This window comes from Arcobacter sp. AHV-9/2010 (assembly GCF_004116575.1).
In the GTDB taxonomy this organism is placed as follows: Bacteria; Campylobacterota; Campylobacteria; order Campylobacterales; family Arcobacteraceae; genus Aliarcobacter; species Aliarcobacter skirrowii.
Window position 1 is genome coordinate 1 of the sequence record NZ_PDKH01000002.1, and the last position, 363204, is coordinate 363204.

Annotated in this window: 367 protein-coding genes, 6 tRNA genes, 10 pseudogenes and 1 CRISPR repeat array; of the genes and pseudogenes, 226 read left to right on the plus strand and 157 right to left on the minus strand. The window is 27.4% G+C overall.

Annotation, left to right across the window (positions count from 1 at the left end; translation table 11 throughout):
• Together glyA and CRU94_RS03715 are read right to left on the minus strand one after the other, a co-directional pair.
• Window positions 1–126, minus strand: a pseudogene (glyA, locus tag CRU94_RS03710) (serine hydroxymethyltransferase); the annotation flags it as partial.
• A gap of 74 nt (window positions 127–200) precedes the next feature.
• Window positions 201–515 (minus strand): DUF6172 family protein, encoded by a 315-nt coding sequence (locus CRU94_RS03715; protein ID WP_129105479.1) that lies wholly within the window; start codon window positions 513–515, stop codon window positions 201–203.
• Window positions 516–602: 87 nt separating this feature from the next.
• Here CRU94_RS03715 and CRU94_RS03720 point away from each other — a divergent pair, with 87 nt between their 5' ends.
• From CRU94_RS03720 to CRU94_RS03730, 4 genes are read left to right on the plus strand one after another with little or no spacing between them, the layout of a single operon-like run.
• The gene (locus tag CRU94_RS03720; RefSeq protein ID WP_129105480.1) at window positions 603–1742 is read left to right on the plus strand and encodes a hypothetical protein; all 1140 of its coding nucleotides are present in this window, start codon (window positions 603–605) and stop codon (window positions 1740–1742) included.
• Complete coding sequence (locus tag CRU94_RS03725) at window positions 1739–2776, plus strand: CNNM domain-containing protein (protein WP_129105481.1); 1038 nt, start codon at window positions 1739–1741, stop codon at window positions 2774–2776. The genes CRU94_RS03720 and CRU94_RS03725 overlap by 4 nt, the downstream gene beginning before the upstream one ends.
• A 20-nt stretch (window positions 2777–2796) precedes the next feature.
• The gene (locus CRU94_RS09580; RefSeq protein WP_164966558.1) at window positions 2797–2946 is read left to right on the plus strand and encodes a hypothetical protein; all 150 of its coding nucleotides are present in this window, start codon (window positions 2797–2799) and stop codon (window positions 2944–2946) included.
• Entirely contained in the window at window positions 2936–3556 is a 621-nt protein-coding gene (locus CRU94_RS03730) for a hypothetical protein (RefSeq protein ID WP_129105482.1), read from the plus strand. Before CRU94_RS09580 ends, CRU94_RS03730 begins: the two co-directional genes overlap by 11 nt.
• Here CRU94_RS03730 and CRU94_RS03735 read toward each other — a convergent pair.
• The 10 genes from CRU94_RS03735 to CRU94_RS03780 form a co-directional block, all read right to left on the minus strand.
• Window positions 3553–4056 carry a ribonuclease HI gene (locus CRU94_RS03735; protein ID WP_129105483.1) on the minus strand — a complete coding sequence of 168 codons (504 nt, stop codon included), beginning with the start codon at window positions 4054–4056 and terminating at the stop codon, window positions 3553–3555. The genes CRU94_RS03730 and CRU94_RS03735 overlap by 4 nt on opposite strands.
• Window positions 4057–4127: 71 nt before the next feature.
• Window positions 4128–4204 (minus strand) — tRNA-Ile (locus CRU94_RS03740).
• 5 nt (window positions 4205–4209) lie between these two features.
• Window positions 4210–4299, minus strand: a tRNA-Ser gene (locus CRU94_RS03745).
• Between the two features lie 99 nt (window positions 4300–4398).
• Window positions 4399–5097 (minus strand): orotidine-5'-phosphate decarboxylase, encoded by a 699-nt coding sequence (pyrF, locus tag CRU94_RS03750; RefSeq protein WP_129105484.1) that lies wholly within the window; start codon window positions 5095–5097, stop codon window positions 4399–4401.
• A 1-nt stretch (window position 5098) separates the two neighbouring features.
• Window positions 5099–5494: a transcription antitermination factor NusB gene (gene nusB / locus CRU94_RS03755; RefSeq protein ID WP_129105485.1), complete on the minus strand. Its 396-nt coding sequence runs from the start codon at window positions 5492–5494 to the stop codon at window positions 5099–5101.
• Between the two features lies 1 nt (window position 5495).
• Entirely contained in the window at window positions 5496–5966 is a 471-nt protein-coding gene (gene ribH, locus CRU94_RS03760; protein WP_066160861.1) for a 6,7-dimethyl-8-ribityllumazine synthase, read from the minus strand.
• Window positions 5967–6633: 667 nt separating this feature from the next.
• Window positions 6634–7538: a CRISPR direct-repeat array (repeat unit 37 nt; unit sequence GTTTCATTAGCTAAGCGATATTGTTGTAAAGTGTCGC).
• 216 nt (window positions 7539–7754) lie between these two features.
• Window positions 7755–8249: a CRISPR-associated protein Cas4 gene (gene cas4, locus CRU94_RS03765; protein WP_129105486.1), complete on the minus strand. Its 495-nt coding sequence runs from the start codon at window positions 8247–8249 to the stop codon at window positions 7755–7757.
• A gap of 253 nt (window positions 8250–8502) precedes the next feature.
• Entirely contained in the window at window positions 8503–12594 is a 4092-nt protein-coding gene (cas9, locus tag CRU94_RS03770) for a type II-B CRISPR-associated RNA-guided endonuclease Cas9/Csx12 (protein ID WP_129105487.1), read from the minus strand.
• Window positions 12595–12667: 73 nt separating this feature from the next.
• Window positions 12668–13471 carry a 3-deoxy-8-phosphooctulonate synthase gene (gene kdsA, locus CRU94_RS03775; RefSeq protein WP_309109239.1) on the minus strand — a complete coding sequence of 268 codons (804 nt, stop codon included), beginning with the start codon at window positions 13469–13471 and terminating at the stop codon, window positions 12668–12670.
• A 143-nt stretch (window positions 13472–13614) separates the two neighbouring features.
• Window positions 13615–14499: a DMT family transporter gene (locus CRU94_RS03780; protein ID WP_375153673.1), complete on the minus strand. Its 885-nt coding sequence runs from the start codon at window positions 14497–14499 to the stop codon at window positions 13615–13617.
• An 89-nt stretch (window positions 14500–14588) separates the two neighbouring features.
• On the opposite strand from CRU94_RS03780, the gene murA reads away from it, so the two are divergent.
• Both murA and CRU94_RS03790 read left to right on the plus strand, forming a co-directional pair.
• Window positions 14589–15860 carry a UDP-N-acetylglucosamine 1-carboxyvinyltransferase gene (gene murA, locus CRU94_RS03785; RefSeq protein ID WP_129105490.1) on the plus strand — a complete coding sequence of 424 codons (1272 nt, stop codon included), beginning with the start codon at window positions 14589–14591 and terminating at the stop codon, window positions 15858–15860.
• Entirely contained in the window at window positions 15857–16411 is a 555-nt protein-coding gene (locus CRU94_RS03790; RefSeq protein ID WP_129105491.1) for an HNH endonuclease, read from the plus strand. The genes murA and CRU94_RS03790 overlap by 4 nt, the downstream gene beginning before the upstream one ends.
• Here the strand turns inward: CRU94_RS03790 and CRU94_RS03795 are convergent.
• Genes CRU94_RS03795 through tlyA form a run of 7 tightly spaced genes read right to left on the minus strand, consistent with a single transcriptional unit; the run spans window position 16401 to window position 22129 of the window.
• Window positions 16401–17174: a YihY/virulence factor BrkB family protein gene (locus CRU94_RS03795; RefSeq protein ID WP_129105492.1), complete on the minus strand. Its 774-nt coding sequence runs from the start codon at window positions 17172–17174 to the stop codon at window positions 16401–16403. The genes CRU94_RS03790 and CRU94_RS03795 overlap by 11 nt on opposite strands.
• A gap of 1 nt (window position 17175) precedes the next feature.
• A complete protein-coding gene (locus CRU94_RS03800) occupies window positions 17176–18564 on the minus strand; it encodes an FAD-binding oxidoreductase (RefSeq protein WP_129105493.1) in 1389 nt (462 codons plus the stop codon).
• A 1-nt stretch (window position 18565) separates the two neighbouring features.
• The gene (locus CRU94_RS03805; RefSeq protein WP_129105494.1) at window positions 18566–19318 is read right to left on the minus strand and encodes a plasminogen-binding N-terminal domain-containing protein; all 753 of its coding nucleotides are present in this window, start codon (window positions 19316–19318) and stop codon (window positions 18566–18568) included.
• Complete coding sequence (gene bcp, locus CRU94_RS03810; protein WP_129105495.1) at window positions 19305–19817, minus strand: thioredoxin-dependent thiol peroxidase; 513 nt, start codon at window positions 19815–19817, stop codon at window positions 19305–19307. The genes CRU94_RS03805 and bcp overlap by 14 nt, the downstream gene beginning before the upstream one ends.
• Window positions 19818–19871: 54 nt before the next feature.
• Window positions 19872–20579 carry a carboxy-S-adenosyl-L-methionine synthase CmoA gene (cmoA, locus tag CRU94_RS03815; protein ID WP_129105496.1) on the minus strand — a complete coding sequence of 236 codons (708 nt, stop codon included), beginning with the start codon at window positions 20577–20579 and terminating at the stop codon, window positions 19872–19874.
• A 13-nt stretch (window positions 20580–20592) separates the two neighbouring features.
• Entirely contained in the window at window positions 20593–21447 is an 855-nt protein-coding gene (locus CRU94_RS03820; RefSeq protein WP_129105497.1) for a bifunctional riboflavin kinase/FAD synthetase, read from the minus strand.
• On the minus strand, window positions 21416–22129 hold the full coding sequence (gene tlyA, locus CRU94_RS03825; RefSeq protein WP_129105498.1) for a 23S rRNA (cytidine-2'-O)-methyltransferase TlyA: 714 nt from the start codon (window positions 22127–22129) through the stop codon (window positions 21416–21418). Before tlyA ends, CRU94_RS03820 begins: the two co-directional genes overlap by 32 nt.
• A gap of 14 nt (window positions 22130–22143) precedes the next feature.
• Between tlyA and CRU94_RS03830 the strand changes: the two genes are divergently transcribed.
• From CRU94_RS03830 to CRU94_RS03840, 3 genes are all read left to right on the plus strand, one after another.
• The gene (locus tag CRU94_RS03830; protein WP_129105499.1) at window positions 22144–22716 is read left to right on the plus strand and encodes a YigZ family protein; all 573 of its coding nucleotides are present in this window, start codon (window positions 22144–22146) and stop codon (window positions 22714–22716) included.
• A gap of 74 nt (window positions 22717–22790) precedes the next feature.
• Window positions 22791–24050, plus strand: coding sequence for a putative Na+/H+ antiporter (locus CRU94_RS03835; protein ID WP_129105500.1), 1260 nt, complete (start codon window positions 22791–22793; stop codon window positions 24048–24050).
• Between the two features lie 12 nt (window positions 24051–24062).
• Window positions 24063–24551 carry a hypothetical protein gene (locus CRU94_RS03840; RefSeq protein ID WP_129105501.1) on the plus strand — a complete coding sequence of 163 codons (489 nt, stop codon included), beginning with the start codon at window positions 24063–24065 and terminating at the stop codon, window positions 24549–24551.
• On the opposite strand, the gene CRU94_RS03845 is transcribed toward CRU94_RS03840, so the two are convergent.
• A complete protein-coding gene (locus CRU94_RS03845) occupies window positions 24548–24814 on the minus strand; it encodes a hypothetical protein (RefSeq protein WP_129105502.1) in 267 nt (88 codons plus the stop codon). The two genes, CRU94_RS03840 and CRU94_RS03845, sit on opposite strands and share 4 nt — an antisense overlap.
• An 83-nt stretch (window positions 24815–24897) precedes the next feature.
• Between CRU94_RS03845 and thiI the strand changes: the two genes are divergently transcribed.
• Together thiI and CRU94_RS03855 are read left to right on the plus strand one after the other, a co-directional pair.
• Window positions 24898–26358 (plus strand): tRNA uracil 4-sulfurtransferase ThiI, encoded by a 1461-nt coding sequence (gene thiI / locus CRU94_RS03850; RefSeq protein WP_129105503.1) that lies wholly within the window; start codon window positions 24898–24900, stop codon window positions 26356–26358.
• A 32-nt stretch (window positions 26359–26390) separates the two neighbouring features.
• Entirely contained in the window at window positions 26391–28319 is a 1929-nt protein-coding gene (locus CRU94_RS03855; protein ID WP_129105504.1) for a hypothetical protein, read from the plus strand.
• A gap of 23 nt (window positions 28320–28342) precedes the next feature.
• Here CRU94_RS03855 and CRU94_RS03860 read toward each other — a convergent pair whose 3' ends face one another.
• Window positions 28343–28639 (minus strand): DUF3817 domain-containing protein, encoded by a 297-nt coding sequence (locus CRU94_RS03860; RefSeq protein ID WP_129105505.1) that lies wholly within the window; start codon window positions 28637–28639, stop codon window positions 28343–28345.
• Window positions 28640–28756: 117 nt separating this feature from the next.
• Here CRU94_RS03860 and CRU94_RS03865 point away from each other — a divergent pair, with 117 nt between their 5' ends.
• The 39 genes and pseudogenes from CRU94_RS03865 (at window position 28757) to CRU94_RS04050 (ending at window position 66363) form a co-directional block, all read left to right on the plus strand.
• On the plus strand, window positions 28757–29245 hold the full coding sequence (locus CRU94_RS03865; RefSeq protein WP_129105506.1) for an outer membrane beta-barrel protein: 489 nt from the start codon (window positions 28757–28759) through the stop codon (window positions 29243–29245).
• A gap of 68 nt (window positions 29246–29313) precedes the next feature.
• Window positions 29314–29697, plus strand: a complete 384-nt coding sequence (gene csx20, locus CRU94_RS03870; protein ID WP_129105507.1) for a CRISPR-associated protein Csx20 — start codon at window positions 29314–29316, stop codon at window positions 29695–29697.
• On the plus strand, window positions 29690–30067 hold the full coding sequence (locus CRU94_RS03875; RefSeq protein ID WP_129105508.1) for a hypothetical protein: 378 nt from the start codon (window positions 29690–29692) through the stop codon (window positions 30065–30067). The genes csx20 and CRU94_RS03875 overlap by 8 nt, the downstream gene beginning before the upstream one ends.
• A 32-nt stretch (window positions 30068–30099) precedes the next feature.
• Window positions 30100–30465, plus strand: coding sequence for a hypothetical protein (locus CRU94_RS03880; protein WP_129105509.1), 366 nt, complete (start codon window positions 30100–30102; stop codon window positions 30463–30465).
• On the plus strand, window positions 30440–31234 hold the full coding sequence (gene cas6, locus CRU94_RS03885) for a CRISPR system precrRNA processing endoribonuclease RAMP protein Cas6 (RefSeq protein WP_129105510.1): 795 nt from the start codon (window positions 30440–30442) through the stop codon (window positions 31232–31234). Before CRU94_RS03880 ends, cas6 begins: the two co-directional genes overlap by 26 nt.
• Entirely contained in the window at window positions 31231–31785 is a 555-nt protein-coding gene (locus CRU94_RS09690; protein ID WP_258237381.1) for a hypothetical protein, read from the plus strand. Before cas6 ends, CRU94_RS09690 begins: the two co-directional genes overlap by 4 nt.
• 35 nt (window positions 31786–31820) lie before the next feature.
• Window positions 31821–32615 carry a Cas10/Cmr2 second palm domain-containing protein gene (locus CRU94_RS09590; RefSeq protein WP_375153674.1) on the plus strand — a complete coding sequence of 265 codons (795 nt, stop codon included), beginning with the start codon at window positions 31821–31823 and terminating at the stop codon, window positions 32613–32615.
• 1 nt (window position 32616) lies between these two features.
• Window positions 32617–33168 carry an RAMP superfamily CRISPR-associated protein gene (locus CRU94_RS03895; protein WP_129105511.1) on the plus strand — a complete coding sequence of 184 codons (552 nt, stop codon included), beginning with the start codon at window positions 32617–32619 and terminating at the stop codon, window positions 33166–33168.
• Window positions 33165–34535, plus strand: coding sequence for a hypothetical protein (locus CRU94_RS03900; protein ID WP_129105512.1), 1371 nt, complete (start codon window positions 33165–33167; stop codon window positions 34533–34535). Before CRU94_RS03895 ends, CRU94_RS03900 begins: the two co-directional genes overlap by 4 nt.
• Window positions 34536–34544: 9 nt before the next feature.
• Window positions 34545–35837, plus strand: a complete 1293-nt coding sequence (locus tag CRU94_RS03905) for an RAMP superfamily CRISPR-associated protein (RefSeq protein WP_129105513.1) — start codon at window positions 34545–34547, stop codon at window positions 35835–35837.
• Window positions 35834–36265, plus strand: a complete 432-nt coding sequence (locus CRU94_RS03910) for a TIGR04423 family type III CRISPR-associated protein (protein WP_129105514.1) — start codon at window positions 35834–35836, stop codon at window positions 36263–36265. Before CRU94_RS03905 ends, CRU94_RS03910 begins: the two co-directional genes overlap by 4 nt.
• On the plus strand, window positions 36262–38655 hold the full coding sequence (locus tag CRU94_RS03915) for a TIGR03986 family type III CRISPR-associated RAMP protein (RefSeq protein WP_129105515.1): 2394 nt from the start codon (window positions 36262–36264) through the stop codon (window positions 38653–38655). The genes CRU94_RS03910 and CRU94_RS03915 overlap by 4 nt, the downstream gene beginning before the upstream one ends.
• 10 nt (window positions 38656–38665) lie before the next feature.
• Complete coding sequence (locus CRU94_RS03920; RefSeq protein ID WP_129105516.1) at window positions 38666–39985, plus strand: CRISPR-associated DxTHG motif protein; 1320 nt, start codon at window positions 38666–38668, stop codon at window positions 39983–39985.
• A gap of 59 nt (window positions 39986–40044) precedes the next feature.
• Window positions 40045–40173, plus strand: a complete 129-nt coding sequence (locus tag CRU94_RS09695) for a hypothetical protein (RefSeq protein ID WP_258237382.1) — start codon at window positions 40045–40047, stop codon at window positions 40171–40173.
• Between the two features lie 156 nt (window positions 40174–40329).
• Window positions 40330–40626, plus strand: a pseudogene (locus CRU94_RS03925) (CRISPR-associated endonuclease Cas1); the annotation flags it as partial.
• Window positions 40613–40885 (plus strand): CRISPR-associated endonuclease Cas2, encoded by a 273-nt coding sequence (gene cas2, locus CRU94_RS03930; protein ID WP_129105518.1) that lies wholly within the window; start codon window positions 40613–40615, stop codon window positions 40883–40885. The pseudogene CRU94_RS03925 and the gene cas2, both read left to right, overlap by 14 nt.
• Window positions 40886–41746: 861 nt before the next feature.
• Window positions 41747–41971, plus strand: a complete 225-nt coding sequence (locus tag CRU94_RS03935) for a hypothetical protein (RefSeq protein WP_129105519.1) — start codon at window positions 41747–41749, stop codon at window positions 41969–41971.
• A 109-nt stretch (window positions 41972–42080) separates the two neighbouring features.
• A complete protein-coding gene (locus tag CRU94_RS03940; RefSeq protein WP_129105520.1) occupies window positions 42081–42602 on the plus strand; it encodes an outer membrane protein in 522 nt (173 codons plus the stop codon).
• Between the two features lie 23 nt (window positions 42603–42625).
• The gene (locus CRU94_RS03945; RefSeq protein WP_129105521.1) at window positions 42626–42913 is read left to right on the plus strand and encodes a hypothetical protein; all 288 of its coding nucleotides are present in this window, start codon (window positions 42626–42628) and stop codon (window positions 42911–42913) included.
• A gap of 123 nt (window positions 42914–43036) precedes the next feature.
• Complete coding sequence (locus CRU94_RS03950; protein WP_129105522.1) at window positions 43037–43438, plus strand: hypothetical protein; 402 nt, start codon at window positions 43037–43039, stop codon at window positions 43436–43438.
• 49 nt (window positions 43439–43487) lie between these two features.
• Window positions 43488–44411, plus strand: a complete 924-nt coding sequence (locus CRU94_RS03955) for a WYL domain-containing protein (protein WP_129105523.1) — start codon at window positions 43488–43490, stop codon at window positions 44409–44411.
• Between the two features lie 50 nt (window positions 44412–44461).
• Window positions 44462–45391: an SPFH domain-containing protein gene (locus CRU94_RS03960; protein WP_129105524.1), complete on the plus strand. Its 930-nt coding sequence runs from the start codon at window positions 44462–44464 to the stop codon at window positions 45389–45391.
• A complete protein-coding gene (locus tag CRU94_RS03965; protein ID WP_258237384.1) occupies window positions 45384–45818 on the plus strand; it encodes an NfeD family protein in 435 nt (144 codons plus the stop codon). The genes CRU94_RS03960 and CRU94_RS03965 overlap by 8 nt, the downstream gene beginning before the upstream one ends.
• A gap of 20 nt (window positions 45819–45838) precedes the next feature.
• Entirely contained in the window at window positions 45839–47365 is a 1527-nt protein-coding gene (locus CRU94_RS03970) for a B12-binding domain-containing radical SAM protein (RefSeq protein ID WP_129105526.1), read from the plus strand.
• Window positions 47358–48059: a DUF481 domain-containing protein gene (locus CRU94_RS03975; RefSeq protein ID WP_129105527.1), complete on the plus strand. Its 702-nt coding sequence runs from the start codon at window positions 47358–47360 to the stop codon at window positions 48057–48059. Before CRU94_RS03970 ends, CRU94_RS03975 begins: the two co-directional genes overlap by 8 nt.
• A 173-nt stretch (window positions 48060–48232) precedes the next feature.
• Window positions 48233–48421, plus strand: a pseudogene (locus CRU94_RS03980) (transposase); the annotation flags it as partial.
• A 209-nt stretch (window positions 48422–48630) separates the two neighbouring features.
• A complete protein-coding gene (locus CRU94_RS03985; protein WP_129105529.1) occupies window positions 48631–49257 on the plus strand; it encodes a DUF1819 family protein in 627 nt (208 codons plus the stop codon).
• Entirely contained in the window at window positions 49254–49844 is a 591-nt protein-coding gene (locus CRU94_RS03990; RefSeq protein ID WP_129105530.1) for a DUF1788 domain-containing protein, read from the plus strand. Before CRU94_RS03985 ends, CRU94_RS03990 begins: the two co-directional genes overlap by 4 nt.
• A 13-nt stretch (window positions 49845–49857) precedes the next feature.
• Window positions 49858–53346 (plus strand): BREX system P-loop protein BrxC, encoded by a 3489-nt coding sequence (gene brxC / locus CRU94_RS03995; RefSeq protein WP_129105531.1) that lies wholly within the window; start codon window positions 49858–49860, stop codon window positions 53344–53346.
• Between the two features lie 8 nt (window positions 53347–53354).
• Window positions 53355–55034, plus strand: coding sequence for an Eco57I restriction-modification methylase domain-containing protein (locus tag CRU94_RS04000; protein WP_129105532.1), 1680 nt, complete (start codon window positions 53355–53357; stop codon window positions 55032–55034).
• A gap of 52 nt (window positions 55035–55086) precedes the next feature.
• Window positions 55087–55464 (plus strand): hypothetical protein, encoded by a 378-nt coding sequence (locus CRU94_RS04005; protein ID WP_129105533.1) that lies wholly within the window; start codon window positions 55087–55089, stop codon window positions 55462–55464.
• Window positions 55454–55906 (plus strand): super-infection exclusion protein B, encoded by a 453-nt coding sequence (locus tag CRU94_RS04010; RefSeq protein ID WP_129105534.1) that lies wholly within the window; start codon window positions 55454–55456, stop codon window positions 55904–55906. The genes CRU94_RS04005 and CRU94_RS04010 overlap by 11 nt, the downstream gene beginning before the upstream one ends.
• Window positions 55907–55976: 70 nt before the next feature.
• Entirely contained in the window at window positions 55977–56909 is a 933-nt protein-coding gene (locus tag CRU94_RS04015; protein ID WP_258237385.1) for a PDDEXK nuclease domain-containing protein, read from the plus strand.
• Window positions 56910–58616: a BREX-1 system adenine-specific DNA-methyltransferase PglX gene (gene pglX / locus CRU94_RS04020; RefSeq protein WP_129105535.1), complete on the plus strand. Its 1707-nt coding sequence runs from the start codon at window positions 56910–56912 to the stop codon at window positions 58614–58616.
• Window positions 58617–58712: 96 nt separating this feature from the next.
• Entirely contained in the window at window positions 58713–59429 is a 717-nt protein-coding gene (locus CRU94_RS04025; protein ID WP_129105536.1) for a DUF6088 family protein, read from the plus strand.
• The gene (locus tag CRU94_RS04030; protein ID WP_129105537.1) at window positions 59426–60391 is read left to right on the plus strand and encodes a nucleotidyl transferase AbiEii/AbiGii toxin family protein; all 966 of its coding nucleotides are present in this window, start codon (window positions 59426–59428) and stop codon (window positions 60389–60391) included. Before CRU94_RS04025 ends, CRU94_RS04030 begins: the two co-directional genes overlap by 4 nt.
• Before the next feature lies 1 nt (window position 60392).
• Window positions 60393–62864 (plus strand): BREX-1 system phosphatase PglZ type A, encoded by a 2472-nt coding sequence (gene pglZ / locus CRU94_RS04035; protein WP_129105538.1) that lies wholly within the window; start codon window positions 60393–60395, stop codon window positions 62862–62864.
• A gap of 12 nt (window positions 62865–62876) precedes the next feature.
• Entirely contained in the window at window positions 62877–64901 is a 2025-nt protein-coding gene (brxL, locus tag CRU94_RS04040; protein ID WP_258237386.1) for a protease Lon-related BREX system protein BrxL, read from the plus strand.
• 217 nt (window positions 64902–65118) lie between these two features.
• On the plus strand, window positions 65119–66363 hold the full coding sequence (locus CRU94_RS04050; RefSeq protein ID WP_129105540.1) for a BaiN/RdsA family NAD(P)/FAD-dependent oxidoreductase: 1245 nt from the start codon (window positions 65119–65121) through the stop codon (window positions 66361–66363).
• Here the strand turns inward: CRU94_RS04050 and CRU94_RS04055 are convergent.
• Entirely contained in the window at window positions 66321–67148 is an 828-nt protein-coding gene (locus CRU94_RS04055; protein WP_129105541.1) for a hypothetical protein, read from the minus strand. The two genes, CRU94_RS04050 and CRU94_RS04055, sit on opposite strands and share 43 nt — an antisense overlap.
• Before the next feature lie 136 nt (window positions 67149–67284).
• On the opposite strand from CRU94_RS04055, the gene CRU94_RS04060 reads away from it, so the two are divergent.
• The 7 genes from CRU94_RS04060 to CRU94_RS04090 are packed head-to-tail and all read left to right on the plus strand — an operon-like array spanning window position 67285 to window position 72898.
• The gene (locus CRU94_RS04060; protein WP_129105542.1) at window positions 67285–67710 is read left to right on the plus strand and encodes a TerB family tellurite resistance protein; all 426 of its coding nucleotides are present in this window, start codon (window positions 67285–67287) and stop codon (window positions 67708–67710) included.
• A 12-nt stretch (window positions 67711–67722) separates the two neighbouring features.
• Window positions 67723–67920 (plus strand): hypothetical protein, encoded by a 198-nt coding sequence (locus CRU94_RS04065; RefSeq protein ID WP_129105543.1) that lies wholly within the window; start codon window positions 67723–67725, stop codon window positions 67918–67920.
• The gene (locus CRU94_RS04070; protein ID WP_129105544.1) at window positions 67910–68134 is read left to right on the plus strand and encodes a hypothetical protein; all 225 of its coding nucleotides are present in this window, start codon (window positions 67910–67912) and stop codon (window positions 68132–68134) included. The genes CRU94_RS04065 and CRU94_RS04070 overlap by 11 nt, the downstream gene beginning before the upstream one ends.
• A 28-nt stretch (window positions 68135–68162) precedes the next feature.
• Window positions 68163–68564 (plus strand): hypothetical protein, encoded by a 402-nt coding sequence (locus CRU94_RS04075; protein ID WP_129105545.1) that lies wholly within the window; start codon window positions 68163–68165, stop codon window positions 68562–68564.
• Entirely contained in the window at window positions 68561–70408 is a 1848-nt protein-coding gene (locus CRU94_RS04080; protein WP_129105546.1) for a primosomal protein N', read from the plus strand. Before CRU94_RS04075 ends, CRU94_RS04080 begins: the two co-directional genes overlap by 4 nt.
• A gap of 43 nt (window positions 70409–70451) precedes the next feature.
• Window positions 70452–71144, plus strand: coding sequence for a tetrahydrodipicolinate N-succinyltransferase N-terminal domain-containing protein (locus tag CRU94_RS04085; RefSeq protein ID WP_129105547.1), 693 nt, complete (start codon window positions 70452–70454; stop codon window positions 71142–71144).
• Complete coding sequence (locus CRU94_RS04090; RefSeq protein WP_129105548.1) at window positions 71144–72898, plus strand: ABC-F family ATP-binding cassette domain-containing protein; 1755 nt, start codon at window positions 71144–71146, stop codon at window positions 72896–72898. Before CRU94_RS04085 ends, CRU94_RS04090 begins: the two co-directional genes overlap by 1 nt.
• 20 nt (window positions 72899–72918) lie before the next feature.
• On the opposite strand, the gene lptB is transcribed toward CRU94_RS04090, so the two are convergent.
• The 4 genes from lptB to CRU94_RS04110 are packed head-to-tail and all read right to left on the minus strand — an operon-like array spanning window position 72919 to window position 75290.
• Window positions 72919–73644: an LPS export ABC transporter ATP-binding protein gene (gene lptB / locus CRU94_RS04095; RefSeq protein ID WP_129105549.1), complete on the minus strand. Its 726-nt coding sequence runs from the start codon at window positions 73642–73644 to the stop codon at window positions 72919–72921.
• Window positions 73637–74053, minus strand: a complete 417-nt coding sequence (tsaE, locus tag CRU94_RS04100) for a tRNA (adenosine(37)-N6)-threonylcarbamoyltransferase complex ATPase subunit type 1 TsaE (RefSeq protein WP_129105550.1) — start codon at window positions 74051–74053, stop codon at window positions 73637–73639. Before tsaE ends, lptB begins: the two co-directional genes overlap by 8 nt.
• Complete coding sequence (gene trpD, locus CRU94_RS04105) at window positions 74050–75039, minus strand: anthranilate phosphoribosyltransferase (RefSeq protein WP_129105551.1); 990 nt, start codon at window positions 75037–75039, stop codon at window positions 74050–74052. Before trpD ends, tsaE begins: the two co-directional genes overlap by 4 nt.
• 2 nt (window positions 75040–75041) lie before the next feature.
• Window positions 75042–75290: a S4 domain-containing protein gene (locus tag CRU94_RS04110; RefSeq protein WP_066160999.1), complete on the minus strand. Its 249-nt coding sequence runs from the start codon at window positions 75288–75290 to the stop codon at window positions 75042–75044.
• A 101-nt stretch (window positions 75291–75391) separates the two neighbouring features.
• On the opposite strand from CRU94_RS04110, the gene CRU94_RS04115 reads away from it, so the two are divergent.
• The 4 genes from CRU94_RS04115 (at window position 75392) to CRU94_RS09700 (ending at window position 78082) form a co-directional block, all read left to right on the plus strand.
• Window positions 75392–76627, plus strand: a complete 1236-nt coding sequence (locus tag CRU94_RS04115) for an argininosuccinate synthase (RefSeq protein WP_129105552.1) — start codon at window positions 75392–75394, stop codon at window positions 76625–76627.
• A gap of 114 nt (window positions 76628–76741) precedes the next feature.
• Window positions 76742–77242, plus strand: coding sequence for a gamma carbonic anhydrase family protein (locus CRU94_RS04120; protein WP_129105553.1), 501 nt, complete (start codon window positions 76742–76744; stop codon window positions 77240–77242).
• A gap of 42 nt (window positions 77243–77284) precedes the next feature.
• Window positions 77285–77369 (plus strand) — tRNA-Leu (locus tag CRU94_RS04125).
• A 326-nt stretch (window positions 77370–77695) separates the two neighbouring features.
• Window positions 77696–78082: a Fic family protein gene (locus CRU94_RS09700; RefSeq protein ID WP_258237389.1), complete on the plus strand. Its 387-nt coding sequence runs from the start codon at window positions 77696–77698 to the stop codon at window positions 78080–78082.
• Window positions 78083–78148: 66 nt separating this feature from the next.
• Here CRU94_RS09700 and CRU94_RS04135 read toward each other — a convergent pair whose 3' ends face one another.
• Window positions 78149–78334, minus strand: a complete 186-nt coding sequence (locus CRU94_RS04135) for a hypothetical protein (protein WP_129105554.1) — start codon at window positions 78332–78334, stop codon at window positions 78149–78151.
• 228 nt (window positions 78335–78562) lie between these two features.
• On the opposite strand from CRU94_RS04135, the pseudogene CRU94_RS04140 reads away from it, so the two are divergent.
• Together CRU94_RS04140 and CRU94_RS04145 are read left to right on the plus strand one after the other, a co-directional pair.
• Window positions 78563–78816 (plus strand): annotated as a pseudogene (locus CRU94_RS04140) (IS3 family transposase); the annotation flags it as partial.
• A gap of 51 nt (window positions 78817–78867) precedes the next feature.
• Window positions 78868–81069, plus strand: coding sequence for an endonuclease MutS2 (locus CRU94_RS04145; protein WP_129105555.1), 2202 nt, complete (start codon window positions 78868–78870; stop codon window positions 81067–81069).
• Here CRU94_RS04145 and CRU94_RS04150 read toward each other — a convergent pair.
• The 3 genes from CRU94_RS04150 to CRU94_RS04160 all read right to left on the minus strand — a co-directional run bounded on the left by CRU94_RS04150 (window position 81059) and on the right by CRU94_RS04160 (window position 85380).
• Window positions 81059–82360: a hemolysin family protein gene (locus CRU94_RS04150; protein ID WP_129105818.1), complete on the minus strand. Its 1302-nt coding sequence runs from the start codon at window positions 82358–82360 to the stop codon at window positions 81059–81061. The genes CRU94_RS04145 and CRU94_RS04150 overlap by 11 nt on opposite strands.
• Window positions 82361–82480: 120 nt before the next feature.
• The gene (locus tag CRU94_RS04155) at window positions 82481–84595 is read right to left on the minus strand and encodes a DUF748 domain-containing protein (protein WP_129105556.1); all 2115 of its coding nucleotides are present in this window, start codon (window positions 84593–84595) and stop codon (window positions 82481–82483) included.
• Entirely contained in the window at window positions 84592–85380 is a 789-nt protein-coding gene (locus CRU94_RS04160) for an ABC transporter ATP-binding protein (RefSeq protein WP_129105557.1), read from the minus strand. The genes CRU94_RS04155 and CRU94_RS04160 overlap by 4 nt, the downstream gene beginning before the upstream one ends.
• A 144-nt stretch (window positions 85381–85524) precedes the next feature.
• On the opposite strand from CRU94_RS04160, the gene CRU94_RS04165 reads away from it, so the two are divergent.
• Complete coding sequence (locus CRU94_RS04165) at window positions 85525–86505, plus strand: diaminopimelate dehydrogenase (RefSeq protein WP_129105558.1); 981 nt, start codon at window positions 85525–85527, stop codon at window positions 86503–86505.
• A gap of 66 nt (window positions 86506–86571) precedes the next feature.
• Here the strand turns inward: CRU94_RS04165 and CRU94_RS04170 are convergent, their stop codons facing one another.
• From CRU94_RS04170 to CRU94_RS04195, 6 genes are read right to left on the minus strand one after another with little or no spacing between them, the layout of a single operon-like run.
• Window positions 86572–87162, minus strand: coding sequence for an HAD-IB family hydrolase (locus CRU94_RS04170; protein WP_129105559.1), 591 nt, complete (start codon window positions 87160–87162; stop codon window positions 86572–86574).
• A complete protein-coding gene (locus CRU94_RS04175; RefSeq protein ID WP_129105560.1) occupies window positions 87143–88252 on the minus strand; it encodes a hypothetical protein in 1110 nt (369 codons plus the stop codon). Before CRU94_RS04175 ends, CRU94_RS04170 begins: the two co-directional genes overlap by 20 nt.
• Window positions 88249–88980 carry an SDR family oxidoreductase gene (locus CRU94_RS04180; RefSeq protein WP_129105561.1) on the minus strand — a complete coding sequence of 244 codons (732 nt, stop codon included), beginning with the start codon at window positions 88978–88980 and terminating at the stop codon, window positions 88249–88251. Before CRU94_RS04180 ends, CRU94_RS04175 begins: the two co-directional genes overlap by 4 nt.
• Before the next feature lies 1 nt (window position 88981).
• Entirely contained in the window at window positions 88982–90274 is a 1293-nt protein-coding gene (locus tag CRU94_RS04185; RefSeq protein WP_129105562.1) for an FAD-binding oxidoreductase, read from the minus strand.
• Window positions 90265–90669 (minus strand): GtrA family protein, encoded by a 405-nt coding sequence (locus CRU94_RS04190; RefSeq protein ID WP_258237390.1) that lies wholly within the window; start codon window positions 90667–90669, stop codon window positions 90265–90267. Before CRU94_RS04190 ends, CRU94_RS04185 begins: the two co-directional genes overlap by 10 nt.
• Window positions 90669–91529: a decaprenyl-phosphate phosphoribosyltransferase gene (locus tag CRU94_RS04195; protein WP_129105564.1), complete on the minus strand. Its 861-nt coding sequence runs from the start codon at window positions 91527–91529 to the stop codon at window positions 90669–90671. Before CRU94_RS04195 ends, CRU94_RS04190 begins: the two co-directional genes overlap by 1 nt.
• A 112-nt stretch (window positions 91530–91641) precedes the next feature.
• Between CRU94_RS04195 and CRU94_RS04200 the strand changes: the two genes are divergently transcribed.
• On the plus strand, window positions 91642–92139 hold the full coding sequence (locus CRU94_RS04200) for a hypothetical protein (RefSeq protein WP_129105565.1): 498 nt from the start codon (window positions 91642–91644) through the stop codon (window positions 92137–92139).
• An 8-nt stretch (window positions 92140–92147) separates the two neighbouring features.
• Here CRU94_RS04200 and CRU94_RS04205 read toward each other — a convergent pair whose 3' ends face one another.
• The 3 genes from CRU94_RS04205 to argF all read right to left on the minus strand — a co-directional run bounded on the left by CRU94_RS04205 (window position 92148) and on the right by argF (window position 95554).
• Window positions 92148–93146, minus strand: coding sequence for a hypothetical protein (locus tag CRU94_RS04205; protein WP_129105566.1), 999 nt, complete (start codon window positions 93144–93146; stop codon window positions 92148–92150).
• Between the two features lie 74 nt (window positions 93147–93220).
• Window positions 93221–94588 (minus strand): oxygen-independent coproporphyrinogen III oxidase, encoded by a 1368-nt coding sequence (hemN, locus tag CRU94_RS04210; protein WP_129105567.1) that lies wholly within the window; start codon window positions 94586–94588, stop codon window positions 93221–93223.
• Complete coding sequence (gene argF, locus CRU94_RS04215) at window positions 94589–95554, minus strand: ornithine carbamoyltransferase (protein ID WP_129105568.1); 966 nt, start codon at window positions 95552–95554, stop codon at window positions 94589–94591.
• 147 nt (window positions 95555–95701) lie between these two features.
• On the opposite strand from argF, the gene CRU94_RS04220 reads away from it, so the two are divergent.
• From CRU94_RS04220 to CRU94_RS04240, 5 genes are read left to right on the plus strand one after another with little or no spacing between them, the layout of a single operon-like run.
• Window positions 95702–96154, plus strand: a complete 453-nt coding sequence (locus CRU94_RS04220) for a phosphoribosyltransferase (RefSeq protein ID WP_129105569.1) — start codon at window positions 95702–95704, stop codon at window positions 96152–96154.
• On the plus strand, window positions 96155–96547 hold the full coding sequence (locus tag CRU94_RS04225; RefSeq protein ID WP_129105570.1) for a DUF423 domain-containing protein: 393 nt from the start codon (window positions 96155–96157) through the stop codon (window positions 96545–96547).
• Between the two features lie 15 nt (window positions 96548–96562).
• Window positions 96563–97063, plus strand: a complete 501-nt coding sequence (locus CRU94_RS04230) for a YajQ family cyclic di-GMP-binding protein (protein ID WP_129105571.1) — start codon at window positions 96563–96565, stop codon at window positions 97061–97063.
• Window positions 97064–97074: 11 nt separating this feature from the next.
• Complete coding sequence (locus CRU94_RS04235; RefSeq protein ID WP_129105572.1) at window positions 97075–97656, plus strand: NUDIX domain-containing protein; 582 nt, start codon at window positions 97075–97077, stop codon at window positions 97654–97656.
• Window positions 97656–98063, plus strand: coding sequence for a c-type cytochrome (locus tag CRU94_RS04240; RefSeq protein ID WP_129105573.1), 408 nt, complete (start codon window positions 97656–97658; stop codon window positions 98061–98063). Before CRU94_RS04235 ends, CRU94_RS04240 begins: the two co-directional genes overlap by 1 nt.
• A gap of 1 nt (window position 98064) precedes the next feature.
• On the opposite strand, the gene CRU94_RS04245 is transcribed toward CRU94_RS04240, so the two are convergent.
• Window positions 98065–98919: a phospholipase A gene (locus CRU94_RS04245; RefSeq protein WP_129105574.1), complete on the minus strand. Its 855-nt coding sequence runs from the start codon at window positions 98917–98919 to the stop codon at window positions 98065–98067.
• A gap of 108 nt (window positions 98920–99027) precedes the next feature.
• Between CRU94_RS04245 and rpe the strand changes: the two genes are divergently transcribed.
• The 6 genes from rpe (at window position 99028) to cmoB (ending at window position 106204) form a co-directional block, all read left to right on the plus strand.
• Entirely contained in the window at window positions 99028–99669 is a 642-nt protein-coding gene (rpe, locus tag CRU94_RS04250) for a ribulose-phosphate 3-epimerase (RefSeq protein ID WP_129105575.1), read from the plus strand.
• 17 nt (window positions 99670–99686) lie between these two features.
• A complete protein-coding gene (locus CRU94_RS04255; RefSeq protein ID WP_129105576.1) occupies window positions 99687–100280 on the plus strand; it encodes a phosphoribosylanthranilate isomerase in 594 nt (197 codons plus the stop codon).
• Window positions 100267–101076, plus strand: coding sequence for a 3'-5' exonuclease (locus tag CRU94_RS04260; protein WP_129105577.1), 810 nt, complete (start codon window positions 100267–100269; stop codon window positions 101074–101076). The genes CRU94_RS04255 and CRU94_RS04260 overlap by 14 nt, the downstream gene beginning before the upstream one ends.
• Window positions 101077–101163: 87 nt before the next feature.
• Window positions 101164–103908, plus strand: a complete 2745-nt coding sequence (ccsA, locus tag CRU94_RS04265) for a cytochrome c biogenesis protein CcsA (RefSeq protein WP_258237391.1) — start codon at window positions 101164–101166, stop codon at window positions 103906–103908.
• Between the two features lie 95 nt (window positions 103909–104003).
• Complete coding sequence (locus tag CRU94_RS04270) at window positions 104004–105293, plus strand: M20/M25/M40 family metallo-hydrolase (protein WP_129105579.1); 1290 nt, start codon at window positions 104004–104006, stop codon at window positions 105291–105293.
• Window positions 105290–106204, plus strand: coding sequence for a tRNA 5-methoxyuridine(34)/uridine 5-oxyacetic acid(34) synthase CmoB (gene cmoB, locus CRU94_RS04275; protein ID WP_129105580.1), 915 nt, complete (start codon window positions 105290–105292; stop codon window positions 106202–106204). The genes CRU94_RS04270 and cmoB overlap by 4 nt, the downstream gene beginning before the upstream one ends.
• A gap of 7 nt (window positions 106205–106211) precedes the next feature.
• Here the strand turns inward: cmoB and CRU94_RS04280 are convergent, their stop codons facing one another.
• Window positions 106212–107114 carry a GGDEF domain-containing protein gene (locus CRU94_RS04280; protein WP_129105581.1) on the minus strand — a complete coding sequence of 301 codons (903 nt, stop codon included), beginning with the start codon at window positions 107112–107114 and terminating at the stop codon, window positions 106212–106214.
• The gene (locus CRU94_RS04285; RefSeq protein ID WP_129105582.1) at window positions 107111–107704 is read right to left on the minus strand and encodes an MBL fold metallo-hydrolase; all 594 of its coding nucleotides are present in this window, start codon (window positions 107702–107704) and stop codon (window positions 107111–107113) included. Before CRU94_RS04285 ends, CRU94_RS04280 begins: the two co-directional genes overlap by 4 nt.
• A 53-nt stretch (window positions 107705–107757) precedes the next feature.
• Here CRU94_RS04285 and CRU94_RS04290 point away from each other — a divergent pair, with 53 nt between their 5' ends.
• Genes CRU94_RS04290 through CRU94_RS04300 form a run of 3 tightly spaced genes read left to right on the plus strand, consistent with a single transcriptional unit; the run spans window position 107758 to window position 109191 of the window.
• Complete coding sequence (locus CRU94_RS04290) at window positions 107758–108576, plus strand: ferritin-like domain-containing protein (RefSeq protein ID WP_129105583.1); 819 nt, start codon at window positions 107758–107760, stop codon at window positions 108574–108576.
• 38 nt (window positions 108577–108614) lie between these two features.
• The gene (locus tag CRU94_RS04295; RefSeq protein ID WP_129105584.1) at window positions 108615–108914 is read left to right on the plus strand and encodes a type II toxin-antitoxin system RelE/ParE family toxin; all 300 of its coding nucleotides are present in this window, start codon (window positions 108615–108617) and stop codon (window positions 108912–108914) included.
• Window positions 108907–109191: an addiction module antidote protein gene (locus CRU94_RS04300; RefSeq protein WP_129105585.1), complete on the plus strand. Its 285-nt coding sequence runs from the start codon at window positions 108907–108909 to the stop codon at window positions 109189–109191. The genes CRU94_RS04295 and CRU94_RS04300 overlap by 8 nt, the downstream gene beginning before the upstream one ends.
• A gap of 1 nt (window position 109192) precedes the next feature.
• Here CRU94_RS04300 and CRU94_RS04305 read toward each other — a convergent pair whose 3' ends face one another.
• The 8 genes from CRU94_RS04305 to dnaJ are packed head-to-tail and all read right to left on the minus strand — an operon-like array spanning window position 109193 to window position 116741.
• Complete coding sequence (locus CRU94_RS04305) at window positions 109193–109495, minus strand: Na+/H+ antiporter subunit G (RefSeq protein WP_129105586.1); 303 nt, start codon at window positions 109493–109495, stop codon at window positions 109193–109195.
• 9 nt (window positions 109496–109504) lie between these two features.
• On the minus strand, window positions 109505–109774 hold the full coding sequence (locus CRU94_RS04310) for a K+/H+ antiporter subunit F (protein WP_129105587.1): 270 nt from the start codon (window positions 109772–109774) through the stop codon (window positions 109505–109507).
• On the minus strand, window positions 109768–110268 hold the full coding sequence (locus tag CRU94_RS04315; RefSeq protein ID WP_129105588.1) for a Na+/H+ antiporter subunit E: 501 nt from the start codon (window positions 110266–110268) through the stop codon (window positions 109768–109770). The genes CRU94_RS04310 and CRU94_RS04315 overlap by 7 nt, the downstream gene beginning before the upstream one ends.
• A gap of 1 nt (window position 110269) precedes the next feature.
• Window positions 110270–111781: a monovalent cation/H+ antiporter subunit D gene (locus tag CRU94_RS04320; protein WP_129105589.1), complete on the minus strand. Its 1512-nt coding sequence runs from the start codon at window positions 111779–111781 to the stop codon at window positions 110270–110272.
• Window positions 111778–112125, minus strand: a complete 348-nt coding sequence (locus CRU94_RS04325; protein ID WP_129105590.1) for a Na+/H+ antiporter subunit C — start codon at window positions 112123–112125, stop codon at window positions 111778–111780. Before CRU94_RS04325 ends, CRU94_RS04320 begins: the two co-directional genes overlap by 4 nt.
• Complete coding sequence (locus CRU94_RS04330) at window positions 112125–114953, minus strand: monovalent cation/H+ antiporter subunit A (RefSeq protein WP_129105591.1); 2829 nt, start codon at window positions 114951–114953, stop codon at window positions 112125–112127. The genes CRU94_RS04325 and CRU94_RS04330 overlap by 1 nt, the downstream gene beginning before the upstream one ends.
• Before the next feature lie 46 nt (window positions 114954–114999).
• Window positions 115000–115590, minus strand: a complete 591-nt coding sequence (locus tag CRU94_RS04335) for a hypothetical protein (protein WP_129105592.1) — start codon at window positions 115588–115590, stop codon at window positions 115000–115002.
• A 35-nt stretch (window positions 115591–115625) separates the two neighbouring features.
• A complete protein-coding gene (gene dnaJ, locus CRU94_RS04340; protein ID WP_129105593.1) occupies window positions 115626–116741 on the minus strand; it encodes a molecular chaperone DnaJ in 1116 nt (371 codons plus the stop codon).
• A gap of 111 nt (window positions 116742–116852) precedes the next feature.
• On the opposite strand from dnaJ, the gene recR reads away from it, so the two are divergent.
• Genes recR through CRU94_RS04355 form a run of 3 tightly spaced genes read left to right on the plus strand, consistent with a single transcriptional unit; the run spans window position 116853 to window position 118536 of the window.
• Window positions 116853–117425 (plus strand): recombination mediator RecR, encoded by a 573-nt coding sequence (gene recR / locus CRU94_RS04345; RefSeq protein ID WP_066350761.1) that lies wholly within the window; start codon window positions 116853–116855, stop codon window positions 117423–117425.
• Window positions 117426–117427: 2 nt separating this feature from the next.
• Window positions 117428–117610, plus strand: a complete 183-nt coding sequence (locus CRU94_RS04350; protein WP_066161447.1) for a uracil-DNA glycosylase — start codon at window positions 117428–117430, stop codon at window positions 117608–117610.
• 2 nt (window positions 117611–117612) lie between these two features.
• A complete protein-coding gene (locus CRU94_RS04355; RefSeq protein WP_129105594.1) occupies window positions 117613–118536 on the plus strand; it encodes a dUTP diphosphatase in 924 nt (307 codons plus the stop codon).
• 32 nt (window positions 118537–118568) lie between these two features.
• Here the strand turns inward: CRU94_RS04355 and CRU94_RS04360 are convergent, their stop codons facing one another.
• A complete protein-coding gene (locus CRU94_RS04360; RefSeq protein WP_129105595.1) occupies window positions 118569–118778 on the minus strand; it encodes a malate dehydrogenase in 210 nt (69 codons plus the stop codon).
• A 164-nt stretch (window positions 118779–118942) separates the two neighbouring features.
• Here CRU94_RS04360 and CRU94_RS04365 point away from each other — a divergent pair.
• The 46 genes and pseudogenes from CRU94_RS04365 (at window position 118943) to galE (ending at window position 155347) form a co-directional block, all read left to right on the plus strand.
• Window positions 118943–119553, plus strand: a pseudogene (locus CRU94_RS04365) (SLAC1 anion channel family protein).
• A 62-nt stretch (window positions 119554–119615) separates the two neighbouring features.
• Window positions 119616–120635, plus strand: coding sequence for an aldo/keto reductase (locus CRU94_RS04370; RefSeq protein ID WP_129105596.1), 1020 nt, complete (start codon window positions 119616–119618; stop codon window positions 120633–120635).
• A gap of 119 nt (window positions 120636–120754) precedes the next feature.
• On the plus strand, window positions 120755–122035 hold the full coding sequence (locus CRU94_RS04375) for a type II toxin-antitoxin system HipA family toxin (protein ID WP_164966561.1): 1281 nt from the start codon (window positions 120755–120757) through the stop codon (window positions 122033–122035).
• Window positions 122032–122316, plus strand: coding sequence for a hypothetical protein (locus CRU94_RS04380; protein WP_129105598.1), 285 nt, complete (start codon window positions 122032–122034; stop codon window positions 122314–122316). Before CRU94_RS04375 ends, CRU94_RS04380 begins: the two co-directional genes overlap by 4 nt.
• Window positions 122317–122398: 82 nt before the next feature.
• Window positions 122399–122710: a MarR family EPS-associated transcriptional regulator gene (locus CRU94_RS04385; protein WP_129105599.1), complete on the plus strand. Its 312-nt coding sequence runs from the start codon at window positions 122399–122401 to the stop codon at window positions 122708–122710.
• A gap of 6 nt (window positions 122711–122716) precedes the next feature.
• Entirely contained in the window at window positions 122717–123961 is a 1245-nt protein-coding gene (locus CRU94_RS04390) for a nucleotide sugar dehydrogenase (protein ID WP_129105600.1), read from the plus strand.
• Window positions 123962–123976: 15 nt separating this feature from the next.
• Window positions 123977–125608 carry a cytidylyltransferase domain-containing protein gene (locus CRU94_RS04395; protein ID WP_129105601.1) on the plus strand — a complete coding sequence of 544 codons (1632 nt, stop codon included), beginning with the start codon at window positions 123977–123979 and terminating at the stop codon, window positions 125606–125608.
• Window positions 125605–126480 (plus strand): annotated as a pseudogene (gene rfbA / locus CRU94_RS04400) (glucose-1-phosphate thymidylyltransferase RfbA). Before CRU94_RS04395 ends, rfbA begins: the two are co-directional and overlap by 4 nt.
• A complete protein-coding gene (gene rfbB, locus CRU94_RS04405; protein WP_129105602.1) occupies window positions 126473–127510 on the plus strand; it encodes a dTDP-glucose 4,6-dehydratase in 1038 nt (345 codons plus the stop codon). The pseudogene rfbA and the gene rfbB overlap by 8 nt, the downstream one beginning before the upstream one ends.
• 32 nt (window positions 127511–127542) lie before the next feature.
• A complete protein-coding gene (locus CRU94_RS04410; RefSeq protein WP_129105603.1) occupies window positions 127543–128991 on the plus strand; it encodes an AAA family ATPase in 1449 nt (482 codons plus the stop codon).
• A 29-nt stretch (window positions 128992–129020) separates the two neighbouring features.
• Window positions 129021–129161 (plus strand): glycosyltransferase, encoded by a 141-nt coding sequence (locus CRU94_RS04415; protein WP_258237392.1) that lies wholly within the window; start codon window positions 129021–129023, stop codon window positions 129159–129161.
• A complete protein-coding gene (locus CRU94_RS04420) occupies window positions 129154–130098 on the plus strand; it encodes a glycosyltransferase family 2 protein (RefSeq protein ID WP_129105604.1) in 945 nt (314 codons plus the stop codon). Before CRU94_RS04415 ends, CRU94_RS04420 begins: the two co-directional genes overlap by 8 nt.
• Window positions 130099–130665 (plus strand): acyltransferase, encoded by a 567-nt coding sequence (locus CRU94_RS04425; RefSeq protein ID WP_129105605.1) that lies wholly within the window; start codon window positions 130099–130101, stop codon window positions 130663–130665. It abuts the gene before it with no gap.
• On the plus strand, window positions 130662–131027 hold the full coding sequence (locus CRU94_RS04430) for a hypothetical protein (protein ID WP_129105606.1): 366 nt from the start codon (window positions 130662–130664) through the stop codon (window positions 131025–131027). The genes CRU94_RS04425 and CRU94_RS04430 overlap by 4 nt, the downstream gene beginning before the upstream one ends.
• A gap of 5 nt (window positions 131028–131032) precedes the next feature.
• Window positions 131033–131548: a hypothetical protein gene (locus CRU94_RS04435; RefSeq protein ID WP_129105607.1), complete on the plus strand. Its 516-nt coding sequence runs from the start codon at window positions 131033–131035 to the stop codon at window positions 131546–131548.
• Entirely contained in the window at window positions 131545–132153 is a 609-nt protein-coding gene (locus tag CRU94_RS04440) for a RipA family octameric membrane protein (protein WP_129105608.1), read from the plus strand. The genes CRU94_RS04435 and CRU94_RS04440 overlap by 4 nt, the downstream gene beginning before the upstream one ends.
• A 37-nt stretch (window positions 132154–132190) precedes the next feature.
• Window positions 132191–132355, plus strand: coding sequence for a WbqC family protein (locus CRU94_RS04445; RefSeq protein ID WP_258237393.1), 165 nt, complete (start codon window positions 132191–132193; stop codon window positions 132353–132355).
• A gap of 46 nt (window positions 132356–132401) precedes the next feature.
• Entirely contained in the window at window positions 132402–132632 is a 231-nt protein-coding gene (locus CRU94_RS04450) for a hypothetical protein (protein WP_129105609.1), read from the plus strand.
• Window positions 132595–132861: a PIN domain-containing protein gene (locus tag CRU94_RS04455; RefSeq protein ID WP_129105610.1), complete on the plus strand. Its 267-nt coding sequence runs from the start codon at window positions 132595–132597 to the stop codon at window positions 132859–132861. Before CRU94_RS04450 ends, CRU94_RS04455 begins: the two co-directional genes overlap by 38 nt.
• A gap of 60 nt (window positions 132862–132921) precedes the next feature.
• Complete coding sequence (locus tag CRU94_RS04460; protein ID WP_129105611.1) at window positions 132922–133665, plus strand: TIGR04255 family protein; 744 nt, start codon at window positions 132922–132924, stop codon at window positions 133663–133665.
• A gap of 4 nt (window positions 133666–133669) precedes the next feature.
• Window positions 133670–133972, plus strand: a complete 303-nt coding sequence (locus CRU94_RS04465) for a hypothetical protein (RefSeq protein WP_129105612.1) — start codon at window positions 133670–133672, stop codon at window positions 133970–133972.
• A 2-nt stretch (window positions 133973–133974) separates the two neighbouring features.
• Window positions 133975–134565, plus strand: coding sequence for a hypothetical protein (locus CRU94_RS04470; RefSeq protein WP_129105613.1), 591 nt, complete (start codon window positions 133975–133977; stop codon window positions 134563–134565).
• 71 nt (window positions 134566–134636) lie between these two features.
• Window positions 134637–135002 (plus strand): EamA family transporter, encoded by a 366-nt coding sequence (locus tag CRU94_RS04475; RefSeq protein WP_129105614.1) that lies wholly within the window; start codon window positions 134637–134639, stop codon window positions 135000–135002.
• Window position 135003: 1 nt separating this feature from the next.
• The gene (locus tag CRU94_RS04480; RefSeq protein WP_164966562.1) at window positions 135004–135465 is read left to right on the plus strand and encodes a class I SAM-dependent methyltransferase; all 462 of its coding nucleotides are present in this window, start codon (window positions 135004–135006) and stop codon (window positions 135463–135465) included.
• Complete coding sequence (locus CRU94_RS04485; protein ID WP_129105616.1) at window positions 135465–135818, plus strand: hypothetical protein; 354 nt, start codon at window positions 135465–135467, stop codon at window positions 135816–135818. The genes CRU94_RS04480 and CRU94_RS04485 overlap by 1 nt, the downstream gene beginning before the upstream one ends.
• A gap of 252 nt (window positions 135819–136070) precedes the next feature.
• Window positions 136071–137915 (plus strand): P-loop NTPase fold protein, encoded by a 1845-nt coding sequence (locus tag CRU94_RS04490; protein ID WP_164966563.1) that lies wholly within the window; start codon window positions 136071–136073, stop codon window positions 137913–137915.
• Window positions 137915–138775 (plus strand): hypothetical protein, encoded by an 861-nt coding sequence (locus tag CRU94_RS04495; protein ID WP_129105618.1) that lies wholly within the window; start codon window positions 137915–137917, stop codon window positions 138773–138775. The genes CRU94_RS04490 and CRU94_RS04495 overlap by 1 nt, the downstream gene beginning before the upstream one ends.
• A 64-nt stretch (window positions 138776–138839) precedes the next feature.
• Window positions 138840–139025 (plus strand): hypothetical protein, encoded by a 186-nt coding sequence (locus CRU94_RS04500; protein WP_129105619.1) that lies wholly within the window; start codon window positions 138840–138842, stop codon window positions 139023–139025.
• Complete coding sequence (gene rffA, locus CRU94_RS04505) at window positions 139025–140158, plus strand: dTDP-4-amino-4,6-dideoxygalactose transaminase (RefSeq protein WP_129105620.1); 1134 nt, start codon at window positions 139025–139027, stop codon at window positions 140156–140158. The genes CRU94_RS04500 and rffA overlap by 1 nt, the downstream gene beginning before the upstream one ends.
• Window positions 140139–141803, plus strand: a complete 1665-nt coding sequence (locus CRU94_RS04510) for a DUF6044 family protein (protein WP_129105621.1) — start codon at window positions 140139–140141, stop codon at window positions 141801–141803. Before rffA ends, CRU94_RS04510 begins: the two co-directional genes overlap by 20 nt.
• Before the next feature lie 2 nt (window positions 141804–141805).
• Window positions 141806–142864: an N-acetylneuraminate synthase family protein gene (locus CRU94_RS04515; RefSeq protein ID WP_129105622.1), complete on the plus strand. Its 1059-nt coding sequence runs from the start codon at window positions 141806–141808 to the stop codon at window positions 142862–142864.
• A complete protein-coding gene (locus CRU94_RS04520) occupies window positions 142861–144006 on the plus strand; it encodes a polysaccharide pyruvyl transferase family protein (RefSeq protein ID WP_129105623.1) in 1146 nt (381 codons plus the stop codon). Before CRU94_RS04515 ends, CRU94_RS04520 begins: the two co-directional genes overlap by 4 nt.
• A 365-nt stretch (window positions 144007–144371) precedes the next feature.
• A pseudogene (locus tag CRU94_RS09800) lies at window positions 144372–144572 on the plus strand (CatB-related O-acetyltransferase); the annotation flags it as partial.
• 86 nt (window positions 144573–144658) lie between these two features.
• The gene (locus CRU94_RS04530) at window positions 144659–145915 is read left to right on the plus strand and encodes a lipopolysaccharide biosynthesis protein (protein ID WP_129105625.1); all 1257 of its coding nucleotides are present in this window, start codon (window positions 144659–144661) and stop codon (window positions 145913–145915) included.
• Complete coding sequence (locus CRU94_RS04535; RefSeq protein WP_129105626.1) at window positions 145908–147200, plus strand: hypothetical protein; 1293 nt, start codon at window positions 145908–145910, stop codon at window positions 147198–147200. The genes CRU94_RS04530 and CRU94_RS04535 overlap by 8 nt, the downstream gene beginning before the upstream one ends.
• Entirely contained in the window at window positions 147201–147386 is a 186-nt protein-coding gene (locus tag CRU94_RS04540; protein WP_129105627.1) for a hypothetical protein, read from the plus strand. It begins immediately after the preceding gene.
• A gap of 535 nt (window positions 147387–147921) precedes the next feature.
• On the plus strand, window positions 147922–148794 hold the full coding sequence (locus tag CRU94_RS04545; protein ID WP_129105628.1) for a glycosyltransferase: 873 nt from the start codon (window positions 147922–147924) through the stop codon (window positions 148792–148794).
• A gap of 492 nt (window positions 148795–149286) precedes the next feature.
• Window positions 149287–150351 carry an O-antigen ligase family protein gene (locus CRU94_RS04550; RefSeq protein WP_164966564.1) on the plus strand — a complete coding sequence of 355 codons (1065 nt, stop codon included), beginning with the start codon at window positions 149287–149289 and terminating at the stop codon, window positions 150349–150351.
• A 6-nt stretch (window positions 150352–150357) separates the two neighbouring features.
• The gene (locus tag CRU94_RS04555) at window positions 150358–151128 is read left to right on the plus strand and encodes a glycosyltransferase (RefSeq protein WP_129105630.1); all 771 of its coding nucleotides are present in this window, start codon (window positions 150358–150360) and stop codon (window positions 151126–151128) included.
• Complete coding sequence (locus CRU94_RS04560) at window positions 151118–151903, plus strand: glycosyltransferase family 2 protein (protein WP_129105631.1); 786 nt, start codon at window positions 151118–151120, stop codon at window positions 151901–151903. The genes CRU94_RS04555 and CRU94_RS04560 overlap by 11 nt, the downstream gene beginning before the upstream one ends.
• 54 nt (window positions 151904–151957) lie before the next feature.
• Window positions 151958–152884 (plus strand): sugar transferase, encoded by a 927-nt coding sequence (locus tag CRU94_RS04565; protein WP_129105632.1) that lies wholly within the window; start codon window positions 151958–151960, stop codon window positions 152882–152884.
• Between the two features lie 68 nt (window positions 152885–152952).
• A complete protein-coding gene (locus CRU94_RS04570; RefSeq protein WP_129105633.1) occupies window positions 152953–153207 on the plus strand; it encodes a type II toxin-antitoxin system Phd/YefM family antitoxin in 255 nt (84 codons plus the stop codon).
• Entirely contained in the window at window positions 153197–153520 is a 324-nt protein-coding gene (locus tag CRU94_RS04575) for a type II toxin-antitoxin system RelE family toxin (RefSeq protein WP_129105634.1), read from the plus strand. The genes CRU94_RS04570 and CRU94_RS04575 overlap by 11 nt, the downstream gene beginning before the upstream one ends.
• 198 nt (window positions 153521–153718) lie before the next feature.
• Entirely contained in the window at window positions 153719–153961 is a 243-nt protein-coding gene (locus CRU94_RS04580; protein WP_129105635.1) for a hypothetical protein, read from the plus strand.
• Complete coding sequence (locus CRU94_RS04585; RefSeq protein ID WP_129105636.1) at window positions 153962–154294, plus strand: type II toxin-antitoxin system PemK/MazF family toxin; 333 nt, start codon at window positions 153962–153964, stop codon at window positions 154292–154294.
• 30 nt (window positions 154295–154324) lie between these two features.
• Window positions 154325–155347 (plus strand): UDP-glucose 4-epimerase GalE, encoded by a 1023-nt coding sequence (gene galE, locus CRU94_RS04590; protein ID WP_129105637.1) that lies wholly within the window; start codon window positions 154325–154327, stop codon window positions 155345–155347.
• A 17-nt stretch (window positions 155348–155364) separates the two neighbouring features.
• On the opposite strand, the gene CRU94_RS04595 is transcribed toward galE, so the two are convergent.
• Both CRU94_RS04595 and CRU94_RS04600 read right to left on the minus strand, forming a co-directional pair.
• Window positions 155365–156024: a response regulator transcription factor gene (locus tag CRU94_RS04595; protein ID WP_129105638.1), complete on the minus strand. Its 660-nt coding sequence runs from the start codon at window positions 156022–156024 to the stop codon at window positions 155365–155367.
• The gene (locus tag CRU94_RS04600) at window positions 156021–157103 is read right to left on the minus strand and encodes a PAS domain-containing sensor histidine kinase (RefSeq protein ID WP_129105639.1); all 1083 of its coding nucleotides are present in this window, start codon (window positions 157101–157103) and stop codon (window positions 156021–156023) included. Before CRU94_RS04600 ends, CRU94_RS04595 begins: the two co-directional genes overlap by 4 nt.
• An 89-nt stretch (window positions 157104–157192) precedes the next feature.
• Here CRU94_RS04600 and CRU94_RS04605 point away from each other — a divergent pair, with 89 nt between their 5' ends.
• Window positions 157193–157408 carry a hypothetical protein gene (locus CRU94_RS04605; RefSeq protein WP_129105640.1) on the plus strand — a complete coding sequence of 72 codons (216 nt, stop codon included), beginning with the start codon at window positions 157193–157195 and terminating at the stop codon, window positions 157406–157408.
• Window positions 157409–157475: 67 nt separating this feature from the next.
• On the opposite strand, the gene hemB is transcribed toward CRU94_RS04605, so the two are convergent.
• Entirely contained in the window at window positions 157476–158450 is a 975-nt protein-coding gene (hemB, locus tag CRU94_RS04610) for a porphobilinogen synthase (RefSeq protein ID WP_129105819.1), read from the minus strand.
• A gap of 59 nt (window positions 158451–158509) precedes the next feature.
• Here hemB and ribA point away from each other — a divergent pair, with 59 nt between their 5' ends.
• The 9 genes from ribA to CRU94_RS04650 all read left to right on the plus strand — a co-directional run bounded on the left by ribA (window position 158510) and on the right by CRU94_RS04650 (window position 165937).
• Window positions 158510–159085 carry a GTP cyclohydrolase II gene (ribA, locus tag CRU94_RS04615; protein WP_066161212.1) on the plus strand — a complete coding sequence of 192 codons (576 nt, stop codon included), beginning with the start codon at window positions 158510–158512 and terminating at the stop codon, window positions 159083–159085.
• Window positions 159082–159663 carry a 16S rRNA (guanine(527)-N(7))-methyltransferase RsmG gene (gene rsmG / locus CRU94_RS04620; RefSeq protein WP_129105641.1) on the plus strand — a complete coding sequence of 194 codons (582 nt, stop codon included), beginning with the start codon at window positions 159082–159084 and terminating at the stop codon, window positions 159661–159663. Before ribA ends, rsmG begins: the two co-directional genes overlap by 4 nt.
• Window positions 159664–159666: 3 nt before the next feature.
• Window positions 159667–159873 (plus strand): PP0621 family protein, encoded by a 207-nt coding sequence (locus CRU94_RS04625; protein WP_066161214.1) that lies wholly within the window; start codon window positions 159667–159669, stop codon window positions 159871–159873.
• 1 nt (window position 159874) lies between these two features.
• Window positions 159875–160255, plus strand: coding sequence for a hypothetical protein (locus tag CRU94_RS04630; RefSeq protein WP_129105642.1), 381 nt, complete (start codon window positions 159875–159877; stop codon window positions 160253–160255).
• The gene (locus CRU94_RS09595; RefSeq protein WP_164966565.1) at window positions 160252–160410 is read left to right on the plus strand and encodes a hypothetical protein; all 159 of its coding nucleotides are present in this window, start codon (window positions 160252–160254) and stop codon (window positions 160408–160410) included. Before CRU94_RS04630 ends, CRU94_RS09595 begins: the two co-directional genes overlap by 4 nt.
• Window positions 160403–162418, plus strand: a complete 2016-nt coding sequence (gene glyS, locus CRU94_RS04635; protein ID WP_129105643.1) for a glycine--tRNA ligase subunit beta — start codon at window positions 160403–160405, stop codon at window positions 162416–162418. Before CRU94_RS09595 ends, glyS begins: the two co-directional genes overlap by 8 nt.
• A gap of 28 nt (window positions 162419–162446) precedes the next feature.
• Entirely contained in the window at window positions 162447–164984 is a 2538-nt protein-coding gene (locus CRU94_RS04640) for a methyl-accepting chemotaxis protein (protein WP_129105644.1), read from the plus strand.
• Window positions 164985–165047: 63 nt separating this feature from the next.
• Entirely contained in the window at window positions 165048–165731 is a 684-nt protein-coding gene (locus CRU94_RS04645) for a response regulator (RefSeq protein WP_129105645.1), read from the plus strand.
• Between the two features lie 8 nt (window positions 165732–165739).
• Window positions 165740–165937: a hypothetical protein gene (locus tag CRU94_RS04650; RefSeq protein WP_129105646.1), complete on the plus strand. Its 198-nt coding sequence runs from the start codon at window positions 165740–165742 to the stop codon at window positions 165935–165937.
• A gap of 2 nt (window positions 165938–165939) precedes the next feature.
• On the opposite strand, the gene lgt is transcribed toward CRU94_RS04650, so the two are convergent.
• Both lgt and CRU94_RS04660 read right to left on the minus strand, forming a co-directional pair.
• A complete protein-coding gene (lgt, locus tag CRU94_RS04655; RefSeq protein WP_129105647.1) occupies window positions 165940–166758 on the minus strand; it encodes a prolipoprotein diacylglyceryl transferase in 819 nt (272 codons plus the stop codon).
• A 1-nt stretch (window position 166759) separates the two neighbouring features.
• Window positions 166760–168040, minus strand: coding sequence for a (Fe-S)-binding protein (locus tag CRU94_RS04660; RefSeq protein WP_129105648.1), 1281 nt, complete (start codon window positions 168038–168040; stop codon window positions 166760–166762).
• Window positions 168041–168173: 133 nt separating this feature from the next.
• Here CRU94_RS04660 and CRU94_RS04665 point away from each other — a divergent pair, with 133 nt between their 5' ends.
• The gene (locus tag CRU94_RS04665; protein WP_129105649.1) at window positions 168174–169409 is read left to right on the plus strand and encodes a ComEC/Rec2 family competence protein; all 1236 of its coding nucleotides are present in this window, start codon (window positions 168174–168176) and stop codon (window positions 169407–169409) included.
• A gap of 32 nt (window positions 169410–169441) precedes the next feature.
• Here the strand turns inward: CRU94_RS04665 and CRU94_RS04670 are convergent, their stop codons facing one another.
• From CRU94_RS04670 to tatB, 6 genes are all read right to left on the minus strand, one after another.
• A complete protein-coding gene (locus tag CRU94_RS04670) occupies window positions 169442–169771 on the minus strand; it encodes a hypothetical protein (RefSeq protein WP_129105650.1) in 330 nt (109 codons plus the stop codon).
• Window positions 169772–169783: 12 nt separating this feature from the next.
• Window positions 169784–171109: a sulfite oxidase gene (locus tag CRU94_RS04675; protein WP_129105651.1), complete on the minus strand. Its 1326-nt coding sequence runs from the start codon at window positions 171107–171109 to the stop codon at window positions 169784–169786.
• 169 nt (window positions 171110–171278) lie between these two features.
• A complete protein-coding gene (locus CRU94_RS04680; RefSeq protein WP_129105652.1) occupies window positions 171279–172019 on the minus strand; it encodes an exonuclease domain-containing protein in 741 nt (246 codons plus the stop codon).
• 35 nt (window positions 172020–172054) lie between these two features.
• Window positions 172055–173077 (minus strand): tRNA preQ1(34) S-adenosylmethionine ribosyltransferase-isomerase QueA, encoded by a 1023-nt coding sequence (gene queA / locus CRU94_RS04685; protein ID WP_129105653.1) that lies wholly within the window; start codon window positions 173075–173077, stop codon window positions 172055–172057.
• A gap of 1 nt (window position 173078) precedes the next feature.
• Window positions 173079–173810: a twin-arginine translocase subunit TatC gene (gene tatC / locus CRU94_RS04690; protein ID WP_129105654.1), complete on the minus strand. Its 732-nt coding sequence runs from the start codon at window positions 173808–173810 to the stop codon at window positions 173079–173081.
• The gene (gene tatB, locus CRU94_RS04695; RefSeq protein WP_129105655.1) at window positions 173810–174187 is read right to left on the minus strand and encodes a Sec-independent protein translocase protein TatB; all 378 of its coding nucleotides are present in this window, start codon (window positions 174185–174187) and stop codon (window positions 173810–173812) included. Before tatB ends, tatC begins: the two co-directional genes overlap by 1 nt.
• 149 nt (window positions 174188–174336) lie before the next feature.
• Here tatB and CRU94_RS04700 point away from each other — a divergent pair, with 149 nt between their 5' ends.
• The 6 genes from CRU94_RS04700 to CRU94_RS04725 are packed head-to-tail and all read left to right on the plus strand — an operon-like array spanning window position 174337 to window position 178417.
• Window positions 174337–175092, plus strand: a complete 756-nt coding sequence (locus CRU94_RS04700; protein WP_129105656.1) for a DnaJ domain-containing protein — start codon at window positions 174337–174339, stop codon at window positions 175090–175092.
• On the plus strand, window positions 175092–175322 hold the full coding sequence (locus CRU94_RS04705) for a (2Fe-2S)-binding protein (protein WP_129105657.1): 231 nt from the start codon (window positions 175092–175094) through the stop codon (window positions 175320–175322). The genes CRU94_RS04700 and CRU94_RS04705 overlap by 1 nt, the downstream gene beginning before the upstream one ends.
• A gap of 3 nt (window positions 175323–175325) precedes the next feature.
• Window positions 175326–175547: a hypothetical protein gene (locus CRU94_RS04710; RefSeq protein ID WP_167540772.1), complete on the plus strand. Its 222-nt coding sequence runs from the start codon at window positions 175326–175328 to the stop codon at window positions 175545–175547.
• Between the two features lie 20 nt (window positions 175548–175567).
• Window positions 175568–176320, plus strand: coding sequence for an NAD+ synthase (locus tag CRU94_RS04715; RefSeq protein WP_129105658.1), 753 nt, complete (start codon window positions 175568–175570; stop codon window positions 176318–176320).
• A 14-nt stretch (window positions 176321–176334) separates the two neighbouring features.
• A complete protein-coding gene (locus tag CRU94_RS04720; RefSeq protein ID WP_129105659.1) occupies window positions 176335–177471 on the plus strand; it encodes a DegT/DnrJ/EryC1/StrS family aminotransferase in 1137 nt (378 codons plus the stop codon).
• A gap of 1 nt (window position 177472) precedes the next feature.
• Window positions 177473–178417 (plus strand): tetraacyldisaccharide 4'-kinase, encoded by a 945-nt coding sequence (locus CRU94_RS04725; RefSeq protein WP_129105660.1) that lies wholly within the window; start codon window positions 177473–177475, stop codon window positions 178415–178417.
• Here the strand turns inward: CRU94_RS04725 and CRU94_RS04730 are convergent.
• Window positions 178414–178806 carry a hypothetical protein gene (locus CRU94_RS04730; protein WP_129105661.1) on the minus strand — a complete coding sequence of 131 codons (393 nt, stop codon included), beginning with the start codon at window positions 178804–178806 and terminating at the stop codon, window positions 178414–178416. The two genes, CRU94_RS04725 and CRU94_RS04730, sit on opposite strands and share 4 nt — an antisense overlap.
• A gap of 227 nt (window positions 178807–179033) precedes the next feature.
• Between CRU94_RS04730 and CRU94_RS09710 the strand changes: the two are divergent.
• Window positions 179034–179909: pseudogene (locus CRU94_RS09710) on the plus strand (nucleotidyl transferase AbiEii/AbiGii toxin family protein).
• Between the two features lie 70 nt (window positions 179910–179979).
• A complete protein-coding gene (locus tag CRU94_RS04745; protein ID WP_129105664.1) occupies window positions 179980–181233 on the plus strand; it encodes a DNA cytosine methyltransferase in 1254 nt (417 codons plus the stop codon).
• 31 nt (window positions 181234–181264) lie between these two features.
• Here CRU94_RS04745 and CRU94_RS04750 read toward each other — a convergent pair whose 3' ends face one another.
• Genes CRU94_RS04750 through CRU94_RS04775 form a run of 6 tightly spaced genes read right to left on the minus strand, consistent with a single transcriptional unit; the run spans window position 181265 to window position 189826 of the window.
• A complete protein-coding gene (locus CRU94_RS04750; protein ID WP_129105665.1) occupies window positions 181265–182290 on the minus strand; it encodes a hypothetical protein in 1026 nt (341 codons plus the stop codon).
• A gap of 22 nt (window positions 182291–182312) precedes the next feature.
• The gene (locus tag CRU94_RS04755) at window positions 182313–184370 is read right to left on the minus strand and encodes an AIPR family protein (protein ID WP_129105666.1); all 2058 of its coding nucleotides are present in this window, start codon (window positions 184368–184370) and stop codon (window positions 182313–182315) included.
• The gene (locus CRU94_RS04760) at window positions 184367–185329 is read right to left on the minus strand and encodes a PD-(D/E)XK motif protein (protein ID WP_164966567.1); all 963 of its coding nucleotides are present in this window, start codon (window positions 185327–185329) and stop codon (window positions 184367–184369) included. Before CRU94_RS04760 ends, CRU94_RS04755 begins: the two co-directional genes overlap by 4 nt.
• The gene (locus CRU94_RS04765) at window positions 185319–187997 is read right to left on the minus strand and encodes a Z1 domain-containing protein (RefSeq protein ID WP_129105668.1); all 2679 of its coding nucleotides are present in this window, start codon (window positions 187995–187997) and stop codon (window positions 185319–185321) included. The genes CRU94_RS04760 and CRU94_RS04765 overlap by 11 nt, the downstream gene beginning before the upstream one ends.
• On the minus strand, window positions 187997–189454 hold the full coding sequence (locus CRU94_RS04770) for an ATP-binding protein (RefSeq protein ID WP_129105669.1): 1458 nt from the start codon (window positions 189452–189454) through the stop codon (window positions 187997–187999). The genes CRU94_RS04765 and CRU94_RS04770 overlap by 1 nt, the downstream gene beginning before the upstream one ends.
• 57 nt (window positions 189455–189511) lie before the next feature.
• Window positions 189512–189826, minus strand: coding sequence for a hypothetical protein (locus CRU94_RS04775; protein WP_129105670.1), 315 nt, complete (start codon window positions 189824–189826; stop codon window positions 189512–189514).
• A 318-nt stretch (window positions 189827–190144) separates the two neighbouring features.
• Here CRU94_RS04775 and CRU94_RS04780 point away from each other — a divergent pair, with 318 nt between their 5' ends.
• From CRU94_RS04780 to CRU94_RS04800, 5 genes are all read left to right on the plus strand, one after another.
• Complete coding sequence (locus CRU94_RS04780; RefSeq protein ID WP_129105671.1) at window positions 190145–190597, plus strand: YaiI/YqxD family protein; 453 nt, start codon at window positions 190145–190147, stop codon at window positions 190595–190597.
• A gap of 144 nt (window positions 190598–190741) precedes the next feature.
• Window positions 190742–190960 carry a tyrosine-type recombinase/integrase gene (locus tag CRU94_RS04785; protein WP_129105672.1) on the plus strand — a complete coding sequence of 73 codons (219 nt, stop codon included), beginning with the start codon at window positions 190742–190744 and terminating at the stop codon, window positions 190958–190960.
• A gap of 13 nt (window positions 190961–190973) precedes the next feature.
• The gene (locus CRU94_RS04790) at window positions 190974–191339 is read left to right on the plus strand and encodes a YbgC/FadM family acyl-CoA thioesterase (protein WP_129105673.1); all 366 of its coding nucleotides are present in this window, start codon (window positions 190974–190976) and stop codon (window positions 191337–191339) included.
• Window positions 191340–191810 (plus strand): phospholipase D-like domain-containing protein, encoded by a 471-nt coding sequence (locus tag CRU94_RS04795; protein WP_129105674.1) that lies wholly within the window; start codon window positions 191340–191342, stop codon window positions 191808–191810.
• Between the two features lie 35 nt (window positions 191811–191845).
• The gene (locus CRU94_RS04800) at window positions 191846–193066 is read left to right on the plus strand and encodes a M48 family metallopeptidase (protein WP_129105675.1); all 1221 of its coding nucleotides are present in this window, start codon (window positions 191846–191848) and stop codon (window positions 193064–193066) included.
• Here the strand turns inward: CRU94_RS04800 and CRU94_RS04805 are convergent.
• The 3 genes from CRU94_RS04805 to CRU94_RS04815 are packed head-to-tail and all read right to left on the minus strand — an operon-like array spanning window position 193056 to window position 195375.
• A complete protein-coding gene (locus CRU94_RS04805) occupies window positions 193056–193964 on the minus strand; it encodes a DMT family transporter (protein ID WP_129105676.1) in 909 nt (302 codons plus the stop codon). The two genes, CRU94_RS04800 and CRU94_RS04805, sit on opposite strands and share 11 nt — an antisense overlap.
• Window positions 193964–195178: a molybdopterin molybdotransferase MoeA gene (locus CRU94_RS04810; RefSeq protein WP_129105677.1), complete on the minus strand. Its 1215-nt coding sequence runs from the start codon at window positions 195176–195178 to the stop codon at window positions 193964–193966. The genes CRU94_RS04805 and CRU94_RS04810 overlap by 1 nt, the downstream gene beginning before the upstream one ends.
• 2 nt (window positions 195179–195180) lie before the next feature.
• Complete coding sequence (locus tag CRU94_RS04815; protein ID WP_129105678.1) at window positions 195181–195375, minus strand: hypothetical protein; 195 nt, start codon at window positions 195373–195375, stop codon at window positions 195181–195183.
• A 111-nt stretch (window positions 195376–195486) separates the two neighbouring features.
• On the opposite strand from CRU94_RS04815, the gene CRU94_RS04820 reads away from it, so the two are divergent.
• Window positions 195487–196269: an ATP-binding protein gene (locus CRU94_RS04820; RefSeq protein ID WP_129105679.1), complete on the plus strand. Its 783-nt coding sequence runs from the start codon at window positions 195487–195489 to the stop codon at window positions 196267–196269.
• Window positions 196266–196766 carry a DUF523 domain-containing protein gene (locus tag CRU94_RS04825; protein WP_129105680.1) on the plus strand — a complete coding sequence of 167 codons (501 nt, stop codon included), beginning with the start codon at window positions 196266–196268 and terminating at the stop codon, window positions 196764–196766. The genes CRU94_RS04820 and CRU94_RS04825 overlap by 4 nt, the downstream gene beginning before the upstream one ends.
• A 34-nt stretch (window positions 196767–196800) precedes the next feature.
• On the opposite strand, the gene CRU94_RS04830 is transcribed toward CRU94_RS04825, so the two are convergent.
• Entirely contained in the window at window positions 196801–197040 is a 240-nt protein-coding gene (locus CRU94_RS04830) for a hypothetical protein (RefSeq protein ID WP_129105681.1), read from the minus strand.
• Complete coding sequence (locus CRU94_RS04835) at window positions 197037–197522, minus strand: putative metalloprotease CJM1_0395 family protein (protein ID WP_129105682.1); 486 nt, start codon at window positions 197520–197522, stop codon at window positions 197037–197039. Before CRU94_RS04835 ends, CRU94_RS04830 begins: the two co-directional genes overlap by 4 nt.
• A 118-nt stretch (window positions 197523–197640) precedes the next feature.
• Between CRU94_RS04835 and CRU94_RS04840 the strand changes: the two genes are divergently transcribed.
• A complete protein-coding gene (locus tag CRU94_RS04840; protein ID WP_129105683.1) occupies window positions 197641–198198 on the plus strand; it encodes a CDP-alcohol phosphatidyltransferase family protein in 558 nt (185 codons plus the stop codon).
• A complete protein-coding gene (locus CRU94_RS04845; protein WP_129105684.1) occupies window positions 198195–199112 on the plus strand; it encodes a Ppx/GppA phosphatase family protein in 918 nt (305 codons plus the stop codon). Before CRU94_RS04840 ends, CRU94_RS04845 begins: the two co-directional genes overlap by 4 nt.
• 3 nt (window positions 199113–199115) lie before the next feature.
• On the opposite strand, the gene CRU94_RS04850 is transcribed toward CRU94_RS04845, so the two are convergent.
• The gene (locus CRU94_RS04850) at window positions 199116–199910 is read right to left on the minus strand and encodes a flagellin (RefSeq protein ID WP_129105685.1); all 795 of its coding nucleotides are present in this window, start codon (window positions 199908–199910) and stop codon (window positions 199116–199118) included.
• A 157-nt stretch (window positions 199911–200067) separates the two neighbouring features.
• On the opposite strand from CRU94_RS04850, the gene CRU94_RS04855 reads away from it, so the two are divergent.
• From CRU94_RS04855 to CRU94_RS04870, 4 genes are read left to right on the plus strand one after another with little or no spacing between them, the layout of a single operon-like run.
• On the plus strand, window positions 200068–201765 hold the full coding sequence (locus CRU94_RS04855; protein WP_129105686.1) for an acetolactate synthase large subunit: 1698 nt from the start codon (window positions 200068–200070) through the stop codon (window positions 201763–201765).
• Window positions 201765–202262, plus strand: a complete 498-nt coding sequence (gene ilvN / locus CRU94_RS04860) for an acetolactate synthase small subunit (protein WP_129105687.1) — start codon at window positions 201765–201767, stop codon at window positions 202260–202262. Before CRU94_RS04855 ends, ilvN begins: the two co-directional genes overlap by 1 nt.
• A 1-nt stretch (window position 202263) precedes the next feature.
• Window positions 202264–203211: a UDP-3-O-(3-hydroxymyristoyl)glucosamine N-acyltransferase gene (gene lpxD / locus CRU94_RS04865; protein ID WP_129105688.1), complete on the plus strand. Its 948-nt coding sequence runs from the start codon at window positions 202264–202266 to the stop codon at window positions 203209–203211.
• 26 nt (window positions 203212–203237) lie between these two features.
• A complete protein-coding gene (locus CRU94_RS04870; RefSeq protein WP_164966572.1) occupies window positions 203238–205388 on the plus strand; it encodes a DNA translocase FtsK in 2151 nt (716 codons plus the stop codon).
• Window positions 205389–205413: 25 nt separating this feature from the next.
• On the opposite strand, the gene CRU94_RS09600 is transcribed toward CRU94_RS04870, so the two are convergent.
• Complete coding sequence (locus CRU94_RS09600; RefSeq protein ID WP_164966568.1) at window positions 205414–205566, minus strand: hypothetical protein; 153 nt, start codon at window positions 205564–205566, stop codon at window positions 205414–205416.
• Between the two features lie 103 nt (window positions 205567–205669).
• Between CRU94_RS09600 and hpf the strand changes: the two genes are divergently transcribed.
• The 14 genes from hpf (at window position 205670) to CRU94_RS04940 (ending at window position 221548) form a co-directional block, all read left to right on the plus strand.
• Entirely contained in the window at window positions 205670–206200 is a 531-nt protein-coding gene (gene hpf, locus CRU94_RS04875; protein WP_129105690.1) for a ribosome hibernation-promoting factor, HPF/YfiA family, read from the plus strand.
• Window positions 206201–206284: 84 nt separating this feature from the next.
• A complete protein-coding gene (gene der, locus CRU94_RS04880; RefSeq protein WP_129105691.1) occupies window positions 206285–207751 on the plus strand; it encodes a ribosome biogenesis GTPase Der in 1467 nt (488 codons plus the stop codon).
• 2 nt (window positions 207752–207753) lie between these two features.
• Complete coding sequence (locus CRU94_RS04885; RefSeq protein ID WP_129105692.1) at window positions 207754–208395, plus strand: uroporphyrinogen-III synthase; 642 nt, start codon at window positions 207754–207756, stop codon at window positions 208393–208395.
• Window positions 208396–208627: 232 nt separating this feature from the next.
• Entirely contained in the window at window positions 208628–209896 is a 1269-nt protein-coding gene (purD, locus tag CRU94_RS04890) for a phosphoribosylamine--glycine ligase (RefSeq protein ID WP_129105693.1), read from the plus strand.
• Between the two features lie 9 nt (window positions 209897–209905).
• Window positions 209906–210337, plus strand: a complete 432-nt coding sequence (locus tag CRU94_RS04895) for an RDD family protein (protein WP_129105694.1) — start codon at window positions 209906–209908, stop codon at window positions 210335–210337.
• On the plus strand, window positions 210330–212462 hold the full coding sequence (locus CRU94_RS04900) for an LPS-assembly protein LptD (RefSeq protein WP_129105695.1): 2133 nt from the start codon (window positions 210330–210332) through the stop codon (window positions 212460–212462). The genes CRU94_RS04895 and CRU94_RS04900 overlap by 8 nt, the downstream gene beginning before the upstream one ends.
• Window positions 212443–213102, plus strand: a complete 660-nt coding sequence (locus tag CRU94_RS04905; RefSeq protein ID WP_258237394.1) for a phosphoribosyltransferase family protein — start codon at window positions 212443–212445, stop codon at window positions 213100–213102. The genes CRU94_RS04900 and CRU94_RS04905 overlap by 20 nt, the downstream gene beginning before the upstream one ends.
• Before the next feature lie 6 nt (window positions 213103–213108).
• Window positions 213109–215253 carry a polyribonucleotide nucleotidyltransferase gene (locus tag CRU94_RS04910; protein WP_129105697.1) on the plus strand — a complete coding sequence of 715 codons (2145 nt, stop codon included), beginning with the start codon at window positions 213109–213111 and terminating at the stop codon, window positions 215251–215253.
• 76 nt (window positions 215254–215329) lie between these two features.
• Complete coding sequence (locus tag CRU94_RS04915; protein WP_129105698.1) at window positions 215330–215698, plus strand: response regulator; 369 nt, start codon at window positions 215330–215332, stop codon at window positions 215696–215698.
• A 15-nt stretch (window positions 215699–215713) separates the two neighbouring features.
• Window positions 215714–217735 (plus strand): chemotaxis protein CheA, encoded by a 2022-nt coding sequence (locus tag CRU94_RS04920; RefSeq protein WP_129105699.1) that lies wholly within the window; start codon window positions 215714–215716, stop codon window positions 217733–217735.
• A gap of 6 nt (window positions 217736–217741) precedes the next feature.
• Window positions 217742–218587 (plus strand): CheR family methyltransferase, encoded by an 846-nt coding sequence (locus tag CRU94_RS04925; protein ID WP_129105700.1) that lies wholly within the window; start codon window positions 217742–217744, stop codon window positions 218585–218587.
• A complete protein-coding gene (locus CRU94_RS04930; protein ID WP_129105701.1) occupies window positions 218584–219258 on the plus strand; it encodes a chemotaxis protein CheD in 675 nt (224 codons plus the stop codon). The genes CRU94_RS04925 and CRU94_RS04930 overlap by 4 nt, the downstream gene beginning before the upstream one ends.
• A 20-nt stretch (window positions 219259–219278) precedes the next feature.
• Window positions 219279–220352 carry a protein-glutamate methylesterase/protein-glutamine glutaminase gene (locus CRU94_RS04935; RefSeq protein ID WP_129105702.1) on the plus strand — a complete coding sequence of 358 codons (1074 nt, stop codon included), beginning with the start codon at window positions 219279–219281 and terminating at the stop codon, window positions 220350–220352.
• A 143-nt stretch (window positions 220353–220495) separates the two neighbouring features.
• Complete coding sequence (locus CRU94_RS04940) at window positions 220496–221548, plus strand: tyrosine-type recombinase/integrase (protein ID WP_129105703.1); 1053 nt, start codon at window positions 220496–220498, stop codon at window positions 221546–221548.
• Here the strand turns inward: CRU94_RS04940 and CRU94_RS04945 are convergent.
• Genes CRU94_RS04945 through hemW form a run of 5 tightly spaced genes read right to left on the minus strand, consistent with a single transcriptional unit; the run spans window position 221545 to window position 226309 of the window.
• On the minus strand, window positions 221545–221820 hold the full coding sequence (locus CRU94_RS04945; RefSeq protein ID WP_129105704.1) for a hypothetical protein: 276 nt from the start codon (window positions 221818–221820) through the stop codon (window positions 221545–221547). The genes CRU94_RS04940 and CRU94_RS04945 overlap by 4 nt on opposite strands.
• The gene (locus CRU94_RS04950; RefSeq protein ID WP_129105705.1) at window positions 221820–222317 is read right to left on the minus strand and encodes a hypothetical protein; all 498 of its coding nucleotides are present in this window, start codon (window positions 222315–222317) and stop codon (window positions 221820–221822) included. The genes CRU94_RS04945 and CRU94_RS04950 overlap by 1 nt, the downstream gene beginning before the upstream one ends.
• A gap of 56 nt (window positions 222318–222373) precedes the next feature.
• Window positions 222374–224341: a M3 family metallopeptidase gene (locus tag CRU94_RS04955; protein WP_129105706.1), complete on the minus strand. Its 1968-nt coding sequence runs from the start codon at window positions 224339–224341 to the stop codon at window positions 222374–222376.
• Between the two features lie 11 nt (window positions 224342–224352).
• Entirely contained in the window at window positions 224353–225204 is an 852-nt protein-coding gene (gene prmC / locus CRU94_RS04960) for a peptide chain release factor N(5)-glutamine methyltransferase (protein ID WP_129105707.1), read from the minus strand.
• Between the two features lie 13 nt (window positions 225205–225217).
• The gene (gene hemW, locus CRU94_RS04965; RefSeq protein ID WP_129105708.1) at window positions 225218–226309 is read right to left on the minus strand and encodes a radical SAM family heme chaperone HemW; all 1092 of its coding nucleotides are present in this window, start codon (window positions 226307–226309) and stop codon (window positions 225218–225220) included.
• Window positions 226310–226364: 55 nt separating this feature from the next.
• Here hemW and CRU94_RS04970 point away from each other — a divergent pair, with 55 nt between their 5' ends.
• Genes CRU94_RS04970 through folP form a run of 5 tightly spaced genes read left to right on the plus strand, consistent with a single transcriptional unit; the run spans window position 226365 to window position 230402 of the window.
• Window positions 226365–226856, plus strand: a complete 492-nt coding sequence (locus CRU94_RS04970) for an RNA pyrophosphohydrolase (RefSeq protein WP_129105709.1) — start codon at window positions 226365–226367, stop codon at window positions 226854–226856.
• Window positions 226857–226873: 17 nt separating this feature from the next.
• Entirely contained in the window at window positions 226874–228085 is a 1212-nt protein-coding gene (locus CRU94_RS04975; protein WP_129105710.1) for an aspartate kinase, read from the plus strand.
• 2 nt (window positions 228086–228087) lie between these two features.
• Window positions 228088–228639: a HobA family DNA replication regulator gene (locus CRU94_RS04980; RefSeq protein WP_066351279.1), complete on the plus strand. Its 552-nt coding sequence runs from the start codon at window positions 228088–228090 to the stop codon at window positions 228637–228639.
• Window positions 228640–228642: 3 nt separating this feature from the next.
• Window positions 228643–229266, plus strand: coding sequence for a DNA polymerase III subunit delta' (locus CRU94_RS04985; RefSeq protein WP_258237395.1), 624 nt, complete (start codon window positions 228643–228645; stop codon window positions 229264–229266).
• Window positions 229263–230402, plus strand: a complete 1140-nt coding sequence (gene folP / locus CRU94_RS04990) for a dihydropteroate synthase (RefSeq protein WP_129105712.1) — start codon at window positions 229263–229265, stop codon at window positions 230400–230402. Before CRU94_RS04985 ends, folP begins: the two co-directional genes overlap by 4 nt.
• A gap of 20 nt (window positions 230403–230422) precedes the next feature.
• Here folP and CRU94_RS04995 read toward each other — a convergent pair whose 3' ends face one another.
• The 3 genes from CRU94_RS04995 to CRU94_RS05005 all read right to left on the minus strand — a co-directional run bounded on the left by CRU94_RS04995 (window position 230423) and on the right by CRU94_RS05005 (window position 232377).
• The gene (locus CRU94_RS04995) at window positions 230423–230665 is read right to left on the minus strand and encodes a DUF3833 domain-containing protein (protein WP_258237396.1); all 243 of its coding nucleotides are present in this window, start codon (window positions 230663–230665) and stop codon (window positions 230423–230425) included.
• Window positions 230666–230751: 86 nt separating this feature from the next.
• Complete coding sequence (locus tag CRU94_RS05000; protein ID WP_129105820.1) at window positions 230752–231228, minus strand: glutathione peroxidase; 477 nt, start codon at window positions 231226–231228, stop codon at window positions 230752–230754.
• A 318-nt stretch (window positions 231229–231546) separates the two neighbouring features.
• Window positions 231547–232377 (minus strand): prephenate dehydrogenase, encoded by an 831-nt coding sequence (locus CRU94_RS05005; RefSeq protein WP_129105713.1) that lies wholly within the window; start codon window positions 232375–232377, stop codon window positions 231547–231549.
• Window positions 232378–232483: 106 nt separating this feature from the next.
• Between CRU94_RS05005 and bamA the strand changes: the two genes are divergently transcribed.
• The 6 genes from bamA to CRU94_RS05035 all read left to right on the plus strand — a co-directional run bounded on the left by bamA (window position 232484) and on the right by CRU94_RS05035 (window position 240313).
• On the plus strand, window positions 232484–234724 hold the full coding sequence (gene bamA, locus CRU94_RS05010; protein ID WP_258237397.1) for an outer membrane protein assembly factor BamA: 2241 nt from the start codon (window positions 232484–232486) through the stop codon (window positions 234722–234724).
• Window position 234725: 1 nt separating this feature from the next.
• Window positions 234726–235787 carry a dehypoxanthine futalosine cyclase gene (locus CRU94_RS05015; RefSeq protein ID WP_129105715.1) on the plus strand — a complete coding sequence of 354 codons (1062 nt, stop codon included), beginning with the start codon at window positions 234726–234728 and terminating at the stop codon, window positions 235785–235787.
• 61 nt (window positions 235788–235848) lie between these two features.
• Window positions 235849–237087 carry a M16 family metallopeptidase gene (locus CRU94_RS05020; RefSeq protein WP_129105716.1) on the plus strand — a complete coding sequence of 413 codons (1239 nt, stop codon included), beginning with the start codon at window positions 235849–235851 and terminating at the stop codon, window positions 237085–237087.
• Window positions 237088–237091: 4 nt separating this feature from the next.
• The gene (gltX, locus tag CRU94_RS05025) at window positions 237092–238393 is read left to right on the plus strand and encodes a glutamate--tRNA ligase (RefSeq protein ID WP_129105717.1); all 1302 of its coding nucleotides are present in this window, start codon (window positions 237092–237094) and stop codon (window positions 238391–238393) included.
• On the plus strand, window positions 238390–238665 hold the full coding sequence (locus CRU94_RS05030; RefSeq protein WP_066351304.1) for a YggT family protein: 276 nt from the start codon (window positions 238390–238392) through the stop codon (window positions 238663–238665). Before gltX ends, CRU94_RS05030 begins: the two co-directional genes overlap by 4 nt.
• A gap of 1 nt (window position 238666) precedes the next feature.
• On the plus strand, window positions 238667–240313 hold the full coding sequence (locus CRU94_RS05035) for a lytic transglycosylase domain-containing protein (RefSeq protein ID WP_129105718.1): 1647 nt from the start codon (window positions 238667–238669) through the stop codon (window positions 240311–240313).
• Here CRU94_RS05035 and CRU94_RS05040 read toward each other — a convergent pair.
• Window positions 240282–240758 carry a hypothetical protein gene (locus tag CRU94_RS05040; protein WP_129105719.1) on the minus strand — a complete coding sequence of 159 codons (477 nt, stop codon included), beginning with the start codon at window positions 240756–240758 and terminating at the stop codon, window positions 240282–240284. The two genes, CRU94_RS05035 and CRU94_RS05040, sit on opposite strands and share 32 nt — an antisense overlap.
• Before the next feature lie 87 nt (window positions 240759–240845).
• Between CRU94_RS05040 and mobB the strand changes: the two genes are divergently transcribed.
• Genes mobB through CRU94_RS05065 form a run of 5 tightly spaced genes read left to right on the plus strand, consistent with a single transcriptional unit; the run spans window position 240846 to window position 245364 of the window.
• A complete protein-coding gene (gene mobB, locus CRU94_RS05045; protein WP_129105720.1) occupies window positions 240846–241343 on the plus strand; it encodes a molybdopterin-guanine dinucleotide biosynthesis protein B in 498 nt (165 codons plus the stop codon).
• On the plus strand, window positions 241344–242186 hold the full coding sequence (locus CRU94_RS05050) for a class 1 fructose-bisphosphatase (protein WP_129105721.1): 843 nt from the start codon (window positions 241344–241346) through the stop codon (window positions 242184–242186).
• Window positions 242179–242379, plus strand: a complete 201-nt coding sequence (locus CRU94_RS05055; protein WP_129105722.1) for a hypothetical protein — start codon at window positions 242179–242181, stop codon at window positions 242377–242379. Before CRU94_RS05050 ends, CRU94_RS05055 begins: the two co-directional genes overlap by 8 nt.
• A 13-nt stretch (window positions 242380–242392) precedes the next feature.
• Window positions 242393–244360, plus strand: a complete 1968-nt coding sequence (gene metG, locus CRU94_RS05060) for a methionine--tRNA ligase (RefSeq protein ID WP_129105723.1) — start codon at window positions 242393–242395, stop codon at window positions 244358–244360.
• Window positions 244360–245364, plus strand: coding sequence for a peptidoglycan synthetase (locus CRU94_RS05065; RefSeq protein WP_129105724.1), 1005 nt, complete (start codon window positions 244360–244362; stop codon window positions 245362–245364). Before metG ends, CRU94_RS05065 begins: the two co-directional genes overlap by 1 nt.
• On the opposite strand, the gene CRU94_RS05070 is transcribed toward CRU94_RS05065, so the two are convergent.
• Window positions 245361–246017, minus strand: a complete 657-nt coding sequence (locus CRU94_RS05070; RefSeq protein WP_129105725.1) for a S24 family peptidase — start codon at window positions 246015–246017, stop codon at window positions 245361–245363. The genes CRU94_RS05065 and CRU94_RS05070 overlap by 4 nt on opposite strands.
• A gap of 149 nt (window positions 246018–246166) precedes the next feature.
• On the opposite strand from CRU94_RS05070, the gene CRU94_RS05075 reads away from it, so the two are divergent.
• The 3 genes from CRU94_RS05075 to pckA all read left to right on the plus strand — a co-directional run bounded on the left by CRU94_RS05075 (window position 246167) and on the right by pckA (window position 249874).
• Window positions 246167–246418: a hypothetical protein gene (locus CRU94_RS05075; RefSeq protein WP_129105726.1), complete on the plus strand. Its 252-nt coding sequence runs from the start codon at window positions 246167–246169 to the stop codon at window positions 246416–246418.
• A 6-nt stretch (window positions 246419–246424) separates the two neighbouring features.
• Window positions 246425–248233: a biotin/lipoyl-containing protein gene (locus tag CRU94_RS05080; RefSeq protein ID WP_129105727.1), complete on the plus strand. Its 1809-nt coding sequence runs from the start codon at window positions 246425–246427 to the stop codon at window positions 248231–248233.
• Between the two features lie 63 nt (window positions 248234–248296).
• A complete protein-coding gene (pckA, locus tag CRU94_RS05085) occupies window positions 248297–249874 on the plus strand; it encodes a phosphoenolpyruvate carboxykinase (ATP) (RefSeq protein WP_129105728.1) in 1578 nt (525 codons plus the stop codon).
• 60 nt (window positions 249875–249934) lie between these two features.
• Here pckA and CRU94_RS05090 read toward each other — a convergent pair whose 3' ends face one another.
• A complete protein-coding gene (locus tag CRU94_RS05090) occupies window positions 249935–250966 on the minus strand; it encodes a bifunctional 3,4-dihydroxy-2-butanone 4-phosphate synthase/GTP cyclohydrolase II (RefSeq protein WP_129105729.1) in 1032 nt (343 codons plus the stop codon).
• Between the two features lie 107 nt (window positions 250967–251073).
• On the opposite strand from CRU94_RS05090, the gene CRU94_RS05095 reads away from it, so the two are divergent.
• Both CRU94_RS05095 and CRU94_RS05100 read left to right on the plus strand, forming a co-directional pair.
• Window positions 251074–251148 (plus strand) — tRNA-Gln (locus tag CRU94_RS05095).
• Window positions 251149–251157: 9 nt separating this feature from the next.
• Window positions 251158–251234, plus strand: a tRNA-Met gene (locus CRU94_RS05100).
• 6 nt (window positions 251235–251240) lie between these two features.
• Here the strand turns inward: CRU94_RS05100 and CRU94_RS05105 are convergent.
• The 17 genes from CRU94_RS05105 to CRU94_RS05180 all read right to left on the minus strand — a co-directional run bounded on the left by CRU94_RS05105 (window position 251241) and on the right by CRU94_RS05180 (window position 269402).
• Entirely contained in the window at window positions 251241–252200 is a 960-nt protein-coding gene (locus CRU94_RS05105; protein WP_129105730.1) for an LPP20 family lipoprotein, read from the minus strand.
• Window positions 252201–253256 carry a CsgG/HfaB family protein gene (locus CRU94_RS05110; protein ID WP_129105731.1) on the minus strand — a complete coding sequence of 352 codons (1056 nt, stop codon included), beginning with the start codon at window positions 253254–253256 and terminating at the stop codon, window positions 252201–252203.
• 15 nt (window positions 253257–253271) lie between these two features.
• A complete protein-coding gene (locus tag CRU94_RS05115) occupies window positions 253272–253784 on the minus strand; it encodes an LPP20 family lipoprotein (protein WP_129105732.1) in 513 nt (170 codons plus the stop codon).
• Window positions 253785–253913: 129 nt separating this feature from the next.
• Window positions 253914–254600: an anaerobic ribonucleoside-triphosphate reductase activating protein gene (locus CRU94_RS05120; RefSeq protein ID WP_258237398.1), complete on the minus strand. Its 687-nt coding sequence runs from the start codon at window positions 254598–254600 to the stop codon at window positions 253914–253916.
• Window positions 254575–254739 carry an anaerobic ribonucleoside-triphosphate reductase gene (nrdD, locus tag CRU94_RS05125; RefSeq protein ID WP_129105734.1) on the minus strand — a complete coding sequence of 55 codons (165 nt, stop codon included), beginning with the start codon at window positions 254737–254739 and terminating at the stop codon, window positions 254575–254577. Before nrdD ends, CRU94_RS05120 begins: the two co-directional genes overlap by 26 nt.
• Window positions 254717–256831 carry a ribonucleoside triphosphate reductase gene (locus tag CRU94_RS05130; RefSeq protein ID WP_129105735.1) on the minus strand — a complete coding sequence of 705 codons (2115 nt, stop codon included), beginning with the start codon at window positions 256829–256831 and terminating at the stop codon, window positions 254717–254719. Before CRU94_RS05130 ends, nrdD begins: the two co-directional genes overlap by 23 nt.
• 149 nt (window positions 256832–256980) lie before the next feature.
• Window positions 256981–259557 carry a bifunctional aconitate hydratase 2/2-methylisocitrate dehydratase gene (locus CRU94_RS05135; protein ID WP_129105736.1) on the minus strand — a complete coding sequence of 859 codons (2577 nt, stop codon included), beginning with the start codon at window positions 259555–259557 and terminating at the stop codon, window positions 256981–256983.
• 199 nt (window positions 259558–259756) lie between these two features.
• Entirely contained in the window at window positions 259757–260602 is an 846-nt protein-coding gene (gene zupT, locus CRU94_RS05140; RefSeq protein ID WP_129105737.1) for a zinc transporter ZupT, read from the minus strand.
• A gap of 51 nt (window positions 260603–260653) precedes the next feature.
• A complete protein-coding gene (fic, locus tag CRU94_RS05145; protein ID WP_129105738.1) occupies window positions 260654–261214 on the minus strand; it encodes a protein adenylyltransferase Fic in 561 nt (186 codons plus the stop codon).
• A gap of 9 nt (window positions 261215–261223) precedes the next feature.
• Window positions 261224–261535: a type II toxin-antitoxin system RelE family toxin gene (locus CRU94_RS05150; RefSeq protein WP_129105739.1), complete on the minus strand. Its 312-nt coding sequence runs from the start codon at window positions 261533–261535 to the stop codon at window positions 261224–261226.
• Complete coding sequence (locus CRU94_RS05155; RefSeq protein ID WP_129105740.1) at window positions 261535–261843, minus strand: type II toxin-antitoxin system Phd/YefM family antitoxin; 309 nt, start codon at window positions 261841–261843, stop codon at window positions 261535–261537. Before CRU94_RS05155 ends, CRU94_RS05150 begins: the two co-directional genes overlap by 1 nt.
• Window positions 261844–261920: 77 nt before the next feature.
• Complete coding sequence (gene rhuM, locus CRU94_RS05160) at window positions 261921–262802, minus strand: RhuM family protein (RefSeq protein WP_129105741.1); 882 nt, start codon at window positions 262800–262802, stop codon at window positions 261921–261923.
• Between the two features lie 221 nt (window positions 262803–263023).
• Window positions 263024–264538, minus strand: coding sequence for an LA2681 family HEPN domain-containing protein (locus tag CRU94_RS05165; RefSeq protein WP_129105742.1), 1515 nt, complete (start codon window positions 264536–264538; stop codon window positions 263024–263026).
• A gap of 289 nt (window positions 264539–264827) precedes the next feature.
• Window positions 264828–264956, minus strand: a complete 129-nt coding sequence (locus tag CRU94_RS09715) for a hypothetical protein (protein ID WP_258237399.1) — start codon at window positions 264954–264956, stop codon at window positions 264828–264830.
• The gene (locus CRU94_RS05170) at window positions 264950–265621 is read right to left on the minus strand and encodes a hypothetical protein (RefSeq protein ID WP_129105743.1); all 672 of its coding nucleotides are present in this window, start codon (window positions 265619–265621) and stop codon (window positions 264950–264952) included. Before CRU94_RS05170 ends, CRU94_RS09715 begins: the two co-directional genes overlap by 7 nt.
• Window positions 265614–268667 (minus strand): Eco57I restriction-modification methylase domain-containing protein, encoded by a 3054-nt coding sequence (locus tag CRU94_RS05175; RefSeq protein ID WP_129105744.1) that lies wholly within the window; start codon window positions 268665–268667, stop codon window positions 265614–265616. Before CRU94_RS05175 ends, CRU94_RS05170 begins: the two co-directional genes overlap by 8 nt.
• A 24-nt stretch (window positions 268668–268691) precedes the next feature.
• Window positions 268692–269402, minus strand: coding sequence for a YebC/PmpR family DNA-binding transcriptional regulator (locus CRU94_RS05180; protein WP_129105745.1), 711 nt, complete (start codon window positions 269400–269402; stop codon window positions 268692–268694).
• A 99-nt stretch (window positions 269403–269501) separates the two neighbouring features.
• Here CRU94_RS05180 and CRU94_RS05185 point away from each other — a divergent pair, with 99 nt between their 5' ends.
• The 7 genes from CRU94_RS05185 (at window position 269502) to CRU94_RS05215 (ending at window position 276842) form a co-directional block, all read left to right on the plus strand.
• Entirely contained in the window at window positions 269502–270347 is an 846-nt protein-coding gene (locus tag CRU94_RS05185) for a M23 family metallopeptidase (RefSeq protein ID WP_129105746.1), read from the plus strand.
• 59 nt (window positions 270348–270406) lie between these two features.
• Window positions 270407–271144 carry an MlaA family lipoprotein gene (locus CRU94_RS05190; protein WP_129105747.1) on the plus strand — a complete coding sequence of 246 codons (738 nt, stop codon included), beginning with the start codon at window positions 270407–270409 and terminating at the stop codon, window positions 271142–271144.
• Window positions 271145–271146: 2 nt separating this feature from the next.
• Window positions 271147–271734 carry a Tgt2/MlaC family protein gene (locus CRU94_RS05195; protein WP_129105748.1) on the plus strand — a complete coding sequence of 196 codons (588 nt, stop codon included), beginning with the start codon at window positions 271147–271149 and terminating at the stop codon, window positions 271732–271734.
• A 6-nt stretch (window positions 271735–271740) separates the two neighbouring features.
• A complete protein-coding gene (locus CRU94_RS05200) occupies window positions 271741–274215 on the plus strand; it encodes an efflux RND transporter permease subunit (protein WP_129105749.1) in 2475 nt (824 codons plus the stop codon).
• Window positions 274212–274775: an LOG family protein gene (locus CRU94_RS05205; RefSeq protein WP_129105750.1), complete on the plus strand. Its 564-nt coding sequence runs from the start codon at window positions 274212–274214 to the stop codon at window positions 274773–274775. Before CRU94_RS05200 ends, CRU94_RS05205 begins: the two co-directional genes overlap by 4 nt.
• Before the next feature lie 175 nt (window positions 274776–274950).
• Window positions 274951–275580 carry an HAD family hydrolase gene (locus tag CRU94_RS05210; protein ID WP_129105751.1) on the plus strand — a complete coding sequence of 210 codons (630 nt, stop codon included), beginning with the start codon at window positions 274951–274953 and terminating at the stop codon, window positions 275578–275580.
• 95 nt (window positions 275581–275675) lie between these two features.
• Window positions 275676–276842, plus strand: coding sequence for a TsoY family (seleno)protein (locus CRU94_RS05215; RefSeq protein ID WP_129105752.1), 1167 nt, complete (start codon window positions 275676–275678; stop codon window positions 276840–276842).
• A 22-nt stretch (window positions 276843–276864) separates the two neighbouring features.
• Here the strand turns inward: CRU94_RS05215 and CRU94_RS05220 are convergent, their stop codons facing one another.
• Genes CRU94_RS05220 through CRU94_RS05235 form a run of 4 tightly spaced genes read right to left on the minus strand, consistent with a single transcriptional unit; the run spans window position 276865 to window position 278834 of the window.
• Complete coding sequence (locus CRU94_RS05220) at window positions 276865–277434, minus strand: TlpA family protein disulfide reductase (RefSeq protein WP_129105753.1); 570 nt, start codon at window positions 277432–277434, stop codon at window positions 276865–276867.
• Window positions 277431–277721, minus strand: coding sequence for a hypothetical protein (locus CRU94_RS05225; RefSeq protein ID WP_129105754.1), 291 nt, complete (start codon window positions 277719–277721; stop codon window positions 277431–277433). The genes CRU94_RS05220 and CRU94_RS05225 overlap by 4 nt, the downstream gene beginning before the upstream one ends.
• Window positions 277721–278374: a DsbA family protein gene (locus tag CRU94_RS05230; RefSeq protein ID WP_129105755.1), complete on the minus strand. Its 654-nt coding sequence runs from the start codon at window positions 278372–278374 to the stop codon at window positions 277721–277723. The genes CRU94_RS05225 and CRU94_RS05230 overlap by 1 nt, the downstream gene beginning before the upstream one ends.
• 58 nt (window positions 278375–278432) lie before the next feature.
• Window positions 278433–278834 (minus strand): disulfide oxidoreductase, encoded by a 402-nt coding sequence (locus CRU94_RS05235; RefSeq protein WP_129105756.1) that lies wholly within the window; start codon window positions 278832–278834, stop codon window positions 278433–278435.
• A gap of 80 nt (window positions 278835–278914) precedes the next feature.
• On the opposite strand from CRU94_RS05235, the gene CRU94_RS05240 reads away from it, so the two are divergent.
• The gene (locus CRU94_RS05240) at window positions 278915–281440 is read left to right on the plus strand and encodes a glycosyltransferase family 2 protein (protein ID WP_129105757.1); all 2526 of its coding nucleotides are present in this window, start codon (window positions 278915–278917) and stop codon (window positions 281438–281440) included.
• 7 nt (window positions 281441–281447) lie between these two features.
• Here the strand turns inward: CRU94_RS05240 and CRU94_RS05245 are convergent, their stop codons facing one another.
• On the minus strand, window positions 281448–283067 hold the full coding sequence (locus CRU94_RS05245) for a cation:proton antiporter (protein WP_129105758.1): 1620 nt from the start codon (window positions 283065–283067) through the stop codon (window positions 281448–281450).
• Between the two features lie 121 nt (window positions 283068–283188).
• On the opposite strand from CRU94_RS05245, the gene CRU94_RS05250 reads away from it, so the two are divergent.
• Entirely contained in the window at window positions 283189–284301 is a 1113-nt protein-coding gene (locus CRU94_RS05250) for a FecR family protein (RefSeq protein ID WP_164966569.1), read from the plus strand.
• 1 nt (window position 284302) lies between these two features.
• Entirely contained in the window at window positions 284303–285619 is a 1317-nt protein-coding gene (locus CRU94_RS05255; protein ID WP_129105760.1) for a tetratricopeptide repeat protein, read from the plus strand.
• Here CRU94_RS05255 and CRU94_RS05260 read toward each other — a convergent pair.
• The 3 genes from CRU94_RS05260 to CRU94_RS05270 all read right to left on the minus strand — a co-directional run bounded on the left by CRU94_RS05260 (window position 285616) and on the right by CRU94_RS05270 (window position 291328).
• Window positions 285616–287778: a CHASE2 domain-containing protein gene (locus CRU94_RS05260; RefSeq protein WP_258237400.1), complete on the minus strand. Its 2163-nt coding sequence runs from the start codon at window positions 287776–287778 to the stop codon at window positions 285616–285618. The two genes, CRU94_RS05255 and CRU94_RS05260, sit on opposite strands and share 4 nt — an antisense overlap.
• The gene (locus CRU94_RS05265) at window positions 287771–290098 is read right to left on the minus strand and encodes an HD domain-containing phosphohydrolase (protein WP_129105762.1); all 2328 of its coding nucleotides are present in this window, start codon (window positions 290096–290098) and stop codon (window positions 287771–287773) included. Before CRU94_RS05265 ends, CRU94_RS05260 begins: the two co-directional genes overlap by 8 nt.
• A 63-nt stretch (window positions 290099–290161) precedes the next feature.
• Entirely contained in the window at window positions 290162–291328 is a 1167-nt protein-coding gene (locus tag CRU94_RS05270) for a pyridoxal phosphate-dependent aminotransferase (protein ID WP_258237401.1), read from the minus strand.
• An 80-nt stretch (window positions 291329–291408) separates the two neighbouring features.
• Between CRU94_RS05270 and CRU94_RS05275 the strand changes: the two genes are divergently transcribed.
• The gene (locus CRU94_RS05275) at window positions 291409–292002 is read left to right on the plus strand and encodes a M48 family metallopeptidase (protein ID WP_129105763.1); all 594 of its coding nucleotides are present in this window, start codon (window positions 291409–291411) and stop codon (window positions 292000–292002) included.
• On the opposite strand, the gene CRU94_RS05280 is transcribed toward CRU94_RS05275, so the two are convergent.
• Window positions 291986–292405 (minus strand): DUF721 domain-containing protein, encoded by a 420-nt coding sequence (locus tag CRU94_RS05280; protein ID WP_129105764.1) that lies wholly within the window; start codon window positions 292403–292405, stop codon window positions 291986–291988. The genes CRU94_RS05275 and CRU94_RS05280 overlap by 17 nt on opposite strands.
• A gap of 95 nt (window positions 292406–292500) precedes the next feature.
• Here CRU94_RS05280 and CRU94_RS05285 point away from each other — a divergent pair, with 95 nt between their 5' ends.
• Together CRU94_RS05285 and guaA are read left to right on the plus strand one after the other, a co-directional pair.
• Window positions 292501–293952: an L-aspartate oxidase gene (locus tag CRU94_RS05285; RefSeq protein ID WP_129105765.1), complete on the plus strand. Its 1452-nt coding sequence runs from the start codon at window positions 292501–292503 to the stop codon at window positions 293950–293952.
• Window positions 293953–294015: 63 nt separating this feature from the next.
• The gene (gene guaA, locus CRU94_RS05290) at window positions 294016–295551 is read left to right on the plus strand and encodes a glutamine-hydrolyzing GMP synthase (RefSeq protein WP_129105766.1); all 1536 of its coding nucleotides are present in this window, start codon (window positions 294016–294018) and stop codon (window positions 295549–295551) included.
• Between the two features lie 178 nt (window positions 295552–295729).
• Here the strand turns inward: guaA and CRU94_RS05295 are convergent, their stop codons facing one another.
• On the minus strand, window positions 295730–297430 hold the full coding sequence (locus tag CRU94_RS05295; RefSeq protein ID WP_129105767.1) for a protein adenylyltransferase SelO family protein: 1701 nt from the start codon (window positions 297428–297430) through the stop codon (window positions 295730–295732).
• A 158-nt stretch (window positions 297431–297588) separates the two neighbouring features.
• Between CRU94_RS05295 and CRU94_RS05300 the strand changes: the two genes are divergently transcribed.
• Window positions 297589–298887 carry a M99 family carboxypeptidase catalytic domain-containing protein gene (locus CRU94_RS05300; protein ID WP_129105768.1) on the plus strand — a complete coding sequence of 433 codons (1299 nt, stop codon included), beginning with the start codon at window positions 297589–297591 and terminating at the stop codon, window positions 298885–298887.
• A 16-nt stretch (window positions 298888–298903) separates the two neighbouring features.
• Here CRU94_RS05300 and CRU94_RS05305 read toward each other — a convergent pair whose 3' ends face one another.
• Entirely contained in the window at window positions 298904–299101 is a 198-nt protein-coding gene (locus CRU94_RS05305) for a YgaP family membrane protein (protein ID WP_066355955.1), read from the minus strand.
• Window positions 299102–299241: 140 nt separating this feature from the next.
• Between CRU94_RS05305 and CRU94_RS05310 the strand changes: the two genes are divergently transcribed.
• The 6 genes from CRU94_RS05310 (at window position 299242) to CRU94_RS05335 (ending at window position 305727) form a co-directional block, all read left to right on the plus strand.
• Window positions 299242–299940: an alpha/beta fold hydrolase gene (locus tag CRU94_RS05310; RefSeq protein ID WP_129105769.1), complete on the plus strand. Its 699-nt coding sequence runs from the start codon at window positions 299242–299244 to the stop codon at window positions 299938–299940.
• 53 nt (window positions 299941–299993) lie between these two features.
• The gene (locus tag CRU94_RS05315) at window positions 299994–300587 is read left to right on the plus strand and encodes an FAD-dependent oxidoreductase (protein ID WP_129105770.1); all 594 of its coding nucleotides are present in this window, start codon (window positions 299994–299996) and stop codon (window positions 300585–300587) included.
• Window positions 300588–300616: 29 nt separating this feature from the next.
• Entirely contained in the window at window positions 300617–302383 is a 1767-nt protein-coding gene (locus tag CRU94_RS05320; protein WP_129105771.1) for an ABC transporter ATP-binding protein, read from the plus strand.
• An 81-nt stretch (window positions 302384–302464) separates the two neighbouring features.
• Window positions 302465–303982 (plus strand): sensor domain-containing diguanylate cyclase, encoded by a 1518-nt coding sequence (locus tag CRU94_RS05325; RefSeq protein ID WP_129105772.1) that lies wholly within the window; start codon window positions 302465–302467, stop codon window positions 303980–303982.
• A gap of 137 nt (window positions 303983–304119) precedes the next feature.
• Window positions 304120–304419, plus strand: coding sequence for a c-type cytochrome (locus CRU94_RS05330; RefSeq protein WP_066161147.1), 300 nt, complete (start codon window positions 304120–304122; stop codon window positions 304417–304419).
• Between the two features lie 15 nt (window positions 304420–304434).
• On the plus strand, window positions 304435–305727 hold the full coding sequence (locus CRU94_RS05335; RefSeq protein ID WP_129105773.1) for an NAD(P)/FAD-dependent oxidoreductase: 1293 nt from the start codon (window positions 304435–304437) through the stop codon (window positions 305725–305727).
• A gap of 36 nt (window positions 305728–305763) precedes the next feature.
• On the opposite strand, the gene CRU94_RS05340 is transcribed toward CRU94_RS05335, so the two are convergent.
• The 9 genes from CRU94_RS05340 to CRU94_RS05380 form a co-directional block, all read right to left on the minus strand.
• Window positions 305764–307005, minus strand: a complete 1242-nt coding sequence (locus tag CRU94_RS05340; RefSeq protein WP_129105774.1) for a molybdopterin molybdotransferase MoeA — start codon at window positions 307003–307005, stop codon at window positions 305764–305766.
• A gap of 9 nt (window positions 307006–307014) precedes the next feature.
• On the minus strand, window positions 307015–307986 hold the full coding sequence (locus CRU94_RS05345) for a cysteine desulfurase (protein ID WP_129105775.1): 972 nt from the start codon (window positions 307984–307986) through the stop codon (window positions 307015–307017).
• Entirely contained in the window at window positions 307979–308815 is an 837-nt protein-coding gene (gene fdhD / locus CRU94_RS05350) for a formate dehydrogenase accessory sulfurtransferase FdhD (RefSeq protein WP_129105776.1), read from the minus strand. Before fdhD ends, CRU94_RS05345 begins: the two co-directional genes overlap by 8 nt.
• Window positions 308812–309768 carry a cytochrome b/b6 domain-containing protein gene (locus CRU94_RS05355; RefSeq protein ID WP_129105777.1) on the minus strand — a complete coding sequence of 319 codons (957 nt, stop codon included), beginning with the start codon at window positions 309766–309768 and terminating at the stop codon, window positions 308812–308814. The genes fdhD and CRU94_RS05355 overlap by 4 nt, the downstream gene beginning before the upstream one ends.
• A 10-nt stretch (window positions 309769–309778) precedes the next feature.
• A complete protein-coding gene (fdh3B, locus tag CRU94_RS05360) occupies window positions 309779–310372 on the minus strand; it encodes a formate dehydrogenase FDH3 subunit beta (protein WP_066161170.1) in 594 nt (197 codons plus the stop codon).
• A 10-nt stretch (window positions 310373–310382) separates the two neighbouring features.
• Window positions 310383–313181 carry a molybdopterin-dependent oxidoreductase gene (locus tag CRU94_RS05365; protein WP_129105778.1) on the minus strand — a complete coding sequence of 933 codons (2799 nt, stop codon included), beginning with the start codon at window positions 313179–313181 and terminating at the stop codon, window positions 310383–310385.
• A 25-nt stretch (window positions 313182–313206) separates the two neighbouring features.
• Window positions 313207–313431, minus strand: coding sequence for a twin-arginine translocation signal domain-containing protein (locus tag CRU94_RS05370; protein WP_129105779.1), 225 nt, complete (start codon window positions 313429–313431; stop codon window positions 313207–313209).
• Window positions 313432–313510: 79 nt separating this feature from the next.
• Entirely contained in the window at window positions 313511–314110 is a 600-nt protein-coding gene (locus tag CRU94_RS05375) for a TorD/DmsD family molecular chaperone (protein WP_129105780.1), read from the minus strand.
• A complete protein-coding gene (locus CRU94_RS05380) occupies window positions 314107–315771 on the minus strand; it encodes a 4Fe-4S binding protein (protein ID WP_129105781.1) in 1665 nt (554 codons plus the stop codon). Before CRU94_RS05380 ends, CRU94_RS05375 begins: the two co-directional genes overlap by 4 nt.
• A gap of 145 nt (window positions 315772–315916) precedes the next feature.
• Here CRU94_RS05380 and CRU94_RS05385 point away from each other — a divergent pair, with 145 nt between their 5' ends.
• The 5 genes from CRU94_RS05385 (at window position 315917) to selD (ending at window position 321762) form a co-directional block, all read left to right on the plus strand.
• Complete coding sequence (locus CRU94_RS05385; RefSeq protein WP_129105782.1) at window positions 315917–317062, plus strand: ABC transporter substrate-binding protein; 1146 nt, start codon at window positions 315917–315919, stop codon at window positions 317060–317062.
• Complete coding sequence (locus CRU94_RS05390; protein ID WP_129105783.1) at window positions 317059–318618, plus strand: sensor histidine kinase; 1560 nt, start codon at window positions 317059–317061, stop codon at window positions 318616–318618. Before CRU94_RS05385 ends, CRU94_RS05390 begins: the two co-directional genes overlap by 4 nt.
• Window positions 318611–319270, plus strand: coding sequence for a response regulator transcription factor (locus CRU94_RS05395; RefSeq protein WP_129105784.1), 660 nt, complete (start codon window positions 318611–318613; stop codon window positions 319268–319270). The genes CRU94_RS05390 and CRU94_RS05395 overlap by 8 nt, the downstream gene beginning before the upstream one ends.
• The gene (locus CRU94_RS05400; protein WP_129105785.1) at window positions 319260–320519 is read left to right on the plus strand and encodes an NRAMP family divalent metal transporter; all 1260 of its coding nucleotides are present in this window, start codon (window positions 319260–319262) and stop codon (window positions 320517–320519) included. Before CRU94_RS05395 ends, CRU94_RS05400 begins: the two co-directional genes overlap by 11 nt.
• A gap of 205 nt (window positions 320520–320724) precedes the next feature.
• Complete coding sequence (gene selD, locus CRU94_RS05405) at window positions 320725–321762, plus strand: selenide, water dikinase SelD (RefSeq protein ID WP_129105786.1); 1038 nt, start codon at window positions 320725–320727, stop codon at window positions 321760–321762.
• Here selD and CRU94_RS09720 read toward each other — a convergent pair.
• Both CRU94_RS09720 and CRU94_RS05415 read right to left on the minus strand, forming a co-directional pair.
• A pseudogene (locus CRU94_RS09720) lies at window positions 321759–321962 on the minus strand (PAS domain-containing protein); the annotation flags it as partial. The gene selD and the pseudogene CRU94_RS09720 sit on opposite strands and share 4 nt — an antisense overlap.
• 2 nt (window positions 321963–321964) lie before the next feature.
• Window positions 321965–322534 (minus strand): annotated as a pseudogene (locus CRU94_RS05415) (methyl-accepting chemotaxis protein); the annotation flags it as partial.
• A 926-nt stretch (window positions 322535–323460) separates the two neighbouring features.
• Between CRU94_RS05415 and CRU94_RS05420 the strand changes: the two are divergent.
• Window positions 323461–323775 (plus strand): hypothetical protein, encoded by a 315-nt coding sequence (locus CRU94_RS05420; RefSeq protein ID WP_129105787.1) that lies wholly within the window; start codon window positions 323461–323463, stop codon window positions 323773–323775.
• 153 nt (window positions 323776–323928) lie between these two features.
• Here the strand turns inward: CRU94_RS05420 and CRU94_RS05425 are convergent, their stop codons facing one another.
• The gene (locus CRU94_RS05425; protein ID WP_164966570.1) at window positions 323929–325914 is read right to left on the minus strand and encodes a site-specific recombinase; all 1986 of its coding nucleotides are present in this window, start codon (window positions 325912–325914) and stop codon (window positions 323929–323931) included.
• Between the two features lie 116 nt (window positions 325915–326030).
• Here CRU94_RS05425 and CRU94_RS05430 point away from each other — a divergent pair, with 116 nt between their 5' ends.
• Window positions 326031–326300, plus strand: a complete 270-nt coding sequence (locus CRU94_RS05430) for a DNA repair protein Rad50 (RefSeq protein ID WP_129105789.1) — start codon at window positions 326031–326033, stop codon at window positions 326298–326300.
• Between the two features lie 51 nt (window positions 326301–326351).
• Here the strand turns inward: CRU94_RS05430 and CRU94_RS09805 are convergent, their stop codons facing one another.
• The 17 genes from CRU94_RS09805 to CRU94_RS05500 all read right to left on the minus strand — a co-directional run bounded on the left by CRU94_RS09805 (window position 326352) and on the right by CRU94_RS05500 (window position 341306).
• Window positions 326352–326438, minus strand: a complete 87-nt coding sequence (locus CRU94_RS09805) for a 5'-nucleotidase (RefSeq protein WP_375153676.1) — start codon at window positions 326436–326438, stop codon at window positions 326352–326354.
• 23 nt (window positions 326439–326461) lie between these two features.
• Window positions 326462–327748, minus strand: a complete 1287-nt coding sequence (locus CRU94_RS05435) for an ATP-binding protein (protein WP_129105790.1) — start codon at window positions 327746–327748, stop codon at window positions 326462–326464.
• A 78-nt stretch (window positions 327749–327826) separates the two neighbouring features.
• Complete coding sequence (locus tag CRU94_RS05440; protein ID WP_129105791.1) at window positions 327827–329116, minus strand: McrC family protein; 1290 nt, start codon at window positions 329114–329116, stop codon at window positions 327827–327829.
• Window positions 329103–331046, minus strand: coding sequence for an McrB family protein (locus CRU94_RS05445; protein ID WP_129105792.1), 1944 nt, complete (start codon window positions 331044–331046; stop codon window positions 329103–329105). The genes CRU94_RS05440 and CRU94_RS05445 overlap by 14 nt, the downstream gene beginning before the upstream one ends.
• Entirely contained in the window at window positions 331043–331900 is an 858-nt protein-coding gene (locus CRU94_RS09770) for a DUF2779 domain-containing protein (RefSeq protein ID WP_309109237.1), read from the minus strand. The genes CRU94_RS05445 and CRU94_RS09770 overlap by 4 nt, the downstream gene beginning before the upstream one ends.
• Window positions 331887–332519 carry a hypothetical protein gene (locus tag CRU94_RS09775; protein ID WP_309109238.1) on the minus strand — a complete coding sequence of 211 codons (633 nt, stop codon included), beginning with the start codon at window positions 332517–332519 and terminating at the stop codon, window positions 331887–331889. Before CRU94_RS09775 ends, CRU94_RS09770 begins: the two co-directional genes overlap by 14 nt.
• Before the next feature lie 64 nt (window positions 332520–332583).
• Window positions 332584–333291 (minus strand): Sir2 family NAD-dependent protein deacetylase, encoded by a 708-nt coding sequence (locus CRU94_RS05455; protein WP_129105793.1) that lies wholly within the window; start codon window positions 333289–333291, stop codon window positions 332584–332586.
• Between the two features lie 76 nt (window positions 333292–333367).
• Window positions 333368–334291, minus strand: coding sequence for a helix-turn-helix transcriptional regulator (locus CRU94_RS05460; protein ID WP_129105794.1), 924 nt, complete (start codon window positions 334289–334291; stop codon window positions 333368–333370).
• Window positions 334292–334396: 105 nt separating this feature from the next.
• Window positions 334397–334660 (minus strand): hypothetical protein, encoded by a 264-nt coding sequence (locus CRU94_RS05465; RefSeq protein WP_129105795.1) that lies wholly within the window; start codon window positions 334658–334660, stop codon window positions 334397–334399.
• A gap of 47 nt (window positions 334661–334707) precedes the next feature.
• Window positions 334708–334866 carry a hypothetical protein gene (locus CRU94_RS09605; protein WP_164966571.1) on the minus strand — a complete coding sequence of 53 codons (159 nt, stop codon included), beginning with the start codon at window positions 334864–334866 and terminating at the stop codon, window positions 334708–334710.
• A 294-nt stretch (window positions 334867–335160) separates the two neighbouring features.
• Window positions 335161–336399: a PD-(D/E)XK nuclease family protein gene (locus CRU94_RS05470; protein WP_129105796.1), complete on the minus strand. Its 1239-nt coding sequence runs from the start codon at window positions 336397–336399 to the stop codon at window positions 335161–335163.
• 240 nt (window positions 336400–336639) lie between these two features.
• A complete protein-coding gene (locus CRU94_RS05475; RefSeq protein ID WP_129105797.1) occupies window positions 336640–337035 on the minus strand; it encodes a hypothetical protein in 396 nt (131 codons plus the stop codon).
• 219 nt (window positions 337036–337254) lie between these two features.
• Window positions 337255–337914, minus strand: a complete 660-nt coding sequence (locus CRU94_RS05480; RefSeq protein WP_129105798.1) for a hypothetical protein — start codon at window positions 337912–337914, stop codon at window positions 337255–337257.
• A gap of 65 nt (window positions 337915–337979) precedes the next feature.
• Window positions 337980–339140, minus strand: coding sequence for a type II toxin-antitoxin system HipA family toxin (locus CRU94_RS05485; RefSeq protein ID WP_129105799.1), 1161 nt, complete (start codon window positions 339138–339140; stop codon window positions 337980–337982).
• Window positions 339130–339384, minus strand: coding sequence for a helix-turn-helix domain-containing protein (locus tag CRU94_RS05490; protein ID WP_129105800.1), 255 nt, complete (start codon window positions 339382–339384; stop codon window positions 339130–339132). Before CRU94_RS05490 ends, CRU94_RS05485 begins: the two co-directional genes overlap by 11 nt.
• 67 nt (window positions 339385–339451) lie before the next feature.
• Entirely contained in the window at window positions 339452–341089 is a 1638-nt protein-coding gene (locus CRU94_RS05495; protein ID WP_129105801.1) for an ATP-binding protein, read from the minus strand.
• A 118-nt stretch (window positions 341090–341207) separates the two neighbouring features.
• Window positions 341208–341306: transfer RNA gene (locus CRU94_RS05500), tRNA-Sec, on the minus strand.
• Window positions 341307–341358: 52 nt separating this feature from the next.
• On the opposite strand from CRU94_RS05500, the gene selA reads away from it, so the two are divergent.
• The 3 genes from selA to uvrA all read left to right on the plus strand — a co-directional run bounded on the left by selA (window position 341359) and on the right by uvrA (window position 347413).
• Entirely contained in the window at window positions 341359–342711 is a 1353-nt protein-coding gene (gene selA / locus CRU94_RS05505) for an L-seryl-tRNA(Sec) selenium transferase (RefSeq protein WP_129105802.1), read from the plus strand.
• A complete protein-coding gene (selB, locus tag CRU94_RS05510; RefSeq protein ID WP_129105803.1) occupies window positions 342704–344533 on the plus strand; it encodes a selenocysteine-specific translation elongation factor in 1830 nt (609 codons plus the stop codon). The genes selA and selB overlap by 8 nt, the downstream gene beginning before the upstream one ends.
• A gap of 63 nt (window positions 344534–344596) precedes the next feature.
• Window positions 344597–347413 carry an excinuclease ABC subunit UvrA gene (uvrA, locus tag CRU94_RS05515; RefSeq protein WP_129105804.1) on the plus strand — a complete coding sequence of 939 codons (2817 nt, stop codon included), beginning with the start codon at window positions 344597–344599 and terminating at the stop codon, window positions 347411–347413.
• Here uvrA and CRU94_RS05520 read toward each other — a convergent pair whose 3' ends face one another.
• From CRU94_RS05520 to CRU94_RS05575, 12 genes are all read right to left on the minus strand, one after another.
• Window positions 347414–348559, minus strand: coding sequence for a restriction endonuclease subunit S (locus CRU94_RS05520; RefSeq protein WP_129105805.1), 1146 nt, complete (start codon window positions 348557–348559; stop codon window positions 347414–347416).
• Between the two features lie 83 nt (window positions 348560–348642).
• A complete protein-coding gene (locus CRU94_RS05525) occupies window positions 348643–350127 on the minus strand; it encodes a type I restriction-modification system subunit M (RefSeq protein WP_129105806.1) in 1485 nt (494 codons plus the stop codon).
• 245 nt (window positions 350128–350372) lie between these two features.
• Entirely contained in the window at window positions 350373–351140 is a 768-nt protein-coding gene (locus CRU94_RS05530; RefSeq protein ID WP_129105807.1) for a hypothetical protein, read from the minus strand.
• 42 nt (window positions 351141–351182) lie between these two features.
• Window positions 351183–351464, minus strand: a complete 282-nt coding sequence (locus CRU94_RS05535) for a KilA-N domain-containing protein (RefSeq protein WP_258237403.1) — start codon at window positions 351462–351464, stop codon at window positions 351183–351185.
• 29 nt (window positions 351465–351493) lie between these two features.
• Entirely contained in the window at window positions 351494–352465 is a 972-nt protein-coding gene (locus CRU94_RS05540; RefSeq protein ID WP_129105808.1) for a Fic family protein, read from the minus strand.
• Window positions 352462–354849: an EcoAI/FtnUII family type I restriction enzme subunit R gene (gene hsdR / locus CRU94_RS05545; protein WP_129105809.1), complete on the minus strand. Its 2388-nt coding sequence runs from the start codon at window positions 354847–354849 to the stop codon at window positions 352462–352464. Before hsdR ends, CRU94_RS05540 begins: the two co-directional genes overlap by 4 nt.
• 83 nt (window positions 354850–354932) lie before the next feature.
• A complete protein-coding gene (locus CRU94_RS05550) occupies window positions 354933–356045 on the minus strand; it encodes a cytochrome-c peroxidase (RefSeq protein WP_129105810.1) in 1113 nt (370 codons plus the stop codon).
• Window positions 355990–356946, minus strand: a complete 957-nt coding sequence (locus CRU94_RS05555) for a sterol desaturase family protein (RefSeq protein WP_258237404.1) — start codon at window positions 356944–356946, stop codon at window positions 355990–355992. Before CRU94_RS05555 ends, CRU94_RS05550 begins: the two co-directional genes overlap by 56 nt.
• Window positions 356947–356948: 2 nt before the next feature.
• On the minus strand, window positions 356949–357890 hold the full coding sequence (locus CRU94_RS05560) for an imelysin family protein (RefSeq protein ID WP_129105811.1): 942 nt from the start codon (window positions 357888–357890) through the stop codon (window positions 356949–356951).
• A 1-nt stretch (window position 357891) separates the two neighbouring features.
• Window positions 357892–359256, minus strand: coding sequence for a di-heme oxidoreductase family protein (locus CRU94_RS05565; RefSeq protein ID WP_129105812.1), 1365 nt, complete (start codon window positions 359254–359256; stop codon window positions 357892–357894).
• Window position 359257: 1 nt separating this feature from the next.
• Window positions 359258–360601 carry an imelysin family protein gene (locus tag CRU94_RS05570; protein WP_129105813.1) on the minus strand — a complete coding sequence of 448 codons (1344 nt, stop codon included), beginning with the start codon at window positions 360599–360601 and terminating at the stop codon, window positions 359258–359260.
• A gap of 83 nt (window positions 360602–360684) precedes the next feature.
• Entirely contained in the window at window positions 360685–362235 is a 1551-nt protein-coding gene (locus CRU94_RS05575) for a hypothetical protein (protein ID WP_129105814.1), read from the minus strand.
• A gap of 147 nt (window positions 362236–362382) precedes the next feature.
• Between CRU94_RS05575 and CRU94_RS05580 the strand changes: the two genes are divergently transcribed.
• Window positions 362383–362694, plus strand: coding sequence for a F0F1 ATP synthase subunit C (locus tag CRU94_RS05580; protein WP_066161204.1), 312 nt, complete (start codon window positions 362383–362385; stop codon window positions 362692–362694).
• Between the two features lie 114 nt (window positions 362695–362808).
• Here the strand turns inward: CRU94_RS05580 and CRU94_RS05585 are convergent, their stop codons facing one another.
• Entirely contained in the window at window positions 362809–363138 is a 330-nt protein-coding gene (locus tag CRU94_RS05585) for a ComEA family DNA-binding protein (RefSeq protein ID WP_129105815.1), read from the minus strand.
• Window positions 363139–363204 lie beyond the last annotated feature (66 nt).

The following is a 363204-nucleotide window of genomic DNA, read 5'->3' on the forward strand; positions in this document are numbered from 1 at the left end:
TGGACTTGTAAAGTTCTCACTTGCAATCATCTCAAGATGGTTTGTTTGTCTTTTTAGTTCTGCTTCAACTATATCAAATACCTCTTTATCTGCTACTTCTAAATTATCGTTTGTTATGTAGTTCATACTCTATCCTTTATGAAATTTTTTAAAATTTTAACAAAATTGTAGTTTATAAACAATCCAAAAATTGCTATAAATTAATCCTCTAAAAGTTCATCATCATTTGATGATTTTTTCTCTTTAAAAACTGCTTTTGCAACAATTTCAAGATAAAAGCTATCATAATTCTCTTTTTGTGCAAAATCTATTGATTTTATAACATCAGCAAATTTTATCTCTTTTGCACTATCTTGTGTCTCTCCAAATTTACAATCAAAAAACCAAGAGTTAAAACCTTCTGGTAATTTTTTACTCTTTTCTCTTTTTATATATTTTCTAACTTCATTTTTTATAGAGTCAACTTGTCTATCTCTTGTCTTGTTCTCAACATTTATATTAAATATTTTTTTCATCTAAATCCTTTTTTAAAAAGGGATTATATCAAGAATATAAGATAAATCTGATATAATCTAATCTATTTTTTAATTAAAGAGAAAATATTGAACATAAAAATACCAGAATATATAAAAAATTTAGAGACCAAAGAGATAGAAAAAAATCTCTTTCACTACTCATACGATAGTAAAAACTTAAAATCACTTATAAAAAATGAAATTTCAAAAGATGACTTATCTTACATTACAGCTTATAGTAGTTTTAAAGGTGAGATTTATGAAAATATTATTTATGAGTTACTGTTAAATTATGCTTTAAATAGTGAAGATATAAAAAGTTTTGTATTAAAAGGTCCATATCAAGATATGGAGAATAAATTTATAAAAAGCGGACTTCTAATAGATAGAACTTCACAAATTGTTTTTAAATCAGCTTACAAGGATATAAGTGAGTTTGATGCAATGTTTTTTACCGATGGTTGTTTGTATTTTGTTGAGATGAGTACATCAAAAAAGACTTCAAGTTTAAATAAGAGATTAGCAAAAAAATATGCACTTTTGAAGATGATTTTTCCACACTTAGAGATTAAATCTTTAATAGTTTTAACAAAAGGTTCAACAGGACTTAAAAACTTTCCATCTTATGCAACTATTTGGATAACAAATGATTTAGAGGATAAAGAGTTAATAGAAAAAATAATTTTTGCTAAAAAAGTAAAAAATGATTTACAAACTCTAAAAGCCCCTTCTAATAGTAAGTTTGTAGAGGCATACAGCTTAAAATACAAAAGATTTGCATATTTTCCAACTTTGGAGTGGATTTTAAATAGTGCAAGATCTAATCCAAAATTTAGTGTTGATTTAAGTTTCTTTTCAAGCTATAAAATGAGTCTATATTTTGATATTTATACAAAATTGTATATTGGATATATCTCAAGTGAAGAGTTTAAAAATTTGTATCCAGATTTTAATATGAATGTAGCTTTTGATAAAGTTATTGTTACAATAGAGAAAATTACACAAAAAGATCTTGATATTGTATATTATGCAAAACTGACAAATAAAAAATTGTATAGAATAAAATTAGAAAAGAGTGATGTTTCAATCAAAGAGAAGGAGCCAGATGGATTTACAAATGCAGAGGTTAGATTCTTTATGAAAGTTTTAAATGACAAACATATCTTATATTCTAAAGATATACAACATATTTTAAAAAATATTTCAATAATCGAGTTTAAAAAATGACACTACTTATTACATATTTACTTTTAACACTTATTTTATCCTTTATGTGTTCACTGCTTGAAGCTACACTTTTATCTTCAACAACTTCATATATTGAGAGTTTAGATAAAAAAGGTTATAGCTCAAAAACTGTTGATTTAGCAAAAGATGTAAAACAAAATATTGATAAATCAATATCTTCAATTCTTACATTAAACACTTTTGCAAATACTATGGGAGCAGCTGGTGTTGGTGCACAAGCTGCTATTATTTTTGGTTCAAATTGGCAAGCTGTTATTGCTTTTGCTTTAACTTTAATGGTACTTTTTATATCTGAGATATTTCCAAAAACTCTTGGTGCTATTTATTGGAGAAAATTTATAGTTCCAGCAACTTACATAATATCGTTTATGGTTAAAATTACATACCCTTTTATTTTCCTTGCTACTTTTATAACAAATGCTTTACAAAAAGGTAGAAAAAATGAGGCGAACTTTTCAAAAGATGAGATTATTACAATAGTAGATATGAGTGAAAAAGAGGGTGTTTTACAGGCAAAAGAGAGTATTTTAATAAAAAATTTATTTAAACTAAAAAATATTAAAGCAAAAGATATTATGACTCCAAGAACTGTTGTTTTTGCTTTGGATTCTAAAACAAGCGTAAAAGAGGCTCTTTTAAATGATAATTTATATGTTTATTCAAGAATACCTGTATATAATGAATCAATAGATGATATATTAGGAGTTGTTTTTAAACAAACTATCTTAGAAAAAAGAGTTAAGAAGAAAAAACATACTCTTTTAAAAGATATAATGGTTCCAGTTCATAAAGTTCCAGAAAATCTATCAGTCTCTGTTTTGTTTGATCTATTTATTAGAAAAAGGAGTCATCTTTTTATAGTTCAAGATGAATATAGGCAAACAAGTGGAGTTGTAACACTTGAAGATGCTTTAGAGACAATACTTGGAATTGAGATTGTAGATGAGATGGATCAAGTTACAGATATGCAAGAGTTTGCAAAAGATGAGAGTAAGAGATTACAAAGAGTATAAACTATAAAAAAAGGGTAGATATGGATAGCTTAAACAAAGAGATAAATTTTGCAAGAGCATTCTATTTTTTATCTTTTAATAGTTTAAATATCTCACAATTTAAAAGCACTAAAAGCTTGGAGAAATTAATTTTTGAATATGGAAATATTTTGAGAAACAATGAAAATTAGACTATTTGCAATAATTTTTTTACTTCTTTTTGCCTCTTATGAATCAAAAAAATTTATAGAAAAGAGTCAAGATGATTTAGTTCCTGAAAAGATAAAAGAGCAAGTTATTGTAAAAACTGGAGATATTATTTTAAAAAAAGAGGATAATCTTTTTAGTGATTTCTTCTCAATCGTAGATAATTCAAAATTTAGTGATATTGGAGTTGTGTTAAAAATAGATAATAAATTTTATGTAGCACACTATGATTTTGATATTGAAAATAGTGAGTTTTTACAAATAGAGCCTTTTAAGTCTTATGTATATTTTGCAAAAAGATTAGCAGTTTTAAGATATGAAGAGGATATTGATAGTTCAAAACTTTTTGATTATTTAGAGACTATCAAAAATAGTAAAATAGCTTTTGATTATAGTTTTAATTTAAACACAACAGGCTTTTATAATAGTAAGTTTGTAAATAGTGTTTATAAAGAGCTTTTTGGTGAAGATATATATAGTTATAGTTATGATTTTTTTGGAAGAGATTTTATATCTATAAATAGCATTTTACAAAATCCAAAGTTTGAAAAGCAGTTTGATTTGGACTTTACAACAGATTCAAAACCATTTTAAGAGTGAGTGTTTAAATACTCTCTTAATGCGTTTCTTGAAGCTTTATCAACAAGATTAAATATATCATCAATCTCATTTTTAAGAGATTTTTTCTTATGTCCTTTTACTTTTATAAAAGTTAAATTTAATCTCTCTTTTTTATCAAAAAACTCTTTGTATAAATCATGATTTTTTATAAGTTTTCCATTTAGTGAATAGTAGTTGTTTGTTTTTAATCTATCTTCTCTATTGCTTAAAGATATAATATTTTGACAATCTGTATAAACTTCAATAGAAAAATCTATTTTTTTTTGTTCATTAAAAATCTCATCAAGTGCCCAAAGTAGAGTTTGAAGCTCTAGTTTTGTAGAACTACTATTTTCAAATTTTTTTGTTTTTATACTATCTTTTAAAATTTTTAAATCTATATTTAAATCTTCTATTTTTAAGTAAGCTGCAAAGCCTATTTTATTTTGTGGATTTACACTTGAATCTGTAAATAATCTTATGGTTTTATTCATCTGTTTTCTTTGTTTTAAGTTTTTAAAAATAATTAAAAGTAATTTTTGAAGTGAGTTGAAGTTTTAAAAAGTGGTGGGTCGTGAAGGACTCGAACCTTCGACCACTCGGTTATGAGCCGAGTGCTCTAACCAGCTGAGCTAACGACCCACAAATGGCGGACAGTGAGGGATTTGAACCCTCGGTACCGTTGCCAGTACGTCTCCTTAGCAGGGAGGTGGTTTCAGCCACTCACCCAACTGTCCGTTTTTTGTTACCAACTGGTTAAATTGGACGGGAATTATAGTTTTTAATCACTTAAAAAAGGCTTAAAAATGCCTTTTTTATAGCTCTTTCTAAAAAAATTATATATTTTCTAATATCTTTTTAACTACCAATTCTGGATTTTCACTTTTATATATAGGTCTTCCTACAACTATAAAATCTACTAAATTATCTTTTGAGAATTTTATATCAGCAACTCTTTTTTGGTCACCACTATCTTCTCCAAAAGGACGAATTCCAGGACAAAGAGTTATGAAATCTTTTGAAGTGTTATTTTTAATATCAAGACTCTCAAAAGCAGAGCAAACAACACCATCAAGTCCAGCTTCAAATGTATTTTTTGCAAACTCTCTTGCTTTTTTATCTATATCTTCACCATATATTTTTTTAAAAGATTCATTATCAAATGAAGTTAAAGCAGTAACAGCTAAAACCAAAGGTCGATTTGGAATATCTTTGATTCTATTCATAACTGTTTTCATAGCTTCCATTCCAGCACTTGCATGAACATTAAACATATCAACTAAACCAAATTTTGAGATATCAAAAGCTGCATCTGCCATAGTATTTGGAATATCATAAAGCTTTAAATCTAAAAATATTTTAAAATCAGGATTTATAGCTTTTAAATCTTCTAAAAACTTTTTTCCATCTCTTAAATATGTTCTAAAGCCAACTTTTAGCCACATATCAAAATTTTTTAGCTTTTCTACTAAGGCTAAATTCTCCTCTTTACTCTCTAAATCTAAAGATAAGCAAAGTTTCATATTTTTACTCATTTTAACTCTTTTTTATTTGGTCTAAAATTGCATTTATAAACTTTGGTGCTCCATCACTTGCTAATTTTTTGCTAAGCTCTATTGCTTCATTTATAACTATTGCTTTTGATAGATTTTCAAAAAGTATTTCAAAAATTGCTAATCTTAAGATAGATTTTTCAACACTTCCAACATCTTGGATAGTTCCTTGAGTAAGATATTTGATAATCTCTTCATCTATTTTTTCTATATTTTTGATTGTTCCATTAAAAAGGTTTAAAGCAAACTCTTTTTGGTTATTTCTTATCTTTTTCTCTTCTAAAATATCATCAACAAATTTTGTAATCTCAACATTACCTAAATCATAGGCATATAAAAGACCAATTACCGACTCTCTTGCTTGTGTTCTTGTTGCCAAATTATTTTTCCATTTCGCTATATAAATCTAGCATCTCTATTATTGTAACCATAGCTTCAGCACCTTTGTTTCCAACTTTTGAACCAGCTCTCTCAATTGCTTGTTCAATCGTATCTGTTGTTAAAACACCGTTTGATACAGGCTTTCCATATTTTAAAGCAACTGTTGCAATACCTTTTGTAGCTTCTGCACTTATATAATCAAAGTGAGGAGTAGCACCACGAATTACTGCACCAACACAACAAACTGCATCGTATTTTCCACTTGCAAGTGCTTTTTCAAGAGCAAAAGGAATCTCAAATGCACCTGGAACTAAGATTAAATCTAAATTTGAAGCAATTCCACCGTGTCTTACGAATGAATCTTTTGCACCTTCAACTAATCTGTCTGTGATTATGTGATTAAATCTTCCATTTATAATAGCAACTTTTTCGTTTCCTCTTAGCCTTAAAGCTCCCTCTATTATTCTCATATTGTTCTCCAAATCTTATTTAAAATAGGGGTTATTATACAAAAAAAGGGCTTAATAGTTAGTTTGAGATCTATTCTTGTTGCAAAGTGTCGCAAAGAGTAGATGATTATGTTTTTGTTTCATTAGCTAAGCGATATTGTTGTAAAGTGTCGCGTTTATGCATTAGCAAGAAAATCAAATGGATTTGGAATAGAAATAGAGTATCAGGTAGTAAGAGATTGTTGTGATGGTTGCTGTGAAGATGCACTGGAACTTTACAGAATATTAAAAGATATAAATCAAAAAGTAGTAGGTTAAAAGCCAAAAACTAAAAAAGGAAAAATAGCTATGAGTAGAAAAGTTATCAAAGCTGTTACAGGTATCATAAGAGGATTTTCAAAATACTCTTTTATTTGTTTTTCAAATGGTAATTTTTTCATAGCTAGATTGTATTAAAAGAGAGTTTAAATGTCAAACGAAGTAAGAATTAAAATAAAAATAGATGCAGAATCTCAAGAACTAATATTGATGGACAAACAAGTTAAAGAACTAGGTAAATCTTTTAATAATACTGATACATTTGCTAATACTTTTGCAAAAAGATTAAACTTATTTGGACATGCTTATGTAATATTTCAAACACTAAAAAATACTGTTGGTACACTTGCAAGTGAAGGTTTTAAATTAAGTTTCATTAGCTAAGCGATATTGTTGTAAAGTGTCGCGATAATAAATCAAAAAACTTATGTGGCGTTGGGAAGTTTCATTAGCTAAGCGATATTGTTGTAAAGTGTCGCTTGAATATGAAGAAATTAAAACTGGAAAAAAAGTAACGTTTCATTAGCTAAGCGATATTGTTGTAAAGTGTCGCCTATTTCCTATGTGCTTCAAGCTGGAAGAGGAAAAGTTTCATTAGCTAAGCGATATTGTTGTAAAGTGTCGCGCGATAATCCTAAATCATGGCGCTGGTTATTCGCGTTTCATTAGCTAAGCGATATTGTTGTAAAGTGTCGCGTATAGCGTGAGAATTTAACCTAATTCTAATCCGCAGTTTCATTAGCTAAGCGATATTGTTGTAAAGTGTCGCACAACTGCACAGGATAAAGCTAGACTACATATGAGGTTTCATTAGCTAAGCGATATTGTTGTAAAGTGTCGCATTGATTTAACAACTGAATCAGGTCAAGAGCTTTAGTTTCATTAGCTAAGCGATATTGTTGTAAAGTGTCGCTTAGTTTCTTGCTTGTATATGGTTTTCAGTTGCATGTTTCATTAGCTAAGCGATATTGTTGTAAAGTGTCGCTGTTATGTTTGGTATGAACAAGAATAGTGAGTCTGTTTCATTAGCTAAGCGATATTGTTGTAAAGTGTCGCAAAAGCAATTCAATTAGCCTTCTTAAACGCTGGAGGTTTCATTAGCTAAGCGATATTGTTGTAAAGTGTCGCTAAATAAAGGACTTGGAGCTATCGCTGGTGGTCTGTTGTTTCATTAGCTAAGCGATATTGTTGTAAAGTGTCGCTAACAGATGAAGAGCGACTACAATTTGCCACAGAACGTTTCATTAGCTAAGCGATATTGTTGTAAAGTGTCGCCCCATTTAGTTTTTGCGATATTTTGGGCTTTTTTGAGTCTGTTTTTATCTGTTTTTTTCGAAAAGAGATAAATTGCTTAAAAAGTGCCTGATTTTTCGAAAAATTTAGATATAATCTTTTTTGACACTTTACAACAATATCGTTTGATGCTATGAAATCATCAAAAAGATATATAGACCAGCCCAACTGCGAAAGCATGGCTGGTTTTTTTATTGTTTAAAATCTATCATTACAGTAGTTTAAAAACTCACATTGAGTACATTTTTCATCTTCTGCATTGCTATAAGGTAATTTTTCACTTTTTATTAAATTTATTATCTCATTAACTGTTTTTTGAACCTCTTGTTTCATCTTACTATCTACATTTATAGGAACAGTTTTTGCATTTTTTTCAAAACTTATAAAAGCTAGATTGAACTCTTTTTTATACTTTTTCTCAGCCAAAATTCCATATGCAATTACCTGCATTTTTTGTGCTTTTGTTGGTTTTTGACCATGGAGTTTTATCTCTACTGGATAAATATGTGTATTTGAAATAATTAAAGCATCACAAATTCCATAGAAGTTTAAATCACTATAAGATAAATTTACATTTTGCCAAAAATCTGCATTTTCAAGATTAAACCTACTTAGAGTTCTTCTTTTAAAATCCTCTTTATCATATCCAAAAGAGTTTTTTTGAATATCTTTGCTTAAGTTTGCATTATTGATTGTAAACTTAGATTTTTTTTATTGTAAAGATATTTTTTAGAGATAGTTTTATTTATCTCTTCAATAATTCTTTTTTTAATAACTGCATCTAAAAAATTTCTATCTTTTAAAGATGATTTTATTTTTATTATATTTCTATCTACAATTCAAGTTTTTGCAATCTCTTTTAAGGTCTTACCATTGTGACTAATTGTAAGTCTAGCACTTGTTTTTCCTAAAAAAGTGCCAAACTCATCTATATAGATATGTTTAGTCATATATTTATATCTTCTGCTTTATCATAATACTTCATTATAGTTTTATTACTATTTGAAAACTCAATCAAAACACGATTTGAATCTGCTTTTAATATTTTTATTTTATTATCTCTTGGTGCAAAATTGCAAGAATTAAAAATTTCATCAAATATTGCTTTTTGTTCATCTTCAAGTTTTATATTATCAAGTTCCAAAAAGTTCAGATTTTCATTTTTGAGTATTTTTTTTAGTAGATTAAAATCTAACTCAACTTTAACTAAAGGTCTATTCGTTGATGCAGGAGCTACAAATATATTAATATTTTCCAAATTTACAAATTTTGTTAAATCTCTAAAATTATTCATATCTATATACTCTTGTAGCTCTTTTTTTGCTGGTTCTTTAAAAGATATATTTTTGCTTTTTACTAAAGTTGGAAGTAGTACATCTTTTGAACTATTTATTTTTTTATTTTCAAGTGCAAAACCAACTGATTTCGCTCCATCTATTCCTACAAGTTGATAAATGTTTTCATTTTTGTGATTTTTTCTTCTTATTCTAAAGCCACCACTTGGGGCTTCAACAGTAGGTAAAGAGAATACTTTTCTAGCTTTATTTCTAATATTTTTATTTTGGATATTAAAATAATCTTTGCAAATAGATATTAAAATTTCATTCTCTATTTGATATTTTCCATCTTTTTCTTTATATTCAATATTTTGGCTTATTAACTCTTTTTTTAAAAACTTATCAAATCTTTCCCATTCATCTTTTATAGGAAGTATAAGAGTTTTTCCATAAATTTTTGTAGATGTTTTTTTACTATCTTTTAAGATTTTTGGAGCATTTTCAACAGAAGTTTTTAGAAGAGTATATGAGAATTTATCTAAAGTTTGGGCTAATTTTAATTCATCTGATAAGTTGTTTGAAATATTATGAAATAAATCTAGAGTTTTTTGTTTATTAATTTGATAAATAACTAATCCATTCTCTTTTTTTATCTCACCTTTTAAATACTCTTTGATTTGTTCAAAATCAGAAGATTTTATCTCTATACAATTTTTAAAATCTGGAGTTTTTGAAGCCTTTAAAAAACCTGTATAAAATCTGTTTTCAAACTCATATATAGGAGCAAAATTTTCTTGATATATGCTATCTTTGAAAATCGAGCCATTTCCCAAATTTCCTATTTGCTCTTTTTCTATTTTTCCTAATGGTTTTATTGGAATATTATTTATTTGAACAAACTCTAAAACTTTATTTGAAGTTGGAATATCATCTAAATTGGTTACTTTTTTAAATACACTTAAGAGTGCAACAACTGCATCTATTGTGTGACTAGATGGAGATTGTTTACTATCTTTTGGTTTTTCTAAAATTGGATTTTGTTTTGCATAATCTTTTCTTAATCTACTTACATCTTCACTAGAAGCTAAAATAAATTCAAAGTCAAACTCTTTTTGTGGAAATATTTTTATAAGTTTTTCTTGAATTTTTTTAGCTAAATATTTTTGAGTACCATTTACTCTTGAGCTTTGATCTGTTCTTAAAAATCCAAGAACTTTTTTGTATGCTTCACTACTGTTTGGTAGAAAAAGTGCAAATTTAAATGCCTCTTGCTGTTTTTGGTTTAGAAGAGTAAAAGTTTTATAAGATTTAATTTTTGATATTTGCTCTTCAATTTCGTTTACATTTATAGAAGCTTTTATATCTTCTAGTTTATAAATTTTGTTACCTTTAGATTGATTACATTTTTGATGAACATATAGAAGATTTCCTTCGCTATTGAAAACTGTACCATAGTTTTTTAATGTGTAACTTCTAGGTAAAATATGGTCAATCTCTCCATCTGTTGTGATTTCATTATTACAATATAGACAAATTTTATTGTTAAAATTTTTTATTCTTTTCTCTTTTTCTTCAATACTTTTTTCAAAAAACTTTTTACTATCTTCTAATCCTTTTTTAGCTTTTGCATTTGCATTTTTAATTTTTGCATTTCTTATTGACTCTTCATACTCAAAGCTATTTTGTTCTAAAACAATTTTTAAATCAATTTTTTTCTCTTCTGTGTTTTCAAGCTCTTTTGCTTTTATTTTTGCAATTTCATATCCAAGCTTATCTATATATCTCTCTATTTTTCCACTAAAAGGTCTTTGTGTATCAGCTGGAAGTCTTTGAGCATTTGAGTTTTCATATACTTTTATGTGAATATTTTCATCAAATATTACATCTTCTAACTTTTCACCAGTAGATTTATCATATAAAGTAAAATTTTCTATGTTTGTTTTTGTTCTAAAACTATTTTCAGCACTACACCATTTGCAAGTTGACATAAAACCAGCTCTTTTAGTCTCTATAATAGTATAAAGCTGTGCCATTGAGAAGTGGTTTGAAAATCTTGATTTAAAAATATTATCCAATTTGAAAAAATTTGCTATTTCATCTGTCCAAAATAGAAGTAACTCATCTTTTAATAGATTAATATCTTTTTTCTGCTCACTATCTGGTTTTTCTATCTCTTTTAACTCTTCAATATAGAGTTTAAATAGATTTCCTTTTCTCTTTCTAATTTCTTCAATATTTTTACAATAATTTACTAGTTTTTTATTTCCAAATTTTTTGTTCCAAAGAGTCTTTTCAAACTCTTTAAATTTTGTATCACTTATTTCTACTCCTAAAATAGCACTTACTAAAGTATGAATTTGATTGTTTTTATAGGGTGGATTGTGATTGCAAAGTTCAAAAATATTATCAGCCTTTTGCCAAATACCAGTACGAACTTTTTTTGTAATAGTTTCGTAATAATTTTGAGTAAATTTTTTAAATTTTAGTGAATCATCTTTGCCTAAAATATCTATATAATTTTCTATGTTATATTCTCTTAATTTATAAGAATCAATGCTACTTGAAGTATCTAATAGTCTATGAAGTAGAGTTAAATCTATATCGCTTTTATTTGTAGTACAATCTTTTAAATTCTCTTTTAAACTATCATTTGCAAGAGTGTTTGCAATCTTTCTCCAATTTGGTAAATGAGTATCTAAATAGTTTTTATTTAATCTTAAAGATTGACATTTTACAGCTCCTCTATTATTCATATCATCATATGGTGGAATAGTTTTATTTGGGTTAGTCTGTGTTAAAAAATCTATAATTTTTGAATTTTTTAGATTAGATGTTAGCTCATCTTGATTTTTTTTGATAGTTTCATCTTTTTTTGGATGCCATGAAGTTATAAATCTCCAAACTATTTTATGAAGTTTATCTTCTATCCAAATATCACCTTGTGCCATTTCTTTATCATTAAAATATCTTCTTAACTCTTTTAGTTGAAAGTTTGATATATTTCCTATTAAATTATTTATTTTTTCTTCTTCTAAATTACTATTTTTTAAAAAGTTTTGAATACTTGAGTTAGTTTTTATCTCTTCTTTTATCTCTAAAAAATATTTAGCTCTTGGAAGATTTCCTTGATTTTGTTGCTTATCAAACTCTTCTAAAGTTTTTTTTACAGTTTTTAATCCATCAAAAAGTTCTTTTTGATCTTCTTTATCTTCATAACTATTTTTTATCTCATCTTTTAATTCAATTTTATTTTTTGGTTTGAAAGTTGAAGATTCATAAAGATTTAAAAAATCTTTTGAGTATTGTTTGAAAGCATTTTCATTTGAAGCAATTTGATTTAAAAAATCTTCTATTTCTGTATCATTTGATATATTGAAATTTTCTAAATTTTCATTTAAAAACTCTTTTAATATATTAGAAGATAAGCTTTCTTGCTCCTCATTTGAGAGTTCAAAACTAGCATAAGTATAACCTCTTTTATTAAATAGAGCTAAAATTTCATCTGGGAGATATTTAATTTTTAATTTATAATGCTCTTTTAAAATTAGCAAAAAAAGTCTTTTTGCTAATTTTCTTCTAAGATTATTTCTTTTTGTATGTCTTTTTCCTCTTCTATTTACTTGAGATAAAATAAAGCTTTCATCATAAATAATAGTTCCTGATTGAAAATTTTTTAAGTTGTTGAAATCGTTTGTAGTACAAGAGAAAAAACCAGTGTTTTTCCCGCCTAAATCAAGGCTAATTATTGAAGTTGTATTCATAGAAAATCCCCTAAAAATTTTAGAAAATATTCTATCAAAATAATTAAAATATAAGCTTATTTGTAAAGAAGCTTTAGTTTCCTAAAGCCTCTTTAATAGCAAAAATCTCATCCATTGTTTTATAAAGTTGATCAATATGAAGCATGTTTGGTCCATCGCTTTTTGCTGTTTTTGGGTCAATATGTGTTTCAAAGAAAAATCCATCAACTCCAACACTAGCAGCCGCTCTTGCCATATATGGTACAAATGAGCTATTTCCACCAGTAGTTCCTCCAGTGCTTGGAATTTGCACACTATGAGTTGCATCGAAAATCACAGGAGCATATTGTCTTAAAAGTAGTAGATTTCTCATATCTACAATCAAAGCACCATATCCAAAAGTGTTTCCTCTCTCACAAAGCCAAACACCAGCTTTTTTGCTATTTTCATAGTTTACTTCGCTTATTCCTCTTGTGTTTAATACTTTTTCAACAGGGTGTTTCATAGCATCAGCTGCCAAAAACTGCCCTTTTTTTATATTTATTTTTGCTTTTGTTTTAGCAGCAGCTACTAGCAAATCTGTTTGACGACATAAAAAAGCAGGTATTTGAAGTATATCCATAACCTCTCCAGCAGGTGCTGCTTGATATGATTCGTGAATATCAGTAACCACTTTGTATCCAAACTCTTTTTTTATTTTTTCAAATATTTTTAATCCCTCATCAAGCCCTGGACCTCTAAATGAGCTTAGGCTTGTTCTGTTTGCCTTGTCAAAACTAGCTTTAAAATAGAAATCAACTCTTTTATCAAGACTTAGTGGTCTTAATTTTTCTGCTATTTTTAAAACTGTATCCATATCTTCTAAAACACAAGGTCCTGTCATAACTGTCAACATAATATATTTTCCTTTTATTTAATTGGTTCCCAATTAAATAAAAGGAACCGTATCATATTAAACTACTTTTTAACGGAATTTATAAAAAAATCCTAAAAGTAGCAAAACTCTAAAGGGCTTCGAGAACGAAGCCTTGAACTAATTTATCATTTTTTACTAACCATTATTCCACTAATTACAATCAAGATTATACCCAAAACTACTATAAAAGATGGAAAAGCATCTCCTACAAAAAGCCCCAAAACTATTGAAAAGGCTATATTACTATAGGAAACAGTGCTTACAATTCCAGCTTTTGCAAGAGAGTATGATTTTGTCATATATATTTGTGCATAAGTTGAAAAAATAGCAAGAAAAAATATAAAAATCCAATCTTTTGCTTGTGGCATCACAAAAGTTCCAAGCATAAAATCTAATTTTGAGTTTGTATAAAATTCACTAATTATCATAAAAATCAAAGGCAAAATTGTACCAACTGCCATAAAAGATAGAACTATGGCTCTTCCATCATAAAATCTTCTAAGCTCTCGTATTGAAGTATATGCAAGTGCAGCACCAACACCTGATAAAATACCTAAATAATCTGTTTTTTCTAAGCTACTTCCATCAAACTCGGCAATAAATAAAATTCCAATAAATCCAATAAATACACCAATCCAACCTTTTAATCCAATCTGCTCTTTTAGGAAAAAATATGCCAAAAGTGCTGTAAATATTGTAGAAGTTTTTGAAAAAGTCATAGCTTCACCAAGTGGAATATTTGCAATATTATAAAAGAAGAATAGTAGTGCTGAAAATCCAGCAACTCCTCTAAAAATAAGTAACCAAAACTTTCCACCAATCTGTTTTAGTGGAGATTTGTAAATTGAATAGAGTATTATAAAAACTCCAAAAACATTTCTAAAAAATACAATCTCTATTGTAGATAGATTATCGCTTAGCTCTTTTGCCATAATTCCCATAAGTGCAAATAAAAAAGAGGCTAAAATCATATATTTTATAGCTTTATTTACATTTTCTTCCAAACTCATATCCTTTAAAAGGCGAAGTATTACAAAATTTGGGTTAAAGCAAGATTTAGATAAAATCTTTGCCATTTTAAACATTATTTAGGAAATTTATGGATTATTTAAAAATTGTTGGAAACAAAAAATTAAGTGGAGATATCTCTATTTCAGGGGCAAAAAATGCAGCTCTTCCTCTAATAGCAGCTACAATTTTGGCAAAAAATGAGACGCAAATAGAGAATTTGCCAAATGTTGCTGATATAAACACTTTTTTAAAGTTAATAAAAATGCTAGGTGGTAGTTTTACTCAGGATAAAAATAGTGCGGTTATAGATACAAGCTCTATTTCAAATACAACTGCAACTTATGATATTGTAAAAACTATGAGAGCTTCTATATTGGTTTTAGGTCCACTATTAGCTAGATTTGGGCATTGTGAAGTTTCACTTCCAGGTGGTTGCGCAATTGGTCAAAGACCCGTTGATTTACACCTAAAAGCTATGGAAGCTATGGGGGCAAAAATTGAGATTTGTCAAGGATATATAAAAGCAACTGCACCAAATGGATTAAAAGGTGCAAAAATAGTTTTTGATAAAGTTACAGTTGGTGGAACTGAAAATACGGTTATGGCAGCAGCATTAGCATCAGGTGTGACAACTATAATAAATGCTGCAAAAGAGCCAGAGATTGTTCAATTGTGTGAAGTAATTGCAAGTGCTGGAGTAAAAATTGATGGAATTGGAACATCTAAAATTATAATAGAAGGAACAGGTGGAAAACTACTTGATATAAAACCATTTTGTGTAATTCCAGATAGAATAGAAGCTGGAACTTATATCTGTGTTGCTGCTATTACAAATCGAAAACTAACAATTAAAAATATTATTCCAGCTCATCTTGAAGCTATTATTTCAAAGCTTGAAGAGATGAATTTTGAAATAGAGATAAAAGAGAACGAACTTACAATATTTCCAACATCAAAAATAAAACCAGTAAATATTATAACAACAGAGTATCCAGGATTTCCAACAGATATGCAAGCTCAGTTTATGGCACTAGCAACTCAAGCAGATGGAACTAGTACAATTGATGAGAGACTTTTTGAAAATAGATTTATGCATGTTAGTGAGCTACTTAGAATGGGTGCTGATATTCAGTTAAATGGAAATATAGCAACTATTAATGGTAAAAAAGCATCTTTAAGTGGAACAGATGTTATGGCTACGGATTTAAGAGCATCTTCAGCTTTAGTTCTTGCAGCACTTGTTGCAAATGGGGAGACAAATATTCATAGAATCTATCATCTAGATAGAGGTTATGAAAATCTTGAAGGAAAGCTAAGAGATATAGGTGCAGATATAAAAAGGCTTAAAGAGCCAAAATGATAAACAAAATAAAATCTCTATTTTCTAAAAATTATGATTTAGAAAAATATGAGATTTTTGTAAATCTTTTAAAAAACTATTTAAAAAATAACCATCCAAAAATATTATTTGATTTCTCAAATAAAAATAGATTTAAAAAAGAGTTTAATTTAGAACTTCAAAAGAGCTTTTTGATTGAATCTTTAATCAAACAATTTATTGAGTTTGATTACAAAAAAAGAACACAAGAGAGTGTAAAAAGAGAACTTACTTGGGAAGGGTATGGTTTAAACTCAACACCTAATAAAAAAGTTCCACCTGATTTTGTAAGAAGAAAAGAGTTAGTTTTTTATAGAGATAAATCAACTTGCAATCGTTGTGGAACTGTTATGGAAAGATTAAGTCAAGCATCTTTTTGTTTTGCACAAGAGATAGAAGATGGTGGTGGTTATAATATTGAAAATATAATTTTGCTTTGTAGCAGTTGCAATCAAGTTGTAAATAATTTTAAAGAGAACTACAATGAGATGGAGTTGATATTTAGAGATAAACTATATGAATTTATTTCATAAATGTATTTAATCTATGGCACATTTTAACACCATATAAGTATATAATCCAAGAGATATATATCCAAAAAAATGTAAATAATAAAGTAGCAAGTGAACCATAAATAGTTGTGTAAGTTTTATTATAAACAACATAATATACAAATAGATTTTTTGTAATACTAAGAGTTGTTAAAGTTACAAACGATGATATAAAAGCAGCTTTAATAGATACTTTTTTATTTACACTTACTTTAAATAGAGCAAAAAATATAAACCAAGTAAACAAAAATAGTTGAATCTGTTTTAAAAAACTATTTTCATAAAAAGTTAATAAAATATTTAAAGCTACAAAAATAGTTGGAAAAACTAAGAAAAATATTGTGTATATAAAAAATGATTTATATATAGCTCTTCTTTTTGTTTTATGAATTTTATTTACAATATAGTCATAATCTTTGAAAAACATAATATATACAAAAAGCATATAAAATATTCCCAAAAGCCCTAGCTTGTCAGAGTTTGATATATAGTTTTTTAAAGTTATAATAATTTCACTAGAGTGCGTTGGATTTAAAAAATTGAGTAAAAAATTTGTAAAAATATCTAAATAGTCATTAAACTCTGGAAATTTTGAAATTATTGCAATTGCAAGAGCAATTATTGGTAGTATTGAAAATATGGTAAAAAAACTAAGACTAGCAGCAAAATAAGTGGTATCGTCATTGAAAAATGAATCAATACCATCAATAATCTGTTTTAGAATAGTTTTTTTACCTTTTTTCAAACTACAGTCCCATTTTAAATGGATTTAAAATATTGTTTGGATCAAAAGCTTTTTTGATATTTCTAAATAGATTCATCTCAGCTTCAGTAAATGCTATATTCATAAATGGTGCTTTTGATATTCCAATCCCGTGTTCACCACTTAAAGTTCCACCCATATCTACAACTAGTTGAAAAATCTCTTCAATAGCTTTGTGACCATCAGCCATCTCTTTTTCGTTTGTTTTATCTTTTACCATAACATTTACATGAATATTTCCATCACCTGCATGTCCAAAACAAGGAACTTGGAAACCATATTTTTCACCAATTTTATAGATCTCATCCAAAGCCTCTGGAAGTTTACTTCTTGGAACACTTATATCTTCATTTAATTTTTTAGTTCCATAAACCATAGTTGCTGGACTTGCATTTCGTCTTGCAAACCATAGTTTTTTACCTTCTTCTTCATCTTGAGCAACTATAAAATCAATTGAGCCATTCTCTTTAAATGACTCTTTTAAAATATTTAGCTGCTCATCTATTTCAGCTAAACTAGAAGCATCTACATCTCCAATTAAGATTCCACCAGCATTTTCTGGCAATGAAACTTGAGGAAACTTTTGTTTTAGTGCTTTTATTACAAGAGAGTCTAAAAACTCCATAGCAACAGGATTTGCACCACTTGCAAGTGATTTAAAAACAGCTGTCATTGCACTATTTACATTTGGGAAAACTCCCATATAAGTTTTTTTGAATTTTGGTTTTGGGATAAGTTTTAAAGTAATTTCAGTAATAACTGCCAAAGTTCCTTCACTAGCTATTAAAATACCAGCAACATTATAACCAGCAACATCTTTAATAGTTTTTTTACCAGCAACTATAATATCTCCATTTGGAAGCACTGCTCTTAGTGCCATTACATAATCTTTTGTAATACCATATTTAGCAGCTCTCATTCCACCTGCATTTTCACTTACATTTCCACCAAGTGTTGAGTACTCCTCACTTGCTGGATCTGGAGGATAAAATAATCCAACTTCCTCAACTGCTTTTTGAAACTGCATATTTATAAGCCCTGGTTGAACAACTCCAACCATATTTTGCATATCAATTTCAAGTAGCTTATTCATATGTCTCTCAAGGCTTAGAATAATTCCTCCACTTGAAGGTAGTGCACCACCTGTAAATCCACTTCCAGCACCTCTTGGTACAATTACAATTTTATGTTCATTGCAATATTTTAAAATATCACTAACATCTTGTTCGTGTCGTGGAAAAACAACAGCATCTGGCTCAAAACGGCTTCTTGTAGCATCGTAGCAAAAAGCTATTAGATGAGCTTTATCTGTTTTGATATTCTCATCTCCTACAATAGAAGTAATAAAATCTAAATGTTTTTTATCTATCATCTTATAATCCTAAAATCTTTTTATAGTGTGAATCGTAACTCTCTTTCTCTTTAAACCAATTTGATATATTGAAGTTTATAAGAGATTCTCTTATATCTTCAACTCTTGTAAAAAATGGAAGTTTTTTCTCTAAATCTTTATTTGTTTCAAAATTTATTTTTCTTAAAATTGAAAATGTTTTACTATCAACTATATATAAACTATTTTCAACTAAGAAAAAAATAGTTCCCAAGTTTTGCTCAATTGCAAAATCTTGAATCTCTTTTTTTGTTGGATATAAAGAGTTTTCGTACTTTAATTTTGCAGCAAAAATATCAGGGTGTATAAATCTATTATTTGAAAAATCTTTTGTAATTTGATTAAAACTCTCAAAATTTGGAGCAATCAAAAGAGAGTTTTTGTACATAAAGTTTAAAATAAACTCATCACCTACTTGAGGCTCTTTTTTTGTTGTAGCTACTGCATCTTGTTTTAAATCATTAAACTCAAAAAATTCAATTACACTAAAGTTTTCATCAGAAATCACAACTTTTGCATTAGATACAATAATTTGCAAATCATCACTATATTTGTGAATTACAACTCCAGTTTGACCTAGCTTTAAATTTCCAATTGCAATAGTTGAGCTTTTTTTGTTGAAAATATCCTTTAAAGTTGTACTTTTCTCTTCAAACTCATTTGCAAATAAGTTTTGAAAAGAGATAATTAAAAAAGCAAATATAAAAGATTTTTTTAAAAAATTATTTATACTCATTTTGTAACTCTTCTAATTTTTTCTCTACCTCTTGTACATGTAAAATCTCTATTTTTTCGCCTTTAATACTCTTTTTAGCTCTTACACTTACTTTATCCCAAATAGCTGCAATTTCACCTTTTGGATTAATTATAAATGTAGTTCTTACAACTCCCATAAACTCTTTTCCCATAAATTTCTTTAGTTGCCAAACTCCATAATCTTGAGCCATTTTTTTATCTTCATCAGCTAATAAAGTAATTGCTAAATCATATTTTTCAATAAATTGTCTATGTTTTTTTGTACTATCAGGACTAACTCCAATTACACTTGCTTTTAGATTGTCAAATTTATATAAATTTTGTGTAAAATCACAAGCTTGTGTTGTACATCCTGGAGTTAAATCTTTTGGATAAAAGTATAAAACTATCCAACGACCAACAATATCTCTTAGACAAATCTCTGTATCATCTTGATTAAAAGCACAAAAAGCTGGTGCCTTATCTCCTACTTTTAACATATATTCTCCTTTCAAATTGGTTCCAAAAAAAGGAACAATAAAATTTTTAATTCTTTACTTAATTGCTATAAAAGTTGCAAAATTTACCCATCTAAAAAGTGTTTCACAATCTTTAAACCCAGCATCTTTTATCATCTTTTTATTCTCATCTTCAGTATAAGGAATAAGCACATTCTCCAAAGCCTCTCTTTTTTGAGCTATTTCAAATTCACTATATCCTTGAGTTTTTTTGAAACTATAATACTCATCAATTAGCTGTTTATTTAAAAAGCTATTTGATGATACTAGTTTTTCACTGAAAATAAAAACTCCACCATCTTCTAAACTATCATAAATCTTTTTTACAAGTTTTTCTCTATTTATTGGGCGAATAAACTGTAAAGTGTAGTTTGAAAAAACAACTCTTGCATCTTTTAATTCAACATTAAAAATATCATCATTTAAAAGTTTTATATCAACTCCAAAAGCTTTTGCTTTTTTACTTGCATGTTCTAGCATAGCAGCTGAGTTATCTATTCCTATTAAATTAATATTATATTTACTACTTTTTTTTAGTTCAATCAAAGTTGATGCTGTTGAACAGCCCAAATCATAAACATTTGAGCCATCTTTTAAAAAATTGTTTGCAAAAGTTATAGATAGTTTTTGCATCTGCTTATAAAATGGAACTGACCTATCAAGCATATCGTCAAATACACTTGCTACCTCTTCATCAAACTCAAACTGTTTTGAAATTGTTTTATTAAATACTTTATCAATCATTTGGACATTTTACCTAAAAATTAATAAAATAATTTCTTGCAATTAAAATATCATTTAAGATACCATTTTTTAAATCCAAAAAACTATTAAATTTTTTATTATCTCTTATAAAATCAATAAATTTTATCTCAATATTCTCATTTTTTACATCTATATTTTTATCTAAAATATGAGTCTCAATGGCAAAATTATTATCAGTTGTAACCCTATGTCCTAAAAAAGTAATAGAGTTATATTCAACTTCATCAACTATAGTTTTTGTAATATAAACACCACTTTTAGGAAGCAAAAAATCATTTACTTCTAAATTAATTGTTGGAACAAACTCATCTTTTCCTAATCCTTGACCTTTTATTATAGTTCCACAAATTTTATACTCTTTTCCTAAAAAATCATTTGCCTCTTTTATTTTTGCCTCTTTTATGAACTCTCTTATTACTCTTGAGTGAACAGAAGAGTTGTTTAGTTTTATCTCAGGTACTACAATAACCTCTCCATCAAATAAACTATTTAAATCATCTGCTTTGTAAGCTCTATTTTTTCCAAAACCAAAATCAAAACCAACAACAATTTTTGTTAGATTTTTAAAATCATTTTGAAGCATTTTTATAAATTCAACTCCATCAAGTGCTTTTATATCTTTTAAATCATAATAAAATATTGGATATTTTGTGTACTCTTGTCTATTTTTTTTTGGTGTTAAATTTGCATATCCTGTCTCAATGCTAATAATAGCACCATTAGAATTTAAGTTTTTAAATAACTCTTGATGAGCAATATGCATACCATCAAATCCACCAATTGCAATTGAATCTATACTGTTTTTATCAAAATTACTATTTACTAAAGTAGAAGAACTCTTCTTCATTTCCATCTTTTCCTACAAGCTTACTAATGCTGTTATAATTTAATTTCCAGTTCAAAGAAAATGCTTTGCTTAAGAAGTTCTCTTTAGCTTTTAAAATCGCATTTTTATCTTTTACTACACCTTTTTTATCTCTTTTTATCAAAGTTCCAACTTCAAATTGTGGTTTGAAAAGTATTATTATATTTTTAAAATCTAAAGAGTTTATTGAGTCAATAATTTTTAAAATAGAGATAAAAGAGACATCACAAGTTACAATATCAAAACAAATATCACTTTTAAAATCTCTAATATCGCAGTTTTCAAAAAACTCTATTCTTTTATCTTTTTTTACTCTTTCGTGAAGTTGATTAGTTCCAACATCTACACAAACTACTTTTTTAATATCAAATTCTAGTAAAATTTGTGTAAATCCACCAGTGCTTGAACCAATATCAAGAGCTATTTTATCTTTTAAGTTAATCTCATTTTTTAGCTCATCTAAAAAATATTTTAGTTTATAAGCAGCTCTACTTACATAAAAATCCTCTTCAAGTAGCTCTATTTTCATCTTCTCATCAACTAAAAATGAAGCTTTTGATACAATTTTGCCATCAATTTTTACTTTATTAGAGTTTATTATTTCAAGTGCTTTGTTTCTACTTTGAATATTAAAATGTTTTGTAAGGTATAAATCTAATCTCATGGGGAGAATTATATTTGAAATTTGTTCAAAAAGAGTTTACAGCAACAATAGAAGAGAAAAAATCAAAATTTTTAGCTTTTTTAGTTCCTTATAAAGATTTTGATAAAACAATGCAAAGATTAAGGCAGGAACACCCAAAAGCTGTTCATTTTGTTTATGCATATAGATATTTAAATGAGTTTGAGCAAGTTGTTGAAAATAGTAGTGATGATGGAGAGCCACGAGGAACAAGCGGAAAACCAACTTTGGCTGTTTTAAGTGGTGCGGGTATTATAAATAGCGCAGCAATAATAGTTCGATATTTTGGTGGAATAAAACTTGGAACTGGTGGATTGGTTAGGGCTTATGGAGGTGCTGTAAATGAAGTGATAAAAGATGCTCTATTTGTTGAATATAAAAAAACAAAAAGTTTTACTTTGGAGTGTGAATACTCATATTTATCGCAACTTGAGTATATTTTAAAAGAACAAAATATAGAGATATCTTCAAAAGAGTTTGAAAATCAAGTTAGAGTAAATATAGATATTTCAGAAAAAGATTTTGAAATTTTAGAAAAAAAACTATCAAGAGATGTTAAAATATTTTGATTTTTAATTTCGTTTAAAAACTATTAATAAATTTTAAATAAAATCGGTCAAAATTTATATTTTAGGAAAGAGATATGCCACCTACTACCTTGCAGATAATTGCTGCAATAATATTTGCAATCGCAATTATTCATATATTCTCAGTTAAATATTTTGAAAATTTAGCAAGCAAAAGCGAAAAACACTCTGGACTTTTCCATCTTTTGGGTGAAATAGAGGTTGTTTTTGGAATTTGGGCTATGATTTTAGTAATTTTTATGTTTGTTTTTCTTGGAAAAGAACAGACTATGGATTATGTAAATAATAGAAACTTTGTTGAACCAATGTTCGTTTTTGTGATTATGGTTATTGCAGCAACAAGACCAATATTACATACTGTAATCTCAGTTGTGAAGAGATTGTCAAATATTTTGCCAAGAAAAGGTGCAACTGGATTTTATTTTGTGGTTATGTGTGTTGTTCCACTTTTTGGATCTTTTATAACAGAACCTGCTGCTATGACTCTTGCAGCTTTGATTTTAAGTGATAAACTATTTTCTCAAGGTATTTCAAAAAAACTAAAATATATGACTTTAGGAGCTTTATTTATAAATATTTCAATTGGTGGGACATTAACAAACTTTGCTGCACCACCAATATTGATGGTGGCTCAAACTTGGGATTGGAGTAGCTATTTTATGCTTACAACTTTTGGTTGGAAAGCTGCTATTGCAATTTTTATAAATACTAGTATTATTATGATATTTTTCTTTAAAGAGCTATCTGCTATAAATATACGAACGACAGTTAGTGATAGAGAAAAAATACCATTTGTTATAGTTTTAATTCACTTTGCATTTTTAGCTTTAGTGGTTTATTTTGCGCATTATCCACCATTTTTTATGAGTCTATTTTTACTATTTTTAGGTGTAACCTATGCTTATCAACAGTATCAAGATAGATTGATGCTAAGAGAGGGATTGTTAGTTGCATTTTTCTTAGGTGGACTTGTAATTTTGGGTGGTCAACAAGCTTGGTGGTTACAAGATATAATTTCAAATTTATCAAATACAGAAGCATTTTTTGGGGCTATTGGTCTTGGAGCATTTACTGATAATGCAGCAATTACATATTTAGGTTCATTAATTGATGGATTAAGTGATGAGTTTAAATACTATTTAGTTGCAGGAGCTGTTACAGGTGGTGGTTTAACAGTTATTGCAAATGCTCCAAATCCAGCTGGTGTTGCAATATTAAAAAACCATTTTGAATATGGTGCAGTTGATCCTAGATATCTTTTCTTAGGTGCAGTTTTACCTACTATTGTTTCTAGTATTTGTTTTATTATTTTATAAGGAAATATTTATATGATTTCAGATTTTTCGAAATTTGCAAGAACTAATAAGAGTTTGATAGTTTTTTCAAACTCTTTTGATCATGTTGAAGTTTTTAAAAAATTTTATAATGTTAGAGTAAAGCCAAATGAGTTTGGTTATTTGAAAATAAATATAGATAAAATCTGTCTTTTACATGAAGATTTAAAATGTGATTTAATAAATGGAAAAACAGATGAGGCTATAAAGCAAAAGCTTCTTGAAATATTTAAAACTGATTCAAGATATATAATAACTTCAACAAAGTTTATAATTTTTCCTAAAAAGTTTGGATTTAAAAGGGTTGCTAATAGAATTTTTAGAGATTTTATTATTCAAGGTGCTGGAGAGATTTTATTTGAAATTGTAGATGGTAAAGTTATTGTCAAATGCTTTGGAGAGGCAAAACCTTTAAATGTAAAATCAAGAGCAATTGATTCATTAATTATTCAAGATGAGTTAGAAGCTGAGTTTTGTGATTAGAACTCATCTTCATCATCAGCTTGACTATCAAAGCAGTAAATACACTCTTCATCAAAAAAAGAGTATTCATCATAAGTATAAAATCTCTCACAACTATCACACTTAAAAGAGTCATACTCTTTTGCTAAAACTTGCTCAAGTTCCTCAGCATCAAGATCGAATTTTAGTGCATAATCATCAAAGATTTTATAGACATTTTTATTCTTGTCACTCTTAAGCTCTTTTGCTAAATCTGCAAGATTGTCTATATCTTCTATCTTCATATTCTTTACCTTATTCTAATGTCAAACCTCTATTATCTCAAAAAATGGTATAATTAAACCTTAAAAATTTATGGGTAGAGAGTATGGAAGAACAAAATATAAAAACACAAAAATTTATTATCAAATATTTCACAGAGATTATGATAAAAGGAGATAGTGCAAAAAGGCATATGATTCAACAGCTTTATGTAAATTTGCAAAGTATCTCAAGTAGAATTAGTAAAGATATAAAAATTAAAAAATTTTTTGACAAAATAGAGTTAGAGACACCAATTGAGTTTAGTGAAGAGTTAAAACAAAAACTTTTAACTACATCTGGAATACAGCAAGTTTTAGAGGCAATTACTATTGAAAATATGAATAGTTTAGATGATATAAAAGTTGAAGTAAACAAATATATGGCAAATACAATTATAGATAAAACTTTTGTTGTAAGAGCAAAAAGAGTTGGACAACAAAACTTTAAATCTATGCATATAGAGCAGACAGTTGGTGGATATATGTTGGCAAATAATCAAACAAAAGGTGTTAAGCTAAAAGATGCTGATGTTACAATAAAGCTTGAATTAGAGCATAATAAGCTTCATATAATTACTAAAAAGTATGAAGGAATGGGTGGTTTTCCAATAGGAACTCAAGGTGAAATTTTGAGTTTAATGTCGGGAGGATTTGATTCAACAGTTGCTTCATATTTAGCAATAAAAAGAGGAGTAAAAACACACTATATATTTTTTAATCTTGGTGGAGTTGCTCATGAAATTGGAGTTAAACAAGTTGCTTGGTATTTGTGGAGTAATTATGCAAGTTCTCATAGTGTGAATTTTATAACAATACCATTTGAAGATGTTGTTGGACAAATTTTTAAAGATATAAGCCCTTCATATATGGGAGTTATGTTAAAAAGGCTTATGGTTCAAGCTGCACAAGAAGTTGCAAAAAGTTTTAAAATAGATGCTTTATTAACAGGAGAGAGTGTTGCACAAGTTTCAAGTCAAACTCTAAGAAATCTAAGTTTAATAGATGAGGTTAGTGATATATTGATTTTAAGACCACTTGCTTTTATGTCAAAGCCTGATATTATAGAACTTGCTTCAAAAATTGGTACAAAAAAGTTTGCTGAAGCTATGCCTGAGTATTGTGGAGTAATATCAAAACACCCTGTAACATCTGGAAGTTTTGAAAGAGTTAAAAAAGAGGCACAAAATTTTGATTATACTGTTTTAGATGAAGCTGTTAAAAATGCAAAAGTTAAAAAAATATTTGAAGTTTTAGATGATGTTTGTGATATTGGTACTTTAGAAGTTGTAAATAGTGTTGAGAAAAATGATATTGTAATAGATATTAGGCAAGGTGATGATACTATAAAACTTGATTGTGAAGTTTTAAAAATACCATTTTATAGATTGAAAAATGAGTTCAAAAATTTGGATAAAAACAGCAACTATCTTCTATATTGTGATAAAGGTGTTTTAAGTCAGCTTCATGGACAATATCTAAAAGATGAAGCAGGATATACAAACATAAAAGTCTATAGACCAAATTAAATTTAAAAAATTATAGATAAAAGGAGATATATATGAAAAAATTATCAATTTATGTTGCGTTGATTTTTTTAGCTTTTGTTCTACTATTTTTTATAGTTAGAAACTCTATTGAAAATAGAGTAGATGCAAAAATAAAAGAGTTGAATCAAAATGGTTTTTTTGTAAATATAAACAAAAATATTGGTTTTTTAGGCTTTGAAGCAAAAGGAAAAATTGAGATAGCTTATCCATATAAAGCTATGGTTTATACTATAAATCAAATGAGTGATGGAGAGCTTAAAAAGCAGTTTCAAGACTACTTAGAGCTGTTGCCAAAAGATGAGATTGATGTTTTTGTTGAGGGTTTAACTTTTGATTATGATATTGTTTCAAATAGTTTTGCTACAAAATATGATTTAAATTTATATCTAACTAAACTTCCAATTAGATATATGCAACATCAAAACTATTTTGGATTAGTAAATGCTCTTCCAACAAATATGATGCAGATGCTAAATAATAAAGAGATTAGAATAAATATAGACCAAGATGGAAATTTCAAACTTGATGATTTGACACTTGCATTAAAAAATAGTGGTCTTTTAAATATTAGAGGTGTAAATGGAGATAAAAAAACTCTAAATATACCATTATTTAAAGTTGAAAAAGCATATTATGGTGGATATATTGATGAGAGATTAATTATTGAAAATATGAATTTCTCATATTTTGAAAATAAAAAAAGTAGTAAAATTGACTCTAAAATATTTATAGAAAATTTTACTCACAAAAGATATGAAACTATTTTAGAGTTTAAAAATTTAAAGCTTGACTCTTATTCAAAATATCAAAATGATGATTTACAAATGAGAGCTGATTTATCTTTTGATACTTTAAGTAAAAAGAGATATAACTTTGATTTTACAAAAGTTTTAAACAACTATTTAGAGTTAAAAGATTCATCTTTTGTTGTTAAATTTGATAATTTACCATATAAAGAGTATCTTGATTTTTCAGCTTCAACTTTAACAATTGATTATAATAAAGCTTTAGAGAAACAAGATGAGTTTTTTGATCTTCTTTCTCAATCTGATTTTATGATAAGTTTAGAAGGAAATTCAAATGATTTATCATTTATGAATGATAAATATTATGAAACATTAAAATTTGATGCCAAAATAAAACCTATAAATTTTACAAATTTTTCAACTCTAAATGATATATTCTCAATATTTAAAGTTGATATAGAGATAAATAGTAAATCTACACAAAAATTTTCTCAAGCTATTTTTAAAGATTTTATAGAACAAGATATAGTTTTTGAAGATACAAATCAAGACAATATCAAGAAATTGGCTATTGAGTTAAAAGAGGATGGACTTTATATAAATGGTAATTTAGCTATTGAAGCAGATGAGTTAATAGTGCAAAATAGCTATAATCCAAATAACCAATACAATAGTTTAGGTCATCAAGACTATTTATATAATACAAATTCAAAACTTTATCACACTTATGAACTTATCTCTCCTAATTTATTAAGAGTAAATTTCAAATATAAAACATCTTTAAAAAATGATTTAATAAATGGTGGAATTAGTGTATCATTTCCACAAATTTTAGATAGCTCAAGAGTAAAAGCTATTAACTCAAAAACATTTAAAGATATAAAAACTTATCAAGCTGGTGATGATATTTTAGGAACTACTTTAAATACAAAAGATATAAAAGCACAATATCTTCAAATAGATGCTTTTGATGATAAATGGAGCAATATAGATGAAGAGAAAGAGTTTAGTGTAGATTTTGATATTAGTGGTTTAACTTTTAATACTTTAGAGATAAATTTAAGAGCTTATTCAAACTCAAAAGATTTAAAAAGTGAATTTATACCAACAAGTGTAGATAGTTTTACAAAAGATCAACAAAACTACTATATAAAAATTGCTGATATCTATATTTATGATTTAATCACAAAGTAGAATCAAGAAGATTGAATTTTATTTCAATCTTCTTTTAAACTCTTTATATTTTTCTCTATTAAAATAAATAAAAATGGAACTAGTGAATATATAAAAAGTTTTATACTAAAAAATAGATTCCATCTTTTTTGAATCATAACTCTATATAAAGCCAAACAAAAAAGAATAAAAAATATCCCGTGTAACATTCCAAACACTTTTACAGCCATGGGTTCTGCAAAAAAGTATTTTAAAGGCATGGCAAAAAATAGTAAAATAAGATATGAAATCCCTTCAATTATTGATATAGCTCTAAACTGAGCAAGTTTTGTTCTAAACATTTTAACCCTTAAAATTTTTTTGAGGCTTATTATATAAAACTAAACTATATAAGAACTTAGAGATTTTTTAGTTATTTTTAAATATAGTACATCAAACTAAAAAATCATAGGGGAAAAATGAAACTATTTTTTAAACTATCACTTATTACAATCTTTTTAACAACTTTTTTAAAAGCTGATCAAGAAAACTATTTTTATATTGGTACATCAAATGCAAAAATAAAGAATGATACATTTACAGAGCTAGGATTTGGTTATGGAGCTAGTAGATATCATGACTCTATAATTGTTGGAGTTTTTTTTGATTTTAATTATGGAAATGCAAAATTACAAAACAAAAAAGATAGCGTATATACATTTTCTACAGATTTAAAACTAGGTTATGCTTTTTTAAATAGAGATTTCTCTATTTATGCTCTAGGAGCTGCTGCTTTACAAAGTATTGGAAATATCGATGCTGCTGGTTTTGGATATGGTGGTGGAGCTGAGTATAAAATAGCAAAGAATTTTGCATTAAATTTTGAGTATAAAAAGTATGATATGACTTCTAATAAAGAAGATTATGATTATGAAAAATCAAATTTATATTTGAAGATTATTTTTTAAATAATAAAAAACGACAATTTCTGTCAAAAAAACAGTATAAAATTAATTAAATTTATTAAGGATTATTTATGAATAAAATGTTTTTGCTATTTTCTCATACTTTAACAAAAAATCAAAAAAATGATGCCATCAAAAGTTTTGGTATAGAAGAGTTTATATATCTTCCAAAAGATTTACAAGAGCTTTTTAGCAATGTGCCTAATGATTTAAAAAAGTTGAGTGAATATTTAACTCCAATAAAAATTTTTTTAAAACAGTACTCAAAACAGGGAGATTTTGTTTTGATTCAAGGAGATTTTGGTGCAACTTATATTTTAGTAAATTTTGCAAAAAGTTTGAAACTAAAAGCAGTATATTCAACTACAAAAAGAGTTGTACAAGAGTTTGAAGAAGATGGAAAGATTATTAAAAAATCAATATTTGAGCATGAAAGGTTTAGAGAATATGAATAAAAATTGTATAAAAGAGCTTTTAAATAAGGAGTATTTTATCTATATACTTTTTAGATTTTTAACTATGACAACCATAATACTTGCTATATTCTTTTTATTAAATATAGAGTCTGTTGGAAATATATATTTTGTTATATCTTTATTTGTAGTTAATATCTTTTTGACTATTACTACAAGTAGATTAAAAACTCCAAAATTAGCAAAGTGCTTGTATAAAACGCCTATTTATGTAAATATTTTTGTTGGTTTATTTATCTATCTTGGGCTTGGACTTTTTGTAATATCAGCAGCAACAGGTTTTGGGGATATAAATATTGTTTATTTTAGCTTTGTTTATTTTTGGAGCTTCTATATATTTTTATATTTGTAAGAGAAATAAAATTTTTGAAAAAAAGGATAGTGATGTTTGATTATATATTTAAACTAATTACGGATGTTACAGTTTGGTTTACTTTTTCTACTATGTTATTGATGGGTTTCAATACATATAGATTAATAAAAAGATTAAATAAGATAGAGATATATTTTAATGATACGAAATTACCAATTCCAATGCTAAGAAAAGAGTGCACAAGAGGTGAAATTCAAGGTGTTTTAGGCGTTTTTACAAAAGATATGCAAAGATATAATATTGAATTTATGGGAACTATAGAGTATTTAAATAGACTTACAAGTGTTCAAAATAATAAATCAAATAAATTGGTAATAGATATAAGCGAAAAAGAGTTGGAGCAGTTTAAAGATGAACTATACAAAACTAACAATTAAGATAAATAGTAGTGATAAACCACCATATTTTATGGGCTCTCAGCTTCGTGGTGCTTTTGGTTATGCTTTGAAAAATATAGCAAATATAGATAATGACAATATATATAGCAAATTTTTTGAAGAAAAAGATGTAACACATCAATATAGATTTGATATAAGGTTAGGAGTTCAAACCTACAATTTCTCTTTTTATCTTTTTGAAGAGTCTTGTGATGAGATTTTTGCAGTTATTTGTGCTTTTCATGAGATGCTTACAAAAATCGGGCTTGGAAAATCAAATAAAACATACAATAATTTTGAGATTATTTTAAATGATGATTTAAAAATAGATATAGAAAATCTTCAAAAAATAGAAAACTTAGTAAAAATACATGAAGATAAAAAATATTTTAAAAATATTGTTCTAACTTTAGTAACTCCATTAAGAATAAAAAAAGATGGACTTTTTGTCTTAGATGAAGCTATCACTTTAGAGTCTATTTTAAACTCAATTTATCAAAGAAGCCTAAACCTACAAGGCAAAAAACCGACTAAACTTCCATTTATTCCAAAATATGAGATTATTTCAAAAGATATATATTTTAATGATTTAAAAAGATATAGCAATTTACAAAAAACAAGTATGAATTTAGGTGGTATTATGGGAGAGATAGTTATTTCAAATTTAGATGAAAAAAGCTTTAAGCTACTTTGTTTAGGAGAGTTAATAGCTGTTGGAAAGCAGACTGTTTTTGGACTTGGAAAAATTAATATAGGAGAGTATAGATGAGTAAATATTTATATGGAGCATCAGTTCAAGGTATTCAAGATTTTATTTTTAAAACAAATAAATTAAAAGAGATAATAGGTGCTAGTAAGATTATTGAAGATATGGATTCAAAAGATTTTCAAACAGAATATAATTTAAAAGAAAAACCAGAAAAACTACTTCAAGCTGCTGGAAATATCAGACTAAGATTTAATAATAAGGAAGATTTAGAAAAAGTTGTTAAAAATTTTCCAAAAGATATTATGCTAAGAGCCTATGGAATTACTATTTCTCAAGCAGTTGTAGAAGATACAAATGATTATAAAAAAGACTCGAAAGAATTAGAAAAAAAGTTAAAAATCCAAAGAAACAAAGTATCAATTCCACTTGATTTTCATTTTAATATTTTAAAACAAAACCCACGAACAGCACTACCTTTGGTTAGTAGTGATAAAGATAAAGCAACAGAGCAAAAAACAGTGGTTTTTCAAAAATTTGCAGATATTGAGAAAAGAGAAAATAAGAAACTATTTTCAATATTGAAGATTTATCAAACAATAAAAACAAAATAGCAATCATACATGCAGATGGAAATGGTTTAGGAAATATTGTAAAAGAATTAAATGAAACTGAAATTGTAAAGTTTTCAGAAAAACTTGATAATGCTACAAAAAAAGCCTATGAACTTGCAAGTAAAGGTATAAAAAATATTAGAAAAGTAATCTTAGGTGGAGATGATTTAACTGTGATTATTGATGCAAATGAAGCTTTAAAATTTACAAAAAAGTTTTTAGAAGAGTTTGAAATAGCTACTAAAAATATCCATAAAGGTTATGATTTAACAGCTTGTGCAGGGATAACTTTTTGTAATGAAAAATACCCTTTTCACTATGCAGTTAAACTAGCAGAAGATTTATGTTCACATGCAAAAAAAGATTCAAAAGATTTTGCCAAAGACAATCATCTCCCTTTAGCACCATCTTCAATTATGTTTCACAATATTCAAAGCTCAAATGTAGAAAGTTTTTCAAAATTTATAGAAGATGAACTTACAATAAATGGTGTTAGATGTGATTTTGGAGCATACTATTTAAAAAATCTATCAAATAAACCAACTATAGAAAATCTTGAAAAAGTTATAGAAGATTTCAAAAAAGAGAACTCTCCAAAAGGAAGATTAAGAACTTGGCTTAGTGATTTAGAGTTTGATAAAACTTATGCACAAAATCAACTAAAAAGAATCAAAAAAATGAGTGAAGGAAAATGGAAGAGTGAAAACCTTTCAAAACTTTATGATGGATTAGAGCTTGATAATCTAGTAGTAGAAAAAGATGAAAAACAAAAAACACCAATCTATGACATATTACAAATATTATCAGTGATTGATGAAAGTGAGAAGTAAGATGAGATATAAAGTTACATTTTTAGATTATTGGCATTTAAGTAGTGGTTTAAGTGCTGGAGCAAAGTTTGATAGTATGGTTACTAAAGATAAAGATAATTTACCATATATTCCTGGAAAAACTATAAAAGGTTTGATAAGAGAAATGGCAGAACTCACTTGTAACAAAGAGTTTGTTTTTGAGTGTTTTGGAAGTTCAAGTGATACTAAAGATTATTTTTACAGTGAAGAGAACATACTAAGCAAATGCTATTTTAGTAATGTAGAAATAGAAGAGAATACAAGAAAAATGATAATCAAAGAAAAACTACAAAATCAACTTTTTGATGAAATAGCCTCTACAAAAATAGATGAAAATGGCATCGCTGAATCTGGAAGTTTAAGAGAAATAGAAGTTGTAGTACCTATCTGTTTATTTGGTGAAATAAAAAATATTCCAGATGATTATAAACAAGAGATGATAAAAGCTCTAAAGAAAATAAAACGAATGGGTTTAAATAGAAATAGAGGTTTAGGAAGATGTAAAATTGAGATAATAGGAGAAGAAAAATGAGACAAAGAGATTTTAAAGTAACTTTTCTAAGTGATATAGTTCTTCATGCTTCTTCAAATAGTGAAGGAAATATTGAAACTTTGGACTATATTACAGGTTCATCATTTTTGGGAATGGTTGCTAAAAATTATGATAAATTTGAAGACCCTTTTAATATTTTTCATAGTGGTAAAGTAAGATTTGGAGAGGCAAGACCACTTTTTGAAAATAAAACTACATATAAAGTACCTTTTTCTTTCTTCTCTCCAAAACTTGATTTTGAAAAACAAGAGATAAAAAACAACCACTTTATAGACTATGAAGACCCAAAAGAGCTTGATAAACAGTACAAACAAATAAGAAGTGGATATATAACTTCAAATTTAGATTATATAAATCTTGATTATAACTATTCACAAAAATCAGCTTACGACAAAGAGCAAAGAAGATCAAAAGAGTCTTCAATGTTTGGTTACAATGCTATAAAAAGTGGCACGATATGGAAATTTACTATCAAATTTGATAAAAGTTTAGATGAAAAAATAGAGAAACAAGTATTAGAAAATATTTTGGGTGAAAAATATTTAGGAAAATCAAAAACAGCTCAATATGGAAAAATATTAATAGAAGAGCTAAAAGATTTTAAAGAAGAAAACTTAGAAAACTTAAACCCAAAAGAAATAACATATGTTTATATAAACTCATCTTTAGTACTATTTAATGCAAACGGTATGCCAAGTTTTGAACCTACAATTGAAAACTTAGGTTTGACAAATGCTTCAATATGTTGGGAACAAACACAAATAAGAACAAAAAAAATCACTCCATATAACTTTAAACGACAAACAAATGACTACTCAAGATTAATCATAGAAAAAGGTAGTGTAATAGCACTTAAAAATGCTTCAAATGAAGATATAGAAGTGTTAAAAAGTGGAATTGGTGGATATTTAAGTGAAGGATATGGAGAAGTTTTGATAAATCCTAGCTTCTTATTAAAAAAAGATACATTTGCTCTAAACAAAGTAAAAAATAGAAAAATAGAGCAAAATATAGATGAAACTAAAATAGATAAAGCTCTACTTGCCTTTTTAAGTGCCAAAGAAGATAGTAAAAATGCAAATATTGATTTAAGCCAAAGAGTTCAAAACTTTATAGTTAAAAATGAAGATAAATTTAAAAATGTTTCAAATTCACAATGGGGACAAATAAGAGTTCTAGTTCAGTTTGATAAAGATAACTATAAAGATAAAATCAAAGAGTTTATAACAAAAGGTGTATCAAAAACCAAATGGGAACAAGGGCAAAAAGTACTAAGCGATATAGTAGATGATGAGGATATAGAGTTTGTAAAACTTTTATCTATGATGATGTCAAAAGTAAAATAGGATTAAAAAATGAAAAATATATTTATAGCACATATAGTAATAGAAGCTAAAACTGCTCTAAAAGTTGGTTCAGGAAATACCGATTATTTAAAAGATAGTCCAATCCAAAAAGATTGGAATAAATTACCTATGATTTTAGGAACTTCATTGGCTGGAGTTTTAAGAAAAGAGTTTGATAAGAATACAGCAAATATTTTATTTGGAGATGATAAATCAAATAAAAAAGATGCAAAAGGCTCAAAAACTATCATCTCAAATGCACTTCTTTTAGATGAAAAAAAAGAGGTAAATGAAACTTTGCTTTTAGAAAAATCAGAATTTTTAAAAATCTTTACAGATTTACCTCAAAGAGAACACAATGCAATGAACGATAAGGGTGTAACTATAAAAAATGCAAAATTTGATGAAGAAGTTATATTTAAAGGTACACAATTTAAGTTTAGTATAGAGATGATAGATTCAAATATAGATGAGTTTAAAAATGTTTTAAATCTTTTATCTAAAAACTCTTTTAGAATTGGTGGTGGAAGTAGTAAAGGATTTGGGCAAATAGAAGTTTTGGAGATAACTTATGATGAGTTTGATGTAAATAGTGATGAATATATAGAACTATCAAGTAGTTTAAATATGAAACTATCAAAAACTTATGAGATAAAAGAGTTTGATGATAAAAAATATAAAAAATATAAGTTAATTTTAACTCCTGATGATTTTTTTATGTTTGGAAGTGGTTTTGGGGATAAAGATGCAGATATGACACCAGTTTACGAAAAAACTGTTGATTATAAAAACAAGAAACTAAGTGAAAATAAAATCCTAATTCCAGCAAGTAGTGTAAAAGGTGCGATTTCTCATAGAACTACATATCACTATAATCTTATAAATAAAAATTTTATAAAAGAGAATAATGAAAATAAAGCTGAAGTAGTAGAAGCTATTTTTGGAGCAAAAAAAGATAAAAAAACAGATGGTTTTAAAGGAAATATCCTAATCTCTGATGTCTATTTAGAAAAAGATGTTCAAGAAAAAGATACAAAGGTATTTGAGCATGTAAGTATAGATAGATTTACAGGTGGAGCAATAGATAGTGCCTTATTTCAAGAAAAAACAGTAGCAAGTTGTGAGAGCTTTACTTTAGAGATACTTTTAAATAAAGAAAAAATAAAAGATGAGGTAGCTATAAAAGCATTTGAAAATGCTCTAAAAGATATTACAAATGGAATGCTTCCTTTGGGTGGAGCCACTACAAAAGGGCATGGAGTTTTTAATGGAATTTTAAAAAGAGATGGAGAAGAGATATGAAGACAAAAAAAGAGCTAAAAGAGTTTTATGAAGGATTAAAAGAAGAGTTTGAAGGATATATTCAAATGTCAGATGAGAAACTAAATAAAATATTTACTACAAAACAATCTTTGCCATCTTGGAATACTCTTCATAATGGCAAAAACTTTATACTTGAAGCTTGTTTGTTTGATGCAGATAGAAGCATTACTATAAGACAAGTAAATGATAAATTTGCAGTTATAGATGAAAAACTATCAGATTTTAAAGATGAGCATAAAACACAAGAGCAGTTTTTAGCAAAATCTATTGAAAAAAATATAAACTTAAAAGCAAAAATAACTCAAATTTGGGAAGAAAAAGAGGATGAATATTGTCTAAATATAAAAGTTCTAAAACCAACATTACAACTTTTTTCTGGATTTGAAATAGTAGGAGATAACAAATGATAACAGCACCATATAATTTTGTACCACTAAACAAAGAGGTTTATACTCCATATTGGGCAGATTTAGTAAGTCATGATATACCTTTTGAAGATGGTGAGAGTGGAGAGATAGATATAACTATCACAGCTAAAAGTCCAATATTTATAAAAGATAGTAAAAATAAAGAGGAGTTTTGCAACCACAATGGACAATACTATATTCCAAGCTCTTCTATAAAAGGAATGGTAAGAAATGTTTTAGAGATAATGAGTTTTTCTAAATTAAGAGAAGAGCAATTTGATGATAATACATATGCTGTAAGGGATTTAACAAAATCAACTAATTTTTATATGACAGAGATGAGCCAACAAAATAATACTACATATTGTGGTTGGTTAAAAAAAGTAGATAATGGATATATCATAGAAGATTGTGGAGTTCCTGGAAGAATTCATCATAATCAAATAGATTATGCTTTAAAAGTTGAATTTTCAAAATATTTTTCAAAATCAGATAATATATTCAAAGCTAATGATGGAAATCAAAAAACAGCTAAGTATAAATATAAATTAGTTGGAGATAAATTCCATGAGATAACTCTATCGGAAAAATATTTTTCTGAAACAAATAAAAAATATGATAAAAGGGAGTTTTATAAATATGATAAAAATGGTAAAAATAAAGCTACTTTAGTTTTAACAGGACAACCAACACCAAGAGAAAATACAGGAAAAATGGGTGATGGGAAAGGCTTTGAATTTCTATTTTTTGAAGCAAAAAAAGAGCTTGAAGTTTCAAAAGAACTTATGGAAAAATTCAAATTTGCTTATTTTGACAAAAGAATAACAGAACCAAAAGAGTCTCCAGATTGGACATACTGGAAAGAAAAATTAGAAAATGGAGAAAAAGTACCAGTATTTTTTCAAGTAAATGAGCAAAAAAAAGTTGAACACTTTGGTTTATCATATTTATATAAACTTTTCTATAATTTTAGTGTAAAAGATGGCATAGAAAATATCCATTATGAAGATAATTTAGATTTGACTCAAGCTATCTTTGGTTATATAAATAAAAGAAAAAATCTTGCTTTAAAAGGTAGAGTTATTTTTAGTCATTTTAAAGCAGTTGAAAATATAAAAGAACTTCACAATAGAACGGAAGTTTTAGGTACTCCAAGAGCTTCATACTATCCAAACTATATAAGACAAAATAGAGATGATAGATATTCAACTTATATGGATGGAGATTTTAAAATATCAGGAAGAAAAAGATACCCAATTCATAAAAATGGAGTTAAATCAACAAAAGATACTGGAAATGAAAATATAGGAACAACTTTCAAGCCACTTGATAGAGGAGTAATTTTTAAGGGTAAATTAAAATATCACAATCTTAAAAAATTAGAGTTAGGAGCTATTTTATCGGCATTAACTTTTCATAATTCAAAAGATTGTTATCACAACATTGGTATGGCAAAATCTTTAGGGTATGGGAAAATATCTTTGGATATAAATAATTTTGAAAATATAGATGAATATTTAAGAGAGTTTGAATTAAATATCTCAAGTCAAATAGAAAATTGGTCACAAAAAGATGAGATAAAAGAACTTTTAACAATGGCAAGTGAACAGGATAATAAAGGAAATTCAAAATTAGAGTATATGGAACTTGAAAATTTTGCAAAAGTTAAAAATGCCACAGAGAGTTTAAAGCAATATAGTAAACTAGATGGTATTAAAATAAAAACTTTAGAAACAAAACTAAAAAGTGAAGATAAAGAGCTTGTAAACAAAATTTTTGAAGAAGATAGATTAAAAATAGAGCAAATAAAAGAGACTGAGAAGCAAAAAGCACAACTTGAAAAAGATTGGAATATTGTAATATCTTCAACAAATATTGATACACTAAAAAACTTTATAGAGAAATATCCAAATGAACTAGAAAAACTAGAAGAGATAAATCAAACAATATCTAAACTAGAAGATAAAGAGAAGCAAGAAAAAGAAGAAAAAAGGCAAAAAGAAGCCAATGAAAAATGGCTTTCTATAAAAAAACTTGAAAGTAAGTTTATGCAAAAAGCCTTAGAAGACTTTATCTCAAATTATCCATATTTTAAAGATATTGCAATAGTACAAAAAGAGCTTGAAAACTTTTCAAAATCTTCAAAATCATTAAGTTCAAATATAAGCTTAGATGATTTGAAAAAAGCAAAAGATGGAAAAAGAGTAAAATCAATTTTGGAAAAATTAGAAAAAATAGAAGATAGCCAAAAAAATGAAATTGTAAGCATCATAAAAAATCTAATACCAACTTTAAAACCAAAAGATAAAAGTAACTTTTTTAAAGATGCTCAATTAGGAAGATTTATAGGTAAAGAGCTTGAAGAAGAGTTAAAGATAAATTTTGAATAATAGGAAAAATATGAGTATAAAAAGTGGATTAAAAATAGTTAAAAAAGCAAACCCTAAAATAGAAAATATAAAAGAAGAAAAAGTTGAAAAAAAGCCAAAAACAAAATCAGTAATCACAATTTTAGGTATTCAAGGTGGATTTGTAGATAAAATTAAAGGAGTAGTATTTTCAAACTTTGAGCATAAAGCTGACTATATTTTTGAAAATGAGACAAAAGAGTATTTTAATACCCTTCCACAGCTTATAGAAAAATACAGTTCATATGAAATTATTCCAATATTTACAGAAGATGCAAAACTTTTCAACCAAGAAGTTTTAGAAAAAGGATATTCAGATTTAAAAGTAAATTTCAATAATAGATATTTTATAAAAGATGATAAAAACTTTGAAGATATTTTCAAAATTATAAATGAAGCTATAAGCTCTTATGATGAGGTAATAGTAGATGTTTCTCACGGTTTTAGACATCTTCCTATTTTGATGATTGTTGATTTAATCATACAAAATTTTCAAAATACAGAAAAAATTTCTAAAATCCTTTTTGCAAAAGAGATAAAAAAACATGAACCAAATAGCAAAGGATTATATGAAATAATTGATTTAAAAGAGTATTTAGACCTTGCAAATATCTCTTTTATACTTACTACTTTTGAAAAAAACTATACAGTTGCAAGTCATATAAAGTCAGTAAAATATGAAAAACTACTAAAAGAACTAAATGATTTTTCAAATGATTTAATGGCTTTAAATATTGGAAATCTTTTTAAAACTTCGGATGATTTAATAAAAGAATTGGACAAAATAGAAAATATTTCTATAGAAACTCAAGCTAAAAACTTAAGAAAAGTTATAGAAAATCTTATAAATTATGATAAAAATAAGATGTATGAGTTTTATTATAATTTATCAAAAGATCTATTTGAAAAAAACTATATTCTTCTAAGTCTATCTCTTTTATATGAAAGTACAGTTTTATATATTATTTATGATATTCAAACAAAAAATATGGATATTTATAAAAAACTAGAAGAGCATTTTAAAAAAATAAAAAAAGATAGTTATATCTATCATTTGGGAAATTTATTAAAGAATTTATATAAAGACTATGAAGATAATAAACAAGTTAATAGAAATATAATAAATCAAAATGAATATAAATTACTTCAGAATACACATAAAAATTTAAATATAAAAACATTGCTACAAGAGATAAATAATAAAAGAAATGATTTAGCTCATGCAAACTCTACAAAATCTTTTCAAGATATAAATAAAGAAGTAAAAAATCTTATATTTAAATATGAAATTCAAATTATAAATAAAAAATAAAACGACACTTTCTGACAAAGTTTTCATATATAATCCTCAAAAATAAAAAGGAAATATATATGAAAACAACTTTAAAAATAAAAACAAACGAGATAAAAACAAGAGTAACTTGGGGATTTAAACCCACAACAAGAGTAAAACCTAGCAAAAAAATATACAAACGAGAGAAAAAAAGCATTATTTATTAAAAAGGAAAAAATATGAAAAACTTGATAGCAAAAGATATTTTGACAAATAAGATAAAACTACATAAAAAACATTTGGAAAAATATCAAATATGTTTAGATAAAAATAGTTTTAAAGAAAATTGAAAAAGCCAAAAATATAGAAGAGCTCATGGTTTTGAACCATCTATTGGATACTTGCACACGCCATTTCGTGAACACAATGCTTTAGCATCTGATTTAATGGAGCTTTTTAGAGCAGATATAAATGAAGAAGTTATACAAATATTTAAAGAAAATCTTCTAAGCTTAGATGATTTTACAAAAAAAGGTGGAGTCTATCTAAAATATGAAGCTAGAAGTAAGATTTGGAAAAGATTTTTAGAGCTAGAAGCAAGATTAAAATCAAAGCTAGATAAAGAGGTAGCAAACATAAGATCAAAAATCTCAAAGGATATTTTAGATGAAGTTGCATGATTATATTATTTGTTATGATATTTCAGATAAAAAAAGATTGGTAAAAATATTAAAACTACTTGAAAAAACAGCAGCTAGAATACAATACTCTATATACTTTTATCCAAAAGTAGCAAAAGAGTGTATAGATGATTTAGTAGAAAAATTGAATAAACTAATAAATCAAGAAGAGGATGATATAAGAATTTATAAAATTGATGTTAAAAATAGTATCCATCTAAAAAGTGGTATAGATTTGCAAAATCCATTTGTGATTTGATACTAATTTAAAGGGTTTTAAATGCTTTTAAGCTACTATTTTGTTTTGTTATTTAAAAATCTATTGTTAACTTTATATAAGATTTTTTTAAGAGTAACAAAAAACTTCTATCTAGCTATTTTTGGGCTAGATTTTTTTAAAACTACTATCTTTTTTATATTTAAGCAAAATATAAGATATGGAAGTAGTGATTTTATGGTATATAGAAGGATTACAACATTGACCCGATTTATTTTGCCTTTGGCAAATTCAGTCATCACTAAAAATCACGAAATCGCCAAGGCTCATTTCTATTTTTAGGACTCAGAAGAGGGGATTGAAACACTTGTTCATTTCCATTTTTATCAACATACGGCTTATTACAACATTGACCCGATTTATTTTGCCTTTGGCAAATTCAGTCATCACTAAAAATCACGAAAAGCTAAAGCTTATTCTATTTTTAGGATTCAGAAGAGGGGATTGAAACTGAGCTACTTGCCTACCTACTCTTCCTCTTCTTATTACAACATTGACCCGATTTATTTTGCCTTTGGCAAATTCAGTCATCACTAAAAATCACGAAATCGCCAAGGCTCATTTCTATTTTTAGGACTCAGAAGAGGGGATTGAAACTGCTCTAATTCAGCTTTTATTCTAAAAGATTCTGTTATTACAACATTGACCCGATTTATTTTGCCTTTGGCAAATTCAGTCATCACTAAAAATCACGAAAAGCTAAAGCTTATTCTATTTTTAGGACTCAGAAAAAGGGGATTTTGATTTACAATTTTAAAAAGTATAAAGTATTAATAATCTAAAACGACAAATTGTGTCAGAAAAAGATACTAAAATATTATAATAAACTATAAAGGAGTATATATGGGAATACTATTTATTCTTGGAGTAGGTTTTGTGATTTTCGCTTTATTTAAAGTCTATACAAGAAATGATGAGCCAATAGATGTTGGTAGTCAAGAAAACGACTATGAAAGAGTTTTATTTTATGATGCTCTTGATAGAGAAGAAGAGAAAAACAAAGATACATCTTCGTTTTTTGATTATTTAGATAATGATAATAGTTTTTTTAGTAGTGATGATGATTAAAATATTCAAGAACTTGTACTCGAATTTAAATATAAAAAATAAAAAACGACAATATTTGTCAAGACAATAAAATATAATTCCTTTCTAAATTAAACAAAAAGGAAAAAATATGAAAAAAATCACAAAAATTGCTTTGACAACAGCACTTTTAACAACTGCATTAAATGCAGATGTAGTAAAACATTTTGGAGTTACAGCAATAAACTCAGATGTAAAGCTTGAAGATGCAGATAAATTTACAGAGTATGGGGTAAATTTTGGTCTTACAAAATATTTTGATTCAAATATTTTACTTGGAGTTGATGCTTCAATTACTTTTGGTAATATGGACTTTTCTTCAAATGGTCAAACAGACTCTATTTTGATGACAGGTGTAGCAGGTGATGTAAAAGCTGGTTACTCATTTTTTGATAAAAAAGTTGATTTATATGCAACTATAGGTTTTGCTGGACAAGGATTTGACAATGGTGAGTCAGATTCAATAGGTTTTGGATATGGTGCTGGAGTTCAATACAACTTTGCACAACACTGGGCAGTAGCAGCTGATTATAGAAAATATGATATGGATTATGAAGGTTTAGTTGATTATGATTTAAACAGAGTTGCAGTTACAGTTAAGTATCTATTCTAAAACTATTTAAACAAGGAAAAAATATGCAAAAAAAATTATTTCTAAGCTTAGGTTTATTGTTTACTATTTTGGCTTTTACAGGATGCAATGAAAATACAAATCAATCAAAAATTTGTATCTATGCAAATGAAGAGGAAGTTAGTAAGTGTAAAGTTGGAGAGCTTTCATTTTTTGCACCAAACTCTTGGGGAAGTGAAAGATTGCCATTAATCGCAGTAGCTACATATTGTGACACGAATCACCAAATTATAATGAACAATTCAGGTGTAATTTGTAGATTTATAAATAAAAGAGAAGGTATTGATAAATAATCAAATCTCTCATTGGCAACTAACTATCTATTTCATATCTAGTTAGTTGCTAAATTAAAAATAAAAAACGACAATTTCTGTCAAACTTTTTGTATAAAATAATAAAAACAAAAAGGAGACAAAATGAATAGAAATTTCGAACCAGTTTGGGCAGTAAATAGCAATGAAATTGGTCTTATACTTATAGGAATGCTATTAATGGCGGCATTTCCAATCTTACCTATTTTGGATATACCTACTTATTTAGTGAAAACAGAGCTAAAAGATTTACCACTTATAGTTAAAATTGCAACATATGCTTTTTTTATTTGGTTTTATATTTATGTAGTAATTCGTTTAGAGATGAAACTTTTATCTATCTTTTTTAACAATTTTGTAAGAAAACACTATGTAAAAATAGTTTATATTCAAACAATTCCTCTTGCATTTTTAATCTCTTCATTTAGATCAGAGAGTTTTGAAGCTAATTTCTCTTTTACAATTTCACTATTGATTGAGTTGCTTTTTAAATGGCTATTTACATAATTTAGTCTCAAATAGGTATAATAAAAACTTTTAAAAAAGAGGTAAAAACTTGCAAACAAAAAAATCAATACTCCAACTACAACTACTAAAAGAGCTATTAGAAGGGAAAAAAGTTTGTTTAAAAACTTTCTCATCAAAATTTGATATAAGCCTTAGAAGTGCCCAAAGATATATGCAGGATTTAATAGAAGTTTTTGGTGATAATATATTAAAAGATAGTGAGCTTTATAGTTTTGTTTCACACTCTATTTTGGATAAAAATATTTTAAATTTCAATAAAAAAGAGCTAGAAAACTTTGTAGATTTGTACTCTTTGCTTGATTTTGATTTTTCAACAAAATTAGATGATAAAAACAGAACAATACTTCAAAAAATGGAAAAAAAGTACTCTTCTACATATTTAATAAAACAAAACCCATTTGAAAATTTTTTACAAAAAAAAGAGTTGTTGTTTCAAATAAAAGATGCAATCAAAAATAGAAAATATGCAAAAATAGAGTACACAAGTGACAAAAAATATATTTTTGATCAAGCAAAGATTTTAAAAATAGTATTTGCTGAAGGAAATTTTTATATAGCAGTTTTAACACCTGATGAGATAAATAGTGGTTTCAAGTTTTTAAGATTGAGTTTTGTAGATAAAATAGATTTGTATGCAACTACTTTTAAAAAAGAGTATGAAGCAGAAGATTTTTTAAAAAAATTTCAAACTCTTTTTTCAAACTACAAAAAAGAACCATTTGAAGTAGTTTTAAAAATAGATGAGAGTGTAAAAAGATTTTTTATAAATAAAAAGTTTTTATCTTCACAAACAATTTTAGAAAACAAAGATGATTTAATAGTAAGTTTCAAAGTTACAAATAGTATGGAGATTTTGCCTTTGGTTAAAAAGTGGTTACCAAATATAAAAATAGTCTCTCCAAAAGAGATAAAAGAGCAGTTTGAAAAAGAGTTGAGAGAGTATTTGAAATAATATTTTGTTATAAGAAGATACAATATTAAACTAAAAATATAGGAGACAAAATGGAAGCAACAATAACATTTGCAATTGCAATAATATTTTTTGCAATTGTAATAATATCAAGAGGTGTAAAAATAGTATCTCAATCAGATTTATATGTGATTGAAAGATTAGGTAAATTTCACAAAGTTTTACATGGTGGATTTCATATAATTATTCCAATTATAGACAATGTAAGATCAATTTTAACATCAAGGGAGCAGTTAGTTGATATAAACAGACAATCTGTTATTACAAAAGATAATGTAAATATCTCAATAGATGGTATTGTTTTTTGTAAAGTTGATGATGCTACTATGGCAACTTACAATGTTATGAACTTCAAAAATGCAATTGCAAACTTAGCAATGACAACTTTAAGAGCTGAAATTGGAGCTATGGTTTTAGATGATACTTTATCAAATAGAGAGACTTTGAATGCAAAACTTCAAACAGAGCTAGGAAGTGCTGCTGCAAACTGGGGAATTAAAGTAACAAGAGTTGAAATAGCCGATATTTCTGTTCCTGCATCAATAGAAAAAGCTATGAATATGCAAATGGAAGCTGAGAGAGAAAAAAGAGCTATTCAAACAAGAGCAGAGGCTCAAAAAGAGGCACAAATTAGAGAAGCAGAAGCTTTTAAACAAAGTGAAATTTTAAAAGCTGAAGCAATAGAGAGAATGGCAGATGCAAAAAAATATGAGCAAGAAAAAGTTGCAGCTGGTCAAAAAGAGGCTATGAATTTAATAAACGAAGCAATGAGCCAAAATGAAAAAGCAGCTGAGTTTTTACTTGCCAAAGATAGAGTTGCTGCTTTTAAAGCCTTAGCAGAAAGCTCTAGCACTGATAAAATGATACTTCCTTATGAAGTAACACAGATGATTGGAAGCACATCAGTTTTAGGAGATGCTTTTTTCAAAGGTGCATCAAACACAAAGGCAAACAATGCCTAATGCAATGGAATTTTATACTCTAATAGCTTTAGGAATTTTACTTTTAGCTTTTGAGGTTTTTGTAGCATCTTTTGTGATTGTTTGGTTTGCTTTAGGATTCATTTTAGTTGGTTTTATATCACTGTTTTATGGTTTTGAAAATATCCTTTGGCAACTTATTTTAATATCTGTTTTATCAATAGTTTTATTAATTCTTTTTAGAAAAAAAGCTTTAAAAAGATTCTCTAAAAGTGAAAAAGATATAAGTGATAACTTTTTCAATGAGAAAGGTTTTGGAGAGTTTAAGCTGGGGCAAATATTTTATAAAGGAACTTTTTGGCAAATTGAGCCAAGTTTTGATATAAAAAATTTAAGTGAAAATGAAAAAGTGAAAGTTTTAAAAATTGAGAATAATTTTATATTTATTGAAAAACAAGATAACAAATAAAATAAGAAAAAGAATAGAAATTGAATAAACAAAAAGAGATAATATTAACAACACTAAACTCAAGATTTTCGCACTCAAGTCTATCTTTAAGATACTTGTTTGCAAATCTAAAAGAGTTAAAAGATGAAGCAAAGATTTTAGAGTTTGTAATAAATAGCCAAAATCAAACAATAGTTGAAGAGATTTTAGAGTACAAACCAAAAATTGTATTAATCTCAACATATATTTGGAATGCTCAAGATGTAGCCGAAATTGTAAAATATATAAAACTAATAAGCCCAAATACAATAGTAGCTCTTGGAGGTCCAGAGATTAGTCATCTTCCTCATAGAGTTGATTTTCAAGCTGCTGATTACTTTATGTTTGGAGAGGGCGAAATAAGTGTCTATAACTTATGTAAAAATATCTTAGGTGGAATAAGACCAAAAGATAAGATAATTCATGCAAAGCCAGTTGAGTTTGATAAAATCGCTCTACCATATGATTACTACACAGATTTTGATATAAAAAATAGACATATTTATATAGAAAGTAGTCGTGGTTGCCCTTTTACTTGTGAGTTTTGTCTATCTAGTATTGACTCATCAATGAGGTATTTGCCTATCGATGTTTTTTTAAATGAGATTGATAAACTTTGGAATAGGGGGGCTAGAAACTATAAGTTTATAGATAGAACTTTTAATCTAAAAATATCTTATGCAAAAGCTATTTTGGACTATTTTTTATCAAAAGATGAGGACTATTTTTTACATTTTGAGGTAATTCCTGATAATTTTCCTCAAGAGTTAAGGCAGAGATTAAAAAAGTTCAAAGCAGGAAGTTTACAACTTGAAGTTGGAATTCAAACTCTAAATTTAGATGTTGCAAAAAATATAAACAGAAACCTAAAAATTGATAAAATCAAAGAGAATCTAGCATTTTTGAGTTCTGAGACAAATGCTCATATGCATATAGATTTAATTGTAGGATTACCAACAGAGACAATTGAGAGTTTTGAGGAAAATCTTGATTTACTTTATACTTTAAGTAGTGGTGAAATACAAATTGGAATTTTAAAAAAACTATCTGGAACTACCTTAAATAGGCACGATGAACTGCATGGTATGGTTTATAATCCAAACCCGCCTTATGATATTTTAAAAAACAATTTGGTAAGTTTTACTCTCATGCAGGACATGAAACGATTTGCTAGGTTTTGGGATATTGTTTACAATAGTGGAAATTTTGTAAAAACTTCAAAACTACTTTTTAAAGATGGAAAAGTGTTTAAAAACTTTTTTGATTTTAGTAAATGGTTGTATAAAAGAAGTGAAAGTACTTTTAAAATCTCACTTGATAGAGTTGCTGAGTATTTGTTTGAGTATTTAAGCCGTGATTATGAAGAGGAGATTTTGGTAAAAACAATTTTGGATGATGTGATGATGATAGAGGGTAGAAAAATCCCACCATTTTTGAAAAAATATAAAAAGTATGAGAAAGATTTTATACAAATTGAACAAAGCCGTGCAAACAAAAGACAGATTTTAAGGATGGAAAATAATGATTAAAAACTATAAAAAACTACTAATATTACCAATTTTATTAAACTTTGCAACTGCTGTTGAAAATGAAGGAAAAGTTGAGTTATCTTATGTAAATACAAGTGGAAATACACAAACAACTACACTAGCAGCTGATGCTGAAGCAAAATCAAAGATTGATGATATAGAGCTCAAATTCAAAGGTTCAATAATAAAAAGTAAAGACAATGATGAAGAGTCGGCAAATAAGTATCAATTAGAGCTACAATCTAGTTATATGTTTACAGATAATTTTTATACATATTTGGGTGCAAATTATGTAAAAGATGAGTTTTCTGATTATGATTCAAGATTAAATATTAGACCTGGACTTGGTTATAAGTTTATAAATACAGATGACCACCTTTTAGATATAAAAACTGGGGTTGATTACTCTTTGGATAAGTATAAAAATGGTAAAAAAGATGAGTATGCTGCTTCAAAATCTGAGTTAAATTATAAATATCAAATAAAAAAGGATGTTGAATTTAAGCAGATGGTAAACTATCTTGTATCTATGGAGGATAGTGAAAAATACTTTGTTACAAGTGAGAGTAGTGTAAATGTAAAGATGGTTGGAAACTTATCTTTAGGAGTTAGTTATAAAGTTGATTATACAAATCAAACACAAAAAGAGAAAACTGATAAAAAGTTTTTAACATCTTTGATATATGATTTTTAAGATTTTAAATGAACTATAGAATGGTTATTTTTTCACTTTTAGTGCTATATATTCTTGCAGATATTTTTCATACATATTTTATTAAGTAAGTATATTTTTAATTACTTTTTGGTTTAAAACTCTTTAGGGTACAATCTTGCTTTTATGAAATAAATATAATGCCACTAAATATTAAGATAAGAATAGTTTTAGAGCTATTAGAAGGTGATGCTAGGATAAATCAAATAGCATCAAAGCATAATATCACAGTAAAAAGTATTCAGAACTGGAAGAAACAATTTTTGGAAAATGCTTTTTTAGCATTTGATGTAGCAGGAGCAACTAAAACATATAAAGATGAGATTGAAGAGTTAAAAGCTGATAGATCCCAAGCATAAAGAACTGACTACATCAGAGCAATGTGAGATATTAAAATATCTATGAATGGTAAAGGAAGATCTATTGATAATATTACAAAGCTAGTTGGAATTAATTTTTATAGTTGTTTTATCTAATATAGTTTCAATTATTCAAAAGCAAAAAAAAGGTATTCTAAAAGCTATTTGTATAGATTTTAATTAAGAGAAAAAGATTGAGTAATAATTATATATTTTCATATACAGCAGCAACTTTAATGTTACATGAAACGCAGGAAGTTGCAAAAAAATATTTAGAATTTAGAGATTGGGATAAAGTAAAAGATTTGGTAATTGAAGAAAATATTATGCAAAAGCAATCAATATCTTCACGAAAAAGAGTTTTTATAGAAATTAAAAGAAGGGTAGAATCTTTAACTTCTCAACAATTAGAGCATTTTAAAGATGCAAGTAGTTCAGATATAAGAGATCTAATATTTTTAGCTATTTTAAAAACATACAGATTTATTTTTGAATTTATAGTTGAAGTTATTTTAAAAAAGTTTTTAATGTTTGATTATAAGATATTAAATAGTGACTATGAATCATTTTTTGAAAGTAAAAAATATGCAATAGAACAGTTAGAAAATATTACTCAAAACACAGAGTATAAATTAAAGCAAGTTTTATTTAGAATACTTGAAGAATCAATGTTTATTGATAGTACCAAAAATAAAAATATTTTAAAACCAAGCTTGAGTGATGAAGTAATAAAGCTAATAGTTAAAGATAATCCAGCTTTTTTAAAAGCCTTTTTATTTACAGATTATGAGATTGATAAAGTTAAAGAAAGGTATTTATGAAATTAGAAAGAGTTGAAGAAAAATTTGAAAAATTATATCAAACTTTTACAAATGAAAATTTTTTATCAATGGAATCTATTGGTGGAGAGATACCATTTTATATAAGTTCATATAATCCAGCACAAGAAGTTTCTATATTTAGTGAGATTGAAAGGTTAAAAAATAGATTAAAAATAAATGGAATTTCAGTTTATGAAATTAATCTTTTTGAACTGGTTATGGAAATGCTTAAAGATAGAGGAATTTTAGAAAAACTAATCCAAAAAGAGCCAAATCTATCAAAAGAAAAGCTTTATAAAACAATACAAGGTGCTATTGATACTCAAAAATATTTAATTCCAAAAATAGAAGAGCTAACATCAAATAATTCTTCAAATATCTTCTTTTTAACAGGAATTGGACAAGTATATCCATTTTTAAGATCTCATATGGTTTTAAATAATCTTCAAAATGCGGTTAAAGATAGACCAACAGTTATGTTTTTTCCAGGAGTATATGATGGCACAAGTTTAAGTTTATTTGGAAAATTAAAAGATGATAATTATTATAGAGCATTTAATTTAGAAACAGTAAATTTAGTTAAATAGGGGGAAACAAAAAATGATTAAAGATATTTTCAAAAAAGATATAAATAGGAATATAGCTGGTGTTATTATGGCTGATAACACGACAGATGAAGCTGTATTTCAAGAAGTTGATGAGTATGTAATCACAAAGGATTTATCTAAAAAGCTAGATGAATTTTTTGAAGTTTATAGTTCAACAATTGGAAAACCTACTGAAAATATAGGAGTTTGGATAAGTGGTTTTTTTGGAAGTGGTAAATCTCACTTATTAAAAATATTATCTTATATACTTTCAAATCAAAGAATACACTCTGATTTAATTGGTGAACTATTTATTCAAAAAATAGGACAAGAAGATTTTGAATTAAAAAATAATATAGAGAAAGCTTTAAAAGTACCTGCACATTCAATTTTGTTTAATATTGACCAAAAAGCTGAAAATAGCGGTAAAAACAATGATGATGCAATACTTGCTGTTTTTATGAAAGTTTTTAATGAAATGAGAGGATATTATCCAAAGTTTGGCTACATTGCTAAATTTGAGAGCGACTTAGATAAACAAGGATTATTTGAAGATTTTAAATCTAAATTTAAAACATATAGTGGAGAAAATTGGGAAACAGGAAGAGAAACTATTCATTTAGAAATTGATAGCGTTGCTCAAGCTTTGAGTGAAGTTAAGGGGATATCTATTGAAAGTGCAAGTGATACTATTGATAAATATGAAGAGAATTACTCTTTATCTATTGAAGAGTTTGCAAATGAAGTAAAAGAGTATATTAGTAAACAAGAGCCAAATTATAGACTAATTTTTTGTGTAGATGAAGTTGGTCAATTTATTGGTGATAACACAAAACTTATGCTCAATCTTCAAACAATAGTTGAGACACTTTCAACAGTTTGTAAAGGACAAGCTTGGGTAATTGTTACATCTCAAAGTGCAGTAAGTGATCTTGTTGCAAATCAAAAATCAACAGAATTTGACTTCTCAAAAATTATGGGAAGATTTAAAGTAAAGCTAAATCTAACAAGTCAAAATGCAAATGAAGTTATTCAAAAAAGACTTTTAGCTAAAAAAGATGAATCGGCTTCTGATTTAGCATCATTGTATGGAAAAGTTCAAAACTCTTTAAAATCAATAATTCATTTTAGTGATAGAGAAAAAAGATATAAATCTTATGCTACATCCGATGAATTTGCTAGTATTTATCCCTTTGTGCCATACCAAATGGATTTGTTTCAATCTTGTATTATGGGATTATCAAGAAATAACTCTTTTCAAGGAAAGCATCAATCTATTGGTGAAAGAAGTATGCTAGATGTTGTTCAAAATGTAACTATTAAAGTTAGTGAAGACAGCATAGGTACTATTGCTACATTTGATAGATTTTTCGATGGATTAAGTTCAACTATTAGAGGTGAGTTACAAGCACAAATAAATCAAGCAATCAACTCATTAGGAGCAAATAGCTTAGAGGTAAAAATTTTAAAGATTTTATTTATGCTTAAATATGTAAAAGAGTTTAATCCAAATATAGACAACATCACTACACTTCTTGTAAATAGTGTTGATTGTGATATAAGTGATTTAAAAAAGCGAATTAATCAATCTCTTATAATATTAATTGAAAATGTTTTTATTCAAAAAATCGGTGATATTTATGAGTATCTAACAGATGTTGAGAAAGATATAGAAAATGAGATTAAAGCAATCTCTATTGAACAAAGAGAAGTTACTGCTGAGCTAATTAAGTGGGTTTATGATGATATTTTAAGAACAAATAAAGTTAGATGTGAGCTAAACAAGCAAGATTATATATTTGCTAGAAAAATAGATGATACTTTAGTAAAAGGCAAAGATGAAGAGATAGTATTAAACATTATTACACCACTTGTAAGCGATGAATACAAAGAGGAGAGGCTTCTTGCAAAATCAATTGGTGATAGAGATATAATAGTTTATTTAGAGCCAAATTTTACTTTTATAAAAGATTTAGAGCTGTATGCAAAAACTCAAAAGTTTATTCCTCAAAAACAAAATGGTAATCTAACAGATACTGAAAGAGCTTTATTAATGAATAAAGCAAGTGATAACAACAAAAGAAGAGATAATCTTTTAGATTCACTAAAAGAGATGTTTTCAAATGCAAAAATATATTTTAATGGTTCAATTTTAGATATAAAATCAAGTGACCCAAAACTTTTAATAGACAAAGCATTAAATGTTGCAATTCCTGTTGTTTATCCAAATATAGCTATGTTAAACAAGATTTATAATGAAACAGATATAAAAACTATTTTAATGCAAAGTGATGATTTATTAACAGGTAGCGATGATGCACTAAATGAAGCAGAAAATGAGATATTTAACTATTTAAAAAGACAAAAAGCATCACATCAAAATGTAACTGTTTCAAAACTTTTAGAGCAATATAGTATTAAACCATACGGATGGTATCAAAGTGCAATTTTATGTTTATTAGCTTCTATGTTTATGAAAAAAAGAGTTGATTTAAAAAGAAGTTCTAATCCTTTAACAAAACAAGAGATATTGTCTATTTTAAGCAATAACCGAGAGCAATCAAATATTATTGTGGCAATTGTAGAAAAGATTGATGATAAAGATATTAAAGCTGCAAAAGATATTTTAAAAGAGTTCTTCCCAAATGGAAACTTTACATCTACAAGTGCAAGAGAAATAATAGAGTTAGCAAATAAAGAGTATGAAAAAACTATATCAAAACTAAACTCATTTTTATCTCATCCCTATTCATTTAAAGATAGTTTCAAAGAAGCTATTGAAAAAATAAAAGTTTATGAAAAACTAGATTATGATAATTTTTTTATAGATATAAAAAAATATGAAGATAAATTGCTAGATTTAAAAGAAGATTTATTGGATTCATTGTTTGAATTTATGGAGGGTGATAAAAGAAAAATCTATGATGAAATAGCTTTATTTATCTCTACAAATAAAGATAATTTATATCATATAAAAGATGAAAGAATAAATGATTTATATGCTTTAATGAAAGATTTAGAACCATATAAAGGAAACAAAGTTCAAGCTGCTAAAACTTCACTAAAAGCAATTGAAGAGCAACTAAATCCAATGATAGATTCAGTTAGAACAAAAGCATTAGTAAAAGTAGATGAACTAATAGCCAAAATCCAATCACTTGAATCATTTTCAAAAATTCAAGGTGACAAAAGTTCGGTTATAAAACCACTACAAGCTATAAAATTAAGTTGTGAAAACTCAAACAATATTGACTTTATAAATCAAAGAGTAAATAGTGAAAGCTTAGAAAAAGCATTTGACAATGCAAATGAAAAGATTTTAGAACTATTACCAACTGAACATAAAGAAAATATACCTCAAAAAGCAAGAACTAGATTTGATAAAATCAAACCAAAAGATAAATACACTCTTGAAACAGTAAGTGATGTAGAAGAGTTTATAAATGAACTAAAATCAAAAATGCTTGAAGAGATAAATAGTGGTAGAGAGATTACATTATAGGAAAGAGTATGAACAAATCAGTATTAAAAAAATTTGCAATAGATATTAGAATTGAGCTATTAAGTTTAGTAAAAACAAAAGTAGATTACTTTTTAAAGCTTGATATTTCAAATCTTCCTATTGAGTATAAATCTTATGAATCATCTATAAAAGAGATTATAAACAGATGTAATAGTGCTGAAAAATTAGATAAATCAAAATATGAAGATTTTATAGAAGAGGTTTCATATACTTGGTTTAATAGATTTGTAGCTTTGAGATTTATGGATGTAAATGATATTACAGATACAAAAGTAATATCACCACTTGAAGGGCATACTGCACCTGAAATATTCACAGAAGCAAAATCAGGAAATATTAGTGAAGATTTAAACATAGATAGAACGCATTTTTTTAATATCTTAGATAAAAAAGTAGATAGTAAAGATAGTGATAATGAATGTTTTAGAATGTTGTTAATTGCTGTATGTAACTACTATTCTGAAATTATGCCTTTTATGTTTGAATCAATATCTGATTATACGGAGCTTTTATTACCAGAGGATTTACTCTCATCAAACTCTTTAAGAGCAAAAGTAGTTGAAGGAATGCATGAAGATGATTGCAAAGATATTGAAGTAATAGGATGGTTGTATCAGTTTTATATATCTGAAAAAAAAGATGATGTATTTCTTAAATTAAAGAAAAATATAAAAATAACACCATCAAATATTCCAGCTGCAACACAACTGTTTACTCCAAACTGGATTGTAAAATATATGGTTGAAAACTCACTTGGGAAACTATGGATGCTAAATCACCCAAACTCATCTTTAAAGAAAAGTATGAAGTATTATATAGAAGAAGATACTCCATCAACTACATTTTTAAAAATCTCAACACCACAAGAATTAAGCTTAATAGATCCATGTTGTGGAAGTGGGCATGTACTAACTTATGCTTTTGATTTATTGACTTTGATATACGAAGAAGAGGGTTATAGTAAAAGTGAAATCCCAACACTTATTTTAGAAAACAATCTTTTTGGATGTGATATAGACAAAAGAGCAGCAACTTTAGCAAACTTTGCACTTACAATGAAAGCAAGACTTTATCATAGAAGATTTTTCAAAAAACCAACAAAAGCAAATGTACTAGAACTTCAAGAGTTTGGAAATAGTTTTAAAGGAATAAAAAACTATGGTTCTCTTTTAACTCCAAGTGAAGAGGATATGAAAGAAGAAGATGGAATCTTTGGATATACAAATGAAGAGTTTAAACTACAAACAAAAATTTTAAGTAGTCAATTTTCATGCGTAGTTACAAACCCACCATATATGGGTGGTAAGGGAATGAATAAAGAGTTAGGGGAATTTGTGAAGAAAAACTATCCTGATAGTAAATCAGACCTTTTTGCTGTGTTTATGGAAAGAGGATTTGAAATTACAAAAGACCTAGGTTATATGGCAATGATTACAATGCAGTCTTGGATGTTTTTAAGTTCTTATGAAAAAATGAGAGAAAAATTACTTAAGAATTACTCAATTACAACAATGATACATCTTGACAATATGGTTATGGGAATTGCTTTTGGAACAGCAGCAACGGTATTCAATAAAAAGAAACCTGATTCAAAAACAAAAGGCATTTATTTTAAAATAAACCTTGATGATTTAGATGAGAATAGAGAAATTAGAGGTTTAAGATGATTGGTGGAGAGGTTGTTCAAAGTGTTGCGTTTGTTTTGGAAAAAGGTGAATAATGGAAGCAAACGATTGGCATAAAAAAGAAACATATAAATCTTTAATTCATTATGGAACAAGTTCCATAAAGTTTGTATTTTTAGTAAACAGTGGAGCTATTATAGCCTTGTTGACTTTTTTAGGTACTTTATTAGAAAAAAATTCTTTAATTAATACAGATATAAAGTTTGCTTTTTACTATTTTGTTGGAGGCATTGTATCAAGTGGAATTGCAACAACTTTTGCATATCTAACTCAGTTAAAACTATATAATGAAAGTAAACATCAGGTTTTTTTATATATTTCTATGTTTTTTGTTTTGATCGGAATAGTATTGTTTTGTTTAGGTTCTTTATCTGCAATAGAATCTTTAATAGGATGTATCCATGAATTATAGTAGTAATTTAACACAATTTTTAAAATTTATAACAAAAAATCAAAAAGTTGCATTTTCATCTTTTATTGGGTTATTTTTTTATTGGATTACAAGTTCTATTATTCTTTCCATCTTAATATTTTTATTTGTTTTAATCATTTATGATTTTTCATGGTCAAAATATAAATCCTATAAAATAAAAAAACAAGAAGTAGCCATACTCAGAAATTTAACAAAAGAACAATTAAATATTGTCAAACTATTTGTTGAAGAAGACTTATTGACAATTGAGTTTAACTATGAAAGTCAAGATTTAGAAAGACTTTGTGACAAAAATATTTTAAGTTTGAGAACAGCAAGTTCTAGGGATATTTATCCAAATAAAATAAGAGATAAATATGAAATAAATAAAACTATATTTGATTTTGCAAAAGAAAACTACAAATCAATATTTGGAGAATAAATAATGGCAACATACATAAGACTAACAGACTACAAAGATAATGACAGCAAAGAACAAGGTTTTTTTAAGAGTGAAAACAGATATGAATAAATTAACCCCGAACCAAAACCTTTTCAAGCATATAAAAAATCTAATAGAGCAAACCAAACAAAATGTTGCAGTTGCTGTAAATAGTTCAATGACTTTGATGTATTGGAATATAGGAAAAACCATAAATGATGAAATTCTTGAAAATCAAAGAGCTGAATATGGAAAAGAGATTATTGCCACACTGTCGCAACAATTGAGTTGGTCTCATTTTAGAGAGCTTATACCCCTTCAAGATAAGCTAAAAATAGAGTTTTATGCCCAAATGTCGATAGTTCAAAAGTGGGGTGTGCGAACTCTAAGAGAGCGAATTGATTCGATGTTATTTGAACGAACAGCTCTTTCAAAAAAGCCAGATGAACTTATAAAGTTTGAGCTTGAAAATATACAAAAAGAAAATTTTTCAAAAGATGTTATTTTTAAAGACCCATATTTTCTTGATTTCTTAGAACTAAACGATAGGTATTTGGAAAAAGACCTTGAAGATGCGATTTTAAGAAGTATAGAGCATTTTATATTTGAGCTTGGAGTTGGATTTAGTTTTGTTGCAAGGCAAAAAAGAATTATCATTGATGGAGAAGATTTTAAAATTGATTTACTTTTTTACAACCGTAAACTCAAAAGACTTGTAGCTATTGATCTAAAACTTGGAAAATTTAAAGCTGAATACAAAGGGCAAATGGAACTATATCTAAGATGGCTTTCAAAATATGAAAAAGAAGAAGGTGAAAATGAACCTCTTGGAATCATCCTTTGTGCTGATAAAAAAGAGGAGCAAATAGAACTACTTGAACTTGAACAAAGTGGCATACATGTAGCTCAGTATCTTACCGTCCTTCCATCAAAAGAGATACTTCAACAAAAACTACATAATGCAATACAGAGTGCAAAAGCAAAATATTTGGAGAAAAACTAAATGGCAACATACATAAGATTAACAGACTACAAAGATAGTGATAGCAAAGAGGAAGGGTTTTTTAAACCTGAAAATAGATATGAAGCGAAGCAGGAGGATTTTCCTAAGATTCCTGGGAGTCCGATTGCTTATTGGGTGAGTAATAGAGTTAAGGAGATTTTTGATAATACTAAGATTAAAGAATTAGCGAATGCAAAGATGGGATTAACTACTTGTAATAATGAATTATTTGTTAGATATTGGAGTGAAGTTGACTTTATAAAAACTAATTTTAAATGGTTTTATTATAATAAAGCAGGCGGTATGAGAAAATGGTATGGAAATAATGATTATCTTGTTAATTGGGAAAACGATGGTTTGGAAATACATAAATATTCTAATGTTCCATTATCATTTAATGGAGCCCCTGTCAGAGCAAAGCAATATTATTTTAGAGAATGCGCATCATGGGGACTTGTTTCATCTGCAGATTTCAATGCACGCTATTATCCTCATGGATATATTTTTGATGTAGGTGCAAATGCAGTTTTCGCTGAAGATGTTACCTATTATCTTGCTTTTTTTAATACGTATATTGCAAATAATCTATTGAAAATACTAAATCCTACATTAAATTATAGTTGTGGTGTAATTGCTGAGTTACCAATAATATTCCCAAAACAAGAATCCACAAAACAAACAATCGAAACCCTCACTCAACAAAACATAGACATCTCAAAAGAAGAATGGGACAGCAGAGAAACATCATGGGATTTCACAAAAAATGAACTTTTAAAACATAAATCAGATTCAAAAATAGAAACTGCATACAATAACTTTTGTAAATATTGGAGCGAAAAGTTTTATAAACTTCACGCCAACGAAGAGGAGTTAAACCGTCTCTTTATAGATATATATGAACTCCAAGATGAACTCACACCAGATGTAGAACTCAAAGATATAACGATACTTAAAAGTGAAACAAAAATAGTTGATGATAAGCTAGTATTTCAAGCAGATGAGATTATGAAACAGTTTATATCTTATGCTGTTGGTGTGATGTTTGGAAGATACTCTTTAGACAGCAATGGATTAGTTGTAGCAAATCTAAATCAAGACTACCCAAAAGATACTACTTTTGAAATAGATGATGATAATGTTATTCCAGTACTTGAAGATGATTATTTTAGTGATGATATTGCAAGTCGTGTAGTGAACTTTGTAAAAACTACATTTGGAGCTGAAAATCTAAATGAAAATATTAATTTCATAGAAAAGTGCTTGGGTAAAACTATTAGAGTTTATATGGTAAAAGATTTTTATGAAGATCATTTAAAAAGATATAAAAAAAGACCAATTTACTGGATGGTTTCAAGTCCTAAAAAAGCTTTTATGAGTTTAAGTTATATGCATAGATACCAAAGTGATATTTTTGCAAGAGTTCAAAATAACTACTTAAGAGAATACACACTTAAGTTAGAGGGTACAAAAGATATTTTAAAACAGATCATTTTAGATGAATCATCTTCAAATAAAGATAAAAAAGATGCAGATAAAAAAATCAAAGATATAGAGAATAAATTAAAAGAGTTAATCTCTTTTGATAGAGATGTTCTTACATCTTTTGCCCAAAATAGAGTTGATATTGACTTAGATGATGGTGTAAAAGTAAATTATAATAAATTTAAAGATGTACTTTATGTTATCAAAGGATTGGATAAAGAGTAATTATTAAATATTACTTAAAATAAAATGTTTTTTATTTGAAAAACATTTCAAAATATTGTATAATAACTTTATAAAAAAAAGAAAAGGAGGGTTAAGATGTCAGTAGCAAAGATTACAAGAGATTTTGTATCAGGTTTTGAAGATGCAAAACTATTTACTTATGATGATATACCATGTTTAAATAAAACATCAGTAGCCATTGAACTTAGCCGACTTTTTAAAAAAGGTATTATAAAAAAAGTATCCAATGGTAAATTTTATAAACCAAAAATGAGAATATTTGGAGAAGTAGGACCTAGTTCTAATGATAGAATAAAAAGCTATCTAAAATCAGTTGATGGAAATAGTTATGAAACTGGCTCAAATAGCTTTAGACAATTAGGGCTTACAACACAAATTGCAAATGAAACTACTATTGCAACAAGTAGAGCATATAGAAAAGTAAAAATTGGTAATATAAATTTAAAATTTATACCTAAAAGAGTTGAAGTTAAAGATGATGAAATATATTTAGTACAAATATTAGATGCTATTAAAGATATAAACAAAATTCCAGCAACAACACCAAATGATGTAGTTAAATATTTAAAAGAGATTATAAAAAAAGAATCACTTGAAAACCAAAATAAACTTACAAAGTTTGCTTTAAAATATACTCCAAGAACAAAGGCAATTTTAGGTGCAATTTTTAAAGAAATAGGAAATAAAAATTGTGCTTATGAGTTAAAATCAACACTAAATCCTATGACAAATTATAAATTAAAATTAGAAGAAGATGTTATTAAAGATAGAAAATACTGGAATTTTATATGATATTACATAATGATAAAGAAACTTTTAATGAGCTTATTGAAACAACAGCAGGAGTGCTTGGCATTCCTACTGTTTTTATCGAAAAAGATTATTGGGTAACTTATATTTTAAATAAGTTATCAAAAAGCGATTATAAACAAACTGCAATTTTTAAAGGTGGAACTTCACTTTCCAAAGCATATAAGATAATAGATAGATTTTCAGAAGATATAGATTTAGCTGTAATAACTTATAATATAGATGGAAATGCTGTAAAGAGTTTGATTAAAAACATTGAAAAAGCTTTGTTAGATGAAAACTTTAAAGAAACAAATACACCTCAAACATCAAAAGGTTCAAAGTTTAGAAAAACAGTACATCAATACCCAAAGATAACAGAAGCTGATTTTGGACATGCTAATGAAAATTTAATCATTGAATTAAATTCATTTGCTCAACCACATCCATATATAAGTAAAACTATATCTAGCTATATATATGATTTTTTAAATACTCAAAGCGAAGAAGCAAAAAAATTAATTACTGATTTTCAACTAGAACCATTTGAAGTAAATGTATTGGATTATAAAAGAACATTTTGTGAGAAAATTAGTGCAATAGCAAGAGCTTCACATGAAAGTGATGAGACTTATAGCCAATTAAAATATAAAATTAGACACTTTTACGATATTTATTATTTAATGCAAGAAGATGAAATACAAGTATTTATAGAAAATAATGATATTACACAAATGATAATAAATGTAAGAGAAGATGATCAAAAGCAGTTTAGTGCTGATTGGTCTAATATTAAATTACATACAACTAAAATCTTTCAAGATATCAATATTTTAGATGAATTACATAGTTATTACAATAGTAACTTTAAAACATTAGTTTATTCAGATAATTTACCAAAAATAGAAGATATAAAAATTGTAATAAAAAAATTATCAGCAATATTAAAAGAGAAAGATTTATAGAATGAGTAAAATAGAGCAAAGACTAAATACACTATTTGAAGAGCATAGAATTATCATTTGGTATGATGATGGTGGAAGCTTAAAAGATGAGTTTGATTCATTGGATTTAGAAATTAAAAAACTTGAAATAAACAACAATGAATTTGGAATAAAAGTAAAAGTACTTTATGAAGATAAAGACTCAAGATATTTGATTTATTCAAAAAATGCTGAGCCAAATATGGAAGATAATTGGTTATTGGATATTGAACAAAGTTTTTATAAATTTAGTGCAGATCCAATTTCTATGATAGTTAGTGAGCTTGAACTTGATATTACAAAAAAAGTTTTTATTGGTGAGCATAAGGCATTTTTTAATGCAAAAACTAGATTAGATAAGTATAAATCAATTATTACAGATAAAGATAGTGATGAAGATTTAGTTAATAAAATGATTTCAGTTATTATAAATTGTGATGAAACGATTGAAGATATTTTATTTAAACTAATCTCTAATGAAGATTTAGTGCAAGAACTTGAAAAATATAATCTAACAAAAAAACTTTTAAAACAGTTGAATTTAAAATATAAATATAAAAGTGAAATACTATCTATAAAAGATTTAACATATAAATTTTTGCAAAACCATTTTTATTCATCTATAGATTCTAAAAAATGTGAACTAAATAAAGAGGCAACACTTTTTGTAAAGCATTGGATGGATAGCAATAGACATAAAGAGCTATTTAAAGCAGTATCTTTAAAAGTGCAAAATGAGTTAAATATTCAATCAATAATTTCTAGCTATGAATTATCAAGTGCTATTGAGTGCTCTACTTATGAAGTTTGTGAACAGTTTGTAATATCAAAATTAAGAGATTTAATAGTTAGTTCAAAAATAAATGAAAAAGAGTATGAAAACTACTTTAATAAAAGAGAACATAAATTTTGGTATGAGAAATATGAAAGTATATATAAAACATTCAAATATGCAATAAAACTACACTTTGGTATAAATAATTTCAAAGTTGAAATTTCTAATTTTGAAGATGGAGTAAATAAATATAGTTCTCATTGGTATGAAATAGATTATAACTATAGAAAATTTGTATATTTTTATAATCAAAGTGATCATAAAACAATATTAGAATCTTTAAATATATTAGAAGATGCATATTTAAACTCATATTTAAGAGTTTTAAATGATAAATGGCAAGGTTTTGTAAAAGATTATTCAATATCTTCATCAAATCATCAAAGAAATTTTTATAAATCAAAAGTTCCACAAATAGTTGAAAAAAATCAAAAAGTATTTGTAGTGATAAGTGATGCACTAAGATTTGAGTGTGCAAAAGAGTTATCAAAATTGATATCTTATGAAAATACTGAAAGTAGAAGTTTTAGTGTAAATGAAAGTTATATGATAAGTTCACTTCCTTCATATACACAACTTGGAATGGCTTCTCTTTTGCCAAATAGTGAAGTTGAAATTAAATCAACCGATGATACTGTTTATGTTGATGGAAAATCTTCAAAAGGAAAAGAGGCAAGAACAAAAATTCTTCAAAGTGAAGATATAAATTCAATAGCACTAAACGATGAAGAGTTTTTAAAGTTAAGTAGAGAAAATGGAAGAGAATTAGTTAAATCAAACAATATAATTTATATTTATCACAATCAAATAGATGCAACTGGAGATGATCCAATTACAGAAGAGAAAGTATTTGATGCTGTTGAAAGTAGTTTTGCAACATTAATAAAAATAGTAAAACAAGTAATAAATTTAAATGGAACAAATATATTTATTACAGCTGATCATGGATTTGTTTATACAAACAAACCAACACAAGATAGTGAGTTTTGTAAAATAGATACTACATTTATGGAAACTTCAAAAGTAAATAGAAGATTTATAATAGGTAAAAATTTAGAAGAAAATAGTTGTACTCAAAAATTCAGTTCAAAAGAGCTAGGAATAAATGGAGATAATGATTTTTTAATTACAAAATCAATTAATAAGATTAGAAAACAAGGTGGAGGAAATAGGTTCGTTCATGGAGGAGCAACTTTACAAGAGTTAGTAATTCCTTTGCTTGAAATTAAATATCATAGAAAAAATATGATTAGTGAAGTTGAAGCTACAATAATGCCAATTTCAACAATTACCACAAATTATGTAAATGTATCGGTATATCAAGAAGAAGCTATAAGTGAAAGAATTAAGCCAATTACTATTAGTTGTGGATTTTATAGTGAAGATGGAATTGAACTTAGTGATAAACATAAAATTACTTTAAATAGTAGTGATGATGAGAACAGAAATAGAGAAAATAAGTTAAGGTTTACTTTTAAAGAGATTTCAAATAAATATAGTGGGAAATTTATTAAATTTGTAATGAAAAAAGTGATTGAAAATAGTAGTGAAGAACCTATTTATAAAACTTATGATGTTAAACTACAATTAGCTTTCTTTAATGATTTTGATGAGTTTTAAAGGGGATATATTATGGGATTAAATGAAAAATTAAATGAAGTGTATGCAGGACTTGTTGTAAGAAAAGATTTAACAAAATCTATAAAAGATGGTGCAAATGTTCCTATTTATGTGCTTGAATATTTGCTTGGAATGTATTGTGCAACAGACAATGAAGAACAAATAGTTGAAGGTGTACAAAAAGTAAAAGATATTTTGGCAAAAAACTATGTAAGACCTGATGAAGCTGAAATTATAAAATCAAGAATTAAAGAGCAGGGTAGATATAAAATTATTGATAAAGTTAGTGTAAAACTAAATGAAAATAAAGATATTTATGAAGCAGAATTTTCTAATTTAGGAATTAAAAATATTTTTATTGATAAAGAGCATGTTATTAATTACCAAAAGCTTTTAGCAGGTGGTATTTGGTGTATTATGACACTAGAATATTTTAGTGATGAAAACTCAAAAAGTAGCCCATTTATAATTCAAAACTTAAAACCTATTCAAATGCCAAATATGGATTTTGAATCATTTCTAGAAAATAGAAAGCATTTTTCAAAAGATGAGTGGATTGATGTTTTAATAAGATCAACTGGAATGGAACCAACACATTTAGATGATAAAACAAGATGGCACTTATTAGCAAGACTCATTCCTTTTGTAGAAAATAATTACAATATGTGTGAACTAGGACCAAGAGGAACTGGAAAATCATTTGTTTATAAAGAGATCTCACCAAACTCTATACTTGTATCAGGTGGTCAAACAACAGTTGCTAATCTTTTTTATAATATGGGTAGTAGAACGATGGGACTAGTAGGTCTTTGGGATATAGTTGCATTTGATGAAGTTGCTGGTATTAGATTCAAAGATAAAGATGGTGTCCAAATAATGAAAGACTATATGGAAAGCGGTTCATTTGCAAGAGGAAAAGAGCAAAAAATAGCAAAAGCTTCTATGATATTTGTAGGAAATATTGACGGAAGTATAGAAAATATTGTTAAAACTTCACATCTTTTAAGTCCATTTCCAAAAGAGATGATAGATACTGCATTTTTTGATAGATTTCATCACTATTTACCAGGTTGGGAAGTTCCAAAAATGAGACCAGAGTTTTTTACAAATGAGTATGGATTTATTACTGATTTTATGGCTGAATGGATGAGAGAACTTCAGAAATATAACTTTTCTAATGCTATTGATAAATATTTTAAACTAGGAAGAGATTTAAACCAAAGAGATACAAAAGCTGTCAAAAAAACAGTTAGTGGACTATTAAAACTTCTATTTCCTGATGAGAGTTATACAAAAGAAGATGTAAGAGTTGCACTTGAATATGCACTTGTTGGTAGAAGAAGAATAAAAGAACAACTAAAAAAAATTGGTGGTATGGAATTTTATGATGTAAATTTCTCATACATTGATTTAGAAAATAGTGATGAAATTAGAATTAATGTTCCTGAAAGTGGTGGTAAAAGTTTAATTCCTGAAGGAACTTTACCAAACGGGTCTATTTATGCAGTTGCTACTAATCCAGACACTTCACATAAAGGGCTTTTTAGATTTGATTTACAAGTTATGTCTGGTACAGGTAAGTTTGATAGTGCAGGTTTTAGTAGCTCAAGTGAGATAAAAGAAGAGATTAAAGAGGCTTCAAATTATATTCAAGCTAATTTAACTAGAATAAGTGCAAGTGCAAAATATAAAGAGAATGATTACTATTTAAAAGCTACAGATTTAAATGGAATTGGAAAATCAAAAGGAATTTCTTTGGCTGTATTTATATCTTTGTGCAGTGGAATTTTAGAAAGACCAATTCAATCACAAACAGTAATATTGGGTTCTTTTAGTATTGGTGGAAGTGTAATAGCAACAGAATCACTACCTGATGCACTGCAAATTGCAAGTGATGCAGGTGCTAAAAAAGTTTTAATACCAGTTGTTGATATGGTTCACATAGGAAAAGTTCCACCTGAATTATTAAGTAAATTTCAATTATTAATATATTCAGATCCTATTGATGCTGTTTTTAAAGCTATAGGAGTAAACTAGTATAAATAACTAGTTTATTGGGGTCATTCCAAGTTAAATTAAGTCAAGATACAATCATTATACAAAAAGTTAAAATGGAGAAAAAGAAATAACAGTTTTAAAGATTAAAAGAACAAGAGTTAAAACAATTAGGTTGGGATATTAGAAGAAATCTTAAAAAAATAAACTACAAAATCCAAAGTTTAAAAGAGCAAGAAGAGGATATAAAGAGGTTAAAATGATACACGATTTAATAGTTTTAGGAGCTGGTCCTGCTGGAATATTTGCAACTATTAGTGCTGCAAAAGAGGGCAAAAAGGTGTTGTTGCTAGAAAAGATGCCACAAATTGCACTAAAACTAAAAGCAACAGGTGGTGGCAAATGCAATCTTACAAATACCTTATCACCTTTGGAGTTTATTGAGAAGTTTGGAAAAAATGGCAGATTTATAAAAGATGCTCTTGATGAGTTTTCAAGAGATGATTTGCTAGGTTTTTTTGCTTCAATTGGAGTTCCTACAATTGCTAAAGATGGATTTAGAATTTTTCCTATAAATCATAGTTCAACACTTATTTTAGAAGCTTTATCAAAAGAACTTCAAAGATTAGATGTAGAGTTTAAAACATCAATAAATATTGAGAAAGTAGAAAAAATAGATGATATTTTTGAACTAAAAAGCAAAGATATTATCTACAAAGCCAGAAATTTAGTTTTAGCAACTGGAGGTTTAGGTTATCCAACTTTAGGAGCAACTGGAGATGGATATAGCTTTGCTTCATCTTTTGGACATAAAATCACACAAACCTCTCCAGCTATGATGCCACTTTTTACAAAAGAGAAAAATTTTGGCTCTTGCAAGGCTGATACAATTGCAAAAGCTATTTTAAAAGTAGATATAAAAAAGTATAAAAACCTAAAAATAAGTGGAGATTTGATATTTACAAAAGATGGGCTTAGAGGTCCAGTTATTTTAGATTTTGCAAGAGAGATAACTCCAATTTTAAGTTCACATAGTGAAGTTCCACTTTTAATAAATTTTTTAAAAGGTAAAAATGAAGAGGAGATTTATAAACATCTAAAAGATGAGATATCAAAAAATCCCCAAGATAATATTTTACAAAATTTAGAGACTCTACTAGCAAGTAGTGTTGCAAATGAGATTTTAAATATTTGCGATATAAAAGCAGATTTAAGATTTAAACAAATAGAGGGGTTTAAAAGAGAAAAACTAATAAAAACTCTAGCTTGGACACCTTTTACAGTTATTGGTCACGATGGCTTTAGACAAGCTATGATTACAAGAGGTGGAGTTAGCATAAAAGAGATTGATTCAAAAACTATGGAGAGTAAAATTATAAAAGGTCTATACTTTTGTGGAGAGCTTGTAGATATTGATGGTCCTTGTGGTGGATACAATCTTCAATGGGCTTTTTCAAGCGGTTATTTGGCTGGAAAATTAAAAAGTTTTTTTAATAAAATATAAAAAACAAATAGATAAAAAATAGGCAAAAATATAGTTTGAAATATAAATACAATAATCAAATCAACTATATTATCGCTTGAACTATCAACAGCATTTTTATACTCATCTACCTTTTTTTCATAAAAAGTCATATCAAATTTTTGTCTAAATTTTTCAAAAAAACCACTCTCTTTCTCTTCCACTGATTCAATATTTATTTTACTTATCTCATCTTTTGTATTTAAAATAGTCTCATTTAGCTCTTCAATATTGTATTGGGGTTTTATAAAGTAGTCATAACTATACTGATTTAAGTATGCAACAAATGGAATTGAAAATCTTAAAAATAGCAAAACAAGTGTTAATCTAAGAGCGATATTTTTAATATTTTCTCTATTTTTAAATTTTAAAAATAAAAATATATTAAAAACCACAATAGAGACTATAAAAGTAAGATTGAAAAAATCATTTGATACAAAATTTAATAATATTTTTTGAATCCCAAGAGATACTAAACTAGCTAACATTATAAGTGAAAATTGCTCTACTAAATCATTTATAGGATCAAGTACCTCTCCAATAGCAACAACTACAAATGGAAGATTAATCTCTGTTCCTTGAGCCAAAGATATAACTGCATTTAGTGCTTTTGCACTTCCAAATACAATTAAAGCTTGATTAAAAGATCTGTCTATAACATCTTTTGCACTATCATTTACAACAACACTGCTTGAAGCAAAAATAATAAAAATTGATAAGATCAAAATAGATATTTTGCCAAAATTATTAAATATAAAAGTTTTCATAAAGCGGATTATACAAAATAAAAATCAATATTCAAAATAGTTTTTATTAAGCTTGATAGCAAATTAATAATTTACTAGAAATTAAAAAAAATATACTATAATATATACTTTAATATATAAAAACTTAGGATAAAAAATGCTATTGATGAAACTTCAATCAAGAGAGAAATTTGCTTTTTTACAACTTGCTCACTATCTAGCAAGAGTTGATAATAATTTTGGGAAAGAGGAAGAGGATATAATTTTAGATTATTGCGATGAGATGGGGATTGATAATATTGATTCATTCGATAATTCAAAATTTGATTTAGAAGAGATTTTAAGAAACTTTAAAAGTCAAAGAAGCAGAAAAATTGTATTAATGGAGCTTATGATTTTAGTGCATATTGATACAGTATTTAATATAAATGAACAGGTTGTAATAGAGAAAATATCAAAACATTTTGATATCTCACAACAAGATATAGAGAATTTTTCAGCATGGGGAAAAAGTGTAGCAAAATTATATGAAGTTGCAAAAGTTTATATGGAAGATAGCTACGATGAAGCGATGATTTCTTAATGGATAGATTAAATGCAAGAGATTGAGATTTTAAATAAAAGAGTTGATAATTTAATTCAAAAATACAGTCAAATTTTGTTGGAGAAAAAAGCTTTAGAGGCTAAAATTTCTGAACTTACAAATGAGAATGATAAATTAGAGAGATACAATCAAGATATGATTTTAAAAATTGATACCCTTTTAAAAAAGGCTAAATTAGATGGAAAATAAGAAAATAACTCTTCATATAAATAATATGGCATATGAATTAGTTTTAGATGATGATATGCAAAAAGAGATTACAAGACATTTTGATTTGAGTAAAAATAATGAGACATTTACTCTTCTAAAAGCATATTTAACAACCTTAAAAGAGAAAAGAGAGCTTAAATTAAAGTTTGAAAAAGAGATTACAAATATCTCAAATAAGCTTGTAGGATTTTAAAATCAAAGCCTTTTCAATTCTTGAAACAATGCTAGTAGTTTTAATCTTAACAATTATTTTTGCAATTTTTACTCCAAAAGTGTCAAATTTTTTTGATTTTGGAGTAAAAAATCAACTAAAAGTAGAGTATGCTCTTATAAACTCTGCAATTAAAAACCAAGAGTTTCAAGCTAACTTATTACAAAATAGTTTTAATTTAAGCAAATTTGATAGTGCAAAAATTGACACAAAAGATGAAGAGCTTTTTAAAGATATTTTAGAACATCCTTTTAAATCTACTACAACAAAAGAAAAAGAAGTTGGAAAGTGGGCAAAAATAGCAAGTGTTGATTATATCTTTTTTACAAAAAATTCAAGTGTTAAGTTCTCTTTAGAAAATAGTAGTTTTGAATGTATAACTCCAATAGAGATTTGCAAAGAGTTAGAATGAACTATTATGAAGTAGCAATTTTAAAATCACCTTTACAAAATCTTACATATCAAAGTGAAGAGTTAATAGATAGTGGCTTTGTAGTTGAAGTGATTTTAGCAAATAGAAAAAAACCATATTTAGCAGTTATTATAAAAAAAGTTGAAAAACCAGAGTTTAAGTGTAGCAATATTTTAAAAGTTACAGAGTTTTTTTATAGTAAATTTATGCTTGAAATTGCTGATTTTATTAGCAAATATTATGTCTGTTCACTAGGACATAGTTTATCTATTTTTCAAACATTTAACAAAAATATAGAAGAAAAAGAGATAAAAATTGAGTTTAAAAAAGATATACACCTCTCATCTTTTCAAAAAGAGGCAAAAGAGTTTTTAGATATTAAAAAACAGGCTTTGCTTTTTGCCTCTACTGGCGCTGGAAAAACTGAAATATATATAAAAACAATAAAAGAGGTTTTACAAAAGAGTAAACAAGCTGTTTTATTAATGCCTGAAATCTCTTTAACACCTCAAATGCAAAAGAGACTTGAAGAGGTTTTTGGAGATAGTGTAGCAATTTGGCACTCAAAAGTTAGCTCCAAAAAAAGAGCAGAGATTTTAGAAAAACTTCAAACTTCTGAAATAAAACTAATAGCAGGTGCAAGGTCAGCACTATTTTTGCCTTTTAGGGATTTGGGTTTGATTGTTGTAGATGAAGAGCATGATGACTCATATAAAAGTGATCAAACTCCAAGATACAATGCAAAAGATTTAGCAATATATATCTCTAAAAAATTTGATCTAAGACTTATTTTAGGAAGTGCAACACCATCAATAAATAGTTTTTACAAAATCCCATATTTTGAATTAAACAAAACATTTTATGAGACAAAAAAGAGTTATATTTTTGAGTCTAGTAGTTTAAATATTTCACAAAAAAGTTTAGAAAAAATAAAAGAAAATCTAAATAACTCGCATCAAACAATTGTTTTTTTACCAACAAGGGCAAACTATAAACACCAAATCTGTTTTGATTGTGGTAAAAGTGTTGAGTGTCCATTTTGTAGTGTATCTATGAGTTTACATAAAAATGATAGAGCTTTGAAGTGCCACTATTGTGGATATACTTCAAAAATTCCAGATATTTGTCCATCTTGTAAAACTGGAATTGTAAGAAATCATAGAGTTGGAACTGCTCAAATTGAGGAGATTTTAAAAGAGGAGTTTCCAAATAGTGTTATAAAAAGATTTGATAAAGATAGTGTAAAAACTGAAAAAGAGTTGAAAAATATTCTTGAAGAGTTTAATCAAAACAGAATTGATATTTTGGTTGGAACTCAAATGCTTTCTAAAGGGCATGATTATCACAATGTTAAATTAGCAGTTGTTTTGGGGATGGATAGTTTACTTAATATGAGTTCATATAAAGCCAGAGAAAATGCCTTGAGTCTTCTTTTTCAAATATCTGGAAGAAGTGGGAGAAATGGTTTTGGTGAAGTTATTATTGAGAGCAAAAATGAGGAGTTTTTTAAGCACTATTTGCTTGAATCAAACTACAAAGAGTTTTTACAAAGTGAGTTGGAGTTTAGAAAAGATTTATATCCTCCATTTGTAAAACTTTCTCGTGTTATTTTAAGCTCAACAAATGGTTTAAAAGTAAAAGAGGAGCTTGAAAAAATAGTAAAAGAGTTTCAAAATATAAAAGATATTGAAATAGTTGGATTTGGAGAGTGTGCTATATTTAAAATTGCAAACAAATATAGATTTGAAATAGTTTTAAGATCACACAATACAAAAGCACTTTTAAATGCTTTGCATTCAATAAATAGTGCTAACGCAACAATTGATATGGACACTATTTATTAAAGTTTTAGTAAAATCCAAAAAAATTTAAAAAGGAGCCAAATATATGATAAATTCAAAAGATGATTTTAATGTACTGTTTGAAACTATCTCTAAAGAGAGTTGGTACAAAAAACCACTAGCATTTGGAATTGCAAGAGTTAATTATGGAACATTAAATCCAAATCAAGTTTTAGAAGCAGTTTTTCCAGTTTTTAATTGGAATGAAAATGAAAAGAGTGCAGCTCTTTTTTTAAAAGCTTTAAAACAGAGCGGTCAAGATGTAGATTGTTTTAAAAGTGAAGGTGTTTACTCTATTAGTGATGGTTTTTTAGGTTATTGTATAGAGGCTTACAAACCATTTTATGAAGAGAAAAAGAGTCATAAAAATCTTCAAGTTGTATCAACACTAGCTAGTTTGCCAATAAATAGTGGACTAGATGCAGATGATTTTAGAGTTGTATTTATTTTTGAAGATAAAAAACCACAAAGTGTTGAGAGTGCTTATTTAAAACTATATGCAAAACATAGTAAAAAAGTTGAAGATGTAAATCTTGATGGTGTTGAAGATTTGCTTACAAACTGCGCTTGGATAGATGGAAAACCAATAGAGTTAGAGTGGTTAAAGCAAAATGAGATAACTTTAAAAATAGCAGATAAATATCCAAAAGTTGATTATGTTGGGAAATTTTCAAGATACTTAAACCATATAATTCCAAAAGAGAATGAAACTTCGTGTAAAGGTGTACTTTTTAAATAATGATAGAGCTAATTAATATAAAAAAATCATATCCAACTCAAGATTTATACCAAGATTTAAATTTAAGATTAAATAAAGGTGACAAAGTAGGTCTTGTTGGAAGAAATGGAACTGGAAAATCAACACTTTTTAAACTCATACTTGGTGAAGAGCAGCCAGATAGTGGAGAGATTGCAACTCCAAAAAACTATAAAATTGGTGCATTAAAACAATATTTTGATTTTACTGAAAAAACTTTAATTGATGAAACAGCATTGGCTTTGGGTGAAGATGATAAATATAATATCTATAAAGCTGAAAAGATTTTGTTTGGTTTAGGATTTAGTGAAGAGGATTTACAAAAAGAGCCAAAGAGTTTTTCAGGTGGTTATCAAATAAGAATAAATCTAGCAAAACTTCTTTTAACAGAACCAAATATGCTTTTACTTGATGAGCCTACAAACTATTTGGATATTTTATCTATTAGATGGTTAAGAGAGTTTTTAAAATCTTTTGATGGAGAGGTTATACTTATAACTCACGATAGAGATTTTATGAATAGTGTTTGTACACATACAATGGGAATTGTGCGAAAAAATGCCTTTATAATTCCTGGTGGAACTCAAAAGTTTTTTGAGCAATTAGCTAGTAATGAAGAGCATTATGAGAAGCAAAAAATTGCTCAAGAGAAAAAGATTAAAGATTTAGAAGAGTTTATTGCAAAAAATAAAGCAAGAGCAGCAACAGCAACACTAGCTCAATCAAAGGTAAAAATTTTAGAGAAAATGGAAGTTATGGAAGATTTAGAGTATGCTAAAGATCTAAAATTTGAATTTAACTATAAAGATACAAGTGCTAAATTTTTACTTGAAGTAAAAGATGTAAGTTTTGGTTATTCAAAAGATAATTTACTATTTAAGGATATAACTTTTGCATTAAGCAAAGGCGAGACTTTGGGAATTATAGGTAAAAATGGAAAAGGAAAATCTACACTTTTAAATGTTTTAGCAGGTGAACTAAAAGCTTTAAGTGGAACTGTTGATTATCATCCAAGCACAGTTTTTGGGCATTTTGGACAGACAAATATAAATCATCTGAACCTAAATAATACAATTATTGAAGAGATACAAAGTGTAAATAACAAAATTCCAGAACCTGTTATTAGAAATATTTGTGGAATTATGATGTTTAGTGGTGATAATGCTAAGAAAAAAATCTCTTTATTATCTGGTGGAGAGAAAAGTAGGGTAATGCTTGGAAAAATTATTGCACAAGATGTAAATCTACTTTTTCTAGATGAGCCAACAAACCACCTTGATATAGAGTCAATTGAAGCACTTACAAATGCTATAAAATCTTTTGAAGGTTCAAGTATTATTGTAACTCACAGTGAGGAGCTACTAAGAGCTGTTTGTGATAGATTAATAGTATTTACAAATGATGGAGCAGATTACTTTAATGGAACTTATGATGAGTTTTTAGAGAAAATTGGTTGGGGCGATGATATTGATGATAAAAAATCAAACAAAAAAGAGGAGAAAAAAGATAAGCCAAAACTAAATAAAAAAGAGAGTAAGCAATTAAGAGCACAATTGGTTGCTAAAAAGAGTCAAGATTTAAAACCTCTAAAAGCAGAGCTTGAAGAGCTAGAATCTAAAGTCTCAACACTATTTGGTGCAGATAAAATAAAGGTTGAAAATAGAATTTTAGAAATTATGCAAAAAATTGAGAATATAAACAGAGAGTTTGATGAAAAAATGGCGGAACTTAGTTAAAACAAAAGGGATTTTAAATTTTAACTAAATTTAAAATCCTCACCTAAATAGTGCTCTTTTACTCTTTGATCATTTTTTATCTCATTAGAAGTTCCACTTGCTAATAGTGCTCCAGCTTTCATAACATAAGCTCTATCACAAATTTCTAAAGTCTCTCTTACATTATGGTCTGTTATTAAAACTCCAATATTTAACTTTGTTAAATCTTTAACTAAATTTTGAATATCTTTAACAGCAATTGGATCAACTCCTGCAAAAGGTTCATCAAGAAGTAGAAATTTTGGATTTGAAACAAGTGCTCTTGCAATCTCTGTTCTTCTTCTCTCTCCTCCTGATAAAGATACACCCTTTCTTTGTCTTATTGGTTCAATATTTAAAAGTTGCAAAAGCTCTTCAACTCTTTGTTGTTGAATCTCTTTATCTTTAAATGCAATCTCAGCTGCTAAAAGTAGATTATCTTCAACACTTAAATCTTTAAAAATAGATGACTCTTGAGGCAAATACCCAATTCCTCTTAGTGCTCTTTTGTGAAGTGGAAGAGCTGTAATATCCTCATCATCAAAATATACATTTCCACTACTTGGTTTTACAAGCCCACAAACTGTATAAAATGTTGTAGTTTTTCCAGCACCATTTGATCCTAAAAGTCCTACAATTTCGCCTGTATTAACCTCAAGGCTAATACCATGCAATATTTGTGTTTTTTTAATATTTTTTTTGATATCAACTATTTTTAACTTACTCATTTATAATATACAACCTTTTATTCTCTTTTTTATCTATATTTATTACCAAAAAATCAAATCCATAATCACTTAAAATATTTTCTAAAGCACTATTTCCCCACTCAACAAAATGAATTCCACTCTTTTCAAACTCTTCAAGCATACCTAAGGCTATAAAATCCTCTAAAGTTTTATTATATAAATCATAATGAAAAATATTTTCACCATATTGAACTTGAAGTGAAAATGTAGGAGAGTTTACAAGATCTTTTAATCCAATAGATTTTACATACTCTTGCACTAAAGTAGTTTTTCCACTTGCTAAATCACCTTTTAATATAACAATACAATCTCTATTTTGAAGTCGTTTTTTAAGCTCATTAACAACTAAAGATATATCCTCTAAAGAGATTAAAAACTCTTTTTTCATTTTAAACTAAGCCTTTTTGAATAGTTTACAATCTCTTCTAATTTTTTATATGCTTTTTGACTTTTTATAGCCTCTCTTGCAATCTCTATTCCCTCTTTTATATCTCTTGCTTTATCATCCACTACTAATGCAGCAGCTGCATTTAATAAAACAATATCAAGTTTTGCTCCAGTTGTTTTTCCACTTAAAATATCTCTTGTAATTTGAGCATTCTCTTTTGGTCCAGCACCAACAATATCATTTTTAGATGCAATTTTTAATCCATAATCTTCTGGATTTATAATAAAATCTGTAAGTTTTCCATTATTAAGTAGTGTTGCGTAAGTAACACTTGAGATTGATATCTCATCCATTCCATCTTCACTTGATAAAACAATTGCTTTATTGCAATCTAGCATATCTAAAGCTGTTGCAATTTTATTTATAAAATCTTTATGAAATACACCAATTACCTGTTTTTTAACCATTGCAGGGCTACATAGTGGTCCAATTATATTCATAATAGTTCTATGATCAATAGTTTTTCTAACAGGTGTAATATATTTCATAGCTGGATGATGATTTGCTGCAAACATAAATCCAAAACCAGTATCTTCAAGCATTTTTGATGTATCTTCAAGACTTAAATTTAAGTTTATTCCCAAAGCTTCAAGCATATCAGCACTTCCACTTTTACTTGTAACACTTCTATTTCCATGTTTTGCTACAAATGATCCAACACTTGCTAACAAAATTGATACAGTGCTTGAGATATTAAAACTATAACTTTTATCTCCACCAGTTCCTACAATATCAATTGCTCTATTTTGTAACTCTTCACTAATAGGAAGAGCAATCATATGATCTCTCATAGAACTTGCAGCTCCAGCAAACTCTGAAGCTGTTTCACCTCTTTCATATAGTGCTAAAAAATACTCTCTTATCTCATCTGGTGATAATCTATTCTCAAAAATATCATCAAACTTTGCTTTTGTCTCTAAAAACATATTTAAATTATCCTTTGTACATACTCATCTATTTTTGATTTTGGTGTTGATTTTGTTGTTGGAATTTGAAGAATTTTAAATTTTTCACTATTTTCAAGATATTTTATCTCTATAATATCTCCAACTTTTACCTCTTTTGCTTTTTTAACGGCATTTCCATTTAAAAATACAACTTTATGTTCTAGCATATCTTCTGCTATTGCTCTTCTTTTTGTGATATTTACGCTGTTTAAAAATTTATCTATTCTCATAAGTTTGATTATATTGAAATAAAAATTAAAAGTGCTTAAATGGTTTTATAGTAAAATTTTGGTATTATCCCGCCTATAAATTACCAAAACTAGGAAAAATAATGAGTAAAAAAGATATAAAAAAAGTTGTACTTGCATATAGTGGAGGCTTAGATACTTCTATTATTTTAAAGTGGTTACAAGAGGAGTATAGTGCTGAAGTTATCACTTTTACAGCTGATTTAGGACAAGGTGAAGAGGTTGAACCAGCAAGAAAAAAAGCAATTGCTTGTGGAATTAAACCTGAAAATGTTTATATTTTAGATTTAAAAGAGGAGTTTGTAAAAGATTATGTATTCCCTATGTTTAGAGCAAATGCTATTTATGAGGGTGAGTATCTTTTAGGAACTTCAATTGCAAGACCACTAATTGCAAAAAAATTAGTTGAAATTGCAAATGAAAAAGGTGCACAAGCTGTAAGTCATGGAGCAACTGGAAAAGGAAATGACCAAGTTAGATTTGAGCTAGGTGCATTGGCACTTAATCCAGATTTAAAAGTAATTGCACCTTGGAGAGAGTGGGAGTTAAACTCAAGAGAATCACTACTTGAATATGCAAAAAAACATAATATTGAGATTTCTCAAAAACATGTTGATGAAAATGGAAACCCAAAAATAAGCCCATACTCTATGGATGCAAACTTACTTCATATCTCTTATGAAGGTCTTCATTTAGAAAATCCAGCAAATGAACCAGAAGAGTCTATGTGGTTATGGACAACAAGCCCTGAAAAAGCTCCTGATAAGCCAGAGTATATTGAAATTGAGTATAAAAATGGAGATCCAATAGCACTAAATGGAAATAAACTTTCTCCTGCTTCTTTACTTGAAGCTTTAAATAAACTTGGAAATAAGCACGGAATTGGAAGAGTTGATATTGTTGAAAATAGATATGTTGGTATGAAAGCAAGAGGTTGTTATGAGACTCCAGGTGGAACTATTATGTTAAAAGCTCACAGAGCTATTGAGTCTTTAACTCTTGATAGAGAAGCTTCACATTTAAAAGATGAGTTAATGCCAAGATATGCAAAACTAATCTATCAAGGATATTGGTTCTCTCCAGAGAGAGAGATGCTTCAAGCTGCTATTGATGCAACTCAAAAAAATGTGGAAGGAAAAGTAAAACTTAAACTTTATAAAGGAAATGTAATGGTTGTAGGAAGAGAATCTTCAAAATCATTATATGATGATGCTTATTCTACTTTTGAAAAAGATGAAGTTTATAATCAAAAAGATGCAGAAGGATTTATTAGATTAAATGCTTTAAGACTTGTAATTGCAGGTAAAAAACAAAAATAACTATTATAAGCTAAGGAAAATATCCTTAGCTTCTTCAAAACTTCATATTTGCAACTTCTTTGCTACTTTTTTATACTAAAATCTTGCTTTATTATTTAAAGGAGATTTATACTTATGATATTAAAATTTAAAGAGTTTTATCCAAAAATAGCACCATCTGCTTGGATTGCACCAAGTGCTGATTTAATTGGAAATATAGAAATTGGTGAGAATAGTTCTGTTTGGTTTGGTTGTGTTATTAGGTCTGATGTAAATGAGGTAAGAGTTGGTAAAAATACAAATATTCAAGATTTATCTTGTATTCATACAGATACAAATTCAAAAACAATTATTGGTGATAATGTAACAGTTGGTCATAAAGTTATGCTTCATGGATGTACTATTGAAAATAACTGTCTAATAGGAATGAGTGCTACAATTTTAGATAACGCAGTTATAGGTGAAGGAAGTATTGTAGGAGCAAATTCTTTGGTAACATATGGTAAAGTTTTCCCACCAAAAAGCTTAATTATGGGAAGTCCTGCAAAAGTTGTAAGAGAGTTAAGCGATGAGGAAGTTCAAGGTTTAATCGACCATGCAAAACATTATGTAGAGTATAAAAACGAATATAGATAAGCTTAAGAAAAAATAGATATAATTTCGGTCTATTTTTTCTATGCAGATATGGTGGAATTGGTAGACACGTACGCTTGAGGTGCGTATGGAGCGATCTGTGGGGGTTCGAGTCCCCCTATCTGCACCATAAAAAGAGTGGCTTTTTGTGATATTTTTACCATATTGACAACAAAATGGTAACTTTTTTTTCTCATTTTTTTCTCACTTTTGTGACAAAACTATATAAACTTAAATAAAATTCTAAAAGTACTATAAAATGCGCTTTGTAATAGTGATATGACAACACTTTATAGGAGACAAAATTTTTAATTTAAATAACCATTTCAAAACATAACATTTTATATAATTTTTATTTGGTATAGCCCAAAGTAGATATGTCAAACCTCATTAATATTTTCGTTATTTTTAATAATGTATTTAATCAAATTGGAGTAAATCAAATAAAGTACCAATTTGGGTAAAAGCTTTATTAAAATCTATAAAAAGTCACTATTATTTATTATTAGTACGAAAATAGATATTTTAATTGATGCCAACACAAATTATGATGAAGATTTAACACTTGATAAACTATTTGGTTGGCACAATGCAATGTTTGAAAAAGGGTATAGTGGATTTTCAAAAATAAAAGTAGCCCAATTTAGAGGTGAGGGTGCTATGCAAGTAGTATCAGGTGACTATGGTAAAGAGAAGATTCACTATGAAGCACCACCACATGAAACTCTTGAAAATGAAATGAATAGTTTTATAAAATGGTTCAATGAAACTCCTACGACACTAGAAATTGCTAGCTTAACGCATCTTTGGTTTGTAATAATACATCCTTTGAATCTAATATAATTTTCTTAATTGCATCATATTTTTTAGTTTTCTCATAATGCTACTAGAACAATGAGTGCTATTGGTTTAAAAGAAATCATCAGCTATTTTTTTAATAATTGGATGATCTTGTTTCCAAATAACAAATATAGAAGCCATTCCCGTAAAAAGAATAATTAGTGCATCAGTTTGAGCATTTTCATAATCAGCATGAAATATACCAGCAGCTAAAAGATTTGTAAAAATTATAATAGTTAAATATCCAATTTTCATTTTTTATATCCTTGTGTAATTTTTAAAGAATTATACATACGATATTTGATTTTGGCAAGTTTTTTGATACTTTAAAGTAATATTTTATTAATAATAAATGATTTAATAAAACCAATTATTGAAGTATCTCAAAAAAAGATTGTTTTAGAGCTATTAGAAGGTGATGCTAGGATAAATTAAATAGCATCAAAGCATAATATCACAGTAAAAAGTATTCAAAACTGGAAGAAACAATTTTTGGAAAATGCTTTTTTAGCATTTGATGTATCAGGAGTACATGCTATTTTTCCTAAAAAGAAAAAGCTTACATCAATTAAAAATTATGAACATAAGATTTATCCATATCTACTCAAAAATATAGAGATTAATAGACCTAATTAAGTATTGATTGGCACACAAAATCAATAATTTCTTGGAAGATTTCAAATTCTATGGATACATTCTTAGCTACAGATGTTCTTAAAGCAGCGATTGATAGATATGGTACTCTATTTTCATAAAAAAATTAAGAGCTTTAAGATATAATCCACCCCATGGAAAATTTAATTAAAAAACTAGATCTAAGCGACTATATAACAAGCTTTTCAAAACTTTTTGCAAGAGAAAAATCTATAATTTTAGAGGGTGATATAAATATTCACTATAAACTAATAGATGAGCTAGGAAGATTTGATTTTAAAGCTCCTTTGAGTGTTGAAAATCTTGATTCTCAACTAATTCATTTACAAAAGCAGGGTATTTTAAAAATTTATGAAATATTTGAGTTTGTAAAAATTGTAAACTATTTTTTATATCTAAAAAGATTTAACTTTGAAGGTAAACTTTTTGAGTGGATTGATAAGATTGTAATTCCAAATGATATTTTAAAAATTTGTCAATATTTTGATGATAAATCAAATCTAAAAGAGGGTGTAAATGAAGATTTTGACAATATCAAACACGCTATTTATAAAAATAAAGAGGATATAAAACAAAGCCTTTATAAGGTAATAAACTCTTCAAAACTAAGACCATATTTGGTTGATATGCAAGTTCACTATATAAATGAGCAAGAGTGTCTGCTTTTAAGAGGTGGTTTTAGTAATATTTTAAGTGGAAGCGTAGTAGATAGATCAAATAGTGGATTTTTTTATGTAGTTCCTCATAGTATTAGTGAACTTAAACAAAAACAAAGTGATTTAAGAAATAAACAAGAGGAGATTTTATTTAAACTTTGCAAAGAGATATCATCTACTTTTGAAAAAAATCTTCTTTTTTTAAAGTTTATCAACAAAGAGTTTGATAGATTTGATCACTACCAAGCAAGAATATTTTTTGCAAAAATAGGGGATAAAAACTTTATTCTTCCTTCAAAAAATAGTATAAACAAACTAGTAGAGTTTTCTCATCCAGCACTAGCAAATGCCAAGCCAATATCAATTGATTTTTCAAAGAGTGTTGTAATGATAACAGGTGTTAATGCAGGTGGAAAAACTATGATGCTAAAATCTATTTTAAGTGCTGTTTTTTTATCAAAATATCTTCTTCCATATAAAGCTCATAAAGATACAAAAGTTAGTAATTTTAAATATATAAATGCTGTTTTAGATGACCCACAAAGTGTAAAAAATGATATATCTACATTTGCTGGTCGTATGGTTGAGTTCTCAAAACTTTTTTCAAGCAAAAATGCTATTGTTGGAGTTGATGAGATTGAGCTTGGAACAGATTCAGATGAGGCTGCTAGTTTGTTTAAAGTTATGATTGAAGATCTAATTCAAAAAGATATAAAAATAGTTATTACAACTCACCATAAAAGATTAGCAGCTCTTATGGCTTCAAATCCAAATGTTGAGCTAATTGCTGCACTTTATGATGAAGAGAACCAAAGACCAACTTATGAGTTCTTGCAAGGAACAATAGGAAGATCCTATGCCTTTGAGACAGCTTTACGATATGGAATTCCATTAAATGTTGTTAAGAAAGCTAAAGAGGTTTATGGAGATGATAAAGATAGATTAAATGAGTTAATTGAAAGAAGTAGCGAGTTAGAGCGAGAGTATAAGCAAAAGATTCAAAAGTTAAATAGCGAAATAGAGAACTATCAAAGATTATCAAATAATTTAAAAGAGCAAAAAGAGAAGATAGATGAGCACATTTATGTTGAGAAATCAAAACTTCACAAAGAGTATAAAGATGCAAGAGAAGAGGCTAAAAAAGCTATTAAAACAAAGCTAATAGAGGATTCTCATAGACATTTAAATATCTCTCATAAAATTGTAAAAGAGATAGAGGTAGAAAAGGCTGAAGATGAAATTGTTGATTTTAAAGTAAATGATAGAGTTAAATATAGAAATACTAAAGGATCAATTGTATCAATAAAAGGAGCTAAAGCCTTTATTGAAACTGATGCTGGATTAAAGATGCAAGTTTTATTAAGTGAACTTAAAAGAAGTGGAAATCCACTTCCAAAACCTAAGAAAAAAGTATCTTTAAGTGTTGCAAAACCTCAAAGTGGTGATATAAAACTAGATCTTCATGGACAAAGATCTGATGAGGCTATTGAAAATCTTGATAAATTTATAAGTGATGCACTTTTGGCTGGATTTGAAGAGGTTTTAGTTTATCATGGAATTGGAACTGGTAAATTAGCATTTGCAGTTAAAGAGTTTTTGAAAAAGCATCCAAAAGTAAAATCTTTTGAAGATGCTCATCCAAGTAGTGGAGGATTTGGAGCTAAAGTAATTAAACTTTAGTCTCTTCCTCTTTTATCTTTTTTTCACATAAAATCTTTGTAATTCTGTTGTTATTAACAGCTAAAATCTTATATATACAATCTTTGTCATTAATAGTTTCACCCTCAATTGGCAATCTTCCAATAAGGTTTAAAATTCTTCCACCAATAGTTACAGCTGACAACTCATCTTTTTCAAACTCAATATCTAAAAGTTCTTCAACTTTTTCAATATTTACAATTCCATCAAACTCATAACGATTTTCATCTATTACTAAAATAGATTCATCTTTTGGATCATGCTCATCAGTTGTTTCACCAATAATCTCTTCTAAAATATCATCCATAGTAATAAGTCCAGAAGTTCCACCATACTCATCAACAACTAAAGCTAAATGAATTCTACTCTTATTCATTCTTGTAAGAATTGAAGATATTGAAGTATTTTCAGGCACCATAATAATTGGTCTTACAAGTTTAGAGATATCAAGTTTTTTGCTCTCTAAAACATCATTTAAAATATCCCTTGAGTGAATCATTCCTACAATATTATCTTTACCACCATTGCAGTATGGATATCTTGTATGTTTTGTTGAAATAACTCTTTTGATATTCTCTTCTAAAGATTTTTCAGAGTTTAAACATATCATATCTTTTCTTGGAGTCATAATCTCTTTTGCAACAGTCTCAGAAAAATCAACAGCATTTTTAATGATTTCGCTCTCAACTGAGTCAATATGACCACCTTTAAAACTCTCATTTACAATAATTCTAAGCTCCTCTTCTGAGTGAGCTAGTTCATGTTCTGTTGCTGGTTTTACATTAAGTGCTCTTAAAATAGATGCTGCAACAATATCGAAGAATCTAATTAGTGGATAAAAAACTAACCAAAAAATGTATAAAGGTCTTGCTATATATAAAACCATAACTTCAGCTTTTGCAATAGCAATCGATTTTGGAACAATCTCTCCAAAAACTACATGTAAAAAAGTAACAATTGAAAAAGCAATAATGAAGCTAACAGTATGTAATAAAACTTGGTTATTTGCAAAAAAAGTTACATTTGATTCTATAAGTCTTGCAAGTGCAGGTTCACCAATCCAACCAAGAGCTAGTGATGAAAAAGTAATTCCAAGTTGAGTTGCACTTAAATAAGTGTCAAGAGAGTTAGACATTTTTAGTGCTAAAGATGCACTTCTTTTTTTTTGTTTTACAAACTCTTCTAATTTTGTTCGCCTGACTTTAACAATAGCAAACTCTGAAAGAACGAAAAATCCATTTAAAAGCACTAATAAAAGTGCAACAAGAAGCATAATATAGGATTGTATATCAGGGTCCAATAATTTTCCTTTAATTAAAATTTATTTTAGCTTGAAAATATAAACAATATTGACTTAATTTAAGCTTTTTATTAAGTAACTATTTTGTAACGGTTATTTTAAAAGTTTTATATTTAAATCAATATCTGATTTTGTTTTTACACTTTGATTATCTATTAAAATTTGTCTCTCATCTACACTTTTTTCTTTGATTAAATACTCTTTTATATTTAAAGCTCTTAAAGTTGAATGCTCCTCACTCTCCTCTTTTTCATTAAAAGATGCAGAAAAATTGATACCTAACTCTTTTTTACTATTTAATATTATTGCGATTTTATCCAAAGTCTCTTTTTGAACAGGAGTTATCTCATGCTCATTTTTTGCAAAATTAACACTTTTTATCTCATCTTCACTAAAATCAAACATTGAAGCAACCAGTGAGAAAGGAGCAGTTGCAACTTTTGTCATTAGATTTAAAAAAGATTTCCATATTATTTTAGCTAGTGAAAATTGTGGATTACTAATATTTCCAGAAACAGGAAGATTAATATCAATAGTTTTTGATAAATCTTCTAAAAGAACAACTGCTAAATCTAAAGGTAAAACAACTGAATTTTGACTAGCTACACTATCTGTAAACTCTATATTTTTTATTATTAGTTCATTTTTCGCTTTTAAATTTGAGTTTTTAATATCATAATCTAAATTCAAATCCAACCTTCCACCATCAAGTTTTCTACCAAGATATTTTGAACTATAAGTTGAAAATTTACCCATATTGATATTTTTCAAAATAAGTTTAATATCTGAAGACTCTTTAAAATCATGAATATTTAAAATATTTTTTGAGTTTAAAACACCATATCTATCAACTATTGCATCTAAATCAAATTGATACAATTTATTTTTTGGTACTATACTTCCTTTTATATTTGATAAATCTGTTTCAAACTTATCAGTAGTGCTATTACTTTTTGTATGAAAAATTATATTTTCATTTGTAAAATTCAAGTTTAAAATATTAAAATCCAAACTTTTAAAATCAAAAGATGAGTTTATAAAATCTATATCTTTTGTATTTAAATTTAAAGAGTCAATTTTTAGACTTGACTTAGTAACATTATCAACTAAATTGTAATTTAAATTGTCAATATTTAAATTTGATATTTTAAAATCCCAAGATTTATCATCTTCATTTTTCTCTTCTTCTATCTCTTTTTGATTCTCCTCTTTTTTACTATTTATCAAATTTGAGAAGTTTGAACCATCTTTATTTAAAATCATATTTGTTGTTAAATCATCAAATTTGATTAAATTTATATCAATATTTTTTAAATCTAAATCTATATTTGTATCTTCAACTGCAAATTTATTTAAATATAAAATCTCATCATCATCTTTTATCACTTTTGTATTATTTATTTCAAACAGTTTACTAAACAACTTTAGTTTTAAACTATCTTCTAAGTTTATATTGTAGTTTAAAATAAGATTGATATTTGATTCATCATTTATTTTAAAATTAAAAAGTTTTTTATCAAAAGCCAAAATATCGTTTATTTTTAAATCATCTATTTTAATTTGACCATCAATAATTAGTGGATTTAATTTAATACCAGCTTTAATACTAAGTTTGCTATTTTGATTTATAATAGCTTCAAGATTGTTTGAAGATAGGTAGTTTTTAAATGTTCCAAAGTCATATATTGTGTAGTTTAAATCTTTTAGATTTATATTAAATTTCTCATCATTTACAAATTTGGTATAGTTGATTTTTGAGTTTTTTAATGAAATTTTATATATAAAAAAATCAAAGCTATTTTCACTCTCTTCTTGATTATCTAAACTCTTTTTGCTCTCTTTTTTATCTTTTAATAAGTTTGCAAAATTTATATTTCCTTCCTTATCAATAATATTTATATATGCTTCATCTAAAGATATATCTCTTACTCTTAAATGTCTCTCTTGTAGTGATTTTAAATTTGCAATATCTATGTATAGATTTTTAAAAGAGAAAAGAGTATCTTCTTCATATACCAAAGCAAAATTTTTGATATTTAGTTCAAAGCTTATTGGATTGAAGTATATTTTATCAATTTTTGTTGTTGTAATTAAGGTTTTATCTAAATTTGAAATAATAAGTTTTTTGGCAATAAAAGGGACTAAAAAAAATCCCAATAATAGATAAAAAACTATTAAAGCACCTAGAATTTTGGCTATTTTTTTCATACTATCTCCTCAATAAAATATCTTTGGTTTTTACTTTTTACTACTAAATTTGTATCAAAAATTTTACTTAAATTTTCGCTAGTTAAAATCTCATCTTTTTTTCCACACTTATAAATAGTTTGATTATAGATCAAAGCTACTTTTTTTATTTGAGGAAAAATCTCTTCAAGGTGGTGTGTTACTAAAATAATAGTTGAGTTTAAAGAGAGTTTCTCTAACATTTTTATAAAATTTATTTGTGCTTTTATATCAAGACCAACAGTAGGCTCATCAAGAACAAATGCCTTTGGATTGTGAATTAAAGCTCTTGCAACTATACATTTTCTTAAATTTCCAGTACTCATAGCTGATACTTTTTTATCTTTTAAATCAATAATTTCCAAAAAGTTCATAACTTCAAGAGCTTTTTTTATCTGCTCTTTTGTAAAATCTTGATGAGTGAATATTCCAATTGAGCTATAAAACCCACTTAATACAACTTCAAAGCCAGTTAAATAACCAGCCTCTTTTTCAAAATAGTTGTGTAGATCATTTGTTACAACTCCTAGCTCTTTTCTTAAATCAAATATTGAGTATATACTTTTTCCAAAAATCTCTTTTTTGAACTTTTTTGTATGTCTTGGATGAATTTGTGATTGTATTAGTTTTAATAAAGTAGATTTTCCACTTCCATTTGCACCTAAAATTGCAAAGTGTTCACCACTTTTTATTTTTAAATTTATATCTTTTAAAACAATATTCTCATCATATCCAACATCAATATTTTCAAAATCTATTATGTACACAAAATCTCCTAAATTTTCAAATGCTTATTTTATAATAAACAGACTAACTATTTTATTAAGTTTTTTAATTGTAGAATAATGTCTCAATTTTTTTTGCCAATATTTTTAGCAAAAAATTTACTACTAAAAAAAGGAGCGTTTAGCATGAATAATCAGATTAAAGTTGCAATTGTTGGATATGGAAATTTAGGAAGAGGTGTTGAACTTTCTATTTCAAAAAATCCTGATATGAGTTTGGTGGCTGTTTTTTCAAGAAGAGACCCAAAAAGTGTAACTACAATAAACACTCCTGTTTATAGTGTAGAAAATATTTTAGATTTTAAAGACAAAGTAGATGTTTTAATTCTTTGTGGTGGTTCAAAAGATGATTTACCAATACAAGGACCTTTATATGCACAACATTTCAATATTGTTGATAGTTATGATAATCACGCAAAAATTCCAGAGTACTTTGCAAGTGTTGATAAAGTAGCGCTTGTTAATAAAAAAGTAGGAATGATATCAATTGGTTGGGATCCTGGAATGTTCTCAATAAATAGACTTTTTGGTGAAGCACTTTTACCAGATGGTGAAACATACACTTTTTGGGGAAAAGGTTTAAGCCAAGGACACTCAGATGCAATAAGAAGAGTTGAGGGTGTAAAAGCTGGAGTTCAATATACAATTCCTTCAAATAGTGCTATTGAGAAAGTAAGAAGTGGAGCAAGACCATCTTTGAGTACAAAAGATAAACACACAAGAGAGTGTTTTGTTGTTTTAAAAGATGGTGCTGATGCTAAAAAGGTTGAAAATGAGATAAAAACTATGCCTAACTATTTTGAGCCTTATGATACAACTGTAAATTTTATCTCTCAAGATGAGTTTGATAAAAATCATAACACTATGCCTCATGGTGGATTTGTAATTAGAAGTGGAAATAGTAGCAGTGGTATTAATCAAGTAATTGAGTACTCACTAAAACTTGATAGTAATCCAGAGTTTACAGCTAGTGTACTTGTGGCATATGCAAGAGCTACTTATAAAATGTCTTTAAAAGGTGATTTTGGAGCAAAAACAGCATTTGATGTTGCACCAAATTTGTTATCTGCTAAATCTCCTGCTGATTTAGTAAAAGAGCTTTTATAGTTTAAAATTGGGTAATTCCCAATTTTGAATAGACTTTTAAATAATTTATTTTTTAACTATTTAAAGCTAATCTCTAAATGGTTTATAAAACTTTTCATGGGCAAGCTCTAGCATCTGTTTATCACCATTACTATCACCATAAGCATAGATATAATCATATTTTTCTAAGTTGTAAAGTTCTTTTATACGATTTACCTTTTCAACTCCGTAGCAGTTTTTACTAAGTAATTTTCCAGTTACAATATCATCTTTTATCTCTAGTTTTGTAGCAAGAAGTTCTAAACCATTTTTTTCGCACCAAGGTCTAAGCCAACACTCAATAGAAGCTGAAACAACTACCACTTTATGACCTTGATTTTTATGCCAGTTTATTTTTTCTATTGCTTTTAATCTAACAATCTTATCTATGTGAGTTAAAGAGTATTTTTTAGCCACTTCAAAAAAATCAACTTTTCTCATACCTTTAAAGAACCAAGATAGCATATATTGTTTGGCTTTGTAGTTTGGAATGAGCTTTAGCTTGTATAAAACAAGCATTGGAGATAAAACTACAAGACCTACTAAAAATCTTCTATCTCCAACTACAAATCTAATAAACTTTAAAAGGCTATCATCTTTTGTGATAGTTCCGTCGAAATCAAAGAGGGTTAGGGTCATTTTTTTTCAAAATTTGATTTATTCCAATTGCAGACAAAATTACAATTGCAGGAAACATAACAAAAATAACTCTTGGAACCCTACTTGCTAATAAAGCATTAGCAAATATAATTGCTACTAACATTAAAAATAGAATAATTATTAGTTTTTTTTCTTTATATATTAATGAACTAAAAGCAAAAAACCATAAAATTCCAAAAGCAAAGAATACTTTTATACCAAATACAATTGCTTGCTTAATTCCTCCTAAATGGTTTATAAGGTAATTTAATTTGTATTCTCCCTTAGAAATATTCCATCCATATTGCATAGAGAGGGGATCAACATTCATTAATAATCTTAAACCTACAAATATAGATATTGGAATTATTAATAATTTTAAAGCATCTATCCATTTTCTTTTATCTAAAATAAAAGGATATAAAAGTAATAAAGAATAGATAACTATTACTTCTTTTACTAAAATACCTACTCCAATTGTAATACTCAAATATAAATATCTTTGATATGCAAAGAAATATATAGCAATTGCTCCAACGCAATAAGATATAACATCAAGCATGAAAAATTGAGATGTTTGAATTGTACCAACATTGACGATTAAGCCTAATGCTAATAGTGCTGATAATAATTCATCATCCAAGTATTTTTTTATAGCCAAAAACATAAAAATCGTTGAAATTGCTAAAAATAGTGAATTAAAAATAGACATTACTGGTTGCAATAAATTTAACTGAGTTGCTTTTGTATTTTCTTTATCTAAGATACTAGCAATTATTTCTGCAATTGAGCCGATAAATTTAGGATAAAATGGTCTTAAAGAATATGGTGGAAAGGATTCTTCTCCTAAAGCCATTTTCATATATTCAGTACCATCTCCATATGCACTGTTAAAATTTTCAACATAAAAATTCTTTATTTTACCCTCATTAGAAAGTTCATGCATATCAACTAATGGCTTAGAGTAATTTACTAAATCCACTTCTGCTATTCCTCTTTCAAATACGAAAAAATTTGAAAAAGATATAAAAACTGCAAAATTTACTAAAATAAAAAATGCTATCAATAATCTCTTTATTTCTAAACTCATAAACTCATCCCCTTAAATTTCCACTCTGGAATTAATTTTATTATTGTCATTATTATCCTCCATATTGATTTTGTATAAAGTACATCTTTGCCTTTTTGTTGAGCACTGAAAATATCTTTTGCCACATCTTCTGGCTGTGCTGTAAGTTTTGCTGGCAAATCAAGTCCTGCTGTCATTTTTGTAGCTACAAATCCTGGTTTTACAGTTAAAACTTGAACTTTGCTCTCAAATAGTCTATTTCTAAGACCACTTAAATATGCACTAAAAGCGGCTTTGCTACTTCCATAAATATAATTAGCTTTTCTTCCTCTATCACCAGCAACAGAACTAACTCCTACAATAAAGCCATTTTTATTTTTTTCCATATCGTTTGCAATGATATTTAAAATACTAACAGCTCCAGTAAAATTTACATTTATAGTATTTAATGTTTTAGTAAAATCATTTTCACACTCTTTTTGTTCAGCCATATAACCAGCAACAACTATCACACCCAAAGGTTTTGGCTCTAGTGAATCATAAAAATCACTATGCGTTTCAAACTTTGTTATATCAAACTCTTTTAAAACCACTTCAACATTTGATTTTATTTTTATATCATTTGCTAAATCTTTTAAATCTTCACTCTGTCTTGAAGCTAAATATAGGTTGTAGCCATTTTTTGCATACTCTCTTGCAACTTCTTTTGCTATATCGCTTTTTGCACCTATTATTAATAGATAACTCATTTTATATTCCTACTCTTTTTGATTGTAATGACTGAAATTTTTTATCCATACCATACTCTTTTCTCAAATTTCTAAATTTTTCAATACTTGGATAACCTTTTTCAAATATTTCTTTTGAAACTCTTACATCTTTTGTAAGATATATTCTTCCACCATATTTTAAAACTATCTCATCAAGACTATCTAAGAGTTCAAATATCCCTTTCTCAATTTTAAAATCAAGTGCTAGGCTATATCCTTTCATAGGAAAAGATAGATAGTTTTGATTAGCTTCTCCATAGAGTTTTAAAACTGCCAAAAATGAGCCTTTACCACTATTTGAGATTTTTTCTAAAATCTCTTTTAGACCATCATAGCTCACATCTTTTGGCAATATAAATTGATATTGAGTAAATCCATTTTTACCATATATTCTATTCCAGTTATTTATAGCATCAAGTGGATAAAAAAATGTATCAATATCTACTTTTTGTTTGCTTTCACCAATTGGTGCTTTTTTATAATATAACCAATTAAAAGCTTTTACACTAAAGTTATTTAGGGCAAATGAGGGAAAATTAAAAGAGATAGTTTTTTTCTTTTTCTCTTTAAAATCAAGTTTTCCATCATCTGCAAAATCCCCAACCATAAGCAAACATTTTCCTATATCTTCATTCTTTGCCAAACAATCTATCCAAGCAACAGAGTAAGGCATATGTGAATACTTCTCAAAAGCTTCAAAAGTCTCTTTTAGATTTTTTGTTTTTATTGTTGTTTGGTTTATATATTTTGAATTAATTTTTTTTAAAGATATTTTCGCATCTAAAATAACTCCTGTTAATCCCATACCACCACAAGTAGCAAGAAAAAGCTCATCATCTTTTTTTATATTTTTTATCTCTCCATTTGGAAGCATCAAATTAATCTCTTCAATACAAGAGCTAAAACACCCCTTTATATGATGATTTTTACCGTGAACATCACTTGCAATTGCTCCACCAATTGTTATTAGCTTTGTTCCAGGAGTTACTTTTAAAAACCAACCACGAGGAACAAAAGTTTCTATGATTTCACTTAACATCACTCCACTTTGACAGTGTAAAATTCCTTTTTCTTCATCAAAATCTAAAAAATAGTTGTACGGTTTACAGTAGATTATATTTTCATTTAATGCACTATCTCCATAGCTTCTTCCATTTCCAAAAGGAATAAAAGTATTATTTTCTTTTAAAACATCTTTTAAATTATTTTTTGTATTAAAAGTAAATTTTTTATTTTTTATTTGTGGATACATTCCCCAGCTGTTTAGTTGCATACATTTCCTTTAAACACAAACTTTTTATCTAAAAAATATTTTGTTACATATCCAATGCTAAGACCTATAATAGCACCAATATATTTGGCAATTTCGCTATCAAATATATAATCAAACCCAATTTCGAATCCCCAAAATATAACTGTAGTAAACACTCCCATTATTGAGTATAAAATAAACTTTTGACTATCTTCTTTTTTATCTTTTACCACATAGTAAAAAATATATTTTTTATCTAAAATGTATTTGGCTATAAGTCCCGTGAGTGTTCCAAAAAACATGGCAATATATAGACTAAAATCTTGTAAATATATAGCTAATATTATAAATTGAGTGAATAGATTTATAATTGTTGCTATTAGTGCAAAAAATGAGTATTTAAAAACTAAAAGCACTATATTCTCACTATCACAAAAAAACTAGCCAACCAAAACAGAATAGTTAGCTGTAAAAATCTATCTTTTATAACTACTTTTGTAGGGTTTCCACTATTTCCCTCAACAAAAGTTATCTGCATATATCTCATAACTCCAAGTATCACAAAAGATGCTGTAATATATAGATTGCTACTATTTAATCTGTGTATTACATCATCTGAAACTGTATAAAGTATATAAGCTACTACAATAACCCCAGCCATAAAAACCATCACAGCATTTACAAACTCTAAGTTATATCCATCTATATTTTTTCTTGTCTCTTTACCTTCAAATGCAAGAAGTACATCATCTCTTCTTTTTGCAACTGCCAAAAAAAGTGCTAATAAAAAAGTCATAATTATAATCCACATTGAAAGTTGGTTCTCAATCACACTAGCCCCTGCAAAAAGTCTTAAAACAAATCCTGAAGCTATAATAAAAATATCTACAATAGTTATATGCTTTAATCCTAAAGAATAAGCAATATTCAAAACAAAATAGATTGTAAGAACTATAAATAGATCAATATTTATAAAATATGAAGCTACTAAAGATGGAATTGATAAAGAAAAAAATAGTATCTTTGCACTATTTTTACTAATCTCTCCACTTGCAAGTGGTCTAAACTTTTTTGTTGGATGTTGTTTGTCTTCTTCAATATCCATATAATCATTTAAAATATAGATACTACTAGCTATAAAAGAAAATAGTACGAATACAATAATACAATCTAATACTTGCTCAAAATTAAAAGAAAATGTAAAAAATAGTGGTGCAAATACAAATAGATTTTTAATATATTGATGCGGTCGAAGTAGTTTTAAAATAGATTGCAAAAAATATTCCCCTAAATTTTATACATTAAGTGCAAAATATTACCAATATAGTGTTTAGATTTTAATTAATATTACTCATTATGAATAATTTATTATCAATATTGGAGATTTTTTGAATATTTCAAAACATATAAATTCTATTTTAGTAGAAAAAGGGATGACCAAAAAGTTCTTTGCTTTAAAATTTATTGAATTGAATCCTACTTTAAAAAGCACAGGAGAAGTGCCAAGTATTTCATCAATTTACGGATACCTAAATGGTAGCAGAGAGATAAAAGCTGAGTTGTTACCTTATATCGCAAAAGTTTTAGATGTTGGTATTTCGGAGTTATTTGAAGAGAATACAAAAGATAGATTGAAAATTTTACAAAATATTTTGAAATCTCCAAATCAAGAAGAGCAAAAACTTTTAGAAAACTACTTCAAATTTGAAGAAAAACTAAGTAATCAAAAATTACAAAATGACATAAACTATCATCTATACAACTACATACTACAGATGCTTCCATATGCTTCTGAAAAGTTTTTATATACACTTATAGATTTACTTGAAAGCTACAAAGACTCAACAAAAAGAGCCCAAGAGGATATTAAAAATCTAGATTTTTAATATCTATTTCAATTGATTTTCAAGCTCTTTAATAAAAACTCTCTCTCTTTTATTTTAACTTCAATCAAATTTAATTGTGAATTCTTATCAATAATTTTTCTTTGTAAACTCTCAATTTCATCCTCTTTTGTCAAAATATGAGTAATCAAATCTTGAAACTCTCTATTTTTCTCATCTATTTTATTTGCAATTGAACTTAAAACTGTATGTTTTGATGTAAGCTCTTGATTTAGCTCTTCAAGAAGATGCTCTTTTGCTAAAATTTTATTATTAAGATCAAAAATTGATTGTTTTTTAGAATCTATTTTAAACTCTAAAGATTTTAACTCTTGCTCTTTTGCCCCAATAATATCCATATTGCTATCCAAAATTTTATATATTTTTTGTGGAGCATATTCAAGTTTTAAAATATCTGCAACTATTTTAAGTCTCTCAACCATATCTTTTTTTTGCATTCTTGCATTTCTTCCAAGTTTAAAATCAAACATAGAAAAAACAGCATGAGCATGAGGGTTTGAAACTTTTACATAAGTTTGAATATCAACAATTTGTGAAAACTCTTCTGGTTTTTCACTTGGATTATCAATACTACAAATATACCAGTTGTCATTTTTTTTTATAATATTTTTATATGGTTTATAAGTGATACCATCTTTTAAAAAATACCCCTCATCTTTATGAATTGTAAGATTTATAAGTTCATGCCCACCAAATTTCTCTTTTAAATCAAAAAATAGATTTACCAAATCATTTTGTGTGTGAGTATCATCTATAGTTATAATTGCCTCTTGAAACATATTTAAAATAGCACTTTGTTGCATTTTTTGTTTTACTGTTTGTTCATACTTTTGTTTTGCAAGTTCTAAAAAATTGTCGTAGTTATAAAAGCTCTTGTAGCTGTTGTAGTTGCTATTTTCAAAAATAGCACTATTGTGTCCATTTAGTCTTTGTGTGTGTATATCTGTAAATTCGTCTCTTCTATTTACAGAAAAAGATGCTTTTTTCATTTTACTCTCCCCTAAGTGGTGCTAAAGCACCTACTAATGGGTAAAATTGTTATATGTTTTTTATTAAAATTTGATTAAATTGTTTTAGAAAATCTTCTTTTATCTTCAGGAATTTTGTTTAAATAAGCATCAAAAGGCATACATATATTTCTAATTAGCATAGTTCCTGTGGCAAATACCTCTATTTTATCATCAAATATTTTAAGAAGTTGTGCATCTTCAAACTCTTTTAAAGCTATTAGTGCATCATCAAAATACTCTTTAAAGTTAATTTTAAATTGCTCTTCTACTTTTTTGATATTTAAAGAGAAATTGCTCATAAGCTCCATAATTACATATTGTCTTAAAATATCATCATCTGATAGTTTATAGCCTTTAAACACTGGTAAATCTTCATTATCAATAGCTTTTTCCCAAAGTTCCAAATCCTTGTAGTTTTGTGCATAATAATCAACACCATTTCCAATAGAAGTAACACCAATTCCAATTAAATCAGCACCACCTTTTGTAGTATATCCTTGGAAGTTTCTATGAAGTTCACCTTTTAAAATAGCTTTGAAAAGCTCATCATCAGGTTTTGCAAAGTGATCCATTCCAACCATTTTATAGCCATTTGATGTGAAAAAATCTATTGTAAATTTTAACATCTCAAGTTTTTCATCTGGTTTTGGAAAAGTCGTTTCATCAAATTTTCTCATAGTTTTCATAAGCCAAGGAACATGAGCATAATTAAATACAGCAAATCTATCTACATCTAAAGTTAACATCTTCTCTAAAGTAGTTTTAAAACTCTCTTTTGTTTGGTGTGGTAAACCATAGATTAAATCTGTATTAATAGATTTAATTCCAGCATCTCTAGCTATTTTTATAACATTTTGTGTAAGTTCAAATGGTTGAACTCTATGAATAGTTTTTTGTACATTCTCATCTAAATCTTGAACTCCAAAGCTAAGTCTATTAAATCCACCAGCTTTTAAAACATCCATATGCTCTTTTGTGAAATATCTTGGATCTACTTCACAAGATATCTCTGCATCAAGACTAAAATTTGGAAAAATCTCTTTGATTTTTTTTATTAAATCTTCTAGTTGTGATGGTGAAAAGTATGTTGGAGTTCCACCACCAAAGTGCATTTGAGTTACAACTCTTGAAGTATCTAAATATTTTTTTAAAATATCAAGCTCTTTTTTAATATACTCTATATATCTTACTTTTTTATCCTCTTTTGATGTAAAAATAGTATTGCACCCACAAAAATAACAGGCACTTCTACAAAAAGGTAGGTGAAAATATAGAGATAAATTTCTATTTTTATCTTGATTTTTAAAATATCCTTTTAAATCATCTTGTGTAAAACTTTCACTAAACTCAGGAGCTGTAGGATATGAAGTATATCTTGGTCCTGGTTTTGAGTATTTTACGAATTTTGCAAAATCTATCATCTATTTACTGTCTCTTTTTCTACTTTTTTTCTCTTTTTGTTTTTCATCTCTTTTTCTATCTAGCCAAACCATAATACCTTTTTGAGCATGAAGTCTATTTTCAGCCTCTTGGAAGACTCTGCTTTGAGCTCCTTCAAGTACATCTTCACTAACTTCATAATCCCTATAAGCTGGAAGGCAGTGTAAAAATATTGCTTTTTTACTAGCAAGTTTCATAATACTCTCATCAACTATAAAACCACTAAAATCTTTTATTCTCATATTTTTTTCAGCCTCTTGACCCATTGAAATCCAAGTATCAGTTGTAACAACAGTTGCATCAATAACTGCCTCTTTTGGATCAAAACAAGTAGAGATTTTTGCACCACTTTTTTTAGCCTCTTTTAGAGCCTCTTTTAAAACTTCTTGATCTACTTGATAATTTTTTGGAGTTGCAATTCTTAACTCAAATCCTAGTTTTGAAGCCATATTTAGCCATGAGTGAGCCATATTGTTTCCATCACCAATATATGCAACAACTAGATTTTTATCAAGTCCCTCTTCCATGATTGTAAGATAATCTGCCATTAATTGAATAGGGTGAAGTTTATCTGTAAGTCCATTTATAACTGGAACTTTTGAGTATCTTGCAAACTCTTCAAGTTTCTCTTGCTCAAAAGTTCTAATAGTAACCATATCAACCATTCTTGAAATTACTCTAGCAGTATCTTTCATAGGTTCACCTCGACCTAGTTGTATATCATTTGATGATAAAAACAGTCCAACTCCACCTAACTCATAAATACCAGCTTCAAATGAAACTCTTGTTCTTGTAGAACTCTTTTCAAAAATCATACCTAAAATCTTTTTAGGCATATAATCTTTGTGTTTACCAGATTTTGCATCATTTTTAATCTTTTTTGCCAGATTTAAAATCTCTAAAATCTCCTCTTTTGAGAAGTCCATTAAGCTTAAGAAGTGTCTCATAGTATATTCCTTAAATTATTAAAAGTTATTATTTTAGTTAATTTAACTTTATAAACACTTAATATAAAGGAAAAATTGATAAAAAAGTAAAAACCACAAAATAAGCAACAAATTGATAAAATACCACTTTTAAAAAAGGATTATTATTTGAATAAACTATATTATAGTTATGAAATGTGCAAAAATGATACTACAAAACTTGTAAATTTGGTAAAAGATTTTAACGCTGAAGCTTTTATAAGTGTTGCAAGAGGAGGATTAACTCTATCTCATCTTATGGCACAAGCACTTAATCAAAGAGATATTTTTACAATAAACTCAATATCTTATGATAGAAAAAATCAAAAAGATAGTGTAGAGATTTTTAATATTCCAAATTTATCACCTTATAAAAAGGTTTTAATAATAGATGATATAGTTGATAGCGGAAAAACAATGGTTGAAATATTAAAGCTATTAAATAATAGATTTCCAGATTGTGAATTTAAACTAGCAACACTTTTTTACAAACCAACAGCTTTGATTAAACCAGATTTTTATATAAACAAAACAGATATTTGGATTGAGTTTTTTTGGGAAGTTGATATAAAAGGAGATTAAATGGTATATGATAGTAGAGCTAGAAAATATCTAGCATTTTGTTTTATTCTATTTGCAAGTGCGATTGCGCTTGGAGCTTTTGGAGCTCATGGACTAAAAAAGATATTAACACCTGAAATGCTAAAAGTTTTTCACACAGGTGTAGAGTATCAGTTTTATAACACTTTAGCACTTTTTGTTATAACTTTTTTAACAATGCTAAGAGCTTATAATAGTAAGTTAAAATTGGCACAAAATTTGCTAATTATTGGAACTTTAATTTTTAGTCTCTCTTTATATATTTTAACAATTTTTAATATTCCAAAACTTGGAATGATTACACCAATTGGTGGGACTTTGCAAATTATTGCTTACATAATTGCTGCTTATGCAGTTTTAAAAGATAATAAATAAAAAGGAGAAAATAAAATGGCAGTAAAAGAGCACTCATTTGATATTTCAGCAAAACTTGATATGCAAGAGATGAAAAATGCTGTTATTCAAGCACAAAAAGAGATAGACAATAGATACGATTTTAAAGGAATTAGCAAAGAGATTGATTTAAATGTTGGGGCAAAAACTTTAACTCTTGTATCTTCAAGCGATAATAAAATTGATGCTATGCTTGATATTATGATTTCAAAAATGAATAAAAGAGGAATTAGCATAAACTCACTTGAAGAGCTTAAAAAAGAGGATAGTAGTGGTGGAAATAGAAAATATAGTTACAAAATAATTGATAGTATTGAAAAAGATGAAGCAAAAAGAATTCAAACAGAGATAAAAAATCTAAAACTAAAAGTAACTGCTGTAAATCAAGGCGATACAATAAGAGTTACAGGAAAAAATATAGATGATTTACAAGCTATTATGAAACATCTAAAAAGTTTGGATTTAAAAGCTCCATTGGTATTTGATAATTTTAAATAAAAAGAAAAAAAATGAAAAACCTAATTACAGATTTAAAAGTAAGTGAGCTAAAAGAGTCTAACTATATAAAACCACTCAAAGTAAACTTTACTTTAAATGGTTTTAAAAAGAGTTGGGAAGCTGTAAGAAGTCACGATAGTGTATCTGTTTTACTTTATCACAAAGAAAAAGAGTCATTTTTACTTGTAAAACAGTTTAGAGTTCCTGTTTATTTAAATGATAATAACATCACTTATACTTATGAACTTTGCGCTGGTCTTGTAGATAAAAATATGACTCTTGAAGAGATTGTAAGCGAAGAGATTGATGAGGAGTGTGGTTATAAAGTTGATAAAAAAGATATCAAAAAAATCACATCATTTTTTACAAATGTAGGAATTAGTGGAGCAAAACAGCATCTATATTTTGCAACTATTTGTGAAGAACAAAAAATTCATAGTGGTGGTGGAATAAATGATGAGCAAATAGAGATATATTTTTTGGCAAAAAAAGATGTTGATGATTTTTTATTTGATGAGAATAGGGCAAAAACTCCAGGTCTTATGTTTAGTATATATTGGTTTTTGAAAAATGAGAAAAATTTAGGAATTTAATGAGATTTATACCTCTTTTTTTACTTCTTTTTGCTTTTTTAAAAGCACAAGATGATGACTCTTTATTTATTACAAAACTTGAATATGGAAAGATGTTGTATGAAAATCCAAGAGGAATAGGGTGTAATAGTTGTCATTCAAATAGCGCAAAAGGTAAACAAATTGTTCAATTTAAACACACTTTCAAAGGTGATGAGTATTTGTGTACTTTGTATGCACCAAATATAAAAGATGTCTCTTTTGAAGCTTTTAAAACAAAAGTAAACTCAAAAAGAAATCCAAATAAAAAGTTTAAAGATGATCAAATTTGTGAAAAATTAATTTACAAAGCGAATATAATGCCAACATACTACTTAACTCAAGAGGAGATAGAGTCAATCTACTTTTACATACAAAGTTTAAATTAGACTATCTTGAAAATGCTATTCCAAATCCAATATTTGTAATATCTTTGTCATAATCAATTAAACTTTGTCCATATCCAGAAAATATTTGCACCATTCCAAAACTATTTTTAGATTTCAAAAACTCTGGAAGTGGGAATTTCCAATTAAACTCAACAGCACCTCTGTTTTGGTCGTTTAATCTTAGATTATTTCTTAATAAAAGTTCAAAAGAGTGTTTTTTATACAAATAGATCATATTTAAATCTCCATATCCATAATATTTTGAGTAATCAGGATTATCATCTCTTGAGCTTTTTTCTGGAACTCTATACCAAACTTTTGGACTTATAAAAAAGTTATCAAATTGAAAAATTGATTGTAAATATAATCTATTTACAGATCTTGACTCATCTTCTGCTTTACCATTTGAGAAGTGATTTAAAGATATTTTTAGAAGTTTTAGATGCTTATTATTCATATAAAAATTTGCAAAAATCTCTGGTTCGTAGTTTGTCTCACGAAAAGGAGCAGATGAGTCAGCTGTTTGCCAAAAAGATTTTTGTGTATATGCTATATTTATTGAGTCATTATCTGTAAAAAGATTGTAAAAAATAGGTTTTTGAGCACTTATTTGAAAAGATGTTTCAAATTTTTTTCTATCATCATCAAAATTATTAAAGCTATATGTTGCTGGTAGGATATATGTTGACTTATAAGCTACTATCCCAAAATCTTTTTTTACCAACTGTTGTAATGACTCATTTGCCTCTTTATCATCAAGTTTTTGAATATAGTTTTCAAAAATATGCTCTCTTTTTTCTATCTCATCACTTGAAAAAGAGAAGCAAAATATAATTGCTACTAAAATTAATCTCATGTTTCCACTTTTTTTAAAATTTGAAGATTTTACTTAAATTCTTATTTATAGTTTATAAAAGCGATAAAGTTGTATAATCCTTGCTAATTTTTATAAAAAAGGTATTAAATGTTAGTAGCACCATCTATTTTATCAGCTGATTTTGGGAATTTAGAAAAAGAGATTAAAGCTATTTGTGAAGCTGGTTGTGATTTAGTTCATGTTGATGTTATGGATGGACACTTCGTACCAAATTTAACAATAGGCCCTGTTGTTGTTGAGCCTGTTAGTAAGGTTAGTTCAAAACCTCTTGATATTCATTTGATGGTTGAAAATAACAACTTCTTTGTAGATTTGTTTGCACCTTTAAAGCCAAAATATCTATCATTTCATATTGAGAGCGAAAAACATCCACATAGACTTATTCAAAAAATAAGAAGTTTGGGAATAAGCCCTGCAATTACACTAAATCCTCACACAAAAGTTGAAGATATAGAGTATTTATTACAAGATTTGGATATGGTACTTTTAATGTCTGTAAATCCTGGATTTGGTGGTCAAAAATTTATTCCAACAATTTTAGAAAAAGCAAAGAGATTAAAAGAGTTAATAAATAAAAGAAATCCAAACTGCTTAATTGAGGTTGATGGTGGAGTAAGTGATAAAAATATCAAAGAGCTAAAAGATGCTGGAGTTGATATTGTTGTTGCGGGTAGTTTCATTTTTGGAAGTGATGATTATAAAAAAGCTATTGATAGCTTAAAAATATAAGATTTGAGTTTAATTTTATGAGAGTAAAAATTTGTGGAATTACAAATAAAGAAGATGCAGATAATGCAACAAATGCAGGTGCTAGTGCTTTAGGATTTGTATTTTATAAAGACTCACCTAGATATATAGAACCAAAAGAGGCTTTAAAGATTGTAAACTCTTTACCACCTTTTGTTCAATGTGTTGCTCTTTTTGTAAATGAAACAACAGATTTTATAAACAAAATTTGTAAAGATAGCAAGATGCAGTTAGCACAAATTATTGATGATGATAATATTGTTGATTATGAAAATCTTGAAGTAAAGTATCTAAAAGTTTTAAGAGTTAAAAATAAAGAGGATTTAATAAATTTAGAAAGCAATTACTATTTAGTTGATGCTTTTGTAGAAGAGTTTGGCGGAGCTGGAAAAAGATTAAATCTCTCTTGGTTTAAAGATATAGATTGTTCAAAATTTATACTTGCAGGTGGATTAAGCAGTGAAAATCTAAAAGAGCTAAATGGTTTTAACTTTTTTGCTGTTGATGTAAGTAGTGCTGTTGAGAAACAAAAAGGGATTAAAGATAGGGAAAAGATGGTTGAATTTGTGAAAGCTGCAAATGAAATCATTTAAGAAAAAGTACATTTTAAAACCAACAAAGCCAAACTTTATTGATATTATTAGAAGATTAAAAAAAGAGCCAATAGAGTTTAATGAGTTTTTATCTCTGCTTGAAATATATAGTGATAAATTTTATGAAAGTAGTGAATTAGAGTTTGAACTACTTTTAATAAATGGTTTTCCACTTGATATAAAAGATAATTTTGTATATTTAAGAACTACAAAAACTTTATTAGAAGATCAAACTTTTTGTTTTGTTGATATAGAGACAAATGGTGGAAGCCCAAATAAAGGTCATCAAATTATTGAGCTTGGAGCTGTTAAGTATAAAAATGGAGAAATTATAGATAAATTTGACTCTTTGGTTTATGCAAAAGAGATACCATCTTTTATACAAGAGGTTACAAAAATAACTCCAAATATGCTTTTAAATGCACCAAGAGTTGAAAAAGTGTTAAAAGAGTTTAAAGAGTTTTTAAAAGATGATGTTTTTGTGGCTCATGATATAAAATTTGATTATAACTTTGTATCACAAAGTTTTGAAAAGTATAGTTTAGGAAAACTTTTAAATAGAAAACTTTGCACAATAGATTTATCAAAAAGAACTATAAAATCTGATAAGTATGGTCTTAGTACACTAAAAGAGATTTTAAATATAGATGTACAAAATCATCACAGAGCCTACTATGATGCCCTAACAACTTCAAAAATTTTTGAAAAGTGTTTAAAAAATATAGATAAAAATTTGATAAAAACAACAGAAGATTTAATAGCTTTTAGTAAATCAAATAATATTTTAAAAAAGTAGCTTTATATGGGTCTCTTTGTTAATTGTTTATTAATAGCAAAAAGATAGAATTTTGCGAAAAACTTAGGAAAAAGGATTAGTTTGTATTTGAAAAATATTTTATTCTCTTTTAAAACAACAATTGTTTTATTGTCTATTTTAGCAATAGCAGCAGGAGTTGCCACATTCATTGAAAATGATTTTGGTACATCTTCAGCTCTATTTTTGGTGTACAACAGCGTTTGGTACGAAACTATATTGGTACTTACAACAATTAATCTAGTTGCAATTATTTATAAAACAAAAATGTGGAATAAAATGCCTAGATTTTTATTTCACTTCTCATTTGTAGTTATATTAATTGGTGCAATTACAACAAGATATGTTGGATATGAGGGAATTATGCAAATTCCTGAAGGTGTTACAACAAATGAGATGATATCGCTAGAGCCATATTTGCAAGTAAAAGTTGAAAAAGATGGTGAAGTTTTTGCATCAAATCTCTATCAAGAAAACTTTACATCTTTATTTAAAAACTTCAATAACTTCTCTCACAAAATAGAGTTTGACAACAACACTTTAGTAGTTAGTTATGTTGATTTTAATTTTGTAAAAGAGCAAAAAGCCTCTATGGGACTTTTAACTTTGAATTTAGATTTAAATGGTAATTCACAACAAACAAGAATTGCTGGTTTAAGAGGACAGTTGGGTGTTCCTAAAGAGATTTTAATAGATGGTTATAAAATTACACTTGAGTATGGTTCAAAATTTATTGAACTTCCATTTGCTATTAGATTAAATGAGTTCCAACTAGATAGATACCCTGGAAGTATGGCTCCATCATCATATGCAAGTGAAATTACAGTTATAAAAGATGATAAAACTTATGATTATAGAATTTTTATGAATAGAACACTTAGTGAAGGAAACTATCTATTTTTCCAAAGTTCATATTTCCCAGATGAGAGTGGTACGGTTTTATCTGTAAATAATGACCCAGGAAAATGGCCTACATATTTGGGATACTTTTTATTAACTCTTGGACTATTTTTAAATTTCTTTGATAAAAACTCAAGATTTATGAAATTGGTTAAATTTGTTTCAAATAAAAATATAGCTTCATTTGTTTTAGCAACTCTTTTCTTATTAAATACAAACCTTTATGCAAATGAGCAAAATGAAGCTACAAATTCAGTTGATAAAGTTCAAGAGGCAGTTTTATATTTAAATACTTATAAAGATAACTCTTTAAAAACAGCTGATAAATTTGGTTATTTAGTAGTTCAAACAGCTGGTGGAAGAATGCAACCTCTTGCTACTTTAAATAGACAAATTGTTCAAAAATTAAGTGGTAGAAGTACATTTTTAGGTATGAATTCAGATCAAATCATTTTAGGAATGCTATCAAGACCTGATTTTTGGAAAGATGTAAAAATTTTAAAAATAAATACTCCAAAACTTAAAAAGCTTTTAAATATTCCAGTTGAAGAGAAATATATCTCATTTTCGGAAGTTTTTAATCAAAAAGGTGAGTATATAATTGCAAAAGAGGCAGAAGCTGCACTTCTTACAAAACCAATTGAAAGAGGTACATTTGAGAAAGATATTATAAAACTTGATGAGAAGTTAAATATTATTTATAGTGTATTTAATGGATCACTTCTAAATATTTTCCCTAAATTTTATGAAAATCAAACTATTGATGATAACTTTAAATGGTACTCACCACTTGAAGCAATTCAAAACTTTAGTGGTCAAAATCAAGTTGCCATAAGTCAGCTTGTAAGAGGACTTTTAAACTCAGTTGCTGAGTATGATTGGCTTGAGAGTGATAAATATATTGAACTTATTGCTATGTATCAAGAAAAAGCTGGATCATCTGTAATGCCAAGTAGCTCAAAAATAGATGCAGAGATTTTATTTAATAAGCTTGATCTATTTTTTAATCTAACTTTAGTTTATCTACTTTTAGGTTTTGTGATGTTAGTTGTATCGTTTGTGCTTATATTTAATCCAAACTTTAAAGCGCAAAAAACTACAAAAACACTATTTATTATTTTAGCTTCTATATTTGCAGTTCAAACATTTGCAATGGGATATAGATGGTATATCTCAGGTCATGCTCCATGGAGTGATACTTATGAATCAATGCTTTATATCTCTTGGTCAGCTGTTTTTGCAGGAGTTATGTTCTTTAGAAGATCACTTTTAGCATTAAGTTCATCTGTTATTATGGCTGCAATTTTTATGTTTACAGCTCACTTAACAGAGATTGATCCACAAATTACAAATTTAGTACCAGTTTTAAAATCTTACTGGCTAACAATTCATGTATCAATTTTAACAGCATCTTATGGTTTCTTTGGTCTTAGTGCAATATTAGGATTCTTGACTTTAATTATGTTTATTTTTAGAAAAAATAGACCTCACTTGGATGATATTATAAAACATGTAAGTGCTATTAATGAGATATCTTTAATTGTTGGATTAGTATTTATTACAGTTGGAAACTTCCTTGGAGGAGTTTGGGCAAATGAGTCTTGGGGAAGATATTGGGGATGGGATCCAAAAGAGACATGGTCTTATGTTTCAATTTTAGTTTATGCAATAGTTGTTCACTTAAGATTTATAAAACCTTTAAATAATCCTTATACTCTAGCAACTGCTTCACTGTTGGCGTTTAGTTCAATTATGATGACATATTTAGGAGTTAATTACTACCTCTCAGGACTTCACTCTTATGCAACAGGTGATCCAGTTCCAATTCCAACTTGGGCTTATGTAACAGTTGCAACAGCATTTGCAGCTATTATATTTGCTTACAGAAATAGAGATTTAAAATCTGATATATAAAAAAAAGCTAGAAGGACTCTTCTAGCTTTTTTGATTTAATAAAAGCTACTCTTAACACAATTATAAATAAAATTCCACCTTTAAAAGGATATAAAATGTCAACAGTTTTAGAAATATTTAAAGATATTACAAAAATTCCAAGATGTTCTGGAACTCATAAAGAGTTTATAACTTATATGCAAGATTTATCTAAAAAGCTAAATTATCTCTGTTTAGTTGATGAAAAAAATAATATTTTGTGTAAAAAACAAAATAGCTATGCAAATATAGTTTTACAATCACACTATGATATTGTATGTTTAGAAAAAAACACAATTCCAAAAATTATTGAAGATGATACAACTCTAAAAGCATCTTGCTCAACTTTAGGAGCTGATAATGGAATAGGGTGTTCATATATGTTAGCTTTAATGTATGAAAACTATGATTTAGAGTTTTTATTTACAAGTGATGAGGAGATAGGACTTATTGGTGCAAATGATTTAAATCTTCCTATAAATTCAAAATATATGTTAAATCTTGATAGTGAAGAGGAGGGTGAAATATGTATAGGTTGTGCTGGAGGAGTTGATATAAAAGCTATTTTTGAAGATAAAAAGATAGTTTCAAATGAGCAAAACTTAGATCTTTATGAGATTTCAATCTCAAATTTAGCAGGTGGTCATAGTGGAGTTGATATAGATAAAAATATTCCAAATGCTATTAAACTTTTAATTGAATCAATCAAAAAAAGTGATGCAAAAATTTTAGATATAAATGCAGGTGAGAGAATAAACTCAATACCAGCAAATGCTAAAGCAATTGTTGCATCAAAAAAAGAGCCTCTTAAAACACATGAAAATATGAAAATAGAGAAAATTGATACAAAAAGTGACCATTTGGTTCTTTATAGTGATAAATTAGTAGATTTTTTATATAAGTTTGAAAATGGAGTAAGATCTTTTAATAGTGAGTTAAATGTTGTTCAAGACTCTATAAATTTAGCTTTAATATCTACAAATATTGACTCAATTACAGTTGAGTTTAGTGCAAGATCAATGAGTAATGATGGATTAAAAAACTTAAAAGAGAACACAAAAAAAGCTTTAGAAGATTCAAACTTTAAAGTAGAGACTTATGGAAAATATCCAGCTTGGAGTCCTGATATAAACGATTTTACAAATACAGTTTTAGATGTTTATAAAAAATTTAACAACAAAGCATCATTAAGAGCAATACATGCTGGTTTAGAGTGTGCAATATTTAAGGAAAAATACCCAAATTTAAAAATTGCATCTATTGGACCAACAATAAAATATCCTCACTCAAAAAGAGAGTTTGTATATAAAGATTCTATAGAGAATCTATTTAAAATTTTAAAAGAGATTATAAAGAGTATGAAGTGAATATTGAAGAGTTAAAAAAGAAAAAAGATGAGTGTAGAGCTTGGAAAAATGTAGCTCCTTGGTATAAACAACTACAAGAGGCTTGTAAAATTGAAAAGACAAATTTAGCTATTGATTATGGTGATTGGTTTAGTGTTGGAAAAAAAGATGATTTAAGCAATGAAGAGTATGAAACTATTATTAAAACTGCAAAAGCTTTAATACCTTGGAGAAAAGGTCCATTTAAAATTTTTGATTTAGAAATTGATAGCGAGTGGCAAAGTAATCTTAAATATAATCTAATAAGACCTCACTTTAATCTAAAAGATAAAGTAGTTGCTGATATTGGATGCAACAATGGATACTATATGTTTAGAATGCTTGAAGATAATCCTAAAAGATTAGTAGGGTTTGATCCATCGCCTTTGACGCTTCATCAATTTGAGTTTATAAATCACTTTGTAAAATCAGATATTGTTTATGAGATGCTAGGAGTTGAACATTTAGAACTTTATAATCATAAATTTGATTTTATCTTTATGCTAGGAGTTTTATATCATAGAGCAGATCCAGTTGGAACTTTAAAAGCACTAAATAAAGGTTTAAATAGTAAAGGTGAGATTATAATTGATACTTTTATGATAGATGGAGATGATGAGATATGTTTAACACCAAATCAAAGATACTCAAAAATTCCAAATATATACTTTATTCCAACAATTCCTGCACTTAAAAATTGGCTTGTTCGTGCTGGTTTTGAAAATATTGAGGTATTAGCCACAGTTGTAACAACAAAAGATGAACAAAGAGCTACAAAATGGTCATTTGATGAGAGTTTAGAAGATTTCTTAGACCCAAATGATAGCAGTAAAACAGTTGAGGGTTATCCAGCTCCAAAAAGAGTATATGTAAAGGCTAGAAAAATATTATAGAGTTTTTTTAAAAAAGCTCTATTTTTGATGTCTCCTCTTCACTAAATATAAAAGCTCTACTTCTTCCGCTATTTTTAGCCTCTCTTACAGCAATATCTGCTTTTTTAACAATAGTTGCTATATCTTTTCCATCTTTTGGAAAAAAAGAGATTCCTACACATATTGTTTTCATTAAAACTTGTCCTGTTGTCTCATTTACAACAACTTTTTCATCTTTAAATTTATTTATAATCTTATTTGCAACAAATAAAGCATTCTCTTCATCTGCAATATTTTGAAGAACTAGCAAAAAAGCATCATTTGACATTCTTATTACAAAATCAGACTCTCTTACGCTTTTTTTAAGTAAATTTGCTAGTTTTTTTATAACTTTATCTCCTATGTTATAATCAAACTCATCTAAAACAGCTTTGAAGTGGTCAATTCCAATTTTTAAAAAAGCAATTTTTTTATTCTCTCTATTTGCAAGACTAAATATAGGTTTAACTATATTATTTAAATATGCTCTATTGTAGCAACCTGTTAATTTGTCTATAATCATTGAGTTATTTAACTCTTTTTCTAAATGTTTTATATAAATAATATTTGATAAATTATTTAAAACTAAATCAATATTTATTGACTCAGATTTTGCATTTTGTAAGCTATCTTGGTTATTGAAAATTAATCCAAATATAATCTCATACTCACCATTTATTCTTACTTTTTTTGTATAAAAAAGCCAAGAAGAGTCTTGTGAATTATCAAAAACCATATTTGCTATAGTTTTTTTTCTAACTAAAACTTTCATTGCATCAACATTATAGTGATTTTTTAAATATTCAAAAAAAGATTCAAATAGTTTTTTATTGTTACTATTTAAAATAGTATGATTTAGTAATAAAAGAGCTTTTATTCTAACATCTGTCATATATGTTTTTCCCACTGTTTTATAGTGTTTAACTCATCTTTTAAAGTTGTTTTATCTCCGTGTCCTGGATATATTATAAAATCTTTTTCCCACAAAGAGATTTTTTGAAGAGATTTTTTCATATCATCTCTATTTGACATTGGAAAATCAAATCTTCCAATAGTACCTTTGAATATAAAATCCCCACTAAATAAAGTATCATTTATCTCAATAACACTACATCCTGGAGTGTGACCAGCAAAGTGATGAAACTTTATTTTTATATCTTCAATTGTTAATTCTTCATCAGGATTTACCAAAACATCTGCATATGAAGGTGGCATTCCAAGATTATAAGGGTTCAAAGTTAACATAAACTCATCATCTTTTGGTGTATAAAGTTTGATATTGTAAAACTCTTTTAACTCTTGATTTGACCAAATATGGTCAAAATGACCATGAGTATTGAGTATTGCAATAGGATTTTTAACATTTTGTTTAACCCACGAAGTTGCACCAACACCTGGGTCTATTATGATATCTTTGTTGTTTATTGTTACTATGTAGCAATTTGTAGCATAATCACCCATAGGATGAACTTTAACCTGCATTTCAACCCTTAATTGATAAAATTTTTCCATTTTATTATAAAAAGGCTTAAAAAATGTTTTTTTACCAAGAGTTAGAGGCTATATTAGATACTTCAAATGTTGATGATAAGATTAATAGATTTAATATTTTTTATAAAGAATTTTTAGAAAATAGAGTTGAATTTGATAATAATCATATTGCAAAAGATTTAAAAGAGCCTTCATATAGCTCTTTTTTAAAAATAGTAAAACCAACATCGCTTCCACCTATTAAAAACTTTAAAGATGTAAATGGCAAAAAATATTTAGTTCATACAATTTTACATATTGAGTATAGTGCTATTGATTTGGCAATAGATGCAGCACTTAGATTTAAAAACTTACCAATAAAATATTATAAAGATTGGTTAGAGGTTGCAGATGATGAGATTAGGCACTTTTTAATGCTTGAAGATTTATTAAAAGAGCTAGGTGGATATTATGGAGAGTTTGAAGTTCATAAGAATCTATTTGAAGCTATGCAAAAAACTCCAGATTTTTTAAGTAGAATGGCTTGTGTTCCTAGATATTTAGAGGCAAATGGATTGGATCAAAATCCAAAAATTATGGAAAAATTAAATTCAAATAAAGATAGCTTTAATACAAAACTAATAGATGCTTTAAAAATTATTTTAAATGAGGAAGTTGATCATGTTAAAAAAGGTGATATTTGGTTTAAATATGAGTGTGAAAGATTAAACCTAGATCCGCAAACTACATATTTAGAAGCTATTGAGAGAGTTTTTCCAGGTAGTACAAAAAGAAAGATGGATATAAATTTTGCTATGAGAAAAGAGGCTGGATTCTCTTGTGATGAGTTGAAGTTTTTATCTAAAAAGGATGATTGTAAATAGTTTATTGACAAAAAGTATCTTATGAGATACAATTTTGCATGTACATAATAAAACAAACAAATATCTTTTCAAAGTGGTTATTAAAACTAAAAGATACAAAAGGCAAAGTTTCTATATTGCGAAGAATTGATAGAATGAAACTTGGTAACTTTGGGGATTATAAATCTGTAGGTAATAATATATCAGAACTAAGAATTACAGTTGGTCCTGGATATAGAGTTTACTATACACAAAAAGATGATGAGATTATAATACTACTCATTGCTGGAGATAAATCAACTCAAAGTAATGATATAAAAAAAGCAAATGAAATTTTAAAGGAGTTAGATGATGAGTAAATTAGAAATTACAAATTTTGATATAGCACAATATCTTGATGATAAAGAGGTAATAGCTGAATATCTATCTTCTATTTTAGCAGATGGAGATACTGATGAGTTACTTGAAGCATTAGGAAATATTGCAAAAGCAAAAGGTATGAGTCAATTAGCAAAAGATACAGGTCTTGGAAGAGAGAGTCTATATAAAACATTTCAAAAAGGAACAAAACCAAAATTTGAAACAATAAAAAAAGTATTAGACTCTTTTGGTGTAAGAATGCAAGTTTTAGCTTAAACTAATTTTTTTTCTCTTCATTTTTCTTTATAAAAATAGCTGATTTTGCCATTAAGTGAGCACCAATAGGTGCTGTTATAAATAAAAACATAGTTATTAAAATCTCATGAAGACTAAGAGTGTTTGTTTTAAAGTTAAAGTATATAAAAGATGCTAATAAAATAGATCCAACTCCCAAAGTTGTAGCCTTTGTTGGTGCATGAAGTCTTGTAAAAAAATCAGGTAGTTTTACAAGTCCTATTGATCCAATAAGATTAAAAATAGCTCCAATTAATATAAGTATTGATACAATAATTTCCAACATTTAAACTCCTTAATCCATAATATCGCCACGAAGTAAATATTTACTAAGTGCAACAGTTCCAACAAATCCCATAACAGCAATTAATAAAGCTGCCTCAAAATATAGATTATTGTTAAGATAGATACTTAAAATTATAAGTAAAGCAATAGCATTTACATAAATTGTATCTAAAGATAAAATTCTATCTGCAACACTAGGACCTGCAATTAATCTATAAATATTTAAAATAATTGAAATAGCAATCATTACAAAGGCTATTTGTATTACTAACTCTAACATTCTTTAAATACCTCCATAAGTGGTGCTTCATATCTTTGTTTGATCTCTTTTATAGTCTCATTCTCATCATCTATTACAAGTCCGTGAATGATTAGATAAGTTTTATCTTCACTTAAATCACAGCTAACAGTTCCTGGAGTTAATGAGATTGTACTTGCAAGTGTACTAATTGCTAAAGGGTGTTTAACATTTAAAGGAAGATTGAAAAACTTAGGTTTTAATTTATCATTTGAATCCATAACTTGTCTAGCAACAGTTAAATTAGCAACTATAATATCATAAGCTACAATAATCACAAATTTTAAAAGAGTAAAAAAAGAGCCTATATAAACCCTTCTTTGCCAAAAATTTGATGTAAACCAAGGTATTAAGATTGCCAATATAATTCCCAAAACAATATGTCCAGTTGTTACTGTACTATTTAGTAGTAACCAGATAATAACAAGCATTAAAGATAAAATTGGATGAGGCAAAAAACTATTTGTATCTTTCATATTAAAGCTCCTCATTTAGATTTAAAACAGTCGATATATAATCATTTGTATCAAGTAAATTTGAAGCTATATTTTGCGTTATTTGTGTAATATTATTTGCAAAAAGTACCAAAATAATAGTAAATGCAAATAGATAAAAAATAGATGATAGAGTCGATTTTGATAATTTAAAATTTGACTCTTCTTCATCTGTTCTTGTATCATAAAATATATTTGTTCCACTTCTTGCTAAAGATACAATAACTAATAGACTACTTAATAAAACAGTAGTTAATATTAAAGCTGTTTGTGTATGATTTATTGAAGATTTTAGAATCATAATTTTCCCAAAAAAACCACTAAAAGGTGGAAGCCCAGCTATTGCAATAGCAAATATAAAAAATAGAGTTCCTATTAGAATTGCATTTTTAAAAATAGCCATTTTTGGTCTTAAAGATGTGCTATTTCTTGCTTTTAAAATAACATCAGCTAATAAGAAAAATCCACCTGCAACAAAAGTTGAGTGAATCATATAAAATATTGCTCCACTTAATGCCTCTTTTGAATTTATTCCAATAGCTATTAAAATAATACTAACAGATAGTAAAACCAAATAGGATATTTGAGTTTTAAGCTCTTTTGAACTTAAAACTCCAAAAGTTGCTAAAACTAAAGTTATAAGTCCAATATATAAAACCCAAGGAGTGTAGTAAAATACTAGTTCATTTGCATTTTCTCCAAAAATAGTTCCATGAACTCTTATAATTGAATAAATTCCAACTTTTGTCATAATCGCAAATAAAGCAGCAACAGGAGCACTTGTTTTTCCATAGGCATTTGGTAGCCAAAAATATAGTGGGAACATTGCAGCTTTTAATCCAAAAACAACTAAAAGTAAAAGTCCAGCAGATGCTACAACACTAACATTTTCAGGAGTTAAATGAGCCACTTTTTGAGCTAAATGGGCAATATTTAAAGTTCCTAATACTCCATATAAAGTCCCAACTGCAAATAAAAACAGAGTTGAACCAACAAGATTGATTACAACATAATGAAGCCCAGCTTTTACTCTTCCTTCACCTTTTGCATGAAGAAGTAGGCTATAACTTGCAAGAAGTAAAATTTCAAAGAAAACAAAAAGATTAAATAGATCTCCTGTTAAAAAAGCACCATTTAATCCAAAAAGTTGTAACTGAAAAAGTGGATGAAAGTGAGCACCTTTTTTATCAATATCTTCACTAATTGCATACCAAAGTGCTCCAAAAGCTAAAAGAGAAGTTACAAGTACCATTAAAATTGAGAATTGATCAAGCACTAAGACAATTCCAAATGGAGCTTCCCAATTTCCTAAACTATATACAAAAATCTCATTTGATAAAGTTTTAGTAAATGCAAAAATTGAGACTAAAATTATTAAAAAAATAGATAATAAAGAGAAAATCTCTTGAGTTTTAACTCCAAACCTTTTAATTAAAAGTAGTGTAAATCCAGCAATTAAAGGAATAATTACAGGTAAAATAGGAGTATGAATCATATCTTTTCTCCTTTATCTAAGCTCTTTTTCCCATCTACATGGTCACTTTTTAACTCACCATAAGCTTTTAGTGATAATACAATTACAAAAGCTGTCATTCCAAAGCTAATTACAATTGCTGTTAGAACTAAAGCTTGAGGAAGAGGGTCTGTATAGCTTGAAACACCATCTTTAATAATTGCAGGAACATTCAAATTTAATCTTCCCATAGCAAATAAAAATAGATTAACAGCATAAGCTAAAAAAGTTAGACCCAAAACTACAGGATATGTTCTAGCTCTTAGTGTTAAAAAAACACCAACTCCAGATAGAACTGCTATTATTAAAGCTAGTAATATTTCCATTAGTTTTTATCCTTTTTCTCTTCTAATTTTTTATTAATATTGTGAGAATTTTTGCTTAGTTGTCCTAATTGAACCAATATTAAAACAGTAGAACCAACAACAACTAAAAATACTCCTAAATCAAAAGCAATAGCACTTGCTACTTCAAACTCTCCAACTATTGGCCAATTTATGTGAGAGAATGCTGATGTTAAAAATGGATAATCTATAAACATAGATACAACACCTGTTAAAGTTGCTATTAATAATCCATATGCAATTAAACTCTCGTTTTGAAATTTTAATCTATTTTTTGTCCACTCAATTCCATTTGCTAAGTATTGAACAATTAATGCTACAGCTGCAATAAGTCCTGCAATAAATCCACCACCTGGAAGATTGTGTCCTCTTAAGAATATATAAACAGATACCATTAACATTAAAGGTAGAACCATTCTTGTAAGAGTTTGCATCATAAGTGGATGTTTATCTTCACTCCAAGCAAAACCTTCTTGATTACTATTTGCTGCATTTAGATTTAAACCTTGAATCATTGCAAAAATTCCAAGACCTGCAAGTGCTAAAACTGTAATCTCTCCTAATGTATCAAATCCTCTAAAATCAACTAAAATAACATTTACAACATTTGTTCCACCACCGCCACTTACAGAGTTTTCTAGGAAAAACTCTGCAATAGTTGAGTACTCTTTGCTTAAAACTGCTAAAGTTAAAATAAATATAGCAACTGCTACTAAAATAGATATTATCAAATCTCTTGAAATTCTAAGATTTGAAGACTCTCTTGGAGTTGTTTGAGGAAGATAGTATAGTGCTAAAAGAATTAAAACAATAGTTACAACTTCAACGCTTAGTTGTGTTAAGGCTAAATCAGGAGCTGAAAACTTGATAAAAATTAGTGAAACTATTAATCCAACAACTCCAATTATAATCAAGGCTAAGAGCCTTTTATGGTGTAAAAATGCAGTTGCAAAAGTTGCAAAAATCAAAATAGCAGTCATAATTAAACTTATAATATCAATTTCTAAAAACTCTTTGTTTCCAAATAAAGGTGAGTCTCCATAAGTAAATCCAGCAACTCCAATTATTAAAGAGGCTACAATAAACCAAACTATCATATCTTGAAGAGAGCTTTTATCAAAAATAGATGTAACTTTATTTGATAGTTTAAAAATAGACTCAACTAATAGATTAAAAGGGACTCTTGCATCAATTTTTTCAAAATATTTCTCAAAAATAGCTGTTGTTTTCTCTCTTTTTGTATATAGAAAAATCCCCAAAATAAATGCGATTATACTCATAATAAGTGGGGCATTAAAACCATGCCAAATAGCTAAAGAGTACTCTGGAAGAGTAGTTTGAAGAGAACCCATAACAGCAACTGCTAAAAGAGGAGCAATAGTCAAAGCTGGAACTGTTCCAACTAAAAAACATATAATTACTAATAAATCAACAGGAATTTTCATAAACCTTGGTGGTTCATGAGGAGTTTTTGGTAATTTTTTTGTTTTTCCATTGAAAAATATATTATGAACAAATTTTAAAGAGTAGGCAACAGAAAATATTCCAGCAATTGTTGCTAAAATTGGAATTAAAATTCCAATACTCAGTGTATTTATATCTAAAGCTCTTTCAAAAAACATCTCTTTTGATAAAAATCCATTTAAAAGAGGAACTCCAGCCATTGAAGCTGCTGCTATCATGGCCAAGGTTGCAGTGTGAGGCATAAATGCCCAAAGACCACTTAATTTTCTTAAATCTCTAGTTCCAGTTTCATGATCAACAATACCAGCAACCATAAATAGTGATGCTTTAAATGTTGCGTGATTCATAATATGAAATATAGCAGCAACAACGCTAAGTGGAGTAGAAAATCCAAATAAAAGAGTTATTAATCCAAGATGACTTATTGTTGAATATGCCAATAAACCTTTAATATCATGTTTAAACATTGCTGTAAATGCACCAATTAAAAGCGTGGCAAGACCTGCAAATGTAACTAAAAATATCCATTCAGTTGTACCACTTAAAGATGGATATAGTCTTGCTAATAAAAATATTCCAGCTTTTACCATTGTTGCTGAGTGTAAATATGCAGAGACTGGTGTTGGAGCTGCCATTGCGTGAGGTAACCAAAAATGAAATGGAAATTGCGCTGATTTTGTAAAAACTCCAAGTAAAATAAGAATAATTATAGGAGTATATAAAGGGCTACTTTTTATTAAATCACCACTTACTAAAATATCACTTAGATTGTAACTGTCAACAATATGTCCAAGTAACAATACACCAGCAAGCATAGCTAAACCACCAGCTCCTGTTATTGTAAGTGCCATTTTAGCACCATCTTGAGCCTCTTTTTTATCTTGCCAATAACTAATTAATAAAAAAGATGATAAAGATGTTAACTCCCAAAATACAACCATTTGGATTATGTTTTCAGATAAAACAATTCCAAGCATTGAACCCATAAAAAGAAGTAAATAAGAGTAGAATCTTCCCATACAATCTTTTGTGCTTATATAGTATCTTGCATAGATTATTATTAAAAGTCCAATTCCAAGAATTAAACATGAGAATAGAAGGCTAAGACCATCTAATCTAAAAGCGAAATCCAAACCAATTGACTCTATCCAACTTCTTGATTGAATAGTTGTAATACCAGCAAATGGAAGTTTTATATAAAAAAGAAGAACTAAAAAAGCCATAATAGTAGCAGCTGCAGAACTCCAAGCAGCCGCTAGGCGATTATATTTTGCCAAATATGCAACTATTGGGGCTGCTAAAAATGGTAAAAGGGCAACTATGGCTAAGCCAAATGTTTCAATCATTTTGTACCTTTCAAAAACTTTTAAATAAGTTTTTTATTACAAAATCCTATAAAGATGTTGTAATTCTTAGTCTTAGATTTGTGTCCTTGTATTCAACTTTTATATCGCTATTTATTTTTTCTCTACTTAAAACCCCTTGTAGTGTCTTTAATACATGCCAAAATTTTTCATTAAAAGGTAGTTCAATCTCTTTTAATTTCTTATCTTTTATAACTTTTGCTATTGTATAAACACCGTAGTAGTAAAAAATTTTATTTTTTGCTCTTTTTAATTGATAATCTTTCATTAAATTTAAGTTTGAAATATATGTATTTCTATCAACTTCACTTAACTGAGTATTATTTAATATCTCATTTTGTTCATTTTCTAAAAAAGCTTTAAACTCTTCTAATCTTTTATTTATATCATTTTCTAAATTTGGATAAACAAGTGAAACTTTATTAAATAGTTTATCAACATTTGAGTTATCTATTTTTGAAGAAAATGAGTGATTTTTATTTGTACCATAATCATAAGAGATAGCTTCTAAAATCTCATAAGCATAAGGCAAATATATATATTTATCATCTTTTCCACTCTTAAAAGATACACCGTGTTGGCTAATTACAGGTTTAAAACCTACATATTCAAATTTCACTTTTTACTCCTTGTATAATAAAAAAATTATAATTTTTAGAACCAATTTTTGATTTTATCAAACATTGATTCAAATTTAGCTTCAGAAGGAGAGCTTTCAACTCCAAAACTATTTTGAAGCTTCTCTAAAAGCTCTTTTTGTTCAGTTGTTAAAGATTTTGGATACTCAATTTTTATTTGAACAATTAAATCTCCTTTTCCATAACCTTGAACACTCTTAACCCCTTCACCTCTAAATTTAAACTGCTGTTTATCTTTTACATTTTTTGGAATTTCAAGCTCTAATTCCCCTTTTAAGCTTGGAATTTTAATTTTAGCACCAAGTGCAACTTGAGTAAAAAATATAGGAGCTTCAACATAAATATCATCATCATGTCTTACAAAATGAGCATCCTCTTTTACTTTAGTTTGGATATACAAATCTCCTCTTTGACCATTTGGTGCAATATTTCCACGACCACTAACTCTAATTCTCATTCCATCATTTACACCCTCTGGAATATCAACTTTAAAGCTATCTTTTTTCTCTTCGTATCCATTACCTTTACACTCTTTACATAAAGTAGCTTTTGCTTTTCCACTACCTTCACAGTTTGGACAAGTTTGTGCATAAGTCATAAAACCGTGTCTTGAGTGAACTTGACCATGTCCACCACAAGTTCTACAGTTTTCTAGTTTTCCATCTTTTGCACCTGTTCCACTACAAGAGTTACAAGCTGTTTTATATGTATAGTTTATCTCTTTTTTACATCCAAAAATAGCTTCATTGAACTCTAAAACCACCTCAATAGCACTATCAAGGTTGTAGTTATATGTTTTTCTCTCTCTTCTTCTGCTACTTGAGCCTGAGAATCCAAACATCTCTTCAAAAATTGAACCTAAATCATCAAAACCACCAAAACCACCCTGGCTTCTATGTCCTTGACCCTCTAAACCAGCTTTACCATATCTATCATATAAAGCTCTTTTCTCATCATCGCTTAAAACTTGATAAGCTTCATTTATGGCTTTAAATTTCTCTTCAGCCTCTTTATTATCTGGATTTTTATCTGGATGATACTGCATTGCTAGTTTTCTGTAAGCTTTTTTAATTGTAGTTTTATCTGAAGTTTTTTCAACTTCTAATAATTCATAATAATCAATCTCTACCAATTTTTAATCTCCAAAATATATTTTTAAATTTTTTAAAGCGAATATTCTAACCAAAAAATAATAAAATAAGCTTTATTATAAAATTTATTTTAAATTGGATACAATCCCAAAATGAACAGAGGATTAGAAAAATTTTATGAACTAGTTGAGGCTTTTGAGTCTTTGCCAACAATTGGTAAAAAATCAGCACTTAGACTTGCATACCATATAGTTATGAACGACAACTACTGCGGTGTTAAACTATCTCATAGTATTGAGAGTGCTTTAAAGACTATAAAAAGATGTAAAAAATGCTCTTGTATGAGTGAAAATGAGATATGTGAATATTGTCTTGATGATAGCAGAGATGATAGTAAGCTTTGTATTGTTCAAAGTGCAAAAGATATTTTTATAATTGAAGATTCAAAAGAGTTTGATGGAAGATATTTTGTAATTGATGAGTTAGAGCAAAGTTATATATTAAAACTTCAAGAGTATATAAAAAATAGTAAGGTAAAAAATATACTTTTTGCAATAACTCCTTCAATTGCAAATGATGCTTTTATACTTTATATTGAAGATAAATTAAAAGATTTTGATATAAAATTTACAAAAATAGCTCAAGGTGTTCCAACAGGAGTTAGTTTGGAAAATGTTGATTTGTTATCACTTTCAAAAGCAATACAAAGTAAGGTAGAGATTTAAAGATGCAAAAAAGAGTAGTGTGTCAAAGGTGTATCCACTATTTTGTAACTTGGGAGCCAAATAAACCACACGGTTGCAAAGCTTATGGTTTTAAGTCACAACTTCTTCCAAGTATTGTTGTAAAAAATAGTAGTGGTGATAGTTGTAATCTATTTATAGAGAAAAAATTTGAAAATAGGAGTTAGGTTTGTTGTATAAAGAGTTTAAATTAGCTATAAAAAATATTGGTTTTGCCTCTTTGGAGGAGTTTTTAAAGTTTACAAAGATTGATTCAAAAGATGTTTTAGTTTGGGAAGAGAAAGATGAAGTTCCTTATGTAATATCACTTCTTCTTCATACAATAAAAGGTGATAAAAAACTTCTTCCTTCAAATGTTGTTTTAGATAGTTTAATTGAGGAGTGTTTACCTTTGGCAAATCTACTTGAAGAGGCTTCATCTTTTCCTTCAAAACTTGAAGAGATGTTTTTACTTCAAAAAGAGTTAAATGACTCAACAAATGGTAAAAACTGGGAGCTTGGAATTAATAAATTCAATAAAGAGATAAATTGGCTTAGATGTATTCATATGGAAGTTGCAGAGTTAATAGATTCAACTCCTTGGAAACACTGGAAAAATATAAATTCACATCCTGATATGAATAATATTCATGTAGAGCTTGTAGATATTTGGCACTTTTTAATGAGTTATATACTTCAAGAGACAAATGTACCAAGAGCAGTTTCACTTGTAAATACTCACTGTATTTATGAAGCAAATTCAAATATTGATATAAAACTTGTTGTAAAAGATGCTGAAAAGCTATCTTATTTGGCTTTGGCAATTGATACAAAAAATATGCCAAGTTTTAGTGGAATTGAGAGATTCATTGAGCAGTTTTTTAGAACTTGTAAAACAGCTGGATTATCGTTTACTTGGCTTCAAAAACTATATATTGGGAAAAATTGTTTAAATAAATTTAGACAAGACAACGGATATAAAGAGGGAACTTATAAAAAAGTTTGGAGTGGACAAGAGGACAATGTAGTTATGGTTGAACTTCTTGAAAAAATAGAGGATGTAAATTTTGAAGATTTTTACAAAAAACTTGAAGTAGAGTATAAAAAAAACTAATTAAACTTATATAATAAAAACTTATGTTAAAATCAAAACTTAGGATTAAGTTTTGATTTTAGTTTTTTTGGCAAATGTGCAAAAACCATTTTGCTATTTTTTATAAAAACTTCATTTTTAAAAATAGCAATATCTAAACTCATTGAACTTTGATTAAAGTTTAAAAGTTTTATAGTCTCATCTTTTTGTGTAAATGATAGATTTAAAGCTCTTAAATCTACTACTTTTTTATCTTTTGCCAAAACTAAACTCCTAAAACTCAAATTAAAAAATATTTTACAAAAATAGGATTTAAGAATGCAACAAGAGAGTATAAAAGCAATCCCATCAAATAGATTGCAATTTTTCCCAATTATTTAGAGAGTTTAGTATTGAAATATCCAAACTATTTTTCTACTTCGGAGCTATTTTACATCTATTTTTAACTTTCTACACAATAAGATTTTGGATAAATAACAATCTTGAGATAGTTCACTCAAATCCAGCTTGGTTTATTCCAATTGTTGGAAACTTAATAGTTCCTATTGCTGGAGTTTCATTTGTAGATAATCAAATATTGATTTTCTATTTTGCAATAGGTCTGTTTTTTGGATAGTACTATTTTCTATAATCTTAAATAGAATCATATTTCACAATCCATTTGCACCAAAATTTTTGCCAACTATGTTTATTTTGATAGCTCCTCCATCAATTGGATTTATCTCATATATAAAATTGACTTCTAGTTTAGATTTTTTTGCTCAAATACTATTCTCTTTGGCACTATTTTTTACTATTTTGGTGGCATTTATGTATAAAAACTTTTTAAAAATAAATTTTTTTATATCTTGGTGGGCATTTACATTTCCTATGGCTGCTGTAACTTTAAGTGTGATTACTATGTATGAATTAACTTCTAAACCTTTTTATGAGATTTTGGCATATATTTTGAGTTTTATTACAACTATTATTGTGCTTTTGGTTGCTATTTTTACATTTAAACATATTTTGAAAAAAGAGATTTGTATCATAGAGTAGGGTAGTTTTAGTCTATTTTGATATAATTTTTGCTTAATAATTTTTTGCAAAAAGGCTTTAATATGGAATTTAGATATATAGGAAAAAGTGGACTTAGAGTTAGCTCTATTTGTATGGGAACTATGACTTTTGGAAGTAGTACAGATGAAAAAGAGGCTTTTAAAATTCTTGATATGGCTTATGATAGAGGAATAAACTTCTATGATACAGCTGAGCTTTATCCTGTAAGTCCAAAAAAAGAGACAATAGGTCTAACAGAATCAATCTTGGCAAAATGGCTTAAAACAAAACCAAGAGATAGTATTATTTTAGCTACAAAAGTTGCAGGTGCTGCTTCAGGTTGGTTTGTACCACCTGTAAGGCATGGATTAACTGCAATTGATAGTTTTCATATAAAAAGAGCAATAGAGGGAAGCTTAAAAAGATTGCAAGTAGATTATATTGATTTATATCAGATGCATTGGCCTGATACTATTGTGCCTATTGAAGAGAGTTTAAAAGCATTTGATTCTTTGGTAAAAGAGGGAAAAGTGCGATATATTGGAACTTCAAATGATAGTGCTTATGGGCTTACAAAAGCAAATGAGATAAGCAAAAATAGAAATCTAGCAAGATTTGAGTCTATTCAAAACAACTTTTCACTTCTAAATCCAAGATTTCACGATGAGTTGGCAAATGTTTGCAAAAGAGAAAATATATCGCTATTGCCATATTCACCAATGGCTGGTGGAGTTTTAAGTGGAAAATATAATAAAGAGTTTGTAGATCCTGAGGTTAGATTTGCTGTTTATTTAAAAGATAAAAGCAAAAGAGTTCAAGCTATGGCACATAGATTTGTAAATGATAAAACTCTTGAAGCAACTGCAAAATATATCAGCCTTGCAAATGATTATGGAGTTTCACCCTTAACTTTGGCAGTATCTTACTCAAAGCATTTTGATTTTGTGGCATCTACTATTATAGGTGCAAGAAAAAGTGAGCAACTAGAAGAGAGTTTCAAAGCCTTTGATTTTAAAATTACTCCTGAGATATTGGCAAAAATTGAGGATATACAAAAAGAGATTTTGTATCCGATGGGTTAATCGAATCTTTATTATATTTCAAAAAAAGAAAATATAAAAGTTTATAAATATACTCTAAAAATGTATATTATCCCAAAAATATGATATAATATACACTTAAAATGTATAAAAGGATTCAAATGATTACTATAAAAGCTTGGGGAAAAGATATAGCACAACTAGTAGAGCATAAAGGTGTAATAAAGTTTAAATATTTAGATTCAAACAATCTTGATTTTTCACCAATTAAAATGCCTATAAAAAATAGACAAGTCTATAATTTTTCTCATATTGATTTTCAATATGGACTTCCAGGCTTAATAAGTGATTGTTTACCTGGAAGTTATGGTATGAGTTATTTAGATCATTTTATGTTTCAATATCTAAAAAGAAAACCTACTATTTTTGAAAGATTACAATTTTTAGGAACTCATACTTTAGGTGCTTTAGAATTTCATCCTTCTTTGCAAACAGAAGAGTACAAAGAAGTTTTAAATATATCAAAAGTTTACGAAGAGTCAAAAAAACTTTTAAATCAAGAAAATGAAAAAGAAAACAATTCTATGCTTACTCTAAAAACACTTATTGCTGTTTCAAACTCTGCTGGTGGAGGTGCTAGATCAAAAGCAATGGTTGGTTTTAATCCTAAATATAAGACAATAAGTTTAACTAGAAAACAAGGAGATTTTCCAAAAGATTATTATCCTGTGATTATAAAATATGATGACCAAGATATATCAATGTATCCAACTTTGTCAAATAAATACAAAGATGCTTCTATTGCTACAAAATTGGAGTATTTGTATTATTTATTTGCAAAAGAGTCAGGTGTTAATATAAGTCCTTGTGAGTTGCTAGAACAAGATGGACGAACTCATTTTTTAACTTATAGATTTGATGTGAAAAATAATGAAAGATTTCATATTCACTCTTTATCTGGAATGATGCACTACAATCCAGCCGAAACATATAATGATTTTATTGATATGTTTAGAATATCTTTAAAGCTTAATTTATCACAAAATGATAAAGAAGATATTGTGAAAGTAATCTTATTTAATGCAATTTTTGGAAACAAAGATGACCATTCAAAAAACTTTTCATTTTTAATGAATAGCAAAGGAAAATGGAGTTTTGCACCTGCTTATGATTTGACATATACAAGCAATGGATACCATCAAATGCTACTTGGAAATAAAGTTTTAAATAGAGCATTATTTAAAGATTTGAAAAATAGTTTTGAACCATATAATATTAAAGAGTCATTTTTAAAAGAAAATATAGAAAAAATGATAGAGATAAAGCATAAAAAATTAGTTCAAGAATTTATAAATTATGATATACCGAAAGATTTTGCAAATCATATTTTAAATGAAACAAAAATAGTAGATGAGAACTTTAGCAAGGAAATAAAAAAATGAGAGATATAGATTTTAGTTTATCAACAACACAAGAGATAATCAAAGAGTTGGCTTCTAGAGCAAAAAGAAAAAGAAAACAAAATATAGAAACATATGGTACTCAAAAAGAGTTTGCACAACATATAGGAATGAGTTTTAGAAGTTATCAAGAGTTTGAGATTAGTGGGAAAATAAGTTTAGAAAAATTTATCGATGTTTTAAGAGGGCTTGATTGTATTGAAGATGGTCAAGATATTTTAAAAATCAAGGATGAAGAACTATTTAAAGATATGAAAAATTAGAAAAATATTATTAATATTTAAGAGTGTTCAAAGATTAAACACTGTATATTTCAAACTCAATTTTTAAAGGGGAATTAAGATTTTGAATCAAGAAGAGATAGAACTAAAAATTCTAAGAAGTGTAGATAAAGTCATAAGCCAAAGAACAATAGCAGATGAAATAGGCTATAGCTTGGGAAAAGTGAACTATGTACTTAAAAACTTAATTGATAAAGGTCTTATAAAAACTCAAAGATTTGTAAACTCAGAAAATAAAATCCAATATAAATATTTACTTACACCAAAAGGTATAAAAGAGAAAATCGAAATCACAGAAAAATTTATTGCTATAAAAAAAGCTGAGTATGATGAGCTTCAAAAAGAGCTTGAAGTTTTGAAAGGTTTAGGGAAATAAAAATAAATGCAAGAATCAAATAAAAAATACAAAATCGCAATAGCAGGAACTGGTTATGTAGGTCTGTCAAACGGACTATTACTAGCACAACACAACGAAGTAGTTGCCCTTGATATCATCTCTGAAAAGGTAGAGATGCTAAACCGTGGTATATCTCCGATAGAAGATAAAGATATAAGTGAGTATCTTCCAAGATTAATTCAAAATTCAAAATCTAACATTCAAAATTCTATAAGAGCTACTTTAGATAAAAATGAAGCTTATAAAGATGCTGATTTTATAATAATAGCTACTCCAACAGATTATGACCATGAAACTAACTATTTCAACACAAAAAGTGTTGAAGCTGTTATAAAAGATGTATTAGAGATAAACCCAAATGCAACTATGGTTATTAAATCAACAGTTCCTGTAGGGTTTACAAAAAGTCTAAAAGAGAAATTCAATACAAATAATATAATCTTCTCTCCAGAGTTTTTAAGAGAAGGAAAAGCTCTATATGATAATTTGTACCCAAGTAGAATAATTGTAGGTGAACAAAGTAAAAGAGCAGAACTTTTTGCTTCACTACTATCTGCTGGTGCTATTAAAAAAGATATTCCAATTTTATTTACAAACTCAACTGAAGCAGAAGCTATAAAACTATTTTCAAATACATATTTAGCTATGAGAGTTGCATACTTTAATGAACTTGACTCTTATGCTCAAACACATAACCTTGATACTAAACAGATAATTGATGGTGTAGGATTGGATCCACGAATTGGAACACACTATAATAATCCAAGCTTTGGATATGGTGGATACTGCTTACCAAAAGATACAAAACAATTACTAGCAAATTATAGTGAAGTACCAAGTAATTTAATAGAAGCTATAGTAAAATCTAACTCTACAAGAAAAGATTTTATTGCAGACTCAGTTATAAAGATGTTAAATAGTTCTTTAACAAACCCAAATACTTCTACTAAAGTTGTAGGTATTTATAGACTAGTAATGAAAAGTGGAAGTGATAATTTTAGAAGTAGTGCAATTCAAGGAATAATGAAAAGAATAAAAGCAAAAGGCATAGAAGTAGTAATATATGAACCAGTATTAAAAGAAGATAGTTTTTTTAACTCTAAAGTTATAAAAGATTTAGATGAGTTTAAATCTATATCTGATGTTATCATCGCAAATAGATTGGAAGATGTGCTAGAAGATGTAAAATCAAAAGTTTATACTCGTGATATATTTAATAGTGATAGTTAAAGTAAGAGAACACAAATGAATATTTTAGCAGTAATACCAGCAAGAGGTGGTTCAAAAGGAATCCCTCGCAAAAATCTTAGACTTTTAAACGGTAAGCCATTGATTTATTATGCAATAAATACAGCTCTTAAATCAAAGTATAATATTGATGTGTATGTTTCAAGTGAAGATGATGAGATATTAAGCACAGCATCTACTTTTGGGGCTAAGATACATAAAAGGGATATGAATATTGCTGATGATAAGACTACTTTAGATCCTGTAATATATGATTGTTATCTTCATGCAAAAGAAGCAGAACAAAAAGAATATGATTATATTATTACTATGCAACCTACATCTCCATTACTCAAAACTATTTCATTAGATAAAGCTATTGAAAAAGCGATCCTAGGCAAAGATATTGAAACTGTAATTGCTGCTAAAGATGACACTCATCTTTCTTGGAGAAAAGAAGAAGGTAGATTTTTACCGAACTATAAAGAAAGAGTAAACAGACAATATCTCACACCAACATTTACAGAAACAGGTGCTTTTTTTATCACTAGAGTTGATATTATTACTTCTACTAATAGAATTGGTAAAAATGTAGAATTACAAGTACTTTCAAATGGGGAAGAGATAGATATTGATACATACGATGATTGGAATTTGTGTGAATATCATCTGCAAAGAAAACATATAGTTTTTGTAGTGACTGGAAACAATGAAGTTGGACTTGGTCATGTGTACAACACTCTTCTTATTGCAAATGATATTTTAAATCATAAAATTACTTTTCTAGTGGATAAAAAAAGTATGATGGCGTATGAAAAAATAGCATCAAGAAATTATCCCGTTTTTATCCAACAAAATGATGAAATCATAGAAGATATCAAAAAATTAAATGCAGATATTATTATAAATGATAGACTTGATACAGATGAGAATTATATAACTCAATTGAAAAGTTTAAATTTGAAAGTGATAAACTTTGAAGACTTGGGAGAAGGTGCAAAAAAAGCTGATTTGGTTATAAATGCAATTTATCCAGAAAAACAACTACTTCCAAAGCACTATTTTGGTCATGATTATTTTATTCTTAGAGATGAGTTTATTTATTCAAAAGAGAAAAAGATAAAAGAAAAGGTAAAAAATATTCTTATCTCTTTTGGTGGAGTTGATCCAAATAATTACACAAAAAAAGTCATAGAAGCAATTTATAAATATTGTCAGATAAATAATATCTCTATTACAGTAATATCTGGATTTGGTTATACTCAATATGAAACATTAAAAGAGTTTACAAATATACAAATCAAAAAAAATGTGTCTAATATATCTAAATATATGCTTGAAGCTGATCTTATTTTTACATCAGCTGGAAGAACAACTTATGAGATAGCAAGTATTGCTACACCTGCTATAGTACTGGCACAAAATGAGAGAGAATTAACACATTTTTTTGCAAATAGTGAATTTGGATTTTTGAATTTGGGACTTGGATACACTGTGACAAGTGAAGAACTGTATAAAAATTTTATAGAATTAGTTCATTCGTTTAAAAATAGAAAGTATATGAGTGAATTAATGAAAAAAATAGATTTGAAAAATGGAAGAAAAACAGTAATAAAATTAATACAAAATCTAATAGAGGTAAATAAATGAAAGGTATAGTATTAGCAGGTGGAAGTGGAACAAGACTTTATCCAGTAACAAAAAGCATAAGCAAACAATTACTTCCTATCTATGATAAGCCAATGATTTATTATCCACTATCTGTTTTAATGTTAGCTGGAATAAAAGAAATACTTATTATTTCAACACCAGAAGATTTACCAAGATTTGAAGAACTTCTTGGGAATGGAAGTGATTGGGGTATAAGACTTGAATATAAAATACAACCAAGTCCAGATGGACTAGCTCAAGCCTTTATTTTGGGAGAAGAGTTTATAGGAGATGATAGTGTTTGCTTAATACTTGGAGATAATATTTTTTATGGAAGTGGATTGAGTAATATGGTTAAAAATGCAGCTTCAATCAAAGATGGAGCAATTGTATTTGGATATCAAGTAAAAGACCCTGAAAGATTTGGTGTAGTAGAGTTTGATAAAGATAAAAATGCTATTAGCATAGAAGAAAAACCAAACAAACCAAAATCAAATTTTGCAGTTACTGGATTATACTTTTATGATAATGATGTAGTAGAAATAGCAAAAAATGTAAAACCATCGGAGCGAGGTGAACTTGAAATTACAAGTGTAAATCAAGAGTACCTAAAAAGAGGAAAACTAAAAGTTGAACTTCTAGGTCGTGGATTTGCTTGACTTGATACAGGAACTCATGATAGTTTGATAGAAGCTGGACAATTTGTACAAACAATAGAACATAGACAAGGTTATAAAATAGCTTGTCTTGAAGAGATAGCTTATAATAATGGTTGGATAAACAAAGAAAAAATTCTTGAAATTGCAAAACCACTTTCTAAAAATGGATATGGACAATATCTTTATGATTTAGTAAAGGAAGATAATGTCTAATAATAAAAATAAAACAATACTACTAACAGGATGTGCAGGATTTATAGGAAGTAACTTTGTACCATATTTTTTAGATAAATACCCAAATTATAATCTAGTAAATCTTGACCTTCTAACATACGCTGGAGATTTAGAAAACCTAAAAGAGTGTGAAACAAATCCAAGATATAAATTTATTAAAGGTGATATTTGTAATCGTGAATTAGTAGAGTTTATTTTTAATGAATATGATATACAAGGTGTAATTCACTTTGCAGCTGAATCTCATGTAGATAATAGTATTAAAAACCCAGGTGTGTTTGTGCAAACAAATGTAAATGGAACTTTTACTTTGATAGATGTTGCTTATAAGTATTGGATGAGTAAACCATTTGTTTATAAAGAAAAATATGAAAACGCAAGATTTCATAATATTTCTACTGATGAAGTATATGGTACTTTATCAGAAGACCCAAATGATCTGTTCACTGAAACTACTCCATACGCTCCAAACTCTCCATATAGTGCAAGTAAAGCTTCAAGTGATATGATTATTAGAGCTTATAATGAAACATATGGACTAAATACAGTTATCACAAACTGCTCAAATAATTATGGACCAAAACAGCATGATGAAAAACTAATTCCTACAATTATACGAAATGCTCTTTTAGGAAACCCAATTCCAATATATGGTGATGGGAAAAATATAAGAGATTGGTTGTATGTACTTGACCACTGTAAAGGAATAGATCTTGTTTATCATAATGGTAAAACTGGAGAGACATATAATATTGGTGGAAGAAATGAAAGAACGAATCTGCAAATAGTGGATAGAATTTGTAGTATCTTAGACCAACAAGTTCCAAAAGATAAATCTTATAAAGATTTAATTACTTTTGTAGAAGATCGTGCAGGACATGATAGAAGATATGCAATAGATGCAACAAAGTTAGAACAAGAACTAGGTTGGAAAGCAGATGAAAACTTTGATAGTGGGATAGTTAAGACTATTGAGTGGTATTTACATAAATACAAAGTTAAATTTTAGTAAAATAAAAAATTACTCAAATACGGGAAGCAATGAAGATAAATAGCATAAAAATCAAAAATTTTAGAATATTTAAAGACTATGAAATAGAGTTTGATAAAAATTTGACCGTTTTAGTAGCAAATAATAGTGCAGGTAAAACAGCTTTGCTAGATGTTGTATCTATTGCTTTTGGCTCATATATTGGTGTATTTCCATTGTGTACGAATAAAGGATTTAAATATACAGATGCCACTATTGTAAGTAGTGGAGATGAGCCTTTATATCCAATATCTTTGCAAGCTAGTATAAGTTTACAAGATAAAGATATTGATATAAAAAGAGAACTTCTTAGAAAAGGTTCTGCAACTACTGTTAAAGATACAAAAGAATTTCAAAACTATGCAAAAAGAAATTATGAAAAACTGGTAAACAAAGAGCTTGTTGATTTACCTATAATTGCTTATTATGGTACAGGAAGATTGTGGAGAAAAATCAAAAAAACTACAACTTCAAAAGATAGTAATGCTAGAAGCTTTGGGTATTATGATTGTTTAGACCCAAATTCAAACTACAAAGAGTTTGAATCTTGGTTCTTAGAACAATCAAGAATTGAATTTGACAGCATAATACAACAAATACAATCAGGTAAAGATATAACTCAAAATCAAATAAAAAATCCAAAGAAAAATATTTTAAAGAATATAAAAAATAGTATTAATAAAGCTTTGGAACATATAGGCTTTAGCAATTTTAGATTTGATGGTGTTAAACTAACTATTGACAACAAAGAAGGTGTATCTTTACCTATTGAGATATTAAGCGACGGTGTTAAAAGTATGTTTGCTCTTGTAGCTGATATTGCATATAGATGTTCAAAATTAAATCCTCATCTTGAATTTGCATCAGAAAGTACAAATGGTGTTGTAATGATAGATGAGATAGATATGCATCTTCATCCAAGTTGGCAACAAAGAGTTTTAAAAGATTTACAAGCAATATTTCCAAAAATACAATTTATAGTAAGCACTCATAGTCCACAAGTTCTTAGTAGTGTATCAAATGAGCATATAAGAATTATAGACCCTAGTAAAGAAAAGGCTATAAAACCTTCTGTCAATCCTTATGGAAAACAAAGTATAGTTGCACTTGAAGATATTATGAATGTAGATTCAACACCACCAAAAGAAGTAGTAAAAGAGACAGAGCTTTTGGAAGAGTATTTAGCTTTGATTCAAAGTGGAGATATTTTAAATCCAAAATTAGCAACTGAAGAAATAACAAAAGCACAAAATACTATAGATGTATTAAACTTAAACTGTAAAAGATTAAAAAGACAAAGAGAAGCTGTATTGGAAGAAGGATTCAAAATAATAAACGAATTATTAGATAATAATGAAGCTTTGAATTATTTTTTAGATTTTGAACTAAATAGTGTAAATAACAATTATTTCCCTTTTATAAACTTAAGAAGAGAACATTTTACACAATTTAAAATTTAATTTAAAAAAAGGAACTAGGAAAACAGTATATGAAACTAAGCATTGTAACCACACTTTATAAATCATCGCCATATATAGATGAGTTTTATGAGCGTGTGTCAAAAGAGGCACAAAAGATAACACAGGATTATGAAATCATATTTGTAGATGATGGAAGTCCTGATGAATAATAATATATATATTTCAATAGTTACCCCAGTATATGGATGTTGTAAAAGTTTAAACAATTTGTATGAAAGATTAAACAGAACTCTTTCAACAATAACAGAAAATTTTGAAATCATCATGGTAAATGATGCTAGTCCAGATAATGCGTGGGAAGCTATAAAAGAATTAGCTAAAAAAGATGACAGAGTAAAGGGAATAAATCTCTCACGAAACTTCGGACAGCACAAAGCTATAACAGCTGGACTAGATTATGCAAATGGTGATTGGGTTGTAGTTATGGATTGTGACTTGCAAGATCAGCCAGAAGAGATTATCAAGCTTTACAATAAAGCTCAAGAGGGCTATGACATAGTTTTTGGAAGAAGAGCTCAAAGACAGGATGGATTTTTTAAGAAGCTTAGCTCACGACTTTTTTATAAAGTATATGATTATTTTACAGAAAGTAAAGTAGATAACACTATTGCTAACTTTAGTATCATTTCTAAAAAAGTTTTACATAATCTAAAAAAATTAAAAGAGCAAAATAGAATGTATCCTCTTTTTATAAACTGGATAGGATTTAATAAAGCAGAGATAGATATAGAGCATGCTTCAAGAGAAGAGGGAAAGAGTTCTTATACATTAAAAAAACTTATTGATTTAGCTATAGATAGTATCGTCTCACAATCTAATAAACCTTTGAAGCTATCGATTAAATTTGGATTTATAGTTTCATTTTTAAGTCTTATATATGCTTTTTGGCTTACAATAAGATATTTTCTTTTTTCTATTCCTGTAGAGGGTTGGACTAGTGTTATGGTTTCTATCTATTTCATAGGCGGATTACTTTTTGCAAATATGGGAATACTAGGTCTTTATATAGGAAAAATATTTGATGAAACGAAGAATAGACCTATATATGTGGTTCAAGAATCTACATTTGAAAAAAAAGAAATTTAGATGGCATATTACACACAAGAACAATTAAAAAAACTAAACTTTAAGCACATTGGAAAAAATGTAAAAATAAGTGATAAAGCTAGTATTTATAATTGTGATGAGATAGAAATAGGAGACAATTCAAGAATAGATGATTTTTGTGTAATCTCAGGAAAGATAAAAATAGGTAGAAATGTTCATATTGCTCCTTTTTGTTTAGTAGCAGGTGGAGAAAAAGGAATAATTTTTGAGGATTTTTCAGGGTTAGCCTATCAAGTACAAGTTTTCACTCAATCAGATGATTACAGTGGTAGAACTTTGACAAATCCTACTATTCCAGATAAATATAAAAAAGAAATAAAAAAAGAAGTTGTTATTGGAAAACATTCTATTGTTGGTGCAGGTTCAATTATTATGCCAGGTGTTATTCTTGCTGAAGGAACTTCAATTGGTGCTTTATCTCTTGTGAGAAAAAAAACTGAAGAATGGAGTGTTTATTTAGGAAATCCAGCCAAAAAATTGACAACAAGAAAAAAAGATCTATTAGAACTTGAAAAACAGTATTTAGAAAATGAAGGAAAACAATGAAAAAAGTAGCATTTTATGTCATGAACTCTAAAGGATATTTTGTACTCAAAAATTTTGTGGATAAATTTGGAACTAAAAATATCGATTATATTGTTTCTAGTGCTGATGCAAATATAAAAAAAGATTATTTCGATGAGATACAAAGTTTAGCAACTCAATCTAAAATAAGGTTTTTCAATCGTTTTGATAGTTTTTTAGATATTGAAAATAAATTTCAAGGATACAAATTTTCTATAGGTTGGAGATGGCTTATAAAAAATGAATCTAATTTGATAGTATTTCACGACTCACTATTGCCAAAATACAGAGGATTTGCTCCACTCGTAAACTGTTTAGTCAATAACGAAAATCGGGGGGGGTAACAGCTTTGTTTGCTAGTAGCCACTACGATAGAGGAGATATAATAGCTCAAAAAAGTTTTGAGATAGATTATCCTATGAAGATAAATGATGCTATACAAAAAGTTGAGCCACTCTATTTTGATTTAGTAGATGAGATATATACAAAAATATTAAATGATGAAAAATTAAAATCTAAAAAACAAGATGAAACAAAAGCTACTTATAGTCTTTGGCTAGATAGTGAAGACTATTTTATAGATTGGTCTTGGAGTGCCGACAAAATAAAAAGATTTGTAGATGCAGTCGGATATCCTTATGATAATGCAAAAGCTTATCTTAATAGTGAAGTTGTGAAGTTTATTGATGTAAAGATTATTGAAGATGTGAAAGTCGAGTATAGAGATAGGCATATAGGAAAAGTAATTTTTATAGAAGATGGCGTTCCTGTGATTGTTTGTAAAAAGGGTTTGATTGGATTGGTTGATATTCGGGATGAAAATGATAATTTGTTGAATATCAATTTTAGGAGTAGGGTTAGATGACAGAAGAAGAATATAAAAAACAATTTAAAAAAAATCAAAAAAATGCTTTAGAGTATGCACTAGATATTAGAAAATTTGAGATAGATTTATATTGGAAAAGAGCTACTTATTTTTGGGCTTTTATAGCTGCTGCACTTGCTGGATATTCAGTTATACAACAAATATCTATAAATGAAGTAAAAGAAGAATTGTCATTTTTACTTGCTTGTTTTGGAATGGTGTTTTCTTTTGCATGGTATTTAGTCAACAGAGGTAGTAAATTTTGGCAAAATAATTGGGAAAGGCATGTTGACTTACTTGAGGATGAAATAACAGGACCATTATATAAAACAATAATTAAAGAATCTTCAGCAGAAGGTAGCTATATAAAAAGCCTAGCAACTAATACAGGTGAATTTTCAGTAACGAAAATAAATCAAATTTTGAGTTTATTTGTTTTTAATATTTGGATAATACTTTGTATCAGTAATTTTTACTTCTCATGGTTTTCTATACTAATAACTACTTTAACTTTATACATTTGTTATGGTTTATATTATTGGACTAAATCAAGTAACGGAAGTACTGGCTTGACGATATATAATAGAAAATTAGATGTAAGTTAATTTAGAAAAAAGTATATGATACACTCTGTGAAAAGTGATGATATTACTTATAAAAGAAAATATACAAGTAGAATGGATGGATTATAGTGGATATAAAGAGTATGAACAACTTAATCCCCCTTTTGAGCATGGAGTTACTATATTGGATTTGATATTCAATGAGGGCGATAGAGCAAAAGAGTTTATGAAGAGTTTTAAGTAAGTGATATTTTGGTAAAATAAATCAAATTTGTATACGAGGAGATAAAATGCGAACAGTAAAACTAAATATAAAAGATAGTATATATAAAAATGTTATGTTTGTATTAGAAAGTTTTAAAGAAAAAGGTGTACAAATAGAAGAAGTAAAAAGCTCTAATAAAAAATATAAAAATGAAGATTCATTAAAATATTTTTTAGAAAATTCAAAAGTTGAAGTTTTTAAGGATATAAAAGATCCAGTTGCTTGGCAAAAATCTATTAGAAATGAGTGGAAATAGTGATACTTTTAGATTCAAATACTATTACATACCTTTTTCTTTTTTAGAAATAGTTTATATAGATGAAGAAATTGCTATAAAAACTATCAAAATAAGAGAAGAAAATAAGATAAAACTCCCAGATGCTATTATTTGTGCTACAGCTTTGTATAAAAAAGCAAAACTTATAACAAATTATGAAAAGTTAAGTTTTTTGTATGATAAGATGATAGAGCAAAAGAGTTTATGAAGAGTTTTAGATAAAGAAATTTTTGAGTATAATCTAAACCTAAAATTAAAGGTGTTAAGTGTGAAAAATATAAAATTAAAAAATATCCCAATAATATCTATGACGGTTGAGATGAAGTTTAAAGTAAATATACCAGATGATGCTGTATTTGGCTTACTTTATCCATTTTTATCGAATGAGTATAGAAATTTTAATCAATTTCCAATTCAGCAAATCCCAATTGATATTCAAAAAAGAGATATAAATCTTTTTTATGCACCACACTATGAATTTTATGATGAAAATAAGCCTTTAAAAGTCTTAATTGGTCCTAGAGTTTTAATAGTTAGTTTTCTTAAAAATTCTTCAAATAATTATCCTGGATGGAGCGAATATATAGAAACTGAAACTTTAAAAATATTTGAAAATATATTTAAATTAAATTTTATAAAATCTATAGAAAGATTTGGTATACGATATATTGATTTTTTTGAAGATTTAAATATATTTGAACATGTACAATTTAAAATATTAAACAAAGATGATACAAGTATTGCAAAAGAAGAAAAACTACAAATATTAAGAAATTTTCAAAAAAATGATTTTTTTCATAATATTACAATATCAAATAATGCAAATGTCTTTATAGAAAATATTAAAAAAGAAGGTTCAATAATGGATATTGATACATATAAAGAAAACTACGAAATAGATGATTTTATTAAAAACTATAAAAACTATATAAAAATTGCACACGATACAAACAAGAAAGAGTTTTTTGAAAATTTAAATAGTGATTTCATAAAAAGTTTACAAGAAGGATAAAATTATGCCATATCAAACATTTATAGTAAATGCAACAGCAACTTTTCTTGCTACATCTTTATATGCTGGTCATATAGAATCTGATGATTCAAAAAAATATTCAAGTTTAGATAAAGGATATAGCATAATGGCTATAGAAAAAACTTATAGTGACTTTGAGCATCAAAATAGCTATAGAAACAGTGCTATCAATGATGAAATAAGCATATTGCTTGATTTTGCAACTAAACTATTGAACAATTCAACTCCACTTGATGGTGATATTGCAAAGCTTGTAAATGATAATATAATGGATTTATTAGCATAAATATGAATATAGAAGATTTAGAAATATATTTACCAAAGTATCTCTCGGATGAGAAACAAAGAGAACTTTATTCTGATTTAAAAGATTTTCCAAATAATATAAATAAAATATTTGGTTCAAAATATTTGGCTACTGAAGAGCTTTTACAATCTGATATAGTAGAGAATATACCATATTTTAATCTTCCAAGTACAGAGTCAAAATTAACAAAAGTAATTATAATTTCAAATAGTTGCGATATAGACCCACAAAACAAAAGAGATTTACCTCCAAAAGTAACATATGCTCCATTAATTAGCTTAAGTAAATTTATTGATTTGCTAAAAAGCAAAAAAATTGTTGAAACTAGAATAGAGCAAATAGTAAATAGTATAAAAAAACAAGAAAAAACAAATATATTTTTTGTACCCAAAAGTGCCAATTTAAATGAAGATTATATTGTTTTATTTGAGAATATGTTATCTATAGATAGAGATTATTTTTTTGAAAATCATAAAAAAAGTGCAACTTTTAGTAATTATGGTTTTTATATGTTTTTATTAAAACTGTCTATTCATTTTACAAGAATTCAAGAAAAAGTTGATAGAGAATGAAAAGTATAATTTTTTAAAATTATTTCAAGTGAAATTATAAATAAAATGATTAAGAATTAATAAGGGAATATATGGGATATTTGTATATAGCAGGAACAATACTTTTTACAGTATATGGGCAGTTGGTTTTGAAGTGGCGGATTGTGAATTATGGAGCTATGCCAGAAGAGTTTGGGGATAAGTTGGTTTTTCTTTTTAAACTTCTTTTTGACCCATATATTTTTAGTGGTTTTGCAGCTGCTTTTGTAGCTTCATTTTTTTGGATGGCTGCTATGACGAAGTTAGAGCTTAGTTTTGCATATCCGTTTATGAGTGCTGCTTTTGTTTTGGTGTTTTTGTTTTCTGTATTTTTATTTCAAGAAGCTGTAAATTGGCAAAAGATAGTAGGATTAGCTTTTATTGTTTTAGGAATTATTATTTCAAGTAGGGGTGCGTAAATTGGTATTAAAAGATTATAAAGAAGTAGATGGAATTAAAATATTTCATGAAAATATTGATGAAAATCATAGTGATTACAATTCACAAGGTTTAGATAATTTATATAAGCAAGAAGAAAAGCATTTTTGGTTTTTGGCTAGAAAGAACTTTATTTTACAAAATTTTAAAAAATATATAGATAAAAATTCAAAAATTATAGAAATTGGTGCTGGTACTGGAAATGTATCAAGAAATTTACAACAAAATGGATATGAAAATATAAGTGTTGGAGAGATGCACTTAAATGGTCTTAAATATGCAAAAAGCTATGGTATAAAAGATTGTTACCAATTTGATTTATTAGATACTCCTTTTGAAAATGAGTTCGATAGTGTTTGTATGTTTGATGTGTTAGAACATATTCCAAATGATAATGAAGCTTTGAAAAATGTAAATAAAATGCTAAATGGGGGGGTAAGATAGTGCTTACAGTTCCTGCTCATATGTGGCTTTGGAATAGAGATGATGCTATTGCTGGACACAAAATACGATATACAAAAAAAGAGTTGATAGAAAAGTTGGAAAACAGTGGTTTTGAAATAATTACTGCTAGATATTTTTTTATAGCAATTACTCCTTTACTTTTTTTAAGAAGAGTTTTAAATAAAGATGATGGAAGCAAAGTAAAAGATGAAGAGTATAGTAATGATATTTCTATGAATCCAACATTAAGTAAAATTTTACTTTTTATATCAAATATTGAAAATAAAATAAATAGATTTTTACCAAATTTATTTGGTGGGAGTCTGTTTATAATTGCAAGGAAGAAAAATTAATGATACCATTTAACAAGCCACCATATACAGGTAATGAAGAATATAGTGTTTTATAAAAAGTTATTTGGTTTTATAATTTTTCTTATAGTATTAATAACTACAGGATTTCTATCATACTTGTATATGAAAAAACTTATAGAGCACTATTTTGACTTTATAAGTATTAGTGAAATCGCAATATTTTCTATACTTTCTATACTTGTTCTTGGTTATTTTTTATGTAGAAATAATAAAATAAATGATAAAGAAAAATTGAAAAATGAGTTATTAGATGATGATGTATATAAAAATTTAAATACAAATCAAACAGATGGTGTTAAAAATATTATTGAAAACTATAAGAGCGATAATTTTTTCTCTTTAGCTTTGATTGGAGCTTGGGGAAGTGGAAAAAGTTCTTTTCTATGGAACTTACAACAACAATTCACAAAAGATAAAGTAATATATCTAAATGTTTGGAAACTTGAGAATATTCAAAATATACTTCAAGAGATAGAAAAAGAGTTTGATAATATTATTTTTGAATGCAATAAAACAGGATGGGCGATTCATCATATTAAAAGTATATTTATAAGAGATTATTTTTCTACACTATCAAAATACTTTTTAGAAAACAAAATAAATATAAACTTGTTCTTTTCTCAAACAATACAAGAATCAAAAAATGAATATAATATGCTTTTAAAAGAGAGTCTACAAGATAAAAAGATAGTTTTTATGCTAGATGAAATTGATAGATTAGATTCAAAAGATGATATATTAAATATTTTTAAAGTGATTAGGTATCTTGCTTCTTTTGATAAAGTCTTTACTATTACGGCTATTGATATTGAAAAAGTTGGTGAAAAAGTTGGCTTGAAGTATACTCATAAAATCTTTAATTCAAAATATACAATACCTATTACGACTAAAAGTGAAATACATGATTTTTTAAAAGTAGAGATATCTAAAAAACTATCAAGTTTTATAACTAAAGAAAATTTTGAAAAACTTTTAAGAGTTAAAGTTAAAGATAAAATATTAATTGATTATATTAAAACATATAGAGAGATAAAAAATTGTTATAACGATACTTATATCTTATGTCAAAGCTTGGAAAATGGAAATAAAAATTGGAATAAGTATATAGATTTTGAATTTATTTTTGTTTTAAATCTTATAAAATCTTTGAACTTTGATTTTTATATTAAGATAATGAAAGATAAAACTCTTACAAATCTTGTATTAGGCGAATTGTTTTATAAGAAAATTACATCATCTTCAAACTATAGTGATACTAAAGAAAAAGATGAAAAAGTTTATATAGAAAATATTAAAGATTACGAAAAATTTGGTGAAATAATTGAACTTTATACTGTTTTATTAAGAAATAGAAATTTGGAACAATCATTTTATGTTTACGAGCATTATAAAATTTATGATTATATGTTTACAGAATTCGAATATAAAGAGTTTTTAGAAGATACAAATAAAGCAAAAGAAAAATTTAATAAATTATCATATAAACCAGAAGAGCAAAAATCATTTATAATTTTTTTAATTTCACATATATATGGTGATGAGAAGATAGAAAATGTTCAAAGCATATTAAAAACTATAAAAGTGTTAATAATATCAAATGAAGAGTATCTAAATCTTATTTATAGACTTTTAGAGAATTTTGATGATAGGGGTATTTCAAAACAAGTTATTGAATATATGTTTAAAATATATTTTGAGAGCTTAGAGTTAGACAGAAAAGAAGATAATAAAACTTTAATAGATTCTATAAATATAAATATCTCAAATATTTCAAATACAAAACTAAAATTTGATTTATATAAAATTGCATACGATTATTTTAAAACAAAAGATTTGCAAAGCGATTTTAAAGTTTCACTTTGTAATTCACAAAATTTAATTGAATTAAATAGTTCATATTTTTCTCAATTTATAAAACTTATAGAATATTTAGGAGAAAAACCAGATAGTTTTTTTGAAGATAAGCAACAATATATGCTCTGGACAAAATATGACGATGCTTCAAGTATGATGGCTCATTATGGATATAGCGGAAAAGAGATAAAAGATATAATTAATAAAGGAAATTCAAATTAATGGAACTATATTTAGGTTATCCAATTTTTATTTGGGAAGGATTGATAAATTTTGTTTCAGTTGTTGTAGCTGGACTAGTTATTGCTTTTATTACTACTTTTTATTTGAAGAAAAAAGATGAAAAAACTAGGGTAGCAGGGGTTATTTTAGAAAAAAGAGTAAATGCACAACATGAGATTTTACAATTTGTAGAAAGCAATACTCAAAAATTTGAAATGCTACAATCAGATGCAATTATTCTTCGTGAATTGATTTTGAGTCATGATTTGGAACTTCCTTATGATCCACAGATTCAATATGCTGATATTTTTTCATCTGTAGATAAATTTCATAAATTTTTCCATGGTTTTGAGAGTATTTTAGAAAAGCATAAACTGTGGTTAGATTTAAAAGTTAGACATCAAATGTTACTAATGAATTCTTATTTTGCATCAATTAATGCTATGTTGGTCTCTTTTAACCGTTTACCTTTGCCAAATGGTGTCAAACTTAAAGAAAAAGATTTTACTGTTCTTGGCAATAAATTGTTGTTAATTCTTGGTGCGGGACTTGATGAAGAGTTTAATTTTCTAGTTATGGATTTAGAGGTGCTTATGGTTAATTCTATTTATAAACTAGATTTAACTCGCCCTAAGAGTGGATTTTTTAGTAAGAGAAAAGCTAGTAAAGAAGTAAAAAGAGTTGAAAATTTTTTATATAATGAATCTCTTTTTGGAGAATATATAAGAATTATACCGATTTTAATTATACAAATTTTACAAGCATATAAAAATATAGAGATAAATATTGACGAAGCTATGGATTATTATATGAAAGTTGCTAATACTTCAGGAGCAGATAAGCCACATAGTTTTCTATAAAGATAAATTTAGTATAATCAAAGGTTTTAAAACAAAATAGAAATAATATATGCAAGGAACTAAAATGTACACAATATCAATTCAAAATAAAGTTTTACTCTTTAGAAATGGGGCATTAATAGGTGAAACAACAATTGAAAAAATTGAAGATTTTTGTATTCAACACAATTTACAATTACCTCAAATTTGGGATGAGAATGACGATAATTGTAAGCTACTTATAAAAGAATACTTTGGAGCAAGAGAATAATGATACCATTTAACAAGCCACCATTTACTGGTAATGAAGAAAAATATGTAATAGAATCTATGAAAAGTAGTAAAATCTCTGGAGATGGAGAGTTTACAAAAAAATGTCACAAGTGGTTTGAAGAAAAACTACATTGTAAAAAAGCACTTTTGACTACAAGTTGTACTCATGCTCTTGAGATGGCTGCAATTTTATTAGATATAAAAGAGGGTGATGAAGTAATCATGCCTTCATATACTTTTGTATCTACTGCAAATGCTTTCGTGCTAAGAGGTGCAAAAATAGTTTTTGTAGATATAAGACCTGATACTATGAATATAGATGAATCAAAAATAGAACAAGCCATAACAAACAAAACAAAAGTTATAGTTCCAGTTCACTATGCTGGAGTTGCTTGTGAGATGGATACTATCATGGATATAGCAACAAGATATAATCTTTTCGTAGTTGAAGATGCAGCGCAAGGTATGATGAGTACATATAAAGGTAAAGCTTTAGGTACTATTGGTCATCTTGGAGCTTTTAGTTTTCATGAAACAAAAAACTATACAAGTGCTGGAGAGGGTGGACTTCTTATCATCAATGATGAAAAATATATCCAAAGAGCTGAAATCATAAGAGAAAAAGGTACAAATAGAAGTCTGTTTTTTAGAGGTATGGTAGATAAATACTCTTGGGTAGATTTAGGAAGTAGCTATCTTATGAATGATGTGAGTGCTGCATATCTTTGGGGAAATTTAGAAAAAGCTGATGAGATAAATCAAAATAGACTAAATAGTTGGCAAAAGTATTTTGATGGATTAAAAGAGCTTGAAAACAGAGGTTTTGTAGAACTTCCAAAAATTCCAGATGGATGTGTACAAAATGCTCACATGTTTTATATAAAAGTAAAAGATTTGGAAGAAAGAACAGCTTTATTAGATTATTTAAAAGAAAATGATATAGGAGCAGTCTTTCACTATGTACCATTGCACTCTGCACCTGCTGGAGAGAAATTTGGGCGATTTGATGGTATTGATGAATTTACTACAAAAGAGAGTGAGAGGTTAATAAGATTGCCTATGTATTATGGATTGGGAAGTAAAGAGATAAATAAAATATGTGGAGTGATTTGTGAATATTTTACAAAATAAGTATTTCCAATTATCATCTTTTATATTATTTTTGTATGTTCTTCCATTGATTGTTTTGAGAGAGAATAGTTATATATTAATCCATGATAATCTTGATTCTAATATTGTATGGTTTAAAACTTTAGTTGAAAGTGGTATGATGTTTTCATCTTCATCGGATACTATAAATTCTTTTATGAATTCACCAAGAGCAGCATTTGATACTGAATTTAGTGTATTATTATGGATAAATTATTTTTTTGAACCTTATCTTGCTTATATAATAAATCAACTTATTATAAGAGTTGTTGCATTTATGGGTATGTATTTTCTTCTTAATAGATATATATTAAAAGATGAAAAGAGATATTCTTTTTTAATCGCTTCACTTTATTCTATATTACCTTTTTGGCATTCAGGTGGGCTTAGTGTTGCTGGACTTCCTATAATTACTTATGTATTTCTAAATATTAGAAACTCAATTGATACTAAAAAAGACTGGATAATATTAATTTTATTTCCTTTATACAGTTCATTTGTTTTAAGTATGATGTTTTATATTATATTTACTGGATTTGTATGGATATATGATATTTTAAAAAAAACTGTTATAAGAAAATTCACAATAGCATTATTTTTATTTGGAGTCATTTATTTACTTATAAATTACAGATTGTTAGAAGTATTTATTTTTGGCAGTGATTTTATTTCTCATAGAACGGAAAGAATTACAGAATATTATGGTTTATTAAGTGTTTTAATAGCATCTATGAAACATTTTATTTTTGGTCAATATCATGCTCATAGTTTACATATAGTCTTTTTACCATTCGTAGGGATTGTATTTTTATTAAACTTATTTTCTAAATCAAAAGATAAATTGTTAATAGGTTTATTTATCTTAAATATAGGTATCTCTTTATGGTATGGTTTTTGGAAATATGAAGTGTGGGAAAGTTTAAAGGCGAGTAGCTCTATATTAAATTCATTAAATCTGGCAAGATTCCATTTCTTAACACCGTTAATATGGTATGTTTTATTTGGATTATCTATAAAGTATTTAATTGATAATTTTACCTTTAAATATCGCAATATAATAATTTATTTCTTTATTGGATTAACAACTTTATATCTTTTTTATAAAAGTGATTTTATTCATGAATATAGAAGTAATGGAATTACTTATAATCAGTTTTTTGCTCCAACACTTTTTGAAGATATAAGTATTTATTTAAATAAGGATAAAAACTCTTTTAAAGTAGCAAGTATTGGTATTCATCCATCTATTGCAAGATACAATGGTTTTTATACATTAGATGGTTACTTAGCAAATTATTCTTTAGAATATAAACATCAATTTAGAAAAATCATATCAAAAGAGTTAGAAAAAAATGAAAAGCTCAGAAAAGGCTTCGATAATTGGGGAAGTCGATGCTATATCTTTGTAGATGAAGTTGGATATACCTTTATACGAAAAAAAGATGAAGTTTATCCTATAAATATAAATTTAAATACAAAAGTATTACAAGAGATGGAGGGAGAATATATATTTTCTTCATATCCTATAATCAATATAGAAGAGAACAATATTAAGTTATTAAGAAAATTTGAAGATGAAGATTCTGCTTGGGATATATATCTTTATCAAATAATAATCGAGGAATAAAAATGAAACTAAAAGACCTATTTAAAACAGTAAACCCTTATGAGAAGAAACTTTACAAGCCATATATCATAGCAGAGATTGGTGTAAATCATGAAGGTAGTATGGAGCTCGCTAAAAGACTAGTAGATGAAGCAAAAGAGGGTGGTGCTGATGCTGTAAAGTTTCAAAGTTATAAAGCAGAAACTTTAGCATCAAAAGATTCGCCATCTTATTGGGATACTACAAAAGAACCTACTACTAGTCAGTATGAGTTATTTAAAAAACATGATTCCTTTTGGATTGAAGAAATGAAAGAACTAAAACTTTATTGTGACAAAGTGGGTATTGAGTTTATGAGTACCCCTTTTGATATTGAGAGTGCTGATTTTTTAAATGATATGATGGATGTATATAAAATCTCATCTTCAGATTTAACAAATAAGCCATTTATAGAATATATGTGTAAGTTTAACAAGCCTATTATCCTCTCAACTGGAGCTAGTAATCTTTATGAGATTCAAGAAGCTGTTAGCTGGATAGAAAAATATGGCAATCCTTTGGCACTTTTACATTGTGTATTAAACTATCCAACACCTGATAAAAATGCAAATCTTGGAATGATACTAGATCTTAAACAAAAGTTTCCAGATAAAATAATAGGATATAGCGACCATACATTACCAAATGATATGAAAGTGTGTGAGATGGCTACGATGCTTGGAAGTGTGATAATAGAAAAACACTTTACTCACGATAAAACACTTCCAGGAAATGATCACTATCATGCTATGGATAAAGAAGATTTAAAACTATTTAGAAAGAACTTAGAAAGAACTTTTGATATCTTAGGTGGATTTAAAATAGAAGCTCTTGAAGATGAAACTTTATCTAGGAATAATGCAAGAAGAAGTTTAGTAGCTCTAAAAGATATCCCAAAAGGCAAGATTATAGAAGAAAGTGATTTAACATTTAAAAGACCAGCTCATGGAGTAAGTCCAAAGTTTATAGATGAAGTTGTAGGAAAAACTGCTATAAAAGATATAAAAGATGATGATGTAATAAAATGGGATATGTTTGAATGAAAAACCAATATACAATACTAACAGGTAGTAAAAATAATGCGGGAGATTTCCTAATAAAATATCGTGCAAAACAACTATTTAAAGAGTTACGACCTGATAGAGAGATTATAGATTTTAATGCATGGGAAACATTTGATTCTGAAAAGTTAAAAATAGTAAATGAATCAAAAGCTCTTATTTTATTGGGTGGACCTTCGTTGCAAAAATTTATGAGACCTAATATCTACAAAATGACTGATAATCTTGATGATATAAAAGTTCCTATAATTTCTATGGGTATCGGTTGGAAGTCTATATCTGGAAATTGGGAAGATACTTATGATTATCCACTTAGTGATGAAAGCATTGAGCTACTGAAAAGAATAAATAGTAGTGGATATTTATCTAGTGTAAGGGACTATCATACATTGAATTCTATACGATTTAAAGGTTTTGAAAACTTTTTGATGACAGGTTGTCCTGCGTATTATGATTTAGATTATATTGGTAGTCCATTTGAAAATCCGAACATCAAAAAAATGGCTTTTTCTTTAGGTGTAAGTTTCATCCATAGTCCATCTATGGAAAAACTGATGAAAGAAAATATTTTGGCTTGCAAAAAACACTTTGAGGATAAAGAATTTGAAGTGGTGTTTCACCATTCACTTAATACAAAAAAGTTTCTCTCAACTCATGGAGCTAGTTCAACTCACTCTCAAAAACATAATGAATTTGCAAAATGGTTAGAAGATAATAATATAAAATATGTAGATATATCAGGAAGTGCAGAAAATCTTATGAATTATTATCAAAATATTGACTTGCATATAGGTTATAGAGTTCATGCACATATATTTATGAATAGTATCTCTAAGTTTTCTATTTTGATTAGCGAAGATGGAAGAGCAAAAGGTGCAAAAGAAGTAATAGGGGGGATAGTTTTAGATGGATTCACTAAGTTTAAAAATGACTTTTTTACTAAGGTTTTAAATAGACTATTAAGTAATTATGATAAATTTGAATCAAATAAAAACTTAACAAAAGAGATAATCTCAAATATAGAGTATGAAAGAAAGATTGATTTTGTAAGAATAAAAAACTCTAGAAATCAAATAGATAATAACTTTGAAGTAATGAAACAGTTTATGGTTCAATTACCATGATAAAAGAATTAATAAAAAAATTAATATTTTCTTATAGAATTAAAAAATATTATAAAAATAATATTATTAATAAAAATTGTACTATTGGAAGAAATGTTACTTTAAATAATTGTACATTTAATGATTATTCTAGGGTTGCGGAATATGCATCTATACATAATACAGAAGTTGGGAACTATAGTTCATTAGGACGATATTCTAAAATTACTTATACTACAATTGGAAAATATTGTGCTATTTCATGGGATACAACAATAAACGCAATAAGTCATCCCTATAATCATTTAACCATAAATGCATTTCCATATGTTCCACATGTAGGTAATTTTGTAAAAGAAAGAAAACAAAGTTATCAAAAAGTTACTATAAAGAATGATGTTTGGATTGGTGCAAATAGTGTTATTATGCCTGGTGTTACGATAGGTAATGGAGCTATTATCGGAGCGGGTGCAGTAGTAACAAAAGATGTTCCTGATTATGCGATAGTTGTAGGAGTTCCTGCAAAAGTAATCAAATATAGATTTACTCAAGACATTATAGATAGATTATTGATTTTAAAATGGTGGGATTTAGATCCATCAATTATTAAAAAACATGTTAATTTATGGGGGGGGGAATTTAATTGCGATTCCCTAAAGAGATTAGAGGAAATATGCAAATAGTAAAAAACTCTACTATTTATCTTGGTAGTAGCATACTTAGTAAAGCAGTTCCTTTTCTAATGTTACCAATCTTAACTAAATACTTATCTCCAGAAGAATATGGACTATTATCTATATATCTTATTTTTATATCTTTGTATGGTGCATTTGTAGGAATGGCATTACATACAAATATTGCAAAAAACTATTATAAAGTAAAAAGAGAAGAATTATCAAAGATAATTGGAAATATAATATTTATACTTATCTCTACTACACTTATATATTTCTTTGTATCAATAGGTATTTGGGGTTTATTTGATGAAATTTTTTCTATTCCAACATGGCTATTCTTATTTATTCCTTTTATTGCTTTTATGCAAATGGTAAATAATCTAAACACTACGATTTTAAGGAATGAACAAAGAGCTTATATGTATGGGATATTTGAAGTTTCATTAACTGTTTTAACAGTAGGTATAACGGTATATTTCCTTGTGGTATTTAACTATAGTTGGTATTCTCAAATAGTAGGTGTGACTGTAGGAAGTTTAGTTTTTTGTATTATTGGTTTTATTTATATGTATAAAAGAAACTATATCTCTTTTGTGTTTGATAAAGAGAAGATAAAATCTATTCTACATATTTCTATTCCTCTTATCCCTCATGTTTTGGGTGGATTAATCATAGCTATGAGTGATAGACTTTTTATAGAAAGAATGATAGGCTTAGAAGCAGTTGGATTGTATGCTGTGGGCTATTCTTTTGGGATGATAGTTATGCTTTTTACAGATGCTTTTATAAAAGCTTGGAGCCCTTGGTTTTATAAATCACTAGCAAATCCAACAGATGAAAAAAAACAAAAGATAGTGAAGTTTAGCTATATCTTTATCGTTGGATTATTTATACTGGCTTTTGCTATCTCTTTGGTTGCAGAATTTATATTGCCTTATTTTGTAGATGAGAAGTTTTATGGTGCAAGTGAGTTTATATTTTGGGTGGCTTTTGGATATGCTATACGAGGAGTGTATCAAATCTTTTTCCCATATTTAGTACATATAAGCCGTACAGGATTTTTGGCTGTTAGTACTGTAACCGCTGCACTAATAAATCTACTGTTAAATTATATCTTGATAGATGCCTATGGAGCAATAGGAGCAGCATACGCAACAGCAGGAGCTTTTGCTATAAGTGCTTTACTTGTATTTTGGTATCAACAAAAAAATTATTATATGCCATGGTTTGTAAGGAGAAAAGTAAGTGAATAAACCAAAAACAATAAAAGAGTTATGCGAATTTATCTGGTATCTTGAAGAAAAATATCATCTATTAGATTTTGAAGTAGATGGAGTGAAAGTTTGGCAATATACAAGAATGCAGTTTTATTATAAACTAGCAGAAGCTAGTGGTGTGCTTTCTCAACCTCATGGAAGTATGAATAAAAAAGATAAAATAAAAAATGTTTTTAGTTACTTTAAAAATAGTTTGAAAAATAACTATTTTACTTTAAAACAAAAAGATATAATAGTATTTTCACATCCTAGAGTTGTAAATGTTGATGGTGAACTTATAGATATATATACAAAATATTTTATCGATGAATTATTAGAAAAAGAGGATAGTTTAGTAGAGTTTGAAAGTGCTCATCTAGGTGGGCATCAAAAAGAGAAACAAAACTTCGCACACTATACAGACTGGATAGCTTTAGCTCAAAGAATATATAAACAGTTTTTAAAAGTTAAGATATCAGATGATCAAATAAAACTACTTAAAAAAGTAGAAAACGATATAAATACTGTATGTGAAACAAATATTGATCTCACATCCTTTGCAATGAAAAATATCAAAACATATAAAGCAAATTATAAAATATATAATAAGATATTTCAAAAAGTAAAACCAAAAGTATTTTATACTGTAGTATCATACGGACAAGCCCCAATCATAAGAGCTGCAAAAGACAATGACATAGAAGTAGTAGAACTGCAACATGGTACATTTAGTAAGTATCATTTAGGTTATAGTTTTCCAGATAGAAAAGAGTCTTTAGATTATTTTCCAGATAAATTGTATGTATGGAATGATTTTTGGAAAGAGATGATTAAACTTCCTATTTCAGATGAATTTGTCGTATCTGATAGTTTTAGATATATGGAAAAACAAAAATTAAAATTCACCCATTTTGAAAAAAAAGAAAATCAGCTAGTAGTCCTTTCTCAAGGAGCTATCGGAAATGATATTGCAGAAAAGTTACTTATGCATTATGAAAGATTTAAAAATTATCAAATAAAATACAAACTTCATCCTGGTGAGTTTGATAGATGGCAGACTTATCCAGCTTTAGTAAGTTTAAGTAAATATAGGAATGTAGAGATAATCAAAAATGAAACTCCTTTGTATGAATTATTTGCTACAAGTTCTTTACAAATAGGGGTATTTTCAACAGCACTTTATGAAGGTGTAGAGTTTGGATGCGAGACTATTTTGTTTGATATAAATGGGATAGAGTATATGGATAGGTTTATTGAGTTGTATGGGGTCGAGGTGCTGTAAATGAATGACAAACTACTCTACAAATACACCTCACTAAAAAAATTTGATCAATTTGTAGATATGATTATAAACAATAGACTTTTTGCAGCTCCTTTTAAAAAACTAAATGATTCTATGGAAGGATTTTATTTACAAACAGATAATAATACAAAAATTATAAATAGTATTATAGAAGAAGAAAAGTAGTTTTTGATAAAGAGTTTATAAAGATAGATCTAAAAAAGATTTATATTGGAAATAGGACTACTGCAATCCATAGAGATTTGATTGAAAATCTTATAAAAACTTATCATCCTGAAGTAGAGATTAGTGAGTGTGAAGTTTCTTACAGAGTTAGAGGTACTCTATAGTAACAAAGATTATAACCGACTCAATAACACTCCTAGAAAAAATATCACAATACAAAGATACACTTCTGAGCAAAAGATTTATAGGTTTTTGCTCTCATTTGGATGTAGTTTCTTAGCGTATCATTTTGAACTTTTTGAAGTGCTTCATATCAAAACTTAGAATGTCTTTTAGCGACTTTAAATAATGCAGATAAAATAGTACAAAATAACATACAAAACCCACTTTACTATGAAACATTTATATCTCTGGCATATTATTATGCTTATGTAGTAGAACAAATAAGAAAGACTGTAGCAAAAGAAGTTTGAAAGTGATGTTTTTGTATACTTTTTGACTTTAAAATGAATAAAAAAACAAGGCATTAAGATAAATGAATAATCCGTTAGTAACAATATACATCCCCACATACAACAGAAAAGAATTATTATCAAGAGCTGTAAATTCAGTATTAAATCAAACTTATAAAAATATTGAAGTAATAATAGTAGATGATTGTTCGCCAGATGATACAATAGAGTATTTAGAAGAACTAATTAGAAAAGATAATAGAGTAAGATATTTTCAAAATGAAACTAATAGTGGAGCATGTGTATCAAGAAATAAAGCGATTAAAGAAGCTAAAGGTGAATTTATCACAGGACTTGATGATGATGATTATTTTTTGCCTAGTAGAATAGAAAATTTTGTAAATTACTGGCAAAAACATGTTAAAGAAAATTCAGATGTTGTTTGTTTGTTTAGTTCTAACTATGTAAAAAATACAGATAGTTATGATATAAATAAAATGAAAATTTCAAAAAAATTTATAAAAATCAGGCAATTTGATTTATTAATAGGAAATTTTATAGGAAATCAAGTTTTTACAACAACAGAAGAACTACGAAATAATCTATTTGATGAAAATTTACCTATGTGGCAAGATTTGGATTGTTGGTATCGACTTTTAAAAAATAATCAAAAAGCTATAAAAATCAAAGTACCATCTTATGTAATGGATGTAAGTCATCCACATGAGAGAATTACTATTCAAAAATCAAATAAAGTTTTCAGTACTTTTCAATATTTATCTAATAAATATAAATTAAATAATAAACAGAAGACACTTTTACAAACTCATACATTTTCATATAATGTTGATAGTCTAAATTTTAAAATAATTTTAAAGTTGTTTTATCAGCATAAAAATATATTATCTTTTATTCTTTTATTAAAAAAGAATTTAAATAAAAAATTTGATAAATAATAAAATAGGAAAAATAAAATTGTTTTTTTCTCGTTCAAGCTCTAGCTTGGTAACACATACAGTAAGCAACAAAAAAGGTAACTAATGTGTAGAAGTAGATATAAAATATACGAACCGACTCATCTGCATTTAGTAGTAAGTAGTGATAATATAGCTCAAACGATTAGAAAGTTTAAGAGTTTTACAGCAAAAGAGTAGATGAAGCAAAATATTGAGATACAGTAGTGCTAGAGATTATGAAGATATAAATGGATTTTTAGAGATAGAGAGGATGTGCTGATGATAGGTTTGAGTATGCATTCCCAAGTTGGAGCTTGGGAAAGAGGGAAAGAAATAATTAAACCCGAAAGATATTATATATTTTTCACAGTTTTATATTTATCGACTTTTTTTTATCCTAGAGTTAACATTGAAGTTGGGTTTGCATTAAAATTATTTATGGTTACTTCTTTTTTGATATTTATTCTTAATCTTAAGAAATTTAGATTTTATTTGAATAATTATGATTATATTTTTATATTTTTTATAGCTTATGCAAGTATTACTGTTATTTTTTCATACGATATTCTTAGTGGATTTCGTATGATATTGGGTTCTTTGATACTTTTATTTTGTTATTTTATAATTAAATTTTTTCTAATTGAATATATTTTATTCAAAAATATTTCTATTCATAAGATAATGATACCTACTGCATTTATTTTTATATCTATTTCTCTTATTTTATATCTTTTAGGATTTATCAAAATAGGAGGCAATTTTATAGAATTTGAACATATTAGAGTTTGGGGTATATATGTTGAAAGAGCTATGCCTAGATTAATAGGTTTAAATTTTGATCCAAACATATTTGTTTTTAGTTCTTTAATACTTTTTTATTATTTATATTTTTTAGATAATAAGAGTATATTAGTATATTTGTTACTTTTTTCAATTTCTTTATTAATAGTTTTAACGATATCAACAGCAGGATTAATTTCAATAGCTATTCCTCTATTTTTATACTATTTTTATAAATTTATAAAGTTTTTTATAATAAAAAAATATAAGATTTCTATAAAAAGTATATTTATTTCAATATTTATGATTCTCTTTTTCTTCTATATCTTTAGTTTAATAAGCACAAATGAATTTATTTTAAATATTTTAGAAAAGAGAATTAATAATTTAGATAGTGGTAGTGGAAGATTTGAAATTTGGTCAAATGCATTGATTTTATTTCAAGAACATCCAGTTTTTGGTATTGGTTGGTATAATTTTCTTGAATACAATAAAATTTATTTTGATAGAGGAAATTATATGCATAATACTTTTTTAGAGGCTTTAGTTGAGCTAGGTATAGTTGGATTTTTAATTTATATATTGTTTTTTGTTACTTTATTTATTGCAGTAGTTAAAATTCAGTCAAATAAGAACAATAAGTATTTATTTTTCACTTTTTTATCAATGTTAATTTTATTAAATAGTTTATCCCTTTATATAAATGAGATGATTTTTGTATTTATGGCTTTTGTGTCATATGAACTTTATAAAATAAAAAATATAGTAAGGAATTAATAAATAATGTTTAAGACACTAATATCAACAATGGATGATAAATTTTTAAATAGGAAGCTAGCTCTTCCTTTTAATCATTTGATTATAAATCAATTAGTAAATAAACAAACAAGTGATTATCAACAAGACAACCTTATTTCTGTAATGGAAAAAGGTTTATCTAAAAGCAGAAATAGAGCTTTAGAACACTGTACATCTGATATAGCACTTATTAGCGATGATGATGTTGAGTATGTTGATGATTTGGAATATATAATTTTAAAAGCTTTTAAAGAAAATCCTGATGCTGATATTATTACTTTTCAAGTGAAAACTCCTGATGGAGAATTTTTCAAAGATAATTATAAAGATAAATCTTTTTACCATAATCAAAAAACAATAATGAGAGTATCTTCAGTAGAGATAGCTTTTAGGGTAGATAAAATCAAAAAAAATTGTATTAAGTTTGATGAAGATTTTGGACTTGGTACAAATTATCCTACAGGAGAAGAAGCTATTCTTTTAAGTGATGCATTAAAAAAAGGGTTAAAAATATTATATATTCCTTTGCCAATAGTTATTCATCCAAAAGAAAGTTCAGGAGGAATGTTTAAAAACAATCCAAAACTTTTAGAAGCAAAAGGTGCTATGTTTTTTAGAATATTTGGATTGAGTGGATATTTCATTTCTTTTTTATTTGCAATTAAAAAATATAAAATGTCAAATAATTCTTTATTAGGATTTTATAAGCTAATGCTGCAAGGTATAAAAGAGTATAAGGAAACAAATGCAAAATAATCTAGTCTCAATAATAACCCCATCATACAATTCATCAAAGTTTATATCAAAAACAATAGAATCAGTTTTATCTCAAACTTACAAAAACTGGGAGATGATAATTGTTGATGATGTAAGTTCTGATAATTCAAATGAAATCATAGAGAGTTATATACAAAAAGATAGTCGTATAAAACTTATAAAGCTGGAACAAAATGGTGGTGCAGCAATAGCAAGAAATAGAGCTATTGAAGAAGCAAAAGGGAGATATATAGCATTTTTGGATGCAGATGATATTTGGAAAGATAAAAAACTAGAAAAACAAATAGAGTTTATGCAAAGAAATGATTATGCATTTACATATACGGCTTATGAAAAAGTAGATGAGCATGGTAAAGTTTTTGGTAAAATTGGAGTTCCTTCAAAAGTTTCTTATAATCAACTTTTAAAAACTTGTGTGATTGGTTGTTTAACCGCAGTTTATGATACAGAAAAATTAGGTAAAGTTTATATGCCTTTGATTCAAAAAAGACAAGATTTTGGATTGTGGTTAAAAATACTAAAAAAAATAGATTTTGCATACGGCATTAATGAATCATTTGCTTTTTATACAGTAAGAGATGATTCTATATCTGCAAATAAAAAAAGTGCTGCACAATTTACTTGGAAATTATATAGAGATGTTGAAAAACTAAATTTAATAAAAGCTAGTTACTATTTTTCACATTATGCAATAAGAGGAGTTTTAAGAACTAAATTTCCAAAAATAGCTAGATTTATTGGTGTTTTAGATTGATTATTTTTAGCAACTCTTAGCTAAAATCTAGCTTTATTTTATAGGGAAGAGAAGATGATAGTTTTAGGTAGAAAATACAAGTTCACGCAGTTTGAAAAAGTAAGACTTAATAAAAAGTTTAAAAATCAGTTTATTATCAAATACTCAGAGCGAGACCCTTTTGAAGTTCTTGAAGAGCTGAAATGTTTGCTAGATAAAACAAAAGTTAAAATCATTGTGCTAAACACAAGATACACTGTACCAAATGAAGTTATAAAATACCTTACAAACCTACAATTTGAAAGAAATATCAAACTCATCACTATAGAGCAATTTATGGAAAAATATCTATACAAATGCTATATCCCAGAAGATCACACAGATTTAAACTACCTTCAAAATATCAAGCCTTTTAATATTTTTGAGTACTCTATGAAAAGAGTTATGGATTTTTTAGGAATTTTTTGTTTGTATGCTCTTACTTTTCCTATTATGTTTTATTCAAGAAGAAGAATCAAAAAAGAATCCCCAGGAACTAGTATGTTCAAGCAAGAAAGAGTTGGAATAAACAACAAAGAGTTTAAGTGTATCAAATATAGAAGTATGAGGCTAGATGCAGAAGTTTGTGGTGCACAATTTGCATGCGAAAACGACCCTAGAGTTTTTCCTTGGGGTGAGATTATGAGAAAAACAAGAATAGATGAACTTCCTCAAATGCTAAATGTATTAAAAGGAGATATGCACCTAATTGGACCTAGACCTGAGAGAAAATTTTGGATAGAACAGTTTGAAAAAGAGATTCCATACTACAATGAACGACATCTAGTTCGCCCTGGAATTACAGGTTGGGCTCAAGTTATGTATCCATATGGAGCTGGTGTTGAAGATGCAAAACAAAAACTAATGTATGATTTGTACTATATAAAACACTATAGCCTTTGGTTGGATATTAAAATTATTTTTAAAACTATTTTGGTGGTTTTAGGTAAAAAAGGATTATAAAATCGATAGGGTTTGACTATAAAGTATTAAATATAGTACAATATTTGATATTTTAAAAGGAGTCTTAAATGCAACCAATCTTGTCAAAATATACAGCAAGTATAACAGAACTTAAAAAATCACCTTCACAACTACTAAAAGATGCAGGAGATGAAGCAGTAGCAATTTTAAATCACAATATAACTAGTGCATATCTAGTACCAAGTTCTTTATATGAAAAGATGATGGATATTATAGATGATTACTATTTAATAAAAGAGCTAGAAGAGAGATTAAACTATAAAGAAGATGAGCTAATAGAGGTCTCTTTAAATGATTTATAAAATAAAATTTACTCCAATTTCATATAAAGAGTGGAATAGTCTTGATTCAGCTATTAAGCAACAATTTAAGAAAAAATTAGAAAAAATTGTACATAATCCAAGAATAGTAAAAAATAAATTAAGCGGATATAAAAATATATATAAAATAAAGCTAAGAAACTCTGGTTTTAGACTAGCATATGAAGTAAAAGAAGAACAAATAGTTATATTAGTTTTAAGTGTAGGAAAAAGAGAAAATAATAAAATATATGAAAAACTGAAAGAAAGTATGACTAAAGAGACAGACAAAGAAGAGTTTAAAAATCTTGACTAAATAATATAAAAAAGGAAAAAAATGATACTTATCACAGGTGGAGCAGGTTATATTGCAACTCATACATTATTGGTTGGATATTAAAATTATTTTGAAAACTATTTTGGTGGTTTTAGGTAAAAAAGGTTTGTAAAATTTAATTTTATTCTTACTTCAGTATGATAAAATATATGAATTATAATAATACAGGAGCCTAAAATGTTAAGAAAAACAGTAACAATAAATGATAATTTATATAATAGGTTAATATCTTCTAAAATTACAGAAAAATATAGTTCTTTTTCTGAATTAGTATCTAGTTCTTTAGAGTTATTAATAGAGAAAAACAAAAAAGAGCAGTATAAAAAAGCTATGATAGAAGCTTCTAAAGATAAACTATATCTTCAGGATATGAAAGATATAGAAAATGATTTTAAATATGTTGATTTTGAAGAAAAATAGATGAAACAATATGATATTTATCTAGCAAATTTAAATCCGACTATAGGAAGAGAACAGCAAGGTACAAGACCAGTTTTAATAATATCAAATGAATATGAAAATATTTTAGATATTTTAACTATTATTCCAATAACTTCATTAAAAAATGGAAGAAAAATATATCCAAATGAACTTTTTTTAGAATATGAATTAGAAAAACCATCAATTCTCTTATGCCAACAAATAAGAACTATTTCTAAAGAAAGATTGGTAAAAAAACTGACAACTATCTCTAGTTTTAAAACACAAGAAAAGATTTTACAAATACTTTGTAATAGATTTGAAAAAATATAAAATTAAGAAATTATAAAAAAGGAAAACAAAATGATACTTATCACAGGTGGAGCAGGTTATATTGCAACTCATACATTAATTGAGTTAAAAAAAGCAAACTTTGATTTTGTAGTTTATGACAATTTTTCAAACTCATCAAAAGAGGCTCTAAAAAGAGTAAAAAAAATAATTGGCTCAAAAGTTAAATTTGTAAAAGGTGATATAAGAGATAAAAAAGCTTTGAGAAAAGTTTTTAAAAAATATAGCATAGATTCTGTTATTCACTTTGCTGGACTCAAAGCTGTAGGAGAGAGTGTTGCAAAACCTTTGAAGTATTATGATAACAATGTTGTAGGGACTATTAAACTTTTAGAAGTGATGCGTGAGTTTTCTTGCAAAAAAATAGTCTTTTCAAGTTCAGCAACAGTATATGGAAATCCAAAAAGCTGTCCAATAGATGAGAGCTTTCCTATTGGAGCTACTACAAATCCATATGGAACTAGTAAATATATGATTGAAAGAATATTAGAGGATTTATATATAAGTGACAATAGCTTTAAAATTGCTATTTTAAGATATTTTAATCCAGTTGGTGCAGATGAAAGTGGACTTATAGGGGAAAATCCAAACGGTATTCCAAATAATCTTATGCCATATATCTCTCAAGTTGCTGTTGGAAAACTTGAAAGTTTAAGTGTTTTTGGAAGTGATTATGAAACAAAAGATGGTACAGGTGTGCGAGATTATATCCATGTTGTTGATTTGGCAAACGCTCATGTAAAAGCTATAGAGTATCTAAATAGTAGTAATTATAGTTTTGAAAACTCAAAAATCAATATTGGAACAGGAACTGGATATAGTGTTTTAGATATGATAAAAGCTTTTGAAAAAGCAAGTGGACAAAAAATACCTTATAAATTAGTTCCTAGAAGAGCAGGGGATATTGCAATTTGCTACTCAAATCCAAAAAAAGCAAAAGAGATTTTAAATTGGGAAGCAAAACATACTTTAGATGATATGTGTAAATCTAGCTGGAATTGGCAAAGTAAAAATCCAAGAGGGTATGGCAAATAGTGAAGAATATATGAATATTAAAATAACACCATATATCCACAAGAAGAGACATTTTCTATAAGCTCTTTTGAGGTTTTGGCTCTTAATCTTTTGATAAAAGTTCTAAGCCTCTCATCACTTACAATCTCATTTTCCCAAAGAGTTTTTTTGATATCAAGAGTAGTCACATAAGAGTTTTTATTTTCAATCAAAAGAGCCAAAAACTGTCGCTCTCTTTTTGTAAGATTTACCAAAATACCATTTTGATACAAAGATAAATTGTTGAAATCAAAGATAAAATCATCTTTCAATTTTATAGATTTGTTTTTATTTATCTTTTTTGATAACTCTTTTAAATACTCAATAAACTCTTCAATATCAAAAGGTTTTATAAAATATTTTGAAATTCCCAAATTAATAGCTTCCAAAAGCATCTCTTTGTGACTATGAGCACTTAAAATCACAATAGGAGTTTCACTATTTTGCTCTTTTATCTTTTTACTCATCTCTAAGCCATTTAAGTTTGGCATCATAATATCACTTATTATAATATCAGGCTTGAAGCTATCAAACTTTTTTATAGCCTCTAAGCCATCTTTTGCAATTACAACTTTAAAAAAGAGCTCTTTAATTGAAGATTTTATTAAATTTGCCAAATCTATCTCATCTTCCACAATCAAAACTTTTAGATTTTTCATACTTCAAACTTTGTTGGAAATTTTAGTTCAAATTTTGAACCATTTTGGGTATTTGTGTGAGAAATTTCACCTTTGAAACTATTTTCTATAATAATTTTAGATATAAATAATCCAAGACCAGTTCCGCTGCTTTGGTGCTTTGTAGTAAAATATGGCTCATATATTTTATCTTTTATATCATCTTTTATTCCAAGAGCATTATCAACTATTTCAAGATATATAAAATCATCTTTTTTATATGTTTTTATAGACAACTCTCTATTTTTAACACCATTTTGTACAAAAGCATCTTTTGCATTTGAAAGTATATTTAGTAAAACTTGCGTTAGCTCATTTTTTACTCCAAAAATCTCTAAATCTTTTGTAATATCAAATTTGATATCTATTTTCTCATCTTCAAAAATTTTATTTAGAATCTTCAAAGCCTCATTTATAGAGATATTTAATAAAAAAATCTCTTTTTGTTTTTGTGGAGAAAAGAAGTTTGTAAAATCTTCAATAGTATTTGACATACCCAAGATTAGGTTTTTTGAGTTGTTATAAAAATCTTCAAACTCTTTTTTGTTTTGATTTTCAAAAGCTTTTTTTAGATTATATAGACTTAGATTTAGTTGCGTTAGAGGTTGTCTCCATTGGTGAGCAATATTTGCCAACATTTGCCCTAAACTTGCCATTCTTGATTGCAAAAAAAGAATTTTTTGTCTCTCTTCAAGCTCTTTTTGAAGCATAACCTCATTTGTAATATCATATCTTATAGCTACAAACTCTACAATATTTTCCTCTTTTTCATCTAAAATAGGAACAATAGTTGTATTTAAATAGATATCTTTTTTATCTTTTGATAGATTTTTAACTGTAGCTTTATATACTTTTTTATCTAAAATTGTCTCCCAAAGAGCTTGGAAATTCTCTTTTGGTGTATCTGGATGCCTTACAATATTGTGATTTTTACCAATAAGCTCATCTTTTGTAAAACCAAAAAGTTTACAAAACTCATCATTTACAAAAGTTATAATTCCATTTATATCTGTTTTTGAGACAATATTTGAGTTTTCTATCGCTTTTTGGTAGTTGTTCATTTTGGAAGTATATCAATAGTTATATAAATATAAAAATTGAAATAGATATTAAAATAGTGTATAATCTTCAAATTTTAAAGGAGTAATTTATGAAAACTATAAAATTACAAATTGCAGATAGTGTTTTTGAAAAAGTTTTTTATTTTTTAAATAATCTTCCAAAAGATGAAGTTAGAATAGTAGAAAATAGTGAAGTTGAAGATTGGTCATTTTTAGAAAAAGAGATTCAAAAAGGTTTAGATTCTGGAATTTTGGCTAAAACTCATGAAGATATTATAAAAAACCTAAAACAAAAATATGCATAAAATTGTATATTCAAATCAAGCATATATAGACTGTAACTTATAAGCTACACTCTATATAAAAATTATATTATTTCCTATTCAAAATCTCACAAACCTCTTTTGCATGATATGAGATAATTATATTAGCTCCAGCTCTTTTAAATGCTATCATAGTTTCCATCATAACTCTTTCATAATCAATCAATCCTGCAAGTCCAGCGTGTTTTAACATTGCATATTCACCACTTACATTATAAACACAAAGTGGAAGTTTTGTCTCATTTCTTATATCTCTTACAATATCCAAAAATGCTAAAGCTGGTTTTACCATTAAAATATCAGCACCTTCTTTTTCATCTTCAAGTGATTCATTTATTGCTTCAAGTCTATTTGCAACATTCATTTGATATGTTCTTCTATCCCCAAAAGATGGAGTTGATTCAGCTACATCTCTAAATGGTCCATAATAACCACTTGCAAATTTTGTTGAGTATGCCATGATTGGTAAATCTTTAAAACCATTTTCATCTAAAGCAGTTCTAAGTGTCTTAATAATTCCATCCATCATTCCACTTGGAGCTATCATATCTGCACCAGCTTTCGCGTGCACAAGTGCTTGTTGGGCTGATATTTCAAGAGTTTTGTCATTGTGAACGCTTTGTGTTTTTGGGTCTAGTATTCCACAATGTCCGTGGTCTGTATATTCACAAAAACATAAATCTGTAACTACAAACATATTTGGAAAATTTTGTTTTATAGCTCTTATTGTTCGTGCAATTATACTCTCATCGCATAAACACTCACTTCCAACAGAGTCTTTAATCTCTGGAATTGCAAAAAGAATAATAGAATTCAAACCTATTTTTTGCAAATACTCACACTCTTTTAAAATCTCATCAATACTCATTTGAAATACACCTGGCATTGAAGAAATTTCAGTTTTAATACCTTTTCCTTCTCTTACAAACAGTGGATATATAAAATCATCTTTGCTTATGTGAGTCTCTTGAACTAAGTTTCTCAAAGTCTCATTTAATCTTAATCTTCTAAATCGTTTAAACATAATATTTACCTCTTTTGGATATAATCTTGCGATTTTAACAGTTAAAGGTTTAAATACAAATGAATATAATTGAATCAAATATAGCAAACCTTCCTACAAAATATGGAAATTTTAGAATAAAAGCATATAAAGATGGACATCAAGAGCATTTAGCAATAATGAGTTTAGATTTTGAAACTTTAGAAACTCCATTTGTAAGAATTCACTCAGAGTGCCTTACAGGCGATACTTTGGGAAGTTTAAAGTGTGATTGCCAAAACCAATTAGATCTATCTTTAAAATTTATTGCAAAAAATGGTGGATTGGTAATTTATCACAGACAAGAGGGCAGAAACATAGGTCTTGTAAATAAAGTAAATGCTTATGCACTACAAGACAAAGGAAGAAACACAATAGAGGCAAATGTTGAGTTGGGCTTCAAAGAGGATGAGAGAGATTATAGAGTTGTTGGATATATTTTTGAAAATTTAGGAATTAAAAAACTAAAACTAATCACAAACAACCCAGTAAAACTAAAATATGTTGAGTCTTTGGGAGTTGAGATTGTTGAGAGAATTCCAGCAATAATAAAATCAAATAAATATAATGAACTATATTTATCTACAAAAAAAGAGAAGATGGGACATCTAATTTGAGTTTAAAATCTTTACTTGAAAAAAATAGTCTAATCTACGAAGATAGCTTCTATAAAGATATTGAAACTTTTGTACAGCTTTTAAAGAAGTGGGGAAGAGTTCATAATCTTAGTGGAAATTTAGATGATCAAACTATTTATGAAAATATCTTAGACTCTTTGTATCCTCTAAAATTTATAGAAGATTTCAGAAGTTTTGCAGATATTGGAACAGGCGCTGGTTATCCAGGTCTTATAATTGCAATTGCAAAAAAAGATAAAGAGGCATATTTGATTGAGCCAAGAGCAAAAAGAGTTGCTTTTTTAAATATAGTAAAAGCAACTTTAGGGCTTAAAAATTTGACAATTTTACAAAAAAGAGTTGAAGATCTTGAAGATTTAAAAGTGGATTTAATAACAAGTAGAGCTGTTACAAATACAAATTTACTTTTAGCTCTAACACAAAATATAAAAAAAGATTCTAGCTCATATCTTTTTTATAAAGGTAGTATGCTAGAAGATGAGCTAAAAGAGGCCAAAATAAAAAACTATAAAGTAGTTTGCAAAGATGAGAGAAACTATTTGTACATAAAGGAATAAAAGATGATTTATAAAATAATATTTGTTGCACTAGTACTTTTTTTAATATATTTAATATTTTTTAAAAAGAGTAGAAAAAAAGATCAAAACTTAATTAGTGATGAGATGGTTGAATGCCCAACTTGTAGCACTTTTGTATCTTCAAAAGAGGCTATTTTGTCAAATGGAAAGTTTTATTGCTCAAAAGAGTGTTTAAATAAAAGAGGTTAATATGAAGATTATTGGTGATAGATTAGTTCCTTTTGAAGAGTTTTTTATAATCTCTTCTATTGAAGATATAAAAAATACAGCTTCTAATTCACTACTTTTTTTTGATTTTGATGAAGAGCTTTTAAAGTATTGTCAAAAGCAAAATTTGAACTTTTTTGTATCTATAAAAACAATAAAAGAGGGGATTTATGCAAATAGTTTTAATGCAAAATATGCTGTTTGTACTCAAGATTTAGCAAAAAAGATGCAAATAATAGCAGATAACTATATGTTTGATACAAAAATTTTAGCTTTGATTGATACAAGCGATGAGCTTGAAGATATTGCAAGTGAAGAGATTGATGGGGCTATTTATAGTGAAGTTTTGAAGGATAAAAGTTGAAAGAGATATTAGATTTTGTAGTTTTAACTCTTTTTATTTTTATGCTTGCAATGTTTGTGATAAATTTCAACAGACAACAGATAAAAAAATATAGAGATAAACTTGAAGAAATAGAGAAAAATAAAAACCAAGATAAGGAAAAAAACAATGCTTAAACCACTTTTGATTGAGATTGGAGTTGAAGAGTTACCAGCTATTCCATTTTTACAAGAGCTTCCAAATATTGAAAAAAAATGGCAATCAATTTTAGAAAAAAATAGTTTACTTTGTAGCTTTGAACTTTTTTATACTCCAAGAAGATTAGTTTTATGGCATAGAGAGTTTAAAGTAAAACAAGATGATATAGAGGCTGAAAATATAGGTGCTCCAAAAGCAATAGCTTTTAAAGATGGCTCTTTTACAAAAGCTGCGCAGAGTTTTGCTCAAAAATGTGGAGTAAGTGTAGATGAGTTAGAGTTTAAAGATTTTGGAAAAGGTGAAGTTTTATATCATAAGCAACAAATAAAAGGTTTAGAGTCAAAAGAGCTTTTAAATAACATGATAAATGAGTTTATATCAAGCCTTAATTTTGGTAAATCTATGCGTTGGGGAAGTAGAAGTGATAGCTTCATAAGACCAATTAGATTTTTAAGTGTAATGCTTGAAAATGAAGTTGTGCCAGCTCAACTTTTTGGAGTTGATTCTTCAAATATCTCTTATGGTCATAGAATGCAATCTTATGAGCCATTTGTTTTTAATGATGTTGGCGATTATTTTTGTAAACTTGATAAATATGGTGTAATTTTATATCAAGATGAGAGAAGAGAGAAGATTCTTAAACAACTAAAAGATATTGAGATTAAACACAATGTTCAAATTGAGCTTGATATGGAACTTTTAGATGAAGTTGTTGCAATTACAGAGTATCCAACAGCTTTGATTGGTAAATTTGATGAGGAGTTTTTAACTCTTCCACCTGAAGTTATTGTTACATCAATGAAGGCAAATCAGAGATATTTTGCTGTTTATAAAGATGGAAAACTAACAAATAACTTTATAGTTGTATCAAATGCCTTAACTTCTGATTTTGGATATATAATTGCTGGAAATGAGAAGGTTTTAAGACCAAGACTTGCTGATGCAATGTTCTTTTACAAAAATGATATTAAAAATGGTTTATCAAATGAAGGGCTAAAAAAACTTATCTTTGTTGAAGGTTTAGGAACTGTTTATGAAAAATGTGAAAGAGAAGCAAAAATAGCATCTTATTTAGCAAATAAACTAGGTGTTGATGAAGTTGAACTAATTCAAAAAGCAGTAATGCTTTCAAAAGCTGATTTAATGAGTGAGATGGTTTATGAGTTTACAGAACTTCAAGGATTAATGGGTTACTACTACTCAAAAATTGCAAAAAATGATGAAAAAGTTAGTTTAGCACTAAAAGAGCAATATTTGCCAACTGGTGAAAATAGTGAGCTTCCAAGCTCAATTTTCTCTTCAATAGTTGCTATGTCAAATAAGATTGATAATCTTATGGCACTATTTAGTGTTGGAAAAATTCCAACTGGCTCAAAAGATCCATTTGCTCTAAGAAGAGCTGCTTTAGGAGTTGTAAGAATTGCTATCGAGCATAAACTAGATATTGATTTTAAAACTATAATAGAGGATTTAAAAGTAAACTATAAAAATCTTGATACAAAAGTTTTATTAGATTTCTTCAATGATAGACTATTTAAAATTTTTGATGTAAATCCAACTGTTTTAAAAGCTGTTTTAGCTAGTGGTGAGTCAAATATATATAAAATTTATCAAAAAGTTGAGGCTTTAAATCCAATAGTTGAAAGTGATAGTTTTAAAGAGTATAGTGCTACATTTAAAAGAGTTGCAAATATTGTTAAAGATGTTGATTTAAGTAGCAATTTAAGTCTAGATGAGAGACTATTTGAGCAAGATGAGGAAAAAACTCTTTTTGCAAATTACTCAAAAATAAAAGCTAAAAAATTTGATAGTTTTGAAGAGGAGCTTGATGCACTTTTCTCACTAAAATCAAATCTTGATAACTTTTTTGAAAAAGTTTTTGTAAATCATGAAGATGAAAAAATCAAAACAAATAGAAAAAATTTAATATCTTTGGTATATTTAGGGTTTAGAAATATAGCTGATATTAAAGAGATAACAATATAATATTGAAATATACAAAGGAGAATAAAATATGAATAGATTTGGGATTGGTTTAAAGTTTACAATTATAAGTGCTGTTGTTACAGTTATTGCTTTAATTGTTGGATATTTAGTTTTAAATAGTTACAAAAACAGCTTAGAGGGTGAAGTTCAATCCGATGTTGTAAAAAGCTTAAAAAACTTAAAAGATATTCGAGTTGGTTCAAAACTTGATGTTGGAATCTCAAATGCAATATCTATTGCAAATGATTCAAATCTTCAAAGTGGATTACTATATGCAGATAGAGAAACTGTTATAAAATCGGTTGATTTACTTAGTTTGAAAATGAAAGAGTCAACACCATTTAAAAATATTAAAATCCATATTCATACAAAAGATAATCACTCATTTCTAAGATCTTGGAATCAAAAAAACTATGGGGATGATTTAAGTTCATTTAGAGCAAGTGTTGTTGAAGTAAATAAAACAAAAAAAGTTATAAATGGTTTTGAGATTGGAAATGCAGGTTTAGAGTTAAGATCTGTAGTGCCTGTTTTAAAAGATGGGGTTCATGTAGGTTCTTTAGAGTTTATGCAAGGATTAAACTCTGTTGCTATTGATTTTGATAAAGAGGGTAAAGCATATCTACTTCTAATGGATACAACTCTAGCGACAGCTAAATATGATGAGAAGAGAGTATTAAATAAGTATTTGATTTCTCAAAATTTTATAAATGAAAAATTTTTAGCAGATGCAAAAACAGTAGATTTTGATAAATTGTTAAAAGATGGTTATTTAATATCGAAAAATTACTTTTATACATATGATAATGTTGTTGATTTTCAAGGTAAAAAATTAGGTATTACTCTTTTAGCAGAACCTATAAATAGTGTTCAAAGTGCAATAGAACAAGCTTCAAAAATAATATATGTTGCTTTAATTATTTTAGTTCTCTCTTTATTGGTAACAATGATTGCATCTTTAGTAAATATGAAAATAGGAATTTTAAATCCTATTTTAAGTCTTAAAAAAACTATTGACCAAATAACTCATACATCATCAGTTGAAAGTAGAATTAAAGTTATATCAAATAATGAGATAGGAGATGTTGTAACTAGCTTTAATAGATATTTAGATTCAATTGAAAAAGGTAATATTCAAGATCAAATTGTTATTGATGAGACAAAAAAAGTTATTGAAAAAGTTAATGCTGGATTATTAAATGACAAAATTGTAGGAGTTGCAAACTCAAATAGAGTAAACTCTTTAGTAGAAGAGATAAATAAAATGATAGAGAAGACTCAATCAAACTTATTGTCTGTAAATGATGCAATTATTGCTTTATCAAATGCACAGTATGATTACAATATTAAAAATGTAGAGAATACTTCAGGAATTATCTCATCATTGGTAAATGGAGTAAGAGTTACACAATCAAGTATAAATGAGATAATGTGTCTAATTTATAAATCAAATTTAGATTTAAATGATAGCTCAAAAGAGTTATCAATTGCATCTTCAAATTTAAGTGAATCATCAAATATTCAAGCTGCAAGCCTTGAAGAGACTGCTGCTGCTATTGAAGAGATTGCTGCAACTATTGAAAGAAGTAGTGAAAATGCAACAAAAATGGCTCAATATGCACAAAATGTTACAAAATCTACAGCTATTGGAAAAGAGTTAGCGCAAAAAACAGCTCTTTCAATGGATGAGATTAATGATCAGGTTATGGCAATTAATGAAGCAATTAGTGTAATTGATCAAATAGCATTCCAAACAAATATTTTAAGTCTAAACGCAGCTGTTGAAGCAGCAACTGCTGGAGAGGCTGGAAAAGGATTTGCTGTTGTAGCTCAAGAGGTAAGAAATCTTGCAAGTAGAAGTGCAGAGGCTGCAAATGAGATTAAAAATATTGTTGAAAATGCAACTTTAAAAGCTAAAGAGGGTAAAAATAGCACTACAAATATGATAAATGGATACAATGAGTTAAATTCAAATATCGATGTAACTATAAAATTAATTGAAGATGTAGCAACAGCAACAAGAGAGCAACAACAAGCTATGGCTCAAATTAATGATACTGTAAATAGTTTGGATCAAGCAACACAACAAAATGCTAACTTAGCTTCAAGTATTAATGAGATGGCAAAACAGACTGCACAACTTGCTGTTAGTTTAGATCAAACAATAAGTCAAACAAGTTTTGATAAGAGTGCAAGTAGTAGAATTTGTGATTCAAATATGATTGTAAGTATTAATAAACTAAAATCAGATCACATTAATTTCAAAAATATTAACTTTGCAAAATGTAATGTAGGAAATAAATTTACTGTTACAAGCTCAAAAGAGTGTAATCTTGGAAAATGGATGAGAGAGAATGAGCATAGAGATTTCGCAAAAACAAAAGAGTGGGAAATTTTAACAAAAGCTCATAATAGTGTTCACTCATTGGTTCAAGATACTGTAGATTTATATGCTAAAAAAGCTTCAAATGAAGAGATTTTTGAGGTAGCTGTTAAAATTGAAGAGAATACTCAAATTGTATTTGATATGTTAAATAGAGTAAGAGAGATAAACTGTGCCTCTTAAATTTTGTTTATATTAATATTGTTTTTGTTATTATTTTTAAAAATATATTAATAAGAGAAGAAAATGAAAAAAGTAGTTAGACAAAATAAAAACGCTAAAGTCCTTTTTATAAGTGAAGATGAACAAATAAAAGAGGGTTTTAAAGATAAATTTAGAGAACTAATTATATTAAATGATAAATTATTTTCAAAGACAGTAAATTTGGAAAATTGCGATATAATAGTTCTTGATTTTGATCAAAACTCTATCTTTTTGGATAATATTATGGAGCTTATACAAAAAAAATTAGCATTTGTTCCAATTATTGTAATAAGTAAGAGTGATTCGCAAGATAATATAGAAAAAGCTATAAATTTAAAAGCTTATACATATATTTTAAAATCTTGTCCAATATCTTCTATATTAATATCAGTTTTAATGTGTCTAAACCAGACTCAAAGATCTGATAAGTTTAAATTAGATGAGGGAATATATTTTGATAGATACAAAGATCAATTCTTTGATAAATCAAATAATATGATTGAGTTTACAAGACTTGAAAAAGGATTTTTAAAACTTTTAATTAGTAGATTAGATGAAGTTACTGATTATGATTTAGTTCAAAAAGAGGTTTGGAAAGGTAAAAAAATGTCAATTTTTACTATGAGAAATATTGTAAATAAAATAAGATTAAAAACTTACTACTCAATAATTAAAAACCATTCAGGTAGAGGATATACAATAGATTTAACTCATTATTCAAAATAAGGATAGATTTGGAAGAGCTAATTTTAAGTAAGCAAGATTTAGTAAAACTTTTTAAAGAGGAGATTTTAAAAGATACAGGTAAATCTTGGCTTTACAATGATAAAAGAGTTGATATTATTGCTTTACATAAAATTGAACCAAAGTTCTTACAAGATTTAACAAAAGCCGAGTTTTTTAAGATTGTTCCAAAAAAAGATATAAAGTAGGGCTATTTTTTTAGCACTACTTTTAATTTCATATAATATATAACTAAACATATAAACAAAATTCCAAACGATTGTAACATTCCCATAGTTAGCCAATTTCCAGCTAAAAATCCTAATTGCCAATCTGGTTGCCTATAAAACTCTGAAATAACTCTTGCAATTGTATAGAAAATTCCATACATTAAAGCTAATTGACCATCAAATTTTTTTCTATTTCTAAAGTAAACAAGGATTAAAAATACTACAATACCTTCTAAAAATGCTTCATATAGTTGAGAAGGGTGCCTTAAAACTCCATCTACATAAATTGCCCAAGGAGCATCTGTAACTCTTCCTACAAGCTCTTGATTAAAGAAATTTCCAATTCTACCAAATACATAAGCAGCACTAATTCCTAAAACAGAAATATCTGTTATAAACCAAAAATTAATATTTTTTCTTCTACAAAATAGAAGTGAAGCTATAATAAATCCAATAAATGCCCCATGATAACTCATACCAGCTATTCCAACATAAACACCATTTACATATGGATTAAATATCTGCCAAGGATTTGTTAAATAGTAAGTTGTATTTGGGTCGTAAAATAGTATATATCCAATTCTTGCACCTAAAATAACACCTATTTCAGCCCACCAAATATATGAATCAAAAATATCTTGATTTATATTTATTTTGTCGTATTTTATAAACCACTTTGCAATAAATATAGCACTTAAAAGTGCTAGTGCATACATTATTCCATACCAATGAACAGCAATTTCACCGATTCTAAAAGCTACAGGATCAAATTGTGAGTATATATTTTGCCAAAATTCCATATTAATCTTCTAAAGCTTCGGCAATTAACTCTATTGGATTTTTAAATACAACATCAACATTTGCATGATATAAACTATCTGTTATTTGCATTCTGCAAGCACTACACTCAGCACTTACAATTTGAGCCTTACTATCTCTTATCATGGCAGCTTTTGGAGCACCTGCTGCTCTTGCAAAACTAAACTTCTCTGTTTGCATAGTAACTCCACCAAATCCACAACATCTATTTGAATCACTCATCTCTTTTAAAACATAGTTTTGTTTTAAAAGCTCTCTTGGTTCCTTCCAAACACCTTGCATCTTTTTTGCATGGCAAGGGTCGTGGTAAGTAACAAGCTGATCAAATTTTTTACCACTTTTTGCAAGCATATTTTTTAAATCTGTATTATTTTCTAGCCATTTTGTTGCTAAAAATATCTTTTTAGATAGTTTAACGGCTCTTTCTTTCCACTGTGGTTGGTCGTGTAAAAAATGCTCCCAATCTTTATTTATCATCGCACTACATGTAGCTTCTGGAATAATAACAGCTTCAACATCATCTATCCAAGATTCAAAATACTCAATATTTTTCTTAGTTAGATAATCAACTGTATCAAAAGCACCTGTAAAATAAGCAGGTGCTCCACAGCACAACTGTTTTTTTGGAATAAATACATCATATTTTAGTTTTTTAAGAATTTTTACTAAACTATCTCCTGTATTTGTATAGGTATAGTTACTCATACAACCAATAAAAATAGCAACTTTTTTTCTTTTATCTTCAACACTAAACTTAAGATTTTCAGGATATTTATTTAAAAAACTAATGCTATCTGCATATGGTAAAGCTCTATCTTTTTTTACAATAGGTAGGCTAAATCTTGGAGTTGCACTTTTTGTTTTTTCATCTATTTTAATTGCACATGTTTGAAACATATATCCAAGTTTTGACATAAAATCCATAATTTTTCTATGTCTTAAAAGGAAGAAAAACAATCTTTTATACCAAGCAATTCCATATTTTTTTGCAATATCACTTCTTACTTGCTCAATAATCATATCAGTTGGCAAACTATTTGGACAAACTTCCACACAGTTTGTACATAAAAAACATGACTCAAATATCTCTTTTGCTGTTTTATCCAACTCTAACTCATCTCTTTTGTAAGCTCCTAAAAGGTCAATAAAACCTCTAGGGCTTGTCGCCTCATCTTGATTTATATTAAATATTGTACATACAGGTTTACATTTTCCACACTTAATACAATCATCAGAAATCTTTGTATAATCAAATTTATTCATTTTAAAAAAGCCTTAAAAATTTTGTAATAAAAGGCTTAATATACTCAAAAATTTGTTAAAAAGTGTTAAATTAAACTATAAGAATTTATTTTAAATCTTACAAAATAGTTTATATTTTTGTATAATCAACATTATGCAAAAAATATATTTATCAAAAAATAGTATATTTTTCATACTATTTTTACTCACTATTTTAATTGTAAATCTTATTTATGAATATTCATCATATAAAAGATTTACAAATGATTATATTTTTGAAACAAAGGCTAGCATTTTAAATATTTACTCTAAAGATAGATTTACTATCTTAAAATTAAAAGGTGAGGGCTTTGAATTTTTTGCTTCATTTTCAAAGGATGATAGCTTTGAAAAATTAGATTTATTAAATGTTGTAATTGATACTAGAAATATCTCTTTTTTAGAGTACTTAAAAGGTTTTTTCACAAAGGTTTTATACTTTGATAGAGTTGAAAAAAGATATGAATTCAAAGATAAAATTTTAGAAAATATCAAAAATAATCATGAAGATGCTATGATTATTGAACTTTTTGAAGCTCTGTTTTTAGCAGTTCCAGTCTCAAAAGAGCTTAGAGATGTAATAACAGCTTATGGAATAGCTCATGTTGTAGCACTTTCAGGTTTTCATTTAGCAGTTTTATCTTTTGTTATTTATTGGATTTTGTACCACCCTTATAAATTTTTACAAGATAGATTTTTTTCATATAGAAATAGAAGATATGATATTTTATTAATTACAATATTTATAATGCTCTATTACCTTATTTTAACAGATATTGTACCCTCTCTTTTAAGGGCATTTGTACTTTTTTGTATTGGAATATTTCTTTTAAGAAGTAATATAAAAATATTTTCATATACCACACTTTTATACACATTTCTTATAGTTATTGCAATTTTCCCCAAATTTATATTTTCTATTGGATTTTGGTTCTCTATTTTTGCTGTTTTTTATATCTATTTGTTTATTCAATATTTTAAAAATATAAATAGGGTAGTTTTATATCTATTTTTTAATGTTTGGATGTTTTTGATTTTTAATCCAATTGTTCACTATTTTTTTCCTCAAACAGCTATTGAACAGTTTTACTCAATCCCTATTACAATACTTTTTACTATATTTTATCCATTTCAAATTTTTGCTCATATTTTTGATTTTTCAATATATTTTGATAAGTTTTTAAAGATTTTTTTAAATCATAAAATAGAAGTTTATGAAGTTTTTACACCACTTTATTTTTTTATTTTATATATAATTTTCTCTTTTTTATCTATTTTTAGCAGAAACTCTTTTTTGGTTTTAAACTTATTAATGATTTTATTTAATCTATATCTATACTTTATAGCTTAAATTGGTACAAAATTGTACCAATTTAATAAATATTAGTTTGGCATATCTTTTAATTTTAGATTTGCTCTTCTTGAAGCAATTCCTGGAGGATAGTTTGTCTCAAGATAAGTTAATATCTCATCCTCTATTTCGGGAGTAAATTGCCATAAACCTTGAGTTCTTTGCATCCAAACTATCATAGCTTTCCATGTATCTCTATCACCTTTTTGTGTAGTGATAAATTTTGCACTATGACAAACAGTACAGTTTGCTTTTACGGTTTCAAAACCTTTTGCAATAATCAATCCAGATTCACTATCAACTTTTTGAGCTTGAAGGAAAAGAAGTGATGATGCAAAAATAAGGAACAATCCTTTTTTCATAAATAACTCCTTTTATACAACTTGAACAGCGATTCTGTGACAAGCGTTGTTTAAATAACCTCTTGGATTCCACCCTGGAATAATAACTGGTTGCATTTTTCCATTACTATCAGTTGCTCTTGCCCAAACTTCATAGTATCCTTTTTGAGGGAATTTAACACTTGCTTCCCAAGTTTGCCATGCAGTTTTATTTAGTGGTTTATTAACTTTTGCTTTTTCCCAAGTTGCACCAAAATCTATTGAAACATACATCTCTTTAACTTTTAAATCTCCAGCCCATGCTTTTCCATTTAGTTTTAATTTATCATTTAAAGAGTGAGTAATACCCGATTTTGGGAATGTAATTAGTGATTTTACAGGCATAGATTCAATTATACACATATTTTCATTTGGCACATTTGCTCCTGGAGCAACAGGTTCACAAGGTACTCTATATGATTGTCCCATCATCTTTTCACCATCATGAACTTGATTTCTAACTACAATTTTGCTTAACCATTTTCCAGAAACAGAAGCTGGCCATCCACCAATTACAAGTCTTAAAGGATAACCATTTTGATGAGGAATATCATTTCCTTCATACTCCCAAGCTATTAAAACTTCATTTTCTAAAGCTTTTTCAATTGGAACTCCTCTACTAATAACTACTTTAGTAGGGTCTCCACTTAAGTGAGTATCTCTTCCATAATACCCAATATAAACGGCATCTTTTTTAATTCCGCAAGACTCTAAAACATCTTTTAATCTAACTCCTGTCCATCTTCCACAACCAATAGCTCCAAGCTCCCACTGATTACCTTTTGTAGGTGGATTAAACTCAACTCTACCATTTCCTCCACACTCTAAAGTTAGTGCATAAGTGTGATGTTTGAATTTACTTTTTAACTCATCAATAGTAAATGTTGTTGGATTTTTACAGCTCTCACCTGCAATTTCCAAAGTCCAATTTTTTACATCAATATCTTGCATAGCTGGTGGTGTACCATTATTTCTAATAAAGAAATGTTTATCAGGTGTAAACTCATCATTTAATAAGTGAGGTGGTGTTTCAGCATTTATTGGTCTATCATTTAAGTAAATTAAACCCTCTTTACCTGGAATTGAAAATGGTAAATCAGAGTTTGCTAGTGCTGCTGGAATTAATCCACTTGGCATATTTTGTGCATATGGAATATTTGATCCAACAACAGCAGCCATTGCCAAAAGTGAACTCTTTTTCAAAAATCCTCTTCTTGTTGTTGGATTAGCCTCTCTTCCAAAGATATCTAAATCAGCTTTTATTGGATCATTTGCATAAGCCTCATGAATTCCAATAGTTTTAACTTTTTTATTACTCATAAACTATCTCCTTAGTTTTTATTGTGGTATTAAGATAAATCTTAATTAATAATTATATTAAGAAAATAAGAATAATTGATAAAAATTAAGTTTATAAGCTAAAGTTAAGTTTAAAAAATAAAAATAGTTACTTTTGTTTACATTTTTTATACATAATAATCTATTTTAACTATTTTTCTAAAACTTTATCTAAAGTGTATTGCATATCTTCATCAAGCTCCATATTGTTTCTCATCCAATTTAAATAGCTTGGATCTTTTTTTGCTACATCTTCAATATTTTCACCCTTATATTTTCCAAATTTAAATGTTTTTATAAATACAGGAGTTAGAGTAAGTTCGGCTAGTTTTTTCATAGGATTAATTTGCACAAAATCCTCTTTTATTTTTGCAACAAGTTTACTTAAAAATAGTTTCATCACTAAAACATCACCAATAGCATCATGAGCTTTTATAACTATGTTTAGTTTATTTGCCTCTTCATCTTCATTTTTATAAAGTTCAAGTGCATATCTTAGATATTGAAGTCTGTGATATGGAAGTTCAGGATAGATGTGTCTTGCACATCTTAAAGTATCAATTAGTTGAAGTCTGTTCTCAAATCCCTCTTTTTTTATCATATCTAAATCAAAATTTATATTGTGTGCTATTAGATAGTTTTCACTACTATTTAGCTCTTGTAATCTTTGATAAAATTTTGTTTGAATAGCTTTTGGTTTATCTTTTATCATATCAGCAGTTATATTGTGAACTTCCATAGCTTCAAGTTTTATAGGTACATCACTAAAACATAACTCATCAAAAACTTCTAAATCACCTTTTTGATTTAGAATCATACTTCCAAATTGAATTACTCTATCCTCTTGCGAAGCTCCAGTTGTCTCAGTATCAAATAAAATGTAATGTATCAAAGTAATTCTCCTTTTAAATGGTTCCCATTTTAATATTAAATAATTAGCATGGCATCGCCATAAGAGTAGAATCTATAGTTGTTTTTAATTGCTTCATTGTAAATCTCTAAAGTTTTCTCAAGTCCAATAAAAGATGCAACAAGCATAATCAAAGTTGATTTTGGAAGGTGAAAATTTGTTAAAAGATGATTTACAATAATTGGTTTATTGCTTGGATTTAAAAATAGATCACACTCACCACAAATCATATTTTTTCTTGCATAAAACTCTAAAGTTCTTGTAACTGTTGTTCCAACTGCTAAGATATTTTTTGCATTATCTATCTTTGTTTTACAATCACTACTTATCTCAAAATATTCACTATGCATTGGATGAGATAAAATATCTTCCACATCAACAGGTTTAAATGTACCAGCACCAACATGCAAAGTAAGATAGTTTAAACCATATTTTTCTTCTAGTTTATTTAATAACTCAGGTGTAAAATGCAAAGATGCTGTTGGAGCTGCAACTGCTCCATAATTTTTTGCAAAAAGTGTTTGGTAGTTTGTTTCATCCTCTTTATTATCTTCTCTATTCATATAAGGAGGTAGTGGAATATGTCCAATTTTGTTTAAAATTTCAATCAAAGAGGTAAAATCTAACTTTTTACTCTCTAAATAAAACTCTACAACTCTAGTTCCATCTTCATTTAGCTCTAATACTTTTGCTTTTAAATTTTCATCAAAAGTTAATATTGTTCCAATTTTAACTTTTCCTTTTATCAAAACTAAAAATCTATCCATAAATAGTGGTTTATTTAATAGAAGTTCTATATTAGCACCTGTCTCTTTTTTACCAAAAACTCTAGCTTTTATAACTTTTGTATCATTTAAAAATATTGTTAAATCTTGCGGTAAAAAATCTAAAATATTTTTAAAAATTGTGTGAGTTATAGTATTGTTTGTTCTATCATAAACTAAAAGTTTTGCACTATCAGCAGGAGTTGCTGGAGTTGTAGCTATTAGCTCTTGAGGAAGAGTAAAGTCATAGCTTGAAGTTTTTAAAAAATCGCTCAAACTACTCCTCTTCCTCTTCATCTTTACTTGCTGGATTAAATACTTTTGCTATGTAAATTGAAACTAAGTATAAAAGTATTAAAGGAAGTGCCATTAAAACTTGACTTATAACATCAGGTGGAGTTAAAATAGCTGCTAAAATAAATATTAAAACAACTGCATATCTAAAGAAATCTTTTAACATTCTATCATCAACAACTCCAATTTTTGCAAGGAAAAATGTTATAACAGGTAGTTCAAAAGCAACCCCAAAACCAATCATAAGTTTTGTAAAAAATCCAACATATTTACCAATACTTGGTAATACATTAACAACATTAGAACCAAATGCAATTAGAAAATCAAAACCAATAGGAACAACAATATAGTAAGCAAAAGATGCACCTATTAAAAACATTAAAGTTGCAAAAAATACAAATGGAATAACTAATTTTTTCTCATGATCATATAGTCCAGGAGCTAAAAATAGCCACAATTGCCAAAAAATAATAGGAAGCGATATTATAAATCCACCAAAAAATGCAACCTTCATAGCTGTAAAAAATGTCTCTTGAATCTCAACAGCAATCATAGAAGTTCCAGTTGGAAGAGCATCTTTTACAGGAACCATCATCCACTCTAATATTGGTTCATAAAAAGCAAAACATACAAAAAACATAGCAATAACGCTAATAGCAGATATAGTTAATCTTTTTCTTAAATCCGCAATATGTGGTTTTAAATCTTCAAACATTATTTACTATCCTCTTTTATATTTTTATCAATCTCTTTTTTTTGAACACTATCCTCTTTTTTTGTCTCAACTTGAGCTTTTTTTGGAGTTTCAAAATCATCATTTAAAATCTCATCAAGACCTAAATTAAGCTTTGATTCAACCATTAAAGAGTTTTTTGTATCTTCAATTTGAGCTTTGAATTTACTAGCTTCCGCTTTTAATTCTGATATATTTAATTCATTGTCTAAAGTTGTTTTTGCATCACTAATACCTTTTTTTACACTATTAAACATTCTTGCAATTTTAATCATAGCTTCTGGCAATTTATCAGGACCTAATACAATAATTGCAATTATTGCAATTAAAAGAATCTCTGTCATTCCTAATCCAAACATATTTTGCTCCATAAATTTTATAAGGTATGGATTTTATCTAATTTGAGCAAAAATAATAATTAATTTAAAAGGGCATCTTTATTGCAATTATAAATTCTTAGAGTAATTTTGATAAAATTTAGCCCAAAATTTAAATAAATAGGAAGATAATGGAATTAATAGTTTTAGCAGTTGTTATTGCAATTTTATTTATTATTGGAAAAAATTATAGAACTGAAGAGTTTAAAAATATAAATTTAAATCAAAAAGAGATTTTTAGAGGTGATTTATTAAATCATGAAGCTGGTCTTTTAGTTGCACTTATGGCAAAAGTTGCAAAAGCAGATGGAAAAGTAGGAGAGCTTGAAGCTGAGATTTTAAAACACACATTTACTGATATTTCAACTCATTTTGAAAATTCACAAGAGGTAAGAGATGGCTTAAAAAAGCTTTATGATAGCGAAAAAGAGAATTTTCAAAATTTAATAACTATTTGCAATAGATTATTTACTCTTACAAAACATGACTATAATAAAAGAGTTAAATATCTTGAATATATGTTAAATCTTGCATTTATAGATGGTGATTTTTCAAAACAAGAGCAAGAGATAACTGAAGATATAGCTCAGGCTTTAAAAATAGATTCAAAAGATTATTTTAATTTAATATCAAATTTTGAAAATTTCTATAAAAATAGAGCAAAACAAAGAGAGTTATCGATTGAAAAAGCATATGAGATTTTAGAATCAAATAAAGATGATGATGATTCAACTTTAAAGAAAAATTATAGAAATTTAGTAAAGAAATATCATCCAGATATTATTACAGGGCAGGGTGCTTCACAAAATATTATAGATGAAGCTACAAAAAAACTTCAAGAGATAAATGAAGCTTATGAGATTATAAAAAAAAGTAGAGGTTTATAATGGCAAGAAATTTTCCTCACTCATTTATTGTTTGTGATTGCAAGCAAGTAAGTCTAGGTGAAATAATATATGCCATAAAGGAAAAAGGTGCTAAAACACTTGAAGATTTAGAAGATTTAACAGATGCTGGAAGTTCATGTGGCTGTTGTAAAAGTAGTGAGTGTGATATAGGTGAACAAAAAATGGAGCTATATTTGGATGAGATTTTAAAAAAGTTTAATAAAGAGTAAGATTTGATAGATATAAAAGAAGAGTTAATAAATGAGATAAAAGAGCTTTTAAAAAGTTCAGATGATGATACTATTCAAATAAATCCTAACTATTTAAACTATTTTAGTGAGGATGAGTTAAAAGATATAGTTTTTAGATTAATTGATAAAAAAGTTGAGCAACAAAATGGAAATCAGAGCTATTTAGATGAGATTTATCAAAAAACAAAGAAAGATGATATATAATCTTAAATTGAGGTTTAAAAATGAATAAATATGAAAATATTAAGCAAAAATTAATAAACTTTTTAAAAGAAGAGCTTCATAAAACTGGTTTAAAAAGTGTGGTTGTTGGACTTTCAGGTGGTTTAGACTCAGCTGTTGTAGCAGTTTTATGTAAAGAGGCATTTAAAGATAATCTAAATTGCGTTTTAATGCCATCACAATACTCATCTAAAGCCTCTGTTGAAGATGCTTTAGAGCTTTGTAAAAAGTTTGATATAAAACATGAGATTGTTTCAATTGAGCCAATGTTAAGCGCATATTTAAAAAATATGGAAGAAAATAGCCTTAGAATTGGAAATTTTAGTGCAAGATTAAGAATGTCAGTTTTATATGATATTAGTGCTAGAGATAGCTCTTTGGTTATTGGAACTTCAAACAAAAGTGAATTACTTCTTGGATATGGAACTATTTTTGGAGATTTGGCTTGTGCTATTGATCCAATAGGAGATATTTATAAAAGTGATCTGTTTGAATTTGCAAAATATTTAGGTGTAAATGAGAGTATAGTTACAAAAGCACCTAGTGCTGATTTTTATGAAGGTCAAAGTGATGAGGCTGATTTGGGATATAGTTATGCTAAAATTGACTCTTTGTTAAAAAAGATGATAGATGAGAATAGAAGCAATGATGAGCTTTTGGCTTTTGGATTTGATGCTTTGTTTATAGATAATATTAAAAAAAGAGTAAAGATAAATGAGTTCAAAAGAAGATTGCCAATTATTGCTAAAATATAGAGGTAGAGGTAAAGATGAGAAATATTGCAATATATAAAGCAACTTTAGATAATGAGGAGATTGATCAGTTAAAGTCAGTTCTTCAAGCTAAAGATGATTTATCAAAAGTTTTAGAGTTTGAAGAGAAGATGGTTAAGTATGTTGGGGCAAAATATGCTATTGCAACAGCAACTTCAACAGCTGCTCTTCATTTAGCTCTTAGCTCTATGAGATTAAAAAGAGGTGATAAGGTTTTAATGTCTGTAAACTCTTTTGTAAACTTACCAGAGACTGTAAGACATTTTGATGCAGAGCCTATATTTGTAGATATAAATTTAGAGGATATGAATTTAGATATTGAGAAGTTTGAAGAGGCAATTATTGCAAATAAATCAAAAAAATTACGCGCAGCGATTATCACTTTTATTGGTGGACTTGCTCCAAATTTGGACAAAATTTATGAAATTGGTAAAAAATACAATATTTTAATAATTGAAGATTGTAGAGCTGCATTAGGAACTACATACAAGGGTCAAAAAGTTGGAAATCTAAGTGCTGATATGACTATTTTTTCTACAAATCCATCCCCATCAAGATATGCAATTAGTCGTTCAGGAGTTTTAGTTACAAATAATGAAGAGATAGCTAGTAGAGCAAAACTTTTAAGAACACATGCAATTACAACAGCCTATGATAGTTATGGAAACTTAGATTATATCTACGATGTTGATGATATTGGGCATAAATTTGATATCTCTGAACTTGATGCTGCTTATGCTGTTGCTCAATTAAATAAAACAGATGGTTTTATAAAAAGAAGAAAAGAGATTGCAAAAATTTATGAAGAGAGATTAAAAGATATTAAACATATTACGATTTTACCTCATAAAAATGAGCATATTTATACTCAATATATTATAAAAATATCAAGAAATAGAGATGCTTTTGCAAGAGCTTTAAAAGAAAAAGGTGTTTCAACAGCATTAAACTATATTCCGCTTCATCTTCTATCTTATTATAAAAGTAAATACTCAATAAAAATTACAGCATTTCCTAATGCTTTGCATAATTATCAACAAATATTATCTTTGCCAATATATGCGGGACTTAGCAATGAAGATGTAAATTATATTTGTGATCAAGTTATTGATGTAGCAAAAGAGTGGATATAATTTGAAGCAAAAGCTTATTTTATGGTTTGAAAACTATCTTTTTTTTCCAAATAGTTTTCAAAAAATATTATCATATTTGCTTTTGCCACTTAGTTTTATATATCTTTTAATAATTTTATTTAAAAGATTAAAAGCTTCAAAAATAGATTTTAATATCCCCATTGTCTCTGTTGGAAATCTAACTATTGGAGGAAGTGGAAAGACTCCAATAACAATTGAATTAGCTAAAAATTTTAATGATGTTTGCGTTATTTTAAGAGGTTATGGAAGAGAGTCCAAAGGACTTTTTGTAGTAAGCTTAAAAGGTGAAATCAAAGTTGATGTAAAAACAAGTGGTGATGAAGCTATGCTTTTAGCATCATCTTTAAAAAATGCAACAATAATAGTAAGCGAAGATAGAGTAAAAGCTATAAAAAAAGCAAAAGAGTTAGGCTGTAAAATAGTATTTTTGGATGATGGTTTCTCAAAATATAAGATTAAAAAATTTGATATTTTAATAAAACCAAAAGATGAACCTACAAGCTCATTTTTAATACCAAGTGGAGCTTATAGAGAACCAAAGAGTTTTTATAAAAAAGCCAATCTGGTTTTAAAAGAGGGCATAGATTTTAAAAGAGTTGTAACTATAAAAAAAGAGAATAAAGAAGTAGAACTTCCAAAAAAAACTCTTCTTTTAACAGCAATTTCAAAACCAAATAGACTTTTAGAGTTTTTACCAAAAAATATAGAGAGAATATTTTTTGAAGATCATCATAACTTTACAAAAGATGAGATAGATAATATTTTAGATAATTATAGAGATTTTGCAATTGTAACAACGCCAAAAGATTTTGTAAAACTTGAAAAGTTTAATTTGAAAAATCTATATATTATGGATTTAAATATAAAAATTAGTCAAAAAGTTGATTTTACAGCTTTAGAAAACTATATAAAAAGTTATAATTAAATATCTCTAAAATTTGCAAAAACACCCTCAACACTTGGAACAGTTTTATAGTGAGTTTTTGTAAATCTTACATTTTTTGTTTTTAAATCGCATATTGCTATTCTAAAACTAGAGCCAACGAAAGGCTCTATTACACAAATAATCTTATCTTCAATCTGTCTTGTTGCATAAACAGTTCCTTGAAGTTCTCTAAAAAAATATCTAGGATAACTAAGAGGAGTTATCTCTACAATATCTATATTCTCTTTATTATTAAGTGTTTTTAAAACATCCATAGCATCTTCATAAGTATCAAATGATATACACCAATCATCAAATTTTTTATTAAAATGTTGTAGATCTTCATCTAAAAATCCACCTGCAATTGATTGTAAAGCAAAAATTGACACAAAAACACCTTGAAAATTATATTTAAAAATATGATTTTATCATATTAAAGTTTTAAATCTAAGAAAATACTCTTTAGAAATATCGAATATTTGGGTATTAAAGAAATAAGATAATATAATCTTTTCTATTTAATATATTTTTAAATTTTTATAAAAAGTAAGAAAACAATGAACAATAAACTGTACTACTTCATATTTTATTTGGCGAAAATGGCTCAGCTGGAATTTTGTTTAAAGGCGGTACTTCATTATCTAAAGGATTTAATCTTATTAATAGGTTTTCTGAAGATATCGATGTGACATATTGCATTGATACACTTAAAAAGCATTATGGAGAGTTTGAAAATTCTTGGGATTACTTCAGTGAAGACTCCAATTGGTCAAATAAAAAACTTGAAAAAGAGTTAGCAAATCTAAAAAATATTGGTCAAAAATATACTGATGAAGTTTTACTGCAAATGGTACAAAAAGAACTTCAAAAGATTACAGATTTGAAATTTGAAGTGATTTCATAAGATGAGATGACTTTATATATTCACTATCCTCAGTTACTAGAAAAGAGTGAATATGGGGGAAGTTATGTCAAACCTGTAGTAAAAATAGAAGCAGGTGTAAGATCTGCTAGAGTTCCAACTATCAAAAAACAAATCGATAGCTTTTTTGAGCAAGTTTTAGAAAAAAGTGAGCCTATAGAAGTTGAGATACTAAGACCTGATAGAACATTTTTGGAAAAAGCTACCATACTTCATGCTGAAAACTCAAGAAATGAACCAACAAGAATAGAAAAACGAAATTATATGAGCAGACACATTTATGACCTAGTAAAACTATACCATAGCGAATATGGACAAATGGCGATAAATGATTTAGAGCTTTTAGTTGATGTAGTAAGACACAAATCAACATTCTACAAAGACAATAAAACTGACTATGAAAATGCAACACCATCAAGTATCAAAATAGTTCCAAGTTTAGAATTGAATGATAGTTTTAAAGCTGATTATGAAGATATGGCAAAAAGTATGATAGTTGGCAATGTTCCTAGTTATGAGGAGTTGATTGAGGTTTTAAAGAGTGTTCAAAATACTTTGAAAAGTAATTAATAAGTTTAACAGGTATTCAGTCATATAATATACATGATTAGATATAATTTCAAAAAAATTAAGGGAAGTTGTGGTAGTACTAGATTTATTTTCAGGTGCTGGCGGATTGTCAGAGGGCTTTTTTAGAGTTAATTCTACTTTTGTAGGACATGTTGAGGCAGATGCTTATGCGTGTAAAACTTTAAAAACTAGAACAGCATATTGGAACCTAAAAAATACAAATCAACTTAAAATATATCATGATTATCTTCTTAAAAAAATTTCAACTGAAGAATTATGGCAAATTGCAGGTGTTTCAGACTCTCAAGATGTAATAAATAAAGAAATTTCTAATAATACTTTTGATGATATAGTTAATACTGTTAAAAATAATTTAGTATCTAAAAATTTAAATGGTGTAGATGTAATTATTGGTGGACCACCATGTCAAGCTTATTCTGTAATTGGTAGAGCAAGGATGAAGGAAGCTGTTAGTTGTGATCCTAGAAATTTCCTATATAAATATTATGTTCAATTTCTTGAAACATTTAAACCAAAGATGTTCATTTTTGAGAATGTTCCAGGACTTAAGTCTGCTGGAAATGGACAGTATTTTGAAGATTTGAAAAAAGCTATTGATGATGCAGGTTATCACATAGAATTAGATGAATTAATAGCATCTAATTATGGTGTGTTACAAGATAGAAAAAGAATTATTATTGTTGGATGGAAAAAAGAAGACGAAAAAAAATATGTATATCCAGATTTTGAAAAGATTGTTAACGATAAGTATTTTGTATTTGATGTATTAAATGATTTACCAAAAATAACTCCAGGTGCAAAGATTGAAGGTAAAAATAAATATACAAAACCAGCAAATCAATACCTACAAGACTCAAATATAAGAGATGAAGGTTTTGATATATTGACGCAACATGAAACTAGACCTCATAATGATAGAGATAGAGAAATATATAAAGAGGCTATTTTAGCATGGGATACAAGAAAAGAAAGGCTTTGCTATAAGGAGTTATCAACTAGAAGATCTGATTTAATAACTCATAAAAATACTACATCTTTTACAAATAGATTTAATGTTATAAAAGCTGATGAAAGAGCTTCACATACTATTCTTGCACATATGGCAATGGATGGACATTATTATATTCATCCAGACATAAAACAATTAAGGTCATTATCAATTAGAGAAGCTGCAAGACTACAAAGTTTTCCAGATGATTTTTATTTTGAAGGACCAAGAACTGCAATTTTTAGACAAATAGGAAATGCTGTTCCACCTAAGATGGCGGAACAAATTGCTAAAAAGATTCAAGAAATTTTATAAGTTTTTTTGGATATAGTTGTTTTGCATTTGTTTACACTATTCTACTAACAAAGTTCCAAAACTTTCCAATTTCAGTATTTAAAAAGTCCTCATCCTCGTATAGATTTTTTCTATATTTTAATTTATGAATTATTAAACTAATTTCAGTAGCTACCATTCTTTTATTAACATCTACCCCATATTTATTTTTTACATGTTTTACTATACCTTGAGATAGATTAGCATCTTTTTTAAAATCTTCAAAATCATCCTCTATTAACTCATTATCTTGTAGGATATTATAAAAAAGTTTTGGTGGTATAGCTGTTTCAAAATCATGCTTAAATTGAAAGATGTTCTCTTCTTTGATTAAACCCCCATTTATAATTCTATTAACTTTTTGATTTTCCTTTTTTCCATCTAGATCAGATTGTAAGTAAACTTCATATCCTTTGTCATGATACTCTTTAACTAAGAATTCTATCTTACTAAAATCTATTCTACCTTTTCCCTCGTAGTTTATCACTTCCAAATCTGTAAAGTTTTCAACAAAAATTTTTTCACTAAAGCCCTCTACTAAGATTACATTTTTTTTGCTACTGAATATATCTATATGCTTCATTTCTCTATGAGATTTGTTTAAATAATCTAAAGTTTGCTTAGAAAATCCATATAATATTGGTGCATAACTACCCCACCCACTCAAATAGTCTTTATTTATAAATGTGCCAATATTGATTTCGGCACTTTGTACATATTTAGTAAAATAATAAGCTGCATTTAAATAAGCCTGCTTTTGTGTGTTGTCAAGATCTTTGACTAGATTAAAAGTAGTATTTACAAAGTTAATAATAAAATCTTTAGCCACTCCACATTTAATCTCAGCTTTTTTATTAGGGTTAGTTTGATGAGGCTCTGTATATTTACAATAATCATATTTCCCACATTTATGACATTCCATATATGAAATCCATTTATCTATCATAGTCTTTGTAAGTGATTCTTTACAATAAGTTCCTGATAAATCTATTTTTTCTTTATCAGAATAACTATATAGATATAAATTATCTAAGTTCATAAAAAAATCCTTTTTAGATAAATTATAAAACACTAGCCATACCTTCTTCTTGAAGCCTATCTATTGTTTGGATAATTTTTTTAGACTGTGAATCTGATGGATATTTACCGCTAGGAATTAAATTTAAAAGCATATTTTCTGATTGAGAAATCAAATTGTTTTCTTTCCCGAATTGAATAATTTCACTCCATGTATTTGGTTGAATTTGATAAAGTTTTTTTAACCTTTCCATTTCATTTTCAATTTTTTGCTCTTTCTTTGCTTCTTTTAATTCATAAGTTAACTCATCATCTTCAAGTAGTGATTCTATAAATTGTTCACTGAGTGTAAGATCATTAGTGTGATTTAAGATATCTTTTAATTTTGTCCAACATAACTCTCTTTTACACCATTCAGAGACATTGGTAAAATTTTCAGTTGTATTTGTAATATAGCTATTCACATATTGACTAATAGATATAATTTCATCTTTAAAAATTTGGTTTATTTCTTGATTTTTCCAGATTTGTGAAAAATTAATGTTCTTTTTTTCTTTACTTAATAAATAAGAAATTGTAGATAAGGTATATGCAACAATATTTGCTTTATATCCACCATACCATGGTTGACTGTAAACAATACTGTCACATTCTTTGAATATAATCGCTTTTGCAATAGCATGTTGATAATATACATCATTAAATTCTTTATCGTTTTTATTCCATTTTGGAACTATTATTTCCCCAAATTTGTCAAAATTCTTTTGAGCTCCTAGACTTACTATGTGAGGAAGATTTTCCCATACCATCATATATTTTGCTAAATCTGTTTTTGTAAACATTTGTGATTTTGGATTAGTAGCTTTAAATTCTTTCTTTTGTGCATCTGTAAGTTTGGATTGAACTTCTAGGTATTGACCTTTAGCTCGTTCGTAGAACCATTTAGTACCCTTGAGTTCACCACTCTTAATAGGAGCCCAGATTCGTCGAGATTTTTCTTCAATTCTTATATGATAAACATCATTTGAGAAGAAATCTGAATCACTTACTTTATTTTGAGTATTGGCAAATTTAGAAATATTTGGAACAACTTCATTCACTTTATCGTCATCAATTATTGTTAATTTCATTTGAACAAAAATATCATCTAGTGGAACCTTGTCAATTTTTCTAGTATTAAACAATGAAGCTGTTGTTTGTCCTCCATTTACTATTTGAAAATTTTTTAGCTTAGTAATTAAATTATTTTCATCTAATTCAATATACTCAGCAGTTGCGGTTATACCATTGTTATAAGCAAAAAACATGCTAGGATCTTCATTGATAGTTTTTCTTATTCCTTTATTTATTTTTCCTCTAAATTGTAAGAAACTTCGAACATTTGATTCCAAAAGTCTTGCACCGTACTTCTCGTATAAATTAGCAAGAATATTTCCATTTACAACACATAAGTATGAATGATATGGCGATTTTTCAATATGTGCTGGCAATGCAGGTATTTTTGTATTGAAATCTTCTGTAAAATCAATTTCAAGAGACTCTTTTTTATTTTTAGAAGTTTCAATATCATATAACCTATTGATATCCCAAATATCATATGCAACTTTATATCCATCTATTTGCTCAGTTGGTAAACTTTTAACTCTTTGGCTTAATTTTTTATTGCTTATGATTACGATATTTATATCAGTAAACTTATCTTGATTATGATACAAAAAATGTGAAATTGCATGTCCAGGAGAAGTTTCCTCAAGGTCTTTAAATAATTGCTTAGTAATAGATTGAGAGAAAAATTTAATCACTTTTCTAACGCTAGCGTCAATTTCTGATTGTAATAAATTTTTTAATTCCAAATCATCTTCATATTCACAAATAAATAGACTCAATATACCTCTGTCAGCAATAAAATCATATCCATCAATTTTCATGCCCATGCTTTTTTTAATAAATGGAAGATAAGAATAGTCTTCAACTATTCCGTCATCTATTAAATATTCCATAGCTTTTTCAAAGAATTGAACAGCTTTAAAATCTTCACTTACATCTGAAAATGCATAAATTTGTTGTTGAAAATCATTATAAAATTCTTCAATAGTATTCATTTTATTTTACCTCTTATTTTTTCAATTACATCAATTACTATATAGTCTTTACATTTTTCAAGATTAATTTTATATGTTAGATCATCTACACCATTAGGTTTTGACATTATTCTTGGAAAATCATCACAAACATGATATATCTCATCATGAATAATGCTAAAGTAGAGTTCTTTATACTCTTCTAATTCAATAAAACCATATGCAAATAATAAATTATCTAATCTCTCGCAACTATCAATATCATCAAAATTGATTAGCTTTTTAATATCAAAAATTAAATCATAGATATTAAAAGAGTCAAGTGATGTTTTTGAGCTTTCATTAAGAGTGACTACAAAAAGAAATAAATTTTCAAGTTCTGAAAACATTTGTTCAAATGATGATATAGTAATACTATTTACTGAAGATTTTGTTTTTACTTCTAGTGTCGAATTTAAGAGCTCAAAATCGTGAACAGAACCTAATGGTGCTTTCCAAAAATTAAGTACTTCATATATTGAAAAATTTGATAGCAGCTTTTTAAAAAGATATAATTCACCAATTAATCCTTTTAATTGATTTTTATCAATTTGTTTGTTATTGTTTTTTAAAAAATATTGCCACTGAGATAATCTTTTTAAAATTTTTTTAATGGCAATTAATTCATCATTTAATTGTTTGGTTGTATTAATCAAATCTGAACATATTATATAAAATAAATCCGCATTAGATATGTCTTGTAAGGTAAGAACAAGTTGCTTTTTTTCTTTTAAACTACCCACATTTATAGTTAATCCATTTAGGTTTGGTATTTTTTCATTAATAATAATATCCGAGTTGGTATGTAAAATAAATAATAGTTGTCCATAATAATCCTTTGCCCAATAAAAATCTAAAACACTTTCCTTATCAGCAATAATTGCATTAAAATCGATTTTATTTGTTGAATCTTCTATTTCATCCCATGGATTATTCTTCATCATCAGTATCCTCATCTAATAAATTGTTATTTTCTAGCCATGTTCTATTTACGGTATAAGATACTGATTTTGCTTTTTTACTATTATAATTTTGTTCTCCAGGAAAACTTATACCATAAGCTACTACACTTAATGGATATTTATATGGTGCTTCATCTTTACTTTTTTCTTGTATTTCTAAAATATGAAGAATTAGTAATGGTTTTTTACGTAATTGTCTATAATCTGCACCACTTAATTTTTTTCCACTTAATTTTTTAGTAAGCTCTGCAATCTCTATTTGATCTAAACCAATTTTTTCATCACTTATACTTCCGACTCTTGATTTATTTCCACTAACTTGAATAGTTTTATCATCAATAAAAGAACTTCTTAATTCTTTATAGATTGTTATAGACTCATTAACTATTTCATATCCGCTGTCTTTATTGCTATTAGTAATTATTGCAACATCAAATGAATTTAAATTTTGATTTTCTAGGTATTTTTCAACACATTTGTAATCAGTTTTTATATTTAAAGGATGATTGTTGAATTTTTTTATAAACTCTAATACTAATTCAGAGTCAATATTACGCCATAAAAAGTTTTTAGTTTCATTTGCATCTTGAGGTTTTCTAGATAGTTTTGTAACGAATTGTTTAAGTGTTACAAGATTTTCTTCAACTTTTATTTGTTCAGACAATAATTTTCTTGTCTCAATTAATTCTCCATAATAGTCAATTGAAATAGTTGCATTCGCTGAATGACGCATTTTATTTTTAGCTGTTATTATTAATGATTCTTCATGATTTTTAACTTTTAATCCATACTCTCTAGGAGTTAATCCATGGTCATTCATGATTTTAAATTCTTCTCTAAGTTCTTCGGTTGACTCAGTAATATGCTTGTACCAATGTATAGCTTCATTTCTCATGTATATTTTACATATATCTTCATAACCATTTCTATACCCGAACCATCTACCCATTTGTAATAAAGTATCATACATTTTAGAATTTCTTAAAAAATAGCTGACAGTAAGTCCTTCTACAGTAAACCCTCTTGATAAACTATACCCACCAATTGTGATAGCATTTAGCCCTTCTTGCTTGTATTTATCATAATCAAGCTTTTCATCATTTTTTGTTTTGCTGTTAACAAGAAAAATTTTTAAATTGTCTAATTCATGTGTTATTTTTCTAATAATTTCTTCAAATGTAAAATCTTTAGTATCTATTTTCTTATTCCATAAAAGAAATAATGAGTTAATTAATTCATTTTTCAACATGTCTTTTAATGATTTATAAGAGTTATATCTTATAACATTTGAGAGCTTTTCTATATAAATTGTGATTAAATCTTTTACTTGGTTTTGAATTTCGACTCTAAAGGATACATTTACTAACATAGAGGTATGAATACTTTTTACTTTTCGTAGCTTTTTGATTCCAATTGTTAATAGATAAAAGTTGATAGCTTCAAATAAACTTTCTGGTAAATATTCCACAGAATCATCTTTTTTCAATTTATCATGCAATGAACCTTCTGTATAATCAATATCTTTTATTGTTATAAGCATAGAGTTATCATCTTCACCAAAGATTTTTTGTGCGCCAATGTAATTATTTGGACTTTCTAGAGAAACTATAAAGTCTTCTGGAAATAAATCTACTCCATATTCATCTGTTTGAGAACTTGGATGAATAAAAATATTTGCAAAAGGTGTTGCTGTGTAACCAACATAACTTCTAACTGTAAACATATTTAGAATAGTTCGAATTTGTCTATTGATAGTTGTTGATTTATTTGGATCTTTATCTGTATCAATTGATGCATTATCTGCTTCATCATCAATAAGCAATAATGGATAATTCAAATATTCTGATTTAGTCTGATTTGTTTCTAACCATTCAATAACATTTCTTAATGTTGTTGGATTTTTCTTAATAACCAATATAACAGGTACATTTGATTGTTTAGGATTAAATCCTAGTGACTTTGCAACATTTGTCTTAAAGTCATGTTCACTATTGGTAAAAGAAAAAGGTCTATCAACTTCTCCATATTTTGATACGCCTATTTCTTGGGGTTCTGCAAATCTGTCAAAACCTATGAATCCACTATTGACTCTTCCTTGAGTCTGCTTTCTTAAGTTTTCATGTACTCCTGTAATCAAAATGATAAGCTTGTATCCAACATCAGAGGCTTTATTGATTAAAGAAAGATAGTTAGCAGTTTTTCCAGATTGAACATTTCCCATTACAAGACCTTTTTTGATCTTTTTCACTTGCAATGTAGGATTGGCCATAAAATCTAATATTTCATCTGTAGTTTCATATATTTTATCAACAACTTGTCTAGAAAATCCTTCTTCTTCAGTTAAATATTTTTTATATCTGTCTGAATAACTTGTTTGTATATTTTCTAATGTATGTAGCCATGGCTCCTTCTCTTTTGACATTATTATTGAAGCATTAGGAATTTTTATAACTTCGTTTGCAGAAATTTCTTTACTTAATCTATCAATATCTTCAGGTGTTAATTGACAACCTTGATCTTCTAATTCGAAAGATTTTGAGTTTAATAATTTTTTCACAAAATCATACTCTGGAATAAAATTTTTGTCTTTATAATTTAAATAACTTTTTACTAGACTTCTTGCAAGATTCAAACATTTTTGACTCATTATAATGCCTTTTCTACAAAGATTTTCCAATCTTTTTTATATAAATTAAATGGCTCTGTATTTTGAAATAAAGATACTAATTCTTGTGCAGTCATTAAATCTCTTTCATCAGATAATTTTTTTAAAGCTAATTTTTCTATAAATTCATTTGAAATATCTGTAGTATTAACTTTTTTTGGATTATTGTTCCCTAAGTCTGCATATAGTGCATCTTTTGGTAAAAAACTTCCGACCAAATCCAGAATTTCATTGAAATCATCTTGAGCTTTTCTATCTAAATTGTTTAAAAAATTTTGTATTATTGGATGCTCTTTATTAATGCTATATTTAATTTCTCCACGTGCAGCATATCGTTCCCAAAATGAAATATTAGTTGTTGTACTGCGGTGTCCTCTTGCCGTGTAAACTTTTGAAGATGCACCTGAAATTTTTTCAATAATTTTACTTAATCTTCGCCTTATTATAGATGGTGGAGATGCATAAGATTTTCTAACATCAATTTTCCATAAACTATCTAAATTATTAGGTAAATCTATTTGAATTCTTGCCAGTTTAAACATTTCAGATTGTCTTATGATTCTAAACCACGTCCCTGAAATAAGTAGTCTTTTGTTTCTATATACATAAAAGCCTTGATTTTTTAAATAACCACCATCTTCATCATAATAATCATATTCTTTTTGAGATAATTTTGAATAATGAGGCAAAATATAGGGTCTTATAATGATTTTTTCATCATTTAAATTTATAATTTCTTCTTGTAGCTCTTGAGTAGCGATATGAGCACTATGAAATGGATCGAAAGGTTCTATAGCTTTTCCATTTATAAAGATATTTATTTTATTGTTTCCTTTTAAAAATCTATGAAATATTAATGCAATATGTTTTTCTACTACTCTCATTTTTTCATAAATTGTTTCTTCTGTTATTGTATTTACTGTATTATCGATAATCCTATCTGTTTTTTCCCAAATAACTAAAGTACCATTATCATTAAGTTCTGAAAATTTGTATATATCATTAAATTCATCGTGATTTAAAAGTTGTAAAGTCCAATCTTCAGTTTCTGCAACATAATCTAAATCCCATACTGCTGCACTAGCATTTTTATTTTTAGAGCTAACTACAGTTAATTTTCTACATTGAGAAAATGATGCTGTTTTCAATCCTAAGCCAAATCTACCTAAATCATTTTTTGTTCTTTCATCAAGTGGATTTTTTGTTCCTGGCCTCATGGCTTCAATTAGTTCACTCTCATCCATTCCATAGCCATCATCTAAAATAGCAAGCTTTAGTACATTGTTTTCAAAATCAAAATAAATATTTATATTGCTAGCTTCGGCTGTAATACTATTATCAATAATATCTGCTAATGCACTTTCAAATGAATATCCTATATCTCTTAGTGATTCAATTAGAGATGTTGCTCTAGGTAGTAATTGTATAGGTTTAATAATTTACTCCTTCGACAAATTTAATAAATAATCTTAACATACATAAATCACCCAACTTCATCACTCAAACCTCTTACGGCATAAATCTATATTTTTTTTAACTTTGTTTTTGAGTATTGGTACAATAGCTAATTCATCTGCACTAAAAAGTGTTTTTGCAAGAAAGTTATTTTTGGCTTTATAAGTTTTTGAAGAGTAGTCATAAAATATTTTACCATCATTAAATAATGGCAATAAATACTCTTTAAAATCTGTTTGAATGATTTTTTTTGTAACATTAAATCGTTCAACTAAGCTTGGAGTAGAGAGCTCTTGACCTTTATTTAACAATACTAAAGTTGATGATAATCGATTAATTCTGTTATTAAAATTCATTCTAGTAGTATAATAGAACTATTTTAATGAATTACTTAGTTATATATCAAATGTGATTTTATATCAAATAAAAATAGTAAAAATTAACGAAAAGTATCAAATAATCTTCACCCTATGAGTCACCCTAATAGAGAGTTTGCCATATTCGAATATTATAAATGTAACTAGTGAAAGATATAGATTAAAAATAAAAAAAGAAACATGATTATTAAATAATCTATTTAAATTATTTCATCATCTATGAGTTTTAATTTAGCATACTATAAGCCATTTTCTATTAACTTTAAACTAAAATACTATCAAAAATGGAGCTAATGGATGATTACTCTTTATGTCGATGGTGATGCTTTTCCAAATTTGCTTAAGCCTATATTACTTCGCTCAATAGAGAGATTACAGATTAAAACATATGTAATAGCGAACAAAAAGATAAATATAGGTGAGTCTTGTCATGTCGAGTACATCGTCGTAGATACTTTTGCAGATGAAGCAGACAATAAAATAGTAGAGATGTTAGAAGAGGGCGATTTGGTTGTTACTGCTGATATACCACTAGCAAATAGGGTAATAGAAAAAAATGCGCATGCAATTGATCACCGAGGTGAGCTTTATAGTGTTGATAATATAAAACAATACTTAGCGATGCGAAACCTAATGGAGAGTATCCGTGAGAGTGGCGAAATAACAGGTGGACCAAAACCATTTTCACAAAAAGATGCACAAATGTTTGCAAACCAACTCAATAGTTTTTTGATTAAATATTATAAATAAACTTACTCTAATTATAAAAAAAGAGCATTAGCTTTAAAAAGATGGTATGAAGTAAAAAAGGTGAAAACCAAAAGATGAACTTACTAAAACATTATAGAAAAAATTAGATAGATTATAAAACAAAGCGGTGTAAAAGAGAGACCATTGTATAATTTAAAGCATACATTTGCAAGTATAATGATTTCAGAAGCTTATAATATACTTTGGGTATCTAAAATGTTAGGTCATAAAGATTTAAATATTACTTTGAAATTTTACGCAAAATATATAAAAGAAGATGACATAAAAAGAGTTGATAATTTATCAAAAATTGTCCCTTTTTTTGTCCCTAATTCAAATAAAAATATACAAAATGCTATATAATGGGGTTTAAATAATGATAATAAGGGTTTATTACGAAGATACAGATTGTGGAAATATGGTCTATCATGCAAACTATCTAAACTATTGTGAAAGAGCTAGAAGTGAGCTATTTTTTCAAAAAGGGTTACTTCCTCACTCACAAGATGAGTTTTTTGTAGTTAAATCATGTGAAGCAAACTGGATAAAATCAGCAGTTTTTGCAGATATTTTAGAAGTTAAAACAGAACTAATTGAGAAAAAATCAGCATCAATTATTATGAAACAAGAGATTTACAGAGTTGGTGAGCTTATTTTTGAAGCAAAATTTAGATTAGCTTTTTTAAAGCATGGAAAACCTTCAAAAATTCCAAATCATATCTTTGATATTTTGGAGAGTTAAATGAAAAAAATTATATTTTTACTTCTATTTGTAGGCTCTTTAGTAGCAAATGATATTTTTGTGCTTCCAAAAGATTCAAAAAAATTAGAAGATAGATTGTCTTATGAGATTTTAAATGCAAAAAAAGAGATTTTTGTTGCAATGTATAACTTCTCTTATAAAAAAATAGCAAATGACTTAATATATGTTTCAAAAAATGGTGTAAAAATCACTGTTTTACTCGACAAGAGTAAAGTAGAAGATGATAGTGAAGTTTATAATATTTTAAAATCAAATGATATTAAGGTTGTTTTTGAAGATAGTGTAAAAAAGATGCATCTAAAAAATATTCTGATTGATGATAGCTTAGCAATGATAGGTAGTATGAATTTTACGAAAAAATCATTTAAAGAGAGTCTTGATATTGTATATTTTTCAAATGATGATCTTTTAATCTCAAAATTAAAAGAGATTAGAGCAAATTTTAAATAGAATATAGTTTATAAAATTTATTAAAGGATTAATTAGTGTTAGAAATTTTTATTGGTTTGTATTGTCTATATTTTGCTTTTACAATTTATACATCATTTATGCAAATTGGATTTGTAAAAGATAGTATGAAAAACAGAGCTTTGATTTTAGAGCAAAACTCTTATATTGAAGCTGGAAACTATGCAGTTGATAAAGAAAAATTGTCAATTTCTAGTTCATTTGCTGATTTTGTTATATTTATTTTTTGGATTGGTTTTGGTCTTAAATATTTAGACTCATTAATTCAAACAGACTCTTATATATTAAAAGCTGTTTTATTTATAAATGCTTTTATTATTGTAAATTGGATTTTATCTTTGCCTTTTGATATTTATAAAACTTTTAATTTAGATAAAAAATATGGATTTTCAACTATAACTCCTGCTTTATATATAAAAGATACCATAAAATCAGCTATTTTAACTTTTGTTTTTGGATCTATTGTTGTTGCTGGAATTTCATATATTATTTTAAATTTTCCATCTTGGTGGATATTTGGATTTGTATTTGTTTTTGCTGTTATTATTTTAATAAATATGCTTTATCCTTTAATTAGAGATAAGATGTTTGATAAATTTGAGAAATTAAAAGATAGTGTTCTTGAAGCAAAAATTAACAATCTTTTAAAAGAGGTTGGTTTTAAAAGTAGTGGAGTTTTTAGTGTAGATGCAAGTAAAAGAGACAATAGATTAAATGCCTATTTTGGTGGACTTGGAAGTACAAAAAGAGTTGTTTTATTTGATACTTTAGTACAAAAACTATCTCACAACGAACTACTTGCAGTTTTAGGGCATGAGTTGGGACACTTTAAAAACAAAGACATCTTAAAAAATATTGCAATTATGGGATTTATTATGTTTGTTTTTTTTGCTATATTTGGAAATTTAAATGATGAGTTGTTTTTAAAACTTGGATTAAATAATGAGCCATATGCAATTATTTCAATATTTTTAATATTTTCAACAGCTTTAAGCTTTTTTTTAATGCCTTTAATCTCACTAATTTCAAGACACAATGAGTATGCTGCAGATGAGTTTGGTTCAAACTTATCTAGTAAAGAGGATTTAGTAAATGCCTTATTAAAGTTAGCAAATGAGAATAAAAGTTTTCCTCACTCTCACAAGCTTTATATATTTTTCTACTACTCTCATCCACCTTTAATTGAAAGATTCAAAGAGCTTGGATATGATGTAGAAAAGAAAGAGTTTATAAATTAATTAAACTCTTTTTTCTAAATAGTCTAAAAAAGTTTAGATTGTTTAGAATATATATTGCAATCATTGCAAAAACTACTCCAATAATTGTTGTAAATTCAATCTTCTCATCTAAGAATATATTTCCAATTATAATAGCACTTGCAGGAACTAAAAATACAAAACTAGATACCTCTTTTGCGCCATATTTTGCTGCTCCAAAAAAGTAAATTGAAGTTGCAAATGTTGTACTTAAGATTGTAATTACAAAGATATTAAACCAAAAGATATAATCAAACTCTAAAACTTTTGTAAATATTGAGCTATCTATGTATAAAAAGTATAGACTAGAGCTTGAAATTAAGTATGTGTAAGTTGTAAATACAAAAGCATTTATTTTTAGTGATTTTGAAGTAATTATTGTAATAATTGCCCATAGTGTTGAAGCAATTATAAAATATATATTATCTTTACTAAAAATCTCTTCAAGATTAAATTGATAGATATTTATCATATTTAAAACACCATAAACACCTAAAATTAGAGCAAAAGAGTGTTTTAGACTAATTGTTTTTCTACTTAATATTGCTACAAAAATATATGTAATTATTGGAATCATTGAAGGAACCATAGCTCCTCCTAAACTTCCAGTTCCATGTTCAACTCCCCAAAACATAAAAATAGAGTATAAAACTAAAAAAAGCGAGGCAAATATGATTAAAATAAAAGTTTTTATATCTAATTTATAATTCATTTTAGATATAAAAATTATTGGAGCCATCGATAAAAAGCATATTCCCATTCTCAAGAATACCATTTCATAGGCATTAATATAGTTTGTTAAAACTTTTGTACTAATCCAAGATGCTCCCCATAGAATCATAGAGATAACTATGAGAAAGAAAAAGATATTTTTTGACACTATTTAAAGCTATTTAGTAAAATAATATCTACCAAATCCCCACTTTTTACTAAGCTATTCTCTTCTTGAATCAAAAGTGCAGGGCTTCCTAACATATTTGTTAAAATAGCACTTGTTCCAGATTTTTTCCCAACAAAATCAATAATATACTCACCATTTTTATATTCTACATTACAAGCTGTAAAGATTTTTTTATTTGTTGGGTTATTTAAATCTTGATTTATTTTTGCTTTTACAATTGGAAGCTTTTCATTGCTATTTTTTAATCTATAAATCAAAGGAAGTACATATAAAATTGCACAAACAGTTGAAGAGTATGCAAAACCTGGAAGGGCGATAATTATTTTCTCATCTTTTATTGCAACTAAAATATGCATTCCTGGTTTTACAAAAACACCATGAAAAAGAACTTTTGCTTCTAATTTATCTTTTATTACATCTTGAACAAAATCATAATCTCCAACACTAACTCCACCAGTAGTAACTACAATATCAGCTTTTTTTAAAGAGGTTTCAAAAAAGTTTGTAATATTCTCTATATCATCATCAACAGGACCATTTTGGATAACTTCAGCGCCACATTGAGTAAATAGTGCTTCAAGAGTTAAGTGATTTGAACTTCTTATTTGTGAATCATTTGTTTTTTCAACTCCAAGATCTAAAATCTCACTTCCTGTACTTGCAACTGCAATTATAGGTTTTGAATATACTTTTATTTGAGGAATATTTAGTGATGCTAATACTCCAACTTCACTAAATCCAATAATCGTTCCTTTTTTAATTAAAACTTCATCTTTTTTATAATTTTCACCAACATCTCTTACGGCAAAACCTTTAGGAACACTTTTAACTATTTTTATTCTATCTTCTAAAACTTCAACATTTTCAATAGGAACTAAAGTATCACTACCTTTTGGCATTAATGCACCCGTAAAAGTCTTTATGCAAGTGCCAGTTTCAACATCTTTCTCTACTATAAAACCAGCTGGATTCTTCTGTGTTATTTTAAGTTCACTATTTATATCTTCAAACTTAATAGCATAACCATCCATACCAGATGTTGGAAACTCTGGGCTATTTTCTAAAGCTATAATATCTTCAGCCAAAACTCTTCCAAGAGCATTTGTTAAAAATAGTTTTTGAGTTGATTTTTCAACTATATTTATACTATTTAAAACTTCTATTGATTCATCAAAAGTTATAAAATTTCTCATTTTTATCCTAATCTGTTATATTTCATAATTATTATTTGCTCAAAAAGCATATTTGCAAAACCTTTTGGAAGATTTTCATTTGTATCTTCTACATTTTTAATAATTTTTTTTATAGAATCATCATCTAAATATATTGCTATTGGTAAAATTGTCTCTTTTATTTTATCTATAAATATTTGTTGTTCTTCAATTGTCATTTTTCTATCTTCTGTTTTAAATTTTAAAAGTAAGATTATATTATCTTTTCCTAAAATAATATATTAAAACTTTTTTGATATAATCCCAAAAAATATTTAGGATAAGATAAATTGATAGAAATAAGTAAAAAAATAACTTCAAATGTAGCAAAAGTAAATGCAGAGTATGAGTTAATAAAAGAGGGCGATAGAGTAATGGTTGGATTTAGTGGTGGAAAAGATTCACTAACTTTACTTCATACTCTAAATAGAATGAAAAAAAAAGCTCCTTTTAAATTTGATTTTAAAGCAGTAACAATTACTTATGGAATGGGTGAACAAATAGAGTTTTTAAGTAATCACTGCAAAGAGCATGGAATAGAGCATGAGATAATAGATACTCAAATCTTTGATCTTGCAGGTGAAAAAATAAGAAAAAATTCATCATTTTGTTCATTTTTCTCAAGAATGAGAAGAGGGTATTTATATACAACAGCTTTAGAACAAGGGTACAACAAGGTTGCATTAGGTCATCATTTAGATGATGCAATGGAATCATACTTTATGAATCTATTTTATAATGGAACAATGAGAACTATGCCTCCAAAATATACTGCAAATAATGGCTTAGAAGTAATAAGACCACTAATATTTTGTAGAGAGAGACAGTTAAGAGCATTTGCAGCTTCAAATGAGATTAGAGTAATTGGAGATGAGGCTTGTCCAGGACTTAGATTTGATGTAAAAATGCCTCATGCAAGAGCAGCTACAAAAGAGCTATTGGCAAAACTAGAAGAGCAAAATCCAAAGATTTTTGTATCTATGAAAAGTGCATTTAGTAATATACAGTTACCTACATTTTTTTATAAAGATTTAAAAGATATAAAATTAAATATAGAAGATGAGAATATATGAAAATATTAGTCTCATCTTGCCTTTTAGGTGAAGATACTAGATATGATGGTCTTAATTCAAGTATTGCTATGAGTCCTAAATTTAGATTTAAAGAAAAAGAGATTTTTATGGATATTTTGTGTGAAAATGAGATATTCTCAATTTGCCCAGAAGTTTCTGGTGGATTATCAATTCCTAGAAACAAAGCTGAAATTATAAGTCACAATAAACCTTTTAAAGTTTTAGATATTGAACAAAATGATGTAACAATAAATTTTTTAATTGGTGCAAAAAATGCTTTGGATATTTGTATAGAAAATGGTATTAAAGTTGCTTTATTTAAATCAAAATCACCATCTTGTGGTAATATTGAAGTTTATGATGGAACTTTTTCTCAAAAATTGATTAAAGCAAAAGGTTTAACAGCAAGACTTCTTGAAGATAATGGAGTTAAAGTTTTTAATGAATTTGAGTTGGATGATTTAAGAAAATATATAAAAAAAGAGGGTAGAAAATAGTCTAATTTATGATTATTTAGACTATTTTTTATTATTAAGCTTTTAAATCAAGAAGTCTTTCCATTGTAACTGCTTGTATCTCAATGCTCTTTGCATTTGCGCTATATGCAATAATCTCAGGAATTTGTTCAACCATAGCAGAAGTAAAATCTCTTGCTGAATCTTGAAACTCAGCAACAGATGCAACATTTGCAACTTCAGCAATTTTATTTGCATTATCTTGTATTTGAATAGCAGAGCTCATCATAGCTCCTAAATTATTATCAATTCTCATATTATTGCTCCTTCTTGCATAGATTGTATTAACATTTTATTTAAATTTGCAGCTTGTGCTATTGAGCTATCAGCTCTACTTAAACCATCTGGAGCACTTGAAGCATCTTTAAGCTCATCTAGTTTTTTAATTGCTGCTTCTTTATCTTGAGGAATAGAAGTATCAAATCTAACACTTCCACCTGTTGCATAAAGTTTTCCATCTGGTCCCATTTGATAGTTGTAGCTTATAGGAGTAGTTGTAGTTCCTAAGCTAGCGTGTAGTTGCTCATGGTTTCTAACTTCACTATCACTATTTTTAAATCTATTTAAAACTCTTTCGTAATCTTTTTCATCATATTTTGATATTTCATTTGCACTATCATACTTCTCAACAGTTGATTTTTCAAGCTCTTTTTTATCAATATTTGCTAACTCGCTCTTTTTTAGCGCAAGTTGAGAATATATAATTGATGCACTTGCATAATTATCTGAAATTTCCATAAATGCTCCTTTTAAAGGGTGTTAAATAATAGCAAAAAAAAGTATAAATATAGATAAATTATAAATTGAGAAAATTTATAGTAATATTTCGAAGTTTTAAAATAAAAAAAGGATAGAGATGAATTTCTTGTTTAATAAATATAGTCACTTTAATTTGGCAAATATAGTAACATTTTTTAATATATCTTGTGGAATTATAGCTATATATTTTCTTACTCATAATGAGTTTATTGGTGCAGCACTTTTTGCTTGGTTAGCTGGTGCATTTGATATATTTGATGGAAAAATTGCTAGAAAATATAATCTTTCAACAGAGTTTGGAATACAATTAGACTCTTATGCTGATTTTTTATCTTTTGTAATTGTTCCTGCAATGTTTATATATTTTGCTATTTTTGATGGCAAAGAGGAACAATATAGCATGGCTTTATTAGCAGGTGTATTTATCTATTATATTATTTGTGGATTAAGAAGATTAATTCAATTTAATATAAACTCTGAAGAGGGTGAAGTTGAGAGATATTTTATAGGTGTTCCAACACCTCTTGGTGCAATTTTACTTTGGATTGTATATTTAGTTTTTTTAACAGGTTTTATAAATGAATATATAGTTCTTTTTTTAATGGTAGTTATTGGATATCTTCTAAACTCTAAAATTAAGATAAAACATTTATGAAAAAAGAGATTATTACTATTGATTTAGGATCAAACTCTTTTAGAGTTTTAAAATTTAATTGTGAAAATTTTAAAATATTAGATGAGTATCATAAAGTTGTTGGATTAGCTGATGGATTAATAGATACACAAATTATTAGCCAAGAGGCTCAAGAAAGAGTTATAGAAGCACTAAAAATTGCTAAAGAAAAATTAAAATTTGAACCAAAAGATGCTATTTGTGTTACAACAGCAGCAATGAGAAAAGCAAAAAATTCTCAAGAAGTTTTAGAATTTTTTAGAAAAAATGGAAATATTAATTTTACAATAATAGATGAATATGAAGAGGCTAGACTCACTTTTTTAGCCATAAAGTACGCTTTAAAAAGAGAGAATATTCCAAATGACAAGTTTATACTTTTGGATATTGGTGGTGGTTCAACAGAGCTTGTAATTTCAAATAAAGATGATTTTTTTACAAAAAGTTTTGATTTTGGAATAGTTACAATGACTCAAAAAACAAAAAAGAATAAGCAACTATTGGATTTGGAGTTAAAAAATAGAAAAGAGGAGATAAAAGAGTACATAGCCACTTTAGGAATAGATTTAGAATCTTATTGCTTTGTGGCAACAGCAGGAACTCCCACAACAATAGCAGCTATAAAACTTGGATTTAGCTATTTTAATTATGATAAAAACATTGTAAACGGAACAGTTTTACAAATAGAAGATTTGGAAGATAGCTTAACTTTATTAAAAGAGACATCTTTTGAAGATTTGATAAAAATAGCTGGAAAAGGTAGAGTTGAATATCTTGAAGTTGGAACATATATTTATAGAATATTTTTTGAAGCTTTGGAGAAAAAGAGTTCTATAGTTTTTGATGATGGATTAAGAGAGGGTGTTGCAATAAATTTTGCACTTAATCAAAGGTAAGGCTTAAGATAGTAGCCTTACACTTTGCTCTTGAACTATATTTGCTTGAGAAGCAGCTAAATAACCAGCATTTATATTTATGTTAGCTTTTGTAAAATCACTTGACTCTCTTCCAAAATCAATAACATTGTTATTGTATCTTTGCTCATCGATTCTATCTCTTACATCTTCTATTAGTTGCTTAGAAAAATTTTCAAACTCATTTGCAATATTACCAATTTGAGTTGCTGTATCTTCAACTGATTTAATAGCTTTTTGTAGATTTTCTGGATTATTTAAATCACTATTATTTATTGCATCAAAAATATTATTTGTAAAGTTTGCTATGTTTGGTTTATTAATTGAGTATAAGTTTCCATTTGCGCTAAGAGTTATAGAGTCTTGCTCATCGCTATATCTATTTGCGATTAGATTTTCATCTTTATATTTTGTACTAAAAGCTAATTGATTAAAATCTCTTAACTCTTGATTTATCTCCTGTTTTAAATCATTTTTATTTTGAAGATTTTCACTATTTTGTAATTTTTGATCTATGTTTTTTAAAAAATCTTGAAGGTTATTCATAGATGCTTCAGCTATCTTTGTTTTTGCTATTGTGTCATTTGTAGATTGTATATCTTGAGAAAATTCACTTCTTATTATTGAACTTTTACTTACAACTAAACTAGTTGATTCACTACTTTGAAAATCTTCTACACTATACTTTAGTTGAGACTTCTCTAAAGCTATATTTTGATTACTATTTAAGTTGTTTAAGTTTTGAATACTATTTGTATTATTTATAGCATTTATATCCATATTTGTCTCCTAGAAACATTTTATTCATTGATTATATCATATTTTAATAAATATATATTTTTTGACTTAAAAAATGCAATTAGTTCTTTAAAATTAGATACTTTAATGCTACTTTGGGTAAAATATTCACTTAATTTTTAAGATTATGGAGTATAAGATGAAAATAAGTGGCGCAAGAATGGTTATAGAATCATTACATCAAGAAGGGGTAGAAGTTGTTTTTGGATACCCAGGTGGTGCCATTATGAACGTCTACGATGAAATTTATAAACAAAATTATTTTGAACATATTTTAAATAGACATGAACAAGCTTGTGTAATTGCTGCTGAGGGTTATGCTAGAAGTACAGGAAAAGTTGGAGTTGCAATAGTTACTTCAGGACCTGGATTTACAAATGCAATTACTGGAATTGCAGATGCCTATATGGATTCAATTCCCTTAGTTATAATCTCAGGTCAGGTTCCAACAACAATTATTGGAACTGATGGATTTCAAGAAATAGATGCTGTTGGTATCTCAAGACCTTGTACAAAGCATAACTATTTGGTAAATAAAATAGAGGATTTACCAAGAATACTTAAAGAGGCATTTCATTTAGCAAAAACAGGAAGACCAGGTCCTGTTCATGTTGATATACCAAAAGATATAACTGCACAAATTGCTGAGTTTGAGTATCCAGCTGAAGTTAATATGCCAACATATAAGCCAACTATTAACTACAATAAAAGACAGTTGAAAAAAGCTATGGAAGCTATTTCAAATGCAAAAAAACCTCTTTTATATATTGGTGGTGGAGCAGTTTTATCAAATTGTGGATATGAGATTAGAGATTTAGCAAAAAAATTAAATATTCCTGCTGTTGAGACTTTAATGGCAAGAGGAGTTATGGGAGATGAAAATCCACTTTTCTTTGGAATGCTTGGAATGCATGGAGAGTATGCAGCAAATATGGCAGCATATGAGACAGATTTATTAATATCTTTGGGTGCTAGATTTGATGATAGGGTAACTGGAAGATTAGATGAGTTTGCTAGTAAAGCAAAAGTAATTCACATAGATATTGATCCAACTAGTATTGCTAAGCTTGTAGTTGCTGATTATCCAATAGTTGGAGATTTGAAATTAACTGTAAAAGCAATGCTTGAAGAGTGTGAAAATTATGAATTTAATGATTTTTCAAATTGGGTTGAATTATTAAAAGATTATAGAGAAAAAGAGCCTTTAAGATATTTTGATACAGATGAGTTAATTAAACCTCAATGGGTTATTGAAAAAGTTGGAAAAGTATTAGGAGATAATGCAATTGTTTCAACAGATGTTGGACAACATCAAATGTGGACGGCACAATTTTTTCCATTTTCATATCCAAGACAGTTTATTACAAGCGGTGGATTAGGAACTATGGGATTTGGTCTTCCAGCAGCTTTGGGAGCCGCAAGAGCTTTTAAAGATACAAATAGAGTAGTTGTAAACTTTACAGGAGATGGCTCTATTTTAATGAATATCCAAGAGTTAATGACTTGTAGTGAGTATAAACTTCCTGTTATTAATATTATTTTAAATAACAACTACCTTGGAATGGTAAGACAGTGGCAAACAATGTTTTATGATAATAGATTAGCGCAAACTGATTTAACAAATCAACCAATATTTAAAACTCTTGCTGAATCATTCCACTGTTTAGGTTATACAGTTTCAACAAAAGATGAGTTTGAAAAAGCATTAAAAGATGCAGTTGAGCAAAGAAAACCAGCAATGATAGAGGTAATTGTTGCTAGAAATGAAGAGGTTTTACCAATGGTTCCAAATGGACACTCTTTAAATGAGATGACTTTATTAAAAGGAGATAGATAATGAGCAATTTTAATAACTATTATAATAGTGAAACAATAAGACAAGTTATCTCTGTTGTTGTATTAAATGAACATAATGTTTTATCAAGAATCGTAGGACTTTTTTCAGCTCGTGGTTATAATATAGACTCTTTAACAGTTGCACCAATGGCTGAGAGTCAATACTCAAGAATGACAATAGTTACAACTGGAGATAAAAGAGTTATTGATCAAATTGTTAAGCAACTAAACAAATTAATTCCTGTATTAAAAGTAAATGAGCATAAAAATGTGATTGAAAAAGATACAGTTTTAATGAAGTTTTCAATTGATAATAACTTATCAGATATAGATGTAATTGCAAGGGCTTATCATGGATCTATTCAAAATGTTACAGATGAGGCAATCATAGTTTCTGCAACAGATTCAAGTGATAGAATTATTAATTTTATTAAAGTAATGGAAAAATTCAATCCACTTGAAGTTGTAAGAAGCGGAATAGTTGCTATGGAGAGATAGTATGACTTTAAAAAAGATAGCTAATTATTTACAATTAAATTGTGATATAGATATTGAAATTACTGCTTTAAATAGTTTAGAAGATGCAAATAGTAATGAGTTATCATTTTTAGAAAACCATAAATATGTAGAAAAATTAAAATCTACTAAAGCAGGAGCCGTTCTTGTAAATAAAGATCTACTAAATGAAGTTCCAAAAGGTGTAGTTGCATTAGTTTGTGATGAGCCATATTTGAATTTAGCAAAAGCTAGTAAACTTTTTGCTCCAAAACTTTTTGAAACTGAAGGTAAAGAGCCAATTATTGGTAAAGATACAACAATTATGCCTAATGTTTTTTTGGGTAAAAATATTATTATTGGTAGCAACTGTACAATTATGGCAGGAAGTTTTATTGGTGATAATGTTCAAATAGGAGATAACACAATAATTTATCCAAATGTAACTGTTTATAGAGATTGTAAAATTGGAAGTGATTGTATAATTCACTCTGGAACTGTTATAGGAAGTGATGGATTTGGATTTGCAAATACAAAAGATGGAAAGTATATAAAAATCTATCAAAATGGAAATGTAGTAGTTGGCTGTGATGTTGAAATTGGTGCAAATTGTACTATTGATAGAGCTGTATTTAAATCAACTATAGTTGAAGATGGTGTTAGAATTGATAATTTAGTTCATATCGCACATAATTGTAAAATAGGAAAAGGTTCTGTTTTAGTAACTCAAGTTGGAATTGCTGGTTCTACAACTTTGCAACCTTATGTTGTAATGGGTGCTCAAAGTGGAGCTGCTGGTCATCTTGAAATAGCAGCTTTCTCAACAATTGCAGCTCGTGGTGGAGTTACAAAAACTATTAAAGAACCTAAAAAAACTTGGGCAGGTTTTCCTTTGATTGAGCATAGAAATTGGCTTAAACTTCAAGGAAAAATATCTAATTTACTTAAATAAAAGGATCTGTTATAGCTAAAAAGGTTATCTCTCTCATTTTTTTAACTATTATTCTATATTTTGAGTTTACTACTATTGTAAGCTCAAAAGATAGTGTTGGAAATATTGGAGCTCTATTTGCAAACTTCTCTTTTAAATATTTCTCATATTTATCATATGTTTATCTACTATTTTTACTTTATCCTTTATATTTAATAAACTTTAAAAAAGAGTTGGATAAAAAAGATTTATATTTAAATCTGTTATCACTTTTTATATTTTTATTTATAGCACTGATTTTTCAAGCACTTATAGTAGAAAATCCTTATAATAGGGGAGAACTTGGAAATATTTTTGTAGATAGTTTAACTCCATTTATTGGAAAAGCTGGTCTGTATCTATTTGTTATTGTTGGGTTTATAATATCTTTAATAATTATTTTTGAAACAATGGATTTAGATTTTGATGATATTAAAAAATTTAGAGCTAGAGTAAAACTTAAAAAACAAAATGAGAAAAAATTTACAATAAAAAAAGATATAACTAAAACTATTAATAATCAAAAGAATCTACCAATTGTTCAAGAAGTAAATAAAGAGTTGAAAAACGATAATAAATTAATAAAAGATGAAGATGTTTTAGATGCAGATCTTATTGAACTTGATAATGAAATTGAAGTTAAAAATAAAGGTGCTATTAGTAGCAGTTTGATTATTGATGAGCTTGAAGAGAATGCAAAACTTCTTTCAGAACTTGAGTTTGGGAAAACTGAAAAACCAAAAGATTTTATGCTTCCACCAACAAGCTTTTTTCAAGATGCTCCAAAAGAGAATAAAACTAAAGTAAATGAAGCATTTATAGATAAAAAAATAGCTGACTTACTTGATAAACTTGCAATGTTTAAAATTGATGGAGATGTTGTAAGAACTTATACAGGACCTGTTGTTACAACTTTTGAATTTAAACCAGCTCCAAATGTAAAGGTTTCAAAAATATTAAGTCTTCAAGATGATTTAGCAATGGCACTAAAAGCTCAAACAATAAGAATTCAAGCTCCAATTCCAGGAAAAGATGTAGTTGGAATTGAAGTTCCAAATGAAGATACTCAAACAATTTATCTAAAAGAGATGCTAGATAGTGAGATTTTTCAAAACTCTAAATCTCCATTGACTATGATTTTAGGAAAAGATATTGTTGGAAAACCTTTTGTAACTGATCTTAAAAAGCTTCCTCACTTATTAATTGCAGGAACAACTGGAAGTGGAAAATCTGTTGGAATAAACTCTATGATTTTATCACTTCTATATAAAAACTCACCAGATAATCTAAGGCTTGTAATGATAGATCCAAAAATGCTTGAGTTTTCTATGTACAACGATATTCCTCATCTTTTAACTCCAGTTATCACAAAAGCAGTTGATGCTATAAATGCTTTAGCAAATATGGTTGGTGAGATGGAGCGAAGATATACTTTAATGGCTAAAACTAGAACAAAAAATATTGAAAATTTCAATGAAAAAGCAAAAAAAGAAGGTCTTCCTACAATGCCTTATATTGTTGTAGTAATTGATGAGTTAGCTGATTTAATGATGACAAGTGGAAAAGATGTTGAATACTCAATAGCAAGACTTGCTCAAATGGCAAGAGCTAGTGGAATTCACTTAATTGTAGCAACTCAAAGACCATCAGTTGATGTTGTAACAGGACTTATTAAAGCAAATTTACCTAGTAGATTGTCATATAAAGTAGGGCAAAAAATAGATTCTAAAATTATCCTTGATTCAATGGGAGCTGAATCACTTCTTGGGCGTGGAGATATGCTGTTTACTCCTCCTGGTATGCCAGGACTTGTAAGAATTCACGCCCCTTGGAGTACAGAAACTGAAATTGAAAAAGTTGTAGAGTTTTTAAAAAATCAAAGAGAAGTTGAGTATGATATGAACTTTATAAAAGATAAAAATATAAGTTCATTAAATGGTTCAAATAAATCAGGAATAAATAGTGATGATATAGAGCTGGATGAGCTTTATGAAGATGCCAAAGAGGTTATATTTACAGATAAAAAAACATCTATATCATATCTTCAAAGAAGATTAAAGATTGGATATAACAGAGCCGCAACAATTATAGAACAACTTGAAAAAACAGGTGTTTTAAGTGAAGTTGATGCAAGGGGAAATAGAGAGATTTTAATCTAAAATAAGATTATATTTATAATCTTATTTAGTCAAACATTTTAAAGTTATCATCTTCACTACCATCTTTTTTTCTATTTTTAAATTTCCACATTGTAATAAAATATTTTACACTTGCAAAACTCAAAATAATAGCTATTAAAAACATTACGAAATAAGATATAAACATTAATATTTCCATAAATAAGCCTTTTATTGGTATTAAGTAAAAATTCTATCAAAAATTTTCAAAGAATAAAAGAAAATTATGCTAGAATAAAAAGATTTTATTTCAAGGAGTAGTTATGAATATAAGTATAGTAGGAAGACATATAAAACTTACGGACGCAATTAAAGATTATATAAATAGTTCAATTGATACATTTAAAAAATATAACTTGGATATTATTTCGGTTACTTCTACAATTGTTGGAGATGAAAAAGCAAAGGGTTTTACTTTTGAGTTCTCTTTAAATATTGCAAATATAGATACAGTTGTTATTAAACAAAAAGATAAAGATTTATACACTGCAATTGATATAGCAACAGATAGAGTATCAAAAGTTTTAAGAAGACACAATGACAAAATAACTGCCCATAAGGCTACAAAATTTAGTGAAGCTGTTGAAGTTGAAGATGGTGTTGCAAAAGAGCTTGAGAGATTTGAAGATGAGATTATTCCTCAAAGATTAACTTCATATAAACCAATTGATATAGAAGAGGCTTTAGAAGATTTGAAAAACTCTACTGCTTTATTTAAAGTTTTTTATGACAAAGACGATAATATGAGAGTTTTATACAAAGCAAATGCTGCTGGAAAATTTGGTTTATACTAAGATTTAGTAGTAAAAAAACTAAAAGGGTATTAGAAAAAGCTAATACCCTTTTTTAATTTAATTGAATTTAGGATTTAAAAAAATATGCAAAATGACTTAAAAAAAGTTGCACTAATTGGGCAACCAAATGTTGGAAAATCATCACTTTTCAATAGACTTTCAAATAGAAGAATAGCGATTGTTTCAGATATTGCAGGTACTACAAGAGATATTAGAAAAAACGAGATAGAGATAATTGATAGAAGTGCAACTCTTCTTGATACAGGTGGAATAGATGAAACAAATGATGAGATTTTTTTAAATGTAAAAAAACAAGCAATAAAAACTGCCAAAGAGGCTGATATTATACTTTTTATGGTTGATGGTAAAAATATTCCAGATGACAAAGATAAAGAGCTCTTTTATGAACTATTAAGATTAGGAAAAGAGTTAGCATTAGTTGTAAATAAAATAGATAACGATAAAGAGCTAGAGAGACTTTGGGAGTTTTTTGAATTTGGAATAGGGGATGAAAATCTATTTGGAATATCAGTTTCACATAATCGAGGAACAAAGAAACTATACGAATGGATTTATGATAGACTCCCTGAAAATCCAGAAACTGTTGCAAGACAAGCTGAAGAGAAAAGATTGCAAGCTTTAAAAGAAGAGTTTGGTGAATTTTATGAAGAAGATGATGAAGATTTTTCTATAGGAGAAATTGAAGAGATAGAAGAGGAAAAAATAGAGGATGACACTTCTATAAATGTTGCGATTATTGGAAAAGTTAATGTTGGGAAATCATCTATTTTAAATGCACTTGTGGGAGAACAAAGATCAGTTGTATCTTCAATTGCAGGTACAACAATAGATCCAGTTGATGAGACATATTTTTATAAAGATAAAAAAATCACTTTTGTTGATACTGCAGGACTTAGAAGAAGAGGAAGTATTGAAGGAATTGAGAAATTTGCTCTAATGAGAACAAAAGAGATGCTAGAGAAAGCAAATGTTGCTTTAGTTGTTCTTGATGCATCAAAGGAGCTTGCTGATTTAGATGAAAAAATTGCTGGTTTAGTTGATGAGTATGGATTAGGTACAATTATTGTTTTAAATAAATGGGATGAAAATATGGATACATTCCAAAAAATGGAGGAGGAGATTAGAAGAAGATTTAGATTTTTAGCCTATGCTCCAATTTTAGCTGTTTCTGCAAAAACAGGAAGAAGTATAGATAGATTAAAAGATAAAATTGTTGAAATTTTTGATAACTATACACAAAGAATTTCTACTTCAAAACTAAATAAAGTTATAGAAGAGGCTATTAGAAGACACGCACTTCCAAGTCCAAATGGAGCAAGATTAAGAATTTATTATGCTACGCAATTTAACTCAAGACCACCAAGAATTGCCCTTGTTATGAATAAGCCAAATCTTTTACACTACTCTTATAAAAGATATTTAGTAAACTTTTTACGAGAGCAGTTTAATTTTGAAGGAACACCAATTCATGTTTTAGCTCGTGGTAAAAATGATAAAGTTGGTGATGAAGAGTATTTGGAAGATAAATAACTATGTCAAAAATCTATCTTTTAAATAATCAAAATTTTGAAGGTGTAGTTAATTTAGAAGTTTTTAAAGTAAAAAGTTTAAATTATACTCTTGATACCACAAAGTATGATGCTTTGGTTTTTACTTCAAAAAATGCAATATTTTCATTGGAAGAAAACTGTATTGACTGGAAAAAAATTCCATCATATTTAATAGCATCAAAAACAGCTAAAGAGGCTTTAAAACTGGGTGCTAATGTTGCATTTGTTGGAGAGAGTGGTCATGGAAATGATTTTGCAAATGAGTTGATTCCCCATTTAAAAAACAAAAAAGTTCTATACTTAAAAGCTTTAAAAACAGTATCAAACCTTCCAGAAATTTTAAGAGAAAATAGTATAGATTTAGATGAAATTGTAGTTTATGAAACAACTTGTAATGATGAATTAAAAATTATTGATTTAGAAAAAAATTCAACTATTATTTTTACATCTCCTTCAAGTGTTGAGTGTTTTTTCAAGAAATTTTCATGGGATAGTAGTTTTAAAGCAATAGTAATTGGAAAAACAACTGCTTTATATCTTCCTAAATATATTGATAATTATCAAATTAGTTCAACTACAGATGTTAAAGAGTGTGTAAAACTTGCTTTAAATAATATTGTTTAGTTTAATTACTATTTTAATCTTTTTTAGATAAAATCTCCAATTCTAAGTAGTTCGGGATTTCCATTACTTGCGGGTCCGATAATATTTTATTTTATACAAATTTGTAGTTATACAGTGTGTAGCGTTTCTTTTGTTTACGCTCCTAAAGTATTCTCTTGTATATATACTTGGCTTTTAGGGCCACCTTATGGTTATCGGCTACTTGGGTTTTAAAAACAATAAAGGGAAAAATATGAATATATTAATACTTGGAAGTGGTGGTAGAGAGTACTCTATAGCATTAGCACTAAAAAAAGAGAATTCACACAAACTATATTTTATGCCAGGAAATGGTGCAACTTCTAATTTAGGAACTAATATTAATATAAAAGATTATAATGAGTTAGCAAAATTTGCAAAAGAAAATGGTATTGATTTAACAATTGTTGGACCAGAAGCTCCACTTGTAGATGGTGTTGTTGATATATTTAAAAAAGAGGGTTTAACTATTTTTGGTCCTTCTAAAAAAGCTGCTCAACTTGAGGGTTCAAAAGCTTATATGAAAAATATATTAAAAAAGTATAATATACCAACAGCAGCATTTATTGAAACATCTAATAAACAAGATGCTTATGATTTTATAGATAACATGAAAAACCTTCCAATCGTTGTAAAAGCAGATGGGCTTTGTGGAGGTAAAGGTGTAATTATTGCACAAAGCAAAGAAGAGGCTAAAAGCACAGTTGATGATATGTTAAGTGGTACTAGCTTTGGCGAAGCTGGAGAGACTGTTATTGTTGAAGAGTTTTTAGATGGTTATGAACTCTCTGTTTTTGCAATTTGTGATGGTGAAAACTATAAAGTATTACCAGCTGCTCAAGATCACAAAAGAGTAGGAGATGGAGATACTGGACCAAATACAGGTGGAATGGGCGCATATGCTCCAACTCCTTTGGTAAATGATGATATTTATAAAAAAATAGAAGAGAGAGTAATAAAACCAACTTTAAAAGGAATGCAACAAGAGAATGCACCATTTGAAGGAGTTTTATTTATTGGTATTATGGTTGTAAAAGGTGAGCCAATAGTTTTAGAATACAATGTTAGATTTGGTGATCCAGAGTGTGAGATTTTAATGCCTTTAATAGAATCAAAAGTTTCTGAACTGTTCTATTATGGAGCAACAAAACAGCTTGATAAACTTGATATTAAGTTTAAGAATAAGTTTGCAGTTGGTGTAGTAATGGCGAGTTCTAACTACCCATATAGTGCTTCTGCACCTTCAATTATATCTTTATCAAATATTGTAGATAAAGAGCTTTTAGAAAATAGCCATATCTCTTTTGCTGGTGTTGAAGAGAAGGATGGAAATCTTATAGCAACTGGTGGAAGAGTTGCTGTTTGTGTAGCAATTGGAGATAGTATTAAAGAGGCTAGAGATAGAGCTTATTTACTTAGCTCTGAAATATCTTTTGATGGTAAAAAGTTTAGATCAGATATTGCATATCAAGCTTTAAAATAGAGATTTAAAATGCAAAATAGCGAGAATTTACAGTTAGCTTCTATGCGTTCTAGAGCTTTTGCTTTTGTAATTGATGATTTAATAGTTACGCTACTTATAAGTTTAGTTTATTGGGATAGTATTGTTGCGGCTGGTAATAATACAGAAGCATTAATATCACTTTTATCAAATCTTGTACTACCTTTATTGGTATTAAAAGTTATATATCATACTTTTTTTATCTGGTATTATGGTCAAACTTTAGGTAAAAGATTAGCAAAAGTTAGAGTAATTGATGCTAATCACTGGGGAAGAGTTACATTTTTTCAATCTTTTTTAAGATCTCTTGGAAGGGTAATATCTGAACTATTCTATTATATAGGTTTTGTAATAGCTTTTTTTAATGATGGAAGAAAAACTTTTCACGATTTTACAGGTAAAACGCTGGTTGTAGATGCTTAAAATTTTATTTTTGATTATATTTTTACTCTTGAATTTTTCCTATGCAGATGAAAAAAAAGAGAAACTTCAATTAGTTGCAAAAAATATAGAAGCAAAAGATAATACTGTAATAGCATCTAATAGTGTTATAGCATATTCACCCTCTTATTATATTAGTGCTGATAAATTAATATATGATAGAGACAAAGAGAGTTTAGAGCTTTTTGGAAATGTTTTAATAATAAAAGATAATAATATACAAACACAAAGTAATTATGCATATTTGGATATGAAAAATGATGCAGCTTTGCAAGAACCAATATTTCTACTAGATGAGAGCACAAATATTTGGGTAAATGCAAAAGAGTTAACAAAAGAGAAAGAGAAATTAGAGTTAATTGATTCAATAATTTCATCTTGTGACTGTTTTGATCCAGCTTGGAGCATTAAAGCAACTAGTAGCAACTACAATACAAAAGATATGTGGATAAATACTTTTAATACAAGATTGTATATAAAAGATGTTCCTGTATTTTATCTACCATATTTTGGTTTTCCAACAGATACAACTAGAAGAACGGGACTTTTATTTCCAACTATTGGTTATGCTAGTAAAGAGGGAGTTTTATACTCTCAACCAATATTTATAGCACCAGCAAGTAATTATGATTTTGAACTATCTCCTCAAATAAGAACTCAAAGAGGATATGGGGTTTATGGAACTTATAGATATGCAAATACTTTAAATAGTATGCTTAAAATTAAAATGGGTTATTTTAAAGAGAGTGACTCTTATGTAAAAGATAGAGAACTTCAAAGTAACCAACATTATGGAGCAAATTTAGATTATGAACAAAAATATATTTTAACAGGTGAAAATAGTGTTTATCAAGATGGAACATATCTATCTTTGAAATATTTAAACGATATTGAACATATTGAACTTGAAAAGATTAGTGGGAGTGTTTCAACAGATAGAAATGTAGAATCTAAATTAAATTACTATTTTAATACTCCAAACTATTATGCTGGTACTTATTTAAAATATTATATAGATACTCAAGCAAATAGCAATGATGCGACTATGCAAGAGCTTCCTCAAGTTCAGCTACACTCATACAATAAAGCTTTATTTACAAATAATTTAATATATTCAGCAGATTTAAAATATCAAAACTTTACTAGACAAAAAGGTCTTGAATCAGAAGTTTATAATTTAAATATACCTATTGGATATACTAGAAATATTTTAAATGATTATATGTATATAGGAGTTGATAACAAAACACTATTTACTAGTTACAAATACAACAATTCAAATATTAACTATGAAGATGGTACTTTAATACAAAATCTAACTACTTTTAAAGTTGGAACAGATTTGATAAAGCCTTATAAAAACTATATTCATAGTATGAATTTAAGTTTTAATTATGAAATACCAGATAATCTTCATAAAGATGGGGATTTATACAATGTAACAGTAAAAGAGGAGAATGACTTAGCTAAATTTAAAGAGCTAAAAACTTTTCCAACTATTCAAAATAAAAAAAGAGCTATTTTAAGACTCAATCAATCTATTTATGGCAAAAATAGTCATAAGCAAATTATTAATCACCAGTTAAGCCAAAGTATTTATTATGATAAAAGTGATAATGCTAAACTTCAAGATTTGGAGAATTATTTAAGAATTAATCTTAAAAATACAACTTTTTCTGGTAAAGTTGTATATAATGCTGAAGATAAAAAGATAGTTGAAACTAGTCTTGATGGTACTTTTAATTTTGAAAGTTTTAGTGTAACAAGTGGTTATTATAGCTCTGTAAAAACTAATAATGAGTTTTTTAGTAGAGATGATTTGGAGTCTTTTAGGGTTGATGCAAAATATAATTTTAATAAATATTATTCAATGAGATATTATGAAAATTATGATTTGCAAGATAAGATTAGAAATAGACAAGGAGTAGGTTTTTCTATCAATGAGAGCTGTTGGGGCTTAGATTTAAGATATGAAAAAGAGATAATTCCAACTTCAAGTAGTAGTCATAAAAGTAGAGAGCAAGATATAATTTATGCTACTTTAGTTTTAAAACCAATTGGTGGAATTAGTCAAAATTATAAGGTATATGATAGTGAGCAAAGATAAAATATTTTTTAAAGATAGAAAAGAGGCTGCAAATAAGCTTCTTGAAGTTCTTCCGCTGGATTCAATGAGACTTGAAGAGTGGATTGTAATATCTAGTTCTTATGGTGGTTATGAAATTGCTAAAATTGTAGCAGAAGCTTTAAATGCAAAATATGAAATAATGTTTAATGAAAAAATTTATGCTCCAAATAATGATGAGTGTGAAATAGCTGTTGTAACAGAGCTAGAAGAGGTTTTAATACATGAAGAGCTTGTAAAATCATTTGATATAAATCTAGATTTAATATATTTATACTCAAAAGAGATTTTTGAAAGTAAAATAAGGCCAAATATCTTTAAATTTAGAGCAGGTGAGAGATTACAAAAATTACACGGTAAGAATGTTTTAATAGTTGATGAGGATGTAAATGTTGGTTTAGTTATGATGGCTTGTATAAAAACTATTATAAATCAAAAAGTTAAATCTATTAGTGTAGCAACTCCTATTCTATCAACTACTAGTATCAAAGCAATTGATGCAATTACAGATGATTTATATTATGTAAAAAATTTAGATCACTATATAGAAGGTAACTTTTATTATGAAAATTTAAATAGTTTAACTATAGAAGATATTGAAAAAATTAAAAATGAAGGATAAATAAATATGGCAATAGTATGCGAATTGGAATTAAATAAACAAAAAGAGATTTTTGAGTTTGAAAAAGTAGCAAAGCAGGCAAATGGTTCTGCTCTTGTTAAGGTAGGAAATTGTGTAGTTTTAGCAACTGTTGCATCTGAATTTGACAATCCTGTTAGTGAAGATTTTACTCCATTAACTGTTCAATATATTGAAAAAACTTATGCGGCAGCAAAACTTCCTGGTGGATTTATTAAAAGAGAAGGAAAACCAAGTGATTTTGAAACATTAACTTCAAGAGTTATTGATAGAAGTTTAAGACCACTTTTCCCTAAAGGTTTTGTTTATCCTACAACAATTACAGTTATGGTTTTAAGTTCAGATAAAGATGTTGATTTACAAACAATCTCTTTAAATGCAGCTAATGCAGCACTTTATACTTCAAATTTACCTATTAAAAAATCTGTTTGTGGAGTTAGAGTTGGAAAAATAGATGGAAATTTAATTATTAATCCAACTAAAGAGGATTTAGAAAAATCGACTTTAGATCTATTTATAGCTGGTTCAAAAGAAGAGTTGTTGATGATTGAGATGAAAACAATATCCTCTTTAAATGATTCAAAACATCTTACAAATGAGATGGAAGAGTCTGCTTTAGTTGATGCAATAGCTTTTGCACAAGAGGCATTAAAAGAAGCAAATATTTCATATGAGACAAATTTTGAAAAAGCTTGTAAACAAAAAGCAAATGTTGAGCTTATTGAATTTTCAATAGCTAAAGAGATAATTGATTATGTAAGAGATAACTTTTCAACAGATATAAAAATAGCTATAAAAAAATTAGCAAAAAGTGAAAGAGCTGTTGAACTAAAAGAGCTTGCAAAAGAGATATCAAAAAATGATTATTCTCTTAAAAATGAATTAGAGTTTTCAACAATTTATGAAGCTGTTAATATTGTAAAAAGAGAAATAGTTAGACAGATGATTGTAAATGAAAAAGTAAGAGCAGATGGAAGAGGGCTTAAAGATGTAAGACCAATATCTATTGAAACTAATATTCTTCCTTCAGCTCACTCATCTTGTCTATTTACAAGAGGAGAGACACAAGCACTTGTTATTGGAACTCTTGCTGGAGCAAAAGATGGTCAAATGTATGAAGTTTTAGCAGATAGATCTACATCTATGGAAAACTTTATGGTACATTATAACTTTCCAGGTTTTAGTGTTGGTGAAGCAAAACCTATTTTTGGTGTTGGAAGAAGAGAGTTAGGGCATGGGAATTTAGCTAAAAAAGCTTTAGAGTCAACTATTAATCCAAGCTTTAAAGATACAGTAAGATTGGTTTCTGAAATTTTAGAATCAAATGGTTCATCTTCAATGGCAACTGTTTGTGGTGGTTCAATAGCATTAAAAGCAGCTAGAGTTCCTATTTCAAACTTAGTTGCTGGTGTTGCTATGGGAATGGTTGTTGAAGGTGATAAATACTCTATTTTAACAGATATTATGGGTCTTGAAGATCATGATGGTGATATGGATTTTAAAGTTGCTGGAACAGTTAATGGTATTACAGCTTTACAAATGGATATAAAACTTGGTGGAATAGAGTTAAATGTATTAAAAGAAGCACTTTTACAAGCAAAAGAGGGTAGGGTTCATATTTTAAATATAATGGAAGAATCATCAAAAAATATAACAGATAGCTTGGCTTTACCAAAGAGTGAAGAGTTTAATATCGATAGTTCAAAAATGATGATAGTTATTGGTAAAGGTGGCTCTACTATAAAAGATATTATAGAAAAATATAGTGTAAATGTAGATTTAGATAGAGATAATGGTATTGTTAAGTTAAGTGGAGAAGACTCTTCAAAAATAGCCGAAGCTACTGAGTTTATTAAAGATTTAGTAAATAATTCAAACTCTTTTAAACAGACTAATAAAATTGATTTTGAAAAAATATATAATGTAGATGAAATTGTACATGGAAAAGTAGAGAGATTAGTTGACTTTGGTGCATTTATACTACTAGAAAAAGGTGGTGAAGGACTTTTACATATATCAAAAATATCAAAACAAAGAGTTGAGAAAGCTAGTGATGTATTAACTCTTGGTCAAGAGATAGATGTTAAAGTACTTAAAATACAAAAAGATAGAATAGAATTAAGCTTAAACTAGATGATAAATAATATTATATTAATATTTTTTTGGGTACGATAATAAAATTTTAAATGAAGATAATTAAGGGGTTTATATGGCCAAGCTTTTAATAGTAGATGACTCTACAATGTTAAGAGATATGTTAAACTATGCTTTAAATGAGGGTGGATATACTGATGTTGTTGAAGCCATTGATGGTGTAGATGGTTTAGCAAAAGCAAAAAGTGCTACTTTTGATTTGATTATAACTGATATAAATATGCCAAATATGGATGGAATTGATTTAGTTGGTGAGCTAAGAAAAATTCCTCAATACTCAAAAACTCCTATCTTAGTCTTAACTACTGAAAGAAGTGATGAGATGAAAGCAAAAGGTAAAGTAGCAGGTGCCACAGGATGGATTGTTAAACCTTTTGTACCTGATCAGCTACTAAAAGCTGTAAATATTGTACTAAGCAAATAAAGAAGGGGGGATATTATGTCATTTGATATTTCAAAATATAGAGAGATGTTTTTAGAAGAGGCTGTTGAGCTTTTTGAATCAGCAGATAATGTTTTACTAGAAGCTGAAAATAATGGTAGTTTAACAGACGATGAAATGGGACAGCTATTCCGAGATGTTCATACACTAAAAGGTAGTGGTGCTTCTGTGGAGTTAGCTTATTTTGCCGAATTTACTCATGATGTTGAAAATCTTATGGATAAATTAAGAAGCCATAAAATAGAGTATAGACCAGAAATGGCTGAAACTTTAATTGATGGTTTAGATGTTATGAAAGAGATTTTAGAGTTAGAAGTTGCAAATCAAATGACTAGAGAAAAATTTGAAGAGATGACAAAAGAGCTTTTAGAGGAGATTAGAGCTTATTCAAATAGTGATAATTCTTCTAAATCAACTACAAAAGAGAGTTCTAATCCCCCACAAGTATCTCAAAAAGTAGAAAATGTAAAACCTCAAGAAAATAGTAAAACTTATAAAAAAGATTTTAGAGATAGAGCTTTTGGTATTTTTGCAGATGAAGAAGAAAATTCAGAGAGTTTTGGTTTCTTTGATGATCGTTACAGTAGTTCAGCTAATGATTCTGGATTTTTTGATGATATGCCTAAATTAACTCCAGATTCAGTAATGGAAATTGGTGAAAACAATAGTATAGATGAAAATGAATCAAATGATGATAATGAAGCTAAAGATAATAGCTCAAATCAAGAAGTTTCATCTGAAAATAAAAGATCAAGAGATAGAAATAAAGTAGATAAAGAAGAGTCTAAAAAATCTATGTCAAACAATAATAATAGTATTAGAGTAAACTTAGATAAAATTGATCTTTTAATGAATAATGTAGGTGATTTGGTTATAACAAATGCTATGCTTACACAATTTTCTTCAACAATTGAAGAGTCAAAAATAAGAGGTTCTGTATTAGAAAGATTAGAGCTTCTTGAAAGACATATTAGAGATATGCAAGATAGTATCATGAGTATTAGAATGGTTCCTATGGACTCTATTTATTCAAAATTCCCAAAAGTAGTACGAGATATATCTAAAAAACTTGGTAAAAAAGTTGAGTTTAAACATTATGGAGATAATGTTGAAATAGACAAAGCTATGATTGAAGGATTAACAGATCCATTAATGCATATTATTAGAAACTCTTTAGATCATGGTATTGAAATGCCTGAAGATAGAGTAAAGGCTGGTAAGAGTGACACTGGAACAATCTCTATTTCAGCTGAACAAGCAAATGGTCAAATGATTATTACAATTGAAGATGATGGTAAAGGTGTTGATAGTGAAAAAATTGCTCAAAAAGCTCTTGAAAAAGGACAAATAGATGAGCATCAGTACAGTTCAATGTCAAATAACGAGAAAGCTCTTTTAATTTTTGGAGCAGGTCTTTCAACGGCTGATCAAATTACAGATATTTCAGGGCGAGGCGTGGGAATGGATGTTGTAAAAACAAATATTCATAAACTTGGTGGAGTTATAAAACTTGATACTGAAATTGGAAGAGGAACTACAATTACAATTATGCTTCCTCTTACTCTTGCAATTCTTGATGGGCTTGATATTAGAGTAGGTGATCAAAAATATATTCTACCTCTTAGCTCAATTGTTGAATCTTTACAACCAACAGCTGATATGATTAAAAAAATTGGAGATGGAACTCAAGATCTTTTAATGTTAAGAGAAGAGTTTATTCCTGTTGTTAAACTTCATAAGCTATTTGGACTTAAAAAAAGTTTTGAAAATCTAGAAGATGGTATGTTAATCGTTGTAAGATCTGGAAATACTAAAGTTGCACTATCTATTGATGAGTTCTTAAATCAACATCAAGTTGTTGTTAAACCTTTAGATAAAAACTTTAGAAGTGTTCAAGGAATTGGAGCTGCAACAGTTAGAGGAGATGGAAGTATCGGATTAATTTTAGATGTTCTAGGAATAATTGATGCACAAATTAAAATTGAGAGAAAAATGAACTCATCAAAAAAGGCATCATAAATTGATATGCGATATACAACACAAGATGTTCACAATAGAATAAAAAAGATTCTTTATTCTCTTACAGGTATTACACTTACAGATAATAAAGATATTATGATTTCGAATAGAATTGATAAATTAAAAAGAAATTGTAACAATTATGGCGATATTATGGAGCTATTGGACTCTGTTGAGAGTGGACAAAATGTAACTGAGTTTATTAATACATTTACTACAAATAAGACACACTTTTTTCGTGAAGATTTTCACTTTGAAGATTTAAGAGATAGGGTTCTACCTGATTTTGCAAACTCAAATAATCAAATATCTATTTGGTCTTCAGCAGCATCAACTGGTGAAGAGCCTTACTCTATTGCAATGACTATATTTGAAGCAAATAGTATTTTAAATTCAAATATAAAAGCAAATATTATAGCAACAGATATTGATACAAATGTTCTTCAATATGCAGCCGATGGGATATATAGATATAGTAAAGCGGAAAAAGAGTTTCCAAATTGGATAAAACCTCAAAAATATTTTAAAAGAAGAGTTCAAAAAACACTTACAAGTGAAGAGATCTTAATAAAAGTGAATGATGAGTTAAAAAGATTAATTAGTTTTGGAATGTTAAATTTAAATGATACAAGCTACCCATTTTCTAAAAATCAATTTGATGTTATTTTTTGTAGAAATGTACTTATATATTTTTCAGCAGAAGATCAAAATATTATTCTAAAAAAAATATTTAAATACTTAAAAATTGGTGGGACATTATATCTTGGTCACTCTGAGAATCCTCAAGATTTGATTAATTATGTAAAAAGAGTAGGTCAAAATATTTTTATTAAAGAGAAAGAGATAATATGATTATTGTGGGTAAAAAGGATGGTTCTATAGAGAAAGTTCCATCTACATCCATATCACAAAAAATAAAAGGTTATGATACATATACTGTTTTAGGTGGAGAGTTTGCAGTAGTATCGGATGATAATAATATAGCATTAAAAACTCTTTTGGGCTCTTGTGTTGCTTTAATGTTTTATGATAGAAAAAAAAAGATAAAGAGTATGAATCACTTTTTACTTCCTAACACTAGTGATAAAACTTATGATATGAAATATGGACTTTACTCTGTTGAAGCAATGTTAAATGAGATGTATAAACTAGGGTGCTTAAAGTCGGATATTGTAGCAAAAATATCAGGTGGAGCTGATATTATGAATTTAAATTTAAAAAATTCAATAGGAGCTAGAAATGTTGAGTTTGCTCAAGAGTTTTGTCAAAAAGAGGGTTTTAGAATTATCTCTGAACATACAAGAGGAACTCATGGAAGGTTGATACTTCTTGCAAATAATTTTGAAACATTTATTAAAGTTACTCAAAAAACTGAAACTGATAGTAAAATTGCTTCTAGTGAAAAATCATTACAAGTTGAAATTACTAAAGCACCAGTTATTAAAGAGTACCCAAGTGCAATTGAACTTTTTAACAAAAATAATAAAAAGCTTGAACCAAAAATGGAAATTGAGCTTTTCTAAAATATTTAGGATTATAATATATGTATACGGTATTAATAATAGATGATTCAGCTTCAATGAGAAGAATTTTAAAAGATATGATTAATTCAATAGATGAGTTTGAAGTAGTTGATGTAGCAAATGATGCTTATGAAGCTAGAGAAAAAATAAAAGAGTATGAGCCTGATTTAGTAACTATAGATATAAATATGCCAAAGATGGATGGAGTGACTTTTTTAAGAAATCTAATGAGACTTCATCCTATGCCAGCTGTTGTAATATCAGGAGAGAGTGTTAGAGGAAGTGATATTTTTGATGATGGAGCTGTTGGATTTATTCCAAAACCATCAACTGGTGAAAGTATGAAATCATTTGAGTCAAGAATAAAAGATACTCTATTAAGTCTTACATTCTTACTAAAAAGATATACACTAAAGAAACCATCTGCAAAGAAAAAAAATTATGTAAAAACTCAAAATATAGATTATAAAGTACATCCAGATGAAGTTATTCCTTTAAGAGCAGCTCCTTTTGGTGGGCAAAAATTAATAGCAATCGGCTCATCAACAGGTGGAGTTGAGTCACTATTAAGAGTATTTAGTAAACTACCAAATGATTTGCCACCAATATTAATAACACAACATATACCATATGGATTTTCTAGCTCTTTTGCACAAAGATTAAATGATCACTCAGATGTTGATGTATGTGAGGCAAAAGATGGAATGATATTAAAAAGAGGGCATGCATATTTAGCTCCTGGAAATATGCATCTAACAATTGAAAAGTATGGAAATGAGCTAAAAACAAAACTTCTTGATACAAAAAAGGTAAGTCAGCATAAGCCTAGCGTTGATGTACTTTTTAGGTCTGTAAACAATAGTGTAGGTGGTTCTGCTATGGCTGTTATGATGACTGGAATGGGAGATGATGGAACTATTGCCATGAAAGAGTTATTTGATAATGGTGCTTATACAGTAGCTCAAAATGAGGCTAGTTGTGTTGTTTTTGGAATGCCTATGAAAGCTATTCAAGCAGGTGCTGTTAAAGATATAGTACATTTAGATGATATAGCACAATATATAATTGAGTTTTCAAGAGGAAAGCGTAAATAGTTAACTTATAAAACATATAGAAATCTATTTGATTTGGCTATATGTTTTTATTTTAGTATTGAAAACTATAATTTTCAAACTAAAACTAATATCTATTTTGATATACTCCCATATAAAATTTATTAGTATTAAAAAGGTAAATTATGAGATATGATTTAGATTTCAAAAATAGTTTTCAAGATACTCTACTTTTTTGGATGGAGAGATTTGTAAGAAATAAATTAACAAATCTCTCAAATAGACAAGTTATACAAAAAGATAGATTAGCAACAATATTGCAGTCTTTAGCTAAAGGTTTAAAATCTATAGATGAATTAGAGATACTGGTAAAAGATGCTAGAAATATAGGTTTAAATGGAATAAATACATACTTTAACCCTCTTTTAAAGCTATACAAATTTACAATAAACTTAGGCTTAGCATCAATGAAAGAGATTGATGAAGAGTTATTAAGTGATTTTTTAGCTACAGAAACAAGCTCTTTGTCAGATGCTAGTAAGAAAAACCATAGAATTGCCCTACTATCTTTTTTCTCTTACATTGATAAACAGAATGAAAATGAAGATGGAAGTTCATATTTATTTAAAATAGAGCTTAAAAATTGGGGTGGATTAAGTGGTAAAAGCGGTACAAAACTGCCCTCTTTTATGAATAAAGATGAGATTGATAGATTTTTAGATGCTATTGAAAAATTTGAGTTTTCAGAAAATACTGGATATAGAAATCGCCTTATTATAAAAATTATTATATACACAGGTGTTAGGGTTAGTGAAGTTTTAAATTTAAAAATCAAGGATATTTTTAATGAAAATGATGTTTATATGTTACAAATTAGAGGTAAAGGCAATAAACCAAGAGTTGTAATGATAAAAAAGCATATTATTGAATATGATTTAAAAAACTGGTTAGATATGAGAATAAGTGACACTGATCTTTTAGTTTGTAATCAAAAAGGAGATAGATTAACTCAAGCATATATTAGTAGAGTCGTAGAAAATATTTTAATAAGTGCAGGGATTAGAAAAGAGAAAAATGGAGCACATATGCTAAGACACAGTTTTGCAACACTTTTATACCAAAAACATCATGATTTAATACTTGTTCAAGAAGCTCTAGGTCACTCAGATATAAATACAAGCCGTATTTATACACATTTTGATAAAGAGAGACTTAGAAAAACTACGGATATATTTTAAAAAAGTGTAGCCTCATCACTTGAATTATTTTCAAATGACTCTAAATATATATTTTCATCATAATCCAAATATAGGCTAAATGAGCCTATATTTAAACTATTTTGTATATCTCTTTTATTTAAAAAACTCTCACTCTCACTATTTGAAAAAAAAGTTTCAAGATGATATTCGGCTAAAGATGGAGAGAAATTATCTATTATAGTTTCTAAATGAAGAAAATTATCTATATTAAATATAGAAAACAGATCATTTTTCTCTATTTGTTTTATCATTATTGCATAATTCCAAGAAGTGAAGATAGTCTCTCATCATTTAAATCTAGCTTGTTACTATCTTTTTTTGGCTCCTCTTTTTGTTCAGGAGTAAAACTTAATAGACTATTATTTTCAGATGAGTGAGTATTATTGTTGCTCTCATCTAATTTATCTCCTAAAAACTCTTCAACTTGTGACACTATCTCTTTATCCTCTTCAATAAGCTCTTTATTGTCTATTTTAGCATCAGAAAATGTTTTGTTACCTCTACTTAAAATATTTTCAATTTGTCCTAACATTGTAGAGATTGTAACTTTATCATCTTCTGTATTACTTTTTAACTCATTAACTTTTAATAGTAAAGAGCTATTTTCATCTTTTACAGATACTAATTCACTATTTGCTGCTTCAAGATTAACTTTTAGCTCCTCATTCTCTTTTTGAAGCTCTTGGTAAGCATCCATTAATCTGTTTAATGCACTATTTAATTTTGAAATTGTTTCTGTATTTGTCATAGCTTTAAATCCTTTATTACTTATATAAAAATTCTAAAAGCATATTATTACAAAACTTAGCTAATAATTCCATCAATTTTTAGTAGAGAATCAACTTTTGGCTCTCTTTGTGCAAAATCATAAAAAAGTTTATCCATATCATAAGATCCACCTTTACTTAGAATACTATTCTTATATTTTAAACCTAACTCTTTATTAAATATATTTCCAGAATCTATAAACATATAGAAAGCATCTGCACTAAGAACTTCTGCCCATTTATATGAGTAATACCCTGCACTATATCCACCTGAAAATATATGAGAGAATCCATTTTGAAACTTATTATATGATGGTGGAATAATTACTGCAAACTCCTCTCTAATTTCATTTAATAGATCTTGAACCTCTTTTTCTGTTTTGTATAGCTTTTGGTGTAGTTTAAAATCAAACAATGCAAACTCAATTTGTCTAACTGTTGCCATAGATGATTGAAAATTTCTAGCTTTTATTAATCTATTTATAGCTTCATCATCTAAAGTTTCACCAGATTTATAATGTTTTGCGAATAATTTTAAAACATCTCTATCATAAGAGAAGTACTCCAAAAATTGTGATGGAAACTCCACTGTATCCCAAGTAACTCCAGCAATTCCACTTACATTTACCTCTTCTACTTTACTTAATAGATGATGTAGTGCATGTCCCATCTCATGAAACAAAGTTACAACATCACTATGTCTTAATAAAGATGGAACATCTTTTGTAGATTGTGGAAAATTTCCAACTATATATGCTGTTGGAAGCTTTGTATCACCATTTGAATTTATATAGTAAGAGTGCCAATTATTCATCCAAGCACCACCTCTTTTATCTTTTCTTGACTCTAAATCTATATAAATTCTTCCAATAATTTTTCCATTTTCATTTAAATTGTAAACTTGCACTTTTTCATCCCAAGCTAAGGCATCTGTTTTTGTAAATTTAACTTCAAACATCTGCTCTAAAAAGTCAAAAAAGCCTTTTAAAACTGAGTTTTGTTCAAAATAAGGTCTATAATACTCTTCATCTATATCATATTGAGCTTTTTTTAGCTTCTCAGAGTAATAAGCTAAATCACTTGGTTTAAAATCTTCTATATCATCTTTTGAAGCTAAAGTTTTTACCTCTTCTAACTCTTTTTTTGCTTTATCTTTTGCTTTTTTACCCAAATTCTCCAAAAAAGATATAACTTCATCTTCATTTTTAGCCATTTTTGTAGCTAAAGACAAAGAAGCATAATTTTTAAAACCTAAAATTTGTGCCTCTTCATATCTTAAAGCCAATATCTCTTCTATTAATTTGCCATTTTCACTTGCTCTTGTTGTATATGCTTCGTAAAGCTCCTCTCTTTTATCTCTTGATGTTCCATAAGTCATATATGCAATGTATGATGGCATATGTAGAGTAAACTTATATTTTACAGTTCCATTATCATCAAATTTTGCCAATTCTAAATCAGACTCTGGCAACTCTTTTACATCTTCAAAATCTTCAACTATAAGTTCATAACTATTAGTTGCATTTAAAAGATTTTGTGAAAATTTATGTGACAGTTCGCTAAGAGCTAAATTTATCTCTTCAAGTCTTTTCTTTTTATTATTTTCTAATTGACAACCTGATAATTCAAACTCTCTAATTTCATTTTCAAGAACTTTATTTTGTATATCATTTAAAGTGCTTTTTTCTTTAGACTGTATATCTTTTAAAGCACTATAAATATTTTCATTTTGACTTATCTCACTTTCATATTTAGAGATTATTGGAAGGCACTCTTCGTGCACTTTTGAAGTTATTTCTGAATTTTTTACAGAATCGATGTGAAATATAGGAGTTATAAATTCGTTAATATTCTCCCCTATTTCTTGAAATGGAGCAGCAAAGTTTTTATAAGTTTTTTTCTCTATTTTTAAAAGCTCTTCTATTTTATTTCTACTAATATTTAATAACTTCTCTAGCTCTTTACTAGAGTTCTCAAAGTTTTCTAATTTAAATTCTTGAAACATATTTATCCTTTTTAATATTTAAATTTTAGAGTAAATCCTCTATCAAATTTTTCATAATCTTTGTAAAATTCATAGAATTCTACACTAAACTCTTTAAAATACTCTTCTAAAGAACTCTTTTGATCATAACCCATCTCGCAAAGCAAATATGGAATTTTTCTTATAAATGTATTTTTTATAATATCTTTTAATAGCTCATCTCCAATTTCACCACCAAAAAGAGCATTTTTTGGCTCAAATGAAACATTTTTTGGTAAAACATAACTGTTTTTTATATATGGTGGATTTGAAATAACCATAAAAATATCATTTTCTTTAACATTTTCAAATAAATTACTATTTAAAAATTTAATTTTATCTTCAACATTTAATTTTTTAGCATTTTTACTAGCTAAAGTTAAAGCTTTATCGTTTATATCAACAGCTGTTATCTCAATATTATCAATTAGTGTTGCTAGCATTATAGATATTATTCCACTTCCTGTACCTATTTCTAAAACTTTTATTGGATTATCTTTGTATTTTTCTACATTTTTCAATTCAAATTCTAATATATCTTTTGCATTATCAACCAAAAGTTCTGTCTCTGGTCTTGGTATTAAAACACCCTCTTGCACAATAAAACTCTCTCCATAAAAAGATGCCCTATTTGTAATATACTCCAAGGGAAAATTTGTAGCTCTTTTTTTTACTAATTTCTCTAGCTCTTCTACTTTTGTAAAACTATTATTGTAGTTAAGATGTAACCAAATTACATTTTTTTGTAATAAATGCATTATTAATATCTCAATCTCTTTTGCTGGAATATGTGTAACATCTTTTAAATATATTGCGTATTTTTTTACGCACTCTTTTATTGTCATTTTTACTAACCTTTTAATCTAAAATATATAAAGCCAACTCATCTGCTAATAGAAAATTATTATTGTAAACCCTATTTTCAGATATACAAACTCTGTTTATTTCTAATAAATCATCTATTTTTTTAAGTTCACTATTTGTAAATATTTCTAAATCTACACCAAACTTACATCTAAAACCTAACAAAACTTTTTCACTTTTTATATCTTCGTTTGTTAGTTTTTCAATATCAACTAATAAGGGATTTGCAATATAGTTCTCTATACTTTTTTGTGAATACTCTCTTTGATTATTAACAAAAGCAACAGCTCCAGCACCAACTCCTAAATACTCATTATGACTCCAATATCCGTAGTTATGCTTTGATTCATACTTGTTCTCTTTTGCAAAATTTGCAATTTCGTATTGATAAAATCCTATATCTTTAAGATACTCAAAAATCTCATAAGATAAATCCTCATCATCAATCTTTAAGCTTCTGCTTCTTTTTTGAAGCTCTTTCTCCTCTAAAAAGAATTTTGTATCATTTTCAATTATTAAAGAGTATGCACTTATATGTTCAATTCCTAACTCTAAAATAGTATCAAAATCCTTTTTTAAACTTTCAAAACTATCATTTTGAACACCATAAATTATATCACAATTAATACTATTAAAACCTATACATTTTGCATTTTGTATAGCTTTAATGGCATTATCTCTATTATGATTTCTTCCTAGTGTTTTTAACTTATTATCATTAAAACTTTGAACTCCAAAACTAACTCTATTTACACCCAAATCATACATTCCTTGAAGCCAATCTTGTGTTGCAGAGTTTGGATTAGCTTCGCTTGTAATTTCACAACTCTCTTCTAAGTATGGTTTTAATAAATCAAAAATATCTTCAAATAAAGATGGTTTTATAGTTGATGGAGTACCACCACCAATGAAAACTGTTTTTAGTTTTCTATTTTTATCTTTTAAATGTATGTTAATATTCTCTTCAAGCTGAATTTTTAGAGCTTTCATATAGTTTTCTTTCAGATTTGACTTTGAAGTATATGAGTTAAATGCACAGTAAAAACATTTGCTATCACAAAAAGGTATATGTATATATAAAAGCAATTTTTAATCCTATATTCTATAAAATATCGCTCTTATTATAAGGAAAAATAGATTTATGGCTAATAAAAAAGAGAATGAAAAAGAGAAAAAAAATTTAAGACCAAATGTAGCAGCAATTATACTATCTTCTAAATATCCACATAAGTGTGAAATCTTTATCGCTTCAAGAGTCGATATAAATAACGCTTGGCAATTTCCTCAAGGAGGAATTGATGATGGTGAGAGCTCAAAAGAGGCTCTGTTTCGTGAACTTGAAGAGGAGATTGGAACAAAAGATGTTGAGATAATTGCTGAGTATCCAGATTGGGTATCATATCTTTTTCCACCTGTAATAGCCCAAAAAATGTATCCTTTTGATGGGCAAAAGCAAAAATACTATTTGGTTAAATTAAAAAAAGGAGCTAAAATAGATATAAATACTCACACTCCTGAGTTTAGTGAGTATAAATTTGTATCTACGGAAGATATTTATAATCATATAACTTTTTTCAAAAGAACTGTATATAAACAGGTTTTGAAATATTTTAAGCAAGAGGGATATATTTAAATGAAGGATAAAAATAGATGTTAAAAGTTTTAAAATTTGGTGGTACAAGTGTTGGTACGCTTGAAAGAATTGCTAATGTTGCACAGATTATTAAAAAGATAAAAGATGAGGGTCATGATGTAATTGCAATTGTTTCAGCAATGAGTGGAGAGACAAATAAGCTAATAGAGTATGCTGAATACTATAGTAAAACTCCAGATTCAAGAGAGCTTGATATGCTTTTAAGTTCAGGTGAAAGAGTTACTTCAGCCCTACTTTCAATTGCATTAAATAGTATTGGCTATAAGGCTATTTCAATGACAGGAAGAGAAGCTGGTATTATGACAACAGCAACTCACACAAAAGCAAAAATTGAAAAAATAGATACAACAAAGATGAAAAAAGCTTTAAGCGATGGAAATATAATCATAGTTGCAGGATTTCAAGGAGTTACACTTGATGGTTCAAGAGTAACAACGCTTGGTCGTGGTGGAAGTGATCTATCTGCTGTTGCAATTGCTGGTGCAATTAATGCTGATGTTTGTGAGATTTATACAGATGTTGATGGTATATATACAACAGATCCACGAATTGAACCAAAGGCTAAAAAATTAGAGAAAATATCTTATGATGAGATGTTAGAACTTGCAAGTTTAGGTGCAAAAGTTCTACAAAATAGATCTGTTGAGATGGCAAAAAAGTTAAATGTAAATTTAGTATCAAGAAGTAGCTTCACTCCTGAAGTTGAAGGAACATTAATAACAAATGAAGAGGAAATTATGGAAAAACCAATAGTAAGTGGAATAGCTTTAGATAAAAACCAAGTTAGAGTTGGAATGTATGGTGTTGTTGATAAACCAGGTGTTGCAAGTGCAATTTTTACAGCTCTTGCTGATGCAAATATAAATGTTGATATGATAGTTCAAACAAGAGGTCTTGATGGAACAACAGATTTAGACTTTACAGTTCCAACAACAGAATTAGAACTTTGTAAAAAAGTTATGGAGCAGTTTAGACCTCAAGCTAAAAATATTGATTACAACGAGGCTATTTGTAAAGTTTCAATAGTTGGAGTTGGTATGAAATCTCATACGGGAGTTGCTTCAAAAGCATTTACAGCTATGGCTAATGAAAATATAAATATTAGAATTATATCTACAAGTGAGATTAAAATCTCTATGATTATTGATGAAAAATATGCAGAACTTGCTGTTCGTGCACTTCACGATGCATATGAGTTGGATAAATAAAAGTGCAAGAGTTTTTAAACTGGACAGTTGATACAATAAGGCAAGATAAAATTATCTCGCCTTGGCTAGAGGAGAAAAAATTTGAATGGACTCCTTTGGTGTCAAAAAATATTATAAATGTACTGGATAAAAACTTCTCTGTATTAATTATCACAGATAGCGATAGAGAGTGGTTTTTAAACTACATTTTATCAAATATAAATCTAACAAAATATAATAGACCTTTTTTGCCATATTATGATTTTAGAGCATTTTTTAAAAATATAAATAGTATTCGTTCAGAAGAGGATATTTCAAATATAAAAGATATGTTAAAAATATCTTTTCCAAATGGCTACTGTTTTTGGTATATTGGTAAAAGTCAAGATCCAAGAGCAACTTTAGCAAAAGTTACAAAGAGTTCTTTTTTATGGATATTTGATGAAGAGAGACAAGGTGCAATTAATTTAAAATCAAATGATGAAGAGCTTGATATAAAACTTCTTCAGATGTTTAGATTATATAATAAAACAATTAGTGCAGCACTTTTTGCACAAATAAATGTAGAGAACTAAATTTTGCACCATCTACAAAGATCCTCTATTTTAGTTGTAAACAATATAGATTCAGCTCTTGAGAAGATATTGCCTTTTTATCCAAGTCACTTTACAAGAGTTATAAAAAATAGTGAGAAAAATGAGTTTCAAATAGTTGATGCTCAAAATGCAATAAAAGAGGCATATATTGCTACAAATGAGACAAAATATATATTTTTATGTGGAGCAACATTTAGAAGTGAAGCTCAAAATGCTTTATTAAAAGTTTTAGAAGAACCACCTTTAAATATAGTTTTTATTATTCTTGTAGAGTCAAAAAGTTCGATATTACCTACAATTCACTCAAGACTTTTATATAAAAACTTAAAACAATCTGTTTTAGAAGAGGATATAGATTTAGATTTAAAATATTTGGATTTAAAAACTCTTTATAATTTTATTAAAGAGAATCAAAGAGTTTCAAAAGATGAAGCTATAAAACTTGTTGGAAAGCTAGTCTTAAAAATAAACAGAGATAAAATTAGTTTAAACGAAGAGGAGCTAGAGAGTTTTTCAAAAGCAATAACTCTTTTAAATTTAAACTCAAGACCAGCTCCAATTTTAGCATATCTACTACTTACAATTTTAGAAAAAGAGAGAGAATGAAAGCTTATAAACTATCTTTAAACGATATTAATAAATTTTTAGAAAATCTAAATTGTGACAGTGGTGGCATTAAAATTATGTCAAAAAAAGCTCAAATACACACTCTTTTTATAAAAAACTTACATGTTGGAGCTGCAAATATTTTAAAACAAGATGCCTTATCTATTGGTGCTGATTTAGCAGTTCCAAGAGGAGTTGTAATTGCAAAAGAAAAATATGTTGATGCTCTTTTAATAGGAACCACAAAACATTTTGAAACACTTGCAAGAAAAGAGTTAGCACAACCTTTTGGATTAAAAGAGTTAGCAAAAATTTTAAAAGATTTTGTAAAAGAGAAAAAATACTCTACAAAAATTATGGGTGTTTTAAATGCAAATGAAGACTCTTTTTTTAAAAATAGTAGATTTGATAACTCTCAAGCATCTTTTAAAATTGAAAAAATGATTGAAGATGGTGCAAATATAATTGATATTGGTGCAGTTTCAAGCCGTCCTGGAAGTTTACCTGTGAGTTCTGATGAAGAGCTAAGTAGAGTAAAAGATATTGTTCAAACAATATATAAAAATAGATATTTTGAAAAAGTTGACTTCTCTATTGACTCTTATGAGCCAAAAGTAATAGAGTATGTTTTAGATCACGGATTTAAAATAGTAAATGATATTACAGGCTTACAAAATGATGAAGTTTGTAAACTTACTGCAAAATATAATGCACAAGCAGTTATTATGCATATGCAAAATAATCAAACAAATATGCAAGAAGCTCCTTTTTATGAAGATGTAATAGTTGAAATTGATGACTTTTTTAAACAAAGAGTTGAAAAAGCAAAAAGTTTTGGAGTTAATAATATAGTTTTAGATGTTGGAATTGGTTTTGGAAAAACTTTAGAGCACAACCTACTTTTACTAAAAAATCTAGAACATTTTAAGCACTTTGGATATGAACTTTTAATTGGAGCTAGTAGAAAATCTATGATAAATATGATAACTCCAACTGAAGTTATAAATAGACTCCCAGGAACTTTAGCAATTCATTTAGAATCTCTTAGATATGGTGCATCTATTATTAGATGTCATGATGTTAAAGAGCATTATCAAGCAATTAAAGTTTTTGAAGCAATACAGAATATTAATTAATTCTATATTGCTTACAATTTTTACTCTTTAATTATTGTAATTACTAACTCTCCAACTACAAATCCAAATTTTTTCATTTTTGAGTGATTTATAATAACTCCGTCATCTTGTAAATGAAGCCAATCTTGAACACTTATATCAATAGTTGAGCTTTTATATGGAATTCTCATAACATAATCAATCATAACTGTATTTCCATTTGCAATCATAGAGCTTTCTCCTATTATATCATTAGCACCAACAATCCAAACTTTTTGTTTCATAAAAACCCTTATAAATTTTAAGTAGTTTATTACAAAATAAAGTTTTTTGTATTACTAATATGTTAATTGGTAAAAATATTTAACTTTTATAGTAAATCTAAAATATCTTTTTCAATATCACTTGGTTTTGTGCTAGAAGCATATCTTTTTACCACTTTACCATTTTTATCAACTAAAAACTTTGTAAAGTTCCATTTTATAGCCTCAGTTCCTAAAACTCCTTTTGAACTCTCTTTTAAAAATTTATATAAAGGGTGAGTGTTCTCTCCATTTACATCAATTTTACTAAACATTTCAAACTCTACACCATAAGTTAATGAGCAAAACTCTTTAATCTGCTCTTCTGTTCCTGGCTCTTGTGATAAAAACTGATTACAAGGAAAACCTAAAACTGATAACCCTTTATCAAAATATTTTTTATGTAACTCTTCTAAACCTTCATATTGGTTTGTAAAACCACATTTACTAGCAACATTTACAATTAACATTACTCTATTTTCATACTTTTTCATAGTAAAAACTTTACCATCTATATCTTTTACTTCAATATCATATATACTCATATTTTCCTCTCCAAATAAAGTTGTTATAAACAAAAATAGACCCAAAATAAATCTCATACTTTAATCCTTTTTAGTAAAATATTTTTTTGTTTGAAGATGTCTATACTCAAACATATTTTTTATATCTTTTTTAATAAATGGCAAAATCAATTTTCCAAATATACCAAAAGGTAATTTAAACTTAATACTATCTTTTAATTCACACAAATTACCTTTTTGAGTAAAAATATGACTATGCTTTCAATAAGAAAAAGGAGATTTTATAGCAATATCAACCATTAGATTTGGATATTTTAGTTTTTTCAAATGTTTGCATATTTATAATATCTCATGCAGTGTATTTGCTTTTTTCATCCACTCTTCAAGCTCTTCATAATCTTCATTTTCAATCATTTTTTTAGCACAAGATAGTTGATTTTCAAAAGATTTTATGGATTCAAGAAGGTTTTCTCTATTTTGTTTAAATATATCCTTCCACATTATTGGACTTGATTTTGCAATTCTACTCATATCTTTAAATCCACCAGCTGCAAGTGCGATTATCTCTTTTGGATTTTGATGACTCATTACTGTATTTGCAAGAGAAAAAGAGATAATATGAGGTAGATGTGATATATAACAAGCATTTATATCGTGTTCATGGCTATCCATAACCACAATTCTCATGCCTATTTCTTGAAAAATTTTAAATGCTCTATTTACATGTTTATTTGCATTCTCTTCTAAATCACAGAAAACTACAGTTTTCCCTTCATATAGGTTATCAATTGCGGCTTTTGGTCCAGATTTTTCAGTTCCAGTCATTGGATGTGCTGCTATAAAATTCTCTCTTATTTGTGGCGGTATATTTTTTATAATATACTCTTTTGTTGAACCCATATCAATAATTGTTGTATCTTTTTTTATATCAATAAAACTTGGAAACATAGAGATAATAGCATCAACTGGAATAGATAAAATTATTACATCACAAATATCTTTTAAAGTATCTAAATCAACCAATTCATCAACAAGCCCTAGCTCTTCTATCTCTTTTTTATTTTTTTGACTATTTGTAAAACCATATACTTTTGATGCAATACCATATCTTTTTACAGCTTTTGCAAAAGATCCACCCATAAGCCCTAATCCAATAATTCCAATTTTCAAAATCCATATCCTTATATTTCTTTAAATAAAGCAAAATTATACCCTACTTTAGATTTATGTAAACAATATTTGGATATATTATTGCTTTATTTTTTAAAGGATTTTTTTGAAAAGATATCTATTTTTATTTGGATTAAGCCTTGGGTTTATTGAAGCTGAAGTTATAAAATCTATTGAGTATGAAGGTGTTAGCAGATTATCACAACAAAGTTTAAATGAAACAGTTGATATTAAAGCTGGTGATAAGCTTGATGAAAAAAAGTTAAATATTGCTTTAAAAAAACTTTTTAGTTTTGACTATTTTGATGATATTTATATAGAGGATAAAGATGGTGATATTAAATTTATCTTTAAAGAGAAACCTTCTATTGCTAAAGTTGATATAAAAGGCTACAAAACAAGAAGTGAAGAGAAAGATGCAATAATTAAATTAATTAAACTAAACAAAGGTTCTATGTATAGCCAAAAAAAGATAGATGAAGCAAAAAAAACACTTTTATCTATTCTTGAATCTGAAGGTTTTATAAACTCTGTTGTTGAAGTTGATATAGAGAAATTAAATGAGGAGTCGCTTAGCATTGTAATAAATGTAAATAAAGGTGATGAGATTATAATCAAAGATGCAAACTACTATGGTGCAAAACAACTAACACAAGAGGAGTTTAACACTGTAACTGCAAATAAAGAGAAGCAATGGGCTTCTTGGTGGTTTGGAAGAAGTAGTGGTGAGCTTAAAATTGATCAACTAAAGTATGACTCAAGAAGAATAAATGATTTATATTTTGAAAGAGGTTTTTTAGATGCAATAGTTCAAGAACCTTATATGAGTATAGATTTTGCATCAAATCAAGCAAATATGAACTTCTTTATGGTTGAAGGTGAACAATATACTACAAGTGATATTAAAATATTTATAGACTCAACTATTGTTGATCCAGAAGATTTATATAAAAATTTAAGATTAAAAAAAGAGAAGATATTTAATATTGCACAACTAAGAAGAGATCAAGAGTATATTAGAACGAAAGTTGCAGATAAGGGTTATGCGTATGCTGAAGTTTTATTTGATTTAAAAAAAGATGAAACTACACATAGAGTTGATGTAATTTTTAATGTAATTCCAGGTAAAAAAGTTTATATTAATGATGTTAAAATTTCAGGAAATACAAGAACTCTTGATAGAGTTATTAGAAGAAATGTTCTTTTAGCACCTACTGAATTATATAGCTTAACAGATATAAATGACTCAAAAAATAGATTAAAAAGAACTGGTTTCTTTGAAGATGTAATATTAGAAGAGAAAAGAGTTAGTGAAGACAGAATGGAGTTAATTGTAAAAGTAGTAGAAGCACCAACTGGAAGCTTAATGCTTGGTGGTGGATATGGTTCTTACGATAAATTTATGATTAATGGTTCTATTAGTGATTCAAATATATTTGGAAGCGGCTTAAGACTTGCTTTAAGTGCTGATTTATCTAGCAGATCTAGCGTTTATGATTTAAGTTTAAGTAACCCATCTATTAATGATAGTGATTATAATGGAAAAATATCTGTTTATAGAAAAGATTATGAGATTAGAAAATCAAGATATGATGAAGATTTAAAATCAACTGGTTTATCTTTAGGGCTTGGTAAAGAGGTTATTAGAAACACTTATGTTGGAGCTACTTATAGTATAGATTTTATAAAAGAGAGCTATACAAATTATGATACTAGTGTTCCAGAAGATAGAAGATTTCAAGATGCTGACTATATAAATAGCTCTATTACTCCTTATATAAACTTTGATAATACAAACGACTACTACTTTCCAACACAAGGGTTTAGAGCCAATGCATCTGTTGAGTATGCTGGAGTTGGTGGAGATTCAAAATATGTAAAACCAAGCACAATTATAAGATATTACTACTCTTTGGAAGATTTAACTGAACTTGATTGGGTAGTAAGATTAAAAACTCAAGCTAGAGTCTTAATAGACAACGGTCAAATAAATCAAGGAGACTCTTTGTATATTGGAGGTCCTAGAACTTTAAGAGGTTATAAATCTTATGCATTTCCTAAAAATGATGATGGATATAAACAAGATCCATATAAAAAAATGTGGGCAAATAGTGCTGAAATTAGTTTTCCTTTAATAAAGAGTGCAAAAATGAGATGGGGAGCATTTTATGACTATGGAATGATTGGAAAAGATAGTTTTAGTGAGATAAAAAGAGCTGGAACTGGAATTTTACTTGAGTGGATTTCTCCTATGGGACCATTACAGTTAATATTCTCAAAACCTTTAATGAAAGAAGAAGGTGATCAGACATCATCTTTTGAATTCTCTTTTGGAGCAACTTTTTAATATGAAAATAGATTTTAATAAAAGATTAACAAACCAAGAGGCACTTTATTTAATTAAAAATGCTCCTCTTTTAGAATTAGCAAAGTTAGCAAGTGCAAAAAAACTTGAACTCCATCCTGAAAAATTAACTACTTTTATAGTTGATAGAAATATAAACTATACAAATGTTTGTTGGGTTGATTGCAAATTTTGTGCATTTTATAGACATAAAAAAGATGAAGACTCTTATGTTTTAAAATTTGATGAGATTGATAAAAAAATTGATGAGCTATTAGAGATTGGTGGAACTCAAATACTATTTCAAGGTGGAGTTCATCCAAATTTAAAAATTGATTATTATGAGGATTTGGTTGAGCATATTAGTAAAAAATATCCTCAAATTACAATTCACGGGTTTTCATCTATTGAGATTGATTTTATAGCAAGAGTTTCAAAAATATCAAAACTTGAAGTGTTAAAAAGACTTCAAGCAAAAGGTTTAAGCTCAGTTCCAGGAGCTGGAGCTGAGATTTTAAGTGATAGAGTAAGAGATATTATTGCACCTAAGAAACTTGATACTGCTGAGTGGCTAAAAGTTCATGAAGATGCACACTCTATTGGAATGAAAACAACTGCAACTATGATGTTTGGAACAGTTGAGACAGATGAAGAGATTGTTGAACATCTTGAGCATATTAGAAAACTTCAAGATAAAACAGGTGGATTTAGAGCATTTATTATGTGGAGTTTTCAAGGAGAGAATACAAAACTACTAGAAGAGTATCCCGAAATAAAACCTCAATCTCCAAATAGATATTTAAGACTTCTAGCGGTTGCTAGATTATATTTAGATAATTTTAAAAATCTTCAAAGTTCTTGGGTTACTCAAGGTTCATATATTGGTCAAATGGCACTAAAATTTGGTGCAAATGATTTAGGAAGCACTATGATGGAAGAGAATGTTGTAAAAGCAGCAGGTGCAGTTAATAGAATGAATCAAGAGCAAATGATTAGATTAATCAAAGATATTAAAGAAATCCCAGCAAAAAGAGACACGGCATATAATATTTTAGAGAGATTTTAGTACAATGCGAAAATTATTTTTAAGATTTTTTATAATATTTTTAATTTTTCAAGGAACTTTGATGGCAGTAATAAAAAAAGAGATAAATATAAATGGGGTAACTATACCAGTTATTTTTGAAGAGCAAAAATCTCTTCCTATTTTAAATCTACAACTAATTTTTAAAAATAGTGGTTTTTCAAAAGATAATTCAAATATTGGAGTTGCATCTTTATCTTCAAGAGTTTTAAATGAAGGAAGTATTGATTTAAAATCAACAAAATTTGCAGAAGTATTAGATGAAAATGCAATTACTCTTCACAGCTCAATTGGTTTTGAAACTCTAGTTTTAGAGCTATCTAGTCTAAAAGAGAAAAATGATTTAGCAATAAAGTTATTAAACAAACTTTTAAAAGCTCCAAATTTAACAGCTGAAGCTTTAGAAAAAGTTAAAACTTTAGCTATTGGAAGTTTAAAAAGAAAAGAGAATGATTTTGATGATATGGCAAGTAAAGGTTTAAATGCCCTACTTTACAAAGGAACAGCGCTTGCAAATCCAGCTAGTGGAACGATTGAATCTATTTCAAAAATAGAATTAAAAGATATAGAGAACTTTTTAGAAAATAGCTTAACTTTAAACAACTTAACTATAGTTGCAGGTGGAGATATTAGCTTTGAAGAGTTAGAAAAAAGATTGTCTCCTATATTAAAAAATTTAAAAGTTGGAAAAAAAGAGCCCATTTTAAAAATTAATTTTGTTTCAAAAAACCAAAAAGAAGAGATTATAAAAGAGACAGAACAAGCATATATCTATTTTGGTTCAAACTTTAATGCATCTTCAGAAGATGAAGATAACTATAAAGCAAAAGTTGCATCATTTATTCTTGGTGGAAGTGGTTTTGGAAGCAGACTTATGGAAGAGATACGCGTAAAAAGAGGTTTAGCATATAGTGCTTATGGTTCAATTTCAATAAATAGAGCTTATTCAAGTTTTGGTGGTTATTTACAAACAAAAAACGAAAGCTCAAATGAAGCAGTTGAGATAGTTAAATCTTTGGTTAAAGATTTTGTAAAAAATGGAGTTACAAAAGATGAACTTCAAGCTGCTAAAAACTTTTTAAGTGGAAGTGAGCCTCTTAGAAGTGAAACTTTAGCTCAAAGATTAAATAGAGCATTTATGCTTGATTTTAGAGGTTTAAGTCTTGATTATCCAAAAATAGAGCTAGAGAAGATACAGAATCTAAAACTAGAGGATTTAAATAATTATATAAAATCTCATAGTGAATTAAATAATTTAACATTTTTTATTGTAAGGAAATAATTTTATGCTAAGATTTGCACCAAGCCCAACAGGAGATATGCATATAGGAAATTTGCGAGTTGCAATTTTTAACTATATAGTATCAAAACAAAGAGATGAAGGTTTAATAATTAGAATTGAAGATACTGATAAAGAGAGAAATATTGAGGGAAAAGATAAAGAGATTTTAGAGATTTTAAATCTATTCTCAATAGAGTATAAATCTGTTTTTTATCAAAGTGACAATCTTAAATATCATCAAAAAATGGCTTTGCAACTTATGACTCAAAAAAAAGCTTTTGCTTGTTTTTGTAGTGATGAGAAGCTTGAAGAGTTAAAAGAGGAGTCTATAAAAAAAGGTATTCCTTTTAGATATGATGGTTTTTGTGAAAATTTAAGCGATGAGGCTGTTTTAAATTTTAATGCACCTTTTACAGTAAGACTTAAAAAACCAGATCATAATATTAAATTTACAGATCTATTAAAAGGCTCTTTTGATTATGCACCATTTGATGTTGATAGTTTTATTATTTTAAGACAAGATAAAACGCCAACATACAACTATGCTTGTAGTGTTGATGATATGCTAATGGATATAAGTATTGTTATAAGAGGAGAAGATCATGTTTCAAATACTCCAAAACAGATACACATTAGAGAATCTTTAGGATATACAAAAAAAATTGATTATGTTCATTTACCAATTATTTTAAATGCAAGTACAGGCAAAAAAATGAGCAAAAGAGATGATGCAAGTAGTGTAAAATGGCTAATCGAGCAAGGATTTTTGCCAAGCGCTATTGCAAACTATCTTGTACTTATTGGAAATAAGACTCCAACAGAGATTTTTACTCTTGAAGAGGCAATTACTTGGTTTAAAATAGAAAATATATCAAAAAGTAGTGCTAAATTTGATATTGATAAACTAAGATTCATAAATAGAAAACATTTAGAGATCTTAGATGAGATGAGATTATCAAAAATTTTAGGATTTGCAGATAGTGATATTGGAAAATTAGCAAAACTATACCTTGAAGAGACAAGTACAATTAAAGAGATAAAATCAAAACTTGATGATATTTTTAGTCATAAAACTTCACTAGAAGGCTTTGAAAGTGAGTGTCAAAAAATTAAAGAAGCATTAAAAAATGCACCATACTTTGAAAATTATGATGATTTAAAAGATTATGTTGTTCAAAAAACAGGACTTAAGGGTAAAAATCTATTTAAACCATTAAGATATATCTTAACAGGTGTTGAAAATGGTCCAAATTTATCAGATATTTACCCATTTATTAAAAACTATTTAGGAGAGATTATAAAATGATAGATGCACTTATTGGCTCATTTTTAACTATATTTTTTACAATTATATTTTTATATAAGTGGATTGTAATTATTTCAGCACTTTTAACATGGGTAAGACCAGATCCTTATAATCCAATAGTTCAAATGCTTTATCGATTAACAGAACCTGTTTATGCAAAAATTAGACAATATATTCCAACAACTTTTGGGGGACTAGATTTAGCACCTCTAATTTTAATTTTTGCATTAATCTTTTTAGAGACTTTTTTACAAAAATTACTACTAGGTTGATATGTCTATAGTATTTAAAATATTTTTAGTTTTTGCTCTATTCTCATCTCTGTTTTCAGCCGATTTTATGAAAAAAGATTTCAAGGTAACTCTTGAGTGGCTTGAAAATAAACCAAAATCAAATGAGAGAGATTTTTTTATAGTTCAATTTTTAAGCTACGATACAACTACAAAAGAGGAAGCACAAAAAGCTTATGAGTTAAGAAGAGGTTATAACGCCTCTTTAGAAAAATTATATAATCAAAAATTTGCACAAGAGCTAAACGAAGAGGAAAAATTTTGTAAAAATGCAGATTTTAAAACTTTAATAAAACAAGATAGCTCTTGTATAGAAACCGCTTTAGATTCAGTAAACAAACTATTTAAACTATCAAAAAAAGAGTTACACTATTTAATTCCAAAAGTAGAAAATGAAAATTTAAAAGAAAATCTTCAAATATTAGCTTCAAAAAATATTTTTAAAGAGCTTTCAGCCAATAAACATAGTAAGTTTATAGAGTTTTTCTTTGCAACAAATAAAGAAGAGAGACTTAAATATTTTAATAGAAAATTAAAAAAAGAGCTTTTAGAAAATATTGTTTTAGACAAAGATTTTGATAAATTCTTAAGAGTTGTAATTTTCAATAGTGAATATAAAAATATCCAAAAATCACTCTATATTTTAAATGAAAACCAAAATCTTACAGCATATAACTCATTTTTACTTGGAATTAATGAGGTAAATCATAACAATAGTAAACTTGCAAACAATTTTTTTAAAATATCTTATAAAAAATCATTTTTAAGAAGTCAAAAAGATAATGCCCTATTTTGGCTCTATTTAACAAGTGATGATAAAAATTATTTAGAAGAACTAGCAAATAGTTATGATACAAATTTATACTCTTTGTATGCAAAAGAGATTTTAAATAAATATCCAACAAATATTATATATTCATTGGATACAAATAAAAATAGTTCTAGTTTTAATATTTATGATAGTTTTGCTTGGTTTGATATTAATAAAGATGTAAGAGCAGAGTTAAACGAAGAGAAACTGGCAAAATATTATGATATTTTAGATACAAAAGAGACAAAAACTCACCTTGCATATATCTTAGAGAGATATGATAACTTTAAAACTCAATATTTTTTGACTCCATATAGAGATATTTTAAAAGAGCAAGGAATCTTTAAAGAGCTTTTAATTTATGCAATAGCAAGACAAGAGAGCCGTTTTATTCCATCTGCTATCTCTGTTGCTGGAGCTCAAGGAGTTATGCAAATAATGCCATTTTTATCTGAAGATATTGCAAGAAGATTAAAAGAACCATACAATATTTATGAACAATTTATTCCAGAAAAAAATCTAAAATATGCTAGTTTTCATCTAGATAATTTAATAAAACAGTTTGACAGTAACCCTTTATTTGTGGCTTATGCGTATAATGGTGGAGCTGGATATACAAAAAATCAACTAAAAAAAGGATTATTTACAAAAACAAATAAGTATGAACCTTTTTTAAGCATGGAGATGATTTCATATCAAGAGACAAAAGAGTATGGAAAAAGAGTTTTAGCAAATTTTTATATATATAATAACTACTTAAATAGTGAAAACAAAATTTCACTATCAACTATTTTTCAAAATTTAAAACAGCCTCAGTAGTCTTTGGTTTTAAAACTAATTTTAGTTTTGAAACCTCCTCTTTATTATCAAAAGAGATCAAAAAATATTGTCCCCAAGAGTTTTTTAGCATAAACTCATCATATTTTTTACTATCTTTATCTAAAAACTCAACACTTTTTGGAGTTTGTCCATTTAATAAAACTTCGTAGCCATTTTTTCTATAATCTTGCTCTTCAAGAGCTGTAAAATATGTATAAACCAAAAAAACATCTTCACTATCATCTATCTTTTCATCAACTTTATTTAAATGGGTTGCTATAAATATAATTTCAACTTCATTTCTTAAGACAATATCAGATTTTTTTGTATTTTTAATTGCATTTATCTCATTTTCACTCTTATCAAAAAACCTCAATGCACTATTTTTTTCACCACAAGCTACAAAAACAAATGGGATTATAAATATAAGTAGACTTTTTTTCATAATTTTTCCTATTTTTTAAAGCAAAGATTATACATTATAATCACTTTAAAATATATTTTTAACAATCATTTAGATAAAATCACTTTTATGAATAAAAAAAGATTAGTAGTAGCATTTTCAGGTCCATCAAATAGTGGTAAAACAACTGCTATTGTAAAAGTTGCAAGTATTTTGCAGGATAGTAATTTTAAGGTGTGTATTATAAAACACGATCCAAAAGATAAAGCAATGTTCGATAGAGAGGGCAAAGACTCATTTAAATTCTCTCAAACAGGTGCTAATGTTGCAGTTGTTAGTCCAAATAAAACAACTATTTTTAAAAAAGAGAGTTCAACTATAGATGAACTAATAGATATTTTTGAAGATTTTGACTATCTTTTGGTTGAAGGTTTAAAAACTTTAGAACTTCCAAGAATATCTATTTTTAGAAATAGTCTTGATGAGAGCTATTTTAGTGTTTCAAATGCAATTGCTATTGATGAAACTATAAATAAAAATAATATTCCAAAAAGTCTTGATATTTTAGATTTAAATAATCCGCAAGAGATAATAAACTGGATAGATAAAAATGCAAAAAGGGTTTAGATGCAAGAGATAATAAAAGCTATACAAGAGGCTTCTATAAAAATAAAACATTTAATAGAAACAGGAGATACAGGAAAATCTCAAAGCGAAAATAGCACAGGCGATGTTCAATTAAAACTTGATATTCAAAGTGATCAGATTATTGAAGAGATTTTCTCAAAAGTTTCAAATATTAAAGCAATAGTAAGTGAAGAGCAAGATGAGATTTTAAACTTAAATAAAGATGGAGAGTATTTAATAGCTTATGATCCACTTGATGGTTCATCATTGGTTGATGTAAATTTAAGTGTTGGTTCTATTTATGGTATCTATAAAAATGAGTTTAATGCAAAAAATATAGTTGCATCTGTTTATGTAGTTTTTGGTCCAAGAGTTGAGATGGTTGTAACTACAAATGATGTTAAAATGTACAGACTTTTAAATGGTGAGTTTAAGTTTATTCAAAATATTAAACTTAATGAAAAAGGTAAATTAAATGCTCCTGGTTCTACTCAAAACTGCTGGGCACCGTTTCATAAAAAACTAATAGATGATATTTTTAATGATGGTTATAGATTAAGATATAGCGGTGGAATGGTTCCAGATTTACACCAAATTTTATTAAAAGGTGGTGGACTTTTCTCTTATCCAGGAACTAGTGATAAGCCAAAAGGAAAATTAAGACAACTGTTTGAAGTTTTCCCATTTGCTTTAGCTTATGAAAAAGCTGGAGGAGCTGCTATTGATGGATATAAAAGAGTTTTAGAGGTTGAAACTTCTCATATTCACGATACAACTCCTTGCTTTTTTGGTTCAAAAAATGAGATAAATAGAGTTTTAGAAGTTTATGGAAAAAATGTCTGAAGAAAAAGTATTGGATATTTGGGAACAAAGATTAGAGGAGACTCTAAAAGTTCTTAACTCTTGTCAAAATAAAAATGGTTTAAACTCTTGCAAACCTTGTAATGAGTTTTTTGATTGTGAACTTAGAAAAAAATATGTACTTGCTGTTTATGAGTCTATGAATAAAGGCTCAAGCGGTGGATTTGAATTTTAAAAAAAGGGTTAAAATGCAAGAAAATTGTAAAAATGTTTATATTACAACTCCAATTTATTATGTAAATGATGTAGCGCACATAGGTCACGCTTATACAACAATAATTGCTGATATGTTAGCAAGATACTCAAGATTAATTGGTCATAACACATATTTACTAACAGGAACTGACGAGCATGGACAAAAGATTGCTCAAAGTGCAGAAGCTAGAGGGAAAACGGCAAAAGAGTATGCAGATGAAGTATCTGGAAAATTTAGAGCACTTTGGGATGATTTTGACATATCTTATGATAAATTTATTAGAACAACAGATGAAGATCATAAAGCTGGAGTACAACATGCATTTTTAAAAATGTATGAAAAAGGTGATATATATAAAGATGAGTATGAAGGTTTTTATTGTGTACCTTGTGAAACTTTTCATACTGAATCAAATCTTGTAGATGAGCAGTTTTGTCCAGAGTGTGGAAGAGCTACAATAGTTGTAAAAGAGGAGAGTTACTTTTTTAAACTCTCTAAATATGAAGATAGACTTTTAAAATGGTATGAAGATAATCCTGATTGCATCTTACCAAGAGCCAAAAAAAATGAGATTGTAAACTTTGTAAAGAATGGTTTAAAAGATCTATCAATATCTAGAACATCTTTTGATTGGGGTGTTAAACTGCCTGAATCAATGAATGAACCAAAACATGTTATGTATGTTTGGCTTGATGCTTTGTTAAACTATACAACAGCTTTGGGATATGGAACAGATGAAAAAAATATGAATTTTTGGCCTGCAAATATACATTTAGTTGGAAAAGATATTTTAAGATTTCACGCTATTTATTGGCCAGCATTTTTAATGAGTTTAGAACTTCCTTTACCAAAACATATTGCTGCTCACGGTTGGTGGACTAGAGATGGTGAGAAGATGAGTAAATCAAAAGGAAATGTAGTAAATCCAAAAGAGGTTGCAGATGCTTATGGATTAGATGCATTTAGATATTTTCTTCTAAGAGAGGTTCCTTTTGGACAAGATGGAGATTTTTCACAAAAAGCATTAATTGATAGAATAAACTCTGATTTAGGAAATGATTTAGGAAATTTACTAAATAGAATTATGGGAATGAGTGGAAAATATTTTGATTTTAAAGTTAGTTCAAAAGATGTAGAAAAGTTCCATAAAAAAGAGCTTGATGAGATAAATACTATTATAGATTCACTAGAACAATATATCTATAATATGCAAATAAATAGATATCTTGAGGAGATTTGGAAGATTTTAACAATTGGGAATAAAGCTATAAATGATTATGAGCCATGGAATTTAATAAAAGATGGAAAAAATGATCAAGCTATGGCTTTAGTTGCATTAATATCAAATATTATGGCAAAAGCAGCCCTACTATTAGATTGTGTTATGCCTCATAAAATTAAAGATATAGCTTCTTGCCTAGGAGTTGAAATATCAACATCAAACTTTAATAAACTAATTGTAAATAAAGAGCTTTTAGATGATATTAAAATTACAAAAATAGATGCCCTATTCCCAAGAATTGATGATGTTAAATTGGCTCAACCAGATGTTTCAGATGTTACCATTTTACAAAAAGATGAAAGTAAATATGAAGCAAAAGAGGAGTTAGAACCACTTAATTTAGATGGAATAAATCTAATAACAATTGATAAATTCTTTGAAACAACAATAAAAGTAGGAACAATAATTGAAGCACAAGAGGTTCCAAAATCATCAAAACTTCTACAACTTAAAGTTGATTTAGGTGAAAATCGTCCTAGACAAGTTGTTGCTGGTATTAAAGAGTATTACAGTGCTCAAGAGTTGATAGGAACTCAAGCTTGTGTTGTTGCAAATTTAAAACCTGCAAAACTAATGGGACTTTTAAGTGAAGGTATGCTTTTAGCTGCTAAAGATGAGAGTGGTTTAAGTCTAATAAGACCTGAAAAACCTAAAAAAATTGGAACTAAAATAAGCTAGTGAAAATCTCTTCAATAATAGATATAGTTGATGGAAAACTTTTAAATAAAGTAGCTATATCTTCTATAAATAGTATAAAAACTGATGCTTCAAAGGTAAAGACTGCTGATTTATTTATAGCAAAAGATTTTGACTCTATTAAAATTGCAATTGAAAATGGAGCCTATGCTATTATTTTTGAAGAAGATTTTCAAGCTATTGATTCTGAAGTTGCATTTATAAAAGTATCTAGCTTAGAGTTAGCTATTTTAAAAATATTTAGATTTAAACTTGCAAATAAAAAAGTTGATGCATTTTTGTGCAATACAATTAGTTATGAGCTTCTAAAATCACTATTTGGAAATATATTTAATAGACAAATATTTATACTTCCAAACAGTTTAGAAAAAATCTTTAAATTTATAGATATTATAGATGATGATAGTATTGTAATTTCAAAAAATGAAAGAGTCTTAAATACTATTTTTAGCCAATTTAACATCTTTGAAAAAGATATTGATAAATTATCTATAAAAAATTTAACTATTCATTCACTATTTGAGCTAAGTTTTTCATATAAAAATAGATATTTTTCAAGAGTTAAAATTGCAGCTTTGTATATAAAAAGCTTAATAAACTGTTTAGAATTTTTTAAAGATATTGATTTAGATTTATCAAAACTTAGTAATTTTAAGAACTTAAAAGCTCTATTTTTAGATAAAAATCTAAAAGTAATTGAGTTTGGAAAAAGTGATACTTTTTTAATTTCTCAAGATGATATATCTTTGGTTGAGTATGAGATAAAGTTTATAAAAGAGTATTATAAATATGCAAAAACAATATATATTACTAATAAAAAATTGGATTTTTTAGATGAAAAAGAACAAATTATTATTAACTCAATAGATGAGCTAAAGAGTGTTTTAAATAAAAATCTATTTAATTGTGCTTATATAGTTGGTTTTAAAGATAGTGATGTTTTTGATTATTTTTCAAAATCAAAAAACATACCATCTTTGTTTTAATAAACTTTTCCGAAGCTACTAATAACTTTTCCTAAAATTGTTATATCATTTTTATCTAAAATTTGAATTGGATAATCTTTATTATCTGAAATAATATCAAGCTTTCCATCAACTCTTTTTTGAACTCTTTTTACAAAAAGACCATAAGGAGTAGTAAAAGCATATATTCCATCTTTACTAATATCATTTTTTGTTTTATCAATAAAAATAATATTATTTGAGTTTAAAGTTGGCTCCATTGAATCTCCAACTACATTTATAGCATCTATATTTTTAAGTTTATCTTCCCCGCCTAACATATCTAAAAAATATGTAGGAAGTTCTAAACTTTCAAATGAATCTTCATCCTCATAAGCTCCCCCTCCAGCACTTACTCTAATACTTGGATAATATTTAACAAAATATCTATCAGTGCTATCTATTAAAGAGTTTGGACTTTGATTATATAAAAGCCAATTTATTGATATCTTTCTTTTTGCACAAAAATTCAAGATATTTGAATATGGAATTTTTCCTCTATTTTTCATAGTTGCAAAGTTTGCTTGAGTTAAATCTAAAGCTTCAGCTACCTCTTTATCAAAAATCTTTTTACCTTTGCTATCTTCTATAAGTATTGATTTTAATTTTAGAATGATATCTTCTATATTAAACATTTTATTCCTTTTTGAAATGATTTTGGCATTATATTACAAAATGTTAGATTTTTCAATACACTTTTTTAGAATTTTGTACTTTTTGTAACTATATATAAAGCTTAATTTATATATCATTTCGTTTTAATTTTAATTCATTGGGAGACAACATGATAACCTTGATTGAAGGCTTTTTTATAATTATGGGGATAATTTCTACTTCTTTATTAATTATTGGATTCTTATTAAAAGCAAAAGGTGTAACTTTTGTTGAGTTTTTCCCAAAACCAAAAACTATTGCTCCTCAAAATATAGTCTACAACAATGTAATCTCACAAATTCCACAAAACTCTTATGGAATTGATTCGAAAAAAGTAGCCGCTATTGTAGCTGCAATAAAACATCACAATAATAAAGGTTAGAATTTAATGGCAAAAAAATACATAGATATTATGGATACAACTTTCAGAGATGGATTTCAATCTGTTTTTGGAGGAAGAGTTTTAATGAATGATTTCTTTCCAGCTGTTGAAGCTGCAAAGGATGCTGGAATTAATCATTTTGAATTTGGTGGAGGAGCTAGATTTCAATCTCTGTTTTTTTATCTAAATGAAAATGCATTTGATATGATGGATAAATTTAGAGCCATTGTAGGTCCAGATGCAAATCTTCAAACTCTTGCTCGTGGTATAAATACAGTTATGCTTGATACTGGAAGTAGAGAGTTAATTGACCTTCATGCAAAACTTTTTGCAAAACATGGAACTACAACTATTAGAAATTTTGATGCATTAAATGATGTTCAAAACCTTGAATATAGTGCTCAATGTATTAAAAATCATGGATTAAAACATGAGGCTGTTGTAACACTTATGGATTTACCACCAAACTGCACAGGTGCTCATGATGTTCCTTTTTATGAAAAGACTCTAAGAAATATACTTGATAGTGGTTTACCATTTGACTCTATTTGTTTTAAAGATGCAAGTGGAACAAGTAGTCCTAATAAAATTTTTGAAACTATTAAAATGGCTAGAAAACTTTTAGGTGATTCTACTCATATTAGACTTCATACTCACGAAACAGCTGGTGTTTCTGTTGCATGTTATCTTGCTGCACTTGAAGCTGGAGCTGATGGTATTGATTTAGCAGCATCGCCAGTAAGTGGAGGAACAAGCCAACCTGATATTCTTACAATGCTTCATGCAACTAAGGGTATGAATTATGATTTAGGTGGCTTAGAAATTGATAAGATTTTAAAATATGAAGAAGTACTTGCAGATTGTTTAAAAGATTACTTTTTACCACCAGAAGCTACTCAAGTTTCACCTCTTATTCCATTTTCACCAATGCCAGGTGGTGCACTAACTGCAAATACTCAAATGATGAGAGACAATGGAACGCTTGATAAATTCCCTGAAGTTATTAAAGCTATGCAAGAAGTTGTTGTAAAAGGTGGATTTGGAACAAGCGTAACTCCTGTATCTCAATTTTATTGGCAACAAGCATATGCTAATGTTATGTTTGGACCTTGGAAACAAATAGCTCCTGGATATGGAAGAATGGTTTTAGGATATTTTGGAAAAACTCCAGTTCCTGCTGATCCTGAGATTATTAAATTAGCAAGCGAAAAATTAAAACTAGAACCAACAACAACTAATCCTTTGGATATTGCAGATGCTGATCCTAAAAAAAGAGTTAGCGTTTGGAAACAAAGATTAGAGATTGAGGGAATAGAGACTACTGAAGAGAATATCTTTATTGCTGCTGCTTGTGATGAAAAAGGTATTACATATTTAAAAGGAGAGGCTCCTTTAAATGTTAGAAAAAATTCAACAAAAGATGAATCTAGTAATAAAGGAGAAAAGATGTCAAATGGTAACTATACGGTTGTTGTAGATGGTCAAAGATTTAATGTATCTGTTTTTGATGGCAATGTTCAAAACATTCAAGTAGCTCAGCCTGTTGTTCAACAACAAGCTGTTCAAGCAGCTCCAGTAGTAGCTTCAAAACCTGCTTATTCTGGAAATGAAGTTACAGCACCTGTAAATGGTAATGTATGGAAAATTCTTGTAAAAGAGGGAGATGTAGTTCAAAAAGATCAACAAATAATGATTTTAGAGGCTATGAAAATGGAAATCGATGTTGTTGCAACTGCAAATGGAACTATTAGTAAAATCCTTACAGAACCATCAAAAGCGGTTGATGAAGGTCAAGTTTTAGCGGTTATAGCATAAAAGAAAGTTTTATCTTTTTTTGGATAAAATTTCTCATTAAAAATTAGAATAGGAATATAAGTTATGTCTAATATTAAAGACTCATTAGGTTTAGAAAACGTTGGTACTATATTTAGGAATTCAGATATTGATTTTTTAATTGATTTTGCGCTTAAAAATGAGGGTGCTAAAATATCTTCAACTGGTGCTTTGATGATTGATACGGGTATTTTTACTGGTAGAAGTCCAAAAGATAAATTTTTTGTTAATCAAGACCCATCAAATAAATATATAGCTTGGGGAGATATTAATAGAAAAGTTTCTAAAGATGTATATGAAGATTTGTTAAAAATTTCAAAAAAACAACTTAGCAATAAAGATATTTTCATAACAGATGTTTACTGTGGTTCATCTTTGGATTCAAGAAGAGCTGTTAGATTTGTAACTGAAGTTGCTTGGCAAGCCCATTTTATTCAAAATATGTTTATTCTTCCTACAAAAGAGGAGCTTGAAAATTTTAAACCTGATTTTACAATCTATAATGCATGTAAAACAGTAGATATGTCTTATGTTAGCCATGGTTTACACTCTGAAGTTTATGTAATATTTAATGTAGAAGAGAATCAAGCTATTATTGGTGGTACTTGGTACGCTGGTGAGATGAAAAAAGGTGTGTTCTCTATGATGAACTACTGGCTTCCATTAGAAGGTAAACTTCCAATGCACTGTTCTGCTAATATTGGAAAAGATGGTGATACTGCACTATTTTTTGGACTTAGTGGAACAGGAAAAACTACACTTTCAACAGATCCAAATAGAGCTTTAATTGGTGATGATGAGCATGGTTGGGATGATAAAGGTGTATTTAACTTTGAAGGTGGTTGTTACGCAAAAGTAATCAATCTTGATCCTGATAGTGAGCCTGAAATTTTTGGTGCTATTAAAAAAGGTGCTATTTTAGAAAATGTAGTTGCAGATGAGAATGGAGTTGTAGATTACTCTGATAAATCAAAAACTGAAAATACTAGAGTTTCTTATCCAATTGAACATATTGAAAATCATGCTCCAACAATGAGAGGTGGTCATCCAAAAAATATTATATTCTTATGCGCTGATGCTTTTGGTGTTTTACCTCCAGTTGCAAAACTTGATAAACAACAAGCTATGTACTACTTTTTAAGTGGTTATACTGCAAAAGTAGCTGGAACTGAAAGAGGAATTACTGAGCCAATCGCAACATTCTCTTCATGTTTTGGGGAAGCTTTCTTGCCTTTAAATCCTACAGTTTATGCTGAACTTTTAGGTAAAAAGATAGATGAGCACAATGTAAATGTATATTTAGTAAATACAGGTTGGACAGGTGGTCCTTATGGTGTTGGAAAAAGAATGAGTATAAAAAACACTAGAGCTTGTATTAATGCTATTTTAGATGGTTCTATAAATGACTCTGAGTTCCAAAATATGACTATATTTAATTTACAAATTCCAAAAACTCTAAAAGGTGTAGATACTCATGTGTTAACTCCAAGATATACATGGTCAGATCCATTAGAGTATGATAAAGCTAAGAAAAAACTAGCAGAGATGTATATTGAAAACTTTAAAAAGTATTTAACACTTGAAAGTGAGTATGATTTTACAGCTGCTGGACCACAGTTATAATAAAAAATAAAGAGGTTTATAAACCTCTTTATCAATAAAAATATAAAATAGAAGGGTTTTTTATCCCTCTATTTGAATCTCTTCTAAAATCTCTAAACCAAATCCTTGAAGTCCTATAAAAGAGTGTTTCCCACCACTTGTCATAAGTTTAATCTTCTTAATTTTTAATGAGTTTAATATTTGAGCCCCTATTCCATAATTTTTTTCTAGCTCTTGATTTTTATTTGAGTTATTTAAAAATATCAAAACTCCACCTTTGCTTTGTAAAAAGTTGATAGTTTTTAACATAGAGTTTAATTTATGGTCATTTAAAAATATTTTAATATCAGGTCTTATTGTATGAAATTTTACATGATTTATATCCTCTTGCTCTCCAAAAAGAATAACTGTGTGAATATTTTCTAAATGATCTTTAAACTCTTTTTTAATAGCACTCTTTCCAAAAAACTCAATATTTGAGCTAGAAACTTCACAAACTAAAGTTTCGTTTGCAAGTCTATACTCAACTAAATCAGATATATAAATCTGTTTTAAATTGTGTTTTGCTGCAAAAATATCTAAATCATCTCGTCTTGCCATTGTTCCATCTTCTTTTAAAATTTCACAAATAACAGCTTCGCCCTTAAGTCCAGCTAATTTACATAAATCAACACTTCCTTCAGTATGTCCAGTTCGAACTAATACTCCACCATCTTTTGCAATAAGTGGAAATATATGACCTGGTCTTACAAGTTCTGTAGCTTTTGATATTGGATTTGCTAAAATTTTTATTGTATTATCTCTTTCAATTGCACTAATTCCTGTTGCTGCATTTGCATCATCAACAGATACTGTAAATGCTGTCTCATAAGATGATGTGTTTGATGTTACCATTGGATTTAGTTCAAGTCGTTTAGCTGTTTCAAAAGGAACACTCACACAAACTAAACCCTTTGCGTGAGTTACCATAAAGTTTACAAGTTCAGGTGTGCTTAGGGCTGCTGAATATACCAAATCTCCCTCATTTTCTCTATCTTCATCATCAAGCATAATTACCATATTGCCTTTTTTAATCTCTTCAATTGCTTCTTTTACTCTTGTTATTGCATTCATAATATTTTTCTCTTAATTTAAATTTTTGCAAATTATATCAAAATAAGTAAAATCTAATATAAAAACTTGACATAACATCTATTTTTTGGTACAATTTCGACTCTTCTTGGGGTATCGCCAAGCGGTAAGGCAACGGTTTTTGGTACCGTCATTCGAAGGTTCGAATCCTTCTACCCCATCCACTTTTAAATCGCGGAATAGAGCAGCTAGGTAGCTCGTCGGGCTCATAACCCGAAGGTCACAGGTTCAAATCCTGTTTCCGCAACCAACAAGCTTAAAATGGTAGTATATTATCTTCTTCTTGAAGCTCTTTTAACTCTTTAATAGAGTTTAATCCTGCATCTTCATAATTTCTTGAACTAGCACCCTTCAACTCAATAACATTTGTTTTAACTTCATGTTTACTAGAATCAAGTAAAGTTGCACTTAATATATTTTCAACTATATAAAATCCTTGTGGAGATTTTCTTGAAACTTCTGAGCTTAGATTTAACTCATAAAGCCCACCACTATTTAAAACTTTAAATCCTCTTTTTATAAGACTATCTTTAAATATATTTTTATACTTTGAAGACTCAAAATCTGAGCTTATATAGAAAGTTGTTCTATTTTTCAAGTTATTTACTTCATTTCTTAGAGAGTTTGTTTTTGAAATAAACTTACTATCATATCCTAATGAATCAAGTACTTGAGCTTTATTTGAGCTTACATAAAACTTATCTAAAAGCTCTTGCTCTTTTAAATATAAATTTAAAGTATCATCAGACTGTTTTTTTACAAAATCAAGTTCACTATATAGTGCTTCAATGTCATTTTTTAGAGTTTGAATCAAATCATCTCTTTTGATACTTACTTGTACTAAATTTTTTCCACCATAATAAACACTATAATCAACTTTATAATTTTTTAATCCAAGCTCTGCTGTTTGGCTATTTATTTCAGAAGTTGTAGTACTACTTGCGTATTCTCTAAAGTCTCTATATGATTTTTCTGATATTGTTGTATTTGATTTTACTGTAACTAAAAGTCTCGAAGAGAGATTTTCCAAAGCACTTTTTGTAGCTTCATTCAAATTTCTACCCTCACCCACTCCATAAAGATATATCATACCATTTGGTGTAGGATTTAAGTACCAATTTGGGTATCCCATAGCCTCTTGTTGAGGCTGTGGATTTGTTTTTGAACAAGAAACTAAAAATAGTGCAATTATTAAAAGAATAATTGACTTTTTCATCTATTTTTTCTTACCTTTTGTTTTTGAAGCTTGATTATTTAATCTATTTTGATCATTAATCGCTTCATTGATTCTAACCATTGCTTCATTTATAGTTTTATTTGGTTTTAGAGTTAATCTATCAGCTAAATCATAAAGCTGTTTTGCATTTTGAAATTCACCTTTAGCCTCTTTTATAATACCAAGATCATATGCTGCAACAAAACATTTATCATTTGTTGATGTTAATAAATCACTTAAAATCTCTTCAGCTCTATCAGTTCTACTATGCTTTAAATATTCCAAAGCAGCTTCAAGTTTAACTGTTTGCTCTTTTGTATAACTAATTTCTGGACTATCTAAAACTACAACATAGAATTTATGAGTTGTTGGAGCAATATTTGGTAAAAACTCATTAACTATCTCATTTGCCATTCTGTCATAAACAACATTTTTTTCAGGTCTTTTATCTTCAAGTAAACTAAGACCTAAACTTACAATATCACTCTCTTGAGGACACTCTTTATAATCTTTTGATTTAATATAGTTATTTGAGTAGATTAAATCTCCTCTTTCAACATCAACCATAGATAAGTTTGCACCTAAAGAGTATTTGTATAGATTACAAGTAACATAGTAAGTTGTATAACCCATACATTTACCTTTGCTATCCGTATAAGAACATCTAGTTCTTTGTTCTCTTACATAACTTTCATTTTCACCTGTATTTACTTTTCCAATAATAAGTGCTTGAGCACCTAAAAGTTCCCCTATTTTTACATTGTCTTTAGTGCTAGCAAGTCCAGAGTATTGAAATTTTTGCTCTTTTAAAATTGTATCAATAGCATTTCTATTTACAATAGTAAAAAATTGCTCATTGTTTACCATAGTGCCATTTAAAGCAGACTCTATTTTTCCACCTAAATGAACTGTATCTTTATTGAAATCCATAACAGCAATCTTCTTTTTAGATGCTGCTCTATCAAGTTTTGCTGGTTTTGTAGTCTCAATTAAAACTTTTTGGCTACATCCAGCAAATAAAAATGCAAAAGCAATTAATAATAGTAAGTTTCTCATAGATTTTTAATTTCCTTATCTTGAAACACTATCAAATGCTTTGTTAATTTCATCATCAATATTTGCTTTTGGAATAGCAATTAAAACATACAAATCTTTTGCAACTGTATCTTCCCAAGAACTAACTTGCGATGTACCTTTTAGTGTTAAACTTGCAATCTGTCTAATAGCTTGTTCTGAAACTCTATTTACAGTAACATTATCATCTATTTGTCTCTCACTTGCTTCTTCTTGAACTTGTGAAATTACATCAGATTTTAAATCATCCGCCATATTTGCTCTAGCTTTTGCTAATGCTTGTTTTCTTGTAAACTCTCTTCCAAGTTTTGACAAAGGAGCAGAAGCACTCGCATATTTTTTATCACCTTTGCTTAAACTATCTAAGTTTCCACAAACCCATAGAGGTGCTTTTAAATTGCTAACAATACACTCTTCAGGCGCTAAATTTGCCTCAGGGTCTTTTGAACCACATCCAACAAACAACAATGCAGCTGCAGCCACTGGTAAAATAACTTTTGTAAGTTTCATAACTTCTCCTAATAAAAATTTGACTTTGATTATCTTTGAAATTGACTTAATATAATATTAAAAAAACTTATTTATTTATTTCACTTTTATTTTGGATAAAATTTAATCCACTTTTACACATATTTTATATTAAAAACTATTCCTAAACTCTACTTTTAAGCTATCTTTTTTGATTAAATCTCTGTTTAAATCTCTATTTTGAGTTATATTTCCAAGATTTGATTTGGTTTGCAAGAAATTTTGTATATAATAAATATTATTATAACCTATACAATAAATAGTTTCTATAATTTCGTTTATATCATTTTCATCTAAAAGATTCGTATTTACAGTAGTTCTTAACTCAAAAGGGAAGTTTATATCTATTAGATACTTAATACTCTCTATAGTTTTTTCATAGCTATCTTTTTTTGTTACAAATTTATATTTACTCTTGGGTGCTTTAAAATCTATTGATACAAAATCAATAAGATTTAAAGAGATTAGCTCTTTTAATCTCTTTGGATATGTTGCATTTGTATCTAATTTTATTTTAAATCCCATCTTTTTTATCTCTTTACAAAATAGAACTAAATCATACATCAAAGCCTCTCCTCCTGATAGTACAACAGCGCTTAAAAGCCCTATTCTATGGCTTAAAAACTTTAAAATATCATTTGAAGAGTATTTTCCTTGTTTGCTTTTAACTATGTTATCATTATAACAATAACTACATCTTAGATTACAAGAGCAAAACCAAACTACACAAGATAGTTCATTTGTGTAATCTGTTGTTGTAAATTTTGTAAAATCATAAATAATTTTTTGGTTCAACAAACTCTTTTCTTTGTCTATGCTCACCTTTTTTTCCTATATTAAAACTTTCAACTGGTCTATGGTAACCCATAACTCTAGTATATACTATACACTTACTTCTTTTTTCCATATTTTTCTCAAGCAATTTTGTTTTTTCCATCTTCTAGCTCCTTTTTTAAAATTTCATCATCACATTTTGGGCAATACTCATATTCACCATTTAAATATCCATGAATTGGACAAACTGAAAAAAGAGGTGTAATAGTAATATATGGCAATCTAAAATTAGAGATTACATTTTTTACTAGTTTTTTACAAGCCTCTGCATTTGAAATTTTCTCTTTCATATACAAGTGCAACACTGTTCCACCTGTATATTTACACTGTAAATCATCTTGTAAACTCAAAGCTTCAAATGGATCATCTGTATAATCAACTGGAAGTTGAGATGAGTTTGTATAGTAGATATTTTTTTCAATTCCAGCTTGAATAATATTTGGATACCTTTTTATATCCTCTTTTGCAAATCTATATGTTGTACCTTCTGCAGGTGTTGCTTCAAGATTGTATAAATTTCCTGTTCTTTCTTGGTATTCAACCATTTTTGCTCTCATAAAATCTAATAATTTAATAGTGAAATCTATACCTTTTTGTGTTGATAAATCAACGCTTTCATCAAAAAGATTTTTTAACATCTCATTCATACCATTTACACCAATAGTTGAAAAGTGGTTATTAAAGTGAGATAAATATCTTTTTGTATAAGGATAAAGACCTCTATCATACATCTCTTGCACAAAAACTCTTTTTCTCTCTAAGCTATCTTTTGCTAAATCCATAAGCTCTTCTATTCTATTAAAAAGCCCTTTTATATCATTTTTGTATAAGTATCCAAGTCTTGCCATATTAATTGTAACTACCCCAATGCTTCCAGTCATCTCAGCACTTCCAAAAAGCCCTCCACCTCGTTTTAAAAGCTCTCTTAAATCAAGTTGAAGTCTGCAGCACATACTTCTTACATGTCCTGGTTTATAAGCCTCTTCGTTTGGAATTAATTTTCCATTTATATCTTTTTTATATTGACTTCCAATAAAATTTTGAAAATAACTACTCCCTATTTTTGCTGTATTTTCAAATAAGATATCTGTATTTTCACCATCCCAATCAAAATCTTCAGTGATATTTACAGTTGGTATTGGAAATGTAAATGGTTGTCCCGTTTTATCACCTTGCGTCATAATTTCATAGTAGGCTCTGTTTATAATATTCATCTCTTTTTGAAAATATTTGTAAGTCATATCAACAAAGCTATTAGCTCCCCTACTTTTTGCCTCTTTTAAAAGCTCTTCATCTTTTAAATCTTTAAATAGATGCTCTTGATTTTTTGTTGGAATTTGATCTTTTAAATCTTCTGGAACCGTCCAATCAATAGTTATATTCGTAAATGGGCTTTGTCCCCACCTTGCTGGAACATTTAGATTATAAACAAAGCTTCTAATAGCTTTTTTTATCTCTTTATATTCAAGTTTATCTTTAAAAACATAAGGTGCTAAATATGTATCAAAAGAGCTAAAAGCTTGAGCTCCTGCCCACTCACTTTGAAGTATTCCTAAAAAATTTGCCATCTGTCCTAAAGCTTCTCTAAAATGATTTGGAGCTTTGCTTTCAACTCTTCCTCGAACTTCATTAAAACCCTCATCAAGCAAAACTCTCAAACTCCATCCAGCACAATAAGCACTTAGACAATCTAAATCATGAATATGAATATCAGCATTTCTATGAGCATAGCCTTGCTCTTTTGTATATATTTTATCAAGCCAATAGTTTGCTATTAATTTTCCAGCACTATTATTTATAAGTCCAGCATGAGAGTATCCTGTATTTGAGTTTGCTTTTATTCTCCAATCCTCGCCATTTATATACTCTTCTATAGTTTGAGTTGAGTTTACATAAGTTGTATCATCACAAAGCCCTAAAATCTGCTCTCTTTGAATTTTGTGAAGATGTCTATAGAGCATAAAAGATTTCATAACATCAAAATAGTTTGATTTATAAAGCTCTTTTTCTATTAAATCTTGAATATCTTCAACAACTTTTATATTTTTTGATTCTATTTCAAATAAAACTGATAAAAATATTGATTTATCATAAGATATATTTACACTTTTAAATGCTTTTTTAATAGCATCTTCAATTTTAAATGCTTCAAAATACTCTTTTTTGCCATCTCTTTTTATAATATATTCTATCATTCAAACTCCTTTTAACCTTGAGAGTTTAGGGGAGTTTATCTTAAGTAGTAGTGAGGTAAAAAGTCACAAAAGTGTCATTTTTTTAAGTAGAGATAAAAAAAGCCCCTAGATAAAATCTAGAGGCTTTAAACTTCTATTTTAAGATAAAATTATCTTGAAGTTAAAAGTGTAGTTAAGTGATCAGATGTCACTTGGTGGAAGTTTAAGTATTTGTAAACTCCATCTTTGTTGCTATCATTGATTTTTTTAGCAACGATATCTAAATACTCTTCTACAGATGGTAATCTTCCTAAAAGTGCAGCAACAGCAGCAACTTCAGCAGAACCTAAATAAACTTTAGAGTTTTTACCAAGTCTGTTATCGAAGTTTCTTGTAGATGTACTAAATACTGTTGAACCTTCACTAACTTGTGCTTGGTTACCCATACATAGTGAACATCCAGGAATCTCTATTCTAGCACCTGCTGCTGCAAATGCTGCATAGTATCCCTCTTCTGTTAATTGAGCTTCATCCATTTTTGTTGGAGGTGCAACCCATAGTTTTGCTTTAGCAACACCCTCACCTTTTAATACTTCTCCTAAAGCTCTAAATAACCCAATATTTGTCATACAAGAACCAACAAATACTTCATCAATATTTTTAGGTCTTGAGTCATCAGCTAAGATTTCTGATAGTGTAGCAACATCATCTGGATCGTTTGGACAAGCTAAAATTGGCTCTTTAATATCATCTAGGTTAATATCAATTACAGCTGCATATTCAGCATCTGCATCTGGCTCTAATAGTTCTGGTTTTTTAATCCACTCTTTCATCTTATCAGCTCTTCTTTGAAGAGTTTTTGCATCTTCATAACCCTCTTCAATCATTTTTTCAATTAAAGCGATATTTGAAGATAGGTACTCAATAATTGGCTCTTTGTTTAATTGAACACTACAAGCAGCTGCAGATCTTTCAGCTGATGCATCTGATAATTCAAACGCTTGTTCAACTTTTAACTCTGGTAAACCTTGAATCTCAATAATTTTTCCAGCAAAGATATTCTTTTTGTTTTTCTTAGGAACTGTTAAAAGTCCTTGTTTGATTGCATAATATGGAATAGCATTTACTAAATCTCTTAGTGTAATACCTGGTTGCATTTTTCCACTAAATTTAACTAAAACAGACTCTGGCATAGTTAAAGGCATCATACCTGTAACTGCTGCGAATGCAATAAGTCCTGAACCAGCTGGGAAAGAGATACCAATTGGGAATCTTGTATGAGAATCTCCACCAGTTCCAACAGTATCTGGTAAACATAATCTATTTAACCATGAGTGAATAACACCATCACCTGGTTTTAGTGTAACTCCACCTCTTGAGTTAATGAAATCTGGTAAAGTGTGTCTTAATTTAATATCAGCTGGTTTTGGATAAGCAGCTGTGTGACAGAATGATTGCATAACCATATCAGCACCAAAACTTAATGCTGCAAGTTCTTTAATCTCATCTCTTGTCATTGGTCCTGTTGTATCTTGGCTTCCTACAGTAGTTGCAATTGGCTCAACATACATACCTGGTTTAATACCTTCAACACCACAAGCTCTTCCAACCATTTTTTGTGCTTGAGTATAACCTTTTCCATTGTTTGCAGGTTGCTCAGCAGCAATAAATGCAGTTGAAGCTGGTAATTTTAAAGCTTCTCTAGCTTTTGCAGTTAATCCTTTTCCAATAATTAAAGGAATTCTTCCTCCAGCTCTCATCTCATCTGTTAAAGTATTTGGACTTAATTTAAATGTAGATACAACTTTTCCATCTTTTAATATTTCACCAGCGTATGGTTTTAAAGTAATTACATCACCTGTTTCAATACTATCAACATTTGCTTCAATTGGTAAACATCCTGAATCTTCTGCTGTGTTAAAGAAAATTGGAGCTATGATTGAACCAATTACAACTCCACCTGTTCTTTTATTTGGAACACCTGGAATATCTCTTCCCATATGCCATTGAACAGAGTTGATACCTGATTTTCTTGAGCTTCCAGTTCCAACAACATCTCCAACATAAGCCAAAGGATGACCTTTTGCTTTTAATTCAGCCATTTTTTCTAAAGGTTTTTCCATTCTTGATTGTAACATTGCAGTTGCGTGTAATGGAATATCTGCTCTTGTAAATGCAACAGTTGCAGGAGATAGATCATCTGTATTTGTTTCACCTGGAATTTTGTAAACTGTTAAAGTAATCTCTTCTTCAAGTGCTGGTTTGTTTGTAAACCACTCAGCATTTGCCCATGATTCAATAACCTCTTTAGCTTTTGCATTTCCAGCATCCATTAAAGATTTTACATCATTAAATGAGTTGTAAACAAGAATTGTATTTTTTAACTCTTTAGCAGCTGCATCTGCAACTTCTGCAACTTTTAGTGCTTCAACTAGAGGTGGTACATTGTATCCTCCCATCATTGTTCCTAAAATTTCAACAGCTTCAACTTTTGAAATTACAGAACATGCAACTTTACCTTGAACAACATCATTTAAAAAAGCAGCTTTAACATAAGCAGCATCATCAACACCTGGGTTGATTTTGTTTTTAAATAGATTTAATGCATATTCTGCATCTTCAACTTTACTTGCTTTTAAAAGCTCTACTAAATCAGCAGTTTGAGCAGCTGTAAGTGCAAGACCTGGTAATCCACCATCTTTTGCTCTTTGTGCTTCGTGTGCTTTATAATCTTGTAATAAACTCATTTTTTCTCCTATTAGATTTTAGAATTTGTGGAAATTATATCACAAAGTGCTAAATAAGCTTGTACAATTTTTGTTTATAGTTGTACAAATTTTAATTTTGTAAATAAAAGTTACACTACAAAGCTATATCTAAGTTTAAAGAAGTTTTTAATTTAAATAATGTACAACTTTTGTACAATTTAGAAAAATATAGTGCCGTTTAAATTAGCTTAAACAACACTAAACTAATAGCCATAACAAACATTCCCAAAGAAATCCCAACTATTGTTGTGTGAGCATTTCCATAAACTCTTGATGCTGGTAAAAGTTCATCAAAAGAGATATAAACCATAATTCCAGCAACAATTCCAAAAACAATTGCCAAGGTAGATGCACCCATAAAAGGAAGAAGCAAGAAAAACCCAACAACAGCACCAAGAGGTTCAGCTAGTCCAGAGAGTGTTGCATACCAAAATGCTTTTTTCTTATCTCCAGTTGCGTGATAAATTGGTAAAGATACTGCCATTCCTTCTGGAATATTGTGAATAGCAATTGCAAAAGCGATTGTAATACCAACTGTTGGACTTTCTAAAGCTGAAACAAATGTAGCAAAACCCTCTGGAAAGTTGTGAATTGCTATTGCGATTGCTGTAAAAATTCCTGTTCTTCTTAGCTTTGAATCTCTTATTAGTGAAGCTTTTGTATCTGGTTTTAACTCTTGAAGTTGATTGTCGCTTTTTGGCTCGTGTGGATTTAAATCTTCTGGAATTACTTTATCTATAAAGGCTGTTAAAATTATTCCTATAAAAAAGCAAATTATTGTCAAAAATTCGCCTGTAATAGGATTTTCATAAAGTTTGGTAAAAGATTCTCTTGATTTAACTAAAATCTCCATAAAAGATACATAAATCATAACTCCAGCTGAAAATCCCATACCAATTGATAAAATAAAGTAGTTATCTTTTTTTGAGAAAAATGCCAAAATAGCACCAATAGATGTAGCAAATCCTGCTAGAAAAGTTAGCATTGCAGCAAAAAGAAAGGTTTCTAGTGAGATATCTTGCATAAATTACCTATGATTTATTTTTTAAAGTTTGGATTATATCATATTTGATTTTTACACTTCTAGCTTATTTAAAATCTCATATCCTTCGTAGTAGTAAGATTGTTCAATTCCTTTAAAAATAACTTCTCTATCATCTATTTTAGGAGTTAAATTTTCACTTAGGAGTGTTCTTATTTCTAAATCATTTATAGGGCTTCTTTCCATTGCTTGAAGATATAGTTCTTTAGGAATATTTTGCCAATTAACAACTTTTTTAAGCTCTTTTTTGAGTATCATATCTAGCCATATTCTCATGGTTCTGCCATTTCCTTCTAAAAATGGATGAGCTATATTCATTTCAACATATTTTTCAATAATCTCTTTAAAATTGTTTTGTGGAATTTGCTCTATTTTTGGTAATATCTCTTTTAGATATAAACTATTTGCAAATCTAAATCCACCTTTTGATATATTTAGTTCTCTTAGTTCACCAGCAAAATCATATAGTCCATCAAAAAGATATTTATGTATTTGTTGTAAGCCTTTTAATGTTCCAACTTCAATATTATTTATGTCACAACTATCAAATAATTTGTATGCTTTTTCTAAACTTTTTTTGTCTATATCTTTCATCTTTAGCCTTTATTTTAGATATTTGTTTTTAAAGCCTATCAAAGGCTTTTTATATACTTCCATATCATCTCTTTGCCCAATAGCAATAGTGTAAATTGTCAAAATATCATCTTGCACTTCGAAAACTATTCTCACTCTTTTCTTATCAATATAAACTTTTTTAAATCCACTTAAATTCATACCATTTTTATTTCCAAGATTTTCACCTATTTGTGGAGATTGTTGAATTTGTTTTAATTTTTTAAATACTTTGATAACCAAAGTATTATCTAAAACTTTTAAATCATCATAAACTTTATCATGAAGTTTTAAAGAATACATTATAAGTTATCCAAATTTATATCAAACTTCTCTGCCATATCTTCCAAAGAGATATAACTGTCTTTTGGCTCTTTTTTTCTTTGTTCCACAACTTCAAAAATCTCTTTATGCTCCAAATATTCTAAAAACTCTTCAAGTTTTTTTAGTTTTTCATACTCTTGTGTAGAAATAACGACTGCTTCAAGTCGATTGTTTTTTAAAATTCCGACTTTTTCTAAGCTTCTCTCTTTTACATCTGTTAGGATTTTGCTTATTTGTTTTGTGAAATCTGTAATTGATAAAAGTTCATTTTGTGTATAACTTACCATAATTTACTCCTAAATTTAATATGAAATATTATAGTAAATTTACCATAAAAAATATATAAATATTTGATTTTTATATTTTAAAGCCTATCAAAAGATTTTTTATATACTTCTAGCTTACCTAAAATATCATCTAAATTTAAAGAGTTCAAACTCATCTTTGAAAAGGCAAACCACTTTTTACCCAAATCTTTTAAACTTGCTCCCAAATGATAAATCTCTTTTTTATCAATAATCAAAAATCTATCGTGGCTAGATTTAAAAGTTTTTAGAGAGATATTTTCGTATTGTTTTGAATATTTTTCAAAATCTAGTTTTAGCTGTTTTGAAATTGTTGAAGTATAGATTGTGAAATTTATATTTGGAAACTTAGAAAAAAGAGTAAAAACCGTATCATCGATATAGTTATCTATTAGTATAATCTCTTCTTTTGCAAGTTTTAGTAAATCATTTATAAAACTGTAAGCATCGTAAATTTGTCCATCAAAAAAGATGTTTTGATTAAATTCCAAAGAGTTGTTTTTTATTTTTGATTTTATAAATTGCATATCATTTTCAAGTGCAAAAAGCCTTTGTTCTGTAATTTTGTGATTATTTATCGCATATCCATTTTGAATATAGTTTTTTAGTACAGATGTTGCCCATTGTCTGAATTTTGTAGCTCTTAAAGAGCTTACTCTATAACCAACACAAATAATTACATCTAAATTATAATGCTTAAGTTCTCTTTTTACTAATCTATTTCCTTCTTTTCGAACTACCGAGAAAAACTCGGTAGTTGAATTCTCATCTAGCTCTTTTTCTAAATATATATTCTTTAAGTGCAAACCAACATTATCTGTACTTGTATCAAATAACTGAGACATTTGTAATTGTGTTAGCCAAATTGTTTCACTATCAACCGAAACTTTAAGTTCTAGTTCCCCATCATTGTAAACCACTAAATTTGATAAATCTTGCATTTCATTTCCTTGCTTGAAAGATTATTAAAATCTTAGCAAAAGAGAGTAAAAATAGAAAGAAATATTACAATTTGTAATTAAATTTGATTTTTATGTTTTAAAGCTTTTTCAAATAGCTCTTTTCTAGCTTCAAATCCTTTTGTGTCGTTTGCTAAAAACTTTTCAATATGATTTATTTTGATTCTCTTTTTTTATTAAATTTTATTCTTGCTAATAAATATTTATTTCATTACACTTAGCGGATTAGTTATCCGCAATTCATCAATACTATTTTTCTTTTTCTCTTCAATATTTACAGCAAATGATAAATATATAATCGCCTCTCTAACTAGTTGAGCTAAATGTATAGTTTTTTCTTCTAATTCATCTTGAGAAATACTAAAATTTATTTTTCTATCTTCATTATTTAAAAATTCAGAATTAAATAATTTTATAGATATGAACTTATGTTCTAAATGATTTCTAATATCATTTATTGCTTGTGCTTCAGGTTCTAATACCTCTATAAATTCTTTAGATTGTTCATCATTGTTATTGAAAAACAAATCTTTACTTATAAGATACAAACCTCTTAAAGCTAAGTTTTTGGTTTCATTAAACACATCATTAATTTTTCCATTTTTATCAAGCCAAATATTTCTAAAATCTATTTTCTTTTCTGTTTTAACTTTTATAAAATATTTGTATATAAAATTAGCTATTTTGTCAAAAATAGAATAAAAACCTCTAAAAGCAATTTTTATTTTTTCAATATTGATATCATACAAATTATAATCATAATCATCAGTTATAGATGTTTCTTTGTCATAATATTTTGCTGTTTTTTCGTGCAAACCCTCAAATAATAAATGTCTAAAAGTAATGAATTCTTGTTTTATCTGATTAAAATTTGTAATTGTTTTTGGAAACCCTTCATCAATTTTTGTAATTAAATTAGGTAAATTTAAAGGGTCATAAGTAGAAATGTCATAATTTCCTAAATCATTGAGAGAATTTAAAAAAAGTTTATTAGAAAGACACCATTTTCTATATTCTTTTTCATTTTTTGAGAATTTTATTTCATAAGTCTCAAAATATTCAATATTTTCTATATTTTCGAATTTATTATAAAAATTTACTCTTTTTAATATCTCATTAGCTATCGATAAGTATATATGTTTATTTTTTTCAAATAAAGTTAAAGCCTCTTTATATAGCTTATAAGCAAATTTTATAAAATATACTTTATGCCCACCATCATAATTTAAATCTGAATAATATTCTAAAGCATTAGCTTTATTTATCAAAGCCATAAAATAATTTGGATGATTTACTACATTTTTGTGCCAAAATTTTAATGCAATTGCTTTATCATAATATTTGATAGCATTTATAGTTCTCCCATAATGACTGAAAGAATTTCCTAGATTAACATAAATCCCCAATTTTAGTTCCAATCCAATATTATTAAAATCTTCTTGCTGAATAGCCTTTCTAAGAAAATAAATTTCTTTAAAAACTTCTTTTTGCTCTAAACTCCAAATTTTATTTATATTTTTTTTATGATTTATTTTTCTAATACCATTATAAGCATTAGCAATTAGATAGAAGCCATGAGCCTTTTTTAAATCTTCTATTTTTACTGAATACTTAGTTACAAATTTATTTAATATGTACTCTTTATTATTATCTAAAGCATTATCAATAGTTTTTGCTAATCTTTCTAAATATTTACTAATAAACTTATTTTCTTTCATAAATAAACTCCATTTTAAAAATCACTGGATGCTAAAATAAAAAATAAAAGTAAGAAAAAATATTGCAATTTATAATTAAATTTGATTTTTATATTTTAAAGCCTATCAAAAGCTATTTTTGTTTTAAATTTATATCTAGTTTCTTTGCCATATTTTCCAAAGAGATATAACTATCTTTTGATTTTTTTTCTTTCCTCTATAATTTCAAAAATCTCTTTATGCTCTAAAAGTTCCAAATACTCTTCAAGCTTTTTTAGTTTTTCATACTCTTGTGTAGAAATACTACTGCTTAAAGTCGATTATTTTTTAAAATTCCAACTTTTTCTAGGCTTCTTTCTTTTACATCTGTTAGGATTTTACTTATTTGTTTTGTGAAATCTGTTATTGATAAAAGTTCATTTTGTGTATAACTTACCATAATTTACTATTATAGGATTTAATCATTTCATATATATCATTTGAATATGTATATAATTTAAATCTAAAAGATGTAACATTATGCTCTAAATTTACTATATCATTACTGCCCATAGCTCCTCTAGCTGTACTAATAATTCCTATATTTTCAAGTTTTTTTATACTTAAAATTAATTCATCTTTATGTAAAGTTTTTTCTAAACCGTAACTTTTTTTATAATTAAATGGTTTTTCTAGATTTTCAAGTACCTTATAAAAATTAAAAAAATCATCTTCTGAAATTTGATTTATATTATAGTAAAGAGATTTTTCCCAATAATTTAATTTTCCATTTTTTTTAAAAGACTTTGTTAATTGGCATAAAATAAAGATTTGTAATGAATCATCCATATCGATAGTTTTATTTATTGTTTCAACAAAAAAAACTTTTTCTTTTTTTGTTAAATTGGTTATAAAAGATAAAATTTTATGTTCATTTTCAAATTCTAAAAAATTGAGAAATTGAGAAATTTTATTCTCCATATAAGCAGTTTTAATATTAAGAAATAATTGAATAATTTTGTTATCGTCTATAATTGTTTTTTTACTTCCATTTATAATAGGGATTATTAATTCATCAATAACCTGATTTCCAATTTCTTCAATATTATTTATTACTTTACTCATAAATACTCTCCACAATTTTAATCTCATCAGGTGTTAAATCGTAAAGTTTATAAACCATTTGGTCGATTGTTTTTTCATTTGTTGTACAGATATTTTCTAGGTTTTCAAGCTCTTTTTTAAGTGCGATTTCTCTATCAAAATTGTTAGTTTTGATAGCTTCATCTAAAAGAGGTTTATAATCTTTTATTTTTTGTTTAGATTCCAAAATCTCATCTACAAGTTTTATAAATGGTTTTTGTGATTCTTCATCTATTTTTAAAATAGGTAAATTTAATAAAGGTTCTTTATCAACTTGAAAAATATCTCCTTGCATTTTTCCTTTGTATTTAAGCCAAAAAGCTATAAGTTTTGAATTTAATAAAGAAGTTAAATATCTTAAATCAACTCTATTTGTTTGAATTACAAAATAAGTTTGAGAAACATAACAATCAAAGTTAGTATATGTAAAAGTTGGAGTTTTACATTTTCTTAAAGATATTATTTTTTCATTTTTAAAAAATCTCTCATCTCTTGATCTATGTAACCCATAAGGCTTATTATCTGAAGTGATAATTTCTTGAAATTTATCAAGATGGTTTTTTATATTTGGATAATTATCCAAGCTATTTGGATTTTTAAATGATGAGTTTGTATAAATAACCCAAAGATTATTTATCTTGTCTCCCCAATATTTTTCTAATTCATTTGTTGTATAAAAAGGTTTGATTAAATCCTTTTCTTCATTACTTAAATTAAAACTACTGTACTCTTCTAATGATAAATTAAAAATTCCATCTCCAATATTAAAATTATCTCCTAATATATTTTTAGAAGTTTGATTCACAAAATCTTGAGGGCTCACAATTCCTTGTGCAATTTCATTTTTCTCAAAAGTGAAATTAGATTTATTAAATATTTTTTCTAAAAATATTTCTACTTCTTGATTTGAAAAATTCAATATCTTATCTTTCATTATATTTTTATCAATATTAGAAATAAAAAATTGAAACTTATCATTTTTCATGGTATTCAAAAAATATATAGCTTCATCGTGATTTATATTTTTATCTAAAACTCTACTAACTTTAAATTTATATTTTAAGTTATCTTTGGATTTAGTCATAATATAAATCATAGTTTGAATTCCAGCATCTTCAAATACTTTAAAATCTCCAAAATCAATAAACTCTAAAAGCTTTCCATCTTCTAAAACTTTATTTCTAAACTTTGAAGCTCCTGCATTACTAATCCAATTATTTGGAGCAATAAATCCTATAAGTCCATTTTCTTTTATCAAATCCAAAGCTTGACAACCAAAAAAATACCATAAATCCATTTTTCCTTGATAATATGGGCTTTCTCTCAAACCATCAAAAGCACTTTTATTTGTATATTCTTTTATATACGGAGGATTTCCAATAACAATATCAAACTCGCTTGGAAGAGCTGGGACTAAAGTCCCAGTTCCGAGAATTTCACTAAAAATATGAGTATCTAGCAAAGTGTTTGCACAAACTATTTTGTCTGCTAGTTTTGTAAGAGCTCGACCTCTTTTTGCAGTTCGCAGCCACAAGCTTAGCTTTGCTATCTCCACGGCATCTTCATTTATATCTACACCATAAAGATTGTGTTCAAGGATCTCCTCTTCTACCATATAAGAAGCAAATAAATCTCCCATAAGTGCTAAATCATTTTGAAGATTTTTATGCTCATTTATAAGATATTCCAAAGCTTGATTCAAAAAAGCTCCACTTCCACAAGCTGGGTCTAGGATTTTTAGATTTAGAAGCCAGTTTTTATACTCTTGCAGGTTATCTTTTGTTTGTTGCTCTTGTTTTGTTAGTTTTTTTGGGTTAGATGGTGAGATTAGAGTCTGACTTCCAATTTGAAGCTCTTCTCTTTTCTCAAGACACATTTTGCCAAGAGTATTTTCAACTATATATCTTGTGATATATTCAGGAGTATAAAATACACCATCTTTTTTTCTTTTTGATTTTGTTTTATCAAAGTTCACATTATCTATATTTGCTTGAAGCTCTTCAAGGTCTGTTAAACTTTGTTCAAAAATATGTCCCAAAATATTTACAGATATTTCACTTGCAAAATCGTAGTTAGATAGTATTTGTACATTTTCATCTAAAATAAAATCATCTATAATCAAACTATCAAGAAGCTCATCAACAGCAAATAATCCACCATTGTATTTTGGAATTTGTAGTTTGTCGTTTCCTTGGCTTATGGCTTCAAAATAGAATTTATAAATATCATAGAGCTTATAGTTTGTAAACTTTTGATTTATAAACTCATCTCGTATCTCTTTTATTGTGTTTGCACGAAGCAAATCTCTATCTTCTGCAAATAGTATGAAAATAATTCTATCGCATAGTTTTTGAGTAAGTCTTAGAAGTGTTTGTTTATCAATATTTGGATTGTTTTTTACAATATTTTCAAAAAGAAGTGTTCTAAAATGGCTAAAATCTTTATATAGTTTTTTAGAGATATCTTGCTCAAAGCTGTTTGATTTCTCTTTTATTTTTAGAGCTGTTTCATCTTTGATATTTTCAAAAGACAAAAGCAAATGAAGTTTTGAAAAATCATCATAAGAGAGATTAAACAGAGAAAAACTCTCATAAGATGTACTTTTATCAAAATAAAATCTAAGCTCATCAAAGTTTGAAATAATCACATATTTGGCTTTTGTGTGTTGTGTGAGATACCAAAAAGCTTGTTGTTGTACACGGTCAAGATTTTTTGTTTTTGTATCTTTTAGCTCAATTACGGCAATTATTTCACTATTTAGATAAATAACTCCATCTGCTTTTTTGCTATCTGTTTCATTTTTCTTCTCACGCTCAAGGTTAAAAGAGCTTGGATTTGTAGTTTTTAGAGTGTATCCAAGACAAGATTCAAAAATATCTTTTAAAAATCCATCTTGATACTCTTCCTCTTTGAAATCTTTTATAGCTTCGATTTTTGCTTTGTAGTTTTGAAAAGCCGCCCATCTAAGAGCTACTAGCTTTTCATCTTGTTTAAAAGTTTTTAAAACACTATTTTGAAATATAGACAAAATCTCTCCCCTAGTTTGAATTTTTTAAGCTATATTTGTATAAACAGCCTGTACATCGTCATCATCTTCAAGTTTTTCTATAAGTTTACCTATATCTTCTTGTTGCTCTTCACTAAACTCTTGAGGATTGTTTGGAATTCTTTTTAGCTCTGCTTTTATAAGAGGAATTTTTAGCTCTTCAAATTTATTGTTCATATTTCCAAAATCTGTATAGTTTGCATAAGCAAGACACAATCCATCTTCCTCTTCAAGCTCTTCAAGACCTGCATCAATAAGCTCTAGCTCCAACTCTTCAAGTTCATAATTAGCTGGTTTAGTAAACTCAAAAATAGCTTTTCTATCAAAGAAAAACTCTAAAGAACCAGTTGGAACAACTTGCCCACCTGATTTATTAAAGTGCATTTTAATATTTGCTACCGTTCTTGTGTTGTTGTCTGTTGCAGTTTCAACAAAAACCAAAACTCCGTGAGGACCTTTTCCTTCAAAATTTACTTCAGAAAAGTTTGCAGAGTCTTTTCCTGTTGCTCTTTTAATAGCTGCATCAATATTTGCTTTTGGCATATTTTCAGATTTTGCATTTAAAATTGCAGTTCTTAAAGCTGAGTTCATTTCAGGGTCTGGAACTCCTGATTTTGCTGCAACTTCAATTGCTCGTGCTAATTTTGGAAATATTCTACTCATATTTCCCCATCTTTTCATCTTTGCTGCTTTTCTATATTCAAAGGCTCTACCCATAGATAACTCCATAAAAATTTATTTTTGGGCGACATTATATCAGGTTTGCACTAAAACTATAAAAAATGGTTTTAATATTAGTTTTGATAAGATTTTGCCATGAAAAAAATTATCATTTTATTTTTATTTGCTTCAAGTTTATTTGCACTTGAACTAAATACAAACAAAACTATAAACGCAAATACAATTTTGGTGAGTTTAGAAAAGAGTAATATTGAAAATCCAAAGCTTACTTTTCTAAATAAAAACTACGATTTTTTTGAAAATCCTTTCAAAAAAGATAGCTACTATCTTCTACTTCCAATCTCATACTATGAAGAAGAAAAAAAAGAGCCAATTATTGTCTCATACTTTGAAAATGGAAAAAAAGTATTCAAAGGAAAAAATCTATATATAAACAAAGGTGCTTACAAAACTGAAACTCTAAGTGTTAGCTCTAGTAAAGTTGAGTTATCGCAAGAAGATAAAAAAAGAGTTAAAGAGGAGTTTGAAGAGTCAAAAGAGATTTATACAAAAAAATATCCAAATATTTTATGGAAAGATGATTTTATTTATCCTCTTGATTCAAAAATCACAAGCGATTTTGGAAATGCAAGATTATTTAACAACACTTTACGCTCTTATCACACAGGAACAGATTTTAGAGCAGCAATAGGAACACCTATAAAAGCCTCTAATAATGGAATAGTAAGAGTTGCAAAAGATAGATTCTATGGTGGAAAAAGTGTTGTAATAGATCACGGTCATGGAGTTTTTAGTGGTTATTTTCATTTAGATGAGTTTAAAGTAGATGTTGGAGATTTTGTAAAAAGAGGTGAGATTATAGCACTTAGTGGAAATACGGGGCGTTCTACTGGACCACATTTACACTTTATGTTTAAAATAGATGATGTTATTGTAAATCCTCTACAAGCAATAGATGTTTTAAATAGTTTAAGAAATTAGTTAAAGTTTATTGATATCTATTTTAGATACAATTTAGCTTTATTTTTAAGGATTTATATTTGAAAAAAATTATTGTTTTGATAATAATATCAGTTTTTAGCTTTGCTGCTGAGCCATCTTTTCATGATGAGTTTGAAGCTGAATTTAAAAAAACAAAAGAGGATTTTGATCCTTTAAGTGGTTACAACAGAGCTATGACACACTTTAATGATGGATTTTTTACCTATGTAGTAAAACCAACAGCAAAGGGTTATAAATATGTTGTTCCAGAAGTCGCAAGAACTGGAATAAGTAACTTTTTTACAAATCTTCTGTTTCCTGTACGATTTGTAAATAATTTGTTTCAACTAAAATTTGAAAGAGCTGGAAAAGAGCTTGGAAGATTTTTGATAAATACTATTTGGGGGTTTGGTGGTTTTATGGATCAAGCAACACACACTTTAGGAATGGAAATATATAGAGAAGATTTTGGACAAACTTTGGGTTATTGGGGAGTTGGAGAGGGTTTTCATATAGTTCTACCATTTTTAGGACCATCAAATCTTAGAGATGTGTTTGGTTTAGCTGGTGATTTATCACTATCTCCAACAAGTCAAGTTGCACATAATACTATTCCATATAAGACTACTGATCAGTTTAACTGGAAAGAGGATTTAGCTGTAAACTCATTTTTCCTATTAAATGGATTTTCAAAAAATCCAGAATTTTATGACATGGTAAAAAAAGATGCAATAGATTTATATCCATATTTAAAAAATGCCTATACACAAAAAAGAAATCAAGAGATTAAGGAGTAATCATGCTACTAAAAGCAAACTTTTTAAAGTTTTCATTATTAATGATTCTATTTGTATCAAATTTAAAAGCGATACAAAAAGAGCAGATTGTAGATATTATGACACAAAAAATAGATACCGTAATATCTATTTTAAAAGATACAAATATAAACTTAGAGCAAAAAAAAGTTGATATTATAAATGTAGTAAATAATGTTTTTGACTTTGAATTAATGGCAAGAATATCTTTAGGAAAAGAGATTTGGGATAATTTATCAAATGAAGAACAAAATGAGTTTGTAAAAACTTTTGAATACACTTTAAAAAAATCTTACACAAATAAACTAGAACTTTATACAAATCAAAAAGTAAAAATAATAGCTCTTGAGCCATATTTTAAAACAAGACTTCAACTAAAAACTGAGCTTGTAGGAACTGATGGAAACTACACTATAAATTACAATTTTTATGAAAAAAATGGTGATTGGTTGATTTATGATATTGATTTAGTTGGAGTAAGTATCATTCAAACATATAGACAACAGTTTGCTGAGCTATTCAAAGAGAAAGATTTCCCACAAATATTAGCAATGCTAAAAGAAGAAAAATAAGAGAAAATGTTTAAAAAACTCTACGATTTATTAATATTTAGATATCCATCTATTTTTTTAATAATAGCATCTTTATTTGTAGGGTTTTTATCATATCATGCAAAAGATATTCAAATAGATGCTAGTGCTGAAACTTTGCTTTTAGAAGATGATGAAGATTTAAGATTTTTTAGACAAAGTTATAAAAAATACTCTAGTTCAAACTTCTTGGTAGTAACCTTAGCACCCAAAGAGAATCTTCTAGATAATAAAACTTTAGAGCTCATAAAAAATATATCAAAAGATTTAGAAAAACAAGATAGTATAAAAAGTGTTGATTCTATTCTTACAGTTCCTCTTTTACAATCTCCAATTCGTCCAATATCTGATTTAGTTGCTGGAGTTGATAGCTTAAGCACAAAAGAGTTTGATAAAGAGCTTGTAAAAGATGAGTTTTTGAACTCCCCTCTTTATAAAAATGCTCTTGTAAGCTCTGATTTTAAAACAACTGCCCTACTTTTAAATCTAAAAGATGATGAAAGATATCAAGAGTTTTTAGATAAAAAAGAGCAATTTTTAAAAATAAAAGAGATAAGAGCTTTAAATAGTCTTGAATTAAAAGAGGAAGAGCTTTTAAATGAAGAGTTTAAAGCTTATAGAGAGTTTGTAAAAAATAAAAATAGTGAAGATATAGAAGAGATTAGGCAAATACTTAAAAAATATGAAAATGATGCAACTTTGTTTTTAGGTGGAGTAAATATGATAGCAAGTGATGCTATTGGCTTTATAAAAAGCGATTTACTAATCTATGGTTTAAGCTTAATTATAATCTTTATTTTTGTTTTATGGTACATATTTAGAAGTTTTAGATGGGTTTTTATAATTTTATTTATCTGTTTTATCTCTATATTAAGTACAGCTGGAATTTTAGGTTTATTTAACTGGGAAGTTACAGTTATATCATCAAACTTTGTAGCACTTCAACTAATTATTACAATGTCTTTGGTCGTTCATTTAGTTGAAAGATACAAAGAGTTGTACTTTAAATATAAAAATGCAAACCAATATAAACTTACAGTAAATACGGTTTTATCAAAACTAATTCCATCTTTTTTTGCAATTATTACAACAGTTGTTGGATTTTCATCTTTGATCTTATCAAATATTGAGCCAGTTATAAATTTAGGTCTTATGATGAGTGTTGGAATATTGATATCTTTGGTTTTAACATTTATATATTTTCCAATATTTTTACTACTTATTGGAAAAAAAGAGGAAGTTTTAAAAGATAAAAAACTAATCTCTTTTATACCAAAACTTCCAAATATAGTTTTAAATCATGGCAAAAAAATAGTTTTTGTTGCATTTTTTACAATTTTATTCTCTTTTATTGGTTCTAGTAAAATATTTGTAGAGAATAGTTTTATAAACTATTTTAAAGAGAATAGTGAAATATATAAAGGTATGAAGGTAATTGATGAAAATCTTGGAGGAACTACTCCACTTGATGTAATAATTAAATTTAAAAGTGAAGATTTAAACTCTAAACTTGAAGATAGTTTTGATGATTTTGAAGCAGAGTTTGAGTCTTCAAAAAACGATGCAAAATATTGGTTTACTCAATCAAAGATGCAGACTATTACAAAAGTTCATGACTACTTAGAGTCAATTCCTGAGATTGGAAAAGTTCAATCCTTGGCAACACTTTTGAAAATTGGAAAACTTTTAAATAATAATCAAGATTTAGATGGAATAACTCTTGCTGTAATTTATAATCAACTTCCAAATGAGTACAAAAAACTTATTTTGAGTCCATTTGTAAATATTGAAGCTTCTGAAGCTAGAGTTACTATGAGAATAATTGACTCAAACCCTAATTTAAGAAGAGATGAGTTAATTAAAAAGATAAATAGTGATTTAGAAGAGATTATTACAAACAATGAGAGAACTTTTAGGCTTACAAATCTTATGGTTTTATACAACAATATGCTTCAATCTCTGTTTGAATCTCAAATAGCAACTGCTACTACATCTATTTTTATCTTAGCTCTTATGTTTTTTATTCTATTTAGAAATATTAAAATGGTAGTTATAGCTTTAGGTACAAATATAGTTCCTATATCTTTGGTTTTTGGAATTATGGGGTGGCTTGAGATTCCACTTGATATTATGACAATTACAATTGCAGCAATTGCTTTGGGAATTGCTGTTGATGATACTATTCATTTTATACATAGATTTGATTTTGAGTATAAAAAAAGCCATGGAGATTATAGCATTGCAGTTGAAAAATCTCTAAATAGTGTTGGATATCCAATGTACCACACAACTATTATTGTTGTAATTGGATTCTCTATTTTTATGCTTTCAAATTTAGTTCCTACAATATATTTTGGAATTTTAACAGCTATTGTAATGATAACTGTTTTGGCTGCAAATTTAATCTTACTTCCAAGATTATTAATCTTATTAAAACCGTACAAAAAGGAGAAAAATATATGAATATAGCTATATATTGCGGTTCAGCATTTGGAAATAGCAAAATTTATGAAGAAAAAACCATACAACTGGCACAAAAACTTGCCAAAGAGAACATAAATATTGTTTATGGTGGTTCAAAACAAGGACTTATGGGAATAATCTCAAATGAGTCTTTAAGATTAAATAACAAAGTAATAGGTGTAATTACCTATGATTTAGTTGGCAAAGAGCTAGAAAATACCTCTATTACTAAAATTTATAAAGTAGATAGTATGAAAGAGAGAAAATCAAAAATGGAAGAGTTAAGCGATGCTTTTATTGCTCTTCCTGGTGGTTATGGAACATTTGAAGAGATTATTGATGTAATTGCATCTGCTCAAATTGGTTATCATAAAAAACCGTGTGCTTTCTTAAATGTAAATGGATACTATGATAAATTAATTGAGTTTTTCTACTCATGCTCAGAAAATGGATTTATGAATAGAAGATTTATAGATATGCTAATTGTAAGCGATGATATAGATTATATTATTGAAAAAATAAAAAATTATGAAGCTCCAAAAGCAAAATGGGAAGATTAGAATAAAAAAAGTCATATTTACTCTTGATTAATTATGTATTGACAAGAGGTTAATTAAATACTTTTATAATTCTTTTGTAAGTTAATTAATTTTAACTTTTTCTCCTCCTATAAAAAATGTAAGGGAAGCTTTTATAAGCTTCCCTTTTTTATTATCTAATTTTTAAGGTTTTTAAATGAAAAAATATATTCTTTTTGATAATGATGGTGTTTTAGTAGAGACTGAAAAGTGGTATTTTGAAGCAAACAAGAAGGCTTTGAAACTTTTGGGCTTGAATTTAGAGATGGAGTTTTATCAAAATATTATGGTAAAAGGTGGAAGTGCTTTTGAACTAGCACTTTTACATAATATTGAACACAATATTATTGAAAAACATAGAAGCATAAGAGATAGCTTTTATCAAGAGTTTATAACTACAAAAGATATATCTATACAAAATGTAAAAGATACTTTAAAAGAGTTATCAAAAAGATATAAAATGGCAATAGTAACAACATCAAGAAGAGTTGATTTTGAGTTAATTCATAAAAATAGTGGAATTACAAATTTTATGGATTTTGTTCTTTGTGTAGAGGATTATAAAAGAGCAAAACCAAATCCAGATCCATATTTAAAAGGTTTAGAAAAGTTTAATTCAAAAGATTTTGAAGCTATTGTTGTTGAGGATTCTCAAAGAGGATTAGAGAGTTCTAAAAGAGCAAATATTGATTGTATTGTTGTAAAAAATGAGTTTACACAAAAACAAGATTTTTCAAAGGCTGATTATTTTATAGATAGTATTGAAGAGCTTAAAAAACTGTTATAGATTAAAACTATTATAATTTTAAATTATACTACTTTCATAAGATTTTAATATAATATTGCATACAATCTACAAAAATTTTATGAAAGGATTTTTATATGACATTAAGAGAAAAATTTTCACCTACTTGCTTTTTGAGTTCTTTGGGTGCTGGAGGACTTAGTGTATCATTTTTTATGTACCTAATGTTTTTAGTTCCACATCCAACAACCCCAATGGCAACTTTTGAATATATTATGAAGGCTTTAGAAAAAGGTGATTCTATAAGCTTTATATCTTCGTTTGCTCTTGTATTTATAATTGCATTTGCAACTCTTCACTTCAAACTTCTTTATTGGAATACAAAACAATATTTACTATATAAAAAAAGTGATGCTTACAAAGCTTTGATTAAATCAAATGGTCAAATTAGCATTATGGCACTTCCATTAACATATACAATGAGTATAAATGTTGGTTTTGTATTAGGAGCTGTTTTTGTACCAAATTTATGGAGTTTTGTTGAGTATCTGTTTCCATTTGCACTTATTGGATTTGCTATTAATGGATATTTTGCTCTAAAAATATTTTTTGACTATTTTTCAAGATTGATTATTAATGGTGATTTTGATTTTACAAAAAACAACAACTTAACACAAATGATATCTATTTTTGCTCTTTCAATGGTAGCAGTTGGATTTGCAGCACCTGGTGCTATGAGTTCAAATATTGCTATAAATGCAGTTGGAATATTTGGAGCGATACTTTTTTCTTCACTTGCAATTATGTTGATTTTTATAAAAACTATTTTAGGTTTTAAAAATATGTTTGAATATGGAGTTAATATTGAAACAGCTCCATCTTTATGGATTATTATTCCAATCTTAACACTTCTTGGAATTACATTTATTAGAGTTACTTTTGGTCTTGAACACAATTTAAATGCAATAAGCGATAAATCATCACTATTTGTTTTAACTTCAACAATACTATCTTTACAGATAATATTTGGTATTTTAGGTTTAATTATTATGAAAAAGCTTGGATATTTTGAAAAGTTTATAAAATCAAATGAAAAATCTGCACTATCTTTTGCACTAATTTGTCCAGGTGTTGCATTTTTTGTATTTGGAATGTTTTTTATAAACTTAGGTCTTACATACAATGATATTATTACAAAGTATTCAGTTGTTTACTATTTACTTATGGTTCCATTTATATATGTTCAAATAAAAACTATAATACTTTTCTTTAGATTATATAAGAAATTTAATCTTACAAAATAGTTTTTTATTTGCTATTGAGAGTTTAATTCTCAATAGCAATTTTTAGATATTTTTCAAGCTCCTCTTTTTTAACTTTTCCTACAAATTTATGTACAAATTTACCGTTTTTTGAGAATAAAAACATCTCAGGAACTCTTCTTACATTTAAGTTATCTGCAAGTTTTTGATTATCCCCTTCAACTGTAATTGGATAGTTAATTCCATGCTCTTTTATAAAAGCTTTTAGATTTTGTGAAGATATATCATCTTGAAACAAAACAGATACAATTTGCATATCATCTTTATATCTATTTTGTATATCATGAAGATCTGGAAGTGACTCTATACAAGGTGGACACCAAGTTGCAAAGATATCAATAATAACAGCTTTTTTATCCTTAAATTGATCAAAATCAATTCCAACTTCTGTAGTTGTAAAAGTTATAACTTGCTCATCTGTTGAGATTAGCGTAAATGACTCTGGCTCAAATTTTGGAACCTCTTCATTTATTTTTGTTTTTGAAATAGCATTTGAGCTAATAGATGAACTACTATCACAAGCTACAAACAACAGTGAGAAAACAGCTAAAATAACAAATAATAATTTTTTCATTTATACTCCATTTTTGAAAACTCTTCTAAAATAGTTTTAATTTCATGCTTTTCAAAAAATATATTTCTTGAAAGCTCATCATTTACCTTTTTTAAAAACTCTATTTTTTGACTAATTTGTAAATCTTTATCATCTTTATTCTCTTCTAAAATTTTTAAAAGAGAGATTTTGTATCGATTTATAAGATCCAATTTACTTTGTGTCTTTTTTATCACATTTTTATTTGTAAAATATATAAAAAGCACAATCAAAATAGTAGTTAAAACAGTTACTAACAAATAATCCATTATTTATATATCTCTTTTTCAACTAAATCAAAAAGAGCTTTTTGAGATAGTTCTTGAAGTTGTTTTCCATTTACAAAAATTGTTGGAGTTCCTCTTACACCTAAAGCATTTGCATCTTCTCTATCTTGTCTAATTATCTCATCAATTTTAGGATTTTTCATATCCTCTTTTAATTTATCAATATCAAGATCAGAAATCTCTTTTAAAAATTGCCATAAAAGTTCAGGTTTATCAACACTTGAGTAGTGAGATGCCCATAAAGAGTGTTTTTCAAACATCATATCAAGAATCTCTTCATATTTTCCTTGAACTCTAGCAGCCTCAAGAATTTGTATTGTAAATCTTGAGTTTTTGTGATTATCTAAATATTTTACAACTATTTGAATATCACCATAATGCTCTTTATACAATCTTTTAACTACAGTTGAATAAATAGCACAAGATTCACACTCTGGGTCTAAAAATTCAACAACACTTATATTTTTTGCGTTATCTCCCATTTTGTAAGAGTAATCTCTTACGAGTAACTCATTTATATTCTCAACAGCAATATTTTTTGTTGATTTTGAATCATCTTTATAAAAAAATGAAAAACCAACAAAAAAAGCTATTACAACAACTAAAGTGCTTAAAACCAATTTTTTGTTTTGCATATACTATAACCCTCTTAAAAAAATTTTAAAACTCTAACTTACTAAAGATAACAAACGATTAAGAAACTCTCTTTTTATAAGCTACTAAAACTATGAGAATAGTTAAAAAAGCTATAAAAGATAGAGATGGAATTGTTATAAATCCAAACCAATTTAAATAATCAACACTACAAGGAACACCTTGAACACAAGGAGATAGAGTCTCTGGAACTATCTTTAAAATTAGTAAATTGTGATAAATAGCTACCATTAATCCAACAATAACTAAAGGAAAGCTATATTTAAAAACACTCTTATCTGGATATAAAAGATTAGCTAAAAATATAAAAACAAGTGGATACATAAAAATTCTTTGATACCAACACAAGCTACAAGGCACAAAATTCATAACTTCTGAGAAAAATAGACTTCCAAATGTAGCTACCAATGAAGTTAAAAAAGCGATAAAAATATAGTTCAAATTTAATCCTTTAAAAAATTATTAAGATTTATTGTAACTAATTCTTGATAAAATCAGAGCTTTATTTTAAGGAGCTTTTTTTGAGATACATCTTTTTTGCACTAAGTTTAACTGGGCTATTCTTACTATTTTATTGGCTTACAAGTAGCAATTATATAAAACTAAACGACAACTCATTTGACAAAATACAATCTGTTTCATACTCACCTTTTAAAGGTTTTAATAGAGAACTTCTTAGCGATGAAGATATAAAAAGAGATATTGATATTTTAAAAAATTATACATATAAGATTAGAACTTATGGGACTAAAGAGGCACAAAAGATTCTTGAAGCAATAGAAGGAACTAATCTAAAGATAGATTTAGGACTTTGGTTGGGAGAGAATAAAGAGGATAATAATATAGAGATTATAACTGCAAGTAATCTTTTAGAGAACTATTCAGACAAAATTGAGTCTATTATTGTTGGAAATGAGGTTTTATTAAGAAAAGAGTTGGAGCCTATTGAACTTTTTACTTATGTAAATTTAATAAAAGAACTTACTTCAAAACCTGTTACTATTGCAGAGACTTGGGATATTTGGGAAAAAAACCCTGAACTTGCTTCAAATGTTGATTTTATTACAATTCATATTTTGCCATATTGGGAAAAAGTTCCAATTAAGCAATACAATAGTTTTGTAGAGGAGAAATACTCTTTAATCAAAAAGCTATTTCCAGATAAAAAAATAACTATTGGAGAGACTGGTTGGCCAAGCCTTGGTTACAACAATAATAGTGCAATTCCAAGTGTAAAAAATCAAGCAAGAGCTATTAGAGGATTTTTAAATTTAGCCAAAAAAAATGGATATACATATAATATAATAGAGGCTTTTGATCAACCTTGGAAAGGTTATAATGAGGGAAATGTTGGTCAATATTGGGGATTGTTTAATACAAATAGAGAAGCAAAATTTACTCTTTATGGAGATTTTGAAGCAAATAAATATTTTGATTACCAAATAGCTACTGCAATATTTTTGGGAATAATATTGAGTTTTTTAGGACTTAGAAATCAAAAAAGAAATTTAAGTCATATTTTTGCATATACAATAACATCTTTTGGTATGGCATTTGGTATTGTTTTAGCAATTTTTTATCCACTTTTAAACTATATGAACTTTGGAATGTGGGTTATGTGGTCAATGGGAAGTTTACTTATGATTCCTCTTGTAATCATAACTTTAGCAAAAGCAAATGAGCTTTTTAGAAGCTCTATTGGAGTTGCTCCAAGCAGACTTATTCCTCTTGATTTAAAATCAAAAAATATACCGCTTGTTTCAATTCATGTTCCAGCATACAAAGAGGAGCCTCATGTTTTAGCCCAAACTTTAGAGAGTTTATCAAAACTTACTTATCCAAATTTTGAGGTTTTGGTTATTATAAATAATACTCCTGAAGAGTATTACAAAGAGCCAATAAAAGAGCTTTGTGAGAATCTTGGGGATAAGTTTAAGTATTTAGATATTACTTGTACAGGTTTTAAAGCGGGTGCTTTAAATAAAGCTTTGGAATATACACATAAAGATGCACAGATTATTGCAGTTATTGATGCTGATTATAAAGTAAAATCAAATTGGCTTATGGATTTAGTTCCTTTATTTGATGATCCAAAAGTTGCAATTGTTCAAGCTCCACAAGATCATAGAGATGGAGATGAATCCATTATAAAAGAGGCTATGAATGCCGAATATGCAGGATTTTTTGATATTGGAATGGTTGATAGAAATGAAGAGAATGCAATAGTTGTTCACGGAACAATGGTAATGGTAAGACTAAGTGCTATGATGGAAGTTGGTGGTTGGGGAACTGATACTATTGTTGAAGATAGTGAGTTGGGACTTAGACTTTTTGAAGCTGGATATAGCGCTCACTATACAAATAGAAGATATGGGTATGGGCTTCTTCCTGATAGTGTTGAAGCATTTAAAACTCAAAGGCATAGATGGGCCTATGGAGCTATTCAAATACTTAAAAAACACTACAAAGAGTTTAAGCCAAGCTCTAAAAAATTAACCCCTAATCAAAAAAATAAATTTATAACTGGTTGGTTTTTCTGGTTAAGTGATGCATTGGGTCCTGTTATGGCTGTTATGAATATAATTTGGGTTCCAGTTATTATTTTTGTTGGTGTTACAATTCCCACAATTCCACTTACAATTCCAATTATTACAGCATTTTTAGTAAATGTTTTGCACACCTCTATTCTTTATAGATCAAAAGTAAAAGCAAGTTTTAAACAGATAGTTTTAAGCTCAATTGCATCTATGAGTTTACAGTTAATAATATTTAAAGCTGTCTTTGATGGATTTATAAAAGATGGTCTTCCTTTTAAAAGAACTCAAAAAGGAGGAAAAGCCAAAAAAGGTTCAAGTCCAATTAAATATGAGATGATTTTTGCAATTTTACTTTTAACTGCTTTTGTCTCTCTTTTATACACAAACAAAAGTGGAATAATAGAGATTTATGTATTTGCAACTACTATTTTTATTCAAGCAATCCCTTATATTAGTGCAATTATTATGAGAATATTGGAGTTGTACTCTTTAAAAAATCAAAAAGCTTAAGAGTTTTTTAGCTCTCTTGCTTTTGTTTAATTTTTGAATAAGCAAGTGCATCTTCTACAAGTAATCTTCCAACCTCTTCGTGTATATGAACAAATTTTTTAATATTTAAATCTCTTAATAATCTTTTTTCATCCATAGACTCATAACTTATAATAATATTTGCCTCAGGATAAAATTTAAGTATCTCATCACAAATTAAAATCTTATTTTTTATATCTGTATTTGTTAAAACAATACTTGAACTTTTTTCAACTTTTAAAGCCTCCAAAATTGAAGATTTTTGTAAATCCCCAAGATATGCTCTATATCCCATTCTTAAAGCAAATTGAACATGTCTAAAGTCATTTGAAACTATAATAAAAGGCACATCTTTTTCACTTAAATCTCTTGCAACAACTCTTCCTAAAATAGAGAATCCACAAACTATAATATGGTTTGATTCATCAACTTTTATATTATCAACGCTTAAATTTTTTGCAAATAAAGCTGATATTTGAGATATTTTATTTAGTAAAAATGGTGTTAATATTATTGAAATAATTGAAACCAACATTAAAAAACTAGCTGTATTTTCATCTAATATATTTTTATTTGAAGCTAAAGTTAAAATAACAAAAGAGAACTCACCAATTTGACAAAGAGAAATAGCTGTTTTAATAGATGTATCTGTATCTGAATTTCTTCTAATAATTAGATAAACAACTAAAGATTTTATAATCATAACTAAAAGAAAAATTCCTAAAACTATATGAATATTCTTTAAAAAATATATAATATCAATTTTTGTTCCAACAGCAAAGAAAAATGTCCCTAATAACAGATCTTTGAAATTTGATATATCTGATTCAACTTTTATATTAAATTTTGTATCAGCAATAATAACTCCAGCCAAAAAAGCTCCAAGTGAATATGTAAATCCTAAATATTCAGCAAGTAAAGAAGCACCAATAACTATTGATAAAACTGCTCCTATAAATATCTCATCAATTCTACTATCTGTTGCAAATTTTAAAAGCCAAGTTATAAGATGCTTTCCTACAAAAAACATTAAAACTGTGATTATAAGTGCAGAAATTACAGTTTTCAAAAGAACCTCTTGGATAGACAAACTATCATTTGTTAAAAATGATATTAAAAGTAGTATTGGAATAACTGCTAAATCTTGAAAAATTAAAATAGCAGTTGATTTTTCTCCATAAGGTGTATAGATATCTTTTGAAGACTTTAAATATGGTAAAACAATTGCAGTTGAAGATAAAGAGAAAGCCAAAGATACTATTAAAGATATCTCAATTGATAATTTAAAAATAAAGTAAGCTATTGTGTAAATTAATATAGTGCTAATTACAACTTGCAAGAAACCATTTATTAAAAGAATATCTTTCATTCTTTTAATTTTACTAAGACTCATCTCAAGACCTATTGTAAACATTAAAAATACAATTCCAAACTCACCAATAGTCTCTATATTTTTAACAGCTACACCACTAAAATGAAAAGCATAACCAATAACAATACCAGTTAATATATATCCAATAATATGAGAGATACCAAATCTTTTAAATATAATATTTAAAGTTGTTGCTATAAAAATAGTAAAAAAAAGAGTAATTAAAAAATGTTCCATTGTATCACTTATTTATAAAATGGTGCGATTTTACCACTTTAATCTTTTAAACTATTTAAAATCTTTTAAAATAAGGAATTTTTTGTTAATATGTTCCCTATTTTTTAGGGGGGATAAGTTTATGAAAAAGTTACTATTAATATTTGCTCTATTTTCTACTCTTCTATTTGCAAATATAGGAAGTGTGACTATAGTTGAAGGCGAAGCTTTTGCAACTAGAGAAGGAAAACAAATCAGATTAAACTTGGCTGATAAGATTGAAAAAAATGATTTTATAGAGACAAAAATAGACTCAAAAATAAAAATTACATTTATTGATAACACAATGATTACAATAGGAAAAGAGTCAAGCTTAAAAATTGAGGACTACTTTTTTGATCCAAATAATCATAGCTCTGCAAAAACTGAATTAAATGTTTCTAAAGGTGCTTTTCATACAATTACAGGACAAATAGGAAAAGTAAATCCATCAAAATTTAAATTAAAAACAAAAAATGCAACTATTGGTATTAGAGGAACTGAGATTTATGGTGATCAAAATAGAGTATTTTGTACTCAAGGAGCTATTTTTGTAAACTCTTTTGGAGAGACAAGAGAAGTTGCAAATGGTTTTTTTGTAAATACTTTTGACAATGCTATTCCAAGTCAATCAAGACCTATTGATTCACAACAATTTCAAGATATAAATTCAGACTTAAATACTAATAATTTTAATAACTCTAGTGCACCATTAAATTTAAATAATCAAAACAATCAAGATAATCAAAACTCTTGGGGGTATTGGGCTGGTTCTTTGCAAGATGAAAATAATAATGCAAGAATAGATAACTCTATTCAAAATTCAATTAATTCATCAAATATAACAGATCCAGCTTATGTTCAAAATTTGATGGATAATACAACAACCACTCAATTAAACTTTAGTGGAACTATCACTCCAAATATGGATGTTGGAACAATCAGTGAAAATAATATACATTTTAATTTTAATTTTGGAGGAAGAAACAATTATGTAGATGGAGGTTATGAGTTCAGTTCAGATAATTTTAATTCAAGCGATTCTTTTTATGGTTCAGTATCAAGTGATGGATTTGGTGCAGATGGATCTAATTCTAGTTTAAATGGTAAGTTTTACGGTCCTAGTATAGATAAAGTTTCAGGAAATATTACTATGGTAGATAATAATAGTTCAAATACTTTAAATGGCACATTTAGTGCAAATAAGGTACCGTAATATGAAAAGAAACTCAAATAAAAAATTAATTTTTCAAGCACTATTTCTACCTACACTAATTTTTGCAAATGAAAACTACTCAAATGAGCATTTTGCAAAAGCTCTTGATAGCTACAATAATAGAGCATTTCAAGATAGTTATTTGGCATTTAAAGAGTATTTAAAAAAAGAGAAATTAGATAGTAATCTAACATTTATGCTAGCAAGAAGCGCTTATGAAATTGGTAAGTTTGAAGAGGCTGAGACTTTATATAAAGAGCTTTTAGAACAAACTCCAAATAATAGTAGAGTAAAACTAGAACTTGCACAAACATATTTTCAACAAAAAAAGTATGAAGAAGCTGAAGTTTTATATCAAGATGTATTAAAAGATAATAGTTTGCCTATAAATGTAAGAAGAAATGTAGAATTAACTTTAGATTCTTTAAATAAAAAGTCTCAAAGAAACTTTGTAAAAACAACTTTAAGTGTAGGTTATGGATATGATTCAAATACAGACAACAACTCAAGTGATGATTATGTAAATTGGGGGAACATTCCTTTATCTATTCCAGATAAAAGAAGTGATCATCTTGCAGAATATATCTTGGCTTTAAACCATACATTTAAGATTAAAGAGAATTTAACTATGGATAATAAATTCGTAGGTTATATGCAAAAGTTCAACAATGACCATAACAATGATTTAAGCCTTGCTGTTTTTGGAACTGGACTTTCTTACTATACACAAAAATCAAAATCATCTTTAGCTTTCGATTATAATTATGTTTGGTTGGATAATAGTACATATTTATTTAACTATATTATAACTCCCTCTTTTGATTATCAAATAGATAAAGATCTTATTTATAAAACAAAAGTAAAAATTATTAAAAAAGATTTTAAACAGAGTGATTATGAGTTTAGAGATTCAACATATTATGAACTTTCAAATAGTTTAGTTTTATTAACTGAAAAATTTGGTATGAATACTTTATCTTTTGCTTTTGGAACAGATGATAAAGATAAAGGAAACCACTATAATGTAGATTATGATTTTGCAAGTTTAAGATATGAAAATATCTATCCTCTTACACAATCAACAATTCTTACAACTGGAATTGAACTGTATAAAGATAGATATAAAGTAAAAGAAGAGGTTTTGTATAACAACAAAAAAAGAGATGATAAAGTTATTCTTGATTTAGGTGTTTTACAATCTCTAAACAAAAATCTCTCTTTGGGTGCAACTTTTAGATATATAAATAATAATTCAAATCAAAATATATATGAATATGATAAATATGTTGTAAGAACAAATATTTACTACTCTTTCTAAGTTTTTGTTGTATGCAAATAAACTCCATCAAAATCTTTTGGTGGAGTTTTTATAAACTCTTCGCATCTTTTTATATAAATTTTATAAATATTTTTATCTGTTTTATTTGTACTATTTTCTAAATCTTGAAATATATTTAAAGCAGTTTTAAAATCACTATTTTTGTAAAACTCTATTGCTTTATGATGATTTTCAAGCTCCTCTTTTAACTCATCACTAGCCTCACCAGCTCCCAAAACTTGCCAAATCTCAACTGCTTGATTTTTGCCTTTAACTCTTACATAATCTAAAAATCTAAAAATATATTGCTCTTTTAAAAGTTCTTTTGTAAAGTTTGTAATATTTAGTTTTGAACCATAATATTTGCACAAAGACTCAACTCTTGAACCTAAATTTATAGCATCACCAATAACAGTATAATCACTTCTTAATCTACTTCCCATCTCACCAACTATTACTTCACCTGTATTTAAACCAATTCCAATATCAATAGTTGGCAAACTCTCTTTTTGAAAAATTTTATTTAACTCTTTTAAACTATTCAACTGTTCTAATGATGCTTTAAGTGCCATATCTGCATGATTTTTTACATCTATTGGTGCATTCCAATATGCCATAATAGAATCTCCAATAAACTTATCAATAGTTCCTTGATTTTTTATAATAATATTACTCATAGGCTCCATATATCTATTTAAAAACTCTATTAACTCTTTTGCATTAAGCTGTTCAGAAATTTTTGTAAATCCTCTAATATCACTAAAAAATATTGTAATCTCTTTAGTTTTTGCACTAAACTCATTTTTATCAATATTTTTTAAAATATCATCCATAACACTTTTTGATACCTTTGAAGCAAACTTACTTTTAATAGCTTTTTCATTTTTTATATTATGAAAATAGTCAAATATTATTGAAAAAATCGAAGCTAATATTATAGATAAAAGTGGAAAAACTATATTTAAAGAGAGTCCAAAATCAAAAAATAGTTTATAACTAAAAAATATATATGATAAAAAAAATGTTAAAAAAACAAAAGGTTTAATATAAAAAGAGCTAAATGTAATAAGTATTGTTACAATAAAAGATAAAGATATAATTAAAATAGTATTAACTCCATCAAGATATGATGCTTTATGTATAAAATCACCTTGTAAAATATTATCTATTATATTTGCATGTATTTCAACTCCAGGAAAAACTGATTCAAAAGGTGTTGCTCTTAAATCAAACAATCCAGTTGCACTTGTACCAAACAAAACAATCTTGCCTTCGATATCTGAAATATTAAAACTATTATTGTAAATCTCTTTTGCACTTATATATTTAAAACTTTTTTCATAACCTCTATAATTTATCAATAATCTACCAAATCTATCAGTTGGAATTACAATATCATCAAGAACAATATTTGAAACACCATTTTCATCATAATTTACAAAAACTCTATTTGTATCATTTAATACTCTTACTATCTCTAATGCTAAAGATGGATATAAAATATCATCAAAAGATATTAAAAGAGGAACACTTCGTATAACTCCACTCTCATCTGGAACAATATTAAAAAAACCACTTGAATATCCACTATTTTGAATAACTGGCAAATTTAGAGTCGTTCCGTAAGCCTTTATTATAAAATCTCTATAATCACTTTTATTTTTCTCTATAAATATTGCTTTAATAGATGGAGCATTTAGGCTTAAATTTTGATTTAATAAATCAAAACTATAACCCAAAATTACAGGAGAATTTGAAATAACATTTGCAAAATTTAAATCGTAATCTTCAAGCTCTTTGTCTATATTTAACTTTTTTGCAATAAGACTTGGAGAGCTTCTATCCTCTTCTGCAAAAACAATATCCATACCAATAACAGCAACATTTGCTTTATTTAAATTTTCTAAAATTTTTGATACTATATTTCTACTCCAAGGCCACTGTCCAAACTCTTTTAAAGATATCTCATCAATATCAACTATTACAACACTACTACTTGTAGGAATCTCTCCTCTATATGTAAAAAAAGAGTCCTTTATTCTATCATCAAATGAGTCAAGTAAATTTGGAAAAAATAGATATAAAAAAATTAAAAAAATAGATATAAAAAATGATAAAAAAGAGTAAATCAAAAATTTCTTAATATTTTTTTTAAACATCAAGTTGCTCTTCTAATAACTCATTTTTACAATACTCTTTAAATGCACTACTATTTTTAAAAAACTCTAATAAATCCCTATCAATCTCTTTATCTTCTGCCATAAAATCTAAAATTTTAAAAACCTCTGATAATTTTTTAATCCCTTTATATGGTCTATCAATAGATGTTAAAGCCTCAAATATATCAGCAAGAATTAAAATTCTATCTTCTAAAACTAACTCTTCATCTGTTAATCCTCTTGGATAACCTTTTCCATTTAATTTTTCGTGATGATTTACAGCAATATGCATAATATTTGAATACTTTTTAGGAAAAGGGAGTGCACTTAACATATCATAAGATAGTTTTGCATGTGAATTCATAATATCTCTCTCTTGTGAAGTTAATGTACCTTTTCTAATTGAAAGATTGTAAACTTCATCATCGTTTAATAAATTTTCATATTTATTATCCAATATATATTTGTATGAAGATATATTTTTAACTCTTTTTATATCATCATCACTCATAAACTCTCCACCTTTATTTGATGTAGCTAAAAAATTAAAATCATCTTCTAGCTCCTCTATTTTTATATCAAACTGCTCTTTACTAATCTTATTTTCTAATAACTCTATTTTTAAATCTTTTTTAATAATTTCAACTCTAAGTCTAATTAACTCAAGACCATCCACTAATTTTTGAAGCTTTGTTGATTTATCTATTACCCACTCAGGAATTGAAATTTTTCCAACATCATGAAGCTTTGCAGCAAGTTCTATCTCTTTAATATTGTTATTATTATATTTTATATCTTTATAAATAGTCTCATCTTCATTAATAGCTTTTGCAATTAGTGGTGCTAATTTTGACATTTTTGTAATATGAGTAGATGTATGTCTTGATTTAGCATCAATAGCATTTGCAATAGATGTTACAAAAGCTTCTAAAAATGTCTCTAAACTAGCTATTAATTGAGTATTTGTAAGAGCCATTGCAGCTTGTAAAGATAGAGCTTTTATGATTTTTTCATCATATTTTGTAAAAAAACTATCTTTTTGTTTTATATCTTTATTTATTAACTGTATAACACCTATTACATCATTTTCATGATTTACTAATGGAACTACAAGCATTGACTTAGAGTGATAATTTTTGTTTTTATCAAACAGTTTTGTACCTTCAAAATTGTATTCATTTGAACTATAAATATCAGAAATATTAATAATCTTATTATCCAATGCACAAACAACTGCTACCATATATCTATTTTCTTCCCCATTTTCTAAATATAAAGGGAGAGGTTCCCAAGATATTTTTTGCTCTTTTGTTCCAAGAAAAATATTTAAACTACTATTTTGTACAACTTTAAAATCTAAATATTTTTTATCTTCACTAAGTAAATATAGAGTTCCAGCATCACTTTTAGTAAGATCTTTAATCAAAGTTAAAATCATCTCATATAGATACTCTTTATCTTGTTCACTAGAAAGTTTTAGATTTATATCCATAACTCTATCAAGAATCTCAATATCTTGAAGATATGATGTAACTTTTAAAGTTGTAATATCTACAACATCTCTATCCTCTAAAATTTTTCCACCACTTTTTAAAATATTTAAATCTTTTATCTCCTCTTTTATCTCCTCTAAATATGGTGATTTAAGATGATATAAAAATATATTAAAATCATCTCTTGTCACTTTTTTAAGCATATTTTTTAGATTATTGGGAGTTAAATGTTGACTTGTTTTTGCTAAGTTTTGCATTTTATTAGGAAAAGAGCACTCAACAAAAAGAGCTTTTATATTTAAATTATCATTTAAATATTTTACAATTTCATCACTTTCATAAGTATCTGAACTAATTATATAACTTAAATTATTTTTTGAGATAAGATAACCAAAAGAGCCTTCTGTGTGATTTACTTTTATAGCTTTTATATTAAACTTACCCAAAGAGATCTCTTCATCTTCATCTATTTGTTTAAATATTAATATATTATCTTTTTGATTTAACATCTTTATTTTTGTAAAATCTGGCCAAATATGATTATTAAAAATATGATTTCTTAAAAATTCAAGAGTCTGTTTTGAACCATATACAAAAAGTGGTTTATCTCTTTTTGAAAAAGAGCTATCAAGTATAAAAGGTAGATCTATTATATGATCTAAATGAGCGTGAGTAATAAAAATATGATTTATTTTATAAGATTCTTCATCTAAAGAGTTGATTATATTTCCAGCATCAACTAAGATATCTTTTGAAATCTGAAAGGATGTAGTGCCTCTAATCTTTGATTTATTTCCACTACTTCCTAAAACTTTTACATAATTCATATAATCTCTCCTTATTTTATTAAAAAATATTATAACAAAATAAGGTTAGAAATTATACAAAATTTATCTCTCTACGAACTCTTTAATTCTATTTATTCCATCTTCTAAAGCTTTCATACTTGTAGCAAAAGATAGTCTAACATAACCTTCCATTCCAAATGCAAGACCTGGAACCAAAGCTACACCTTTACTTTCAAGTAAATCAGAACAAAATTTCATAGAGTCATTTGAAAACTGTTTAATATTTATAAATAGATAAAAAGCACCATCAGGATCATAACAAGATAGATTTTTAATACTATTAATAGCTTTAACCGCATAATCTTTTCTTTTTTCAAACTCAACTCTCATCATCTCAATATCTTTGTCAGCTTCACCTAAAAGTGCAGGAATTGCTGCATATTGAGTAATTGAGTTAATATTTGAAGTTGCTTGTCCTTGAAGTTTTGTAATAGCTTTTGCAACTTTTACATCAGGAACAGCTAAATATCCAAATCTCCAACCAGTCATAGCAACTGATTTACTAAGTCCATTTACAGTTATAGTTCTATTGTATAAATCTTCACTAACCTCTGCAGTTGCAGTAAATTTTTTACCTTTATAGCTTAGTTTCTCATACATCTCATCAGAGATAACAATAATATCACTACCTTTTAAAACTTCTCCAAGAGCTAGTAACTCATCTTTTGAGTAGATTGCTCCTGTTGGATTTGATGGAGAGTTTAGCATTAAAATTTTTGTTTTTTTAGTAATTGCTTTTTTTAACTGCTCTGGTGTAATTTTAAACTCAGTTGATTCATCTGTTTCAATAAATACAGGAACTCCACCACTATAAACAACAAGTTCTGGATAAGTAACCCAATATGGACTTGGAATTATAACTTCATCGCCATCATCAATTAATGCTTGTGCTAAATTAAATAAAGAGTGTTTTGCACCATTGCTTACAACTATTTTGTCAATACCATAATCTAAATTGTGATCTCTTTTTAGCTTAGAAGCAATAGCTTGTTTTAGCTCTTTTATTCCTTCAACTGCTGTATATTTTGTCTTACCATCATTTATAGCTTTAATTGCGGCATTTTTTACAATTGCTGGAGTATCAAAATCTGGTTCTCCTGCACTAAAACTTAATATATCTTTTCCTTGTGCTTTTAATTCATTTGCCAAAGCTGTAATTGCCAAAGTAACAGAAGGAGCTAATTTATCCATTCTACTTGCTATTTTCACGATAGTATCCTTAAAATTTATCTCATTATAGATATACTATAAATTTGCGAATATTATCAAAATTTACTTAAAGGCTCTCTTTGAATTTTAAAATAGAACTAAACAATTTATTAGTTGATGTAGAACTACAAAATAAAAAAAATATAAAACATTGCTATTTAAGAGTTTTAAGCGATAATTTAATTCAAATTAGAGCAAATAGATATTTTACAATTTTAGATGCAAAAGATTTAATATATAGAAAAAAAGATTGGCTAATTGAAAATATTCAAAAACAAAATAGTAAAAAATTAAAAGAAAATGAGTTTTTACATTTTGGAGAAAAAAAACTAATAAGTGATTTTCAAATAAAGGATTTGGATAGATTTTATAGATTAGAGATTCAAAAAATTATTCCTTCTTTAGTTGAAAAGTATTCAAATTTAATGCAACTATATCCAACAAAAATATCATATAGAAAAAATAGAAGAACTTGGGGCTCTTGCAACTTTAAAAATGAGTTAAATTTTAATATTTTATTGGCAAAGTACCCTATTTTTATAATTGAATATATTGTTATTCACGAATTAGCACATATTCAACATAAAAATCACTCAAAAGATTTCTACTTTTTAGTAGAAAAATTCTCTCCAAACTATAAAAAAATAGAGAAGTTTTTTAAGACTCTTTTATAATAGCTCTTATCTCTTCAAATTTTTTATAAATATTTTCACTCTTTGCCCTATTTTCAAAGATTGCATAACTTTTTTCTTTATATTTTGGGCTATTCTCTTCAAAATTTTGCTCTTTTTTTTCAATTACATTTGATACAAAAAAAGAGAAATTTGTAATATTTTCAAAATTTGCCATCTTTAAAAGAGCTTTTAAAGTTGCTTTATTGTGCTCAAACTCTACTTTGTAAAGTTGATGAGTTAGTACAAAATGCATAGTTTGATTCTTTACATATACAAATTTTATGCCACTTTTTAATTTTAAAGGTAGTATATTTACAAATCTTTTTATATCTAAAAAGGTATTTACTCTATTAAAGTTAGGATCAAGTGCAATATGACTAAGAATTTGATTAATATTTTTCATGGCTTAATTATAGCTAGTTTTTTATTTAGTTTAAGTGGTTGTGGCTATAAAGCAGACCCTAGATATTCAGCTCCTGCTGAAAAAACTCAAAACCAATGATTTATGATTATATAATTGTTGGTTCTGGAGTTGCTGGTTTAAATGCTGCTAGACTTTTACCAAAAGATAAAAAAGTCTTAATTCTTGCAAAAATGCTTCCTTGGAACTCAAATACATTTTGGGCACAAGGTGGAATTGCAGCAGCAAAAAACAAAGATGATGTAGAGCTTCATATAAAAGATACTTTAGAAGCTGGTGCTTTTTATAACAACTATGAGGCTGTAAAAATTCTAAGCGAAAACTCACTTTTTGTGATTGATGAACTTATTAAAAGTGGGATGGAGTTTGATAAAGATAAAGATGGAAATCTATGTTACACAAAAGAGGCTGCTCATAGTACAAATAGAATCTTACACTCAAACGGAGATGCAACAGGAAGAGAACTTCATCTTTTTTTATTAAAACATATCTCATCACAACTAATCTCTGAATCTACTGTTTGTGATATTTTGCTTCAAGATGGTGTTTGTTATGGAGTTTCGTTTTTTACAAAAGATGGTGTTCAAAAAAGAGTTTATGCACACAATACAATTTTAGCAAGTGGTGGATTTGGTTCTATTTATAAATATCACACAAACTCAACTGCTGATAGTGGAGAGATACAAGGTCTTGCTGTTTTAAAAAATCTAAAACTAAAAGATATGCAATTTACTCAATTTCACCCAACAGTTTTAAAGGGTACAAGTTTTGCAAGAAAACCTTTGTTATCTGAAGCCTTAAGAGGAGAAGGAGCATTTATAGTAGATGAGAACAATAGAAGATTTTTGTTTGATTATCACAAAGATGCAGAATTAGCTCCAAGAGATGTAGTTAGTAGATCTATTTATGATTATCATAAAAAAACAGATCAACAAATATATCTAAGCTTTGAAAATTTTGAGAAAAAAGCATTTAAACAAAGATTTCCAAATATATATGCAAATTTAAAAGATTTGGGATATGAACTACCTTTTGAAAAAGTTCCAATTAGTCCAGCTTTTCACTACTCAATGGGTGGAATAGAGGTTGATTTAAATGCAAAAGTTTTAAACTGTAAAAACCTTTATGCAATTGGAGAGGTATCTTGTTTTGGACTTCATGGAGCAAATAGATTAGCATCAAACTCTTTATTAGAAGGTTTAGTCTTCTCAAAAATTGCAGTTGAAACATCATTAAAAGATGATTTTAAAATAGATTTAAAAAATTACACACAAAAAGAGATTTTATACACAAAAACAAAACCAATTGATAAAAATATAAAAGACTCTTTAAGAAGAATAATGTGGGATAGTGCTGGAATAATTAGAGAGAAATCTGAGTTAAAAAAAGCTTTAGAGAAAGTTGAGGAGTATTTAAAAGAGGATATTGGAAGAATGCTTCATCTTAGACTTCTTTGTGCCAAAGAGGTTTTAAGTCAAGCTTTAAATATGGAAAAATCATTAGGTGCTCATTTTATAAAAGAAGATTAAATAGAGTTTAGGTAAAATAATAGCTTTAAAAAAATAAAGTACAAAAAGAAAGGCTGAATATAGATGAAACATGTACCAATAGTAGTATTAGATTTTGGTAGCCAATATACACAAATTATTGCTAGAAAATTAAGAGAAAACGGAGTTTACTCTGAAATAGTTCCTTACAATGAGGCAATAGAAGATATTATGGCAAGAACGCCAAAAGGAATAATTCTTTCAGGAGGACCAGCTTCTGTATATGCAGCTGATGCTTATCATCCTGATAGCACAATATTTGACTTAGGACTTCCAATCTTAGGAATTTGTTACGGTATGCAACTTATCACTCAATATTTTGGTGGAAGTGTTGTAAGAGCAAATAGTCAAGAGTATGGAAAGGCAAAATTAGAACTAATTGGTGAAAATCCAATATTTACAGATACTCCAAATGAGCAGATTGTTTGGATGAGCCATGGAGATAAAGTTGAGTCAATTCCAACTGGATTTGAGAAAATTGCAATTAGTGAAAACTCTCCATTTGCAGCAATTGCTAATTTAGATAGAAATATTTATGCATTCCAATTCCATCCTGAAGTTTACCACTCACAAGAGGGAAGTAAACTACTTAAAAACTTTGCAAAATATATTTGTGGTTGTGAAAGCACATGGAACATGGGAAGTTTTGCAAAAGAGCAAATTGCTAAAATTAAAGCTCAAGTAGGAAATAAAAAAGTATTATGTGCTGTAAGTGGTGGAGTTGATAGCTCTGTTGTAGCAACACTTCTATTTGAAGCAATTGGAAATCAAGTAATTCCTGTATTTGTTGATAATGGACTTTTAAGAGCAAATGAAAGAGAACAAGTTGAGACTATTTTTAAAGGTCGAGGAATTGATTTAATAACTGTTGATGCAAGTGAGCAATTTTTGACAAAACTAGCAGGTGTAACTGATCCTGAAACAAAAAGAAAAATAATTGGTGAAACATTTATTGAAGTATTTGATAAAGAGGCGAAAAAACATCAAGGTGTTGAGTTTTTAGCTCAAGGAACTTTATATACAGATGTTATTGAATCAGTTTCAGTTAAAGGTCCTTCAAAAACTATAAAATCTCACCACAATGTTGGTGGACTTCCTGATTGGATGAAATTTGAACTTGTTGAGCCTTTAAGAGAGATTTTTAAAGATGAAGTAAGAGAGCTTGGACTTGAGCTTGGGCTTCCTAAAATGATGATAAATAGACACCCTTTCCCAGGACCTGGACTTGCTATTAGAGTTATGGGAGATGTAAACAAACCTGATTTAGATTTATTAAGAAAAGCAGATGTTATCTTACTAGATGTTTTACACTCAACTGGATATTATGAAAAAACTTGGCAAGCATTTACAGTTTTATTAAATGTAAAATCTGTTGGAGTTATGGGTGATAATAGAACTTATGACAACACTGTTTGTGTAAGAATTGTTGATGCAACAGATGGTATGACTGCAACATTCTCTCATATTCCTCATGAAATTTTAGAGACAATTAGTAGAAGAATTATAAATGAAGTACATGGAATAAACAGAGTAGTTTATGATATCTCTTCAAAACCACCAGCAACTATTGAGTGGGAATAAAATAGAGCTGTATCTTTTTGCTTGATACTTCATCGGTTTATAAAAATTAGCTTCGGTCGTTTACAACAGTAAACTTCCTTGCTAATTTTTAATCTCTTCGTCTAAAACAAAAATCCAAAGTTCTATTTGCTACTTTTATCAGAATTAAAATAATCTATATAAAACTTAAAAAAGAGTATTAAGACGAACAACTAACATGCGATATTCCAGCTATTCCAAAAAAATCTTTTGGTTTTTTAATATAGTATCTCTCTTCAAGCTCTTTTGTTTGCTCACTATAAGGATTTGTCATTATCTCTTGCAACTCTTTTATTGGTTTATAATTTCCTTTTTCTGCCTCTTTATATGCAAAAACTAAATGCCACTCTCTTAGAATATATTTTGGATTTATTAGTTTCATTTTTTTTGATAGTTTTTTCTTAGACTCTTCATCATTTATATTTATTTTAGATTTCCAATTTTCAAACCAACTATTCCATCTTTGTTTTAAAATATCATTGTCCAAATTTATATAAAAACTTTTTTCAAGGCTACTCAAATTATGGGGAATATTTGATAACTCTCTAAAAAATATTGTGTAATCAACTTTTGTATCAATCATAAGATTGATAAGTTCTTCAAACAACTCAAAATCAAACTTTTCTAATCCCAACTTACTAGCCCACATATTTTGCATCTTATCTTGCATAATATTTGCAAAATTATTCTCTATTTTTTCTAGCTCTTCTAAAGCTTCTTTATTTGAATTTAATAGTGGTTTTAAAGCACTACAAAATGATTTAAAGTTTTTTTGTGCTGCAACTGGCTGATTAAAGAATGAAAAGTGCATTCCACCACCTGTCCAAGATTGATAGTTAGGATCAAACATCTCAATAAATCCAAATGGACCATAATCAAGTGTAAATCCACCAGCTGCACAGTTGTCACTATTGAAATTTCCTTGACAGTAGCCAACTTTGATCCAGTTTGCAACCAGTGTTGTAAGTCTATCTTGAAAACTTTGTGCTAGTAAAAGCACTTTTTCTTCCAAACTCAAATCTTCTTTGATTTCTTCACTATATTCTCTATCAATCAAATGCAAAACAATCATCTCCAACTCTTTTAAAGCATCTTTATGCTCATTTTTTCTAGCTCGTCTTCCAAAAAGTTCTATTTGTCCAACACGCAAAAATGAAGATGCAACTCTTGTAGTAATTGCAACATCCTCTTTTATCATAACTTCAGGCTCATAAGATGATGATTTTTCTTTAAACCAAGGTCTAGAAACCTGCTCTTTTTTAGAAGTAAACAGAGTCAAAGATCTTGATGTTGGAACACCTAAAGAGTTCATATGTTCTTGAGCCAAAAACTCTCTAACACTTGATCTTAAAACTGCTCTTCCATCAGCACCTCTACAATATGGAGTTGTTCCACCACCTTTTAGTTGAAATTCCCATCTTTTATCATTTATAATAGCTTCCAAAACAGAAATTGCTCTTCCATCTCCATAGCCATTTCCAGTTTGAAAAGGGCATTGTGAGTAGTACTCACGACCATAAATAGATAGCGCATATCCAGTTGCCCAAGATTTTATATCATTTTTTCTTGAGATATTTGAGATATCACCTGAGAATAGTTTTATAAACTCATCTTCTTTTAATAACTCTTCACTAAAACCCAACTCTTCAAAAAAGCTTTTGCTATGAGCTACATAAATTGGCTCTTTAATAGCTGTTGGTTCAACCTCTACATAGTGTCCACTAAAAACCTCTCTAGCAAATTTATTATCTTTGTTTAAATTTCTTTTTGGATCAGGATTTAAACTATTTACAAATGAGTAATCTCTTAATTCTAAAAGTTCTTCAAACGATTCTACATATTTTTTAATTCTATTTTTCATTATTTTTATCCATACTATATTATTTTAAAACTTTATCATACAATAAAAAATATTATTCTAAAACTTTATCATTTTGTAAATATAATTTTAATCCTTATCTAAATATGCTTTAGATATTATACAAGCCATTTTTTAATAATTTTAAACATAGGATAGATATGAAATCTCTTTTTTTTATTATATTTCTACTTACAAATATCTTTGCAGCTAATAAAGAGTTTACTCTATATAAAAAAGGCTCTTTAGATGAAAATGAAAATACTCTTTTAATAATTGGTGGAATTCATGGAGATGAACCAGGTGGTTATTTTGCTCCAGCATTTTTAGAACAACACTATAAAATTACAAAAGGTAGTGTTTGGATTGCACCAAGTGTAAATATAGATAGTATGGTTGCAAATAGAAGAGGTGTTTACAATGATATGAATAGAAAGTTTAGCACTCTTTCAAAAAATGACCCTGATTATGTAAATGTAAATAAAATTAAAGAGTTAATTTTAAATCCAAAAGTTGATTTAATCTTAAATCTACACGATGGACATGGATTTTATAGACAAACTTATGAAAATGCTATATTTAATCCAAGAGCTTGGGGACAAGCAACAATAATTGATCAAAAAAAGATTGACTCACTAGAAAAATTTGGAAATCTTGATGAGATTGCTACAACTGTAAGAGATAATTTAAATAGTGATATGCTTTTTAAAGATTACCACTATTTTGGTGTAAAAAATACTGAAACAAAGTATAAAGATGAGCAACAGCAACTATCTTTAACTTTTTTTGCAGTTACAAACAATAAACCAGCTTTTGCAATTGAAACAAGCAAAAATATTACAGATTTAGCTCATAAAGTTATATATCAACTAAAATCAATTGAAGAGTTTATGAAAATAATGAATATTGAGTTTACTAGAGATTTTGATTTAAATAATCTAAAAGAGGTAGAGAAACTTTTAAATGAGTTTAAAACAGTTACTATAAATGAGAATATAAAACTAGATTTGAATAATATAAAATCAATTTTAAGATTTGTTCCTCTAAAAAAAGGTGAAAATATCTTTAATTTTGAACACCCAATTGGTGAAGCTAAGTTTCAAAATGGTTCATATAGAATTTTTATTGGAAACGAACTTATAACTTCACTTATTCCTCAATATTTTGAAATTGAGAAAAATATTCACGATATAAAATTTGAAGTAGATGGAGAAATTATAGATACACAGTTTGCAGATATTATTGAAGTAAAAAATAGCTTTAAAGTTCTAAAATCGCCACTTAGAGTAAATGTTATTGGATTTAGTAAAGATGGTGTTGATAGTGAAGACAATATCACTTTAAGAAAAAAAGATATGGTAAATAGCTTCTCAATTGATAAATCTTTAAATCAATATAGAGTTGAATTTTATAATAATGAAAAATTTGAAGGTATGATTGTAGTTAAATTTATAGATTAGATTAAGAGGAAATCTCTTAATCTTTTTTTGTTTTTGGCGTACACTTTTTACTAATCATACAAACAGGACAAATATCCATAAGACCTACAATCAATGGAATAATCCCCAAATAGAACCAAACAATCCCCGTATAAATACCAATTGCAATTAAAACAAGCCCTAAAACTATTCTAAATGGTCTACAAAAAGCTCTTATTTTTTCAAAAATATTCATTTAAACTCCTTAAGTTTTTTGAAATTATATATAAGATAACTTAATTACAAATAAATAAGTTTAACTTATCTATTTATAATAGACTTTATAGATTAAGCCAATTTTACTTAAAATGCAAAAAAACTATATAAAGAGATAAAATGAGAGAAAAGATATATTTTATACCAGGTCTTATGACAGATATTAGACTTTGGAGCAGAGCATTACCACTTTTAAAAGATGATTTTGAAATTATTCATACTCCAATACCAAACTCAACAGATTTTGATGAGATTGTTGATATTTTAAACAAAGAGTTTAAAGAAGAGAAGATAAATATCTTAGGATTTTCACTAGGAGGTTATATTGCATCATATTTTAGTTGCAAATATCCACAAAGAGTTAAAAGATTATTTACAGTTGCAGCAACACCTGGAACTACATCTAAAGTTGAACTTGAAAGAAGAGAAAAAAAGTTAGTAGATTTTGAAAATAGTAGTGAATTTGGTTTGGAGCTTGAAAAAGCAATTATGCTTTTAGAAGAGCAAAATCAAAGTGATTTATCTTTGGCAAAAATTATGGTTGATATGTTTAATGATTTAGGAAGAGATACTTTTCTAACTCAACTAAAAAGTACATTTAATAGATTAGATCTGTTTGATTGTTTAAAAAATAAAACTATTCCTATGTATATGCTTTATAGCTCAAATGATAGACTTTTGGATTTAGAGGCTTTAGATAAACTACATAATCAAAAACATAATATTAAATTAATAAAAAGAGAGGGAACTAGCCATAATATTCCTTTGGAGTTTCCAGAGCTATTTGCTTCTAGCGTAAAAGAGTGGATAAAAGAGTAAGTTTATATCTCTTTTGTTAAACTACGAAAAATTTTAAAAAAAAGGAATATATTATGAGATATGATGTAGTAATTATTGGAGCAGGAGCTGCTGGTTTTGCTTGTGCTTTAACTTTAGGAAGTGCAAATGATAAATTTGATTGGGCAAAAGATAAAAAATACTTAATTTTAGATGATAATAAAAGTGATTTAAATGTTGGAAAATATTTCAATGTTGCTGGAGTTGATAGTGGAATAAATGGAGTTGATTTACTTATTAAGATGAAAAAACAGTTAGAAATATACAAAGATGTTGAACTAAAAGATGAAAAAGCTACTAAAATTGAAAATTTAGGTGAATATTTTAAAGTTACAACACAAAACTCTACTTATGAAGCATCAATTATTGTTTTAGCGACTGGTCTTCATAAATTTGATATAGAGTGTGAAGGTGTTAATGTAAAAGATAATATATTTGTTCCAAAACCAAACAATATATATTTGGAAAATTCAAATAATTTAATATCAAAAAATCTATATGTAGCTGGACTTGCAAGTGGTGTTCCTACAATGTTCTCTTGCGCAAGTGGAGATGGAGCTAAAGTTGCTTGTGATATTTTTAAACTTTGGAGTGGAAAAATATCAGTTGTTCACGATGTAAAGGCATAAATAAGAGATTTATCTCTTATTTAAATTTTATGAACGAAAAAATATCTTTAAAATATATTTTTAAACTCCTTTTAAAAAATAAAAAAGCCCTACTTTGGGGACAACTTTTTACTATAATTGGAATTTTTATAAGTGTTCCAATTCCTTTATTGCTTCCTTTGTTAGTTGATGAAGTTTTACTTGAAAAACCTAGTTTTTTTGTAAATAATATAGACTACTTTTTTGGAAGCGGAGATGCATTTTATTATATAGCAATTGTTACAGTTGTTGTAATATTATTAAGGTTTTTACACTTTGTATTTGGGGTAATAAATAGTAAAATTTTTACAAAAATATCAAAAATTGTTATATTTGATATAAGAGTAAAACTTCTAAATCACTTAAAAAAAGTTACAACAAATGAGTATGAAACAATTGGTAGCGGGAAGATTTCTGCAAATTTAATTACAGATGTAAACACTTTAGATAGTTTTATTGTAAATGTTGCAAGCAAACTAATTACTTCATCTTTAACTTTAATTGCAGTTGCTTTAATAATTATAAATATAGATTTGGTTTTAGGTTTAATGATTCTTTTTACACAACCAACTATTGCAATAATTTCAAGAAAAATTGCAAGAAAAACGGGAGAGTTAAAAAAAGAGGAAAATAGATCAATAGAGTCTTTTCAAAGCAATATCAATGAAACTTTAGATCTATTTTCACAAATAAAAGCAAGTAATAAAGAGAATGATTTTTTTGAAGAGTCTATAAAAAAAGCAAGTGATATAAAAGTAGCTTCAAATGAGTTTAGCTACAAAAGTGTTGCTTACGAAAAACTATCTTACACAATCTTTTTGTTTGCATTTGAAATATTTAGAGCAACTGGACTTTTACTTGTAGCTTATAGCGATTTATCAATTGGTTTAATGTTTGCAATGTTTGGTTATATTTGGTTTATTATGTCTCCTGTTCAAGAGATTTTATCTATTCAATACTCACTTGCAAGTGCAAAAGCAGCAATAAAAAGATTAAATAGTGTTTTAGAACTATCTTGTGAAAAAGATGGAGATATAAAATTAGATAGTAAAAATGGGGTAGATATCTCTTTAAAAAATCTATCTTTTTCATATAATAAAGATAAAAATAACCTATCAAATATAAGTTTTGATATAAAAGCTGGTGAAAAAATTGCAATTATTGGAGCAAGTGGAAGTGGTAAAACTACAATATCTCAATTAATTGCTGGATTTTATGAAAAAAGCTCTGGAGATATTTTATACAACAATATAAGCATTGATGATATAGATAAAAAGAGTTTAAGAAGTAGCGTTTTTTTGGTCCTTCAAATGCCAATATTATTTAATAACACTCTAAAGTTTAATCTAACAATGGGTGAAGATATTGATGATAATAAAATTTACGAGGCTTTAAAAATTGCTCAAATGGATGATGTTTTAAAAAATATGCCAAATGGTATTGATACAATTGTTGGCAAAATGGGAGTTAGATTAAGTGGAGGTCAAAGACAAAGATTATCAATTGCTAGAATGATTTTAGCAAATCCAAGCGTTGTAATATTTGATGAATCAACTTCAGCACTTGATGTTCAAACAGAGACAAATCTATTTAAAGAGTTAAAAGAGTTTTTAAAAGATAAAACAGTAATAACAATAGCACATAGATTAAGTAGTGTTAAAAATGCCTCTAAAATCTATGTTTTAAATGATGGAAAACTTGTTCAAAGTGGAAGTGCTAGTAAGTTAGAGCAAGAAGATGGACACTATTTGGATTTTGTAAAAAATCAATTAATATAATAAAGTTTACTCTTTTTTTTAAAAAGCTAAACTTTATTTTTATTCAACTATACTTTGAAATTTTTATATTAAGGCATATTAATGAAAGCAAAAAAAACTCTACTCTTTTTAATCCTATTTTTAATAGTTATTGAGACTATTTTCTACCTTTCAATAGAGCATTTTAACAAAGTTAAAATAGAAAAAATCAAAAACTCTCAAATTGAAAAATTAAATAGTGAATTAAATATTATTTTAAATTTTAATCAAAAATTTGCAACTATGATTGTTGATGAAATTTTGTATCAAGAAAAAATAAAAAATCTATTAAAAAATATAAATCATACTAATGAAACTGTTAAAAATAGAACTAGAAGTGAACTTTTAAACAATCTTTACTCTACATACAATAGATTAGTGCAACATGATTTTAGGCAACTCCATTTTCATGATAAATATGGAAATAGTTTTTTAAGATTTCATTCACCACAAAATTATGGAGATAATCTTTTAGATGCTAGAGCAACTGTGAAAAAAGCTAATGAGACAAAAAAACCACAATTTGGTTTTGAAGAGGGAAAGGTTCAAAATGGATTTAGAAATGTATTTCCAATTATAATTGATAATGAGTTTTATGGAACAGTTGAACTCTCTAACTCATTTAATGCTATTCATCACTTTTTACATAGAACTTATCCTTATGAGTATAAATTAATTATTTCAAAAGATTATGTAAATAAAAGAGTTTTTAAACAAATAGCTGAGCACTACTATATTAGCTCATCTGTAAGTGATAAATTTTATGAAGAGAAGATTAAAGATTGTGAAATTGAAGCTATTGATAAAAAAACAGTATCTTTAATTGATGAAAAAATTAAAGAAAATTTTTCACAAAAACTTGATTCTTTTGAAGCTTTTGTAGAGGATTTTAAGATTAAAAATGAGTGGTATTTAGTAACTTTTTTACCTATATTTGATTTTGATCAAAGTATAAATACCTATGTACTATCTTATTCAAAAAATAGTATTATCAATGTGACAAAACAAGATGGATTATCTATTTTTATAACTCTAAATTTAATACTATCTTTACTTATCATTTTATATATTTTAAGAGTAAATTATATAGAGAAAAATATTTTTATCAAAAAAGCTTATACAGATACACTTACAAAACTTTTTAATAGAAGTAAATTTAATGTTGATTTAGACAAGATAATAAAAGAGAAGAGATTTTGTGAATATAGCGTTATTATGTATGATATTGACTTCTTTAAAAAAGTAAATGATACTTATGGGCATGATATTGGAGATATAGTTTTACAAGAGTTTTCAGATGTTACAAAAAAAGCAATAAGAACTACTGATTTAGTTTATAGATGGGGTGGTGAAGAGTTTATTGCAATAATAGAGTCAAACTCTAAAGAGAATTTACTTCTTGTTGCTGAAAAAATGAGAGTTGCCGTTGAAAACTTTAATTTTACAAAAATAGGAAAGCTTACAAGTAGTTTTGGAATAGCAATTCCTACAAAAGATGATACAAAAGATAGTTTAATAAAAAGGGCAGATGACAACCTTTACAAAGCAAAACAAACTGGAAGAAACAAAGTTGTAATTTAAGAGAGCTTTGAGAAGTTTTTACACAGTGTAATTTAATCATAATTAAATAAGTGGGATTTAATTTAATAGTTTAAATTAAAATTAAGCTTATTAAATTATCATTAGTCTTTACAATCGAATTAAATAAGGAGAGAAAAATGAAAAAACTAATGTTTTTATTGGTTTGTACTGCAACTTTATCTTTTGCAGCAAAATATGATCCAGTTAGAGCTGAAATGTTATCATTGTCATGTGTAAATTGTCATGGAAACAATGGTAAATCTGTTACTACAATTCCTAGTATTAGTGGAACTAAAGATTATCTTTATAAAACACTACTTAACTTTAAAAATGGTAAGAATGTAGATGGTACAACTTATATGATGCAGAAGCATACTAAAGGTTTTAGTAATGAAGAGCTTGAGCAACTTGCATACTACTTCTCACAAATTAAATAAGCAAAGGAGTTTAAAATGTTAAATAGAAGAGATTTCGGAAAAATACTTTTAGGTGCTACTGCACTATCTTTTGCTGCTTGTAATAGTTTAGTTAGCCCAGAATTGGCAACTTTACCACAAGAGAAACAAAGAGTTGTAATAGTTGGTGGTGGTTTTGGTGGAGCAGCTGCTGCTAAATACTTAAGAAGATTTGATAAAAATGTTGAGATTGTTTTAATAGAAGAGAACAAAGAGTACTACACTTGTCCATTTAGTAATGCAGTTATTGCTGGTATGGAGAAAATGGATTTTATTAAGCAAGATTTAAATGCACTAAAAAACAAACACGATGTAAAAGTAATCTATGCAAAAGTAAAAAAAGTTGATGGTGCAACAAATAGTGTTATCTTAGAAAATGGTGAATCTATTAGCTATACAAGAGCAATTGTAAGCCCTGGAATTGATTTTAAATTTGAAAAAGGTTATACAGAAGATAACCAAAAATATGCACCTCATGCTGTAAAAGCTGGAGAGCAAACTACTATTTTACAAAAACAACTTGAAAATATGAAAGATGGTGGAACTTTTGTAATGGTAGCACCTGCAGACCCTTTTAGATGCCCTCCTGGACCATATGAAAGAGTCTCTTTAGTTGCATACTATTTAAAGAACAATAAACCAAACTCTAAAATAGTAATTCTTGATCAAAAAGATAAATTCTCTAAACAAGGTCTATTTACTCAAGGTTGGAAAGAACTTTATGGAGATATGATTGAGTGGAAACCAGCTCAATTTGGTGGAAAAGTTGTAAGCGTTGATCCAAAGAAAAAACTAGTTGTTACTGATGATGGTGATGAGATTATTGCAGATGTTTTAAACTATATTCCAAATCAAAAAGCTGGTCAATTAGCATTTGATTCAGGATTAGTTCAAGGTGATTGGTGTCCTGTACATCCAAAAACATTTGAATCTAAACTTGTAAAAAATGTACATGTTATTGGAGATGCTTCAAATGCAGCACCAATGCCAAAATCAGCATTTAGTGCAAGTACACAAGGAAAAGTTGTAGCAATGCAAATTGCAAGAGTATTAGCTAATAAACCAGTTATAAACCCTCCAAAACTTGCAAATACTTGTTATAGTTTATTAAGTCCAAAATATGGTATTTCTATTGCAGCTGTTTATAATGCTCATGATGATCATATTGAGAGTGTTAATGGTGCTGGAGGAGTTAGTCCAGAAAGAGATCCAGATGGACATATTAGACCACTTGAAGCACAATATGCTTATGCTTGGTACAAAAGCCAAACTGACGATGTATTTAAATAATACTTCAAAGCTAGAAGTTCAAACTTCTAGCTTTTTTTAATTTAAAAAATCTACCTTTTTTGAATTAAATCTTCTACTAAACTCTAAAACTTTTATATCTTCATTCTCTTTTATTTCGCTTCTATTTCCTAAAGAGAGCATTATAGAGTTACTTTCATAAACAGCACTTATCATTCCAGAGCCATATTTATTATCTTTTGTAACTTCAAAAACTCCATTTGTAACTCTTCCTAAAACAGCCTCTACTCTTCCATCTTTTACTCTAAACGCTTTTTTATTTTTACAAATTATAAAATCATGATAAAAATCTCTTTCACCTTGAAGTTTTTTTGCTATTGGTAAAAGGAAAATATATGCATTTATAACTGCTGCCAAAGGATTTCCTGGAAGTGATAAAACAATAGATTTATTCAATTTTCCAAGCATCATAGCACGACCTGGTTTTAAATTAACGCCATGATAAGCAATATCTAATCCACATTTAAAAAATGCTTCAGCTAAAAAATCAGCCTCCCCCATAGAGATTCCACCACTTGTAATAATTAAATCAAAATCCTCTAAACTCTTTATAAAATCTACAGATTTTTCAAAACTATCTGGAACAACTCCACAATAAGTAGCATCAAATGAGTTCTCTTTTAATAAAGCAATGATTGAACTTGCATTACAGTTATAAATCTCATCTTCACTTGCATTTTCCCAAGGCTCTTTTAACTCATTTCCTGTTGATATAACAGCTATTTTAATTTTTCTATAAACTTCAATAGCATTTATTCCTTGAGAAGCTAAAAGTGCGATAGAAGAAGAGTTTATCTTCTCTCCTTTTTCTATAATTACATCACCCTCTTTTAACTCTTCACCTTTAAATCTAATATTAGAATTTAATTTTAAATTTTTTGGCACTTCTACACTAAAACTATCTATTTGTATGCAATTTTCTATTGGAATTATTACTTCAATACATGAAGGAACTTTAGCTCCTGTCATAATCTTATAACACTCTCCAAGATTTAAATCTTTAAAATCTCTTTTATCACCAGCAAATATAGTATCAACTATTTTTAATACTTTTCCACTATCTTCAACTCTACAAGCAACTCCATCCATTGCTGAGTTATTAAAAGATGGAAGATTTTTTTTACAAACAATATCTTTACTAACAACTTTTCCTAAAGAGTCAAAAGTGTAGGCAACTTCTCTTTTTGAAATAGAGTTTACTATCTCAAGACTTTTTTTGCACGCTTCATCAAAATTTAAATATGTTAAACTCTTTTTCATATAAACTCCTTACTCAAAACTTCTTATCTGCTCATATTTTTTAAAAATCAGATTTACAACTTTATTTATAATCTCTTCTTCATAGTTTTCATTAAAACTAAAACTTAAAGCATTTCTACTAATACTCTCTTCAAAACCCATAGCTTGAATAACTCTTGAAGGTTTTGATAAGCCCAAACTACACCCTTCACCATTTGATAAAAATATATTTTCAAATGCTAAAGTTCTTATAATCTCTCTTGCTTTTATTCCTTTTAATGCTATATGAAATGAGTTATTTAATGTATTTTTATTATCTACAAAATAGTATAAATTATCTTTAAACTTATCTTCCAATTTTTTTATAAAAATATCTTTTATTTTAATATCTTTTTTTATATTTTTATATGATTTAAAACAAGAATATATAGCTAAACTATCTGTAAAGCCAATATTTAACTGCTCAAATCCATCATTAAATAGTAAAACTCCACTTAAAAAATATCCACAAAGTTTATAGTTATCAAAATATATAATATCACTAAATTCACAAAAATCTGCACTTGCATTTGAGATAATTTTTGCATTTGTTAAAGTTTTTAAACTCTTTAAATCTGTTTTTAAAAATGTATCCATAACATAAGATGAGATAAAAATATAGTCAAAATCATCACTTTTTAACTTATCTAAACAAACAGTTCCATCTTTATTTAAATCTAAATAAGTAACTTCAAAACCTAAGTTCTCATACATTTTACAAGCATCTATTAAAGCTTGAGATTCTCCTAGACTAACTGCTATTTTTGAATTAAGCTCTAAAAGAAGAGCCAAAAAACCCTCTTTTGAAAAAGAGAAGGTTTTTAATTTTTTAAAACAAAAATAGTTCAAAAACTCTTTACAAAGATTTTCAAACTCAAAATTAGTAGATAAACTATCTAAAGAGTAGTTTTTATCTATATTTAAATCTAAGGGATTGTATTGTAAAAAGTTTAATCTAATCAACTTTTACTCTTGAACTATGCGTATAAATATTCATTCTATGCTCTCTTGCAAAACCAACTAATGTAACTCCATGTGAAGAAGCTGCTTTAATTCCTTCAAATGTAACAGCTGCTTTTGACACAACTATTGGAATTTTATGCATTACACACTTTACAACCATCTCATTTGATAACCTTCCAGTTACATATAAAATAGATTTTCTTATATCTTTTTTACTCATTGCTGCAAGTCCAACAACTTTATCAATAGCATTATGTCGTCCAATATCTTCAGCTTCAAATATAGTTCTATCTTCAAGAACAATTTGTGCTTTATGAACACAACCTGTCTCATCAAAGAGCTTTGAGGATTTATTAAATTCACTCATCTGTTTTAAAATTTGACTAGATTTTACTTGATAGTTTGTCTGCACAAAAGAGCAATCAAAACTTAAATCAGCATTTCCTGTAACTCCAACACAACATCCAGATGTTAAAGTTTTTTGTTTAAATAGATTTTCATATGATATTGAAGAGATATCAGCCTCAACATAAACTTTCAAACCATCTTCATCTATTTTTAGTGATTTTATATCATCAATAGTAGAAATAACTGCTTCACTTATTAAAAATCCAACTATATGAGCATCTTGATGCTCTTTTATAGTCATAATAGAGATTAGTTTTTCACCATTAAGATAAAAATCTATCTTCTCATCTTTTATTACAAAATCCTCAAAACTCTCACATTTATCTTCAAAAAATTTATCTACAATAACTTTTTTAGAGTTTGTTTTATCTTTTTTTAAAAAAGAGAGAGAGTTATCTCCCTCTTTAAAAAGAGCTGTCATCTTTTTACCTTCTCTTTTTCTATATCAGCTAACACATCTGGAGCTAACTGTTCTAAATACTCTCTTGGATATTTTCCTGTAATCAGACCTTTTAAGTTACCTTTTACAGCAACTAAAGTTGAATATACAAAATCCATTAAGAAGAACATTATTAAAACACTTGCACCAAAGTGCGTATATAATAGCGCTCTTTTAAACTGTATAAATTGAGCATTTGTATATGCATCTGGATGAATAAACCAAATTAAAAATCCACTAAATAGCAACCCTGCTCCCATCATTACAAACACAATGAAAATAACTCTTTGCATTGGTTTATATCTTCCTGGAAGAGTAATTTTAGCTATTAGACTATTTTTTGATAAGATTTTTAAATCCTTAAACGCAATTATGCTCATCAATAACCAAATAGGAAACCATATAAGTCCTGTAACTTCATGAGTACCTCTTAAAATATATGGAATATAACCACCCTCGCTTCTTAAACTCCAAGTTATATTAAAACCTGTAATAATTAAAGCTAAGATAATTAATACATTTAACCAAATTATTGCTCTATGAACTAATGAAAAAACTTCAACCTGTTCATTTGGTCTTGTGATTTTTGCCTCTTTTCTACCACTTATTGTGTACATTACACAAAAAATAGCAATTTCAGCAACAAAAACCCACCAAATATATAGTTGTCTTTCATTACTTGCTCTTATAATCTCAGGAGCAATAGCTTCATAGTTTGGTCCAAATGCTCTATTTACCATCTCTTTGTAGTGTGAATCTGCTGGAGTTAAAATTCCATCAATATTCCCACCCGTTAAAATATGGATTGTGTACTTAATTAAGTAACCCCAATCTATTATCATTAAGAAATTAATAAATATAAATCCAACAACTCCAAGACCTAGAAGTGTAAAGATATATGCCCTATTTCTTTCAAAAAATGAGCTTTTTTCCATAAATTATTCCTTACCAACCATAAGAATCAGTAGCAATTCCTTTTCCTTTATGTACAGCTCTATATGTTTTAATTAAAGCAACTTCATTTGCATCTCCTACAAGTAAAGCTTTAGTTGAACACATTGAAGCACACATTGGAACTTTTCCTTCACTAATTCTATTTTGTCCATATTTTTTATACTCTTGTGGTGAATTTGTCTCTTCAGGACCTCCTGCACACATTGTACATTTATCCATTTTACCTTTTGTACCAAATGCACCATCTTGAGGAAACTGAGGCGCTCCAAAAGGACAAGCAAATAGACAATATCCACAACCAATACATTTGTCTTTATCGTGTAAAACAATACCATCTGTTCTTATATAAAAACAATCTGTTGGACAAACTTGTTGGCAAGGAGCGTCATCACAATGCATACAAGCCATTGATATTGAAAACTCTTTACCTACAACACCTTCATTTATTGTAACAACTTTTCTTCTATTAACACCAACTGGAATCTCATGAGCCTCTTTACAAGCTACTACACATCCATTACAGTTAATACATAGGTTTTCGTCACAATAGAACTTCATACTTGAAAAATTTATATTACTACTCATGACTACTCTCCTAAGCTCTTTCTATTCTTACAAGTGAACATTTAGTTTCTGGACAAGATGTTTGTTGATCAAAACCATAACTTGTTACTTGTGTTGAGTTTTCACCCATTGCATAAGGTGCTGTTCTATCAGGATATCTATATGTTAGATCCTCTCCACTCCACCATCCAGAGAAGTTTTGTGGTAAGAATACAGAGTTTTCATCAACTCTTAAACTAACTTTACATTTAATCTTGATTTTTCCACCACCAGTTCCATAAACCCACATCATTTCACCATCTTTAATTCCAAGATTTGCTGCCATATTTGGATGTAATTCTCCATACATTTCAGGGCTTAACTCTGCAAGATAGTGCGATGCTCTAGTTTCTGTTCCAGTTCCCATATGCTCAACAACTCTTCCAGAAACAACATTAATTGGATAATCTTTTGTCCAATCTTGCTCTTTTTGTTTACTCTCATATGTAACATCAACTCTAAAGTGGTTAGTTTTATCTTTAGTAGCTGGATATTTTTTAACTAAATCTTGTCTAAATGAGAAAATTGGTTCTCTATGTTTTGGAATTGGATCAATAAATTCCCAAACAATAGTTCTTGCACGAGCATTACCATAAGGAGCAAGTCCAGCGGCAAGTGCATATTTAACTAAAATTCCACTATCATCATTTTTCCAGTTTTTACCTTCAACCAAAGCTTTCTCTTTTTCACTTAGTTTGATTCCAGCTAACTCTTCAATATTTTTAGCAGTTATCTCATCATAACCACCTTTTACTCTTGAACCAACAGGTGCACTTCCTTTTGAACTTAATAAGCTAACACCATCTCTTTGTGTTCCAAATCTTGTTCTAAATCCCATACCACCTTGAGATACTGGAAGATTTATATTATATAAAACAGGGCTTCCTGGATGAGATTCATCCCAACAAGGCCATGGTAAACCATAATACTCTTTTGCAAATTTTCCTGTACCTTTTATTGAAGATGAGTTAAATAGATGCCAATTTTCTTGGTGAGCTTTCAATCTTTGTGCAGTTCTTCCTTGCATTCCAATTGTTTTTAATGCTTTTGCAATCTCATTTGTTGCATCTTCTGGCCATTTGAAACTATCTTTTTTACCCATACCTGCAATAAATTCATTATAGAATCCCATTCTTTTTGCAAAATCAAATAAAATATCATGATCCGCTCTTGCTTCATATAAAGGTTCAACTACTTTACTTCTCCATTGAGCACTTCTTCCAGTGTTTACAACAGTTCCTGAAGTTTCAACTTGTGAAGCAGCAGGTAGTAAATATAAGTTATCCTCTCTTGTTGTAATAACAGCAGCATCATTTACATAAGGATCTATAAATACAACTAAATCTAACTTATCTAAAGCCTCTTTAACTCTTTTTACATCAGTAACAGTTGAAATACCGTTTCCAATACAAACAAGTGCTTTAATAGCTGTTCCACCATTGTATTTTTCGTTAATCTCTTTTAGAACTCCATCTGCAAATAGTGAAAGTGAGTTACCTTTTGATTCCATTAACTCTTTAGATTTAAATCTTCCTTTTAGCCACTCATAATCAACTTTCCATTGATTTGCAAAGTATTTCCAAGAACCTTCAGCTAAACCATAATATCCTGGCAATGTATCAGCCAAACATCCCATGTCTGTACTTCCTTGAACATTATCATGTCCTCTTAGAATATTACATCCACCACCTGGTTTTCCTACATTTCCTAAAATTAATTGCATTATTGAACCAAGTCTTGTATTAGATGATCCAATTGTATGTTGTGTCCAACCTTGATTCCAGATTAAACATCCAGGGTTTGCACTTGCATAAAGTGTTGCAGCTTGGATTAAAGTCTCTTTTGGAAGTCCTGTAATATTTTCAACATTTTCAGGTGTGTACTCCTCACACTCTTTAAATATCTCTTCTATTCCATAAACTCTATCTGCCAAATATTTTTCGTCATACCATTTATTCTCTCTAATTAATCTAATCATCCCATATAAAAAGGCAATATCAGTTCCTGGTCTAATTCTGCAATAAAGGTCAGATTTTGCAGCAGTTTTTGTAAATCGTGGATCTACTACGATAATTTTTGCACCATTTTGCTCTTTACCCTTTAAAATATGTTGCATAGCAATAGGGTGGTTATCAGCTGGGTTTGCACCAATTATAATAATAGCTTTAGAATTATGCATATCTCCTAAGTGATTTGTCATAGCTCCATATCCAAATGTATTTGCCACACCGGCAACTGTTGGACTATGTCAAATTCTAGCTTGGTGATCTATGTTGTTTGTTCCAAACATAGCGGCAAATTTTCTAATATAATATGCCTGCTCATTACTAACTTTTGCTGATCCTAAAAACATTACTGAATCTGGACCAAATTTCTCTCTTAATTCCATTAATTTACTAGTTACTTTACTCATAGCATCATCCCAAGAGATTCTATTCCATTTTCCAGCAACTTTTACTGTTGGGTACTGTAATCTATTTGTAGATCTGATTTTATCAATCATATCTGCACCTTTACAACAGTGTCCTCCATTACTAACAGGGTGATCTTGAGCTACCTCTTGTCTAACCCAAACACCATTTTGAACCTCGGCAATCACACCACATCCAACTGAACAATGCGTACAGATAGTTTTAATTAATTTTGAACCTGGAAATGGATTTCTTACTTCCTCTTCCGTAGCATCTCTTAAAACTTTATTTGTATTTGCAAAAGCAGATGTAGCAGTGAAAGCAGTTGCTAAAGAAGCCATTTTTAGAAATGTTCTTCTACCAAAGCTATTTGCTCCCATTCTATCCTCCTTTTAAAATTTTAACTTATTTTGCAGCAGTGTAAAACTCTTCCCAAGCTGCTGTTTTTTTATAAAGAATCTCTTTTTTATTAGATCTTCCCACAACTACGCCGTTACCTTTGTTACTACCAGCACCTCTATCTTCTCTTTCAGTTGTAGCTGCTGTTGCAACAACACTTCCAGCCAAAACAGAACCTGCTATTGCAGCTCTTTTGATAAATTGTCGTCTTTGCTCTAACTCATCACTCATGATAACTCCTTTTTTTGGTTTAGGGTAAAAAGCCCCTCTAAAATCTCCTAAAGATTTTAGAGCGACTTTTTAATAAATTTTATTTAATCCCTAAATAACCCTTTTCAAAATCAAAAAAGCTCTCTAAAATCAGACCGACATTTGAGTATATTTCAGATTTTGTTGCCATTAATTTATAGGCTAATTTATCCATATACAGCCCTAAAACTTCATCAAAAAGCTCTTTTTGAAGATTCTCTTTAATATTTTGATTTATCTGATTTTCAATTAAATAAGAACTTAAAGTAAATACAAATCCAAAATGATCCTCTTGAGCTTTAAAAGAGCTCTCATCTCTTCTAATTTTTGTTTTTGCTAAAATATCTTTTACTCTTAATTGCATTATCCCACCCTCTCTCTCTTCGTGGTACCAAGAGATTCCAAGAGGAACAAACTCTCCAAAAGGGACTAAAAACAAAGATTGATACTCTTCATATAAAATATTTTTATTATTACTATTTAAATAGTTTAAAATATTAATTGAAGATTTTTCAACAATTTGACTAAAAGAGTTTTGACTTAAAATAGTTAAAGCCTCTTTTATCTCTTCCTCTTTTGTTTTTGCATACTCTTCTACAAAAAGTAAAGATAGAAGGTTATATATAAAAGCTCTTGCTTTATCTACATCTATATTATTCATTTTAACTCCTCTCTTATCATAACTTTTGGTTTACATTCATCACAGCAGTAAAGTGTTCTTTTTTTAGCTTCACTTGTTTTTGCAAAAATTGGTGCCATGATAGATGCTATTTTTTCAATAGCTTTTGTTGTTGCAAACTCTTTTCCACACTCAACACATGCAAAAAGTTTATCTTTTGCTAAAATCGACTCTTGAAACCAAGTAGGATTAAGCTCTAATTCATCATTTTTTAGTGTTAAACAATCTTTTTCAGGACAAACAAGCTCACAATATCCACAGGCTGTACATAAAGATGGATTTACTCTTAAAGTAAAATCAGATTGATTTGCAAATAAAGCATCAACATTACAAGCACCAACACAAGATAGACAAAGAGTACAGTTTGCTTCATTTACCAATACTCTTGCATAGTGAATATTTGGACCTGTTTTAACAACTCCTAAATCATCATTTCCAACAATTTTTTGAAGTCTTTGAGAGAAAACTTCTCTTTTTTTCATATCACTTTGATTAAAGTTGTAGTAAGAGTTCTCTATAAACTCCTGTTTTTGTAAAGCATCATTTAACTCTTCTTCATTTGATACTAAATAAACAGCTATTTTTCCATATTTTTTCAAATATATATCATTTACAATTCGAACACTCTCAAGAGTTCCTTTTGATATATCATTTGAAAAATAGATAAGTTGTGAACCACTTACTTGAAGATAAGTTAAAAGCATAGTTTCATCAAAAATATCTCCAACTACAAAAAGAGGTAAAACACCCTCTTTTAAATCTACATTTATATTTTCAATATTTGCTTTTGAAGAGATTATCAAAGGTTTTGTATCTTTATAAAACAAAGAGATTTCATATAAACTATCTCTTGAGGTATTAGCACTATTTAAAGAGCCACTTGGACAAACGCTTACACACTCTCCACATGCAATACAATCAACTAAAGAGAAAACTAATCTTCTACTTTTTTCATCTTTTGTAATAGCATTTGTAGGACAAACTTCAACACACTTTGCACAAACTTCATCTTTTCTTTCGTGATATTGACAAATTGATTTATCATAAGTGATAGTTTTTTTAAAAGAGTAAGTATTTAAATTTTTTCTTACAATATCTAAAGTTTTTTCAATGCTTAAAATATTTGGCTCATAAACTCCAGCTCTTTTTTTTGTTAAATTTTCATTAAACCAAACAATTTGAGATGTTTTTAAAATAATATCTTTATTTCCACCATCAACAACTACCTCAAAATTACCAATAGAGTTTTTTATCTCTTTTATAAGTTTTGATTCAACTTTATAAAGATCAAACTCATCTTTATTTAGATTTTTTGAAAAACTATTAAACTCTTCTATATCATCATAAATTATCATCAAACTATTTGATATTTCAATATTTTCTTCAAAATCTTGAGCAAAATCAAATTTAACACCATTTATCTCATAAAGTTTTAATACATTTTGAATCTTGTTTGATAGCTTATCTTGTGAATTTTTTATATAAAAATCTATCTCAGAAGCAATAAATTCAGACTTTACATCATGTGAATTTGATATCAAAAAGTTTTTACCTTCAATATCATTTAGACTTGTAGCTACTTGGATTTTTTCACTTAAAGGGAAATCCAACCCATTTTTATTGTAGTATATAAACTCTTGCATAACCTATGCCCTTAATTTTTAGTAAAAAATATTTTACCATATTCTATATATAAAGAAGTTAAATAAAACTTAATTTATTAAATATATAAAACATCATATAACAAATAGACTGAGAGTTTTAAACTCAAATAATGTAAACTTATGAATGGTTAAAAAAGTTTTATTTGTAATGCTTATTTTTATTTTAATATATACTCTTAATAGTGAAAAATCTTATAATCAAGAAAATATATTGATTGCATCTTCTATACCACAAAGTGGAGCTTTAAAAGATTGGGGAGAGTCAGTTTTTGAAACTACAAATAGTTATTTTAAATATGTAAATGATAATAACTTAATAGAAAATAGAAAAATATTTTTTAAAGCTTTAGATGATAAATATGAACCCGATTTAAGTTACGAAAATATACACAAACTATCAAATGAGAATATTTTAGCTTTTTATGGAATAGTTGGAACACCTACAAACAGTAGAGTAATCTCAATTATAAAAGAGAGTCAAATTCCATACTTTGCACCATTTTCAGGGGCAAGTTTCTTAAGAGATAACAATTTTTCAAATATTGTAAACTTTAGAGCATCTTATAAACAGGAGATTGAATCCTTAATAGATTATGTTGTAAATAAAAAAGGATTAAATAAAATAGCAATTTTTTATCAAAATGATGAGTATGGAGAAGAGGGATATATTTCAACTTTAGAGGTTTTAAAAAATAAGAATATCTCTTTTATATCAACAGGAACTTATAAAAGAAACACTCTATCTATAAATCATGCATTTAATGAGATAAAAAACTCTAAACCAGAAGTTGTAATAATGATTGGAGCTTCAAAAGCTAGTTCACTATTTATTCAAAAAGCAAAAGATGAAAAGATTTTTCAAAATACTATTTTTTGCAACATCTCATTTAGTGATGCAAACTCGATAGTAAAAGAGCTAGAAGCTTCAAATATCAATACAAAAAATCTAATTTTTTCTCAAATAGTTCCAAACTATGATGATAAATCTTTAAAAATTGTTCAAGAGTATCAAAATATAATGAATAAATATTCAAACAATTTAGAGTTTGGTTTTATCTCATTTGAAGCCTTTTTATCTTCAAAAATTTTGGTTGATGCTATAGTTAAAAACATAGATAACTTAAGTAAAAAAAACTTTATTAATAGTTTAAAAAATCCATCAAAAGATATTTTACATGAGATAAAACTAGAGTTTAAAAATAGTCAACTTTTAAATAAAATCTATTTATATGAGTACAAAAATGGTAAATTTCAAGAGCTTGTAAGATGAAAAAACTACTTAAATATTTTGATACACTAAAGTTTTCATATAAAGCAAACTTCTTAATTTTTATTATTGCTGGTGGGATGATTTCAATTATAGTCTTATCTCAAATCTCAATATTTATTTTAAAAGATGATTTTGACACACTTTTTGATAAAAGAACAAAAAGTTTAATTAAACTTCAAACTATTAAAGACTCATACAAAATTAACATTCAAGACACACTTACTGAATTTGAAAAAAATAGTCTAAGCTATGAACAGACAATTGAGGTATTAAATATAGCTAAGGAGATTATTGAGAAAAATTGGAGTGAGTATAAATATAGATTAAACAAAGATTATAATAACTCAATATTATCAAAGATAAAAACCTATTTTATAGATTCAAATCACTATAAAAACCAATATATAAAAGAGCTAAATATTGAAAATATTGATAATAAAATGGTTGATATTTTTAGCTCAATTGAAAAATTAGATAAAAAAAATAGCAAAGAGTATTTTACAAATATAAATTTTAATATAGACTCAATTTTTGTATATTTAGGAAGTCTTGTAAACTATGATTTAAATCTCGCAATAAATGAGAAAAGAGATACTGATAATATTTTTAAATTAGTTACAATATTCTCTTTTATCTCCATCTTTTTTGTTGTATTTTTTACAATTATCTTATCTTTATTTATCACTTTTCACTTTAGAAAATTGTACTATTTGCAAGAGAAAATTGTTGAAAAAAAGACAAAAGAGCTAAAAGAGTTAAATAACAATTTAGAGCAAAGAATTAAACTAGAAGTTGCTAAAAATAGAAAAAAAGATATTATTATGTTTCAACAAGCAAGATTTGCAAGTTTAGGAGAGATGTTAAATAATATTGCTCATCAATGGAGACAACCTCTTGGTTCAATTACAATGATTATTCAAAGTTTTCAAACAAAAATGAGAGTAAACAAACTATCACCTGAGTTTGTTGAACAAAAAGTAAAAGATGCCCTACTTTTAGCACAAAATATGTCAAATACTTTAGATGATTTCAAAAACTTTTTTAGTCCAAATAGATCAAAAAATAGCTTTTTTATAAAAGATTGTGTAGAACACTCAATTGAATTATCAAAATATTTTTTAAATAAAGAGAGCATAAAAATAGATTTAGTTGTAAAAAAAGATAGACAAATTACAACTTTTTATAATGAACTTTCTCATATATTTTTAAATATAATCTCAAACTCTAAAGATGCTTTAGTAAGTAATGTTAATAAAAATGATAGAATCATAAAAATTATCGTAAATAGCAAAAAGAGTTTTGTTTTTGTTAATATTATTGATAATGGAGGTGGAGTTCCTGATGATATTTTGCCAAAAATATTTGAACCCTACTACACAACAAAATATAAAAGTGCTGGAACTGGAATTGGTCTTTATATGTGCAAACAGATTGTTGAAAAACATTTAAATGGTGAAATATCTTGTAAAAATATAAAATTAGAGGTAGATAAAAAGATATTCAAAGGAGCATCTTTTACAATTACAATACCAATATTTGAGGATAAAAATGAGTAATAATTTAGAAATTTTAAAAGATTTCAATATTTTATATCTTGAGGATGATGAGAGTTTATTAAAACATACAAAAGATGTTTTAGAGGATTTTGTAGCAAATATTTATGGTGTTAAAACAACTGTTGAAGCTATGAAAATTTTACTTGAAAAAAGAGTTGATGTAATTATTAGTGATATACAACTAGAGAATGAAAATGGTATTAATTTTTTAAAATATATTAAAAGTAAAAATATAAATATTCCTAGCATCTTAACAACAGCTCACGCGGATACAAACTATTTAATAGAAGCCATTAAATTAAAAGTTGAAAACTATCTTATTAAACCAATAGATATAAATGAACTTCTGGATAGTTTAGTTGATGTTCTACTTCCAAAAATACAAGAAAAAGAGTTGAAAAAAAATGAAAATATTATCAAAACTATTGGAGCAATTACAGATAGTAAACAAGTAGAGATTGTAAAATATATTTTCAATAATCTTGATGAAAAAAAACAGTTTTATGCATCTTATAGTGAAATTATGGATAAATTTTCTATTTCTAAACCAACTTTGATTAAGCTTTTTAAAGATTTAGCTGATAAAAATATTTTAATAAAAATTGCTCATAAAACTTACCAATTTGATGAAAAGAGCTTAAATGATTGTTAAAATAAAAGCTTTTTATAAAATATTTGGTCCAGGAATTTTAATGGCAACTGCTGCTATTGGAGGTTCTCATTTAGTATCTTCAACTCAAGCTGGAGCTTTATTTGGTTGGAGTTTAGCTATATTTATACTTTTAATAAATTTTTTAAAATACCCATTCTTTTTAGCAAATGTACAATATACAATGGCTACAAAAAAGAGCTTAATAGAGGGTTATGCATCTTTAGGAAATGGCTGGTTGTGGCTTTTTACAGTTTTAGCTGTAATTGCTGCTGTTGTAAATACTGCTGCTGTTTCAATGTTTGCAGCAAGTTTGTTGGGATATTTTATTCCTATAAAACTAACTATTTCTCTTCTTAGTTTTATAATTATTTTTTCTTCTCTACTTATCTTAATTGCTGGGAAATATACTCTTTTAAATAGTGTTGCAAAGATAATTATGATAACTCTTAGTATTGCAACAGTAGTTGCTGTTGTTATGGCTGCAAGTAAAAATGTTGATCCAGCTTTAGCTGATGATTTTATATCTCCATCTGCTTGGACAATTGCTAGTTTAGGGTTTATTGTTATTCTAACAGGTTGGATGCCAGCACCTATTGAGATATCAAGTATTAGTTCTATTTGGTTAAAAAATCAGATAAAACAGACAAATATAAACGCAAAAAATGCTTTGCTTGACTTTAATGTAGGATTTATAGCAACTGCAATTTTAGCTCTATTTTTTCTAGCTTTAGGAGCTTTAGTTTTGCACGGAAGCGCTTATGAGTTTAAAGATGGAATAGCATTTTCTCATCAACTAGTATCTATGTACACATCTGTAATTGGTGATTGGTCAAGACTTCTAATAGCTTTTATAGCATTTGCTTGTATGTTTGGAACTTCGATTACTGTTATTGATGGTTATGGAAGAGCCGTTGCAGAAGCCTTTTCGTTAATTAGAAAAAACAGATCTGCTTCAAATAGAAGTGTTGCTGTTTGGACAGTTTTTATATCAATTATTGGATTTTTAATTATAAGTTATTTTGCAAGTTCTATGAGAACAATGCTTGATTTTGCAATGATATTATCATTTACAACAACGCCTATATTTGCATTTTTAAACTATAAACTTGTAAAAAGTACAAAACTTCCAAAAGAGCTTCAAAATGGGATCTTTTTAAATCTTTTATCTATTTGTGGATTGATATTTCTTTTTGGATTTTTGATTCTGTTTATTATTTATAGATGGTTTGGATTTTTAATTGGTTTGTAATATTTATATAATTTTTTAATCTTCATTCGATTTTGTAGATATCTCTACAGATTCTTATGAAGTTGTTTTAATTTCTTTTAGATTTAAATCAAGCTTTGGTTTTGCATGTAAAAAAAAGTAAAATATTTTTTACTATTGTTTAAATAAAAATTTAAAATTGCTTATGTATAATGTATAGTTTTTTAGAAAATTTGAAAGATATTATATGAACAATGAATACAAATTAACAAAATTTGTTCAAGCTGCTGGTTGTGCTGCAAAGATGGGTCCGGGGGATCTAAAACAAACTCTTTGTAATCTAAACAACAAAGATGAACAAGTTTTAGTAGGTTTTGATACAAGTGATGATGCTGGAGTTTTTCAAATTGATGAAAATCTAGCTTTAGTTCAAACTGTTGATTTTATAACTCCAGTTGTTGATGATCCATATGTTTATGGACAAATTGCTGCTGCAAACTCACTTAGTGATATTTTTGCGATGGGAGCAGAAGTTAAAACAGCTTTAAATATTGTAGGTTTTGATAAAACAAATATTGCAAAAGATGCTTTAGCTTTAATTCTAAAAGGTGGCAATGATAAGATTAGAGAGTGTGGTGGTGTTCTTTTGGGTGGTCATACTATTGAAACTCCTGAGATGTACTATGGTCTAAGTGTTACAGGAGTTATAAATCCAAAAGAGATTATTAGAAATAATAGTGCAAAAGCTGGTGATGTTTTAATTCTTACAAAACCTCTTGGTATGGGAATTTTAACAACAGCTATAAAAAGAGATTTAATAGATTTAAATTTAACAAAACATTGTGCACAAATTATGGCTAGTTTAAACTATATTGCTTCAAAAATCATGAGAAAATATAAAGTAAGCTCTTGTACAGATATAACAGGATTTGGACTTTTAGGTCACGCTTTTGAGTGTATAAATGAGAATATCTCTTTTTGTATATCTTCAAATGAAGTGCCTTTTGTAAAAGAGGCTTATGATTTAGCAAAAAATGGTGTTCTTCCAGGTGGCTCAAAAAGAAATATTAAATTTATGGAAGATAAAGTTTTATATAAAGATGGTTTAGATGATACTATTAAAGCAATTCTTTGTGATGCTCAAACATCAGGTGGTCTTTTAATAGCAATGAATAAAGATGATGCAAAAGAGTTTGTAAAAGAGCTAGAAGATTTTAGTTTTGGATATGCAAAAATTATTGCAGAGGTTATTCCAAGAGGAAAAAAAGAGATTATTATTAGTTAATAACTCTCTTTTTTTATTAACTCATCATATAGTTTAGTAGCTTTAGATATCTCCTCTTCTGAAGCTTTTCTTCTACAAGAGAGATAACCTTTTAAACCATCGCAACTCTCAAAAGGGTAAACAGTTGCAAAAACCCAATAGTATCCACCATCTTTTCTTGCATTTTTTACATATCCAGTCCAAATTTCTCCTCTTTTGACATTTAAACCTCTTTTCTAAACTTTTTACTTTTTGCATCACTTAATAGTTTTTGAGCAAGTTTGGATACAGTTTTTGAAATAGAGCTTACTTGTTCAGATTCAATAGCATTTTGTTTTGTAACACTATCTAATAAAACTACAGCTTGATTTATCTGTTCAATTCCAAAAATCTGCTCTTTTGAAGCTTTTGAAACATCTTCGATAATATCTATAGTTTGACCTATATTGTTATTTAACTCTTCATAACCTTTTATCATATTTGAAGATATAAGCTTTCCATCATCTGCTTTAAGTGTTGCCTCTTCAACCAAAGTTTTTATTTTTTTAGCAGCTTCTGCACTTCTATTTGCTAAGTTTCGAACCTCCCCAGCAACAACTGCAAAACCTTTTCCAGCCTCTCCTGCTGTTGCAGATTCAACTGCTGCGTTTAAACTTAAAATATTTGTTTGAAATGCTATTTGATCAATTATAGTAATTGATTCATTTATGGCTCTTATTTTAATATTTATATCATCCATAGAGTTAGCAGTTTTTTTTGCCAAATCTTCTCCAACAAAAACTGATTTTTTAACAATTTGTCCCAAATTTGCCATTTTTGTAGCATTTTTTGTATTTTCTCTAGTTATATTTGTAATCTGTTCTAATGATTTTGTAGTTTGCTCTAATGAACTTGCTTGTTCACTTGTTTTTAATGCTAAATTATTCATTGAAGATGACATAAGTAAAGAGTTCTCTTCTAAAATATCTCCATTTTCAAAATTGTTTCTTGCGCTATTCTCTAAAGTTTTACCAAGTAAATTGATACTTTCCATCAATAATCTCATCTGGTCTTTATATTTATCTATAGAGTCTATACTATCTGTGAAATCATTTTTTGTATAACTATCTACAACTTTTAAAATATTTGAAGTAGCTTCATCTATACTAGCTAACATATTATTAATAGTATTTTTTAATGTAAAAATAGTTGGATTAGAGCTACTTGCTTTTATTCTACAGTTATAAATTCCTTGTTCAACTTTATCTGCTGTTAATACAAGTTCGCCTAAAACTCTCATATCATCTTTTACACTTTTATCAACTCTTTTTATCTCTTTATTCCATGATTGAAACATTAAATCTAACTTTTTATTTCCAGTTGATTCAATATAATCAAACTGATTTTTTTCGTGAGATATAAATTTAATAAATTGATTAAAATAGTTATTAATTGTCTCTAAATCTCTATTTGAAATTGCACCAAACATAAAACTCCTTTATGGATCTATATTTTGAAATGTTATTGCAATAAAGATTTGTTTAGTAGCCTTATAATGTTATTTGATATTTAATTTGATATTTGAAATGTAAAACAAGGACGATAAAAAAATTTCAATAATTTAGGAGCTTTTTATGGCAAGTAAAATATAAAATTTATAAAAAAGATATTCAAAGAGCAAAAGAGCTATTAAAAAGTTAAAATTATATTATAAATTCATATATAGAGTATTCAGAAAATATGAAAAGTAATTTAAAAAATAGTTTCTCAAACAAAGATAGTGATAAGATTTTAGTAGATGTTTTAAAGAGCTTTGAAATAGAAGAGAAACAAGAAAATGAGAAACTACTTATCTCTTATTATATTTATGAAAATGATAAAAAAGATGAAGGAAAAAAGAGTAAAGATGCCTTTTTATATGCTGGGTATTTAGTTTTTGAGTTTAAATTAAAAGATGAGTTGCTTTATAAAATACAAATTGATTATATGAATATTGATACAAGTGATATAAAAAGTAGAATGAGTTGTGCTATTGAGTCGTTTTTGACTATTTAATAGACTATATTAACTTATTCCAATATAGAAAAAATATATCATCAAAAAGATAGTCCAAGCTAAAATTCCAATTACTGCTATCCCTTTTACTCTGTTCATTTTATCTTTCCTGTGATAATTTAAAGATGATTGTACTAAAAATTTCTTAAATATCTATTTTTTATTCTTATAAGCAAAAGGGAAAAATAGTTTATGTGGTTTTTTGAAAATCTCAATTATTAAGTTTTTAATAAAAGAGAAAAAGTTACCAAACTTGGTATCTCTTGACAATAAAGATACTTTTAATGCTAAAGTAAAACTTACAATTAAATTTACAAAACCTATTAGTAAAACACAAACTAGATAGTATATAAAAAGAGTTACAGATATATCAAAATGCATTGATGTATATCCTAAATATGCGCTTGAAAATGCAACATGCGAAATATCAAGTGGAAGATTTAATAAATATCCAATAAAAGGTGTTATTCCCAAAAGAATACCAAAAAAGAAGTTTCCTAATATTGAACCATAATGCTCATGCAAATATGTTGCAAATTTTTCTCTATATTTATCATTTATTAGTTTTTTTAGTAAAGGTTGATGATAGTATCTATCTTTTAACTCCAACAAATCAGCTCTATTGTCAAAATAACCAGAGATTAATCCAGATAAAAAGAGCCATACTCCAGCAATTGCTGCATAAAATAGTGCTATATTTGGTTCAAGATTTTTTAAATAGTATTTTATATCCTCATCATCTAAAATTATATAACCATTTTTTATAGCTAAATAAGATATCAAAAATGCTACACTTATTGCTAATATTACATTTCCAGCAATTGCTGAAAATTGAGAACGACTAACTTGAAATATTAAATCAATAATCTTTTTTTGATTTGCCTTATTCTCTTCATCTTGCTCTATCTCTTGAGCTAGTTTTGATGCTGTCATAGCTGGTTGTTTTGTAGCAACAGTAAAACCTAAAATATGTATAAATACAAATCCTAAACCATAATTTAAACTACTTAAAACTGTTTGAGTTCCTATTGAAAATCCAGCTTGGGTGATATTGATTTTTATAAGTGCCATAATAGCTATTATAACTCCAGCTCCAGCTGCACTAAAAAACATTTTAAAATAAGCTTTTAAATCAGTTGCTATATAGTGTTCACCATGTTCACTTGTATAGTTTGTAACACTTCTTGCTACAATTTTTATTCCCTGTTTATATAGATCTATTAATGAATTTTTTTTACTATTTTCTACAACTGATTCTTTAAAAAAATTTACAAAAATTTCATTTGAATCTTTTGTATCAAAATGTTTTATTAACTCTATTATATATTCAACTCTTTTTATCATTTGAGTTAATCTTTCAAGTTGATATGTTAAATCTATTGAAATGCCATTATGAAGAGATTTTCTTTTTAAAGCACTCACTTGCTCATAAGATTGTTGCAATAAAACATCTAACTCCTCTAATTTTGATTTTGTAATTTCAATATTCACAAAATCTGATTGAATAGTTGCTATATATGATGCTATATCTCTTTGTAGTGCTATAAAAGCTGAATCTTTATTTAATATCTTTTTATCAAGCCTAATAAAATTTGAATCAAACTCTTCAGCTGCTATCCAAATAGATAAAATTTCAAGTGCATCTAAAAGTTCATTAAAAAGATGATTTTTTGTTTTTGCTATATTTTTTGAGTTATTAAATAGAGCTTTAAAAAACTCTATCCATATACTATTTTCAATAGAACAAACCCATTTAAAATCATCTTTTTTATTAAATATAGTTCCAAAAATATAGTTTAAATCACCTTTTTTTGGTGGATTTGGTAGAAATTTATTATAAAATCTCTCTCTTGCTTCATAAGAGAAGTAGTTGCTTGATAAAATCCCAAAATTAATAATATTTGTAGATATTTTTGATTCTATAAAAACTTGATTTATAGAGTTTGATATGTTTTGTGCCAACTCATCTTTTGAGTTAAAAAAATCAATAATCTTATTTATTGACTCTAAACTAAAAGTAATATCATCTTTACTTTTTGGTCTAATAAAAGAGATAATATATTTTAACTTATCAATAATATCAATATCTTCACTACAAATACTCTCTAATAACTTTTTAAAATTTTCATCTATATTCAAACTAAACCTCAATCTTTTTATCTAAAGCATTATAATTTAAAGTTTATTAGCTTTGGCTATAAATGAGTTTATATAATTTATTAAGTAAAATACGAAATTATAAAAAAAGGAAATAAGTGATTAATATAAAACTAGAGTTAAAAAATGTTGTTGAGCAAACAATGATTCCAGAATCTAAAGCTTTTTTAGATGAGTTAAATGAGCTAATATCAAGCAATAATGCTTGTGATGATGATATTGAAGCAAAAAAAGATATGGAGTCATTTTTACAAGAGTTAAATGCTATTTTAAATGCTATTGAAAAAGATGAAATTACAGATGAGCAAGCAGCTGATATTTATGAAAAAATCATTAATATGCTACAAGAGCATGAAGATGAGGAGTAAATACTATATTTTTAATAGCTCTTTCATCTTTTGGAAAAAAGTTATTAATCTTTAGAAGATTTGATTCTCTTCTTCTAAATCAAACAACGCTCTTGAGCTTATTGCAATTACAAGTTTGTTGTTTAGATTATATGACATTTTTTGATTCTTTATATTTTTGTTTAATTTATTCTTTTTGTATCTTCAAATTCAAATACAAAATCTTCATATTTTAATATATCAATTTCACCACTATAAGTTGTTTCATCATAGGTAATTAACTTATATTTATATTTTTTTTCACTATCAAAATTTTCAAATGCTCTAAATTCTCTTTGTCTTGTTTTTTCATCTTCTATATTATATGATACTTGATAAAGTCTGTTTTCACATCTAAAATCTATCTCATAGTTTTCTTTTATATATGTAAGCTCTTCACAAAATTTATTTAGTACAACAAATACTTCATTTTCTAACATAGCCCCATTATTTATAGTTCTATTTATACCTAAATTTAAAAAACCATTATCACTTAAATAGACTTTTTTAGCCGATTTTATCTGTTCTGTCATCTTCGTGTGATACGATGAAATAGTATGTATTAAGAAATTATCTTCAAAATAGTTTATATACTCTTTTATAGTTTTTGCATCTATATTTATTTTTTTTGCTAAACCCAAATAATTAAGCGATGAAGTTGCATTTGATACTATATAGTAAAACAGATCTTTTAGTTGTGATGAGTTTTTAATATTGTATCTTGGAACAATATCCTTAAAAATAATATCTTCTGCAATATTTTTGAGTATATCTTTCTTTATTATCACATCATCTGTACTTATTACATCATAATATCCACCCCATTTAAGATACTCATCTTTTGCTCTAGATATTTCTATTTTATTTGATATTTGTTCTAATCTAGAGCCATAAGATATATTTTTAAATTTTAAAAACTCCGTAAAGCTAAAACTATAAACCGATATTTTAAGGACTCTTCCAGTTAAAACAGTTGCAAAATCACTTGTAAGTAGTGATGAATTTGAGCCTGTGATAATAAATTTGATATTGCTATTTTCATATTTTGATTTTACAAATACTTCCCAATTTTTAAATATCTGTATCTCATCTATAAAAAAATAGATTTTTTGTGATAAATTTGGATTAGCTAATTTTAGATAATTATCAAATATTTCTGCTAAATAACTTGCATCTTGTTTATAAGGAATAAACTCTGGTTTTTCAAGATTTATAAAAAATATATTTTTTGCTTCAACAGTTTTTAAAAGCTCTTTTATCACAAGCTTTGCTAGAGTACTTTTACCAACTCTTCTTGCACCAATAAGTGCTACAATTTGTTTTGTAGTTAAGTATGAAAGTACTTTTGGCAATAATTCACGACTTATAAAATTATCATAAGCATTTAAATTGTTCCAGTGTGGGTTATCTTCTAAAAGAATTGATTCCATATATTTTATCCTTTTTAGGAATGTATTCTGTATATTAGCATATTATTTATAAATATCTTAACAATTCTTTTATTCTATCTATAAAATATTGCTCTCTTTTAATAACTCATTTTCAATATCAAGTGGAATAATTTTAATATTTCCTTCATTTCCAAAATATTCAAATATTCTACTTTTTTCCAAATAATCTGATTTTGGATAATAGATTCTTAAACTCATAAGTTCGCAAATATCATCTTTATAATTCTCTTTTTGCTCTTTTAAAAATATATGTTTATATGCAAATAGTTGATAAAAATCACTTTGAGAAAAATCATTATCTTTTTCTATTAACTTCCATTTTGCATCGGCTACACAAATAACTTGATTATCTTTTTTTATTAAAAAATCAGGTCTTACTGTAAATAGTTTTTTTACAAAATCAACTCCTCCATTTTGAGCTTCTATTTGCAGATGCGAATATCTTTTTTCAAGCCACCACTGTACAAAACACTCAAAAAGTTTTTCCATTGGATACAAGATAGCAAATGCAATAGTATCTCCACTAAAAGAGCTAAAAGACTCTTTTTTTAAAAATACTTTAGACCAAATCAAAGCATTTTTATAGTGTTCCATTCCACGACCTGTTTTAACCATAGAAAAATCTTTATCAACATTCAAAGACAATTCAATCCAATTCAAATGTTGCATATATTGTCTTATTTTTCTTTGATTATCAAAATCTCTTGAAATATTTGAAAGTAATTTTAAAGTTGATTTTATAAGTCTATTTTCTGCTCTATTTTGATTATAATCATCATATTGCACATAAAATCTCTCTTTGTGAACACTATTTCTTTTTATCTGTTCATTTATTAAAAGTTTTCCTTTGAGATAAAAAAGATTATCTTCGCACCCTACATAATCGGACTTTATTCCTTTTTTTATGATAATTCCAACTTCTTGTAAAAACATAAAAATAAATATTTCAAAAATCTCTAAATTTTTGATTCGTTCAAAATTTGCACTATCAATATTTTTATAATTTGGTAATTTATAAAGCAGATGTAAAAGCTTCATAAAGATTTGTTTTGATTTTTCAATCTCTTTTTCTTTATTTACTTCTTCATTTTTACTTACAGTTTTTGGCAATATTTCAAGTATAAATCCATTTGTAGTTTGAATAGTTCCTACATAGCTTTTTGCTTGTAAATATCTACCATTGCCTGTAAATTGTAAAACATCTTTACCTTTATCTGTTTTGGCAAATGATTCTAACTCATCATAGAATTTTTTATCTATTTTTGCACATAAGAACTTATTTGATGGCTCAATTTCATATCCAATAAGCCCAAATTCACTAATAGATGCTTTATTATTGTTCTTCATTTGAATTTACATCATCTGTTTTATCAACTTCTATTTTTTTTGATAAATTAACATTATCATCATATATCTTTTTAAAATTAGCTATTTCCCAATTTTTATCACTTACTTTATAGATTTTTTTACCATTAATTTTAGTAATATTTTTTAAATAATCACTATTTGATTTTTCCTCTTCTATCATTCCATTCTTATTTAAAACCAAATCTATATTTTCCCAATCTTCATAAAAATACTCTGCAAGAAGTGGAATAATTTTATTTTTAAATGCAAATTTCAAATCATCTAAAGTTTTAACATCTATCAAATACGCATGTCCTATTGTATGGTCTCTATCGTATAGATACTCTATTCTTGTATTTATAGCTTCAAGTAATTTATCAAGTTCAATTCCTGTATCAGTTTCATCATCTTTTGAAACTTGAACTTTAATTTTATCTTTACTCAATAAACTAGAATTTGGAGCCATCTCTTCAAAAACAAATCTTCTTCGTAGAGCCGTATCAATTGGAGCGATACTTCTATCAGCTGTGTTCATAGTTCCTATAATATAAAGATTTTGTGGCACTCCAAATTCATCTCCACTATAAGGCAATTTTACTTTTATCTCTTCATCTGCATCAATTCTTTTTGATGGTTCAATAAGTGTAATAAGCTCTCCAAATATTTTAGAAATATTTCCTCTATTTATTTCATCTATAATTAGAACATAATTTTTAATAGTGTTATCTTCTAAAGATTGTGGCTCTAACTTCTCAAAAATACATTTTGCAATTACTGGTTGATAAGAGAAATGCCCACGCGTATTATCAAAATCTTGTTTTTCTAAATAATCTAATATTGATTTTCTAGACAATGAATGTTCATTATTTTGAGAATTCTTTACTTTAACTTTTTCATTAATAGATATTATTTCAAAATCAATACCTGTTAAAGTTTTTAATTTTTGATTTTCTTTAAGAAAATCTTTAAAATTAATATTTTCTAGCTCAAACTTAATATGATTTTTTTGTTTAGCTATTTCACAAAGTTTTTTAAAAATACCTGCTTTAACTTCATAAGTTATTTTTTCATCTTTTGTTTCTGCTTTTATTCCCTCAACAAACTCTTCATATCCATAACTTTGATGAAATGTCACAAACTCTATTTGTCCAGCTTTTTTGTACTCTTCAAATTTTGCTTTTAACTTTTCTCTTTCTTCTTTTGTATGAGTTTCTTTTTCTAACAATTTTTTAATTTCTTCATTTGGCTGTTGTTCTATAATAATCTCCAAAGCTTTATTTATAGTATTGTAAGTTTTCCCAGTCCCTGGACTTCCATATAATATTTGGTTTAGTGGTATTTTAATTTCATTATTTTGCACTTTTTCTCCTTCTTTTATATCAAAATTTTTATCTAATCTTTTTAAGTTTTTTTCAAAATCGTCCATTGAAATAAAAAAATTATTTTCAAAATCATTTTGCTTAATTACCTCATCACATATATTTTTAAATTGTTTTATATAATAATTTAAATTAGTATATAAATCATCCTCTTTAAAAGTAAAATTTGTATATCCACTATCATAATGTGTAATTTCAAATAAATCTAATTCTTTCAATTTCTTAATAATATCTTCATATATTTTTAATTCTATTTCATTTGTTCTACCTTTTGTAGTAATAACAATTGACTGTTTATTTTTATCTAATGACACTGAAAAACCTATTGTATTAATCATGTGCCCACTTCCAATTTTATACAATGGTATATAAATATAAGTTTCATCACCTTGAAATTTATATCCACTACATAATCGGCATTTTGAAATATTCTCTTTATGAGAGTTATGGTTTTTCCTAGTCGCAAATGTAAAAAATTGGTTTTCTTTTCTATAATTAATTAAATATTTAAATAGCTCATTATGTTTCTCTATTATTTGTTCTTCACTCATCTAACACACTCCTTTAATTTTTCTAAAACTTTAACCATCGCCAAAGTATCAAGTTTACAATACTCTAAAAGCGAATCCCTATATCTTTGTTTCAACGCTTCATCAGTTATTTTTGATAACTTTACAAAAGCTTCCATGGCTTCTCCACCATTGTGGATTAAATCTAGCTCTTTATAAGCATTTTCAAACTCAGGAACGAGTGATGGAAGTACATATTTTATAGAGTAGCTTCCTTTCATATTTGGATGGTAGTAATCTTTATTAGCAAATGGAGTCATCAAATCTTTGCAGTTATCATGAATAGCCATCAAACTATTGCTTAAATTTGGAAATAAACTTGCCAATTTTCTTATAACACCTTTTTCAAATCCCATGTTATATGCAAGAACCGTAACATTTGATGGAATATCTTCTACAAGCTTTTTGGCTATTTGCTCTCTTGGATCAACTCCATCGGGTGCTAAAAACTCTTTGTGTTCAAGTCTTCCATCTTTGTGTTCAATATGTAGTGAGTATTGAAAAGGAATTTGTGCATATGGACTAAGTCCTACAAACTCTGGAATTGCTTGTTGAAAAGTCTCAAAATCAAGATGGTATATTGGGTAACTCAAACTCTCTAAAAACTCTTTTATAGCCTCTTTATTTATTATCGTTTTATTTTCAAGTTCTAATTCTATTTGTATTTGTTGAGAAACAGAAAAAGAGTCAATATTTTCTATTTGTGAAAACTCTAAAATACCATTTTTATAAAGTTCAAATTTCTTTTTACTTTGAAGTCTTGAAATATCAAATATAGAGTATTTAGGAATATGTGACCAGCAATAATTTTTGGCATCACACTCATATGGGGTCATTACAATGAGTTCCTATATCTATATTTGGTTCATCTTCTTTTGAAAGAGTTTTTCTAAATATTTCAAGATTGTTTTTTATATTTGCTTGCAGCTCTTTGATTTCATAAGTTACATCAACTACACAAAAAAGTTGATTTATATCCAACTCTTCAGCTCTTACATAGTTATTGTTTATGTGTATCACATTTACTTTTTTTACATCATATCCCAAACCATTTAAAACATAGTATTGAACAGATGCATCGTGAAGATATATATCTTTAATTTGTGTTGAGCTTTTTACTTCATTTATAATTACACTATTATCTTTTATATTTAAAATATCAACCATAATCAAAATACCATCAAACTCAAATGTAGCTTCATAGATATTTTGAGTCCCTTGATTTATATAATCTTGAGTTAGAGTGATTTTATCTTGAAAAGTAGTATTAAGATAAGGTATTTCAACACCATTTGGAAAAAGCTTACAAGCCAAATCTCCAACTACATTTCCATTTTCAAAAATAGCTTGTGCTGCTACATCAGGTGGTGTTAAAACATCTTTTTTGTGTTTTTTTAGCCAAAGAGATTTTTGGCACTGTATTGCTCTTGTGTAGAGTGATTTTGATAATTTCATTTTATATTCCCTTAAAAATTGGACTTAATTCTATCTATTATGATATTTTACTTTTATTAATTTATCAGCTCTTTTTATTTAAATACTCTTCTATATCTTTTGCAATCTCATCAATAGCCAAACTAGCTTTTTTGTATAAAACTTTTGAGTATAGTTTGTCATTTAAAAATACGCTTTTTTCTAAGTTATTTAAAATAGAGATTTTTATTTTTGAAGTTAAAAGTCTATCTGTATTTATAACAGCTCCACTAGTTCCTATTACAACTAAAACTTCACAATCATAAAACTCATTATACATATTTATATATTTTGGAGCATCTTCACCAAAAAAGACAATATTTGGTCTTAAAAAGCCACTACATTTTGGGCAAGTTTCATGCTTTTTATACTGCTCTTCATATCCTATATTTAAAATTTTATTACATTTTACACATCTAAGTTCTTGTAAAAAACCATGTAAATGAAGTACATCTTTACAGTTTGCTTTTTCAAACATATCATCAACATTTTGAGTAATAACTGCAATATCATTTGGGTATTTAGTTTTTAATTTTGCTACAACTTCATGAGCATAATTTGGTTTTTTATCTTTTAGATTTACTCTTAACATATCATAAAATTTTATTGTATTATCTTTATTAAAATCCAAACAACCACTTACACAAATATCTTCAATCTTATGATTTTCCCAAAGTCCATCTTCATCTCTAAAAGTAGAAATTCCACTTTCAGCACTAATTCCTGCACCACTTAAAATAATTATTTTTGCCAAATTTTAATCCTTTTTATCGTCTCTACGAACTATAATATATCTTTTATTTGTATTAAAATAATTATAATAAACTATTTTAAATCTCTTTTAAATACCCTTGAACCCTATTTTTAATCTCATCAGCCAACCATTGAGGTTCAAGAACTTTTATATATGGAATATAGTATAAAATAAGTGGAATTATTTCCATTTCATTTGATATTTTTATCTCTATTTCAATTGAGCCATCTCTATCAACACCAATTATACTTTGACCTCTAAGTGGTTTTCTTTCAAAATATTTTCTAATTTGTTTATCTATAAACAATCTTACACTAAACTGAACATCCAGATTAAACCAAACACTATTTGCATATTTTAATCTCTCTTCAACTATAACAGGAATTTCAAATTTTGAATTAAGTAGCTCTATCTTTTTTATTGTTTTTAGATGATATTTTTTAAAAGTTTCTTTATCTTTTTTAATATGAAGAGCAAGCAAATACCAAAAACCATCAAAGAATGCTAGTTTTAGGGGTTTTACATGGAAATTATATTTTTCATAATCAAACTTTATCTCAACTTTTTGCTTAATTGCTTTTTCTATTTGTTCAAACAAAGCAACAGTTTTATCTTCTAGGTATTCACCATTTACATTTGCAAATATTGGATGATCTAGTTGTTGAGTAATTTGAGATAATAAAGAGTGAGCTTTTGAGTAAAAAAGATTTCCAGCACTTTTTGCCATCTCATCTAAAATACCTAAAATTAATCTCTCATTTGTATTTAAATCATCATTTTCAAATTTTGGATCTATTTTCCAAGTTCTTCCCTCTTTTACAGCTCCCAAATCACTTAATACTTCATACAAATCTCTTTGAATTGTTTTTGTACTAACATCTAGTTCTTTTGATAACTCTGTTATTGTCATGCCGTGAACATTGTTTTTTAGCATTGCGTAAATTTTATTTATTCTGTTGTATTTACTATTATCATTTTGTTTTTGAATAATTTTTGACACTATTTTCCTTTGTGTAAAATAGTTTTTATTTTACATAACATTTATTAAATATCTATAAATTTAGACATTTTATTGTCCTATATTTTAAAATATTTATAACAATTTTTAATCTGAAAGCTCATCATCCCACATTTTTTTTACTGCTTTGTAATTTCTTAAAGCGATTTCATAACTAACAGACCAAAAAACTGCATCTTTTGAAAGTGGATTGCCTAATTCATCTTCATATTTTTTACAAATTGCATTATAAACTTCATCATCTCCTTCACAATCAATAGCAATAGTTCCTAAATATGGATAAACCATATATCCAGGACTTACAATATCAAATACTTCTTCAAGTTTTACATTAGGAAAATTATCTTTCATAAAATTTATAAATTCATCTCTAGCAACATTATTTACAAACTTTTCATTTAAATATCCAAATATTTCATTTTCTGCATTTTCATCAGAATTTTGTTCATTTCCAAAAGCATATTTATCATTATAACTGTGTTAAAAACCATAAAATGGGTCTCTTTTTTTCTTGTTATAGCAACATATTCGGCTAATGTTTTTAATAATCTTGGCATTTTTTGTTCCTCGTGTTTGTTTTAATTATCAATATTTAACTATTGTAACTTTCATAGCTATCACATTTTAAATATTTATTAAAAAGTTTACAAAACTATTTGGACATAAAATAGTCCTAGTAAGCAATTAAAATTATAAAAAGTAAATCAAAAGGTTTTTACAGTGGAGAATATTTATAGTTTAGTATTGAAAGATTTTTTCAAAGCTAATGAGATTTTAAAAAACAAATCATATTTAATAAATGCAAATGACGATATTTTTAGCTAAAAAACTTCCTACGAAGATAGAATTTCTTAAGACATTACATCTTTTAGAATCTCTCTAATCTTGTAAAATTCCCCATTTTCTGTAAAAAATTCATTAAGTTTTTGATCTATTATTAATTTTAAATCATCAAAACTTTTTTCTGCTATTTCTTCTTTTGAGATAATCGATATTGACCAAATCTGATTCCATTTTTTTGATAAATTTTTTCCTGGCTTAAACTTATTATTATTGGTTGCAATTTCAAATAATTTATCTCTAAACTTTTCATTTTTGGAAGGTCCAATAATTAATTTTAGATTTAATCCACCATAGATACTATTATGAAACTCATATAATAAAACATTTTTACTCGTAGTCCAACCTTCACCATTTTTTTGTTCTACATTTAGCCAACTACTATCAGAAAATCTAATATATGATTTACTCGAATCATCTAATTTAATTAATTCAGTCATTTGAATATATTTTTCTTTTAATTGCAATTGTAAATATTCACTAATTTGACTAAATATATCAGGCTTATGATTATTTAAAATATCTAATGCTTTTCTATAAGTAGAATTTTCCCATATCTGCAAACATAATTCTTTTAATTTTTTATCTTCCACGATACCATTCCTTTTTAAAGTGTCTGTATAACTTTCAAATATAATTTTGGTTTTTATTGAAATATCTTTATTTTTTGAGATTTCATTTAATGTTTCAACTATCATTTCATGATTTGCTTTAAGCCAATTATCTTTTGATGGTTCATTTAAATCAATAGTTAAAAATATAAAATATTTTTGATATTTTGGATATTTATGATTAATAATATTTTCATATTTTTGGAGTTGTCCACCATCTTCTCCATTTGTTCTTTCACCTGCAAATATTTTGTTTTCAATAGCAAATAAAACTTTATTTGCTTCATCAACTATAAGTAAATCAATATTATCTTTTTCTCTATAAATTACAATATCTTTTCTATGTTTTGATAAATATAAGTAATCTTGTAAATTCTCAACTTCGTTTTTTTCATTGATTTTTTTTAAAAAACTTTCTAATATTTTATATTCTAAATTATGTTCTGTGTCACTAAATAACCATCCTAAAATATTTGAATGTTTAATCTCTTGATTTCCCATTCCCGTTATTTCAAGAATATTAAAATCTAAAACATTATTATTAATATCTTCAAACAATTTCTGAACTTCATCATCAAATATAAAGTTTTTTACAATATTAAATTCGTTGGACATACATCTCCTTAGGATTTTTTTCATTTTAAACTTTTAGGACTTAATTCTAAATAATATTCTTAAAAAATTCAAAGGAAATAAAACATTTCCTCTTATTAAACAAACTCCCACAATATAGATTTAGATTGATAGTTCTTTTTTAAATTTTATTGGATTTAAATATTTAATAGTTTTAACTATTTGATCAAACTTATCTTTTTGAATATGTTTTTCTTTGTTTTTCAAGTTCCTTGCAAGATACTTCCTTTTAATCAAAATTTTCATCTATTTATGACCTTCTTCATTCATCTCATCACTGTCATCTTCATAAGATGGTGCAAACTCCATATCAGGATATTTTTCTTTTAGCTTTTCGTAATTAAAGATTGAATCTAATCTATGAATTTTTCTATTTATATAAGCATAAGAGATCTTATTTTCAGTTAATCTTGTTGATTCTCTTTCAAACTCTTTTATAGTCAATCTATAAGCTTTTGTATAAAACACTTCAGCAGCACTTTTTTCTTGTGATTCCATAGAGTATATCCACCAATAATATTTATACATTCTTGGGTTTGGATGGAGATTTGAACCTGAAACAAAAATAGCCATAAAGTCTAAATTCCTATCTTTGAGTCGTTTTATTGCATTTTCTTTTGTGATTAATTTTGATGCTATCATATAATTTTTCCTTATTTAAAAAACCGATAGAAATTTTCAACAACGAACAATATTCAAAAATCAACATGGTAGAAACAATAAGCAACAATAAAATGCAGTTTGAAACTGCAAGCACCATAATTTAATTTTTAATTTTCTTCTATCGGGTCATTTGAATAGTGAAATAAATCACTAAACTTTATGTAAAACAATGGGGAATGACAACTCCCAAAATCTATTTTACAATCCTAATAAATCTTTTGAACTATCAAAAAACTCAACAACTAACTTTTTCTCAGAATTAATTTGTGAGATTTCTTCTTCATGCTTTAGAATCCTTGATTTTATAGTTTTTAACTCTTTTTCAATCACTTCTTTATCCCAGAATTGGTACTCAAATACAAAATCTTCATTTCTCTCAAATACACTATCTTTTAGTTTTTTAAGCCTAGAAACAATATCACCAAGTGGTGTTTGTGAAGCTTTTGACTTTAAAAGATAACTTTCCAAAAGTTTTATATGCTCTTTTTTCTTGTTTATATAATTTAGTTTATTGCTAAGCCCATTTTTTACATTAAATTCAAAAATTGCCTCTTTTAAGTCAGCAACATCTTCCAAAACTTCCAAAGTAGAAATATGTCGATATACTTTCTCACTAATTTCATCTTTTATTAGTTTTTCCAAATCTTTTTCATCATTTACTAAAATTGAAGCATAAGTTAGTTCAAATTTATTAAGTTTATTACTATCTGAATTCCCACTAAACTTCATAGAGTATGAAGTATCTTTCATATTTGAAGTTTTAAAAGTTTCATATTTTTTTAGGCTTTCCAGAAGTTTGTGAGCTTTATTTGCTGTTACTTCAAAAGCTGTCTTTTTTGATAGAGTTAAGTTTGTCATATCATTCTCCTATTTGTTATAAAAGCATGATACAAACTTATGTGGACAGTTTTTTGTCTATTTTATTATAAATTTTCACTCCAACACTCAATCAAACTATCTAGAAAAATCTTCTGCTTTGGATATTTTTTTACAAACTCTTCTATCTCATTTTTTGTTAATCTTATTGCTTCACTGCACTCATCTATGATAGTTTCATATTCAGCATTTGTAAGATTACAACTAAGCTTTGCAAAGTTTTTATAAGTTTTTTCTTTCCACCAAAGTTTTCCATCACTAAGTCTTAAGGCTGGAATATCATTTTTAATATAAACTTTTGTAGTTATAACATCATAAATTGGAGCTAAAAATGAATCATTAAAATCATTTTTATATAAAATCCCATAATTTTTTAAATGAGCATCACCATTTTTAAGCAAATGATTCATAACTAAAGATTTAAAAAATATTTTTAGAGACTCTTTTTTATATTGAGGACTTATTATATCTTTTATAACTCTAGCGCACTCTTCATAGCTTCCTTCATATTTATTTTCAACTCCTCTTGCAGTTAATACACACATATCTTCAAATCCAAAATATGTGCCATCTTCTAAAATATCAAATCTTTTCATAACAAACATTTTAAAATCATCGCTTATATAAAACTCTGGAGTTGGAAGTTTTGCATAAGAACATGCTTTCATACAAAAATATTCATTTAAAGCTAAATTTGGGTAATTATTTTCCCATGATTTAACTATATAATTTTCAAATTTCATTGTTGTTTTATCAAAAGCTTTTAAAAGTAACTTTGGCTGAACACCTGAAACTCCAGATTTTATAGCAAATTTAAGAAGAAGTTCATCAAACAAATTTTGTTTTGAAGAGTTTAAAATATCATCTAAATTTAGATTATCTTTTATCTCTTTTATCTCTTCAAATTTAACACGACCTAACATATATGGACCAATTAGTTTTAACATATTTATATCAGTCATAGTCTCTATTTTTGAGAAGTGATTTTTAATACTCTCTTTTAAAGCACCTTCTGGCATATTCATTTGAAATATTGGATGAAGTTTTTTACTATTCCAGCTAGCACTTCTTATTGGCATTGTAAGGCTTACAATATCTTTTGCATTATCTTTATAATTAAAAATATATGTATCATTTTCAAAATTTAAAGTTCCTGTAATATTTTTATTTACAAAAACTTTTAAACCATTTGTAGAGCTATCTTGCATTTTTTAACTCCTCTTGTAACTCTTCAAGAGTTTTTGGTCTTCCTTTTGGTCTAAGGGCAAATTCAACTCCAAGTAAATCCAAAATATTTTCAACTTTTTTAATCCCAACCTCATCTATAAAACCATTTTCTATTTTTGAGATTGTTCTTTTTGTGATACCTGAATATTTTTCTAAATCATCTTGAGACCAGTTTTTCTCTTTTCGCAAGGTTTTTATCTCTTTTCCCAAATCAAATAGAGTCAATTTTTGCTCCTAAATAAGAAATATATTTCATATATTATTGATTTTATACTTAAATATGAATTATACTTCATTTTAAAAACCCCACTTTTATATCATTTTCATCCTTTTTAAATGAAGTCTCTTCTTTTATATAATCTAAAATCTCATCAAAATCAAACTCTTTTTGATTTAAAATTTTATTTATCAAATATTTTCTTGTAACATTTTCAATCTGTCCACCACTTAAATCATATTTTGATAATTTTTCATAAATACTATCTTCTAAATCACCCAGTTTTGATTTCCAAATATGCTCTCTTGTTTTAGCTGTTGGTCTATCAAATTTGATTTTATTTAAAAATCTTCTTGAAAAAGCATCATCCATATTATCTATTAGGTTTGTTGTTGCCATAAAAATACCTTCAAAGTTTTCTAGCTCTTCTAGTAAAATATTTTGCATAGTATTATTCATTTGAGAAACTGCATCATTTACATCTAATCTTTTTGAGATAATCGCATCTGCTTCATTAAATAGCAAAATTGGTTTTGATTTTAAAACTTCACAAGCTCTTTTATACTCATCAAATATTGCCTTAGTATTTTTCTCACTCTCTCCTACCCATTTTGATTGAATTGAGCTAATATCTACTTGAAGCACATCTCTTTTTGTAAGTTTTGCTATCTCATAAACAGATGCTGTTTTACCAGTTCCTGCAAATCCATAAAATATAGAGACAATTCCAGATGGCAAATTTGCTTTTTTTAAATCTTTTACAATTTTATTAAAGTTTTTACTTGAACATGCGTTTTTTAATTGATCTATATCTTTTGCTACTCTTTCATCCAAAAATATCTCTTTTTTCAAAGTATTAAATTTAATATGTTTTGTAAACTGTGCCTTAAACTCTTGTTTTTTTGTTTTATCTTTTGATTGCAGAAGCAAAGAAATTGCTTTTTGTGTTAGTTGTATATCAGTTGATGAATCAAAAAAACCACTTCTCTCTTCTAGTTGCACCAATTTATCTTTAAAAATATTCAACTCCTCTTTTAAAATAGATTCTAAATATCTTGCTCTATGTGATAAATCATCAAAAAAAAGTTCGCAAATTCTATTTGCTCTTTCACCACTATTTCCATCAATATACTCATAAATAAGGTACATTAAGATTAATTTCTCTTTTGTAGAATACTTAGAGATAGCTTGTGTAAATTCTTGTTTTATATCAAGTTTTTCAAAAACTCTATTAGCTTCAGAAATTAATCTATATTCATTTAATTTTTTATCATCTTTTTTATCAATTAAATCTGCAATAACATTTACAACACTATATATATCACTAAAATCAATATCCTCTAAATAGTCATAACCTAAAATTAATTTATTAAAAATCATATCATCTACATTAAATTCAGGATTTATTCTTGAGTTTCTTCCTTTTCTTCTTTCAGCCAATGCAATAAAACCTTTTTTTTCAAGTTTATATGCAACATTTAAATATTTTAAGTACTCATCACTTTCTAGTTTAAAATCTTTTTTAATATTAGAAAAATCTGTTGAATACGAATCTTGAATTTGATAAGAGATAACTATTGATAAAATCATTGCTTCATCAATAGTTAAATTTAGCTCTTTTTGAATCTGTTTAATTGTTTTGTTTGTTCTACTATTTAAGAAAAAACTCTCATCATCTTTTAGTATTGATAGTTTTGAATATAAGCTTTGCATTTGATAAACTCCTAATTTTTTATATTAGAAGTTTAATATTTTAAGTGGACAGTTTTTTGTCTTATATATTATTTGTTCATAAAATTATCTGTTTTTATAAAGAGTAAGTATATTATTGTGGCGAGAAGGTAGAGGAATCGAACCTCTCTCGGCGTTTACACAAAAACCGACAATCAGGGTTGAAGCCTGTGGTGCTCACCAGATACACAAACCTTCCATAAGATTAAAATAGTATAATAATACTCTTTAAAAATTTATAAAAGGTAAAAATTATGTTACTAAAATCCATTCCAAAGGTTGATAAGTTTATCACAAACAAAGCTTTTGAAGGATTATCAAAAACTTTAATAACAAAAATCACAAAAGAAGTTTTAGAAAATCTAAGAGTTGAAATATTAAATAAAAAAATAGATAGTTTTGATGAACAAACTCTTATTTTAAATGTTTTAAATAGATACGAAAATCTTACACAATCTTCATTAAAACCAGTTATAAACGCAACTGGAATTATTGTGCATACAAACTTAGGAAGAAGTTTGCTTGATGAGAGCTTATTTAAAAATGCAATAACAATAGCAACATCTTATAACAATCTTGAATATAGTTTAGAAGATGGAAAAAGAGGTGAAAGATATGAGCATATCACAAAATCTCTTCAAGCATTAATAAATTGTGAAGATGCTTTGGTTGTAAACAACAATGCAAGTGCTGTTTTTCTAATCCTTAACACATTTTGCAAAAATAAAGAGGCAGTTCTTAGCCGTGGAGAGCTTGTAGAGATTGGTGGAAGTTTTAGAGTTCCTGAAGTTATGACTCAAAGTGGAGCTATTTTAAAAGAGATTGGAACTACAAATAAAACTCATTTAAGAGATTATGAAAATGCTATAAATGAAAATAGTGCAATGCTTATGAAAGTTCATAAATCAAACTATAGTATTGAAGGGTTTTTTAGTGAAGTTAGCTTTGAAGATATATCAAAACTAGCACAAAAAAATGGCTTAATAGATTATTTTGATATGGGAAGTGGTCATATTTTTGATTTACCTTTTAACCTAAGCAAAGATGAGCCTTCTATTATTGAGCTTATGAAATCAAATCCAAGTTTGCTTAGCTTCTCAGGAGATAAACTTTTAGGTAGTGTTCAAGCTGGAATAATAGTTGGAAAAAAAGAGTTAATATCACAACTTAAAAAAAATCAACTCTTAAGAATGCTAAGAGTTGATAAGATAACTCTTGCACTTTTAGAAGAGAGTCTAAATATCTATTTAAAAAATGAGTTAGATAAAATTCCAACTCTAAAAATGCTAAATACAAAGCTTGAAGTTTTAGAACAAAGAGCAAATATTTTAAAAAATAGTATAGATGATTTTATAAAATGTGAAGTAATCAAAAGCTTTACAATGGTTGGTGGAGGAACAACTCCAAATAAAAAAATCCCTACATTTGCTTTAAGCCTTGAGTATAAAAACCTAAAAGCAAATGAGATAGAAAAAATTTTAAGAAAAAATCTAATCATAAGTAGAATTGAAAATGACAAAGTACTGCTTGATTTTAGAACAATATTAGAAAAAGATATAAGCAAAATTGAAGAGATATTAAAAAAAGAGTTTAAAAATGTCTAATATTATAATAGGAACTGCTGGTCATATTGACCATGGAAAAACTGCACTAATTCGTGCTTTAAATGGTTTTGAAGGTGATAGTACAAATGAAGAGAAACAAAGAGGAATAACAATAGATTTAAGCTTCTCAAATCTTACAAGAGCTGAGAGAAATATTGCATTTATAGATGTTCCAGGTCATGAAAAACTTATAAAAAATATGATTGCTGGAGCTTTTGGATTTGATTATGTAATGCTTGTTGTTAGTGCTAAAGAGTCCCTTATGCCTCAAACTATTGAGCATATTGAGATTTTATCGCTTTTGGGAATAAAAAATCTTATTTTAGTAATTACAAAAAAAGATTTAGTAGATGAACAAACACTAAAAGAGCAAGAAGCGAAAATTGTAGAGTTTTTAGATGAATTTGAATTTAATATCAAATTTATAAAAGCTGTATCTATTTATGATGAGAAATCTATTGAAGATTTAAAAAACGCTCTATTTACAATCTCAAATAGCACAAAAACTCCTGAGAACTTTTTTAGATTTTATATTGATAGAGTTTTTAGTGTAAAGGGTAGTGGAACAGTTGTAACAGGGACAGTTTTAGGTAAAAAAATTGAGCTTGAAGAGAAAGTTTTTATTCCTCATTTACAAAAAGAGACAAAAATAAAAAATATTCAAGTACATAATCAAAACGCAATTGAAGCAGATATCTCTTCAAGGGCTGCACTAAATCTATCTTCAATTGATATAAACTCACTTCAAAGAGGAGATATTATTACAAAAAAAGGGTTTTTAAGAGGTTTTGATACTATTGATATCTCTTTTAAGTGCTTAAAAAACAAAAAACTAAATCACAATCAAACATATACTTTGTTTATTGGATCTAAAAAAATTGATGCAAAAGTTCTACTTTTTGACTCTTTAACATCACTTGAAGATGGTTTTGCAACACTAAAAATGGATGAAAAACTATTTACCGTTTTTGGAGAAAAAGTTATTTTAAGAAGTGCAAATGATACTATTTGTGGTGGAGTTATTTTAAATCCAATATATGATCCAATGAATAAAAATCAAAAAAGAGAACTTTTGAAAAATCTTTACAAAAGAGATTTTAAAAATAGTTTTAAAATACTTTTAGAGGCTCACAAAAGAGGTTTAGGAGTTGTATCTTCAACTCAAAGATTTGCTCTAAGTCATGATGAGTCTTTAGAGTTTGCAAACTCTTTAGAAGATGTTTTTGTAGATAAAAAAGAGTTAGTTATATATCCAATTAAAACAAAAGATGAGATAGTTGAATTTATAAAAAATATCTATACAAAAAACTCTCATGCCCTACTTTCAAGCTCATCTATAAATTTAAGAGTTCCTTGGGCTAGTATTGAGTTTATAAATAGTGCTTTAGCTGATTTGGTACAAAATGGCTTTTTAGTAAAAGAGGGACAACTTTATAAAAACGCAAATATAAAAGAGGATATTACAAAAGAGCTTGAAGATATATTTTTAAATAGATTAAAGAGTGAAGATATAACTCCAACAGCACCTTATAATATCTATGATGATTTAGATATTGATAGAAAACTTGGAGATGATATCTTAAAATCACTTACAGCAAAAAAAGATGTAATAAGGCTTCAACACAATCTTTTTATTCATAGCCAAAGTTTAAATAAGATTATAAAATCTATGAGAGATATTATAAAAGAGGATGGTTTTATAGAGATTTTTAACTTTAAACAAAGATTTGATTTAAGTAGAAAATATCTTGTTTGTTATTTGGACTATTTAGATAATTTTAGTGATATTAAAAAAGTTGAAAATAGAAGAGTTTTTGCATAGGTATAAAATAAACTATTAACAATATTACTATATAATGTAAGCTTTAAATTTTAAAGGCAGATTATGAGTGATACGATAAAAATATTTAATGCAAAAGAGAATAATTTAAAAAATATAAACCTAGAGATACCAAAAAATAAGCTAATAGTATTTACAGGATTAAGTGGAAGTGGAAAATCAACTTTAGCTTTTGATACACTTTATGCTGAGGGTCAAAGAAGATATATAGAGTCTTTATCCTCTTATGCTAGACAATTTTTAGATAGAGTTGGAAAACCTGATGTTGAAAGAATTGAGGGTTTAACTCCTGCAATTGCAATTGATCAAAAAACTACTTCAAAAAACCCAAGATCTACTGTTGGAACTATCACAGAGGTTTATGACTATCTTAGACTTTTATATGCAAGAGTTGGAACTCAACACTGCCATTTATGTGGGAAACCAATATCTCAAATGAGTGCAAGTGATATTATAGAACAAGTTCTATCTTTGCCAAATGATGCAAAGCTCATAATACTAGCACCTTTAATAAATAGAAAAAAAGGAAGCTTCGCAGATCTGTTTGAATCTCTTAGATCAAAAGGTTATGTAAGAGCAATGGTTGATGGTGTTATGGTTAGACTTGATGAAGATATTGAGTTAGAAAAAACAAAAATGCACACAATCAAAGTTGTAATAGATAGAGTTACAGCAAACCTTGAAAACAAAGAGAGAATCGCACAAGATGTTGAAAAAGGTCTAAAAGAGAGTTTTGGAGAGCTTGAAATTGAGATTATGAATCACGAAGAGTTAGGAGTTGAAAAGAGTATTCACTACTCTGAACATATGGCATGTTTTGATTGTAAAATCTCTTTTGAAGCGCTTGAGCCTTTAAGTTTCTCTTTTAACTCTCCAAAAGGAGCTTGTAGCTCTTGTGATGGTTTGGGAATAAGATATGCTCTTGATATGAAAAAGATTATTGATGAAGATTTGGCAATTGAAGATGGGGCTATTAAAATAATCTATGGATTTAACAAAGGCTTCTATTTTAAAATGCTTATTGCATATTGTGAGAGCCAAAATATAGACACAAAAAAACCTTTCTCATCACTTGATGAGCATCATAAAAAAGCAATTTTACACGGAAGTGTAGATGAGTTTGAGTTTTTTTGGAAAAGACACAAACTAAAAAGAAAGTGGGATGGAATTGTAAAATTAGCCTACGATATGATAAAAGATGAAAAAGAGATCTCTGAGTATATGACAGAGAAAAAATGTGACTCTTGTGGTGGAAACAGATTAAAACCATCTAGTCAAGCTGTCTATGTAGCTAAAAAAAGAATACCAGATATTTTAAATATTCCTATTGAAGAGGCACATAGTTTTTTCAAAGATGATACAAATTTTAAATATTTTAGTGATCAGCAAAAGATGATTGCAGCTCCAATTTTAAAAGAGATAAAAGAGAGAATATTTTTCTTACATGATGTTGGACTTGGATATATAACTTTAGGAAGAGATGCAAGAACAATAAGTGGTGGAGAGGCTCAAAGAATTAGGATTGCTTCACAAATTGGAAGTGGATTAACAGGAGTTATGTATGTACTTGATGAGCCATCTATTGGACTTCATGAAAGAGATACAAGCAAACTTATAAAAACTCTAAGAGCTTTACAAGAAAAAGGAAATACTGTAATTGTTGTTGAACATGATAAAGAGACAATTATGGCTAGTGATTTTATTGTTGATATTGGTCCAAATGCTGGAAAATTTGGTGGAGAGGTTGTATTTGCTGGAACATTAAAAGAGCTTTTAAAAGCAAAAACTCAAACGGCACTATATTTAAACAATAAAAAAAGAGTGGAATATCCACACAATCGACCTCAAGAAGAGTTTATAGAGATTAAAAATGTAAATATAAACAATATAAAAAATCTAAATGTAAAAATTCCACTTAGAAATCTAGTAAGTATCACAGGAGTTAGTGGAAGTGGTAAATCTTCACTTATTCTTCAAACCCTACTTCCAGTTGCGCAAGAGCTTTTAAATCGTGCTAGAAAGGTTAAAAAAGTAGATGGAGTAGAAATAGATGGTTTAGAAAAACTAGATAAAGTAATCTATCTTGACCAAAGCCCAATAGGAAGAACTCCAAGATCTAATCCAGCAACATATACAGGACTTATGGATGATGTAAGAGACCTATTTTCTAAAACAAAAGAGTCAATGCTAAGAGGTTATAAAATAGGAAGATTCTCTTTTAATGTAAAAGGTGGAAGATGTGAGAAGTGTCAAGGAGAGGGTGAAATCAAAATCGAAATGCACTTCTTGCCAGATATTATGGTTAAATGTGACACTTGTAATGGTAAAAAGTACAATGCCCAAACTTTAGAGATTTTATATAGAGGAAAAAATATATCTGATGTTTTAAATATGAGCGTTGATGAAGCTTTAGAGTTTTTTGCAAAAGTGCCAAAACTATATGCAAAACTAAAAACTCTAAGCGATGTAGGACTTGGATATATAACTTTGGGACAAAATGCCATAACTTTAAGTGGTGGAGAGGCTCAAAGAATAAAACTAAGCAAAGAGCTAAGCAAAAAAGATACTGGAAATACTTTATATATTTTAGATGAACCTACAACTGGACTTCACTTTGCAGATGTTGATAGACTTACAAGTGTACTTCACCATCTAGTAGAGCTTGGAAACTCTGTGCTTGTGATTGAACATAATCTTGATGTTATTAAAAACTCTGATTTTATTATTGATATTGGTCCTGAGGGTGGAGATAAGGGTGGAAAAATTGTAGATATGGGAACAGTTGAACATATTGCAAACAATCACGAAAAAAGTGGTTCTCACACTGGATACTATTTGCATAAAGAGTTACAACAAAAGTAGTTATAACTCACCTTTAAATGCTTTGTCTAAAATAGAGGCTTTTAGCTCTTTTAGGCTTTGCATTTTCTCTTTTTGGATTTGTTTTATTTTCTCCATTTTATTTGAAATTTCATCTAGGTATGAAACTACTTTTTGTTGGGTTTGAAGTGGTGGAAGAGGAATTTCTAATTCTTTAATAAATTCTAACTTAACACCTTTTACTGTTGCACCTATTCCATTACTTATTATATATTTTTCTATATTTTTAAAGAAATTAAATAAATATCTGATATTTAACTTATTATCTTTAAGAATTAAACCTTTTAAATCTTGATTTATTGCAGTATCATCTTCTAAATAGCAAACTTTTCCTAATCCTACTCTTGTAGCAATGATAATTCCATTTTTAGGAATTATATTAGATGAACTATTTTTTAATCCAATTTCTGTAATTGACAATTCTGTTTTTGTAATCGTTTCAACATTCATGTCTCCAACTGTTGCCCATTTGATTGTTCCATTTTCCCAATATTCTTTATTTGCTTTAGATGGTGTTCCTCCACCAATTATTTTAATAATTTCATTTAATTGTTTTTTTTCATATTTTTCTTCTAATTCTCCAAAAACATCATTTAAAACACTTGTCATAAAAATATCTGCTTCATCAATATTTTTTTGATGTAAAGCTATGGCTTTATCTATTTTTGCAAATAAAATATCCAACTTTGCCACAATCCTTTTTTGTTCTTCAAGTGGTGGAATAGCAAAAAACATTTCTTTAACTAATTTAAAATGTCTACTGTATCCTAATGATTCTATTTTTTTTGACAAGAATTGAAAATATAAAAATTTCAAATCATATTTGTTTTTATCTTTTTCTTTTAATATTTTTGTTCCATCTGCACCAATAACAAAATCAAAATCAACATATTTGATTTGTCGAGTATGGTCTCCAAAAATAATACAATTTGACTCATTCGAATATTTCTTTTCAATAGAATTGGTATATCCAATAATAAATTCTTTTCCTTGGTCAATTATAGGTAATAATCCCTTTTCTAAATATTCTGTTTTTTGTATTTGATATGGTTTGGAAGTTGGTGTATCGAAAACTTTTGAAAATTCAATCCACTCCCACCCATCAGGCAAACTATATAATTCACTCATTATTAAACCTCAATTTGTTATAATCATTTTGAAATTCCCCCGTAAGTCTATATACTTGATATATAGCTGGGGGTTCTGTTTTTCTACTCAATATCTTTCCCAATCAAAATTTCTTCAACCTCATCTAACAAATCATTTATCAAAGTGTTATTTAGTTTTATATTTTCCACAAGTTCTATTGGGCTTTTGTGCTCTATTTTCTCATTTTTATTTGGATTTTTGGCACTTAAATCAAAATCTTTTATATCATTTACATTTACTATCCAAGAGTTTTCCGTAATTTTTCTATCTTTCCAAGACTCTAAAAACTCTGCAAAATGGTCAATATTTATAGGTTTATTTTTTGTAAGTTTATATGGCGGATTTACTTCATAGTAGTAAATATCTGCTGTACTTCCAGCTCTATCAAAAAACACAACATTTGTTTTTACAGCACTATATGGAAGAAATACTCCACTAGGAAGACTTAAAATCGTATGTACATTGAACCTTTCTAGTAAATCTTTTTTTACACTTGCAAATGCGTTGTTTGTTTGAAACAATACACCCTCAGGTATTACAACTCCACATCTACCACCCTGCTTTAAATGATTCATCATATGTTGCAAAAAGAGCAACTCTGTTGCATTTGATTTTATAGGGAAGTTGTTTTGTATCTGCTCTTTCTCTTTTCCACCAAAAGGAGGATTTGCCAAAATGCAATCAAATCTATCTTTCTCTTCAAGTCCTCTGATGTCTTTTGTCAAAGTGTTTGATTTACTTATATTTGGTGATTCAATTCCGTGTAAAATCATATTCATAACACCCATTACATAAGATAGTGGAGTTTTTTCATTTCCAAAAAAAGTATCTTCGTTTAAAAATTTTAGTTGGTCGGTTGATAAATCTCTTTGTTTATTAGCTTGTACATCTGTGTATCTTATGTGATTGTAAGCCTCTATCAAAAATCCACAAGATCCAACTGCTGGGTCATAAATAGTTTGTCCAATTTGTGGATTTACAACATCTGTTATTACTTTAATAAGAGGGCGAGGAGTATAAAACTCCCCACTATTTCCACCATCACTTCCCATATCTTTAAGCAATTTTTCATAAATAAGTGAAAGTTGAAAAAGGTCTGATTGGTTGTGAAAATCCATATTATCAATAATATCAAGAATCTCTCTAAGAGTATGACCATTTGCGACCCTATTGTCTAAAAACTCAAATATAGCACCAATTTTATATTTGATAGATTTTGGGTTTTCTGTGATATTTTTGAAACTTTTGAGATAAGGAAATAACTCTTTATTCACAAAATCAAGTAAATCATCTCCACTTTGTGCATTTAATAGATCTATTTTTCCATCTTTTTTGGGAGCTGCCCAAATATTCCATCTATACTTCTCTTCTAAAATATATGTATAGTTCTCTCCATCTAGCTGTGCATCTTCGTATTTGCTATCTTCTAAATCTGATAAAAATTTTAAAAACAAAATCCAAGAGATCTGCTCTGTGTAGTGCATAGCACCACTTATTCCATCATCTCTTCTTAGGATGTCTGTTATTCTGTTTATTTTGCTTTCCAAATCTCTTTTCCTTTTTCTTATTTATAAGTTTTATGTTTATATGTAAAGTTTTTGCTCTTTTTTTTACATATCATCTACTATATGTAAAAATTTTGTAATTTTTTACTCATAGATTTGTAACTATAGGTAAATTTTGTATCTTTTTACTCATAATTTGTGTCGAAAATATTTAACTATTTCGACATATAAATTTAATATACCGAAATTTTTTAATTTTTTCGACATGTATAATCTAAAAATTTATTTTATAAATCATTCTCTTCTAAATTTATTTTATCATTTAACTTCATAATCCTATAAATCTTAGCATCATTATTTATGTATTGTACTTCTAAATCTACTAAAAATCCATAATGATATGGATTATCTAAAATCTCATTTTTTATATCATCATTTTCAAATATCGTTTTTATTTCCTTGCTTGAAATATCTTCACAAATCGATTTATTACCATAATCTTTATTATCTGTGCGAGTTTGAACAAATCTAATTAATCTATCTTTAAAAATATTTTGTTTTTCTTCATCTTCTTTTTGTTTTAATTCTTTTATATATTTTGAAGAATTTGTTGTAATTAATTTTGAATCTTCTTTATTAAATTCTACTTTATCAACTTTTTGAGTATCATTTATTATAACTGTTCCATAATTATTAAATGTTTGAATAGGTATATTTATACTATTCATTAATTTAGCTTCTTCCAATGTAGGTTGAATATCACTATTTTGATTTAAAAAAAATGATTTTAATTCAGATACTCTTTTTATAAAATCTACTGTTGTATTTACATCTGACATAAATGGAAGTAAAGGTGCAAATGACATTAATACAAAATCAAATTCAAAACTTCCTTTTCTAACTTCACTAATTTTTACTTCAACATCTTTAATTTTAGAAAATTTACCATATTCATCTCCCAAAGATTTTAGAGATAAAATTAATTGATTTAATTCAATAGGTTCATCAGAATCAATTTTATATGTAAGTTTATCTTCAAGTATTAAATCACTCATTTATTTTGTTTTCCTTTATTTTCAGCTCTCTTCCATCCCCCATCACTTAAAATCTTCATTTGAAGAATAGCACTCTTTTACACTTAATTTATAACTATTAAGTCCTGCTTGAGATTTAATTATGGCGAATTCGCCATAATTAAAATTTGGGTTATGAATCTTCTCCCAAATTCCAAGATATTCGATAGTATTTCTATTTCTAAGCCAATCTGAAATAAAAAAATCTCCATCTTTTGCTTTGAGCATATCTGTAAGAGAGATATAATCTTCATTTTCTACTGTTAAAATAGTAATTTCTTTTTCTTGAACTATTATCTTTGCCATCAGTTTTTTCCTCTCATACTTTGACTCATCTATAAATCTCCCTTTTCATTTACCACCCATTCCCCTTTTTTAGGACTTCCAACTCTTTGAAGTCTATTTTCTTTTTTTAGATTTGCAAGTTGTTTTTCTATGGCTCTTGTTGTCAGGTTTAGTTTAGAAGCTAAGATTTTTATAGTTGCTTTTGGGTTTATTTTTAGAAAATCAAGGATTTTTTCATCTGTACCTTGAAAATTTATCTCCGAACTTTTATCCGAATTTATCTCCGAACTAATAGCCTCATATATACACTCCAACATAAATTCAATAAAAAGTGTGCTATTAGCTTCCATATCGCAAGTAGATAAAGTTTTATAGTATTCATCTTGTCGCTGTTTGATTATACTTTCTATAGGAAAAGACAAAAATATAGGATTGTATTTAGACAAAATCAAACTTTGCCAAAATCTTCCGATTCTGCCATTTCCATCTACAAAAGGATGAATAAATTCAAATTCATAATGAAAAACAGAACTTGAAATAAGCGGATTTAACTCACTATTTTTTAACCACTCAAAAAGCTCTTCCATCAGCTTTGGAACTTGTAAAGGTGGTGGAGCAACATGTACAATCTCATCACCTTTTACAGCAACTTTTACATCTCTAAATTGTCCTACATTTTCTAAAAGTAAATTCATCATTAAAGAGTGAGCTTTAAATAAATCATCTATTTTATATGGGTCAAATTTTTCAATATTTTCATAAGTATTGATAGCTGATTTTACCTCTTGAATCTCTTTTTGGTTACCGACTACTTTTTTGCCCTCAAGTATTTCTGTAACTTGTTTTATGTCAAGATTATTTCCTTCAATAGCAAGGGTTCCAACTACTGTTTTGATTTGATTTTTTTTTCTAAGAAGTACATTATTTTTGAAAGCAATATCAACTTTTGATAAAAGCATAGTTATATCTACTACCAGATTTAAAATCTTATCACTTATAGTGTATGGTGGTTTGTAACTCATCTATAAATCTCCCTTTGAAGCTCAAAATACTCATCTCTTATTTTAAACTTGCCAAATGAAGCCATAAGTTCTCTTCTATCAAATCCACTTTGTTCTATTAGTGTTGAGAGTTTATTCTCTTCTAGCTCTTTAAAACCATATTTTCTATACTTTTGTAGTATAAACTCTATAAAATCTTTTGCTTTTTCATTTTGGTATTTCTCTATAAATTTAGAGTTTAAAGCAGCTATTGCTCTTTCATCTCTTGTTTTTATGTTGTGATTAAAAGACAAATGAGCCAAAACATCATAAATATCACTATTTTTTGCTTCAAAAATATCTTTTAAATCTTCAAGTTGAGACTCATCTATATTCATATCTTTTAGTTTTTTTAAGAGCTCTTTTCTATTTTTTGGATTACTCCAAATATCTCTTAGTGTTTGCTCATCATTATAAAATCTTCCCAAAACACCTATTAAAAGCTCAAGATATTCAGAACTTCTCAAAGGCTTTCCATCTACTCCTACATAAGTTGTCTCTATATTTATTACTTTTAGTTTTTTACCTTTTATATCTATTATTACTTGCTCTTTTTTTGCTTTTTCCTCTTTTGTTTTTGCTTCAAATTCATCATCATTTAAAAGCTCTTCTTTTTTATTTTGCTCGGTTTTTTCTTTATCTGTTTTATTCTCTTCATTAAGCTCATCATCTTCAATATCTTCTATCTTTGTTGTTTTTATATCAACACTCAAAGGGTCATCATCCCAAGCTTTATCATAAAATAGATTTGTAGCTCCTACAAAATCTATAATAGTGAAGAAATCTTTTCCCTCATAAGTTCTTGTTCCTCTTCCAATTATCTGTTTAAACTCAGTCATAGAAGAGATTGGTGCAGTTAAAACCACATTTCGTACATTTTTTGCATCAACTCCAGTTGTTAGCATTTTTGAGCTTGTAAGAATTGTAGGAATATCTTTATCATTATTTTGAAAGTCTTCTAAAAATTCTCTTCCAATCTCGCCCTCATCACTTGTAACTCTTACACAATAGTTGCTATCTTTTATAGTTTTATATCTATCTATTGCTACTTTCATATCCATTGCGTGTTTTTGATTTACACAAAAAATTATTGTTTTATCAAAAGGATTTATATTTTCTAAAATTGTTTTGGCTATTAGTTTAGTTCTTTTTGGAATAATCACGCTTTTTTCAAACTCTTGAAGTGTTACTATATTTTTATCCAACTCACCTGTGATTATATCATCAGGATTGAAGTGATACTCATCTATATTTGTTTGAATTCTCTTTACTTTATATGGAGTTAAAAATCCATCATTTATCCCATCTTTTAAAGAGTATTCATAAACTGGCTCTCCAAAGTATTTGTAAGTATCGCCATTGTCATCTCTTTTTGGAGTTGCTGTAAGCCCTAAATGTGTAGCATGTGAAAAATGATTTAAAATATCTCTCCAAGAGCTAGTATCATTTGCACTACCTCTGTGACACTCATCTATGATAACTAAATCAAAAAAGTTAGATGGATACTGTTTGTAGTAAGCTATTACATCATCTTCATTCTCTTCATCACTATTTTCAATAATTCTATTTTTATTTTCAGCAATAGATTGATAAATAGCAAAAAAGACATTTCCATTTGTAGGAACTTTCCCACCTCTTCTTTTTATATCTTTTCCATTTATATCCACCAAATCTTTTTCCATGGGATTAAACTCACTCATAGCTTGTAATTTTAATATATTTCTATCTGCAAGAATCAAGATTTTTGGTCTTCTGTTTGTTTTATCTTTATTCCATTTTGCTTGAAATAGTCTATATACGATTTGAAAAGCTATATATGTTTTTCCTGTTCCAGTTGCTAGGGTTAAAAGAACTCTATTTTTATCATTTGCTATTGCTTCAACTGCTTTTTGAACTGCAATTTGCTGATAAAATCTTGGTTTTTTATTCCCTTCAAAATAAAAATTTTGAGTAATTACTCTCTCTTCTTGCTCTTTTAATTTTCCAAATTTTCTATAAAAAAGCTCTTCTGGAGTTGGATAATCTTCTATAAATCGACCTTTTCCACAAAGAAGTGAGTGTTCATAAATCTTATCTCCATTTGTAGAGTAAACAAAATCAATTTTTAGTTTTTGCGCATAGTTTATGCTTTGTTGAAGTCCATCAAGTGGGTCTTTGTTTTGAGCTTTTGCTTCAATAATTGCTAGATTAGTATTTTTGTAAGTTAGAAGATAATCTACAAAATATCTCTTTCCTCTTTTTCCACCTATTAGTTTCCTACCATCTGTGAAATAGTATTCTCTAACTATATTTGAAGATTTCCAATTTGAAGTTTCAAGTTTTGGATCTATTAAATTTGCACGAGTATCAGATTCACTATAAGCCATATTTTCCCTATGTTTAAAAAATGGTAGATTATATCTAATAATAAGTTAAATCATTTTTGCTAGATTGAAACTACTTTTTAGTTTCAATCTTCGATTAAATGCTCATATCTTTTATCTGTAAGTAATTTCATAAATGCAACCAAAGCATCTACTTTTCTATCATTTTGAGCTATTGCTCTAAGCTCTGTAATAGAGATATTATCAGGATGCTCTGGTTCATCCCAAGGAAGATTTGTCTCAGGGTTTATACTGTTTTTCTTATTGTTGTATTTATCATAAAACAGAACTACCGTTCTTAAATCTTTAAATACTCCATTGTGCATATATGGAGCTGTAACAGCCACATTTCTTAGAGTTGGAATCTTATATTTACCTATTTGATTCTTATCTTTTACATTTGGATTTGCTAAAAGCCCCAAATCTTTCTCTTTTACACCATTTTTTGCTCTTAACTCTTTGTTTTTGGGTACTCCAATATTGTGAAACTCATAGTTTGAGAAAGTCTCACCCTCTTCTCCTTCACCTTTTAAGATATGACAAGTTGCACAAGAGTTATTTTGATTTGAAAAAAATATAGACATTCCCAAATCTTCCAAAGCACTTAACTCATACTCTCCTCTTAAATATCTATCATATTTTGAATCAAATAAAGAGAACTCATCTGTTCTTTCAAAAGATGCAATTGCTTCACTCATAGCTTCATAGGCTTTTTTATCATCTTTAAAAATATCTTTACCAAATAGATTTTCAAAACTATTTACATAAAAACTGTTCTCTTTTAATCTATCAACCACCTCTTTTTCATCTCTCATTCCCATCTCTATTGGGTTTAAAGGTGGACCTCCTGCTTGCTCTTCTAAAGTAGAAGCTCTTCCATCCCAAAATTGTCCACCTACATAAAATCCTTTTTTCTCATTAAAGTGAAACTTTGGTGAAAACTTTGCATAAGATGCTGTTGGAGCTTGTCTATCTCCAAGTGATTTTAAATCATCTCCTAGTGATGCCATTTTAGAAACTTTGTTGTCTCTATTGTCTATAAAACCAGCTTCTGGATTGTGACATGTTGCACAACTTTGAGTTCTGTTTTTCGATAAATTAACATCAAAAAACAAAGCTCTTCCTAAATCCTCTTTTGTAATATCATTTGCTAATAGATTTGCTAGTAGAAATGTTGTTACTAAAACTAATTTTTTCATAAAATTTTCCCTTTTTAATTAGATTTATAAATGGTCTAAAATATAGATTTTTTATAGAATTATAATCTTGCATCTGTTCTTTTCTAAGCCCAAATTTCAAAACTTTTACATCTTTTGATAGTTTTAATGTACCAAAAACTCTATCCCAAATTGCTATATATCCACCATAATTTTTATTAAAATTTTTTCTATCATGATGAATTTGATGCTGTTTTGGAGATAAAAACCACTTTTCAATAAATGCAAAATATGCAAAAGGTACATGAGAGTGTCTTAAGTTTGAGCCAAAAATTGAAGTTATAAAAACAAGAATATTAACTCCTAAAACCATATAAATATTTATCTTTGCACCAAAAAAATATATAAAAACTCCTGTAACCAACCCAACACTAAACGCATATCTTAAAGCAAATAAGAAGTTTTCAACTGGATGAACCCTATAAAATGTTATTGGAGTTAAAACTTTTGCACTATGATGAACCTTGTGAAACTCCCATAAAAATGGAATTGTATGCAAAAATCTATGCAGCCAATATCTAGTAAAATCACTAAATACAAATATTGCTACTGTATAAAGAACTGTTATTTGAGTAAAAGATAAATTTATAGATTCAAAAAATCCAAAATTTTCATACAAAAATTTATTTGTAAACAAAGCAACACTCTTTGCACTTAAAACCAAAGGAATAATTAAAACTATATTTACAATATTTGCTAAAAAAAAGTATATATAATCAAGCTTTGCACTAGGATGCAACCAAAGCTTACTTGAAAGAATCGCTTTTGAACTCTTTTTTGTAATATAAAAATAGAGTATTGCCAAAATAAAAGAGCTTATTATATATAACCAATACACTCTTTTACTTGGATTTGAAAAGAAATCAAAAGCTAAATACTCCAAAATCAATCCCCATCAGCATCTAAAATTTCAGGTTTAAGACCAAGTTTTTCAATAATTGTTACATAGTATAAATCATGAATCTTTGATAGAGTTTCAAAAAGATAAGAAGCATTTGTAAAATCATCTTTTGGAAGTTTATTTAACTCATCAAGTGCAATTTTTATACTATTTGAAACCTCATTTAGCTCCATTTCGCTTCCACTATTTTTTGCATATGTGTATAAGTTTTTAAAATCTTTACTATTTACAATATCACTTTGAGCCTCAAGTATTGATTTAATAGCCTCAAAAGAGTTTTGAGTCAAAAAGTATTCAGCTCTTTCATTTTTTATATCGTCTTTAAATTTAGCAGATAATCCAGCAGGATTTCCAACCCTTTGCTCTTTTAGCCTATATGAAGTTGCAACTAAAACATTTACAACTATAGCAATCTCCTCTTTCTGTTTAAACTTTGGGTTTTTTAAATAGTTTGTATAAACATCTTTTATATCTTGTAAATTTGCAATTATTGAGTTTAAAATCTCTTTTACAATCTCTTTTGATCTAGCATCTAAACTCTCTTTGGCTATTACAAACTCTAAAGCATTGATTGTTTTAAATGAGTTTTTAAATAGTGCTGTTTTAACATCATTTGTTCCATTTACAACTCTTCTCATTTGAGAGTTTAAATCCTCTTTTAAATTATTAAAAACATCAATGAATCTTGGCGTATCAATATAATCATAATTTATCTCTCCAGCTAAATATAAAGCCTCAACTCTTTTCCAATCTTTTAAAAAGATTTTAAAATTCTCTTGCGTGATATTTTGTTGCAAATTTTTAGCACTACTTATCGCATTTTGTGTATCTTTTAACAATACATTTTTTATAACACTTTGAAAAACTGTCTCATTTGCAAACAGATTTGCAAGAAAAAATATCATAATAAAAAATATTTTCTTCAAACTATAACTCCTCTATAAATTTAATCAATTTCACTCTATACTCTTTTGAAAGATTCATATAAGCCTCTTTACTAGCTTTTGCCTCTCCACCATGCCACAAAATTGCCTCTTGAACACTTCTAGCTCTTCCATCATGTAAAAAGTTTGGATTTTTATTTATTAGTTTGTTTATAGCTATTCCCCAAAGAGGTGCTGTTCTCCACTCACTTTTTTCTGCCATAAACTCAACTCTTCCATCTGCTAAATCTTCACCCATATCGTGAAGTAAAAAATCTGAAAATGGTCTTATTTCAAAACCCAATTTTGTATTAAAACTACTAATATGACACTTTGAACACTCAAGTTGTTCAAATATTTCATACCCTTCTTTATATTTTTGACTATTTTTATTTGCACCATAACTTTTTAAACTTTTAATATAAAAAGTAACTGCATCAAGCCTATCATTTGGTAAATCAATAGCATCTTTAGCTTTTGGTGCATCTAAGCACTCTTTTTGAAAATCTCTACATTTTTCATATGGTATTAATGTTGTTGTAACTCCAATATCATTTGAAAAAGCATTTGCAACTTGCTCTTTTAGTTTTGAAACGCTAGCCTTATGAGTATATCTTCCAAGCTCATATTTTTGTGAAATTAAAGAATAAACAAAATTTGCTTTTCCGCTTATTCCATCACCATTTTTATCATCTATATCTTGATTTTTTAAAATCTCTTCATCTGGTATTAAATCAATTAGTCCCATGCCATTCAAAGATTGTGCAACTCTATATGAAACTACACTATCTTTATGAAGCTCTCCATAATTTAAATTTTTCAAACTATATTTTGGTCTTCTTAAATTTACAATCTCACCATCAGATAATTTTATATCAAAGTATTCAAAATCAACTTCTATATTTCCTTCAAAAGGAACATTAAAAACTCCATTAATTGCTAATTGTTCACCATAAGTTGGCTCTTGAATAAATCCTTTTTTCTTTAAAATAGAAGCATATTTTAAATCATTTGAATCTATTGACAATCTAGCAATCAATCCTCTTGAAGCAACACCATTGCTATTTAAAATTTCAGCTCTTCCATTTTTTGGATGACATGAGAGGCAACTATTTGCATTAAAAAGTGGTCCTAATCCATCTCTTGCTGTTGTAGCACTTGGAGCTTCAACCCAAGGAATTGTAAAAAAACTTCTTCCAAGCATAAATATATCTTGCTCTTCATTAGTTAAACCATCAATTTGTTTTTGAAATATCTTACTATCTTTACTATTTGATATATAATTTTTAGATATATCAAATGAAAAAAGCTCTGTACAAATTGATACTGCAAGAGCTTTTAAAAGTAAGATTTTTTTTAAACTTTTCAATTTATATTTTTGTCTCTTCAGGATCTGTTACATCATCTGTCGAAAGATTTATATTGTTCGCTCTTGCAACAGTTACCATCTCATCACCTAATTTTCTTAACTCATTTTTTAATGATACTAAAACTCTTGACATTTTATGATCTGGTCTTATTTGATAGTCAAAGTGAGCTTCAGTTTTTGCAACTCTATCTACTTGCTCAATTTTTGCTTCAATGCTCTTCATAAGTTTTAATATTCTATCTTTATCACTTTTTTCTAAAGCATCAAATAAAGACTCTCCATATTTTTTACCATTGTATGTTGATGTTAAAATATTTTTAAAACCTTCATAGTTTTTTACTAAATCTCTATGTGTATTATCAGAGAAACAAGAGTGTTCATCCTCTTCACTTGGAGTTAAAACTGCAACTGCTAATCTCTCATTTGCAAGTTCAGATTTTATAAATACTCCCATACCAGAAATAATCTGTTTTAAAGAGTCGTTTTTATCTAAGTTTTTATCACTATTTTTAAGTTTTCCTAAAAATGCAGCCCTATAAACTCCAGCATCACCGTTTATATCTCTATTCCAAGCACTTTTAACAACTTCTAAATCCTCAACTAACTTTTGAGTTACAGCTTTTAGATATTGAAGTCTTCTATCTTTGTTTTTATCAGTTGTAAAATCACTTAAAGGTCTTTGTCCAGCACTCATGGCACCTTTTGTTATATTATCCTCTAAGAAGTTATTATAATCTTGATCTTGTCCCCAAAGTAAAAACTCAATTGCATGATAACCAGTTGAAACATTTGCCTCTCCACCATTCTCATTTAACTCAGTTAAAGCTTCAACTGTAATTTTTGTAACATCAACTTCACTTGACTCTTCACCACCTGGGTTAAACTTTCCAATCGTATCAATAATATTTCCAGATGTTCTATTTCCATCTGCATCAATTGTATAATCTATCATATTCTCATCAAGCGGCCAAGCGTTAATTTGTCCCTCTAAAGAACCATAAGTATCTGCAATCCATCCATCACTAGCATCAATTGGTCCATTTGATAACCTAAAAATCTCTGTGCTTCCATAAGATTCTCTTGATTGCAACCAAGCTTTTTTTGCATTATCTAAATTTTTTTGTGTAGGTTTTGCAACAAATTTATCTATTGAATCTTGTAAAAGTTTTGCATCCTTTAAAGCTTGTATATAATTATCTAAAGCTATATTTGCATATGCCTCTAAAATTGAAACTTGTTTTGAAACCTCTGATTTAGTACCATCTTTGTGAGTTGATGCAGCAGCACCTAAAGCTAAAGATGCTGCTATTGATATTGAAAACAAAACTTTTTTTGTGTAGTTCATGCCTAATCCTCATTTAATTTTTTTAGCATTAAAACAAAAAAAAGCTTTATCATTTCTTAAAATGATAATAATTTTCATATTTCTTAAAAGAGTGATTTTATTGTATTTTTTAAATCTTTTGAGTTTTCAATTCCATTTTTATTTAAAAGTTCTTCTATTTTTCTCTCTATTTTATCACTCTCTTTACTTTTTTTGATACTTTCAATTAAAAGATTTTTTATATCTATTTTTATATTTGGATTATTTATATCATCTTCCAAAAATATTACAAATTTATTACCATTTAAATTAATATCAAATTTTGAATCTATCTTTTTATTTTTAAAATCTAAAATAGAGCTCTTTGACTCTATTATACTTTTAGAGCTTTTTAAATAGATATTACTAATTACCTTATCAATTAATATTTCACCTTTTACAGTTCCTATTTCATAAAGCTCTTTTGTAATATCAATATTTGCAAATTTTTCAATATTTTTTGAGAAATTATTTTTTACTAAATGTCCATTATCCAAAGTTGAAGCAAAATTTCCATTTCCATTTAAAATATTATATTTTAAATCTAAATTAATATTTGAATCAAAAAATTCATTTTGATTTAACATATACAAAAGTTTTTTACTATTTGCATTTTCTAAATTTATTGATATATCATTATTTATTAAATTTAATTTAAAAATACCATCTAAGATTTTAGAATCTCCATCTACTTTTAAATCTTTTAAATCTTTTAAATCTTTATATATATTACCATTTAAAGAGATATTTTCACCTCTTAAAGGAATAATTGTAAAATCTTTAAGTTTTGATAAATCTGGAATTAAAATATTATAATCACTTTTTAAAATAGACTCTTTTATATTAAAATTTAAGTTTTTAATATTTATATTAGCAAGGTTTGATAAAAGATCAATAGTGCTATTTAAATCATTTTTAACAAGATTGCTTTGGCTATTTAAGCTATATAAAATATCTTGTTTTATAGGAGTTTTAAACTCTTTTTCAATAATATCATTGTTTAATTTACCATTTTTTATATCTACTTTAATAACTCCATCAAAAAAATCACTACTGTTTGATTTTAATTTAGAAGTTAAATTTAATACACCAGTTGTATAAATTGGCTGATTAACAATAGCTAGCAACTCATCAATTTTTGCATTTTTTGTATCAAAATATATATCATTTATTTTAAAATCTTTCAAAACAAGTTCATAGTTTGTCTCACTTTTAGCAACATTTGAAATACCTTTTATCGTTGTTATGTCACTGTTATGAACAACATCTCCAACAATTTTTAAATCACCTTTTAGTTTCATTTTTGCTAAATCATTAAATATTGATAAATCTTCTATATCTATAAAATATTCTGCTATTAACTCTTTATTAAAAATAGAGTACATAGCATTTAATTCTATTTTAGAGTAATCATTTAATGTAGCTTTTAAAATTAGTAAATCATAATCTATAACAAGATTGTCTATTTTTAAAGTAAAATCTTTTTGCTTTTTATTAAAGCTTTTTTCAATGTAATTTGCAACAAGATAATTACCACTTTTTGTAAAAAGTATAATATATAAAGTTGATGTAATAAATAGAATAATTATAAATAATGTAATTATAAACTTTTTCATATATCTCCCTATTATAAATAAAAAAATATTTTATCCAATTTATCTTATATTTAGATTTATTTTTGTAAAATAACAACCGTCAAAGTGATAAGTAGGGATACGCAAGCCGAACAGACTTTGAGATATTTAATTTATTAAGGATATAGAATGAAAAAAATCGTTCTTTTAATGCTAGCATTCGCTGGTATGGCATTCGCTGCTGATGCATCTGTTGCAAATGAAACACTAAAAGCATACTCTGTAGTTGCTGCTGGTATTGGTTTAGGTTTAGCTGCTCTTGGTGGAGCTGTTGGTATGGGTAATACTGCTGCTGCTACAATTGCTGGAACTGCTAGAAACCCAGGTTTAGGTGGAAAATTAATGACAACTATGTTCATTGCTTTAGCTATGATTGAAGCTCAAGTAATTTACGCACTTGTTATTGCTATGATTGCATTATATGCAAACCCATTCCTATAAGAAGCAATTTTAGAGTTTTTATAAAACTTAAAAAGGTTCAAAGAGCTTTCTCTTTGAACCTTTTTTTATGTCCAAAATAAAATTACCATTCCACCTTCCTTCTAAAAAAACATATCACTTAGAAGAGTTATTAATATTTTTATCTTTCATAGCGTTATTGTTGTTGGATTTAGGATAAGAAGGTTTGTTTATTTTATCCTTTTTTTTGTCAGAATCAATTTGAGCTTTAATATTGTTAATTAAAGTTGAACCGAAACCTTTAACATTTTTAAGATCATCAGGATTAGAGATAGTATTGTTTTTTCTATACTCAATAATAGCATCAGCTTTTTTATCACCAACACCTTTAAGATTCATTAACTCAAGTTTAGAAGCAGTTTGAAGATCAATTGCACCTAAAAAAAGAGTAAAGAATAAAGCTAAAATAGCAACAAGTTTTTTCATATTAACCCCCTTTTAATAAAATGTAAAAAAGTATAGCATAAAAAATAGTTAAAATAGATAGATATA

Bases quoted from the DNA above. Each gene is read 5' to 3' on its own strand.
- CRU94_RS03715 (WP_129105479.1), bottom strand. From the start codon at position 515: ATGAAAAAAATATTTAATATAAATGTTGAGAACAAGACAAGAGATAGA.
- CRU94_RS03725 (WP_129105481.1), top strand. From the start codon at position 1,739: ATGACACTACTTATTACATATTTACTTTTAACACTTATTTTATCCTTT.
- CRU94_RS09580 (WP_164966558.1), top strand. From the start codon at position 2,797: ATGGATAGCTTAAACAAAGAGATAAATTTTGCAAGAGCATTCTATTTT.
- CRU94_RS03730 (WP_129105482.1), top strand. From the start codon at position 2,936: ATGAAAATTAGACTATTTGCAATAATTTTTTTACTTCTTTTTGCCTCT.
- CRU94_RS03735 (WP_129105483.1), bottom strand. From the start codon at position 4,056: ATGAATAAAACCATAAGATTATTTACAGATTCAAGTGTAAATCCACAA.
- pyrF (WP_129105484.1), bottom strand. From the start codon at position 5,097: ATGAGTAAAAATATGAAACTTTGCTTATCTTTAGATTTAGAGAGTAAA.
- ribH (WP_066160861.1), bottom strand. From the start codon at position 5,966: ATGAGAATAATAGAGGGAGCTTTAAGGCTAAGAGGAAACGAAAAAGTT.
- cas9 (WP_129105487.1), bottom strand. From the start codon at position 12,594: ATGAATACAACTTCAATAATTAGCCTTGATTTAGGCGGGAAAAACACT.
- CRU94_RS03780 (WP_375153673.1), bottom strand. From the start codon at position 14,499: ATGAGTTTGGAAGAAAATGTAAATAAAGCTATAAAATATATGATTTTA.
- murA (WP_129105490.1), top strand. From the start codon at position 14,589: ATGGATTATTTAAAAATTGTTGGAAACAAAAAATTAAGTGGAGATATC.
- CRU94_RS03790 (WP_129105491.1), top strand. From the start codon at position 15,857: ATGATAAACAAAATAAAATCTCTATTTTCTAAAAATTATGATTTAGAA.
- CRU94_RS03800 (WP_129105493.1), bottom strand. From the start codon at position 18,564: ATGATAGATAAAAAACATTTAGATTTTATTACTTCTATTGTAGGAGAT.
- CRU94_RS03805 (WP_129105494.1), bottom strand. From the start codon at position 19,318: ATGAGTATAAATAATTTTTTAAAAAAATCTTTTATATTTGCTTTTTTA.
- bcp (WP_129105495.1), bottom strand. From the start codon at position 19,817: ATGTTAAAAGTAGGAGATAAGGCACCAGCTTTTTGTGCTTTTAATCAA.
- cmoA (WP_129105496.1), bottom strand. From the start codon at position 20,579: ATGATTGATAAAGTATTTAATAAAACAATTTCAAAACAGTTTGAGTTT.
- CRU94_RS03820 (WP_129105497.1), bottom strand. From the start codon at position 21,447: ATGAAGAAGAGTTCTTCTACTTTAGTAAATAGTAATTTTGATAAAAAC.
- tlyA (WP_129105498.1), bottom strand. From the start codon at position 22,129: ATGAGATTAGATTTATACCTTACAAAACATTTTAATATTCAAAGTAGA.
- CRU94_RS03835 (WP_129105500.1), top strand. From the start codon at position 22,791: ATGCCACCTACTACCTTGCAGATAATTGCTGCAATAATATTTGCAATC.
- CRU94_RS03840 (WP_129105501.1), top strand. From the start codon at position 24,063: ATGATTTCAGATTTTTCGAAATTTGCAAGAACTAATAAGAGTTTGATA.
- CRU94_RS03845 (WP_129105502.1), bottom strand. From the start codon at position 24,814: ATGAAGATAGAAGATATAGACAATCTTGCAGATTTAGCAAAAGAGCTT.
- thiI (WP_129105503.1), top strand. From the start codon at position 24,898: ATGGAAGAACAAAATATAAAAACACAAAAATTTATTATCAAATATTTC.
- CRU94_RS03855 (WP_129105504.1), top strand. From the start codon at position 26,391: ATGAAAAAATTATCAATTTATGTTGCGTTGATTTTTTTAGCTTTTGTT.
- CRU94_RS03860 (WP_129105505.1), bottom strand. From the start codon at position 28,639: ATGTTTAGAACAAAACTTGCTCAGTTTAGAGCTATATCAATAATTGAA.
- CRU94_RS03865 (WP_129105506.1), top strand. From the start codon at position 28,757: ATGAAACTATTTTTTAAACTATCACTTATTACAATCTTTTTAACAACT.
- csx20 (WP_129105507.1), top strand. From the start codon at position 29,314: ATGAATAAAATGTTTTTGCTATTTTCTCATACTTTAACAAAAAATCAA.
- CRU94_RS03875 (WP_129105508.1), top strand. From the start codon at position 29,690: ATGAATAAAAATTGTATAAAAGAGCTTTTAAATAAGGAGTATTTTATC.
- CRU94_RS03880 (WP_129105509.1), top strand. From the start codon at position 30,100: ATGTTTGATTATATATTTAAACTAATTACGGATGTTACAGTTTGGTTT.
- cas6 (WP_129105510.1), top strand. From the start codon at position 30,440: ATGAACTATACAAAACTAACAATTAAGATAAATAGTAGTGATAAACCA.
- CRU94_RS09690 (WP_258237381.1), top strand. From the start codon at position 31,231: ATGAGTAAATATTTATATGGAGCATCAGTTCAAGGTATTCAAGATTTT.
- CRU94_RS03895 (WP_129105511.1), top strand. From the start codon at position 32,617: ATGAGATATAAAGTTACATTTTTAGATTATTGGCATTTAAGTAGTGGT.
- CRU94_RS03900 (WP_129105512.1), top strand. From the start codon at position 33,165: ATGAGACAAAGAGATTTTAAAGTAACTTTTCTAAGTGATATAGTTCTT.
- CRU94_RS03905 (WP_129105513.1), top strand. From the start codon at position 34,545: ATGAAAAATATATTTATAGCACATATAGTAATAGAAGCTAAAACTGCT.
- CRU94_RS03910 (WP_129105514.1), top strand. From the start codon at position 35,834: ATGAAGACAAAAAAAGAGCTAAAAGAGTTTTATGAAGGATTAAAAGAA.
- CRU94_RS03915 (WP_129105515.1), top strand. From the start codon at position 36,262: ATGATAACAGCACCATATAATTTTGTACCACTAAACAAAGAGGTTTAT.
- CRU94_RS03920 (WP_129105516.1), top strand. From the start codon at position 38,666: ATGAGTATAAAAAGTGGATTAAAAATAGTTAAAAAAGCAAACCCTAAA.
- CRU94_RS09695 (WP_258237382.1), top strand. From the start codon at position 40,045: ATGAAAACAACTTTAAAAATAAAAACAAACGAGATAAAAACAAGAGTA.
- cas2 (WP_129105518.1), top strand. From the start codon at position 40,613: ATGAAGTTGCATGATTATATTATTTGTTATGATATTTCAGATAAAAAA.
- CRU94_RS03935 (WP_129105519.1), top strand. From the start codon at position 41,747: ATGGGAATACTATTTATTCTTGGAGTAGGTTTTGTGATTTTCGCTTTA.
- CRU94_RS03940 (WP_129105520.1), top strand. From the start codon at position 42,081: ATGAAAAAAATCACAAAAATTGCTTTGACAACAGCACTTTTAACAACT.
- CRU94_RS03945 (WP_129105521.1), top strand. From the start codon at position 42,626: ATGCAAAAAAAATTATTTCTAAGCTTAGGTTTATTGTTTACTATTTTG.
- CRU94_RS03950 (WP_129105522.1), top strand. From the start codon at position 43,037: ATGAATAGAAATTTCGAACCAGTTTGGGCAGTAAATAGCAATGAAATT.
- CRU94_RS03960 (WP_129105524.1), top strand. From the start codon at position 44,462: ATGGAAGCAACAATAACATTTGCAATTGCAATAATATTTTTTGCAATT.
- CRU94_RS03965 (WP_258237384.1), top strand. From the start codon at position 45,384: ATGCCTAATGCAATGGAATTTTATACTCTAATAGCTTTAGGAATTTTA.
- CRU94_RS03975 (WP_129105527.1), top strand. From the start codon at position 47,358: ATGATTAAAAACTATAAAAAACTACTAATATTACCAATTTTATTAAAC.
- CRU94_RS03990 (WP_129105530.1), top strand. From the start codon at position 49,254: ATGAAATTAGAAAGAGTTGAAGAAAAATTTGAAAAATTATATCAAACT.
- brxC (WP_129105531.1), top strand. From the start codon at position 49,858: ATGATTAAAGATATTTTCAAAAAAGATATAAATAGGAATATAGCTGGT.
- CRU94_RS04000 (WP_129105532.1), top strand. From the start codon at position 53,355: ATGAACAAATCAGTATTAAAAAAATTTGCAATAGATATTAGAATTGAG.
- CRU94_RS04005 (WP_129105533.1), top strand. From the start codon at position 55,087: ATGGAAGCAAACGATTGGCATAAAAAAGAAACATATAAATCTTTAATT.
- CRU94_RS04010 (WP_129105534.1), top strand. From the start codon at position 55,454: ATGAATTATAGTAGTAATTTAACACAATTTTTAAAATTTATAACAAAA.
- pglX (WP_129105535.1), top strand. From the start codon at position 56,910: ATGGCAACATACATAAGATTAACAGACTACAAAGATAGTGATAGCAAA.
- CRU94_RS04025 (WP_129105536.1), top strand. From the start codon at position 58,713: ATGTCAGTAGCAAAGATTACAAGAGATTTTGTATCAGGTTTTGAAGAT.
- CRU94_RS04030 (WP_129105537.1), top strand. From the start codon at position 59,426: ATGATATTACATAATGATAAAGAAACTTTTAATGAGCTTATTGAAACA.
- pglZ (WP_129105538.1), top strand. From the start codon at position 60,393: ATGAGTAAAATAGAGCAAAGACTAAATACACTATTTGAAGAGCATAGA.
- brxL (WP_258237386.1), top strand. From the start codon at position 62,877: ATGGGATTAAATGAAAAATTAAATGAAGTGTATGCAGGACTTGTTGTA.
- CRU94_RS04050 (WP_129105540.1), top strand. From the start codon at position 65,119: ATGATACACGATTTAATAGTTTTAGGAGCTGGTCCTGCTGGAATATTT.
- CRU94_RS04055 (WP_129105541.1), bottom strand. From the start codon at position 67,148: ATGAAAACTTTTATATTTAATAATTTTGGCAAAATATCTATTTTGATC.
- CRU94_RS04060 (WP_129105542.1), top strand. From the start codon at position 67,285: ATGCTATTGATGAAACTTCAATCAAGAGAGAAATTTGCTTTTTTACAA.
- CRU94_RS04065 (WP_129105543.1), top strand. From the start codon at position 67,723: ATGCAAGAGATTGAGATTTTAAATAAAAGAGTTGATAATTTAATTCAA.
- CRU94_RS04070 (WP_129105544.1), top strand. From the start codon at position 67,910: ATGGAAAATAAGAAAATAACTCTTCATATAAATAATATGGCATATGAA.
- CRU94_RS04075 (WP_129105545.1), top strand. From the start codon at position 68,163: ATGCTAGTAGTTTTAATCTTAACAATTATTTTTGCAATTTTTACTCCA.
- CRU94_RS04080 (WP_129105546.1), top strand. From the start codon at position 68,561: ATGAACTATTATGAAGTAGCAATTTTAAAATCACCTTTACAAAATCTT.
- CRU94_RS04085 (WP_129105547.1), top strand. From the start codon at position 70,452: ATGATAAATTCAAAAGATGATTTTAATGTACTGTTTGAAACTATCTCT.
- CRU94_RS04090 (WP_129105548.1), top strand. From the start codon at position 71,144: ATGATAGAGCTAATTAATATAAAAAAATCATATCCAACTCAAGATTTA.
- lptB (WP_129105549.1), bottom strand. From the start codon at position 73,644: ATGAGTAAGTTAAAAATAGTTGATATCAAAAAAAATATTAAAAAAACA.
- tsaE (WP_129105550.1), bottom strand. From the start codon at position 74,053: ATGAAAAAAGAGTTTTTAATCTCTTTAGAGGATATATCTTTAGTTGTT.
- trpD (WP_129105551.1), bottom strand. From the start codon at position 75,039: ATGTTTTTAGAGACAAAAGCAAAGTTTGATGATATTTTTGAGAATAGA.
- CRU94_RS04110 (WP_066160999.1), bottom strand. From the start codon at position 75,290: ATGAGAATAGATAAATTTTTAAACAGCGTAAATATCACAAAAAGAAGA.
- CRU94_RS04115 (WP_129105552.1), top strand. From the start codon at position 75,392: ATGAGTAAAAAAGATATAAAAAAAGTTGTACTTGCATATAGTGGAGGC.
- CRU94_RS04120 (WP_129105553.1), top strand. From the start codon at position 76,742: ATGATATTAAAATTTAAAGAGTTTTATCCAAAAATAGCACCATCTGCT.
- CRU94_RS04135 (WP_129105554.1), bottom strand. From the start codon at position 78,334: ATGAAAATTGGATATTTAACTATTATAATTTTTACAAATCTTTTAGCT.
- CRU94_RS04145 (WP_129105555.1), top strand. From the start codon at position 78,868: ATGGAAAATTTAATTAAAAAACTAGATCTAAGCGACTATATAACAAGC.
- CRU94_RS04150 (WP_129105818.1), bottom strand. From the start codon at position 82,360: ATGCTTCTTGTTGCACTTTTATTAGTGCTTTTAAATGGATTTTTCGTT.
- CRU94_RS04155 (WP_129105556.1), bottom strand. From the start codon at position 84,595: ATGAAAAAAATAGCCAAAATTCTAGGTGCTTTAATAGTTTTTTATCTA.
- CRU94_RS04165 (WP_129105558.1), top strand. From the start codon at position 85,525: ATGAATAATCAGATTAAAGTTGCAATTGTTGGATATGGAAATTTAGGA.
- CRU94_RS04170 (WP_129105559.1), bottom strand. From the start codon at position 87,162: ATGACCCTAACCCTCTTTGATTTCGACGGAACTATCACAAAAGATGAT.
- CRU94_RS04175 (WP_129105560.1), bottom strand. From the start codon at position 88,252: ATGAGTTTAGAAATAAAGAGATTATTGATAGCATTTTTTATTTTAGTA.
- CRU94_RS04180 (WP_129105561.1), bottom strand. From the start codon at position 88,980: ATGAGTTATCTATTAATAATAGGTGCAAAAAGCGATATAGCAAAAGAA.
- CRU94_RS04185 (WP_129105562.1), bottom strand. From the start codon at position 90,274: ATGCAACTAAACAGCTGGGGAATGTATCCACAAATAAAAAATAAAAAA.
- CRU94_RS04205 (WP_129105566.1), bottom strand. From the start codon at position 93,146: ATGAAAAAAGCATCTTTTTCTGTAAATAGAAGAGACGAATTTACAGAT.
- hemN (WP_129105567.1), bottom strand. From the start codon at position 94,588: ATGATAGATTTTGCAAAATTCGTAAAATACTCAAAACCAGGACCAAGA.
- argF (WP_129105568.1), bottom strand. From the start codon at position 95,554: ATGAGACACTTCTTAAGCTTAATGGACTTCTCAAAAGAGGAGATTTTA.
- CRU94_RS04225 (WP_129105570.1), top strand. From the start codon at position 96,155: ATGGTATATGATAGTAGAGCTAGAAAATATCTAGCATTTTGTTTTATT.
- CRU94_RS04230 (WP_129105571.1), top strand. From the start codon at position 96,563: ATGGCAGTAAAAGAGCACTCATTTGATATTTCAGCAAAACTTGATATG.
- CRU94_RS04235 (WP_129105572.1), top strand. From the start codon at position 97,075: ATGAAAAACCTAATTACAGATTTAAAAGTAAGTGAGCTAAAAGAGTCT.
- CRU94_RS04240 (WP_129105573.1), top strand. From the start codon at position 97,656: ATGAGATTTATACCTCTTTTTTTACTTCTTTTTGCTTTTTTAAAAGCA.
- CRU94_RS04245 (WP_129105574.1), bottom strand. From the start codon at position 98,919: ATGAGATTAATTTTAGTAGCAATTATATTTTGCTTCTCTTTTTCAAGT.
- rpe (WP_129105575.1), top strand. From the start codon at position 99,028: ATGTTAGTAGCACCATCTATTTTATCAGCTGATTTTGGGAATTTAGAA.
- CRU94_RS04255 (WP_129105576.1), top strand. From the start codon at position 99,687: ATGAGAGTAAAAATTTGTGGAATTACAAATAAAGAAGATGCAGATAAT.
- CRU94_RS04260 (WP_129105577.1), top strand. From the start codon at position 100,267: ATGAAATCATTTAAGAAAAAGTACATTTTAAAACCAACAAAGCCAAAC.
- CRU94_RS04270 (WP_129105579.1), top strand. From the start codon at position 104,004: ATGTCAACAGTTTTAGAAATATTTAAAGATATTACAAAAATTCCAAGA.
- CRU94_RS04280 (WP_129105581.1), bottom strand. From the start codon at position 107,114: ATGACAGATGTTAGAATAAAAGCTCTTTTATTACTAAATCATACTATT.
- CRU94_RS04285 (WP_129105582.1), bottom strand. From the start codon at position 107,704: ATGCAGGTTAAAGTTCATCCTATGGGTGATTATGCTACAAATTGCTAC.
- CRU94_RS04290 (WP_129105583.1), top strand. From the start codon at position 107,758: ATGTTTTTTTACCAAGAGTTAGAGGCTATATTAGATACTTCAAATGTT.
- CRU94_RS04295 (WP_129105584.1), top strand. From the start codon at position 108,615: ATGTACATAATAAAACAAACAAATATCTTTTCAAAGTGGTTATTAAAA.
- CRU94_RS04300 (WP_129105585.1), top strand. From the start codon at position 108,907: ATGAGTAAATTAGAAATTACAAATTTTGATATAGCACAATATCTTGAT.
- CRU94_RS04305 (WP_129105586.1), bottom strand. From the start codon at position 109,495: ATGTTGGAAATTATTGTATCAATACTTATATTAATTGGAGCTATTTTT.
- CRU94_RS04310 (WP_129105587.1), bottom strand. From the start codon at position 109,774: ATGTTAGAGTTAGTAATACAAATAGCCTTTGTAATGATTGCTATTTCA.
- CRU94_RS04315 (WP_129105588.1), bottom strand. From the start codon at position 110,268: ATGAAAGATACAAATAGTTTTTTGCCTCATCCAATTTTATCTTTAATG.
- CRU94_RS04320 (WP_129105589.1), bottom strand. From the start codon at position 111,781: ATGATTCATACTCCTATTTTACCTGTAATTATTCCTTTAATTGCTGGA.
- CRU94_RS04325 (WP_129105590.1), bottom strand. From the start codon at position 112,125: ATGGAAATATTACTAGCTTTAATAATAGCAGTTCTATCTGGAGTTGGT.
- CRU94_RS04330 (WP_129105591.1), bottom strand. From the start codon at position 114,953: ATGATTGAAACATTTGGCTTAGCCATAGTTGCCCTTTTACCATTTTTA.
- recR (WP_066350761.1), top strand. From the start codon at position 116,853: ATGAACAGAGGATTAGAAAAATTTTATGAACTAGTTGAGGCTTTTGAG.
- CRU94_RS04350 (WP_066161447.1), top strand. From the start codon at position 117,428: ATGCAAAAAAGAGTAGTGTGTCAAAGGTGTATCCACTATTTTGTAACT.
- CRU94_RS04370 (WP_129105596.1), top strand. From the start codon at position 119,616: ATGGAATTTAGATATATAGGAAAAAGTGGACTTAGAGTTAGCTCTATT.
- CRU94_RS04375 (WP_164966561.1), top strand. From the start codon at position 120,755: ATGATTACTATAAAAGCTTGGGGAAAAGATATAGCACAACTAGTAGAG.
- CRU94_RS04380 (WP_129105598.1), top strand. From the start codon at position 122,032: ATGAGAGATATAGATTTTAGTTTATCAACAACACAAGAGATAATCAAA.
- CRU94_RS04390 (WP_129105600.1), top strand. From the start codon at position 122,717: ATGCAAGAATCAAATAAAAAATACAAAATCGCAATAGCAGGAACTGGT.
- CRU94_RS04395 (WP_129105601.1), top strand. From the start codon at position 123,977: ATGAATATTTTAGCAGTAATACCAGCAAGAGGTGGTTCAAAAGGAATC.
- rfbB (WP_129105602.1), top strand. From the start codon at position 126,473: ATGTCTAATAATAAAAATAAAACAATACTACTAACAGGATGTGCAGGA.
- CRU94_RS04410 (WP_129105603.1), top strand. From the start codon at position 127,543: ATGAAGATAAATAGCATAAAAATCAAAAATTTTAGAATATTTAAAGAC.
- CRU94_RS04415 (WP_258237392.1), top strand. From the start codon at position 129,021: ATGAAACTAAGCATTGTAACCACACTTTATAAATCATCGCCATATATA.
- CRU94_RS04420 (WP_129105604.1), top strand. From the start codon at position 129,154: ATGAATAATAATATATATATTTCAATAGTTACCCCAGTATATGGATGT.
- CRU94_RS04425 (WP_129105605.1), top strand. From the start codon at position 130,099: ATGGCATATTACACACAAGAACAATTAAAAAAACTAAACTTTAAGCAC.
- CRU94_RS04430 (WP_129105606.1), top strand. From the start codon at position 130,662: ATGAAAAAAGTAGCATTTTATGTCATGAACTCTAAAGGATATTTTGTA.
- CRU94_RS04440 (WP_129105608.1), top strand. From the start codon at position 131,545: ATGACAGAAGAAGAATATAAAAAACAATTTAAAAAAAATCAAAAAAAT.
- CRU94_RS04445 (WP_258237393.1), top strand. From the start codon at position 132,191: ATGATATTACTTATAAAAGAAAATATACAAGTAGAATGGATGGATTAT.
- CRU94_RS04450 (WP_129105609.1), top strand. From the start codon at position 132,402: ATGCGAACAGTAAAACTAAATATAAAAGATAGTATATATAAAAATGTT.
- CRU94_RS04465 (WP_129105612.1), top strand. From the start codon at position 133,670: ATGCCATATCAAACATTTATAGTAAATGCAACAGCAACTTTTCTTGCT.
- CRU94_RS04470 (WP_129105613.1), top strand. From the start codon at position 133,975: ATGAATATAGAAGATTTAGAAATATATTTACCAAAGTATCTCTCGGAT.
- CRU94_RS04475 (WP_129105614.1), top strand. From the start codon at position 134,637: ATGGGATATTTGTATATAGCAGGAACAATACTTTTTACAGTATATGGG.
- CRU94_RS04495 (WP_129105618.1), top strand. From the start codon at position 137,915: ATGGAACTATATTTAGGTTATCCAATTTTTATTTGGGAAGGATTGATA.
- CRU94_RS04500 (WP_129105619.1), top strand. From the start codon at position 138,840: ATGTACACAATATCAATTCAAAATAAAGTTTTACTCTTTAGAAATGGG.
- rffA (WP_129105620.1), top strand. From the start codon at position 139,025: ATGATACCATTTAACAAGCCACCATTTACTGGTAATGAAGAAAAATAT.
- CRU94_RS04515 (WP_129105622.1), top strand. From the start codon at position 141,806: ATGAAACTAAAAGACCTATTTAAAACAGTAAACCCTTATGAGAAGAAA.
- CRU94_RS04520 (WP_129105623.1), top strand. From the start codon at position 142,861: ATGAAAAACCAATATACAATACTAACAGGTAGTAAAAATAATGCGGGA.
- CRU94_RS04530 (WP_129105625.1), top strand. From the start codon at position 144,659: ATGCAAATAGTAAAAAACTCTACTATTTATCTTGGTAGTAGCATACTT.
- CRU94_RS04540 (WP_129105627.1), top strand. From the start codon at position 147,201: ATGAATGACAAACTACTCTACAAATACACCTCACTAAAAAAATTTGAT.
- CRU94_RS04545 (WP_129105628.1), top strand. From the start codon at position 147,922: ATGAATAATCCGTTAGTAACAATATACATCCCCACATACAACAGAAAA.
- CRU94_RS04555 (WP_129105630.1), top strand. From the start codon at position 150,358: ATGTTTAAGACACTAATATCAACAATGGATGATAAATTTTTAAATAGG.
- CRU94_RS04560 (WP_129105631.1), top strand. From the start codon at position 151,118: ATGCAAAATAATCTAGTCTCAATAATAACCCCATCATACAATTCATCA.
- CRU94_RS04565 (WP_129105632.1), top strand. From the start codon at position 151,958: ATGATAGTTTTAGGTAGAAAATACAAGTTCACGCAGTTTGAAAAAGTA.
- CRU94_RS04570 (WP_129105633.1), top strand. From the start codon at position 152,953: ATGCAACCAATCTTGTCAAAATATACAGCAAGTATAACAGAACTTAAA.
- CRU94_RS04575 (WP_129105634.1), top strand. From the start codon at position 153,197: ATGATTTATAAAATAAAATTTACTCCAATTTCATATAAAGAGTGGAAT.
- CRU94_RS04580 (WP_129105635.1), top strand. From the start codon at position 153,719: ATGTTAAGAAAAACAGTAACAATAAATGATAATTTATATAATAGGTTA.
- CRU94_RS04585 (WP_129105636.1), top strand. From the start codon at position 153,962: ATGAAACAATATGATATTTATCTAGCAAATTTAAATCCGACTATAGGA.
- galE (WP_129105637.1), top strand. From the start codon at position 154,325: ATGATACTTATCACAGGTGGAGCAGGTTATATTGCAACTCATACATTA.
- CRU94_RS04595 (WP_129105638.1), bottom strand. From the start codon at position 156,024: ATGAAAAATCTAAAAGTTTTGATTGTGGAAGATGAGATAGATTTGGCA.
- CRU94_RS04600 (WP_129105639.1), bottom strand. From the start codon at position 157,103: ATGAACAACTACCAAAAAGCGATAGAAAACTCAAATATTGTCTCAAAA.
- CRU94_RS04605 (WP_129105640.1), top strand. From the start codon at position 157,193: ATGAAAACTATAAAATTACAAATTGCAGATAGTGTTTTTGAAAAAGTT.
- hemB (WP_129105819.1), bottom strand. From the start codon at position 158,450: ATGTTTAAACGATTTAGAAGATTAAGATTAAATGAGACTTTGAGAAAC.
- ribA (WP_066161212.1), top strand. From the start codon at position 158,510: ATGAATATAATTGAATCAAATATAGCAAACCTTCCTACAAAATATGGA.
- CRU94_RS04625 (WP_066161214.1), top strand. From the start codon at position 159,667: ATGATTTATAAAATAATATTTGTTGCACTAGTACTTTTTTTAATATAT.
- CRU94_RS04630 (WP_129105642.1), top strand. From the start codon at position 159,875: ATGAAGATTATTGGTGATAGATTAGTTCCTTTTGAAGAGTTTTTTATA.
- glyS (WP_129105643.1), top strand. From the start codon at position 160,403: ATGCTTAAACCACTTTTGATTGAGATTGGAGTTGAAGAGTTACCAGCT.
- CRU94_RS04640 (WP_129105644.1), top strand. From the start codon at position 162,447: ATGAATAGATTTGGGATTGGTTTAAAGTTTACAATTATAAGTGCTGTT.
- CRU94_RS04645 (WP_129105645.1), top strand. From the start codon at position 165,048: ATGAAAAAAGTAGTTAGACAAAATAAAAACGCTAAAGTCCTTTTTATA.
- lgt (WP_129105647.1), bottom strand. From the start codon at position 166,758: ATGGAATTTTGGCAAAATATATACTCACAATTTGATCCTGTAGCTTTT.
- CRU94_RS04660 (WP_129105648.1), bottom strand. From the start codon at position 168,040: ATGAATAAATTTGATTATACAAAGATTTCTGATGATTGTATTAAGTGT.
- CRU94_RS04665 (WP_129105649.1), top strand. From the start codon at position 168,174: ATGCAAAAAATATATTTATCAAAAAATAGTATATTTTTCATACTATTT.
- CRU94_RS04670 (WP_129105650.1), bottom strand. From the start codon at position 169,771: ATGAAAAAAGGATTGTTCCTTATTTTTGCATCATCACTTCTTTTCCTT.
- CRU94_RS04675 (WP_129105651.1), bottom strand. From the start codon at position 171,109: ATGAGTAATAAAAAAGTTAAAACTATTGGAATTCATGAGGCTTATGCA.
- tatC (WP_129105654.1), bottom strand. From the start codon at position 173,810: ATGTTTGAAGATTTAAAACCACATATTGCGGATTTAAGAAAAAGATTA.
- tatB (WP_129105655.1), bottom strand. From the start codon at position 174,187: ATGTTTGGATTAGGAATGACAGAGATTCTTTTAATTGCAATAATTGCA.
- CRU94_RS04700 (WP_129105656.1), top strand. From the start codon at position 174,337: ATGGAATTAATAGTTTTAGCAGTTGTTATTGCAATTTTATTTATTATT.
- CRU94_RS04705 (WP_129105657.1), top strand. From the start codon at position 175,092: ATGGCAAGAAATTTTCCTCACTCATTTATTGTTTGTGATTGCAAGCAA.
- CRU94_RS04715 (WP_129105658.1), top strand. From the start codon at position 175,568: ATGAATAAATATGAAAATATTAAGCAAAAATTAATAAACTTTTTAAAA.
- CRU94_RS04720 (WP_129105659.1), top strand. From the start codon at position 176,335: ATGAGAAATATTGCAATATATAAAGCAACTTTAGATAATGAGGAGATT.
- CRU94_RS04750 (WP_129105665.1), bottom strand. From the start codon at position 182,290: ATGAACTTAGATAATTTATATCTATATAGTTATTCTGATAAAGAAAAA.
- CRU94_RS04755 (WP_129105666.1), bottom strand. From the start codon at position 184,370: ATGAATACTATTGAAGAATTTTATAATGATTTTCAACAACAAATTTAT.
- CRU94_RS04760 (WP_164966567.1), bottom strand. From the start codon at position 185,329: ATGAAGAATAATCCATGGGATGAAATAGAAGATTCAACAAATAAAATC.
- CRU94_RS04765 (WP_129105668.1), bottom strand. From the start codon at position 187,997: ATGAGTCAAAAATGTTTGAATCTTGCAAGAAGTCTAGTAAAAAGTTAT.
- CRU94_RS04775 (WP_129105670.1), bottom strand. From the start codon at position 189,826: ATGAATTTTAATAACAGAATTAATCGATTATCATCAACTTTAGTATTG.
- CRU94_RS04780 (WP_129105671.1), top strand. From the start codon at position 190,145: ATGATTACTCTTTATGTCGATGGTGATGCTTTTCCAAATTTGCTTAAG.
- CRU94_RS04790 (WP_129105673.1), top strand. From the start codon at position 190,974: ATGATAATAAGGGTTTATTACGAAGATACAGATTGTGGAAATATGGTC.
- CRU94_RS04795 (WP_129105674.1), top strand. From the start codon at position 191,340: ATGAAAAAAATTATATTTTTACTTCTATTTGTAGGCTCTTTAGTAGCA.
- CRU94_RS04810 (WP_129105677.1), bottom strand. From the start codon at position 195,178: ATGAGAAATTTTATAACTTTTGATGAATCAATAGAAGTTTTAAATAGT.
- CRU94_RS04815 (WP_129105678.1), bottom strand. From the start codon at position 195,375: ATGACAATTGAAGAACAACAAATATTTATAGATAAAATAAAAGAGACA.
- CRU94_RS04825 (WP_129105680.1), top strand. From the start codon at position 196,266: ATGAAAATATTAGTCTCATCTTGCCTTTTAGGTGAAGATACTAGATAT.
- CRU94_RS04830 (WP_129105681.1), bottom strand. From the start codon at position 197,040: ATGAGAATTGATAATAATTTAGGAGCTATGATGAGCTCTGCTATTCAA.
- CRU94_RS04835 (WP_129105682.1), bottom strand. From the start codon at position 197,522: ATGGAAATTTCAGATAATTATGCAAGTGCATCAATTATATATTCTCAA.
- CRU94_RS04840 (WP_129105683.1), top strand. From the start codon at position 197,641: ATGAATTTCTTGTTTAATAAATATAGTCACTTTAATTTGGCAAATATA.
- CRU94_RS04845 (WP_129105684.1), top strand. From the start codon at position 198,195: ATGAAAAAAGAGATTATTACTATTGATTTAGGATCAAACTCTTTTAGA.
- CRU94_RS04850 (WP_129105685.1), bottom strand. From the start codon at position 199,910: ATGGATATAAATGCTATAAATAATACAAATAGTATTCAAAACTTAAAC.
- CRU94_RS04855 (WP_129105686.1), top strand. From the start codon at position 200,068: ATGAAAATAAGTGGCGCAAGAATGGTTATAGAATCATTACATCAAGAA.
- ilvN (WP_129105687.1), top strand. From the start codon at position 201,765: ATGAGCAATTTTAATAACTATTATAATAGTGAAACAATAAGACAAGTT.
- lpxD (WP_129105688.1), top strand. From the start codon at position 202,264: ATGACTTTAAAAAAGATAGCTAATTATTTACAATTAAATTGTGATATA.
- CRU94_RS09600 (WP_164966568.1), bottom strand. From the start codon at position 205,566: ATGGAAATATTAATGTTTATATCTTATTTCGTAATGTTTTTAATAGCT.
- hpf (WP_129105690.1), top strand. From the start codon at position 205,670: ATGAATATAAGTATAGTAGGAAGACATATAAAACTTACGGACGCAATT.
- der (WP_129105691.1), top strand. From the start codon at position 206,285: ATGCAAAATGACTTAAAAAAAGTTGCACTAATTGGGCAACCAAATGTT.
- CRU94_RS04885 (WP_129105692.1), top strand. From the start codon at position 207,754: ATGTCAAAAATCTATCTTTTAAATAATCAAAATTTTGAAGGTGTAGTT.
- purD (WP_129105693.1), top strand. From the start codon at position 208,628: ATGAATATATTAATACTTGGAAGTGGTGGTAGAGAGTACTCTATAGCA.
- CRU94_RS04895 (WP_129105694.1), top strand. From the start codon at position 209,906: ATGCAAAATAGCGAGAATTTACAGTTAGCTTCTATGCGTTCTAGAGCT.
- CRU94_RS04900 (WP_129105695.1), top strand. From the start codon at position 210,330: ATGCTTAAAATTTTATTTTTGATTATATTTTTACTCTTGAATTTTTCC.
- CRU94_RS04905 (WP_258237394.1), top strand. From the start codon at position 212,443: ATGATAGTGAGCAAAGATAAAATATTTTTTAAAGATAGAAAAGAGGCT.
- CRU94_RS04910 (WP_129105697.1), top strand. From the start codon at position 213,109: ATGGCAATAGTATGCGAATTGGAATTAAATAAACAAAAAGAGATTTTT.
- CRU94_RS04915 (WP_129105698.1), top strand. From the start codon at position 215,330: ATGGCCAAGCTTTTAATAGTAGATGACTCTACAATGTTAAGAGATATG.
- CRU94_RS04920 (WP_129105699.1), top strand. From the start codon at position 215,714: ATGTCATTTGATATTTCAAAATATAGAGAGATGTTTTTAGAAGAGGCT.
- CRU94_RS04925 (WP_129105700.1), top strand. From the start codon at position 217,742: ATGCGATATACAACACAAGATGTTCACAATAGAATAAAAAAGATTCTT.
- CRU94_RS04930 (WP_129105701.1), top strand. From the start codon at position 218,584: ATGATTATTGTGGGTAAAAAGGATGGTTCTATAGAGAAAGTTCCATCT.
- CRU94_RS04935 (WP_129105702.1), top strand. From the start codon at position 219,279: ATGTATACGGTATTAATAATAGATGATTCAGCTTCAATGAGAAGAATT.
- CRU94_RS04940 (WP_129105703.1), top strand. From the start codon at position 220,496: ATGAGATATGATTTAGATTTCAAAAATAGTTTTCAAGATACTCTACTT.
- CRU94_RS04945 (WP_129105704.1), bottom strand. From the start codon at position 221,820: ATGATAAAACAAATAGAGAAAAATGATCTGTTTTCTATATTTAATATA.
- CRU94_RS04950 (WP_129105705.1), bottom strand. From the start codon at position 222,317: ATGACAAATACAGAAACAATTTCAAAATTAAATAGTGCATTAAACAGA.
- CRU94_RS04955 (WP_129105706.1), bottom strand. From the start codon at position 224,341: ATGTTTCAAGAATTTAAATTAGAAAACTTTGAGAACTCTAGTAAAGAG.
- prmC (WP_129105707.1), bottom strand. From the start codon at position 225,204: ATGACAATAAAAGAGTGCGTAAAAAAATACGCAATATATTTAAAAGAT.
- CRU94_RS04970 (WP_129105709.1), top strand. From the start codon at position 226,365: ATGGCTAATAAAAAAGAGAATGAAAAAGAGAAAAAAAATTTAAGACCA.
- CRU94_RS04975 (WP_129105710.1), top strand. From the start codon at position 226,874: ATGTTAAAAGTTTTAAAATTTGGTGGTACAAGTGTTGGTACGCTTGAA.
- folP (WP_129105712.1), top strand. From the start codon at position 229,263: ATGAAAGCTTATAAACTATCTTTAAACGATATTAATAAATTTTTAGAA.
- CRU94_RS04995 (WP_258237396.1), bottom strand. From the start codon at position 230,665: ATGAAACAAAAAGTTTGGATTGTTGGTGCTAATGATATAATAGGAGAA.
- CRU94_RS05000 (WP_129105820.1), bottom strand. From the start codon at position 231,228: ATGAGTATATATGATATTGAAGTAAAAGATATAGATGGTAAAGTTTTT.
- CRU94_RS05015 (WP_129105715.1), top strand. From the start codon at position 234,726: ATGAAAATAGATTTTAATAAAAGATTAACAAACCAAGAGGCACTTTAT.
- CRU94_RS05020 (WP_129105716.1), top strand. From the start codon at position 235,849: ATGGCAGTAATAAAAAAAGAGATAAATATAAATGGGGTAACTATACCA.
- gltX (WP_129105717.1), top strand. From the start codon at position 237,092: ATGCTAAGATTTGCACCAAGCCCAACAGGAGATATGCATATAGGAAAT.
- CRU94_RS05030 (WP_066351304.1), top strand. From the start codon at position 238,390: ATGATAGATGCACTTATTGGCTCATTTTTAACTATATTTTTTACAATT.
- CRU94_RS05035 (WP_129105718.1), top strand. From the start codon at position 238,667: ATGTCTATAGTATTTAAAATATTTTTAGTTTTTGCTCTATTCTCATCT.
- CRU94_RS05040 (WP_129105719.1), bottom strand. From the start codon at position 240,758: ATGAAAAAAAGTCTACTTATATTTATAATCCCATTTGTTTTTGTAGCT.
- mobB (WP_129105720.1), top strand. From the start codon at position 240,846: ATGAATAAAAAAAGATTAGTAGTAGCATTTTCAGGTCCATCAAATAGT.
- CRU94_RS05050 (WP_129105721.1), top strand. From the start codon at position 241,344: ATGCAAGAGATAATAAAAGCTATACAAGAGGCTTCTATAAAAATAAAA.
- CRU94_RS05055 (WP_129105722.1), top strand. From the start codon at position 242,179: ATGTCTGAAGAAAAAGTATTGGATATTTGGGAACAAAGATTAGAGGAG.
- metG (WP_129105723.1), top strand. From the start codon at position 242,393: ATGCAAGAAAATTGTAAAAATGTTTATATTACAACTCCAATTTATTAT.
- CRU94_RS05070 (WP_129105725.1), bottom strand. From the start codon at position 246,017: ATGTTTAATATAGAAGATATCATTCTAAAATTAAAATCAATACTTATA.
- CRU94_RS05075 (WP_129105726.1), top strand. From the start codon at position 246,167: ATGATAACCTTGATTGAAGGCTTTTTTATAATTATGGGGATAATTTCT.
- CRU94_RS05080 (WP_129105727.1), top strand. From the start codon at position 246,425: ATGGCAAAAAAATACATAGATATTATGGATACAACTTTCAGAGATGGA.
- pckA (WP_129105728.1), top strand. From the start codon at position 248,297: ATGTCTAATATTAAAGACTCATTAGGTTTAGAAAACGTTGGTACTATA.
- CRU94_RS05090 (WP_129105729.1), bottom strand. From the start codon at position 250,966: ATGAATGCAATAACAAGAGTAAAAGAAGCAATTGAAGAGATTAAAAAA.
- CRU94_RS05105 (WP_129105730.1), bottom strand. From the start codon at position 252,200: ATGAAAAAGTCAATTATTCTTTTAATAATTGCACTATTTTTAGTTTCT.
- CRU94_RS05110 (WP_129105731.1), bottom strand. From the start codon at position 253,256: ATGAGAAACTTACTATTATTAATTGCTTTTGCATTTTTATTTGCTGGA.
- CRU94_RS05115 (WP_129105732.1), bottom strand. From the start codon at position 253,784: ATGAAACTTACAAAAGTTATTTTACCAGTGGCTGCAGCTGCATTGTTG.
- nrdD (WP_129105734.1), bottom strand. From the start codon at position 254,739: ATGGAAAAAACAAAATTGCTTGAGAAAAATATGGAAAAAAGAAGTAAG.
- CRU94_RS05130 (WP_129105735.1), bottom strand. From the start codon at position 256,831: ATGATAGAATATATTATAAAAAGAGATGGCAAAAAAGAGTATTTTGAA.
- CRU94_RS05135 (WP_129105736.1), bottom strand. From the start codon at position 259,557: ATGAGTTTATTACAAGATTATAAAGCACACGAAGCACAAAGAGCAAAA.
- zupT (WP_129105737.1), bottom strand. From the start codon at position 260,602: ATGCAAGATATCTCACTAGAAACCTTTCTTTTTGCTGCAATGCTAACT.
- fic (WP_129105738.1), bottom strand. From the start codon at position 261,214: ATGAAAGATATAGACAAAAAAAGTTTAGAAAAAGCATACAAATTATTT.
- CRU94_RS05150 (WP_129105739.1), bottom strand. From the start codon at position 261,535: ATGTATTCTTTAAAACTTCATGATAAAGTTTATGATGATTTAAAAGTT.
- CRU94_RS05155 (WP_129105740.1), bottom strand. From the start codon at position 261,843: ATGGTAAGTTATACACAAAATGAACTTTTATCAATTACAGATTTCACA.
- rhuM (WP_129105741.1), bottom strand. From the start codon at position 262,802: ATGCAAGATTTATCAAATTTAGTGGTTTACAATGATGGGGAACTAGAA.
- CRU94_RS05165 (WP_129105742.1), bottom strand. From the start codon at position 264,538: ATGAAAGAAAATAAGTTTATTAGTAAATATTTAGAAAGATTAGCAAAA.
- CRU94_RS09715 (WP_258237399.1), bottom strand. From the start codon at position 264,956: ATGGTAAGTTATACACAAAATGAACTTTTATCAATAACAGATTTCACA.
- CRU94_RS05170 (WP_129105743.1), bottom strand. From the start codon at position 265,621: ATGAGTAAAGTAATAAATAATATTGAAGAAATTGGAAATCAGGTTATT.
- CRU94_RS05180 (WP_129105745.1), bottom strand. From the start codon at position 269,402: ATGGGTAGAGCCTTTGAATATAGAAAAGCAGCAAAGATGAAAAGATGG.
- CRU94_RS05185 (WP_129105746.1), top strand. From the start codon at position 269,502: ATGAAAAAAATTATCATTTTATTTTTATTTGCTTCAAGTTTATTTGCA.
- CRU94_RS05195 (WP_129105748.1), top strand. From the start codon at position 271,147: ATGCTACTAAAAGCAAACTTTTTAAAGTTTTCATTATTAATGATTCTA.
- CRU94_RS05200 (WP_129105749.1), top strand. From the start codon at position 271,741: ATGTTTAAAAAACTCTACGATTTATTAATATTTAGATATCCATCTATT.
- CRU94_RS05205 (WP_129105750.1), top strand. From the start codon at position 274,212: ATGAATATAGCTATATATTGCGGTTCAGCATTTGGAAATAGCAAAATT.
- CRU94_RS05210 (WP_129105751.1), top strand. From the start codon at position 274,951: ATGAAAAAATATATTCTTTTTGATAATGATGGTGTTTTAGTAGAGACT.
- CRU94_RS05215 (WP_129105752.1), top strand. From the start codon at position 275,676: ATGACATTAAGAGAAAAATTTTCACCTACTTGCTTTTTGAGTTCTTTG.
- CRU94_RS05220 (WP_129105753.1), bottom strand. From the start codon at position 277,434: ATGAAAAAATTATTATTTGTTATTTTAGCTGTTTTCTCACTGTTGTTT.
- CRU94_RS05225 (WP_129105754.1), bottom strand. From the start codon at position 277,721: ATGGATTATTTGTTAGTAACTGTTTTAACTACTATTTTGATTGTGCTT.
- CRU94_RS05230 (WP_129105755.1), bottom strand. From the start codon at position 278,374: ATGCAAAACAAAAAATTGGTTTTAAGCACTTTAGTTGTTGTAATAGCT.
- CRU94_RS05245 (WP_129105758.1), bottom strand. From the start codon at position 283,067: ATGGAACATTTTTTAATTACTCTTTTTTTTACTATTTTTATAGCAACA.
- CRU94_RS05250 (WP_164966569.1), top strand. From the start codon at position 283,189: ATGAAAAAGTTACTATTAATATTTGCTCTATTTTCTACTCTTCTATTT.
- CRU94_RS05255 (WP_129105760.1), top strand. From the start codon at position 284,303: ATGAAAAGAAACTCAAATAAAAAATTAATTTTTCAAGCACTATTTCTA.
- CRU94_RS05260 (WP_258237400.1), bottom strand. From the start codon at position 287,778: ATGTTTAAAAAAAATATTAAGAAATTTTTGATTTACTCTTTTTTATCA.
- CRU94_RS05265 (WP_129105762.1), bottom strand. From the start codon at position 290,098: ATGAATTATGTAAAAGTTTTAGGAAGTAGTGGAAATAAATCAAAGATT.
- CRU94_RS05280 (WP_129105764.1), bottom strand. From the start codon at position 292,405: ATGAAAAATATTAATCAAATTCTTAGTCATATTGCACTTGATCCTAAC.
- CRU94_RS05285 (WP_129105765.1), top strand. From the start codon at position 292,501: ATGATTTATGATTATATAATTGTTGGTTCTGGAGTTGCTGGTTTAAAT.
- guaA (WP_129105766.1), top strand. From the start codon at position 294,016: ATGAAACATGTACCAATAGTAGTATTAGATTTTGGTAGCCAATATACA.
- CRU94_RS05295 (WP_129105767.1), bottom strand. From the start codon at position 297,430: ATGAAAAATAGAATTAAAAAATATGTAGAATCGTTTGAAGAACTTTTA.
- CRU94_RS05300 (WP_129105768.1), top strand. From the start codon at position 297,589: ATGAAATCTCTTTTTTTTATTATATTTCTACTTACAAATATCTTTGCA.
- CRU94_RS05305 (WP_066355955.1), bottom strand. From the start codon at position 299,101: ATGAATATTTTTGAAAAAATAAGAGCTTTTTGTAGACCATTTAGAATA.
- CRU94_RS05310 (WP_129105769.1), top strand. From the start codon at position 299,242: ATGAGAGAAAAGATATATTTTATACCAGGTCTTATGACAGATATTAGA.
- CRU94_RS05315 (WP_129105770.1), top strand. From the start codon at position 299,994: ATGAGATATGATGTAGTAATTATTGGAGCAGGAGCTGCTGGTTTTGCT.
- CRU94_RS05320 (WP_129105771.1), top strand. From the start codon at position 300,617: ATGAACGAAAAAATATCTTTAAAATATATTTTTAAACTCCTTTTAAAA.
- CRU94_RS05325 (WP_129105772.1), top strand. From the start codon at position 302,465: ATGAAAGCAAAAAAAACTCTACTCTTTTTAATCCTATTTTTAATAGTT.
- CRU94_RS05330 (WP_066161147.1), top strand. From the start codon at position 304,120: ATGAAAAAACTAATGTTTTTATTGGTTTGTACTGCAACTTTATCTTTT.
- CRU94_RS05335 (WP_129105773.1), top strand. From the start codon at position 304,435: ATGTTAAATAGAAGAGATTTCGGAAAAATACTTTTAGGTGCTACTGCA.
- CRU94_RS05340 (WP_129105774.1), bottom strand. From the start codon at position 307,005: ATGAAAAAGAGTTTAACATATTTAAATTTTGATGAAGCGTGCAAAAAA.
- fdhD (WP_129105776.1), bottom strand. From the start codon at position 308,815: ATGACAGCTCTTTTTAAAGAGGGAGATAACTCTCTCTCTTTTTTAAAA.
- CRU94_RS05355 (WP_129105777.1), bottom strand. From the start codon at position 309,768: ATGGAAAAAAGCTCATTTTTTGAAAGAAATAGGGCATATATCTTTACA.
- fdh3B (WP_066161170.1), bottom strand. From the start codon at position 310,372: ATGAGTAGTAATATAAATTTTTCAAGTATGAAGTTCTATTGTGACGAA.
- CRU94_RS05370 (WP_129105779.1), bottom strand. From the start codon at position 313,431: ATGAGTGATGAGTTAGAGCAAAGACGACAATTTATCAAAAGAGCTGCA.
- CRU94_RS05375 (WP_129105780.1), bottom strand. From the start codon at position 314,110: ATGAATAATATAGATGTAGATAAAGCAAGAGCTTTTATATATAACCTT.
- CRU94_RS05380 (WP_129105781.1), bottom strand. From the start codon at position 315,771: ATGCAAGAGTTTATATACTACAATAAAAATGGGTTGGATTTCCCTTTA.
- CRU94_RS05385 (WP_129105782.1), top strand. From the start codon at position 315,917: ATGGTTAAAAAAGTTTTATTTGTAATGCTTATTTTTATTTTAATATAT.
- CRU94_RS05390 (WP_129105783.1), top strand. From the start codon at position 317,059: ATGAAAAAACTACTTAAATATTTTGATACACTAAAGTTTTCATATAAA.
- CRU94_RS05395 (WP_129105784.1), top strand. From the start codon at position 318,611: ATGAGTAATAATTTAGAAATTTTAAAAGATTTCAATATTTTATATCTT.
- CRU94_RS05400 (WP_129105785.1), top strand. From the start codon at position 319,260: ATGATTGTTAAAATAAAAGCTTTTTATAAAATATTTGGTCCAGGAATT.
- selD (WP_129105786.1), top strand. From the start codon at position 320,725: ATGAACAATGAATACAAATTAACAAAATTTGTTCAAGCTGCTGGTTGT.
- CRU94_RS05420 (WP_129105787.1), top strand. From the start codon at position 323,461: ATGAAAAGTAATTTAAAAAATAGTTTCTCAAACAAAGATAGTGATAAG.
- CRU94_RS09805 (WP_375153676.1), bottom strand. From the start codon at position 326,438: ATGTCATATAATCTAAACAACAAACTTGTAATTGCAATAAGCTCAAGA.
- CRU94_RS05435 (WP_129105790.1), bottom strand. From the start codon at position 327,748: ATGGAATCAATTCTTTTAGAAGATAACCCACACTGGAACAATTTAAAT.
- CRU94_RS05440 (WP_129105791.1), bottom strand. From the start codon at position 329,116: ATGAAGAACAATAATAAAGCATCTATTAGTGAATTTGGGCTTATTGGA.
- CRU94_RS05445 (WP_129105792.1), bottom strand. From the start codon at position 331,046: ATGAGTGAAGAACAAATAATAGAGAAACATAATGAGCTATTTAAATAT.
- CRU94_RS09770 (WP_309109237.1), bottom strand. From the start codon at position 331,900: ATGACCCCATATGAGTGTGATGCCAAAAATTATTGCTGGTCACATATT.
- CRU94_RS09775 (WP_309109238.1), bottom strand. From the start codon at position 332,519: ATGAAATTATCAAAATCACTCTACACAAGAGCAATACAGTGCCAAAAA.
- CRU94_RS05465 (WP_129105795.1), bottom strand. From the start codon at position 334,660: ATGAAAGATAATTTTCCTAATGTAAAACTTGAAGAAGTATTTGATATT.
- CRU94_RS09605 (WP_164966571.1), bottom strand. From the start codon at position 334,866: ATGCCAAGATTATTAAAAACATTAGCCGAATATGTTGCTATAACAAGA.
- CRU94_RS05470 (WP_129105796.1), bottom strand. From the start codon at position 336,399: ATGAAAAAAATCCTAAGGAGATGTATGTCCAACGAATTTAATATTGTA.
- CRU94_RS05475 (WP_129105797.1), bottom strand. From the start codon at position 337,035: ATGATAGCATCAAAATTAATCACAAAAGAAAATGCAATAAAACGACTC.
- CRU94_RS05480 (WP_129105798.1), bottom strand. From the start codon at position 337,914: ATGACAAACTTAACTCTATCAAAAAAGACAGCTTTTGAAGTAACAGCA.
- CRU94_RS05485 (WP_129105799.1), bottom strand. From the start codon at position 339,140: ATGCAAGATAGCTCTACAAATGGTTTAAAAGTTTTTGTAAATAAAAAT.
- CRU94_RS05495 (WP_129105801.1), bottom strand. From the start codon at position 341,089: ATGCAAAGCTTATATTCAAAACTATCAATACTAAAAGATGATGAGAGT.
- selB (WP_129105803.1), top strand. From the start codon at position 342,704: ATGTCTAATATTATAATAGGAACTGCTGGTCATATTGACCATGGAAAA.
- uvrA (WP_129105804.1), top strand. From the start codon at position 344,597: ATGAGTGATACGATAAAAATATTTAATGCAAAAGAGAATAATTTAAAA.
- CRU94_RS05520 (WP_129105805.1), bottom strand. From the start codon at position 348,559: ATGAGTGAATTATATAGTTTGCCTGATGGGTGGGAGTGGATTGAATTT.
- CRU94_RS05530 (WP_129105807.1), bottom strand. From the start codon at position 351,140: ATGAGTGATTTAATACTTGAAGATAAACTTACATATAAAATTGATTCT.
- CRU94_RS05535 (WP_258237403.1), bottom strand. From the start codon at position 351,464: ATGGCAAAGATAATAGTTCAAGAAAAAGAAATTACTATTTTAACAGTA.
- CRU94_RS05540 (WP_129105808.1), bottom strand. From the start codon at position 352,465: ATGAGTTACAAACCACCATACACTATAAGTGATAAGATTTTAAATCTG.
- hsdR (WP_129105809.1), bottom strand. From the start codon at position 354,849: ATGGCTTATAGTGAATCTGATACTCGTGCAAATTTAATAGATCCAAAA.
- CRU94_RS05550 (WP_129105810.1), bottom strand. From the start codon at position 356,045: ATGAAAAAATTAGTTTTAGTAACAACATTTCTACTAGCAAATCTATTA.
- CRU94_RS05570 (WP_129105813.1), bottom strand. From the start codon at position 360,601: ATGAACTACACAAAAAAAGTTTTGTTTTCAATATCAATAGCAGCATCT.
- CRU94_RS05575 (WP_129105814.1), bottom strand. From the start codon at position 362,235: ATGAAAAAGTTTATAATTACATTATTTATAATTATTCTATTTATTACA.
- CRU94_RS05580 (WP_066161204.1), top strand. From the start codon at position 362,383: ATGAAAAAAATCGTTCTTTTAATGCTAGCATTCGCTGGTATGGCATTC.
- CRU94_RS05585 (WP_129105815.1), bottom strand. From the start codon at position 363,138: ATGAAAAAACTTGTTGCTATTTTAGCTTTATTCTTTACTCTTTTTTTA.